This window comes from Alcaligenes sp. DN25 (assembly GCF_023674485.1).
Taxonomy (GTDB): domain Bacteria; phylum Pseudomonadota; class Gammaproteobacteria; order Burkholderiales; family Burkholderiaceae_B; genus Alcaligenes; species Alcaligenes phenolicus.
On record NZ_CP098408.1, the window covers coordinates 2,787,334 to 3,248,706 of the forward strand.

The window sequence follows — 461,373 nt, forward strand, 5'->3', positions numbered from 1 at the left end:
CTGAGCAATATCTTCGTAGCTCATACCTTCTATTTCACGTAGCACGATAGCCGTCCGCAACTCTTCGGGCAGTGCCTGGATCGCTGTATTTACCGTTTCAGCAATCTGGCGACTGACCATCATCGATTCTGGCGTGCTTATATCGCTTAGGTTGTCGATTCGGTCAAAAGTTTCACCTTCTTCAGTTTCGACGTTCTGCAAAGTGTTGGGACGTCGAGCGGCCGAGGCCTGCCAGTTACGGGCCGTGTTGATCGCAATGCGGTACAGCCAGGTGTAAAAAGCACTCTCGCCCCGGAACTGGGGAAGAGCTCGGTACGCTTTGATGAAGGTTTCCTGAGCCACGTCCTCGACTTCAGACGGGTCACGTACCATGCGGCTGAGCAGACGCATGATTTTGCGCTGGTACTTCAGTACCAGCAGGTCAAAGGCTCGCTTATCCCCACGCTGAACACGTGCAACTAGTTCGGCATCGGTATCGCGTTCACTCATTAAGAATCCTTATTCTGAGCACGGACCTGATGAGACAGTCGGTTGGCACATAAAGACAAGGCCCACCAGTCCTGCTGCGACTGGGCGCGGCGCCATACGGTCACGGTACGGCAAGCCTTGGAGCAATCACGGCGCAAACGCAAGGTCATGAACCAGGCACAACGCCAGATCTGCTCTATTTGCACGGACTCCTTTGCAGCCCCCTCGCACTTCAAGGAGTATAGCCCTGCACGATACGCTAGTGTAGCGCGCTCATCCCATGCCCCACGACTGCGAGCATACAAAAAATAAGCCCACAAAGCACCTGCCAATATTGCCAGAGCCCAGGGCCATTGCCAGCTAGACATTGTCCAGGCCAGGGCTGCTGCAAGCAAGGCACAGACAAAAGCGCCCAGTCGGCGCACCGGAGCCGGAGCTCCGATCGACCAGGACTGGGCGTTACGAGTGGGGCAGTCCAGCTTAGCGAAGACGACGAACCACCATCGAACCGTTAGTGCCGCCAAACCCGAAGGAGTTGGACAGAGCGACATCAATCTTCATGTCACGCGCCTGGTTGGCGCAGTAATCCAGGTCGCAGGCAGGGTCCTGGTTGAAGATGTTGATGGTTGGGGGCGAGATCTGGTTATACACCGCCAAGGTGGTGAACACCGCTTCAATACCACCGGCCGCACCCAGGAGGTGACCCGTCATGGACTTGGTGGAGTTGACCACCAGCTTGTAAGCGTGATCGCCAAAAGCCAGTTTCAATGCTTCGGACTCGTTCACATCGCCCAATGGCGTGGAAGTACCGTGTGCGTTGACGTACTGAACTTCGTCAGCGTTGATGCCACCGTTACGCAAGGCATTCATCACGCCACGACGCGGACCGTCACGGTCGGGCGAAGTGATATGGTGAGCGTCAGAGCTCATGCCGTAGCCGGAGAACTCGCCGTAAATGCGTGCGCCACGTTTTTTGGCGTGTTCGTACTCTTCCAGCACCAGCACACCAGCGCCCTCACCCAGCACAAAGCCGTCGCGGTCCATATCCCAGGGACGCGATGCCGTTTCAGGATCGTCGTTACGGGTGGACAGAGCACGCATGGCAGCAAAACCGCCAATACCCAGCGGGGACACGGTGGACTCGGCACCGCCGGCAATCATCACATCGGCGTCGCCATACTCGATCAAGCGAGCAGCGTCACCAATGGAGTGCAGGCCGGTTGTACATGCCGACACAACAGCGTAGCTAGGACCTTTCAGGCCCAGGCCGATGGACAGTTGGCCAGACACCAGATTGACCAGGGAGCCAGGCACAAAGAACGGGGAAATCCGACGTGGGCCCCGTTCCAGATAATCTTTTTGGGTTTCTTCAATGCGGGGCAAACCACCAATCCCCGAACCTACGATAACGCCGACACGCTCAGCATTGATGCTGTTGATGTCCAGGCCGCAGTCCTTCCAGGCTTGCATACCTGCCACCACGCCGTAATGGATAAAGGTATCCATCTGCTTGGCTTCTTTGGACGAAATGTATGGTGTTAAATCAAAATCCTTGACCTCACCCGCTATCTGGGCTGTTAGGGCCGAAGGATCGAAACGGGTAATACGCCCGATGCCCGAACGCCCATTGACGATGTTATCCCACGCGGTAGGAATATCGTTGCCGACCGGGGAAACAATACCCAGCCCGGTAATCACGACACGTCGTTTCACGGATGACTCCTAAACACAAAAAAAGCGGTTTAAAGGGAATAACTGCGTCTTGCAAGCTAAAGCCGCCGGGCACAGGCTACTCTCTGGAAACCGCTCTGGAGCGAGGGCGTGCACAATGCCGCCCACCCTCTTAATTGAACTTACTGCTTGCTGTGAGAATTGATGTAGTCCACAGCTTGCTGGACCGTCGTGATTTTCTCAGCTTCTTCGTCTGGTATTTCGGTTTCGAATTCGTCTTCGAGCGCCATCACGAGCTCGACCATGTCGAGCGAGTCGGCACCGAGGTCGTCGAGAAAAGAAGATTCGTTTTTGATCTCGGCTTCGTTAACGCCAAGTTGTTCAGCGACGATCTTCTTGACGCGCTGTTCGATGCTTTCCATGCAGATTCTCCAAGTTGGGAAAAATTCCCGCAAATTATAGCCAATCCATACTGCTAAGAGGGATAAGCTATGACAAAAAACGGCGTTCTTGTATGAGGCCCAACGTTATTCTTACAACGCCGGCTCAAGCAATAGGCCCCAAATAATCCCGCAATTTTACCTCAGCCGGGCGCGATGCCAAGCCTTACATGTGCATACCACCATTCACATGGATGGTGCTGCCCGTAATATATTGCGCTTGCGACCCGGCCAGGAAGGCTACCGCATTAGCGATATCTTCAGCAGCGCCCAGTCGTCCCAGGGGGATTTGCGACAAAATTGCCGCCGACTGCTCAGGGGTCAGAGAGCGTGTCATGTCCGTATCAATAAAGCCCGGAGCGACACAATTAACTGTAATGTTACGGCTACCGAGCTCGCGCGCCAAGGCACGGCTCATGCCGGCGACACCGGCTTTGGCAGCTGCGTAGTTGGCTTGACCGGGGTTACCGCTCTCGCCCACCACCGAAGTGATGCTGATGATACGGCCCCAGCGGGCTTTCATCATGGGGCGGATAACGGCACGCGACAGGCGGAACACGGCACTTAGATTGGTCTGGATAACGGCATCCCAGTCTTCATCTTTCAAGCGCATGGCCAGGTTGTCACGCGTAATACCGGCATTATTAACCAGAATGTGCGGGCCACCGTCTTCTTTGCTCAAAGCCGAAATCAGCGCTTCGCAAGCAGCCGGGTCGTCCACGTTCAAAACATGGCCGTAGCTGCCATTCTGATCCAGCACAGCGGAAATCGCCTGTGCGCCGGACTCGGAAGTAGCGGTACCAACCACCTTGGCACCACGTGCCATCAATTCTTTAGCAATCGCCTGACCGATACCGCGCGATGCGCCGGTTACCAGGGCAGTCTTGCCGCTTAGATCCAATTCTTGCATTTATGCTCCCTCCAGGGCTTCCAAAGTGGCCTGCAAGGACGCAGGGTCGCTGATCGACAAGGCGACCAGATCACGGTCAATACGCTTGACCAGACCCGTCAGCACTTTGCCTGGACCACACTCGACCACGTGGGTGACTCCCTGGGCCTTCATGGCCTGGATGGTCTCAACCCAGCGTACGGGATGCCAGGCCTGACGGACCAAAGCATCTTTAATCTGTTCGGGGTCGGTAGGCGCGGCTACGTCCACGTTATTGATCACGGAAATAGCAGGCGTCTGCACTTGAACCGAGGCCAGAGCCTGGGCCAGCACAGCAGCTGCCGGTTCCAACAGACTGGAGTGGAAAGGAGCCGATACAGGCAGCACCAAGGCACGCTTGGCACCGGCTTCTTTAGCCAGCGCACATGCACGATCTACCGCTTCCACATTCCCGGCTATCACAACCTGAGCAGGCGCATTGTAGTTAACAGCCTGAACAATCTGCTGTCCCTCAGAGGCACGAGCACACACATCGCGCACTTGATCGTCATCCAGACCCAGCACGGCAGCCATGGTACCGACACCCACAGGTACGGCAGCTTGCATGGCATCGGCACGGATGCGAACCAGCGGAACTGCTTGTTCCAGGCTCAGAGCACCGGCAGCAGTCAGGGCCGAGTATTCACCCAGGCTATGACCGGCCATCACGGCAGGAGCGGGGCCACCGGCCTGAATCCAGGCCTGATACATGGCCACGGCGCTAGCCAGCATGACAGGTTGAGTATTGGTAGTCAGGTTCAGAGCCTCGGCAGGCCCTTGTGCCATCAACTGAGCCAGGTCCTGGCCCAGCGACTGGCTGGCTTGTGCAATGGCTTGCTGTACGACAGCAGACTCGGCCCAGGCATCGAGCATGCCTACGGACTGCGAGCCTTGTCCTGGAAAGACAAACGCAATTTTCATGGTAGAAAAACCCAAAGAGATGAGGCGGTAATCCGGATCGCGCTACTTAGCAGCGGACCAGCACCGAACCCCAGGTAAAGCCGCCACCCACGCCTTGCAACAGCGCCAGATCACCGGCACGGATACGACCATCCCGGCGAGCGGCATTCAGGGCCAATGGCACACTGGCTGCCGAGGTGTTGGCATGTTGATCAACCGTGATAACCACCTTCTCGGAGGGGATACCCAGCTTACGACCTAGAAAATTGATGATACGAACGTTGGCCTGGTGCGGCACCAGCCAATCGATATCGGCCAGAGAGACGCCAGCCTGTTCGCAGACTTGATTGGCCGAAGCGGCCAGAGAAGTGACAGCCAGCTTGAACACAGCCTGACCATCCATACGCAGGAAGGGATCGCCCACTACCTGACCGTGCGAGACATTGCCTGCCGCGCACAAAATACCCATTTGACTGCCATCTGCATTGAGCTGGGCAGCCAGAACACCGGGTTCATCGCTGGCTTGCAGAACCACAGCGCCCGCACCGTCGCCAAACAGGACGCAGGTAGAGCGGTCGTTCCAGTCCAGGATGCTGGAGAACACTTCGGCACCGATGACCAGCGCATTGCGCGCACGGCCGGCCTTGATCATGGCGTCGGCAGTCGTCAGTGCATAGACAAAGCCGCTGCACACCGCTTGTACGTCGTACGCGGCAGCGCCCTTGTTGCCCAATTCGGCCTGCACCAGACACGCGGTGCTGGGGAAAACGTAATCGGGAGTGGAAGTAGCCACCACAATCAGGTCCAGATCCTGGGCAGCAATGCCCGCATCTTCCAGCGCCTGACGCGCGGCCTGGGTTGCCAAGTGGCTGGTACGGACACCGGGATCGGCAAGATGACGCTGGTGAATACCGGTACGCTCGACAATCCACTGATCGGAGGTTTCGATACCCTTTTGAGCCAGCTCCACCGCTAGATCATCGTTAGACACAATCCGAGGAGGCAGGTAGCCGCCTGTACCGATAATCTTGGCAAATATCGTCATTTTATGTTCCCGATCAAGCCCGTTCTTATGAGGACGAGGGCTCTGAAGTATGGCGTGTATCTGGTTCGCCGCTTTGCTCTTCATGCAAGTTCACACTTTGCATGATGCGTTCGACTGCCTGGCTGGTACCGCTGAGCAGACCATTGAGCACCGCACCGCGGGCCCGTTGCAAAGCATAACCGAAAGCGTAGGCATCGGCAGAACCATGACTCTTGATAACAATACCGCGTAAACCCAAAAGGGCCGCACCGTTATGACGGCGATTATCCACCCTGTCGCGGAAACGATTCAAGACAGGACGAGCCAGCAAAGCGGACACTTTGCTCAAGGGGTCACGGGTAAATTCGTCGCGCAGCATACTGCCGACCATCTTGGCCAGCCCTTCAATGGATTTAAGGACCACATTGCCCACGAAACCGTCGCACACGACCACGTTGACGGTACCTTTGCAGATATCGTCGCCTTCTACGTTGCCGTAAAAATTCAGTCCGCTGGAGCGCAGCAATTCAGCCGCCTTCTTGACGACCTCGTTGCCCTTGATGACCTCTTCACCAATATTGAGCAAGCCCACGGTGGGACGCTCATGACGATCCACGATACTGGCCAGCGCAGAACCCATGATGGCGAACTGCAACAGGTGTTCTGCGGAACAATCCACATTGGCACCCAGGTCCAGCATGATCGTGGCCCCGCCCTTTTGGTTAGGGATGGACGTGGCAATGGCTGGGCGATCAATCCCATCCAGAGTTTTGAGTACGTAGCGCGAAATTGCCATCCATGCGCCGGTATTGCCCGCAGAAATGCAGGCATCAGCTATCCCGTCCTTGACGGACTGGGCAGCCACTCGCATGGAGGAGTCTTTTTTGCGGCGCAGGGCCACCTCGACCGAATCGGCCATGGTGACAACTTCGGATGCGGGAAGAATGTCGTACCAGGAGGTATCGACATTACCTTGCGCACGCAATGTTTGCTCGATGGCCTGAGGCTCGCCAACCAATAAGCAGTGCACATCCGGATAGCGCTTGGCAAAAAGCAGCGCTGCAGGGACAGTGACGGATAAACCGATATCGCCGCCCATGCAATCGATGGCAATACGTATTTTTTTGTTAGACATCAAGCATGCAACCTATGTTGCTTGCAACGACAAAGAGACTATTACTCGTCGTTCTTTGTTTTCAGCACTTTACGGCCACGGTAGATGCCGTTAGGGCTGATGTGGTGACGCAGGTGCAGTTCGCCAGTCGTAGGCTCGATAGCCGTCGAAGGACCAGTAAGCGCGTCGTGCGAACGACGCATGTTACGCCGGGACGGGCTCTTTTTATTCTGCTGAACAGCCATGATGACTCCTGTAGATGGACAACCCCGAATAAATGGGTGCAGCCCGAAAAAATTAACGAATTAGTAACAAACAATCAAGACTTCTTGAGCGAGCCCAATACGGCAAACGGGGACGGCCGCTCAAAGGCGGACTCATCCAGGTCGTCAGACTTGGCTTCCATGGACAGCGACTGCGCATCGGGACAAACCTCATGGCGCGGCACATAAGGCACGCTAAGAATCAGCTCGTCCTCGACCAGTCCCAGGACATCCAACTGGCCTTCACACAAGATGCGATCAGGACCTTCCGTATCGTCATCATCCAGCTCAAGTTCGTCCTCGGTTGCCACAATCTGTACTTCGTTGGAAATATCGATGGGCCACTCAAAAGGCTTCACACAGCGCTGGCATTCCAAAATGACACTACCTTTGGCCTGCACATGCACAAAACGACGCCGGGCAGAATCTTCCCGACCCGACACACTCCAGTCAATGCGCAAATCGCCTTGATCGGGCAAATCGGATACCAGACGAGACAAATCTTCCACCAGCACCTGACCCGACATTTCCTGAGGGGCACGGGCTAGATTCAAGGTGTCGATATACTGTGTCGTCATAAGTATGCTTAGGGCATCAAACCACGGTTTTACCAGGATCTGGAACCGCTTGTTTGTTCTGCTTTATTTGTCGCTTTCGCTTGTTTGCTGCTTGCTTGTTTCACTGCCTTGGTATCGCTTGGGGGCTCTACCACTTTTTCTTGTACTGCTTTTTTTCCTGCCCCTCGGTATTGAAGCATGTAAAGCGCAGCTGGCAAACCGCCAAGCTAGCCTACAACCATTTCAATAACGAAGAAAACATTAGATAATACCGTGCTAAGCACAAGGCAGTCAAACCAAAGCACAGCTAAAACACACTATGCGTCTCATCCTTGCATCAAGCTCAGTCTATCGCCGCGCTATGTTAGCGCGTTTGGGCTTGCCTTTCACCTGTCAGTCTCCTGACATTGATGAAACCCCACTTCCCGCAGAGGCTCCCGCCCAGCTCAGCCTGCGTCTGGCGCGTGAAAAAGCGGCCCGTATCAGCCAGCTGAACCCAGGCGCCCTCGTGATCGGCTCCGATCAGGTCGCCACATCGGGCCAGGACGCTATTGGCAAGCCTGGCGACCATGCCGGTGCGCAGAAACAACTGCGTCGCCTGAGCGGTCAAGACATCGATTTCCATAGCGCTTTATGCGTGACGGATGGCCAGGAATTTCTGTGCAGCGATATTGTTACCAATTGTCGTTTTCGCGCATTGAGTGATGAAGAAATCGAGCACTATTTGCTGCAGGAAAAACCGTATGACACCGCTGGCAGCGCCAAGGCCGAAAGCCTGGGTATTGCCCTGATGGAGTCCATGCGCTCGGACGACCCAACCGCTATCATTGGCCTGCCGCTGATCGAGCTGTGCACCATGCTGCGTCACTTTGGCTTGAACCCCTTGCGCCCCACCCTTTTGCCCCCTTCCGTTTAGGACTGATACGCCATGCCCCAAGCCGCCCCTTTGCACCTGATCCCCGTAGGCTTAAGCGAGAGCCCGATCAGCGGCTGGCTACCCGCCGACGTCAAGGCTTTGACGCGCGAACTGACCGTCTTTATTGCCGAGAACGCCAAAACCGCCCGCGCCTTCCTGAAACTGGTTGAGCCCGTGGTACCTCTGCAAGAAATCACCATTCACACGCTGGACAAGCGCGGCAACAAACCCGGTGAAATGCGTGAGTGGCTGAAAACAGCCCTGCAAGGTCAAGCCATTGGTCTGGTATCGGAAGCTGGCTGCCCCGCCGTCGCCGACCCCGGTGCGCTGGTGGTTGCCATGGCCCACGAAATGAAGATCCCCGTGCGCCCTCACGTTGGCCCCTCTTCCATTTTGCTGAGCCTGATGGCCAGCGGCCTGGACGGTCAGCAGTTTGTATTCCACGGCTATGCGCCCGTGGATGGCGGCGCACGCGCCAAGCAGCTCAAACAATGGGAAAGCCAGTCCCAAGCCCTGAAACAAACCCAGATCCTGATCGAAACACCTTATCGCAATCAGGCCATGTACAGCACCTTGCTGCAGTCCCTCAAGCCCACCACACGCTTGTGCCTGGCTCGTGACCTGACAGGTACGCGTGAATTGATCCAGACTGCCACAGTTGAACAATGGCGCGAGCGCCAGCCGCCTGCCCTGGACAAAACCCCCTGCATTTTCCTGTTTCTGGCTGGTCGTTAAGATGAAATCCCTGTCTTTTCTTGCACCCGTCTTGAAGCGCAGCGTTCAGATTGGCGTACTTAGCCTGACGGCCTTATTGGCGGCCTGTGGCAGTAGCGGTCCCTTCAAACTTGATGACAGCTATAGCGCTCAGGGCCAGAACAGCCGAGTGCGTTATCTGGTCATGCACTACACCGCTGGCGACCACGCCACCTCCTTGAAGGTGCTGACGCAGCGTGATGTCAGCGCCCATTACTTGGTCAGTGACGAGCGCCGTCCCACTGTCTACCGTCTGGTTCCAGAGGAACGCCGCGCCTGGCATGCAGGTCTGGGCTCCTGGTACGGTTTCACAGACCTGAACACCGGCTCTATCGGCATCGAAATCGTTAATATGGGCCGCTTGGCAGATGGTCGCTGGGCTCCGTATACGTCCGGGCAGATTGAAGCAATCAAAGCACTATTGAAAGACCTGGCTCAGCGTCATGGCGTGTCTGCCCGCAATATTATTGGCCACAGCGATGTTGCCCCACAACGCAAGCTGGACCCCGGCCCTCATTTCCCCTGGAAGGAACTGGCCCAAGCAGGCATAGGCCGCTGGTACAAGGAATCACAGGCCCGAGCACTGCAGGCGCAGTACGCCACGCGTCCCCTGCCCTCTGCCGCTCAAACCCAGGCCCTGCTGCGCAAAGCAGGCTACGAAACGCCTGACAGCGGCGTGTTCGACAAGGCCACACAAAACGTGATCGCCGCCTTCCAGATGCACTACCGCCCAGCCCGCTACGACGGCACGTTGGATGCCGAAACAGCCGCCATTTTGCAAAGTCTGGATTGAAAAAAAAACAGGTAATGGGCTTATGCTCATTACCTGTTTTGCTTAGTGCACTGTCTTTTTCAATACGGGCCAGCGGCGCAAAACCAGCAAGCCCACCAGAACCAAACCATAGACATAAACTTCCACCACATCATTTTTACCAGTACGAATCAGGTAAAAGTGCAGGATGGAAAGCACCGCCGCCAAATACACGGTTTGATGCAAGCGGCTCCAGCCACGACCCAAACGTTTCTGCCAACCATGCGTGGAAGTCAGGGTCAACGCCAATAAAATCAGCACAGCCACTACCCCGATCGCAATCAAGGGCCGCTGCACCACGTCCTGCCACATGGACAGCCAGTCGCCCGAGCGATCCCACCAGGCCCAGGCCAGGGTATGCAAAGCTGCATAAAAAAAACTGAACAAACCCAACATGCGGCGCCAACGCACCAAGGCGGGCTGAGCCAGCAAACGCCTTACAGGACTTAAAGCCAGGGTCAACAGCAAGAGCACCAAGGCCCAAACCCCACTAGATCGGGTCAAAAACTCGGCTGGATTGGCACTTAGGCCATTGTTGAAACCCAACCACACCCAGCGTCCCAAGGGAAACAAGCCCAGCAAGAACACCAAGGGCTTGAGCCTATCCAATTGCGCAGCCTTCCAGGTACTCATCAGTAATAGCGCCTTAAATCCATATCGGCATACAACCCCGCTACATCTTCGGCATAGCCGTTAAAAGGCAAAGTCGGTTTTTTGGTGGCGAAGAATCCCGAACCGATGACACGTTCAGTGGCCTGGCTCCAGCGGGGATGCGGCACTTCCGGGTTCACATTGGCATAAAAGCCATACTCATGCGGAGCCACCTTCATCCAGCTGGACTCGGGCATGGTGTCCGTCAAGGTGATGCGCACCAAAGACTTGGCCGATTTGAACCCATACTTCCACGGCACGATCAGCCGCACCGGCGCTCCATTCTGAACAGGCAGGCTTTTTCCGTACAGACCAGTAGCCAGCAGAGTCAAAGGATGCATGGCCTCGTCCAACCGTAGCGCCTCCACATAGGGCCAGGCCAAGATACGAGAGCGTAGACCCGGCATGGTTTCCGGGTCCGCCGCTGTTTCAAACCGAACAAAGCGGGCCGAGCCCTTGGGCGACGCCTGCTTTAGCAAGGCCGACAAGGAATAGCCCACCCAGGGCACCACCATGGACCAGGCTTCAACACAACGCAGACGGTAAATACGCTCTTCCAAAGGGGCCAGCTTCAAGATCTGGTCCATATCCAAGGTAAGCGGCTTGTTCACCAAACCGTCAATCTGCAAAGTCCAGGGTTCAGTCTTGAATTTCCCCGAATGGCGGGCAGGGTCTTCCTTGCCCGTGCCAAATTCGTAGAAATTATTGTAGGAGGTGACATCGGACTCGCTGGTGGGCATATCGTCCAGTTTCCAGCGCTGGGAAGGCGTGAACGACAAGTCCTGCCCTACCGGGACCGCCTGAGCCCGACCCGGAAAGCTGGCCGCCAGGGCCAAGGCGCCGGGAGCCTGCAAAAGCAGGCGGCGGCGCGCCCGCCAGACCGACTCGTCGGTAATTTCAGAGGGACGTATGGGCTGCGAACGTGATTTGAACATCTCCATCTCCTGAACCTGTCTGGCAAGATGGTCGTCAAACCGGCTTGCCGCCTATTAAATCCGTGCCAATACCCAATCGCGCATTTGCGCCACATTATCAACCATGACCGTGGGCTCAGCCTTGGCCAGGGTTTGAGGATCGTGCGCGCCGTAAGTGACAGCCACGCTATCCATGCCCGCATTGGCCGCCATATGAATATCGTGCACGGTATCGCCCACCATCAAGACCTGCTCGGGCTCCAACATCAATTCGGCCAGCAATTGATGCAGCATTTCCGGGTCCGGCTTGCTGCGGGTTTCATCTGCACAACGGGTAGCATCAAAAAAAGTGCTGAGATTGACCTGCTGCAGCACTCTATCCAAACCTTGACGACTTTTGCCCGTTGCCACTCCTAAGGCAATCTGGCGGCCCCGAAGTTCACCCATGAAAGGCAATATTCCGTCAAACAGCTTGATATGCGGGTCGCGCTGCATAAAGTGATGTCGATAGCGCTCCAGAAACAGCGGCATCTGCTCGGCAGTCAAATCCGGCACAGCGCGATACAAGGCGCTTTCCAGCGACAAACCAATAACCCAGCTGGCTTGCTGAATCGAGGGCACAGGCAATTGCAGATCCGCACTGGCCAACTGAATAGAACTGGCAATTGAGTACGTCGAATCCATAACTGTGCCGTCCCAATCAAACAGAACGGCGGCGTAACGCGTCATAACTACTTCTCCAAACGCTCAAGAACGGCCTGACAGGCAGCCGGCAAGGCGGCCTCCAGAACCAGAGGCTGTCCGGTGACAGGATGATTGAACTCCAGGCGTCCCGAATGCAGGAACATGCGCTTGAAGCCCTGGCGGGCGAATTGATCGCGAATGGCGTCGTCGCCATACTTGTCGTCGCCCACAATCGGAAAGCCCGAATGGGCCAAATGAACCCGAATCTGGTGGGTGCGGCCGGTTTTCAGCTCCGCCTGCACCAAAGTAAAGCGACCAAAACGGCGCTGCATGGTGATGATGGTATGCGCAGGCTTGCCTGTGGGGTCAACCTTGACGCGCCGCTCCCCGCTTTCGGTCAGCCAGCGCAGCAAGGGAAAACGGATATGCTGGCGATCGTTCACCCAATCGCCCTGCACCAACGCCCAATAAAACTTGCGCGCACGGATTTCGCGGAACATATCGTGCAAACCAACCAGGGCGGCACGACGCTTGGCGATAATCAGCAAACCGGAGGTATCCCGGTCCAGACGGTGGGCTAGTTCCAGAAAGGGCTCCTGAGGACGGGCAGCACGCAACTGCTCGATGACACCGAAAGACACACCACTGCCACCATGCACGGCAACACCGGCAGGCTTGTCGATGACCATCAGGTGCTCGTCCTCGAACACCACCGGGAAAACGGCAGCGGGAACATGACGCGGCTGCTCGGGCTCGGGCAGCCGCAGCGGCGGAATCCGCACCATATCGCCGTCCTGCAAACGATAGTCACTGCTGATACGGCCTTTATTCACGCGCACCTGACCGCCACGGATCGCTTTGTAAATGTGGCTTTTTGGCACCCCTTTACATTCACGTAACAAAAAATTATCTATACGCTGACCTGCCCGCGTTTCATCAATGCGTAATATTCGCACTTGAGGGGCTGATCTTTGTGATTCATGAGGTTTGCACATAACAAAAAGGGGCATATAATCGCTTCAGCCTATGGAAGCTGAGACTGGGTCCAGCGTAGAGATGCAAAGGGTGCGTCTCCGTTGGATGACCAAGGACTGATAATTGTATCCTTGAGTTCCAGCTTCCGGGTCATAAGGTCGCCGGGGTGAGTCCGAAATAGCGAAAGTCGTGTGGCAAGAAGGCCCGCTTTCCAAGAGATGTTTTCCTCCCGCGTGCGGCGCTGAATTCCTGCACAGATTGTCCCGCTCTTTTGCACCAGCCGCATGATTTATGCGGCTGCCGTTCCCCCAGCAATTTTATATTCGTCAAACACACACCGTGACTCTGACCCCCCTGCTGATTGAACTTCGCGCTTTGGCGCGACTCGTGCCTCCCAGACTATAAGCCGGTAGGCCGATTTTGCCTGCCTGCACCAAACTGATGCAGCTATAGCGCTACACACCTGTGACCCGCGGTCGTGCGCCGATATTTCGGTGCTCCATGACAACGGAGATCCACACTCATGAAACGCATGTTGTTCAATGCGACGCATCAAGAAGAACTACGCGTCGCCATTGTCGACGGTCAAAAACTGATTGACCTCGACATCGAAACAGCCGGGCGCGAACAGCGCAAAGGCAATATCTACAAAGGGGTCATCACCCGCATCGAACCCGGCCTGGAAGCCTGCTTCGTCAGCTACGGTGAAGAGCGTCACGGCTTTCTGCCATTCAAGGAAGTAGCTCGCAGCTACTTCAAGGAAGGGGTTGATGTACGCAGCGCCCGCATCCAGGACGCCCTGGTTGAAGGCCAGGAACTGATCATCCAGGTTGAAAAAGAAGAGCGTGGCAACAAGGGCGCTGCCCTGACCACCTTCATTTCCCTGGCAGGCCGCTATCTGGTTCTGATGCCCAACAACCCCCGTGGGGGTGGCGTATCGCGCCGCGTTGAAGGCGAAGACCGGCAGGAACTGCGCGAAGCCATGGACCAGCTGGACATTCCGCAGGGCATGAGCATCATCGCCCGCACCGCAGGTATCGGCCGCAGCGTCGAAGAGCTGCAGTGGGACCTGAACTACCTGATGCAGTTGTGGACCGCCATTGACGGCGCTGCCCGCGACAATGCAGCTCCTATCCTGATTTATCTGGAATCCAGCCTGGTTATCCGGGCCATCCGCGATTACTTCTCGCCCGATATTGGCGAAATCCTGATCGACACGGACGAGATTCACGAGCAGGCCGCCGCTTTCATGAGCGTGGTCATGCCCGACAATCTGCATCGCGTAAAGATGTACCGCGATGACATCCCGCTGTTCTCGCGCTTTCAGATCGAACACCAGATCGAAACCGCCTACTCGCGTACCGTGCAATTGCCTTCGGGCGGTGCTGTCGTTATCGACCACACCGAGGCCCTGGTTGCCATTGACGTGAACTCGGCTCGCTCCACGCGTGGTGCCGACATTGAAGAAACCGCCCTGCGCACCAACCAGGAAGCCGCCGACGAAGTGGCCCGCCAGTTGCGTTTGCGTGACTTGGGTGGCCTGATTGTTATCGACTTTATCGATATGGAAGACAGCAAGAACCAGCGTGCTGTCGAACAACGCCTGCGTGATGCCCTGCACCTGGACCGTGCTCGCGTCCAGATGGGCAAGATCTCGCGCTTTGGTCTGATGGAACTGTCCCGTCAGCGCCTGCGCCCTGCCCTGAACGAAGGCTCCCACATCACTTGCCCACGATGCACCGGCACTGGCGTCATTCGTGATGCCGAATCCAGCGCCCTGCACGTACTGCGTCTGCTGCAAGAAGAAGCCATGAAAGAAGGCACGGCCGCCCTGCACGCTCAGGTGCCGGTGGATGTGGCTACCTTCCTGCTGAACGAAAAACGCGCTGACATCACCAAGATCGAATCGCGCCTGAACATTGCCCTGATCCTGATTCCGAACAAGAATCTGGAAACCCCACACCACATCATCGAGCGCCTGCGCCACGACGACCCCCGTCTGGACGAACTGCGCAGCAGCTACGAGCTGGTCCAGCAGCCTGAGCAGCAAGACAGCTTGGTGCCGCACCGCAGCCACGAAATCAAGCCTCGTCCAGAAGCCCTGGTCAAGAGCACCACACCGGCCCAGCCAGCTCCCATGAGCAAGCCTGCTGCCGCCGCAGCCGCCAGCGCCGCTGCTAGCGACAACAAGCCCGGCCTGCTCAAGCGCCTGCTGAACTGGTTGTCCGGCGCACCTGCCGAACCCGTGGCCGAGACCACCAAATCCGAAAGCAGCAAATCCTCCTCTGGCCGCCGCCAAGGTCGTCCCGGCCAATCCAATAGTGGCCGTGGCCAAGGTGGTCGTGGCCGTCGCCAGTCCAACCGCCCGGAAGCGGCTCAGGAAGAAAAAGCCAGCACGGAAAACACCGGCAGTAATACCCGTGGTCGCCGCCGTAACGCCTCAGCAGGTAACGAATCTGCTCTGGAAACTCCACAAAGCGCCAACACGACGCCCGCCACTGCCGACGAAGGCAGCAGCAACAGCCGCAACCCACGTAACCGCCGTGGCCGTGGCCGTCAACGCCGTGAAGAAGGCAGCACAGAAAACGTCGAGCTGAACAAAGACGTCGCCAGCACTGAAGCCCAGCACGAACAGGCTGCTGCCGCAGTGGCCAGCGTCGCCGTAGTGGCTGCCGTGGCCGCCACCAAGCAAGAAGCGCAAACCCGCGCTGAACAGCTGGCCGAGGCCGACAGCGCTGATACCAGCGACAACTCGGATGCCGAAACCGACGAGAACAGCGAAAACGGCGCTCTGGACCCAGAACGCAAACGTCGCCGTCGTCGTAGCCGTCGTGGTCGTCGTAACACCGACGCCAACGCCGTAGCCGAGAACGAAGAGAACAACGAAGAAGGCAATACCAGCGCCTACGTTGCTCACGAAACACCTAGCTTCAACCCCGCTGCCCTGGATGCCCAGGAACAAGCTGCCACCCAAACCGCAGCAGCCGAGCCTGAACAGCCACAAGCAGCCGTAGAGGCACCTGCAGCACAAGAAGCAGCTCCTGTCGCCGTAGAGGCCTCTGAAGAAGCCCCTGCCGCTGCTCAAGCCGCACAACAAGCTGAAGAAGTCGCTACGACCCCGGCAAACGCTGTTGAAACCGCTCCAGCCCAGGAAGAAGTAGCCACTCCAGCCGTTCAGGCCGAAGTTGCTCCAGAAGCTCCAGCCGCAGAAGAAACCGTTGCTCCTGTGCAAGCAGAAGCTGCCGCCGAACCTGCCAAAGTAGAAGTGACCGAAGCTCAAGCTGAAGCTGTAGAAACAGCCGCAGCGCCCGCAGAAACGCAAGCCGCAGCAGAAACCCCAGCCGTTGAAGCCGCTCCAGTGGAAACTGCAGCCGTAGAAACCGCTACTGCCCAGGAAGAAGTTGCTGCTCCAGCCGCTCAGGCCGAGGTAGCGCCAGAAGCTCCTGCCGCTGAAGAAGCTGTTGCTCCTGCGCAAGCAGAAGTTGCTGCCGAACCAGCCAAAGCAGAAGCCACCGAAGCTCAAGCTGAAGCCGTGGAGACAACTGCTACTCCCGCAGAAGCACAACCTGCAGTTGAAGCCCCGGCCGTTGAAGCCACTCCAGTGGAAACCACAGCCGTAGAGACTCGCGTTGAGACTCAAACGACTGCAGCTGCAAAAGCCCCTGCTGCCGAACAAGCACAGAAGCCCACAGCCGCCCCTCTGGAAGCCGTACTGAACGCAGCGGGCATCGAACTAGTGGAAACCGTTCGCTCGGCAACACAGGACGACTACCAGCCCGCACCAGTGCGCCTGGGTCGCCCACGCAAGCAACGTGCTGCAGAAACCGAGAACAGCGAGCCGCTGCAACAGGTTGAAACGCAGTAAACAGCAAGACTAAAAACGCCGCCCACAAGGGCGGCGTTTTTTATGCCTGTCGCATCCGTTTTTTTATACCTACCCGTATCCACAAAGAGTAGTCACCTGGGCCCTTTCTCCTTCCCCGCTAATCCCAGCCTCCCAAAAAAGTCACTATTCTCTTTCACCCAAACCCAAACCCAAACCCAAACCCAAACCCAAACTTAGCCTAGCTCCGCCTGCTGCAGCGTCGAGCTCGGCGTTAAACCTGCCCTGGCCTTAATCCCAAGCCTATAAATCTTTCAACTCCAGCAGCAGACACAGCCAAATATAAAAATAAAGAGAAAAACAAAGCTGAAACCAACAATGCAGAAAACGCGCGTACACACACAACCGAACGAGGCATAGCTTCCAACACAGGCTCAGGTACAAGTACAAGCACTGGGCAGGACAGGCACAGGTGCAGGTGCAGGTGCAGGTGCAGATAGTAGATACAGCCCTCTATTTGAGCCCTCTGCGATATTCCTTTTTTCTTGGTGTGGGGAGTACGGCCCTGGGGCGAGTCAGGGACTTGGCCGCGGGCCATTGAACAATCCAGGGTGCAAGCCCAGTGCTGTTCGAGCCAGACGCTTGTACTTGGTCCGGGGGACCAAGTACCTGGCGAGTTCACTGGGCGCCTGGATTGTTCAATAGCCAAGGGTACCCGTGCGCAGCACGGGCCAGGGCCCCGCCCCAGGGTCGTACTCCCCACACCAAGAAAACCAAGCCAATCTCGCCCTGAAGCTTCAACTCACAAGCCAACGCCTCAATACCAAAAACCGCTTTGCAAAAAAACAAAAACACGGCAGCCCAAAAAAAACGCCACCTAAACCCAGGTGGCGTTCTTCTTTAGCAATTCCTTGGCAATCAAGAATGCCGCGACACAGCCTCAGCAGGCTGACGAGTCAGCAAAGCCAGCAACTCGGCCAGCTCACGCTGCAGCTCGCGACGATCAACCACCATATCGATAGCGCCCTTCTCCAGCAAGAACTCGGCACGCTGGAAGCCTTCGGGCAGTTTCTCGCGCACAGTCTGCTCAATCACGCGAGGACCGGCAAAACCGATCAAGGCATTAGGCTCGGCAATCACCACATCGCCCATAAAAGCGAAACTGGCCGACACACCACCCATGGTGGGGTCAGTCAAAATGCTGATAAACGGCAAACCCGCCTCGGACAATTCAGCCAAAATAGCCGTCGTCTTGGCCATCTGCATCAGAGAGAACAAGCTCTCCTGCATACGCGCACCACCCGAAGCGGCCACGCAAATAAAAGGACTACGGTTGGCAATAGCCGCCTGCACACCACGTGTGAAACGCTCGCCCACCACGGAACCCATGGAACCGGCCATGTATTCAAACTCGAAGCAGGCCACCACGGCAGGCACAGACAAAATCGTACCGCTCATGACCACCATGGCTTCAGTTTCGCCCGTCTGCTTGGCCGCCTCAGAAACACGTTCGGTGTACTTGCGCGAATCGCGGAACTTCAAGGGGTCCATAGGACGGGTGTTGGAACCAATCTCGGTCTGGCCTTCGGGGTCCAGCAAGGACTTGATCCGGGCACGAGCACCAATGCGCATGTGATGGCTGCATTTGGGGCAGACATTCAAGGTGGCTTGGAGATCTTCCTTGTAGAGCACAGACTCACACGACGGACATTTCACCCACAGCCCTTCGGGAACGCGACGGCTGCTTTCGGGGTTACGGTTAATTCGCGGCGGGAGTATTTTCTCGATCCAGCTCATTGTTAGATCCTGTTTTCGCCTGGCCGGCACCCGGCCCACCAAGCTCTTTATTCTGAAAAAAAGCGCCTGCTCCTGAAGAACAGGCAGATGATTCTATACGCGGAATAGGTATTTAGGCTAATTATCCAGTGCCTGACGTATCTGCGCGAGCCATTGGCTAGCTGCTGCAACCGCAGCTGCATCCATATCCTTTTGCTCTTTGCCAGCGTTCTCCTGCACAGCCTGCTCCATGGTCTGGATCAGCTTGGAGCCAATGACAACTGCGTCCGCGCTACGGGAAATGGCTTTGGCGCTTTGCGCGTCCCGAATCCCGAAACCCACTCCGACCGGAATTTTGACGTGCTGACGAATACGCTGCAAGTGGTGTTCCACATCAGCCACATCAATCTGGGCCGAACCGGTCACACCTTTCAGGGACACATAATACACATAGCCCTGCGCCAAAGCGGCTACCTTGGCAATGCGCTCGTCCGTGGACGTGGGCGAGAGCAGGAAAATGGTATCCACGCCTTGCTCGGTCAGCAAACGGGTGAAATCCTCGGACTCTTCAGGTGGGTAATCCACCGTCAGTACGCCGTCCACACCCGCCTTACCTGCCATGACGGCAAATTCAGCCTGACCGATACGCTCAATAGGATTGGCGTAACCCATCAGAACAACCGGCGTTTCCTCATCGATCAAACGAAACTGCTGCACAATCTCCAGCACTTTACGCAAGCCCACACCACGGCTGATGGCACGTTCAGCCGCCTGCTGAATCACCGGGCCATCGGCAGTGGGATCAGAAAACGGCACACCCAATTCAATGACATCTGCCCCGGCCTGACGCAAGGCATGCATCAAGGCCACGGTAGCGGGCACCGAAGGGTCTCCGGCCGTAATATAAGGCACCAGGGCACAGCGCCCGTTCAAACCTTCAAACGTCTTTTTCAGACGCACATTACTCGACATATCCGTTCCCGATTGCTTACAGAGTCAAGCCGCCGTACTCGGCGACCGTGTGCATGTCCTTATCGCCACGACCGGACAAACTGACCAGGATGATTTTATCCTTGGGCAAAGTCGGGGCAATGCGAGCCGCATGCGCCAGCGCGTGCGAGGACTCCAGCGCGGGCATGATGCCTTCGATGCGGCAGCAATCGTGAAACGCTTTCAGGGCGTCTTCATCGGTGCAGGTGGCGTATTGCGCACGGCCACAATCTTTCAGCCAGGCGTGCTCGGGACCCACACCTGGGTAATCCAGGCCAGCCGACACCGAGTGCGTAGGCATGACGTTACCGTCATCGTCCTGCAGCACATAGGTACGGTTACCGTGCAGCACACCCACCATGCCCTTGTTCAGGGAAGCCGAGTGCTCCAGCGTATCCAGACCGCGGCCAGCCGCTTCCACTCCGATCAGCTCCACATCCTTGTGCTCGATGTAGGGGTAGAAAATGCCCATGGCATTGGAACCACCGCCCACCGACGCCAAAACGTAGTCAGGCTGACGACCGGCGTCCTGAGGCATTTGCTCCACGCACTCGTCACCGATCACGCATTGGAAGTCGCGCACCATCATCGGGTAAGGATGAGGTCCAGCCACCGTACCAATAATGTAGAAGGTATTGCTGATATTGGTGACCCAGTCGCGCATGGCTTCGTTCAGCGCGTCTTTCAGGGTGCGCGAACCGGATTCCACAGGAACGACCGTCGCACCCAGCAACTTCATGCGGTACACATTGGAAGCCTGACGGCGTACGTCCTCGCTACCCATGTAGACCACACACTCCAGACCATAGCGGGCGGCGACCGTAGCCGTTGCCACGCCGTGCTGGCCTGCACCGGTTTCAGCAATAATGCGTGGCTTGCCCATGCGGCGAGCCAGCAAAATCTGACCGATACAGTTGTTGATCTTGTGTGCGCCAGTGTGATTGAGATCTTCGCGCTTGAACCAGATCTGAGCTCCACCTAGTTGCTCCGACCATCGACGGGCATGGTACACAGGGCTGGGACGACCGACAAAATGCTTGAGTTCGTAGTGAAACTCACGCAGAAACTCAGGATCGTTCCGATACTGTTCGTAGGCTGCTTTCAACTCGTCCAGGGCGTGGACCAGCGTTTCAGCGACAAACGAACCACCAAACTGACCAAAATGTCCATCCGGGTCGGGCAAGGTATAGGTTTTCAAAGCTCGCTCTCTTGATTGACAAGAACAATCGCGGGCACAACGCCCGCGAGGTTTAGGTTTACCGATTTTAGCAGTTCAGGACGAGTAGCGGCGGGCGCTGACGCCCGATAACTCGTTCAAGGCCGCTAAAGCCTTTTGAATTTGCTCGCCATCACGCACTTCAATAGTAAATATCATGCGCGTCAACGAGCGGCGACTCAAGGTGTTGATACCCGTTACGTTCAAACGCAGGCGGGCAAACACTTCCGAGAGATCACGCAAGAGGCTGGGATGCTCCTGAGCCTCAATGGCCAAATCCACGGGATACTGAGTATCCCCCGTATCGCCCCAATCGACGCTAATAGCCCTTTCAGGTTGTCGATCAGCCAGTTCCTGGTAGGACTTGCAGTCAGCACGGTGTATGGACACGCCCCGACCACGAGTCACAAAACCGGCAATCAGATCAGGGGGTGCGGGACGGCAGCAACGGGCCAGCTGCGTCATTAGCGAATCTACACCCACCACCAGCACGCCGCTTTTCCCGGTCTTGGAAACACTTTCCCGGGCCGCATCAAACACACGCTGTACGGGCTCTTCCTCCTGCACATCCTCACGGAACAAGGCATCCACCTGACGCAGGCTGAATTCATCCTTGGCCACGGCAACATACAGGTCATCTGCCTTGGCAAAGCCCAGCTGTTGCGCCATCTGCTCCAGATTCACGGCCGTACGACCCAGTCGTTGCAACTCTTTTTCGACCATGCTCTGGCCTTGAGAGATGCGCTGCTGCAACTCAATCGCGTTGAACCAGGCGCGCACCTTGGAGCGCGAGCGTGGGCTGGCCAGAAAGCCCAACTGCACGTTCAGCCAGTCACGCGATGGACCGCCGGATTTGGCCGCCACAATCTCTACCGTCTGGCCAGTCGACAAGCGCGTGGACAAAGGCACCATCTGTCCATCAACCCGCGCACCCCGGCAACGGTGGCCCAGATCGGTATGCAGGTAGTAGGCAAAGTCCACCGGCGTCGCCCCCACAGGCAGCTCGATAACCCGAGCCTGCGGCGTCAGCACATAAATATGTTCGTCTTCCTGAGCCTTCAAAGGCCTGGCAACAGCCGGTTTCTTGCTGGCAACGGGCTCCACTACCTTTTCGGAAGCCGAATCTTTGCTGCTGTCTGCTTGCGGGGCAGGCTCGGTAGCGTTCGAGGTGGACGCCTCCCTGTCCCAGGCCAGCAATTGACGCATCCAGGCTATCTTTCTATCGTCCTCACCATCGGCCACCTGCTGTCCGCCCTGGGCTCCAGCTTCCTTGTAGCGCCAATGGGCAGCCATCCCGTATTCCGCGAACTGGTGCATGTCGCGTGTGCGGATCTGGATTTCATAGCAGCGCCCCTGTGCATCCGCAATAACGGTATGCAGGGAACGGTAGCCATTGGGCTTGGGCCGGGAGATGTAATCGTCAAACTCCTCGGGCACCGGCGTCCACAGCGAATGCACCACCGCCAGGGTGTGGTAGCAGCTGCGCTCGTCATCAACAATGACACGCAAGGCGCGCAGATCAAACAGCTGATCGAAATCCAGATGCTTGTTGCGCATCTTGTTCCAGATACTGAAGATATGCTTGGGCCGGCCTGAAACCTCAGCCACGATATGCTCGCGTTTCAAGGCTGCCAGCAGTTGGTCGCGCACCTGACTGATCAGGGTTTCGCGCTCTACGCGCTTGTCTTCCAGCTTACTGGCAATATTCTTGTAGACCTCGGGATTCAGAAAGCGAAAGGCCAGATCTTCCATTTCCCACTTGATCTGCCAAATCCCCAAACGATTCGCCAAGGGCGTATAAAGCTCCAGCGTTTCACGCGCAAACTCGACCGGGCAGACGGTCTTGGACTGCCGATACCAGCGCAAGGACTGCAGGCGCGAAGCCAGGCGCATCATCACAATGCGCAAGTCAGCGGCCATCGCCAGCAGCATCTTGCGCTTCATTTCCTTTTGATCGCCCCCGCCTGTCTGCTCCTTGGCCTGGCCTGTCAGCGAACCCAGACGGTACAAGGCTCGCGAGCCACGTACCAACGTCATGACTTCGGCACCAAAGGCTTTCTGAACCGGGTCCTGCTTGACCTCCGGCCCAGGAGCAGGAGTGACGGCCAGCAAGGCGCTGGCACGGGTTTGAGCGTCCACACCCAAGCCAGCCAAAATAAGCGCGACCTGAGCGCAATGGCTGTCCAAGGGTTCGCCGGTACTTCCGGCCAGATCCAGCAAAATAGGCCCCGCCCAGTCGGCAGCCGCCTGCAATAGCGTACGCCCTGCTTCATCCAGTCCGTGGCTGGCTTGCGCGAACCATTGAGGATTGAAGGCCGACTCGGCCATAGGGGGAGAAGCGGTGTGATTCATGTGGATTACGTCGATGTGGCCACTCAGCGCTGAAGTGGCTCTCTATACTGTAGACGCTAGTCTATCACCGCGAGTAAGAGCTTATGAGTCTGAACACATGCCGCCAGCTTCTGTTGATTTGGCACTCCCGTACCGGCGCCGCCCGTCAACTGGCCGAACAGGCCGAGGAAGGCGCGCTGCAGGTCCTCAAAGAACTGGGCGAGACAGAGCAGGTCTGTATCAAACGCTTGCATTGTGATCAGGTGCAAGCACAGGATTTGCGCGATTCCCACGCCTATTTGTTCTGCGCGCCCGAGAATCTGGGCAGTCTGAGCGGTGCCATGAAAGAGTGTCTGGACCGGAACTACTACGAGGTGCTGGATCAACTCAACGGGCGTCCTTATTCCGCCCTGATCAGTGCGGGTAGCGACGGGCAAAGTGCACAACGGCAACTGGAACGGATTTGTACGGGCTGGCGGCTGGAGCTGGCCGCCCCCATCCGTATCTTCAATTTTCACGCCCAGACGCCAGAAGCCATTCTGGCTCCCAAGACCTTGAGCGAAGAGCAAATTGCCCAAGCTCGGGAAGCCGGTGGGCATCTGGCAGCACTGCTGTGTCTATGAAAAAGCCCTTTGCGTGTGCAAAAGGCTTTGATTCAAACTTTTAGTGCTATAGCTTTATCGCTTTAAAACGATGCCACCCGCCTGAAATCACGAGCATCACTGACCACGATGCCCTTAGCTCCCCTACCCAAGCAGCATTTGCCTCAAGCAGCAAGGACCTCAAGAAGGGAAGCCCAAGCTCTAAGCCGGAGGCAGCTGAAAAACCTGCCGCAAGTAAGCCAGATACGCCGGATCATCACACATGGTCTTTTCAGGCGCATCCGAGACTTTCGCCACGGGCTGGCCATTGCAACGCACCATCTTCATGACGATCTGCAGCGGCTCATGGCCCAGGTCATTGGTCAGGTTGGTGCCTATCCCGAAAGACACCTTGCAGCGGCCTGCAAAACGCAGGGCCAGCTCAATGGCTTTGGGTATGGTCAAACCGTCAGAGAACACCAAGGTCTTGGTACGTGGATCGGTACGGTTGGCCTGATAGTGCGCCAGTAAGCGCTCGCCCCAAATGAATGGGTCACCCGAGTCATGGCGAGCACCGTCAAACAGCTTGCAGAAGTACATGTCAAAGTCGCGCAGGAAGGCATCCATGCCGTAGACATCCGACAAGGCAATACCCAAGTCACCGCGATACTCTTTGGCCCACACTTCCAGAGCAAAAATCTGCGAGTCACGCAAACGGGGGCCCAGAGCCTGACAAGCCTGCAAGTATTCGTGCCCCATCGTACCCAGCGGCGTCACCCCATACTTCATGGCCAGCCAGACGTTGCTGGTGCCCGCAAAGTGCGGCTTCATCTGCTCGATCATGGTAGTGACCACTTCTTCGTGCCACTGCTTGGAAAAGCGGCGGCGCGTACCGTAGTCAGCCACACGAAAGTCGCTCAGGGCCGGATCATCCACCACCAGCCGCATCTTGGACTGCAGACGCTCGCGCCCTTCTGCCCATGGCGGCTGCGGACATTCGTTGCGAAAGTAAACCTCGTTCACAATGGCCAGCACCGGGATCTCGAACAGGATCGTGTGCAGCCAGGGCCCCTGAACCGAAATTTCGATCTCGCCGGGCACATCACCGGCCTGCACCTGAATGCAGCGCTCGGGCAGGTGGAACAAGCCCAGAAAATCGACGAAGTCGCTTTTGATAAAGCGCAGGCTACGCAAATAATCCAGCTCGGCGTCTGAAAAACGCAACTGGCACAGCGCGTGAATTTCCGCCCGAATCTCGTCCAGGTACTGGCTCAAATTAATATTGGGAGTACGGCACTTATAGCGATACTCCACGTGCGCAGCCGGGAAATGATGCAAAACAACCTGCATCATGGAAAACTTGTACAGGTCCGTATCAAGTAAAGAGGTAATGATCATCACAAACCTACCGATTTTGATTGCGCAACCATAGCACGGGCGCCAGTTCTTGCGTACAGCTATCTAGCAGGTGAGCTATTGCGCCATCTCAATAAGCAAGAAGCTGAATATTCGTTAAAATCGAAAGATTCGATTTAAATCCCATTTTTATCGTTCAGGCCCTGTGCGTTGTCGCGCACCCCATCCACGGCCCTTTGCCGTGACTGACCGCCTTAGCGATACCGCAGGAGTGTTACTGAAATGACCCACGTCGTCACCGAAAACTGTATCAAGTGCAAATTCACCGATTGTGTGGATGTGTGCCCCGTCGACTGTTTTCGTGAAGGCCCGAACTTTCTGGTGATTGACCCGGACGAGTGCATTGACTGCGCCGTCTGTATTCCCGAATGCCCGGCCAATGCCATTTTTGCTGAAGAAGATGTGCCGCAGGACCAAGTTCCCTTCATCGAACTGAACGCAGAACTGACGCCTATTTTTGCCAGCATCAACCGCTCCAAGAAACCGCTGGAAGATGCGGACGACTGGAACGGTGTGGAGAACAAACTACAGTATCTGGAGCGCTAAGCCCTTCGCTCGCTCTATAGAAGTCCGACCCGGTGGCTGCGTTCCTATCCAGCCACTCTTGCGCCCAATCTCGCCTTTTGATAAAAAAACTTGCCGCACTGCAGCAAGGGAAAATCCCAAGTACAGAGGAACGGTAAACGTCGTATTGTTTCCCACAGGAATAAGCATATACATTCCTCTGTATCAAATTAGGCAACACCAAGGCGCACACTATGCTTTACGATCTGCACGAACTTCAGCGGTCCTTTCTGGCCCCGCTGGCTGCCTTTACCGGCACCAGCTCCCAATGGTTCTCCAACCCATACAGTCCACTGGCCTACACGCCCCTGTCGCGCCAACTGGCGGCGGCCTCTGAACTGGTACACCGTATCGGCAAGGATTACGAAAAGCCAGCCTGGGGGCTGAACGAAACCCGGATCGACGGCCAGACCGTTGCCGTGCGCGAGGTCGAACACCTGAGCAAGCCCTTTTGCAAGTTGATCCACTTCGAGCGTGATCACCCCAAAGCCGCTCAGGACCCCACAATTTTGCTGGTAGCCCCTTTGTCCGGCCACCACGCCACCTTGCTGCGTGAAACCGTACGTGCGCTGTTGCCCGATCACTCTGTCTATGTCACCGACTGGATTGATGCTCGCATGGTGCCCCGTTCGGCCGGCCCCTTCCATCTGGACGATTACGTTCTGTATGTGCAGGAGTTCATACAGGCGCTGGGCTCGAAGGTGCACGTCATGTCGGTTTGCCAACCCACAGTGCCAGTACTGGCTGCCGTCTCGCTAATGGCGACCCGCCGCTCGGCCGTGATGCCGCGCAGCATGATCATGATGGGTGGTCCCATCGACACGCGTCAGTCGCCTACGGAAGTGAACCGTCTGGCCACGACCAAGTCCTATTCCTGGTTTGAAAACAATCTGATTCATCGCGTGCCCACCAAGTACCCCGGTGCTCACCGTCGCGTGTACCCCGGCTTTTTGCAGCATGCCGGCTTTGTGGCCATGAATCCGGATCGTCACGTCAGCTCGCACTACGACTTTTATCAGCACCTGATCAAGGGTGATGATGACGACGCACAAGCACACCGCCGTTTCTACGACGAATACAATGCCGTGCTGGATATGCCCGCCGAGTTCTATCTGGACACGATCCGCATTGTGTTCCAGGAGCACCGCCTGCCCAAGGGCCAATGGCACGTGCATGGCGAACAGGTTCGTCCACAAGATATTGATGGCGTAGCCTTGTTCACCATTGAGGGCGAACTGGACGATATTTCCGGCCAGGGCCAGACCCATTCGGCTCAAGCGCTGTGCGCAAAAATTGCCCCTGAACTCAAGCAACAATTCACCGCACCCAACTGTGGGCATTACGGGATTTTCTCCGGAAGTCGCTGGCGCACGCTGATCTGTCCTAAAATCAGGGACTTCATCCGTCAGCACAACTGATATTTGGCTCAGGCCGTTTCTGACGGGGCCAGATGGCCCCGTTTTTGCATTCATGTCCGACACCTTAATACGGCGCATTGACGCCCTGCTCCCTCAAACCCAGTGCACCCGCTGTGGTTACGACGCCTGTCTGCCCTATGCCCAAGCCATCGCGCTTGAGGGCGAGGCCATCAACCGCTGCCCGCCAGGCGGGCAGGAAGGCGTACAAGCCCTGGCCGAGCTGCTGGGTCGTGAGGCCCTGCCCCTGGATCCGTCCTGTGGCGAATTCACCGGCCCCAGTCGGGCGGTGATTATCGAAGAACACTGTATTGGTTGCACCTTGTGCATCCAGGCCTGTCCGGTGGACGCCATTATTGGCGCCAACAAGCTGATGCATACCGTGCTGGCCGACCGCTGCACAGGCTGTGAGCTCTGTGTGCCGCCCTGCCCTGTGGACTGCATCAGCATGGTGCCCACCGACGACTGGAGCGCCGAACAGGCCGCTCAAGCACGTCTGGATACCGAACAGCGCCGGGAGCGCCTGCTGAATCGCCACAAGGAAAGCTCGGACCTGGCGGCCCGTACCCTGGCCAATAAACCCGTTCTGGCCAATGATGCCGATCAGGCTGATAAACGCGAGGCGTCCATTGCCTCTGCCCTGGCTCGCGCCCGTGCCCGCCGTGCCAGCAAGACTGCAAGCGGAACCACACCATGAACGCTGCCAAGCGCTACGAGATTTTCAGTCGTTTTCAGGCTGCCAACCCCAAACCCACCACCGAACTGGAATACGCTGACACCTTTCAGCTGCTGATTGCCGTGATTTTGTCGGCCCAGGCCACTGATCGCTCCGTGAACCTGGCCACAGCCCGATTCTTTCCGGAACATGGCACACCCGAGGGCATCCTGGCCATGGGTGAAGAAGGCTTGCGCGAGGCCATCAAGACCATCGGTCTGTACAAGACCAAGGCAGCCAATGTCATCAAGACCTGTCAGATGCTGCTGGACTTGCATCAAGGCAAGGTTCCCTGTGATCGCGCCGCTCTGGAAGCGCTTCCCGGTGTAGGTCGTAAAACTGCCAACGTGGTCTTGAACACCGCGTTTGGCCTGCCCACCATTGCGGTAGACACACATATTTTCCGTGTAGCGAACCGCACCGGCATTGCGCCCGGCAAGAACGTGGTCGAAGTGGAAAAGAAGCTGGAGAAAGTCATACCCAAGCCTTTTTTGCTGGACGCCCACCACTGGCTGATTTTGCATGGCCGCTACATTTGTGTAGCCCGCAAGCCCAAGTGCCCCCAGTGCGGCATCTCGGATTTGTGCGACTTCAAACCGAAAACCGTTAACACTTAAGTAACACATACCCAGTTTAACAACATTTGTTTACCAAACAGTGCATTAAACCGGACCATCCTATGACAAACCCGCATAGTTTTGCTTCGTCGGCGCTTCCATACTGAAACGCATGACGGACTCTGCCTATAGTTAGCTGGCGATGGAATCACCACGGTAAGAGGCAAAGGACGCGTAACGGGTTCCTGCGCCGACCAGCCAACGTACAGGCCCATATTGACGACTCACGACAAGGAGCGTTCTCATGACACGGGCTGCCCTGGATATTGAGAATCTGTACGCCTGGCACCGAGAGTTCCCGCTCTTGCGCGGTTTGAATTTGCAGGTCGCTTCCGGCGAAATCTGCACTGTCTTGAGCCGCAACCGGGCCGGCCGCAGTGCCATGCTACGCGCCATCGTGGGTTTAACGGATAGCCGCCGCGGCTCCATCCGTATCCAGGGCACCGAAGCCATTCACCTGAACCAGCATCAGCTGGCAGATCTGGGCGTGGGTTACAGCCCCTACGAACAAAGCATTTTTACCGGCTTGAGCTGCGAGGAAAACCTCCTGCTGCCACCTGCCATAGGAACAACCCTGGGTGGTGGAATGTCGCTGGTACAAATCTATGAACTATTGCCCAGTCTGGAGCAGCGTCGCCACCATATGGCTACCCACCTGTCTACTGGGGAACAAAAGATACTGGCGATTGCGCGCTTGCTGCGCACGGGTGTGAATCTGCTGCTTCTGGACAAGGTATCCGAGGGCTTGGCCCCGGTGCAGGCCCAGACACTAAGCAAGTTGATCTGCACGCTGCGCAATGAGGGCTACACCATTGTGCTGGCCGAACAATGCCCGCAATTCTCGGCAGAGTTCAGCGATCAGTTTCATGTGCTGGAACAAGGGCAAATTATCGAGCGATTCAGCCGCAACGAATTAAGCCATAAATACGAAGCCCTGCACGCACTCCTGAATGTATGAGCACTTGATTCGCCAAGCTCCAAACCTGCGTCTTCCCCCTACTTGTCCTTGCCTGGAAGGCAGGTACAGGATCTCAATAAACAGGCATCCCGAAAAGTGGAAAAACGCCCAGAAATAACCGGACGGGTTCCAAGGTTTTCCATTTCCGGGCTGTTACCAGGTGATGCGAAAAACAGACATAGCGGCCAAATTGGCTCAGCATGAATTCTGCTTACTTGATCTACAACAAGGTCAGGCGACCAACTACCTCTGAAGCTTGCTTTGGATCAAATCCGCGGACCCAGCCCTCATGCACTCTGTAGGCTTTACACACACCTACGGAGCTCCTATGAAATCCCGCCACTTGATTCCAGGTCTGCACCTGTCCTTGCTTGCTGTTGGACTGGCCGCTGTTTTGTACGCGCCTCAAGGCCAAACACACGAAGCGGGTGATTTCTTGCTCAAAGGTGGCGTGACCTGGGTATCCCCAAAATCCAATAACGGCTCTGTGGCTGACGGCACCGTCAAGCTGGACGTAGGCAATAATGCTCGCCCCAGCTTCTCGCTGACCTACATGGCCACCCGCAATATTGGTATTGAGCTGCTGGGCGCTTTCCCCTTCCAGCACAATATCGACAGCAATCTGGGTCGTATCGGCAAGACTAAGCACTTGCCCCCAACCCTGAGTCTGCAATACCACTTCCTGCCTGACAGCGACTTCCAGCCCTACGTGGGCGTGGGCGTGAACTACACCATGTTCTTTGACACCGAGTCGCGCGGTGCTCTGGCGGGTTCCGACCTGAAGCTGAAAAACAGCTGGGGTTTTGCTGCCCAGGTCGGTGTGGATTACAAGCTGGACAAGAACTGGTTCCTGAATGCTGACGTACGTTACATCAGCATCCGCCCAGACGTGAAGCTGAACGGCCAGTCCATTGGCAAAGCCAAGCTTGACCCCGTGGTTGCCACCATCGGGGTCGGCTACCGCTTCTAAGCTGTCGCCTCTTCCTGCTCGCGTTTGCCCTGCCCCAAGCCCAGATAGCTTTCTATCACTCGGGGATTATGAGCCAGGTCAGACGCGGGCCCTTGCAGCACCACATCGCCCGTCTCCAGAACATAACCGTAGTCAGCCACTTGCAAAGCGGCACGCGCATTTTGCTCGACCAGCAAGATGGCCACGCCGGTACTGCGCAGTCGGGCAATGATCATGAAGATCTCCCGCACCACACGCGGCGCCAGGCCCAGACTGGGTTCATCCAGCATCAGCACTTTGGGTTGCGCCATCAAGGCACGGCCTACGGCCAGCATCTGCCGCTCCCCACCTGACAAAGTCCCTGCCAGCTGTGTACGACGCTCTTTCAAGCGGGGAAACAAGGTGTAGACCTTGTCCATGGTGTCGCGCCAACCGGGATGGCGGGCACGATACAGGCGAAAACCGCCCAGCAGCAGATTGTCTTCTACTGTCATGCTGCCAAACAGCTCGCGGCGCTCTGGCACCAGGGAAATACCGGCCGCAACACGACGCTCCACTTCCCAATGGCTGATCTCCTGCCCTTCGTACTGCACCGAGCCTGTGCTGCGGCCCACGCTGGGCAAAGAACCCATCATGGCATTGAGCAAAGTGGACTTACCGGCGCCGTTGGCACCAATCACGGTCACAATGCTGCCGGCACGCACGTCCAGGCTGGCCCCCATCACGGCACTGACTTTGCCGTACTGAGCCGCCAGATTGTCTACCTTCAAAATAATGTCTTTCGATTGTGCCGAACTCATAACGCTGCTCCTGCCGAGGCGGGCTCATTGACCTGATCCAGATCCAGGTCGTCATCAATACCACCCAGGTAGGCTTCCAGCACGGCTGGATTTTCCTGAATTTCCTTGGGCAAACCTTCGGCCAGCTTGGTGCCAAAGTCCATGACCACCAGCTTGTCCGTCAAATTCATGACAAAGTCCATGTCATGCTCCACCAGCAGAATGCTCATGCCTTCGCTACGCAGCTGATCCAGCACTTTGGCCAGTTCCTGCTTTTCCTTGTAGCGCAAGCCGGCAGCCGGTTCGTCCAGCAGCAAAAGCAGCGGATCAGAAGCCAGAGCACGGGCAATTTCCAGAATACGCTGTTGGCCCAGGGCCAGATTGCCCGCCTCTTCGTACAGGTAGTCACCCAGACCCACACGCTGCAGCTGAACAGCCGCTTCGTGCAACAGCTCGGCTTCGCTGCGACGCTCGGTATGCAGGACAGCGGACACTACACCGACATTCCGACGCAAGTGAGCGCCCAGTGCCACGTTCTCCAACACAGTCATCGTTGGCAGCAACTGCACGTGCTGGAAGGTACGGCCCACTCCCAGACGAGAAATCTCGCGTGCAGGTTTGCCATCAATCCGCTGCCCCAGAAAGCTGACCTGACCACTGGTGGCCGACAGCACGCCGGTAATCAGATTAAAGGTCGTGCTCTTGCCCGCACCGTTAGGACCGATCAGGCCCATGATCTGACCTGCATTCAAGGTGAAGCTGATGTCATTCACAGCGACCAGGCCACCGAACTCCTTGCGGATCTTGTTCACTTCCAGAACCAGCGAACCGGCCTGCGGACGCTCACGCTGCGGCAAAGCCTCGGCTTGTGGAGGAGCAGCCTGATGACGCTTCTGTGCACCGAAAACCTGTTCCCAAGCCTTTTGCAGAATGGGCCACAAACCGTCGCGCGCGTACTGCAAGATCAGAACCATCAAGATGCCGAAAACGATCAGCTCGAAGTTGATGTCGGTATTGAGCAGTTTGGGCAACCAGTTCTGCAACTGGTCTTTCAGGCTCAGCACCAGGGCTGAACCCAGAACGGCACCCCAGACACTGCCAGCTCCGCCCAACACGGCCATGAACAGATATTCAATACCGTAGTTCAAACCGAAGGGGCTGGGCGAGACAGCGCGCTGGTAGTGCGCGTAGAGCCAACCGGACACACAAGCCAGCAAAGCGGCGTAAACGAACACGATGACCTTGTAATTGGCCATGTTCACACCAAAGGACTCGGCCATGCCGCTGCCATGCTTCAGAGCGCGAATAGCACGTCCGGGACGGGAGTTCAGCAAGTTACGCGTACCCCACATGGCCAGCAAGGCAAAGGCCCAGATCAGGTAGTAAATATCCCGACCGGAGGACAGGGAAATACCGAAGAACTCCAAAGGAGCAATACCGGAAATACCATCGTACTGACCCAGAAACTCCAGATTGCCGAACAGGTAGTACAAGGCCAGGCCCCAGGCCAAGGTACACAGAGGCAGGAAGTGTCCGGACAAACGCAGTGTGATCGCGCCCAGAATGTAGGCCACCATCATGGTAATGGCCATGCCAATCAGCAGATTGAACCAGGGCGACCAGCCCAGGCGAGCCGTCAGGTACGCCGTAGTGTATGCACCCAGGCCCACAAATGCAGCCTGACCAAAAGAAGTCAGACCACCCACGCCAGTCAACAACACCAGACCCAGCACGACCAAGCTGGTCAAACCAATATAGTTAAGCTGGGTAATCCAGAACTCGGGCGTTGCGCCCAGCTGCGGCAAAACCAATAGAACCGCAATAAATAGTAGCGTCAGCCAGTGTCTCATGTGATTTACTCCTCATCATCCACGTGCTTGCTACCGAAGGAGCGCCACAACAACACCGGTATCACCATGGTAAATACAATAACTTCTTTGTAGGCACTGGCCCAGAAAGAGGAAAACGCTTCCAGTACACCCAGGAACAAAGCGCCCAGCAGGGTGACGGGATAGCTGATCAGGCCGCCAAAGATTGCAGCCACAAAGCCTTTAAGACCAATCAAAAAGCCCGTGTCGTAGTAGATGGTCGTTACAGGCGCAATCAGCATGCCTGACAAGGCACCGATGGCCGCAGCCAGAGTGAAGGTCAGGGATCCGGACATATTGGTACTGATACCCACCAGACGGGCACCACGACGGTTCACCGCCGTTGCACGCAGGGCGCGACCGTAAAGGGTCTTACCAAAAAAGCCCCACAAGGCCAGAATCAGGACCACGCAGGCGCCCATCACAAAGAAGGTTTGAGCGGACCAGCTCACTGCACCCAGGGACACTTCACCTTCCATGAAGGGAGGCGTGCGCCAGCCTTCCGGACCGAAGAACACCAGGCCCAGACCCGTCAGCGCGAAGTGCACGGCGACCGAGGTAATCAGCAGCACCAGCACACTGGCTTCGGCGATAGGCTGGTATACCAGGCGGTAGACCATAGGGCCCAGAGGAATCACTACCGCCAGCGAGAACAGCACGGCCACCCACAATGGCAGCTCCGAGCTGACAATGGCGGGAGCGGCAAAGTAAACCGCGACAGGGATCACGATATTGACCAGAAACTTGCGGGGCATGCCGGCCAGGCTGCGGCTGCGCAAGGCAGAGAGCAACTCCAGCAAGAACACCAGCGCACCGGCGATCAATAGCAAAATAACGGTTCCCGGCATGCGGCCATTGACCACAAAGGCCAGGGTCAAGGCGCCAAAGGTGACGAACTCACCTTGCGGGATAAAGATAACGCGGGTAACCAGGAAAACCAGAACCAGGGCGAGCCCGAGCAAAGCATAGATGGCGCCATTCAATATGCCATCCTGCAACAAAATTAAAGCGATGGTGGTATCCATGTCGGACAACATCCTGTACAACAAAAAGGGCAAAGGGCTTACGGCAAACGCAGGCCTGTAGCGGGAACGGGTGCCAGGCTCAGCCAGCACCCGCCTTGGAAAAAACCGGCTCTTGAGCCGGTTTTTGCCTGTCAGATATTACAGATCAGGCTGATACGTCCATTTACCGTCGACCACTTTCACAATCACGTGGGCACGCTTGTCCAGACCGGCGTGGTCCGTTGCAGACATATTGAACACACCTTGGGAAGCAGCCAGTTCCTTGGTTTGCTCCAGAGCATCACGCAGGGCTGCGCGGAACTCGGGGGTACCTGGCTTGGCGCCGGACTTCAGGGCTTCCGGAATGGCTTCGGTCACGAGCAGACCGGCATCCCACATATGGCCACCAAAGGTATTGATGGAGCCAGCGCCGTATTTGGCTTCGTATTTTTCCTTGTAGTCCATGGCGGTCTTTTTCACCGAGCTGCTGTCAGGCAGTTGTTCGGCAACCAGCAATGGACCGGCTGGCAAGATCATGTCGTTACAGTCTTTGCCACACACACGCAGCACGTCGCTGTTGGCGGCACCGTGTGTCTGGTAAATGATGCCAGCGTAGCCGCGACCTTTCAGTTCGCGCTGGGGCAAGGCAACAGGGGTACCGGACCCGGCGATCAGAACGGCATCAGGCTTGGTGCCCAGCAACTTCAGAACCTGACCGGTCACGCTGGTGTCGTTACGGCCATAGCGCTCGGCGCCCAGCACTTTGATGCCTTTGGCTTGAGCGGCTTCGGTAATCACGTTCAGCCAGCCGTCACCGTAGGCGTCGTTGTAACCGATAAAGCCCAGGGTTTTGACGTTCTGCTTGACCATGGCATCAGCCAGAGCACCGGCCATCAACTGGTCATTCTGAGGAGTCTTGAACACCCAGGTACGGGCGCCTTCCACAGGATCAACAATCTTGGCGTTGGCGGCCACACTGATCATGGGAGTCTTGGTTTCGCCGGCAACGTCCACCATGGCCAGGGAACCGGGGGTCACGGAAGTACCGATCACCACGTCCACTTTGTCATCGGTGATCAGTTTGCGCATATTGCGTACGGCTACGGTGGTATCGGTTGCATCGTCCAGAACGATGTACTCGATTTTCTGGCCGGCCACTTCAGTAGGCAGCAGGCTGACTGTGTTGCGCTCAGGAATGCCCAGCGAGGCCGCCGGTCCTGTCGCTGCCACCGTCACACCCACCTTGATCTGCGCGGACACGGCCACGGGCAGGCTCAAGGCCAGGGCTGCAGCCAATGTCGTCAGGCGACCAGTAGTAATGCAGTTCATCCTTTTCTCCCAAATTTTGTTCATTGTTGTGGACCGACTCAACGGTCAAAAAATCGTAATACAGATAATCACCAGCACATACCAGAAACGTATCAAGTCACGAGAATTTCAGATATTGGTGTTTACCTTAAATATTAAAAGTTTAAATAGTGCACTAACTAAAGTGATAGCTCACTAATTAAGTGCCCTGTACCGCGATTTTCTTCACTGGAGAGCCCACTGGAGGTCAGGAAGATCTGCACTTTGGAACCCTCTGTTCCAAACGCACTCTAATTGTCGATTACTATGTAGGACTGCACCTCCTGTAGGCATTGAACTGTTTTTCATAAGGCAGCACACGTGGAAAAAGTACGTAAAACAGACGCTGAGTGGCGCGCCCAGCTCAGCCCCGAAGAATTCTATGTCACCCGTCAGAAAGGGACGGAGCGCCCCTTTACCGGCCGCTACTGGGACACCACCACGCCCGGCATCTACCGCTGCGTCGGTTGCGGCACGCCCCTGTTTGCCTCGGACACGAAGTTTGATGCCGGTTGCGGCTGGCCCAGCTACTTCACGCCCCTGAACCCGGACAATGTGCGCGAGGAGCTGGATACCAGTCACGGCATGCGCCGTACCGAAGTGCTTTGCAATATCTGCGATGCTCATTTGGGGCACGTCTTTGAAGACGGTCCCCCACCCACTGGGCTACGATATTGCATTAACTCTCTATCCATGACTTTTGAACCCGAAGCATGAAGAAGCTCTTATTTGATCTATTCCCGCTCGTACTGTTCTTTCTGGCGTTTCGCTTCTCCGACATTTATGTCGCCACCGGCGTGGCCATGGCCGCCTCGGTCCTCCAGATACTGTGGCTGAAGCTCACCAGCAAGGCGATCGAGACCTCGCACTGGATCAATCTGGCCGTCATTGTGGTCTTTGGCGGTGCCACCCTGTTTTTCCACAATGATGTCTTCATCCGCTGGAAACCCACGGTGCTGTACTGGATCTTTGCTCTGGTGCTGCTGGGCGGACGTTACCTGATGCATCGCAATCTGATGCAAAAATTCATGGGCACCCATCTGGTCTTGCCCGGCCATGTCTGGGACAAATTAAACCTGGTCTGGGCGAGCTTTTTTGTCGCCATGGGCCTGGTCAATCTGTACGTTGCCTTCTCGGGCCACTTTACCGAATCCCAATGGGTCAACTTCAAGGCTTTCGGCCTGCTGGGTTTGATGCTGGTGTTTGTCGTTGCCCAATCCTTGTGGCTGGGCCGCTACCTGCAAGACTCTTCCGACAACTCCACTCCCCCAAAATCTTGATTTCGCCATGACAGACGCACTTGCTTCCCTGATTCACGAACGGCTCCAGGCACTGGAGCCGTCGGAACTGGACATCATCAATGAGTCCCATCTGCACGCTGGCCACGCCGGTGCACAAGGTGGTGCAAGCCACTTTCGGGTGATCATCGCCTCGAAACAATTTGATGGAATTTCAACACTGGCACGACACAGACTTGTGTATGATCGCGTCCACGATCTAATGCCTTTCCCGATTCACGCATTGGCTATTCAAGCCAAAACCACCGCTTAAGGATGCTCATGAAACGTATTGCCGCATTTGCCCTGACCTGCGCTATGGCTGCTCCCGTCTATGCACAGACGATTGCCACCGTAAACGGCAAAAACCTCACGCAAAAAGACCTGGATCAGTTCGTCGCCGTTCTGGTCGAGCAAGGCGCCAAGGACTCGCCCGAGCTGCGTGAGCAAGTCAAACAGGAAATGGTCAACCGTCTGGCTGTGGTGCAAGCCGCTGAAAAAGCCGGTATCGACAAGACCAACCAGGTTCAGCAAGAGCTGGAACTGGCCCGCCAGAGCATTCTGGTCCGTGCCCTGATGGCTGACTACCTGAAAAAGAACCCCGTCACCGACGCTGACCTGACCAAGGAATACAACACCATCAAGGCGATGGAAGAAGGTCAGCAGGAATACAAGGTGCGCCACATTCTGGTCAAGGACGAGGCTGCCGCCAAAGATTTGCTGGCCAAGATCAAGTCCAAGAAAATCAGCTTTGCTGATGCCGCCAAGAAAGACTCCATCGACACCGGCAGCGGTCAGCAAGGCGGCGATCTGGGCTGGGCTCCTAGCTCCACCTACGTGCCCGAGTTCGCTCAGGCTGTAGAGAAGATGAAAAAAGGCGAGCTGAGCGCTGCGCCTGTGCAGTCGCAGTTTGGCTGGCACATCATCCAGGTGGACGATGCTCGCCCTGTGACCTTCCCCGCCATGGCCGAAGTGAAGCCTCAGCTGGAAGAAATGCTGCGTCAGCGCAAGCTGGCCGAGTACCAGCAGAAAATCCTGAAAGAAGCCAATATCAAGTAATGGCTCTGCAGGCCGCTTTATCATCCCGATAAGGCGGCTGGCAGGAAAGACAAATATGGCGCCTCAAGGGCGCCATATTTGTTTGTAGTGCAGGTCGTTCATGCGGTAATTAAAAGCCCAGATCACTGCTGAACCACCACCAGGACTATTCAACGCGCATTAAAACAAAAGGCAGTGCGTGCTTAGCGCACTGCCTAAAAGTCGAAAAATAGCTACCAGAGCAAATATCCTGCTGACTCATAGACTCTTGGCAAAAAAGCTAAGCCTGCAAGGTGGCAGAACTTCACTTCTTCCCCCTGCGCTATTCACCCGCCAGTAAAGCCAGGAACTGGGCTTCGTCCAAAATAGTCACGCCCAACTCCTGCGCCTTGGTGAGCTTGGAACCCGCCTCTGCACCTGCCAGCACATAGGCCGTCTTTTTGGAGACCGAGCCACTGGCCTTGCCACCTGCTTCCAATACACGGCGTGTAGCCTCGTCGCGGCTCATGCTAGGCAGCGTACCCGTAATGACCACCGTTTTGCCCGCCAACGGCAGATTAGCGCTATTGGCGCGGGCTTGCGCCTGTTGAGGAGTCACCCCAGCCGCCAGCAGCGCATCTAGGGCCTCACGATTATGCGGCTCCTGGAAAAAGTGCCGCACGGAAGCCGCTACAACCGGGCCCACCTCATTGACTTGCAGCAGCGCTTCTTCATCAGCCTGCTCCAATGCCTGCAAGGAGCCAAAATGCTGTGCCAGATCGCGCGCCGTGGTCTCACCCACATGGCGAATGCCCAAGGCGTAAATCAAGCGATTCAAAGCCGGCTCGCGCACCTTATCAATCGCCTCGATCAGATTCTCGGCCGATTTGCGTCCCATACGCTCCAGTAGCACCAGTTTTTCAACTTGCAGCTTGAAGATATCGGCCAAGGTACGCACCAGCCCGGTTTCCACCAACTGATCCACCAGCTTTTCACCCAAGCCTTCAATATCCAGCGCTTTACGGCTGGCGGCGTGAATCAGGGTTTGCTTGCGCTGGGCAGGACAAATCAGACCACCAGTACAACGCCAGGCAGACTCCCCTTCCAGACGCTCCAGTGCCGACTGACAAGCCGGACACTCCTTGACCATCTCGAAAGGCACGCTGCTCTCGGGACGCTGCTCCAACACCACAGCAACCACTTCAGGGATAACATCACCAGCACGGCGTACCACGACGGTATCGCCCGCTCGCACATCTTTGCGACGCACTTCGTCTTCGTTATGCAGCGTGGCATTAGTGACTGTGACACCGCCCACAAACACCGGCTTCAAACGTGCGACAGGTGTGACAACCCCGGTACGGCCTACTTGAAACTCGATACTCTCCACACGCGTCATTTCTTCTTGCGCGGGGAATTTATGAGCAACGGCAAAGCGCGGCGCACGGGCCACATAGCCCAGAACACGCTGCGCAGCCAAAGAGTTGACCTTGTAGACCACACCGTCAATTTCAAAGGGCAAATCGGGGCGACGTTGCTGGGTTTCACCATAAAAATCCAGTAGGCCCTGCACGCCCTTCACGACTTTACGGTCGCGGCTCAAGGGCATACCCAGACTTTCCAGCCAGTCCATCATGCCCGATTGAGTATCACGAGGCAGTGCCTCGCCAGCGGGTTCCGCAAACAAGGCACTTTGTGGCTGATTCGCGGCAGGCATGGGGCTGACTTCACCCCAACCATAGGCGAAAAAGCGCAAAGGCCGTTTAGCGGTTATTTTCGGGTCCAGCTGACGCAAGCTGCCTGCGGCCGCATTGCGCGGATTCACAAATACTTTCTCGCCACGCTTGGTCTGGTTCTCGTTCAGGCGCTCAAAGTCCGCCCGGTTCATCAGAACCTCGCCTCGCACCTCCAGCACGGCAGGCAATTGTGCCGCATCGCCACGCAAGCGCAGAGGAATGGACTTGATGGTGCGAATATTGCTGGTGACGTCCTCGCCCGTGGTGCCATCACCGCGAGTCGATGCCTGTACCAACAGACCTTGCTCATAGCGCAAGCTGATCGCCAGGCCGTCAAACTTGTATTCGGCCAGATAATCTACCCGACGGTCCAGTCCCACCACACCTGCCTCGACCAGAGTATCGGCGACACGCTTGTCAAAGGCCTGAACTTCTTCAGCATCAAAGGCATTACCCAAGGACAGCATGGGGACAGCGTGCTGAACCGTATCAAAACCATCCAGAGGCGCTGCACCCACGCGCTGCGTGGGCGAGTCTGGGGTAATCCATTCCGGGTGCTCGGCTTCCAACGCCAGCAGCTCGTTCATCAATGCGTCGTATTGCGCGTCCGAAATGCTGGGCGCATCCTGAACGTAATAGGCCCAGTTATGCTGGGCCAGTTCTTCATGTAACTGCTGTACTCGCTTCAAACTCACGAAAAAATCCTGCCTGTACGTTCTTGGCCTGCTGTAAAGCCAGCCTGCTCCAGGCGTTCGTACAGATTACTTAGTTGTTCATCAATGTTTTGATCGGTGCTCTCGGGCAAGGGGCGACCTTGATCATCCAGCACCACGCCGTCCAGACGGCTGGCCAGATCACGGGCCACCGTTGCCATGCGGCTGAAGGCATGATCGTCCGCCGGGCTGTTGGGCAAATCCAGCAGCAAGTCGATACGCTCAATGCTGGCCGACTGAATATCTTTGGGCTGGACACCATCGAACATGGCGGTGAAACGAGGCTGTCCCGAATCTGCCAACCAGGCCAGTTGCTGGCCAAAGGGCAGAAAGCCGGCATCCTTGACCATTTGAATCACGGACGAGGCAGGCATGGGGCCAGGCAAGCGCACCGACACGCCCACCAGGGCATCCAGATCAGCGCAGGTATTATCCAGGGCAGCCGCACGACGCAGCACATCATCCTGTTCCGGACCTTCTACCGAACCATCAAACTGCTGTGCCAGCGCTTGCGCAGCCATCCAGACCTGCGACCACTCGATCGCCGACAAGGGGCCACTACGGTTGGCCAGCAAAACGGCAATCTGCATGCTGGCGTAGGACTCGCCCGAACGCAGGCGAGCACGATGACCGCCCCCTTCGCATTCCGCGAAATAACGCACAGGCTTGGCACCGGTACGCGATACCGATTGCAAGGCCTGAGCCAGATCCTGAGCATCCACGGGCTGGCTGAAACTGATATCGATAACGGCCTCGGTCGTGCAGTCGGCCTCGGCCGCATCGTGCTCACCGTCAGCAGACGCAGAATCGCCGCCACGCGTCATGCTGGGCTCGCGGCGTTCCAGCTCGGTGAGCTGGCTCATCAAGGGATCGGTATCCCCATCCGGGAATTGGCTTTGCATCTGCTGGCGCACTCGGCGGTCTTGCCACCAGTTAAAGACCACCACGAGCAAGATGAGCAAAATGCCCAATAAAATCAGTGCGATTTGCAAATCACTCATTGTCAGTTCCGTCGAATCAACACTAGCGGATTAAAAAAAACAGGCTTACACACTGCTCATTTGCATGGCAGCGTCTACGTCCACTGCCACAATTCGGGATACACCTTGCTCTTGCATGGTGACCCCGATCAGTTGTTTGGCCATCTGCATGGCAATTTTATTGTGAGAAATAAATAAAAACTGGGTTTGGTCACTCATGCTGGCCACCAGATTGGCATAGCGTTCGGTATTCGCATCATCCAGTGGCGCATCCACCTCGTCCAGCAAACAAAAGGGCGCGGGATTGAGCTTGAAGAAGGCAAAAACCAGCGCAGTCGCTGTCAATGCCTTTTCACCACCAGAGAGCAAATGAATCGTGCTATTGCGCTTGCCTGGTGGCTGAGCCATGACCTGCACCCCAGCTTCCAGCACTTCATCGCCCACCATCGTCAGTTTAGCCTCTCCACCACCAAATAGCCTTGGGAAAAGCTCGCCAAAGTGCTGATTAACGATGTTGAATGTTTCCATGAGCAACTGGCGCGTCTCGCGGTCAATCTTGCGAATCGCATCTTCCAGGGTCTCGATGGCATCACTCAAATCTTTATGCTGAGCATCCAGATAGGTCTTGCGTTCCTGGGCCGTAGTCAGCTCCTCAAGGGCCGCCAGGTTCACCGGACCCAGGCCTTCAATCTGGCGCGAGATACGCTGCACTTCAGACTGCAACCAGCCCACACGCTGCCATTCCGGTGTCTTTTGCTGTAACAAGCTCCACAGTTCGGAACGGTTCACCTTTCTGCTGTCCAGCTGTTCAGCAAACTGTTCGACCGCCAGACGCGACGCTTGTTCCTGCAACTGCAATTCAGTGACTTGCTCGCGCAAGGGTGCCAGATTCTTTTCGTTCTCGGCACGAGCCTGTTCATGCTCACGCAATTGGGCAGCCAGCGTATCGAGTTGAATTTTTGCCAGACGAACGGCTTCTTCACGTTCGGCACGCAACTCCAGGGCATCTTGCAAACCGGCTTGTGCAGCGGAAGCATCCAGATCCAGCAGTTCGCCTTGCAAACCTTCCAGCTGACCGGCTGTGCGTTGTGCCTGCTCCTGCGCCAGGGCCAGATTGCGCTGCAGTTCGGCCATGCGCTGCACCAAAGCACGCTCGGCAAACTGGGCATCATGCACGGCGCGCTCACGCTCGTGTACGGTACGACGGGCCTGTTCTGCCTGTTCAGCGCCCTTCTCGCCTTCCATCTGCGCTTCGGCAAACACGCCCTGATGTTCAGCCAGCTCTTCATCCAGCGTTTCAAAGCGGGCCTCGAACTCCTCGCGGTTCGCCTGCAGCTCTTCGCGCTGTACTGCCAGTTCTTCCAGCTCTTCGTTGATGCGGCTACCACGCTCTTGCGACTGCTGCGCCTGTTGGGCCAACTTGGAGTGCTCCAGCTGCACATCGTGCATCCGAGCTGTCAGCTCGCCCACGCGGGCTCGGGCCGGAACCAGGCCGTTACGCACTTGCTGCAAGGCCATTTCGGCCTGGGTGCTGGTATGGCCCAGTTCATCGACAATCAGTTGAGCGCCGCGCAGCTCGCGCTCCAGATGAGCAATTTCCTGCTGACGTGCCAGCATCCCGGCTTGTTCGGAGTCGGGTGCATAAAAGCGAATGCTGTGCTTATCCACCAAATGGCCGTCACGCACCACGATTGCCATTTGATCTGTCAGTTGATCGCGCAAGCTCAGGGCCTGCTTCAAATCCTGACAGACATAAACCTGGTGCAACCAATTATCCAGCAAGCTGCGCAAGCCATCCTCTTGCTGTCGCAACACCGAAGTCAACAAGGGTAAATCCAGGACAGGCTTGGCCGGCGCTCCCGCTTCGGGCAACTGATAAAAACTTAAACGGGCCGGCGGTGCATCACTGGCGAAAGCAGCGGCCATATCCAGGCGACGCAGCTCCAAGGCCGTCATGCGCTCGCGCAGCACAGCCTCCAGCGCGGTTTCCCAGCCTTTTTCCACGTCCAGGCTTTGCCATAGACGCTTCATGCTCTCCAGTCCATGCTTGGCCAGCCAGGGCTCCAGAGTTCCCTTGCGCGCCACATCCTCCTGCAAACGACTCAAGGCCAGATGACGTGCTTCCAGACGGGCCATATCCTGCCCGCCTTGCAAGGCTTGCTCCTGCGCCTTCTTGCGCTCCTCTTCCAGTCGAGGAAGCTGGGCCTCCAGATGCTGCATATGTTCCTGAGCTTGCTGCAACTGATTTTGCAGCATGTTCAGATCGCCTTGCAGGCGCTCCAGATTGTCCGGGTCCGGGGCATTGAGTTCGCGCAATTCCTGCTTCAAGCGCTCCTGACGCTGCTCCACACCTTGGATCTGACGGTCGGCATCACGCTGCGATTGCGCAGCCAGGGCCAAATTCTGTTCCAGACGCGCCAAAGCCATGCGCATTTCGTCCCGACGCTGGGCCTGTTCGCGTACACGCAGCTCCAGATCGGGCAAGGCGCCTTGCGCCTCCTCCAGCAGAATCTGTAATTCTTCCAGCTTTACCGCGGCTTCTTCGCGTTGCTGTTCGCTATTTTCCAGCTCCAGCTGGCAGTGTTCCTGTTGTTCAATCCAGTCGTGCTGCTGTTGTTCCAGCTGCTCGCGGCGCTGCGCCATACGGCTACGCGAATCCAGCACGTGGCGAATTTCTGCTTCCAGGCTGGACACTTGAGAGCCCGCCTCATACAACTGGCTTTGCGCCAGATGCAAGGCATCGCCAGCCTGTAAATGAGCTTGTCGCTGCGACTCCAACGTGGATTCGGCATGCCGCAAACCGGCAATGGATTCCTCCAGCTTGGTCTGAGCCTGTTCAATCGCCAGGAAACGGGCTTTTTGATCGCTCTGTGCATTGGACTCTTTCAGCAGCCACAGCAGGTTTTGCTTGAGCTCACCGTCTTGCTGCAAGTCACGATACTGGCGTGCCACTTCGGCCTGCGCCTGCAATTTCTCCAGCTGCGCATCCAGTTCTCTTTGAATGTCTTCCACTCGCAGCAGGTTTTCACGGGTATCGCGCAAGCGGCTTTCTGTTTCGCGGCGACGCTCCTTGTAGCGCGACACGCCTGCGGCTTCTTCCAGAAACACACGCAGTTCTTCCGGCTTGGCTTCAATCAGGCGGTTGATCATGCCCTGCCCGATGATGGCGTAACCCCGCGCCCCCAAGCCCGTACCCAGGAAGATGTCGTGAATATCACGCCGACGAACCGCCTGATTGTTCAGAAAGTAGCTGCTGGTCCCGTCCCGGCTCAGGACACGCCGTACCGAGATCTCGGCATAGGTGCTCCACTGCCCCGAGGCCCGCCCTTCAGAATTATCGAAAACCAGCTCAACCGATGCGCGGCCCGCCGGTTTGCGTTGCGAGGAGCCATTGAAAATCACGTCCTGCATGGACTCGCCACGCAGCTCGGAGGCTTTGCTCTCGCCCAGCACCCAGCGCACCGCATCGATGATGTTGGATTTTCCACAGCCGTTGGGCCCGACAACGCCAACCAACTGACTGGGAGTTGGGATGGAGGTCGGGTCCACAAAGGATTTGAAACCAGCTAGTTTGATCTGGGTTAGACGCACAGGGTAGAAGTCAGCTCAGAAAAGACCAATTTGAACACGCGCACAGGCGCATCTTGATCTGCCCGGCACCGCGAGTCGTATGATACCGCAGCACCTGCCACCCACAGCAAAACACGCCAAAAAACAAATGAAAACCACGGCACGGCTGCTGGGATGATAAGGCAGTAAACTCCCCCTTGCCGTCAAGTCCTGTTTACCCTGCTTGGCAAGCAGGACAAGAGTGTCAGACAGGGCATTTACAATAGCGCTTTGCCAGCGCCCGCCCGGCCAGAAAACCCGCGCAGACAGATAGCCGCAATGAATTTCTGATACCACTGCCCCCGCAGTCCCTGTTATTCTTGCTCCCCATCTCTCTTCGTAAATTTCACACCGGCTCAGGCTTGGTCAGAAAAACCATGAGGAGCCGCCTTGAAAAAGCTCCCCAGGCCTGACACCTGGCTTTGATTCGTGCTCTGCAGTCCCGAGACTGCACCTGTGGGCACACGTATTCGGGATGTATTTTGAATAAAGGATTTTATCTGGTCATGGCCGCGCAGGCATTGTCGTCAGTTGCCGACAATGCCTTGCTGATTGCCGCCATCGCCCTGATCGCTGACCTGCACGGACCTATCTGGATGGTCCCCATGATGAAATGGTGGTTTGCGCTGTCCTACGTGCTATTGGCCGCTTTTGTAGGGGCCTTTGCCGACTCGTATCCCAAGGGCCGGGTGATGTTCGCCACCAATGCCATCAAGCTGATAGGCTGTATGTTGATGTTCTGCCACCAGTACTTTGGCATGAACGACTCCCAGCAGCTGGTTCTGGTCTTTATCTCCTACACCCTGGTAGGTATCGGTGCTGCTGCCTACTCTCCCGCCAAATACGGCATCGTCACCGAAATGCTCAAGCCCGAACAGCTGGTCAAGGGCAATAGCTGGATTGAAGGGCTGACCGTTCTGTCCATTATCGGCGGCACCGTGCTGGGCGGTATTCTGATCAACCCGTCGATCGCCAGTTCACTGGCCGAACACCCCCTGATTGCACCTTTGGCCCAGACGCGTGCCGAAGTCGCTATCTTGCTGATTTCCTTTATCTACCTGTCGGCAGCGCTGTGCAACCTGCTGATTCCCCGCACCAATATCGACTACCCGCCCCAACAAAAGAACCCCATTTTGCTGCTCAAGGAATTCCGTACCTACGTACATATTCTGTGGCGTGACAAGCTGGGCCAGATCTCGCTGGCAGTAACCACTTTATTCTGGGGTGCCGGTGCCACGCTGCAATTCATTGTGATCGAATGGGGCGCTCAGCATCTGGGCTACCGTCTGGACCAGGCCTCGGTTCTGATGGGCGTGGCCGCATTGGGTACGGTCTTTGGCGCCGTTTTTGCGGCCCGCGTTCCCTTGAAGAAATCACTGGCCGTTCTGCCAGTGGGCGTGGCAATGGGCTTTGTGGTTCTGCTCATGCCTTTGGTGCACGAGAAATGGGCGGTCTACACCCTGCTGATGGGCATCGGCGGCTTGTCCGGCTTTTTCGTCGTTCCCATGAATGCCCTGCTCCAACATCGTGGCCACGTCATGTTGTCGGCCGGTCATTCCATTGCCGTGCAGAACTTCAATGAACAGCTGAACATTCTGTTCATGCTGGCGCTGTACAGCCTGCTGTTGTGGCTGCGTTTGCCCATCAACTACATCATTGTGTTCTTTGGCCTGATGGTAGCGTCCTTGATGACGGTATTCATCATCTGGAAAAACGCCAATCTACGCGCGCATCCCGAGCTGGAAGCCTGCATAGGCCAGGAAGGTCATGGGCAGGCCTTGACGGCTAAGTAAGGGACAGCCCCAAAAAGGCACTACACCCCAAAAGTTGGACATGAATCCAATCTTTGGGGTGTTTTTCCATGATGACGTCTGACGAGGCAACTCAGCGCTAAAAGCCGCCTGCAAGAACTGAGATCAGGACTGGCCCTGCAACTCGCGAAGCAAGGACAAATCCCGCCAGGCATTGGCTTTGTGCTGCGGGCGCAGCAACAGCGAGGCAGGATGATAAGTCACCACCAAAGGCAGGCTACGACCCTGGGCATCGGTATACGTCAGGGCCTGGCCCCGCAAAGCCTCCAGATCTTCATCACGACCACTTAGTGCCACCGCCGCCAAATGGCCAACGGCCAGCAAGCGACGGGGCTGTACCAAGCGAATTTGTGCATCCAGAAAGGCACGACACGCGGCCAGCTCTTCTTGGGTGGGTGGACGGTTGCCCAAGGGGCGGCATTTCACCAGATGCGTTTTATAGACCGAAGCATCAGGAATCGCGCTGTTAAGCATGGCTTGCAAAAGCAGACCGGCTTTGCCATCAAAAGGCTGGGCGCTGCGATCATCGCTGGTGCCCGGCGCTTCACCAATAATCATCCAGTCCGGCTCGGACAAGAGCTCTGAACCAAATACCACTTGAGCGCGGCCCGTATGCAAACCGCATTCCTGACAAGCCTGTACCTGCTCCAGCAAGCTGGCCATATCCTGGGCTTTTTCGGGCTGAATCAGTACAGCAGGCCGCTGAACCACTTCCTCCACAGGAGCCGCTGCAACAGGTCGAGCGCCGGATTTACGCAAAACCGCCAGCGCCTGATCACGCGCCGACATGGCATCAGTAGCCGCTGCGGGAGCTGAAACAGGCGCAGGGCTGCCTGCATCATCCAGATTTCGGCCTGCAAACTGAGCCGTCTGCGGGGCCGCTGCAGCCTCTTGCGCAGGGGCTGCTGCTATGGCTGCGGATTGCCCAAGCGGCTGTGCCTGCGGCAGACGCGCCAGAAAAGCACGCTCCAGCCCCAACTCCAAAAGCCAGGTGCGTTGCAGAGGGGAGATAGGCTGAAAATCGATCATGCCCCAGCCCTGCTGGCCAGGTTCAGACTCATCAAGACCGCGTCTTCACGCAGTCCATCGCCTAGCGGATAGTAGTTTTTACGCAGGCCATCCGCCTTGAAACCGTACTTCTGATACAGGCCGATAGCCGGAGCATTCGAAGCTCGCACTTCCAGAACCACGCGCTCCAGTTGATGCTGACGAGCCCACTGCAGGCCGTCGTCCAGCAATTGCCAAGCCAGACCGCGCCGCTGCTGTTCAGGGGCCACCCCAATCAGCAAAAGCTCAATCATATCGGGAGCTTGCAGCCAAACGGCATAGCCTTGCACCTGGCCTTGTTTGTGAATGATCCGGGAGCAGTACGCGCTATTGCCCAGGGCATCCGTGAAGTTGCCTGCCGTCCAGGGATGGCTTTCCACACGACGCTCAATATCCAGCACGGCGGACACATGCCCGGCCTGCATGGCTTCAATTTGTAGAGGTTGATCCAGAGCCGCAGGGTTTCCACCCAAGCCCTGCTCACGCTCCTGAATGGTGTAAGCGACTTTCTCGCGCACATACAGCGGCATGGCCAGATCCGGGGAGATACCCCGCCCTTCGTCCAGATCATGCAAAGCCAAATGCGCCACGCTGGCACCTGTTGCACGCCATGCCTGACCCACCTCCCAGCCCTGTGCTAGAACAGCTGGGGCCAGATCAGGAAACTGCTCCAATGCGTCACCGACGACTTGAATAGGCTGCTGCTCTGCGATCAAACCTTCAGCCTGCAAACGGGCGATCCAGGTAGTGACCTGCGCGGCATCCAGCAAGACCGGGCTTTGCAGCACAGACCAGGACTTCTCAGCTGCCCAGCAGTAGACAGCCGCGTAGACCTCTTGCATGCGCGCATCCTGTGCCACCACATAGGCTGTGCCTTCTACCGGCGTACCGCAAGCAGCAGCCGCCAGTAAGGAGGAAACGGGCAGCACCGGCAGGTCCAGAGCAAAAGCCATACCTTGAGCTACACCACAGGCCACGCGCAGGCCGGTAAAACCACCAGGGCCTTGGCCGAAAGCAATCGCCGTCAGGGCGTGCCTATCCAGACCGGCCTGCTCCAGCAGTTGCTCGGCCATGGGCAAAAGGCGTTCGGCATGATCGCCAGTCCCCTCGTGGCTCAGCTCCACCAGCGAAATACCCGCTTGGGTGCGAGACAACAAGGTCAGTTCACAGAGATTGGAGGAAGTCTCCAGGGCAAGAATATGTGCATCCATCGCGCTATTTTAGTTTAAGCAGACTCAAAATAGGCAGCTCCCTGGGATCGGACAAGGACAAAGCAGTCCACCATGGAATTTCGGGTGTATTTGCCCTCTGGCCGCTCTTTTTTTGACCTGACTCAAGCCGGGCTGTCAAACTATTTGCCACCATATAATCTTCTGTGAAGCCAGTCCAAATCCGCTGCAAGGCGCATAAATAGTACAAAACGCTTAATGTGTAATATTTTTCTACACCCCCCTATACGCGGTTTCTGATGCCTGTTACATTTTCGCTATGAATACGCCGACCCCCCCCCTCACCCGCAAAATCCTTGTCGTTGACGACGATCCCCGGCTGCGCGATTTATTGCGCCGCTACTTGTCTGAACAAGGGTTCAACGTTTTCGTCGCCGAAGACGGTAAAGAAATGGCCAAACTCTGGCAACGCGAGCATTTCGATCTGCTGGTACTGGATCTGATGCTGCCAGGCGAGGATGGCCTGTCCATCTGTCGTCGGCTGCGCGGCGGACACGACAACACTCCCATCATCATGCTCACAGCCAAGGCCGAAGAAATCGACCGTATCGTGGGCCTGGAGATGGGCGCCGATGACTACCTCATCAAACCTTTCAACCCCCGCGAACTGCTAGCCCGTGTCAACGCTATCTTGCGACGCCGTGGTACCGAGGAACACCCCGGCGCACCTAGTCAGGAAAATGAATCGATCGAGTTCGGCCCCTATGTGCTGAACCTGTCCACACGAACACTGACACGCAACAACGAAGTCGTCCCCATCACAACGGGCGAGTTCTCCGTGCTGAAGGTGTTTGCCCGTCATCCCAAGATCCCCTTGTCGCGCGACAAACTGATGGAACTGGCGCGTGGCCGCGAATACGAAGCTTTTGACCGCAGCCTGGACGTGCAGATTTCGCGTCTGCGCAAGCTGATCGAACCCAATGCCTCCAAGCCCGTGTTCATTCAAACGGTCTGGGGTCTGGGCTACGTTTTTGTTCCAGACGGCGGTAACTGACCTTGTCTTCCGGTCAGCAAGAAGGGCGGCCCGCCGTGGCCGCCCAACGCCGAGCAACAAAAAACTCAAGTATCCGGCTGGGTTTATTCAGCCGGTCTTTTTTATTGCTCGCAGCGTTGATGCTCGTCAGCCTGGGTGCCTGGCTGCAAGTATTCTTCAGTATGGAAGAAGGCCCACGCGCAGCCCAAATGGCGCAGCGCGTGGCGTCCATTGTCAGCATCACCCGCTCGGCCCTGGTGTACGCGCCCCCGGCGGTACGCCCTGCCCTGTTGCTGGATCTGGCCACCAAGGAAAGTCTGCGCGTGCAACCACGCGAGAACACGGACGAACTGGAACCCCTGCCACGCTCCAACTACTGGCAGCACGTCTCTACCGAAGTGCGTGGCGCACTGGGCAGCCAGACTTTGATCATGTGGTCGGTCAACAGCGTGCCGGGCATCTGGGTTTCCTTTGATATCAATGAAGATCAGTATTGGCTGGTCTTTGATCGCGAACAATTAAGTCTGACTGCCGGCGTGGAATGGCTTGGCTGGGGCGCTACCGCCTTGCTGCTGGCCTTGATTGGTGCCGCTGTCAGTGTGCGTTTTGTGAACCGGCCTTTGGCTCAGTTGGCCAAAGTGGCTCAGCAACTGGCCCGTGGCGAGACCCCAAGTACCCTGCCTGAAAAAGGTCCGGTTGAAATCCGCGACATGAATATCGCCTTTAACCGCATGGCGCGCGACATTCGCCAGACGGAGGCCGATAGAGAAATCATGCTGGCCGGTATTTCGCACGACTTGCGCACACCGCTGGCGCGCATGCGTCTGGAAATTGAATTAAGCCAGGTCTCGGACGAAACCCGCGCCGCCATTGACGAGGACCTGGCCCAGATTGACCACAGTATTGGTCAGTTGATGGAGTACGCCCGTCCCGCTACGGCAGTCCCTGAACATGGCATTGATGTTTCCGCCGTGCTCAATGACGTCTACGAACGCGAACGCACGCATACAGAATCGCTGGGTGGAATTTTGACGGCCTCCGTCGAACCCAATCTGTATGCTCGCATCAGCGCGCACGACTTGAAGCGTATCGTCTCCAACCTGATCGAAAATGCCCGTCGCTATGGACGCAGTCCTGAGGATGATCGGGCACGCATTGAGCTGTCGGCGCATCAGCATGGCAATATTCTGGTGATTGCCGTCAAGGATCAGGGAGCCGGTATTGAAAAGGGCGATATCCAGCGCCTGCTGCGCCCCTTCTCGCGCGGCGTCTCTGCACGCACAGGCGTCAGTGGCGCAGGCTTGGGACTGGCTATTGTGGAGCGTTTGCTGGGACAAGTCGGAGGTCACTTCGAGCTGGTCAGTGCGCCGTCCGAGGGCTTGACCGCGCGCATTCAATTGCCCCGCATCCGTGCCAGTCGTAATGCACCTGGAACGCAAGGCGATAAAGACACCAAAGCCATCTGAGTACCTTGAGCCTTAGGCAGGGGATAGCCCCCCTTGCCCAAGGCCGGGTTCAGTCCCAAGCCGATCAAGCACGGTACAACAGGGCGACTGAGGTCACCGCAATCCCTTCCTGGCGTCCCACAAAACCGATCGCCTCGTTTGTTTTACCCTTGATGTTCACACTGCCGGGTTCCAATTGCAGATCGGCCTCGATATTGGCCACCATCGCCGGAGCATGTGGTGCGATCTTGGGTTTTTGCGCATGAATCGTGGCATCCACATTGCCTACCAACCAGCCCGCCGCGCGTACCTGCTCATAAGCATGACGCAGCAGCACTCGACTATCGGCACCCTTGTATTTTGGGTCCGTGTCCGGAAAGTGACGCCCAATATCTCCCAGACCCGCCGCCCCCAAAATCGCATCGGTAATGGCGTGCAGCAAGGCATCGGCATCCGAATGCCCCATCAGGCCATGCGTATGCGGAATGGTGACGCCGCCCAGAATCAAAGGCCGGCCTTCGCACAGCACATGCACATCAAAACCTTGTCCTACGCGAATCGGCATGCTCATAACCATTTCTCCATCAATTCAAAATCTTCAGGCCAGGTGACTTTAAAATTCCGCGCCGAACCCAATATCAATAAGGGTTGGCTGCCCGTCAACTCCATGGCGCTGGCCTCATCCGTCACCGCAAAACCCTGTTCTTTAGCCGCTAGCAGAGCCTCACGCAAAGTATGGGCAGGAAACAGCTGGGGAGTCTGCGCTAACCACAGTCCATCTCTGTCCACTGTTCCCTGCACCGCGACCGGCTCGGCGGGCGTTGCGCGCTTGACGGTATCAGGCACGGGTAAAGCCAGCAAGCCACCGCGTTGCGCCTGCAAGCAGGCATCAATCAGGCGCGCCAAAGCCTTCCTGGGCAAACCGGGACGAGCAGCGTCGTGAACCAGAGCCCAGGCTTGTTCGTCCTTATCCAGGCTCTGCAAGGTATTGAGCACCGTTTCTGCTCGCGTTTCTCCACCACAAGGCAGACAAATCGTGCGCGGCAAGCCTTCCAGGGCGGCGGCGGCCCAGGTATCACCGGGGGCCACGGCCACCCGCACCTGGCTGATGCGCTCATCAGCCAGCAAAGCCTGTACCGAGCGGCGCAACATGGGCTGCCCACCCAGCAAACGGTATTGCTTGGGCAAGCCTTGCGCCTTCGTGGCAGAATCCAGGGCGCGCGAGCCAATACCGGCGGCTGGAACAATTGCAATCAAGGTAGTCTTCATAGGTGGGTGATTTTATAATGACAATCCTGATGGAAACCGAAAAACAGCACTCCCTGTCCCTGCCCAGCACCCAAGATGTGCTGGCTGCCTTACGCCCCGGTCAACGCTACTCGCAGCCCATGCCCCCCGGCTCGGGTGATGCCTGCCTGATTGCCGACCTGGCCCGCCAACATAAAGCGCCTATTCTGGTGCTCTGCGCCGATCCCTTGACGGCCCAAAGGCTGGCCGAGGAGATCCTGTTGTTTGGCCCCGCCCTGCGCGTTCGCCAACTGCCGGACTGGGAAACACTGCCATACGACAGCTTCTCTCCGCACCAGGATCTGATCTCCGAGCGTTTGCGCACCTTGCATGCCCTGACCATGCACGAGGTCGATGTACTGACGGTCCCCGTCACCACCGCCTTGTATCGTCTGGCACCGCCCTCCTTTCTGGCCGCCTACACCTTCTCATTCCGCCAGGGCGACGAGCTGGATGAGGCGCAACTGCGCGCCCAGTTGATGTTGGCCAACTACACCCATATGACACAGGTCAGCGCTCCAGGCGAATTCAGCATTCGCGGTGGCCTGATTGACCTGTTCCCTATGGGTTCAGTGCTGCCTTATCGTCTGGACCTGTTCGACAACGAAATTGAAAGCATACGCAGCTTTGATATCGACACCCAGCGCAGCCTGTATCCGGTCAAGGAAATCCAGCTGCTACCCGGCCGTGAATTCCCCATGGATGAAGAGGCGCGCACGCAATTCCGGGCTCGTTTTCGCGAGTTCTTTGAAGGCGATCCTTCACGCGCCCTGCCCTATAAAGATGTAGGCAATGGCATTGCCTTTGCCGGTATTGAATACTATCTGCCGCTGTTCTTTGAAGAAACGGCCACCTTGATGGACTATGTGCCCCAAGGTAGCCTGGTCATTACTCACGGGGATGCACAAAACGCGATTGGCCGCTTCCAGAGCGATACTCATAGCCGTTTTTCCTTCCTGAAGAACGACCGTGAACGCCCGATTCTGCCGCCAGAAAGCCTGTTTTTGTCAGACGAGCAGTTTTTCAATGGCATCAAGCCTTTCAGCCGCCTGAGCCTGAGCGCCCAGGCTGACAACCAGCCTATAGCTCATCCCGATTTCGAGCCTTTGCCTGTGGTTGCTGTAAACCGACGCGACAAGGATCCATTGGCTCAACTGCGGCAAGAAGTGCTGGACCCGAAAAACCGGACCGTGCTGTGTGCGGATTCGGCAGGTCGTCGGGAAACGCTGCTGCAGATGCTGCGTGAACATGATCTGTCACCCGCAACAGACTGCCAGAGTCTGGCCGATTTCCTGGAGTCAGACGCGGCTTTTGCCCTGGTCGTCGCGCCTTTGTCGCGTGGCTTTGCCTTGGTGCATGACAGCCTGAGCCTGCTGACTGAAAACGACCTTTACCCCACCCAGACTCGCACCCAAAGCAGCCGTCGCCGCAACGAGCGCAGCAGCGATGTGGAAGCCATGGTGCGGGACCTGTCCGAACTGCGTGAAGGCGACCCCGTCGTTCACGCCGAGCACGGGATTGGACGCTACTGCGGCCTGAAAGAAATGGACCTGGGCGAAGGCCCGGTCGAGTTCCTGCACCTGGAATACGCCAAAGGCAGCACTTTATATGTGCCCGTAGCCCAGTTGCACGTGATTGCCCGTTACAGCGGTGCTGATCCCGAGCATGCACCTTTACACCAGCTCGGCTCCGGCCAATGGGATAAGGCCCGCCGCCGTGCTGCGAAACAAGCACGTGACAGCGCTGCGGAATTACTGGCCCTGTACGCTCAGCGCGCCGCTCGTGAAGGCTTCAAGTTCAAGCTGCCGCTCAATGACTATCAAGCCTTCTCCGAAGGGTTTGGCTTTGAGGAAACACCGGACCAGGCTGCTGCCATTGAAGCCGTCGTGAACGACATGACGTCAGGCCAGCCTATGGACCGACTGGTTTGCGGGGATGTGGGCTTTGGTAAAACCGAAGTCGCCCTGCGTGCCGCCTTTCTGGCCGTGGCCAATGGCAAACAGGTTGCCCTGTTGTGCCCAACCACTCTGCTGGCCGAGCAACATGCGCAGACCTTCTCGGACCGTTTTGCCGACTGGCCCATCCGTGTTGCCGAACTGTCCCGCTTCCGTTCGACCAAGGAAACGCAGGCCGCAATTGCTGGCCTGCGCGATGGCAGCGTAGATATTGTGATTGGTACGCACAAAATCCTGTCCTCGGATGTGCGTTTCAAACAACTGGGTCTGGTCATCATCGACGAGGAACACCGCTTTGGTGTGCGCCAGAAAGAGGCCTTGAAACAGCTGCGTGCCGAAGTCGATATCCTGACCCTGACCGCCACACCTATTCCACGCACCTTGGGCATGTCCCTGGAAGGCATACGGGACTTTTCCGTCATTGCCACGGCACCGCAAAAACGTCTGGCGATCAAGACCTTCGTGCGTCGTGAAGATGGCAGCACCATACGCGAAGCGCTGCTGCGCGAATTGAAACGCGGTGGTCAGGTCTACTTCCTGCATAACGAAGTCGAAACCATTCACAACCGCCGTGCCCGTCTGGAAGAGTTGGTGCCGGAAGCCAGTATTGCAGTGGCCCACGGCCAAATGCCGGAACGCGAACTGGAAGCCGTCATGAAGGGCTTCTACCAGAAGCGCTACAACGTGCTGCTGTGTACCACGATTATTGAAACCGGCATTGACGTGCCCACGGCCAATACCATCGTCATCCACCGTGCGGATCGCCTGGGTCTGGCTCAACTGCACCAGTTGCGTGGACGAGTGGGTCGATCCCACCACCAGGCTTATGCCTATCTGCTGACCCCCGGCGAGGATGCCATCACCAGCAATGCGAAAAAGCGACTGGAAGCCATTCAGGCCATGGAAGAGCTGGGTGCCGGCTTTTTCCTGGCCATGCACGATCTGGAAATTCGGGGTGCCGGTGAAGTGCTGGGCGAATCCCAATCCGGCGACATTCAGGAAGTGGGCTATTCCATGTATGCGGATATGCTCAACACCGCCGTCAAAGCCCTGAAGGCCGGTGAAGAACCTGATCTGGACTCGCCCTTTGCCTTGCAGTGCGAAGTGAATCTGCATACTTCTGCGCTGCTGCCGGCCAACTACTGTCCGGATGTGAATGCCCGTCTGGGACACTACAAAGCCCTGTCGCACGCCCGTACCGAAGACGACCTGATCCATATCCATGAGGAGCTGATCGACCGCTACGGCCTGCTGCCAGAAGCGGGCGAGAACCTGCTGGCCGTACATCGCTTGCGCATCAAGGCCGAACCGCTGGGCATTGTGAAAATCGATGCCAGCGAAGCTCAAGCGACGATTCAGTTTTCCTCCAAGCCCAATGTGGACGCGGTCAGCATTATTGAGCTGGTGCAAAAGAACAAGCAGGTACGCCTGGCTGGGCCCGACAAGCTCAAGGTTGAAATTACCAAAGGCGAGGAAATCAAGAACCGTATTCAAGCCGTGCGCAATGTCTTGAACAGCTTGCGCAAAGAAAAGTAAGCCTTGAGTTTGCGGCGCCCACCTTCATTTTTTCGCCATACTAGGCTGACGATCCGCCGACATCAAACGTCCAGGCGGAACCAGTTCAACACGGCATCCAACGGAGAGTGATTCAAGGCAAAGCTGGCTTGCTCCTGCACCACCGGCTTGGCACGATAAGCCACCGAGTACTTGGCCTTGGACATCATGGGCAAGTCATTGGCCCCATCTCCAATCGCAATACACTGCTCTGGACCTGCACCCAGCTCAGCCGCCAGTTCCTGCAGGAAACGGGCTTTAGCCTGACCATCTACAATTGCGCCCAACACTTTACCGGTCAGTTTGCCGTCCACCACTTCCAAGGTATTGGAGTGGGCGTAGCTCAGACTGAAACGGTCTTTCATGCGCTCGGTGAAGAAGGTGAAGCCCCCCGACACCAGCAAAGTTTTCACCCCGTGGGCATGGGCCGTCGCAATCAAGCGGTCTGCACCCAGGTTAGGCTGCAAGCGCTCTTCATAGACGCGAGTCAGATCGCTGACGGGCACACCCTCCAGAAATGCGACACGACGATTCAGACTCTCGGTGAAGTCCTTGATTTCGCCGCGCATGGCCGCTTCAGTAATTGTGGCAACCTGCTCCTTGCGGCCAGCCATATCGGCGATCTCGTCAATACACTCGATATTGATCAGCGTGGAATCCATGTCCATTGCCAGCACACGCATTTCTTTCAGGCGATCAATCTGCTCCAGAAAGGCAAAATCCATCGCGCCGGTCTTGCACAGGGCCTGCACCTCAGCGCGTTGCGTAGCATCTGCACCCAGCAGACGCACGGCGGTAGGACCCAGCTCCTGCACTCCATCGGCCTGCACCACTGCCGCAATTTTTTCGATGATGGCGCTATCCAGGCGCGGCCCTTGAAGAATGAGATGAGACATCAGATCGTCCACAAAGCAAGAAAATACAGCACAGCCACTGTGCCAAAAGACGATTATTGTAGCCTGCTGCGGCCCCGGCACGGCCCTGCCAACAGGTGCAATGTCAGTTTTCAGCCTGAACTCATCCTGCTACGATAAAAGCTATCGCGAAATGACCGAGGACGCCCTCCATGTACATCTGGCCCAACAATACCCTGCTGGATCTGCTCCACATCGAACATCCCATCATTCAAGCCCCTATGGCCGGCGCCCAAGACAGCGAACTGGCTATTGCCGTTGCTCGTGCTGGCGGCCTGGGCTCTCTGGCCTGCGCCATGCTCAGCCCGGAGCAGATTCGGGAACAAGTAGGCTTGTTCCGGCAAGCCGTATCGGCCCCTATCAATCTGAACTTCTTTTGTCATGAAGACCTGCGCCTGGAGCCAGAGGCTCTGCAAGAGTGGCGTCTGCGCCTGATGCCTTACTACCAGGAATACGGCCAGGACCCCAATCAGGAATTGCCCAAAGCGGCACGCGCGCCCTTCTCCAGCCAGCATGCAGAATTGGTCGAAGACCTGAAACCCGAAGTCGTCAGCTTCCACTTTGGCCTGCCCTCCCCCGAGCTGGTCCAGCGCGTGAAAAAAGCCGGTGCCCTGATCATGTCCAGCGCTACCACGACGGCTGAAGCAGTCTGGCTGCAAGAGCACGGCGCCGACATCATCATCGCCCAGGGTCTGGAAGCCGGTGGCCACCGTGGCATATTCCTGGACGATAAAGTGCATACCCAAGTGGGCACCATGTCCTTGGTTCCCCAGATTGCCGATGCCGTCACTATTCCCGTAATTGCGGCCGGTGGTATTGCCGATGGACGCGGTATTGCTGCCGCCCTGGCCTTGGGCGCCAGCGCGGCTCAAATTGGCACGGCCTACCTGTTCTGCCCTGAATCCAAGATCACTCCACTGCATCGCGAAGCACTGTCCAATAGTCGCTCGGACAGCACAGCCTTGACCAATCTGTTCTCCGGTCGCCCTGCCCGCAGTATCCGCACTCGTCTGATGGATGAAATCGGTCCTTTAAGTGCCAGCGCTCCGGTATTTCCCCATGCGGGTTCGGCTCTCAGCCCGCTGCGTATCGAAGCCGAAAAACAAGGCCGTACCGAATTCAGTTCCCTCTGGAGCGGACAAAGCGCTGCCTTGGGTCGTGCCCTGCCTGCCGAGGAACTGACACTGGTTCTCGCCCAAGAGGCTCAGGGCGTCTGCAAGCGTCTGGGCGTGGCTGGCGCTACCCATGCTCCCCTGGACAAACCTTGATCGATTCTGCGGGCTGCACACGCGGTGTGCAGCCCCTCACATGCGTCAAAGCCAGCCGCTGACGGCATGGCCCAGACATTCAGGACAAAAAAAACCTCGCAAAATTGCGAGGTTTTTTCATGCAGTCAGCACTATTCAAACTTGCCCTTGGGGTGGCGCATCAAATAGCGATACACAAAGCCGGGGTACGCCATCACCAAGAATAAAGCAAAGGTAATGGTGTAGAACACCCAAGTCTGCTTGAACGGGTTACCGATGCTGGCTTCAAAAGCAAAGCCGAACGCACCCATAATCCCGTAAAACGCACAGACTTCCAGAAGGCGAGAAAAAAAGCCTTTGGAAACTTTCTGATGGCGAGAGCGCCAGGCCGGAAAGTAAAACATGGCTCCCACCAAAGCCAGACCCAAAAACAACTTGCCCAACATGACTGGCAAGGAGCTCAGGCCAGAGCTGGAGGCAATCACCGTGTAGATTCCCAAACCCAAAGCAGCCAGCACGGCCAGGTACACAAGGCCAACGATCAGCTGCAGCCAGGGCGAGAGGCCTGAGCGCTCGCCCGGCATGGACCAAGGCAAAACCAGCAAGGGCTTTTCCACGAGAAATGGCAGATTAGCCGTAATCACGGAAAGAACAATCAAGACCCAGATGGAAAGGCTTTGGTCCATAGTGCTACCTACTTAAAACTGCAAGGAAGACTGAATCACGCGGATGCAGGTGTCCATCAAGCCACCAGGCAAAACACCCAGGCCGATAATCAGAACGCCGTTTACCAGCATGACCAGCTTGGTCAGCAAGCCCGTTGCCACAGGATGCTCTTCACCTTCAGGTTCGTCGAAGTAAACAACCTTCACGACACGCAGGTAGTAGAAAGCACCGATCAAGGACATGATGACGGCAAACACGGCCAGCCAGACATAGCCCGCACCCACCACAGCTTGCAGAACACTCAGCTTGGCAGCAAAGCCGGACAGCGGAGGAATACCAGCCAGGGAGAACATGGATAGCAGCCAGATCAAGGCCAGACCAGGGTTACGGCGGTTCAGGCCCTTCAGGTCGCTGATGTTTTCGCATTCAAAACCGCGACGGCTCAGGATCAGGATCAGACCGAAAGTGCTCAGGGTGGTCAGAACGTAGATCACCACATAGAACAGCGAAGCACCGTAGGCTTGAGAGTGAGTCTCGCCATTGAACACGCCAGCCAGCAAGCCCAGGAAAATGAAACCCATGTGCGAGATGGTCGAATACGCAAGCATACGCTTGAGATTCTTTTGCATGATCGCAGTCAGGTTACCCAGAGCCAGCGACAGCACAGCCATGATCAGCAACATGGGCTGCCAGTCCACGGCAATACCGTGCAGAGCCTCAACCAGGAAGCGCATGGTTACGGCAAAAGCAGCCAGTTTAGGAGCAGCACCGATGATCAGGGTAACGGTAGTAGGAGCGCCTTGATAGACGTCCGGTGTCCACATATGGAAAGGAGCAGCCGTCAATTTGAAGGCCAGACCTGCCACAACAAACACCACACCGAAGACCAGAGCCAGACGCTCGGCTTGACCGTTAGCGATGACTTCAGCGATACGTGGGAATTCCAGATGGCCGGTAGCGCCAAAAATCATGGACATACCGTACAGCAAGATACCCGATGCCAAAGCACCCAGAACGAAGTACTTCAACGCCGCTTCAATGGACTGACGGTGTTCACGACGCAGGGCAACCAGCGCGTACAGCGCAAAGGACATCAGCTCCACACCCAGATAAGCGGTCAACATGCTGTTGGCCGAAATCATGATCATCTGGCCCAGCAGAGCCATCAGAGTCAAAGTGTAGAGTTCACCACCGCGTTCCATCATGTCGCGCTGTTCAGCGTACTCACGACCGTAGATCAGGGTAGCGGCGACCGCAGCACACGAAAGCAGCTTCAGGAAGTGCGCCAACTCGTCTGCGACGAACAGGCCACCAAACGAGACACCGCTCACACCCTTGGACCACTGCCAGGCTACGCTGGCCGCAACCACGGCAAGCGTCAACAGGCTCAGAACAAACGTCGAGTGGCGCTGTTTGTGTTTGCTGAAAGCATCAAAAATCAGCACACACGAAGCCAGAACCAGGAGCAGGATCTCGGGCAAAGCCAGAGAAAAGTTAAAGGTAGTATCCATAGTGATTCGGCCTACAGTTTCGAGATGGAGACGTGTTGCAGCAACGCTTCAACCGAAACGTGCATGACCTCGGTAAATGGCTTGGGATACACACCCATGCCCAGCACCGCAATCGCCATTACGCCAAGAACGAAGAACTCACGGCCACTCAGGTCGCTCATGCCGGCAACATTGTCGTTACCCACGGGGCCAAAGGCCACGCGCTTGAGCATCCACAGCGAGTAAGACGCACCTGTAATCAGCGCTGTTGCAGTCAACAGACCGATCCAGAAGTTGTACTCCACCGCGCCCATGATGACGGTGAACTCACCGATAAAGCCGCTGGTGCCTGGCAAACCGCTGTTGGCCATCGAGAACAGCACAAAGAAGGTGACGAAACGAGGCATCACCTTGACCACACCACCGTAATCGGCGATTTGGCGGCTGTGCAGACGGTCGTACAGAACACCGATACACAGGAACATGGCACCGGACACGAAACCGTGCGAGATCATTTGCATGATCGCGCCTTCCATACCCGTGGTGTTGAACACGAAAAAGCCCAGCGTGACAAAACCCATGTGAGCCACAGAGGAGTAAGCCACCAGCTTTTTCATATCGTCCTGAACGATGGCGACCAGACCAATGTAGATCACCGCGACCAGAGACAGGGCAATGATGATTCCGGCCAGACCTTGCGAAGCATCAGGAGCGATGGGCAGGGAAAAGCGCAGGAAACCGTAAGCACCCAGTTTCAACATGATGGCAGCCAGCACCACGGAACCACCAGTAGGTGCTTCCACGTGGGCATCCGGCAACCAGGTGTGGACAGGCCACATAGGCACTTTCACAGCAAAAGCCATGAACAGAGCAGCAAAGATCAGCACCTGAGTGGTGTAATCCAGCGGCACTTTATGCCAGGTCAGGATATCGAAAGTACCGCCGGACACATTCCACAAGTAGATGAATGCGATCAGGGTCAACAGCGAGCCGAGCAAGGTGTACAAGAAGAACTTGACCGATGCATACACGCGGTTCGGACCACCCCAGATACCGATGATCAAGTACATCGGGATCAGCGTGGCTTCAAAGAACACATAGAACAGCAAGCCATCCAGAGCGGCAAACACGCCAACCATCAGACCCGACAGGATCAGGAAGGCACCCATGTATTGAGCCACGCGGTTCTTGATCACCTGCCAGCCCGCCAGCACCACGATCACCGTGATGAAAGCGGTCAGCAGAACAAACCACATGGAAATACCGTCCACGCCAAGGTGGTAATTCACCTTGAAGGCATCAATCCAGGGGGCCAGCTCGACAAACTGCATGTCGGCCGTACCGGGATTGAAGCCCGTGTACAGAGGAATAGTGACAACAAGACCGGCAATCGAACCCAGCAGAGCCAGCCAGCGGGTGAAGGTGGGACGATCATCACGCCCCAGAGCCAGCACCAACAGGCCAGCGACGATAGGTACGAAAATCGCCAGCGTTAACCAAGGAAGAGTAGAAGACGCCATATCGCTAGCCATTTACCGAACCGTCAGTACAAAAAAGGATAAGAGCGCCAGGATCCCGAGGATCATGGCAAAGGCGTAGTGATAGACATAGCCGGACTGGATATGACGGCTGATTGCAGCCACCCAGCCCACTACGCGTGCACTACCGTTGACCACCAGGCCGTCAATCAGACCGCGGTCAGCACCTTTCCAGAGGCCCGTACCCAGGCAGCGAACGCCACGAGACAGCACTTGCTCGTTGAACCAGTCAACGTAGTACTTGTTCTCCAGGATACGGTAGATAAAAGAGCAGTTCTTTTTGATAGCGGCAGGCAAAGCAGGATTAACCAGGTACATGTACCAGGCCACCACAGCACCAGCCACAACCAGCCAGAATGGCAGTGTGCCAAAACCGTGTACGGCGTAAGCCATCCAGTCGGTCCAGTGCTCGGCCAGCGTTGCCATTGCAGGATGGTCAGGCAGAACCGTCACAATGCCTTCAAAGTAGCCACCGAACAGCAATGGATCAACGAACCAGATACCGGCGAAGATCGACGGAATGGCCAGCAGAACCAGAGGCAGCGTAACCACCCAGGGCGACTCGTGAGGATCGCCACCGTGAGCGTGATGGTCGTCGTGACCATGCGACTCGTCGTGCTTGACGTCACGGAAGCGCTCTTTGCCGTGGAATACCAGGAAGTACAGACGGAAGGAGTACAGCGAGGTGACGAACACACCGATCAGTGTGGCGTAGTAAGCGTAGGTCGAACCCCAGATACCGGCTTCGCCTGCGGCTTCGATGATGTGCTCTTTCGAGTAGAAACCCGAGAAGAACGGCGTACCCACCAGAGCCAGCGTACCGATCAGGAAAGTCAGCCAGGTAATAGGCATGTACTTGCGCAGACCACCCATATTGCGGATGTCCTGATCGTGGTGCATACCGATAATCACCGAACCAGCGCCCAGGAACAGCAAGGCTTTGAAGAAAGCGTGTGTCATCAGGTGGAACACAGCAGCCGAGTAAGCCGAAGCACCCAGAGCTACCGTCATGTAACCCAGCTGGGACAAGGTGGAGTAAGCCACAACGCGTTTGACGTCGTTCTGGATAATACCCAGCAAGCCCAGGAACAAGGCACCCGTTGCACCGATCACGATGATGAAGGACAGCGCAGTTGTCGACTGTTCAAACACAGGCGAGAAACGAGCCACCATGAAGATACCGGCCGTCACCATGGTCGCGGCGTGAATCAGCGCCGAGATAGGAGTAGGACCTTCCATGGAGTCAGGCAGCCAGCTGTGCAAAGGAACCTGAGCCGATTTACCCATGGCACCCACAAACAGGGCCAGAGCAGCAACGGTCAGCAATTGCCAGTCAGTACCGGGGAATGTCATGGTGCTCAGTTCCTGAACCTTGGCGAACACGTCGCTGTAGTTCATGGAGCCAGTGTAGGCGTAGAGCAAGCCAATACCCAGAGCAAAACCGAAGTCACCCACACGGTTGACCAGGAAGGCCTTCATGTTGGCAAAAATGGCAGTCTTGCGCTCGTACCAGAAACCGATCAGCAGGTAAGACACCAGACCCACCGCTTCCCAACCGAAGAACAGCTGCAGCATGTTGTTGGACATGACCAGCATCAGCATCGAGAAGGTAAACAGCGAGATGTAGGAGAAAAAGCGCTGGTAGCCCGGATCATCCTTCATGTAGCCAATGGTGTAGATATGCACCATCAGCGACACGGACGTCACCACCACCATCATCAGGGCAGTCAGCTTGTCGATCAGAAAGCCGATATCCCACTGAATGCTGCCAATGGTGATCCAGGTGTAGACCGGACCGTTGAAGGTCTGGCCTTCCAGAACCTGCAACATGACCATGACCGAGCCGATAAAGGAAATCAGCACGCCCGCGATCGTAATCAGGTGAGCGCCTGTCTTGCCGATAAATCGACCCAGAAAGCCGGTACCGAACAAACCGGCTAGCGCCGAACCCACCAGGGGAGCAAGCGCAATCGTTAAGTAAAGATTTATGGAGTTCATTAGTGTGCTATCCCATCAACCCTTGAGCTGGTCGAGATCCTGGACATTGATCGAATTAAGGTTACGGAACAACAGAACCAGAATTGCAAGACCAATGGCCGCCTCGGCCGCAGCGACCGTCAGGACGAAAAAGACAAACACCTGACCTGCCTCGTTGCCCATCCAGGTGGAGAAGGCCACAAAGTTCATGTTGGCCGACAAAAGAATCAGCTCAACAGACATGAGCAAGATAATCAGGTTGCGACGGTTCAGGAAAAAGCCGAACAGGCCGATCGTGAACAGCACAGCGCCCAGGACCAAATAGTGCGCAAGCGTCAGCGTCATCATCATTTGTCTCCTGGCACGACAGCGTCAGCCGAACTGGACGCCGACGGCTTTTCGGTTTGAGAAGGAATGGAAACCATGCGCAGACGGTCTTGCGAACGAACCTTGACTTGTTCGCTGGAGACGGTGCGTTTGACACCTTCACGTTTACGCAGAGTCAGTGCAATGGCCGAGATCATGCCAACCAGCAGCACAATGCCACCGAGCAACACCGCCAGCACGTACTGGGAGTACATCAACTCGCCAATAACACGGGTGTTGTTGTAGTCCGCAGCCACCGCGGCAGCAGGTGCCGTTGTGAACCACAGCTTGGTCAGCACAAAGCCCATTTCCAGTACCATGATGGCGCCGATCAACAGCCCCATAGGCACGTGAGCCTTGAATTTCTTGGCAGCGGATTCCTGACGAACGTCCAGCATCATGATGACGAACAGGAACATCACCATCACGGCGCCCACATAGACCACCACCAGCAAGAGGCCCAGGAACTCGGCGCCCATCGTGATCCACATCATGGCGGCCGTGAAGAACACCAGAATCAAATGCAATACGGCTGTAACCGGATTCTTGGCAGCGATCACGCGATACGCGGCCACCACCATCACCAGCGCCAGCACATAAAACAGAACAGTAGTAAATAACATGAGTGTAGAGCTCCGGCCTTAGCGATAAGGTGCATCTGCGGCACGACGACGAGCGATCTCGTCTTCGTAACGGTCACCGATAGCCAGCAGCATGTCCTTGGTGTAGTACAAATCGCCGCGTTTTTCACCGTGGTACTCGTGAATGTGCGTTTCCACGATCGAATCGACCGGGCAGCTTTCTTCACAGAAACCACAGAAAATACACTTGGCCAGATCGATGTCATAACGCGTAGTACGACGGGTACCGTCCTCGCGCTCTGCCGATTCGATCGAGATGGCCATGGCGGGACATACGGCCTCGCACAGTTTGCACGCGATGCAACGCTCTTCGCCGTTTTCGTAGCGACGCAAAGCGTGCAGACCGCGAAAACGTGGCGAAGCGGGCGTGGTTTCAACGGGATAACGCAGGGTTACCTTGCGCTTGAAGAAATACTTCCCCGTCAGGCGCATGCCTTTGAGCATCTCGGACAGCATCAGGCTGCCAAAGAAATCTTTGATTGCTTCCATAATCTTGCCCCTTAGCCTTAATGCCAGATGTTCCAGGGCGTCTGCATCCAGATCGCCACAATAACCAGCCAAACACCGGTCAGCGGGATAAATACTTTCCAGCCCAAACGCATGATCTGGTCATAGCGGTAACGTGGGAACGTTGCACGGAACCAGATGAACATGGAGACCACGACAAAGGTCTTCAGACCCAGCCACAGCCACCCCGGAATCCAGGTAAATGGAGCGAACTCGACAATGGGAGTCCAGCCACCCAAGAACATGATGGACGCCAGAGCCGACAGGAAAATCATGTTGGCGTATTCGCCCAGGAAGAACAGAGCGAAACCGGTACCGGAGTACTCCACCATGGGACCGGCCACAATTTCCGATTCGCCTTCCACCACGTCAAACGGGTGACGGTTGGTTTCAGCAACGGCGGAAATCACGTAGATCACAAACAGTGGCAGCAATGGCAGCCAGTTCCAGGACAGGAAGTTCAAGCCCTTGTCCGCAAAGTAACCCTGAGTCTGACCAAGCACGATGCCCGACAGATTCAGCGTGCCGGAAACCAGCAGCACGGTAATCAGCACGAAACCGATGGCCAGCTCGTAGGACAGCACCTGAGCGGCTGCACGCAGACCACCCAGCAAGGCGTACTTGGAGTTGGAAGCCCAACCGGCCACGATCACACCGTACACACCCAGCGAGGTAATCGCCAGAATGTACAGCAGACCGGCGTTAACGTCGGACAGAACCACATCGGGGCTGAAAGGAATCACAGCCCAGGCAGCCAGAGCAGGCATCAGCGTCACAACCGGAGCCAGCAGGTAAAGGACCTTGTTGGACTTCGCAGGAACGATCAGCTCTTTGGTCAGCAGTTTGAAAACGTCAGCGAAAGGCTGCAGCAAGCCACGGTAACCAACACGGGTTGGTCCCAGACGAACGTGCATGAAGCCGATCATCTTGCGTTCCCAGTAAGTCAGGTAGGCAACACACAGAATGACGGGCACAGCGATGGCAACAACCTTCAGCAGCGTCCACACCACATACCATGCGGTCGGACCCAGCAGGTCCGTGCCGTAGCTATTGATGGCAGAGAGAAATTCCATGTTATGCACGCTCCACTGTCAATTGACCGAATGCGCTACCCAAAGCGGCTGTTTCAGAAAAAGCGGTGGCAACACGCACCGAGTTCAATGCCACGGTGTCATCCAGCTGAGCTGGCAGGCTGACTTCGCCTTGCGAAGAACGAACCTTTACCAGATCGCCGTCAGCCAGACCCAGTTGGGCCAGCGTGGCAGCGGCCATGCGAGCCGTAGGTGCTGCCGAAGCAGGTGTTTCCTGCAAGGGAGCCGAACGGCGCACCAGCGCATCGCTACGGTAGATAGGCACATCAGCCACACGCTCCAGACCGCTTGCTGCAGGCAGAACGCTGGCAGCCAGATTGATCTGGTTGGACAGACGCGATTCCACACCGGCAGCCATGACAGAGTCACGAACCGATTCCGAGGTTTCATCGTCAAAACCATCCAGCTGGAACAGATTGCCCAGCACGCGCAGAACCTTCCAGGCCGGACGTGTATCGCCCACAGGAGCAGCAGCACCCTTGAAGCTTTGTACACGGCCTTCGGCGTTCACGAAGGTGCCGGAGGTTTCAGTGAAAGGAGACACGGGCAGCATCACATCGGCCCACTGCTCGGCAGCGGAACGATAGGAAGTCAGCGCGACCGAGAAGGTGGCGGACTTCAGTGTTTCTACTGCACGTTCGCCCAGATCGCTGTCCAGTGCTGGCTCAACATTCAGAACCAGGTAAGCACGCAGGGTTTGAGCCAGCATTTGCTCGGCAGTCAAACCGCCCTTGCCCGGTACGGCGTTAGCCAAGTAGCCACCCACGGTGTTACCACCGGCAGTCAGGAAGCCCAGCTTGGCACCGCTAGCCTGTGCAATCGCATTGGCGTTGGCAGCAATTACGCTAGCCTGATCCGAGTTGACAGCCATATTGCCCAGCAAGATAGCCACGCGTTCGCCGGAAACCAGGCTGTCAGCAATCTGCTGAGCTTCAGCAGAAACTTGCACGCCTTCCAGACCCGCAGGAACTGCGCTGTCTTTGGCTTTGGCAACGGCAACCAGCACTTGAGCCAGAGAGTTGGCCAACTGGCTGGGAGCCACCGTCATGCGGCCAGCAATCGCATTGAACAATGGATTATCGGCAGCCGAATCAATAAAGGAAACTTGAGCGCCACGTTTGACAGCCTGACGCAGACGCTGGGCCATCAAGGGGTGATCTTTACGCAGGAAGGAGCCCACGACCAGAACGCGATCGAGCTCGTTCAAGGCGGTCAGAGGCATACCCAACCAAGGCACACCGGCCAGAGCACCATCCAGACGGGCATCGGTCTGACGCAGACGGAAGTCCACGTTTTCGGTACCCAGAGCACGACCCAGACGAGCCAGCAAAGCCAGTTCTTCAGTCGTGGAGGTAGCCGAACCAATACAGCCCAGCTGATCTGCACCAAACTTCTCGCGCACGGCGTTCATGCCGGCAACGATGGTTTGCATGGCGTCGTTCCAGGAGGCTTCGCGCCACTGGCCGTCATCACCGCGCACCATGGGGCGAGTCAGACGATCTTCGGTGTACAGGCCTTCGTAGGAGAAACGGTCACGGTCGCTGATCCAGCACTCGTTGACTTCGTCGTTCTCGAAAGGAACAACACGCAGCACCTTGTCCATCTTGGCTTGCAGCACCAGGTTGGCACCCACGCTGTCGTGCGGGCTAACGCTGCGACGACGGGCCAATTCCCAGGTACGGGCATTGAAGCGGAAGGGTTTGGACAGCAAGGCACCCACGGGGCAAACGTCAATCATGTTGCCCGACAATTCAGACTCGACTGCGCGACCCACAAAGGTGGTGATTTCAGCGTGCTCGCCGCGGTTGAGCATACCAACCTCTTGAACGCCGGCGATTTCTTCGCCAGTACGCACACAGCGGGTGCAATGAATGCAACGCTGCATGGCTTCGGTCGAGATCAGTGGGCCCATGGATTTGGCGGCCACAACGCGCTTTTCTTCCTTGTAGCGCGACTCGGAGCCACCGTAACCCACGGCCAGATCCTGCAGCTGACACTCACCGCCCTGATCGCACACGGGGCAATCCAGGGGGTGGTTGATCAGCAGGAATTCCATGACGCTTTTTTGAGCGGCAATGGCTTTTTCCGAACGAGTACGCACAACCATGCCGTTGGTGACGGGAGTGGCGCAAGCAGGCAAAGGCTTGGGCGCTTTTTCCACGTCCACCAAACACATGCGGCAGTTGGCGGCAATACTCAGTTTTTTGTGATAACAGAAGTGCGGCACGTAGACCCCGGCGTCATGGGCAGCCTGAATGACCATGCTGCCTTCCGGGGCGTCAACTTTAATGCCATCGATGGTGAGTTCTACCATTACGTTGTCCTGGCCTACAAATATTGAGGCACCACACAGCCTTTATGCTCGATGTGGTGTGCGAACTCGTCGCGGAAATGCTTAACGAAACTGCGCACCGGCATGGCAGCAGCATCACCCAGGGCGCAAATGGTGCGACCCATGATGTTCTGTGCGATGTCATCGAGCATGTCCAGATCTTCTGGGCGACCTTGACCGTTCTCGATACGATGCACCATGCGCCACAACCAGCCTGTGCCTTCCCGGCACGGCGTGCACTGGCCGCAGCTTTCGTGATAGTAAAAATAGGACAGGCGCAGCAGGGACTTGACCATGCAACGAGTCTCGTCCATCACGATGACAGCGCCCGAACCCAGCATGGAACCAGCCTTGGCAATGGAGTCATAGTCCAGGTTGGTCGCCATGATGATGTCGGCGGGCAAAACGGGCGAGCTGGAACCACCAGGGATCACAGCTTTCAGTTTGCGACCGTCGCGCATGCCGCCTGCCAATTCCAGCAAGGTGGCAAACGGCGTACCCAGAGGCACTTCGTAGTTACCGGGACGCTCCACGTCGCCAGTAATGGAGAAGATCTTGGTACCGCCCGCATTGGGGATACCCACTTCCAGGTATTCCTGACCGCTGTTGCGCAAAATCCAGGGTACAGCCGCGAAGGTTTCGGTGTTGTTGATGGTCGTCGGCTTGCCGTACAGACCAAAACTGGCCGGGAATGGTGGTTTGAAGCGAGGCTGGCCCTTCTTGCCTTCCAGGGACTCCAGCAGCGCAGTTTCTTCACCGCAAATATAGGCACCGTAACCGTGGAACGCATGCAGCTGGAAGCTGAAATCCGAACCCAGGATCTTGTCACCCAGAAAGCCTGCCGCACGGGCCTGTTCCAGCGCTTCTTCAAAACGCTGATAGATTTCGAACACTTCACCGTGGATGTAGTTGTAGCCCACGGTAATACCCATGGCGTAGGCTGCAATGGCCATGCCTTCGATCACGATGTGCGGGTTGAAACGCAGGATATCGCGGTCTTTGAAAGTGCCGGGTTCGCCCTCGTCGGAGTTACATACCAGGTACTTTTGTCCGGGCAAGCTGCGGGGCATGAAGCTCCACTTCAAACCCGATGGAAAACCTGCACCACCACGACCGCGCAAGGCCGAAGTCTTGACTTCAGCAATCACGTCTTCGGGCTTCATGCCGGTAGTCAGTACTTTACGCAGAGCTTCATAGCCACCACGCTTGACGTACTCTTCCAGGCCCCAGTTGTCGCCGTTCAAACCAGCCAGAATCTGTGGCTGAATATGACGATCATGAAAAATCATGCTGCGCGACAGGTCGCCACCAGGGTTAGGTTCCAATCCCTGTGCGAACTTGCGCAGAATGTCCGGTGCAATCATGCCGATTCTCCGTATGTCTTCAATTCTTCGAGCATGGCATCAATGCGCTCGGCTTCCATGCGCACGCACATATGCTGATTGTTCAGCAGCATGACGGGCGAATCACCACATGAACCCATGCACTCTCCCATGATCAGGGAGAACTGGCCGTCCGCCGTGGTTTCACCGTATTCGATACCCAGTTTCTCTTTCAGGTACTCGCCTGCCTTGACGCCATCACGCAGCGCACAGGGCAAGTTGGTGCAAACGGAAATGGTGACGCGGCCAACGGGCTTGGTGTGGAACATGTTGTAGAAGGTCGCAACCTCCTGCACAGCGATAGGCTCCACGCCAATATATTGAGCCACATCCTCGATAATTTCTGGCGATACCCAGCCTTTTTCCTGCTGGGCAATGGCCAGGGAGGCCATGATGGCAGAGCGACGTTGATCTGCCGGGAACTTGCTCAGTTCCTTATCTATCTGTTGGTAGGCTTTTTCGGAAAGCAACATAATTCGGTTCCGTTTTTCCAGGCGCGACCTTAGCGGTCGATCTCGCCAAACACAATGTCCTGCGTGCCGATGATCGTTACCGCGTCGGCAATCATGTGACCGCGGCTCATTTCATCGAGGGCCTGCAAGTGGACGAAGCCCGGAGCACGGATCTTCATGCGGTAAGGCTTGTTACCGCCGTCAGATACCAGATAAATGCCAAACTCGCCCTTGGGATGCTCCACACCGGCATACACTTCGCCAGTAGGCACGTGCATACCTTCGGAGAACAGTTTGAAATGGTGGATCAAGTCCTCCATCCCGGTTTTCATGCGTTCGCGCGATGGCGGCGCCACTTTGTGGTTATCCGTGATGACAGGACCGGGGTTGTTGCGCAGCCACTGTACACACTGACGGATGATGCGGTTGCTCTCGCGCATTTCCGCGATACGAACAAGGTAACGGTCGTAAGAGTCACCGTTGCGACCCACAGGAATATCAAATTCGACGCGATCATAGACTTCGTAGGGCTGCATCTTGCGCAGATCCCACTCCACGCCCGAACCACGCAGCATGGGGCCGGTAAAGCCCAGCGCCTTGGCACGATCAGGATCGACCACGCCCACGCCCACCAGACGCTGCTTCCAGATACGGTTATCGGTCAGCAGGGTTTCGTATTCGTCGACACAAGTGGGGAAACGGTTGGTGAAGTCTTCGATGAAATCCAGCAAAGAACCCGAACGCGCTTCGTTCATGGCTTTCAGTTCTTTGTCGGAGCGGTATTTGTTGGCCTTGTACTGAGGCATGGTGCCGGGCAGATCGCGGTAAACGCCACCTGGACGGTAGTAGGCCGCGTGCAAACGGGCGCCGGAAACCGCTTCGTAGCAGTCCATCAGGTCTTCACGTTCACGGAAGGCGTACAGGAACACAGCCATGGCACCCACGTCCAGCGCATGCGAACCGACCGACATCAGGTGGTTCAGGATGCGGGTGATCTCGTCAAACATGACGCGGATGTATTGGGCACGCAACGGCACCTCAACACCGACCAGACGCTCCACGGCCATACAGTAAGCGTGCTCGTTGACCATCATGGACACATAGTCCAGACGATCCATGTATGGCAGGGTTTGCAGGAAAGTGCGGTGCTCGGCCAGCTTTTCGGTGGCGCGATGCAACAAACCAATATGGGGGTCAGCACGCTGAATGACTTCGCCGTCCAGCTCAAGCACCAAACGCAACACACCGTGTGCGGCTGGGTGCTGAGGACCAAAGTTCAGGGTGTAGTTTTGAATTTCTGCCATGATGCTTATCGCCCAATTCCGTAATCGTCCTCGCGCACCACTCGTGGCGTGATTTCACGCGGCTCAATGGTGACGGGCTGGTAAATGACCCGCTTCTGCTCGGTGTCATAGCGCATTTCGACGTAGCCGGAGATGGGGAAGTCTTTGCGGAACGGATGACCGATGAAACCATAGTCGGTCAGGATGCGACGCAGATCAGGGTGGTTCTCGAAAATAATGCCGTATAGGTCAAACGCCTCGCGCTCGAACCAGTTCACCGACGGCCAGACCTCGAACAGGGTTGGCAAAGCGGGGAAATCGTCGTTGGGCACAAAGCAGCGCACACGCAGGCGCCAGTTGTGCTTCAAGGACATCAGGTGCAGTACGACGGCAAAGCGATGGGGAAACTGAGCCGATGCAGCCTGATAGGTAGGCGCTTTCCAGGCGGAATAATCAATCCCGCACAAGTCGATACAGGTCTCAAAGCGCAGATCAGCGTGGTCGCGAAGCAATGTGCAAGTGTCGACCCATGCATCAGCGGGCACTTCCAAAGTGAGTTCATTGCGCGCTTGCGTCAACGCAGCCTGCTCGCCAAGGATAGAGAGCAAGTTGGTTTTTAAAGTTTCTAGCCGTGTCATAGTCTTGTTTAGCCTGTTCTAACCGTTCAGCGTGCGATGGTATTGGTCAAACGGATCTTGTTCTGCATCTGCAGCAAGCCGTAAACCAAAGCCTCAGCAGTCGGAGGGCAGCCTGGCACATACACATCTACCGGCACGATGCGATCACAGCCGCGAACGACCGAGTAGGAGTAGTGGTAGTAACCGCCACCGTTGGCACAGGAGCCCATGGAAACGACCCAGCGTGGCTCGGCCATCTGGTCGTACACCTTACGCAAGGCGGGTGCCATCTTGTTGCACAGGGTGCCCGCCACAATCATCAAGTCAGATTGACGTGGGCTGGGACGGAAAATAATGCCGAATTGGTCCAGATCATAACGAGCTGCACCAGCGTGCATCATTTCCACTGCACAACAGGCCAGACCAAATGTCATGGGCCACATGGACCCTGTTTTTGCCCAGTTCAGAAACTTGTCTGCACTGGTCGTCACAAAACCTTCTTTGAGAATGCCGTCGATAGCCATAGTAGTTGCCTTTTGCCGGATCAGACCCTGGGAAGCCCCGGCCTATCCTGTTGCTGACCAAACCCGCTGTCATCAAGACGCATCCTCGTGCCCCTTATGCCCAGCAGCAGACGCGAAAACCCCTAGCAGGGTTCTCTATGGATGGGTTTACTCCCAGTCCAGAGCGCCTTTTTTCCATTCGTAGATAAAACCGACCGTCAAAACGGCCAGGAACGCCATAACGGTCCAGAAACCGACCAGGCCTACTGTTCCATTGGCCATGGCCCAGGGAAACAGAAAAGCGATTTCCAGATCGAACATGATGAACAGAATCGCGATCAGGTAGTAACGAATGTCCACCTTCATGCGCGAATCACCGAATGCTTCAAAACCGCATTCGTAAGGAGAGAGCTTTTCAGCATCGGGCCGGTTTGGACCGAGCACTCGACCGACTAAAAGTAGAGCCAGGCCAATCCCAGTGGCGACGATGATAAATAGCAAAACGGGAAAGTACTCTTGCAGGTTCATGCAAAGCATCCAATCGCAGTAAATAAACTCTTGGATTGTAGCATTTTGAGAGCACAGTTTTGGGGGATAACCCCAAACCATTACATCTATGCAAGGGTGTTGCACCCATGCCGCAAAAACTGTCAGCTACCTGACCAAAAACCCTTCAACTATTGATTATTTAATTTATTAAGGGTTGCGATTTCAAGCACCAATCAATTATCTTACCCGCTTTTGTAAGGAAAATGTCAGCCACAACAGCCAGGAAAACGATTTTTCGCGCTTATTTTGTAAGCAAGACAAACAAGACCGAGCAGTCGGAATAGCAGATAGGCAAGCACACCACACAACCGGTTCGGCCACCAGGCACAGCGAACCTCAGCATCACCTCATTCAACAGATCCGCACGCACACAAACCGCAAGAGCGAGGACAAACACATACCAACAACCCTAGAAGCAACAGTTTCAAACCAGCCCAAGAGCAGCAACCCAAACAGACTGACCTGAACACCTCAGATAACTAGCAATAAAAAAGCCATCCCGAAGGATGGCTTTTTATACTTCTTCAGCTCAAGCAAGCCCGAAGACTTGCTCATCGCGATGCGTAGACATGCTACGCAAATCGATTAGAACTGGTGACGCAGACCAACGCCGATCAAAGTCGACTTAGCATCAGGCATGAAGTACACGTTCTTGGCGTAGGAACCAATTGCGTACACGTTCGTGCGCTTGCTCAGTGGGTGGCTGTAACCCAGGCTGAATGTGTGCTGCTTCTTCATTTCCCAAGAACCGGTGGAGTTCGTGAAGGTATCAGGAGCAGTGCGAGGATCGGCCATTGTCCAAGAACCCATGATCGAGCCGGCGCCAACAGGTGCGGACAGACCAACCAGGTAGGAGTTAACTTTCAGACCCTTACCCAGGAAAGCTTGCTGGTTCAGCTCGCCGAAAGTTTGACCTTCGAACAGGCCGTTACGAGTTTGACCGAAAGCCAAGTAAGCTTTCACAACTTCAAAGTCGTAGCTACCACCAATGTTCCAAGACTTGACGGTCGTGTCCTGACCACCGTTGTAAGTGGCACCAACAACTTGACCACCAGCAGTAACTGGGGTCAGACCACGGTTACGGATTTGGTCGTAGGTAACAGCCAAGCCAACTGGGCCGTTAGCGTAACGCAGACCGGTAGTGATGGCTTGTTTGTTGAAGTCTTTGGAGTTAGCAGTACCACCACCAACCAATGGCAGATCCTTGTCCCACGACTGTTTGCCGTTGCCATTGAAGGAGTAACCAACGCCGAACTGGAAGCCGGAGAAGTTAGGGGTTTGGTACATGACCATGTTGTCGTAACGAACGGTGTTGGCGGATGTGAATGCGCCACCGATGTTAGCTTGGTCGAAGCCACCACCGAAAGGATCAGCAACAGCGCTCAGGTACTTGGAAGCGATGTTGGTTTGACGACCGAAGTCCAGTTGACCCCAGCTGTCGCCAGCCAGACCCAGAGTGGCTTGACGACCGAACAGACGGCCACCTTGAGCGGAGTTACCGGTACCCAGATCAAAGCCGCTTTCCAGAACGAACACAGCGCGCAGACCGTCGCCCAGATCTTCGGAACCCTTCAGGCCCCAACGGTTGCCGGACTGAATGCCGTTGATCAGACCAGTACGCTTGGAGTTGATTTCTGCGCCTTGGCCGTTGCTGGAATAACCTTCAGTGCCTTTAACTTTTTGGTAACCAATACCAGCGTCCAGAATACCGTACAGGGTGACAGACGTTTCTGCGTGTGCGACGCCAGCGAAGCCGGCCATCAGAGCAGCAGCGAGCAGAGTCTTTTTCATGTAAGAAATCTCCGTAGATTTGAGTAAATCAGAGCAGCCCAACTACAACAGTGCTGCTGCTCTTTCTAACTCCGCGATGGGAAGTTAACGCTATTGCATCAAAATTCCCGTCGCTTGACTACGAAACCCTTCGGAAACGTGAATCTTTGTGCACAGCTTGTTGGCTATACACAACAAAAACCCACTTGAAGCCGCTTTCCATGCCGCCTTGAACAAGCACGACAATTAGCAGGCTAAAGCCGGAATCTTCTTAAGAACTTGCTTTAAGTGATCCGAGCAATCGGTTGCCAATGCTGGTTTTCTGCAAATAAGGCAAAAAATGAAATCAGCACCGAAAAAGACAAGATCGCCGACCCCAGCCTATCGAGAGCCAAAGCCGGCCACTCAATCCATTTGATAAATTCCCACATTATGGGAATTCACAGCAACATGGGATTCAGCATTCACTGACCCGGTTCAATCACTTTTCAGACAATCAAGACCAAGTCTTGAAAATCACAACACAAGCAATTTACACAAGACGGCAAAACGCCCAAAAAATGGCAAAAAAAAACCTGCCCTTTGTCAGGATCAGGTTTTATTTCCAGGCTCCGCAATCGCAGAACTTTTCAACTTTTTGTTTGGTGCCGACGACGAGACTCGAACTCGTACAGCTTTCGCCACTACCCCCTCAAGATAGCGTGTCTACCAATTCCACCACGTCGGCAAGCAATCAAGACAGCGATATTAGCATGACGAAAGTAAAGCTGTCAGTACAAAACAGCCCAAAACACCTAAAAAAGCACGTACACAGGCATATTCCACACAAACAACGCCAAATAGACAAAGCCCGCCATTAGAGGCGGGCTTTGATATCGTATTTTCCGATCCTGCTTGTGATCTTTACCGCCTTCTATATATAGAGCAGCATTGAAGTCCCAAACAGATCGAACTTACTCAGCAGCAGGAACCGCAGGAGCGCTTTGCTCAGGAGTTGCCGAAGGAACTGCAGCTGGCACAGAGGCGTCAGGGGCCGGAACCGAAGCTGCACCCGATGGAGCTGCGCCAGGAACAGACGATTCGTAACCTTGCATCACCCCCGCATCTACTTTCTGCGCAGGATGATGAGCAACCCAAGCCAAACCACCGGTGGACACAAAAAAGACGATTGCCGCCCATTTGGTCATGCGCGACAAAAAGTTCGCCGCACCTGCCGCACCAAACACACTCCCTGCCGAGCCGCCACCAAAGGCCGAGCCCATATCAGCGCCCTTGCCTTGCTGCAGCAGAACCAGACCAATAATCAACAGCGAGGAGATAACCTGCACCGCCATCAGAACGGAAGACATCCAATCTTGCATTTAAAGACTCCAGACCCTTTAAGCGGCCACAATACGTAAAAATTCTTGCGCATCCAAAGATGCACCACCCACCAAGGCACCATCAATATCCGGCATGGCGAACAGCTCGGCGGCATTATCCGCCTTCACGCTGCCACCGTACAAAATACGCAACTGATCCGACTCCATATAGGCACGAATCTGTTGATGCATTTGCTGCGCTTGCTCCGGCGTTGCAGTCAGGCCCGTACCAATAGCCCAGACCGGCTCATACGCCAGGACCAGTTTGGATACCACTTCAGCCCCAAGAGCCTTAATGGGTTCAAGCTGATCTTGCACCACACAGGTTTCCTGCCCCGCCTCACGATCGGCCAACTGCTCGCCAATACAGACAATAGGCGTCAAGCCCGCATCCAGTGCCGCAACAACTTTGGCGGCAACCTGAGCGCTACTTTCCTGGTGATACTGACGGCGTTCGGAATGCCCGACAATCACCCAGCGACAGCCGATATCAGCCAGCATTGCCGCCGAGATTTCCCCAGTGTATGCACCCTTGGCGTGGACACTGACATCTTGAGCACCGACCGCTATGGTCGAATCTTTCAAGATACCTGCCACCTGAGGCAAATACACATAAGGAACGCATACAAGCACATCACAATCTGCCTGCACACCAGGCTGAACGAGCAGTTCTTGCAGCAGACGGCTGTTGCCATCAAGCGAGCCATTTAATTTCCAATTACCCGCAACCAGTCGTTTACGCGAAGAATGTACGCTCATTGCTCCCTTGATGCCAGTCAAAAAGTTACACCAACGCCCACAATCAAGGCGCAGCTAACCGGCTATTGTAGCGCGTGCTAATCCATTTCGCGCATATTTGACAGAAAATTCGTTTCAGAACGGCAAGAAAAAGGGTGGCTATGCCACCCTTGCTGCTTTTATGGAACAAGAATGATCTTGCCCACCTGCTCACCCGCCTCCATCATGGCATGCGCTTCGCTCGCCTTTTCCAAGGGGAAAGTGGCATGAATCAAGGGACGTACCTGCCCTGCTTCCAGCAAAGGCCAGACACGCTCTTTCAGAGCCTGCGCCAGTTGCGCCTTGAACTCGACAGAGCGGGACCGCAAGGTTGAGCCGGTAATAGTCAGGCGACGACGCAGAATCTCCCCACAATTAATCGTGGCCTTCACCCCACCTAGCAAAGCAATAATGACGATACGGCCGTCATCGGCCAGACACGTCAAATCCCGGTTGATGTAGTCGCCAGAGACCATATCCAGAATCACATCAACACCACGGCCGCCTGTTTTGCTTTTGATGACGTCTTCGTAAACTTCGGTTTTATAGTTGATGCCGATCCCGCCCAAGCGATTAATGGCCTCCACGCGTTCATCACTGCCTGCCGTGGCATATACCGTATGCCCCAAAGCCACCGCCAACTGGATAGCTGTTGTTCCAATTCCGCTTGCACCGCCATGAACCAGCAGGGTTTCACCCTTGCTCAACTGACCACGGTCGAACACATTGCTCCAGACAGTGAAGAAAGTTTCTGGCAGCCCCGCCGCCTCCAGCAAGCTGAAACCCGCAGGAATAGGCAAGCACTGCTGTACTGGCACCACACAATATTCGGCATAGCCACCACCAGTGACCAACGCACAGACCTGATCCCCAATCTTGAACCCACTGCCCTGCACATCGCCCGATACGATTTCACCGGCCAGTTCCAGGCCGGGAATATCAGAGGCACCAGCCGGTGGCGGGTAAGCGCCTGCTCGTTGCAAGACATCCGGACGGTTCACGCCCGCCGCCAGCACCTTGACCAGCACTTCACCAGGACCTGTTTGTGGCATGGGGCGCTCGCCCACTCGCAACACTTCCGGCTTTCCAAACTCGGTAATTTCAACAGCTCGCATACCTACTCCCTGATATCTAGACTATTTTTCCAGCGCGGCTGCAAGCACAAACCATAAGCAGCCGCCTTACCTGCTGCAATCTATCACAGGCACTGGCATCAACGCCCTATTCCAGCCATGAAAACAGATTATTTCGATGACGCTAGCAAATTTATACGTTACACTTTAAGGCTTTCCTGGCCTCCGTGCTTTTTTGTGCATGTGACTTATCAGGAAGAAAAGCCCAACAGACAGGAAGCGTGCCAGAGCGGTTGAATGGACCGGTCTTGAAAACCGGCGATGGGGTAACCCATCCGTGAGTTCGAATCTCACCGCTTCCGCCATCATCTCCCGCTGCATCCATGGCGGAATTGGTAGACGCAAGGGACTTAAAATCCCTCGATCTTTGATCGTGCCGGTTCGATTCCGGCTGGATGCACCAAATATTCACGATAGCAGGCAGATCTCTTTACCCACCATAAAAACCTCGGTTTTTATTCGCTCGTGACAAATAAGTACCAATCAAGAAAGCTCGCTTCAAAGCGGGCTTTTTTGCGTCCTGCCTGAAAACCCAATCCAATCCATCACCCCGCAAGCACCACCTGAACCTGACCGACTGTTTATCCCCCCGCTCCGTAAGTAAAGCCTCTCCAGCTCCTCCAGGACCGAAACTGCTCCCAAGAAGCAAACAGATCAAAAATAGCGAACCAACAACAAGCAAAGTCACAGTTACATTCACAGTCACAGCCATAACTACAACTACAACTACAACTACAACTACAACTACAACTACAACTACAACTACAACTACAACTACAACTAAGGCTACGGCTACGGCTGAAACCACAGGCATAACAAGCACAGGTACAGGTACAGGTACAGGTACAGGTACAGGTACAGGTACAGGTACAGGTACAGGTACAGCACCAACATATTACCCTCCAGCTCTTGGCACAACCCGATACGCAGCCATGTTCCCAAAAAGCAGCCAAACGCAAAAAACCCGCCTTTCGGCGGGTTTCTCTTCAAGCAGACTGCAAGCGCTATCAGGAAGCAGCAGGAGCAGCTGGACCGCCTTGAGCTTCGATACCGCCGATAGCCTTGATCGACAGACGCAGACGACCTTTCTCGTCAGCTTCGATGACCTTGACCTTAACAACCTGACCTACTTTCAGCACGTCATTGATATTGGCGATACGGTAGTTGGCAATCTCGGAGATATGCAGCAAGCCGTCACGGCCTGGCAGCACTTGCACAATCGCGCCAAAGTCCAGCAAACGCATCACAGGACCTTCGTATTCTTGACCCACTTCCACTTCAGCGGTCAGCTCTTTAATACGGCGCTCGGCTTCGCGGGCCTTGTCCAGATCGGCGCTGGCGATCGTGATGGTGCCGTCATCCGAAATATCGATCTGTGTACCGGTTTCTTCGGTCAGGGCACGGATGGTTGCACCACCCTTACCAATCACGTCACGAATCTTCTCGGGGTTGATCTTCACGGTCAGCATGCGAGGCGCGAATTCGGACATCTCGGTACGGGAACCGTCGATGGACTCTTTCATCTTGCCCAGGATGTGCATACGGCCTTCGTGAGCCTGAGCCAATGCAACCTGCATGATTTCCTTGGTGATGCCCTGGATCTTGATGTCCATCTGCAAAGCAGTAATACCTTTCTCGGTACCGGCAACCTTGAAATCCATATCGCCCAGGTGATCTTCGTCACCCAGAATGTCGGTCAGCACAGCAAACTTGTTGCCTTCCTTGATCAGACCCATGGCCACACCAGCCACGTGATCCTGCACAGGCACACCAGCGTCCATCATGGACAGGGAGCCACCACACACCGATGCCATGGAGGAGGAACCGTTGGATTCAGTAATCTCGGACACCACGCGGATGGAGTACTGGAAATCTTCAGCGGCTGGCAGCAAGGGAGTCAAAGCACGCTTGGCCAGACGACCGTGACCGATTTCACGACGCTTGGGAGCGCCGAAACGGCCAGCTTCGCCAGTGGCGAATGGAGGCATGTTGTAGTGCATCATGAAGCGATCGCGGTACTCGCCCATAATCGAATCAATGATCTGCTCGTCTTGCTTGGTACCCAGAGTGGTGACCACCAATGCCTGAGTTTCGCCACGCGTGAACAAGGCGCTACCGTGAGCACGGGGCAGAACGCCCAGACGGATGCTGATAGGACGAACGGTACGGGTGTCACGACCATCAATACGGGACTCGCCGCTCAAGATACGCGAACGCACGATCTTGCTTTCCAGGTCGAACATCATGTTTTCGACGGCAACCATATCAGGCTGATCCTGACCGGCGGCTTCAGCTTGAGCCTTGACCGTTTCTTTAACCTGAGCGTAAACAGCGCGCACTTGCTCGGTACGAGCTTGTTTTTCGCGAGTCTGGTAGGCCTGTGTCAGACCTTCTTCGGCAGCAGCGGTTACCGCAGCCAACAGGCTTTCATTAACAGCAGCAGGCTGCCAATCCCACTCCGGCTTGCCAGCTTCTTCAACCAGTTCATGAATGCAGTTGATGGCTGCTTGCATTTGCTCGTGAGCAAACACCACACCACCCAGCATGACTTCTTCGGACAATTGCTTGGCTTCAGACTCAACCATCAGCACAGCCTGCTCGGTACCAGCCACAACCAGATCCAGAGCCGAAGATTTCAGCTGAGTAGCGGATGGGTTCAGCACGTACTGACCATCAATGTAACCCACACGGGCAGCGCCCACAGGACCGTTGAAAGGAATGCCGGAAATAGCCAGGGCAGCCGAGGCGCCGATCATGGCAGCGATATCAGGATCAATTTCAGGGTTGACCGATACCGTGTGAATGATGACCTGAACTTCGTTGTAGAAGCCTTCAGGAAACAGAGGACGCAGTGGACGGTCGATCAGGCGGGAGATCAGGATCTCGCGCTCGGATTGGCGGCCTTCACGCTTGAAGAAACCACCAGGGATCTTGCCAGCGGAGTAGGTTTTTTCGACGTAATCAACGGTCAGCGGGAAGAAGTCCTGACCTGCTTTCGCTTCGCTTTTGCCAACAACAGTGGCCAACACAACAGTGTCTTCAATCGAAACCAGCACGGCACCTGACGCCTGACGTGCGATTTCGCCGGTTTCCAGAACGACGGTATGTTCGCCGTACTGGAAAGACTTGGTGACTTTATTGAACATTAGGAGAATCCTTACAATAAAAAAACCGTGCACACAGCGAAACCAGTTCGCCGAATGCACGGTTGTTTAGCGGGGAGCCAGCCCCGGTATCACTTACGCAGACCGAGTTTTTCGATCAAAGCACGGTAAGCGTCTGGATTACGACCTTTCAGGTAATCCAGCAATTTGCGACGACGGCTAACCATGCGCAACAGACCACGACGGGAGTGGTGATCTTTGTTGTGAGCCTTGAAGTGGCCGGTCAATTCGTTGATGCGAGCGGTCAGCAAAGCCACTTGCACTTCTGGGGAGCCTGTATCGCCTTGTTTACGCTGAAACTCGGAAACGATATCGACTTTTTTGATATCTGCAACTGCCATTTTATTTAGCCTCTAAGACTTGCGTTAGGACCGAGGTGCCCTAACGTGTTGAAAATGAGATTGAGTGCACCGGGCCCATCAGGCCAAGTGCAAGCAAACGATTATAACGAAAAACCGGACAAGGCGTTAAGCATTTCGGCCTGCTCGCCTGCCAAAGCCGGGGATTTTAGTTGTTTCCACGCCGAAGTCGTGCCAAAGCACGGGCTCGACGCCAGCGCCAGGCCATCACAAACCAGCCCGACAAGCCATACAGGCAGAACAGGCCAAACAGGAAGACCGGCGGATCCGTAGAGACAAACACGAAGACCAGCACAAAAAGCAGCATGACCCAAAATGGCACGCTACGTCTGATCGCAAAGGACTTGCCGCTGTAGAACGGCGCGTTGGAGACCATGGCCAGGCCGGCATAAATGGTCAAACCAAAGGCAACCCAGGGAATCACATTCACTTGCAGAGACAGCTTGTTGTCCACCGCCAGCCAGACAAAGCCAGCGACCAGCGCAGCGGCTGCCGGGCTGGGCAAGCCTTGGAAAAAGCGCTTGTCGACCACTTCAATATTGGTATTGAAGCGGGCCAGGCGCAGCGCACCACCAGCTACGTAAATAAAGGAAGCCAACCAGCCCCAGCGGCCCAATCCCTGCATGGCCCAGACGTACATGACCAGCGCGGGCGCTGCACCAAAGGAGATCATGTCGGCCATGGAGTCGTACTGCTCGCCAAAGGCGGACTGAGTATTGGTCAAACGAGCAACCCGCCCGTCCATACCATCAAACACCAGCGCCAGGAAAATGGCGATGGCTGCCACCTCAAAGCGGCCATTCATGGCCTGCACAACGGCATAAAAACCCGCGAACAGATTGGCGGTCGTAAATGCGTTGGGCAGAAGATAGATGCTACGCCGACGACGGGTTTCATCATTGAGCAAATTGGGCATAATTTATGCTTTAAGAGTTGTTGCTAAGGACTGAACACTCGAATGTAGCATTGTCCCCAAGGCTACAGAGTGCAAATAATTCCAGCATATATAAGCCAGAGCGAACAGAAATGACCAAGAGGCCTGCGGCCAGGGAGTTCATGGATAAACAGTAGATTTTATCGAACTCGCTTGCGCACCACCCCAACAGGGGCACGATGGTCAAACCAAGCACTGCATTTTATCGCGCCCTCACCGATACGGCTATAAGACGAAAACAAGGCGCTTCCATCCTTTTTTTAGCCCCAGCAGAGGCGCCGCTGAAAGCCAAATTCTTGCAGCAATAAAAAAACCGGCTAACGCCGCAAGACGTCAGCCGGTTCAGGCTCAAGACCAGGGCAGCTTATGAGGTTGCCCCGATATCAAACTTAGTTCTTGGACTTGTCGACCAGCTTGTTAGCGGCGATCCAAGGCATCATGGAGCGCAGCTTGCTACCCACTTGCTCGATCTGCGATTCGGCGTTGATACGACGACGCGAGATCAGGGTAGGAGCGCCTGCGGCGTTTTCCAGGATGAAGTTCTTGGCGTACACGCCGGTCTGGATGTCTTCCAGGCACTGGCGCATGGCTTTGCGGGTTTCGTCGGTAACAATCTTCGGACCGGTCTCGTATTCGCCGTATTCGGCGTTGTTGGAGATCGAGTAGTTCATGTTGGCGATACCGCCTTCGTAGATCAGGTCCACGATCAACTTCAGTTCGTGCAAGCACTCGAAGTAAGCCATTTCAGGAGCGTAACCAGCCTCAACCAGCGTGTCGAAACCAGCCTTGATCAGCTCAACCGCACCACCGCACAGAACAGCCTGTTCACCGAACAAGTCGGTTTCGGTTTCTTCGCGGAAGTTGGTTTCGATGATACCGGCACGGCCACCGCCGTTAGCCGATGCGTAAGACAGAGCTACGTCGCGAGCAGCGCCGGTCTTGTCCTGGTAAACAGCGATCAGGTGAGGAACGCCGCCGCCTTGGCTGTAGGTGCCACGCACAGTGTGACCAGGAGCCTTGGGAGCAATCATGATGACGTCGATATCGTCACGTGGCACAACTTGGCCGTAGTGAACGTTAAAGCCGTGAGCAAATGCCAGAGCGGCGCCGGGCTTGATGTTTTCAGCAACCTGGTTGCGGTAAACCTCAGCAATGTTTTCGTCAGGCAACAAGATCATGACGACATCAGCGCTCTTGACGGCTTCAGCCACTTCCTGAACTTTCAGGCCAGCGTTCTCGGCTTTGCTCCAGGAAGCGCCGCCTTTGCGCAGACCAACAACCACGTTAACGCCGGACTCGTGCAGATTCAGGGCGTGAGCGTGGCCTTGCGAGCCGTAACCGATGATGGCAACGGTCTTGCCTTTGATCAGGGAAAGATCACAATCCTTGTCGTAGAAAACTTTCATTTCAGGTGCTCCAAATTTAATAATTTCGCTTAAACAGCAATTCGAGAATGGCCGCTCATGCAGCAGCGGCACAAAAAGGACCTTGACTCATTACTTTCAGAACAGGGCCACCGCGGTCTACACAGCGTCAGGCCGTGTTTACCCTTTATAAGGAGCTGCCTTAAAAAGCAGCTCCTTGAATAAAAGCGGTAATTATGTCCTGAAAAAGCCTTGGCTTACAGCTTTAAGACTCGTTCGCCACGGCTGACACCAGAGACCCCGGTGCGCACTGTTTCAAGAATGGCCGTACGATCCAGCGCATTGATGAAAGCAGCAATTTTGTCTTGAACACCGGTCAATTCGATGGTGTATGTCTTGTCCGTAACATCAATGATGCGACCGCGGAAAATATCCGCCATGCGCTTCATCTCTTCACGTTCCTTGCCCACCGCCCGCACTTTGATCAGCATGAGTTCACGCTCGATGTGTGGGCCTTCGGACAGATCCACCACCTTGACCACGTCAACCAGACGGTTCAAGTGCTTGGTGATCTGCTCGATGACGTCGTCCGCCCCTCGGGTAACGATAGTCATGCGAGACAGGGTGTCGTCCTCGGTTGGAGCAACCGTCAAGGTCTCGATGTTATAGCCACGGGCCGAAAACAGGCCGACCACACGGGACAGTGCGCCGGGCTCGTTTTCCAGAAGGATAGAAATGACGTGTTTCATGATTCTCTCCTTACAGATCGTCCGGGCCCAAGAGCATTTCTGTCAGGCCGCGGCCTGCTTTCACCATCGGGAACACGTTTTCGGTTTGGTCCGTGATGAAGTTCAGAAATACCAGGCGGTCTTTGTGCGTGGTGAAAGCTTCGCGAATAGCGGGGACCACATCGGCTGGCTTGTCGATCTCCAGACCCACGTGACCATAGCTTTCCACCAGTTTGACAAAGTCAGGCAGTGCATCCACGTAAGACTCGGAATAGCGCGAGCCGTAGTCGATTTGCTGCCACTGGCGCACCATGCCCAAATAACGATTGTTCAGGCAAAGAACCTTGGGGCTCAAGCGGTACTGTTTACACGTAGACAGTTCCTGGATGTTCATCTGAATGGAGCCCTCACCAGTGATGACGGCAACATCCTGGCCAGGGTTGGCCATTTGCACACCCATTGCGTAAGGCAAGCCCACGCCCATCGTGCCCAGGCCACCGGAATTGATCCAGCGACGAGGCTTATTGAATTTGTAGTACTGAGCCGCCCACATCTGGTGCTGACCCACATCAGAAGTCACGAAAGCGTTGCCGCCCGTCACTTCCCACAGGGATTCCACCACGTATTGCGGCTTGATCAGCTCGTCCGACTTGGCGTAGGCCAAGGAGTTCTTGCCACGCCAGACATTGATCTGTTTCCACCAATCATTCAGGGAGGGCTGGTTCTGCGATTCCTGACGGCTTTGCGCATACAGCTCATTGAACTCTGTCAGCACGTCTTTGACACAGCCCACGATAGGCACATCAACTTTCACGCGCTTGGAAATTACCGAAGGATCAATATCAATATGAATGATCTTGCGTGGGTTCTGACCGAAGTGGCGGGTATTACCAATCACTCGATCATCAAACCGTGCACCCACTGCGATCAGAACGTCGCAATGCTGCATGGTCATATTGGCTTCGTAAGTACCATGCATGCCGGGCATGCCGATGTACTGATCCGCCGTACCTGGATAGGCACCCAGACCCATCAAGGTAGTCGTGCAAGGAGCACCGCTTAACTTGACCAGCTCATTGAGTTCGCTGTCAGCATTACCCAGCACCACACCACCACCAACGTAAATCAGCGGGCGCTCGGCGCTATTGAGAATCTGGACAGCTTTCTTGATCTGCCCCTGATGGCCTTTGATCACAGGTGCGTAGGAACGCATCTTGACCTCGCCACGCTTGGGCGTGTATTTGCACGTTGCAGTCGTAATATCTTTGGGGATATCAATCAGCACAGGACCAGGACGGCCTGTCGTGGCAATAAAAAATGCCTTGCGAATGGTATCGGCCAAATCACGAACATCGCGCACCAGGAAGTTGTGCTTGACGCAAGGACGGGTGATACCGATGGCATCACATTCCTGGAAAGCATCTTCACCAATTGCCTGGGTGCTGACCTGCCCACTGATGATGACCATCGGAATGGAGTCCAGGTAAGCGGTCGCAATACCGGTGACGGCATTGGTGACGCCCGGGCCACTGGTTACCAGTGCCACGCCAACTTTTTGGGACGAACGGGAATAGGCATCCGCAGCATGAACAGCAGCCTGTTCATGACGCACAAGAATGTGCTGGAAGCGGTCCTGCTTGAAGATTGCGTCGTAGATATAGAGAACGGCACCACCCGGATAACCGAAAACGTGTTCCACGCCTTCGTCCGCGAGCGTGCGCACAACAATATCTGCGCCATTTAATTCAGACATGAGTTTTCCTTTCAGTCTTGCTCTGCAATATCGACTGACCACGACGGTCCGAGCTTGAACCGATGTCAGCAACATGATCTGGCGCTTCATGGCCCACAGGACCACACCACCCAGACACATTACCGTCCGGCCTGCACTCTTCGACACCCAGTGCGTGCATACACAAACGTATGCGTTAGCTTGAAACGGAAGTCCTGGCATCCCACGCTTGTGACGCGGCCAGCAACAAAGTTTTTAGGCGCAAAAAACCGGGCGGATGGCCCGGTTAACAGTGCCTCGCTACAATTTGCTCGGATAAGGAGCAAAAACACCTGGTTACTTTACCTTGACTGCACAAAGCGAGCAACTGTGATTGTTGGTAAAGTGCAAAAAAACAGGCTTAAAGCTTGCATACGTAAAACGATATACTGTCTACCTATGACGAGCTGTCCGGGTATTTTATGGCATCGCCCATCCCACAATTAAAACAATTCCTGTATAGCCACTATTTTTTCGGCGGACTGCGCCAGTCCATCGGTGTGCTGTTGCCGGTCATTATTTTGGGCCGCTTCTTTGGTCACTATGACATTGGCGTCATTGCGTCCATGGGTGCCACCTGCGTTGCCATCATTGACCAGCCCGGCGGCCCACGCCGCTATCGCAACAATGAAATGCTGGGCGGTATTGCGCTGGGCACGGTCACCGTTGGCCTGACAGGTCTGGCCTCCAGCTCTCCCCTGCTGCTGGTGCTGTGCGTACCGTTTCTGTGCTTTCTGTACAGCATGTTCTCCGTGTTTGGTCGTCGCGGCGGGCTGATCGGATTTGCCGCCCTGCTGCTGATGACCTTGACGATGCGCTTTCCCATGCAGCCTCACGAGGTACTGGCGCACACGCTGTATTCCTTTGCCGGCGGTCTGTCCTATTACTTGTTCAGCACCCTGTTCCGACGCTTGTTCTGGTATCGGGAAGAGCGCCAGACACTGGCGGTAGCCCTGTTTGCCACGGCTGAATACATGGAAGCGCGCTCGCAATTCTATGACTCCACCTCGGATCTGGACGCCTGCTATAGACGGCTGATCAATCTTCAATCCAATATGACCGAAAAGCACCAGGCCGCTCGCGACGTGGTACTGCGTGAATTGCCGCGCGGTTATGGACGAGGCGATCACCATCGCAAGGCACTGCTGACCATCTTCTTGAATATGGTCAGCATTCTGGACTCGCTGGTCGCGACCTATACCGACTACACCGTCCTGCGCCGTCAGCTTTCCGACAGCGATTTCATGGTTTTTGCGCGTGATGGCTTGCACAAGCTTTCGTTGGATATCGGCCGCATTGCCATGAATGTTTCGCGCAGCGCTCGCACCACCCGTCGCTCCAGCGTCAAAGCGGAAATCCGCGCCATGGAATACGAGCTGGAGAAGTACAAACGTCAGGGCATGTCTCAATCCGACCCTGAGACCTACGCCCTGCTAGTCCAGGTCTTGCGCCGACTGCGTAACCTGAACCGCATTGTGGACAGCATGGCAAGCCTGTCGCATCGTGCCAGCCAGAATATGCCAGTCGATCAATACCTGAATAAATCGCTAAGCCGCATGCTCTCGCGTGAAGAACTGCGTTTGGGCATGCTCAGCAGCAATATGAAGCTGAAGTCCTCGCACTTCCGCTACGCGGCACGTGTCAGCATTGCGTCCATGGTGGCCCTGGGAGTGGGTGCACTCAGCGCTCATTTCCAAAGCGAACTGGGCCTGGTCAGCGCCCTGACAGCGCACAGTTACTGGATCATCCTGACCATTCTGGTCATTATGAAACCGGGCTTTGCCATCACGCGCCAACGCAATGGCTGGCGCCTTTTTGGCACGGTACTGGGCTGCGGGGCGGCCTTCCTGCTCCTGAAGCTAACGGACAACCGCGAGCTGTATCTGATCGCCATGTTGCTGGCCTACCTCCTGGGTAACAGCCTGGTTCAGCTGAACTTCCTGCTATCGGCCCTGTTCAACACAATCTTTGTGATTTTGTCCTTCCAATTCCTGTCCACGGGCGGCTCCTTCATCATTGGAGAACGTCTGGTGGATACGCTGATTGGTTGCGGCATCGCCATGGCCGCCAGTTACCTGCTGCCCAACTGGGAGTCCAGCGCCATGACAGGCCTGGCCCGAGCAGCCTTGGCCGCCAACAAAGAGTTCTGGCGTGCAGGGCTGGAATTCGCTCGCTTGAGCCGCCTGCATAACCAGATCCTTAAAAACGGTCAGGAAGGCGAACCCACCATGACAGAGGCCCAAAAAAACCAGGTGGATCTGGACTTGATGGAAGCCGACACCGCCTGGCAAGTGGCAAACAAGAACGTACACATTGCCTTCAGCAACTTTGCATCGGCCTTTTATCGCATGATGGATGAACCAGTTAGCCGACAAGCCAATGTATCCCTGCTGAATAATCTGCTGATTCAGAACCACGTGCTGGCCTCGCAGATCAGTGCCGCTGCCCCGCTTCTGGCTAATTTGAGTCAGATTCCGCCAGGCATCCAGAACTCCCTGGATGCCATTGGCGCACTGATTAACGACCAGGATGCCGACCCGCCTGCCTCCATCGAAACCGACGGTGAGCTGGCCATGCTGGCCTACCCTATCCGTCAGATGGTCAAGGCCGCCCAACTGATACGTCAGGATATGAGAGGCCTGGAATACAGCGCTGGCCCGCAACTGCCGCCTGAGCGCAAGCAGGAACTGAAACAGCAAGGGGCCTGATGGCCATGCCATGTCCCGTATACATTTGGAGCTCGGTGTCGGGACCAAATAAACAAGAACTCAAAGCACAAAGCACAAAGCACAAAGCAAAAGAGCATAGGGTGCCAAGCCCTCCTCAGTTCGCAGGACCAAAAATAAAAAGGCAAGGCGCAAATACATGGCCTTGCCTTTCCTTTTTTACCTGCAAGACCGCAGATCAGCTAAAGAGCTGTTCTTACGGCGCAAGCAACAACGCTAACTACTTATCAAGCCTTGGCATCGTGCTCGGAGCGACGGAACACCAGCTTGTCCTCGCTGGAGAGCTCAGGCTGGAATACATACCCCTCGCGATCAAACGCCTTCAAGCCTTCCACTGTTTGCACACGCTTGTCGATGACAAAGCGGGCCATCAAACCACGGGCTTTCTTGGCGTAGAAACTGATAATCTTCCAGACACCGTTTTTCTCGTCCTGGAAAACGCACTGAACCACACGGGCACGCAAGGCTTTTTGATCGACCGCCTTGAAATACTCTTCGGAGGCCAAGTTCAAGACAACGGGCTTGGCTTCGCCTTCCTGACGCTCGTTCAAATAATTGGCAATCCGGCTGCCCCAGTAAGCGTACAAATTGGCACCTTCGGGATTCTTCAAGCGAGTGCCCATTTCCAGACGGTAAGGACGCATCAAATCCAAAGGACGTAAAGCACCGTACAAACCGCTAAGAATCACAATGTGGTCCTGGGCCCACTTCAGCTCCTTGTCCGACAAATCCGTTGCAGCCATGCCCTCATATACATCACCATTAAAAGCCAGAATGGCCTGACGGGCATTGGAGCGGTCAAACTTGGGCTCCCACTCCTGGTAACGCTGGACATTCAAGCGCGCCAGGTCGTCGCTCAGCTTCATCAAGCCGGCAATACCCTCTTCGGACTGAGTGCGCAAAATATCAATCAAGCCTTGCGCCTGCTCCACAAACAGAGGCTGGGTTTCCAGCTGCGTGCGTACAGGGGAATCGTAGTCCAGCTTTTTCGCTGGCGAGAGCAATAACAACATGCGCCTATATCCTTTCTTTCCAAACAGATAAAGGGCCATGCCCTTTATCTGCCATCTACAAAACACGCTTTGACAGCAATTAGCGAGCCGTCCAGCCACCATCCAGACTTAGCGTCGTACCCGTCATTTGGTCTGCGGCGGCAGACGACAGGAACACAGCAGCACCGCCCAATTGTTCAGGAGTCACAAACTGCAGGGAAGGTTGTTTCTCAGCCAGCAGCTCGCGTGCGGCAGCTTCAATATCAATCCCTTTTTGCTGGCTGATAGCTTCGATCTGCTTTTCCACCAAGGGAGTCCGTACCCAGCCCGGGCAGATTGCGTTGCACGTAATACCCTTGCCAGCATTTTCCAGTGCGGTCACTTTGGTCAGGCCCACGACACCATGCTTGGCAGCCACATAAGCCGATTTATTTACCGAGGCCACCAGACCATGTGCCGAGGCGATATTGATAATCCGCCCCCACCCCTGCTTTTGCATGATGGGCAAGGCAGCCGCTGTGCCGTGGAAGACGGCTGACAGGTTCAAGGCAATGATGGCATTCCATTTATCCACCGGGAATTCTTCGATAGGCGCGGTGTACTGAATACCAGCGTTATTGACCAGAATATCCAAACCGCCCAAGGCCTCTGCCGCCTTGGCAATAAAGTCACGCGTGGCCTGTGCGTCGCTCAAATCAGCATTCAGATAATAGGCTTTGACACCAAACTTGGACGCCAGCGTGCTGCGCTCGCGCTCGATATCTTCAGGCTGACCAAAACCATTGATCACCAAATCTGCACCGGCTTTTGCCAACTCGGTGGCCATGGCCAGACCGATACCACTGGTCGATCCTGTTACGACCGCTTTTTTACCTTTCAGCATAGATACCTCGTGAGTATGGACAACAGGGAACTGAAACCCCAAGTGTACTCGGCGGTCTGCATTGCCGGGAAATGCAATGGGCTCGTTTTGTCAGCAATCATCAAGGCTTGCAAAACAAGGCCAAACGCCATCGGACCAAGTACTAGCGCATTACCCCCTAGAACTTCGGCCTGCGCGGGGAAAAGTCGGCCATACACAATGTTGCGGATGAGTTTTCCGAACATCGGCCGCGACTGACACTTTTACCTTAACGTTCTTATGTGACAAAACAGCCAATAAACCATGCTGAGAGAGCAGGACGATCAAACCAGCAGAAAATAAAAAAGCCCTTGAATAATCAAGGGCTTTCAAAATTTCAGGTGGCGGACAGGGTGGGATTCGAACCCACGGTACGCTTGCACGTACGCCTGATTTCGAGTCAGGTACATTCGACCACTCTGCCACCTGTCCGCGATTGCTTATATGGTTACAAGCAAGCCCATAAATATAGATCAAAGAACACTCTTTGACAAGCACTAAAGAGACATAGCACTTGCGTCAAAGAGCGGAGTTTCTTGATAAGACCAGCCACTCAAACCAAAGAGCTCTTTTCAATCAAGGGTTTACCCTCTATTTTGGCCTAATTCACTTGTTCACCCTGAGCCGCAGGCCTATATTGGAAACACACATTGATGCATCGCAGCCCTGCCTTTCCAAGGCAGTCCTTGTAATTCCGGCACAACTTGCTGGACTTGATAAAAGGAATTGTCATGCAAACCTTCCAATGGATTATCGACGCCAACGGCGACGGCATATACAGCCTGAATGAGGTTCTCCAGACTCTGCGCTGGGCTTTTCGGATACCAGGCAGCCTGGTAGTTGAAACCTTGGGTTCCATCCCGGTTCTGTCTGATCTACTGCGTATCCAGGCTTCAGAAGCGACAGGCTACGCTTCTTTGCGAGGCGGATTGGTCAATATCCTGTCGTTATTCTTCTGGGCCGCACTCTGTCTCTGGTTTCTGGAAGTCAACTCCAAGCCACGTGCAGAGCCTGCGCAACGCAACGTACGCCATGCGCCACACTTGAGCAAGCAACTGGATTCTGTGCACGGTCGGCAGCTGCACGCGAACTACAACCGGCGCCCTGTCCGCCATCGTCAGGTTGAACGCCATACCTTCTAGATGCTCTCATGCACTCATGCACTCATGCCCTCCTGCCGCAAAAGGAGAAACATGTGTTAAGAAAGGTAAACCCCTGGCATAGCGCATACGAACCGTGTTGCGTTTGGAAGTGCTTTGCCAGGATTACCTAACGTTTGGACTACAGGTTTTAGGCAACAATCGCTGCAGCTAGTGTCATTAGAGGTGCAGCTTATGAAAAAACTACTATTAGCCGGTTTAATGGCCTTGAGCACCAGCGCCGCCTCTGCGGGCGGTGTAAATGTCGATATCAATGTCGGTATTCCGGGTATCGGTTACGGGCCGATCTACTACCCACCCGCTCATGTTGTGGAACGCCCGGTTTATGTCGCCCCACCCCCAGTGGTTTACCACCCGCCACGTTACGTCTATCGTCCCGGCTACGTGGAATATGGTCGCTCCAACAAGGAATGGCGCAAGGAGCAGCGACGCGCTCACAAGCGCTGGCGCAAACAGCAGGAGCGTTACTGGGATGATGACTAATCCATCACTACGGAACCATGAATGAAAAAGGGCTGAGGACCACAAAGGTCATCAGCCCTTTTTCCATTCCGGACAGTGACTTTATTTAGCCGGCACCAGACGTTCCAGTCCGCCCATATAAGGACGCAGAACCTTGGGCACAATCACGCTGCCATCTTCTTGCTGGTGGTTTTCCAACACAGCCACCAAGGCGCGGCCTACGGCCAGGCCAGAGCCGTTCAGCGTATGCACAAACTCCGGACGTGCCTTGCTGTCGGCGCGGAAACGCGCCTGCAGACGACGAGCCTGGAAAGCCTCGCAGTTCGACACCGACGAGATCTCGCGGAACGTGTCCTGGGCAGGCAACCACACTTCCAGATCGTAGGTTTTGGCGGCAGAAAAGCCCATATCGCCAGTGCACAGTTGCACTACACGGTATGGCAGTTCAAGAGCCTGCAGAACATGCTCGGCATGACCGACCATGGACTCCAGCGCCTCATAGGATTTTTCAGGATGAACGATCTGCACCATTTCAACTTTGTCGAACTGGTGCTGACGGATCACGCCACGGGTGTCTCGGCCACCGCTACCGGCTTCCGAACGGAAACAAGGCGAGTGAGCAGTCAGGCGGATAGGCAGATCGTCACCGGCCAGAATCTCGTCACGCACAGTACCGGTCAGGCTGATTTCGGAGGTCGAGATCAGGTACAGGTCTTCAGGCTTGGATTCGGTCGGATCGGCTGGCTCGTTGTCCTGACCACCTTTGGTGACCCAGAACATATCGTCCTTGAACTTGGGCAATTGGCCGGTACCATACAGCGTGGACGCGTTCACGATGTATGGGGTGTAGCACTCGGTATAGCCGTGCTCTTCCACTTGGGTATCCAGCATGAACTGGGCCAGAGCACGGTGCAAGCGAGCCAGAGGACCACGCAGAACCATGAAACGGGCGCCAGCCAGCTTGCGAGCGGCTTCAAAATCCAGACCAAACTGCTCACCTAGATCCACGTGATCACGCGGCTCAAAGGTGATGTGCGCAGGATTGCCCTGATCATCTTTAGGACCGGGGATCCAGCGACGTACTTCAACGTTGTCTTCTTCGGACTCGCCTACCGGCACGCTTTCGTGCGGCAGGTTAGGAATCGTGGCGAACCAGGAGGACAGCTCGGCCTGCACTTGGGACAAGTCCTGCTCCAGCTGCTTCAGGCGCACCGGAATTTGCTGGGATTGAGCCAATGCTTCGCTGGCGTCTTCGCCCTTGGACTTGAGCTGGCCGATGCGTTTGGCCAGTGCATTGCGCTCGGCCTGCAAGGTTTCGGTTTCCACCTGTACCGCTTTGCGGCGGGCTTCCAGCTGCTGGAAACGCTCGGTGTCAAATTGCACGCCACGTTTCGCCAGGCCCTGTACCAGCGGCTCCAAGTCTTTGCGTAATTGGTTCAGATCTAACATTTAATAGCCATATAGGTGATGGTTCAATCCCGATTGATCTGGTGATTTTAACCACAAGCCACCACAAGCGCAGCACAGCGCAAGCAGTACGGAGATATCGGGAAATACGGGGGTGACAGGTCAGGCAAGCGCCTGTCCTGTCTTAGGTGTCTTTTTTACCGGCCTGCTCATCCAGCTGACGCAGGCGCTCCATTTTTTCAGCAATCTTGATTTCCAGACCACGAGGCACGGGCTGATACCAATGCGGATCGGGAATACCATCTGGCAAGTAGGTCTCACCCGCCGCGTAGGCATTGGGCTCGTCATGCGCATAGCGATACGCATGACCGTGGCCCAGCTCTTTCATCAGCTTGGTGGGCGCGTTGCGCAAATGCACTGGCACTTCGCGGCTTTTATCCTGCTTCACAAAGGCGCGGGCCTGGTTGTATGCCATATAACCGGCATTGCTCTTGGCTGCGATAGCCAGATAAATCACGGCCTGCCCTAACGCCAGCTCCCCCTCGGGGCTGCCCAGGCGCTCGAAGGTCAAGGCTGCATCGTTGGCAATTTGCATGGCGCGCGGATCGGCCAGACCGATATCCTCCCAAGCCATGCGTATGATGCGGCGCGACAAATAGCGGGCATCAGCCCCGCCGTCCAGCATCCGGGTCAGCCAATACAAGGCGGCATCCGGGTTGGAGCCGCGCACCGATTTATGCAAAGCAGAGATCTGGTCGTAGAAATTGTCGCCCCCCTTGTCAAAACGCCGGGAGTTCAGGGTCAGCGCATTTTGCAGGAAGTCTGTCGTGACCAACTCGGTGCCGGAAGTCTTGGCGGCCGTATTGGTCTGCTCCAGCAGGTTCAAAAAGCGTCGGGCATCGCCGTCGGCATAACCGATCAAGATGTCGACGGCTTGATCCTCAAACTCCAGGCCATCCAGGGCATTTTGTTCCTGTACACGGCGTAGCAGAAGTTTGAGTTCATCATCCGTCAGAGACTTGAGCACATAGACTTGCGCCCGCGACAGCAAGGCCGAATTAACCTCGAAGGACGGGTTTTCCGTGGTGGCACCAATAAAGGTCACCAAGCCGCTTTCAGCATAAGGGAGCAGCGCGTCTTGCTGAGACTTGTTGAAGCGGTGTATCTCGTCCACAAACAGTATGGTGTGCTTGCCCATGGCCAGATTCTGCTGGGCCTGCTCCATGGCGGCTCGGATATCTTTCACGCCTGAAAAGACGGCGGACAAGGCGATGAACTCGCATTCGAATGCACTGGCCGTCAAACGTGCCAGCGTGGTTTTACCCACGCCGGGAGGCCCCCAGAAAATCATGGAGTGTGGTTTGCCGGACTGAAAAGCCAAACGTAGTGGCTTGCCCTCGCCCAGCAGGTGAGACTGCCCTACCACCTGATCCAGAGTTTTGGGGCGTAGTGCTTCGGCTAAAGGTGCGGCGGGTTCCTGAGCGAACAAATCACGCATGGCGATCGCCCTTCCTAAAATGGCAAGACCTGGCCAAGCGGACCAGGTCTGTATTGAAAACTTGTTTTGTCAGAGCCAGCCAAACACTGACCCTGACGATAGCGGCACAAAAACAGAATGTGCATCAAGGCATGGAGACGACATCCACTCCGGCAGGAGCCTTGAACGTGAAGGTACCCAAGGTAATCCGAGGGTTCGGTTCCAAGCCGGTGAAGTCGATATACGTGGTTTGGCCGAACGAGTCCTGCAATTCCAGACGACGTGGCTCACGATCCTTGAAGCCGATGTCTACGTAGGAAAAGCCGGCATCGCTTTGCAACGGTGTGGCTCGGATCCACTCCAATCCATCCCGTGCATCTTGCTCAACCAGACGGAAGGAGTCTTCCAGATTGCCAGTACCAAACAAGATCGCAGCAGGCGAAGCGCCGATGGACTGGTCCACACCACGCTCGGTGACCTGGGCCAGATCCGGGTCGTATTGATAAAGCAGCTTGCCGTCAGACACGATCAATTGTTCATAAGGGCGTTGCACATGCCATTTGAACTGGCCAGGGCGCTGAAACACGAATTGCCCGGATTGCGGCGCACCTTTGGACTGGCCGTTGCTATCGACCGTACGCTGGGAAAACTCGCCTTTCGCAGCACGCACATCTTGCACAAAAGAGCGCAATTGCTCGCTGGCCGAAGCGGCCATGGTCAAGGCAGGTGTAGTGGCCAGCAACATGCTGACCAGCAGTGTCTTAATCTTCATCTTTGGCACCTCCTGCGGGGACCAGAATTTCACGGTTACCGTTAGGCTGCATAGCCGATACCAGACCGGCTTGTTCCATTTGTTCCAGCAGTCGGGCTGCCCGGTTGTAACCAATACGCAAATGACGCTGCACCGACGAAATCGAAGCGCGACGATTCTTGATAATGACTTGAACAGCCTGGTCGTACAGCGGGTCCGCTTCAGCATCGACCATGCCAGTAGCGGGGTTGACCCCCTCACCCGATTCGCCTTCGACAGCACCTTCCAGCAGGCCTTCGATGTAATCGGGTTCGCCGTGTTCTTTCAAGTGTTCAACCACGCGGTGAACTTCCTCATCGCTGACAAAAGCGCCGTGCACTCGTTTAGGCAAACCTGTACCGGGCGGCAGATAGAGCATATCGCCCATGCCCAGCAAGGTTTCCGCACCCATCTGATCCAGAATGGTGCGCGAGTCGATTTTGGAAGACACCTGAAAAGCAATACGGGTAGGAATGTTCGCCTTGATCAGACCTGTAATCACGTCCACGCTAGGGCGCTGAGTAGCCAGAATCAGGTGGATACCAGCCGCACGGGCTTTCTGGGCCAAACGAGCAATCAACTCTTCGATCTTCTTGCCCTGCACCATCATCAAGTCTGCCAACTCGTCAATAATGACGACAATCATGGGCAGAACAGACAACGGCTCGGGAGCGTCCGGCGTCAAAGAGAAAGGATTGGGGATAGGCTCTTCACGCTTTTGCGCTTCGCGTATCTTGGCGTTGTAACCGGCCAAATTACGCACGCCCAGCTTGCTCATCAAGCGGTAGCGTTTTTCCATTTCGGCCACACACCAATTCAAGGCGTTGGAGGCCAGACGCATATCCGTGACCACCGGAGCCAGCAAATGAGGAATGCCTTCATAGACACTCATTTCCAGCATCTTGGGGTCGATCAGGATCAGGCGCACGTCTGCCGGGTCTGCCTTGTACAGCAGCGACAGAATCATGGCGTTAATCCCCACGGACTTACCGGAGCCGGTTGTACCTGCCACCAGCAAATGAGGCATCTTGGCCAGATCCGCCACCACGGGTTTACCGGCAATATCCTTGCCCAAAGCCATGGTCAGCAAGGAAGCACTGCTGTGATAGGTCTGCGAGCCTACGATTTCCTCCAGACGCACCATTTGGCGGCGGGGGTTGGGCAGTTCCAGGCCCATCAGGTTTTTCCCGGGAATAGTTTCCACCACCCGGATGCTGACCAGACTCAAGGCACGGGCCAGGTCTTTGGCCAGATTCACGATCTGGCTACCCTTCACGCCGGTGGCAGGCTCAATCTCGTAGCGCGTAATGACCGGCCCCGCCTGGGCGGTCACCACCGTCACAGCAACACCGAAGTCCGACAATTTCTTTTCAATCAGGCGCGAGGTGAACTCAATGGTTTCCGGCGACACCGTTTCTACATTGTCAGAGGCGGGGTCCAGCAGGGACAGCGGAGGCAAATCGCCCGCTTCGCCAGCCTGACGAGGCGCCTTGAACAAGGTCTGCTGCTTCTCTTTCTCGACGCGCTCGGATTTGGGCACAGCCACAAAAGCAGGTTCGATACGCACAGGCTGTTCGTGGACCAGTTGCTCCTGCTTGGCGACCACGCTTTCCGTGCGCTCGGCACGTTTGACCTCGCCCACGCGACGATCCTGACGGGCTGACCAGAAAGTCATCAAACGGCGAATCGTCCCTTCGATGAAGCCGCCCAGACGTTCTGCCAACGTCAGCCAGGAAAAACCGAAGAACAAACTGGCTCCGCCAGCGAGCAGGCCCATCAGCACCAGAGAGGCTCCACCAAAGCCTATCGAAGTTACTAATAGTTGCGATAATAATTGGCCTAACTGCCCACCAGCCCCCGCAGGGAGCTGCCATTGCTGGCCCAGATCTTTAAAAAACAGCGATTCCAGGCCCATGCTGCCCAGAAACAAAAAGAAAAAGCCTATGCCAATTTCCCAGCGCACCCGAGGCAGAACATCCTCGTTTTTAGTGCTGGGCAAAAGCAAAGCGGTCAGACGGTAAAAGCCCACGGCCACGCGCTGCACCAGCAGCACCACCCAAAGCCAGGCCGTCAGACCAAACAGAAACAAGAGGAAATCGGCGATGTGGGCACCAAAGATGCCCCCGCCGTTTTGGGTCAGACCCGAGTGCACGGAATGCGACCAGCCGGGATCGCCCGGATCCCAGGTTGCCAGTACCAGGCCCAGCCAGGCTGCCAGAGCAGCGAAGATAATCCACCGTGCTTCGCGCAGCAGTCCTGTCAGGCGCTGTTGCAGGGCTGAAGGCCCATTACGCACATTTTTGGATGACCGGGACGAACGAGGGGATGTTGCAGGTATTCTTGCCATGGACTCATTATAATTGGAGATCGTCTTTTTCGGATTTTCTGTGATGTCGACTACTAAGCACGCAAAAGTACTCATTCTGGGCTCAGGCCCGGCCGGCTATACCGCAGCGATCTACGCAGCCCGCGCCAACCTCAACCCCGTCTTGGTCACCGGCATGGAGCAAGGTGGCCAACTGATGACCACCACAGATGTAGATAACTGGCCAGCCGATGCCCAAGGCGTCCAGGGACCTGATCTTATGGCACGTTTCCAGGCTCATGCGGAACGATTCGAAACAGAATTAATCTTTGACATGGTGTCCTCGGTTGATCTGTCCACCCGTCCCCTGACCCTGAATGGTGATAGTGGCACAGTCTACACCTGCGATTCGCTGATTATTGCGACAGGCGCCTCTGCCCAATACCTGGGCCTGCCAACCGAGCAGGAATTCATGGGCCGTGGCGTGTCCGGTTGCGCAACATGTGATGGTTTCTTCTACAAGAACCAGGACGTGGTCGTAGTCGGTGGTGGCAATACCGCCGTGGAAGAAGCCCTGTACCTGTCCAATATTTGCAAGACCGTGACCTTGATTCACCGTCGCGATACCTTCCGTTCCGAACCCATCCTGACCGACAAGCTGATGGACCGCGTCCAGAATGGCAATATCCAGCTGAAACTGCACAGCGAACTGCAAGAAGTGCTGGGTGACGCTTCGGGCGTGACAGGTGTGCGCATCATCAATAACCAGACCCAGGCCACTGAAGACCTGGCTGTGACTGGTGCCTTTATCGCCATCGGCCACAAGCCCAACACCGGGATCTTTGAAGGCAAGCTGGAGATGCACGACGGCTACATCACGACTCGCAGCGGTCTGAAAGGCATGGCAACCATGACTTCCGTTCCTGGCGTCTTTGCCGCGGGCGATGTGCAAGACAATATCTATCGTCAGGCCATTACCAGTGCAGCCAGCGGTTGCATGGCCGCCCTGGACGCACAGCGCTGGTTGGATGAAAACAAATAAGCCCAAAGCCGTAGGGCGTAGTCTGGCAGACCTGAAGAAGTTACAAGGTCAGGTCCGCCAGGATCTCAATCCGCCCCCGGCCCCCGCCCGTCCCCAGGCTCGCAAGCGCCCCCGCCCACCGGATCCCGGTGGCAAGCCAGCCAAACTGGCTCCTGCCAGTAATGCTACAGCGGCCCAAGACCCCGTTTCCTTATTGGACCCCAGCGACAGGGCCTGGCTACGCCAGTCCATGCGGGACGTCGCCCCCTTGAAAAAACGTGGTCAAAGCGTAGTCATGAGCCGTCCTGCGGCTAGCCCGGAACAGTTGGAGCAACGTCGTCGCCACGCGGTAGGTGCGCCCACCAGTACGCCCGCCCTGCCCCAGGCCTCTGACCAATATGTCAGCGTGCAAGGTGAAAGCAACGATCTACGACATTTGCGTGCTGGCTGTGGCACCGATGTCTTGCGCGATCTGGAACGCAACCGTTGGCCGATTGAGTCCAGCCTGGATTTGCATGGCTCGGATCTGGAACAGGCCCGCGAGCGACTGGACAACTTTCTGCGCTCCTGTCTGGAGCACGGCGTGCGCTGTGTACGAATTGTCCACGGCACGGGCTACGGCTCGCGCAATGGCGAACCCGTTTTGCGTCATGCCGTGCGTCGCTGGTTAACCCAGCTGCCCAGCGTTCTGGCTTATATGGAGTGCGCGCCCAACGAAGGTGGGCAAGGTGCCGTCAAACTGGTGCTGCAAGCCATGTCCGAACCCGGTGTTTGATTTTTTCCATTAGGTACAGACGTAAAAAAGGCCAGCTTTCGCTGGCCTTTTTTTTATTGTTGTTATGTTGTACTGCCTATTGCTTTTATAATAGTGACCGTTTTATTTCGGTCTTTGTTGCCCAGCGTTGCGGGGCTATGTCTCCTCACCTGCATGGAACGTATTGTGCCCCATTTATAAAGCTGTCACACTTAGGGAATGCACTGATACCCGCATGATAAGAAAATATCAGTCGCCCATTCGCAGTCTTTATTCTGCTGCCTGGTCCAAAGCCTTCACGGCCCGCTTCAAAAACACCTGCATTTCTTTCTCAGCCTGCTTGTCGCCCTGCTCTTGGGCAATCACCAAGCCCTGCTCCAGAATTTCCCTGGCCTGTTTGAATTGCTCCAGGTTCACCAGCACCCGGCCCAACAGCTTCCAGGCTGCGGTGTAACGCGGATTCATTTCCACGGCTTTGGACAAATGTTCGCGAGCCGCTTCCAAATCGCCCTCACCCATACATGCATTGCCCAGGCCAAAGCGCAACAAAGCATTATCCTTGCCTGCCGCCAGTAGCTTCTCCAATCCTTCGCGCATAATCCATACCCTTGAAAACAAAGCAAGGCTGGGTCGCGCTGCCTTCACACAAAACAAAATAGCGGCCGCGACACGCCTGCACAGCTTGATGACTATTGAACCATCTAGCCATAAACCATTGAGCTTGGTTTTGTACCACGGAATATCAAAGGGCGGCCTCAGCCGGCCGGGCTCTGTAGGCCCATTCTCCTGCTGGTACCGCCCTGGCTAGCGCTTTAGGCCAGATCGCCTTGCAACACCCCCTTGCTGACGACTTCACGGCCATCCAGGCTAACCGTGCAATTGCGCATTGGGTAGTCGAAGTGGCAATCGGAGAAACGACCCGCCGCTGGATTTGCGCCCGTAGAGAAAAGGAAGTTACCGGCAAAGGCGCGCAACTCGGTTCCGTTGGTATCGCGCTTGTCATACATGGCCATGGAGTCCCAGCGAGCCGCCGGTGCCATGCCCCAGCCCACATGACTGACCGCATAGGCATCCTTGTCATTCCAACTGGCGTAATAGGAGCGGATCAAATCGGCATCCACGCCCTTGCCCTCAATAGCCACGACATAATCGTTTTCGATACGCAGGGTCACCGCCGATTCCAGATAGCGCTTGAAGGTCAGGTTCACATCTCCACTATCCAGCACCAGCGTGCCATTCACACTGCCATTGCTGGGGTAGCAAATGCACAGGCCAGCAGGCCAATACCCAAAGCTGCCCGGCTTGTCGGCTATCCCGGCACTGCCGCGCCCGATCACACCCGCCAGGCTGACCGTCAGGTCCGTGCCGGCTTCGGAGCTAATGTGCATGACACTGGCATCGGTAATCAGCTTGCCGCCAATATCGCACTTGCTCTGCAAATCAGGACTGGGTTTGACCCGTTCCAGAATCTCGGGATGCTCGTCGCTGATCATCATGATGCGGGCACCTTTGGCCAGCAGTGCGGCACGCTCGGGCGAATGCAGCAGCCCTTCTACGGTGCAGTCCACAATGAACTGGCTGCCTGCCAAAGCCTGGACAATCGGGTCCATACCTTCCAGCGCCAAAGACGTCCCGGTCGAGCGCAGGGCAATATTGCTTTTCAGACGTGGCGAGACCAGTTTCACATGGCAAACCCGTGCCCCCATTTGCGTCAGGGCCAACTCAGCCAGCTCGGCCAGCACGGAGCGCGATTGCGTCTCGGACAGCACGACTGCCATTTCGCCGGGTTGTACTTTGCACAGTCCAAACACTTCTACAAAATCAGCAATCCATTTGCCTTCAATATGCTCACGCAACATCTCACTACTCCTAGAAAATTCAAAAAAGGCGCTGCGCGGCTCTTTCAGCCGGGCAGCGCCTGTACACATCAGTCGTGCAAATCCTTGCCCTTGGTCTCGGGCGAGGCAATGGTGGCCCACAGGGCCAGAACGCACAGGCCGATCAGGTACCAGTCAAAAACCTGCTTTTGATTGATGGAATGCAGCCAGGCTTGCAAATAGGGAGCGGTCCCGCCCGTCAGGGCACCAGCGACCGAATAGGGCAAGCCCATGGCAACCGCACGGATACGAGTTGGAAACTGCTCGGGGAAAAAGGCCGGCATGATGGCGGTGGGTGCCGAGATCAACAGCATGCCGCCCGCCATGAACACCACCAGACGCCAGATCTCGCCCTGGCCGCCAGTCAGCACCATGGTCAGCGGGATGATGCTGATGATTGAACCGATGGAGAAGAAATACCAGTTCGCCTTGCGACCAAACCGATCCGAAAATGCGCCCCAGAAAATCAGGCACAGAATCAGAAAAAGATTGGCCCCCACCCCCACCCACATCACTTTGGCGGCAGGCATGCCCAGGGAGGTAATGGCAAAGGTGGGCGCCATGATGGCCCAGACGTAATACAGCACGGTGCCGCCGGCCGACAAGGCAAATACGCGCAAGCAGGCACTGCGATACTTCCAGACCTCCGACCAGAACACGCGTGCGCCCGGGCGCGCCGTTTTGCCTGCCGCTTGCGCTGCGGCCTGACGGGCTTTGAACATGGGAGTTTCATCCAGCTTTCTACGCAGATACAGCGCATATACCCCCAAGGCCCCACCCAAGACAAAAGGCACACGCCATGCCCAGGCCCGAACAACATCCTCACCCAGCAGACTGGTCAGGCAGGCACTGAGCAACACAGCCGCCAATACCCCGATCGTGACAAACACAAACACGGAGGAAGACCACAGCCCACGTTTATGAGCAGGTGCCATTTCGGTGACATAGGTGAAGGAAGAAACCACCTCCCCACCGTGGCCAATCCCTTGCAACAAACGGCCCATCAACAAAAACAAGGCGGCAATCGGCCCCACCATGTCATACGTAGGAGCAATACCAATCACCAAACTGCCCAAGGCTGTCACCAGCATGGACAGGGTCATGGTGAAACGCCGCCCCTTGCGATCGGCCAACCAGCCAAAAAAGATTCCTCCCAGCGGGCGCATGAAAAAACCCACAGCAAATACTGCCAGTGTGCCCAGCAAAGCCGCCAGCGGGTCCTCACTATGGAAAAACTGCTTGGCAAAATAGGCGGCAAAAATCGAATAAGCCGTCCAGTCGTACCACTCCAGGGCGTTACCCGCCCCAACCCCCAAAATAACGCGTCGACGCTGCGCGGCAGTCATGGGCTGCTCGCGCAAAGATGGTGTATGTGCGTCCAAGAGATGTCCCCTTCACTGTGATAGTTATGCTTCTTGTTTATTGTTTTTGATCCGGTGGCTCAGGCCACCAACTGCGTGAAACGAGAACGATGAAAGATCAGTGGCGAAATTTCGCGCTCGATCTGCACATCGTGGATAAGCAATTGCACGGCATCGTGGTCCCCGGCGGGATGCACTTGAAAAACACTGCAGTCAAACCAGACTGATGCCCCTTGTATATGGACGGCCCCCTCCTCGGTCAGCTCGACCTCGATATCGCTGAAGCGGCTGTCCTTGTCCGGTCCGGCCAGCTGACGGCAAATAGCCGCATGTTCAGCACTCAAAATTGACACCCCCAGACGCGAGGCGCGAGACAGCAGCGCCCAGGTCGAGGAACTTTTCTGCACAAAAAAGGCGGCCAAAGGCGGATCCAGCGAAACCCCTACGGAAAAACTGGACGCAACAATGACTTGCGGCTTGCCATCGAGTACGGCGGCAATGGCCGCTACCCCGGATGGAAAATGTCCGAAGGCTTCGCGCACCACCCTGGCTCCCAACCCACTTATGTTTTCTTTCATGACGATGACTCTGCTCAGGCGTTAAAGACCCAAAACCCAAAATGAGGCGAGCTCTGCGACAACACACTCGCTTGGCCTCAATTCTGTTTCGATCGTCATTTATTTGCAATAACAAAATAGGTAAACCAGGATGGTTTTTGTTGAATTTAGGTATTAACCCTATGAAAATTCGTCGTTTTAAAAGCTATAGGCCTATACAATTCATCCGAATATTATTGCGTATTATGTTTCGTCATTATTTATTTGCAATAATATATAAGCTTAAAACCTCTCGGAATCCACAAGGACAGCATGTATCTACATATCGTTTTGATGGCACCCCACACCCCTGTCAGCCCGGAATTGGAACCCAAGCTGGACCAGGCCTTTATCCGCATACATCAGGAATGCTCAGACATAGAACGCTTTGAATGGGTGCCGAACCTGTCACGCAGTTCGGCGCGCTACAGCCATGCCCTGCTGTCTGTATTCCGCACTCAAGAGGCACTGGACGCCTACAGACAGAGTGATGCTCACCAGGCCATGCTGGATGCCATCGCCCCGCACATTCAGGACATCGTCGTGCTGGACAGCGTGCTGGAGAAAAGCCTGCCCTAAGAAGCTCAAGCTGGCGCCCTGGCAAACAGGACGCAAGCAGCCCCAGTGCGGCTACGCTAGCGCCGCCGGGGCACGCACGGTAAAATGGCCCGCTACAAACCTACTATCAAAAATGGGTAGCAATCAGCCCCACCACCGGAAGACAGAATGAAAGCAAGCGTCGCGATTGATGAGTTCATCGCTAGCCGAGACCATGGCGAGCACGAGCAACTTGCCCCGCACCACTACATTCTGACGCTCTACGGTCTGTTCGCCCGCCCCACCGGCGTCATCATTCCCGTGGCCAGCGTGGTTCAACTTCTGGCCGACCTGGGCGCTGAACCATCCAGCGTGCGCTCCGCCATTTCCCGGCTCAAGAAAAAAGGCGTACTAGTTAGCCGACAAGCCGCCTCGGGCAAAGGCTATGCCTTGGCGGCCGAACTGGAGCCGCATATGCAGGCCGGTGACGAGCGGATTTTTTCCTCCCCCTCCATGAATATTCGGGACCCCTGGCTGCTGGTCTCCTTCTCCGTTCCTGAAAGCGAACGCCAGAACCGTCACAAGATTCGTACAGGCTTGGCTCGCATGGGGTTTGGCACGGTAAATGCGGGGCTGTATATAGGTCCGGCGCGCTTGCAGGCAGAGGCTGTCGAGTACATACGCGAGCACCAACTCTGGCCCTATATTGAGCTGTTCACCTGCGAACCCAGTGGCCTGAGCGATATTCAGGAAAAGATCTCCCGCTGGTGGAATTGGGACAAGCTGGCCAATGAGTACCAGGCCTTCTTGAACTCGTATCAACACGAAGTTGAAGCGTGGCAAACCGCTTTACGCCAAGGCACGGCCGACCCTTTGGAAGCCTTCCGACTCTATATGCCTATGGTGACACGCTGGCGCAGACTGCCCTTTCTGGACCCAGGCCTTGCACCCGAGCTATTGCCAGACAACTGGGTAGGCAATACGGCCCGCAAATTGTTCGGTGACTTGCATCGACTGCTTAGTCCCTTGAGCTCGCAACACGTGCAGCAGGCCATTCCAAACTGGAAGGCCCGCGGCACGGAGTAAACCTGCTCCTTTAGTCAGGCCCCTGCAAAGCGTGCGATGTCGCCCATCAAATCCTGGGCGATGCGCTCAAACCGCTCTGGCGTCACCCCCTGCATCATGGGTGCATCCTGCCAGGCCCGGAAGTTGCCAAACTGGAAAGGCAAATCAAAACAATGCCCGCTGAACACCGCTTCAAGCGGGCTTTGTTCCATGAAGTGACGCCAAACCACCGAGCGCCCCGCTGCCTTCAGACTAGCCGCATACTGCGTGGGAAAACGCTGAAACTGCAACCAGGACGACGCGGCCACCACTTGCTGATACGGCGTCAGACCCGATCCTGCTCCCTGATACACCCCATTTCGCAGCAGGCTGTCTGGCAAGTCTCCCACAGGCCATACACCCAAAGCCTGATCGACCTGCTCTTGCGTCGCCTGCCGATGAAAAGGCACGTCAAAAAAGAACACCGAGGACTCTTGGGCAGTACAACGCAGATACACCGCCTGCGCATGGCAGGCTTGTGCCGCCCAGTCAGGATTCAAGAAGTCGGGCGGCATCCCGGCGCTGGCCACAGGCAAGAATGCCGAAGGAGCATGAGCCAAACGTGGCGGCTCTTTGTCCAAGGCCATCATGCCGTGCTGCATCAAGATATCCACGTTCGCCGTCAGCCACTGATCACCCAGGCTTTGTCGCAGGCGCTCTGTGGTTTTTTTTTGTTGCTCGGGTGACCAAGGCATGCGCGTTCCCATGCTGAGCAAAGCCACACGATCAATCCAACCTCGTGTGGACTCCAGCACGCTGAGCAAATGCGCATACCAGCCACCCGCCGATTGCCCTATCAAGGTAATCTTGTCCGGGTCTCCGCCAAAGGCATGGATACGATCTTTCACCCATTGCAGTGCCAAGAGCAGGTCGGCTGCCGGCAAAGGCAAATCGTCAGCTTGTGCATCGCCCAGGTGCCCCAAGGCACCCAGACGGTAATTCACATTGACCACCACCATGCCCTGCGCTGCCAGGCGGGTGCCGTCATACCAATCCAAAGAAGCGCCACCGCTCACCCAGGCTCCACCGTGGATAAAGAACAGTACGGGCAGACCTTGTGCTTGCGCAGGTGCCCACACATTCAAAAAATAAGCGTCTTCAGATTGAGGATTGGCACTGCCTGCTCCCATGACCGCCGCAAGACGGCTGGGGCGCTGCGGGAATACGGGCACCTGATCCAGAGAGGTCGCTGCCACTCGCCCCGTCGCCGCCTGCGCCGCTTCAAAACGACGCGCCCCCTGGGCGTAACGTAGGCCATACCAGGCCTGCACCTCTACGCCATCGGCATGACAACGTCGCGAGGGAGCATTGACCAGCAATGTCGCCGTCATGGTTTAGAGCTTGTTGGAAATGTAAGGCGTACCGGTCATGCCGTTACCGTGTAGCTCATAACCCATAGGGGCGGTAATCGAAGCATGGCGAGTACCTGTATTAATATCCCGCCACATGCGGCCCAGCAAACTATTTTCCGCAAAAGAGGCCGTGCCATGTAACCAGCACAGATTGTTCACCGCATCCACCAGTTCGTGTCCGGCATGGCCGATTCCGGCGCGGTGACGAGCACGTAGCTCCAAAGGCATGGGCACGGTGCCAGAGGCAGCAGCATCAATTTGAGCCGCAGCGCGTTCCAGCAATAAGCGGGCACCATCAATCTGAATACTGGCCGTTCCCAGGTTCTGCACAAATGCCCCCGAATCCGACTGCTTCTTGTAATGGGTATAGGTAATGCCGCGCTTGCCACTGACACCAGTAGTGAAATCCACGGCAGCTTGCGCGGCCCCTAAAGATGGCGCTTGAATGCAGGTGGACATGGTCAGGTGCGGCGTCAAACGACGACCAAATGTAGCCAAGGGATCTTGCTCCTGCACATCACCCATCAGTTGCTGAAACGTAATCAGGCGCTCTTTGGGCACCCACAGGTTTTCTGCCACCATGGTGTTGGAGCCCGAGCCGCGCATACCGATGGTGTACCAGGTATCCTGAATTTCAAACTCATCACGACGCATCAGCACAAAGCCCACGGTGGGCTCGACCTGCTCGTTTTCCTTGATGAACAAAATCCCCAGTGCCCAGTCCGAGTGATTGCTGTTCGAGGCAAAAGGCCACTTGCCCGTAATGCGCCAGCCATCGCCATCCGGCGTTGCCGTGCCTTGGGGTTGGGCAAAAATGGACGCTGCACGGATTGGACCGTCTGCAAACACCTCATCGAGCATGGCATCGCTAAAGCGGTTGGCCAGCATGACCGAACCATTAGAGATCACCACACACCAGGCTGCTGCCGGATCGTAATAGCCCACGGCGCTGGCACATTGCAAGAGCATCTCCGCCCCACCCTCATAACCGCCGTAGCGCTTCAAGGCCGAAATGCGCCAGGCCCCGGTTGACTCCAAAGCCTGAACCGCCTCGTCTGACAACATGCGATTACGGTCAGCCTGCGGGGCCAACTCACGTAGCAGCGGGCCGATCTCGTGGATACGCTCCAGAATCTCCTCTGTCTCCTGACGGGATGGCGCCTGGGTAACGGTGATCCGCTCGCGCTCGGCGACCAATGTAGCTCCTGTGATAGTCATAACAGCTCCTTAGAATTATTTGATATGGCAAATTTATAGCTATCGTCAGTTAATCGCAATATCAATAATCATGAAAAACGCTAAACCCGCTTGTTTTATTGAGTTTATTCGGGTTTTCACCTAGTAAAAATCATGTGCCAAGCTTATTTTTAATTGCATAAAACTAACGATCAAAAATATTTTGAGCACAAAAAAAAGCAGAAAAAGAGAGAAAAATGGCCTGCGCCAGCATGAGACGAAAAAAAACCGCCGACCCGAAGGTCGGCGGTTTCTCATGCAGAAAACCGGCTTTAACAGCCTGTATTCATTACATGTTTTCGATCATGACATCGCCAAAGCCGGAGCAGGACACTTGAGTCGCGCCTTCCATCAGACGGGCAAAGTCATAAGTCACTTTACGCGAGGTGATGGATTTTTCCATGCTGGAGATGATCAGGTCAGCAGCTTCGGTCCAGCCCATGTGACGCAGCATCATTTCGGCAGACAGGATCAGCGAACCGGGGTTCACGTAGTCTTTGCCAGCGTACTTGGGAGCAGTACCGTGGGTGGCTTCAAACATGGCCACGGAGTCGGACAGGTTGGCACCGGGAGCGATACCGATACCACCCACTTGAGCAGCCAGAGCGTCGGAGATGTAGTCGCCGTTCAGGTTCAGTGTGGCAATAACGTCGTACTCGGCAGGACGCAGCAGAATCTGTTGCAGGAAGGCGTCAGCAATCGAATCCTTGACGATGATCTCGCGACCAGTCTTGGGATTCTTGAATTTGCACCATGGGCCGCCGTCGATCAATTCAGCGCCAAATTCTTTTTGAGCCAGTTCGTAAGCCCAATCACGGAAGCCACCTTCGGTGAACTTCATGATGTTGCCCTTGTGAACGATGGTCACGGAAGAGCGATCGTTGTCGATGGCGTACTGGATGGCCTTGCGCACCAGGCGCTCGGTACCTTCGCGGGACACAGGCTTGACACCGATACCGGAGGTATTGGGGAAGCGGATCTTGTTCACGCCCAGGGTGTTTTGCAGGAAGTCGATCAGCTTCTTGGCGCTTTCGGACTCGGCAGCAAATTCGATACCAGCGTAAATGTCTTCGGAGTTCTCGCGGAAAATGACCATTTCGGTCTTTTCTGGCTCACGCACAGGCGAAGGAACACCCTTGAAGTAGCGCACTGGGCGCAGGCAGACGTACAGGTCCAGTTGCTGACGCAGGGCCACGTTCAGGGAACGGATGCCGCCGCCAACGGGAGTGGTAAGAGGGCCTTTGATGGACACGACGTAGTCTTTAACGGCATCCAGAGTTTCTTCTGGCAGCCAGACGTCGGAACCGTACACCTTGGTGGATTTTTCACCGGCGAACACTTCCATCCACTCGATCTTGCGCTTGCCGCCATAAGCCTTGGCAACAGCAGCGTCGACCACTTTGATCATGACTGGCGAAATATCCACGCCCGTACCATCACCCTCGATGTAAGGAATAATGGGTTGATCGGGAACATTCAGGGAAAAATCCGCGTTAACTGTAATTTTCTGCCCCGACGCGGGGATCTTGATATGCTGATAGGACATGGATGCTCCAGTTGTGCTCCAATATTAGGGATAGCTAAACACGGAACGCTTTCGCGTTTCCGAAGTCTTATATAAGAGTTTAACTTAATTCGCGCGTATTCAGGCACCTGTAAACTCAAAGCTTGCCAAAAATGCTTGCATTCTTGGCAACTTATCCATTCTACACGGCCCCGATTGCAGCTTGTGCCGGCCTTGCGCCCCCACCATTTCACGCAAAACACGCGCCGAAGATTCGCATTTTCTGACTATTTTTATCTCGATTCCACCATGTTCAACCCCTCTCGCGAGCAGGTTCGCCAATTTTTCATTGAAGCTTGGGACAAGCACCAAAGTGGTCATCTGCTGACCGCTCTGGAAACCATGGCGGTGGACCTGGTGCAACAGCACCCTGAATACCACGACGACTTGCGCAACGCCGACGCCGTCAACCAGGACTATTCCGTGGAGCAAGGACGCAGCAATCCCTTCCTGCATCTGTCCATGCACCTGGCTATCAATGAACAACTGTCCATTGACCAGCCTCCAGGCATCAAGGCGGCGTATCAGCGCTTATTGACCCGGCACGATCAGCACGCCGCAGCGCACATCATTATGGAAGCGCTGGGCGAGGTGATCTGGGAAGCACAACGTCTGGGCACACCGCTGAACAACGAGCGCTATATCGAATTGATTTTGCGCCACAGCACGCGCGACTAAAGCCGCAGGCTGCCTTACTTTCTATTGCTCAAGGGGCCGGGCTGACGCGACAGCCACACGGAGATACTGTCGATATCCGCCTGGCTCATGGTATTGGCCATAGCCCCCATGACGGCATTCTTGCGGATATTGGACGTTGCCGGTGCCCCGGCCTGCCCACGCTTGTAAGCCATCAAGGCCTGCCGCAAATAATCGGCATGCTGACCGGCCAGAATGGGATATTCCGGGTTCAAGGGCGTTTTCGCATCGTCACCATGACAGGATGCGCAATTCAGATTCTTCCAGGCTTCCCCGCCTGCCTTGACCAGATCCTCAGCGGCCATTGCCTGACCGGCCACCCCGGCCATCAGCCCCATTGCCACCAGCAAGACTGTTTTTCTCATAGGTGCCTCCCCGTCCTCAAGGTTTGTTGCCCGCGTAGTACGCGGCAATATCCGCCATGTCCTGTTCGGACAAGCTCAGCGCAATGGCTTGCATGGTGGGGAAGGTTCGAGCGCCGCTGGCATACTCCTTGAGCGCTGCTTCTATATAAGCAGCCCCCTGCCCGGCAATCATGGGGACGTGATAGACCTCGGGAAAGCTGGCCTTGTAACCGGGCAAGCCATGACAGCCTATACACATGGAGATCTTGTCGCGCGCCGCCTCGGGATTGGCCTTGATCGGCTCGGAATCCTGCGCCTGGGCTGCCCAGGGCAGACAGGAGCTTGAGGCCAGAAGAAAGAAAGAGACATACCGCTTCATTTGCAACTTCATCATCGCTATTCGCTTTGTCGTGGAGTTGAAAACGGTCCGGGTCAGGCTCTGCGTCTATTGCAGCAAAAAGGAATCAACGCGACACCTGGCTCTGTGATGCTGACCGACGAGTACTGAGTCGATTGTATGATAATTGCCAAGGATGACTGATACTAGTATTTATACCCGAGTTTCTATTCTTGACAGATCAACATTTTAAGTACAAGTTTGAGCCGATTTATGACTACTACGACCCGTTTTGAAGGCACCGATCAGTACGTTGCCACTGATGATTTGAAGCTGGCCGTCAACGCCGCTTTGACGCTACAACGCCCTTTGTTGATCAAAGGTGAACCCGGTACCGGCAAAACACTGCTGGCCCTGGAAGTGGCCCGTGCCCTGGGACGCCCCCTGCTGCAATGGCACATCAAGTCCACCACCAAGGCCCACCAGGGCCTGTATGAATACGATGCGGTGTCGCGTCTGCGTGACTCCCAGTTGGGCGATGAAAAAGTCCGCGACATTGGCAACTACATTGTGCAGGGCACATTGTGGCAAGCGTTTGAGTCCGAGGAACCCACGGTTGTTCTGATCGACGAAATCGACAAGGCCGACATCGAGTTCCCCAACGACTTGCTGCAGGAACTGGACCGCATGGAGTTTCATGTTTATGAGACTCGCCAGACCGTCAAGGCGCGCCATCGTCCCTTGATCATCATTACCTCCAATAATGAAAAAGATCTGCCCGACGCCTTCCTGCGCCGCTGTTTCTTCCATTACATTCGCTTCCCCGAGCGCGAAACCATGGAGCAGATTGTGGCGGTGCATTACCCCAATCTGCGCAGTGACATTCTATCCAGCGCCCTGGATACCTTCTTTGCCCTGCGAGATGTTCCCGGCCTGAAGAAAAAGCCGTCTACCTCGGAATTCCTGGACTGGCTGCGTCTGCTGCTGGCCAACGACATTCCTGCCGATGCCCTGCACGAGCTGGATGAAGGCTTGCCCCCTATGGCCGGTGCCTTGCTGAAAAACGAACAGGACTTGTCCTTGATGCAGCGTCTGGCCGCTATGAGCCAACGCAGCCAGCGCCGGAGCTGATATGCAAACAAGCGCTTTTTCCCAGCCATTGGCCCCCGTGACACTGGAAGGATGGGACGTGCGTCTGGAGCCTTTGCAACTGGCGCACGTGGAGTTACTGGATGCCGCGGCTGCCGATGGCGAACTTTGGAATGTACGTGTAACCAGCGTGCCCGCCCCCGGCCAGGCCCAGGACTATGTAAAAAAGGCGCTGGACGGCCTGGAGCAAGGCCATATGCTGCCCTTTCTGGTGCGTGATCTGAGAACAGACCGGGCTGTCGGCACTACGCGCTATCACGACATTATTGCGCCAGTGGCCCGCCTGGAAATCGGCTACACCTGGTACGCCCGCAGCGCCCAGCGCAGCCACGTCAATACCGCGGCCAAACTGCTCCTGCTGCAATATGCGTTCGAGACCTTGGGAGCCGGAGTCGTGGGCTGGCGTACCGACCACCTGAATTTCAAATCCCAGCAAGCCATCACCCGGCTGGGAGCGCGTTTCGATGGTCGTGTCCGCCACCATGCCATCCGCCGCGATGGCACGATACGCGACACCATGTTCTACAGCTTGATGGCAGGCGAGTGGCCCGATACCCGCGCCCACTTGCTGGACAAACTAAGGCAGCACAGCCATGTTGCTTGATTTCTTCTACCACCTGCGCGAACGCGGTCTGCCGGTCTCCATTCAGGAACACCTGACGCTGCTGGACGCCTTGTGCAAAGGCATCATGCCGCCCACGCTGGACGATTTCTATCATCTATCCAGACTGGTTCTTATCAAAGACGAAACGCTTTACGACCGCTTTGATCTAGCCTTTGGGGAGTTCTATCAGCCGCAGCTGGAAGCGCTGGCCAAAGATAAAACCCTGCCCGAGGACTGGCTGCGCAAAACCCTGACGCGTAACCTGACTCCGGAACAGAAAGCTGCACTGGAAAAGCATGGCTTGGAAAAGCTGCTGGAGATGTTCAAGGAACGTCTGAAAGAGCAGCAAGGGCGTCATGCAGGCGGCAACAAGTGGATTGGAACCGGCGGCTCCTCGCCGTTTGGACATGGTGGCTATCATCCCGAAGGTATCCGCATTGGTGGCCCTTCGGCAGGGAACCGTACCGCCATCAAGGTCTGGGAAAAGCGCGAGTTCGTGGACTACGACGACCAGCAAGAGCTGGGCACACGCAACTTCAAGATGGCGCTACGACGCCTGCGACGCTTTGCACGTCAGGGCGCCCCCACTGAGCTGGACCTGGACAGCACCATACGCGAGACGGCTCGCAATGCGGGCATGCTGGATTTGCAAATGCAGGCCGAGCGACAAAACCGCGTCAATGTACTGATGTTGCTGGATATAGGCGGCAGCATGGATGACCACATCGCCCAGGTTGAATCCCTGTTCTCGGCCGCACGTTCCGAATTCAAACACCTGGAGGCCTACTACTTCCATAACTGCGTGTATGAATCGGTATGGCGGAACAACTCACGCCGCCAAAGCGAACGACTGGAAACCTGGGATTTGCTGCGCAAGTACAACGAGGACTGGCGCGTCATTATCGTGGGCGATGCCACCATGAGTCCTTACGAGATCATGGCCCCAGGTGGTTCTGTCGAGCACTACAACAAGGAAACCGGCGCAGCCTGGCTGCAAAGACTGAACGACCACTGGCCACGTATTGCCTGGCTCAACCCCGAGCCGCAGGCTTACTGGCCGTACCGCCAGTCCATTGCCATCATTCAGAATCTGATGTCCGACCATATGTACCCCGTCACCAGCGCAGGGCTGGAGGAGGCAATGCGGTACTTGTCGCGGTAGCATCAGACCTCTATCAAGCAGCAAGTTAAAAGACCCGAATTTCGGGTCTTTTTTTATTTACGATTAAAAAACCCGCAGAGTCTTGCGACTGTGCGGGCTTTCAATCAGGCTTTGCTATTGCAGCGATCAGCGACCTCGTTGACGCTGCAACATCCCGGCACGCTGTCGCTCCAGATCCTTGATCTGACTCTGCAATTCACGCAACTGCTCTCGGGCTTCACGCTCTTGTTCGGCCAGCGCCTGGGCTTCGCGACGGGACTCCTCGCGCTGAGCAATGGCCAAGGCCTCTTGCTGACGCTGCAACGCCAAGTCGTTCTGCAGCACGGTCAGTTGATCGGCGCTTTCATTCAATTGCTTTTCAGCCTTGGCAACTTCAGCCTGCAGCTTGATGCGCTCCAGATCGGCGGCGGCATAGTCCACCGTGTCCTGACGGTACTGGGTGTACATGCGCTCGGCCAGGGATTCGTCGGTGGTCTTGAAGACGCGCCAGAACTCACGCTGCTGGAACAGGGCCACGTAGTAGGTCATGCTTTCGGCAGAGAACAACAGACTGGCACCGAAGCGGCCGTTATAGGCGGTACGCAGCTCTTGCACGGCACGGGCCTGAATCAGCTGCTGCAACTGAGCCACAGTGGTGTTTTGATAAGCCGGGGCCGCTGCGGGCGCTGGAGCAGCGGCTGGAGCCGCAACCGGGGCTACCTCTTCAACCTCTTGTTCCTGGGTTTGCGCGACCACGGGCCGCTCTGGCTCCTGCACCAAAGACACCGAGCTACACGCTGACAATAAAAGAAGTCCCCCCAAGGACAGCAACACCGCCGTCTTCTGACTAAGGTTCACCATACCCATCCCTTGATAAACAATTTTTTTGTGTTTAGCTTGATACACAGAATCAGCCCGTATTCTAAACGCGGCTTGTCGCATCTTGTGCCTTTATGTTGAATTTGCGCATCTTTTCCCACAAAACTTTACGAGAAATCCCTAATACGGCAGCAGTATCCTGCCGTCGCCAGTTCTGGGTATCCAGAACCGAAATAATACGTGCACGCTCTTCCTGCTCCTGTGCGCTCAGGCTGATGACGGGCTCGGGCCGCTCCAGAATGGGCGCACCTTCAGACAAAGCCAGAGCCGGGGCCATAACGGGGGCATTGAAACGTTCCAGCACTTGCCGCAACTGCACCGACTCCCAGGCCCCAAACTGCTTGCTCATGACAGCAACGCGCTCCACCAGATTAGCCAGCTCGCGCACATTGCCGTTAAAGCGCATGCTACCCACCGCATCCAGAACCCATTGAGGGATGTCCTCGACGTCGCACTCCAGGGCCTGTTCCAGCAAGGCGCAGAAAATGGCGATTTTTTCCTGGGAGCCTCGCTGTTCCAGATTCGGAATCAGTAGCTCAACCACGGCCAAACGGTAATACAAGTCCGCACGGAACTGGCCTTGTTGCACCAGTCCCAAGAGGTTTTTATTCGTAGCGGCCACCATACGAAAATCAACCGGAATCTGTTGCGTTGACCCCAGACGCGTCACGGAGCGCTGTTCCAGTACTCGCAGCAATTTGACCTGTTGATGCAGGGGCAAATCCCCGATTTCATCCAGGAACAAGGTGCCTTGATCCGCCTGCTCGAAATAGCCTTTATGAGCACCGATCGCGCCTGTAAAAGCCCCTTTCGCGTGGCCGAAGAAGTGGGCTTCAAACAGGCCCTCAGGCACCGCCCCGCAATTCACCGGAACAAAGGGCCCTTGCGCTCGTGAAGAACGCTCGTGCAGCAATTGAGCGATGCGTTCTTTGCCCACACCTGTTTCACCATGAATCAGAACACTGGCCCCGCTATCGGCGTACATATCCGCTTCAGCAATCAAGGCCCGCATCACAGGCGATACGGCTACTAATGGTTGAGGACCACCTTGCCCTTCTCGCTCGACCTGTGCGGTCAGCCCGGCCAGCTTGGCCACCAGGGTACGCAGCTCGGCCTGACTGAAAGACAGCGGCAAGGTATAGGAGTAGGCCGAGGGGTAAAAACGCGGGTCGTAGCCTCGGTCCTCCGAGGCCACCCAGATCACTGGAATGGCGTGCTCGACCAGCCACTGGTGCTGTTCAAAACGTCCCTGGGCCATCACACTGACGGACACCAATGCAACCGCATGGCGCGTGGGATGACGCTCGGCGTCCAGCACCAGGGAAGGCTCTACGCGCATGACCGCTACCGAACTGGGCTCCATGGCGCGCTCGGCACGCGTCACCAGATCGGAACTACCCTCCCAGACGTATAAAACGGGTTCATTACCCATAAAGCTGACGCTCATTGCTGTATTCGCCTCCCGCGCTATTGCACCAGATAGGCAGTACCGCACTGCACATCATGAAGTTTCACGTCGGCCTCGACCAGACTCAGGCCCAGCAGCTTCAGCAGCCCCTCCAGCAGAGCACTCAAGCCTTGCAATACCGGGTCCAACAACGCGACAACCAGACTTAATACGGCACCGACCAGGTTGGAGTCTTTAAAGACCAGCACCTCTACCGCCCCTGTCCGGCATTCGCGCATCGCTTGCTGACCACCAATCCCACCAATCACGCAGGCCAGATCACTCAAGGGCGCACCCAGCAGGGTTGTCAGCAAATTATCGACAAAGCCCAGGGTTCCGCCCAGCACACCGATCAAGCCATTCTGGCTCATGGTGCGGGCCAGTTGATCCATACGCTCCTTGGACCAGTTCATCTCGTTCACGACCTCAGAAACTGAGCGGCCGGCCCCACCGCCCACCAGACTTTCCGCCATCTGACGCTTGCCGGACGCGCCACTCCAGGGGGTGTTCAGCAAATCACCCAGGATACCCGACAGAACAGCATCGGAGAGCAGACTCACACTGCGAGACAAATCCAGCTGAGTGGCGTTGACAGTTGCTTCTGAAGGCTCGCCCGGAGGCGCGGTCAACGTTACATGAACCGGATTTTTTGTATCAATTAAGGGTAAGGTGACTTTAGCGGTCAAAGGCAGGATACCCAACACATTAATCACCTGATGACGCTGAATTCCCCCAAACGATTCATCCTTGCAACTATTGCTAGTCGAGAAAAAATCCGAATGTGGGAACTTGCCCAGACATACGTTCACCAGCGAGGATTTGACCGCAATCGTGGCCTGATTCTCGGCAATCGGTGCGCGGCAGACATTAACCAACTCGCCGGAGGCTTGGGATAGCTCAATAATGACAGGCAGACTAACCCGCGTTCCCAGCGCATTCAGAACAAGACCCACCAGCGGAATCTTGGAAGTATCCAGATTCAGATAGACTCGCACACCTGCCGAGTTCGCTTTAGTGCCTATCCCGCCCATGGCGATGCTGGGCGGCTCCACAACCCGCACTCGCAAATCCAGGGCGTTATTGAACATATTGGTCAAACCGGAAGGCAGCGCAGTCAGGTTCAAATCAATCAGATTCTTGCCATTGGCCACCACCAGTCCCGTGTTGACCAGTTGCAGCACGTCCAGGTTCACATTCAAGGCCGACAAGGGATCCACACCATCGATCAAGGCCAGAATACCGCCCTCACCCAGCAGTTTGACGGGCAAATCCAGAGGCCCGACGCCCAGCAACAAGCGGATGTATTCCTGCAAGGCCCCAACGTCCAGACCCAGTGTTTTTTGCTGGTCCAGCAAGGCCAGACTGGCACTTAGCAAATCGGCCAAAGTCAGTTGCTCCAGCCGGGCCAATTCTTCAGGTGTACCCACTCCTGCGATAACCGTGGCGGGCAATCCCAAGGCTTTCAACAAACCGGAAGGCGTAATCTTGGCATTGACCAAACCGGCCGAGTCCAGCACCGTCAACTGGTCCGGGCGCAGGCCCACGCCGCGCAGCAGGTTATAGACCAGACCATTGCGCTTCAAGGACAAAAGGCGACTGCCCACGGAGAAGGTCGCAACCGGCTCACTGTTCTTGGCGGTGGCAACCGCCTCAATCACCGAGGAAGTAAAGAAAGGGAACAGAGAAGGCGGCTGATAGCTCAAATGCACGCGCACGGAATCAGCGGGCAAGGAAGAAACAAAACGCTGGGCCGGATCACTGTGGCTGCTATTCCATTTACCGCAAAAGACTTTGGCACCATCGCCCGTCAAACCCGCAGCAGGCGAATCGGGCTGGCTATTCAGGCTGAACCTGGCCATGCTTTCACCTTGCTGGCAGCCCAGCGCATCCCCGGAACCCAAGGCCTGCGCCCCCGCCAGTGCAGCCAAGTCAGCCGCGTTTTGCAGCCCCCGCTTCACATGGAAGTTATGCCCCAGGTGCGCCGCCCCCAGCAACACCAGCCCCACCAGCAACGCGGCGGCTGCAGGCACAATAATGGAACCTTGCTGCTTATGTGCCTGCTCGCTCTGGGTTCGAGTTCTTCCCCATTTCATCTCGCTCTCCTGACCCACTCCAGCCCTGTGGGCTTTAATCACTACCGTTTGTTTTGATGCGCTCTTTCATGTACTCAGGAATGGGATGCTTGAAGCTCTCCAAATAGCGCTCCCAGGCCAGATTGGCTGCCGCACCATGCACCGGCAAGACCTTGCCTTCCCGGTCCGGGTCGGCCTGCATGCTGAGCAGGCTGCGGGTATCAGGCCCCACCTCGATGCGCGGCGGAATATGGCGGCGCTCGTTCTGTACATGCACAGGCAGGCCTTCCACTTCAGGCCAAGGGTGTACTTCCTCATCACTCAAGCGGTACTTCTCGTAAGGCTGACGCTCAGCGGGCGCTGTTTCTGCCGCCGGAGCGGCCGGTGTGTGCACACCCTGATTGCTGGCCGCTGCCGGGCTGGTGCTGACCGGGTAGGTGCTGGTGCCTGAAACCATGGTTCCAGTCAGCGGAGCTTGTGTCTGCGCCCAGGCACTACTGGCCATCAACAAGGTGCAGCAGGCCAAAATGCGGGATCGGTTCATTGCGATATCCTTGAAAAAACGGCAATCAATTCATTGACGAAGACACAGGGCCCAGGCTTTCCAGCAAGGGACGGTTCAAGCCCGCTTGCGTAGAAGAAACCACAACCGCAGCAGGACGAGCCACGGCCGGGTTTTGTGCCTGGGCGGATCGGTTCAAGACGACCTGGCCCATCGCCGTCGGAGTAGCCGGACTCAATGCCACCGCCTGGGCTCTGGCCTGCTCATCCTTTGCAGCCGCTGCCATGCGCAGCTCGTGTTGTTTCTGCATTTGCTGACGGGCGTGCAATTGCTCCAGATCCTGTCCAATCTGTTCGGCCATCTGCACAATGGCTTGCTGGGTTGCGGCGTCCATACCTGCTTGCTGCATCACAAAACCAGCCCGTTGCGTTTCCTGGCTGACCAGCAAATACAAGGCCATATTGCTCAGTATCTTGGGGTTATCCGGGGCCAGTTCGGCCGCCTTACCCAAGGCCAGACGTGCTTCCTGAGGGCGACCGGAACGCAAGTAGGCATAAGCCAGATCGCTTTGCACAATCGCATTCGTGGGGTCTTGCCCAGCCGCTTGCTTGAGGAAATGAGCAGCCTGATCAAAGTGTTCTTGCGAGCCAGCAATCAAACCCAAACCTTGATAAGCCCGTCCGGCCACGGGCGTATTCAACAGGGACTTGAAGGTGTGCGCTGCCTGCTCCAGCTGTCCGGTTTGACGCTGTGCTTCAGCCCGCAACACCATGACCTCCGGGTCTGCGCCATATTCCTTTTCCATGGCTTCGGCATAGGCCAGGGACGCAAAGTAGCGGCCCTGTTTTTGCGTCTCTTCCAGCATGCGTACCGCCATCTGCTTGTCAGTCGGTCTGCGCTTTTCCCAATGCTCAATTTCCTTGCTCTGCAAGAAGGCTTCCTGTTCCTGTTGCTGACGCACCAGCTCGTAGGCGGAGTCCGTGGTGGAACACGCCACCAGCAAAGTACTCCCCAAACCCAGCGCAGCCCAGCGCATCAAGGGACGAGTCCATGTCGACATTTTCATCAAAGTCACCCTCCGGCCACTTGGCTCAAGCCACGGAACAAGGCCAGAAAACCTGACCCCGCAGTAATAATCAACAAGGCAGGCAGCAAAGTCAGCACCATGACGCCCGTCATCTTTACGGTCAATTTGCCCACCTTGGCTTTCAGCTCCAGGCGACGCTGCTCGCGCAAGCGCACACCGAAGCGGTGCAAGGGTTCCTGCATCGCACCACCGTGCTGGTCCACCTGCACAATCAGGCGACAGATCACGGCCAGATCCTCGTTGGTAAAGCCGCTGGCAATCCGCTCCAACGACTGCTCACGAGTACGACCACGGGCATATTGCTCGACCGCAATGGTCAGCTCTGAGCCCATGACGGGAATCACGTCATGGAATTCGCGCTCGATAGTGTGCAAGGTCTGGTCCATGGACAGGCCCACGCCTTGCAACAAACGCAGCAAATCCACAAACAAGGGCAGCTCGGCAGCGATACGCATACGACGTTGCGAAACACGACGCGCCAGCCACCATTTGGGCAGCATCCAGCCCAGGGCAAAGCCAATGAACACAGACACAAATGGCACGTACTCATTCAGCCTGCGAGTCATGGGCAGCAAGCTGAACAGGACAATCAGAACAATGCTCAGGCCGACTCGACTCAGGACGAAATACTGCCGCGCCACATCAATGTGCTTGAAGCCTGCATTCATGATGAGTACGCGATCTTCCTCGCTAAGCAGACTGGACCCGAAGCGCCCTTTCAGCCAGCGCTCGCCCAGGCTGCCCGCCTGCATCTTGATCTGTTCCACCGTCTGGCGCGACTGGCTGGGCGCCTGCGTCATGTGCGGCGCGCCTTTCAGGCGTTCATCCACCGCCTGGCTCAAACGCATGGCTTGCTGACGCTGCTGCCAATGGTTGTGAAACCACAAGGCAAACAGAATCAGGCCAGCCAGAGCGCAAGCCACAGCTCCCCAGACCAGAACGGTTTGTGCTTCCAAGGCCATCATGTCTTGCTCCTAGACATTGCGTGCCATCCAATACAGCCAATAACAGCCCACACACTGCAAGACTGCTGCGAACAGCAGCATGCGAAACCCCACCGGGTCGTTCCACATGGTCAGGAACAGCTCGTTATTGAAAATCAGAATGTAGACACCGATCAGGATCGGCAATAACGCCAGAATCCAGGCGGACAGGCGCACCTCGGCAGACAAGGCCACCAACTCGCTGCGGGCGTTTTCCCGGTCTCGCATGAAGCCGGCCATACGTTCCATAGTCTGATCACTACGACCGCCAAAACGCATTGCCACACTGATTACAGCGGCAACCAGAAAGAGCTCGTGCAAGCCGTGCTGACGCGAAACAGCACGCAAGGCCACATCCAGATCCTGCCCGGAGCGGTGCAGGGAATTTGCATCCTGCAATACCTGGCCCAGGGGTTGTGGCGTGTTGTCAGCCGCATTCAAAAAGGCCGCTCCCATGCTGTTGCCAATGGTGATCAAGCGCACCATCAGATCCAGAAAGTCCGGAATTTGAGAGACGATTTTGCGGTGACGCTTATCACTGCGAAACCACAGAAAGGTATAGGCGCCCAGTACGGTGGCAAGCAGCATGGCCCCACCTGCAACCGGCCCGACAAAAGCCAGCAACAAGGCAGGCGGCACCAGCGTGCCCAGCAAAAGAATCAGATAAAAACGGCGTGAAGGCTGAATGCCGGTGCGCAGCATGAACTCCCGCCAGCCCTTCGGTGCTCCCAACCAGGCATCCTGCGCACTGGGCTGGGCTCGTACGCTACTCTGTACCGCCGGGCGCAAAGCCAGCTGCTGCTCGAGCACCTGTGCCGAACGCTGGACCTGCTGACGCTGAGCACCCTTGGCCCAGAGCAGTACCGCGCCCAGCATCAGAATCACAGCCGCCAAAGCGATATACAAAGCCATCATTTAGCGTCTCCAATCCCAGAAACCACCGCCTTCTTTAGGCGTGTTGTCCTGAGCCTGAACCTGCTCATTAGCCAGTTGATCGCGGTACTGCATCAGCTTGCGGGTATGAGGATGAATGCCCAGGCTGACCCAGCGATCCTGCTCGGTGCCATCATCCAGCACATAGGATTCGTGGCGATACAGCTCTTGCATGGCAATCACGCCATCGCCCATGCCGGTAACTTCTGTAATGGACAGCACCCGGCGCTTGCCATTGGGCAGGCGGCCAATCTGAATAATGAAGTCCAGCGCGCTGGCGATCTGTCTGCGCAAGCTGTCCTCGCTGCCCTGAAAGCCCGCAAACCCGGCCAGCATTTCTACGCGATACACACATTCGCGCGGCGAGTTGGCGTGGATCGTGGCCATGGAGCCTTCGTGACCAGTATTCATGGCTTGCAGCATGTCGATGACCTCGGCACCCCGCACTTCCCCCACGACCACCCGGTCCGGACGCATACGCAAGCTGTTGCGCAGGAGTTCGCGAATCGAGATTTCGCCGCTGCCGTCATACCCGGCCTGACGTGCTTCCAGGCGCACCACATGCGGGTGATTCAAGGCCAGTTCGGCGGTATCTTCCACCGTTACGACACGCTCGGTTTTGGGGATGTAAAAAGCCAGGGCATTGAGCAAGGACGTCTTGCCGGAACTGGTCCCGCCAGAAATCAGAATATTGCAACGCGATTTCACTGCGGCTTGCAGCAGCCGGTCCACCGGCTCGTCAAACGCGCCCAAACGCATCAGATCTTCAGGTTTGAGTGGATCCTTGCGGAACTTACGGATAGAGACCATGGGGCCATCCACCGCCAGGGGATGAATGACCACGTTCAGGCGGCCACCATCGGGCAAGCGGGCATCCACCATCGGAACCGACTCGTCCAGTCTGCGTCCCAACGGAGCCAGAATACGGCGCACGATACGCAGCACATGCTGATCATCCGTAAACCCACTGGGCTCCTGGCCCAACACGCCACCGCGCGACACAAACAGCTTGTCGTAACCGTTGATCAGAATATCTTCAACCGCCGGGTCCTCCAGCAGGTCTTCCAAAGGCCCCAGGCCCGCCAGTTCGCGGGTCAGCGCCTGCACGATCTCGCGCACTTCCTGTTCGTTGACGGGCACCCGTTTCAACCGAACAAAGCTGGCCAATTCGATGCCAACAAAATCCTGTATGGCCTGCCGTGTCCAGCGACCAAACTCGGCTCCCAACTCTTCGATGCGAGCCAGCAAATGTTCATGGGCCTGTTCCCGGACCTGAATCAGGTCGGGACGCCCACCGAGCAATGAAGTATTGTTCATGCCTTACTTTTCCATGCTTGGGCCTGTTCAGCCCCCGAACCTGAATTTCAACCGTCCCAAAACCGTACTGACCTTGTTTTGTGACAGCCCCTGCCTGCGCCCCATCAAACCCGATGCCAAACTTTGCAAGGCACGGGTATAGGGGTCCTTCTCATCTACTTGCACCAGAATCTTGCCCAGACCGGCGCTGCGCATATGCCCAAGACGCCGATCCGGCAGCACGGCGGCCAACTCCAGATCAAAGCGCTCGGCAATGGCCTGCCCAGAAAAACCGTAAGCCGGATCAAACTGATTCACCACCAGACGCACATTGGCCAGCGCATCGAACTGCGCACGCAAGGCCATGAACTCGGCCAGAGACACCAGCGCCCCCATGCTTTGGTCTGTGACCACCAGCACCTCGTCCACCAGCGATTCCAGTTCCACCAGAAAACGCGGATTGGGAAAACCGCCAGCATCAATCACCAGGCAGCCCATGCGTTCACGCAAATAACTGCACAAACCCAGCGAATCGTCCAGACTGATTTGATTCAAGGTATTCACATCGGCGGGCAAAGACAGCAGGTTCAAGCCGCTGCTGTGTTGTGCCAGTGCCGAATGCAACATGGTGTCGTCCATTCGATGACGCTGTGATGCCGCCTGAATGAAGTCAAATTCCGAACCCAGGCCCATGTACAAGGCACAGTCCCCGGTAGGTGCTCCCAGATCCAGCAAACCGACTCGCTCGGACAGCGGCACCAGTTCAACCGGCAAGGGCTTGGCCGACGTCAAACCTCGTACCTCCTTGCCCATGCGGTTCATCTCTTGTTGCAAGAGCCAGGCCAGACTGCTGGCAGCGGTACTGCAACCGACACCAATACGCGCGCCCATCAACAGCACACTGCGAAAAGGCTTGTCCAGCAAAGGGCTGTGCTGGGTCTGACCCAGCTTTTCAATCAATACCTGCAACTGATGATGCAGATCTTCGTTCGTGTCCAGGTTCAGGAACTCGTTGGCACCCGCCCGCAAGGCATTGACGGGGCCTTGGGGCACGGATGCCCGCCCTACCGCCACACGCTGCACACTGGCATCGAGCCGCGCCAGACTGCGAACCAAACCTACTACCTGTCCGTTCTCTTCCCCATGCTGTCCATGAACAAAGTCAAAAAACACCAAAGGTTCCGCTTGCTTGGCCAGCTCCCGGCGCAAACTCTCGGTCGTGGGCTCAATCGCCCTTACCGTCAGGAGCCCGGCAGCTGCCGTGTTGATCATCACAGCCAGCTCGGGGTGCTCTGTACACAAGAGGTATTCCCGATATCGTTGCACGTCACCACTCCACGCGCTTAGCGCGAAAACCCTGGCATCTGCTCGTAACCATGGCGGCCCAGCAAGAAGTAGCCCCAGGCATTGGGTGCGTCATCCAGTTTTTCCTGACGACCACCCGGCAAGGCAATCGTGGCGCCTTTCTGGATAGGTTTGATCAGACGGGGAGTGACGACAATGACCAGTTCCAGCTCTTTCTGGCTGTACTGCACGTTGCGGAAAAAACTACCCAGAATCGGCAAATCCCCCAGGAAGGGAATCTTTTTGACGGCAGCAGCGGTTTGGCGCGACACCAGCCCGCTGATGATGTAGCTTTGGCCATCACCCAGCTCAATAGTCGTATCGGCTCGACGGGTACGCAAAGAAGGCATCACACCGCCACCGGGCATTTGCACCACATTCGAGTAATCCAGATCACTGGCTTCAGGGGCAACCTTCAGGGCAATACGTTCAGGAGACAGCACCGTTGGCGTTACCGTCAGACCGATCCCGAAAGGTTTGTACTCCACCGTCGTTGTTCCCAAACCGCCCGAACTGGGGATGGGAATTTCGCCACCGGACAAAAAGCTGGCGCTATGACCAGACATGGCCACCAAAGTCGGCTCGGCCAGCACACGGGCCAGGCCATTTTGCTCCAGCAGATTCAAGGTCGCACTGAAGTTGCTCGAGTTGTACCCCAGGCTCAATCCACCCGTTAGAGCCTTGGGCAACAAGTTCACCCCGCCCGACCAGGGCTTGCCACCAATGGCATTGGCACTCAGGCCAATGTCTTTCATGACTTCGCGGGAAACCTCCACCACTTTGACTTCCACCTGCACCATGCCACTGGTGCTGACCTCGGACAGGTCCAGCACCGGCGCATCCGGACCAGCGCCGGAGCGTGCGGCGGCCATGGCATCCTGGTGATCCAGCAAAGAGGGGCTGCTACCCGTAATCAAGGACTGCTGCCCGGCGCTGGACACCTGCGCCGACATGGGGCGACCGGCCTGTGCCAGTTGCTGTTGCACTTGACTGGTCACCTCAATCGTCCAGCGATCCGGATTCGTGCGACCAGGCATCCAGACACGCAAATCAGCCGTACCCGCGCGTTTGCCGATCAGGAGCACCTCGCCGCGCTGCCCGGCCGATGCAGACAGAATTTGCACATCCGCCACGCTTTCATCGCTGATCGCCACACGCTGCGGAACTTGCGACAAGCGCAAAATATCCTGATCGTTGGCCACCAGACGTATCACCTTCTGACTGGCGCTGGTTTGAGCCGTTTGCGCCATCACCGGCACTGGTGCCAAACCCGACAAGCAGAGCGCATACCAGCACCCCAAACCCAGACCTGCTTTTTTGATTTTCTGTCTCATGTGTTTAATCCATGCTGCCTTGCGTCGCGTCTCGTCAGCCCTCACAGGCAGGCTGACCCGTCCCCACAACAAGCTCTGTATTGCTTAATACTGAATGACCTCTAAACGGCCCCCGCGAATAACTTCCGTGCGGCGCGGCGGCGCAGCATGCGGCTCTCCGCTGGCCCGGGCTCGTGCCTGCACCTGTTCTTTTTCGGTCTGGCTGATTGCAAATTCACGCAAGCCCAAACCGGCCATGGCGCGGTTATCCGGCAGTTTCAAGGCATCGCGCTGATCGGCATCCAGACCAGCACGCGCGGGAATCAGACCCGCAAATTCAGGGAACAAGGAAGCGTCCGGCAAACTCTCGTCCTTGGGAGCACGCAAGACCAGTTGCAGGCTGCCACTGCGGCTAGCCAGCAGGAGTTCATTCACCGACTCCAGGGGGACAGCCAACATGGCGTGGCGCGCCTGAGTCTCGGCACGATTCGTCGCATTGGCCTCTGCCGGATCTGGCCCGGACAGCGAAGCGCCGCCATAGGCCAGCACGCGCACACGCGACATCAACAGGCGGGCCTGGGTGTCATTGACTTCGTTGCCGCTGTTAAAGGTAATGAAGATATCGACCAGATCGCCCGGCTCTACCCTGTGGCTGGCGCCAGTGATCACATCAATGGGAATGCTGACGGCGCGCTCACCCTCTTCCAGATAGCTGGCCAGACTTTTGGCGATGAAGCTGCTTAACACTGGCTGCCCTTGGCCCAGGTCAAAACGCAGGGTTTTCCCGCTCAAGGCTTCCAGCGTGTTGAAAGACTGGGCAGGAGCCGCAGGCCACTGCGCCAATTCCAGAGCATCAGCCTGCAAGGTTTCCCCCGCTTTCACATCCCGTTTGAGCACGACCACCGCCTGCAAGTTGGCTGCTGGCTCTACGCTTTGCGTGCTGAGCACAGGCTGGACCACCTCGGGTTTGGGCTTCATGCCCAGGTACAAGGCAAACGCAACCAATACGGCTGCGATCAGCAATAAAAGGACTGCCGCCCCCTTCATAATGCCGCTCATTAATGTGGTCTCCTGAGTACGAGTAGTGTCTTGGCGCTTAAGCTGCGCAATTGATCTGCCTGACCCTCTTCAGGCCTGAACAGATCCAGGGTTTGAGAAAGAATTCCGGGTTCAAGCTCCAGCTTCAGGGAAAGCTGGGCGCAGTCATACTGAGGCTCCGAGGCACACGCCTGGGATTGAACATCCGCACTCAGGTCGCCAAACCAATGCAAGAACGCGTCGCTCTTGGCTTGGCCCCTGCCATAGTTCCTGGCCAGTTCCTGATTTATAAAAGGCGCGATCTCATCGGCGTTCTTGACCTGCATCGTCGCTTGGCGAGAAAGATCGCCGACCAGATGATCCATTTTTTGCTTGGCCAGAAACAAGGAACTGAAGGTGATGATGCCGCTGAAGATCAACAACAGAATCCCCACCATCAAGGCAAACTCGATGGCAGCAACGCCTTGCTGACGTTGTGCAGCAGGAAGGAAACAGGCGGCACGTGTCATGGCGTATCCCCCGCTGTGCCCACTTCACCGGCAACCAGCAGATTGATCTGCGCATTGCCCTTTAACTGTTCGGGCACAACCAGCGCAAACAAGGTATCGGGAGCAAAACGAGGAATCAGGGGGGCTTGCAGGTAGTCGTACACAATCCCCACACGCAGCTCATCACTGAGCAAATCCGTGGTGATGCGCACATGCTCACTGCCTACCCAAGTGCTTAGCCACTGAACCTGATCGGCGGCCACTTCCTTGGCCCGATTTACCCGTGCTTGCAGGCGATCCGGACTGAGCATGGGGCCACCCGGCCCAGCGCCTGGCTCCAGCAAAGCAGCGCGGGCACCGGATTCGGCCGCGAAATTAAGAGACTGCTGCGCGGTCATGATCAGACCGAACGTCAGCAAGCCATACATGAAGAGAAACAACAATGGAAAAACCAATGCAAATTCCAGTGCGTAGGCTCCGTATTGGTATTTTTTTTCTACGCCACGCCGTTTTGCTAATTGGCCCTCTCGTGGGGGCTTTATTGATTTTGCATCCATACCCACCCCATTGTTGCAAGGGATAACCAGGCCCCTAAAGGCACACTACGCGCCTTGACGCGGGTTCCCGGCAAAGCAAATCCGTACTTACGTTCCAAGGATGGAATCAGCACCAATACCAAGGCATGCAAACCCGCCAGTACCGTGCCAAACAACACCACCATGCCTGCTTCCTTCCACCCCAGGGCCAGGCCCAGCACGGCCATCAGCTTTACATCGGCCGCACCCATCAAACGCAATAACCAGATTGGATAAAACACGATCAAGGCGGCGGCAAAACCGATCAGGGAGTCCCCCCAGCCCGCCACCCATCCCCAGGGAAGGCCATAGGACACACTGACAAAAACCTTGTGCAACAGAACCGCCAAACCATAAAAAACTAATAAGGCATTAGGGATTTTCCGGAGCTTCAGATCGCTATAGATAATCTGAGCGGAAAAGAAAAGCAGAATAAAAATAAAGGAAAGCTTAATTAAAACGGGCATAAGCATCAGCCATTCAAGCTAAAAGATACAGCCAGACCTGAAGTGGCTGATGCACCATCAAAACGTCTTACTTAATCAAAACAAGAGTCCGTAAAAACTATTACGTGACGGACTTTGCACCACTGATCTTGTCAGATATCGTTGTAAAAAGAGCATCCAAATTCGTACCCAGCGCGGTCAAGACACCGATGATCGCCACAGCGATCAACCCTGCGATCAGGCCGTACTCAATAGCCGTTGCACCGTCTTCATCGTTCCAGAATTGCTGAAGTTGAGTCTTCATGACTGTCCCCATTCAAAAAGAAAAAATTACCCTCAACAGCGAGGATTCAAGGCCCCTTGGGGCACAACACTTTGCCAACTTTGGCAACTTCTACTGCTAACTGTTATCAATTTTTGTATTTTTCAGTTGAAATCATCTTAAACCCATGTATGTATCTGTTTTTACTAGGGTTTACGTGTAACAAACATCAAATACACAAACGAATTCTAGCCCAAAGATACGAAAAACGCATGATTGTGTATTTACAACAGCCAATTTCCCATAAAAAAAGGCCAAAAAACAGCTAATTTGAAACTTTTACTTACCCGTATTGTGTCGAAGTTTGTTAATGTTACCGTTTTTATCATTTCAGAATGCAACAAAAAAACTGACTGGCTACTGCTGTAGAGCACCTGCAAGACAGCTTTAATTACTTGAAAGAAAGTAGGTTTTTTTCAATTTATTGCTGTTAGCAAGGGAAAACCCGCGCAGCCCCAACTAAGCATGAATACAGACATACAAGACTGTTTGCTAACGAGCTAAATCAGGGCTATTTTTTTTACGTTTCAAAATGTAATAGTTAAAGTGTTTTAAAGCACTAAGAGGAAATACCCTGCTTTCAAACAGCAAAAAGTGACAGCGAAGTTAAACTACGGCACAGTAGAAAAAAGCGCCCGATTTACAGCGAATAATGATTAATGAATATGAATCCCAAGCATCACTTGTCACTGGCCTTCCTTAGAAAAAAAAATCCCAGCCTGATTGTGAGCTTGGGATTATTTATGGGGCTGGCCACTACTGGTTCAGAAAGTTGGGCGGACGCCCCCTTGCGGGGGAACCCGGTCGACTCTTTGCCGCCCATCAATGCACCGGCCCCCAACACACGCGCGCCTTCTCTAAGCATTCCGCCCGCTGCCGCCCAAACTCAATTGCAGCAGCAACTACAACAGCAAGTGGTGGTGCGCAGCTTTGATGTCAGCGGCAGTCGCAGCATTCCTTTTGAACAGATCACCGCCATTCTGGAACCACTGGCCGGTAAAACGCTTAGCATTGCCCAGTTGATCAACGAGGTGAACAAGATCACCGCCCTGTATCAACAGCAGGGCTACCCCCTGTCTTTTGCCATCTTGCAGCAACAGGACTTTGCGCAAGGACACATCAAAGTCACAGTGGTGGAAGGGCATGTAGGCAGTGTTCGTATTGAAGGCGATCCAGGTCGCAGCCAGGCTCGCATCGAGCGTATCGCCAAAGCCATGGTGGATGAAAAGCCGCTTACCCAGCGCACGCTGGAGCGCACCATGAATCTGCTGCGCACCGTTCCGGGCCTGAAAATAGATCCCAAGCTGGACATGCCCGTACGTACTGATGGCGCCTCCGAGCTGGTCATCAATGCACAGCACAAATCTTTCAGCGCAAATGCCAGCGTGGCGGAAATGGGCTCCAGCAAACAGGCTCTGGTGCAGTTAAGCGCCAATAGCCTGACGCCTTTGGGCGAAGAGCTGAAGCTGACTGCCGCCATCCCCACCAGCTCTGAGGACGTGAAGTACGTCAGCGGCAACCTGACCATTCCCCTGACCGGTAATGGCTTGAATCTGGAGATTGATGGCTATCACTACCGTTCCAAGCCGCGTGATGAAGTTCTGGAAAGCCAGGGCTGGAACCGCAAGGTCATCAACGAACGTATCGGGGCGGCGATCAGCTATCCCTTTATTTTGAACAATCAACGCAGTCTGAAAGGCACGGCAGGTTTTTATGCCAGTCGCTCCCTGGACGACTACACCCACAAGACGCTGGACAATGTCTGGATCGAGAACACCACCGACGTACGCGCCCTGAAGGCTGAGTTGCGCTATACCGATGCCTCGCAGCGTCAATCTCGCGAGGTCAATCTGGGGGTGTACAAGGGTCTGGATGCCATGGGCGCCCGCAAGTCTCTGAACACCTACTTGCAACGTGATGCCGAGTCCGATCTGGACTTGGACTTCACCCGCTGGACCGCCTCTTTCAAGCAGAATCTGGCCTTGCCAGGGCAATTTGGCATGAGCTTTTCGGCCAGCGGCCAGTACAGCTCGAACGTCCTGCCAAACTCCGAACAGGTTTCTTTTGGTGCCTGGCGACATGGCTATGGCTATCCGCAAGGCGAGCTGGCTGGCGATAAAGGCATAGGCGCCACGCTGGAAATCAATCGACGCTTTACGAACTCCTCCACCTGGCTCAACAACATTCAGCCCTATATTGCCTATGACTGGGCACGCGCCTGGTACAACCTGGAGCGACTGAACAGCTATAACAATCGACGCCTGCGTTCCGCTGCCATTGGTGTACGGCTGTCCAATAACAAACACTATCTGTTTGACATCAACGTCGCCAAACCGCTGGGCGATTTGCCGGTTAACTCCGACAAACGCAAAGTACGCTTGAACACCAACTTTCTGTTCTTCTACGACGGTTTTTAGCAGGCATCCTGCCGGTACCCTTACTGCCGATTTTTCCCCAAGGCCATCGCAAGATGGCCTTTTTTGTTTTCCATTTCGGCAGATTCCGGCCTCAGGTGTTACGAAAAACGTTACGTAACAGGAACGGAACACCCCACAAAAACAGCCCTAAACACGCTCACACCGACCCTGTTTTTTGATGAAATCCTGATTCACAAAAATCAGAAAAACTCACAACACACTGATTAACAACAGTAAAAATAAAACACAACAACAAAAACAGAACTTGGCACGCTACTTGCTTCATGTCTATCAACAGCCCTTGAAGGGCGTGCTTACACTTCAAATCGGAGTCAGACATGAAAGCAAGGAATTCAGCAAGAAACGCCTCGGTACACCGCAACTTGCAACGTGCCGTTGTCGCTACATTGGTCATCAGCGCCGCCGTTCTGGCCGGTTGCTCCTCGCGCGGCGGTGTTCGCGACGGCCTGGATGTGTCGGTTCGCCCCCCTGTTGTTGACCCTAACCTGCCCAAGCCCGGTGACGGCGGTACCGGCGGTGGCGACAACGGCGGCGGCAATAACGGCGGAAACAACGGCGGTGGCAAGGACACTAGCCTGACCCAAAATGCACTGGGCAATCTGGGCCAGGCTGTCGACAACGTAGTGCCTTTGAACCTGAGCAAAACAGGCAACCAACTGGGCAAAACGCTGGATGGTGCGCTCAAACCCGTTACCAATATCGTGACGGATGCCACACGCACCGTCGGTGGTGTGACCGGACTGGGACAGCCCGTCAACGGCTTGACCACTCAAGTCGGCGGTGTAGTGACCAATCTGGGCGATCAACTGGGCAAAACCGGCCTGCCCCTGAACCTGGGTGAGGGTGCGGGCGGTCTGCTGTCCCACTTGGGCCAAGCCGTGGGTTCGGTCGGCGGCTTGCTGGTCAACGATCCCAAGAACCCCAATCCACTGGGCAACACCTTGCACCACGCCACCAAAGGCATAGAAGTGCTGACCGGCTCCTTGCTGGGAGAAGGCAGCCTGCTGCATCCATTGACAGCGCAGCTAGGCCTGGGGGGTATCTTGCTGGCAGAGGGGGGAGAACCTGTCCTGCAGCCTGCACTGGGCAATATCGGACAAACCGTAGATAACATTCTGCCACTGGGGCTGAACCCGATTCTGGGTGATGTGGGCGGTGCTTTGGACAACACGGTAGCGCCTGTGGTTGCCACCGTCACCAATGTGACCCAACAAGTGGGGGATGGCCTGGGTGTTGGCCGACCCATCAACGCCTTGCTCGGTGGTGTTGGCAGCGCTTTGGGTAATGTGGGCAGCCAACTGGACAATGCAGCACCTCTGGGGCTGGGCGGTGTGGTAGGCCATTTGGGTCAGGCCGTCGCCTCGGTGGGTGGTGTACTGCACAAGACTGATACAAACACCACCCCCCTGGGTAATACCTTGAATCACGCCACCCAGGCCGTCGCCTCCCTGACGGGCGGACTGGGCGGTATCACAGGTGGAGAAGGTGGTGGCTTGCTGGCACCCGTTACCGGACTGTTAGGTGGTATAGGTGGCGGCGATGGTGCTAGCGGTGGATTGCTGGCCCCTGTCACCAGCTTGGTCGGTGGACTAACTGGTGGCTTGGCTGGCGGCGACGGCGCGAGCGGCGGCTTGCTCTCCCCTGTCACCAATCTGGTCGGTGGATTAACTGGTGGCTTGAGTGGCGGTGACGGCGCGGCCGGCGGCTTGCTCTCTCCCGTCACCAATCTGGTGGGCGGTTTGACTGGTGGCCTGACGGGTGGTGATGCCTCCAACGGTGGCTTGCTGGCTCCTGTCACGGGTCTTTTGGGTGGCATCACAGGCAGTGTTTCGATCGGTGGTGGCGCAGCAGCGGAAGGTCAGGCTGGTGGTGGATTGCTGGCACCCGTTACCGGTTTGGTCGGTGGTCTCGTCGGTGGCCTGACAGGTGGCGTCAACGTACAGGCAAACGCTGGCACAGCCGGCGGCGAACAAGCCAATGGTGGTTTGCTGTCCCCGGTAACTGGTCTGCTCGGTGGCTTACTGGGAGGTGGCCGGAAATGATGAATAAAGTCATGAACCCGGTCAGTTTGCCAGTAAGCTTCCATCCTGGCGCCCAAGGCGCCGGGGCTCGCTCCAACTGGTCCTCACACAGCGATGAGCAAAGCATGTTGTCAGAAAAGATGTTGATGGATCTGGGCAAAATGCTGGGCCGTCAATTCACCATCTACGCAGAAGCCCTAAAAGCCAGCTTGGCCGAAGAAGCGAATATCCCCTTGAATGATTTCAAAGCACTGGAATACATCATGGAATTCGATGCATTGCCTACAGGTCAGTTGGCTCATTTGATGGACTTGAGTGCCAGCGGTGTCAGCGCCCTGATCAACCGTCTGGAACACAGGGGTTACATTACCCGCGGCCGCCACCCCCTGGACAAGCGTGTGATTGCCTTGCATCCGGTAATGGACAAATGCCGTGAAGTCCTGGCTGTGAAGGAACGTGCTATCAACCAGGCAATCAACACGGCGGCGAATCAAAACCCTGCCCAGCTGATTGCCATGTACGACTTTCTGGTCGACAGCATGAGCACCTTCAGGCAAAACACCAAAGCCTGGCTGGATGCCAAGGCCCTGGTGCCACGAGCCTCCTGAGCACCCTGCTCAGCCCCTACGGAACCGCTGCTTGTCAGCGGTTCTTTTTTTGTTACGTAACACGTTCCGCCCAGCCCCTAAAACCCGTAACAAATAGCCCTCTTTTTTTCCTCTACTTTTCACCAAACCCAGCTTACATGCGGCTTGCAGGCAATCCAATAAATTGGCACGTGAATTGCTTAACTAGACTCAGGAAGCAAGCAAGTCCCCCGATCATTTATTGGAGCAAGCAATGCATAAAAATACAAACAGCAAGAAACCAGGCCTGCGCCTGACACTCCTGGCCACCCTGATGGCCAGCACTTTAGCGCTGACTGCCTGCGGCAGTTTATCCGGTGGTGGCAGTAGTGGCAGCGGTGGCGGCGGATCGGAAACCCCCACCAATCCAGGCCCAGGCACTGGTGGCGGCGACAACGGTGGTGGTGACAACGGCGGCGGCGATAACGGCGGCGGCGACAACGGCGGTGGTGACAACGGCGGTGGTGACAACGGCGGTGGCGATAACGGCGGTGGCGACAACGGCGGCGGTGATAACGGCGGTGGCGATAACGGCGGTGGCGACAACGGCGGCGGTGATAACGGCGGTGGCGACAACGGCGGCGGTGATAACGGCGGTGGCGATAACGGCGGTGGTGACAACGGCGGCAATCCCCCCACGCGTACACCGGGCCCACTGGAAACCACTCTGAATAATGTAGGTGAAGCCGTCGACAACGTACTGCCAGTCGGCTTGCAAGATACCGGCGGCAAGCTGGGCAAAACACTGGATACCGTAGTCGCTCCTATCGTGGACACTGCAACTGGCCTGACTCAACAAATTGGTGGCGCAACCGGCCTGGGCCAGCCCATCAATGGACTGACACAGCAAGTTGGCGGCGTTGTAACCAACTTGGGCGAGCAGCTGGGTAACAGCGGCCTGCCCCTGAATCTGGGCCAGGGTGTTGGTGGCTTGCTGAGTGGTCTGGGTAATGCCGTGGGCAGCGCAGGTGGCCTGCTTCATGCTGACGCCAACAACCCTAACCCACTGACAGCCGTACTGGGCCATGCAACCGGCGGTGTTGCTGCACTGACAGGCTCCCTGCTGGGTGAAGGCAGTCTGCTGTATCCCCTGACAGGACAATTGGGGCTGGGCGACTTGCTCAATGGTGCTGATGCTGCCCCTATCCTGGAACCTGCCTTGGCAAATGTAGGCCAGACAGTCGACAACATTTTGCCCCTTGGCTTGAACCCCATCCTGGGCAATGTCGGCGAGACCCTGGACACCGTAGTCGCTCCTGTTGGTGCAACGGTCACTCATGTCACCCAACAAGTGGGTGACGGTCTGGGTGTTGGTCAGCCTATCAATGCTTTGCTGGGCGGCGTAGGCAGCGCCCTGAGCAATGTGGGTACGCAGATTGATGGCGCAACCCCTCTGGGTCTGGGCGGCACCGTTAACCACTTGGGTCAGGCTGTTGCCTCGGTCGGTGGCCTCTTGCATAAAACAGATACCAACACGAACCCGCTGGGCAACACCCTGAATCACGCCACACAAGCTGTCGCCTCCTTGACTGGCGGGCTGACGGGTAATGGGGAAGGCGGGCTGCTCTCGCCAGTAACCGGCTTGCTCGGCGGACTGACTGGCGGTTTGGGCGGTGGTGATGCTGGCAACGGTGGCTTGCTGTCCCCCGTGACCGGCCTGCTCGGTGGTTTGACGGGTGGTCTGGGTGGTAGCGATGCAGCCAACGGTGGCTTGCTGGCTCCCGTGACGGGCCTGGTCGGTGGTTTGGTAGGCGGCCTGGGCGGCGGTGATGCAGCCAATGGCGGTTTGCTGGCCCCCGTGACGGGCCTGGTCGGTGGTTTGACTGGCGGACTGAGTGGCGGTGATGCAGCCAATGGCGGTTTGCTGGCGCCCGTGACAGGCCTGGTCGGTGGTTTGGTGGGCGGACTGGGCGGCGGTGATGCGGCCAACGGCGGCTTGCTGGCTCCTGTCACGGGTCTGGTCGGGGGTTTGACAGGTGGCCTGGCAGGCGGAGACGCTGCCAATGGCGGCCTGCTAGCACCTGTGACCGGCCTGGTCGGCGGACTCCTGGGCGGCGGTGCAACCGTTTCCGTAGATACCAGTGCCTCGGGTAGCGTCAACGCTGGTGGTGGAGCCGCTGCAGGCACCAACAATGGCGGTTTGCTGGCACCGGTAACCGGACTGCTCGGTGGACTGCTGGGCGGCCCTCGCTAAGCACAGGGGATGGGGCGTACACCGCCCTATTCCTTAACCCCAGGATCTTCCTAAGCCCTGCTTGAAATGGCTGAGCAATCCTGATCACCAGATGGAGTAAGTCATGACTACAAAGACACGCTTTGCCTCCAGCAGGATCATTTTGCTCGGCCTGGCAGCTAACCTGGTTTCACTAAGCGCGCAGGCCGACATCGTGGGTGTCAACAGCCTGCCCCTGCCAGTATCCAGTACATTTGCTACGAGCTTGATGAATGTCGATCCAGCACTCGATAAAGTACCTCTGATGGAGCAGCCTGGCCCCCTCCTACCCCTTTACGAGGTACTTTATTCCGCTGCAGATTTTGAACAGGTTTACCAGACGACTGTCTATATAAGACAGAAAGTTGACGATCTGGCTCAAGGGCTTGAACTAACGCCACTTCCCCTGAATGCAGGACAAGCTGCCGGAGATGTGCTCCACGGCGTTAGTAACACGATCGGCAACGTTGGGGATTTGGTCAGGAATAATCCGGACAACCCTTACCCCATTAGCAGCACGCTTACCGATCTGACAGGCAGCCTGGTCAATGCAACAGGCGCCCTGCTTCAAGGTAGTGTTCAAGCACCTGCCAACAACGGGCTGCTCAATGGTCTGGTAAACAACAATCCTGGCAACACAAATCTTCTCTCCCCCGTCACCAATCTGGTCAACGCTGCGGGCGGGGACTTAATTAACACCAACACAAGCAATGACGGCCTGCTTGCTCCGGTCGGCAATCTGCTGGGCGGACTGGCAGGCGGCTTGCCCATTACACCAGACAGCAATAATGGTTTGTTGACGCCTGTCACAGGCTTGCTGGGCAATATCTCGACCAGCCCCGTAAATAAGGCGCAGGCATCACTGCCTGCGGACAGTTCCACAACAACAGCAGCCAATGGCGGTTTGCTGGGCCCCGTCACTGGTCTGCTCAGCGGACTGCTGGGTGGCGCACCACATTAAGGATGTGTGCGTATGCCAGACAAACAGACACTGACCAGGACCTGGATCGACACCGATCCTCCGGATACGGTGCTGTCAGGGCATATGCGAGGCGACATTGTGCGCATGATGGTGCGTCAGTTCGATGTCTATATGGAAGCCAACAAACACGAACTGGCACAAGAAGCGGGCCTGAGCCTGAACGAATACAAGGCAATGGAGTTTGTACTGGAGCTCAAACACTTGTCGCCGGGCAGGCTGGCTCAGCTCCTGCACCTTAGCCCTAGTGGTAACCACGCCCTGATTACCCGGCTGGAGCACGCTGGTTATCTGACTCGCAAGCCACACCCTCGCGATGGACGCATGACTTGCCTCTACCCCAATCAGGAACGATGTAAACGCCTGATCGCCAATATGGAACACGCTGCGCAGCACATTATCAAGGCCACTGCTCAGCACAATCCGGGCCAACTGGCCGCCGTGCACGAGTTTTTGACCGGCAGCATCGGCCATCTCCGTCATGATGCGCTGCACAGACTCAAGCGCAAACCTGACTGAAGATCAGGGACCGGTTTCTTGCTGTTTTGCCCACCAGTACCCCTGGTGGGCTTTTTTTCGATGGTGCAGGACATTTGCGAGAGAAGTCGCCTACCCAGCCAAACGGCCCCATGCTACAAAAGACACTGGTCGGCTTGGCTGGCTTTTTCATCGCTAAAACCGTAAGGATGTGTTCATGAAACTCTCTGTACTGATTGCCGCCCTGCGCCTGCGCCATCTTGCAGGGGCTGCGCTGCTGTCCACTTCGCTGGCAGCCTATGCCCTACCCGCAGGTCTGGCCCAAGGCCCCTCTGTCGAAGGCGTCACTCAATACACGCTGGACAATGGCTTGCGCCTTGTTCTGGCCCCAGACGATTCCAAACCTACGACCACCGTCAACATGACCTACCTGGTCGGCTCGCGACACGAGAACTATGGGCAAACCGGCATGGCTCACCTTCTGGAGCATATGCTGTTTCGCGGCACCCCCACCTTGCGCAATGCGCTGGGAGAATTTTCCAAACGTGGTCTGGAAGCCAACGGCACCACCTCCAGCGACCGTACCAATTACTTTGCCAGCTTCGCCGCTGATCCCGAGACCCTGAAATGGTATCTGGACTGGCAAGCCGACGTGATGGTCAACGCTCTGATCGACAAGCAGGATCTGGAAGCGGAAATGCCCGTGGTGCGCAATGAAATGGAAAGCGGTGAAAACAGCCCTTTCCGTGTTCTGATGCAAAAGCTGACAGCCGCTGCGTACCAATGGCATAGCTATGGCAAGACCACGATTGGCGCCCGCTCCGACGTCGAAAACGTGGATATTGAACAGCTGCGCAAGTTCTACCACGACTACTATCAGCCCGATAATGCGGTGCTGTTTGTGACCGGGCAATTCGACACCGATCAGACTCTGGAGCACATAGCCAAGGCCTTTGGCTCCATCCCAAAACCGACTCGCACGCTGCGCCCCGAATACACGGTTGAACCCGTGCAAGACGGTACCCGCACAGTCACCTTGCGCCGTCACGGTGGTGCGCCCTTGATCATGTCGCTGTACCACCTGCCCAGCGCTGCCAGCCCGGAATACATGGACTTGAGCCTGGGCATCAGCGCCTTGGGCGATACCCCCAGCGGACAGTTGTACAAGAATCTGGTCAACAAGAACCTGGCTACCAGCGTATTCAGCTTTGATTCCGAAAGCCACGACCCAGGCTACGCCCTGTTTGGTGCCGAGCTGAAACCCGATATGGATCAGCAAAAGGCCTTGAAGGTCATGAATGACACGCTGGAAGGCCTGTCCAAGTCCCCGCTGAAAGATACGGATCTGGAACGCATCCGCAGCCAATGGATGACGGGCTGGACACAAACCTATGCCAACCCCTCCAGTCTGGCCAGCGCGCTATCCGAAGCCGCGGCCAGCGGCGACTGGCGTTTGTTCTTCCTGCAGCGCGACCGGGTCGAAGCCGCCAAGCTGCCTCAAGTTCAAAAGGCACTGGAAACCTGGCTGGTCGCCAGCAACCGCAGCAATGGCTTGTACATCCCCACAGAAAAACCGCTGCGTGCTCCTGAGGCCAGCACCGTTGATGTGGCCAAGCTGGTACAGGACTACACCGGCAAGGATGGCGGCAAAACGGTAGAAGCCTTTGATCCTAGCCCTGCCAACATCATGGCCCGCACCGATCTGCAACCCTTGTCCTTGGGCAAGGATCTGGGCGAAGTGAAAATGGCCCTGCTGCCCAAGGGAACTCGCGCGGAACGCGTGGAGGCTCGCTTGTCCTTCAAGTTTGGTTCGCCTGATCAACTCAAGAACCAGACCGCTACCGCTGCAGCCGTCGCCAGCCTGCTGAGCACCGGTACCAAGAAACTGAACCGCGAACAGATTTCTGATCAGTTCACCGCCATGCAAACCCAGTTCAGCACCAGCGGCTCCAATGGTCGCTTGTACCTGAGCCTGTCCTCCAACCGCGAGAACCTGCCCAAAGCCATTGCTCTGGCGCTGGACGTGCTGCGCAACGCAAACTTCCCCGAGGACGAGCTGAAAAAATATCAGCAAGCCGTGGTCACCGATCTGAAATCGGCCAGCACCGAACCTGCTGCTTTGGCCAGCCAAGCGATTGAACGCTACACCAACCCATGGCCCAAGGACGATATCCGCTACACGCCCAGCTTTGAAGAAGGCATAGAGCGAGTCCAGGCGATTAACATCAAACAGGTGCGGGATTTCCATCAGAAATTCTACGGTACGGGTGATGTCGCCTTTAGCGCCGTGGGTGACTTTGACAAGGACGAGGTTCGCAAGGCTTTGGCCGATGGTTTGAAAGGCTGGCGCAAAGCCCCGACCTACCAGCGCCCGGACGATCCACTACAAACTGTGGCTCCCAAGGTCTTTGACATCAACACGCCGGACAAGGCAAATGCCTTCTATCTGGCGGACCTGGGCCTGAAACTGCAAGACAGCGATGCGGACTTTCCGGCTGTCTACCTGGCAAACTACTTGCTGGGCCTGTCTGAAACCTCGCGCCTGTGGAACCGCGTGCGCGTGGAGGACGGCTTGTCCTACAACGTACGCAGCCAGGTAGATGCGTCCAGCTATGAACCCAAGGGTTCGTGGACGGTCTACGCCATTCACGCTCCCAGCAATAGCGACAAGTTGAGCAAGACTATCGACGAGGTTCTGGCCCAAACACTGAAAGATGGCTTTAGCGAGCAAGAAGTCAAGGAAGGTGTGAATGCCTTGCTGAACTACCGCCGCTTGTCGCGCAGCCAGGACACCGTGGTCAGCAGTGCGTGGTTGAATTACCTGGACCTGGGCCGCAGCTTTGAATGGTCCGAGAAAATGGACCAGGATCTGCAAAAGCTCAATGCGGAGCAGGTCAATGCGGTTTTGCGCAAATACCTGAAACCCAAGGAAATGGTCGTAGCGATTGCCGCTGACCATGAGCGTCAACAGCAAGGTGCCGCCGCGCCAGCACCTGAAACCGCAGAACAGGCTCCGGTGACAGCGCCGGCTCCAGAGCCACTGGATGCCCAGCCTTGATCAAGCCAGCAACCCCGCTTGCCTGAACTTTGAACAGGCGCAAAAAAGCCCGGTACAAAAGTACCGGGCTTTTTACTTTCTACTTGGCGACTCCTTGCTGGAGCCCTGCCAGGATTCAGGAGAAGAAACCTTTCACCTTGTCCGTCCAGGATTCGCTTTTGGGCGAGTGCTTGACGCCACCATCGCTCAAGGCCTGTTCAAACTGACGCAGCAATTTCTTTTGCTCTTCGTTCAGACGTACAGGTGTCTCGATTTGAATGTGGCAGTACAAGTCACCGGGGTAGCTGGAACGCAAACCCTTGATACCCTTGCCGCGCAAGCGGAAGGTCTTGCCCACTTGGGTGCCTTCAGGGATGGTGATTTCGCCACGCCCTGTCAGGGTAGGCACTTCCACCGTTCCGCCCAAGGCCGCCGTGGTAAAGGGGATGGTCAGCTCGCAATGCAGGTCCTCGCCATCACGCTGGAAAATACCGTGCGGCTTGATGCGGATTTCCACATACAAGTCACCGGCAGGACCACCGTTAACGCCAGGCTCACCATTGCCGCTGGAGCGAATGCGCATGCCATCATCAATACCGGCTGGAATCTTGACCTGCAAAGTCTTGGTCTTCTTGACCTTGCCTTCGCCGTGACACACCACGCAGGGATCAGGAATTTCCTTGCCGCTACCGTGACAGGTCGGGCAGGTTTGCTGCATGCTGAAAATGCCTTGCTGCATACGGACCGCGCCACTACCTTGGCAAGTGCGGCAAGTCTGTGCAGAGGTACCGGGCTTGGCACCCGAACCCGAGCAGGTTTCGCAGTTTTCCCAGCTTGGTACACGAATTTCAGTATCAAAACCGGCTGCTGCCTGCTCCAGGCTGATATCCAGCGAATAGCGCAAGTCCGCGCCACGGTAAACCTGAGGGCCACCGCCACGACGTCCGCCGCCACCACCAAAGATTTCGCCAAATATATCGCCAAAGGCGTCTGCAAATCCGGCCCCGCCCATGCCGCCACCCATACCGCCCATGCCGGCATTGGGATCGACTCCGGCATGACCATAGCGGTCATAGGCTTCGCGTTTCTGTTCGTCGGACAGGATCTCGTACGCTTCCTTGGCTTCCTTGAACTTTTCCTCGGCGTCCTTGCTATCCGGATTACGGTCAGGGTGGAACTTCATGGCCAGCTTGCGATACGCCTTGCGGATTTCATCCTGCGTCGCATTTTTGGCCACACCGAGAATTTCGTATAAATCGCGTTTTGCCATGTTTGATTAACGACGTCCAAACGCCGCTGTTTGAATAATAATGCCCGATCTCCAGCGTATGCCGCCAAAGATCGGGCCAGGGAACCTTATTCAGGCTCGCAATTACTGATCGCGTTTGACTTCTTTAAAGTCAGCGTCGACCACGTTCTCGTCGGCGGGCTGCTGGGCTGTGCCTTCAGCACCTTCTTGTGCTGCGGCTTGAGCCTGCATGTCGGCGTACATCTTCTCGCCCAGTTTCTGCGAGGCCACACCCAGTGCTTCCACCTTGGCGTCGATGGCTTCCTTATCGCCTTCTTTCAGGGTTTCTTCCAGATCAGCGATGGCCTTTTCGATGGCTTCTTTCTCTGCCGCTTCCAGCTTGTCGCCGTAGTCCGTCATGGACTTGCGGGTAGAGTGAATCAAGGCTTCGGCCTGGTTGCGTGCAACAGCCAGCTCAGCGATGCGGTGGTCTTCTGCTGCGTTGACCTCGGCATCTTTCACCATGCGCTCGATCTCCTCGTCGGACAAACCGGAGTTTGCCTTGATGGTGATCTTGTTCTCTTTGCCTGTGCCCTTGTCTTTGGCGGACACGTGCAAGATACCGTTGGCGTCGATGTCGAAGGTCACTTCAATCTGTGGCAGGCCACGTGCTGCTGGTGGAATGCCTTCCAGGTTGAACTCGCCCAGAGCCTTGTTACCGGCAGCGATTTCACGCTCGCCCTGGAACACCTTGATGGTCACAGCAGGCTGGTTATCGTCAGCCGTGGAGAACACTTGCGAGTGACGCGTAGGAATCGTGGTGTTCTTCTGGATCATCTTGGTCATGACGCCACCCAGGGTTTCAATACCCAGGGACAGAGGAGTAACGTCCAACAGCAAGACGTCGGTACGATCGCCGGACAACACGGAACCTTGAATGGCTGCACCAGCGGCCACGGCTTCGTCCGGGTTGATGTCTTTACGCGGATCACGGCCAAAGAACTCTTTAACGCGCTCTTGCACCTTGGGCATACGGCTCATGCCGCCGACCAGGATCACGTCGTCGATTTCCGAAACCTTCACGCCCGCATCCTTGATGGCAACACGGCAAGGCTCGATCGTGCGTTCGATCAGGTCCTCGACCAGCGCTTCCAGCTTGGAGCGAGTGATCTTCAGGTTCAAGTGCTTGGGACCGGAAGCGTCTGCCGTGATGTAAGGCAGGTTGATCTCGGTCTGCTGCGTGGAAGACAGTTCGATCTTGGCTTTTTCAGCGGACTCTTTCAGGCGCTGCAAGGCCAGCACGTCTTTGGACAGATCAACGCCGCTTTCTTTCTTGAACTCGTCGATGATGTAGTCGATGATGCGCTTGTCAAAGTCTTCGCCACCCAGGAAGGTGTCACCGTTGGTGGAGAGCACTTCAAATTGCTTCTCACCGTCGATATCGGCGATTTCGATGATGGACACGTCAAACGTACCGCCACCCAAGTCGTACACAGCGATCTTGCGATCACCCTTGTCAGCCTTGTCCAGACCAAAAGCCAAAGCTGCGGCGGTAGGCTCGTTGATGATGCGCTTGACTTCCAGACCGGCAATGCGGCCTGCATCCTTGGTTGCCTGACGCTGGCTGTCGTTAAAGTAAGCAGGCACGGTAATCACGGCCTCGGTTACTTCTTCGCCCAGGTAGTCTTCGGCAGTTTTCTTCATTTTGCGCAAGATGTCGGCGGACACTTGCTGAGGTGCCATCTTCTTGCCTTGAGCTTCCACCCATGCGTCGCCGTTGTCGGCGGCAGTGATGGTGTAAGGCACGTGCTCGATGTCTGTCTGAACTGCCTTTTCAGTGAACTTACGACCGATCAAGCGCTTGACAGCGAAGATAGTGTTGGTGGGGTTGGTGACAGCCTGGCGTTTGGCAGGAGCGCCAACCAGGATTTCGCCATCCTGCATGTAAGCCACGATGGAAGGGGTCGTACGACCGCCTTCGGCATTTTCGATAATACGAACCTGGTCGCCATCCAACACCGATACACAGCTATTGGTGGTTCCAAGGTCAATACCAATGATTTTGCCCATGATTTTTTACCTGACTAAAAGATTGATTGCGAAAGCAAATTATTTGATGAAATGCATATGGGGAACTCTGCGTGCATTTCAAGAGCAATGGCCTTATTTTTTTACTGTGCAAGCGGCTGATCCGAAAAAGCAGTCAAAAACGCCTTAATTCCGAACAGCCTGCGCGCACAGACAGGCTGGCTCTATTACTTGGGGGCCGACACCATCACCAAGGCCGGACGCAGCACGCGATCCGAAATGGTGTAGCCCTTTTGCAGCAACTGAGCCACTGCGCCTTCTTCAAACTCCGAAGGTACGGCCGAAATGGCTTGGTGCAGGTGCGGATCAAACTTGTCACCGGCTTGTGGAGCCACTTCTTTCAGGTTGTTGCGCTCAAAAGCCTTGTTCAGTTGACGCAAGGTAGTTTCCACGCCTTCTTTCCAGGCGTCCGTGCTTTGCTCGGTCTGGGCCAGAGCCGCTTCCAGGCTGTCACGCACGGGAATCAGGCTTTCAGCAAAGGACTCGGTGCCGAACTTGCGGGCTTTAGAGACATCATCCTCCGCACGGCGGCGAATGTTTTCCACCTCGGCCTTGGCACGCAGCAGCTGGTCGTAGTACTGCGACACTTTTTCCTGGGCCTGAGCCAACTCGGTGGCCAGATCAGCCGAACTTTCTTCGGGCTGCTGAGCCAAAATCTCTGGCTGCTCGTGCTCGGGGGTGCCCTGTTGTGCCTGTTCAGGCGTGTTTTCCGTCACTTCCCCGTCCAGAGGCTTATTGGGATCGGCATGTGTAGCCATTCGATGTATCTCCACTACAGAATTCGTTGATCGCATAAAAATGGGGGCATCTGCCCCCAGTTCAAGACCCGCCTGCATATTTTGCTGGCCAGCCCCTTGGAAAACGTCCAATACCGCTATCCGGCTGGCACCAGACGGCTGGGCAGCCAGCCTCCCAGATGCTGCACGGCCAGCCGTCCCAGGCCCTCAATCCATTGCGGATCGTCATTCAGGCAAGGTATGTAATGGAACTCGCGGCCACCTTCTTCCAGGAAAGCGTCGCGGCATTCCACCTGGATTTCTTCCAGCGTCTCCAGACAATCGGCCAGAAAACCGGGGCAGACGGCATCCACACGCCCCACCCCCTGCTTGCCCCATTCGCGCAAGGTGGGCTCGGTATAGGGTTCCAGCCAGCGCTGCGCGCCAAAGCGACTTTGAAATGCCATATGCACTTCTACGGCAGGCTCATCCAGCGCCGCACGCAAGGCATCCGCCGTTTCACGGCAGTCACGGTAATAGGGGTCGCCCAACTCCACGCAGCGGCGCGGCAAACCGTGAAAGCTCAATAACAGACGCTCTGGCTTGCCATGTTTATCCCAGTAGCGGCGTATCTGTGCCGCCAGCGGGCCAATGTAGTCCGGGTGCGTATGGTAACGCTTGAGGAAGCGCAGCTCAGGTTGATTGCGCTGTTTTCCAAGGTGCTCCGCCACGCAATCCACCGCCGTAGCCGTGGTGCTGGCTGCATACTGCGGATACAGGGGCAAGCTCAAGATTCGCTCGCAACCCGCTGCTTTCAATTTATCCAGACCACTGGCAATGGACGGGTTGCCATAACGCATACCCAGCTCCACCTTCACATCATGGCCTTGCGATTGCAGCAGCTCTTGCAGGCCATCTGCCTGTGCCTGGCTGTAGACCAGCAAGGGCGCGCCTTGTGGCAACCAGATATCCTTGTAGCGCGGTGCCAGCTTGCTGGGGCGGCGCGGCAAGATGAACAGACGCAGAATGATCTGCCAGAGCGGCTGCGGGATTTCAATGACACGGGGATCAGACAGGAATTCCCCCAGGTAGCGGCGAATGGACGCAGCATCGGGCTGGTCCGGCGTACCCAGATTGACCAGCAAGATACCGATGGGCCCGGCCTCGCGTACCGGAGCCTGATCATTGAACATATCGGCGTCCTGCGCTTCGGGCAAATAAGGAGAAGCAAACAACTTGGGCATGATGATTAGTACGTTAGACAGCCTGATTGCCTTCAGCCCAACAACAGACTGAAGGTCCAGACCTTAACTGGCAGAGTGATGGCTCAGGGCATTGGATAATAGCCGGGCCGTAATGTCCACGATAGGAATCACACGATCATACGCCATCCGCGATGGCCCGATCACACCCAGCGTCCCCACGACCTTGCCATCCACGCCATACGGCGCCGTAATGACGGACACATCATCCAAAGGCAAAAGCTGCGAATCCCCACCGATATAAATTTGCACGCCATCGGCCTGACTGGAGACATCGAGCAAGTGCAGCAGATCGGTTTTCTTCTCGAACAAGGAAAACAGACGGCGCAAACGATCCATGTCCGCCACCATCTCGGTCACGTTCAAAAGCTTGCTTTCACCGGCGATGACCACAGCTTCTTCGCTATCGGGCTGATGGCTGCCCACATCCACCGCCTGTTGCATCAGACGCGAAATATCCGCCTGCAAGGAGCTGAGCTCCTGTGACAAGGCCAGCTTGACCGACTCGAAGGACATGCCCGAGAAATGCTGATTGAAAAAGTTGCTGGCCTCGACCAGCTCCTGCTCCAGATAGTCGCGCGGCACAAACAGGATGCGGTTTTGCACATCACCATCCGGCGTGACGATAATCAGCAACACACGTTTGTCAGACAGACGAATAAATTCAATTTGCCTGAAGGTCTGGGCTTTTTTCGGCGCCAGCACCACACCGGCAAACTGCGACAGATTCGACAGCAAGGAAGCGGCAGAACTGACGGCCCGGTTGGGTTCGTCAAAAGGCAGGTACTGGCTAAGATTACGTGCATCGGGCCGCTCGAAACGCTCGGCAGCCAGGAGGCGATCCACAAACAGGCGATAGCCTTTGGGCGTAGGAATGCGCCCCGCCGAGGTGTGGGGGCTATGAATCAGGCCCAGGCCTTCCAGCTCGGCCATCACATTACGAATCGTGGCCGGGGAAAAATCAAAAATGGTCGATAAGGTACGGGACCCTACCGGCTGACCATCGGCGATGTAACGCTCGATCAGCACCTTCAACAAGGCATTTGCTCTGTCATCCATGTCGCGTACGTCACTTAAAAACACCAGCTCTGCATGATAAAGGGGAGAATCTTACAGCCAAGCCTAGAGTGGCAACTCTATAATCCACTGATCGCCATTATTTCATCAATCATAAGGTTTTCGCCCCATGCATTTCAAAACGGTTGCCATTGTTGGCAGATACCAGGACTCCGGCTTGGATGCGCCCATCCGATCGCTGGCTAAAACCCTGGTCAACACTGGTTGCTCGGTGCTGCTTGAGGCCACAACCGCCCAGAATGCCGGTATTACCGAATTCCCCATCGGCGATTATGCCCAAATTGGCGAGCGCGCCGATCTGGCTATCGTGATGGGCGGGGATGGCACCATGATAGGCGCTGCGCGCGAATTAGCCCACAGCAAGGTTCCCCTGATCGGGATCAACCACGGCCGCCTGGGCTTCATTACCGACATTCCCCTGGATGACGCCAACGACGCCTTGCTGCGCGTGCTGAAAGGCGAATACGACATTGAAGAGCGCTCCATGCTGGAAGGCCGCGTGGTGCGTGACGGGCAAGTGCTGTATTCAGGCGTGGCCCTGAACGATGTGGTCATCAACCGTGCCGGGCGCGGCGGCATGATCGAGCTGCGTGTCGAGCTTGACGGCGTATTCATGTACCGCCAGCGCTCCGACGGCCTGATCATCTCCACCCCCACGGGCTCCACGGCCTATGCGCTGGCGGCTAGTGGTCCCTTGCTGCACCCTTCCCTGAAGGCATTTTTGCTGGTCCCCGTTGCTCCGCAAACCCTGTCGCACCGCCCTATCGTGCTACCCGACACAGGCACCCTGAACTTGACCATTACGGCCCTGGGCCGGGTGGAATCGGGTGGCAGCGTGCACTTTGACATGCAAACCTGGTCGGACTGTCAGCAGGGAGACCGCATCGACGTGCGTCGCTCCCAGGACACCATTCGCTTTATCCATCCCAAGGGCTACAGCTTTTTTTCCACCCTGCGTCAGAAGCTGGGCTGGAATCACATCCCTTTGCCTAACGACGAAAACGAATAAACCCCTATGCTCCGTACCCTGCACGTTCGAGACTTTGTGATCGTGGATCAAGCCACGATTGATTTCGACTCCGGCTTCACGGTTTTTTCCGGGGAGACCGGCGCTGGTAAATCCATTCTGATTGACGCGCTCTCCCTGGTGCTGGGGGCACGCGGCGATGCCAAAGCCATCCGCGAGGGCTGTCCGCGCACTGAAGTCAGCGCGCACTTCGATTGTGAACAAGACATTCAAAGCTGGCTGCGCGAGCGTGACTTCGATGTCGCGGACGAGTTGATCTTGCGTCGACTGATCGACCTGCAAGGTCGCAACCGCAGCTACATCAATGGCAGCGCTGCAACCCTGACGCAGTTGCGCGAACTGGGTGAATTGCTGGTGGATATCCACGGCCAGCACGCTCATCAAAGTCTGATGAACCCTCAAAGCCAATACGATCTGCTCGACAGCCAAGGCGGCCATTTACCCCTGGCGCGCCAAGTGGCGCAGTCCTGGCAGCAATTGAGCCAGGCACGCAAAGCCGTCGAACAGGCCAGTCAAAGTGCTGAGCAGGGCAAACGAGAGCAGGAGCGTCTGGAGTGGCAGATCAACGAGCTGTCCAGTCTGAATCTGCGTGCAGGTGAATGGGACCAGTTGCAACAAGAGCACACCCGCCTGTCCCACGCCCAGGCCTTGATTGATGGCAGTGCCTTGGCCCTGACGGCTCTGGATGGCGAGGAAACCTCGGTACAGCAACTGCTGGGCAAAGCCAGCCACGAAATGAGCGCCCTGCTGCGTCATGACCCAGGCCTGCAAGCGATTGTGGATGCCTTGGAGTCGGCACAAATTGCCGTCACCGAAGCAGCTTCGGACTTGAACAGTTATCTAAGCGATATGGAGCTGGACCCCGAGCGTCTGGCGCAGGCAGAAGAACGGGTTTCTGCCATTTTCAGTGCCGCACGCAAGCTGAAAGTGGAGCCCGAAGAACTGCCCAGCCTGCTGGAAACCTGGCAGGAACAGTTGGCACAGCTGCAACAGTCTTTTGATCTGGAAGCCCTGCAAGCCAAGGCTCAGCAGGCTGAAAAGCAGTACCAAGAGCTAAGTAGCAAGCTAAGTGCCGCAAGACGCAAAACCAGTGTGCAACTGAGTAAACAGGTCAGCCAGGCGATGCAGTCCATGGCCATGCAAGGCGGTCGCTTCGAGGTCGCCCTGACCGCTTGCGCGCCCCAGGTTCACGGCGCAGAGCAGGTGGAGTTTCTGGTGGCTGGTCACGAAGGGGTAACACCACGTCCGCTGGCCAAAGTGGCCTCGGGTGGTGAGCTGGCCCGAATTTCATTGGCACTGTCTGTTATCGCCAGCCAGGCAGCGCGCGTGCCTACCTTGATTTTTGACGAGGTGGATACGGGTGTCGGTGGCGCGGTGGCCGAAGTGGTGGGACGCTTGCTGCAAGAGTTGGGGGCACGTCATCAGGTCTTGTGTGTGACCCACCTGCCCCAAGTAGCCGCCTGCGGCAACCATCATTTGAAAGTCGAGAAAACGACCGAGCAAGGTCAGACCTTTTCCTCTATCCGTCCTTTGACGCAAGACGAACGCGTGGACGAAATCGCCCGCATGCTGGGTGGTCTGGAAATTACACAAACAACGCGTGAACATGCGCGGGAAATGCTGGCACGTCAGCGTTAAGCAATTTTGAAACGCAAGCTAAACCACCAGCGCCGAGGCAGCTGGTGGTTTTTTTTGTATCCAATCGTGAGGCCCTGTGATCCGGATCTGATTGTTCTTTGAATTTTCAGGATGCCGCCCTGGCTATCCTGCCCCCAATCATCAGATCCCGCACCGGCGGACCCTCTACAAAGGGATTAACTGCGCAAGGTAGGCTTGGCCTGCTTGCCTGCTTCCGAGCACTTGGGGCAAATGCCGTACAGCAGCATAGTATGGCTCTCCAGCACAAAACCGTGGTCTTTGGCGACCTGGTGCTGGCGGGCTTCGATATTGCTGTCGGTAAACTCTTCCACAACGCCACAATTGGTGCAGATCAGGTGATCGTGGTGATCGCCATCATTCAGTTCAAAGACGGCTTTGCCGCCGTCAAACTGGCTGCGCACCAAAATGCCGGCTTGCTCGAACTGGGTCAACACACGGTAGACCGTGGCCAAACCAATATCGACTTCTTCGGCAATAAGCAGGCGGTATACGTCTTCAGCGCTCAGGTGGCGTTGACCGTCCTGGTCGGAGCGGCGAAAAATATCCAGAATCTTCAGGCGCGGAAAAGTCGCCTTAAGCCCCATGTTCTTCAGTTCATTTTGATCGTTCATGGCTAAATTATCGCATCTTGATGGGGATGGATCTCAAGTCCGTCCTGGTTGAAAACCAGCTCGTCTTGAGGCGGTTCAATGCGCAATTCATGCGCTTTTTCCTAAACCCTTATATGATAACGATTTTATTCCTACTGGGGCATTTCGTGCAGAAGAAGGCCAATTCATTCACTCCTGTCATCCGCGCCATACTCGCAGCCAGCCTGGCTGCCGCCGCCCTGAGCGCTTGCGGATCCTCTAAATGGGGCTTCCCATACCGCGCCGACATTCAGCAGGGGAACTGGATCACTGCCGAGCAAGTGGCCCGCCTGCAATCGGGGATGACACGCGAACAGGTTCGTTACCTGCTGGGTTCGCCCACCTTGCAAGACATTTTCCACGCCGACCGTTGGGACTACCCTTACCTGAACAAGCCTGGCTACGGCAAGAGCGAGCAGCGCACCTTTACCGTCTGGTTTGAAGGCGACACTCTGGTTCGCTGGGAAGGCGACGAGCAACCTGACCGCCAACCCTTCGAGCGCAGCGACACAGGCAAGAAACACACCCCGCCCCCCGCTGATGCCGACCAAGCCGCCCCAACGCCCAGCGTGAGCGGCAACCAGCCTACGCTTTAAGCTTTACGTTAAGGACACAGGATACATGCGCATTGCCATTGCTGGCGCAGACGGCCGTATGGGCCGTATGCTGATTGAAGCTGTTTTGAACAGTACTGACCTGACACTGGCCGCGGCCTTGGACCACAGCGGCTCCAAAGCCATTGGTCAGGACGCAGGAGCCTTTCTGGGTAAAGACACAGGTATCAAAGTCACGGACGACCTGAACGCCCTGGCCCAGGCAGATTGCCTGATCGACTTCACCCGCCCTGAAGGCACCATGGCCCATCTGGACGCCTGCATGCAGCACGGCACCCGTCTGGTCATTGGCACCACCGGTTTTTCCGAAGCAGAGAAACAACAGATTCTGGCGGCTGGTCGCGAGATTGCCATTGTCTTCGCCCCGAACATGAGCGTAGGCGTCAATGCCACCCTGAAGTTGATTGAAATGGCGGCTGCCTTGCTGAACCTGGGCTACGACGCCGAGGTGTTTGAGGCCCACCACCGCAACAAGGTGGATGCGCCATCGGGGACAGCTCTAGCTATGGGCGAAGCCATTGCCAAAACCTGGGGTGAATCCCTGAACGATGTAGCCGACTGGGCCCGCCACGGCCACACCGGTGCCCGTCAGGATGGCCGCATTGGTTTCTCCGTCGTCCGTGGTGGCGACATTGTGGGCGACCACACCGTGTTTTTCTGCGGCGAAGGCGAGCGCATCGAGATCTCGCACCGCTCCAGCAGCCGTGCTGGCTATGCCAACGGCAGCCTGCGTGCCGCCCGCTTCCTGGGCGATAAAAGCACTGGCCTGTACAACATGCAGGACGTGCTGGGCCTGTAAGCTCCTGACGTGCAAACCCTCTGATCAAAAGCCGGCTTTCGAGCCGGCTTTTTTTATCTCCGCTTAACAGAGCCTCCTCCTGTTGGACTACTTTCCTAAAGTGGCGTGCTGGATTGATCTGGCCAGCACCTATTCCTTTGCCTGTGCCCCTGCCCTTTACCTTGTTTTGTCCTTTACCTGTCCCTTCATCTCCTGCCCCAGCCTGGGTCCAGTGTGTCCCGTCCTGCCCCCTCCCGCCTCGCCTCACCGCAAAAAAAAAGCAGCTCCAAGCCCGCCAGTAAAACTGCACAGCCAGTCCTGAGCCTGGCCTGAAAACTGCTCCACCCAGCACTACAGCGGCTTCTCCCCTTAAGTCGCCCCCTTGTCACATTCCCTCCCCCCTGTTTTCCCTGCTTGACGCAGAAAAAAATATCACTAATATGTCAGTTGGATATTTAAAGAATAAACCTTTTCCCGCAGGAGACAACCGACATGATGAGCGAACGCCAACGCAAGTTCCGAGAGGACTACAAATCCAACATCAGCCCCGCCTACAACGGCATTGTTCACGTGGTAGTGACCTATATCGTGGGCTTGGCAGCGATTTACTACAGCATCACCCAGCTAGGCCCGGTAGGTTGGGAATGGCTGATTGTGATCCCCGTTTTTCTGGCGGGTAATTTTGTTGAATGGGCCATGCACCGTTATGTGATGCACCGACGCATCAACATCATTGGATTGCGGGAAATCTACGAACGCCACACCCGCCAGCATCACCAGTACTTCACCGACAACGAAGCCACGATTGATTCCAGCAAGGAGTTCCGGATTGTGTTTTTCCCCTGGCGCGTTCTGGCCACATTGGGGGTAGGCGGCGGGATTCTGGGCTGGCTGGCCGCAACCATCATCAACCCCAATGCAGGCTATTTTGTATTCATGACCATGGTGGCACAGTACCTGGTGTACGAGGCCTTTCACTACTGCTGCCATGTGCATGAGAACAGCTTTGTGCGCAATATGCCCTTCATCAACACCATTCGCCGCCACCATACCGCCCACCACAATCAGGGCATCATGATGAAGTACAACATGAACCTGACGTTCCCGATTGCAGACTGGGCCATGGGCACGACGGATCTGCGTCGAGGTCTGCTTGGCCACCTGTTCAATGGCTACAGCGAAAAGCACGTCAAGGAAGAGCTCAAGCCCATTATTAGCCGTTTCCGTTTTGAAGATACTGGCGACACCACGGACGGCCCGGCCTTGAAAAAAGAAGAGGCCCACGCCCTGGAGCGTGGTCTGGCCAGCTAAGACTCTGCCTGTACTTACAAGCTGGAAATCAGGGTCGTGCGGGCGAGTTCTTCGATGTAGTCCATCAAGAGATCCAGGCTTTGACCGGCCTGGTCCATATCGCCCCCGGCAATGGACATCGCCAAGTTGGCATGCAGTCTGCCCATCTGCGTTAAATCCGGATTTTGCTGATAGTGGCAGAACCAGAAACGACGGGATAGCCCATGTGTCAGACGCATCGCTGCCTCGGCAAACTCATTGCGAGCCGCCTCGATTTCCAGCTCATTCAACCGTCGATCTGCCCGGATAAAACTGACTTCATCGTTCTGGGTGGCTGCTTCCAGGAAAGCATCATGCAAGCTCTTGAATTGCTCGCGTTGATCGCGTGTCGCCCGTTTGGCCGCACTACGGCAGATCAGACGCTCGATCTCCCGTCGCGTCTCGATCAGGCGCAGTTGCTTGGGCATGTCCAGCTCTGGAATCAACAGCCCACGCTGCGGCAAGACCAGCATCAAATGTTCGCGTGCCAGACGTTGAATGGCCTCCCGAATCGGCGTGCGGCCAATCTCGAACATCTGGCTCAAGGTCAGCTCGGACACGATGCTGCCCGGCGGCAGCTTCAGGGTAATGATGGCTTCTTCCAAACGCTCATAAGCAATGTCTGTGAGCTTGGGCTTGGGTTCCGTCAAGGCCTTGATGTCCAGCACCTCATCTTGAGCCTGCCCTTTTCCCGCTACCTTCCGCTTGCTTGTAACCATGCTGACCCTGCCTTTAAAACGCAGCGTTTGCTGCTGACACCCAAACTCTGACGCCTGCTCTGGCCCTGCAAGTACAAGGCCGGAACTGGGCAACAGCCTCATATCTTAGTTGTATTTATCTACTCCAGGAAGCCACATGAGCATTGCCTGCGATTCAAAACAAACCACCATCATTGCCGTGCATGGGATTCAGGGCACCCATCGCAGCTGGCTGCCAGTGGTCAACGCCAGCTCGAATTTGATGTCCTGGCACACCCCGGACTTGCGAGGCCGAGGCAATACCTTTCGCGGCTCCAGCCAGGAAGATTACGGGCTGGACGGCTTTGTGCAGGATCTACGCGCCAGCATTCAAGCCTTGCCTGAACACACGCCCTATGTCCTGGCAGGCTGGAGCCTGGGCGTCTCAGTGGTGCTGCAAACCTGTCTGACTTTACTGGACGAACAGGCCCCACTGCCTCAAGCCCTGCTGTTGTTATCGGGCACAGCCAGCCTGAACCGGACTCAATGGTTCAAGGCCCAGGACACGCCTGCCTTGCTGCAAGAAATTGCAGAACGGGAACAGCGCCTGGGCCTGCTGGAGGCCGCAGGTCATCTAGATGTGGCCTGGACCTGGCTGGCTAATCGGCACCACGACCTGTATGCGCAACTTCCCCGTATTTCCATCCCCTCTTTGATCATCCACGGCGAGCAGGATCAGGACTGTCCCATTGAGCACGCCCACCGGTTGGCGCAGGCACTGCCACAAGCCACCTTGCACAGCCTGCCTGATGCGGGCCACAGCATTCTGGGCTCGCACACTGAACTGATCGCCTCATTGATAGAACCCTTCTGCTCTCTACACACCGCAAGGACTGCCGTATGAACACACACGTTTTCTTTTGCCCACCACCCCGCACCCTGATGGGACGCGGCTGCCGCCATGAACTACCTGCCTTGATTGCCCACCTGGGCTGGCGTCGCGGCTTATTGATTACCGACCGTTTTTTCACCATTCAAACCACCTGGGTTCAGGACCACATCGCCGCCTGTAGAGAACAGGGAATTGAGCTTGTGGTTTTTGATGGTGGCGAGCCAGATCCTTCCACTACCTTATGTGATCAGGCCACGCTGCAAGTACGTGCTCACCTGGCCGATCACCCTATCGATTTCGTATTGGCGTTGGGCGGCGGAAGCAATATAGATCTGGCTAAAGCCCTGTGTCTGACCGTCCCCACCGGGGAGCCCATACGCACCTACAGCGGGACCTGGCCCGCCCACACCAAGCCCTTGCCCTTGATCGCCCTGCCCACCACCTCCGGCACGGGATCAGAAGCAACACCGGGAGCCATTCTGGTCGACCCCGACAATGCCACCAAAATTGCCGTCATGGGCAATGCACTGCGTCCCGCCATTGCGGTCATCGACCCGGAACTCAGCGATAGCTGCCCACCCCGCGTCACTGCCGACGCCGGTATCGATGCCCTGACCCACGCGATTGAATCCTTTATGACGCAGGATGCCAGCCTGTTTGATCGTGGTGGCAGCCCCGACCCTAGCTATAGTGGCCGATCCAGCCTGACCATGATGTTCGCACGCGAGTCCATACGCCTGTGCGGCCAGTACATGCTGCGAACCTATCGCGACGGCACCGACACTGAAGCCCGTGATGGCATGGCCAGCGCCAGCTACTATGCCGCCCTGTCCTACGGCACGGCAGGTCTGAATGCGGTACACGGCATAGCCTACGCACTGGCAGGTTTGACGCATCAATCTCACGGCACCACCAATGCCGTGCTGCTGCCCTACGTTCTGGACGAACTGCGTGAAACTCGCGCCTCGGAATTGCTGGAAGTCGCCCAACTACTGGGCATGCCAACCGGCAAGCCGGAAGATACCTTACTGGCCCTGCCTGCCTATGTGCGGTCGCTGGTCGAACAACTGGACACCCCCTCTGACCTGAGCCAATGCGGCGTACAAGAGCATCAGCTGGAGCGCCTGTTGAGCGACGCCCTGCAAGTGACTCGTCTTGCCAAAGCCTTCCCGGTTGCTGACTGCACCAGCGCCTATCAACGCATTATTCAACACGCTTTTGAGGGCTCTTTAGCCGGAGCACTAACCCACAATTAATTAGCCAGCTAAGTACATACCATTATTTAATCTTAAAATAGATACCACTAGTATCCATGTAATATATTAGTAGAAGAAAAAAGGCCTGCCATGGCCTGACGGCAGGTCACCTATACATAAAACCCGCCACAAGAGCGGACCTACAGGAGACACCAATGACAGCCGTATCCCCCAATGTGGCCAATCGCCTGGAGCGATTACCCATGACACGCTATCAACGCATGCTGTTCGGTATTATCGCGACCGCCTGGTTCTTTGACTCCATGGACCTGGGCATCATGACTTTTGTTTTAGGTTCCATCAAAGTAGAAATGGGGCTCAGCACCGCGCAAGCGGGGATGCTGGCCAGCTCCAGCTTTTTAGGCATGTTTTTGGGTGCTGCCATTGCGGGCATGCTGGCAGACAAGTACGGGCGCAAACCTGTCTTTCAATGGAGCATGATTTTTTGGGGTGTAGGAAGCCTGGCCTGTGGCCTGTCCCAAAACGTCGAGCAGTTGATGGCGTTCCGGGTGCTGCTGGGGTTTGGCATGGGAATGGAATTTCCCATCGGCCTGGCCATGGTTTCGGAGATCGTGCCCGCTAAAAGTCGCGGTCGGTACATCGCGATTCTGGAAGGCTTCTGGCCGCTGGGCTTTATCAGCGCCGGGATTCTGACCTACCTGAGCCTGGACTATATAGGCTGGCGCGGGATCTTCATTGCCCTGTCTATCCCCGCCCTGTTTGTGTTTGTGATCCGCCGTTGGGTTCCTGAGTCCCCCCGCTGGCTGGAAGAAGCAGGCCATAACGACCGCGCCGAACAAGTCACCACGGCCTTTGAACATAAAGTTATTCAGGCCAACGGCGGCCAGGCCCTGCCCTCTCCCCTGCCTCCCACCCCTTGCGAGAAGTTGAAACGTGGCGCGCTGTTTGCCCAACTTTGGCAAGGCCAATACGCCCGCCGCACCTTGATGCTGTGGATGCTGTGGTTCTTCTCCTTGCTGGGCTACTACGGTCTGACTACCTGGCTGGGCGCACTGCTACAACAAGCCGGGTATGAAGTCACCAAGTCCGTTACCTACACCATCTATATTTCCCTGGCCGGTATTCCAGGCTTCATCTTCTCGGCCTGGTTGCTGGAGAAATGGGGACGCAAGGCAACCATGGTCTTGATGCTATTCGGTAGCGCCGGCTGTGCCTTTATTTATGGCCATGTCGCCACCAGCCAAGCACCTGTGGCCCAATTGATTGGCGCCGGTTTGTGCATGCAGTTCTTCATGTTTGGCATGTGGTCGGTTTTGTATGCCTACACCCCCGAGCTGTACCCCACGCGGACACGCAGCACAGGCGCAGGTTTTGCCTCTTCCATTGGCCGACTGGGTTCCTTGTTCGGACCGCTGCTGGTGGGCTTTATCCTGCCCTGGACCGGTCATGCAGGCGTTTTCACCTTGGGGGCTATTTCCTTTTCTATTGCAGCGTTGGTGGTGATTGCATTGGGGGTGGAAACCAAGGGACGTTCGCTGGAGGAAGTTTCGGCTTAAGAGACTGATTCAATTGATGATTAGTTAACTTAATGCTCAATAAAAAACCCGTGTCAGCCTATGTCGCTGACACGGGTTTTTAGCTTATGAATGGCCAAACTCAATTCCCAGTGCCGCTCAGAAACAAAACGAACTGAACGCGCCCCTCCCCAGTTGCTCAAGCCCGCCACAATCAGATAAACCACTATTCAAAGCAAGGGTTTGGGCAAGCCAAACTCGATATCAAAACCCCTATTTTTATGCGCCATAAATCTGCGCAAAGCGCTGTTTATTCAAGAATAAGTCCGCAAGCTAAAATCCCGTCTGGCATTTCAAAATATATATAATTTGAAATGCCAAACATAACTAAAATCAAATACGAAACCCGACGCGCGCAAACCGGAGACGCTAAATGAGTATTCCCTCCTCCTCTGATGACACTTTGCTGGCCACCCAGGCGTTTCAGGCATTTCGTCATTTATTGGCTACAGGGCAGGTACGCGCGGGGCAGATGGTGTCGATGGCGGAGCTGATGAAATTAAGCGACTTCCCTCTGGCCCCAGTGCGTGAAGCCGTCAAACGCGCTGCGGCTGCCGGGCTGGTGTCCATCCTGCCCAAGCGGGGAGTGCTGGTTCTGGAGGCAACCACGGAAGCGCTACGGGAATGCTTTCAGCTGCGCTGTGTCTTTGATCAGGAGGGGGCCAGGATACTGGCTAGCTGTGCCAAGCAGCCCGCATTGGAGAGTTTGCGGGACAAGCACGAGAAGATTCTGGAGCAGGCACAAAGCGGCCTTGTTACCACCGCTTTGCAGATTCAGGCCATGGAAGTGGACTGGGCCTTGCATCGCTATCTGGCTCAAGCACTACAGAACCGCTCGGCCATGACAATCTACGAAGAGAACTGTGATCGCATCAATGTGCTGCAGCACTCGCGCCGCCCTTTACCCGAGCGCATTGTGCCCGCCATGAAGGAGCATTTACAGATTCTGGATACGCTACAGGCAGGAAACCCCGAAGCGGCCATGGAAGCCGTGCGCCACCATCTGGCACAAACTCTGCGATGGTGGGGCGCGGTCGATGTTTAATTGACAATAACGGGCTCTTGTTCCAACTCCACGCCGAAGCGTTCCCGAACAGAACCCCGAATCGCCTGGGCCAGGCGTTCAATATCATGCGCAGTTCCGCCACCATGATTCACCAGCACCAAAGCCTGGCGATCGTGCACGCCCACGGCACCATCACGCTTGCCTTTCCAGCCACACTGGTCAATCAACCAGCCCGCCGCTAGTTTGCATTGGCCCTGTCCAACTTCATAAGAAACCAGATTGGGCCATTGCTGCTTCAAGGCATCACGCTGCTCGGTCTGCACAAGGGGATTCTTGAAGAAACTGCCCGCATTACCCAAGACACGAGGGTCAGGCAATTTTTGACGACGAATCTCGCAGACTGCATCAAAAATACGTTGAGGGTCTGGCTCCCCCGCCAAATGAGCTTGCTTATTAAGATCGGGGTACTCCAGCACCGGCGTCCACTGACGCGGTAAGGCAAAGCGCACCGCCAGAATCAACCAGCTTCCAGCCGGGTCGTGCTTGAAGCGACTGTCTCTATAAGCAAAGCCACACTCGGCCGCAGACAGTTCCACCTCTTTGCCTTCTTTAAAGCTCCAGGCCAGCACGCTGTGCACCCGCTGCTCCAGCTCCAGCCCGTAAGCACCAATATTCTGAACCGGAGCCGCACCCACCGTGCCAGGTATCAAGGCCAGATTTTCCAGACCGGGCCAGCCTTGATTCAAACAATACTGCACAAAGTCATGCCAGCACTCACCCGCCTGCGCTTCCACGATATAGGCATCGTCCCGCTCCTGCAGTAAACCAATCCCTTTGCTTTCTACCTTGATCACCAGGGCATCAACTTGCTCGGCCAGCACCACATTGCTGCCACCGCCCAGCACAAAGATACGCTCCCCCTGCTCCACCAGCGCTTGCAAGGCAGGCAGCTGGGTAACATTGTCATACACCACCAGGTCGCGCGCGCGGCTGCCCAAACCCAAGGTATTAAAAGAGCTCAAATCCACATTACGCTGCCTATCCACGGCCCTGTCCCACGATCAAAGAAAGCAGTAAGCATAGCTCGGACAGACAATTTTCCGGAAAAATTTACAGAATCTATTGACAAGCTTCTTTGCTGCAGTCTATAGTTACGTTCTTGCTTAGCGCAGCGTCGGTTTCGCAGCAAAAAGCAGTTTGAAGGCAGGCTAGTTCGTTAGGCAGTACTGATAAAAAGCTTAGGCAAAATATCAAAAACGCTTGACAAACAAAGATAGCCACTCTAAACTAGCTTTCTTTACTTAATAAGCAATAGCTAATAAGTAAAACGCTGAAAACAGATTCAATCTGCACAGCAAAATGCGGGAGTAGCTCAGTTGGTAGAGCGCAACCTTGCCAAGGTTGAGGTCGCGAGTTCGAGACTCGTCTCCCGCTCCAGATTCCTAAGGGAAGCCTAGGCTTCCCTTTTTAATCGACCACGGCGCAATGGCAGAGTGGTTATGCAGCGGATTGCAAATCCGTCTAGGTCGGTTCGATTCCGGCTTGCGCCTCCAGTAATTCTGGTCACAAGTCGGTAGTGCAGTAAAAAATGCGGGAGTAGCTCAGTTGGTAGAGCGCAACCTTGCCAAGGTTGAGGTCGCGAGTTCGAGACTCGTCTCCCGCTCCAAATTCAAAAAGCCCAAACTTCGGTTTGGGCTTTTTTCTTTTCTTGCTCTCTCAACAACACATTCCCTCTCTCCCTAATATCTGGGCACATCCTCAAGCATTCTTGGTAGGATCAGCATTGCTAATGCTGACTCTTAAATTGGGGCGGCCTACTCTTTCTGTGAGGCGCCAAACTGAAAGCATAAGCTAATTTAAGGGGGGCACATGATAGTGGCAGATCACAGCAATTCCATCTTCATTTCATATGCTTGGGGAGCTTGCTTCGAAAAAAAAGAATGGCTACGTGAAAGCATCATTACCAGCCTGAACTGGAAATACGATGTCTTCTGGGATCGCGACACAATCGCTTTAGGCGAGCTCCTTGAGCACAGCATTCGCAACGCCCTAAAAAAACGCCCCCTTCTCGTCTTGTGCCTGTGTGACCAAGATTACCTAGCCGCGGCTCAAAAAGACGGCTCAGGCTTGTATACAGAACTGCGCCTATTAGCAGAAATCGCTCATGAGCCAGGGGTTAGGATCATCCCACTCATTTTAGAGCCGGGCTGTGCAGAACATCTACCTGCCCCGCTTTCAGGTCGTCTTTATGTAGATCTGCAAGCGCTGCACTGCCAAAGCCTTCCTCTTGGCTTAACCGTTTTAGGGGTCGCCGAGGGCTTGAGCCAGGCACAGCTGCAAAACGAGATTAATGACCAAATAACCTTCTTTCGTTTAAGACAGAGAGCTATTCGTTTTATGGAACGACATCCCATACTAATTTGGGGTAATGGCTTGAATCACGAGGTCATGGTGCATCCAGACAATTCCGCACCCTATTTACTCAAGCCACCGCAATGGATGCAGAGAAGTAAACGTTGGGACTATATGCTTGGTGACGAAGGCCCGACATCCAATCCCATGCAGGGACGCTGGCACTGGGAATACATAGCAATCTCGACGGAGTTACGTCCCTTGGCTACCGCCGTCGTGTCAACTTTCTTCCCTATGCTGACGGGAGAAAACGAAGAGAGCTTGTTAAATTCCGCCGGCACGCAAATAGCTACAAAGTTTTTCAGAATGATTTATATCCATGAACCATTCACTTTTAATGCCAATGACCTGATCGATAACTTACTAGCGAGTCCGAGTGGTGCTGATGTTCTGGAGCGACTCCTTAATGCAGCAGAGTCCTGCAGCGAGTCAAAGGCAAACAATCCTTGAAATCATGCTTTATCGTCGCGTGCACCATCCGATGATGGTAAATTTTTACCAGTCTGTATCGTGGTAACAGATCTCCTAATCGGCTCAGTACAGGCAAGCGCCCTTCTGCTCTGGACCATGATGGCTTCATTAATTTCCTCTTTGACAGGCCAATCCCCCATAGGGTTGTCCCTTGCCATTTTCACCTACGTAAAAAAACTTAGGGCACATATTCGTCTGCCAGGAAGCCACCAGGCCCGAGCCATTGCCCTATTCTCTCTAGCCCTGACCGGCTGCGCTGGCGTCAAAATCGCCACCGTCAGCACCGAGGATTACATTGCCCAGCGCCGTGGCGATATTCTGACTACCAACAAGCTCAGCGCCTCTGCACGCGATACGCTGACCAGTCTGGCTATCGCGCCCGAGCAATGCGCTAAAGACATTCCCCACTGCTCCTCCAGGCTGACCGAGCTATGGAACCTGGACACCGAGCAGCGCATGGCCACCCTGGCCGAGATCTGGACGCAAGAGGCCTTGCGCTTGCAAGGTCGGCGCAATGCCCGGCCAGACTTCTCGACCGAGCTGTTCGATGCCTATCTGCAAAGCGCCCGCTATGCCTACGCCTATCTGTTCTTCACGGATCGCAGGCCAGGAGACCGGGCATTTGAAGACCGCCAGACCCAGGTGCGTGACTACTACAACTACGCGGTGCAGCAAGCGACCATGCTGCTGTTTGCCAAGTATCACGACACCAGCTACGCCTTCCAGAAAACTATCGAGATTGGTCGGTGGCGTATTCGTGGTGATCTGTCCCAGGTACGCGATGCCACCGCCCCTCAGCCCCATGAGCTGATTCCGGCCTCCCAATTAACATTCCGCGGGGTGCGCAGCATTTATCGGCGCGACGGTTTTGGAGCCGAGATGGTGGTCGTGAACGAGTCAAAGGATGTCACGCCAAACAGCTTTCAAAGCACCTACAGCGAACCGCCTTTCCAGGCTGTCACGGGGATTATTACTTTCCCCGGCGAAACCCTGTCCCAGGTTCTGCAAACTCGCGACGCCACCATTATTGGCTACGATCCGTACCAGCAAACCAGCGTCAAGCTGAAAGACGTGCAAGTGCCCTTGGCGGCCAATTACACCTCTGCCTACGGGCTATGGCTGGCGCGCTCGGACTTCTCGACCCAGGCTTTACGCACCGTCCTGGGACGGGACGGTGGTATTGAATCCCCGCATGTGTTCCTGCTGCAACCCTATGACCCGAATCGCCGCGTCATCATCATGCTGCACGGCCTGGCCAGCAGCCCGGAAGCTTGGATTAACGTCGCCAATGAGGTGCTGGGCGATGAGGAGTTACGGGATCGCTATCAGATCTGGCAGGTCTACTATCCAACCAATCTGCCCCTGCCCTACAACAATGCCGAGATTCGCAAAGCCCTGACAGAAACCTTCCGGCATTTTGATCCGGACAGGAAGGCCATTGCCTCAAACAATATCGTGGTGATCGGCCATAGCATGGGCGGTGTGCTGGGACGTTTGCTGGTGTCCTCGTCCGACAATCTACTGGAAGACGCAGCCCGCGACCGTTATCAAATGGATGATGTCAGCATCGCCAAAATGAATCGGGAGTTTGGCAATGTGGTGCACTTCTCTCCTCTGCCCGGGGTGACGACAGCGATCTTTATTGCTGCGCCTCACAAGGGCACACCGTTTGCGGGAAACCGTATTTCACGTCTGGCAGCGGCGCTGATTACCTTGCCAGTTACGGTGGTGACGCAACTCAACAAGCTTAGCCAGGTGGCGGTTGGCAATACGCCCGCCAAAGACGAGATGCTGATCCTGCCCAATGGCGTGGAAAGCCTGCGCGACAGCGATCCCTTCATGCAGATCACCTCCAAAATGCCGATCTCCACGCAAGTGCGGTATCACAGCATTATTGCCAATTACACGCCCAAAAAAGACCTGCTGTATTCGGACGATGGGCTGGTGCCCTATCAAAGCTCCCATCTACCTGGTGCGACCTCGGAACTGGTGATTCCCTTCTCCCACAGCGTACAGGAAACGCCCGAGGCAATTCTGGAAATTCGGCGGATTTTGCGGGAGCAGTAGCAGCAAAACACATGTTCCACCTGACAAAGCCCCACTACCGTCCCTTTCACGTTACTCCCGCTTCATCGCCTTTTCATAATCCCAGCCGCCACCCAGCGCCTTGTACAGATCCACCATATTCTGCAACTGGTTTTCCCGCACGGCGATGACCTGGTTTTCTGCCTCGTACAGATTCCGCTGCGCATCCAGTTGTTCCAGATAAGACGCATAGCCAGCCTCATAGCGATTGCGGGCGTGTTCCAAGGAGCGCTTCAAGACGTCCCGACGCGCGGTCACGTGGCTTAACTCTTCCGCAAAACGACGCTGGCCCGCCAAGGCGTTTTCCACTTCGGAAAAGGCCGTCAAAACAACGCCGCGATACGCAAAGACCGCCTCATCGCGCTGGGCTGTTGCAGAATCAAACTGCGCCTGCAAACGACCACGGTCAAAAATTGGTGCCAGAATGCTGCCACCCAAACTCCAGATCTTGGTCGGGTCATAACTCAAGGCGCTGACGTACAAAGCCCCTGCCCGTGCCGACAAGGAAACCTGTGGCAAAAAGGCAGCCCGGCTGGCTGCCATGGACGCGTCCTTGGAAGCCAAACCGAGCTCTGCTCGCGCAATATCAGGACGGCGGCGTAGCAGCTCGGACGGCAAGCCAGAGCCCGGTGCAGGCAGCTCTAAAGCCGACAAGGTGGAACTGGCGTTCTGTTCATAAGCCGCAGGCAACTCCCCGGACAAGAGGCGCAAAGCATTGTGATGACGGCTAATCGCCAATTCCAGCTGCGGAATATGCTGCGCTACCGCTTCCAGCTCGGACTGGGCCTGGGTCAACTCCAGCTGGGAGATATAGCCCGCATCAAACTTTTCCTGCGCCAGGCGCAAGGCTTCTGTCCGGGAGGTAGAGGTGGCCTTGGCCTGCTGCAACTGTGCATCCAGACCCAGCAAGGCAATATAGGTACGTGCTGTCTCGGAGGCGACGCTCAAGGCAATGGCATCATAATCCGCCTGCGTAGCAGACAGTTTGAGTTCAGCCGCTTTCGCCTGCGAACTCAAGCGCCCCCATAGATCCAGCTCCCAATTCAATTGCACGGCAGGTTGTACCGCACGGCTGATTGCCATACCGCCAGGCCCCAGGGCCCGCTCTGCATGCGCGCCTGTGTCAAAGGACAAGGAAGGGCCCAAGGACGAGTCCGCCAGCTGCACCGCGGCCCTTGCCTGTTCGATGCGGGTAGCGGCACTCAAGATATCGTTATTGCGTGCCAAGGCAGCTTCCACAAGCGCACTCAAGCCGGGATCGTTAAAGGCTTTCCACCAGGCCGAATCGACCACAGTGCCTTCAGAGGATGCTCCTATCCACCCGGATGGCACAGCTACCTGCGCCTGCTCGGGTACGACCCGGTAAGCAGGCATACAGCCGGACAACAGCGCCGCGCCACTTAAGATGGCCATGCCATACGTTCTTGCAAACAGGATCATCGTTCACGCTCCTGTTTTGTTTGATCAGGCTTATCGGAAATATCCACCTTGGCAATCACGGACATGCCAGGTCGCAAACGCTCCATACCGGGCTGATCCGCATCGATAGCAATGCGTACCGGCAAGCGCTGAACAACCTTGGTGAAGTTGCCACTGGCATTATCCGCGCGCAGCACGGAAAACTCGGAGCCCGTGGCCGGGGCAATACGCTCTACATGACCTTGAAACTCTGTGCCATCCAGACCATCAACGGTGAATCGGGCCAACTGCCCCACATGAATACCCGCCGTCTGCGTTTCCTTGAAGTTCGCCACTACCCAACGGGTATCCGGCACCAGAAACAGCAGTTGCGAACCTGCCGTCACATACTGCCCCTGACGCACAGACGCTTCGCTGACCTGACCGGCTGCAGGCGCGGTCACCACGGTGTTATCCATATCGATGCGAGCCAAACCCAAGGCGGCTTCAGCGGATTTCACCTTGGCCTGCAAGGTCGCCCGAGCCACCTCGGTGGACTTGATGGTTTCTTCGGCAATCGCAATGTTTGCCTTGGCTTGCAGCATATTGCCGCGCCCCAGCTCGGCAGTCGCTACAGCCTGATCTCGCTCTCGTACCGAGATCGAACCTTTGTTTGCCAATTCCCTGGCACGATTACGATCCGCCTCGGAGCGACGGGCTTCAGCCTGAGCAGACACCAAGGCCGCCTTGCGAGCATCCAGGCTGGCGCGGTTCTGTGCTTGGGCTTGATCCAGATTCGCCAACTCAGCCAAAGCCGCATCCAGTTGAGCCTGCGCCTGATGCAGTTTTTCTTTATAAATGCGCTCATCAATGCGCACCAAAGGCTGGCCCGCCTGGACTCGCTCAAAGTCCTGCACCAGTACCTCGGACACATAACCGCTTACCTGCGGTGCCAGCACCGTCATCTGCCCACGTACATAGGCGTTGTCGGTAGTGACGCGAGTGGTGTTGAACGGCCCCAGGTTCCAAGCCCACAAGATCAACAGCAAACCTCCCAACAATACAAAGGCCATCGCAATGACACTGCGTTTGCTGGGTTTGATGATCTTGGGCGGCAGAGAAGATTCAGTATTCGGACCCAGCTTGCCATCGTTATCCGAGTCTGTCGGCGCGGCAAGCTCACTATTGCGATCCTGATTTTCAGATGAAGTGTCTTGACTCATAAATACGGACCAGGTTTAAGAATTCGAAGAAGTGCCAGCAGCGGCTTGCGCTCGTCTGGACTGAATAGCGGGGCCAGCGGCCAGCAACACGGGCCACAGCAAAAAGCCCGTCGCCAGAATGCCAATCAACAGAAAAACATCGTTGTACGCCCTGACACTGGCCTCGCGGCGGGCAATCTGTGCCAACTGAGCCGTGCCCGTCGCCGCCCTCAACATCGGATCGGTCACCGTTGGCCCTACAGCCTGTTGCTGCTGTTTCAGACGATTGGCCACCAAAGGCTCAGCCACATTCACATGGCTGACAATGGCCGCGTAATGATGCTGCTGGCGCTGCTGCTGAAACGTGCTCAAGGTCGCGGTGCCCATCAATCCGCCCAAGGTCTGGGTAACATTGAGCAGCACAATAAAAGTCACGATATGGTCGGGGCCATACTTGAAGGCTTGTTTGAAGCCAATCATCACCAAGGGCCCCATGAACATGCCCGCGCCAATGGACAGCACAAACTGGCTATAGAAAAAATCCTGCGGGCGGTCCAGGCTGGTACGCCCAAAATCCATGAAGCTGGACACGCCAATCAGCAAAATCGCGGCAAACACCTGTACCAGAATCGTCTTGGGCCCAAAGGTGATGGCGCTGAGCACAATGCCGCACACAATGCCCACAAACACCACCCAGAACAAAGGCTGCATCTGCTCCGAGCCCATGCCCAAACTGCGCAGCATATTGACCATGCCGTAGTTCTGCTCGGTCGTGATGAAGCGCAAAATCATGGCCCCGACGGCAAAGTAAATGGTGGAACCCTGCGCCAACCACCGCACTTTCAGCAAAGGATTGACGCGGTGATATTCCAGAAACGAACAGACGGTGAACAGGAACAAGGACGCCATCGCCATCCAAGCCAGGCTTGTGTCGTTGAACCACCAGCGGATATAGCCTTGCGTCAAGAATGCGATCAGCAAACCGGCAGCCGGAGCAAACAAGACAAAAGCCAGGAAGTCCAGTTTTTCAAACGCCTTGATCTGATAGCCGGGGGGCAACTTCAGCAGCACTACTGCCGCAAAGGAGCACAAGGCCATGCCCGCCTCAAAGCTATACAGGCCGTGCCAATTCCCCAGCTCTATCAAGGACGGCGACAGCACCCAGGCCAAGGGCGTCGCCATTTGCGTGATACTCACTCCCAGCACCAGAGCCTTACCTAGCAGGCGTCTGGGGAAAGCTTGCAGCATATACAAGACGCCCAGGGTGCTAGCCGCCGCACCAGAAAACCCGCTGGCACCACGCAGAAAAATCAGCGATTCAGCACTATTAATGGATAAATGAAGCAAAGCCAGAACGGCATACAAACCCAGGCCTATCTCGGCAAACAGGCGCATGCCATATTGCTGCCTGAACTTGAACACCAGCAAATTGGCGGTGATATTGACCATGGCATAGGCTGCGGGCAACCAGGCTGCCTCGGAGGGCGTCAACCCCAGCTCCCCTTGCAGCGTCGGCAAATTCACCGACACCAGGGCATTACCCAAACCACCTGTCAAACCAACCAGAATCGCAACCAGACCATAAGCCATACGGATATGCGATTCATGATGAGGTGCCGATGGCGAGCCCGGCATGAAGGGCTTTTCATGCTCTTCCCAATGTGGATGCGGCTTGATGTACTGACTCATTCAGGCTCCCAATCAGGAGCATTACGGTCCACCTGCAACAACACGCCTTCACACAAGAACTTCAGCGAGCGTTTTACGAACAGTAGCCTTTCCTTGTCCGTGCGCCCCCGCAAGCTGGCAGCCAGCATGCCAATCAACAAGGGAATGTCCGTGGGCTGCAAGGCCGGGTTGCACTGCCCGGCGGCCTGCCCCATTGCCAAGGGTTCGCGCGCCAGATCAACCAAACGGGCACGCACCCCCACAATGGTGGGGTGATTGGGATCAATCGCTTTCCAGTAATCGGACATGGGAGCCGACTCCAGCGCGAACCCTGCCAGCACCTGCATCAAGACCTTGAAATCCTGAGCATTGCCTTTGCGCTTGCTTGAAAAGCGTTCTTCAATCCGGTCTGCTGCCCGTATCAGCAGCGCCTCCATCAAGGCAGCCCGGTCTGGGAAATTGCGATAGAGCGTCGCCCGTCCTACCCCTGCCTGCGACACAACCTGATCCAAAGGGGCCGTGACACCACACTTGCTAAAGACCGTGTTAGCTGCGTCCAGCAACAGTTCCCGGCGTTCCAAGGCATCAGAACGATTAGGTAAATTCCGGTTTTTCATTCCGAAATTATACGGACAGTTTTGTCCGCTTAAAAAGGCATCAAGCTAAAAAAGCTGTAAGAAACGATATTCCATATATGAAATAAAGCCTGCCAAGGCACGCAGGAAAAGTCCGGGGCTGGCTGTCTGCCTTTATTGCAAAAAAAAACGTACTCCGACGAAAAAGACGCGACCGCAAGCAGTCGCGCCCTGTTCTATTCAGATCCCACCGCGCAGGCCCTTAGCCCACTTTGGAACCACTCGAACTCTCCTTGGGCTGCTTCTTCAGCCAGCTGTCATGCAGCCATTTTTCAGTTTGCCTATGCCCGGGAAAGGTAATCCATGTGATGTCACGTTCAAAGATCATAGGTTGCTCATCCGGGCCCACAATCACCCAGAACCACAGACGATCCTCCAGATTGCGAGCCTTCACCTTCATCCCGGTCAAGGTGACCGTCTCCATACGGCCATTACGCTCCACACGAATCGGCTCGTCATGCTTGTCGATCCAATGAATTTCCATGCGAGGCAACAAGTCAGGAGCATACTGCTGCAGGAACGCACGTGCGATTTCCTCACTGCGCTGGCTGTCTGGCAAAGGACGGCCCACCAGGTCCAGAGAGATATTGGCAAAACCTTTAAGGCGACCTGACGGCGCAATTACCGAACTAAAGTGCTCGCCTTCCAGACCGGCATTACGTCCGTCCTTGCGCTCATAGCGCGTCAACACAACGGCCTCACCATCCGCACTGACCTGACGGCTCATGACCTGGGCATGGGTTTCCGGAATAAAGGCATCAATAGAAGGGCTGGCAAGCGTGCTCATGGCATTCTCCGAAATGGAAAGGACATTCTGTTGAGCCTGAGCAGGAAAAACCCAGGCCGTTTGCATCATCAAAGCGGCAAACAAGGATGGCAAAGAAAGATGGACTCGCATAAGGCGGACTCCTGTGAAAAGAAAGCATCACGCTAGAGAAAACGAACTTCATGGGCCCGTTCTCAAAATCAGCTTTCAGAAAAACGGCCAAGTTTTCCAGCTGGTAACTCAAGGCCGTAAAACCAAGACAGGTCTAAAGAGCTAGAGCGCGCGGCCTTGCTCTACAGCTTGCGTCTGAACATAATTCAGAGCGCATAAGCCAATCACGATCAAGCTAAAGTGCACCATCTGGACTGGCCCCTGCTTGAGCCAATACCCAAACCACAAACCGCCGCAGATGAAAAACAACCACAAAAAAACAAACAGGCTCAAAGCCAGTACCGCGCGATTGCGAGCACGTAAAAGAACACAAGCCTTTTGCACCCAGAAAGCCTTTGCATAAGAGAGGGCGGCCCACCACAGCAAGATGGCACAAGTCAGCTGGACAGCAGCCACCACATATAAAACCACCGGAGCCCACTGCGCCGACCAAGCCCTCCACAACAAGCCTGCACCCAGCAGCTCCTCCGCCATCACCAAATCCATAGAAAGCGTATGGCTCAGCAGTAAACGATTAGTCCCGGAATCCGTGACGTTGTTAATGACGGCAATCGACAACCACATAGCCAAGCCACCCAGGATCAGCAAACGACTAAACGCAATAAGACGTATCGACATAATCCCTACCTCATCACAAGGAATAATGATTCAAGATGGGCCAGCCACGCTCTTGTGCTATACCCATCAAATTCGGGTCTCCTGCTATCACCCGCGGAAAACCGACAAGCTCCAGCATGGGCAGATCAGAAATGTGATCGCCGTACCCATAACAATCCGCAGCGCATCCTGCCTGACGCTCCAGAAACCGTTGAACGGCTCGCCGCTTCCCTTCGCCAATGGTCTGTATTCCCATGATTTCACCGGTGTAATTGCCCGCGAGAATCTCCAACTGATTAGCCAGCACATAGCGCACGTCCAGATCTCGAGCCAGGGGCTGCAGAATGTCGCAACTGGAGCCAGATACAAACACAGGCTGAACGCCATTGCGCTGATGCTCCCGCAAAGCCTGGATGGCTGGCTGAATGTAGTAGTTCTCTTGCTGGCGCATTTGCTGATGCCAGTCTGCTATCGCTGCTTGTAAATCAGTTTGTCTGCAGCCCTTGAACACATGCCAGAACAAGCGATTAATTTCGTCTCTGGATGTACCATCGGCAATCTGTCCACGCATTCGCCGCTCAGCTTCTTGACTAGCAGCCTCACCGCCCTCTTGTCCAAGCGTTTTGCACCAGTAGTAATTGCGAAAACTGAACATGCTTTTCATGTTGATGAGAGTTTCATCAACATCAAAAAATGCAAATTGAATTGTTCCCATCCCCTGCCTTTCCTTAAGTTCGACCAGGACAAAATCCTGGTCGACGATCTTTCAAAAAACCGTAATCGCTCTACAGCAAGGCTTGCTCTGGGCAAGAAGCCGTTGCCTGATTCGATAGAAAGGCAGAGACATCATCCGTGACATCGCTCTGGGCATTGAGCATGCCCAACTCATTGACATACTGCTGGACAACACTGGCGGCCAACTGGTTTTCCTTCTGAGTAATCAGCACATCATCAAAGACCGTGAACTTGACTTCCATACCTGCAACGACTGCACCGCCCTGATAAATATTCATGTCAGCATGGAACCAGACCCGATCCGCCCTGAGCTTTTTCTGCTCCAGAACGTGATAGCGGATTTGAGCGGGCAAAGGAAACGCAAACGCCTGAAACCGCATCGTCATCGTGTTGATCACAAAGTAGCGCTTGGGTGCTTGGTAGTCTTCCAGGCAAAACCGCTCCGTTACCGCCAAAAACATCTGACGGCACGCCTCTGTCAGCACCATTCCCTGCACATGCTGTCCAGTCAGATGGTCCAGCATCAGCTCGTTCCGATCATCCAGCATCAAGTCCGCAATAAAGCCACCATCTTGCGCAACTTCAGGTACGGAAATCAGAGTGTTTTCCGGGCGATGCTTATGTACCAGGGGCTTGGCAGCCAGGCGCTTCCCTCGCCATGTGTGCCAATGCTTGAACTCCTGAAGCAGGCCTTTACTGATACCTACAAACCAGGCATGACTGACCTGCTCCTGACTCAAACCCTGGCCAGCGATCAACTGCCGGCCAGCCAACGGTCCACGTTCAGGAGACTCGTCATGCAACAGCTTCATCAGACGCTCATACAGCAATAAATTTTCATTCTGAGCAAAGCGGTCAAAGCCCTTCGGAACAACAATAAGTACTTCCATTTTTCTACTCTCCCTTAAAAATTCTTGACGCTGATGTTTTGCAAAGGCACTTATTAACTGAGTCCTTCTCATCTTTCCGTGATAGCTGCCTTTTTTCTTATTGCTTATTAACGAGCACCTCACTGCGCCTTAATCCACTAAGGGCATAGATCGCACATCCTGCCAGCAAGCCAGCCAGCAATAAATACGTATCCTCCAAAGGCCAGGCCGCAATCTGCTGAGCCACCCAAGGCCCCAGGCTTGCGCCGATGAACAGCACAAAGGTGTAAAGCGATACCGCCAAACCTCGTACTGACAATTCGCTTAGCCCGGCTACTCGAGCGATCAGGCTCGGCACACTGATACCAATCCCAGCCACAAAGATGAAACTGGCTCCAAGCAGTCCCAAAGGATGGGCCTGTCCGGCTAACGCACTGAGTGCCAGGCCGGTGGCAGCACACACCAGGCCAGCGCTCAGTACTCGCTGAGGCCCCATTCTGGGCATGACCAGCGCCACCAATAAAGGCATCAAAAAGGCAGGGGCAACCAGAGCGCGCGTCATCATGGGAGACAGGCCCAACTGTGTGAACTGCGCAGCCAGCTTGCTATCAAGCGTCATATAAAAGGCAACAAAGCACAGCAGCAGAAAGAAGGCCGGCACATAGACACGCAGCAATCCGGGGTTGGCCAGCAGTCGGCCCACCGATCGGTAATTGCGCAGAAAACCGTGCAGGCCCTGCGACTCCATCTCATCTGCCGCTCTGCGCCATAAGCGCCATGCCGTCAGCATGAAAATGCCACTCAAGGGCAAGAAAGCCGCTCCTAGCCCCCAACGACCGGCAATCAAGCCGCCATATATTTGCCCCAGCAGGCCTGCCGACAAAAAGGCGGTGCTCATCCAGGCAACACTCCACATCCTCTGTCGTGGACTGCCCCGCTCTGCCAGATAGGCAATCGCCACCGGAGGAAATGAAGAAGCAGCCAGCCCCTGACACAGCCGGCCAACAACAATGGCGGCAGGTGACTGCACCACCGCCAGCAAAGCAGTCAGTCCGGCCAAAGCCAGCAAGCCGCCAACCATGACCTTGCAGCGCCCCAAGCGATCCGACAGCGGTCCAAAAATCAGAAAACCCAAGGCGTAGGCAAACCCAAAACTGCTGACCATGCCTGTTGCACCCACCCCGTAGGATTGCTCCAGGACGGCAAGCACCGGCAAAGGCAGATAAAGCAAAGAGACGACGGACAAGGCACAGATCACCATCAATGCCCGCAGGCCCGTACCTACAGATCCCTGTTCATGTGCGGATACATTCATCTTTAATGTTCCTGGCTGTTATACAGTAAGCTACATATCTGTTTAAAAAAAACGGCAGACAACTATCCGCCGTTTGTCTTGGGCAACACGCCTTCCTGCTTAATCTTGAACATCAATCGAATCAGCATCTCCCGCTCTGATTCATCGAAATGGCTCATCAGCTTGGCAACCCACACATAATGCGCTGGCAAGGCTTGGCCCAGCACCTGTGCCCCGTGCTCGGTCAATCGAACCACCCAGGCACGACGATCTTGCGGGTGCTGCTCCCGATCACACAGGCCTGCTGCTTCCATGCGATCAATAATGCGTGTCATGGTTTGCGACGTCACCGACACCCCGTCGGCCAGTACACCAATACTCAGCCCCTCTGGATTGCGTTTCAGCAAAATCAGAACAAAGAACTGGGTCTGAGACAAACCGCTTGTCCGATCAAGATTGGCCTCAAACGCAGACAACATCTCGCTGGTGGCAGAAGCCCAGATCAACCAGGTATGCAAACCATCCACATCCGGATTGCTGTACTCGGCTCCCAGCGTTACCAATGTGTCGTAACTGGGAAGGTCCTTGAGTTCAAACATCGCGCCACCAAATAATCACCATGGCTGAAATGTAGCTGACTACCTATCTGCAGGTCAAGCGCTTTGACATTGGGGCAAGTCATGACAGGCAAAGACAAGATTCAGTCTTGCTCCTGTAGCCTGTTTAAAGAAATAATCTGGATACTCCAGCCCCTGACAACGCACTCCATGACACCCCAAACCGCCATCCGCATGGCATCCTACAACAACCAGATGAACCGCCGTCTTTACGATGCAGCGGCCAGTCTTTCAGCGCAGGACTTGCATCAGGAACGCGGGGCTTTCTTCGGTTCGCTGTTCAAGACCATGATGCACATTGCTGTGGGAGACACCGTCTGGCTGCAGCGCTTTGCCCAGCATCCTGATGCCCACGTCTTGCGCGAGCAAATCGGCGTATTTGCCAAGCCACGTGCACTGGACCAGCAGTTGTTCGACACCTTGGCAGAACTGAATCAGTACCGTCACAAGCTGGACCGGATCATTATTGATTGGGCCGCCACGCTGACACCGGAGCAACTGGGCCAAACGCTACGCTACAGCAATATGGCGGGCCAGAGTATGGAGAAGGATTTTGCGCTTTTAGTGACGCACTTTTTTAATCACCAGACTCACCATCGCGGTCAGGCCAGCACCTTGTTGTATCAGGCAGGTGTCGATATTGGGGTGACTGATTTATTGGCTTTGGTGTCCTGATTTTGTAGCCCGCAGGCCTCAAAGCAGACCGACAGCGCTGTACTTGTAGCTCAAGGGCTACAAGATCTCGGTGTCCGAGATACAGCAAGCAACCTATCCGCTTCCAATAAAAAAGCCTGCTTGGCGATGGCAAGCAGGCTTTTGCATCAGGCTCTACTGCCTGCACCTTTCTCTCTTAATACTGCGCCCGCAAGGACAGCATCACGTTCTGGGGCGCCCCATACCAGCCCTGGTTATAAAACCCGATCTGCGAGTAGTACTTCTTGTCGAACAGGTTATTCACGTTCAGCGTGGCGGACATGCGCTTGTTGAAGTCATAGCGCGCCATCAGGTTGACGATGGCATAGCTGCCCTGCTCTACCTTGACCACTTTACGGCCCGGTGCAGTCGCATCCTGGTACATGCGGTTTTGCCAGTCGATACCACCACCCACTGTCAGCCCTTGCCAATCGCCCTGCAAACGATAGGTGGTGTAGAGCTTGAACAAAGTACGTGGCTTGCTGGTGTTGATGGGTTTGCCTTGTGCGTCCTTGGCCGTGAAGGTCGTCAAGCTGCTGGCCAGGTTCCAACCGGGCATCAACTCACCGCCCAGCTCCAGCTCGATGCCTTCTACCTTGGCTCCCGACACGGGGCGATAGGCGGGGGTATTGGGCGGCGCGCCGATCACGTTATTGCCAGTGGCTTCGGCCAGATTGTCCTGGCGAGTCTGGAACACGGATACCGCCCCATTCAAGCGGCCATCCAGCCAGGCGGCCTTCAAGCCCAGTTCGTAGCTTTTACCCGTGATGGGAGCCAGAAGATCACCCTGTTCGTTGCGGGCGTTCTGCGGTTTGAAGATTTCCGTATAGCTGGCGTAAGCCGTGTAGGTGTCGTCAAAGTCGTAGATCAGGCCGGCATAAGGGATGAACTCATTGCGGTTGCGATACTGGCGTTTGGCACCAAAGTAGGTCTGGTCCGTCTCCCAGTTACTCAGGCGTCCCCCTACCATCAAGCGCAGATTATCCATCAAGGCAAAACGCCCCACGGCATAGGCACCAGACTGTCTGTTGTTCATGTCATCCGCCTGGGAGGGCTCGCCTGACCACACGGGTTCGGGCACGCGGCCCGGCTGATAAAAACTGCCCGCATCCGGCAAAGGTGCCAGGGCGCGATACTGCGGGAAGGAGACGCGGTCCTGGGACATCATCCAGCCCGCAGAGAACTCATGCTCTTTACCGAACAGCTCGAAGGGGCCGGACAAAGAGGCATTGAATGCCTTGCGACGCACATCCCCCTTGTAATAGGAATAGGAGTTGGCAGTACCCAAGCCGGTTTCCCGATCCGGGTAGCCGCCCCGGAAAATCTGCTTCATGGATGCATCGGTGTGCGACTGGTTATAAGTCAGGCGCAGCTTCAAGTCATTGGCAAACTGATGGCTCAAATCCAGAAAGCCCGTGGTGGTGTCATTCTCGATGCGCGACCAGTCCGTATTGTTGGAAACAGAGCGCTTGAAGTCTGTACGCGAACCATCGCTATAGAACAGCGGAAAACCACTGCCAAAGCCATTGTTCGAGCTGGACTGATAGGCCACTCCACCAGTCAATTCCATGCCGGGCATCAGGTCAGCCGTAATCACGCCATACAAGGTGCGCGTCTTGGTGTCCTGCAAACTGGTGTAGCTATTGGCCTTGCCATAAGCCCCCACAATACGCCCGCGAATACGGCCATCTTCGGTAATGGGTGTGGAAACATCGGCATAACCACGGGCAAAGTCCCAGCTGCCTACGTTCACGCCCCCCGATGCTGCAAAATCACGCAAGGGACGCTTGCGTACATAGTTGACCGAGGCCGAGGGGCTGCCCGCCCCCGTCATCAAACCTGTCGCACCGCGCACCACTTCAACCCGATCAAACACCACCAGGTCCAGATTGCTTTCACCAAAAGCCCAGGGCGAGAGCACAGGCTGGGTCCAGCCATCAAACTGATAGTTATCGATACCAAAGCCACGCGAGGAAAAGGAATAACGGTTGGTATCGCTGCGCGTCACGGAAATACCCGGGGCGCTTTGCAGGGCATCGGCCGTTGTCTGCATACCGCGATCTTCCATCATCTGGCGGGTCACCACGCTGACCGACTGCGGTGTTTCACGAATGGACAGTGACAAACCCGTGGCTGTGCTCATTGCCTTGGTAGTGTAGGACTGGCTGGTTTCGGTCACCCCCGGATCTCGATTGCCTTTGATCGTAATTGTGGACAGCTCCACGGGGGATTGATCAGGAGCCTTGTCCTGTGCCCAGGCTGGGCTGCCCGCGGCCGCCAGCAGCATGGCGGAGCGAGTAAGAGGTGTCAGCAAACGCACTCGCAGGCGAGCAGAGCTGGAAGAAACGGCAAACATGAAGGTGGATCTCAGCAAAGGTTTTAGATGCGAACAATTATCATCTTCATGCTTGAGAGCGATGTATTCACAAACGCAAAAACGCTATGCCAAACATCAGTCCTGCCTATGACACGGCCCGATCTGCACGCTTTTGCAGCCAAAGCCAAGCGACAAGACTGGCAACTACGGCCAACAGCATCGCGGCCGCCATGCGCACAGGCTGCCCGTAAACCCAAGGTACGCACCAGCCACTGACCAGGGAAAAGGTAGCCATCTGACAAAACCCCAGCAAGGAAGCCGCCAGCCCTGCGCGTGCGGGAACCTGCGCCAAGACCTGCATGGTCATCACCGGAAACAGCATGGCCAGCCCGGCGGCAAAGAATGCCGGCAACCCGACCGCCCACAGCAACGCGGGTTCTGCAGCACGTGCCAGGTAGGCGACATAGGCCAGGCAGCTCCCCAGCATCAAGCCATAGGCACAAGTAATCAGCTTGCGCGCTTCCCAACGTCGGGAGAGCAGAGCCGAGGCCAAGGCTCCCGCGCTGGCCCCAATCACCAAGGGCACGAACAAGGCAGCAAACGCGGTCTCGGGCAGCTTCAAGGTATGGGTGATGAAGTCAGGCGCGGCGCCAATCAAAAATGCCTGCGCACCGATCAACAAGCTCAAAGCCAGGCTCATCCCCATAAAAGAGATATTGCGCAGCAAAAACCATAGCTCGACCCGCAACTGCGACCAGACCAAAGGCTGGCGTCTGGACGTCGGCAAGGTCTCTGGCAGGCGCAGCGCGCACAGGCAAGCAGCCAGCGCGGCCAATACGGCCAGCATCCAGAACACGGAGCGCCAACCCAGATGGGCGATCAACTGCCCGCCCACAATCGGCGCCAGCGCGGGCGAGACATTGAACACCAGCACGATATAAGAAAATGTGCGCTGCGCCTGCTGCCCCTGATAGCAATCACGCACCATGGCCTGCCCGATGACCAAGCCAGCTCCGGCGGACAAGCCCTGCAGGACACGGCCCGCCAACAAGAACGAGAAGCTGGGCGCTACAGCCGCCATCACAGAACCTGCCACATAAACCAGCAAGGAAACCAGCACCACTGGCTTGCGTCCCCAGGCATCGGAGAAGGTACCATGCAAGAGCAACATGGCCGCATACGCAGACATATACACACCCAGGGTCTGCTGCACGCTGTGTGGCGGCACATTGAATTCCTGTTCCAGAGCGCTGAATGCAGGTAAATAGGCATCAATGGTGGCCGGTGCCACGCAGGCCAGCAGGCCCAACATCAAAACCATCAAGGGATACGGAGGAAGCAGGAAAGGCGGCACAGTCAAATACAAAAAGAAGCGGCCCACAAGGGGCAGGGTCTTTCAGCATGAGCGATGCAAGCACCGTCGGGGAATGCGCAATGCTTGAAGAGCTTTGGGCAATGACGGGACGGCCTAGTTCAATTCGCTGGGTGAGATGCCATAGCGCTCACGGAATGCCGTGGCGAAGTTGGTGGCATGGCGATAGCCTACATAGTGCGCTGCCTGCTGTACGCTCCAGCCTTGTGCCAGATACTCTCGCGCCAGTTCCAGCCTGCGCTCACGCAGCCAGCCAAATACCGAGCATTGATAGACCGCCTGAAACTTCACCCGCAAAGTGCTGGGACTCATGCAGGCCAGTTTGGCCAGATCTGCCAAGGTGTAGTCCTCGCCAGGCGAATGGTAGAGGCGCTCTCTGACACGTTCGAGCAATTGCCGGTCGCGCGCGGAGACGGGAGAATCTTTTTCTGTTTCTCGGGCCAGGCCATCCAGCGCATGAGCCAGCACTTGCAAGCTGACGCCCTCCAGCAACAGATTGTGCAAGGTGCCCTGCCAGGGGCTGTCTATCAACTGATCGATCGCGGTCAACAAATGCGGGGGCACCGCCCAGCGTTGCAATCGTATCCGCGAAGAACCCATGACGTTGGCCAGCATCTCTCCCAAGGGCGAGTCAGCCAAGCTGTCAGGCGTATGTAAAGTGATGTTCAAGCCACGCAAACGCTGCCCAGCAGGATGAGTTCCTGTCATGGCCACCGCGTCCGCATGTGCAATGGTGGCCCCACTTTGAGCCATCATGCTGACCGTGTTCTGGCTGGCGAGCTGAGTCTGCGCCCGACCCTGCAACATGACAATGGCCGAGAACTGCGGCGCGGCCAAAGAGGTCGCCTGGTACTGGTGGTGAGTGATGATGTCTGAAAGCACCATCTTCATGCCGGGCCGGACCTCGTATTCCTGCACCCGCCCTTCAGCAATACAAACCTGCTCCATGTCCTGCTTGGGACCGTTGTAATCCGGCAAGCAATAGCGAAAACCCGTCGGACTACCGAGTCGGTCAAAGTCCGATACCGTAAATCTGATCATAGGAGTGTGGGAGCAAGCAGCCCGAGCCAGGCCCGCAAATAATTCTTTAATGGCGCGGATGTCGGGAAAGGGTGAAATAGGCCACATGAGAATAACACACATTCTCAATTATATGGCGGCTTTATATTTCTACCCTTGCCGTCATGAAACCTGCGCTATCGGGATAGACTGGCAGGCAAGCCTGTCTCTGTACGCTGAACCAGCATGAAATTTATGATCCATACCATCGCTGCTCTCTTTTTCTGGTGGCTATTTTACGAACGCTATTACCAGTATCGCGACTGCATTCAAGCCGCTTCTTCAAGCTGCTATGGGCCTGAAGGTAATAACCTGATCAGTGGGGGAGCAGTCTGGTCTGTCCCCGCTTTGTTCTTTAGCAGCATCGCGGCTTACCAGCTGTATAAATTGATTCGTCACTACAGAGGCCGCGGGATGTAATAATAATCATTATCAACTTACCTTATCGCCCTACACTTTGATAATGACCTCCCTGCCCCGCTTTCTGATCAGTGCCGCCACGCTCTGCCTGGCGTTCACACTTCCCTCCCACGCCCAACAAACCCAGCGCCCCTGGAACGAGGCAGCCGGCCCCTCCATCGTAGACCAGCAACAAAGCCTGTACCGCTTCGAGACGCTGATCATGTCCTCGGAAGACGGCAAGCGGCACTACAAAATACAGATAGGCACGCCCAACCGTCCCGCCCCCGCACGCGGTCATCCGGTGATTTATATGGTGGATGGCAATGCCGCCATGGCCAGTATTGATGTGGACGACCTGAAAGCCATCAGCGCCTTGTCTGCCCCGGTCCTGGTTGCCATTGGCTACGACACCGAAGCGCGCCACGATGTGATTGCCCGCGCCTTCGACTACACGCCTCCCGTTACGGAAAACGGCGTCAGCAAACCTGTGGAAGTACGGGGCCGTTCAGGCGGCGGTGCAGATATTTTTCTGGACTATATAGAAACCCACATCAAGCCTGCCGTGGAAGAACGCGAGCCTATTGATCGCTCCCGCCAGACCCTGTGGGGCCACTCTTACGGCGGCCTGTTCGCCTTGCACACCCTGTTCACCCATCCTGATCTGTACCAGCGCTACGTGGCGGGCGATCCCTCCCTGTGGTGGGATGACGGGATTCTGGTCAAGACGGCTCAGGCTTTTGATACAACGCAGGCCAAGGACAAGCGCATTGCCATCATGGTGGGCGGGCAGCGCCGCAGTACCTCCATGAGCAATGCTGCGGCTCAATGGTCCGCACAGGATATGGCCAAGCATTTGCAGGATGCAGGGCTGAACGTCAGCTACGAAAACTTCAGCGACTTGAACCACGGGCAGATGCTGGCCGCCTCCTTGAAGCCTGCTCTGCGACTTGCGGCCCAGCCGTGATGCCTTCAAACCAAAGGCATCACTACTGATCGCTCTATCAGCGCCCTGCCCTCAAGGGCGCTGAGCTGCACCTATAAAGCCGCCGTCCGGCAACTTCAAGACACTGAAAGGCGCGGGCTCAATGACCGCTCCCTTGGCGTGAATGCCATCAATGACGGCGCCCATATTATCCGGCGACAAACCGGGCGTGAAAGCGGTCGCCTTCTCCCATTCCCCATTAGCGGTCTGCACAAAGACAGCACCATTATTCATGGGGTTGTTGACCGACAGAACAATCGCTTCGTCTCCCGCTTCGCCCGGCAACAAATCCACAAATACCAGCAAGCAACCGGCGTGGTTACCTTGAGTTCGAGTCTCGCAAGCCTTGGCCAGATAGGCGATGTCCCAACCTGGATAGGTTTCGATAAAGGACTGACGTAAAGGATGGTCAGCCGGAGAGCTGGGCAAAGAGCCCAAGAGCATCTGCCGCGCCTTGTCCTCACCGATGTCCCAGACTTCCAGATCCTTGTCCGGCACAGCCTCTTCAGAAGCTTCCTCAGACCTGCCAACCAACAGGTTTTTCTCAACCACATAGTCCACGGCCTTTTGCCCTGGCAGTCCCCAATACATTCTCATTTCCGTATCCGGGAACTCATCCGCGCTTAGCGTGCCGGCCTCCAGCCGGGCCACTTGCGAAGCCGCCGAGATCGCTTCGGGAGAGCCGATGCGAAGCAGCCAGATAATGGCCAGCACTATCAGGGCCAACGCCATCCCCACATTCGAACGGCGTACTCGCGCCATCCAGTGTTGAGGGTGGCAGGCAGCCCAGAAGTAACTCAAACCATAGCCCGCTGCCACCAGCGCTGCTGTCATGACCAGAACACGACTGGGGGTCCAACCATATTGAGCAACCCGCGCCCAAATCGCCCACAAGGCAACGCCTGCCAGCACGGGCATGACAAAACCCAGTAAACGGGCCGAGGCGCGCAATAAAGGGTTTGCGCTGGCATTCGTATCCTCGTCCGCAACAACAGAAGACACCAGAGTCGACGCCCCCAGAACAGCCGCCACGCACAGGGCGGCCAGTGGCAAGCCCTCACCCGTACGCCAGGGCAAGGCGACGATGAACACCACCATCACCACCAGCAAAACAGGGGTCAGCAAACGCAGCAGTTTCAGCAACAGAATGGGGGACAGATAGCCACCATCCGAGTCCGAGGCCAGCGCCAGACCGGCTCCCACCAAAGCACCAGACACCACAGCCGCAACCGTGGGTTCCAGCAGAACATCCCCTAACAGGGTGATGCCGACAAAGCTGAGCAACATATGGCACGCCATCAACACGCCCCAGGCTAGGCCGCAGAAGAACAATGCGACGGCCCAGGAACACACCATGGACCAACTCAGCTCGAACAGGCGACGGTAATCAGCCCAATCGCGTGGACGCTCTACCAGAATGGCAAGAAATGGCAGAGTAATAGTCGCCAGCAGCCCCATTGCCACCCACATCTGCGGGGCTCGCCAAAAAAGGGCGACCTCAGCATATCCCCCTTGCGCCTGCAAGATCAGCGCCGCGCTGGCCACTCCCAGCCCCAGGGACACCAGCAAGGCCTTGCGCACAGCGACGTGCATCAGCAAGGTGAAAGACGCCACCCCAAAGATTCCTACGGCCAACAGCAAGGACACCCAGATATGCTCGCGCGGCGCAGGCGCCATCATCAAATTGCTGAAGGCCACCCATTCAAGCAGGCCCAGCAGGGCCCCGGCCAAACACAAGGTCAGCGTCCGCCGGTTTTGTAAGGAAGAAAATGAGATCGCAATCATGGTGAGTAAAAAGCAGTCGATTCAACAATGACAGCATATGGAAAGCACCATTGCTGACGACATCAGGCCATAAAAGGAAAGCCCAGACTATGCCCTGCAAAACTGGGCTAGTTTAGTACGGTGAAGAGCCGTCTCTCAGTACCGGATAGAGCCGCTCTTGTAAGCAGACGTTAGGCCTGAAGATATCGATTACTTAGGCACTACCTGGAACGATCACCACCCCAATCCGTTCGGCCAGATCCAGCACGGCATCGTAGCTAACCGGATCTTCGCTCAAGCTCTGCGATGGGCCCTGGGCTTTCAAGACGCTTTTGACGATGCGATTCCCAAAGAGCATCACAGCTCGCGCCGAATCGTCCTGCCGGGACACCCAGCACAAGCCTTGGGCTTGGGGGCATTGCTGATAAATCGCGGCAGCCCACAGGCGGGTTGCCGGATATTGATCTTTTTCAGTGTCGATCAGTTGCTTGCGTGTCACACCCAGTTTCCTTAGCGAAACGCTGGCCAGATCCACTAACACCAAAGGCGCGTTCAGCAGCACGGTGGAATGCACCTGCCCCAACAGCTTTTTCTTGTCATAGCTTTTAAAGCCTGCGGCGTGCGGAACGTCATGAAAGACGGTCTCCATCATGGCGCAATCGCGGCTGGTGCCACCGTACAAGGTGGGAATCGGCTTGCCCTGTTCATCCTGAATCGGACTGAAACGCGCATTGCCCTGCGTGCCCGGATTGAACTGAGTCGCCAAATATTTATCTTGATGAACGCGATGCAGTAACTGCCCTTTGGGCCAGTCCATCAAGGTCAAACGCAGCTCACCACCTGGAGCGGAGATTGCCGATCCCCCCTCCTGCGGAAGGTGCTTTTTATCAGCGGCCGCGGGCGACGCTGGCTTAGCCATGAGCCACGGCTTGTACTTCGTCTTGAGCAGCGGCAATGACCTTTTCCGGTGCAGAAATCAACAAGTCCTGCGGGCGCTTGCCACCCAAGAAGCTGTTGGTGGACATGAACCAGTAGGCCATGCCCCAGCTGTCTTTATGTCCGGCCAGAATGTCGACCACTTGCGCCAAGGGTTTGGCGGGACGAAAGCTGGTGTCCGGGTCCAGACCGTAGCCGGGGAAATAATCCACACCACCATGATTGATGGCAAAAATCTGCCCCTGCTTCTTCCACTTGTTGGGCTGGGCACTGGGATTGCGCGTGCTCAATCCTGCCAGTTGCGCCACTTCTGCGGCACTGAGCCAGTCCCCGCTTTCCAGTACGGCCTTGCGGGCCTGCACCAGCATGGCAGCTTCTTTCAACAATCGGGGCGATGGGGGCGTGCGCGGCACCAGCACTTCGGCCAGGCGCTCCAGCGACTCCTTGTCCTGACGCTCTTGCAAGACCTCGAACATGGACGAGGCCACATTGGTGAAGTTCTCTGCCAAAGCCTTGAAGGCGGCCGGTTTGATGTGATCGAAAGCCAGCACCAGCACTTGTTCTGCCTTGGATTTGCCCAAACTTACCTTAACCTCTTTGGGCGTACCCACCAGGGTCGAGACGCTGGGACTACTTACCAGGACGCTCATGGATAGACTCCTTGAAGGTTATTTATGATGATTAATAATAGCATAACCCTGATAACCCAAAAACCGACCTGTACAAGCAAGCAGCCTAGCCTCAGCTACGTCCTTATCGCTCGTTCTGACACGCATCAGGCAGACGCGGCACCGCTGCCCTGCCGCATAAAACGGAACTCGCGCCATCAAGAAACTTAACTCCCCATTCCTATTTCTCTTCCCTATCTCTATTAGCGTCGTTGCAGCCCCCCATTGAGCAGACGAAAAAAAAACCTGAGCCGGCACAGCACCAGACTCAGGCAAAAAGGTTTCCGCTGTTAGCGGTCTATCAGAACGCGGCACTGTAAATAGCGAAGGCGTCGTCTTCAGTCACGTCGCGGGGGTTGTTACCCAGCAGACGGGTTTGTTTCATGGCTTCCTGGGCCATACGGCGCAGGTCGCTTTCCTTGATGCCGACTTCGCGCAGTTGACGCTCGATGCCGGTATCAATGGCGATCTGTTCCATGAAGTTGATGAAGGCTTCGGTCTTGGAGGCCTCATCACCCTGGATGCCGGGGATCAGCACTTCCGCCAGTTCGGCATACAGCGGAGCGGCGGCCGGAGCGTTGAAGCGCAGAACGTGGGGCAGCACCAGCGAGTTCGACAAGCCATGTGGCACGTGGAAAATACCGCCGATCGGGTAAGCCAATGCGTGTACGGCACCCACGGGAGCGTTCGCAAAAGCCTGACCAGCCAGCGTGGCACCCAGCAGGATGTCCTGGCGAGCCTCGGCATCCTGGCCGTTGCGACAAACGTGCACCAGCTTGCTGCCAATCAGACGCAGGGCCTGTTTGGCCAGATTGTCCGACAGCGGGTTTTTCAGAATACGGCTGGTGTAGGCCTCGATGGCGTGCACCATGGCGTCGATACCCGTCGCCGCAGTGATGCGCGGTGGCAAGCCCAATGTCAGTTGCGAGTCCAGAATGGCCAGATCAGCGTACAGCTCGGGCGCCACCACACCGGATTTGGTGGTTTCGCCGGTGGTCACGATGGAAATAGGCGTCACTTCCGAGCCTGTTCCCGCCGTGGTCGGGATCTGCACCAAGGGCAGGCGCGAGCCGCGCACATTATCAATGCCGTACATCTCTTGCAGGGGCTGGTCTGACGCCAGCAGGACGGCCAGCAATTTGGCCACGTCCATGGACGAACCGCCACCCAGGCCAACAACGATTTCCGTTTTGGCCTGGCGAGCGCGCTCCGTTGCCTGCAAAACAATGTGCTCTGGAGGATCGGCAATAACATCGTCAATCACTTGCACGGTCCAGCCGTTGGCTTTCAGATCAGCCAGGGCAGGATCCAGCAAGCCGCTCTCGTGCAGGAAACGGTCAGTCACCAGACAAACGCGCTCTTGCGAGTAGCGCTTGCGCAGGATCTGACCGAGCCGGGCAGCGGCTCCGCTTTCAACATAAATAGCGGGGGTGGTTCTGAACTCGAATGCCGACATGGGCTTTCTCCTTATGGTATGGCGGGCTGCGGTACTTCGATACGGCCGCGGTCCATCCGGTAGGTGTAATCAATCACATTGCCTGCGTGCTGCAAGTCAGCACCGGACAACAAGGCACTGAAGCCCTCTTTGCTCAACTCGCCCACCACTTCTGCAATACGCTTGGACAGCGCAGGAGCAACGCCTTCAAAAGGCTCGTCCAGCAAAAGCAGCTTGTCAGCCGTCATCAAGGCTCGGCCAATGGCGACCAGCTTTTGTTGACCGCCCGACAATTGCAGGGCGCGGCGTGGGCCAAACACTTTCAATTCAGGAATGATGCGCCAGACGCGATCCAGACGCTCTTCAATGTCCTGGGATTTCAGGGCCCAGGCGGGCAGGCGGATGTTCTCTTCCACGCTCAGCTCGGGGATCAGTTTGCGATCCTCGGGGGCAAAGCCCATGCCCAAACTGGTGCGACGGTAAGCGGGCATCTTGGCCAGTTCCTGACCATCAAACATGACCGAGCCACTGTCCACGGCCAGCAAGCCCATTACGGTGCGCATCAGCGTGGTTTTACCCGCACCGTTACGGCCGGCCAGACCCACGATCTGGCCTTGGCGCACTTGCAGGTTCACCTGGCGCAAGATGCTGGTGGGGCCAATACGTACATCCAGATTTTTGACATCAAGCAGCATTATCGGCCTCCTGTTTATTGCGTCCCACCGGCTCGCCGATGATGTATTCACGGACCTGCTCATGAGCCAGCACTTCGTCCGGAGTGCCATTGGCCAAAATGGTGCCGTCGTAGAAAGCCAGCACGCGATCGCTGTAGCGACGCACGATTTCCATATCGTGCTCCACAAACAGAACCGTCACGCCAGCATCACGAACCACTTTCATGACACGGTCCATCACTTCAAATTTCTCGTCACTGGCCACACCACTGGTGGGCTCGTCCAGCAACAGCACTTTAGGCTGGGCCACCATGGCCAAAGCAATGTCCAGCAACTTGCGAATCCCTTCAGGCAAGGTGCCTGCCTGGGACTGAGCAAAGGCGCTCAGGCCGAAACGCTCCAGAATCGCACTGGCTTCGGACAAGGGTTGCTTGGCCACGCCCAGGGCAATTTCCACGTTTTCCAAGGCGTTCAAGGAGGTGAACAGCTGAGGAATCTGGAAAGAACGGGCGATCCCCATGCGGGTCACTTCCCGGGGTGGCAAACCCGTGATCTCGCGACCGGCAAAAAAGATATTGCCGGAGTCCGGCTTCATGTAGCCGGTCAACATGTTCACGAAGGTGGTTTTACCTGCGCCATTGGTACCGATCAGGCCCGTAATGGTTTGCGCATGGATATCAACGGTCATATCGCGCGCAGCGTGGACAGCGCCAAACTGCTTGCACAAACCTTTAGCAGAAATCAAGGGTGACTGACTCATGAGCGGGCCCCTGTCGGTGAAGAAGAATCGTTGGAGGTAGCCGCTGCATTGCGACGGTTCAGAATACTGATCAGGCCACCGGGCAAGAACACAATCAGGGCCAACATGCTGACACCCATGACAATCTGCCAGGTGTTAGGAGCATATTGATAAGCCAGTGTGCGGATCAGTTCCAGGCTCAGCGCACCCAGGAAAGGTGCGTAAGCGTTACGAGTACCGCCCAGCACAGCAATAAAGATGAACTCGCCCGAAGTGGTCCAGAACGCCAGTTCAGGGTCCACGTGACCGATGCTCAGCGAGGACAAGGCACCGCCCAGACCAGCCAGAGCCGCCGCCAGCACGTAGCTCAGGTGAATATTGCGGTAAGCCGAAGCACCCAGATATTCAACGCGAATTTCATTGTCCTTGATGGCTGGGCCCAGACGACCGGCACGGCTGCGCAGAAAACCTTGCATGGCCCACAGCACAAAACCCACCAGAACCACGGTCAGGACGAACACGCCTGGACGCGAGAGGGTTTCAGCAAAGGCACCCCACATGAAGGAAGGCGCGTGCACGTTAAAGCCGTCACTGCCACCCAGGCTGGGGTTACGCACCAGCAAGCCGTACATGATCATGGACAGGGCCAGGCTCAGCATGGCGAAGAAAATATCGCGGTAGCGAGCCAGCAGAAAACCCAGAACCCAGGCCAGCAGCGCAGCGCAAGCAGCGGCAAATGGCAGCAGGATCACGGCTTCACGCCAGTCCAGGTAGTTCATGGCCATACCGACACCATAGGCGCCGATGCAGTAGTACAAGCCTTGACCAAAAGAGGCCAGGCCGGAGCGCAGCAAGAGCACCACGCCCAGGGCAACCAGGCCCTTGGCCAGCGCCACCGTGATCAGAAACTGCCAGGATGGCAGGCCAAAGCCCACAATCAGGGCGGCCACCGTAATGACCAGGGCAATCATGCCCTGCTTAAGCGTAATGTTGGTCTTGTTCATATCTTTCGGGCCTCGGCGGCAGCAAACAATCCTTTAGGACGGACGGCCAACACCAGTGCCATTACCGCGTAGATGGAGAAGAGTTCGATTTCAGGCCAGTAATGCACGGCAAAAGAGCGCACCAGGCCCACAATCACAGCGCCCAGAGCAGCACCAGGCAAGGAGCCCAGACCACCGATCACGACCACGGCGAAAGCCATCACGATGACTTCCACGCCCATGCCGGGAGCGACAGAGATGGTAGGAGCCGTCAGCGCACCACCCAGGGCGGCCAGCGTGGCACCAGCAATAAACGTCAGCAGGAAGTAGCGTTGCACGTTAACGCCCATGGCCTGACTGACTTCGCGGTCATGAATCACGGCCAGCAAGATGCGGCCTTGACGCGAATACTTCAGGAACAAGGTCAGGAACAGGCCAGCCAGAATGGCAGCCACAACAATCACGAAGCTGTAGGTGGGGTAGAACAGGTCGCCGAATTCGACGTTACCCAGCAAACCATAAGGTTCGGCGATCACATAAGGATCCACGCCCCAGACCAGCTTGACGGTATCTTCCAGGATCAGGAAGACCGCGTAGGTAATCAGCAAAGAGACAACAGGTTCTTCCTGGTAGAAGAAGCGCAGCAGGCCATATTCAATAACCAGCCCCAGCACCAAACCGGCAATAAGCGCGGCCAGGATCAGCATCAAATAGCTGCCGTATGGGCTTTGATCGGTAGAGAGCCACTGCGTCACCATGGTGACAGCGGTATAGGCGCCAATGGTATAGAGGCTGCCGTGGGCCATGTTCAGGATCTTCATCACACCATAGATCAGCGTGAGTCCGACCGCGACCAGAAACAGCCAGGCGGCGTACATGATGCCATCTATTAGGGCAGCAGAAAGAAGAGACATAGTCGGTTTCTGTGGAAAGGGAATAAAAAATGCCACCACGCCACAAGCTTGGTGCGCTTCTCCTTGGGGGAGGAGCCTTTACCTCGCAAGCAACTGGGCGGTAATGCACATACCACTGCGACGCCTTCGGTGTCCCCCTTACAGGGAGCCTTAACCTTGGGAGCGGCCCGGCGGTAAAAACCGGACATGCAAAAAACGGTCTTGCATGCCCGGATTGTCAGGGCAGCGTCCTTTTCAGGACGTCTGCTCGGATCAGTACTTCAGACCACCCTTGATCCAGTCGATGGACTTCACGCCTTCGGGTGGAGTGACTTCTTCAGGTTTGAAGTGACGCAAGTCGGTGTAGCTGATCACGCCTTTATCGTTTTTCACCACGCCCAAGGTCGTACCTTGAACAGCCTGGTGACCTTTACCCAAAGACATGGTCACGTCGCCCGATGGGCTCTCGAAGGTCAGGTGCTCGAATGCAGTAACCACTTGTTCGGTGGAAGGGGTTTTGCCTTCGTTGGCAGCCTGGGCTTTTTCGTAAGCCGCTTTCAGACCCAGCAGAGTTTGCGTCATCTTGTAGGACGGGTAGCTAGGATCTGCATTGAACTGTTCGCGGTAGCTGGCACGCAACCAACGGTTCAATTCATTGTCAGGAGCGAAAGCAGCGTGCGGGCCGCGAGCACCGATGATGGTGCCAGTCGGGATCTGGTTATTGGCACGGTGTGTTGCCGTTTCACCGGCGGTCAGCACGGTCAGGGTGTTGCGGAACAGACCGCGTGGCAGAGCCTGCACCACGAAGCCCTCCAGATCACCACCCCAGAAGCTGGAGTGAATCACTTCAGGACGGGCAGCCATCAAGGACGAGATTTCGGCGTTGTACTGACCAGCGCCCAGCTTGGGCATTTGCGAGGTCTTGGCTTCTACACCGGGCTTGAGGGCTTGCAGTGTGCCTTCAAAGTCGTGCCAGGCGTCCTGGCCCCAGGCGTAGTTCTGGTTGATACCAGCGTAGCTCTTCAACTCGGGGTTGCGCTCCAGCACAAAGCGGGCAGCAGCCACGTTGTCCATGGTGGCGTGAGCCACCGGACGGAACACGTATTTGTAGCTGGCATCTTCAAACAGACGCGGTGTGCCGCAGTCGAAAATCAGGGTCAGTTTTTTCAGCTCTTCAGCAACGGGGGCCACGGCCAGGCAATCACCCGAGGAGATGTAGCCAACCACGATGTCCACGTTCTGTTGCTGAACCAGGTTGCGGTATTCGCTGACCTGTTTGGCGGTGCCGCCGTTCTCGTCAATGAAAACCAGTTCAATCGGTGCGCCACCCAGACCCTTGGTGTTGTAAGGGGCAGGAACTTTACCTTCATTCAATTGGGCAGCCGTCAGTTCAGCGGCATTTTTGGCTGGAACGCCAAAAGGACCGGAAGCGGCGCCGGACAAGAAAGTCACCACACCAATCTTGATGGGTTTGACATCATCAGCGTTGGCAGTCGTGCTGGCCATCAGGCCAGCGGTGGCCAGTGTCAGGGCCAAAGTCAATTTTCGTGGGGTTGCAGACAGGATAGACATAGCGTCTCCTTTATTTAGCTTATTGTGGGGTTCTGCTGATGGGGTGCTCTATATAAGAGCGGCCCCCTTCGCTGCGCTGAGCGCGGGCATGTATCAACTTACAGCTGCTGGCACATGTATTTGATTTCCAGGTACTCATCGATTCCGTAACGGGAGCCTTCGCGACCCAGACCGGATTGCTTGACGCCACCAAAGGGAGCCACTTCGTTGGAAATCAAACCGGTATTGACGCCAACCATGCCGTACTCCAGCGCTTCGCCCATGCGCCAGGCACGTGCGTTGTCGCGGGTGAACAGGTAGGCAGCAAGACCATATTCGGTGTCATTGGCCATCGCGATCGCTTCGGCTTCGTCCTTGAAGCGGAACAAAGGCGCCACAGGGCCAAACAATTCTTCGCGGGCCACGCGCATGGCCGGTGTTGCATCACCCAGCACGGTGGGCGAGAAGTAGGTACCGCCCAGAGGATGAGGCTGGCCACCTTGCAGAACGCTGGCGCCATTTTCAACGGCGTCGTCAATCAATTCGCGCAAACGATTGACGGCTTTTTGCTCGATCAAAGGACCTTGCTCCACGCCCTCTTCCATACCGTTGCCCACTTTCAGGGCAGCAACCCGTTCGCTCAGGGCTTTGGCAAAGCGATCGTAAATACCGTCTTGCACCAGGAAGCGGTTGGCACACACACAAGTCTGACCGCTGTTGCGGTACTTGGAGGCCATGGCGCCTTCGATGGCGGCGTCCAGATCCGCATCGTCAAACACGATGAACGGGGCATTACCACCCAGTTCCAGCGACAGACGCTTGATGGTTGGAGCACACTGCGCCATCAACAAACGACCCACTTCGGTGGAGCCGGTAAAGGACAGCTTGCGCACAATGGGGCTTTCCGTCAGAGCGGCGCCCACCACACGGGATTGACCGGTGACCAACTGGAACACACCAGCAGGGATACCCACGCGCTCGGCCAGTACGGCCAGCGCCAGGGCAGTCAGGGGAGTCAGGTCGGCAGGACGAACAATAATGCTGCAACCGGCGGCCAGAGCTGGCGCTACCTTGCGGGTAATCATGGCCGCAGGGAAGTTCCAGGGAGTGATGGCAGCGCACACACCGACAGGCTGCTTGACCACCACAATGCGTTTGTCCGCTTGGGGGTGGCCGACCACGTCGCCATATACACGCTTGGCTTCTTCGCTGAACCATTCCACAAAGGAAGCGGCGTACAGCACTTCACCACGAGCCTCGGCCCAGGGCTTGCCCTGTTCCATGGTCATGATGGTGGCCAGGTCGTCCGCGTTGGCAACCAGCGCATCGAACCAGGCGCGCAACAGCTTGGCACGCTCGTGCCCGCTACGTGCCTTCCACTCGCGCTGGGCCACTTCAGCATCGCTGATGACCGCTTCGATTTCCGCTGTGGCCAGGCTGGCGACATTGGCCAGGCACTCACCCGTAGCAGGATTAAGAACGGCGAAAGTATTGCCATCGCCTGCCGAGACCCAACCCTGAGCGGTCCAGGACTGATCTTTTGCCAGGCTGGGATCCTTCAGTTTGCTAATCAATGATGCCGCGATATTGTTCATTATGCTGAACCTGTTTCTCTTATAGTGAACTTGGTAGAATTATAGGAGCCGAAAAATCGCGACGTCAACGAATCGGCTTACGGGTTTACCCGTAGAACATCAGTCACCGTATTTTTTGTTTTGGGGCATTTGAAGGCACAATGTAGAGTTGGCATCCCGACAGCAAATCTGGCCTAATTCAGGGCCTGTACGCCTGGTCTGTAGGCTGATTGCCCTATGAGATGCTTCTGGCTGTGCTGACAGAACCCTGCCCCTGTTCCCAGAGTTCAGCCCTGTCCATCCGGGCTTATTGGACTTCCTGTGTGTCGTTATGGAGTTAGTCGTAGTGGAAGAGAAGAAACTGGTTCCGGCTGTAGTACGTGCAGTCACCGTGCTGGACGAATTGGCGGCCTCGCCGGAGCCCCTGTCATTTACGGACCTGGTCAAACGCCTGGGTATGCCCAAAAGTTCCTTGTATGGTCTGTGCACCACCTTGCTGGATCTGCACCTGATCCGTAAGCTGGAAAATGGCAGTTTCACCCTGGGTACACACGTGATGGGCTGGGCCAATGCCTTCCTGTCTCAGCTGGATCTGACGCAGGAGTTTTTTGCCGCTTGGGACGATATGCGCGTCCTGCCCGAAGAGACCATCACCCTGTCCATTCTGGATGGCGAAGACGTGGTCTACATTGCCTGCCGCAACGGAACCCGCCCGCTGGGTTTCACCTTCCGTGCCGGGATGCGCTTGCCTGCGGTCTATACCGCTACCGGCAAAGCCATGCTCAGCACCTTGCCGGGATCGGAGCTGGAGCAGGCCTTGAATCACCCCTGGCCCGAACCGCTTACCGTGCATGGCCCGCGCAGCAAGGAAGACTTGATGGTGGAATTGAACGATGTGCAGCGCCTGGGATACTCCGTGGACGCCTGTGGCGTACGCGACGGCATGCACTGCTTTGGAGCTGCCGTGTTTGATTCCAATAACCGCGCTGCCGTGGCCGGAGTGGCCGTCAGCTTGCTGACCCAGGAAGCCGATGAAGCAGCCCAGCGCCGTGCCGGTGAAGCCATGCGCAAGCTGGCTAATCGCCTGTCAGAACGCCTGGGGGCGTCGCGCAAGGCATAAGCTTTTTCCAGCCTGCACAGCACGTTATAAAAACAAGGGGCGGCATCAGCAGCCCCTTTTTGTTTGAATTATTTCTTGATCCAGAAGGCGGTAGCGGCATCTACCCTGAAGTTTGTTTATAAAGCGCAGGCCTATGAACCCTGGCCTGGGCTGTCACCCCCGCCAGGCCTTGCAAGAAAACCAGTAAATCGCAGGAGCCCCCTGCACTGCCAGCCCTACTTGCTTGCTTGCTTGCTTGCTTGCTTGCTTGTCAACATCCAATCATCTTCCCCGCTTTCTATTTCCCAGCGATCGGCCCGCAAACGGTAAACTGTCGCTAAATCCTTTATTTTGCAGTCCTTTTTGATGTCACCCATCGTGCCCCATACCTCTTTCAGTACCCTCCCCCTTCTGCCTGCCTTGCTTGAAACCCTGGATAGCCTGGGTTTTGAAAAAATGACGACCATTCAGGAACAAAGCCTGCCCTTGATTCTGCAAGGCCGCGACCTGATCGCCCAAGCCAAGACCGGCAGCGGCAAAACCGCCGCGTTTGGCCTGGGTCTGTTGCAAACCCTCAACCCCAGCAAGCTGACTCCGCAAGCCCTGGTGATCTGCCCCACGCGCGAGCTGGCCGATCAGGTCACCACGGAACTGCGTCGTCTGGCCCGCCAGATTCCTAACGTGCGCATGCTGACTTTGTGCGGTGGTGTGCCTTCACGTCCGCAAACCGAAGCCTTGCGCAACGGTGCGCACGTGGTGGTGGGAACGCCGGGCCGTATTCAGGACCATCTGGAGCGCGGCAATCTGGACTTGTCCGCCCTGAAAACATTGGTCCTGGACGAAGCCGACCGCATGGTGGATATGGGCTTTCACGATGACATCGTGGCCATTGCCTCGCACTGCCCACCACGCCGTCAAACCCTGCTGTTCTCGGCCACTTATCCGGAAAATATCCGCAAGCTCAGCGCCCGCTTTCTGAAAAACCCTGCAGAAGTCAAAGTGGAAGCGCTGCACGATGCCAGCCAGATCGAACAGATCTTTTATGAAGTTCATCCTGAGCAACGTCTATCTGCCGTGGTGACCCTGCTGGAGCACTTCCGCCCCGCCTCTACCCTGATTTTCTGCAACACCAAGATGCGTTGCCAGGAAGTGGTGGAAGAACTGCAATCCGAAGGCATCCAGGCCCTGGCTCTGACCGGCGACCTGGAACAACGTGATCGCGACGAGATTCTGGTGCAGTTCTCCAACCAGAGCTGTGCCGTGCTGGTCGCGACCGATGTGGCGTCACGCGGTTTGGACATTCAGAATCTGGGGGCCGTCATCAACGTAGACGTCACCAAAGACAGCGAAGTGCATATCCATCGCGTGGGTCGGGTCGGCCGGGGTGATCAGAAAGGCCTGGCCCTGAATCTGGTCTCGCGCAGCGAACAGCGCTGGGTGAAGTTGATCGAGGAGTTCCAGGGCAGCGAAGTGAAATGGAGCAATCTGAAAGGCTTGCGCCCTCAGTCCAAAGAGCCGCTGCGCGCACCCATGATGACGCTGGAAATTCAGGGTGGCAAAAAAGACAAGCTGCGCCCCGGCGACCTGCTTGGTGCCCTGACCCGCGATGTGGGCCTGAAAGGCGAGCAGGTTGGCAAGATTGCGATTACCGATGCCCGTTCCTACGTGGCGCTGGACCGCAAGATTGCACGTCAATACTTTGACCGAATTGCCAACGCCAACATCAAAGGCCGACGCTTTCGCATGCGCTTTGTAGAAGATAAATAAATAGGACAGCGACAGTCCCTGAACCAAGGACCGGCAACGCCAGCACCATAACCTATTGGAAGCAATAGCCAGTGCCGTTGCCGAGTCTGCAAGCAGCAGCTCGTGCCATACCAGGCAGTTATTAGCTTAGGCAGCTAATTTTCAAAATAAATGCCGCAGCCAAAAAAAATATATAAACTACCTTTCAAGCCCAAAAGCGCCGCACGCTCCCACCGGAGCACACTAAAGCACACCCTTATCCAATTTTAAAAAAGGGACAGAAGCCTGGAATCATTAGCCAATTAACAAGCTATAAGCAAAAGGAACAGCCATGAGCAACCACGTTTTTTCTGCAACCGCAACGTTAATAGACCAACTAAAGATTGAATGCACTTCCAGGGATTTTTCCATTGTTCTGGATGAACCCGGCAAGAGAGATAATGGCAGCGGCGGGATGACTCCCCTGGAGGCCCTGCTTTCAGCAATTGGCGCCTGTAAATGCATTGCTGCAAAAAGCTTTGCAAAGAGTCAAAAAATTGACTTAATCGACATCAAAATCGAGATGGACGGTGAAATAGACACAGATGGCTTCTACGGGATCAATAAAGAGGCCAAAATGGGATTTCATAAAATTACGTGCAAATACTATATCCAGGCCAATAACAATGATGAAGAAATAGAAGAATTCGTCAATTTCATTGAAAGAACCTGCCCAGTTCTGGACACAATAATAAATACGCCTGAACTGTCAAACGAGATCCACATTATCAAACAGTAAGATAGAGCCCGTATTTTTGAAAAACGCCCTCGCCTGTATGTGCAACTACATACAGGCGATTTTGCTGGGAGCCAGTTTCAAATGACTGGCAGCCGAGGGGCCCGAACCGTGCCAGCGAGCCAGCTCCCGTATACGTTCTATCAGGCTGACCGCAGCCTCGCTCATGCAGCCAGTATCTCGTGGATAGGCCATCAATAATTCACAGCGCGGGCCGCCACCGATCAAGGGGCGCGACACCACATTCTTGGGCATGAAGTATTCCGCGTAGGTAGGCAGCAAGGTATAACCCAGGCCAGCAGCGACCAGATTAATACTCATCAGGGGGTTGGCCGAGTTATAGGTGTGCTCGGGCACCACTTTATGATGAGCCAGATAGCGGGCCAGCACATCGTGCATGGAGCGGCCATAGGAACGATCCACCGCAATCATGGGCAAGCGATTCAGGCGTGCCGGCGGGATCAGACTATAAGCCTCCAGGCTATGCCCCTGAGGCAGATACACTCGCAAGGGCTCATCCAGCACCACTTCGCTGAACACATTGGTGGCGCGCACCGGGCCGCGCATGAACCCCAGGTCCAGCTCGCCACGCGCCAGCGCTCCCTCCTGCTCATTGGAAGTCAGGCTGCGCAACACTACATCGACCTGAGGAAAGGCTGCGCGAAAAGCGGGCAGCACTGCTGGAAAGATACGCACCTCGGCCGCGGGCACAAAGCCTATCGTCAGCACTTCCCGCGCCTGCGAGGCCGCCTTGCCGGCTCGCTGTACGGCCTCCTCCACCTTGTGCAGGATCTCGCGCGCGTCATCCAGGAAAATCACACCAGCTTCGGTCAATTCGACTTTACGGCGCGTGCGGTTCAGCAAGGGATAACCGATTTCTTCTTCCAGATTTCGGATCTGCTCGCTCAAGGAGGGTTGAGAGGTATACAACCGCTCGGCAGCACGGGTGAAATTCAACTCTTCCGCGACTGCAACAAAGTAACGCAAGTGTCGCAACTCCAAGTTTGTCTCCTGTCAAATTGATCGTTCCCTGCCCGGAACGTACCCGCACAGCGTTGGACGCAGCCTGCTGTGAGGACCAAAACAAGCCTTTCTTTTAGGCACTATTGTCGCCGCTCCCACGCCCTGAAAAGCAGACCCAATCTTCAATGCTGCAGCGCAGCAATCATAGCTAGCGTAAACCCTAGGTGTCGCCAAAGCCGCATCAATACTGGCCTGAAACCGAAACCCACATGCAAGCAAGGGGTTTTAGAGGGACTTATCGGGTTTGCCGATCACCCGATCTAAAGCAAGTATTGGTCGGATTCATTTCAAGCTTCTACATTTTGCCGCTAGCGACAAAAACCTGTTTTGCAAAAGCACGCATTGCAATAGCGAGGAGCAAACGATGGGAATCAACCCTGAAAAAATCGAAGCCTTGGTCGATGCACGTAATGGACGCGTCACCCCCTCCATTTACACCGACCCGGATATTTATGAGCTGGAGCTGGAGCGCATCTTTGGCCGCACCTGGCTGTTCTTGTGCCACACCAGCCAGATTCCCAAAGCGGGAGACTTCTTCAATACCTATATGGGCGAGGACCCGATCATCGTGGTTCGTCAGAAAGACGGCTCGATCAAGGCCTTCCTGAACCAATGCCGACACCGCTCCATGCGCGTGTCTTATGCAGACTCGGGCAACACCAAAGCCTTTACCTGTCCCTACCACGGCTGGAGCTACGGCACCAACGGCGATCTGGTGGATGTACCGCTGGAGCCACGCGCCTATCCGCAAGGCTTGTGCAAGGAAAAGTGGGGCCTGCAGGAAGTAACCCGCGTCAAAGTATACAAAGGCCTGGTCTTTGGCAACTGGGATGCCACAGCGCCTGATCTGGAAGAGTACATGGGCGACATTGCCTGGTACCTGGACGGTGTTCTGGACCGACGCGAAGGCGGCACTGAAATCATCGGTGGTGTTCAGAAATGGACCATCGAATGCAACTGGAAATTCCCCGCCGAGCAGTTTGCCTCCGACCAGTATCACGCCCTGTTCTCGCACGCCTCTGCCGTGCAAGTGCTGGGCCAGAAACCCGGTGATGAGGACAAGGCTCTGGGCGCCGGACAAACCGCACGCCCGGTTTGGGAAACCGCCAAGGACGCCGTCCAGTACGGCCAGCGCGGCCATGGCAGTGGCTTCTTCTTTACCGAGCAGCCCGACGCCAACGTGTGGGTGGACGGTGAAGTCTCCCAGTACTTCCGCGACACCTATGCCGAAGCCCACGAACGCCTGGGTGAAGTCCGCGCCCTGCGCCTGGCCGGTCACAACAATATGTTCCCTACCCTGAGCTGGTTGAACGGCACCGCCACACTACGCGTCTGGCATCCCCGTGGCCCCAATCAGGTAGAAGTCTGGGCCTTTTGCATTGCCGATGCAGCCGCCCCCGACGATGTAAAAGCCGCCTTCGAGCGCAGCGCTACCCGTGCCTTCGGTCCCGCCGGTTTCCTGGAACAGGACGACTCCGAGAACTGGGCTGAAATCCAGAAAATCCTGCGTGGCAAACGCGCTCGCGGCACGCAACTGTGCATGGAAATGGGCTTGGGCAATGAAGGGCTGCGCAGCGATGGCGTACCCGGTGTGACCAATTACATCTTCTCCGAGACCGCCGCCCGTGGCCTGTACAAGTACTGGGCCGACCTGATGGTGTCCGAGACCTGGGATGAAGTGCTGGAGCGCAGCCGTGCCTACGAAGAGGAGCTGGTGAAATGAGCGCCGTCATTCAAGAGCCGACTCAAGCGGCCATCGTCGACATGCAGCTGCATCACGAGATTGCCGACTTTTTGTACCAGGAAGCCGAACTGCTGGATGACTGGCAGTTCCGTGACTGGCTGGACCTGCTGTCCGAGGATGTGCACTACCACATGCGCAGCACGACCAATGCGCAAACCCGCGATCGTCGGCGCAGTGTGCAGCCACCGAGCACCTGGATCTTCAACGACAACAAGTTCCAGCTGGAGCGCCGCGTCGCACGTCTGGAAACCGGCATGGCCTGGGCGGAAGAGCCCCCTTCCCGCACCCGTCACTTTGTGAGCAATCTGCGTATCCGCCCAACGAGCGATGGCCAGGGCTACGAGATCCGCAGCAACTACATCCTGTACCGCGCTCAGAAAGAACGGGATGAGACCTGGTATGCCGGCAAACGCATTGATTGCGTGCGCCGCAGCGACAACCGCTTTGGTTGGGAGCTGTACGAACGCGAAATCGTTCTGGATCAGGTCGTCATTACCTCCCACAACTTAAGCGTTCTGTTCTGAACCCGCTTATTTTCCGATGTTGATTGATATGACCCGCATTACTGCATGTGAAACCGGTGCGCTGGCCGATGGCGAAGCACTGAAGATAGACACCCCCGAGCGCCAGATCGCCTTGTTCAATATCGCTGGCACCTTCTACGCCACGGACGACCGCTGTACCCACGGCAACGCGTCCATGTCCGAAGGCTATGTCGAGGACGACGGCACCGTGGAGTGCCCCTTGCACGCTGCCCGCTTCTGTCTGAAAACGGGCGCGGCACTGTGCCAGCCCGCCACGGAAGCGCTGCGTACCTATCCGGTCATCATCAGCGAAGGCATGGTCTATATCGATCTGGAGGCCCAGGCATGAAAGGCTGGCTTGAAAACGAAGTCGCACTGATCACCGGAGGCGGCTCCGGCCTGGGCCTGGCTCTGGTGGAACGCTTTTTGAAAGAAGGGGCCAAGGTGGCCGTGCTGGAACGTTCGGCAGAAAAATGCGCCCAGCTGGAGCAGCACTTTGAAGGCAAGGTGCTGGCCGTCCAGGGGGACGTGTGCAGCGCGGCCGACAATCAAAAAGCGGTCGCTGCCACAGTGGCCCGCTTTGGCAAGCTGGACTGCTTTATCGGCAATGCGGCTGTCTGGGATCACGGCGCACGCCTGATCAACACCAGCATGGAGCAATTGGACAAAGGCTTTGATGAGCTATTTGCCATCAACGTCAAAGGCTATCTGCTTGGGGCCAAAGCGGCTGCCGCCGAGCTGGTGAAATCCTGCGGCAGCATGATCTTTACCTTGAGCAACTCCGCCTTCTACGCCGAAGGCGGTGGCCCTTTGTACACCGCCAGCAAGCACGCGGCGGTCGGTCTGATCCGTGAACTGGCATTCGAGCTGGCCCCCAAGGTACGCGTCAATGGCGTGGGCCCTTGCGGCATGAAAACCGATCTGCGCGGACCGCAGGCTTTGGGTCAGCAAGACACCCGCATCATGGACTCTCGCTCGCCCGATGCAATCAAGGCCATCCTGCCCCTGCAGTTCTTCCCCGAACCAGAAGAATTTACCGGCCCCTTTGTGCTGCTGGCATCACGCCAGAACAACCAGACGCTGACCGGCGTCATGATCAATGCTGATGCGGGCCTGGGTATCCGGGGCATCCGCAATGTGGCTGGCGGTCTGGAGCTGTGATGCAAGCACCACATATCCTCATTATTGGAGCTGGGCAGGCCGGTACCACAGCAGCCGCTGAACTGCGCAGCCGTGGCTTTCAAGGCTCGATCACGCTGGTCAGTGATGAGCCTCATCTGCCCTATGAGCGTCCACCGCTGTCCAAGGATGCCTTGCTCAACCCCGAACAGGCCCAACTGACACTGCACCCCGCAAGTTTCTACCAGGAACAGAATATTGATCTGAAACTGGGCGTACGTGCTGTGGCTATTGATGCTCAAGCTCGTCAGGTCAGTCTGTCCAATGGTGACAGCCTGAACTACGACTCGCTGCTGCTGGCCACCGGTGCGCAGGCCCGACGCCTGCCCGAACTGGATGCTTTGGGTTCCGTATCGCATGTGCTGCGCACCCTGGACGATGCCCATCGCATTCGCGCCCAGATCAAACCCGGTAGTCATGCACTGCTGGTAGGGGCTGGCGTGATTGGTCTGGAGCTGGCCTCCAGCCTGGTCGCCATGGGCGCAACTGTCGAGCTGATCGACCCGGCCACCCGCATCATGTCGCGCAATGCTCCCGAAGTCTTGAGCGATTACTTGCTCGGCATCCATCAAGCGCGTGGCGTCCACGTTCATCTGGGCACCCATGTCGAGCATGCAAGCCTTGAAGCTGAACAAAAAATTGCTTTGACACTCAGCAACGGCAAGACACTGCAAGGTGATCTGCTGATTTACGGCGTAGGCGTCACCATAGACACCTGCCTGGCTGACAGTGCCGGGCTAAATACCGAGCAAGGCGCCGTGGTCATTGATGAGCATGGCCGCAGTTCCTGCCCAGGCATTTATGCCGCCGGCGACACCACCGTTCAGATCGGGCTGGATGGCCGCTGGCAGCGGCAGGAAACCTGGGAGAACGCCAACCGCCAGGCCGTGATGGCTGTGTGCCACATGCTGAACCAGGAACCCGCCAAAGCCACTCCCTCCTGGTTCTGGACCGATCAATGCGACCTGAACATTCAATTCGCCGGGGAGATGCAGGCGGCTCATTGGGTCCTGCGTGGCTCACTGGAGCAAACGCCCTTTGTGCTGATCGGCCTGGACCCGGAAGGTGCCATCTGTGGCGCCATCACCGTCAACCAAGGTCGCGATATGCGTCCCTTGAAGGAATTGATTGAACAAAGAGCCATCTTGCCATTGGAGGTCTGGGCCGATACCACCCAGGCCTTGCGCAATCTGGCCAAACAGGGGGCGAGCCTTGCGCTTGCCGCACAAGCCGCGGCTCCATGCGTCGCGGCCCCTTCACACTCATAAAACAGGAGACCGGGATGCAGGCACATCTGGAGTGCTTATCGCACACCCCCTTGCTGGGTCATCACGACCCGGCACAGGCCGTGCTGGACGAAGTCTTTGCGGTACAAAAAGCCGCCCGCGAGCGCATTGCCGCCTTCAAACCGGATTTGATCGTGCTGTTCACGCCCGATCACTTCAATGGTTTTTTCTATAACGTCATGCCCAGCTTTTGCATCGGCACAGGTGCCCATGCGATTGGGGATTTTGGCAGTCTGGCCGGGCGCTTGAACGTGCCCTTCGAGCTGGCTACCGACTGCGCCACCCATGTCATCAATAGCGGTGTGGATGTGGCGATTTCACACGATATGCAGGTCGATCACGGTGCTGCCTATCCGCTGGAGCATCTGGTAGGCAGTCTGGATCAGTACCCGGTTATTCCGGTGTTCATCAACTCGGTAGCGGCCCCCCTGCCCACGTTCAAGCGTGCACGCCTGCTGGGTGAAGCCATCGGTCAATGGGCCCGTTCTACCGGAAAACGCGTGCTGTGGCTGGGTTCCGGCGGCCTGTCACATCAGCCACCCGTGCCCGTTTACGCCGAAGCGCCCGAACCCGTGCGCCGCTCCCTGGATGGCGAAGGCTACACCCTGTCGCCCGAAGCCCGTGCCGCCCGCACCCAACGCACGATTGATGCTGGCAAGGCTTTCACCCAGGACCCCTCGGTGTTGCATCCGCTTAACCCCGAATGGGACCAGAACTTTCTGGATCTGCTGCAAACGCAGCGCTATGCCCAGCTCGATGAGGTCGCCAACAACGAGGTCTCCGCCCTGGCAGGCCGCAGCGCCCACGAAGTCAAAACCTGGGTAGCCGCCTTTGCCGGGCTGTCGGCCTATGGCCCTTACGAAGCAGGCCATCGCTACTACCGCGAAATTCCCGAGTGGATTGCCGGTTTTGGCGGCTTGTCCGCCCATCCCAGCAAGAACTGAAATCCACCACAACAAAACATCAGGAGATTGTCATGAGTCTTAATGAAGCTGATTACAGCCATTTCGCGACCGTGGTCGAGGAAGGCAAGGAACTGCGCATTCACTACAACGATCTGGGCCAGGGCGAACAGACCGTCGTCATGCTGCACGGCTCTGGCCCCGGTGCAACCGGTTGGGCCAACTTCAACCGCAATATCGAGCCCCTGACCCAGGCCGGCTATCGCGTCTTGCTGATTGACTGCCCCGGCTGGGGCAAGAGCGACTCCATCGTCAACAGCGGTTCGCGCTCGGATTTGAATGCCCGTGTCGTCAAAAGCATCATCGACCAGTTGGGCATAGCCAAGATTCACATGCTGGGCAACTCCATGGGCGGACATAGCTCGGTGGCCTTTGCCCTGACCTGGCCCGAACGCGTGGCCAAACTGGTTCTGATGGGCGGCGGCACAGGTGGCATGAGCCTGTTCACCCCCATGCCCAGCGAAGGCATCAAGCTGCTGAACGGCCTGTACCGCGAACCTACGCTGGAAAACCTGAAGCGCTTTAACAATGTCTTTGTGTTCGATGCCAGCGTTCTGACCGAAGAGCTGCTGCAAGCCCGTCTGAACAATATGCTCAGCCGCAAGGATCATCTGGAAAACTTCCTGAAATCCCTGGAAGCCAACCCGCGCCAGTTCCCCGACTTCAGCCCGCGGCTGCCCGGCATCACCGCCCCCACCCTGATCATCTGGGGCCGTCAGGACCGTGTCGTTCCTTTTGACACCGGCCTGCGCTTGCTGGCGGGTATCCCGAACTCCGAGCTGCACGTCTACAACCAATGCGGCCACTGGGCGCAATGGGAACATGCCGAGAAGTTCAACCAGCTGGTTCTGGACTTCCTGGAGCGTTGAGATGAGCGAATCATCCATTGAACTGCTGGACACGCTGGCTGCCCGCCTGCGCCAGGCCGAACACAGCGGTCAGGCCATTGAGCCGATCCGCGCTCTGATCGGTGAAGACAATGCCCAGGCCGCCTACGACATCCAGCGTATCAATATTGCTCGTGGCGTAGCGCAGGGACGCCGCCTGACGGGCCGCAAGATCGGCCTGACCAACCCCAAAGTGCAAAAGCAGTTGGGCGTGGACCAGCCCGACTTCGGCGCCCTGTTTGCCGACATGGCCTATGGCGATGGCGACACCGTCCCCTTCGAGCGTGTATTGCAGCCCAAGATCGAGGCCGAAATCGCCCTGATTCTGGAGCGCGACCTGCCCCACGCCGACACCAGCTTTGCGGATGTCGCCACCGCCGTAGGCTGGGTCATGCCTTCTTTGGAAATTGTGGGCAGCCGCATCGAAAACTGGGACATCCGCTTTGTCGATACCGTGGCCGACAACGCCTCCAGCGGCCTGTATGTGCTGGGCGGACCCGCTCGCCGCCTGGATGGTCTGGACCTGCGCGCCGCCCGCATGACACTGCTGCGTAACGGCGAAGCGGCCTCCAGCGGCAGTGGTGCCGAGTGCCTGGGCCACCCCTTTAATGCAGCCGCCTGGCTGGCCCGCACCCTGGCCAAACTGGGTGATCCGCTCAAGGCCGGGGATGTCATTCTGACCGGCGCTCTGGGCCCCATGGCGCCGGTGGCCAGTGGCGATCACTTTGAAGCCGTGATCGAGGGCATAGGCTCGGTATCGGTCACCTTCAGCGCAGGCTAAGTCCTCTTTGTTCGGAGTAACACACATGACAAACCCCAAAATTGCCGTCGCCATTATTGGCTCGGGCAATATCGGCACCGACCTGATGATCAAGGTACTGCGCCAAAGCAAATACCTGAGCATGGGTGCCATGGTCGGTATCGACCCCAGCTCGGACGGCCTGGCCCGTGCGGCACGGCTGGGCGTGCCCACCACCCATGAAGGTATTGAAGGGCTGTTGAAGCTGCCCAACTTCCAGGACATTCGCATTGTGTTCGATGCCACCAGTGCCGGGGCCCATGCCCGCCACAATGCGCTGCTGCAAGAACACGGCATCAAGGTGATTGACCTGACGCCTGCCGCCATTGGCCCGTACACCGTGCCCGTGGTGAACCTGGAAGACAATCTGGACGCGCCTAATATCAATATGGTGACCTGCGGCGGACAGGCCACCGTGCCCATCATCGCGGCCATCTCGCAAGTCACCCCCGTGCACTATGCGGAAATCATTGCCTCCATCTCGTCCAAGTCGGCCGGTCCCGGCACGCGCGCCAATATTGACGAGTTCACGGAAACCACCAGCAAAGCCATGCAAGTGGTAGGCGGCGCACAGGTAGGCAAAGCCATTATTGTGCTGAACCCGGCCGAGCCCCCGCTCCTGATGCGCGACACCATCTACACCCTGACGGATCCGGGCAAAGAGGCTGAAATCGAGCAATCGGTTGAAGCTATGGCAGCCAAGGTTCAGGCCTATGTGCCCGGCTATCGCCTCAAGCAAAAAGTGCAATTTGACCTGATCCGGGAAGACCAGCCCATCAATGTACCTGGTCTGGGCTTGCGCTCCGGTCTGAAAACGTCGGTCTTTATCGAGGTAGAAGGTGCGGCCCATTATCTGCCCGCTTACGCAGGCAATCTGGACATCATGACCAGCACCGCCCTGGCCTGTGCCGAGCGTCTGGCACAAACCCGCTTGCTGACGCAGGCCGCATGATTAGCAAGGACACGAACATGGCACACGACTCACAAAAAAAGCTTTTTATTTCCGATGTGACCTTGCGCGACGGCAGCCACGCCGTGCGTCACCAGTACAGCGTGCAGAACGCCATCGACATTGCCCGTGCCCTGGACCAGGCCAAGGTGGACTCGATTGAAGTGGCCCACGGCGACGGGCTGTGCGGCTCCAGCTTCAACTACGGCTTTGGGGCGCACTCTGATCTGGAGTGGATCGAGGCAGTGGCCTCGGTCGTGCAGCACGCCAAGATTGCCACCTTGCTGCTGCCGGGCATTGGCACCATTCATGATCTGAAAGCCGCCTACGACGCCGGCGCACGCATCGTACGCGTTGCCACGCACTGTACGGAAGCGGACGTCAGCAAGCAGTACATCGAATACGCCCGCTCGCTGGGCATGGATGCCGCCGGCTTTTTGATGATGAGCCACATGACCAGTCCGCAGCATCTGGCCGAACAGGCCAAGCTGATGGAAAGCTACGGGGCAACCTGCTGCTATGTGGTGGACTCGGGCGGTGCCTTGAACATGAACGATGTGCGCGAACGCTTCCGGGCCTTCAAGGATGTACTCAAGCCTGAAACCCAGACCGGCATTCACGCCCACCACAACCTGTCCCTGGGCGTGGCAAACAGCATTGTGGCCGTTGAAGAAGGCTGCGACCGCATTGATGCCAGCCTGGCAGGCATGGGCGCCGGTGCCGGCAATGCACCGCTGGAAGTCTTTATTGCGGCTGCCGAGCGCATGGGCTGGAACCATGGCACCGATCTGTACACCCTGATGGATGCCGCCGACGACATTGTGCGCCCGCTGCAGGATCGCCCGGTCCGTGTGGACCGTGAAACCCTGGCCCTGGGTTACGCCGGTGTCTACAGCAGTTTCTTGCGCCACAGCGAAGCCGCAGCCAACAAGTACGGGCTGAAAGTCGTGGACATTCTGGTCGAGCTGGGCAAACGCCGCATGGTGGGCGGACAGGAAGACATGATTGTGGACGTGGCGCTGGACTTGCTGCAGCGCCAAGGCGCCACAGCTTGATTCCGAGACTCTAAAAAAAGTTCTACCCCCGCTCAGCGCTGCCTTGCCGCGCAGTGAGCGGGTTTCTGCACCCTGAATTCGGGGCGGGCAGGGGGCAGAAGCAACAAGAAAAACGTCCCGGTCAACCGAGGAGACATAGCAATGACACATACTCAAGGCCGCAGACATGCGGTCATCACCGTGGCGATCTGCTTTCTGATCGCCGTTATCGAAGGCATGGACATACAGGCTGCTGGTATTGCCGTGAAAGGCGTAGCAGCAGAGTTTGGTCTGAATAAAACCTACCAAGGTTATTTTCTAAGTGCGGGCATTCTGGGGCTACTGCCCGGCTCCCTGATGGGCGGACGCTGGGCCGATAAATACGGTCGCAAGGCCGTGCTGATTGCCTCGGTCGCCATCTTTGCCCTGTTTACCCTGTTCACTGCCTGGGTCAATAGCCTGGCCATCCTGTTGATGGTCCGCTTTCTGGCTGGAGCAGGTCTGGGCGCGGCCATGCCCAATCTGATTACGCTGGCTGCCGAATCCGTCAAACCGGAACACCGTGCCCGTGCAGTGGGCATGATGTATGCCGGCATGCCTGTTGGGGCCGCCATTCTGTCACTGGTCGCTGCCTCCAACTTTGGTGAAAACTGGAAAAACATCTTCTATCTGGGCGGCCTGCTCCCCCTGCTGGTTATTCCTGTCATGGTATGGTTCCTGCCCGAATCACGCGAGTTCCTGCAGGCTCGACAAAGCCCTGCTGTCGTTCAAGGGCGCTTCCAGGATCTGTTCAGCAATGGTCTGGCCACCCGCACCCTGCTCTTGTGGGTCAGCTATTTTTTCACGCTGATGGTTGTCTACCTGATGCTGAGCTGGCTTCCTTCCCTGTTCCAGGAGCTGGGCTTTAGCCGCAAGCAAGGCAGCACAGCCCAATTCTGGTTCATGGTCAGCGCAACCGTGGGCACCGTCTTGTTAGGGTATCTGACCGACCGCTGGCACAAAACCCTGGTTATTGCACTGATGTACGGCGGTATTCTGGCTGGTTTGTTAAGCCTGAACGCCGCATCCGGCCTGACGCAGATGTATTGGGCTGCCGCACTGACGGGTGCGTTTGTGATTGGTTGCCAGGGCGTCTTGTATGCCTTTGGCGGTATTGTCTACCCTACTTCCGTACGTGCCACTGGCGTCGGCACCGCTGCAGCCGTTGGCCGTATCGGCGCAACACTGGGTCCAACCCTTGCAGGCATGTTGCTTAGCCAGGGATATGGAGCCGCTGGCGTCATCAGCTCGGCAATTCCCTGCATTATTGTTTCGGCCTTGTGCATGCTGCTGGTAGTCCGTCAGATCAGCCAGGAGCAAGTACGGGCATCCGACAGCCCCGCCCTGCCAGCCGCTGGAAAAGCGTGAGAACAGAGCCAATTGCAGCTTGGAACCCAGCTGCAACCTGGACACCAGCCCTCCTATAGTCAGCCCTTGCACCAAGGGCTGCGTTCTACCTGGAGGACGCACCCCACACATACGTAGTTCCCCAAGCTTGAATTCGTCTTCAAGCTTGGGGGCTGCTCGGGGGGACTGCCCCCTTCTTCAGCGATTTCCGTCTATGCAATCCACCTGGCCTCACTGGTGGCAATCCCCGACAAGAATGAAAACAAGAATAAAGAATGGCGGGATACAATGGCCGGCTGCTATTTGGCAGCCGAGATTTTTATAGCCAGGCTTGGCGCTGCAGCAGAAAACAACAAGGTGCCTGGCCCTGCACGGAAACACGGATGATGGACACAGTAATTCTTCTTCTGGTCGCCGCAATAGCCCTGCACTTTGTGCGGGCACGGTATCAACGCGGACGCATTATCTTGCTGGGTCGCCACTTGAGCAGCTTCCAGCTGGAACGTCATATGGAAACGCTGACGGAAGGCTATACCCGCGCGATTGGCGAACAGGACCCCTCACGCCAACTGCAGGTGTTGGAGATGTTTGCCCAGACCGAAAACGCGGTAGCCACCCAGATTCAATCCCTGGCTGACCTTCTGCAAAAAGAACCAGCAGAAAACACCCGAGTAGGCATGCTGCCCTTTTGCGTGCCCTATGCCGAACGCATCATCCCCTCCATGACGCGCGACTTCCGCCAGCTATTGCAGATTCATGCTGCCGGGCTGCGTCATATGGTGGACAACCCCGAACAGCTGGACCCAAAAAGCCGGGCCTTTCATCTGTCCGCCGAGCTATACCTGTTTCAACACAGCTGCCACTGGTTCTGCAAATCCCGAACAGTGGCAGATGCACGCCTGCTGGCACGCCATAAGGTGACACATCAAAAGGTGCTGGAGTCCGTGTCCACCCAAACCCGCAATGCCTATTTACGCTGGCAGGAACCCGCCACCAGCAAATAAAAAAAGCGGAGCCCCTTGGCTCCGCTTTTTTCTTCCTGCGTATCAGGGATACACAATCACAAAAGTTGCAGCCGCTTCCAAAGGCCCCGGTCTGACATCTGATTCGGTTTTATTGGGAAGCCGTACATACTGAGCGGTAAAACCGGTAGACAGTACAGCACCATCCGTCAGAGCCGGCCCTACAGAAGGCGCATAACGCGACGGCACCCAGGAGCCTGAAGGCGCAGGACCAAAAGGCAGGGGGTCAGATTCACCGCGATGAAACAAACGTACCCCGACTGCCGGGTTGCTTGAGAGCAAATAATTTTTATTCGTTGCACTATCCCTGGTGTCGGTGAAATAGATATTCAGTTTGGTGTCTTTGGTACACCCCGTTCCCTCAATCAAGAAATGGGCTTGCCCTGACGCACCTGAAGAGCGACTTGCACCTGCAGGCACAATCTGACCGGGATCAACGGGTCCCAGAACCACATTTTGAGTCAAGGTACTGGTCGAGAACTTACAGCTGGGCAGAGCAGGTTTGGGCAACTCAGGCACTTGCACGGTGCCGGTCAAAGCCGCCATGGGGTCCACGAATCCATTAATACAAAGCTGTGCATTAGCCGTGCCCTTTTGATTGGCTGTCATAACAAGGACTTTATTGGCTTCAGTAAAGGTCAGTTTGCCGCCTTTATATACCTTGTCATCAATAACCACCAGTTCAAAACTGTAGAACTGGGCCAGCGTGTAACTGGTCGTTGTTCGCGCTCGTAGCACAGAAATCCACGGGCTACTGGAAATAATCGTTCCCTGCGGAGCACTTGGTCCGATTGGCGTCAAAGAGACAGTGGAGGCGTACCCCGCCCAGCGAACGACCAAACCCAACCCTGGCATCCCACTCAAGGGAACTGCTTGATAAGCGTTATCCGCTATCTGCCCGCTTGCATAGACATTCACTGTTTCGCCGTGAGCAAGGGGCAGGTAGTACTCAGCATAGGCAGACGTACGCCCTACAATATCGCCATTTTTAAAGACGGTGCCGCTAGGGGCCATGCTCCAGCTTGAGCTGGCCGTCAGGTCTCTGGATCTGAAACAGCTCGTTGACTGAGCCTGGACTTGGCCCATCCCGACAAGCAGGGCAATGGGCAGCATCAGTGCTTTAGCCCACACGAATCGCTGGCGGGAAAACTCCTGCTTCCTGAGTATACGGCTCCACATACCACGCATCCCATTCATCAAAATTCGTTTGCAGCCCCTATCGGAGCCAATTAATGATGAAATTTTAAAAGCACGGTCTATTCAATTATTTAAGATTATTCCTAGAGTTATTTCTCCGCTCTTAATAGATACTCAAACCCAATCAAGCTTAATCGTCAAGAATTGCAAACCAAGCAAACAAGCCACTTGACAGAAAAAAACAATTAAAAAAAACATTCTCAATTAATAGGACTGCATTTTAAGAATAGTCCTAAATCTTTTCCCCGATTGATTTCCTAAACTTCAATTGTGCCCAAACAGAGCACACTCCTGGGAACCTTAGAGCGCCCCAAGGCGTACAACAAGGTTGCTTCGTTTGTCCAACAATCGGAAGTCAAATCAATCATGAAAAAGATCCTTTTCGGCCTCACTATCCTTTCCGCTTTTGCTGCTACCGGTGCCCAAGCCGAGCTCACGACTGCTGCCCGCGGCAACATCAACTTTGTGGGCAGCATCAACGCTGACAGTTGCACCGTGCGTTCTCCTGGTGCTTCCAGCTCCGGTGCCAACATGCTGGTCGATATGGGCCCTGTGTCGGCCAAGACTCTGGGCACGGAAGCGACGCCCGCTACCTCTACAGGCGGCATCACCTCGATTTCCAAGAACATCGATATGCAGATCGAATGTGCCACCGGCACCAAAGTTGAGCTGAAGCTGGCTCCTACCGCGACCTCCGGCAAGGGTATTGCTGTCACTGGCGGCGCCCAGAACGTGCAGATCATGCTAGTCAGCGACCAAACCATTCTGGACTTCACCAGCGGCACCGCCAAGCTGGAAGCTCCTTACGCTGACGGCGCCATCAACATTCCTCTGACCGCCTACTACACCCGCAAGGCCGGTGCTGACGTTGCTGATGTTGTCGGTGGCCAAGCCAACGCGACCGTCGCCTACGAGCTGTCTTACGAATAAGACTGCCTGAACCTCTGGCGAAGGGTTATCCCTTTCGCCAGAACTAACCCCTCAAGGAGAATGAACCATGTCCATCTTAACTTTCAAGAAACTGGCTTTTGGATGTCTGGCCCTGAGCGCTGCGCTGTTGAGCAACCAGGCCCAGGCATCCATCTCCTTGAGCGGTACCCGCCTGATCCTGCCCGAGAAGCAGCAAGAAGCGTCCATTGTGGTTCGCAACGACAATTCGCCCATCCTGGTTCAGTCCTGGCTGGAAACGAATACCGATCACGATCAAGCAGAACTCCCCTTTGCCATTACCCCTGCACTGGTCAAAGTTGCCCCTAACGGCCAGCAAGTGATGCGTGTGCTCTATGCCGGTGGTGACCAGGGCCTGCCTCGTGACCGCGAAACCGTGCTCTGGCTGAACATCCAGGAAATCCCACAACAAAGTCCCAGTGACAATCAGCTGCAGATAGCCATTCGCCAACGCATCAAATTATTTTTCCGTCCTGACGGCTTGCCCGGTTCGGCCGCCCAGGCCCCTGCCGATTTGCAGTGGTCCGTGGTCAACGCTCAGGGCGCACCTATGCTGGAGATCCACAACCCCAGCGCTTACCACGTGTCCATGTCCACCCTGCGCACTGCGAAGGGCCAGGAAATGGAAGACCCCGGCATGATTGCCCCTGGCCAGACCCGTCGCTTGCCCTTGGGTCGCTCCGGCGCACAAGACACCTTGCAGTTTCGTGCGATCAGCGACTACGGCAGCGCCGATCCCTATGAAGTTCGCCTGAACGGCCAAAGCAAAGTTCAGGCCCGCGCCTTGAGCTCGGACACTCCGTAAGCCGGCGGCACGACCCGCCGCCCACTCCCCGCTTCTCACGTCTGACCCTTTCGGCTACTGGCACCCGGCCAGTAGCAGGAGCCCTTGCACGTCTTCAAATCGTCAATCACGCCCCCTGGGTGCAGAGTCATGTTCACAAAAAACCATCTGTTCTGCCATCGCATTCATCCCATCAGCCGCCAGCCACTGGCCGCGTTGCGGATTGCCTTGCTGCCCTGCATGGTATTTGCAGCTTGTGCTGCCCAGGCTCAGACGACCGCCTCCGTTACCGTGCCCGCTCCCGAAGAAAACAAGACAGAGCCCGTACAAGTTGCTGCTCTGGATAGCGGTGACTCCATGGCATTTAACATGGCCTTCCTGCAAGGCAACGCCTCCACCGCCGACTTGCGCACCCTGCTCTCGAGCAGCAACGTCGCTGAAGGCGTACAGCGCGTGGACCTGTACGTGAACCAGCAGCGTACCGGACGACGCGACATCACCTTCAAACGCAACCCGCGTACGGACGAAAACGAGCCCTGCTTTGACCAGGAGATGCTCGAGCAGATCGGGATTGATCTGAGCAAATTGCCCGCTCCCGTGTCGGCCGAGTCCACCTGCTTGCGTCTGCCTGAAATTGTGCCCGACGCCACGGTGGTCTACGAAAGTGCCCAATTGCGTCTGCTGCTGAGCATCCCGCAGATCTACCTGAGCCCCAGCAAACGCGGTTATGTTGATCCTTCTTTGTGGGACGAAGGCCAGACAGCTGCCTTTGTGAACTACGGTGTCAATGTACGCCGCGATCAAAGCAAAGGCATGTCCGCCACCAACCACCTGAGTGCAGACCTGCGCCTGGGTGTGAACATCGGCCCCTGGCGCATACGCAACAACTCCTACTACACCTCGGGCACCAATCGTTCCAGCTCCTTTACCAGCCAGAACACTTATGCCCAGCGCGATATCGTGTCCCTGAAAAGCCAGTTGCTGGCCGGGCAGACGTATACCCGCTCGCCCCTGTTTGACAGTGTGCGCTTTATGGGTGTGCAGATGCTCTCGGACGAGGCCATGCGCCCCGACAGCGAGCAGGGCTACGCGCCGGTTATCCGTGGCACGGCCGAAAGCAATGCCACGGTCGAAGTACGCCAGAACGGCTATGTGATCTACACCACCAACGTCGCCCCCGGTCCTTTCGCCATCAGTGACCTGGCGCCCTCGGGCTCGAACGGTGATCTGGAAATCACCATTATCGAAGCCGATGGTTCGCGTCGCATCTTGCGCCAGGCATTCTCTGCCCCGCCCTTGATGGTGCGTGAAGGCCGCCTGAGCTATGACATCGCCGCCGGTCAACTGCGCCTGAACGACGAAATGCAGGAGCGTCCCCACTTTGTCAGCGGCTCCATGCTGTATGGCGTCAGCGCCAACACCACCCTGGCCGCCGGGGTGCAGGTGTCCAAAGACTTCAATGCCTATTCCCTGGGGGTCGGCATGAACACCCAGTTGGGTGCGGTCTCGCTGGATGCGACCCGCTCCACCAGTCGTGTCCAGGGCCAGCAATCCCAGGGCACCAGCATGAACCTGCGTTACAACAAGTTCATCGAGGCTACCGGCTCGAACGTGTCCATCAATATGCGTCACGACTTGAGCCGTGGCTATCGCACCCTGTCCGATCACGTCACCGCCACAGAAGCACCAGCGCACTTGCGCCTGTACGGTCAACGTGACTCGCGCCAGCGCATCGATGCCAATATCAGCCAACCTGTAGGCGGTGGCAATCTGTACCTGAGCGCTTCCTACAACAAGAACTGGGAGAACAACTCCTCCAATAGTTTGTCGGTGGGCTACAGCAACCATATCGGCAAGGTGAACTACAACCTGTCGTACACCCGTACCCGGAACCTGCAGTCTTCCTTTGGTCCTTCGCGCTCGCACGACAACGCGGTCATGCTGACTCTGAGCATTCCCCTGGGCAGCGGACAAAATGCACCGCAAAGCTTCACCACGGTCAGCCACGACAATAGTGGCAATGCTGTCCAGGCCGGTGCCAGCGGCCTGCTGCCTACCGAGCGCGAGATCAGCTACGCCGTTGCTGGTGGCCGCAGTGCTGCCGGTGAAAGCAGCGCCTCGGTCAACGTAGGAACAGCAAGCTCTTTTGCCCGCATGAATGCCGGCTACTCCTATGGTAGTCAGCACAGCTCCGGCAATTTCTCGGCCAATGGTTCGCTTGTCGCGCATAGCGGTGGGGTAAACCTGGGGCAGGCGCTGGGCGAGACCATCATGCTGGCCAAAGTAGAGCCGCCTGTAGCCGGGGTAGGCGTATCCAGCCACGCAGGTGTCAAGACCGGCTCGAACGGCTACGCCATCATCCCCAATGCCACCCCCTACCGCAGCAACCACGTCAGCCTGGATACACGCAACGCCCCGCGCAATGCCGAATTCGACAACGCCGTGCAGCAAATCGTCCCTACCCGCGGTGCGGTTGCCCTGGCTACTTTCAAGGCCGAAGTCGGTTACCGCGTACAGTTTGAATTGCGCGATGAGCAAGGTGCAGCGTTGCCCTTTGGCGCCATGGTGCGGGATGCCGCCGGCCAGCAACTGGGCATGACCGACCCGCGTGGCCGTATCCTGACCATGGTCTCCCCTGAACAAATGCGCGGCTATCTGGATATCAGCCGTAATGGTCAGCTGTGTCGCGCCCGCTACGAGCTGGCCGAACAAGCCGAAAGCCTGAACTATCAGTTGCTTCGCCTGAACTGTGTCAAGCGTGAACCCGATCCCATGCTGCCCGGCGATCTGGCCAACCAAGGCGCAAGCCAGGACGGAACAGTATGAGGCCCGTTCAGCTAAGAGGCAGCCCCATGCGAGAGAACCTGCCCTGCATGCAGGTTCCTCGCTTTCCCAGCGTCTTGCTGGGTGCCTTGTCCTTAATCCTTATCCTGTGTGCCTCCTTGGGCACCGGGGCATATCTGTATGCATCGGCTACGCACCTGATTTCCGAGTACCGTCGGCAACTGAACGGTGCTGCCGACCACGCCCAATTATTTTTTGACCAGCGTGAGGTCCTGCTGCGCGCCGTGGCCGCAGCAGCGGTTTCTCCCGACACCGTGCAGCTCTCGTCCAATAGACAAAACCTGGAAACGCTCGACACCCCGAACAATGGCTCAGCCGATCACTACGTCTTTTTACTGACGCGCCGCCATTGGAATGCCATCCATCGCACAGGCACCTTGCGATACAGCGAGCTGGATCCTGCCCGAGACTACCGTCTGGAGCGCGACGGCCAGGGCCGGTTCTGGGAACCACAGGCGAATGCGCTAGCCACACGCCTGAACACCATCAATAAACAGCCTCACGCCCGTCAAGTTCCCGTACTCTGGCTACACCAGGACAATGACTCTTTCTCGCAGTTGGTGGCTTACACCCCTATAGACAGAGAAAACCGTCAGGGAGCCTGGTTGGGTCTTGAACTGAACAATATCGACCGCGCCCTGACCTTGACGCCACCACCACCTGGCACGGAATACATTTTGTTCGATATACGCGGGCAAGCTGTTTTGTACAGCAGCTCCCCGCCTGATGCGTCCGAGTTGCGCTGGGTTCAGCAAGACTACTTTGGTTTTGACGGCAAAGGCTGGCCCAAACATATCATCCTGAGCAAATCCATTGGGACGGGCGGCCTGCGCGTACTCTACGCCCTGCCCACCAAACAGTTATTGCACGATGGCCGCAATGCCTTGATCACGGCCTTGCTGACCCTCACCGTCTTTACCACCGTTGTTCTGGTCGGCGCTTGCCTGATACGGAGGCGCTTGTTGCTACCTGCGCGCCAGCAGCAACAAAGCCTGGTCGATAGCGTGTCCTTGAATCGCAAGCTGGTTGCCATGGCTCCTGTCGGCCTGGCCCTGGTCGACGCTCAAGGTGAAGTGGTTTTTCAAGAAAACCTGCAGGCACGCACCTGGATGCAAGGTGATGATCAATGGCGTACGCGCTTACCCGGTGAGCATGAGCCCAGCACATGCACCGACGTTACCCTGAAGGACGGGCGCAGTGTACGTGTCCATGCCATCAGCTTGCATTACCGCGGACAGCCCGCGGCTCTATGCTCCATTATTGACGTCACCGCTGAAAAAGCCGAAGAGGCTGCCCTGCGTCACTCCCGCCAACTGGCCGAGAACGCCAACATCGCCAAAACTCAATTCCTGACCACCATGAGTCATGAAATCCGCACGCCCCTGTACGGAATTCTAGGGACGCTGGAGCTCCTGTCTCTGTCCGAAAAGCAGCAACACCCTTCGCCCTATCTGGACACCTTGCGCCGCTCGGCCGAAACACTGTTCCGGGTAGTGGGTGAATCGCTGGACCTGTCTCGTATTGAAGCGGGGCACGTCACCCTGGAACCGCGCGAATTCTGTGCGCAGGAGCAGGTGGATGAAACTATTGCAGCGTTTGCTGCAACCGCACAAAACAAGGGCTTGCTACTGTATTCCATCACCCCTGTCAGGGCCCTGGTTCCCACTATTGGTGATCCCCTGAAGATTCGCCAGATTCTGAGCAACCTGATCAGCAATGCCATCAAGTTCACCACTTCTGGCCATGTGGTGCTGCGTCTGCATACTGAACCCCAGCCGGGCAACCGCCTGTTACTGCGCTTTCAGATTACGGACTCCGGACAGGGCATCAGTGCAGAGGTTCTGCCCAAACTGTTCCTGCCCTATTTCAGCCTTAACGAAGGCAGCGCCAACAAGCAGCCTGGCACGGGTCTGGGCTTGCCCATTTGTCAGCGCCTGGCCAGCCTGATGGGCGGCTCTCTGTCTGTGGTCAGTGAACCGGGCCTGGGCACCAGTATCACGTTTGAAGTGATTCTGCCTGTGGCCTCCCCGCCCGGCACAGCTCCGGCTCCCGAGTCCCAATTGGCGTTCCGCCCCGTTTATGTAACTGGAGACATCCCGGAAATCGTTTCCAACGTCAGCAAATGGCTCCGTCATTGGGGTGCCTATGCCCTGCCCTACACCGGGCAAGTCGCCAAACCGGGGGCTGTGCTGGTGCATAGCTGGCCGTCTTTTGCCACCAGTACACCTGAGTGGACTGGCCGCCAGGTCATGGTTCAACCCAATACCCAGACCCAACCCCCTCAAGCCGATAATCCCGACTGCTTCTACACTGCCTCGACCGCCATGAAACACATCATGCAAGCGGTGCAGCAGGCTCAAGCGCTCGATTGCGCGCCTCAGCCGACCAAAGAGACATTAAAACCCTCCGTACGCCCCCAACGTGTACTGGTCGTGGACGACAACCCGGTTAACCGGCAAATTCTTCAGGAGCAATTGACTTTACTGGGCTGCACGACTCATCTGGAAGCCAGCGGCGAAGCCGCCTTGACACTGGCAAACAAAGATCAATTTGATATTGTGTTTACAGACCTGTTCATGCCCGGCATGGACGGCTACTCTCTGGCCCGCGCCCTGCGTGCGGAAGGCTACCAGGGACGCATTATTGGCATTACCGCCAATGCCATTTTGGATAAAGACAAAGAATGGTCAGCCGCAGGCATGGATGCCCTGCTGATCAAACCTCTGCCCATGGCCGCCTTGCGCGATAGCCTGCAGCCTCCGACCCTCTAAACCAGCCCGACCCGCCACAAATGCTACGTCGCTACCGCGGCGCAGGGCGGTATGATACGGCAGGAATTGCCCAAATCGGCGACCTCACGGAGAACCATGGCCAACTCACCTTTTAATCGTATGACGCGGCGCTCGCGTGGACACACGCGACTATTGCTTAGCGTTATTCCTGTCTCCTTCGTTTTGCTGGGCGCTCTGGTCGTAGGCGGCCAGCATTTTTTCAGCCAAGAGCGCCATCGTCTGAAATCCGATTTCGCCGTGACGGTGGCCTATATCCACGAACAGGAACGATTTTTAGCGCAGCTCAAGGCAGATGCCGCCAAACTGCAAGCCGGGCCGGAGCCAGAACCTCCTCCGGTAGAAAGCGGCCGTTCCGTGAGTATCTGGCGGCCAACAGCCAGCGTCTCGTTTTCCATGATTTGCGAGCAGCACTGCCGCGCCCCCAAAGAGGCCTACGGAACCTTGGGGGCTGATCTGGCCGACAGCTTTGCGTCCTTTTGGGCCAGATCCTATTTTCCGTCCGGCTACCTGTTCCTGTTCCATCCCGACATGGAAGACAGCCTGAGCATTCCGGAGCTGGAATCCTCCCGCACAGATACGGTCCTGCCTATTGCGTCGCACAAAGAAGCACGCGACCACGTCCAGCCCTGGAGCACGCCTTTACCCGGTCCACAAGCAGTGAAGTGGGTTTCCCTGCCCGACCACCCCTTGCATATGCTGGGCATCATCCCGATTGCCTTGCCCGGACTGCCCGTACCTGGTGCGGACCCGGCCCGATTCCAGGCCATGAGTCTGTTTGACAAAGGCAGGCTGCGGGAATTTTTCAATCAGTCCGAAGCGCCTGTCGGGTATCGATTCTGGCTGCACCATACCCAGCAAGGTTTGCTGATCGGTAAAAACGACTCCCCTGATTTGCAGCACGATGGTTTTAGCATCAGCTGGCGGGGCCTGGCCTTTCAAATGAGCGATCCCTCCGGCACCTGGACAGGGCGCTACCTGATCAGCCCCAGTCAGTTGCTGGACAGCACATGGGTGCCCCTGGGCACGGTCGTGTTTTTATTGCTGAGTTTGCTGGGCGGCATGGCTTATGCCCGCTGGTACGGGCGCCGTGTGGTGGAGCCAGCACGTCAGGCCCAACGTGCGCTGCTGGAAAGCCGGGACTTCAACCGCAGCATCATTGATACCTCGCCGGTAGCTCTGTGCGTGATCAGCAAAGAAAAGCGGCAGATTATTTTTGGCAATGCCCAGGCACTGGAATGGCTGGGGCTGGATGCGGGGGATGTATTACCTGAACAGGCACCGCTAGCCTTGGCCCTGAACACCTTGCAGCAACAGGGAACGCAGGCCACCGAAGGCAAAGTAGATTTAGCAGATGGACGCAGCCTGCATTTGGCCTGCGCACCCAGCCGCTACCATGAGCAGGACGTTCTGCTGTGTGTGTTGATGGACCTGACGGCACAAGAAGAAATCCAGCGTGAACTGGAGCGCGCGCGCGCGGCCGCCGATGAAGCGAGTACGGCCAAGTCCGCTTTCCTGGCCACGATGAGTCATGAGATTCGCACGCCTCTGTACGGCGTTTTGGGCTCCCTGGAGTTGCTGTCCATGACCGAATTAAATAGCCAGCAGCATCAACAGGTAGACCGAATTCAAGGTGCCTCGCGCCAGTTGTTGCAGATCATCAGTGACATTCTGGATATCAGCCGGATTGAAGCGGGCCAAACTCATGTGCAGTCGGTGCCCCTGGACCCGATTGCTTTGGTCCAGGATTGCACCGCCACCTATACCGCCATGGCTCAGCAAAAAAACCTGCTGCTGTTTTGCCATATAGACCCGGATGTCCCTTCTTGCGTCCTGGGCGATCCTCTGCACATACGTCAGATTCTGAGCAATCTGATCAGCAATGCCGTCAAGTTCACTCAGGCAGGTCACATTATTGTGCGACTGCGTCTTGAGCAGATTGCCCAAGGAAAAGCCCAATTAATGTTTCAGGTGGCTGATAGTGGCGTGGGCATTGAGCACGAACGACAGGACAAGCTGTTTACCCCCTTTTATGTCGCCCATGCGGGCGAGCACACCATACGAGGAGCAGGCTTGGGCCTGTCCATCTGTGCCCGTCTGGCCGAACTGATGGACAGTCAGATTCAGTTAACCAGTGAACCAGGACTGGGCAGCAGTTTCTCCTTTACGCTGAATCTGGACATAGAGCCCAAAGAGGCCCAAACCCGCCCTGCCCCGAACCTGCATGGCATGAAGCTGCATGTGCGAACACCCCATGCCGAATTGTCCGAGTCAATCTGCAATTGGCTCATCCGCTGGAATGCCCAGGCACAAGCCCTGCTGCCCAGCGACTCTCTGACAGGCCAGGCCGAAGAGATCTTGCTGGATGTGATGATGCCCGGCAGCCAGCCGGTACCTCATTGGCTCGGCCCCTACCTCAGTGTCTCGGCACGCGATGGCAGTAGTACCTTGCCCGAGGCGGATGGCACCAGTCCCGAAAGCATCGCTCGTTCCCTGGAGCGCTGGCGGGCACAACAACATGCCACGCCGGCACAAATCCTGGAGTCCACGCCACCCGCCAAAACAGCGATCAAGCCCCCCAGCCGCCCAGGCCTGCATGTGCTGGTCGCTGAAGACAACCCGCTCAATCAGGCGACCTTGCGGGAACAGCTGGAGCGTTTGGGATATCAGGTAACCCTGGCTCAAGATGGCGAAGAGGCCTTGAGTCTGTGGGATGACAACAACCATGATTTGCTACTGACAGACGTCAATATGCCCAATATGACGGGCTACGAGTTGGCACGCCAACTGCGTGCACAAGGCATGAATGCACCCATCATTGGCATTACCGCCAACGCCATGCGCGACGAAGCCCAGCGCTGTACGCAAAGCGGCATGAACGCATGCCTGGTCAAGCCCATGAATCTGGCCACCCTGAGCAGTCTGCTGGAATCGTTAGCTACCTCACCTGTGCCCAAACGCTATCGGGATATTTTCCGCAGCACCATGAGCAAGGATTTACAGACTCTGGAACAAGCCCTGCAAGAGCAAAACGCGGCGCAAAGCCAGGCCGTCCTGCATCGCATGGCTGGAGCTCTGGTGGTAATGGGTCTGCATGAAATCGCGGACAGAGTGAAAGAACTGGAACAGAATTTCAGGCAAAATACTCAACAAACTGAAACACAAGTTCATACAGCCGCTGCCGTGTGCCAGGCACTACGCGAGCTGATTGAACAAGTCTAGCAAAACAGGCAAGGAAACCCGAATGCCCGCCATTCAGAAACTGCGCGTCATCATTGCAGACGATCACCCATTGATTTTGATGGGGATACGCGAGCTGCTGGGCCGCGATATCAACCTGAGCGTTGAGGCCGTAGCTGCCAGCCCCTCGGAGCTGGTCGAGCACCTGCAGAAAAACCAGCCCGATACCATCATTACCGACTACTCCATGCCCGGCGATGAGCAGTATGGCGACGGGATGCGCTTCATTTCTTATCTACGGCGCCACTTTCCAGACGTCAAACTGATTGTGCTGACCATGGTGTCCAACCCCATGATTATTTCTTCTTTGTACGATGCTGGCGTACAAGGAGTTGTCCTCAAACAGGACGAGCTCTCTGAAGTCCTGGTCGCCCTGCACTTGTTGCGCCAGGGCGTGAAGTACTACCCGGCCAATTTCAAGCAAGATACGCCCAAAGACGTGCTGACCAGCTCGGTACAGGAACGCCTGGAGTCCCTGAGCCCCCGGGAATTTGAAGTCCTGCGCCTGTTTGCCATGGGAGACTCCATCAGCGCCATTGCTGAACAATTAAACCGCAGCATCAAGACTATCAGCGCCCAAAAAGCATCGGCCATGCGCAAACTGAACGTGCATAACAACCAGGACCTGATTGCGTTCTGTACCCAGAACAACCTGTTCTCCTGAATGCGCACAAGACAGGGCCGGGCATGCTTGATTCATGTCGCCCAACGCTGACGCATCCACATATCCAGCTCAAAGGCGGGTGTGGGTTTGGCGAACAAATAGCCTTGAGCATAATCACAGCCCATTTGTCGTAAGCAATCCAGATCCTCCTGCTGCTCTACTCCTTCGGCGGTAACACGCAGGCCACGCTGCTTGGCCACCCGGATCCAGTCTTGTACCTGTTCGCTTTGCTCGCGACTGTGCGCCAAGCCATACACACTTTGCCGGTCCAGTTTGAGTTCTGAAAACGGGGCTGACATCAAACGTTCCATTGAGCTGTAGGCCACCCCGGCATCATCTTGCGCCAGCCCAAAGCCCATCGCTACCAGGCGTGAAGCCCCTAAAAACAAGGCGCAGGGCGTCCGGGTGTTGGAGTTTTCCAGCAACTCCAACGTAATCTGGCTGGCCTGCCCCTGCTGTTCCTGTACACAGGCCATCAGACGATCTGGCAGGCTGACATCATCGAGCAAATAAGTGGGCAGGTTCACTGCAACAGGCACCGACAAACCCTGACGACGCCAATAGGCCTGTAAACCTAGAACCTCTTGCAGCATATGCAAGAGCAAAGCCTCGTCCAGGCCATGCTCACTGAACCAGGGCAAAAACACATCGGGTGACAAGACACCCCATTGAGGGTGACGCCAGCGCGCCAGAGCCTCCAACGCAACCAACTGCTGGGACTGCACCGAGACCTTGGGCTGCAGCCACGCCTGAACCTGCTCCTTTCGCAAGGCATCGAGCAAAACGGCCCGCGTAATCAGCATCCCGCCCTGTTCAGGCTGAGCGCACCCGCTACGGCCCGAAAAGCCGTAAGGCCGGACTAGGCGGCTGCTCAAGGCCTTGCTGTCTACCGGAGCTGCGTTTGCTTTAGCAGAACGCCCGACAGCAGGGACAATGCGCCGGGGCATCCACAAGCCGGACTCCGAGCGAGGCTGACGAAGCAAGTTCATCACCATCGTAGGTGGCATGTGAGAAGTGGATGGTGCGAACATGAATGTCCCCGGCTAACAATGAACAGACTGGAATTTCCAGGCCAGAATCGATAACTGAGATCGTAAGATTTCCTGCGGGCTAATGGCCTAGGAATAGTCTGAAAACCCCAGCCCTTGCCAGTGCAGCCCGCTCTTTGTATGAGCGGTGCCCTCACAGGACTAGTCATACATGAAAGTGACCACGGCCTCGGCCTGCAAACTGCCTGGTGTTACCGTGCCGCTTTGCACATTGGGCAATTGCACATACTGGGCGGTGATAGGCAAATACATATCAGATAAAGAGCTGCTTGTTGGCCCTTCCACGACGGGGGGGCGGTCCGGCAAAGTAGAACCCACAGGGGCAGGACCAAACTCGATTGGCTGCTGGCTATCCCGGTGATACAGACGCACACCAACCGACGGATGTGAAGAGCGCAAATAATTCTTGGGCTCCGAACTGGCACGAGTATCGGTAAAAAAGGCCTTGATCGTGGTACCTGCCGGACAGCCGCGGCCTACCAGTTCAAAGTTTTGTTCAGCGATCCTCCCCTCGCTGCGACTGCTGCCATATGCGGCCAACTGCGAGAGGGTGATGGGCGGCATGGACACCACCCGGTTCAAGTCCGCCGACGAACAGGTAGGAGCTGGAGGTTTGGGCATTTCGGGAATTCCACCCCCTTTTACCAAAGGCGCCATCAAATCAAGAATCCCATTAACGCAAATTGTGTTTCTGCCTGCTGAACTAGTCCGAGAAACAAAAGCAGTAACTGCCTGCTCATTAGTTACCTCAAGCTTCCCACCCTTATATTTTTCCGCGTCGATCACCACAATTTCGTATTTGAAATAATACGAAATCGTGTAGCTTCTGGGGCCTTCTCCAGTCAACATCTTCCCCAGATAAGGAACAGAAACCGGGGTTCCGTTAGGACGGACAGAAGAAGCAGTAAACGCGTAAAGGCTATAAAATCCATTCCAGGAAACTCGCACTCCCACACCAGGTGTTTTGGGCATAGGAATAGCGTTATAGGGGTGTTCACCACCGTTCACCCCCCCTGCATCCACACTGGTTTTGCGCTCGTATCCCGAATAAAAAAATGTCGAGTATGTCAGCGCCGAGGCTATTACCTGACCGTTATAGAACCCATTTCCATAAGGCTCAACCTTCCAATCATATAAATTCAAATCCGTATTTCTTATGCAATCCTCATTAGTTTGAGCAATAGTATTCACGGAAAAGCAGGTAATAAAACCGGCTACCAGCATTGAACACAACTTGCTTTTGAATTTTTTATTTCTCATGGGATTACCTTTTGTTAAATAGGTATGTAAAAAGACCCAGATACAATTTCACCAATTCATACCCCAACAAACCATAAGACTATTCCGATAGTGCTTTTTACCTACTGTCTAAATCTGTGAATCAAGCCGGCTAAAGCGCATAGATCAGAGGCCGGAAAGCTGCAAAATCGACCAGCTTTTCCCGTCCTCGACGCCCTCTGGTAAACCCCAGTATGTTTAGGCATCAATATTTTGTAGATTGAAAAAGCAGACATCTGAGTCTGCCAAAACACATGCATGCGCTGCCAACGTTGCCAGCGACATGCAGGCAATAAAGCCTCACTCCCTGTCACCAGGGGTGGGGCTTTTTTTGTGCGCGTCATCGGCGCATGCACGGTTTTGAAAACGATAAGGAGAGGACAAATGACTGTAAGTGTCAAAGACACCCTGGCTGCAAAAGGAATACACCCCAGTCCCGAACATCTGGCCAAGCTGGAGACCAAATGGCGCGAGATTCAAGCCATGAAAGGCAATCTGGAAGGTATTGCCATTGACGATGCCGACCTTGCTATCAAACACCTGGCCGGAGGGGATCACCATGAATAAGGAATTGCTTGAGCTAAGCGTCATTGAACTGGCGGACAAACTGCGCAACAAGGCTGTTTCTCCTGTCGAAGTGACTGACAACCTACTGGCCTACATCGACAAGTCGAACCCACAGACCAACGCCTACATTTCCGTCACCGCCGAGCAGGCCAGAAAAAGTGCCAAGCAAGCCGAACAGGACATCATGGCCGGCAAGTACAAGGGCGTGTTCCATGGTGTGCCCCTGGCGCTGAAAGACAATATCTACTTTGCGAACGAGGTCACCACCATGGCCTCCAAGATTCACAAGGACTTTGTCTCCAAGGACGACGCCACCGTTGCCACCAAGCTGCGCGATGCCGGGGTAATCTTCACCGGCAAGCTGAACATGCACGAATATGCCTGGGGTATCGACAACAACAACCCCCACTTTGGTGCCGTGCATAACCCCTGGAACCCTGATCGCGTCCCCGGCGGTTCCAGCGGTGGCTCCGGCGCCGCCGTTGCCTCCCACAGTTCCTACAACACGTTGGGTACTGACACAGCCGGCTCCATTCGCATCCCGTCGGCCGCTTGCGGGATTGTGGGCCTGAAACCCACGCACGGACGCGTCAGTAAATTTGGCGTCTACCCACTGGCCTGGACCCTGGACCACGTTGGCCCCATGTCCAAAACCGTAGCGGACGCTGCCGCGATGCTGGAAGTGATTGCCGGTTTTGATCCCCGCGACCCGACCTGCGCCAATGTCCCTGTCGGCTCCTACCTGAGCGCCCTGAACGGCAACGTCAAAGGTCTGCGCATCGGCATCATCGAAGACTACTTCTTCAAGAACGTCGACTCGGGAATTGAAAAAGTCATTCGCGACCGCCTGGCCGACCTGGAAAAACAGGGCGCCAAAGTCATCCCCCTGAAAGTGCCTGCCCTGCGCTACTCCGAATGGGCCGAGTTGGCCGTCAGCCTGACCGAGGCGGCGACCATCCACCACCAGGACCTGATCAAACGCCCAGAAGACTTTGGCGGTGACATTCGCTTCCTGTTTGAACTGGGCGAACTGTTCAGCGGCATCGACTACCTGCAAGCCCAGCAAGTACGCCGCGCCCTGAAACAGCAATTTACCGGCACCTTCAGCGACGTAGACGTCATCATCGCCCCCACCCTGCCTTGCCAGGTACCGGACATTGGCGTGGATACCGTCAACATCAACGGAAAAACGCTGGACTTCATCGACGAAGGCATCCGCTTTACCGGCCCCAGCAACCTGACCGGTCTGCCGGCCGTCACGGTGCCCGCCGGTATCTCCAACGGCATGCCCGTAGGCCTGCAAATCATCGGCCCTGCCTTTGAGGAAGCACGCATCCTGAACGTAGCCTACGCCGTGGAATCGATGAAACCCCTGGCAGGACACCAACCCGTTCTGAAGCCTTAAGCCACCCCCGGCCCCACCTGTATGCATAGGCAGACGGGGCCGGTTTTTTACACTAACAAGCCAGAAGGCCACACCGGCACTCTGGCTTGTTCTTTATTTATTTCCCAAGCCCTTCAAGCCCGCCGCCCGGCTAATCGGCGGGTCAGAGTCCTTGCCGCCGGCGAACCATTGCGCAGGGATACAAGCGCCCTTCTGTTTGACGGGGGCGCTTGTGACTGGTCCGGGGGACCAGTCACCCCCGGAGTTAAGGGCGCGCCCGGAGCAATGGTACGCCAAGGGCACCGGTGCGCAGCACCGGCAAGGGCTCAGCCGATTGGCCGGACGGCGGGCTTGAGGGGCGTCTTGGCAAAAAAAACCAGATACTGGCCAAGAATCAAGCTCCCCCACCTACATCCAGACAATCAAACACCTCAGGCATCAGATGCGCCACATTCAATCGCGTCCTGTCCTTGAACTCCTTGCTGACGGCAAACGCACTTCCCGGCATCAGCAAAACCCCTTTGCTCTCCAGCCGTTGAATCAAGTCCGCCAAATCCGGCAGACCCGGATGCCGAATCCACAAGAACATCCCACCTTGCGCCTGCACCTCAAACTCCCAGCCATATTCCTTCAGCACCTTTTGCGCAATTTGCTGGTGCGTCATCAACTGTCGCTGAATCACCTGCGTGTGCTTGGCATAGGTACCATCGGCCAGAATCGTATTCACAAAACGCTCGCAAAACCCCGGTACGGCCACACTGGTCAGCAATTTCAGACGCAGCAAGGACTCCATCAACTTCGGCCCGCAAGCCAGATACCCGATCCGCAAAGAAGCCGACAGCGACTTGGAGAAACTGCCTATATAAACCACATGCTCAAAATCCCCCAGTCCAGCAAAGGTCTGACGCACACCGGGGAAGAAATCCCCATACACATCATCTTCCACAATCAGAAAATCGTGTTCGGCTGCGCGTTTTACCACTTCAAAAGCCACCTTGGGACTTAAGCCCGCGCCAGTTGGATTATGAAAAGTGCTATTGCAGAAAAACGCCCGCACTTTGTGAGCCTGCAAAATACGATCCAGCGCCACTACATCCGGTCCCTCCGCCAGACGAGGCACCCCCACAGGTATCCCACCACACAAACGAATCAGCTTGATCAAATTGCTGCTGCAAGGCTCATCCACCAGAACATGATCCCCGACACGAATTACCGTGCGCGAGATCAGATCCAAGGCTTGCGTCGCCCCCAGGGTCGTCAAAATCTGCTGAGGGGAAACCTGAATCAAGGTCGATTGACGCAGCAACAAGGACAACTGCTTGCGTAGCGGCAAATAACCATGAATATCGCCATACTCCACCAGACCGCTACGTCCAGAGCGTGCCGTCTTGCGTATGGCCTTGGCCAGCGCATCCGTATCCCGCCAAGGCAAAGGCAACCAGCCACAGCCCAGCTTGCACTGTTCAGGTTTGGCCTGCAGCAGCTTAAACAAGGGGTCCATCGACGCCTCGGAAGGCAGGATGGGCAGGTCCTCGTTCAAACCGGACCAACGGGCCACAAAATAACCGCGCCCTTGCAAGGCCTCCAGCATGCCCTCGCCCACCAGACGGGTGTACGCACTGACGACTGTGTGATGGCTCAAACCCTCCCTTGCCATCATCTTGCGAATAGAAGGTAACTGCTGCCCTACCGCCCACTCGCCCTGGAGGATGGCGCCCTTCAAACGCTCGTGAAAATCCATACCTGCCTGCTCCCCAAACACTGTTAGAAAAAATTAGCTAACAGTTTTCAGGATAGTACACCGACTGTTCGAGACAGGGGCCCCCGACAAGGCCAAAATCCCCACCAGCATGTGCAGGCGTGACCCGCATTTTCTCCTGCACATACAGAACGCGTTGCATCACACTTCCGCTGTTCCTGACTGCACGATCAGCCTCAATATCCCTCACCACGTAGCACCATGACTGCCACCCACCTTCCTTACAGAACCTACCTTTACTTTCTGGCCCAATCCATCAACCTGACCACTGCCGTCATGTCTGTCACCATGGCTGCATTGGTAGGTGGCAGTTTGGCCCCCGAGCCCTGGTTATCCACCGTTCCATACGGTTTTCAGTTCCTGTTTGTGATGCTCTTTACCCTGCCCGCCTCCAGATTGATGGCTGCCATAGGTCGCAAGAAATCCTTTCTGCTGGCAAGCCTGCCTTTGGCTGTATCGGGGGTGGTGGGATATTGGGCGATAGAAATGAAGCAGTTTTCCTGGCTGGTGGCCTCACACGCCCTACTGGGAATCTATATTGCCTTTGCCAACTTCAATCGCTTTGCAGCCACGGACGGGCTGAACAACAGATTGAAACCACGCGCCATTTCATTAGTTGTGGCTGGCGGGGTGCTTGCCGCCGTGTCTGGCCCGATGCTGATACGGGGTTTGAAAACCAGCAGCTTCGGACAGGAATTTGCCGCCTGCTATGCTGCCTTCACCGTACTGGCTGGGGTGTCGCTACTCCTGAATCTATTGATCAAGGAAGTGAAGCCGGTCCAGAGCACCACACTCAAAAAAACCAGTCGTGGCCAGACACTTGGGCTGGTGCTGCACAACAAGACTCTGGCCATTGCTATCTGCATTGCGGCCATAGGCTACGGCATCATGAATCTGCTGATGATTCAGGCATCCATGCATATGTCCCACCTTCATGTGCATTTCTCCGACATCAGTACCGCCATTCAATGGCACGTTCTGGCCATGTTTGCCCCCTCTTTTTTCACCGGCATTCTGATCCAAAGGTTTGGTCTGAAAACCATTGCCATCAGCGGCATCGTACTTTTGCTGCTTAGCAGTCTGATCAATATCGTGGCCCACGGCTATACAGCACTTAGCCTGTCTTTACTGATTTTGGGATTAGGCTGGAACTTCACTTATGTGGGCGGCAGTGCCTTGCTGAGCAACAGCCTGGAAGACAAACCGCAGGCTTTGGAAGTACAGGGCCTGAATGATCTGGGCGTTTCCATCTGCGCCACACTGGGTGCCTTTGCCCCCGCTTTTCTGTTCAGCTTTGCAGGCTGGAGCGGCACCAATATTCTGTCTGCCTCCATCTGCCTGTTGCTGCTGCTTCTGTCGCTGATCTACATCCCGCCCCAACAGTCAGGCAAGCCGTGAAAATCAGATAGTTCTTAATTTTTTGCCCGCATCCACATGGTCCAATTTCAGTGCAGCACAGACTCAGGCAGTGCAATCACATTGAGTGACCTCACCGTCCAACACAGGCCTGCATTGCCGAACCTGGCTTCAACGCTTGAACCCAATGCTCGTCCCCTATAAAAGAACCTGAATAAAGATAGTCGAACGTCTCGAGGTGTTTATGCGATTCGCTGTTTCCGGCGCGGCCATTCTGGTCGCCTTTTTTCTTTCCGCTTGCCAAACTCCCCCCTCGATTCGGCCCGCCCAGGAATCCACCGTATCCAGCAAGGAAGACAAGTGCTTTCAAGAGTTCGCCGCGCTGAAAGAGCTGGACCCCGTTTCCTATGAAAAATATCGACAGCAGATGCAGACCATTGATGAAAACTTTGGCATTTACAAAGCCAATGAATCCCTGATTGATGAAAATGCGTCTGAAATCATGCTGACCGAAGTCAACAAAATGCTTTCCCTGGTTTGCATCCGGATCAATAACGCCGTCTATACCAATATGGTCGATCGCGTTCAATCCCTGAACAAGCTATGAAAAAGTACTTCAACGCCGCCCTGTGCTGCACCTTGCTGATTTTCTATGAAGCCTCTCACTCAGTTGGAACAGGACTACTGGACCGTCTGGCCCAGGAAAACATCATTGGCGATGGTCTTGCGCGCACCCAATCCACCCCAAATCCCATACAACTAAACACAGCCCCCTCTTTCGCTATCGATTCTGATGAGGACAAAAGCCACACCTTGCTCCGGAACGAACTGCATCAAGCCAACACTCAGTTGATCACCTTGCAGCAGCGCCTGTCGGATACTGAAAACCTGAACAGCCAGCTACAACAGCAATTACAGCAGTTACAGGCAGAGCCGGATGGCTCTGTGGTCCTGGCGCCCATTGCTATCGATCAGGAGCAGAATCAAGCGCGGATCAAGGAATTAAGTCAGCGTCTGGAAGAGGAGCTGAACCAAAAGCATGCTTTGGCTTCAGAACTGGAAAGCCTGCAAAGAGATCGAAGCCAGGAGCTGTCCAATGGCCAGTCACAAAACAACCGGCTTGCCGCGAATGCGGCTGAAATCGCCACACTCAAGAAAGAAATTGATAGTCTGAAAGAAGCGAAACAGGATTTGCAGCACCGATTGGTCGCTCAGGCTCTTACTGCCAGCAAGGCCGACACTGCCGGGACGCCCAGGCGCATGATCGTAAATGATGCTGCCTCGCCGGATATCCGTCTTAGCTATGCCATCGGTGCCTGGTATGCGGACAGTGCGCCTCACGAGACGCAAAAGCTGGCCTCCATCGGCAAAAAACTGGACTTGCAAGCCTTCTCCCAAGGCTTCAGCGACAAGATAGACCAGCGCCTGCAACTGTCCTCCAGCATCATTTCTGTGGAGCTGGCCAACGTAGACAAGTTATTGGAACAAGCCATGCTGTCCAAGAACGAAAAGCAAGCCAAGTCTGTTCTTGCTGCGGCTGGGGCAGAAAAAGGAGCAGTCACAATGCCTGATGGTGTGGTCTACAAAATCTTGAGCAAGGGGAAGGCTCCCATGGTCACCGCTAGCAGCGATATCTTGTTTGAGCTGGATGAAGAACTAGGAACGGGTGAAGTGTTGGCGGCCAGGGAAAGCAAAACCAGCCTGACCAGGGATCTACCGCCACTTTTCCAAGATATCGTCAAACAGCTGGGTATTGGTGGTTCTGCAAGAATCCACATTCCTATCACCGAAGCTCATGCCGACACAGGCGTGCCGCCCGGCTCGGTATCAATCACCACGATCAAGATTATTGGCGTGAAATAAGGCTGGAGTAGCGGTACCGACCCTTTTTACATCAAGGACCAAGGAGCAGGTATCGGGTATCGGGTATCGAGTATCGAGTATCGAGTATCGAGTATCGAGTATCGAGTATCGAGTATCGAGTATCGAGTATCGAGTATCAGTATATTTTGAGCACAGAATGGCGGCTCCAACACAAAAAAGAGCCGCCAAACCTGTCACTTAACGGGCGGTATAGCCTCCGTCCGCCACCAGACATGCTCCCGTCATGAAGCTGGCCCCCTGCGACAGCAGGAAGGCAATAGCATGGGCAATTTCGTCAGAATGGCCCAAACGTCCAATAGGATGCTGAGTCACCAGATCAGCCCGCGCCGCCTCGTCGTATTCCGACAGAATCGGCGTATCCACATAGCCGGGATGGATCGTATTGATGCGTATGCCTTTGGAGGAGTATTCCAGCGCAGCGGCTCGGCTCAACCCCACTACCCCATGTTTAGCCGCGTTATAGCCGGGCAAACGGGCATTGGACACCAGGCCCATGATGGACGACATATTCACAATCGCCCCACCACCCGCTGCCAAAATAGCCGGAATCTGATAGCGCAAGCCATAGGCTACGCCATTCAGATTGGTATCGATCAGGCGATGCCAATCATCCAGATCCATCTCCCCAACCGGCTTGGAGCCGCCCAGAATGCCTGCATTATTGACAGCAAAGTGCAAAGCGCCGAAATGCTCAATGGCACAATCCACCAAGGCTTTCACTTGCTCGTGCTTGGTCACATCGGCTACTTGGGCTACCGCCTTGCCACCCGCTTGTTCGATCTCCTTGACCACCTCCTCCAGGGCACTACGATTTCTACCGGACACCACCACAGACAAACCATTCGCAGCCAGCACACGTGCGGTTGCAGCGCCAATACCTGACGTTGCACCCGTCACCAAAGCAGAGTGACCAGAGAATGAATACTTCATTGTGGAACTCCTTAAAAATAGGCCCCAGTAAAAGTGGGGCCCGGATTTTCGCTGGCTAATTTGGGATTGAAATACTGATTTTGTTCTCGCAGCGACGTGATCCCCCAACTCAAATAGAGGTATAGCCCCCATCGGCCACCATGCAGGCGCCCGTCATGAAGCTGGCACCATCCGAAAGCAGGAAAGCAATGGCATGGGCGATTTCATCCGCATGACCCAAACGACCAATCGGGTGCTGGGCCACCAAAGCAGCACGTGCCGCCTCATCAAAGCCCGACAGAATGGGGGTATCCACATAACCGGGGTGGATGGTATTGATGCGTATGCCTTTGGAGGAATACTCCAAAGCCGCAGAACGGCTCAGGCCGACGACTCCATGCTTGGCCGCGTTGTAGCCGGGCAATGTCGGATTGGCAACCAGGCCCATGATGGAAGACATATTCACAATGGCGCCGCCCCCTGCCGCCAAAATGGCGGGGATCTGATAGCGCAGGCCATAGGCTACGCCGTTCAGATTAATGTCGATCAGGCGACGCCAGCCATCCAGGTCCATTTCGCCAGCCGGGCCGGAATCCCCACCCACACCGGCGTTATTGACGGCAAAGTGCAAGGCCCCGAAATGCTCAATGGCGCAGTCGACGGCTGCTTTCACTTGATCAGGCTGGGTGACGTCCGCCACATTGCCCACGGCCTTGCCACCGGCCTGCTCAATTTCCTTGACCACGGCCTGCACGGCATCAGCCTGTACGTCGGACACCACGACCGACAAGCCATTGGCCGCCAGCATACGGGCCGTGGCGGCACCAATGCCGGAGGCCGCACCCGTTACCAGAGCAGAGTGGCCGGAAAATGAATACTTCATGCTTGAAACTCCTTCAAAAATTCATTCACGCCAAATCTCAGGATTTGCGCTGACGATTCCTGGATGCCGTACCGCCGGTGCTGGCTGACTGGGATGCCGACGCTTTTGAAGGCGACTTGGCTGCAACGGATGAGGAGCCAGCTGCGAAAGCCGCTTTTTCAGCTGCTGCTTTAGCAGAGGCAGGAGCAGCTTTGCTGGGCGCAGCGGTTTTGGCTTCTACCTTTTCCACCGGCTTGGCTGCTGCCTCCCCGCCTTTAGCGGGAATGCCTGCTGCGGTTTGAGCTAACGGCTTTGCTGTCGACTTCACAGCCGGTTTCACTGGCTCTGCCACAGCCGGTTTTGCAGCTGCTTTAGCGGCTGACTGCGTTTTACTTGCCGAGCTTGCTGTCTTTGATTTGGCTTGCGTCGCTTTAGAGGCTTGGGCACCGGTTTTCACTGGTGTTGCTGCCGTCGCCATCAAGGTCTGAGCGACAGATTTCACCGGCGCAGGAGCTGCAGCTTTCTCGGCCGCTGATGCTGGGGTCTTGGCTGCCGTCTTGGCCGCCGTGTTCACTACAGGCTTGGTGCTTGCCTCATCCGGTTTCCCTGCCTGCTCCTGCTGTTTGGCAGCTGACTCGAACAAACCCAACACTTCTTCAGACGCCTTGACCACCGCCTCGGGAGCGGCATCCTGCTCGTCTATAGCACTGATCAATTTCTTGATCAGGGATGCCACCAGACGGATTTCCTCGGGCGTCTGCTTGCTAAGCAAATGTGGAATCGCTTCCACGGCCTTATGACCGTGGTGCGCCAGCACCAGGGCCTGCTCGCGAATTGCAGCACGCATTTTTTCAATATCAAAATTGCCCGTGTCGTATTGCTCGCGCAAACGCATGGCAGCATGGTGATAACGCTCGTCCACGCTGTTGCGCTGCTTGGCAATATGGAACAAACCACGCAGTGCTGCTTCCAGCAAACCGCCTTCGTTCAACAAGCCATCCAGTCTGTGCATTTGCTGGCGTACAAAGGCCAGATGCTCGGGCGAACTACCAGGATGGGGACGCGCCGGGATGGAATCGCCCGGTGCATGACCGGCCAGGGCCATCAGCAAAGGAGAGCCATAGACGGTGTCGAACCAGATCTGATAGATGCTGTCGCGACGATCACGGTAATTATTCAAGACCCGTTCCATGGCCTGGGAGAAATTCTCCTGCGCCTCCAGGAAAGGATTATCCTCATCCACAGTCTGACGCTGCTGTGCGATATTCTCGGCCCATTGGTGGATCGTTGCGGCCCAGGGATGGGCGCTGGTCCAGGACTCGTAAGACAAGCGCATGGGATGCAATGCTTCCAGCAACGCGGCGGTATAAGGCGTAGTCAAAGCTTTTACCCAAGGCTGCAAGGTGCTCTTGTAAAAAGCCAGATTGATTTCCGACAGACGGGCAGCGGCAGCAAAGCGGCGATCAGATTCGGGATCAGGCTGCACAATCTCCGCAATTTCAGCCAGACTGCTTTGACGCACCGACATCAGATAGGGGTCATTCAATAAGGTGTCGTCGTCAGGTGTTTCCTCGACAGTGGCCCGATAAATTCCGGCGGGCAACAGGTCAATTTGATCAATCGTGCTGGCAAATTTGCGGTGCTCTTTACTGCCCACACTGCCCGACACAAAAATACCCAGGTGCCCGATACGATCATGGGTCGTGAACACAATGGTCTGGTCGTGACTGCGTACATCATCGTCGTCCAGATACAAGTCAGTAATCCAGCCCAGGGCCTGTGCAGGCGGCGTGATGTTGTCGCCAAAGGAACTGAACACCACAATGGGCGAGCGAATATTGCGCAGGTCGATACGGATGCCATCCGACGTCAACAACTGGGCTGTAGACAGCTTGTTGCCAATGAACAGGTTGTCCACGATGTACTGCATTTCCACATCATTCAAAAAGACATAACCACCCCAGTACTTCTCGAAACCGATATAGCGCTCGGCCTCGGTGTCGGCCTTGGCGTACACGTTGTACTGCTTGGACCACAAGGTATTGGCCGGGTCCAGGTTCTCGAAATTCTTGACCAGCCACGCACCATCAAAACGGCCATTGCCCAGGTCGCTGGTCATGGCGGTCAGCCAACTGCCGCCCAGCAGACCACCGGCATAACGCATGGGGTTGCGACCGGCCCAATAGGACACGGGCGCACCGGCCAGAATCAAGGGGCCAAACAGCTCCGGCCAGACGGCGGCGGCCATCATGACCTGCCAGCCCGCCTGACAATTGCCAATCACCACCGGCTTGCCCTGACTTTCCGGATGCAGCTCTGCCGCTTTGCTGACAAAGGCAGCATGGGCACGCATCACGTCCTCGACGGTCTGACCGGGAACAGGGTCCGGTAAAAAGCCAACAAAGTAACAAGGGTGCCCGGCTTGCAGCGCAGCACCGATTTCACTGTCGGACTTGAAGCCACCGATCCCCGGTCCGTGCCCTGCCCTGGGGTCCACCACCAGGAAAGGACGTTTGCTGGGATCGGTAGGCTGATCTTCCGGTGCCAGAATGCGCACCATCAGATAGTTAACGGGTCGGGGAAGACTCAGGCCCGACATGACCAGTTCAGCCGGGAAGTTCAGCACATTGGGCACCTCAACCTTGCGTTGAGCCTGGTACTGATCCCCGACCTGACGCTCGATATCGGCATACAGAATGGCGCGCTGCCAGGCGTCCACCAGGTACGAGGAGACGGTCTGACCCAGGTTCCAGGGATTCATCATCCAGGAGGACCAGGCCGTGCTGTCGTCACGAGACTTATCTGTCATCATCTTCTCCCTTCCATCAGCTATCTGTTCAAGCGGCCTCAATGGCAATCGCTACGCCTTGACCACCGCCAATGCACAAGGTGGCCAGACCTTTCTGGGCACCTCGGCGACGCATTTCATGAACCAAGGTCACCAGCACTCGCGCGCCGGAAGCACCAATGGGGTGACCCAAAGCGATGGCACCGCCATTGACGTTGACCTTGTCCATATCCCACTGCAAGTCTTTGGCCACCGCCAGCGATTGAGCGGCAAAGGCTTCGTTGGCTTCGATCAGGTCCAGTTGATCCAGTTCCCAACCCACCTTCTTCAAGACCTTGCGGCTGGCCGATACCGGGCCAATACCCATGATGGCCGGATCTACGCCCGTGCTGGCCCAGCCACGAATCCAGGCCAGAACGGGCAGGCCCAATTCCTTGGCTTTCTCTGCGCTGGCCAGCAAAAGTACGGCTGCACCGTCGTTGATGGTGGACGCGTTGCCGGCGGTAACCGTGCCGTCTTTCTTGAAGGCAGGACGCAGCTTGGCCAAGGACTCCAGCGTAGTCTGGGCACGCGGCTGTTCGTCGGCCTCAACGCGCACAGGGTCGCCTTTACGCTGAGGTACGTCGATGGGGGTAATTTCGTCCTTGAAGCGTCCGGCTTCCATCGCGGCTACGGCTTTACGCTGGGACTCCACCGCAAAAGCATCTTGTTGTTCGCGGGTGATGCCGTAGCGCTCGGCCAGGTTTTCGGCCGTGATCCCCATGTGGTAGTTGTGGAAAGCGTCGGTCAAACCGTCACGCAACAAGGTGTCATCCATCATGGCGTGGCCCAGGCCCAAGCCGGTACGGGCTTTGTGTACAACAAAGGGAGCCAGGCTCATGCTTTCCTGACCTCCAGCCAGCACCAGATCGGCATCGCCCAGGGCGATGGCCTGAGCCGCCAGATGCACCGCTTTCAAGCCTGAACCGCAAAGCTTGTTCAGGAACATGGAGGGAACTTCATAAGGCAGGCCAGCGTTCACCGCGGCCTGACGAGCCGGGTTCTGACCAGCGCCGGCGGTCAGAATCTGGCCCAGAATAACTTCATCAATCTGTTCGGCTGCAACGCCCGTGCTCTGGAGCACGGCACGAATCAGTTGTGCGCTCAAATCGTGGGCGGGCACCGTAGACAGCCCCCCTTGAAAACGGCCGATGGGACTACGAGTCGCAGCAACAATGGCGATATCTTTGTGCATATCCATTCCTTTCATAAGTCGCAGGCCCGACAAGCGGGCCCATACAGGCAGCAGCCGAACCGGATCTGGCTTAATACATATGCTGGCCGCCATTCATGGCGACATTACTACCTGTCATAAATCCAGCTGCTTCGCTGGCAATAAAGGTGACCAGAGCGGCAATTTCCTCGGGCTTGCCCAGACGGCCAACCGGGATGCCCGCGATAATGCTGTTACGCACATCTTCAGGCACGGCCATGACCATTTTGGTGGCCAGATAACCGGGGGAAATTGTGTTTACGGTCACGCCCTTGCGCGCCACCTCCTGAGCCAAGGCCTTGGTGAAACCGTGCATCCCTGCCTTGGCGGCCGAGTAGTTGGTTTGACCGAACTGTCCCTTGCTGCCATTGATGGACGAGATATTGATCACTCGGCCCCAGGTACGCTCCAGCATGCCGTCAATAAAAGGCTTGGTCACGTTGAACACCGAGTCCAGATTGACGCGCAGCACATCGTCCCACTTGTCTTTGCTCAGCTTGCGGAACGTGCCATCGCGCGTAATACCGGCGTTATTGACCAGGATGTCGACTTGCAGACCGTCCTTCTCGATAGCTTGCGCCATTTGCTGGCACGATTCGAAATCGGCCACATCAACGTGATAGCCCTGAAACACATAACCTGCATCGGCCTGCTCTTTAAGCCAGACCTGGGCATCGGCCTCGCTGCGCGAGTGAGTCACCAGGACTTGATGGCCCGCATCATGCAGGGCACGGGCGATCTCTTGGCCCAGACCGCCCATCCCACCTGTCACCAAGGCCGTGCGTTTAACCGTAGACATACCGCTTATGCTCCCTTTTTAGTGTCAGAGGCGCTGGCAGCGTTTGCCCAAGGTGCGCCCCACTGCTTGAAAATATCCATCATTGGCACGGCCGCACTGGTATTGCTGACCACCGCCATCACCGACTTCTGCCAGGCTTCCAGCGCTTCCTGCAAACCGGAGGTGAACTCGGTCTGGTTCTGAATCGCTAATTGATTGATGGTCTGGCTGTCGTTAACGCCGTGCTGGAACAAACGCCAGAACGTGTCGGCGGGCAAGGTGGCCAAGGACTGCCAGTTAGCCGTTTGCAACAAGCCTTCAATCTCGGCCGTGGTCTGCTCCATGCTGCGCAAATTACTTTTCTGTACGGACTCCAGCCAGCGATGGCCGCCCTCCTGCAGCAGGCGCGTGATACGCAGTTGCAACTCAACATTGGCCTTGTACAGATCCAGGGGAAGTGTTTCCATGCTCATCGAAATCTCCTTAAAGGAAAAAAGTGCCCCCTGACGGGGCCCAGTCCATCAAGCCATCTGAGAGATGGTGTTACGAAAACGCCGCAGTGACAGAAGGAACAAAGCCGTCCCGATCACCAGCAGGGCTAAAAAGGGTTGCCATACCGTTTCAATGCCAGCCCCCCGGAACAAGATGGCCTGCCCCAGGGACACGAAGTGTGTAGTGGGAGCCAGTTGCATCAGGTTCTGAACAATTTCAGGCATGCTTTCGCGGGGGGTACGTCCGCCCGAGAGCAGGTTCATGGGCAGCAAGGTCAACATCAACAAGAGGCCAAACTGGGGCATGCTGCGCGACAAGGTAGCCAGATAAATCCCCATGGAAGTCATGGCAAACAGACACAGAACGGCGCCGCACAGGAACAAGGGAATGGAACCTTCGATAGGCACGCCCAGCAGACCTCGCACCACAAAATTCAGCGAAGCCGCCGTCGCCACCAGAACCACCAGTCCCATGGCCGTGACCTTGGACGCCATGATCTCGCCCGGTGTGACCGGCATCACCAGCAAGTGTTCGATCGTGCCGTGCTCGCGCTCCCGGATCAGGGCGGCTCCGGTCAGAATGATGGACAGCATCGCCACCGAGTTGATGACCTCGGCAATACTGCCGAACCAGGCTTTTTCCAGTGTGGGGTTAAACCGCACCCGCAAGGCCAGATCTACCGGCAAGGTGTCAATGCTGCGATACCGCCGCACAAACTCGTTAACCTCGCCCATCACCACCTGCTGGATGTAGTTATTGCCGGTAAAGGCCTGACTCATGCGGGTGGCGTCAATGTTCAACTGCACTTCGGGGCTGCGTCCGGCCAGCACATCGCGCTGAAAGTTCGGTGGAATGTTCAGCACAAAGGTGAACTGCCCCGTATCCATGCCCGAGTCCATTTCCCCATACTCGATCATGTGCGGGTGGATGAATTCAGGCGGATAAAAAGCCGACGTAATGCGCGCTGACAAGGGGCTCTGGTCCTGGTCCACAATCGCGATGGGCGCATTGTTCAAGGTTTCGGGCTGCGCGGTCGCGGAGGTGTAAATCGAGACCGAAAACACGTACACAATGAGCAGCAGCATCATGGGGTCGCGCGCCAGACTCCACAGCTCCTTGCGGCCCAGCAACAGTACATTCTTGAGTTTTCTCATCTCACTTCTCCTGCTTTTTCAGCAGCATGACCGCCGCGCCCAACACCACCGGAATGGCCAGCAACAAGGCAAACAAGGCCCCGTGCAGATCCGAGAACGTCAGCGCTTTGTTAAATACCCCGCGACTGATGTTGAACATATGCGTAGCCGGATAAATCTCGCCCGCCCAACGGCTGATCCCTTCCATGGAGGACACCGGGTTCAGCAAACCGGACAATTGCGTGGCGGGTAGCATGGTGCCGATCATGGCAAAGAACATGGCCGCGATCTGACTTTTCGTCACGGTGGAAGCCACCAGCCCCATGCCGGTAGAAATCACGCAAAACATCAAGGTGGCCACGCTCAAGGTCAGGAAGCTGCCCTTGATGGGTACATCGAACACCGTGATGGCCAAGAGGCACATGCACAGAAAGTTGATCATCGCCAGGCCGATATAGGGAATTTGCTTGCCCAGCAAAAACTCCACTCGGGTGACCGGCGTGACGTACAGGTTGATGATGGAACCCAGTTCCTTTTCACGCACCACGGACAATGCCGTCAACATCGCAGGCAACATCAGCAGCAGCACCGGAATCACGGCAGGCACCATGGCCGGCAAGCTCTTGACGTCCGGGTTGTAGCGGTAACGGTCCTGAATACTGGCGGGCACGACCAAAGCCCCCGTCCCCAGACGCTCCTTGGCTTGGGTAATCAGCCATTGCTGATGCATGGCCTTCACGTAGCCTTGAATGGTCTCGGCACGGGTAGGCATGGAACCGTCCACCCAGGCGGCGATTTCCGGCTTGCTGCCGCGCAGCACATCACGTCCAAAACCGGGCGGAATTTCGATCGCCAGCGCAATCTTGCCGCGCCGCATTCTGTCGTCCAGATCCTGGTAATCCGTTAAGGGGGCCTGCTCCAGAAAATAGCGCGAGCCGGACAGGTTCAAAGCGTAGTTCTGGCTGATACTGGTCTGGTCGCGGTCCAGCACGGCGTAGCGCAAATCCTCTACGTCCAGCGTGATACCGAAACCCATCACAAACAGCAAAATCAGGGAACCGGCCAAGGCCAAAGTGGCTCGCACCGGATCTCGACGCAGCTCCAGCGCTTCGCGCCAGGTGTAGCTCAGCAAACGCTGCAAGCTGAAGCGTTCGCGCTTTTCGCTATGAGCTTCGTTTGCCACCACCGCTTGTTCTGTCGCCGGTTCCACTTCAGGCTCGGGGCCACTGGCCTCCAGCAAATAACCAATGAAGGCTTCTTCCAGATCAGCGGCGCCGCGCTTTTTCACCAGGTTCGCAGGCGTATCGCTATCGAGCACTTTACCGGCATGCATCATGGACATGCGATCGCAACGCTCGGCCTCGTTCATGAAGTGGGTGGAGATAAAAATCGTGACCTTGTCGCGGCGGGACAACTCAATCAGCAAGCGCCAGAAATTGTCGCGAGCCACTGGGTCCACACCGGAAGTGGGTTCGTCCAGGATCAGCAGCTCTGGCTTATGCACCATGGCCACCGCCAAGGACAGGCGCTGGCGCATCCCCAAAGGAATGGCATCGGGCAAACGGTCCAGAATCTGGCCCAGCTCAAAACGCTCCACCATTTCCGCCACACGGCCTTCCACCTCGTCCTCGGGGACGTGGAACAACTGGGCGTGCAGCACCAGGTTTTGCCGGACCGTCAGCTCGCTGTACAGGGAAAAAGCCTGTGACATATAGCCCACACGACGGCGGGTATCGATGTCTTTGGGATCAACCTCGTGGCCAAACAACCAGGCCTGACCTTCGGAGGCAGGCAACAGCCCCGTCAGCATCTTCATGGTGGTGGATTTACCGCAGCCGTTCGAGCCCAGAAAGCCAAAAATTTCGCCACGACGTATCCGGAAGGACACATTGTCCACGGCGGTAAAGTCGCCAAAGCGAATCGTCAGCCCTTCGGCCTCAATGGCAATATCGTCGGCATCCACATCCAGTGGCGGGATTTCTACGGCCTTATGACCTTGACGCTTGTCCTCGGGCAAGAGGCGAATAAAGGCCTGCTCCAGACTCTTGCTTTCCGTGCGCTCCAGCAGTTCCTTGGGCGAACCTGTTGCCAGAATCTGGCCGTCGTCCATGGCAACCAGCCAATCAAAGCGCTGGGCCTCGTCCATATAAGCGGTGGCGACAATCACGCTCATGCCGGGACGTTCGATGCGAATACGCTCGATCAGATCCCAGAACTGCTTGCGGGCCAAAGGGTCCACGCCGGTGGTAGGCTCGTCCAGCAGCAGAAAGTCCGGGTCGTGAATCAATGCGCAGCACAGACCCAACTTTTGCTTCATACCGCCCGAAAGCTTGCCTGCAGGCCGTGTCAGAAAAGGATGCAGGCCCGTGCTGCGCGTCAAATCGTCAATTCGGCGACGGCGCTCGGCAGCATCGTGCCCGAACAATCGACCAAAAAACTGCAGGTTTTCTTCCACCGACAAGGTGGGATACAGGTTCTTGCCCAAGCCTTGAGGCATGTAGGCAATGCGCGGGCAAATCTGGTCGCGATGGCTTTTTTCCGCCATATCGCCACCCAGCACTTCAATACGGCCTTCCTGAATCACACGGGCGCCCGCCAGCAAGGACAGCAAGCTGGACTTGCCCACGCCGTCAGGACCAATCAGTCCGACCATGCAAGCGGCAGGCACATCCAGGCTTAAACGATCCAGTGCGAGCGTGTCGCCATAACGCTGGCTAAGTTCAACAACGCGAGCAACCGCCGCCGCTTGCTGCTTGGGCATGGTTTACTCCGTCAAGGTGGAAGTCAGCGACTCAGGCCAGCTGGCATTGGGGTCCAGCTTTACCCAGGCCACACCGGGCAAGCCGGTCTTGACTTGCTCCAGGTGCTTTTTCAACAGCTCGGGGGCAATCTGGGCCTTGACGCGGAACATCAGTTTTTGGCGCTCCGAGGCCGTTTCCACACTCTTGGGAGTGAACTGGGCAGAGCTGGCCACGAAGGACACAGTAGCTGGAACCGGGATGTCCGGAATGGCATCCAGCACCAGACGCACCTCGGTACCCAACGCCACCTTGCCGGCCACTTCGCTGGGCAGGAAGAAAGTCATGTACACATCGGACAGGTCCAGCACGTTCAGCACACGGCCACCCGCACCCAGTACTTCACCGGGCTGGGCGACACGAAACTGCACGCGACCATCGCGGGGGCTGACCAGCTCACTGTCGCGCAAGTCAGCTTCGATACGGGCCACAGCCGCCTTGGCGGCTTCCACGGCAGACTGGGCACCAATCAACTGAGCTTTGGCAGCATTAATGGCGGCTTCTGCGGCATTGGCCTGAGCCTTGGTAGCGGCTACCGCAGCCTGGGCACCACGCACGCGGGCACGGTCATCATCCAGTTCCTGTGCCGAAGCGGCACCTTCTTTGGACAAGGTAGTGGAGCGCGCCAGACGACGTTGGGCCGCATCCAGTTCGGACTCACGTTGACCAATCAAGGCTTTGGCAGCGATGGCATCGCTTTCACGCAAGGCCACTTGAGCCTGAGAGGCCGCCACATTGTTTTCAGCCTGACGCAACCCGGCCACAGCTTCGTCGCGTGCCGCTTCCAGACTGTCTTGCTGCATGATGGCCAGCACTTCGCCTTCTTTCACAAAATCGCCCTCGTGAGCGGCAATGCTTTGGATACGTCCGGCAAACTTGGTGGAGATATCAATCTCGGTCGCTTCAATACGGCCATTACCGCTGACAAAACCATCGCCAGGACCGGTATTGGACATTTTCTGCCATGCCCACCACCCCAGGCCCAGAACCCCGGCAACGATTAGGACAGGAACAAGATTTTTTTTCAAAGAGGATTGTTTGCTCATAGCTGGCTCGAGGATGGATCCGAATTAGAGGAGTTATGGGTGTTGGTCAGGGGCTCGGAGGGGTCCAGCCCACCGCCCAAGGCGCTATACATGGCAATCTGGCTGGCCAGGAGCGCACGACGCGTTTGCACCACTTGCTGCTCCACATCCAGCAAGTCACGCTGCGCATCCAGCACTTCCAGATAGGCAGCCGAACCGTTGTCGTAACGCATCTGCGCCAGACGGGCGCGCTCGGTCTGGGCGCTGCGGGCGACCAGTTGAACTTCCAACTGCTGGCTTAACCAGTGGCGTGTCGACAAGGCGTCCGACACTTCACGAAAGGCGGTTTGAATAGCTTTCTCGTATTCCGCAATGCGCATGTCGCGACGCACATAGGAGGCGTCCAGATTCGCGCTGCGGCGGCCACCATCAAAGATGGGCAGGGAGATGGTCGGAGCAAACATCCAGGTCTTGCTGCCGGAATCAAACAAACCATCCAGCTCGGCGCTGGCGGTGCCGAAATTGCCGGTCAAGGCAATGCGGGGGAAGAAAGCGGCACGGGCAGCCCCAATATTGGCATTGGCGGCACGCAGCTTGTGCTCAGCCGCAATAATGTCGGGACGCCAGACCATCAGGTCCGAAGGCAAACCGGGCGACAGCTCGGCCAACATGATGTTTTCATTCAAAGGCGCACCGGTTGGAGACACGCCCGGATCGGCCCCCAGAAGCTGTTGCAAGGCATGTAATTGCACCGCACGTTGCTGTTCCAGCTGGGCCAGCATGGACTGAGCCTGCGTCAGCAAGGTTTGCACCTGCGTCACATCCAGCTTGGACGTTGCGCCAACTTCATAACGACGGGAGAAAATGCGGTAAGACTCCTGACGAGTCTCTACGCTTTTGCGGGCGATCTGCACGCGTTCGTCCAGCTCGCGCACCACAAGATAGTTATTGGCCACTTGCGAGACCAAAGCGACATGCACGGCTTGTCGGCCTGCCTCGGTAGCCAGCCAGCCTTGCAAGGCGGCATCTTCAAGGCTACGTACGCGTCCCCATAAATCCAGCTCCCAACTGGTCAAACCGACCTGGGCACGATAATCACCACCTGTCACCGCCTGGCCGCTGGGGTTCATGTCCCCAGGCACACGCGAGCGAGCAGCTTGCCCCCCTACGGTAAATTCAGGAAAGCGTTCGCTGCGCTGCAAATTCAGCATGGCACGGGCTTCGTCCACCCGTAAAACAGCCACGCGCATATCGCGGTTATTTTCCAGCGCAGTCTCAATGAGCTTGCTCAGAACCGGGTCTTTAAAGTATTCGCGCCAACCCAGATCACGCTCTCGCACCGCATTGGCCTGGCCTGCTGACAGGTCCGAGTAGGCTTGCGGAACGGGGGAAGCGGGCTGATCGTAATCAGGTGCCATCGAGGCACAACCCGCCAGGGTAAGCAGCAAGGCAGCCAGCGCGAAATGAGGGCGACGCGCAGCGCTTCGATGCTTGAGACTCAAATCGTAGGTCTGTGGGGCCATTGGAAAAAATGCCTAATGAGAAAAAGGGAAACTGCCGTCAAGGCAAAACAGCACGTCAGCGACGGGCTTTGCGCCTATCGCCGACATCAAACAGAGCGACAAGCTCACCATTTAGCGAGCTTGTATGACCTGACTGCTTACTTCATTAATACGTATTGACCGGGTGCTGGGCCGACCGGAGCGTAGCCCTGTCTGGCGGCACCCATTTGCGGTGGCTTCACATCCGCTCCCGAGCGAGCCTTGAGCCATTCCGTCCAGGCGGGCCACCAGGAACCCGGATGCGAGGCGGCTTGTGCCTGCCAGTCGTCCACCAGAACAGGCGCAGTGCCTGCCGCGCGGGTCTGAATCTGATATTTGCGACGCGGATGGCCCGGTTCGCTGACAATCCCGGCGTTATGCCCACCTGTGGTCAAGACAAAGGTGATTTCGGCAGGCACCAGATAATGCAACTTGTAAACAGAGCGCCAGGGGGCAACGTGATCGGAAACAGTACCGACACAAAAAATAGGCAAATTAACTTGCGCAAGAGAAACGATACGGCCTTCAACCGGATAGCGGTTTTGACTTAAATCATTATTCAAATACATGCGGCGCAAATATTGCGAATGCATGGTGGCGGGCATACGCGTGGCGTCTGCATTCCAGGCCATTAAATCGTTCAAGGGGCGGCGTTCGCCCAATAAATATTTATTAACCATGGGCGCCCACAATAAATCAGCGGAGCGCAGCATTTGAAAAGCGGCTTCCATCTGATTGGCGCGCAAATAGCCCTCGTCGGCCATCTGAGCTTCCAGCAGGCTGACCTGACTTTCGTCAATGAACAGGGACAAATCGCCCGGCTCGGAAAAGTCGGTTTGGGCCGCAAAGAACGTCAGGGAGGCAAGCCTGTCGTCCCCATCGCGTGCCATGGCAGCCGCGGCAATCGCCAGCAAGGTGCCGCCCAGGCAATAACCGGTGGCGTGGATTTTCTGGCCGGGAACAATGGCGTTGACAGCATCCAGGCTGGCCTTCCAGCCCAGGCGAATGTAGTCGTCCATCCCGAAGGCATGATCTTCGGCAAGCGGGTTTTTCCAGGACAGGCAAAACACCGTGTGGCCTTGATCCACCAGGTATTTGATCAGGGAATTTTGTTCGGACAGATCCAGAATGTAGTACTTCATGATCCAGGCCGGAACGATCAGCACAGGCTCTGGATGGACCTGCTTGGTAGAAGGCGTGTACTGGATCAGTTCGACCAGCTCGTTACGTAGTACCACCTTGCCCGGCGTGGCCGCCACATCCTTGCCGACCACAAAATCTTCGGTGCCTACGGGCGGTTCACCCGCGAACTGGGCCTGCATATCCTGCTGCCAGTTCTCCAGGCCACGGCTGAAGTTATCCCCCTGTTCTGCAAGGGTTTTATCCCACACCAAGGGGTTGGTCCAGGCAAAGTTACTGGGGCTGAGCATGTTCAACCATTGCTCAACACCAAAGGCAATCAGTTTTTGATGATGAGGCTCCACACCGGCTACGCCTTCCGTGGCACTTTGCCACCACTGCTGCTGCGCCTGATAGGTTTGTCGCAGCAAATTAAAAGGCCAACGATCCCAGGCGGGGTCGGAAAAGCGGCGGTCGGTATAGGCAGGCGCTGCAGCTTGTTCTGAGGTTTGGGGAGACAACTGGGCTGATGCGGCCAGCTCCTCGCTCCATTCACGAAATAGCTGTTCCCACTGACGTTGCGCCAACTGACGCAACTGTTCTTGTTTGCCAGGGCTAAGGGCCAGATGACGCATCCAGTCCATCCAGGCAAGAAACTGCGATTCGGGGGAGATGGAACTCCAGATACGAGCCCAGGCGGCTCGTGCGGATGCGTCTAACTGTTCAGTCTGATCAAGGGACTGCCTGCTAACCATTGCCACTCCGCAAAAAGTACATACAAAAAACAGATACGACTGCTTAGTCTTTTTAACAATACACCAGTTTACATCTAAACTTTTTGTATGCAGGCCTTTTAATAAAGAGCCATAAAAAACCTTTGCGTTAGATCAAGTTCATGGCAGATAAAAAACGACCAGCCTCAACCACATTTGTTGTTATACCGTGCCTGTTATGGAATAGGGAAATAAAAACAAGTGGAAAAACAAATAAAGCCTCACTAAAAAAACTCAGGCTTTAAAAAACAAAGGCGATGCAATCCATTGAAACAAGCGGTAACCCAGACTCATGGCACAACTATTATTTCCACAGCAATGTGACAAAACAAGCACAGCCCCTCGTCAAGCCCTCCAGCCGCAGCCAGGCTGGCTTGCCATCGGCCTGGGACAAGTGGCCTGATATACTGCAAGCCCCATATCTTGCCCATCCCCACAGGATGACATGACAGACACGCACCAAAATAAACCTTCTAAAAACGAAAGCACAAACAAGCGACGTTACCTACCGTCAGCTGAGCGCAAACGCGAAATCCTGAAAGCCGCTTTTGAAGAGTTTTCTCATCGGGGATTTCTGGGCACTTCGCTGGAGCGCATCGCCGCGCGCGCCGGGATCTCCAAGTCCGGCATCTACGCGCACTACAGCAGCAAAGATGAAGTGTTCGAGGACATGCTCCACAGCACTCTGCTGCCACCTGATGGCAATACCTTTGAGTTGTCCGATACCTCCGAGGCAGACACCCTGTCCTGTATCGTGGATGAGTACCTGCACCAGTTGTATGAACGCCTGTCCAACCCGGACGTGCAAGCCATGTTCAGGCTTTTGATGACAGAAAGTGGCCGCGTGCCGGATCTGGCTCATTACTGGGGCAAACAGCTCCTGAGCCAGAACTACACCGCCAATCAGGCGTTTTTTGAACTGGGCATACAGCGAGGTCTCATCCGCCCTGACGTCAGTCCCTCCGACTACATCCTGGCCGCCTCTCCCTCCCTGATGTGGCTGATGGTTTTGCTGGTTCTGGGACCACAGAACTCGCCCGTGCCCTTTGAAGAAGTACATCAGTTGCACAAGCGCTTGCTGATAGAGTGCCTGCAACCTGCATCGGCCTAAGGGCTGCTCATTAAGAACAAGCCAAACAAGTTCGTCTGCTTTGGCAAGCGGGCTTGTTTGAGCCTCTGCATGCCCCCTACCGCTTGGTTGTGCCATAAGCCTCATCAAGGCAGACGTATAAGCGCGTCTGATGCACACGCTACACTTGCGGGCAACAACCATTCCATCGAACCGCAACTGACCGTACAATAGTCGGTTGCAGTCCATTTTCAATGGGTTCCCTCACCCCATTCACCAAAAAGGTCCAGACATGACTCTGCCTACCGTGCCGTCTTCACGGCTGTCGTTCTACGTACGACTTCTGATTGCCTTTCACATTTTTATTGTGATTGCCAGCAATTATCTGGTTCAACTTCCTATTGAACTGTTCGGCTTCCATAGCACCTGGGGAGCCTTCAGCTTTCCCTTTGTTTTTCTGGCTACCGACCTGACCGTCCGCTTGATGGGCAAGTCCGAAGCGCGCCGCGTGATTACCCGCGCGATGTTTCCAGCCCTGATCGCCTCTTATGTGGTCTCGGTGCTTTTTAATGAAGGGCAGTTCAACGGCTTGCAAGCACTGGGCGAATTCAACAGCTTTGTGTTCCGTATTGCCTTGGCCAGCTTTGCCGCCTATGTATTAGGGCAACTGCTGGATGTACAGGTCTTTGATCGCATCCGTCGCGACTACAAACAATGGTGGCTTGCTCCAGCGGCCGCCTCGATCTTTGGGCAGGCACTGGATACCTTGGCCTTTTTCGGCATCGCTTTCTGGCACAGCAGCAATCCCTTCATGGCCGAACACTGGGGCGAGATCGCCGTCGTCGATTACGTTATCAAACTGGGCGTCAGCCTGCTGCTGTTTGTACCTATGTATGGCGTACTGCTCAACTCCCTGATCAGCACCATGAAGCGCCGCGCCCTGAGCACCGCACAGGTCAAAGCATGAAGCCACACACTCCCCGCCGCCGGGCCCTGGTTCTCTTTTCGGGCGGACAGGATTCAGCCACCTGTCTGGCCTGGGCTTTGGACCGCTTTGCCTTTGTAGAAACCGTGGGCTTTGACTACGGCCAGCGCAACCATGCGGAACTGCAGTGTCGACAGACACTAAGAGACAAGCTTTGCCAGCAGTTCCCGCACTGGGCAGAGCGCCTCGGGCAAGACTATGTGCTCGACGCTAGCGTCCTGGCTCAGATAGGCGGCAGCGCCATGACTGAATCCATGACGATTGCCATGCAGGAAGACGGTCTGCCCAATACCTTTGTGCCGGGTCGAAACCTGCTGTTCTTTACCCTGGCTGGCGCACTGGCCTACCGTCGGGGACTGGATACACTGGTTGGCGGCATGTCTGAAACCGATTATTCGGGCTACCCGGACTGCCGTGACAACACGCTGAAAGCACTGCAAGTGGCATTAAGCCTGGGGATCGAGCGCCCACTGACCGTGGAAACACCACTGATGTGGCTGGATAAAGCAGATACCTGGGAGCTGGCCCACCAGTTGGGCTCGGATGCTTTAGTGAAGCTGATTCAGGAAGACAGCCATACCTGTTACCAGAACGAGCGGGAAACCCTGCATGACTGGGGATATGGCTGCGGGCAATGTCCGGCTTGTGAGCTGCGGGCGAAAGGGTATGGAGATTGGAAGTTGAGGGGCTGATCGCCTCGCTACTTTTTGCAGTGGCACGGGTGAAGAACACGATACACACGCCGTGCCGCATTGCAGGACTGCATTGCTCTGACTAAAAATATCAAAAAAGACAAAAGATAAATCAAGGCCGGAATTCCAAAATAACGCTGAGACTTCACCCCTGATTTCAAACTGGAGAAATAAGCTCCTGACTGAACAGAATTGCAAATATAGTCAATTTCATTCTGAAAGAGAGGCGTCTCTGACCTCCTTGTCTCCAGCGAACAATCCGCTATATTAAAAACCCATCGCTTACCATCCGGAGCAAGAAGCGATCTCATACCCTGCTCTCCCTGCCAAGCCCAAACCTCGCTTCCTTTAAACTTGACAATAGCCTCAGAGCCAAAAGACAAAATAGAAGCGGGAGCCACAAAAAGGCCAAGAAGAACAATAAAGACGAACAAAACTCCCATCTGAAAATAACCAGGATTTTTCACATCCTGCTCTGGCCAATTAACCCAATCCCCAGCTTTACCCAAAGTTCTCAAGGGGATAGCAACGCTATCTGCCCACTTAATCGCTTGGTGCGTATCCTTCACCGTACGAATTCCCTGCCCCCTAACCATTCCAAACATCACCTTAAAGCGCTCAACATCCAACGTATTTTTCCGTGTGGAGTCCAGATAAGAATCATAAAATTCCTCTCGATGAAAGACAGTCCAAAGCTTATTGAAAAATATAAAATAAGCACGATTAAAGAAAAGAAAAAGAAAGCCAACAATAATAAAACTGAAAAATATAAAATTAGCAACAGAAGAGAAAGAGTAAAAAACAGAAGACATTAAATTCATAAAAAAAACCCAACCACCAAAGTGGCTGGGCTCCTATAAAAAATTAATTAAATCACAGCTGCGCTGGCTCCGTCTGCACCTGATACACCGGATAGCTTCGGCACAGGTTCACAATTTTTTCCCGAATCTCGTGCTTGACCTTATCTAAAGTGCCAGCCTCGTAGGCATCAAGCACATCACACAAGTAATGCGCCAGCTGCTCGCAGTCCTTCACCGTAAAGCCACGTGTTGTTACAGCCGGCGTTCCGATACGAATACCCGAGGTCACCATGGGCGAACGGGGATCATTGGGCACCGAATTCTTGTTCACGGTGATATAGGCATCTGCCAAGGCATCACTGGCCTCTTGCCCGGTGTAGGGCTTGGTCGACAAGTTGATCAGCATCATGTGGTTATCTGTCCCGCCTGACACGATGTTGTGACCACGCTGCATCAGTACCGCCGCCATGGCACGGGCATTACGCACCACGTTTTGCTGATAGGTACGGAATTCCGGCTGCAGAGCCTCTTTGAAAGCAATGGCTTTGGCCGCGATCAAGTGCATCAATGGGCCGCCTTGCACGCCGGGGAATACAGCGGAATTCAGACGTTTGTAGAAATCTTCGCTTTGCCCTTTAGCCATGATCACGCCACCACGTGGACCGCGCAGGGTTTTGTGCGTTGTGCTGGTGACTACATGGGCGTGTGGCAAGGGGCTGGGATACTCACCCGCCGCCACCAGACCAGCTACGTGGGCCATATCCACCCAGAACCAGGCGCCGACCTTATCAGCAATCTGGCGCATACGCGCCCAATCCTTCACACGCGAATAGGCGGAGAAACCACCAATCAGCATTTTGGGCTTGGTCTCGATAGCAATGCGCTCCATTTCGTCGTAATCGATCAGCCCGGTTCGGGTATCAACTCCGTAAGGAACAATGTTGTAAAGACGCCCGGAAATGTTGATGGGGTTACCGTGGGTCAGGTGACCACCCTGAGCCAGGTTCATCCCCATCACCGTATCGCCCGGTTTGAGCAAAGCCAGGAATACTGCAGTGTTAGCCTGCGCTCCAGCATGAGGCTGTACGTTGGCGTAATCACAATCGAACACCGCTTTCAGACGCTCGATAGCCAGACGTTCGGCTACATCTACAAATTCACAACCGGCGTAGTAACGCTTGTCCGGGTAACCCTCGGCGTATTTGTTGGTAAACACGGAGTTCTGAACCTGCATAACCAAAGGGCTGGCGTAGTTTTCCGAGGCAATCAGTTCTACGTGATCTTCCTGACGGCTTTCTTCGCCCTGAATGGCCTGAGCCAATTCCTTGTCGAATTCAGCCAGGCTGAGTGTGTTGTCGTACATCGCTTTTCCTTAAAAAAATTTCTACCCACGTCGCGGCTACTTGCTTGGCCGCCTTGCAAAGCAGGCGCACGCCCTAACCGTGCGTGCGCTTGAACTCGCGCATGAACTCTCCCAGCGCCTGTACCGCATCCAAGGTGACGGCGTTGTAGATGCTGGCGCGCAAGCCCCCCGTTGACTGATGGCCCTTCAAGCCGTGAAAACCATTCTTTTGCGCTTCTTCAACAAATAAAATATCTAAATCAGTTTCAGCAATATGAAATGGAACATTATTGATGGATCGATAGTCAGGTAAAACATTGTTGATATAGAAACTATCACTGCCATCAATAATCTCATAGAGCAGCTGCGACTTTTTCTTATTTATTTTGTGCAATACTTCTATTCCACCAACACGCTCTATCCATTCCAGCATCAAACCCAGCACATACCAGGAAAAGGTTGAGGGCGTATTTAATAGCGATTGTTTTTTTGCTTGAATGGAAAAATCCAAAGCTTGTGGCGTATTTGCCAAAGGCCTGTCTAAAATAGCAGGATTAAGTAATACCAGCGTAACACCGGCAATTCCCATATTTTTCTGGGCCGAGGCATAAATCAAATCGTGAGCCGAGACATCAATCGGTTTTGACATCAAGCTGGAGCAAGCATCACATACCAAGGGAATAGGTGAAACAGGTGGTTTTGAAAATTGCAAGCCCTGTGCAGTTTCGTTCTCTGTGTAATGCAAGTACGCTGCATCCCGATTAATATTAGATTCATTAATCTCGGGAATACGATCAAATCCAGTTTCATAAGAACTGGCTACGATTTCGACATTCCCATATTGCTTGGCGGCATTAGCCGCCTGTTCCGACCATAAACCCGTATGTATATAGTCCGCTGTGTTTGCTTGATGAAGCAGGTTCATCGGTATTTGAGAAAACTGCAGGTACGACCCTCCTTGCAGGAGCAAGACGTGATAGTCCGTTGGCACGGCCAGAACACGACGCACAGCGGCGTCGGTACGATGGGCAAAATCCATGAAAGGCTGGGAACGATGGCTGATTTCCATCACGGACACCCCTGTGCCCGCAAAATCAAGCAGCTCATCACGTATTTGCAATAGAACATCCATTGGCAAGGCGCTGGGCCCTGCGCTGAAATTAAAGGGTCGGGACATACTTGCTGAGATCCTGTACAAACCTGAACGCCGGAACAGGCCCCCCTATTTCGGCAATGACAATCAAGTCTACGAGCACAATGGTCTGACTAGTCAGACCATTAATATTCTCTGGAGCAGACCGCATGACGCGTTCGTTTGAACTGGACACCTTGAAGATGCGTCTTAACGATGACGAACTTCAATCCCTGGATCTTCACCAACGCATTCAGCGTGCCTTGCGGGCGTTGATTCTGGATGGCGCGCTGGGTCCGGGGGTCAAGCTGCCTGCCACACGCTCGCTGGCCAAATCCTTGGGCATGGCCCGCGATACGGTTGAAAACGCCTATGTTCAACTGCATCGCGACGGCTTTATCGTGCGGCGCGAGGGCTCGGGCAGCTATGTTTCCGAGTCGGTCGGCACGGAGCTGCGCGGCAGTGCCTATCGCCGCATCAAAGCCCAGGATCTGAAACGCAGCGTAATGGAACCCGGTACGGGCTTGAGCCGTCGGGGTCGCGCCGTGTTTGAAAGTGGCGGCATTGCCGATCAACAGACCATCAAGGCCTTTGCCACTGGCCTGCCGGAAACCCGCAACTTCCCCACCGATGTGTGGGAACGCCTGCAGCGTCAGGCCATGAAAGACTATCGAGCCAACATCCTGCTGCATGGCGATCCGCAAGGCACCGAGTCCCTGCGTAAAGCGATTGCCGTGTACCTGAATCTGGAGCGTGGTGCGAAGGTCTCGGCCGATCAAATTTTGATTCTGAGCAGCACGCGCCAGGCCTTGTTCCTGTGCGCGCAATTACTGGTCGATGCTGGCAAACCCATTCTGGTTGAAAATCCTGGCTACTTCGGCGCCCGCAAAGCCTTTGAAGCGGCCGAGGCTCGTGTCGTACCGATTGGCGTGGACGAGCAAGGCTTGCGCACCGATCTGCTGAATGAAGATCGCAGCGGCGCGAACTGCATTTACGTGACACCCTCGCACCAGTACCCCACCGGGGCCACCATGTCCCTGGAACGTCGTCTGGAGCTCATACACTGGGCGGCTGAAAATGGCCGCTGGATTATGGAAGACGACTACGACAGTGAATTTCATTACGACGGCTTACCCACGGCGTGTGTGCAGGGTCTGGATAAATACCAACGCACAATCTACTTGGGCACCTTCAGCAAAACCCTGTATCCGGGCCTGCGCATGGGCTATATGGCCCTGCCACCCGAGCTGGTCAAACCCTTCACCCAGGCACGCAGCATCATGGATGGTCACACACCGCAAATCCTGCAGCTGACGCTGGCGCGTTTTATGGAGGACGGACATTACAACTCGCATATTCGCGCTATGCGCAAGCTGTATGCCGGGCGGCGGGAGATCATGCTGGAAGCCATCGAGCAGCACTTGCAAGGAATCGTTCGTGCGGCCCGACCTGAAGGCGGTTTGCAGATTCCCTGCTTTCTGGAGCCGGGCTGGTCAGAAGAACACACGCTGCGCCGCGCCTTGAGCGCTGGCGTTCAACTGCCGGGTTTGAGCCGTCTGTACATTGGTGAAGAAAAACAACAGGGCTGGCTGCTGGGCTATGCCTCCCTGACCGCCTACGAGATCGAGTCCGCCATGTTGCGTCTGGCCAACGCTCTGCGTCAGGGCAAAGGCTGAGCCGGGAAAAATCAGTACATCAAGGGGTATCGCCGGTTCAGGTCTGCGACCCCTTCCAAAATGGCATTCTCGGTGCGGGGATTGCGCGAACCACTGCGCACCCCGCCCAGCAAGGCCAGAATCATGTCGCCAATTTCCTTGAAATCATCTTCACCCAAACCGCGAGTCGTACAGGCGGCACTGCCGACCCGTACCCCCGAATAGGCGCCAGAGGCTTGCTCATACGGCACACGGTGTTTGCTCAAGCTAATGCCCAACTGAGCCAGAACCTGCTCAACCAAAGGCCCGGAAAGGCCCCAAGGGCGCAAATCCACCACACCAAAATGACAGTCTGTTCCCCCTGACACCACCGTCAGCCCACCTTCGGACAAGCGGCGACACAGGCTGCGCGCATTGATGATGACGGACTGGGCATAGGCCTTATAGGATGGGCTCATCGCTTCACCCAAAGCCACCGCCTTGGCGGCCAGAATGTTCAGCAAAGGTCCGCCTTGCAGCCCTGGATATACGGCCTGGCTCAAGCGCTCGGCCAGCTTGGGCTCATTGCTCAAGATAATCCCACCACGCGGTCCGCGTAAGGTGCCATGCGTGGAAAAGGTCGTGACATGGGCATGTTTGACGGGTGACTCCATCAGACCTGCCGCCACCAGCCCCGCGCCGTGGGCCAAATCCACCATCAAATAAGCGTTGATCTCGTTGGCAATATTCCTGAACTCGGCAAAATTTGGCGTACGTGAATAGGACGAACCTCCGGCAATGATCAACCGCGGCCGTTCCCTGTGGGCCAGGGCACGAACCTCGTCCATGTCGACCCATTGCGTCTGACGATCCACTCCGTACGAGCAGGTCTGAAACCAGCGTCCGGACACATTGAAATGCGAACCGTGGCTAAGGTGCCCGCCCGCACTTTGATCCAGCGCCAGAATCGTGTCGCCCGGCGAGAGCAAGGCCAGGTACACCGCCAGATTGGCCTGGCTGCCCGAGTGCGCCTGCACATTGGCGTAAGAGGCCCCAAAAACCGACTTGGCCCGCTCGATAGCCAGCTCTTCGGTTTGATCGGCTTGTTCGCACCCGCCGTAAATCCGTTGCCCAGGATAGCCTTGCGCCTGCTTGTTGCTGAGCAAGGAGCCCTGCACGTCCAAAACGGAGCGGCTCAGGTAATTCTCGGAAGCGATCAGCTCAATGGTGTGTTGTTGACGACGCCGTTCGGCTTCGATGATGTCCCAAAGATTGCGATCACTTTGCTGTAGAAATTGCGAACCCGCCAGAGGCTGGTGGGGGGTGTCGCCACCGGCAAGACTCTTCATGGGAGTTCCTGTTTAGAGATTGGCCACGATAGGGTCGTGGCTCATTGCCCGATACCAGGCAAAAGTGCTGCCCTGGACGCACGAACTCCAAGGGCGAAAGATAAACATCCTATTCTGTTTATCGATCTATAAAACAGTCCATTAAAAATTAACTCACCAGACCACTTTTAATTATTGTTATTTGAATAAAAATTCAAAGCATAAAGAATTAAAAACCCTCTGAAACACAGAGAGAACGCCAATCCCGATCATCCTGGTCAAGAATTAAAACAAGATTCAAATTTTTATCATTAAGTGGTCTGTCAAATGATCTTGAAATGGTCTGTCATTTATTGTCATAGGATCATTAGAATGCAGCCAACGAATACTCAACGCCCGTACTTCTAAACGTTCAAGCAGATTATCACCTTTTTCAATCTGTACACGATAAACACATCCCCAGTTTTCCCACGACTACAGGAAACGCCATTGCTTTAACGGCAGTTCAACCACGCTGATCCCCACGGCTCAAGAAACCCGGCAACGGGATTTTTTTGGGCCTTATCCATAAGAATCGGCAAATCCTTTTAAGCCTGCGAATTTCCATTTGGAAATAAAGATAGGTGGAGTAAAGAAACGACCTGTTCATTTCGAACAGATCGCAATCAACAGCAAGGAAGTTTGAAATGACAATCAAAAGCTACGAAACTGATGACGCCGTACGGAATATGCTGCAAAAGCTGTCTGTACTTTGGAAAAACCGGGCTGCCGTGAATCAGGAACTGCCGGACTACAACAATCTGGCTTTCGATCCCAACAAGGCCGATTTCAGTGAATGCCTGCTGCCTTTTCGCGGGCATCAGGCATGGCTGGAAGCTCCTGAAGAATTGAAATCGCAGTGCTTGTCCTACGCCTGGGGCATTTACAACCTGAAGACCATTTACGTTGAGTGCAACGTGGTCACGCCTTCTTGCGAAGACATCATCAAGACCCCGCCCCCAAGCGCCAACCGCAATCTGCTGCAAGACGTGATGTCCCAGGCCTTGCTGGACGAGGCCCTGCACACTCGCATGTCCATCATGGCCTGCAACTACATCTACTCCATGCGTGGTCTGACGCCCCTGGATTTCACCAATTTCAACCTGGTGCAGTGGCGCAATGACATCCTGAGCCAATGCGGTTCCGAATCCGAGCGTCGTCTGACCCGCTTTGCCATTGCCTGCGCGTCCGAGACCCTGATTACCGACTACCTGAAGACCATGGCCGAGGACAAGAGCATCCAGACCGTGTGCCATGAAGTTACCCGCACCCATGCCATGGACGAGTGGAGCCACTCCAGCGTGTTCAGCTTTGTTGCGTCGGACATCATTCACGGACTGAGCCAGAAAGAGCGCGAGCATATGCGCGCCGTTATTTTGCGCACCGTAGAAATGTTCGCCAACAATGAAATGGGCGCCTGGGAAAAAGTCTTCTCCATGGTGAATTTCCCCAATGCTCGCGACATCTTGCACGACACCGGCGACTCCAACGAAATTGGTGTGTACACCGGCTCGGTAGAAAGCCTGATCGAACGCATTGGCCTGAACAGCAAGTCCGGCAAGGCTCCTGCCGAGGCCGAACAACAGGAGGCGCTGCAATGACAGCCATGATTCAGGCGCGCTGCGAGACCGTTCGCCCCGAGGCCGGAAACGTCAAAGTGTTTACCTTGCGGGTGCAGGGCGGCCATTTTGATTTTCTGCAAGCCTTGCAGGCAGGCAAGCACGTCGCCCTGAGCTACCCCGATACCGGCGGCACCATTCAACAGCGTATGTATTCGATCACTCGTATGGCCGATCCAGACCTGATTGAAATTGCCGTGAAAGGGTCGGGGCGCAATAGTGTTTCCGATCACTTGCACGCCACCTTGCGCGAGGGCATGAGTGTGCCCCTGCAATATGTGGCGGGTGAAATCTCGGTGAACTCCATTGTGGGTTACCAGCGTATCGCCATGATTGCAGGCGGCATTGGCATTACCCTGCCCATTGCCTTGCTGCGTGAATTGGCGACGCGAGCCCAGGACGGCTTGCCTGTACCACAAGTACATTTGCTGCTCAGTATTGCCCGTATTGCCGACATTCCTTTCCTGCACGAGCTGCTGCAGCTGGACCTGGGCACCAGCTGGTTCACGCTGACCGTGTTTGTCACGCAGGAAAAGATTCGCGAAAGCGCTCATTTCAAAGTGGGTCGCCCCTCTTTTGAAAATATGGAGCAGTTAAAAGACCCACAGGCCGTCGTGATTTGCGGCAGCCACGGTTTTGCCCAGGCCTTGCGCGAATACACCCTTCAGGCTCACCCCATCTCGCACATGTTGATCGAGGCTTTTTCCCCGCCCGCCAGTTCCGGCGTGGAAATCCTGCCTGAAGCAGACAGCGCGCCCTTGCAAATCAATGTACGCAGCACCGGGCAAACGCTCTCGCCTGAACCGGGCAGCAGCTTGCTGGAAATGCTGGAGGCCGCCGATGTGCCTATTCGTAGTCAATGCCGCTCGGGTATTTGCGGCGCGTGCCGGGTACAGATTTCGGAGGGCGAGTACCGCTCTGAACCGGATTTTTGCCTGAGCGACCAGGACAAGGCCCAGGGCCATGCACTGGCATGTTGCACCTTCCCCTTATCGGGTGCCATTAATGTAGACATCGGTACCACGAGCTGACATCCTTACCATCTGGATTGAAAGAACCTCTTATGAAGAAAGTCATCGCACTGCGTCATATCCATTTTGAAGACTTGGGCACACTGGAGCCTGTTCTGATCGAACAGGGCTACCAAGTTCAATACATTGACCCTTCCGTCGAGTCACTGCGTCACGTGGGTGAACAGGACGCTGACCTGCTGGTTGTATTGGGCGGGCCAATCGGCGCCTACGACGAAAAGATTTACCCCTTCCTGTCTGATGAGCTGGAACTGATCAACAAGTTCTTGCTGGCAGGCAAACCTTTGCTGGGCATTTGCCTGGGCGCACAATTGATTGCGCGCGCCCTGGGTGCCAATGTCTACCCCCTGGGTGTGAAAGAAATCGGTTTCTCTCCGTTGAAACTGAGCGAAGCGGGCAAAGAATCGCCCCTGGCCGCCGTTAGCGGCATTCCCGTCCTGCACTGGCATGGGGATCAGTTCGATATTCCAGACGGAGCCATTCACCTGGCCAGCACGGACGTAGGCCCCAATCAGGCCTTCTCCTTCGGAACCCAAGTACTGGGCCTGCAATTTCACCTGGAAGCCGACACCAGCAAACTGGAACGCTGGCTGGTTGGTCATGCCAACGAACTGGGACAAGCTGATATCGATCCGCAAATGCTGCGTCTGGAAGCCATGGCGGTACAAAAACGCCTGCACGCCGCTGCCGCTACGGTCCTGACCAGCTGGCTCAGCCAACTTAAACAGGCCAGTTCCGCTGATTGCGCTGCATGAACACTGCTGCTGTAACGTTCGTCGATCGTGAACGACATCCCTACCATGTGGATGTCGTTTCGATTCAGTCGCAAGTCGTCTACGGTCGGGTGGGCAACAATGTTGCCGGCCCGACTTTGCGTAGACACGGCTTTAAAGTGGCCGCCGTTCCCACCGTGTTGCTCAGCAACAACCCGCAATACCCCACGGTGCACGGCGGCGCTGTCCCCGATGAATGGCTGGAAGGCTTTCTGAATGATCTGGTCTTGCGCGGTGCGCTGGACAAGGTACGCGCTGTCCTGATCGGTTATCTGGGCAGCGCCAACCAGGCCGTCATCATTGCACGCTGGTTAAAAGCGTTGCTGCAAGAGCACCCTGACACTCTGGTGATAGTGGACCCGGTCATGGGTGATCTGGATGTAGGCGTCTACGTAGACCCGGCACTGATCCCCGCCTATCACGAAACCTTGCTGCCGCTGGCCACGGGCCTGACCCCCAATAATTACGAGCTGTCCTTGCTGTCCCAACAGCCTTGCGACACCATCCAGGGCAGTTCCAGCGCCGCGCACGCCTTGCTAAATGGCCGGACCGAATGGGTCATTGCCACCAGTGCCGCCCCCGACTCCTGGCAGGATGGTCAGATCAAATTATTGATGTCTCGCAAGGAGCCGCGTGCCGACACCCTGCTTAGCCATCCGCGCGTGGATTGTGCCGCCAAAGGTACCGGAGACCTGTTTGCCTCCACCTTGCTGGCCCATCTTATTTTGGGTGCAGACCTGCATTCTGCGGTGCATACGGCCAGTGCCAGTGTGCTGCATCAATTGGAGTTGACCCGCCAGGCCGGACATCAGGAATTAATTTTGCCAATAGATCCTTTCCGAGCCTGAGCAAATATTTCCTAATCTAACAAACCTTTCAACCGGCAGTCGTTCTCGTTAAGCTGTGCCCTCTTAGTTACAAACGGAGCATGACATGGGGCTGCCTTTTAAAAGCACGCTACATCCACGGGTGTTCTGGGGATCTACCTTTATCGTCCTGGTCTTTTTGCTGATCGGGATTATTTTCCCTAAAGACGCCGCACTTATTTTTGAGCAGTTACAAAACTGGGTCATCAAAAGTTTCGGCTGGTTCTATATCCTGGCTGTGGCCCTGTTTTTCTTTGCCGTCGTCTATCTGGCATTAAGCCGCTACGGCAATTTGAAATTAGGGCCGGACGACTCGGAGCCTGATTACCCCTATCTCACCTGGATGGCGATGCTATTTGCTGCCGGTATGGGGATTGGCCTGATGTTCTTTGCTGTGGCCGAGCCACTGCAACACTTCTCGGCCCCGCCCTCGGGCCTGGCCAGCACAGTGGAAGCCGCCCATCAGGCGCAGATCATCACCTTCTTTCACTGGGGCGTTCACGCCTGGGCCGTCTATGCGGTCGTTGGCTTGTCGCTGGCCTACTTCTGCTTTCGCTACAACCTGCCTTTAACCATCCGCTCGGGCCTGTATCCCTTATTTGGCAAGCGTATTGAAGGCTGGATTGGCGATAGCGTGGATATTTTTGCCGTGTGCGGCACGCTATTTGGTATTGCTACCTCCATGGGTTTGGGCGTACTTCAAATCAATGCCGGTCTGGAGCATTTATTTGGCTGGCCGCAGGAAACCTGGCTGCAAATTGTCCTGATTGTGGTGGTTACCTCACTGGCTACCTTATCTGTTGTCAGTGGACTGGATGTTGGCATTCGCCGCCTGTCCGAACTGAATTTGCTGGTTGCCATTGCCTTGATGCTGTTTGTGCTCGCCGTGGGCCCCACAGCCTTTTTGATGAATGCTTTTGTACAGAATATCGGCGGTTATCTCGATAACTTTTTTGCACGCTCATTTAGTACACAAGCATTCCGCGGGCAAAGCTGGATGAAAGCCTGGACCCTGTTTTACTGGGCCTGGTGGATCGCGTGGTCGCCCTTTGTCGGCATGTTCATCGCCCGCATCTCGCGTGGCCGCACCGTACGTGAATTCGTACTGGGCGTCTTGCTGGTGCCCACCGTCTTCACCTTCTTCTGGATGACCGTTTTTGGCAACACCGCCATCTTCCTGGATATGGGTGTGGCGGCAGGCCAACTAGCCCAGGATGCTGCCGCGAATGCATCCGTGGCCCTGTTCGAGTTCCTGGAATACCTGCCTTGGTCCAATGTAACCTCGACTTTGGCAATTATCCTGGTAGCCATTTTCTTTGTGACCTCGGCCGACTCGGGCTCTTTGGTTATCGATACCCTGGCCGCCGGTGGGGTGGAAGATGCTCCAGTCTGGCAACGCATTTACTGGTGCGCGCTGGAAGGCACCGCTGCCTCCCTGCTCTTGCTGGCCGGTGGTCTGACAGCCTTGCAAACCGTCACGCTGGTCAGCGCCCTGCCCTTTGCCATCATCATGTTCTTGTTGATCCTGGGGCTGTTCAAAGGCATGAAGGCAGATATGTCACGATTGCGTCGTCAAGGCCCCATGTCCGGCCCGGCTCCCGGCTCGGAAGTGTCCTGGCGTCGACGCCTCTCGACGATCCTGCACACGCCCAACCAACGCGATGCCCGGCGCTTCATGGGTGAAACCGTGGTTCCCGCTTTGCAGGCCGTGGCCGACGAGCTGGGCAAACGCAATCTGAATGTCAGCCTGGAGACCAGCGAGCAGGATACGGCCCAACTGACCATTCAGGCCGACAACCAGCGTAACTTTGTCTATGGCGTCGAGTTGCGCGCTCGTCGGGTTGCCAGCTTTACCGCGGCAGCAGCACGCAACGAACAGGCTCGCCCTCAAGAATGGCAAGTGCGTACTGTCTTTGCCGATGGCAGTCGGGGGTATGACTTGATGGGCCTGTCCTCCAGTCAGGTCATTAACGACATCCTGAACCACTTCGAGCGCTATCAGTCCCTGGTCACTTCCGAAGCCACCGCGCTGTACGCGCAGTCGCCCGACCCGAGCTAAGCCTCTGTTCCGGTCTCCAGCTTTCTTTCCAGAATCTGGGGACCGGGCCCTTGCTGGCCCAGAATATCGGCCGGATTACGCAAGGGACACTCACTCATGGACAAGCACCCACAGCCAATACAGTGGGTCAGCTCATCGCGCAGTCGCGTCAACTGCTCAATACGATCATTCAAACTGGCCTGCCAACGGCTGGACATGGCTCGCCATTGCTTGCTCGATGGCTTGCTGCCCGGTGGCAAACCACGCAAGGCCTCGTGGATTTCCTCCAGAGGAATCCCGGTACGCTGCGCTACTTTGATGATCGCAATGTAGCGTAAAACCACCGAATCAAAACGACGCTGGTTCCCGCTATTACGGGTACTGGCAATCAAGCCCTTGGCTTCATAAAAATGCACGGTCGAGACAGGGACACCACTGCGTTTGGCCACTTCCCCCACCGTCAAGGCACGACTGAAATCCACTGTTTTTGCCATCTTGACACCCCTTGACCTCAAGTTAACTTGAGGTTTTATAGTCCAGGTACCTAATTAAGGCAAGCCATGTTGGCTGCCTCTTTGTTGTCACAGGAACCTGCCATGCCTCCCCTCATTTGGATTCTGTTTGCCGGACCTCTGTCATGGTTACGGCAAGCCCAGCTTGTGTCAGCCACCTACTTCAAACCCGAAGACTGGTCGCAAAGTGATCAGCGATTCGGCTGGACTCTTCCCAACAAACAGCCTTTGTGGCCCTCTTCCCTGACAGGAGGGTCGGCAGCATGAGTTCGCGTCGTACTTGGATCATGATTCCCGTTCTGGCCGGCGTATTGGCCATAGGCTGGCGTTTGCTGCCAGCCTCGCAAGAAGCTCAAGCAGGGGGAGCCTATCCGCCTGCCGTCGTCGAACTATCCAGCGTCGAGTCCCAGACCGCTCCTCGTCTTTTGCATGCCGTCGGTGCACTGGAAGCCTGGCAGCAAGTGCTGCTCAGTGCAGAGACCAGCGGCCGTATTCGCAAGATTGATTTCACCTCCGGACAGCAAGTCAAGGCAGGCCAGCCACTGGTTTTGCTCAATGACGAACTGGAACAAGCCAGCGTGCGCCGCGAGCAGGCACAGGTCAAACAGTCCGCCATTCAGCTCACCCGTGTACGCAAGCTGAAGGAACAGCAAGCCGCTACCCAGGAGCAGTTGGATCAAGCCCAGGCCGATCACGCTGTGGCCCAGGCCCAACTGCAATATCAACGCGCTGAACTGGCCTTGAAACAGATTGCCGCCCCCTTCTCGGGTCGCATCGGTATCACCAGCTTGCATCAGGGCCACTACTTGCAACCCGGCCAAGCCATCGCCAGCCTGGTCGATGACAGTCAACTGCGTGTGAACCTGACCGTGCCAGAGCAAAGCCTGCCGGATCTGAAGGTGGGACAGACCCTACACGTACAGGTGGACGCCTGGCCAGGCGAGAACTTCCAGGCTGAAATCAGCGCCATCGATCCCTTGATTGGAGATTCGCGCACCGTGCGCCTGCAAGCGCTACTGCCCAACCCGGACAATCGCCTGAAAGCGGGGATGTACGCCCGTGCTCAATTGAAGCGCCCCGCCGAAGCGCCCGTCCTGACCGTGCCCGAAACCGCATTGACCTACACCGCCTACGGCCAGACCGTGTTTGTGGCCTCCCCCACGGATCAGGGTCTGTGGCAGGTCAAACGCGTGGCAGTACAAACCGGCGAACAGTGGGATGAACGTGTCGAGATCATTGATGGCCTGAAAGAAGGCGACAAGGTTGTGAGCGCCGGCCAGATCAAGATTCAGGACGGCTCCACAGTACAAACCGCCAAGGACAAGGAGCCCGTATGAACACCACCTCCCGTCCCGGCTTTACCGACTTGTTCGTTCGTCGGCCGGTACTTGCCCTGGTGGTCAGCGCCTTGCTCCTGATGTTGGGGCTGTTCTCTTTGGACAAGCTGCCCATCCGGCAGTATCCCCTGCTGGAGAACTCCACCATCACGATTACCACCGAGTACCCCGGCGCCTCTGCACAACTGATGCAAGGCTTTGTCACCCAGCCCATCGCCCAGGCTCTGGCCTCGGTGGAAGGGGTGGACTACCTGTCTTCCAACTCCGTGCAAAGCCGCAGTGTCGTGACCCTGCGCATGGAGCTGAACCGCGACTCTACCCAGGCCCTGACCGAAGTCATGAGCAAGGTCAGCCAGGTGCGCTACCGCCTGCCTGAAGGCGCCTATGACCCGGTTGTGGAACGCTCCTCCGGGGACTCCACTGCGGTGGCCTATGTAGGCTTTTCCACGACGTCAATCTCCATCCCGGAACTGAATGACTATCTGTCCCGCGTGGTGGAGCCTATGTTCTCCACGATTGATGGCGTGGCGAAAATCCAGACCTTTGGTGGTCAAAAACTGGCCATGCGACTGTGGCTGGACTCGGACCGCATGGCGGGCTATGGACTGACAGCTGCCGATATTGCCCAGGCTGTACGTGCCAACAACTATCAGGCCGCCCCCGGCATGGTCAAAGGCCAGCATGTCTTGAGCAATATTCAGCTCAATTCGGACCTGACCAGCGTAGCCGAATTTCAGGACCTGATCGTGCGCGAAGACGGCACCTCGCTGGTAAGACTGCGCGACGTAGGCAAGGTAGAGCTGGGAGCAGCAGCGACGGAAACCAGCGCCCTGATGGATGGCCTGCCCGCGATTCACCTGGGCTTGTTCCCCACTCCCGGCGGCAACCCCTTGCGGATTGTGGAAGGCATTCGTGATCGCCTCCCAGCCATTGAGGCCACCTTGCCTCCCGGCGTGGAAGTGGCCCTGGCTTTTGAAACCGCCCGCTTCATCCAGGCCTCGATTGATGAGGTGCTCAAGACCCTTACCGAAGCCATGATTATCGTGGTGCTGGTGATTTATCTGTGTCTGGGTTCTTTCCGCAGCGTGCTGATTCCGCTGGCTACCATTCCCTTGTCCATGTTGGGAGCAGCCGCCTTGATGCTGGCCTTTGGTTTCAGCATCAATTTGCTGACCTTGCTGGCCATGGTGCTGGCTATCGGACTGGTAGTGGACGATGCGATTGTTGTGGTTGAAAACGTACACCGTCACATTGCCGCCGGACGCTCACCCGTGGTGGCGGCTTTATTGGGCGCACGTGAAGTGGCCGGCCCAGTGATCGCCATGACCCTGACCCTGGCCGCCGTCTATGCCCCGATTGGGCTGATGGGTGGCCTGACTGGAGCACTGTTCAAAGAGTTTGCCCTGACGCTGGCCGGTGCCGTGCTGGTATCCGGGGTCGTGGCCTTGACCTTGTCCCCAGTGATGAGTTCCTTGCTACTGCCCTCACAGCAAGATGAAGGTCGCATGGCGCACCTGGCAGAGAGTTTCTTTGGTGGTCTGTCGGCCCGCTACGGTCGATTGCTGGCCCGCTCCTTGCGCCATCGCTGGATCACGGGCGCCATGGCCTTGCTGGTCTTTATCAGCCTGCCCGTGCTCTATCAAATGACGCACAGTGAGCTGGCTCCCATTGAAGATCAGGCCAGCGTGCTGACAGCCGTGAAAGCTCCGCAAAATGCCAACCTGGCCTATGCCGAGCGCGACGGCAAGCTGCTGGATGACACTTATCGTGAAGTGGCCGAAACCGAAAGCACCTGGTTGATTGTGGGGACAGACGGCCCGGCTGCCAGCTTTGGCGGGATCAACCTGAAGGACTGGAGCAAGCGCGAGCGCGATGCCAGCGCCGTACAGGGTGAGCTGCAAGGACGTGTCAGCGCGATTCCCGGCAGCAGTATCTTCGCCTTCCAGCTTGCCCCCTTGCCCGGTTCCAGCGGCGGTCTGCCGGTTCAACTGGTACTGCGCAGCCCCGGCGACTACCGCACGGTGTACGACACGATGGAGTGGGTCAAACAGCAAGCCCGTGAAAGCGGATTGTTCGTCGTGGTAGACAGCGATCTGGACTACAACAAGCCCGTTTCCCGCGTGGAAATTGACCGCAGCAAAGCGGCCAGCATGGGTATTAGTCTGCGAGATATTGCTGATTCCCTGGCCGTGCTGGTGGGCGAGAATTACCTGAACCGCTTTTCGCTGGATGGTCGCTCGTATGACGTGATTCCACAAAGCCAGCGTGAACTGCGCCTGACAGCTCAAGCACTGACACGTCAGTTTGTACGCAGCGCCAATGGCGAGCTGGTGCCTTTGTCGGCCATGGTCCAAATCCACAGCGAAGTGGAACCCAACAGCCTGCGCCAATTCAACCAGCAAAACTCGGCCACGCTGCAAGCCATTCCAGCACCGGGCGTCACGTTGGGTCAAGCGGTGGGCTATCTGGACGACATCGCCCGTCAATTGCCTGCAGGATTCACGCATGACTGGCAATCGGAGTCGCGCCAATTCACCCAGGAAAGTCAGTCTCTGGTGTGGGCCTTCCTGGCTGCGCTGGTGGTGATTTATCTGGTGCTGGCCGCGCAGTACGAAAGCCTGGTGGACCCCATCATCATTCTGGTGACGGTGCCCTTGTCCCTGTGCGGTGCCCTGCTGCCTTTGGCCCTGGGATTTGGCACGCTCAACATCTACACCCAGATAGGTCTGTTAACGCTGGTCGGCCTGATCAGCAAGCACGGCATTCTGATGGTGGAGTTTGCCAATGAACTGCAATTCAAAGAGGGCCTGAAAAAGCCCGAAGCCATCTTGCAAGCCGCCCGCATTCGTTTGCGCCCTGTGCTGATGACAACCGGGGCCATGGTCTTTGGTCTGGTGCCTCTGCTGTTTGCCTCCGGTGCGGGTGCTAACAGCCGCTTTGGCCTGGGTGTGGTGCTGGTCTCGGGCATGTTGATCGGCACGGTATTCACCCTGTTTATCTTGCCGACTTTGTATACCTTGCTGGCGCGTGATCACGCCCATCAAGCAGACACCCCGCGGGCGCGCGATCTGGCGCAAGCCCTGCGCCCTTCGACTGGAGAACACTCATCATGACGCCACAACTATCAAACAGGCTAGCGCCTGTGGCGCGTGCTCTGCGACTGGTGATCCCCAGCCTGATCCTGAGCGGTTGCGCTGTGGGGCTGGACACCTCCATTCCCACCGCTCCAAGCTTGGCCGACACCAACTGGAACAGCCAGTTCGCTCAAGCCACCGAGCAACGCGAAAACTGGTGGACCTTGCTGCAAGACCCGCAACTGAACGCCTTGATTGCCAAGGCCCTGGACCACAACCTGGATATTGCCCAGGCACAGGCCCGCTGGCGGGCCTCCCGCGCCCTGATCGACGAGCGCCAACACGACCGTCTACCCGCCATCACGGCCCACGCCAGCTACAACCGTAGCGGTTCACAATTTGCCGCGCCCGATGGCTCCATTGATCACGGTATTACCGAGAACTGGCGCCTTGGCATGCAGGCCACTTGGGAGATCGATGTGTTCGGTCGTCTGGAGCAACTGGCCCGTTCTGCGCAGGCTCGCAGCGAGGCCAGTGCAGACCAACTTGATCTGACTCGCCAGGCTATCGCGGCTGAACTGGCACGCCAATACGTGCAAGCCCAAGGTTTGCAACGGCAACTGGCTCTGGCTGAGGATGACGTACGCAGCTGGGAGCATACACTCAGGCTGGTGCAGGCTGGCGTTTCGCTGGGTCGGGAATTGCCGGAGAATCTGGACAATGCCCAGGCTGGTCTTGAGCGCGCCAAAACCCTGGTGCCCCAACTGCGCAGCGACCTGGAGCTGGCTCGTTTGCGCATCCAGGTGCTAAGCGGCGGGCAAGCCGGGAGCATTGATACGCCGTTGCCCAGTGCCAAGGCACCCTTGGCCGCTTCCTTGCCGTTAGGTGATGTGAACGCCATGCTGTTCAACCGGCCTGACGTACGCGCCGCCCGGCAGGAAATCCTGGCCAGCTCGCACGAAGTGGCCGCCGCCACCGCCGAGCTGTACCCCCGCCTGGATCTGGCTGGCTTTATTGGCTTTTTTGCCTTGCGAGGTAGCGACCTGGGCCATGCTGCCCGTGCCTTTGATGTTTCACCTGCCATACAATGGCCTGCCCTGCGCCTGGGCCATGCCAAAGCGCGCTTGCGTGGCATGGAGGCGGTGGCCGATGAATCACGCCTGCACTATCAACAAGTGCTGTTGCAAGCTCAGGAAGAAATTCAGGGCTCTTTGCAACGGCTGACTCAACATCAGGAAAGCCTGCTTAGCCTGACTCGAGCGGCGTCACATCTGGAAAATGCCCATGAGCGTGCCTTGACGCGTTATGAAGTGGGAGCCGGTGCCTATCAGCAAGTGCTGGAAAATCAGCGCAGCCTGAACCAGACCCGGCAAGAACTGGCAATAGCGGAAACCGGCTCGTACCTGAATGTAATTGCCTTGTATCAGGCCTTGGGTTGGGGAGTGGCGACACCAAGCTCCACTGAATAACTTCAAGCTTGATCGAATTGGGGGTGGTCTGTCTCGAAGATAGGCCGCCCCTTTTCTATTTGTGCATCCGTCTGTTGCAAAAACTCGGATAGATTCGCAATCTTGCTTTGCATTAGCCGATCCAGCAGCTTTCCGCCAAACCACAACAAGGCGCAGCAGAAAAACGTAATCGGCAATACATACCAACGCAGCCAGACCGATGCATCCAGCAACCAGCCAAGCGCGGTAAAAATCACCACTAAAGTGCAGGCAATCCAATTATTGCGCTTGGCCTTGAGCAAGAATTTCCTCAAATCCAGGTGGCCACGGTTCAGAGTCTCTAATTGCTCGTGAAGCTGATCACGGTCTTTTTGCAGTTGCACCCAGGCAGCGCGCTGCTCTGATGTCACCGCAAGGGCAGACCGGGGCTGTTCATATTCCTGATGGCTCATTATCTCTACGCTGGGGCAACGGCGTACTCTAGAAAATCGCTATTGTAGGAGGAATGAAAACGGGTAGTGTTTCTGCCTTTTTCTCTTTACCAAGCAAGCCTATGCCTACCACTTCAATCACGCGCCTGCTCTAGCCAGCCACCGCAGCTCAGCCAGGCCAAAACGCCTGGCTAGTTTCCCAGCAAGGACGAACCTTTTTGCCCCAGGGACAGCACTTCACTGGCATTCACAATGGCAATCGAAATATCCTCAATCGTGCTGCGCTTGTTCATGGCCTGCTCACGAATCAAATCGTAGGCCTGGTCCTCGGACACCTGATGGGTACGCATCAAGATCGTCTTTGCTTGCGCCACATGCCGCTGCCCCATCAGTTTGGTTTGCAGCTTGCTGATCAGCCGACGTTGCTGGCGCAGTTCTTTATGGTATTTACGCGCCAGCACCACGGTGGACAACAAGCCAAAAGAGCGTATGGGCGAAGGCAGGATCGCCTGAATATTCAAATCCAGTACGGCCGACACGATCGTGGGGTTTTCATAATTGACCACGGCAATAATCGTGGGTGCTTCCTCCTCGCAGACCCAATCCAGGCGCAGGTGCAAAAGATCAGGCTGCACGGCCAGAAAGACCAGATCCGTTCCTGAAGGCAGGTTTTGCGTGGGTGGCCAGATCGTCTGGACCGAACACCCGATACGCTGCAGTTGCTGGGTCAGCAAGCGGCCATCGCTATCGTCCGGATGCATGACCACCATCGTCAATTGCCGCAGTTCCTTGAGCTGCGGCGAGGTGGCATGCGGAAAACGATTCCGCACTCGCAAAGGCTTGTTTGCCGGCTCATCACCGTAGGAAGAGGAGTTGGCCACGCTTTATGTCTCCAAAGTATCCAGCTTGGCAGTCCAGTCGCCCAAGGAATGGGTAACCAGATACGGGTCGGGCGAGACCGGGCGCGTTGCCTGGCGCACAATCGCAAATTCGCCGTCGGCATTGATGCGGCCAATCCGTGGATAAAGCCAAGTATGGTGATTATTGGGATCGATCTTGATCCGCCCCTGAGGCGCATCCAGTTCACTGCCCAGCAGGTAGGGCAGCAGATCTCCGATCGCATCACTGGCGGATTGTCGATACGCATTGGCGAACAAATGCATCTGTGAATAGGCAGCTTCCCAGCACAGATTAGGGTGGCAGTCGGCCCCAAAGCGCTTGCGCAAACTGGCCAGACAACGCGCATTGACTTCCGACTCGATGGACTGAAAATACGGTGCAGCGGTGAAGTGTCCACAGGCAATTTCCGCGCCCATCTGGGCAATCTCGGCTTCGGAGGTCGTCAAACTGGCAATGGGCATGGTTTGCGGATTAAAGCCCGCATTGGCATAAGCGCGATACAGATTGGCAGTGGAGTCCCCCACCACGGTGGAGAAAATAAAGTCCGGCTGCTTCTGGCGTATGTCTTCCATGATCAGGCTGTAATCGCTCTCGCTGGCATCCAATGGCAGATAGTGTTCGCCCAGCACGTTGCTATCGGGATGCTGCATGACCAGCTCGCGCATGATGCGATTGGACTCGTAGGGGTAGATATAGTCCGAGCCAATCATGTAGACCCGCGCGCCAAAATTGCTGGTCATGAAATGCGCCAGCTGCACACTGTTCTGATTGGGCGCCGCGCCGGTATAGATCACATTGCCCGAAAACTCGAAACCTTCGTACAGGGTGGGATAGAACAAGAGCTTGTTCCACTTCTCCACAATCGGGATCACGGCCTTGCGGCTGCTGGACATATAACAGCCAAAGATCACATTGACGCGGTCCTGCACAATCAGCCGCTCGGCCTGTTCAGCGTAGCAAGCGGGCCTGGACGCCGGGTCGTAGCACACCGCCACCAGTTCACGCCCCAGCAGGCCACCGGCCTCGTTGATTTCCTCAATCGCCAGTTTGGTGCCCTGCCATTGCGACTGACCAATGGTAGAGGTCATGCCGGTTGCGGAATAAAGAACGCCGACGCGTACGGGTTCGTTGTGAGCCAAAGTCCATCTCCTGTCTAGCATGGTAGGGGCGCAGGTCGACGGACCTGCCGGTAAACACTACGAGCGAGCATCAGGTTACTCCAAAAAACTGCATTACTCTGGCTCCCCACCACGCTTGCACTCCTATGAAAACTACCAGGCATCCATCATGATCAGGGTGCCGGGCAACCAGCAGGTCAAGGCCCCGATCAGGACGGTATACGCAGGCAAGATACGCAAGGATCGTCCCAGTCCCAAGGCCAGGAAAAACAGAAACCACAGGCTGGACCACAAGAGCCACATGGCGATCAAACGCGGATCGCTGACAGAACCGGCAAAGGCCAGTGCGCTGATGGCAACAAACAGGCAATACCAGCCAAAGCCCACTCCTTTCAGCCCATACCACTGCACCACAGCCAGATACAGATAGGTGAAGGCAAACAGCAGCCCGCCAGCAACGGCAAAGTAATCCGCCATTTGCTCGCCGCGCTGCAAGCCCAGCAAATTGATGAACAGGGCCAACAGCCCCACCAGCAAGTTAAAGGGGGCCAGGTCCCGACTTTCAATACGTCCAGTCAAACCCACGCCATTCACAATCAGCACAGCCCCAATAAAGAAAAGCGCAACACCCAACATGGCATAAGCCTCCAAAACAAGGTGACGATTCCGGCCTGGCTGGCGTCAGATATTGCTGACGCTGCGTGAGCTCTGTGTATCGCGATGGCATCGTGCCGCGAAGCAGGATTCCAGATAGTTCGCAACCTAACTACGAGGTCGGATTTATTTCAGGCAAACAAAAAGGCCCAGACCGGTTCAAGCATTGAACCGGTCTGGGCCTTTTTGCCCGGCATCGGCGCTGGCAGCATTGGCAGCGGATGTCGTGTCTATTCGGAAATGTCGCAGCGATCTGAAATCGCGATCGGTGCAATTCTTACATAGCCTGCTCTATCGTCTGTACTAGCGATTACCCTAGCGGCTGACTATTGGCGTCCTAAATATATTTTGTGCTACAGTATTTCATCGATTTAACGATCTGATTCTTATTTCATGAACCGCCCCGCATCCTCTTTGCCAAGCGCTCTGCCCCTGTCGCGGGCCGCGTCGCTGCGGGCGGGCTCCCCTCCATCTGTCTTGCTGTTGACTGTCGTCGCCCCAGGCGTCGTCAATCAAGCCGCTGTCGTGTCCGACGTCGTCGTCGACACTCGCGTCTACAGCGTCTGCTCCTAAGACCTCTTTTTCTTTTCCTGCGCCATTGATGCGCCTGGAATGTCTTTGCAGACAAACCTAATTTATTTAGACAGATAAAGAACATCATGATTTCTTCTTCTCGCGCCCAAGCGGGTGCTATTGCCTTGTTCGTACTGCTTTGGGGCAGCGCGGGTATTTTCACGCGTATCGGTTTGGATCATGGCTCGGTTATGGCCATGCTGATCCTGCGTTTTGCCATCGCCCTACCTATGGTGATCATGCTGGGGCACTTCAATGGCGGCTGGCTGCCGCCCAAAGGGCAACGTCTGCTGCCAGCTATCAGCGGTTTGCTGATGATCGGGCTGTATTCGTTTTTCTATTTTGAAACCCTGGCTCAAGGGATCACACCGGGTCTGCTGGCGACGATCCTGGGTGTGCAGCCAATTCTGACCTTGGCTTTGACCGAGCGGCGTTTTTCTTTGAGCCGTGTGGCCGGTTTGGCACTATCGCTGACAGGACTGATTCTGGTGGTGTATCAAAGCCTGATTGTCAGCCGTTTGTCCGTGATGGGTCTGGTATTTGCAATTGCTGCTTTGTTAAGCATCACTGTGGGGACCATTGTTCAAAAGCGTCAGCCCGTGGGGGCTTTGCAAGGAATGCCTTTGCAGTATTCCTTGTCTCTGGGCTTGTTTATTCTTGCGTCCCTGGGTTTGGGACAAGAAATCCGCTGGGAGAACACATTGGGCTTTTGGGGACCGGTGGTCTGGCTTGGTCTGGTGATTTCCGTACTGGCCCAGTTACTGCTGTATCGCATGATTCGCAGCGGGAATCTGGTCAACGTTACTAGCCTGTTTTATCTGGTTCCTGTGGTGACAGCCGGGCTGGATTTCCTGATTCTAGGGAATACCTTGGCGGCTCGCGCAGGGCTGGGACTGGTGGCTATCTTGGCGGGTCTGTGGCTGACATTACGGAAGAAGGCGGCGTAAGTCTGCTTTTTATAAGTGGGGTTTCACGGAGAGTTAAATCGGTCTTTGAATGATGAGATCGGTCTCCGTGAAGCCACCACTTGGGGCCCTCTGCAGGGATTGGGCTGAGCACTTGCCGGTGCTGCGCATCGGTACCCTTGTCAGGAGATAGCTACGGGCGCACCCTGAACTCCCGGGGTGGTTCGTCCCCCGGACGAACCACAAGCGCCCCGGTCAAACAACAGGGCGCTTGCATCCCTACGCTATCTCCTGACCGCGGCAAGTACTCTGATCCGCCCAATCCCTGCAGAGGGCCCCAAGTGGTTCACAGTGATGCAACTCCACGACTCAAGCCGGTTTGCTTCCAAGATCCAAGTGCTGCCTACACAGATCCAATGCCTGGATCTCCATTTTTAAGCAGCAACCCTCAAAGCCCCCTCTAAAAGCCCCTGGTTTACAAGTTCTCGCTACAGATAAATGCCTGTCATCAGTGTGTGAATACCGCAAGCATGCTGATCATTATCGATGAATACTTGTGGGCTTTTTCAACTGGCCGCACTCCGCCCAGTCGCAGTAGCCCTTCAACTCATCACAACAACTCGGCCAACCACAAACCCTAGCCCCACCAAGCGCCAAACCAAAAAACACTAGACAGCCCCCGTCCCCTCTACAACCAGCACTTTCCCCCGTCCAAAATCGGTTTTTCTATATTTCTCCGTTGTGAGCCGCTTGGGGGCCGGGTCCAGGGGGGGGGCGATTCAGACTGCTTGCCGCAGGCGGTTCTGATATCCGGGATGCAAGCCCTGTGCTGTTTGAGCCCGACGCTTGTGATTGGTCCGGGGGACCAATCACCGGGCGAGTTCACAGGGCGCCCGGATATCAGAATCGACAAGGGTACCGATGCGCAGCATCGGCAAGTAGTCAAGCCCGCCCCCCTGGACCCGGCCCCCAAGCGGCGTCCCCACAGAGACACCAAACAAAAAAAAACCGACATCTCCAACCCTGGGGTCGGGCGAGATATCGGTTCAAAAGCCGGGGGCCTGTTCCCGGCGTGCTACCGTTTCAAAACGTGCTTCTAATTATTAATTCCAGAAGAACTCATCGCAGCCACCTCAATGCGCCGCAATCCACTCCAACAGTTCCTTCTCCCCTTGCCAAGGCTGACTACGATCCCCACTGGCAGCCCGCTCCTGGGCAACAAACTCGGGGGTAATGGCATCCTCCTCATTCCCCCACTCATGGCGAATAAAGCTCAACACAGCCGCCAGCTCCGCATCACTGAACTGCTCTGCAAATGCAGGCATCGCCCCCTGATATTCCTGACCTTTCACCGTGATAGCTCCCGTAACCCCTTGCAGCACCAATTGCGCCAGTACCTTGGGGTCACCCTTCACCCACTCTGAGTCCGCCAAAGGCGGGAACACCCCTGGCAAACCTTGCCCCGTCGCCTGATGACACGCCACACAGGCATTGGCATACAACTGCTTACCATCCGCAGATGCACTGCCAGGCGCAGGAGCCAGAACCGCCAAAGGACGCTGATCCCCCAAACGCGGAGAGCTGTTGGGCTGAGCCGAGACGATGTAATACACCGCCCAGGCCAGCAAGGCCAAAATCACCAGAATCACTACGCGCGGAACCGGGTTGTACTGCTCGTGAGGATCTGCATTCTCGCTTTGACGACTTTGCACAGGGCGACTCATTCCTCACCTCCCACGGCATCCGCACTCAAGATCGGATACACATGCTTGAGCGACTGCAAATACACCACCAGATCCAAAGCCTCCGGACGAGCCACCACCACCTTGCCTTCCGGTGCCACACCTGGCGGCAGGCTCACCACACGCTCATCGGGCTGTACCTGATCCGGGTCTTTGGCCTCGAACAAGAAACGATAGGGAGGCATATTGCTGCCCGGCGAGTAAGCGCGCGGGTCGTACAAGTGCCCCAAATGCCAATCCTGACTAGGCTGACGCACACCAATATTGAACAGATCCGGCCCGGTACGCATGGTGCCCAGCAAAGGCGGATCGTCGTAGTGATAATCCCCTGCCACCGAAGCGCGCCCCCAACCACGGCTGGCATCCGCCACACCCGCGCCCGTTGTACTGGGCTGCTGCGTGTGACAAGTAATGCAGCCATTGCCCCGATACACCGCCCGACCGCGTATTTCCTGACTGGTATAAGGCAACAAACCTTCCGGGGCAGGCTCGTCTTTCAGCTGCAGAAACGGCACCACAATCATGGCCGCCGTTGCCAGAGACAAGGTCACCATGGACCCGATGATCAACTTCAGTTCGTTTTCCATGACCTTAAACCTCCAGCTCAGCGGTACGGCGCACTGCAGCCGAGCGGGACTCGGTCAAGGCAAACGCACCCGACTTCACAATCATCAGCAGTACGTGCAGGGCGAAGACCAGATGGCCCAGCGTCATCATGGCGCCGCCAATAGAACGGCCTTGCAACCAGGGCATGGTGACTGCCACCGACTCCATAAAACCACGGGCAGGATCCAGCAAGGCCAAACCTTGCAGCACGCCACCAATGCTGAGCGTGATCATGTACACGGCAAAGCCAGCCACCACCAGCCAGAAGTGCCAGGAGATCAAGGCAGGACGGGGCCAGGCCGTGTTCAGAATGCGAGGCAAGGCAAAGTACACTCCGCCGAAAATCACCATGGTCACAAAGCCGTACATACCCAGATGAGCATGAGCCACCGTGAAGTGCGTGAAGTGTGTAATGGAGTTCAGCGAACGCAAGGCCTCAGCAGAACCTTGCAAGGACGCGACGGTGTACATCATGGCGCCAAAGACAATAAAACGCAGAACGGGCGAGTGACGCAGCGCACTGAAATGCCCCTTCAACGTCAAATGCTGGTTAGCCGAGAAGGCCAGCACCGGAATCACCATCATCACGCTTTGCACGATGGACAAGGTAATCAGCCATTCAGGAATAGGACCACCAATCAAATGGTGCGCACCCACCTGCCCGTAGAAAAAGGCCAGCGTCCAGAAACCCAGCAGCGACAAGTTGTAGGAGCGCACAGGGCGTCCAATGACTTTGGGCAGGAAGTAGTAAATAGCGGCAATCGACATGGGGGTATAGAACAAGCCCAGCACGTTATGCCCGAACCACCAATTCATGGTGGCTTGCTCCACCCCGAAATGCACGCCAGGAACCTTGGCGACCAGATACAGAATGGGGAACCAGAACAGCGCCGCGCCGATGTACCACACCGACACGTACAAGTGCTTGACCTTGCGTTGCGAGAGCATCAAGGCCAGCGGCATGCCGATCATCATGCCGCCAAAGGCGAACAGCACACCGATTTGCCAGGGGATTTCCAACCACTCCAGGCCCGCGTTCAAGCCGATGGCCAAAGCACCAATCCCCGCTACCAGCGCAGCATTCCAGACCAGACCGCCCACAATCACCAAACGGCCACCCAGCAAAGGGGTTTGCAGCAAGCGCGGCAACATCCAGATCGTTAGCCCCAACAAGCCCATGGGTGCCCAGCCATATGCCACGCCGTTCAGGTGAATCGTGCGCAGACGGCCAAAGCTCAACCAGGAAACGTCACCCAGGAACTCGGGCCAGTGCAGTTTCAAGGAACTGATCAGACCCGCAAACGAGGCCACCACCAGCCAGACTACCGCACAGACAATCAGTAAAAACGCAGGCATGGAACTGGAACGGTCGGCCTGTTCACGCGCCGCCATTTCAAGCGCGCTGGTTTGCTGACCATGGTTCTCTGCAATATGGTCGGCCGCCGCCAGGCTTAGCGCCTGCCGTTGGGCAGCATCGGCCGAGGGCTCTTCGGGCTGGCCGATTTCGCCCTTGTGAAAAATAGTGCGCGCACCACTGACGTCAGCATCGAACAGGCCCTTGCGCAAGGACCAGATAAAGGCAAAAAGCCCGGCAATCGACAGGATGAATGCGGCAAGCAAAAGCGCCGTCGGGTTCATGGTATTCCTCTGATTAGATAGGCCCGCAGCCCACACGGGCACGGACGAAAACACCCGGCAAGGCTACCTGTCGGCACAGAGCATTCCAAGAATCAGTTAAAGCTTAAAAAACCCTATCAGTTGTCCTGAAAGCCCCGCAAATTGCCGTTTGCTTGTGCTTGAAGACATACCCATCAGATAATAAAAAAACTACATTTATTGAAATTACCGTATCAGATGGAGCACAGAAGGACATGAAACTGTACGAGACGCTGGCCAAGGAACTGGCCCAGGCCATTCTTGACGGCACAGTTGCCGCAGGCGAGCGCATGCCCTCTGTGCGTCAATTGATGGATAAGCACAAGATCAGTGCCTCGACGATTTTCCAGGCGTATTACCGACTGGAAGCACAAGGCTTGATCAAGGCGCGTCCTCGTTCGGGCTACTACGTCTGCTCCAGCCTGGCGCCTCATACCTTGGAGGCGGACACGGCCTCCCAGCCACCGCTGCAAGCGACCAGCGTTAACAATAGCGACCTGATCATGGCGATCCTGCAATCCAGTTCAGAGCGCTCCGTAGCGCCTTTAGGCTCCGCTTTCCCCAGCCCTGTGCTCTTTCCTCTGGAACGCTTGGGCCGCTTCTTGTCTGCCAGTCTGAAACAGCAAGATCCCTGGGCCAGCGTGGACGATCTGACCCAAGGCCACGCTCCCCTGCGTCGCCAGATTGCCTTGCGCTATCTGGCTCAAGGCATGGCCATCAATGCCAACGATATTGTGATTACCAACGGAGCTCTGGAAGCGCTGAACCTATGTCTTGCAGCGGTAACTCAACCGGGTGACATCGTGCTGGTGGAATCGCCCACCTTTTATGCCGCGCTGCAATCGCTGGAACGCATGAAGCTGCAAGCCCTGGAAGTGCCCACCCACCCGCGTGAAGGCATTGATCTGGAAGCGCTGGAACACGCGATCAAGCATCACGCCCCCAAAGCCTGCTGGCTGATGACCAACTTCCAGAACCCGCTGGGCAGCCTGATGCCCGATGCCAAAAAAGCCCAATTGGTCGAGCTGCTGGCCCGCTATGAAATCCCCTTGATCGAGGACGATGTTTACGGCGAACTGTACTTCGACACGGAGCGCCCCCGTCCCGCCAAAGCCTTTGACCGTCAGGGACTGGTGATGCACTGCTCCTCTTTTTCCAAAACCCTGGCACCCGGCTATCGCATCGGCTGGGCTGTGCCGGGACGCTATATACGTAAAGTCGCCCAGGCCAAACTGACTACTACCCTGACGTCCCCCGTGCCCACTCAACTGGCCCTGGCCAGCTACCTGGAAAAAGGTGCGTACGAGCAACACCTGCGCCGTTTACGCACTCAACTAAAAAGCCAGTATGCGCAGTTCTCCAAAGCCTTGGGACGCTACTTCCCCGCACGGACTCGGGCCACCCGCCCCGAGGGCGGCTACTTCCTGTGGGTAGAGCTGGAAAAAAGTGTGCAGACCCTGGAACTGCATCGCCAGGCCCTGTCACAAGGCATCAGTCTGGCACCAGGCTCCATCTTTTCAACTACCCAGAATTACAGCCATTGCCTACGTCTTAACTTTGGCCATCCGTGGACAGAACACAGCGATCACGCACTGGAAATACTGGGTAATTTATGCCGACCATTGCCACTTAAAAAGTCATGAAGCGTAGGGCCTGACGATAGAAAACAAGAATAGGCAAGTCATTGAATAACAAACGAAAAGACAGCATGATGGCTTAGTTACATAACGCAACAACACTGTCTATTCAGGAGTTTTTGATGGCCCATACCTTACGTAGCAAGCTGATCGGTGTCTGGCAATTGGTGTCCTTTGATTTTGTCCCGGAAGATGGCTCGCCCAATTACCCGGGGTTTGGGCCAAATCCCATTGGGCAATTGACGTACACAGAAACAGGCTATGTGACAGCGCAACTAGGTAGCAAAGACAGAACGGAGCGAGACAGCAGCCAAACGCTACTAGACAAATACTTGGCCTACGCAGGAACATTTGCGGTCGATGAAACCTCTCAGTGTGTTACCCACTTTGTAGATATGTCCCTATCTCCCAATTGGCTCGGTATTCCCCAACCGCGGTTGGCACGTCTTACCCAGGATGAGCTCGAACTGACGACAGGCACGCCCATCACCGTCGCAGGCAAGCTGGGCACAGGCACCCTTCTGTGGCATCGTGCCAAGCCTGTCTGACCGCTTGGGGACACCACCCCACGGCCAGCTTATGCTGGCCGTTTCAGTTTTGAGTCTCACTATCTAACAGGCCCAGAAAATAATCCACAATCGCGTGTGCGCGTCTGTCCTTACGCATGGCCAAGGACAAGGGAATCGTGAACTGACGCTGCTGCGGGTCCACCGCAATCATCTGGCCCTTCTCTACCCAGCGAGCCGCCACGTGCTCGGGCAAGAAACCGATGTATTCCCCCGTCAAAATCAAAAAGGCGATCCCTTCCCGGTCACTGGCCGTGGCAACACAATTCAGATCCTGGTGTTGACCGATCGCCTCCAGGCTCATGCGATAAGCAGGCGCAATGGCTGCAGCCCGGCGCAAGACTTCCTGAGACACTGTCCCTTCTTGCGCCGCGGCAAACAAAGGATGTTCCCAGGAGCAATACAGAAAATAAGGTTCGGCATAAAGCGTGCGATACTCCAGCCCGCTCAAGGCATTGGTTTCAGGCAGCACACCCATATGCAAGCGACCGTCCAGTAAACCACGCTCAATCTCACCCGGCGTACTCATGCTGATATGGACGCGCACCGCCTCACTGTTTTGCCGCAAGGCACGCAAGGCCGAGGTGATGTGCATATGAGGCTGCGAGATCAGGCTATTCATCAAGCCTATATTCAAGTCCCCCCGCAAACTGGAATGCAGCTGGTTCACCTCACTGCGGAAATTCTCCACCGCAGCCATCAAGGTTTCACTGGCCCGCAGTACCTGTCGCCCTTCTTCCGTCAAGGCAAAACCCGCCCGGCCACGCTGACACAGCCGGATTCCACCCAAACGTTTTTCCAGATCGCTCATATGCAAGCTGATGGCCGAACGTGTAATGCCCAGCACGCCTTCCGCAGCCGAAAAGCTGCCCACTTGCGCTACCGTTCTGAACACACGCAGCAGACGCAAATCAAAATCGGAAACCTGCAAGAGTCCTTTGAGTTGCATATAGGTGAGTAAAACAATAAGTGAAGTTGAATAAAAACGTATTTTACTCAACAACTTAGCTGCCTACACTGGGGGTATTCACCGCCTTGAGGAGACCACCATGAACTCACCCTACTTTGCGCCACAGCAGATTGCCAGTGAACTCAATCTTCAATCCCACTGGATGCCCTTTACCGCGAACCGACACTTCCAGCAGGACCCGCGCCTTGTCGTCAAAGCCGAAGGCAACTGGCTGTACGATCAGGATGGCCGCCAGATTTTTGACAGCCTGTCCGGGCTTTGGACTTGTGGTGCCGGACATGCTCGCCATGAAATCCAGGCCGCCGTGCATCGTCAACTCGGGCAACTGGACTACTCTCCCGCCTTTCAGTTTGGACACCCCGCTGCTTTTCAGCTGGCCGACAAGCTGACCCAGCACACCCCTGACGGTCTGGATCATGTTTTCTTCACGAACTCCGGTTCTGAATGTACCGACACGGTCGTCAAGATGGTGCGGGCGTACTGGCGTATTAAAGGCCAGGCGACCAAAACCCGTCTGATTGGCCGTGCTCGTGGCTACCACGGCGTGAACGTGGCCGGCACCAGCCTGGGAGGCATAGGCGGTAACCGCAAGATGTTCGGGCAACTGATGGATGCCGACCACCTGCCCCACGTACTGCAAGCAGACTGCGCCTTCACGCGCGGCCAGCCCGAAACAGGGGGCCTTGCCCTGGCCGACGAACTGCTGAAACTGATCGAATTGCACGACGCCAGTACCATCGCCGCCGTTTTTGTCGAACCCGTCTCCGGATCGGCAGGCGTACTGGTGCCACCTACCGGCTACCTGCAACGCCTGCGCCAGATTTGCGATCAGCACAACATTTTGCTGGTCTTTGATGAGGTCATCACCGGCCTGGGCCGCCTGGGAACCTATACCGGGGCCGAATACTTTGGCGTCACCCCCGACATCATGACCATGGCCAAGCAGTTGACCAACGGTGCCATCCCCATGGGCGCGGTCGTTGCCAGCAAGGAAATCTACCAAACCTTCATGGGCCAGGACTTGCCACTGCACGCCGTGGAATTCAGCCACGGTCATACCTACTCTGCCCACCCCGTCGCCTGCGCCGCTGGACTGGCTGCCCTGGAGTTGCTGGAACAGGATAATCTGCTGCAACGCTCCGCTGAACTGGCTCCGCATTTTGAACAAGCCCTGCACCAGTTGCGCGACAGCCCGAATGTCATCGACATCCGCAACTGCGGCCTGGCAGGTGCCATCCAGCTCGCCCCACGGAATGGCGACCCCGCCATCCGCCCCTTTGAAGCGGGACTGCAACTTTGGAAACAGGGCTTTTACGTACGCTTTGGTGGCGACACCCTGCAATTTGGCCCCACCTTTACCTCTACCCCCGAGCAACTCAACTCGCTCTTCGATGCGGTGGGAGGCGTCCTGAAGAACCTGGCTTGAACGCAGCAACAGGGCGGTCATGGAAAGACCGCCCCACACACCAACCAAGACCTGGAACAGGGCCTAAAGGAGACAGCCGCTGTAAACCAGGCTGAAGCCACTGCTCCAAACACGACAAAAGCGCCATAATAGAATTTTTGCCCCACAAGCATCGTTCAGCGCCATGAGTCCATCCCGCCCCGCCGTTTTTGCACAAGCCCCTATTGGCGTGTTTGATTCGGGCGTGGGCGGATTGTCCATCTGGCGTGCCCTGCGCCAATCCCTGCCCAACGAGCATTTGCTCTACCTGGCCGATTCCCGATACGCTCCCTACGGAGACCGATCCCCCAAATGGATTGTGGAGCGTACCCTGCAAATGACTCAATTGCTGGTAGACCAAGGCTGCAAGGCACTGGTCATCGCCTGCAACACCGCCACACTGGTAGCCGCCCCCGCCCTGCGCTCCAGGCTTTCCATCCCCATCATCGCCATCGAACCCGCCATAAAACCGGCTGCCGCCCTGAGCCGTAGCCGTAGCGTCGCCCTGATGGCCACCAGCCGCACCCTGGACAGCGGCGGCCTGCAAAACCTGATTGACCGCTATGCCAGCGACGTGGAAGTCATACGCATTCCCTGTCCAGGGCTGGCCGACCGGGTCGAGGCCCTGCAACTGTCAGGCCCGGAAATCGAAGCAGAACTCAAAGAACGATTGGCCCCCGCCCTGCAAAGCCAGGCCGATACCCTGGTCCTGGGCTGCACACACTACCCCTTTTTACGTCCCACAATCGAAGCCATCAGCGGCTCGCGCTTCCATATTCTGGAACCGTCCTTTGCCGTCGCCGCCCAAGTGCACCGTCGCCTGGAGCAGGCCAACTGCCTGAACACACAAGCCCAAGCAGGCAACAGCGCCTTCATCAGCAGCGCCCCCGTGGACCAAGCCCAAAAAGTCATCCAAGCCCTGACAGGACTGAGCGAACCCACCATGCTGGCATTCCCCATACATTCGCCAAGCGCGCTGTAGAAATTGTTCATCCTCAATCTCTCGATGTTTCCAGCAAGAACCGCTTGAGTTGGCTGCTCTAGCTAGCTGACCACTATCTTTAGCGGCCCAACGGCCCCCCCCTCCGTTCACCATCTCCACTCGCCTCGACTCTGGGTTCGAACTGACGGGGTGACATGACGCCCTCCCCCCGGACGGTTTTAAAGTCAGCCCGAACAACGATCCTGCCCCATCACAACTCAAACCAGCACTCCACCCAAACAACGATTCCCGACCTCACTCTCGAAGCCATTGAGAGCTGCTCGGGGTGCCGGCACAGGGGCGCGGGGCGAGTCAGACCACTTGCCGCAGGCGGAGTGACGATCGGGGATGCGAGCAGCCTGCTGCTTGAGCCCGACGCTTGTGGTTTGTCCGGGGGACAAACCACCGGGCGAGTTCAGGCTGCGCCCCGATTGTCACTCTGCCAAGGGCACCGACGCGCAGCGTCGGCAAGTGGTCCGCCCCGCGCCCCTGTGCCGGCACCCCGAGCAGCGCCCTACGAAGAATGCCTCAGGCCCCCCACTCTGCAGCAACCAACGCCCCCAAGCCTGCTCCACCTTCAAGCTCAGCAAACAACAACAACAACAACAACAACAACAACAACAACAACAACAACAACTTTGAGCCTAAAGCATAAAAAACGCCTAAAACCCCGCCAAACCACGCCACCGTAACAAACCATCCATCAAGCCGCCATATGCCTGCCAAGCCGCAGCCAGCCAGCCCTTGAGCCCCACTGCTCCCACCCCCGTCCATCCCTTCACATAAAACACAATCCAATCATCGGCGGATTTGCTGATCCGTTCACAGGGCAGTCATACGCCCTTCCTACACTGCCCGCAGTCCTGATCCGATGCCAACTGAGCAGCCCACCCCCACGCCCAGTCTGGCCTCTCTTTTCACTTTTCTACACGAGTGGCTGTATGACCTTCTCTCCCCGTCTTCCCAAGTCCCCGGCATTGCAGCGCATGCAGCAAGCCGGGCTTACTCTGTCCATGGCCTTGCTGCTAAGTGCTTGTAGTGGTGGCTCCGGCGGCAATGATGGCTCCACCAGTCCTGGCGTGGACCCGGAACCCCCTACCGTTGAACCCGGCGACAAACCCCAGGCCCTGGGTGGCAAAAAAGCACTGATCGTCACCATCGACGGCTTGAGCTACGAAGCCTTGTTGCAAGCCCGTCAGGCCGGCCAGCACCCCGCCCTGAAATCACTGACCATCGCCCCCGCACAAACCGGCGGCTATGTCGGCACCAGCAGCGAACAACGCACCCTGCCCGTCCCTGGCTGGGCCTCCCTGATCACCGGCGTTTGGGCAGACCAGCACGGCCTGCGTGGCGTAGGCACTGCCGCCCCCACACTGAGCGCCCCCACCCTGCTAGCCCTGGCTGACAAGCAGCCCCAGGCCGCCATGGCCCTGAGCGCCGCCGACTACCGCAAGCTGCTAGGTGAAGACCTGCAGGCCGGACGCATCCTCGAAGCAGCCAACTGTACCGACTCCGACAGCTGTGTCAGCGAGCAAACCGAAAAATACCTGCAGCAAGGCAAATCCCTGATCCTGGCCCAAATCCAGGCTCCCGCCCGTGCTGCCTCCGAGGGTGGCATGGGTGGCCAGGCCTACCAGCAAGCCGTGCAAGCCTCGCTGGCCTCAGTGGACAAACTGTTTGCCCTGATCGAAAAACGCAAGCAGGCAGACGCTTCGGAAGACTGGTTGGTCATTCTGACCACCAGCTATGGTCTGGACGAATTTGGCGGCACCACTGGCTCGCAATTCAACCGCAACAAGACCAGCTTCATCGCCACCAACAAGACACTGGCCTCCTTGCCAGCCGTTGACAGCGCCGTGACCAGCACGACGGACATGAACACCCTGGCGGCCGTTATCGACATTGCCCCCACTGTGCTGTCCCACCTGGGCATCCAAAGCGAACAGTACCGCTTCCGTGGCTCCCCACTGCAAGCTGAAACTCGTGTGCGCAACGTGTCCTTCAGCAAACCCGCCGACAAGAACATGGTGGACCTGAAATGGGTACTGGATGGTGACGCCTCGCAGGAAATCCAGGTCATGCGCGACGGCAAGCTGATCGCTACCCTGCCTGCCGGCACAACCCAGTACTCCGACCCATTGCCAGTATCGGAAAATGCTCAGACTTACTCGCTGATCTATTCGATAAGTTCAGGCAAGGCCGCATCCACCATCAAGGCTGAAGTCGGGTACCAACCCCCTCCCAAGCTGGCCGACACGCTGAAAAATGGGTTGCGCAGCTACTACACCTTCAGCTCACAACCTTTTACCGATGCTAAGGGCGGGAGCAGCCTGCAAACATCCAGCCCTAGCGTCCCGAGCGGTGAACTTATTGCTGCTGACTTCCTGGATCCCTCCCAGCCTAAAGGGGGCTTGCGCCTGGTCGGTAGCAAAGCCGATGCCAATGGAAACCGGGGTTATCGCCTGTCCTTGAGCCGCGAGTTGCTGGGCACAGGTGGTGTGCAAAAACTGACCATCGGTTTCTGGTTCCGAACCCCCGACAACTGTCACGGCTATGGCGCTCCCATCATGGCCAACAAGAACTACGACTCCGGTAACACTCCCGGCTTTGCACTGGGCCTGTTCAACGCCAATGGTTGTGACGTCCGCTTTAACACCGGTTATGGGGGCGGTCGCAATGAAAGTCAGGGTTACAACGTCACACCCGACCAATGGGCCTACATAGCCGTCGTGATTGACAAGTCCAAAGGCATCATGCGTGGGCACGTATTCGATACCAAAAAAGGGGCGCAGTTCGGGTCTGTAGCCTTGGAGGCCCGCACAATCGCCGCATTGGGCGGAACCGGCACCAGCGAACTGGGGCTGAACGAAGACGTTACCGGCCAGTACTACAAACGCTGGGGTCGCAGCGACATCAATATGGACTTTGGCGAACTGGCCATCTGGGATCGTGACCTGAGCACGGACGAGCTGACCAGTATTTACGAATCGCGCAAACCCTTGTCCAGCCTCCAACCCTGATAGCACAACCAAGGAATTCTCATGAATCTAACGAGCACCTCATTTACTGTTGAGCGCATAAAACGCGCATCCGTACTGCTGATGTTCTGCGGCCTGCTGGCTGCTTGCGGCGGCGGTAACGACACAGGCAACTCGAACAGCTCCGGCTCTACCGAAGAACCTGCTGAGCCGGGCAAACCTAACCCAGAACCTGCGCCGCAACTCAAATGCGCCCCTTGATTGATTAAGAGATTAAGCACAATGACTTCACGCCGCACATTCCTACGCAACATGACGGGAGCCAGCCTGGCAGCCGGTTCTCTGGCCGCCTTTCCTCCCAGTATCCGCAAAGCGCTGGCCATCCCCGCCAACAACAAGACGGGCACCATCAAGGATGTAGAACACATTGTGGTTCTGATGCAAGAGAACCGCTCCTTTGACCACTACTTCGGCACCCTGAAAGGCGTGCGTGGATTTGGAGACCGTTTCACAATCCCAATGCCCAATGGGCGCAACGTCTGGCAGCAAAATGTCAGCTCGACCGAAACCGTGATGCCCTATCATCTGGACGCCACCAAAGGCAATGCCCAGCGCGTTAACGGCACACCGCACTCCTGGTCGGACGGCCAGGCTGCCTGGGACCACGGCCGCATGGACTTCTGGCCCAAGCACAAGAATCGTCACTCCATGGGCTACTACCGCGAAGCCGAATTGCCCTTCCAATTCGCGATGGCGAACGCCTTCACCATCTGCGATGCCTACCACTGCTCCATGCACACCGGCACGAACTCCAACCGCATGTTCCTATGGACCGGCACAAACGGTCCGACCGGCACAGGCGAGTGTACCGTCAACAATGCGTGGGACAGCCTGTGGCCCTCGATCTTTGGCGGCTACACCTGGAAAACTTATCCCGAACGCCTGGAAGAAGCCGGTATCAGTTGGAAGGTGTACCAGAACCTGCCTGACAACTTCACCGATAACCCCTTGGCTGGCTTTATCCAGTACCGACTTGCCGCTGAAAAATCGGGCAAACCCACCAATGACCCGTACGAACCATCTGACGACGTCGGTAATCCTCTATTCAAAGGCATTGCCAACACCATGCCCGACGGCGGATTTCTGGAACAAATCCGCAAGGATGTCGAGTCCGGCACCTTGCCACAAATTTCCTGGGTGGTGGCCCCAGCCAACTACTCTGAGCATCCTGGCCCTTCAAGCCCCGTGCAAGGCGCTTGGTACACCCAAGAACTGCTTGATGCGCTGACGGCCAATCCCGAGGTCTGGAGCAAGACCGTATTGCTGGTCAACTTTGACGAGAACGATGGCTTCTTTGACCACATTCCCTCCCCTTCAGCCCCATCGATTGATCCTGTCACTGGCAAACCTGCTGGCAAGACCTCGCTGAGCGAAGAAGAAATCGCGTTTGAATACTACAACTACCCCAGTCCCAAAGGTCTGGCCGGCCAGCCTCCACGCGATGGCAAAGTATTCGGCCCCGGCGTGCGCGTGCCCATGTACGTAATCTCCCCCTGGAGCCGTGGCGGTTGGGTGAACTCGCAAGTGTTTGATCACACATCCGTCATCCGCTTCATGGAAGAGCGCTTCGGTGTGATGGAGCCCAATATCAGCCCCTACCGCCGTGCCGTGTGCGGTGACCTGACTTCGGCCTTCAACTTTGCCAGCCCGAACGACGAGCCACTGCCTACCTTGAACGGCCGTCGCAACCGTCAAGAGGCTGATGCCATTCGCAACGCTCAGGAACGTCTGGCTCAAGTACCTCAGCCCGTGGACAACCAGCGTATTCCCGTACAGCAAACCGGTGTGCGTCCATCGCGTGCCCTGCCCTACGAACTGCACGTCAGCGCCCGTTGTGACAGCGAAAAAGGCGTACAACTGCTGTTCTCCAACACAGGTAAAGCCGCCGCTGTTTTCCACGTCTACGACAAGCTGAACCTGGACCGTATCCCGCGCCGCTACATGGTCGCTCCCGACCAGATTCTGGACGATGTCTGGGACGTGCAGGCGAACAATCTGGGGCACTACGACCTGTGGGTATTGGGCCCGAATGGTTTCCACCGCCACTTCCGTGGTGATGTCAGCGTATTGAGCCAGCCCGACACCGCCCGTCCAGAAATCCGCGTTTGTTACGAAGTGACCAAAGGTGATGTTTATCTGGAAATGATGAACGGCGGCCAGTCGGCCTGCACCTTCACCATCCAGTCCATGGCGTACCGTGAGGACGGCCCATGGGAAGTCACCGTGGAACCAGGCAAGCAAGCCAAGCAATCCTGGGTTCTGAAATCCAGCGGTCACTGGTACGACTTTGTGGTGCGCAGCAACAGCGACCCAAGCTACTACCGTCGTTTCGCTGGCCGCGTGGAGTTTGGCGAGCACGGTGTCAGCGATCCGGCTCTGGGCATTCCGGCTTACCTGTAAGACTTAAACGCTGTGCATCTATAGTTCTCTATCGTCTGACTATGTGTGCGTGCGCACCACGCACACGTTTTGCCCCGATGCCTTTGCTTGGCATCGGGGCTTTTTTTGTTGATAGTCAGTGATGTCAAACGGGACCTGAAAGCCCGCGGATCCAGCAAACTTAGCGGGTTAAGCGCGACCGAAGACCCAGGCCTAGGTAGTGCCTTCTACGTTGCCGCTTTCTTTTCGTCGCCACTCTTTCCTCTTTGACCTGGACCGATATCCGGGCGCTGCCCAACTCCACAACCGCGCGCAAAACAGCAGAGTAAGCAGTACGGGCAGGCAAGCAAACGTCAGCCCCTGCATACATAGCACGCTCACTGGACAGGGGGGACTCATCGGCCAGAAACAAGATGCCGACATTATCCAACTGCCGCATCGCGGAAATAACGGCGTACACATCAAACGCGCTCTCGCCCTCCCCGTCAATAATCAGAATGCGCTGGCGCTTTCCGAAAGTGGCAAGGTCTGTAGGACTGGTTGCTACCGTCGTGCACACCCCGGAGCCGGCCAAATAATCATGCAGGGCCAGCATATCGCCCACACGCGATGATGCAGGCTGTGCAATCAGGAGAAAAACCACATCAAAATCATACATAGGGCGCGATACGCAGTCCTGTTATCACCGACCACCCTGCATCAATTTAATAATGGCCTGTGTATGCTGGGCGTTCTGGGTTCCGATCAGCAAACGCCCATCGGAAATCGTTTCACTGATACGGGCCACGCTTACCAACTGCCCTTGCACACTTAACAACAGATAGTGGCCTCGTGCCTGAGCCGTGACACTGCGCAGTTTGCTAATGCCGTTCTGGTTCATCTCCAGTAGCAAAAACGTACCTTGATCCTGAGTGGTTACAGGGGTGACGCGGTGCAGATCGGATTGCGTCAAAACAGGCTGGGGCAGCGCATACAGCGAGGTTCCCCCCACATCCACAGCCACCAAGGGCGTTTCTGCTTTCTCTTGCGCCAAATGCAGGGTAATGACAGTTGGAGCTTGAGTACGAGAGGCCGTCGGCGCTGCCGTGCTGGCATTGTTCGAACCACCCGCGCTTTGCATGACAGGCGGTGCTGGATCTACAGGTTCGGAAATATGACGAGGCATGGTTTGCTGACAAGCAGCCAGACCACCCGCCAGAATCAACACCGCTAATTTGTGCAGAATATTCATTGTTTTCTCGATCAAGGCACACACCCGGCCAAGACAGGTGCGTGCCTGGTTGCCGCATCCAACTTAACGTTGGCCTTGAACTTCGATATCGACCCGACGATTCGGTGCCAGGCAGGCAATCAAATCACTGCGATTGGGCTGATCACACTGCACAAGGGGGCGGTCCTGACCAAAGCCTTGCGTCACAATTGCGGCGGCTGGTATGCCCTGGGCGGACAAGGCCTGTCGTACCGTCTGGGCACGTTGCTGCGACAAACGCTGATTCGATGCCGCACTTCCAATCCGATCTGTGTGACCGGAAACCGTCACCCGTTCGATGTCGGACATTTGCTTGAGCTGGCCTGCAATATCACGAATCGTGCTCAGACCTGCGCTGGTCAAGGTCGCACTGCCAAACGCAAAGGCCACGTCCCCGGAAAGCGAAAACGGCTGAATGGTTGCGGTTTTCGGCGCCGCATCCAGAACAGAAGCACACTCACCAGGCTTCCAGTAAAAGCTGCGACCCAGCTTGTCCTGATCAAACAGCACCTTGAACTGACAAGTCTTGATGCCCTGTGCCGTGTTGAAGTGAAACAGGTAATCCCACTCGCGAACCTTGAAGCCTTCAGCAAAGTGCGGGCGACCCAGCAGGTCATACAGCTGATCGCGAGTCACGCCTTCCCGGACCTGACGCAGATTGTCGATATTCGGGTAAGAGCCCGTGTGAAAAGTCGCTTTATCCACTTCCGGAAACACCGGGTTTTCCGTGTGACCCTCCGAGTCCACCTGACTCAAGGTTCCGCAACCAGCAAGCACCAGACTGCCCAGCAAAGCAGCCCCAAACCAATTTTTCTTCATGATCTGAATTCCTTCAAAAGTGTGTGCTGTGCATCGGCGCCAATGCGCCGATGCACCATAGAGTCAGGGCCGACTTACCATTGATAACCAATACCCACGGCACCACCGTAATCACCGCGCGAGGTGGTATTGCCCGAGAGCTTGTAAACCCACTTACCGTTATCGGTAATACCGGAGAAACCAATGGCCATACCGGACTCTCCACGCCAGGTACCGCCGGCCATGGACATCATGTGCTTGCCCGGCAAGTAAGCCTGAGGCAGAGACGCTGTTGCCATCGCGGCCGCCACACCTGCACTTAAGCGGTTATCCAGACGATTGATATCGTGGCGAATATTGTTGATCTGACCTTGCAGATTGCCCGCCACCTGATTCAACTGACTTACGTTGACCGCATCGGTGTCATTCACGCCCGCCGCCACATTGGTGATGTGCTTGCCGGACATATTGATGCCGTTCTCGTTAATGATCGGGCCACCGTTATTGATCTGAATTTCATCGGCCTGAACATTCACTGCCGTAATGGAATTGACCTTCAGATCCTGGGATACCGATACCTTGATATCAGCGCCAACAGTCTGGCCTGCATCATTGACCCGGTCCGTCTTGGAGATAACGATGTTGTCCCCTTCAACAAAGCCCACCGTGTTGCCATTATGGATAGGCGTGCCGTCACCGGAGCCATTATTGCCACCACCTGTGGAGCCGGAACCATTGCCGTTGGAACCACCGGTATTGCCGCCTTCCTTGCCATCCGTCGGTGCTTCAACATTCCAGTGCATGCTGTCCAGAACATCTTTCAAAGAGGAGTGCTGGCCACCGTTGTAGGCAAACGAGCCGTTTCCATCCAGACCAATGAAGGACTCGATAGGCTGGAGCTGACCATAATTGACGGCATCGGTCGGATTGCGACCGGCGGCAACATTGGTGATGCGCATATCACCTGCGTTGATGCCAGCCAGGGTGATGCTCGGGCCATTATTGATGGTCAGGCCGGTGTTACCCAGGTGTACGTCGTTTCCTACCGCAACCCCTGCGTTGTTGATGACGGTATCGCCGGTCTTCAGGCTGCCATCTGCTCCCAGATCAATGTCCTTGTTCAGCTTGACTTCAACCTGTCCGGAATCATCGGTGCCAGTCTGCTCAACCGTGACATTCTTGTCACCGACAAAGGCAACCTGGCCGTTCGGGCCAATATTGGCGCTATTGCCATCCGCATCGGTCACATTCCAGCCAGCGCTGGCAACGTCATTGACTTGCTTGAGCTGATCTTCGGTCGCCGCCTGACCGCTGGTGTAGTTGTCCGGATCCCAAGTCAGATTGGTCAGTCCGCCGATTCGGCCGGTATCACCATTGATCGTGACCGGGTTTGCTCCGCCCACCACGACCTGCGTGCTGCCGATAGCCGTGCTGTTACCGGCCGCATCTGCCACCGTGATCGAACCTGCGCCTACGGTAGTCGTGTCACCGGCGGCATTGCTGACCGTGGTGCCTGCCGCAGTCGTGGAGGTCTTGTTACCTGCCCCATCATCCACGGTCAGACCGTCGTTGTTCACGACCGTGTTTCCCGTCTTCAGGCTACCGTCTGCGCCCAGATCAATATCCTTGTTCAGGTTGAAGGCCAGGTCCGTGCCATCACGCGAAATGTTGATGTTGCCGTCCGTGTTACTGAAGTCCACCGAGGCGCCAGGCTTCACGTTTTCAGTAGCACCACCATTCGCGCTGATGTTCCAGCCTGCGTTGGCAACCTCTGAAACTTCTTTCAGCTGCGATACGTTCACCGCATCGGTGTCATCCGTACCTTCGGCAAGATTGGTGATCTTCTTGCCGTTCATATTGATGCCGGCATCGTTAATCACCGGACCACCGTTATTGATGGTGATGCTGTTCAGGTCCGTCAGATCCTTGGCCATGACCAGGTTCAGCTTGTTGCCGTCACTATCAACACGCAGGTTCGTACCCGTGGACTCTGCTCCCTCGGCCAGTTCACCCGAGATAGTCAACGGTGTGTTGTCACCCAGCGTTTTGGCAATCGCGTCGCCGGTATTGCCGGCAAAGCTCAAGCCATCAGCCTGGGTGGCGATCTCGCTGCCCTTGTAGATAACATCACCACCGCTTTGGACAACAAAGTTGTCACCCAGGTGGGTTTCGCCCGTAACAGTCAGATTGTTGGTCGTGACGCTGTCGCCATTAACGATCGTGTCACCTACTGTGACGCTGTCACCGTTGATCACGGTATCGCCTACAGTGATGCTATTACCCACAGTCAGATCATCGGCCAGATTGAAAGCCAGGTCGGTGCCATCGCGCGTCACGGTGATGTTGCCGTCGTCATTGCTGAAGTCCACCGATGCTCCGGGTTTGACGTTCTCGGCGGCAGCACCATTGGCGCTGATGTTCCAGCCTGCGTTGGCAACCTCTTCAACATCCTTCAACTGCGACACGTTCACCGCATCGGTGTCGTCTGTCCCTTTGGCTAGATTGGTGATTTTCTTGCCGTTCATATTGATGCCGGCACCGTTGATCACCGGACCACCGTTATTGATGGTGATGCTATTCAGATCCGTCAGGTTCTGAGCCATGACCAGATTCAGCTTGTTGCCGTCACTATCAACACGCAGGTTGGCACCCGTGGACTCTGCTCCCTCGGCCAGTTCGCCGGAGATGGTCAGCGGTGTGTCGTCACTCAGCGTCTTGGCAATGGTGCTGCCGGTGTTGCCCGCAAAGCTCAAGCCATCAGCCTGGGTGGCAATTTCGTTGCCCTTGTAGATAACATCCCCGGTGTTTTGGACAACAAAGCTGTCACCCAAATGGGTTTCGCCCGTAACAGTCAGATTGTTAGTCGTGACGCTGTCACCGTTGATCACGGTATCGCCTACAGTGATGCTATTACCCACAGTCAGATCATCGGCCAGATTGAAAGCCAGATCGGTGCCATCACGCGAGATAACGATGTTGTCGTCATCATTGCTGAAGTCTACCGAACCACCCGGCTTCACGTTCTCAGCCATGGCACCATTGGCACTCACATTCCAACCTTGAGCCGCGTACTTGATCGCATCGTGCACCGTGTTTTCACCGGTATCTCCGATATTGCTCATGCTCAGACTGCCATTAGAGGCCAGCGTGGCATTGCCACCCAGGATGCTTTTCGTAGTGTTGGCCACATTGCCCAGCACCGAATTCGTGGCATGCAACTGGCTGCCATTGATCGCATCTGTGCTGCTGGCGCTGATCCGGCCCGCGGCCACATTCGTCACTGTGCGTTTTTCCTGCTCCGTACCCACGCTGACGGTAGCAACAGGATGATCTCCGGCAAAGTTGCCGTAGTTCAGCCCGTTCAAAGAAGCATTCAAGGTGCCAACCGCGCCTGCTGTTTCTGCACCATCACCCAGCGCTACCGAGCGTGCATTGAGCGCCTTTGAACCCTGTCCAATAGCGACAGCACGATCGGCCGTGCTGCGGGAGCCGTCACCCAGCGCGATTGCCTGACGCTCAAGCGCCCAAGCGTCACGGCCTTGTGCAATCGATGCCTCGCCAAAGGCATGTGCACCCTTGCCCTGTGCCTGTGCAAAATCAGCGGTGGCCTGAGCTTCGCGACCTACCGCAATGCTGCTATTGAACTGGGCAATGGAGTCCGTACCCAGCGCAATGGAGTCGCGGTTCTTGTCCTGATTTTCGACATCAGGATTAGACTGGCCGGAGCGAGCGTTAGTACCCATTGCAATACCGCGTGCCGCAAAGGCTTTGGCATCCGTACCGCTGGCCTGGGAATCACCGGCAGCCGCCCGTGATCGGGTGCCAAACGCCATAGCGTCATTAGCCGTTGCCGTCGCATTGCTACCCTGAGCGATGCCGCGAGCCGCATTCACCACCGAGTTTTTACCGATCACAATCCCTTCCACGGCTGTAGAACTGGATTCTGTACCGATCACAATCGAGTTCTCGACCGAGGGACCGTTTGCCTGGCGATCTGTGTAGGAATCCCGGCCAATGACGATGGAGTTCTTGTCACGGCTGACAACGTGCGTACCGATTGCCACGCCGCTCTCGTCCCGCGCTTCGGATTGGGAGTTACCGATAGTCGTGGAATTCATCCCCAAGCCTTTGATGTTGTGTCCCAGCACAACAGATGACGCTCCCTCTGCCCCTGCCATATGTCCAATAGCAACCGAGTCCTTTTCCTTGGCAGTTGCATCAGGGCCGATGGCAATCGAGTCGATGGCTGTTGCAGCAGCACCGTTATTGTTCTTGTTGCCCTTGTCGACACCACCATCATTAACGCTGAAGTAACGAGGTTTGCTATCGGCAATCTGCTGGCCCCAGTCCTCGCCAACCTTCTCGGCCAGCTTTTCATAATCCACAGTCGCACCCAGCGTCACCTGATCAACAGCCGACTGCAACTGGCGCACGTTCACTGCATCGGTCTCATTGGCACCGTCTTCCACGTTCACAATACGACGTGTGAACTCACTGCCCGACTGGCTGCTACCAACGGAAACGGCACTGCCATTGAAGCCTCTATTGGTGAACTTGCTCAAGCCAGACACATCGTTTTGCGCGGCATGAGAGTTCAACCCCAGGGCTACGAAATTGCTGTCAGCATGAGCATTAGGGCCAATGGCAGTACCCGTTCCCAATGCCGTTGTCTGACGACCCATCGCGACCCCGGTATTACCGGCAATCGCCTTGTACCCAATCGCCACGCCTTCTGTTTCAGCGCCGGAGTCCTCACCAATACCGATCGCACGGTTTGATGACAGCCCCCGATTCGCATTCTTGCCCAGGCTGACATTGCTATCGCCTATGACATTCAGGCCGGCATCTCGGCCAATCGCCACGTTTTCGTTGCCATCCACGCCATTGCCGGTGCCATCACCCAGCGCCACATTGAACTGACCTTTGACGTTCTGACCACTGGCCTGACCGATGGCAATATTGTGCGAACGATCACCCGGCAGATGATTGCCAGTGGCCTGGCCTGCGCCATTACCGATAGAGATATTGTTTTCTGCATCAGCCTGAGCACCTAAACCCAAGGCGATCCCGTTAGCCCCACTGGCCTGTGCCTGCATACCCAAGGCAAGCGCATTATTTCCACTTGCCGCTGCTTCGCGGCCTACCGCAACGCTGGCCAAACCGCTGCTCCGACTATCCTTTCCAATGGCAATGGCTGCCTCCGGTTTGGGTCGACTGTCTGCGCTGGCGACACTGGCACCGTCACCCAATGCAATCGCGCTGTCGGCGTCGGCCAGCGCACCTTGTCCTGCAGCAATACTGCGATCCCCCTCTGCCTTGGACTCAGGGCCAATTGCAATGGATTCTTCACCATTCGCCTCGGAATCAGGCAGCTCCGAGTTCGCACGGAAATACTTCACGCCAGGATTGGTTTCATCCACTCCCAAGGCAATCAGACGATCGTTAACAGTCACCAACCCTGTTTCAGTAGCGCCAATTCGAGTGTCATGTGCAGCGATGGCGGTTTCGTTGCCCGCAATTCGACTGTCATGGGCCATGATGGCCGTTTCATTGTCCGTAATGCGAGTCCCATGATCCGTCAGAGTGGACTCATTGCTCGTGACCCGCCCTTCCAGCCCATCAATCTTGCCGGTATTGGTCTGCACCTCAGCGGACGTAGCATTGAGCTGCGCCTGGGTCGCCACAGACTCACCACCCACCGTAATCTGATCGGCACTCAAGGCGCCGGAGATCATCAGGCTACTCAACCCCACGATGCTGCCACCACCACCCGTAAACCGAATGGTGCCGCCTGGGCTGGTGAAGTCAATGAGGTTGCTCTGACCGTCGCCTGGAATCTCGACTGCCGCCCAGGCATTGCTCATCGCCAATGCGCTTGCTGTCAACAAGGCGAGCCATCCCATGCGTGCGGAAAAAGACGCACGCTTTCCTCCTTTGACGCACGAGGAACTGCGCTTGCCTTTGGCTTTCTTGTGCTCAGAAACGGCAACAAATGTTCCCGTTTGCTCATTCCAGATGGTTTTATAGACGTGATTCATCTCTGTTCCTGATCCTTTAAGGAATACGTGTTGAGTGCTACGTGGGTGTGAGTAGGGTTGAAACTGTCTCGAACGCACAAAGGCTCCGCCCCCTCCCAGGGGGGCAGGTCGCAGGGAGGTTCTATGAAGTAGCCTTGGACGGCGTGCACGCCGGCATCGACGCTCAACTGGAAATCCAGGGCAGTCTCAATTCCTTCGGCGATGACGTATTGGCTGATGCCATGCGAGGCATGAACCCAAGAATGAAGGGCAGCAAGGCCGTCCCTGTCCCGTGCCTGATGCACCAGGGATTTATCAAGTTTTAAGACCTGGGGTCGGATCTGCCGAGCCAGATCCAAGGTATTGAATCCGGTCCCAATATCATCAATGGCAACTTTGCAACCCAGGCCGCGCAAGGTGCGCAGCAGGCTAATGGCGGCTTCCTGATCAAAGACAGAAGCCGTTTCGGTAATTTCCAGGGTCAAACGGCTGGCCAGCTGTGGCGCACCACGCAGCACCGCAATCAGCAACCGCCACCACGGCCCCTGTTGCAAAGACAAGGGGGAAATATTGCAGGCAAGATGAACATCCGGATCACGCTCCAGCACCTGTACCACCGACCACAGAACGCTGGCATCCAGGCGTTCGGTCACATGCAAGCGCTCTATGGCCTGAACAACCGGCGCACAAGAAACGGACTGAGTACTGTTCTGCGCATCATCCCAGCGCAACAGCACTTCGTAATACAGAACCTGCTCGCGATCCTGCACAAAGACCACAGGCTGAAATGACAGGGCAACCTTCTCGTCCCGCATATCTGCAAAGAAACGAGTCGCCAAAGCCATGTCGCGCCGAGTCTGCTCGCAAACAGGAGGCTCAAGCTCGGAGAAGGCAATGGTGCTGGCCAGAGACTGCAATTGAGACAGGCAAACCGGACGGTCGCCCGATGCTTCAACCCAAGCCGGAACAACATTGACCAGGATGCGGTCCGAGCCGCAGCGAACGGGCTCGTAGCACAGCGCCGCTTTGACTCGTTCCAGAAACAGGTCCTTGTCAAGCTGGGTGGGCAGACGACAATTCGTCAAACCAATCAACACCACTTGATCAAACACCAGGATGTCGCTGCGTGCTATGCCGTAGGGACGCAGGCGCGCCGAAATGGCGGACAAAAAGGCTTGCTGGAACAGGCGCGCATCATAGGCCTGGGCAAGCGTTGCCAGTCTTCGCAAGCCTAAAAGCAAATAGCTGCTTGAAGGAGTAACTTGCTGCAACCAGCAGGACAATGACTCTAGCGACTGGACGCCCATTACGCGCCCCGCTTCGCCGGTTGGCACTCTGGACGCTGTGTGTGAATCAGCGTCTGGCTTTTCACCTGACAGCGGTCAAAAAGCCTCCTTTATGTCAACATCGATTCCATAACAAATAGACACGTTTGTACGTGAAAATTACGCTGAAAAGGATCATTTCGATGCGCTATTCGGTTGGGACTAAAAGGAGGCTTCTTGTCAAAATCGCAAGCCTATTTACGCCTTTTCTTAACCATTGTTGACGCTTGCCTATGGCTGGCTGCAACGTTCTTCAGAAAGTGCATCGGTCAGACCTGCTTCGTGTTGACACACATGTGGCCGCCGCTAACACTTAATCAGTATCTGCATCTGAAACACAGCGTTAATAAAAAATTACGTAATAGTTTTTATTGCAGTACGAGCTACCTCAATCGCCGTTTACGTGGCAGCAGGTTTGCATGCGGTTAGTAAAACTTGACATCGCGTGGCCAACATTCCACTGGACCATCTTGGGTTTACTAACATCGATTGCACTGAGATGTGGTCGAGTGGGAGGGGGGAGGCTGCGCTTTGCGCTAGGAAGATGGGTACTATGAGTAAGAAATATGGATATGCACGCGTTTCAACACAGGATCAAAACCTGGACCTACAGATCGCGGCTTTACAAAAGGTGAATTGTGATCATATCTATACGGATAGAGGGATATCAGGGGCTAAAGCAACACGTCCAGGATTGAATCATCTGCAGCGAAAACTGAAATCGGGTGACACGCTTATTGTCTGGCGTCTGGATAGGCTGGGCCGATCACTACGCTATTTGGTCGACACGATCGATCGTTTAGGCAAAGAGAATATCCATTTCATTTCCTTGACGGAAAATATAGACACGACAACATCGGGTGGTAGATTGCTGTTTCATATGATGGCCGCCCTGGCTGAGTTTGAACGCTCGCTGATTAGCGAACGCACTCGCGCAGGAATGGCAGCAGCGCGTGCCAATGGCAGGCCACTAGGCAGACGCCCTGCCTTATCACCCGCCCAACACAAAGAAGCACTTATTGCGCTGACCAATCAAGTTCCGCTGGACATCGTTGCCAAAAAATATGACGTGCATCCCAGGACAATCCGCCGCATCAAGGCCACGGCCTCGACATAGCCGGCTCAACGCAAGTGACTTAAGTATTAGTCAGCATTGCCGCCAGACAACCAGGTGGCGGCAATGATCTGTAGAGGAACAGGGCAAGCACCCTACCGCTTTTTACTGCACCAGCTGATTCATCTCGATAATTGGCAGCATCACTGCCAGAACAATCAACAGCACCAAACCGCCCATCAGCAAAATCATCAAAGGTTCCAGCAAGGCGGTCATGGTCAGGGCTTTGCGCTCCAGCTCGGTTGATAAGGTCGTCGCAGCCCGATCCAGCATGGGCGCCAGCTCACCGGTTTTTTCACCGCTGGCAATCAGTTGGACTAACAGCGGCGGGAACAAGGCACTACGCTGCAAGGCGGTCGCCAAAGGCAGACCCTCACGCACATGGATGGCGGCCTGATTCACGGCACCGCGCAAGGCCAGATTGGACACAGTACGCCCGGCCGCTTCCAATGCCGTTAGCAAGGCCACATTGCTGCCAGCCAGAATAGCTAACGTGGCAGCGAAGCGAGCAGTATCCACGCCCAGCAAGTAGCCTCCCAGAACAGGCACGCTTAACAAACGACGATGAAAGGCCAGCTTCAAGGCCGGCTGTCGCAGCAAAAAAGCCACCAGGCCAGCCGCCAGCAAGAGCACAACAAATAACACCAGGCCCCATTCACGCAGCAGATCACTGGCGCTGATCATGACCCGAGTCAGCATGGGCAGTTGCTGTTTGGCTTGGGTGAAGGCCCCTACCACTTGCGGGACGACGTAGCTCAGCAAGAACACCACCATCGCCACGGAAATCAGGCTGACGATGGCTGGGTAGATAAAAGCCGTCAGCACCTTGCCGCGCAAGGCTCCACTGTCCTCAATGAAACTCGCCAGACGGTCCAGCACTTGTTCCAGCTCGCCAGACTGCTCCCCTGCCCGCACCAATGCTCGGTAGATCTCAGGGAAGTCGCGCGGGTGATTCGCCAAGGCTTCACTCAAGCTTTGTCCTGCCCGAATATCCGCACGCAGGGCTGCCAGCAATTGCACCAAAGGCCGACGAGTCGCCTGCTCAATCACCACGCCCAGGCTGGCCTCCAGAGACAAGCCCGCCGCCACCAGACTGGCTAACTGTCGGGTCAGCCAGGATAACTCGGTACGACGCAGGCCCGCACTGCGAGCACGGGCAGCGGCTCGGCTACGGCCCGCCTTCAGGGAAACTGTCAGCAGACCCCGGGACAGTAATTGCTGACGCGCCAGCCGTTCGCTCTCGGCCTCCAGCACACCCCGCTCGCTGCGTCCGGCCTGGTCCACCGCCTCATAATGATAAGTACCCATGCTCTTTCGCCCCCTTATAACTCGCGCGTGACGCGCAATACTTCTTCAGGGGTACTGATGCCCTGCTCTACCCAACGCTGGGCATCCTCGCGCAAACTACGCATGCCCGATTCACGCGCGGCCTGACGCAAGGCAGGTTCGGCTCCGGCAGCATTCAACAAGTGCTGGGCACGTTCATCGATGCGATACAGCTCGTGAATCCCGGTACGGCCTTGATAACCCGTGTGAGCGCAATGCTCGCAACCAGCAGGACTGGCCCGATACTGCCCGTGCTCGGCAGGCTGACGACAATGTCGGCACAGCTTGCGTATCAGCCGCTGGGCCAGCACGCCACGCAAGGTAGACGCCAGCAAAAAAGGCTCCACACCCATATCGACCAAGCGAGTCGCGGCGGACACGGCATCGTTGGTGTGCAAGGTGGCCAGCACCAGGTGACCTGTCAAAGAAGCCTGCACCGCAATCTGCGCGGTTTCCAGATCCCGAATTTCCCCGATCATGATGATGTCCGGGTCCTGTCGCAATATGGCACGCAAGGCACGTGCAAAGCTCAACTCAATACGGGGATTGACCTGCGTCTGGCCCACGCCTGGCAAGTCATATTCAATCGGATCTTCCACCGTCAGCACATTGCTGCGGGCTGTATCGACACGGCCCAGAGCGGCATACAAGGTGGTGGTTTTACCGCTGCCGGTAGGCCCGGTAACCAGCACAATGCCGTGTGGTTGATGAATCAGCTCATCGAGCTGAGCCAGGATGTCCGGGGCCATGCCCAGACGCTCCAGCTCCAGTTGCCCGGCTGACTTGTCCAGCAAACGCATCACGGCACGTTCGCCATGTCCGGTAGGCAGAATCGAGACACGCAGATCCAAGGCCCTGCCCCCCACTTTCAGGGCAATACGGCCATCTTGGGGCAGGCGTTTTTCGGCAATATCCAGGCTGGCCATAATCTTGATACGGGACACCAAAGCACCATGCAAGGCTCGACGCGGGCTGACGATATCGCGCAAACGGCCGTCCACCCGGTAACGCACGACCGAATGGGTTTCATAAGGCTCCAGGTGTATATCACTGGCACCGTCCCGCACCGCCTGGGTGAACAAGGCGTTGATCATGCGGATGACCGGCGCATCGTCCTGATTTTCCAGCAAGTCAGTGACAGCGGGCAGTTCCTGCATCAGGCGATCCAGGTCCACCTCATTGGCAGCCGCATCCACCACGCTGGCGGCATCGTCGCCCTGTGCGTAACTGGCATCAATCAGGGTATCCAGCTCCGCATCCGGAACTTGCCGCTCGTCCAGCTCGGGATAGCGTCGCCGCAATTCCACCAAGGCCCAATCCGGTGTACGCTCGCTAATCACCAGCGTGCCCACGCCTTGCTGCTGCGTCAGCACCGCACGGTGCTGACGTGCCCAGGAGTACGGCAGGCGGGTCATAGCGTCTCTCGCAGGTCCACGGCTCCGGACGAGCCTGCGGCCTGTGGCAACACCATGTGTCCCGCATCCGGGTGGAACCAGGTGGAGCGATCGGGCAAGCCTGTCTGCACGGCACGCATGTAGTTGTAGCGGTCCAAAGACAGGCTTTGGCTATCTTGGGCATTACGCACAATATGAGGGCGCAGGAACACCATCAAATTGGTTTTGGTACGCTTGCGTTTCTCGTATTTGAAGAGGTTGCCCACCAACGGAATATCGCCCAGCAAGGGAACCGATTGCTGACCATCCTCAATCGAGTCTTCCAATAAGCCGCCCAGCACAATAATCTGCCCATCATCGACCAGGACATTGGTACTAAGGGCACGTTTACGCGTGACAGGCGCGCTGGGCGATACCGACATAGTAGGATCCAGGCTGCTGACCTCCTGGTACAGAGCCATCTTGACGGTCCCACCTTCGGAAATCTGCGGACGCACTTTCAGGGTCAGGCCCACATCCTCGCGCTGAATGGTCTGAAAGGGATTACTGGCCCCATCACCCGTGGTCGTGTACTGCCCCGTCACAAAGGGCACGGTACGGCCCACCATGATGCTGGCTTCTTCGTTATCGAGCGTCATCAGGTTGGGCGTGGACAGAATATTGATGCCGCCCTGGCGCTCCATCGCCCGGGCCAGGACGCCCAGATTGACAATCTGCTGGCCCAGCACGTTCACCGTGCCTTTGACCACGCCCAGACTTAAACCCGCCGCCAAAGAATCCAGCGTGGTCACCCCGGCCTTGTTAATCCCGCTGCCGCCCAGATTGGCGCCCCCGACAAAACCTGAACCTCCATCGGCAATATTGCCACCGCCTGTCATCCACTGGATGCCAAACTCGGCCGCATTCTCCGCATTCACCTCCACAATCAGGCTCTCGACCAGCACTTGAGCGCGACGTTGATCCAGTTGATCGATCACTTCACGCAAGCTGCGGTAAACCGGATCAGGGGCCGAAATGATCAGCGTATTCGTGGATGGATCAGCCTGCACAGTGGCACCGCCAGCGCTAAAGGCCACGGTGCCGCTAGCATTGTTTGCGGCGCTCAAACCCATCTCGGCCTGAGGCTGCTGCTTGGCGGTGGCCGACGTGTCCATGGCTTTGGCACCGCCGGTGGTGCTGGCGTTGGCGGCGGGTGCCAGGCTATTGCTGTTCGCCTGTTGATTCCCGGTACTCGCGTTCCCCGAAGGCGCTTGCCCAGTCAAGGCCCCCCGCAGCACTTCAGCCAGCTGCACCGCCTGAGCATTGCGCAGATAGACCACATGCAAATTGCCTTTATTGCTTTCCGGGCTGTCAATACGCCGGATCAGGTCACGGGCCAGATCCAGCCGGGCCGGACTGCCTGCCCGCACCAGAACCGAGTTGCTGCGCGGGTCGGCCACCACCGTAATGCGCTGCGCCACATCGTTGCCGGGCGTATCGAGCATTTGCGAGGCCAGGGCTGCCACATCCAGGGCCACGCCGTAGTCAATCGGGATAATGTCCGTGTTCAAGCCTGCGGGGGTATCGATCCCCGCAATGACCTGAGCGATACGGTCCAGATTGTCACCGTAATCGGTCACCACCAGCGTGTTGTTGGACGGGTAGGCATTGATGGGATTATTGGGCGAAATCATCGGCCGCAGCACCGGAACCAAGGCGGTCGCATTTTCATAACGCAAGGTAAACACCCTCGTTTCCAGCTCGCCGCTGCCACTGGCCCCGGTACCGGCCGCCCGCACTGCACCGCCCTGCTGGCGCGCTTCAGCTTCAGGGACCACCCGACTGACCTTGCCACTACGCAACACGGCAAACCCTTGCATGCGCAGGGCAGACAACAGCATCTCGTAGGCGGTACGGGCATCGACCGGTACTTCGGACACCAAAGTCAGCTGTCCTTTTACGCGAGGGTCCACGATGAAGTTCTGGCCGGTAAAACGGGCCAAGGCAGCTACAACCCCATCCAGCTCGGCATCCACGAAATTCAGTGTGATGTCGTTGCCTTGCGGGAACTCGGCCGGATCGGGCAAGTCGATCGGAGCAGCACTGCCCCCGACACGCTGCGGGACCCGACGCGTCACAGCCGGAGGCGACGTATTGCTATTGGCAAAGCGCGGGTCAGCCTGAGTGCTACGAACAGGCGTCTTGCCTACCGAGGCAAAAAACGAAGAAGGATCGGGGCCGGGTTCAGGCTTCTGACCATTGCTCGCACAGGCGCTCAACAGCACGGCTGCACCCAGGCTTAAAAGGAAGCGAGGCCGCAGCCCATGAGGTCGTTTAGTCAAGGTACTCATAGTCAAAATATCGTTATTCCTGCTTGCTAGTCGTTGTGGCTATTTGCCATTGGGTCACACCCTGACGCTGAGGCCCCAAGGCCTCCAGTAACTCTTTGAATCGTTGATCGTCGGCTTGTTTGGCTTGGGCGCGTCCTTCAAACAGCCCACCATCCGGCCCCCACTGACCTTGACCTGCCAAGGTCAAATCCCCCGCCAAGGTACGCAGGCTTAACTGCACGCCCTGACCCTTGCGGCTGACTGCCAATTGGTAATCACCCAGCTCGGCCTGGGCTGCCAGCGCGGAGCGTGCATTACGCCAATCCAGTTCCAGCAACGGCCCGGTTTCAGCGGCCAGAGCCTGACTGGGCCAGCGCAGCTGCAATTGCCCTTGCGGTTGCACGGTCTGCAACAAAGGATGTAAACGTCCTAACAGCGCGGCGGGAGCGGTCAGGCTTTGGCCCGAAATACGCCAACCTTGCAGGCTGGCCTGCAGGCGCACAGGCTGATCCAACCAGCCATGGCTCAACTCCATTTGAGGCCAGGGTGCCAAACGCCAACGCCAGCTGACAGGACCAGGAACGGTGCGGGCCAACAGACCCGAACCCACTACCAGCAAGCCTTGACCGGAGGCCAGGCTGCCATGGGCGGTTTCCAGCCGTAGCGGCAACTGCTCGGGCTGCCAGGCCAGCATCATGCGGGCAGGCAGAAAGGGCACGGCGGCCAGCAGCAGAGACAGCGCCAGCAAAACCCACCCCATGATCTTGGTCAGCTTTTTCATGAAGGCTCTCCTGCACGCAGCACAATGCGGCCATCCAGCAGACCGGCGCGTTCACGGCTATCGACCACAGAGCGACTCATGCTGACTTCCTGCACGGCAAAGCCCAGCACGCGAGGGGCGTGCATCAGCCAATCTATCAAGGCAGGAGCGGCCACGGCCTGGCAGACCAGAACACGTTGCTCGGCCTGTGACTGCTCTGTCTGACACTGGGTACCCAAGGTCTGCAAGCTGCGCTGCAACGCCTTGTCTTGCCCTTGTCCATCCACAGGCGCGACCAGCTCTTTATCCAGAACCTGAATTTGCGACAGCACGGTTTGCAGTTGCGCCATCTCGTATTGCAGACGAGGCAGCTCCTGTTTTGCCAAGGCCAGATCACGAATGGCAGGACGTAAGAGCAACAACCACAGAAACATCAAAACCAGCAAAGCGCCCAATACCGACAAGGCCAATTGATCCCGACGGCCCAAGGCTTGCCAGTACTGTCTTGCCAGGGCGAGCTTGCTTTGTACGGTCAGCCATACAGGCTGGAGTGCGGTGAATTTGCTCATTGCGGCGCCCCCTGCTGGCTGGCTGCTTGCGCTGCTTTGCTGAAACCAATTTCCCATTGGCGGGCAGACTCGCCCTGCTTCCACTCCAGATCCGATTCAGCCGGCAAAGGCTGCGCGGCCAGTTCGCTAGCCAGCGTCAAATGCAATTGCTGATCTTTGAAACTCAATGCCCGCACCTGTCCTTGCAAAGCAGGCCACTGCACGGCGCTGGCCATCAATAAACGATCAAAGGGAGCCGAGGCCGGGCTTTTCTCGGTCAGCAAACCATCACGATGCTGTCTGGCCTGCGTCAAGGGCGCGACGATAACGGGCAGGTGTGGCAAGGCTTGCCGAACCGCCTGCTCCATCTGGGTCTGTACCTGTTTCATCTGGGATCGCAACGATTGCGCCTGCTGCTGCAAGACCAAGGTCCAGCTCAAGATGGCGGCCAAAGTCCACCACAGGCTTTGTCGTAGCACGCTGTTTCCGCCACTGGCGGCCATCTCCGGCATCAGCAAGGAGCAGGCGGGTACGGTCAAGGTTTGGCCCTGGCCCTGCCTGTCTTGCTCATGGCCATCGGACCAGGCATAAACCCCGCTCAACGGCAGTCCCAACTGACGCGCCTGCTCCCCCAAAGCCAGCAAAGGCGGGCGCTCCGTCCAGGCCAATTGACTCATCCCGGACGGCCCCGGTGCCGAACAGGCCACCCACACCTGTTCGATAGGACTCAAGCACATAGGCTCGACCGCACTACTCGCCACAGCCTGCCGCCGCGAGGCGCTGACCGAGGGAATACGCGCTTCCGTCACCGTCGCCATCCCTGCAGGCAGGACCAGTTCCAAAGAGCGGGCCAGGCCCTTGAACTCCTGCACCTCTCCCCGCCCACGGCGCAATACCCTGGCGCGCTTGTCCCGCAGCACAAAGTCCACCGGCTGATCCAGCCTTGGCGGAGAGTCCAAATAAATACGCAGCACTTTGCTCATCACTTCAACGAATCCAGACAATCCGGCTGCGGTCCGCGGCCCTGTTGATCAGGGCCTGGGTCGCTACCCGGCTATGGTCAAGTCGTAACTCGCCACTTAATAAAAACCATTCACTGCGCACGCTCAGCGTTTGCCCCTTCAGCGCCTCCTGACGTTGGAGGCGGGCCTGCACATCGGCCTGATCCCGAAACCACTGGCCCCGGTCGCGCTGCTCCAAGAGGCCACGCCATTCCACCAGGCTGACGGAAGGCTGCACTGCCGCCAGCACCTGGGCACTGGCGGTATTCACATTCACGGATTTGGCTTGCGGCAAATAGCTCAGATATGGCTCCAGTTGCTTGGCCTGTTGCTCTGCATTGGGAAAGAAGTCCTGCAAATGAGAGGGCCAAGGCGCTTGCCCGGCCTGTGCCCGCTCCAATCGCTGGGCCAGCTCCAAAGCCAAAGAGGGTTCCTGCTGCACATTGCCCAGCAATTGTTCCAATGCCTGCACATAGCGGGCCTGAATGCGACCATCGCGCAGCAATAAAGCCAGATTGAATTTGCCCTGCTCATCCTGGATATAGCCGGAGAAGTAAGCCGCACGGGTCTTGTCCGGAGTCTCTATCTTCAGCTCGCTCAGGGCCTGTGCCCACAGTCCACCTTTGTTCGTCACAGCCGAGCGCTGCGAGTCCAGACGCAAGACCAGCACAGCCCAATCCAGCGCACCGCGCAGCAACCAATTGGCCTGCATGTAATCGCGCTCGCTGGCCAACTGGGTTGCCAGCCCACTTTGACGCTGGACGATGCCCATGGTGGCAATGGACACCGCCATCACGACCACCAGCGCATTGATCACCGCCATGCCTTGTTGAGATGCCCGATTCATAGCAGCATCACCACTTTGCGATACGGGTGCTCCTGCCCTTCCAACTGCACTGTCAGTTCTATGCCTGTAGCGGCTGCCCCGGCTTGATCGGGCCACGGCCAGCTTTGCCAGCCACGCGCCGGAATCCAGATACGCAAGTTCCAGGCGGTGACCTGCTCCAGCACATCTTGCAAAGGGCCCAACTCGGGCAAGGGGTAAACCGTTCCTGCCTGGGCAATAGCCCGTTGCAACACACCTTGCTGCAAACGCCATTGAATCTGCTGGGTTCCCGCTCCGGCTTCGGCGCGACGTTCAATCATCAGGATGGCCGGGCCTTCGCCCTTGGCTTGCCAGCGAATACTGGCTGGCAATACCGCCATCGCCCCCGTCGGGTCCGCGGGACCTGGTGCGGTGGGCAGATGCAACTCCAGATCCCGGCCCATTTGGGACAAGACATTGAACAAGGCCTGGGTCTGGCGCGCCTGTCGGCCAAGCTGCTCATCCGCGTGCAAGACCGCATCCAGGCCACGCCAGGACATCAGGCTGATCAAGGCCATGATGGTCAGGGCCACCAACATTTCCACCAAAGTGAAGCCTTCCTGGCCAGCGTCTGTCATGGCAAGGACGCCAAGGTCGCGTGCAACTCGGCCAGCACGGGGCCTTTGGGCATGGAAGCCTGGACCGTTACCTGACGAAAGAAACGATTGGCCGTGGCTTGCACGGTTTGCTTGCACTGCAAATTAAGAGGCCCCTGGCGACACGGCACCACGGTTTCACCCGGTTCGGGAAACAGGCGGCGCAAGCGCATCTCGGCCACCACGCCATCAACGGCCAGCAAGGCCAGGCTGCGTTCATGCATGGCCTGGCTACCAGAGGCGCTAAGGCCCAGTGCGCGCAATCCGGCGGTCAAGGCCACCGAAACGATCGCCAGCGCAATCAATACTTCAATCAAACTCATGCCACGCTCTGTCATGACTGCACATCAAAACGGCCCGTCGGGTCGCTGCGTAAATGCAGGACCTCGTGACCATCATCCAGCTCCAGCTGACGCGGCGCGGACAACCATTCATTCACAAAAACCCACGGTCCCGCCGGCTCCAGGCGCACACGCACTGATTCCAAAGTCCAGGATCGTTGGGGAAACAATTGGGCAAAACGGGCCTGATCGCGCAGCCAGCCCGGTGTGGGGCTGGCACCATCCGTAGCGTCCGGGATCAAGCTGAAGCGATAGCCCTGCTGATCCGCACTCCAGGCGACGCTACGCCCGCTTTCACGCACATAGCTTTGCAGTTCGGCCAGACGCAGAGCCAGTTGACGGGCTTCTCGCTGTATTCCGTGATCCCGGTCCAGCACCAGCACGCTTAAACCCGCGCTGCTGACAATGCCCACGATCAGCAAGACCACCAGGGTCTCGATCAAAGAAAAGCCCCGCTGAGCCACATCAGTCCCAATTGCCTATATCGGCATCACTGCCCGACCCACCGGCCTGCCCATCCGCCCCCAGCGAGAACACATCAATCTCGCCATGAACGCCGGGTTGCAGATACTGGTACGGATTGCCCCAAGGGTCGTTGGGCAGGCGGTCCATATAAGGACGCCAGTTGCGTGGCTCGGGAGGCTGGGTGGGACGCTGGTGCAGTGCCGCCAGACCTTGAGCGGTACTGGGGTAACGGCCGTTATCCAGGCGGTACAGCTTCAGGGCCTGTGTCAGGGCAGCAATGTCCTGACGAGCGGCGACGGCACGTGCCTGATCGGGACGGTCCATCAGACTGGGGACGACCAGGGCCGCCATAATGCCCATGATGACCACCACCACCATGACCTCAATCAGAGAAAAACCTTGTTGAGCGCGGGACTGAACAGAGCCGGCCAAACGGCGTGCCGGACGGCGAGATAAAGTAGATCGAGACATGAAGGAAATAAGCTACCCAAAAAAACCCAAGCTCTTGTCATACGGGCTTCATGCAGCACACGCACACTAAGAGCCCTTAAGACAGCCATCTCGGCCGTCTGCCAAAGCACTATGCGATGCAGTCTAAATGGGTATTATTTCCGCCATATTTCCGTCACATCTTTGGTTGCGTCTGTGTCAGGCCGGTATCGCTCTGGCCCTGATCAATTTGCTGATCAACCTGTTCCTGCCCTCGGACGGGACCATTGCGCCGGTACTGGAAGAAGACCACCGCGAGCAGATCAGCACGCAACAAATTGCGCAGTGGTTTGGAGGCAGCACCGCGCTGCCCGAGTTGCGTTTGCATGGCATGATCGTAAGCGGCCAGTCGGGGGCAGCCCTGCTCAGCATCAATCAACAGCCGGTACGTGCGTATCGCCCTGGCCAGGAGCTGGCACCGGGTGTGCTGCTGGATTCGCTGCAACGCGAACACATTGTGATTACGGTCGATGCCGTGCCTCAACAAATCGCCACCGAGCGCAAAGGCCCCGCCATCATTCCCGGTATCCAGCAAGGGGCTAAGCCCTGAATTGAAGAGTTAGCAGTATGATTTAAAGCTGTCTTTCTTCTTCACCCTGGTGGGTATGCCTGCTTTACTTCGTCACTGGTTTGACAGCCTGCGCCCCAAGTCGCTGGCCATTGCACGCCCTGAAATGCTGCGTGCCACGCTAGGCGCCACGCTTAGCGTGTTGTTGGTTTCCTCTCTTAGCCTGTACCTGTCGGATTTTGCACATACGCATCATTGGTTGGTGGCGTCCCTGGCTGCCAGCGCCTTGCTGATTTTTCTGGTGCCAAGCAGCCCGTTGGCACAGCCCTGGAACATATTGCTGGGCAATCTGGTGGGCGCACTCACAGGCATTACCTGCGCGGTGCTGCTCCCTCATCCGATTGCTGCCATTACGATGGCCGTCTGCGTTGCCATGCCCATCATGCTGGCCCTGCGCTGCGTGCATCCGCCCAGTCTGGCAATGGCGGTCTTTCCCGCCCTGAATGGTATTCAGAACTACGACTTCGTCCTGTTTCCGGTGCTGTTTGACTCCTGCGTGCTGATCCTTCTGGGCATGCTGTACAACCGCCTGACCGGCGTGGCTTATCCGCCGGTACATAAACCCGCAACACGTCCGGCCGCCACACCAGCCCGCTTTACGGACCAGGATTACGATGCGGCTTTAAGCCACTACAACCAGACGCTGAACATCAGCCACGATGATCTGGAAAAGCTGGTCAGCTATGTGCACCAGTCTGCCTTCCGACGCAATCTGGGCACACGCCGCTGCTCCACCCTGATGAATGATGCGCCTCTGTCCTGCCTGGTCAGTACGCCCTTGCAGCAGGCCTGGGACATGATGCGCGAGCGCAAGATCAAGGCCTTGCCCGTGCTGGATCAGAACAAGCACGTGATTGGTATCCTGGCCCTGTCGGACTTCTTGCAACGCGCCGGACTGGATCAGCCGGATAATCTGCGCCAGCGACTCAAGCGCTTCTTGAGCCCCCGACAGCGTGCAGCCCCCACAGTAGCCGAGATCATGACTGCGCCTGCCGTTACCGCCAACGCAAACTGGTCGGTGGCAGAGCTGATTCCCTTGTTCAGCCAGGGCCGCCACCGTCACATGCCTGTGGTCAATGACCATAAAGAGTTGGTAGGCATGATTACCCAATCTGACCTGATGCTGGAGCTGTTCAGAATCCTGCAGCCACCACGCGGCAAGCAGGACTGAATATATAGATTCAGCCCAAAAAAAATCCCCACTGTTTGCCATCGCCAAACAGTGGGGACAGATCAACACCCGTGCGTCCAGCACAGGCGCAGAACCTTGTTACTCGGCCTGCAAGACACCACGGCGCAACTGATCGCGCTCGATGGATTCAAACAAGGCCTTGAAGTTGCCTTCACCAAAACCATCATCGCCCTTGCGCTGAATGAACTCGAAGAACACGGGGCCCATCAAGGTTTCAGAGAAAATCTGCAGCAAGAGACGGCGGTGGCCACCTTCCGATGTGCCGTCCAGCAAAATGCCACGGCTTTGCAGTTCTGCGGTGGGTTCACCGTGTGCAGGCAGGCGGCCTTCCAGCATCTCGTAATAGGTTTGTGGCGGTGCGGTCATAAAGCGCATGCCCATGGCCTTGAGCTTGTCCCAGGAGGCGATCAGATCGTCGGTCAGGAAAGCCACGTGCTGAATGCCTTCACCATTGAACTGCATCAGGAATTCTTCGATCTGGCCCGAGCCCTTGGCAGATTCCTCGTTCAGGGGAATGCGGATTTTGCCATCGGGGGCGGTCATGGCCTTGGACGTCAGGCCGGTATATTCGCCCTTGATGTCGAAATAGCGAATCTCACGGAAGTTGAACAGGTGCTCATAGAACTGGGCCCAGTAAGCCATGCGGCCGCGATACACGTTATGGGTCAGGTGATCGATTTCTTTCAGGCCCGCGCCCACGGGATGACGATCCACGCCGTCCAGGTAAACGAAATCAATATCGTAGATGGAGTTGCCTTCACCAAAACGGTCGATCAGGTACAGAGGGGCACCACCAATACCCTTGATGGCAGGCAGACGCAGTTCCATCGGTCCGGTAGGAATATCGACGGGTTGGGCACCCAGTTCCAGCGCGCGCTCGTAGGCTTTTTGCGCATCACGCACCCGGAACGCCATGCCGCAGGCCGAAGGGCCATGCTCGGCGGCAAAGTAAGCAGCGTGGCTCTTGGGTTCTTCGTTCAGGATCAGATTGATCTCACCCTGGCGATACAGGGACACTTTCTTGGAGCGGTGTACCGCCACTTTGGTGAACCCCATCATCTCGAAGACAGGTTCCATCACACCAGGCTGGGGAGCGGCAAATTCGATGAACTCAAAGCCCATCAGGCCCATTGGATTTTCAAACAAGTCAGTCATAGCAGACTCCAGTTGCAATCAGGTAATCAAAGATGGCGTAAAAACGCCTTGAAACTTGGGCTCAAGCCTTGCAGGGGGGCGCGCAGGATACCCCACGCACACTGCGTGCCAAGTGATCACCAAACAACAATTGAAATCCCAGAAACCTCACAGGCTCTGCTCCAGTGGGCGGGAAGCCGAAATGCATTCCCATCGCCGACATTTATTATCAGGTAAACAGGCCTTTTTTCGATATAGAGCATTACCCTAGAGGCTTCAACCACCTGCTCTAGCGCGCCAGCAGCTGCGGCACGGACGAGACCAGCATGGCAATGCCGGACAGGGTCAACAGACTTAAAACAATGGCCCGAAACGTGCTTTGGCTAATGCCCACATACAGGCGCGCGCCCGCCAGCACAGGGATCAGCACAGCCAGCATCACCAGTCCTATAGACGGCAACAGGATCTGCCAATAAGAGGTACGCCGCCGGGTGAAGGCGGCAATCATCTGCCCTGTCCAGGCACCGCATACCGCCAGCACCGAGGCCAGTTGAGGCTCCAGAAACCAGGCCCAGCAGGACATGGCCACCATGCCAAAGGCAAATCCCGACAAACCCTGCACAAAACCCGCCACAATGGCGCCAACAGCCACCGCCCAGTAAACCGACTCCATCATCCCCCGCTGCTCCTTGCCTGTAGACAAGCGACAGTATCTCTCTTTACGAATCGAGCGGACAGAAAAAAGCCCCCACAATGGAGGCTTCCCAAACTGTTACCGGCGTCGGCCAAGACTGGCCAATCAGGCCTGGTTCAGATTGGTTCAGGCTGGGTCAGCAGCACGCAGATCACGAGGTTGGATCAGCGATTCGGCACGCAACACGTCATTCAGGGTCTCGGCATCCATCAAACCACGCTTGAGAACCACGTCACGAATATTGGTACCTGTCTGGAAGGCTTCGGCGGCAACCGAGGTAGCAGCTTTGTAACCGATGAACGGGTTCAAGGCGGTGACCAGGGAAATGGAACGCTCGATATTGCTTTCCAGGCATTCACGGTTGGCAGTGATACCTACCACGCAGAACTGGGTCAGCGTGTCGCAAGCATTGCTCAACAAAGCCATGCTACGCAACAGGGAGTGAATAATCACAGGCTCAAACGCGTTCAGCTGCAACTGACCGGCTTCAGCAGCCATGGTCACGGTCATGTCGGCACCAATCACTTCAAAGGCAACCTGGTTGACCACTTCAGGGATCACGGGGTTGACTTTACCGGGCATGATGGACGAACCAGCTTGCACGGCGGGCAGACAAATTTCACCCATACCAGCACGAGGGCCACTGGAGAGCAGACGCAAGTCGTTGGACAGCTTGGACAGCTTGACGGCAGCGCGCTTCAACACACCCGACAGGTGCAGGAAACCGCCGCAATCCTGAGTGGCTTCGATCAAATCGTCAGAGACACGCAGTTGAACACCGGATAGATCGGACAAGGCAGCCACAGCCAGCTGAGCATACTCAGGGTGAGCCGTAATGCCGGTACCAATAGCCGTACCGCCCAGATTCACGTCACACATCAGCTTGCGCGATTCTTTCAGACGCACGATGTCTTCGTTGATCATGGTGGCAAAGGCGTTGAACTCCTGACCCAGGGTCATGGGCACAGCATCTTGCAACTGAGTGCGGCCAATCTTCATGTACGAGGAGAATTCCTCGGACTTTTTCAGGAAGGCGTCGCGCAGACGTTCCATGGCGGCAAACAGCGGGTCCAGCGAACGGTAGGCAGCCAGGTGCAAAGCCGTTGGATAGACATCGTTGGTGCTTTGGGCCATGTTCACATCTTCATTGGGGTGAAGATACTGGTACTCGCCGCGCTTGTGCCCCATATGTTCCAAGGCCAGGTTACAAATAACCTCGTTGGCATTCATATTGGTCGAGGTACCTGCGCCGCCCTGAATCATGTCTACCACGAAATGCTCATGGCACTTGCCCGCCTGTACGGCCTGACATGCAGCCACAATGGCGTCGTGCTTATCCTGCTCCAGCAAACCCAGTTTGAAATTGGCCTGAGCAGCTGCCTGCTTGACCAGCGCCAGAGCATTAATCAGTTCCGGGTAAGTTGAAATAGGCGTACCGGTAATGTGGAAATTCTCCTTGGCACGCAAGGTATGAACACCATAATAGACTTCATCGGGGACTTGGCGGTCTCCCAGCAAATCATGTTCGATACGGAACTGACTCATAATTCCTTCGTTTCCTTAATAACGATAGCAAGACTTTTTTGATACGCCTCATACTCAATCCCGGACTACAAACGGAACAAAGCCCTACCATTTCTTGCGAACTTGGCAGGGGCTCGGGGACATGCTGGCAAATACCGCTAATAAGCTTTGGATAATGCTTGTATCCAATTCCGGAAAGCAAAGGCCCGTAAAAAACGGGCCTCTATTGCAATCCGCCAAGCGGGGTGAATGATCCAACCGCCTTTTTTGAAGGCATCGTCGAGCTCGGGAAGCGCTTTGAACATTGTAAACGCCGAGCGCTCACATGCACGTCGTTTTGCGGTTTTTCTTGAGTTGGGCCGCCTTGTCTTCCTGACTGACAGTTGAAAACTCACTTAATTTAGCGGTGTATCTCCGATATAGCTCGCTCATCATGTCTGTAACAAGAGTCTGGCGCTTTGGACACGAGCGTTGCGCGCTTGCATCATTTTGATGCGTTCAAGCCATAAGACTCACAGCACAGGATCAAAAATCATCCCATGCTGCCCGGATAGGAAGTCCGGAAACCTTGCAGTTTGAGAAAAAAAGGAAGGCAAAAGAGTATACACAGGCTTTACGACTATTCTGTAAACCCATAGCCGCTTATACTGAAAAAAATTGAACTTATTTTACTAAATGAAAATTCCTAATCAATAAAAGATGTTTAAATCAGTAAAAATGGAATTAAAAAATAAGATAAATTTCCACATTAAAAGCAGCGGCTCAGTAATAAAAGAAAGCAAACCCGTTTTTATTGGGTTTTATTGATTCTTTCTAAATAACTACTGCTCTTTGCCGCGCACTCCTTAACGGCACAGCACTATGAAATTACTCGATCTGAAATATCAAACTATCCTGAGCGAATCCCAACGCCAGGCCCACCCTAAAACCGAGGATATCGAACTGTGTTTACGCGTTCTGTCGCTGGCCTCCAGCATTAATCGCGCTTCCAGCTCTGTTCTGAACGAATTTGGTCTGTCCGAAGGACGTCTGGTTCTGCTGTTCTTGCTTAGCCGCCAACCCTCTGGCCTGAGCCCCGCGCTATTGGCAGAACAAGCTGGCGTGACCCGCGCCACCATCACCGGCCTGCTCGACGGGCTGGAACAGCAGCAATTGCTGGTACGCTAGAACAATACCTCGGACCGCCGCGTGCTCACTGTTAAACTCACCGAGGCCGGACAAGAGTTGTGCGAGCACCTGCTGCCCTATTACATCGAGTGGCTATCGGGCGTATTTAGTCATGTGCCCCAAGACGTGCGCGAACGCTTGTCCAATTTGTTATCCAAAGCCCTGCAAGGCAACGACACACCGGAAATCAAAGTTGAAAAGCCTCTTTCGCACACCATCCCCGGAACCATGCAGCGCAGTTATATGGCTTAAGGCGCAAACTCGCCTTGCCCCAGGGTCGACCTTGTCGTCGGCCCTACACCGTCAAGGGTGGCAACCGTATCGGTGCCACCCTTTGTTTTCGTCCCTGCAAGGCTGAAACTTATGGATGCTGCTGTTATGGATGCCATGAAAAAATGGCCCAATGTACCCGCTGTCAGCGGGTATATCTCTTTGGATCAGTCTGGTCATTGGCGTCATCACCCGGCTGGCGATGCTAACCAGCACCCAGGGAAAGTGGGCGAGCGCATTGCCCACCAGGGTTTGTTGGCATTTTTCAACCGCAATTATCAGGCGGACGAACAAGGCCGCTGGTTTATCCAGAATGGTCCGCAACGTGTTTATGTCCGTCTGGACGCCGCCCCACTGATTGTGTCCCTGGCCCAGGATCAAGCCCATTTGCAAGACCATACTGGCCGACCTGTTGAAACTATTCAGGCCTGGTACATCAGCGCTGAGGGCAGGCTCTATTTGCGCACCTCCGCAGGCCCGGCCTTGTTGGCGGGTCGTGATGTTCCTGCCCTGCTGGAACAGTTACGCACAGACCAACACGGCCTGGAGAGTCTGGATCTGGAGCAAGCCCAGCGCAGCGAAGGCTGGTCCTTGCCCGCTTACCCACAAGCCTGTTCCCTGACAGTCTGGTCGTCCTGCGTGTCGCCCGCCGAGGAATTGGCGTATATTGTTTTGCCAGAGCCCGATCCCATTTGAACCGCCATCACAGAATCTGCATGACCCAGCCATCCGCCTCTTTCTATTTCCCCGCCCCACGCACGCAAAACTTCTGCAATCAATGTGGCAGCAAATTGACACGCCTGGTGCCCCCGGACGATAACCGCATGCGTGATGTCTGCGAAAATTGCGGCGCGGTGCACTACCAGAATCCCCGCAATGTGGTCGGTATTGTGCCCATGTGGAAGGACGATCAGGTCTTGCTGTGCCGTCGCGCTATCGAGCCGCGCTACAACACCTGGACCTTGCCCGCCGGTTTCATGGAGCTGGGCGAAACGCTGGGGCAAGGCGCCTTGCGTGAAATGGGCGAGGAAGCGGGTGCGCAAGTCGAACCCGGCCCACTCTTTACCGTTATCAGCGTACCTTACGCTGAACAAGTTCACGTGTACTACTTGGCCAAAGTCATCAGCGACGTGCTGGACCCCGGTCCGGAGTCCCTAGAAGCCCGCTTCTTCCACCTGGACGACATCCCTTGGGACAACCTGGCTTTTCGCACCGTAACCGCCACCCTGGAGCGTTACGTCGAAGACCACAAGGCAGGCCGCTTCCAGATTCACGAATTTGATATCGCCCCCCGCGACCACGGCTGATCATGTCGCTTGTATGGGTCGCTCCTGATCAGGCCCTGCCCAGCCCTGAACACGCCAGCCCCGAAGGGCTGGTGGCTGCCGGTCTGGATTTAAGCGTTCCACGCCTCCTGGAAGCCTATAGCCAGGGCATGTTTCCCTGGTACAGCCCTGGCGACCCGGTTCTGTGGTGGTCTCCTGATCCGCGCATGGTGCTGGAGGTCGATCAATTCAAGATTTCCCGCTCCCTGGGCAAAAAACTGCGCCAGATTGCACGGCAGCAAGATCAGGACGACGCCCCTGTCCGTGTCACCTGCGATCTGGCCTTTGAGCAAGTTATAGGCCAATGCGCCGCCCAACGTAGTGCGACCGGCACCTGGATCAGCCCGGATATTGAGCAGGTCTATACAGATTTGCACCACAGTGGCTACGCCCACAGCGTAGAAACCTGGATGGGCGGCAAGCTGGTCGGCGGTTTGTATGGGGTGAATCTGGGCCGCTTTTTCTTTGGCGAATCCATGTTTGCCTTGCAAACCGATGCCAGCAAGATCGCCCTGGCCCATCTGGTGGAGTTCCTGAAGTTCGCGGGCATCCCGTATATAGACTGCCAGCAAGAGACATCGCATCTGGCCAGTCTGGGTGCCAGCCCCATCCCCCGGAAAGACTTTATGGCTGCCCTGGCCTGGGCCAAAGATCAACCCAGCCCGGTCTGGCCGCGTGGGGCATTGCAACTAGGCCTGCCCCCAACTTGCTAGGCTGGCGCGAGCATCCCATAATGGCTCTATCACGCTTGGCAGAGTCGCATGAATTATCCCAAAGCACCCAGTCCCCAAACGCTGCAATTCTATTCCACGGCCAGCTATCGTTGCAGTTACCTGCCAGAACAACAGGCACGCTCGCTGGTTGCCGCTCCTGCTCACCTGATTAACGACACGGTTTACTCCAAGCTGGTCCAGCAAGGCTTTCGACGCAGCGGCACCTTCACCTATCGCCCCTATTGCGACCAGTGCCGCGCTTGCCTGCCCCTGCGTTGTGACACCCTGCATTTTCAGCCTGACCGTGCCCAGCGCCGTGCCAAAAAACGCCACGGCAATCTGGTCGTACAAGACCTGCCCCTGCACTGGAATGCCGAACACTACGAGCTGTACCGCCGTTACCAGGCCAGTCGCCACCCCGGCGCCGGCATGGACGAGGACGACCAGTCCCAGTACGCCCAGTTTCTGCTGGCCAGCCATGTCACTTCGCGCCTGCTGGAGTTTCGTGAACCCGACGGTACCTTGAAAATTGTGGCCGTCATCGACGTGCTGCAAGACGGGCTTTCCGCTGTCTATACCTTTTTTGATCCCGACGACACCGGCAGTCTGGGCACCTACGCCGTGCTCTGGCAGTTGGACTATTGCCGTCAACAATCCCTGCCCTGGCTCTATTTAGGCTACTGGATCGAAGAAAGCCGTAAAATGGCCTACAAAACCCGCTTTCGCCCCTACCAGCTCCTGATGAAAGGTCGTTGGGAATGGCTGGCTTAACGTCCTCTTTTATCGATCCCCATGTCTGCCCTATTCAGCCTTTATCCCTTGGCTCGCCGGGTGCTGTTCAGTCTGGATGCTGAACACGCTCACGAACTGACTCTGAAATCCCTGCATTGCGCCCACCAAACTCCTATTTTGGGCAGTTTGCTGAAAGACCTGCCCAGCAAGCCTCTGGAACTGATGGGTTTGAAGCTGCGCAATCCTGTGGGTCTGGCCGCAGGCCTGGATAAGAATGGCGCGCATATTGATGCCCTGGGCGCACTGGGCTTTGGTTTTGTCGAAGTTGGCACAGTGACCCCGAAAGCGCAGCCCGGCAATCCCAAACCACGCCTGTTCCGCTTGCCTGAAGCCAATAGCCTGATCAATCGCTTTGGCTTTAACAACCACGGCCTGGATACCTTTATTGAAAATGTGCGCAAAAGCCAGTTCCGCTCGCAAGGCGGCATTCTGGGCCTGAATATTGGCAAGAACGCGAGCACCCCTATTGAACAGGCCGATCAGGACTATCTGACGTGTCTGCGTGCGGTCTACCCCCACGCCGATTACGTCACTGTGAATATCTCCTCACCCAACACGCAAAACCTGCGTGCCTTGCAGGCTCAGGATGAACTGGCTCGTCTGCTCGGTTCCTTGCAAGCGCTACGTACGGAATTGGCACAAGAGCACCAACGCTACGTGCCTATCGTGGTGAAAATCGCTCCTGACCTGGATCAATCACAAATTGATGCCATTGCGGACACGGTTCCATCGCAAGGTCTGGACGGCATTATTGCCACCAATACCACCTTGTCGCGCGATGCCGTACAGGGTTTGCGCCACGGCCAGGAGCAAGGCGGTTTGTCCGGTCCACCAGTGCACGAATTATCCTTGAACGTCATTCGTCGTCTGCGCGAGCAACTAGGCCCCGACTTCCCTATTATTGGTGTTGGCGGTATTGAATCTGGCCGTCAGGCTCAGGAAAAGATCCAGGCCGGAGCCCAGGCGGTACAGCTGTATACCGGCTTGATTTACAAAGGCCCGGCCCTGATTTCCGAGTGCATTCGCGCCCTGTAAAACGCATCGTGCCCGCGTAACGCGGGCACTAGCACCCTGAAGCACGTTCACTATTGGCACTGCACGCAAGAAAAAAGCCAGCTCAATGAGCTGGCTTTTTCTTTAGCGCCTGATTAAATCAGACAAGCAAAAACTTACTTCTTGCTGGTAGCAGCAGTCGCAGCAGCGGCAGCGGCTTCAACCGTTTTGTTGCTGGCTTCGGTGACTTGAGCAGCAGCTTTCAGGCTGGCGTTGGTGGCAGCCTGGATGTTGCTTTCAGCAGCATCAGCAGCTTGGCGAGCAGCCTTGACAACGGTTTCAGCAGCGTTGGAAGCCGTGGCGAAGGAAGACTTCAGCAAAGCAACAGCGCTTTCGGTACCGGTAGGCGCATTTTTGGCCAGCTGGTCGATAGCGTCAGCGGCGTGCTGTTGACCTTGAGCCAGTTGAGCTTCAGCGATACGCGACAGGTTCAGTTGCAGATCGGAGAAGATGTCGTAAACGCTTTTGCCGTATTCCAGAGCCTGGGCAGCATTAGGCTTGGCCACGCTTTGCGACAGGGCCACAACGTCTTGCACGTCTTTGGCGTTGATAACTTGCTGGGATTGGCCAGCCGCTTGTTCCAGCGAGCTGCGCAGCAGATTCAGGTTCAGACCAACCAGTTTTTCAAAGCCTTGCAGCAATTGACCTTGAGCAGCGAACAGGTTGTTCAAAGTAGCTTGTTGGGATTCCAGTACGTTTTGTGGAATAGCACTCATGATGTTTTCCTTGGAGATACGTGGCCTGGGTCAAGCCAGCGTGAAATTAGTGTCAGTGTTACTAGACAAGGGTCTGAAGAAGGCCCGGCCCATTCGCAACTACGCAAGGCAAACCTTCTATGTTGCACCGCAACAATTCAACTTTAAGCGCTATCCAAAACAAAGTCAACGTAATTTGTTGCGCTGCAACAAAACCGTCATGGACTTGTAATCAAGACTGGAAAAACAACACTAAAACACAGACTTAACGCTGTTTGTCGTATCCCAGCGTTTCGGAAATTTTAGCGGCGGTATTCAGCAAAACGGGAATCCAGTCGTCGTGCAAACGCTCGGCCGGAGCAGATAAAGACAGACCGGCCAAAAGCTTGCCGGTGTCGTCATACACACCAGCCGCAATACAGCGCACACCCATCTCCAGCTCCTCGTTATCGCGGGCATAGCCCAGACGACGAACTTGCGCCAATTCGCGCTCCAGCAATTCCAGTTGAGTAATGCTGTTACGGGTAGCACCGGCCAAGCCGGTACGCATGACGTAGGCCCGCACCTGCCGCGGTTCCCAGGAAGCCAGAAACAGCTTGCCGGTCGAGGTCAAATGCAAAGGTGCATGGCCACCAATGGCGCGCACCACCTGCATACCCGAGCTCTCGCTCCAGGAACGTTCCACATAGACAATTTCATCGCCCTGCTGCAAGGACAGATTCACCGTTTGTCCGGTGTACTTGTGCAGCTCGCGCATGGGGCCCAGGGAAGCCGCACGCACATTCAGACGGCCTTTAACCAGGGAGCCCAGCTCCAGCAAACGCATGCCCAGTCGGTATAAACCGCTGTCCACGCGCTCCACATAACGCCCCACTACCAGATCGTTCAGGATACGGTGAGTGGTTGAGGTATGCAGGCCAGTTGCAGCCGCCAGATTCTTCAATGCCACTGGCTCAGATTGCTTGGCCAGTTCGTCCAATAGAATCATGGCGCGTTCCAGAACCTGGATCGACATCTGACCACCATTGTTTGACGACGCGCCTGAGGGCGTAAAGGAATTTGTTGTCATTATTAGGAGAATTATGATGCAACGCAACAAATTCCATAATATGAAATGGTCGCGCGCTTGGCAAGCGCTATTTTAGCGCAGGGCTCAAGCTCCCACCCAAGTCCAGCACCTGCTGGCGCAAATAGGCCAAGGCCTCTGCCGCTGGTTCCGGCTCCCCTTTAACGCCCAGATCAATATGTGGCTGTCCGCCCGCTTCCCCCACGCTGGGCAGGCTAAACGCTTTCACACCTGGCCAATTTAGCTCTACATGCTCCATGGCCGGCGTAACACGCGACTCTGGCAAGTTAAAGGCCAGGAAAGAGTGTTCGACTCGATGAGCCTGATGGTGCAGTTCCCGATAGCGAGTATCCAGCGTCCACTCCATCATGGGCCAGGCCATCACAGGAAAACCCGGCATGAAGGTGTGATTGTGAATGAAAAAACCGGGAATCTTGTTGTAGACGTTGGGCACAATTTCGGCACCCACCGGGAACACACCCATCTGCAGGCGCTGCTGGTTCTCGGGCAAGGACATATCCGCACTACCCACGCCATTACGCTCATTTTCAGCACAGCGCTCAGCAATCAAGGCTGCGGCCTCGGGATGCAGCCTCAGCTCCACACCCAAAGCCTTGGCCGCCGCCTGGCGGGTTTGATCATCCGGTGTCGCACCAATCCCACCACAGCAAAACACAATATCCGGCGTCGCAAAACTGCGCTCCAGGGTGGCGGCAATCGTATCCAGGTCATCAGGGATGATCTGGGCGCCTCCCAGCTGCAAGCCCCTGGCCCCCAGCAGCTCGATCAGTTTTGAAAAGTGTTTATCGTAGCGACGTCCCGACAGGATTTCGTCGCCAATAATAATCAGACGAATAATGGCTTGATCCTTAGTTGTCATGGTCAATAAGCGTAGTAGAAGCCGCTGTTGCCTCGTGCTGGCGCAGGCGACGAAGATTTTCCAAAGAGAAGTGGGCAAATACCAGAGCCGAGAACACAGGCAAGACCAGCCAGGCCGGTGGAATCAGGTTCAAAAGGGCAAAGATCAGACCGATCAACCAGTACTGGCTATTCAGACGGGACCACAGATATTTGCGCTCTTGCACATTCGCGTGCTCAACCAGGGAATCCACCCGCAACATGCGCGTCAGGGCAAAAACCCACCACAGCACGGGCAAAATCAGCGCAAAAGGAGGAAAAATCCATAACGGCAAGGTGACCAGCCAACCCACTACAAACAAGGTTCCCACCCACACCGCGTTCCAGACGCTGTAGACCGTGGCATTGTGGCCTTGCTTGATCAGATCGGGATAGTCTTTCTGCTGCAAATGGCCCAGGACCAAAGGCATGACCAGCACAGCGGCAATAATCAGGCCCAACACACCGGCCAGAGGCAACAAAATGCCTAAAGCCAACAAGGGCGCCAGATACACTTTCAGCGAGAACAGGCCCAAGCCCACCAACCACTGATCCACGGATTCAAAGGCATTCCAGCCCCCCAGCAGCTCCAGCAACCAGGTCTGAATGGGGGTCCACAATAGCCAGCTCAGTAAAATCAGGCCCACAAACATGATCAGGAAAGGCATGACCAGGGCCACCAGCATGCGTGGCTGAAATTGCGACACCAAAGAACGCTTGAAGGCGATGGAGATGCTGGCCCAACCGCCAGCAGGGCCCGATCGCGATGGGGCAGACGAAGATACGGACATACTGCTCCTGCTAAGCAAAATCGATTACCCGAGTATCATAGACACAGTCGCTTCTTTTTGTCTGTATGAAATTATGGCCTTGTTCAACGCCCAACACGATCTGACCGCCCTGGCGGCCCACCTGCAAGCCGAACCCGATGCTTTGTTGATTGCCTGTTTCTGCGCCGAATGGTGCAAAACCTGTCAGCAGTATCAACCCGCTTTTGAGGCTTTGGCCACACAGTTTCCCCAGGCTTGCCTGATCTGGATTGATATTGAAGAGCAGCCCGAGCTAGTGGGCGATGAAGATATTGAAGATTTCCCCACGCTGCTGATCCAGAACGAAAATGGGACCGTTTTCTACGGTCCCATGCTGCCTCATATCGAACATCTGGAGCGTCTGGTGCACAGCATCTCCGAACGCAGCCCGGTCGTTGATGCCGGGCCTGGGGATTTGCGCGCCTTAGTAGCGGCCGCCGCCTAACAGCACACCCACCGAACGCTTGCGCGTTGTATTGGAAGGAGTCGTCACCGCTGGCTTGGGCGCAGCAGCGGTCGATGGCTCGTAAGGCTTGAGGAAAAATTCATCCACGGGTGGCGTGTTCGACTGATACGAACGACGCTCGCCACGCTCGTGACGGTTGGAACCGGAACGGGACGAGGAGGCAGCCGCTGGCAGATCCAGCTTCAGACGTGGCACAGCCGTGCCAATCAGCTTCTCAATTTCTTGCAGCAAATGCTCTTCATCAGGAGCCATCAGGGCAATGGCTTCACCCGAGGCGCCAGCACGACCAGTACGGCCAATACGGTGCACGTAGTCTTCAGCGTTGTACGGCAAGTCCACGTTGATCACGCAAGGCATACCGGCCACGTCCAGACCGCGGGCGGCCACATCAGTTGCTACCAACACATCCACACTGCCGCTCTTGAAGGCGTCCAGTACCTTCATGCGCTCCAGCTGGCTTTTATTGCCGTGGATGGATTCCGCCTTGATGCCTTCACGCTCCAGATAGCGGGCCAGTTGACCAGCACCAATCTTGGTATTGGAAAAGACGATAGTCTGGGTCAGCTTCTTGGTCTTGATCAGATGCGCCACGGCACGACGCTTCTCGTCCGCCGACATGGGGTACACCACCTGGGTGACTGTCGATGCGGTCGCGTTGCGGGCAGCCACTTCGATCTCGACCGGATCATTCAGGAAGTTGCGGGCCAGCTTGCGGATTTCCTTGCTGAACGTCGCCGAGAACAACAGGCCCTGACGATTCTTCGGCAGCAAGGACACAATACGGTCCAGATCGGGCAGGAAGCCCATATCCAGCATGCGGTCAGCTTCATCCAGCACCAGAATGCTGACCTGGCTTAAATTGATCGTGCGCTGATCAATGTGATCAAGCAGACGGCCTGGGGTGGCGATGACAATTTCAACACCACGGCGCAGGGCTTCTTTTTGCGGACCAATATCCACACCACCGAACACTACCGTCGAGCGCAAGGGGACCGATTTGCTGTAGAGCGCAATGCTCTCGGCCACCTGGTCGGCCAGCTCGCGTGTTGGTGTCAACACCAAAGCCCGCACCGGGTGGCGGGCGGGCGAAGCGCTGGTCGTGGCGTGCGCCATCAGACGATTCAGGATAGGCAAGGAAAAGGCTGCCGTCTTACCTGTACCCGTCTGGGCTGCCCCCATGACATCACGGCCGGCCAGCACCACGGGAATCGCCTCGGCCTGAATAGGCGTAGGCTTGGAATATCCCGCCTCGGTAACGGCGCTTAATATTCCAGGGTGCAGACCGAAATCAGCAAACGTAAGGTCATTGGGGGTCGAAGGAGTTTTATCTGTCATGTACGCAAAAAGTCGGCTTGCCACCAGTGGCAAGCATTTGTAACAATCCTATTTTAACTTATGCCCGCCTGCCTCACAGCAGTCACGGGCATGTCAGTACTCGGGTCAGGATTTTATGGCATCACGGCACGTATCAGCCAGAACGCCACCATCCCGGCCACGATTACCCAAACAGCGTTACGGGTACGGATGAACACCAGCACAGCCACCAGGCTGGCCAGAGCTTTAATATCCAATCGGGGGGTGTCGCCGTAAGCCCAAGGCAAAAGTTCCGGGATAATGATTGCTGCCAGAGCAGCTACCGGAGCAAAGCGCAAGGCGCGCCGCATACGTTCGGTCAGGGGCAGCAAATCACCAAACATGAAATAGCCGGAGCGGGTGAGCAAGCTGCACAACACCAACAGGGCGATTGCACCCAAAACGTACCAATCATACTGCCAATCGCTCATCACCGTGCATCCCTATGCCGTTGCAGTTGTTCTGCCGCCACGCCAGCCAGCACTCCGCCAAGCACCGCTGCCACCAGCCCCAAACGCAGGGGCAGCGCCTGTCCGACCCATGCAATCACGCTGGCCGTAATCAAACAGGCCCACATGGCACGGTTGTTGACCAAGGGAATCAGGAGCGCCAGCAGGGCCAGAATGGCCGCAAACTCCAGCGACCAGGAAGGCGGCACATAGGCACTGAGCACAATGCCTGACAAGGAGGCAATCTGCCAGCTTAGCCAACCAGGCAGGATGATTCCCAGGTAATACCAAAGATGCTCGCGAGAGCCGCGCTCTTTGGAGTCGCCATACTTGGACATGAACAGCACAAACACCATGTCACTGGTGATATAGCCCAGGCCCAGGCGTTTCTTCCAGCTCAGATGACGAAAAAAAGGCTGCAAGGCCGCTCCAAAAATAATGAAGCGAATATTGACGATGAACCCGGCAGTGAAAATCAACCACAAGGGCGCGTGGGACTCGATCAGCGGCAAGGCCGTCAGCTGGGCCGAGCCCGCATACACAAACAAGGTCATCAAGGTGGCTTCAAACCCGCTCAAGCCGGACTTGACCATGGCCACGCCCGTTACAAAGCCCCAGACCACAGTGGCAATCAAGGCGGGAATGAAGTCGATGAAACCGGCGCGCATGTGTACACGATCCTGTGCACTAGGCAACAAGGCCGATAATCTTGTGATGGCTGACACGCCGTCTCCTGAGATGTGCTGCCCGCAAGCTGTAAACAGCGGCGGCAGCTTTGCTTATGATTTTTCTTATTCTAGAAGCAAAACCGAGGCACGAACATCTTGCTCTGTTGATAAGGTCAAGAAAAAACAGGCCGGGTCTTGCTACAATCGCTAGTCTACGCACGTAAAGTTCGGCACCGCCGTTGCGTGCACGGTATTCTTACCTCTCTCATTGTTATCAGGAACCTTATGAGCGCCGCTATCGAACCTAAAAAAGCAGATCACGAACTGATTATGGTCGGAGCCGACGATCTGCCCGTGCACTGCCCCCGTCCAGGTGGCACACTGTGGAACATGCACCCCCGCGTGTATATCGATATCAGCAAGACCGGCGAAGCCGCTTGCCCTTACTGTGGTGCCCGCTACCGCCTGAAAGAAGGCGAGAAAGTTCACGGTCATTAATTTCTGAATCTGGCTTCGTTGGACCCCACTGCTCCCCCCTCTGGCAATGCGATAGAGCCGGGCCCTGTGCCCGGAGCTGACGCGCAACCCTGGCGTCATGCCGATACGGTTGCCCGTCTGGATGCCAGCGCCTGCCCCCTGCCCGCCTGGTTGCCTGGCGGACACATACAGACCATTCATGGGGCATTTTTTGCCCGCCATCACCATATCGCCTTTGTCCGTCAAAGGATTGATACACCCGATGGCGACTTCCTGGACCTGGACTGGACCGGGCCTGGTCTGTTTGCCGACAAGCTGGCCAACGGTGCCACCGCCCAACCCGACGCCCACTTATCCCGCACCGCCGCCCGTCGCTGGATGCAGCCCCAGGATTGGGACAGCCTGCCCAGCACGGCCGATACCCATGCCCTGGTTCTGTTTCATGGGCTGGAAGGCAGCAGCCGCAGCCATTACATCCAGGCAATCGCCCAGTACTTCCGCGCCCGTGGCTGGATTGTGGTGGTCGCTCATTTCCGGGGCTGCTCGGGCTTCCCGAATCGCATGGCACGCGCCTATTACTCGGGTGACTCGGAAGAAATCAGCTTTATCCTGAATACGGTTCGAGGCCATCTGCCCAATGTGCGCTGGCACGTAGCCGGCACCTCGCTGGGCGGCAATGCCATGCTCAAATATTTGGGGGAAGCGGGTGATGAAGTGTCCTGGTTGCAGGCATGTGCATCCATTTCGGTACCACTGGATCTGGTCGCTTGCGGCCGCTACCTGTCCGAATCCCGAATGGGCCGCTGGTTTTACTCGCCCTATTTTCTGAAAAGCATGCGCAGCAAGCTGCAGGACAAGACCCACCGTTTTCCAGGCATGGTCGATACTGCCCGCTTGAATCAGGCCCGCACCATACGCGACTTCGACGACATTTATACCGCGCCCATGCACGGCTTCAGCCATGCGCTGGATTACTGGACGCGCGCATCCAGCAAGCCTTTGCTGCGCAATATCAAAATCCCTACGCTCGTTTTGAATGCTCGCAACGATCCTTTCGTGCCGCATGCCAGCTTGCCGACCATTCAGGACTGCTCGGACTCCATCCTGCTGCATCAACCTGCCGAAGGCGGGCACGTCGGTTTCATCACGGGCAGCATCCCCGGCAATATGGGTTGGTTACCCGCAAGACTGGCCCGCTTCTTTGAAACCAATAGCTAAGATTGGCTAAAGCGGGCCTGCGGGCTCATCAGGAGCGGAAACGCTCCAGCAAGATACGCTCACTTTCCACACGTTCACGCAATTGACGAATCTGCGTATCCAGCTCGGATTGCTGATAGAAGTCTTGGGTCAAATTGCGGGCCTGCTGCAATTGCTCCACAGCGGTAGGCAGAGCCCCCACTAATTGATAGTACTCAGCCATGGTACGTCGGGCCTTTACACCGTCGCCCAAACGATCATAGGTTTGTGCCAGCAACTGATGCAGCTGGGGTTCATCAGGCCATTGCTTGATACGCTCCATCAAGAAAGCCTGCGCCTGATCGTTTTGCCCCAATTGCTGCAAAACCTGCACATAAGCCAAAGCCACGCCTTGGCTCTTGGGCCAACGCTGCCAGGCCTGCTTGGCCAAATTCAAAGCACCTTGCACATCTCGATCGGCAATCGCAATGCGTATACCCAGGGTATCCAGCTCCGGAGCCTGGAATTTGCCCTGTCCCCGCGCTTCGGTCAGATGCGCACGAGCCTGTTCATAATCCTGACGGCCTTGCGCAATATAGGCCAGACCGTATTGCGCCGCAGAGCGCTCCAGATCACTTTGTGACTGGTTCGTGCTTTGCAGCGCCTGCTCCAGAACACGCAAGGACTGCCCACCCCCAGCCTGCATCACCATCAACTTCGCACGGATATACCAGAACGAAGGGGTGTCCTGATAATTACTGGCTGGCAGACCGCGCACCCGGTTACTGATGTCCGATTCACGCTGCTGAGACATGGGGTGAGTGCTGGCGTACTCATTGGCTGTCGCGCGCTCATTCAGACGCGAAGCCGCGGCCAGACGCTGAAACATCTGCACCATGCCTTGTGGCTCATAACCAGCCTTGAGCAGCATCTCGAAACCGACGCGGTCAGCTTCTTGCTCGGCCTGACGAGAAAAACCCAGCTGCCTATCCACGGCCGCTGCTTGTCCGAAAGCAGCCGCCCCCATAGCCAGATCACCACTGCCCGCCAGGGCCCCCAACAAGGCTCCGGCCAGAGCAGCAATCAGCAAATGGTTGCTTTGCGCACTTTGGGTAATACCGCGAGCCACGTGACGTTGCGCTACGTGGGCAATTTCGTGAGCCAGCACCGAGGCCAATTCGGACTCGGACTGTGAAGCCGTGAACAGCCCGCTATGAATACCGATATAGCCACCGGGCAAGGCGAAGGCGTTGATGCTGCTATCACGCAGGGCAAATACCGTCACTGGCTGCGCCATGGCAGGACCGTACTGGGCCAGCTTGCGGCCCATATCCGTCAAATACTGATTGATATCCGGGTCCGAGACATAGTCGGGTGAACGCCTGCCCTGCTCCATGATGGCATTGCCCAAAGTCCGCTCCAAAGCCGGAGACAACTCGGCACCCGAAGCTGCTCCCATTGAAGGGATGCCCACAGGCTGCGCCTGCACAGGCAACACTGAACCGAAAGCCAGCGACAAAGCCAGGCATAGAGAAAGCGCGGAACGGGCGGGTTTAAACTGCATGGATACTCCCGACAAAATCAATTGGCCCTGACCATCATAGCGCTTGTCCGCTTGCGAGATTCTGGCAAACGGTGACGCGCTGACAGGCGCATCAAGGTGCCCAAGGCATACAAAAGGCCAAACACTTCAACCAGACCGGCCAGCACCCACATAATCAGGCCACCCATGACCTGATCAGCCAGCGCATCCATACCCGGAATGGCACGACCGCATAAATCGAAAATCGGATAAAGGTCGTATTCAGTAAATGTGATGACGGCGCCCACAATCATCTGCGGCACCATCGTAATAACCGGCGAAAGTATACGCCCACCCACCGACAGCCGGGCCGGTGGTGAAGGCCGACGATCCAGAATCAGGTTCCAGTACATGATCCCGCTGATGACCACAGACCAATTCATCAAACGGTACAAACGCCAGTCCAGCATGGAATAGAACTGCACCGTAGGCAGCATCCAGATCAGGACCAGGAAAACAAACAGAAAGGCGACCAGTATCGGGTTGGTCAGGACAGCCTGAACACGTCGGCCACTGGGTCGGCGCAACCATTGAGCCAAAGCCCGCCGCCAGCTCAACGGCAGCCCCGCACGCAAGGTTTGACCGGGATAGGCACCCATCAGGAACAAGGGGCCCAGATGATGCAAGATCAAATGCTGGGCCCGATGGATGAAGAACATGCGCTCGGCGTAATAGTCCAGGCGCGTGTGCAAGGAAAGGTAGAGGAGAATCAGGCCAATCCAGAAGAAGGACTGGCGCAAAAGATTGGGGCGGTGTACTTGCCGCCCCCGGACGTACAAAGCGATGACCAGCAAGAAGGTCAAAAGCAGAACAGGAGAAAACTCCCAAGGTGTCAGCCAGTCGAGCAAGGACATAGCAGCGCCATCCGCAACAAATCCAGTTGCGGTTTAGTTTATAGCAATACGCTCCCGCCCTGCCCACTTCACATTCAGCACACCGGGATAATCCCGAATCAGTCGGGCACGCTGCATCAGTTCTGCACGCAGCTCAGGCGGGCAAGTCAAGGTCACGCACGCCGTATCGTGCGTATCGGAATGGTCTACCTGCACATTGGCCACGCGGATGCCCGCGGTATTCAGGTCCGAGTAAATACGACGCCGGATCTGGGCCAGATCGCCACGAGGGCAGACAACCGTCAAACGGGAGACGGACAAAGGGGCACGAGCACGCAGGGCAGAAGCCTGGATGCCGGCACGGCGCAAAAAGAGATCGAAAATACGCATACATTCCCCCTATTGCACATAAAAGTTGCAACACATCAAGATTCGGAAAGCCAAAGGCTTTCCAGAGAATGAAATGGCGGGGAATTTGAGGCAGCAGAACAGCCGCCTGAGACACCACGCCCTGAAATTTCCAGGACGCGGCAAGCTGTGAAGGAATCAGCGGGCCTGAACGCGCCTGGACATAGATAGGTCGAACATAGATCGACTAGCACTGTCGCCGGGGTCGGGATTCACCACACAGCTCCTATAAAACTAAAGAACCCGTATTGTAACGTGCGCAAGCCCTCGCCACAAGGGCAGGCCTGTGAAAAACCTTTACTTTACAAGGCACTTGATGTGTTTAATACACAGACAGATCCAGCCAGCCCATATAACGATAAAAGGCCATGATGATATGTACCAGCCAGAACAGGCTGATATTGGCAAAGGCAACCGTCGAGACCACCGCTGCCAGGGCGCTGGGCCAGCCATGCTGATTGTGTTGCTCGCTTTGGGGGTTGTAGAGCGCGTCAAATTTTTCGGGGCTACGCAGCGCCAGAATCACGGCCTCGATAATCCCGGCACTGACCGGCAAGATCAGCAAATTGGGGAATAACGAATCCAGCCCCTGCTGAAACATCAGCGTTCCCAGAATGGCCAGACTGGTAAACATCAAAGGGACATACCAAAAACGTCTGCCCAGATAGCGGTGCTGTGCGCCCACCACACCTAATAGAAGAGACAGCCACGCAGCGGTGACTTTATGGCGAAAAGGTTTGGTCTGTTCAAATGACAAAGTCTGCTGAGACATGCAGGGCATCCAATCCGGGCTTGTGCTGCCAGCCATTGCGCACAGCTGTCATTTGCTTAAAGCCAATTTGACAGCCACCTTCCCGTACAATACCTGAATTACTTCCTTGCCGTCATGAGGTCCCCCATGAATGCCACCGACTACGACATCGCCATTTGTGGCGCCGGTCCCGTAGGCGCATCTTTGGCGCTAATGCTGGCTGCCCAGCACCCAAGCCCGTCACGCATTGCCGTTCTGGGGAAAAACTTCAATCTGGCCAGTACCGAACATGCCCAGGGCGATCCACGCACCCTGGCCCTCAATCACGGCAGCCGTCGCCTGATTCTGAATCAGCTCAAAGCCTGGCCCGAGCGCGCCGCCCTGATGCGCACCGTGCATGTTTCCCAAAAAGGACGTCTGGGCCGTTGTCTGATTCAAGCCGACGAACTGGGTGTACCTGACCTTGGCGCCGTGGTTCATTACGATGATTTGCTCTGGGCCCTGCATGCCCGGCTCCGGGACAGCGGCGTCACGCTGCTGCCCGCTCAGGAGGCCCGTACCCACTCCGCCCCCAAACAGATTCTGGTCGACCACGATGCGGGTCAAGCCACAGCCTTGATTGCCGTACAGTGTGATGGCGTCCGCCCTACCGGCGTGCGACGCGATTACGGTCAACACGCCTTGTTGACGACGGTGCGCGCCAGCCAGCCTCAAACCGGCTGGGCCTACGAGCGCTTTACCGAACACGGCCCCTTTGCGGCCCTGCCCCACCCTGATGCTCCTGACTTGTACGCGATTGTCTGGTGCAATAGCCCGGAACGCAGCCAATCCTTGGCCGAACTGCCTGTTCAAGAGTTCCAGGCCGCCATGCTGCAAGCCTTTGGAGAGCGCCTAGGACATCTGGAGCTGGTCTCCAAGCGCCACATCTTCCCGCTTGCCTTTCATGCTGGTCCCAGTCGCTTGTCCGAACGCCTGCTGGCAGTGGGCAATGCCGCCCAGACCTTGCACCCGGTTGCCGGTCAGGGTCTGAACCTGGGCTTGCGTGATGTCGCACAATTGTCACAGTGTCTGGCCGCCTGGCAAGCCGATTGCAGCCAGAACCCCGATCCCTTTTTGGCTCGTTACGCTCGTCTGCGCCGCCCGGATCGCTGGTTGACTGCCGCAATCACCGATACCTTGCCGCGTCTGTTCGCCACCAGGAATCCATTGATCCAGCATGCATGTGGTCTGGGACTGTTGGCCATGGACACCCTGCCCTTCGCCCGTCAGCCATTTGCCCGACAGCTGCTGCAAGGAATGCGCGCCTAGGCCCACCTGCGTTACAGGCCCCGATGCGGGGCCACCCCTTATTCTTCTTGTAAGTCCTTGCCCACGAACCCGTGTCGCAGGGTTAAAATCTTCCCCATGCGTATCGGCCCCTGGACCCTTCCTAACCCTATTTTCATTGCCCCCATGGCTGGAGTAACAGACAGACCTTACCGTCGTCTGTGCAAGACGCTGGGCGCCGGTTATGCCGTCTCGGAAATGGCCGCCAGCAACAAGCGCTTATGGGACAGCGTGAAAACGTCACGACGCTTGAATCACGAAGGTGAAGCGGATCCGGTCGCTGTACAGATTGCCGGTTCAGACCCTGAAATGATGGCCGAAGCCGCTGTGTTCAATATCGGCAAAGGTGCTCGCATCATTGATATCAATATGGGTTGTCCGGCCAAAAAAGTGTGTAACGTGGCCTCGGGTTCCGCCCTCTTGCGTGACGAGCCACGCATCATTGAAATCCTTGAACACGTTGTCAAGGCATGTACTCCCTACCAGGTTCCGGTTACACTCAAGACCCGCACCGGCTGGGATGCGCAATCGCGCAATGCTGTTCGTATTGCCCGCTTGGCCGAGGATATCGGCATCGCCGCTTTGACTCTGCATGGCCGCACCCGTTGCGACTTCTACCAGGGCCACGCCGAATACGACACCATACGCGAAGTCAAAAACAGCCTCTCTATTCCGGTCATCGCCAATGGGGATATCGATAGTCCCGAAAAGGCAAAATTCGTACTAGAGTACACCGGAGCGGATGCCGTCATGATCGGTCGAGCCGCGCAAGGACGACCCTGGATTTTCCGGGAAATCCTGCATTACCTCGAACATGGCGAACATCGTGCAGCCCCCACCTTCGGCGAACTGCGCGATTGCATGATCGAACACCTGCAAGACCATTACGCTTTCTATGGGCAGCACACTGGAGTACGTACTGCCCGCAAGCATATAGGCTGGTATTTGTCGGATATGCCGGACTCCCGACACTGGCTGGACCAGATTAATCGTATCGAAAACTGTGCAGATCAATTAGAAGCCATTACTCACTGGTTTCAAGAATGCGACCTGGACCAGCCCTACCTGCAATAACAGACAGCTGTGTGGCTCTTTTGTATTTAAGTACTACGTATACCTTCAGAAAAAAATGTCAACGACCAACCCACTAGAACAGTCCGTACGTGAACGCCTCGAACGCTACTTCGCCGATCTGGGCGAATCCGAGCCACGCGATCTGTTGTCGATGGTCATCTCCTGCGTGGAACGGCCTGTCCTGCAAGTTGCCCTGGAGAAATCCGCGGGCAACCAATCCAAGGCCGCAGAAATGCTGGGCATCACGCGTAGTACTTTGCGCAAGAAGCTCAGTGCCCACAATCTGCAACCCTGATTCCTAACTCTCACGTCTCACCTTCCATGAAAATCCAGACAGCTCTTCTCTCTGTCTCCGACAAAACCGGTATTGTCGAATTTGCCCAAGCACTCGCCCAACGCGGAGTGCAGCTTTTATCCACTGGTGGCACCGCCAAGCTGCTGGCCCAAGCTGGCCTGACAGTTACCGAAGTGGCCCAGCACACCGGTTCGCCAGAAATTCTGGATGGCCGTGTCAAAACACTGCATCCAAAAATTCACGGTGGCCTGCTGGCGCGTCGCGACAGCGCCGAACATTTGAAGACTCTGGAAGAGCACGGCATTGACCGTATCGATCTGCTGGTCGTCAACCTCTACCCTTTCCGTGAAACCATTGCCAAGCCGGGTTGCACCTTTGCCGATGCGGTAGAGAACATTGATATTGGTGGCCCCGCCATGTTACGCGCTGCTGCCAAGAACCACGGCACGCCTGAAGGCGGCGCCTGTGTGGTGATTGACCCTGTCGATTACGAACGCGTACTGGCTGATATGGATGGCCCTGCTGGTCACCCTTCTTACGGCCTGCGTCTGGAACTGGCCGCCAAGGTTTACGCCCACACCGCCGCTTACGACGGTGCTATTGCGGCTTACCTCACCAGCCTGGCTCAGGCCGAGCCTGCCCAGGACAGCGCCCCCGAAGTGAACACCTGGCCCAATGTGCTGACCATTCAGCTCAAACAGGAACAGACTCTACGCTACGGCGAGAACCCGCATCAAAGCGCGGCTTTCTACACAGACGGCACCATTGGCGAAGGTCTGCTGGGTCGCTACAAGCAGCTACAGGGCAAGGAACTGTCCTACAACAATATTGCTGACGCCGATGCCGCGTGGGAATGTGTCCGCAGCTTTGACGCGGGCGCTTGCGTCATCGTCAAGCACGCCAATCCTTGCGGTGTCGCTCTGGGCGAAACCGCCGAGGAATCCTATCGCAAAGCGTTCCAGACTGACCCAACGTCGGCCTTTGGCGGCATTATTGCCTTCAACCGTGAAGTGGACGAAGCCGCTGCCCAGGCGATCAGCAGCCAGTTTGTAGAAGTGCTGCTGGCACCTTCCTACACGCAAGGTGCTCTGGACGTGTTTGCCGCGAAAAAGAACGTGCGCGTGCTGAGCATTCAGCCCGGTCAGGCTCACAACGCTTTCGACGTGAAACGTGTCGGCGGCGGCTGGTTGGTGCAAACGCCCGACACCTTCCGCGACAACACCGAAGCCTTCAAGGTCGTGACACAAGTACAGCCCACCGCCCAGCAAATGCAAGACATGCTGTTTGCCTGGAACGTGGCCAAGTACGTGAAATCCAACGCCATTGTGTTCTGCGGTCAGGGCATGACCCTGGGTGTGGGCGCTGGTCAGATGAGCCGTGTGGACTCTGCCCGCATCGCCTCCATCAAGGCTGAAAACGCTGGCTTGACCCTGCAGGGTTCGGCTGTTGCGTCCGACGCTTTCTTCCCCTTCCGTGATGGTCTGGATGTAGTTGCCGAAGCAGGCGCCACCTGCGTGATTCAACCCGGCGGCAGCGTGCGTGATGACGAAGTCATTGCCGCCGCCAACGAGCGTGGTATTGCCATGGTCTTGACCGGCACACGCCACTTCCGTCACTAATATGCGAATCCTGGGCATAGACCCTGGCTTGCGTCGCACTGGTTTCGGAGTGATCGACGCCCAGGGGCCCAGCTTGCGCTATGTGGCCAGCGGGACCATCGTGGTCCCGCCTGATCTGCCTCTGGCAGAGCGGCTAAAGCTGATTCTGACTCATATCACTGAAGTGATTGAGCAAAGCAAGCCCGATACCTCTGCCATCGAAAAAGTCTTTGTAAACAGCAACCCTGCCTCCACCCTTTTGCTGGGGCAGGCACGGGGCGCCGCTTTGTGTGCGCTGGCCGTAGGCGGGCTGGATGTACATGAATACACAGCGTTGCAGATCAAGAAAACCGTCACCGGCAGTGGCCATGCTGCCAAAGAACAAATCCAGCTGATGGTCCAGCGGCTCTTGCAGCTGAACGGCCTGCCCGCACCGGACTCGGCCGATGCCCTGGCCTGCGCCATCAGTCATGCTCATCACAGCAGTGTGGTGGGCGGCCTGCAAAAAGGCGGAGCCATCACCACCGGGCCGCGCCGTCGCATTCGCGCTGGCCGGATCTTGGGTTAACTCTCCAGAAGGAACGTCATGATAGGTCGCATCCGGGGTACCTTGATCGAAAAACAACCACCTACCATCTGTGTGGATGTGGGTGGGGTCGGTTATGAAATCGATGTCCCCATGAGTACGCTCTACCAAATGCCAGAGCTGGGCGCACAGGTCAATCTGTTCACCCATCTGGCTATTCGTGAAGATGCTCACGTGCTGTTTGGCTTTTCCAGCCTGAACGAGCGCAGCACTTTCAAGGCACTGATCAAAGTTACGGGCATTGGTGCCCGCACCGCCCTGTCCTTGCTCTCGGGCATGAGTGCAGAAGAACTGGCTGATGCCATTACGCGCCAGGAAACGTCCCGTCTGGTCAAGATTCCGGGCATAGGCAAGAAAACAGCCGAGCGTCTTTTACTGGAACTGCGTGGCAAGCTGGGTGCAGACCTGGGCAGCGGCGGTACAGTCAGCGCCGCTCCCAATAGCCGGGATGATGTGCTGCACGCTTTGGAAGCATTGGGCTACTCCAACAAGGAAGCCAGTGTTGCTGTCAAAGCCTTGCCAGATGATATTGATGTGTCAGAAGGGATCAAGCAAGCGCTGAAATCGCTGTCACGCGCTTGAGACGACACTGCTATGTATAAAAAATCGGGCCGTTCATATGAACGGCCCGATTTTTAAAAACTATTCCATTTATCAAGCGAGCAGACGCCCCAAGGCGGATACATCCACATTCCCGCCACTGATGAGTACGCCAACCTTGCGGCCTTGCAAATCACCCTGACGCATTACCGCCGCGGCACCCAAGCAACCTGTAGGCTCCACAACCATCTTCATGCGTTCCGCAAAGAAACGCATGGCCTGAACCAGCTCGGTATCAGGCACCGTCAAAATATCTGTGACCATGCTGCGAATCAGCTCAAACGTCATGGGCGCCAAAGCTTGGGTCAGCGCCCCATCAGCAATCGATGCAGGCGGAGCAATCTTGACGATCTCCCCACTACGCAGGGACTGCTGGGCATCATCCCCAGCCTGCGGCTCAACACCAAAGACTTCACAAGCCGGTGCCATAGCCTTGGCGGCCAGCAAACAGCCCGACAGCAAGCCACCGCCCCCTAATGGAACATAGAACTGCTGCAAGTCCGGCACTTCCTGAAGCAGCTCCAGTGCCGCCGTTCCCTGCCCCGCGATCACATCAGGATGCGCAAAGGGAGGAATCAAGGTCAGTCCTTCACGCTCGACCAGCTCTTGTGCAATTTGGGCACGATCTTGGGTCAAGCGATCGTACTCGATCACTTTGGCACCGTAGCCACGCGTTGCGGCCAATTTGGCAGCCGGAGCATCCGAATTCATGATGATGGTGGCCGGTATCCCCAAGAGCTTGGCCGACAGGGCTACAGCTTGCGCATGATTGCCCGAGGAAAAAGCGACGACCCCTGCTTTTTTCTGCTGCTCGTTCAACTGCGCCAGCGCATTGAAGCCACCGCGAAACTTGAAAGCACCAATACGCTGAAAGTTCTCGCACTTGAAGTAGACTTCGCCATTCAGGCGCTCGTTCAAGGTTGCGGAAGTCAAGACCGGTGTGCGGTGTGCCACAGGCGCCAAGCGTTCAGCGGCGGCTACAACATCAGCAAAATCAGGTAATTCCAGGGACATGGCTAAAATCTCGATTAAAAACTCCAACCCACATTATGCGCGATGCCATGCGAAGCAGCCTAGCGCTGGCCGGACAAATCCAGCCTGGCTGCTACGGATGACCGATTTGCCCGCGCACTCCATGAACACTGCCATGTGCCCTGATACTCAGGCGGTGGGTGCTTGGTGTACCATACTGTATATTCAATCAGCGTAGTCATCATGGCCATACATTCCGATTCGCTCTCCAGCCTGCCTTCTGAACAGCGCATCATTACGCCCAAACCCTTGTCACCCAACGAAGAGTCCATCGAACGCGCCTTGCGACCCAAGATGCTGGAGGACTATGTCGGGCAAGCTCGGGCGCGCGAACAGCTGGAAATCTTTATTGCGGCTGCTCGCCAACGCCAGGAAGCGCTGGACCACGTCTTGCTGTTTGGCCCTCCCGGTTTGGGTAAAACCACGCTGGCCCACATCATTGCCCATGAAATGGGCGTGAACCTGCGCCAGACTTCCGGCCCCGTGCTGGAGCGCCCCGGTGATCTGGCCGCCTTGCTGACAAACCTGGAACCTAATGACGTCCTGTTTATTGACGAGATCCATCGCCTGTCTCCCGTCGTCGAAGAAATTCTGTATCCGGCACTGGAAGACTTTCAAATTGACATTCTTATTGGCGAAGGCCCGGCAGCGCGCAGCGTCAAACTGGATTTGCAGCCCTTCACCCTGGTCGGTGCCACGACTCGTGCCGGCATGTTGACTAACCCCTTGCGTGACCGTTTTGGCATTGTGTCCCGTCTGGAGTTTTATGACGTCAAAGACCTGACGCATATCGTGGCGCGCAGTGCCGGGCTACTGAATGTCAGCACGACGGATGAAGGCACCTACGAAATTGCCCGCCGCTCGCGTGGCACCCCGCGTATTGCCAACCGACTTCTGCGCCGAGTACGCGATTACGCCGAAGTCAAAACCGGCGGCATCATCCATACCGAATGCGCACAAGCCGCCCTGTCCATGCTGGAAGTGGACCCACAAGGCCTGGATTTGATGGACAGAAAATTGCTGGAGGCCATCGTGCATAAATTCGACGGTGGCCCGGTTGGGGTAGACAGCCTGGCGGCAGCCATTGGTGAAGAACGCGACACGATCGAAGATGTGATCGAACCCTATCTGATCCAGCATGGTTTTTTGCAACGCACCCCAAGAGGCCGCATTGCTACCCTGAACACCTGGCGTCACCTGGGGCTCACGCCGCCACGCAACACACAGGGTCAGGATCTGTTCGACGCAGAATAAGCGCTTAGCCCCGGCGAGCCCAGGGGCGGAACACCAACAGCAAGGTAATCGCAATCGACACGGCGGCAGCCAGCAGCAAGGCTGTCAGCCAGTGTAAATGCGTGAAGGTCAACGCCAGCGTGGTGCAAAACCCCGCCAGACTGCCTGTTCCCCACAAGGCCGAACGCAAAGTCGCGACCAAGCTGGCTGCCCCCAAGGTTTGGTGAATGGTCACGGCGACCACGGTGTAGCCAATGGGGAAAGCCATGATCAGCCCCGACAAGCTCGGCCCCAGCAAAGAGCTGCTGGTGGTCACGATAGCAACCAGAAGTCCTGCCAAAGCCCCTCTGAATATCAGCAAACCCCAACCCGCTTTTGCTTTGCTGGTCCCTTTCATGCCGGCCAGACGACGCGACACGCGCAAACTGAACGCAGTCACAGCAATAAACAAAGCCAGCCCCAACACAGGTTGCACGGGCATGAAGGACAAGAGCAAGGCGGCCACCGCCCAACCAGCAACCGCACACAATAAGGTGCGCCAAGGCGACAAAGTGGGAGCACAAACAATGATGAGCAGCAAAAACAGCTGAGTCGCACTAAGCGAATACACGGCATAGGTTGCCGCCTGCTGCACATAATCGGCGGGGAACTGCTGGGACAGAAAATAGAAGCCGGGGCCCAACACCATGGGCAAACCCGCCAGAGCACCACCAATCAATGGGCCAAATGCGCTCACTGACCACGACACCAGAACAACAACCAAAGCGGTGGCGGCCATGCGGACTGCCAAAGCAGACCACGCCACATCAAGAAAAGCAGTTTCCACGACGGTATCTCGCGGTGAAACCAGTTGTCCAGAGCAGCCTGACTCAGCGCTAGTAAAGACGCTGGAGCCAGGCGGCTTCTGTCATCCTTAGCTCACCACACTCCAGTCCAGGGCTTGACCGGCAGCCAGAGGAATCAATGGCTCACCGGCCATCTCCACAGACTCGGGGATCGTGAACTGGCTGCGCTGCAAGGTCATTGTTCCTTCATTGACGGGCAGGCCGTAGAAAGCAGGGCCATTCAAGCTGGCAAAGGCTTCCAGGCGATCCAGACGGCCAGCCTTGTCAAAAGCCGATGCGTACAGCTCCATCGCGTGCAGTGCGGTATAACAGCCCGCACAGCCACAACTTTGTTCTTTGCGGCTACGCGAGTGTGGTGCACTGTCTGTACCCAGGAAGAAACGATTGCTGTCGCTGGTGGCAGCATCAACCAGGGCCTGGCGATGCTTCTCGCGCTTCAAGACAGGCAAACAGTACCAGTGTGGCTGCAAACCGCCTTGGAACAAAGCATTACGGTTATAGAGCAAGTGATGGGCGGTGATGGTTGCGGCAACCGGGCCTTCCGCCTGGCTCACATAGGCAGCGCCCTCTGCCGTGGTCAGGTGCTCAAACACCACTTTCAGTTCGGGGAAGGCCTTGCGCATGGGGATCATCACACGCTCGATGAATACGGCTTCCCGGTCGAACAAGTCGATGCTGGGGTCTGTGACCTCTCCGTGCATCAGCAAAGGCATACCCGATTCCTGCATCTGGGCCAGCACCTTGGAACAGTTCTTCAACAAATCTGTCACGCCCGCGTCGGAGTTGGTGGTGGCACCGGCAGGATACAGCTTGACGCCATGCACAACTCCGCTTTCCTTGGCGCGGATAATTTCCTCTGGCTGAGTATTGTCGGTCAGGTACAAGGTCATCAAAGGCTCAAACTTGCCAGCGTACTCAGTTTTGGCCAAAGCGGCCAGGATACGCTCGCGGTAGGCCAGAGCCTGTGCCGTTGCGGTAACGGGCGGCGTCAGGTTGGGCATGACGATAGCCCGGTCAAATTGTGCCGCGGTATGGCCCAAGACCGATTCCAACACAGCGCCATCGCGCAGGTGCAAATGCCAATCATCAGGACGACGAATGACCAGGGTATCCACAGTAGGGCTCATATCTTTACTCAATATCAAACAAAGGCCCGTGCTTTGAACCGTCAATAAAGCAACAGGTGCCAAAATTGCCTTTCAGCAGGCCGAATCCATCATTATGCTACAGCTACCTGTGCTGCGCATGATTGGCACAGGAATCCCGAACCCAAATCCATAGTGCGTTGCAGCAGCCTGTAAACACTGGAAAATCTGCTTACAGACCCGCAAAGCTCTTGCTCACAAAGGGCTTGGACGTATAGGGAGTATCACGGTATGCTGACAGACAAGTCGTGCCCTAGCGCATAACCCGCCCCTTCAACTCGTTTCTCAGGAGTTCCGTTCATGGCCAGCACTGAAAAAAAGCCTGCTACCCGCAAACCCAATGCAGCCTTCATGAAACCACTCACTCCTAGCCCAACACTGGCTGCGGTGATTGGCTCTGGCGCGCTGCCGCGTACTGAAGTTACGAAGAAAATCTGGGAATACATCAAGAAACACGATCTCCAGGATCCCAAGAACCGCCGCAACATCAATGCCGACGCCAAGCTGCGCCCCTTGTTCGGCAAGGACCAGGTCTCCATGTTTGAACTGACCAAGCTGGTCAGCGCTCACCTGAAATAAGCACGGGGTGCCCAGGCACCTCTGGCAATATCGGGCCGCGCCGCTGAGCTTTCAGCCGCGGCCCTTTTTTCATTTGGCGGCATCAAGTCCGCTGCTTTCTCGTATTCATGTCGATTTCATTCTCTACCCCACCCGCTCAAATCCCACGCGCCTTGTGCTGGCTACGCCGTGATCTACGTTTGCACGATCATGCTGCCTTGCACCATGCCTTGAAAAGTGGTCTGCCTGTAGCCTGTGTGTTTGTCTTTGACAGCACCATCCTGCAATCCTTACCCGCCAATGATGTCCGACTGGCTTTTATCTACGACAGCCTGCTACAGGTTCAGGAGCAACTGCGTCAATATGGCAGTGAACTGATCACCGTTTATGGGGACCCCGTACAGAAAATTCCAGAATTGGCGTTCAGCCTGAATGCAAGAACCGTCTATACAAACGAGGACTACGAGCCTGCGGCCATCACGCGGGATCGGGCTGTCAGCCATGCTCTATCCTCACAAGGCATGGAACTGCAGTTGTTCAAGGACCAGGTGATCTTTGCGCAGGATGAAATCCTGACCCAACAGAAGCAGCCCTACACGGTTTTTACGCCCTACAAGCGCAATTGGCTGGCGCGTATCCAATCTGAACATGTGCAAGCATACGACTGCTCGCAAGGCCAATGGGCCGCGCTGCCCGAGCAAGCCTTGCCTGGCTTGGAGCAATTGGGCTTTCAAGACGAGTCTCGCGCAAAACTACTGAACCCCGCCGGTTGGCAAGGCGCCCAAACCTTACTGGAAGAATTCAAACCCAGAATCCACGCTTACCAGGAGCGCCGAGACTTTCCAGCCAAACGAGGGGTATCCTATCTGGCCCCCCATCTACGCTTTGGAACCCTCTCTATCCGCCAAGCGGTATCTTTAGCTTGGCCCAGCGACTCCGAGGGCGCAGCAACATGGCTGAGCGAATTGATCTGGCGAGAGTTCTATCAGCAGTTCCTGTGGCACCACCCTGAAACGGCCTCAGAGAGCTTCAAGCCCGCCTACAAGGATCTGCCCTTCCCTAATCGCGAAGACTGGTTCCAGGCCTGGAAAGAAGGCCGGACCGGCTACCCGATTGTGGATGCCGCCATGCGTCAATTGAACCAGTCAGGCTATATGCACAACCGGCTCCGTATGATCAGCGCTTCCTTTCTGGTGAAAGACTTGCTGATAGACTGGCGTTGGGGTGAACAATATTTCGCTCAGAAGCTGCTTGATTACGATATGGCTTCCAATGTGGGAGGCTGGCAATGGGCCGCCTCTACCGGATGCGATGCGCAGCCTTACTTTCGCATCTTTAATCCCATCACCCAATCGCGTAAATTTGATCCAGAGGGGCAATTCATACGACGCTATGTCCCTGAGCTGGCGTCTCTGGACAAGCAGGCCGTGCATGCCCCCTGGCAGGCCAAGCAGCTTCCTATCGAATTCAGGCTGGGACAGGATTACCCGGCCCCCATCGTGGATCACGACACACAACGGCATCTTGCTTTGGCGCTATTCAAGCAAGCAGGAGAGCAAGAGCAAACGGATTGAAATACCTTAAGGATATTTATGTCAGACAGCTCCCGACCACCACCTCCAGCCAGTACCCCGGTAATACTGCAAAACCTGCAAACCGCTCATCCTCAAGCACAAGTGGCTATCCTTGATTTCGGCTCCGATCACGCTGAAATAAGCATGGCTCATAAGGGTGTCCCTGTTCATACCGAGCACTTCCCGGAACTTAGTGGCGTCCAGCTCTTAGCAAGCTGTTTCGCAGACTCCAGCTCGCGCGCAGCGCAGTTGGAACATGCTATCGAGGTCGTGGAAGACGCGATCATGCCAGCCAGCCTGGATCTGCGTCAGTTCATGGTGTTTGCCGCTGGGGAGTTTGCTGAAGAGCTTGGCGTCTGGCTCACAGATGCCCAAGGCAGCGAGCAGCACACTCTTAATCGGGACATGATTGACGACCTGTTCACCCTGTATGCAGCAGCCAGCCAAGGAGCGGTCAGCCTGAAAATGATCAACGCGGGCTCTTTGGAAAATATCCATCAGCTGGTCAATAATCAAAACCTGGGTATTTATCTCTTGCTGCTGCGTGAGTGCCTGCATCATATGCATGTCGAACAGATCCACCTGCTGGCACCTTAAAGTCTTCCTCAACAGGGATAAGCGAAACGCACCGACCAACGGCCTGAACCGGGGTGCATAGCCAAGCAGATGCTGGCCAAATCTGAGCAAGCCCAAGCAAAGCAACATCAAATAAAAAAGGTGCTCATCTGAGCACCTTTTAAATATTTCTTTCTGGGCTACGCCAGAACACTACTGAAATGGGATCGCGTTAGTAGTCGTGGCCCAGAGCCTGACCACCTGCCAAAGCCAACCAGCCTTTAATCAGACGGTGGATGATCCATACCATGGCTACCAGAGCGGTTACCCAACCAATAAAGATGGTCGTCAGCAAAGCGCTCAACACCACCCACAACAGTCCCCACCAGAAAGTCTTGATGACCCAATCCAGATGGCTGGCATAAATAGTGCCCGATGCATCACCGCGTTTGACGTAAGCCAGAATCACAGCTGCTACAGCTGCAGCACCGAAGATACCTGCACTGATCATAGCCAAAGAAAACAAGCCATAGCAGATGTGCGTAATCTTGCGCAGCGACAAGCCTGGTTCAAGCTCGGGGCTAATGGGCTGATTCATTCGGTTCTCCTGAAACAAGCATTAACAATAACTATACCGAACTATTTTACCCATACTTTGAGCATTAACCGTATGACAGTGGCAGAGCTACCACCATCCAGGCAGAAGAAGCGGCGTGTGAAACGCCGCTTCTATGATCCAGTCACGTTCTATGCAGTTACCGAAGAAACAAGCGCTATGCGGGCCACTCATAGAGCAGGCACCGCGCATGCCGATTAGCGTCACTATCCGGAGCAATCAGTAGCAGCAGCAGAAGAAGAAGAAGAAGAAGAAGAAGTGGTCTGTCGCCGCGTTTCAACAACAGACAGTCAGTACAGCAAGAGAGGAACGACCGACCACCCTGCAGGTAAGCAGCGACGGATTGAACGCCAATCCTCTGGTGCAGGGACAGGATGCCATGACCAACCTACTAGGCATAGGCCAATCGGCGTCGGTAAGAACAAGGAATACACGCAGCCCGGAACGGGCCAGGAGGGGTGGCGGTACGCCTGAACCGGGCGGTCCAGGGTCAGGCCTTCGAGCAATCCGAGACAGGCCGGTAGCCTGCGCTTTTGTCGCCGCCTAAAACAAAACCCCCGCAAGGGATGCTTGCGGGGGTTTTGAGGAATAAGAGCTTGACGATGACCTACTTTCACAGACGTCCGTCCACTATCATCGGCGCAAAGGCGTTTCACAGTCCTGTTCGGGATGGGAAGGTGTGGGACCACCTTGCTATGGTCGTCAAGCGTAACTGGTTGCCGAGTCGTCTTTGTAAGGGACGCCCCAGCCAATTGGAAGAAGCACACCACTAGCGATCAGTACGGATCAGCTAGCAGCGGTTACGAAGGTGTCAAGCGCGGGTTGCGCTGCACTTCAATATTACGTTCTGTGGTCAACAACTTAACTCACTACAACCTCAAGGGTTATAGGATCAAGCCACACGGGCAATTAGTACTGGTTAGCTACATGCATTACTGCACTTCCACACCCAGCCTATCAACGTCCTGGTCTCGGACGACCCTACAGGGGGGTCAAGCCCCCGGGATACCTAATCTTCAGACGAGTTTCCCGCTTAGATGCCTTCAGCGGTTATCTCTTCCGTACGTAGCTACTCGGCAATGCCATTGGCATGACAACCGATACACCAGTGGTACGTCCACTCCGGTCCTCTCGTACTAGGAGCAGGCTCCGTCAAGTATCCAACGCCCACGGCAGATAGGGACCAAACTGTCTCACGACGTTTTAAACCCAGCTCACGTACCTCTTTAAATGGCGAACAGCCATACCCTTGGGACCGGCTACAGCCCCAGGATGAGATGAGCCGACATCGAGGTGCCAAACACCGCCGTCGATATGAACTCTTGGGCGGTATCAGCCTGTTATCCCCAGAGTACCTTTTATCCGTTGAGCGATGGCCCTTCCATACAGAACCACCGGATCACTATGTCCTACTTTCGTACCTGTTCGACTTGTCAGTCTCACAGTCAAGCACGCTTATGCCATTGCACTATCAAGACGATTTCCGACCGTCTCTAGCGTACCTTCGAACTCCTCCGTTACACTTTAGGAGGAGACCGCCCCAGTCAAACTGCCCACCATGCACGGTCCCCGATCCCGATAAGGGACCTAGGTTAGAACCGCAAACAGACCAGGGTGGTATTTCAAGGATGACTCCACGCGATCTGGCGACCACGCTTCAACGTCTCCCACCTATCCTACACAGGCCGGTTCACAATCCAATGCAAAGCTACAGTAAAGGTTCATGGGGTCTTTCCGTCTAGCCGCGGGGAGATTGCATCATCACAACCATGTCAACTTCGCTGAGTCTCAGGAGGAGACAGTGTGGCCATCGTTACGCCATTCGTGCAGGTCGGAACTTACCCGACAAGGAATTTCGCTACCTTAGGACCGTTATAGTTACGGCCGCCGTTTACCGGGGCTTCGATCAAGAGCTTGCACCCCATCACTTAACCTTCCGGCACCGGGCAGGCGTCACACCCTATACGTCCACTTTCGTGTTTGCAGAGTGCTGTGTTTTTAGTAAACAGTCGCAGCCACCGATTCACTGCGGCCTCTTCATGCTTTGTGCGCAGGCACATCACACTAATGAGGCATACCTTCTCCCGAAGTTACGGTATTAATTTGCCGAGTTCCTTCTCCTGAGTTCTCTCAAGCGCCTTGGAATATTCATCCCGTCCACCTGTGTCGGTTTGCGGTACGGTCTCGTAGAGCTGAAGCTTAGAGGCTTTTCTTGGAACTGCTTCCAGTTAGTTTAGAGCCGAAGCTCTATCCAGTCACACCCTTGAATTACGCACCCGGATTTGCCTAAGTGCCTTCTATGATGCGCCAACGGGGACATCCAACACCCCGATAACATTCTGCAATCCGTCCCCCCATCGCACTCTACGACGGTGCGGGAATATTAACCCGCTTCCCATCAGCTACGCATCTCTGCCTCGCCTTAGGGGCCGACTCACCCTGCGCCGATGAACGTTGCGCAGGAAACCTTGGACTTACGGCGAGGGGGCTTTTCACCCCCTTTATCGCTACTCATGTCAGCATTCTCACTTCCGATACCTCCAGCATTCCTCACGGAACACCTTCACAGGCTTACGGAACGCTCTCCTACCATGTGTACTAAAGTACACATCCGCAGCTTCGGTCTATGGCTTAGCCCCGTTACATCTTCCGCGCAGGACGACTCGATCAGTGAGCTATTACGCTTTCTTTAAAGGATGGCTGCTTCTAAGCCAACCTCCTGACTGTCTATGCCTTCCCACTTCGTTTCCCACTTAGCCATAGTTAGGGACCTTAGCTGGCGGTCTGGGTTGTTTCCCTCTTGAGTCCGGACGTTAGCACCCGGTGCTCTGTCTCCCGTACTGTACTTGCCGGTATTCGGAGTTTGCCATGGGTTGGTAAGTCGCTGTGACCCCCTAGCCATAACAGTGCTCTACCCCCGGCAGTAATATACGAGGCACTACCTAAATAGTTTTCGGAGAGAACCAGCTATCTCCAGGCTTGTTTAGCCTTTCACTCCGATCCACAGCTCATCCCCTAATTTTTCAACATTAGTGGGTTCGGTCCTCCAGCACGTGTTACCGTGCCTTCAACCTGGCCATGGATAGATCGCCTGGTTTCGGGTCTACACCCAGCGACTGAATCGCCCTATTCGGACTCGCTTTCGCTACGCCTCCCCTATTCGGTTAAGCTTGCCACTGAATGTAAGTCGCTGACCCATTATACAAAAGGTACGCAGTCACACCACGAAGGTGCTCCTACTGTTTGTATGCATACGATTTCAGGATCTATTTCACTCCCCTTCCGGGGTTCTTTTCGCCTTTCCCTCACGGTACTGGTTCACTATCGGTCGATCACGAGTATTTAGCCTTGGAGGATGGTCCCCCCATATTCAGACAGGATTTCACGTGTCCCGCCCTACTTGTTCGATGCTTAGTTCCACGTACTGAATTTCGCCTACAGGGCTATCACCTGCTACGGCTGGACTTTCCATTCCATTCGACTATTCACTACGCTAAAACATCCAGGCTGGTCCGGTTTCGCTCGCCACTACTTCCGGAATCTCGGTTGATTTCTTTTCCTCGAGTTACTGAGATGGTTCAGTTCACTCGGTTCGCCTCCACATGCCTATGTATTCAGCATGGGATACCGTATTACTACGGTGGGTTTCCCCATTCGGACATCTACGGATCAAAGCTTGTTTGCCAGCTCCCCGTAGCTTTTCGCAGGCTACCGCGTCCTTCATCGCCTGTGATCGCCAAGGCATCCATCATATGCACTTATTCGCTTGATCCTATAACGCTTGATGCTGTTATAGGAATATGAGTATACGTTGTTGCCGTTCATCAATCCTTAGCTGTTATCCAATCCGAAGACTGAACAACGTCTATATTTTTGAGAACTTTCGTTGAACATAATTTGTTCTGTTGCAATCACAACCCGTGTATTGTCATTACAAGGCGACTAATCGTCTTGCGTTTATTAGACAACACACCTTCGTTGTGCTTCTTCCTAATTGTTAAAGAGCAATTCGTGGGTTGCATAACCCAACGAGCAGTATTCTTTAAAAAGAACACTCTTCGTTGAATCTAGCGCCAGGCTAACCGTTGTTTGCCTGTGCCCTATACTCTGTCATGAACCTTGCTGTATCGACAACCAACCACAAAAGCGGTGGTGGAGGATGACGGGATCGAACCGACGACCCCCTGCTTGCAAAGCAGGTGCTCTCCCAGCTGAGCTAATCCCCCGAGGTAATCGTTGGTGGGTCAAGTTGGAATCGAACCAACGACCCCCGCCTTATCAAGACGGTGCTCTAACCGACTGAGCTACTGACCCATCTATCACCAGTGGGCGATACCTTCAATGGTCATGACATTAACTAACAGCCAATAAGTGTGGACGCTTTCGCTTTGCGAGCCATTCGCTCTAAAAGGAGGTGATCCAGCCGCACCTTCCGATACGGCTACCTTGTTACGACTTCACCCCAGTCATGAATCCCACCGTGGTAAGCGCCCTCCTTGCGGTTAGGCTACCTACTTCTGGTGAAACCCACTCCCATGGTGTGACGGGCGGTGTGTACAAGACCCGGGAACGTATTCACCGCGACATTCTGATCCGCGATTACTAGCGATTCCGACTTCACGCAGTCGAGTTGCAGACTGCGATCCGGACTACGATCGGGTTTCTGAGATTGGCTCCCCCTCGCGGGTTGGCGACCCTCTGTCCCGACCATTGTATGACGTGTGAAGCCCTACCCATAAGGGCCATGAGGACTTGACGTCATCCCCACCTTCCTCCGGTTTGTCACCGGCAGTCTCATTAGAGTGCTCTTGCGTAGCAACTAATGACAAGGGTTGCGCTCGTTGCGGGACTTAACCCAACATCTCACGACACGAGCTGACGACAGCCATGCAGCACCTGTGTTCCGGTTCTCTTGCGAGCACGGCCAAATCTCTTCGGCTTTCCAGACATGTCAAGGGTAGGTAAGGTTTTTCGCGTTGCATCGAATTAATCCACATCATCCACCGCTTGTGCGGGTCCCCGTCAATTCCTTTGAGTTTTAATCTTGCGACCGTACTCCCCAGGCGGTCAACTTCACGCGTTAGCTGCGCTACTAAGGCCTAACGGCCCCAACAGCTAGTTGACATCGTTTAGGGCGTGGACTACCAGGGTATCTAATCCTGTTTGCTCCCCACGCTTTCGTGTCTGAGCGTCAGTATTATCCCAGGGGGCTGCCTTCGCCATCGGTATTCCTCCACATATCTACGCATTTCACTGCTACACGTGGAATTCTACCCCCCTCTGACATACTCTAGCTCGGCAGTTAAAAATGCAGTTCCAAGGTTGAGCCCTGGGATTTCACATCTTTCTTTCCGAACCGCCTACACACGCTTTACGCCCAGTAATTCCGATTAACGCTTGCACCCTACGTATTACCGCGGCTGCTGGCACGTAGTTAGCCGGTGCTTATTCTGCAGATACCGTCAGCAGTATCCCGTATTAGGGGATACCTTTTCTTCTCTGCCAAAAGTACTTTACAACCCGAAGGCCTTCATCATACACGCGGGATGGCTGGATCAGGGTTTCCCCCATTGTCCAAAATTCCCCACTGCTGCCTCCCGTAGGAGTCTGGGCCGTGTCTCAGTCCCAGTGTGGCTGGTCGTCCTCTCAAACCAGCTACGGATCGTTGCCTTGGTGAGCCTTTACCCCACCAACTAGCTAATCCGATATCGGCCGCTCCAATAGTGAGAGGTCTTGCGATCCCCCCCTTTCCCCCGTAGGGCGTATGCGGTATTAGCCACTCTTTCGAGTAGTTATCCCCCGCTACTGGGCACGTTCCGATATATTACTCACCCGTCCGCCACTCGCCGCCAAGAGAGCAAGCTCTCTCGCGCTGCCGTTCGACTTGCATGTGTAAAGCATCCCGCTAGCGTTCAATCTGAGCCAGGATCAAACTCTTCAGTTTAATCTCTGTGGTTGTCCCGTCTTGCGACGAGACCGATTGTGTCTCAAAGAAAAATTCAGAGTTACACAAGGTAATTCTTCATCTTTCGTTTGTGAGCACTTGATACAAACTTGTGGCGATCCCCGAAGGGTTCGACTCGCTCATTCCAAGCGCCCACACTTATCGGCTGTTAATTTTTAAAGAGCAGTGACAGTTGCCTGTCGTTCTACTGACTAACCCGGCTGGCTCGTCGCGCTTGGCGCTTCGTGCCTTGCTGTGTTAGCAGCAGAGAAACGAGATTATGAAGCAGATCAGGTAGTGTGTCAAGCGTTTTTTTGAAGAAGTTAGAAAGTTTTAAAACCGTCTAACTTATCCCGCTTAAACCAGAACTTTCGTTCTTTCTTACCTACTGAACAATCAACCGTGAGGTTAACTATCCAACTTCACAAACAAGGGTAAATTCTCAAAACCGTTTCAACCTGCAAAACCGCTTAAAAACTTAACGTTGCGTTCTCTGGAGCAGAACCTAGAACTTTAACACAGAATTTTCTGATTTGTCAAGCTCCGGGTTTTACACCCTGTCAGTTTCCTGACCAGTCATTCAAGCTTCGGTGCGGGCCTCTTGGCCAAGGCGGTGAAACTTGTCTAACTGCTCTCTGCGGCGCTTCGGGGAAAACCCTGTGTGTGCTGCAGCGAGAAAAGAACTATAGCACGAGGATTTTCCGCTTTGCAAGCGTTCTATGGGATTTTCCTAGGTATTTCAGGAGAGAAACCGCCAAAAAACCCTTAGCTCATTGATAACTATGAAGAATAACTATAAAAATATTTTTTAGCTTAACTTCAGTCTTTTCCCCTGGTAGCGGCCAGCCCATCCTCAACCGCATCTTCCAGACCAAACCGCTGTTTTTCTCGTGAAAATTGGCTAGATATTCTCCTGCCGCCTAATAGCCCTTTCTCTATATAGAGACAGCGAAACTCATCACCCACACCAGTCATCAGCCCTTGTGCTTGCTTGCTTGCTTGCTTGCTTGCTTGCTTGCTTGCTTGCTTGCTTGCTTGCTTGCTTGCTTGCTTGCTTGCTTGCTTGCTGGCTGGCTGGCTGGCTGGCTGGATGGATGGATGGATGGATGGATGGATAACGGACAAAAGAACGACCACACGAACACTGCATCGGCCCTATGCCTCCAATCAACAGTGTCTCTATATAGATAGCGAGTTGAATGGCCTCCAAGATCGAGCATTATGCAGGGCTGCTAGCCGCTCGGGGCCCCGGGACCGGGTGTTGGGGCGAGTCAGAGTACTTGCCGCAGTCGCAGTCATGATCGGGGATACAAGCAGTCTGCTGTTTGAGCCCAAAGTTTGTGATTGGTCCGGGGGACCAATCACTGGGCGAGTTCAGACTGCGCCCCGATCATGACTGCGACCAGGGGACCGGCGCATTGCGCCGGCAAGTAGTCCGCCCCAACACCCGGTCCCGGGGCCTCGAGTGGCGACCTACGTAGAGCGGTTGAAACAATGAGCGCCCTCTCTATATAGAAGGGCCATTCATTGTTGCGACTCAACCCTCTATATATAGTTGGGTGGTGAGCCTCCCCAAGAAGTAATCCAATCCCCCCACCCTCTATCCTCACTGACCTTCAATAGCCCTTTGGTTCTCAGTCTCTTTGCTTAGGTCTTAGATTCTCCGAGTCTCTAAGTCTCTAAGTCTCTAAGTCTCTAAGTCTCTAAGTCTCTAAGTCTCTAAGTCTCTAAGTCTCTAAGTCTCTAAGTCTCTAAGTCTCTAAGTCTCTAAGTCTGCACTCATGAGAACACCAATCATCTCAACACATCCTCTCTAGTAGAAAAAACCCAGCTTTCTTCACCGATAGAACGTCCTCTAGACCGGCACGCTCTCTCAATATAGAGGACAAAGACACGCCTGCAGAAAGCAACTACAGAGACACAAGCTCACCCAAGGCTGGGCACAAACACAGCTCCCCCTCCTATCTACTCTATATATAGAGATCCTCCCCTCCTTACGCCCCCAAGCAATAAGCTAATCCCCAATTCATTGTTATTTTCTGTAGCCACGTTCATTACCATTCCTTATGCACTTAATCCTCTAAGCAGGCCTCTGCTTACTCAAGAGAGTAATAATGATCAAACCAATCCTCATCTCCTTGGCATTTGCATTCAGCGCGGTCCTGGCACCGACTGCTTCCGCAGAGCCAAGCACACCCGACACGGCAGCCAAACCAGCCGCATTGATCTCGGCTGGCGACCTGGCCACCAAGCTGGATCAAAACAATCTGCGCATTCTGGATATCCGCACAGACAAAGAATATGCAGCAGGCCATGTACCAGGTGCCGTCCACACTCCATATGGTGCCTACCGCGGCCCAGCCGAGAACGCCGGTGCCCTGCGCTCCGAAGCCGAGCTGTCTGCCCTGTTCAGCAAAGCCGGCATTTCCAAGGACAGCTACGTTGTCGTCACCTACGCGGGCGCCAACCCCACGGACTTCGGCGCAGCAGCACGCGTGTACTGGACACTGAAAGCTGGCGGCCTGACCCAGCTATCCATTCTGGACGGCGGCCTGCAAGCCTGGGAAGCCGAAGGCAAAGCCCTGAGCAAAGACACCCCCACTGTCACCCCCACCGAATTCAGCTACCACTACAACAAAGACATGGTGGTCAGCACACAAGAAGTCGCTGACTACATCAAGAACGGTCAGGCTCCCGTCCTGCTGGACGCTCGCCCAACCGAATTCTTCAAAGGCGAAAAGCGCGTTGACGCCGCCGCCCGCTACGGCACCCTGCCCGGCGCACGCGAGCTGGACTTCAACAGCTTTTTCCGTAGCGACAAACCTGTCCTGAAAGACACCGGAGAACTCGTCAAGATCGTCAAAGAACAAGGCCTGGACGACAAACCCACCGTTTCGTTCTGCAATACCGGCCACTGGGCTGCCACGAACTGGTTTGTCCTGTCCGAACTGGCCGGCAACCCTAACGTGAAGCTCTACCCCGAGTCCGTCGTGGAATGGAGCCGCAGCAACTTGCCTATGGATAACCAGCCCTCCCGTTTCGAAGTTCTGAAACTCGATGCCAAACGCGCCATTAACTAAAGAAATCGATCATGCTTTATCTGACTAGACTGGGCTTTATCCTGGCCAGCCTGGCCCTGATTGTTGGGGTCGCTCTGGTAGGTGGACTGCGCCAAGGCCTGCTCACCCTGCTGGGGATTGGCTTTGGTGCCGTCCTGCAAGGAGCCCGTTTCGGTTTCACGACCGGATGGCGTAACTATATCGAGCGCCGTGACCCTCAAGGTATCTGGGCACAAATGCTCCTGCTGGTATTGGCCGCTGCCTTCACCCTACCCTTGATCGCCGATAGTGGCGGTGAGCTGGTTGGCGCGATTGCCCCATTGACCATCAGCCTGGTATTGGGTGCCTTTCTGTTTGGCGCTGCCATGCAACTGGCCGATGGCTGCGGTTCCGGCACTCTCTATAAAGCAGGCGCAGGCGCACCGATTTCCTTTGCAGTTCTGCCTACCTTTGCCATTGGTAGCTTTCTAGGCGCATCGCACCAGCCCGGCTGGATTGCCCTGGGCGGCCTACCCGCTATCGACCTGACTGTGTCCTTGGGCTGGCCCACTGCCTTGTTGATTACCGTACTAGGCTGCGCCGCCGTATCCTGGTTCGTCGGCCGAGGTGCACGTCGCCATCGGAAAGAGCAAAACAGCCCACCTGCCAAATGGGAAATGCGCTGGTGGATGGGCGCTTTGCTGCTGGCCGTGCTGTATGCCATTCACATGATCGTCGCAGGCCAACCCTGGGGCATCGTCTATGGTATTGGCTTGTGGGGCGCAAAAGTATTCTCGGCTCTGGGCTGGTCCCCAGTTGGCGACGCGTTCTGGGGCGTGGCTCCACATGCACAACGTCTGGCTGAACCCGTCCTGGCTGACGTTACTTCGGTCACCAACTTTGGTTTGATTTTGGGCGCCATGGCAGCCTCACGCTGGAATCATCCTGCCAATTTCAAATCCCCCAATGCCCGCACTTTGTGGGTAGGTGCAATTGCGGGCCTGGTGATGGGCTACAGTGCCCGTATGGCCTTTGGATGTAATGTGGGCGCATTCCTGGGAGGCATTGCCTCGGCCAGCATCCATGGCTGGGTCTGGTTTGCACTGGCCTTTGCCGGGTCCATCATAGGCGTGCGCATTCGTCGCCGCGTTAATCCTTGAGTCGTGCAAGCATGAGCAAAACTACTTTCCGCCTTATTACCAGTACTTTCTGGCTGGTCGTTGTCTTGCTAGTTGTCATGGACAGCCTGCAAGACTATCCCTACCGTCCCGAGCCCGCCCCCATTGCCTGGGGCAGTGGACAAGCTGCTAGCGGTGGCCACTGCTCGGGTCGATAAGCCAGGGCCTACCCGGCCTGTAACACCCCTGATGGGAGAAAACCAGGCAGCCTTACTTGGCTGCATCGGGTTTCACCCTCAGGGGTTTTCTTTTGGGTGAAGGAAAGCGCATCCGCTTGTAGTGACAAACCGACAGCCTGCATTGCCCGCCCCACGCAAGTGCCAGGGCACGCCAAAGCAAGCATAGAGCCGTGCTAGCATCAATCAGATTTCCCATCCCTCTGTTGTCATGCTGACCTTCCTTCGCACCACCTTTAGCCGCAGCCTGCGCATGTTTTATACCGTTGCGCGCATCATGCTCCCCATCATGATTGCGGTGCGTATTGCCGCGCAGTTGGGCCTGATCGAGAAAGTCGGCAAACTGATAGGCCCGATCATGGCACTGGTTGGCCTGCCTGCCGAAGCCGGTATTGTCTGGGCAACCACTGCTCTGGCCGGTATTTACGCTGGCATAGGATCAATGGCGGCCTTGGGCGACAGCTTGAGTTTCAACGTGGCTCAAATCAGCGTCTTGGGCACCATGATGCTGTTTGCACACAATATGCCCATGGAACAGGCCATTGTGCGCCGAGCCGGAGCCAGCTTCTGGTTTACCGCCACGCTGCGGATTGTCTGCGCCCTGCTTTACGGTGGCCTGCTGGCCTGGGGTTTGAATAGCGCCGGGCTGTTACAGGAACCCGTGTCCCTTGCCTGGCTTTATGGACAATCCAATGCCACACAAGGTGGTTGGCAAGGCTGGGTAGACTGGTTGTGGGGAACGGCCAGCTCGCTATTCATGACCTGGCTGATTATTCTTGGCCTGCTCCTGATCCTGTCAGTCCTGGAGAAAATCGGCTTCACCCGATTGCTGACTCGACTCCTGCTTCCCTTGCTCCGCTTTTCAGGCTTGGAAGAACGAGTCGCCCCCACCACCACGATTGGCGTATTGCTGGGTTTGAGCTACGGCGGTGCCTTGATTATTGATGAGTCCCGCCAGCAGAACTACAGTCCCAGAACACGCTTGCTGGCCTTGTCCTGGCTGTCACTGAGCCACTCCCTGATTGAAGACACCATTCTTATTCTGGCTCTGGGTGCCAACATCTGGGTGGCCCTGGTCGGCCGACTTGTTCTGACCTTGTTGATTATTGGCCTGATGGCCCGTCTGACATTACCAGGTAGCGCCCTGTACAGACGCTACCTTGCTTCTGCCTCGCATCCTCAGGATGCTTAGCTTTTTACCAGCAGATCCTGAAAACGCTGGTAGAACTTCTTGAGCTTGGGCGCAATGACCATCTGGCAGTACGCTTGCTCGGGGTTCAATGCAAAATAATCGTGGTGATAGTCCTCGGCCTCCCAGAAAGTGGAACTGTCGAGCACATGGGTCACGATCGGTGCATCAAACTGCGATTTGATTTCTTCGATGACCTCAAAGGCCTGGCGGCGCTGTTCTTCATTTTGACAAAAAATTGCCGACGCATACTGTGGTCCCTGGTCAGCGCCCTGACGATCCGGCGTGGTAGGGTCATGGGTCAGGAAAAATACCTCCAGCAAATCCCGATAGGAAATGACGGAAGGGTCGAATTCCACTTTGACCACTTCAATATGGCCGGTCTGCTTGCCGCAAACCTGCTCATAGGTGGGATGCTCTACATGGCCGCCACAATATCCGGGCACCACAGACTGCACACCTCGCAAGGCTTTGAAAATCCCTTCAGTGCACCAAAAACATCCGCCACCTAATATGGCTGTTTCCTTCATGAATTCTCCTTTGTTGACGAATTGGCTAGACTCAGCAACCAGGCTGCAATAGCTTGTGCTTGCTCGGCGCTGATCCGGTTTTGAGCGGGCATGGGAATAGCTCCCCAGTTCCCCCGACTACCCTGTTGAATTTGTCGCTGCAAGTACGCCTGAGTTTCCTGCGCCGGACCTGACGCATAGCGTTGGGCGATCTCCCGAAAAGGGGGCCCGACCCGTTTACGATCAATTTGATGACAGGACAAGCACTGCGCCTGCACGATATCCATCAGCGCTACCGTATCAGCCTTTGCCACCGGATTAAAGATCATCAATCCACAAAAAACTACTAATGGTAAACGTCTGGCCCAAGAGACTGAATGCAGCATGATCCTTCCCTTACAATTTACCCAGCCCTGGTCTGGGCTCGCAGTCACGCTATTATCTGATATTCATCTCTGTAATGGGCACGCATGTTAATTCACCCGCAGTTTGATCCCGTCGCCATACAACTTGGACCCCTTGCCATTCATTGGTATGGCTTGATGTATTTAGTGGGCTTTGGCCTGGTTTGGCTGGCTGGCACAGCGCGTATCCGTGCGGGCTATGACTTGCTGACCCGCAAGGACCTGGAAGACCTGATCTTTTACTGCGTCCTGGGCGTGGTGGCAGGTGGGCGTCTGGGCTACACCCTGTTCTATCAACCCTCTTACTACTTGTCGCACCCGCTGGAGATTCTGTATGTCTGGCAAGGTGGCATGTCCTTTCATGGTGGTCTGATCGGTGTGCTGGTGACAATTGCGCTGTTTGCTCGAAACCGTCAACGGCGTTTTCTGGAAGTCAGCGATTTTCTGGCTCCCCTGATTCCCTTGGGGCTGGCCGTGGGCCGCCTGGGTAATTTCATTAACGGCGAACTATGGGGTCGCCCCAGTGATGTGCCCTGGGCCATGGTATTTCCGCAAGTGGACGCAACCCCTCGCCATCCTTCGCAGTTGTATGAGATGGCCCTGGAGGGCATTGCCCTGTTTATCTTGCTGTGGTGGTTCACGCGTCGTCCACGCGCCGTCGGTCAAACCAGTGCCCTGTTCCTGATCGGCTATGGTTTCTTCCGCTTCATGGTGGAATACACCCGCGAGCCCGACGGCTACCTGGGTCTGCTCAGCGCAGGCTTGTCGATGGGGCAGTGGTTGTCCTTGCCCATGATTGTCGCTGGCCTGGCTCTGTTTGCGTATGCCAGCAAACGAGACGTTGCGCCTGGCAGTCAGAAATAAACAAAACAGCAGAAAAGAAAAAAGCCCGTCCAGATCTGGACGGGCTTTTTTTGCAGGTGCCCCACCATTGCCGTCAAGACCGGCATCCTGGAACCGAGGGTCCAAGATCGGCTGTCATCAAGCCAGCTTCGGGTTCGTCGACGAGGACGATCGCTCCTACTGGCTAATCCAACAACCTGTATGCCAAAAGCATTGGTTCAAGGAATGTATGGTCGTGTCACGAACACGGCAGGGACTTACTGGGATGAAGCAGTCCGCGAGGGACAACAAGGGACTGCTTTCAAATTTGGTTTAGCGCGCGGTACCCGAAGGTTCGATGACCTCGTCAATCATTGCGTGCATGTCTTCAATTTTACGCTTGAAATCGCCAAAAGCAACATTAGCTAGAGGACCATCAGGTGCTTTAGCGGATAAAAACTCGCTGGCGATCTGAATGGCGGCCATGACGGCGATACGTTCGTTGCCAGAGACACGGCCCGAACCCTTGATAGACTGCATGCGCTGGTCTACCAGTTTGACAGCTTCCAGCAAGCGCGCTTTTTCGGAAGGAGGGCATGCCAGAGAGTAATCGCGGCCCAACAGGGAAATATCGACTCGTTCCATGACTTACTCCTGTACGGCACCGGGTAAACGCATCAGGATCGAACCGATCTGGTCGCGAGCCTGTCCTGCTACATCACGCAACACACCCATACCCGCGCGTGCGCTGTCCAACTCGCGACGCAAGGCAACTACCTGGGCCTGTTCCTGTTCAAGCAGCTTTTTCAGTTCTGCCTGATCAGCCTGCGCTTGTTGCTGCACCATATCCAGTTGACGCTGATGCGAAGCAACACCGGTGGACAGGGACTCGAACTCATCTTGTTGACGACGATTTTGCTGGCGCAAGGCGTCCAGCTCGGCATCCTGAGTTTTCAGACGAGCTAATAATTGAGCGCGTTCAGCGTTGAGCTGACGAGATTGCTCTACCAGTTGACCGATACGGTCAGCGAGAAAGTCGAGATCTTGCAACATGGGCCTTATCGTAAACCATTGCTAGCGTTACTGGGTAGAGGAATTTCATACTAATGATAACCTTTCACCCATCTTTCCATTACCTTTCAAACTTCTTTCAAAGCCTGCCATCCACCTACGAACACGCTCCCAAAAAACCCTAAATTTTCAGAATTACCGGGAAAACCCTTAAAAACTAGGGTCATCTCAGGGTTTCCAGTCTTCAAGTGCTCCATTACCATGCGTCACCTCTGTTCAATGCAGTCGGCACACGCAGAGTATGGAGCCCGCTCCACTATAAAGAAGCTGACACAGGAAAAAGGAAAACCAATGCGCAAGGCAGACAAGGAGAATCCACCTTATGCAAATTAAAAATAAACAGGACTTCTGGTCCGGGGTCATGTTCGTGGTCGTGGGCGCCGCTTTCGCGCTCGGGGCCACCAGCTACTCGATGGGAACAGCCGCCCGCATGGGGCCCGGCTACTTCCCCTTCTGGCTTGGTGTATGCCTGAGCTTGTTAGGGGCGGTCGTCACTTTGGGCTCGATGTCTGCCAAAGCAGAAAGCACTGAGGTAGAGAAGTTTAACTGGAAAGTGCTCTTCGTTATCATCGGCGCGGTCGTGCTTTGCGGTCTGACACTGAACTCGCTGGGTGTTTACATCTCCATTTTCCTGCTTGTACTGATCAGCAGCTTTGCCAGCCATGAATTTAGCTGGCCTGTTGCACTGGGCGCAGCCGTCTTTTTGGTGCTGTTCGTCTGGTTGGCATTCATCAAGGGCCTGGGGCTGGTGTTCCCCCTGTGGCCAAGTTTTCTGGCCTGATTAGGGGGTGAACGAATATGGAATTATTTGACAACCTGATGCTGGGTTTCTCGGTGGCGATCACGCCCGAGAACCTGGCCTACGCTTTGCTCGGTTGCATACTGGGCACCTTGATTGGCGTGTTGCCAGGCATTGGCCCTGTGCCAACCATTGCCATGCTGCTGCCCATTACGTATGTGCTGCCTCCCGTTGCTGGTCTGATCATGCTGGCCGGTATTTACTATGGCGCCCAATATGGTGGGTCCACAACGGCCATTCTGGTCGCCCTGCCGGGAGAAACCTCGGCGGTGGTAACGGTGCTGGACGGACACCAGATGGCCCGTAATGGCCGGGCCGGTGCTGCCCTGGCGATTGCTGCTCTGGGTTCTTTCTTTGCCGGATGTGTTGCCACCGTGCTGCTGGCCGCTTTTGCACCGCCCTTGGCTGAAGTCGCCTTCAAGTTTGGACCTGCGGAGTATTTCTCATTAATGGTCTTGGGCCTGGTCGGTGCTGTGGTGCTGGCTTCGGGCTCCCTGCCCAAAGCTATCTGCATGATCTTGCTGGGTCTGCTGCTGGGTATGGTCGGTACCGACGTGAACTCCGGTGTTGCCCGTTACGACTTCGGTATTCCAGAACTGCAAGACGGTATCGACTTCGCCGTGGTGGCAATGGGTGTGTTTGGTTTCTCCGAAATCATGAACAACCTGGAGCTGGGCGATCAACGCGTGGAGATCACTGGCAAGGTCGGGTCGCTGTACCCCAACAAGCAAGAGTTCAAGGAGTCCTGGCCTGCTGTCGTGCGTGGTACCGCCATGGGTTCTTGCCTGGGTATCTTGCCCGGTGGTGGCGCGGTGCTGTCCTCCTTTGCGTCTTACACATTGGAGAAGAAAATCTCCAAGAACCCGGAACGCTTTGGTAAAGGTCACCCTGCTGGTCTGGCCGGTCCCGAGTCTGCCAACAACGCTGCCGCTCAAACCTCCTTCATCCCGCTGCTGACCCTGGGTATCCCCGGTAACGCTGTGACCGCGCTGATGATTGGCGCCATGACCATCCACAACATTCAGCCTGGTCCACAAGTGATGACCAGCCACCCCGAACTGTTCTGGGGGCTGATCGCCTCCATGTGGATTGGTAACCTGATGCTGGTCATCCTGAACCTGCCATTGGTAGGACTGTGGGTGAAACTGCTTAAAGTGCCCTACCGCCTGCTGTTCCCCGCCATTCTGGTGTTCTGCACGGTGGGTGTGTACTCGCTGAACTACAACGTGTTTGACATTCTGGTCACCGCCGCCTTCGGTTTGGTGGGCTACGTCTGGTCCAAGCTGCGTTGTGAAGGAGCTCCGCTGTTGCTGGGTCTGGTCCTGGGACCAATGATGGAAGAAAACTTCCGTCGTGCCCTGCTACTGTCCCGCGGTGATTACACCACCTTTGTGACACGTCCTCTGTCCCTGTCGCTGCTGGTCCTGGCTGCCTTCCTGGTTGTGGTTGTAGCCCTTCCTTCGGTGAAAAAGAAACGCGAAGAAACCTTCGTCGAAGAGGACTAAGACACCGTCCGTTCTCTGGTTTGAACGCTCCCGCTGAAAGGGAGCATTCAAACCGGCGCAGTCAACAAGAAGGCCTGATTTCGTCTCTCCACGAAATCGGGCCTTTTTCTTTATTAGCTGGTTTCGCTGCCTGCTTTCAAGACAGCCAAATCTTTGAAAGAGCGCACAGCCCTACGTCAGGAAACAAACCTCAGGCAGCCAGAACTGCCTGCGTACACAAGCTTCCCAACAAGGGAGCCAGAATGACACCGGGGTGAGCCACGACGGCGAACAAACCATCTACAGTCCCAATAGGCCCACACAATGGCTGCTTGTTACTAGTCATGGGGCGCTGCCCGACCTCTATCGACAAGATGCGCGGGACAGAAGGCAGTTGCAGCAACTGAGCAATGGACTGACAGGTTTGCTCGGCCAGACGCTGCAAACCTGCCTCGCCTTCCAAGGGATAATCCAACGCCGACATCAACCCTCTTTCTTTGCCCGGTCGCACCTCCAGATCCTGAGCACAGAGTAAATGCCGGACCCGATTTCTATCAGCATCCAGGCGCAGTAACACGGCGGGCTGTTGCTCTATAGGCAACGCTACCCCTGCACTGGCTGCCAAAACCAAGGCACCATAAGCATTGGCCAGCACCACCTTGTCGGCCACGATGACTTGCCCTTGCACTTCTATACCGTTCACTCGCCCTCCTGCCGACAACACACGCTGTACCGTACCGGACAGAACCGTGGCGCCATTCGCTTGTGCCGCTTGAATAAAACAACGTGCCAGATCTACTGGCTCCAAGGCGAAATCATCGGGCGCCCACATTGCCAAATCCGGTACGGCTGCCAACGACGGTTCTTTCTGACGCACTTGCGCGGCTGACAGGCTTTCAACCCTGGAACCGGCTGCCAGATGCTCGGCAATCAAGGCGGCTGTCTCGTCCGTCGTTTCCCCCCAGAACAAGGCTCCACGCACGGTCACAGGCAATGCCCCCAAGGTCTGCTTCAGACGCGTGTACTCTTCCAGAGCGTGTAGACGCAAGGCAAAGGCGTCAGTGTCATCAGAAGGTGTACTGGCGCTGGCTCCTACCCATCCAAAAGAGGCTGCGGTTGCGCTGGGCACACTACCCGCACCCTGATCGATCAAAGTGACTGCGGCACCCGCTTGAGTCAGATGCCAGGCGACCGACGCCCCCATCACGCCACCACCGACGACCAGCACTTTGCATTTATGCGTCATAGCTTTCTACTAATGGATAAACAAAAAACAGCCAGCCCCTTGTGCGCATGAACAAGCGAATAGCCAGCCAGGCAACAAGATACGGTCTGCTCTCAGCAAAAACAACAAGGGCCTGAATCCCTTGCGGAATTCAGGCCCTTGAGATCAGTCCAACTTACATCGTGCCTTGGCGGCGCTTGTAAAAGTTACCGATATACATGGCCAGCAGCACGAGCACGGTAGAGATCAGAATCATGATGATCCCCAGCGCCGACAGCTTGCCCCACAAACCATCTTCGGCATAACCCAGCACCTGTACCGCCAGCACTTCCGTACCGGGACGGGACAGCACCACCGACACCGTCAGCTCACGAATGAACATGGTTGCCATCAAGATCCAGGCCGACACCACACCAGGAATCAGCAAAGGAATAATGATGCGGCGCATGGTGGTCCAGGAACTGGCCCCGGCAACGGCCGAGGACTCCTCCAGGTGGGCATGGACCTGCACAAAAGCGGCCGACAAGGGTCGGATACCGTAAGGCAGATAAGCGGCGATATAGGCCAGCAGCAAGGCGGTCAGCGTGGCATACAAAGGCGTTTGCACAAAGAACCACATAAAGCCGATACCGATCACAATCCCCGGGAAGGAAAAGGAAAGGAAGCTCAAGGTATCCAGCAGCGCCGCCGCCCGCGTTCGTAACTTGACCACCACATAGGCCACAAACAGCGATAGCAATACACCCAGACTGGCTCCGACCACAGCCAGGAACAAACTGTTCTTCATGGCCACTTTGGAGATCGGATCTTGAATGACATCAATCCAGTTCGCCCAACTCATCAAGGAGAAGGCGCGAGCACTAGGCACCATGGAGTACGGAATCATGGAGGTATACAGCAACACGGCCACAGGCAGCACCACCATCAGCAAGCTGATAATGCCCACAATGATGAACAAGGGGATTTTCGCGCGACGCAATTCCAGCTGAGTGGGTTTGAAACCACGGCTGGAGATCGTCACATACTTGCTGCTTTCTTTCGTCATGTAGCGATACAGAACGATCAGGGCAATGGAGGCCGACAGCACACTCATGCCCAGCGCCGCCGCTTTTCCGTAATCCGGAGCGAAGCCGGTAGAGATCATCTCGAACAGATAAGTGGCCAGCACATCCACACGACCTGGGGTACCCAGAACTCGTGGCACGGCGTAGGAAGCCAAGGCCCGCACAATCGCCAGAATGAAAGCCGCCATGATGGCTGGACGCAGAATCGGCAGGGTAACCCGCGTCAAGGTACGCCACAGACCGCCCCCGAATACACGGGAGGACTCCTCCATGGAAACGTCAAAAGAGGCCATGGCAGGCGCAATGATCAGGTAGGCCACAGGCATGTTCAACAAGCCTTCAACCAGAATCATGCCCCACAGGGAATAGATGTTCAGCGGTGCTTCCTGCAGGCCCAATGTATCCTGCAAGAACATATTGATCAGGCCGTTGGACGGGTTTAGCAGCAAGGCCCAGCTAACCGAGAACAGCAAGTGCGGAATCATCATGGGAACGATGGACAGCACCGTGAACACCCCTTTCATGGGCATGTTCGTACGCGTATTCAGGTAGGCCAGGAAAACAGCCAGCGCAGTAGAGAACAGGGAAGAGCCCAGCACGAAAACCACCGTATTGAAGGTGACTTCCAGCAAGAAGGGATCGGTGTAGGCGGCTACGTATTTAGCCGTGGTAAAGGAACCAAAAGCCGTCAGGCCCTGCGAGAAGCTGCCCAGCAGCAACATCAGGACCGGGCACAGCGTCAGAAAGCCGACGATCAGAATAAGCGACCAGCTAAGTGGTCTGCGTGTGTGATTCATGATGCCCCGCCCTTATGCCGACAACAGCATGCAGTGTTCAGGGTGCAGGTTAAAGCGTACGGTATCGCCCTCTTTCACCTTCACGTCTGGATCAATACACACCAGAAGCTGCTCTTTACCCACTTTGACCTCGGCCTCGTAGGACTCACCGACGAACTCCAGGGCCTGGACCTGACCGTGGAACAGGTTCTGCCCCACTTCATTGGCCTGGCTGCTGACACGAATAAATTCTGGGCGAATGCACAAGGTAACTTCGGTGCCCACGGGCAGGTCACGCTTCTTGCAATGCAGTTGGCCCAGTTCGCATTCCACAATGGTGGAGTCTGCACGCTGCTCCAGCACTTTGGCGCTGATCTGGTTGGCACGACCAATAAAGTCGGCCACAAAGCGGTGATCGGCATCAAAGTAAATTTTTTCTGGCGTACCAATTTCCAGAATCTTGCCACCACGCATCACAGCGATGGAGTTGGACAAGGCCAATGCCTCGACGCGATCATGCGTCACGTACACAGCGGTAATGTCCAGACGGCTCAGAAATTCGCGCAGTTCTTTACGGGTTTCTTCACGCAGCTTGGCATCCAGGTTACTGAGCGGCTCATCAAACAAAATGACTTTAGGCTCGGCCACCAGGGCTCGGGCCAATGCCACACGCTGCTGCTGACCACCGGACAGACGCGTTGCGGAACGCTGATCCACCCCTTCCAGCTGCACAAACTTCAGGATGTTCGCGACTTTTTCACGAATCACCTCTTTGCGCTCGCCGCGCACTTGCAAGGGGTAAGCGATATTGTCGAACACCGTCATGTGCGGCCAGATGGCGTATGTCTGAAACACCATGCCCAAACCGCGCTTTTCCACCGGCACAGCAATATTCTTGGCGCTGGACCAGACGATCTCGTCCCCAATGCGGATTTCACCCTCGTCTGGGATTTCCAGACCAACAATGCACCGCAGCAGCGTGGTTTTGCCGCAGCCGCTGGGCCCTAACAGTGTGAAAAACTCATTAGCGGGAATCGTCAGGTTGATATTGTCCAAAGCCTTGAAGGTTTTGCCCTCTGAGACATAGGTCTTGCTTAGGCCGGTAATTTCAATTTGCATAATGAGTAAATGTTTTCAATAAAAATAAGGCGAGGCGCCAAGGCGCCCCGTTCTAGACGAACCTGTCGTTCTTGTCGTCCCGATTAACGGACGGCGAAGATACGGCTGAATTCGCGGCCCCAACGGACCAGTTCTTCGTCGCTCAGGTCGCGAATAGGCTCGACCTTGGCTTTATCGATCCCCGCAACCGGAGGGTGTACCCCTGGAGCCAGGACGTATTCGCCAACCTTGTTGGCCAGAATGCCCATGGCTTCATTACCCAGCCAGTAGTCCAGGAACACGCGAGCAGCATCAGGATGCGGTGCATTCTTGGTCAGGGCGATGGCACGTGGGGAGCCCAGCAAGGGCTGATCCGACATGGGGCCCCAGGCCAATGGCGCAGGCGACTTGGTCACGATGTACTTGGGCATGGAAATGGCAATCAACTTCTCGCCACTTTCAATAGGAGCCGGAGTTGGGCCAAACGAGGCCACGAACATGGGCTTGTTGGCAGCCAGGCCTTTCAGGAAGTCCAGCCACTGCTCTTCACTGCTAAAGACCTTTTCCTTCAAACCAATCAGCCAGCCAATGGTGGAGGGGTGGTTGGAAGGGTTGGCCATCACAATCTTGTCTTTCCACTTGGGATCGGCCAGATCTTCGTAGCGTTGTGGCGCATCCTCGGCCTTGAGGTGGTCCGTATTATAGATATAAGACACATATTCGATGCCAAATTGAATAATCGAATCGTCTTGAATGGCCCACTCGGGGTAGCCCTGCACGGCTTCGGACTGATGGGGAATCAGCACGCCCTGCTCTTTGAGCAGTTGCAGCATGGGCAAGGGAGCCTGAACCACGTCCGCCATCAACTTGCCGGCATTGAACTCGGTCAGGATGGTGGGGATGAACTTGGAGCTGGAAATACGGGTGTATTTGCCTTCAATGCCTTGCGCTTGTTGCAAGGCCTTCATGATGGGCTCTACCGCCGTGATGTTGGCGTAGAAAACAGCCTGGCCTTGAGCCTTTGCTTTTTCCAGTACGGCTGCGTCTGCCGCCCACGCCGCCCATGGCAAAGAGGTACTCATAGACGCCAGTCCGGTGGCACCTGCCAGCTTCAAGAAACGACGACGATCAAAAGTGGTCATAGGATTCAAGTTCCAGTTAATTAGCCAGGAAATTATGTGCGCCCATCATAATCCAGACAGGCAAATTCCATTTATTACAGATCTATGTTTGGTTTAGAACATGAGGGGCCTGACGCCGTCAAGCCTAAAACGTTTTGCCGCTTATTCGGGCAGGCAAAGATCAAGCCGATAAAGCTGCGCTAAGCTGTACGATCGAACAGATTATTTTCCAGGAGACCCGCGCCATGACCCCATCCATTCAGCCTAAACACTATGAACCCGCCAGCCCGCAAAAAGTGGCGTTCATTGGTCTGGGGGTGATGGGCTATCCCATGGCAGGACATCTGGCCCAGGCAGGGCATCAAGTCACGGTGTACAACCGCAACCCGGCCAAGGCGGAACAATGGAGTAAAGAGTTCAAACAGGAATGGGCCGCTACACCAGCCCTGGCCGCTGCCCAAGCAGACATTGTCATGGCCTGTGTGGGCAATGATGATGACTTGCGCTCGATTTTTCAGGGGCCGAACGGTGTGCTGGCAGGCATGAGGGCAGGGAGCCTGTTTATCGACCACACCACTGCCTCCGCCGAAGTGGCCCAGGAACTGGGAGCACAGGCGGCCAAGCAAGAAGTTGCATTTATCGACGCCCCCATTTCTGGCGGACAGGCGGGTGCCCAGAAAGGCATGCTCAGCATTATGTGTGGTGGGCAAGCTGAGGATATGGAACGCGCCCGCCCGCTGATGATGAGCTACGCCCAGGCCTGCACCCTGATGGGGCCCTTGGGGTCCGGGCAGCTGTGCAAGATGGTGAACCAGATTGCCGTTGTCGGACTCTTGCAAGGTCTGGCCGAAGCCATGGCTTTTGGTGAACGGGCCGGACTGGATATGGAGCAGGCCCTGTCTGTATTGACCAAGGGTGCGGCGCGCAGCTGGCAAATGGAAACTAAAGGCCCCACAATGCTGGCCAGAGACTTTCAGCCCGGCTTTACCGTGAACTGGATGTTGAAGGACCTGGATTTGGTGCAGCGGGAGGCACAGCGTAATGGGGCCCAGCTTCCCGCAACTCGCTTGATTCAGGAGCAGTTTGCGAAGATTGCCCAGCAGGGCCATCGCGATTGGGATATTTCTACCCTGTTCAATCTGCTGGCCCGTCCAAACGACGCGGCTTAATTCACGTGTTTTCTGGTTTAGGCGCTTCGGGCTGCAGCAAAGGCAAGCGTAGCGTCGCCTTCAAACCGTAGCCGCCCATATCGTTGGGCTCCCCATCGGTCAGCACAATCGTGCCGCCATTGCGCTCGGCGTAAGCCAGCGCAATGGCCAGACCCAGCCCGGAGCCAGAACCCCGTCCACCCTTGCGTGCCGGGCCGCCCCGGTCAAAACGTACAAATACGCTTTCACGCAAACTGGCGGCCAAGCCCATGCCGTTGTCGGTAACGCTGATCCAGGCCAGCTTGTCGTCATGCCCGGCAGAAACCGTAATTGCACTGCCACTACCAGCGTGATTGATGGCGTTGTGAATCAGGTTGGAAACGGACTCATGGATCTCGGCATCGCTGGCATACACCCACAAAGGTGCCTGCTCGCCCTCTTCTCCTGGCCCGATCCAACCCAGATCCTGACGATGCTCACGGGCCAAAGGCAGATATTGCAGCACCACCTCACGCCCCAGACTGGCCAGGTCAACCTGCCCCTGGCTCATGGTGGTGGTATGGCTGGCATGAGCCAGAGCCAACAACTGCTCGGTCAGGCGAGTCGCCTGCCCCAATTGCTTGATGATCGCCCCCAGGGACTCACGGACACGCTCGATATCCGGTTCACGGCGAGCGTATTGGGCCTGGGTATGAATGATCGCCAAAGGGGTGCGTAATTGATGCGAGGCGTCGGCCAGAAACTGGGCCTGCCGATCCAGCACGGAACGATACAACTCAATATGGTGATTGACCGAACGCACCAAAGGCACTACTTCACGAGGAACATCACGCTCGTCCAAAGGCTGCAAGTCGTCCACGCTACGGTTACGCACTTCCTGTCGCAAGGCCTGCAGGGGGCGCAAGGCCCACGCTACGGCAAACCACACCAACGCCACAGCCAGCAGCAACATACGCAAATTGCGGAAAATACCTTCGCGCCAGGCTTCTTGCTGGGTGCGCAACCGCAAATCCAGGCTTTCGCCCACCATGACCAGAACCTGCCTGTGCTGGCCTTTGTAGTGCAGATCGCGCCACAAGGCCACCATGCGCACGGTGTCATTGCGGAAATATGAATCGTAGAAAACCGGCACGCCTTCATGGTCGGCCAGATTGGAAGGACGCGGCAGCCCTTCCATCCCCAGCAAGGTGCGCCCTTTTAACTGATTGGCATCAACACCGCCCAGATTACGGACCAAAGGGGTGATTTCTTCGACACGGAAATACTTGCGATTACCCGGTCGGGATTCCAGCATGACCTGCGCATAAAAAGGCGGATCAATACGCAAACTGCCGTCAGTATTGAACTCCACGCTGGTCTCGAGCACTTTGGCCGGTTCCAGCAAGGCGCTGTCGTAGACATTTTCCGTGACCGCGTTCATGGCCAGGTAGTCTTCCCAGCTGTCGTAAAGCAGTAAAGCCACCACCCCCGGTATCAGCAGTACCAGCAGCCAAAAGCGCAAACTGCCTTGCCAGGCATTGGCGGGGGGTGGAGAAGGGGCCGTCATGAAACGCCGGATTCCGCCTCAAGCACTTCCAGCATGTAGCCCAGACCACGCACCGTCACGATGTGCACATCGCTATTGGCCAGTTTCTTGCGCAAGCGATGCAGGACAACCTCGATGGCATCAGGGCTGGCATCGCTATCGTGCTCGAATACTCGGGCAAATAGCTGAGACTTTTCTACAGGCATGCCAGAGCGGCTGATCAGAACCAGCAAGGCCGCATGTTCACGCGGCGTCAAATGCACAATGGCATTGTCCAGCAGGAATGCCCGGCTCTCAGGGTTGTATTCCAAAGAGCCACAGCTGACCACTGGAGCCACCCGGCCACGGCTACGCCGTACCAGTGCCGCCAGACGAGCTTCCAGCTCTTCCAGGGCAAAGGGTTTGGTCAGGAAATCATCGGCACCCAGATTCAGACCACGAACGCGATCCTGCAAGGCGCCTTGAGCGGTCAGAATCAGCACAGGAGTGTGATCGCCGCGTTCGCGCATCTCGCGCAAAAGCACCAGCCCGTGTTTGTCGGGCAGGCGCAAATCCATCACGACCGCATCATACTCATGGGCCGCCAACAATACTTCTGCCGAGCGGGCGTCATGAGCGGGATCGGGCAAAAAACCACTTTGCGCCAAGGCCCGCTCCAGCCATGCGGCCATTTCCCGCTCATCTTCAACCAATAATATGCGCATGATCCCTGCTATCTAAGGTATCGGCATCAACTGCGCTTTGCAGGCGCTGACGTAAATAACGATTTTCCTGCCGTCGTCGGAACAAAATATCCGACAGCTCGTTCAGCGCTTGCTGATAGACTTCCCGCTTGAACTCAATCACTGAATCAAGTGGCACCCAATATTGACTCCAGCGCCATGCATCAAACTCCGGCGTCGACGAGGAACGCAGGCAGACATCACTGTCTCGCCCTACCAGCCGCAACAGGAACCAGATTTGTTTCTGGCCCTTGTAATGGCCACGCGCCTCCCGACGTACAAAATGATTGGGCACGTTGTAGCGAAGCCAATCTCGCGTCCGGCCTAATATACGGATATGCTCAGGCAGCAAGCCCACTTCTTCATGCAGTTCGCGGTACATCGCTTGTACGGGTGTTTCACCGTATTTAATACCGCCTTGCGGGAACTGCCAGGCATGTTCCCGAATACGCTTGCCCCAAAAAACCTCGTTCTTGCGATTAACGAGGATAATTCCGACATTAGGACGGTAGCCTTCACGATCTAACATAGGCCACCTCTAACGAATTCAATACAATTAGATCTGATTATACGTACCTGACGAGTTCCCTACCATGCATGCTAGCCAGTATCACATTAATACCCTGAAAGAAGCCCCTACCGAGGCCGAAGTTGCCAGCCACCAGCTCATGACGCGCGCCGGCATGATCCGTAAAGCCGCCGGCGGTATCTATACCTATATGCCGATGGGCCTGCGCGTGCTGCGCAAGATTGAAAACATCATCCGTCAGGAAATGGACCGCTCCGGCGCCATTGAGCTGCTGATGCCAGTCGTCCAGCCTGCCGAACTCTGGGTAGAGTCGGGCCGTTGGGAAAAATATGGTGACGAACTGCTGCGAATCAAGGATCGCCACCAGCGCGACTTCGTGCTGCAGCCTACCTCCGAAGAAGTGATCACGGACATTGCCCGCAACGAAATCCACAGCTGGCGCCAGTTGCCCATCAACTTCTACCACATTCAAACCAAATTCCGTGACGAGCGCCGTCCCCGCTTTGGCTTGATGCGTGGCCGCGAATTCACCATGAAGGATGCTTACTCCTTCGACCGCAATGCCGAAGACGCCCAAGCCAGCTACGACAATATGTACGACGCCTACATGCGCATCTTTGGGCGCCTGGGCTTGAACTTCCGTGCCGTGGCCGCTGATACCGGCTCCATTGGCGGTTCGCGCAGCCATGAATTCCAGGTGATTGCCGATACCGGCGAAGACTTGCTGGTGTACAACCCTGACACCGACTACGCTGCCAATATCGAGCTGGCTCCCGCCCCTTGCCTGCTGGCCGAGCGTGCCGCTCCTGGCCAAGCCCTGGTCAAGACCGCCACGCCTGATGCCCCCAAGTGTGAACTGGTGGCCCAATTCCTGGGCTGTGACCTGAGCCAAACCGTCAAGTCGGTTGTGCTGGCAACGGACGTCGAAGAAGACGGCAAGACCAAGAGCACCGTCCACCTGCTGCTGGTTCGTGGCGATCATGAAGTCAACGACATCAAGGTTTCCAAGCTGGCCGGCTTTGAAAAAGGCCACCGTCTGGCCACGGAAGAGGAAATTGTGGCCACCTTTGGCTGCAAGCCCGGTTATCTAGGTCCGATCGGCACCCGTCAGCCTGTGCAAGTGATTGCCGACCTGACCGTAGCCAACATGAGCGACTTTGTGTGCGGTGCCAACGAAGAAGGCTTCCACTACACGGGCGTGAACTGGGGTCGTGACCTGCCCGAGCCCATCAAGGCAGACCTGCGCAACGTGGTTCACGGCGACCCTGCCCCCGAAGGCGGCAAGCTGGCCATCCAGCGCGGCATTGAAGTGGGCCACGTTTTCTTCCTGGGCGATGTCTACTCCAAGAAGCTGAACGCCACCTTTTTGGAAACTGATGGTAAACCGGCTGTCATGCAAATGGGTTGTTATGGCATTGGCGTCAGCCGTATTGCCGCCGCTGCCATTGAACAAAACCACGACGAACGCGGCATGATCTGGCCTCGTGCGCTGGCTCCTTTCGAAGTGGTGATCTGCCCGATCGGCTTTACCAAAAGCGATGCTGTGCGTCAGACTGCTACTGATCTGTACACCCAGCTCAAAGAGCAAGGTGTGGATGTCATTCTGGACGACCGCGACGCCCGCCCCGGCATCATGTTTGCCGACTGGGAGCTGATTGGTGTGCCACTGCGCATTACCATTGGCGAGCGCGGCCTGAAAGAAGGCATGGTTGAAATGCAGGCACGCCGTGACGCCAGCAGCACCAACGTGCCGGTGGACCAGATTGCCCAGGTCAGCCTGGAGCGTTTGGCCACGCTGTAAGGACTCCAAGCAGGGCTGGCCGTGCGCCATGCCCTGCCCGTCAACATAAACTCTTTTACGAACGACATGCTTAATGACAAGTGGGACACCCAGGCTCGGCTTGATATTCGCGTATATTACGAAGACACCGACGCTGGGGGGATCGTATATTACGCCAACTACCTGAAATTCTTTGAGCGTGCGCGCACAGAATGGCTCAGGAACCTGGGCGTAAACCAATCCGATGTGGCCGAGCAGAATCAACGCCTGTTCGTAGTCAAGAAGGTTGAAATACAATATCTCAAACCTGCCCGGCTCGATGATTTGATCTCGGTGCGCAGCCGCATTACCCAGCTGGGTTCGGCTACCATCCATTTCGAACAAGGTGCCCTGCGAGGTGGGGAACTGTTATGCCAAAGCACCATCCAAATTGTTTGCGTTGACGCCAACACGCTTCGTCCAAGCAAGCTGGACTCTGATTTACGTACCCTCTTGGAAAAGGTTCAGGACTGACCATGCAAGCTACTAGCGACCTGTCGCTGATTTCGCTACTTCTCGATGCCAGTATTCCCGTTCAGCTTGTCATGCTGATTCTGTTGGGAATATCGATTCTCTCGTGGGCCTATATTTTCAGTAAACGGGCTGCACTTAAACGCACGCTGGAACAGACCCGCCGCTTTGAGGACGACTTCTGGGCAGGTGGCGATCTGGCCGTGCTTCAGCAATCCATTTCCTCGCGTCGTGCCGAACACGGTGCACTGGCCCGTATTTTTGAAGCCGGCATGACCGAATTCATCAAGGCCCGTCGCAGCCAAAGCTCGGGCCCAGCCCTGCTGGACGGTCCACGCCGTGCCATGCGCGCCAGCTACCAGCGCGAAATGGACACACTGGAAACACACCTGAACTTCCTGGCCTCTGCCGGTTCGGTCAGCCCTTACATCGGGCTGCTGGGTACTGTCTGGGGGATCATGCACGCCTTTATCGGTTTGTCCGGCATGCAGCAGGCCACACTGGCCTCGGTGGCTCCCGGTATTGCCGAAGCCCTGATCGCCACAGCTATCGGTCTGTTTGCCGCTATCCCTGCCGTGGTTGCCTACAACCGCTTTACCAACGAGCTCGATCGTATCTCGATCCGCTTTGACAGCTTTATCGACGAATTCCTGAACATCTTGCAGCGGCAGGTGAACTGATGCCATCGATGCGTGGAAGCACCGGCCGTCACGGCCGGCGCATGAAAAATGAAATCAACGTCGTCCCTTATATCGACGTGATGCTGGTGCTGCTGGTGATCTTCATGGTCACCGCTCCCATGATTACCCCCGGACTGGTGGAATTGCCTTCAGTAGGCCAAGCCTCCGAAGTGCCTGCCAAGCCGGTGGAAATCCAGGTTGATAAGGACGGCAAACTGGCCATTCGCTTGCGCGATGCGGGCTCCGAGTTCATGAACATCGAAAAGTCCACACTGCTCAATGAAGTGCGCTCGCGTATGCAGGCCGACAGCCCGGTTGTCATTGCCGCCGATGGCAAGGTTCCCTACGAGACCGTCATGGGCTTGATGGATGAACTGCGCTCCAATGGCATCAACCGCCTGGGTCTGATCGTCGATCGCAACAGCGATCCTGACGCTCGCAAATAACCTCTGGCCGGATAGCGTGCTCGCCGTCCGGCGCGAAAAACCTGAACTGAATGAAGCACAGAACACGCAATACCCGCAATCAGGCGCTGCGCTCGCCTGAGCAAAAGGAAGATCGGCGCGGCTTGCTCATCGCCCTGGGTCTGCACGGGCTGTTGCTGCTCGCCATTTTGGCGGGAGCCCTTTTTTCTGCACCCAAGACACCCAATGCGGTGCAGGTCGAATTGTGGATGGACGGTGTCGCACCCGATGCGGCCATCAATGCTGATCCCGAAGCCCCCGAGGCCGAACCCGAGCCGCAGCCTGAGCCTGAGCCGGCTCCAGAGCCAGAACCCAAGCCCGAGCCCAAACCTGAACCTCCTCCGGCTCCCAAGCCGCCTCCAGAGCCTGAAAAGGTCACCCCTCCTGCTGAACCTGAGGTTGATCCCGAGATCGCCCTGGAGCAGGCTCGCAAGGAACGCGAGAAAAAAGAGCGTGAAGAAAAGCTGGAACAGGAACGCAAGGAAAAACAGCGTCAGGACAAGCTAGCCGCTGAACGTCGCGAACGCGAACAAAAGGAAAAGCAGGAACAGGAACGCAAGGAAAAAGCTGAAGCTGAAGCAAAAGCCAAGGCAGAAGCAGAGCGCAAGGCTAAAGCAGAAGCCGACGCGAAAGCCAAGGCCGATGCCGAACGCAAGGCTAAAGCCGATGCAGAAGCCAAAGCCAAGGCGGATGCCGAAGCTAAAGCCAAAGCAGACGCGGAACGTAAAGCCCGTGCCGAGGCCGCCGCCAAAGCCCGTGCCGATGCCGAGCGCAAGGCCAAGGAAGAAGCATTCCGCCGAGCCATGCGTGAAGGTGCCCCCGGACGTGCCGGTGGTACAGCAGACCGCAACCAGGCCGGTGGCGGTGGTGGTGATGGTGGCTATGCCGCCAAGGTGCGCGCTTGCGTGCAGCCTGGCGTGGTCTACAGCACCCCTGCCCGCTCTGAAGTACGTGGCAACCCTGCACTGCAGTACCGCGTGGACCTGAATGCCGATGGCACGCCTAACCGCGTTCAAATCAAACGATCGTCCGGCATCGCGCAGTTCGATGATGCCGTATCCAAGGGTCTTGCCCGTTGCAGCCCTTTCCCCAAACCGCCTAGCGGGCAGTATCCATCGTATATTGATGGCGAATACCGCATGTTCGATTAATCAGGAGATTGCATAATGACCGCCGCTACCCCAGCCCTGGCGACCTTAGGTCGTCATTGGCGCGCCACGGCCACTGGAGCGTTTGCCCTGGCCGCTGGCATGTTCGCCAGCCAACCGGCCCAGGCCCAACTGCGGGTCGATATATCGGGTGTGGGTGCTACCCAGTACCCCATCGCGATCGCCGATTTTGCTGACAACCCAGCCAGCCAATCGCTAGCTGAAGTTATCCGTGCCGACCTGACCCGTTCGGGTCAATTCCAATTGATCAATGCCACCGGTGCTGGACTGAATGCAGAAAGCACGATTGCCTACGACGAATGGCGCAATCGCGGTGCCGATTACCTGGCTTATGGTTCAGTTGCCCAGACCGGTGGCCAATATTCCATCAGCTATCGCCTGGTGGATTCGGTCCGTCAAACACAACTGGATGGGGTGGCTTTTGCGGGCAGTGAAAAAGAACTGCGCCGTATTTCTCACCAGATTGCAGACCGGATTTATGAAAAAATTACCGGCGTGCGCGGTGTTTTTTCGACTCGACTGGCCTACGTGTTGCAAACAGGCAACAATTACGAGTTACAAATTGCTGACGCGGATGGGCAAAATCCGCAAGTAATGTTGCGTTCTCGACACTCAATCATCTCCCCAGCCTGGTCTCCTGACGGTAAAAAACTGGCTTATGTGAGCTTCGAAAACGACAAACCTGTTGTATATGTGCAAACTTTGGCCACCGGTCACCGCGAACCGTTAGCTAATTTCAAGGGTAATAACAGTAGTCCCGCATGGGCTCCTAACGGCAATCAGGTCGCTGTTGTGCTCTCCAGAGACGGTATTTCGCAGATTTACACGCTAAATACGGACGGCTCCGGATTGCGCCGCGTGATGCGTTCTCCCTTGATCGATACTGAACCAAGTTTTACGCCCGATGGCAACTCCCTTGTATTTGTGAGCGATCGTGGTGGTGCTCCCAATATTTACAAAGTAAGTCTGGGTGGTGACGATGCACAGCGCATTACCTTCAACGGGAGTTACAATATTTCACCGGAGGTCTCTGCAGACGGTACTAGGCTTGTATACGTCACACGCAGAAACGGTGCTTTCCGAATTGCCACTCAAGATATGGCATCAGGAGCTGAGCAACTGCTGACGACAGGTCCCGACGATCAGTCTCCGAGTTTCGCCCCTAATGGGATGCAGATCTTATATAGTTCTGTTCAGGGGGGCCGCAGTGTCCTAGCTGTGACATCCGTGGATGGTCGCGTTCGTCAGACCCTCTCGTCTTTGAATGGCAAAGTACGCGAACCCACCTGGGGACCATTTACCAACTGACATCCTGTGTGACTCTTTTTCAAAAGGAATTCAAATGAGCTCGCGCATTCTTAAAAGTCTTACCCTCGCCGTTATGGCTGCCGCCCTTGCTGCTTGCAGCTCGGTTCCTCTGGATCAATCTGGCTCCGGTTCAACCGGCGGTACAGGATCGGACTCTGCCAGCGCAGGCCAGATCATGGACCCCTTCAACCCTCAAAGCCCACTGGCACAACAACGCTCGGTGTTCTTTGACTACGACAGCTACGTGGTTAACGACCAGTACCGTGGCCTGGTAGAAATGCACGCTTCTTACCTGAGCAGCCATCCTCAGCAAACCGTACGCATCGAAGGTAATACCGACGAGCGTGGTGGTGCCGAGTACAACCTGGCTCTGGGTCAGCGTCGTTCCGACGCCGTGGCACGCATGCTGGGTCTGCTGGGCGTAAGCAACAGCCAGATCGAAGCTGTGAGCTTTGGTAAAGAGCGTCCAAAAGCATTGGGTAACACCGAAGCTGATTACGCTGAAAACCGTCGCGCAGACATCGTTTACCAACGATAATTTCTGCATCGACCAAGTGGTTCCGACGCCGTGGCGGTTGTTAACGCCGCGGCGTTTTTTATCGGCGCTGTGCCCGATCCACTGAAAATTCGTTATGCTGGACAGCGGGCTCGCCAGGCCGGCAAAAAGCCCCCAGATCACAGCCCCCAACAGAGGGGAAACCGGCAGGTGAGGAGCCTGCGCATTGCGGATGCACATTTTTTAACGGACTTCACTATGCACGCTTATAAAAAGCCTTTTCGTCTCGCGACCGTTACCCTGTTCGCTACGGCCGCCCTGTTCGCCAGCCTGCCGGCCAAGGCCTTTGCCGATGACGAGGCCCGACGCGCCATTTTGGAGCTGCGGCAGCAAATTCGTCAGATGAACGAGCAAAACACCCAGGCTCGCCTGCAATTGGCTGATCAAATTGATACCCTGCGCTCCGAGGTGGTGTCGCTGCGCGGCCAGGTAGAGAAACTGAGCTGGCAAGCCAGCGGCCAAGGCCAGGCCAATAGCCCGGCTCCCGGCCAGCAAAGCCCTCATGCCGCTGACCCACAAGAACAAGCCGTCTTTGATAGTGCCATGGACGCTTACCGCGCTGGCCAATACAAGCCCGCCGCCGATGCCTTTGCCGGTTTTCTGGCCGCCTACCCGTCCAGCGTTCTGGCTGACGAAGTGCGCTTTTACGAAGGCAGCAGCCTGTACGCGATCAAAAGCTTCAAGACCTCCATTCAGAAACTCCAGGCTTTTGTGAAGGCCTCCCCACAAAGCCCACGCGCGGCTGATGCCCTGATGGTGACAGCCTCCAGCCAGATCGAACTGAACGATCTGAGCGGTGCCAAAACCACCTTGCAGCGTATCGTCAAGGACTACCCACAATCCGAGGCAGCCGAGACCGCGCGCAGCCGCTTGAAATTGCTGGAATAATCACCCAGCGCGCAATGCCACAAGGACCGGGTTCAGACCCGGTCTGTTTTTTTCAGGTGGCCCATCCTTGCCTGACCTCTACTGCTTGCCATGACAAACCCTTTTGCCGACTTCTCCACACTTGAACTGACCGCGCAAGGCTATCGCCACACCTTTGTGGATCAGGGACAAGGCGCACCCGTTTTGCTGATCCACGGTTCCCTGTGCGACTGGCGCTACTGGCGCTGGCAGATCCCCGCCTTTGCTACCCAGTATCGGGTTCTGGCTCCCAGCCTGCGCTCCTACTGGCCCGGAGCACCCAGCCCCGGCCACTTCAATACGGCGCAACACGCCCAGGACTTGCAGGCCTTGCTGGATCAGCATATTCCTGATGAGAAAGTGCATATCGTGGGGCACTCTCGCGGTGGTCATGTTGCCCTGCTACTGGCTCAAAGAATGCCCGAGCAGGTGGCCAGCCTGACTCTGGCAGATCCCGGCTTTCCGACTCCCGGTGCCTACTCCTATGCCCCCTTGTTCCAGCAAGTGGCCGAACGCCTGGAACAGGGTGACCGCGATGGTGCCATGGCTCTGTTCGTAGATACGGTCAATGGCTCGGGGACGTGGAAGCAAATGACACGCTGGTTCCGCGAGATGATTCAGGACAACGCCCACACCATGTTGGATCAGCAGCAAGAGCCCAATCAAGGTCCGGACCTGGAGTGGCTCAAGCAGATGAAGGCACCCTTAAGCTTCATCACGGGTGAAAACAGCCCCACACGCTATCACCACTGCATGGACATCATTCGTCAGCACCGACGCGAGGATCAGATGCACCGCATCCCGCTGGCTGCCCACGGTATGAATCTGGCCAATCCCAAGGCGTTCAACCAGGCGGTGCTGGACGCGCTGCAAGCCTGAAGCCCAATGCAAAACTGACCGCATGCAGCGGCCAGCTCCCGGTCTCTATCCAAACGCTAATTACGTTTAATAAGCCTGTGTCTTGGCAGGTCGCAACTCGCACTCGGCCTGGACCTGAGTATCGTCCGACAGATGAATGCTCAAGATGATGCGCTCCCCCAGGGCCAAGTCTTCTTTGGCCTGACCCAGCATCACGTGGAAAGCCCCCGGCTTGAGGCTCAATACTCCCCCTGCCGGGATCTCCACCTCGGAGACATGCGACATGCGCGCCATCCCCTCGCTCTCGCTAGTTTGATGCAACATCACATGCCCAAAGGACAATGAGCTGGCTCCTGTCACGGCTACGGACTGCTCACCCTTGTTCTCCAGTTCCAGATAGGCGGCGGAAGGTGTGGGCTCGGGCATCATGCGCACCCAGCATTGGCTGGCATGGACCTGCGTGCTCAAGGCGCGTACCGGTTCGGGCGTGCCACGACCATGGCCTCCATGCCCCTGTGCCATCACGGTGCCGGTTGATGCCAGCAAACTCAAGGCAAACACAATTGCGCTGCGTTTCATGATGCTCCTCGCTTCTTGTTGATCGATTGGAATGGGTCCAGCCCTGAACAGCCGGGCGCCGAACTACCCCGATACGCGGGACGATCTGATACAGTACCAGCCAGTATGCCCTTCTTACAACGGCCTTCTTTTCAGTGACGACGTCATGACCAGCACACACTCTGCACCCGAGCCTAAAATCGATATTGTTCAGTTTCGTGATCTTCTGGAGCGTCTGCATCCCTTTGCCGCCGTTTTGGGTATTGATGTTGTCCACATAGGCCACGACAACGCCTGTTTGCGCTTGCCCGAGCGCAATGCCCACCAGCGCATGGGCGGCATGGTGGCAGGCCCCATGCTGATGGGGCTGGCTGATCTGGCCTTGTATGCCGCTGTAGTCGGAGCCACGGGCAACCCCGATGCTGTCACCTCCAGCCTGACCATCAATTTCCTGCGCAAGGCCCCTCCCGGCGATATTCTGGCTCATGCCCGGATTCACAAGACCGGCCGTACCTGCGCGGGCGATGTGCTGCTGGAACCGGCCAACGGTGGCCCGGCTGTCGCACAAGTTGTCAGCACCTGGTCCCTGCCTCGCGCCAAATAAACCATGTTTGCAAAGTCTCAAACTACCAGCCCGAGCCAGCTCTGGTTGGCGGAGCTGCAATCCTCCCTGCGATTGGGCGGCCCCCTGATTCTGACCAACCTGGCTCAAGTCAGCCTGTTGGCAACCAACCTGATTTACATGGGCCGACTGGGTCCTGATGAGCTGGCTGCCGGTTCACTGTCCGCCAGTCTGTATCAGGCCTTCATGATTTTCAGCATGGGGCTGGTGTCCGCTGTCGTTCCCATGCTGGCCACAACGCTGGGCCGACGACTGCGCAATGTACGCGAATCCCAGCAAATCATCCGTCACGGCTTTCTGACGGCCTTACTGATTACCCTGCCTGCCTGGATTGTGTTGTGGAATGCCGAGCATATCTTGCTGATGATGGGCCAGGACCCCGTTGTCGCGGCGCGCTCGGTCACCTATATGCACACCCTGCAATGGGCTTTGCTGCCCTATCTGGGTTACATCGTGCTGCGCTCCTTCTTGGCCGCCATGGAAAAGCCGGGATGGACTTTGGCGGTGGCCGTCATCGCGATCAGTATCAATGCCGTGCTGGGCTGGCTCCTGGTCTTTGGCAATCTGGGCATGCCCGCCATGGGACTGGCAGGCGCAGGTCTGGCCACTACCTTGTCCAGCTTCTTCATGTTCGCAGGTTTGAGCTGGGTGGTACTGCGGGATCCGCGCTTCCGACGCTACTACCTGTTCAACGATGCCTGGCAGTGGAGTGTGAAGCGTCTGTGGAAAATGTGGGCGCTGGGCATCCCCATTGCGATTACCTTCACCCTGGAAACCTTGGTGTTTTACGCCGCCGTCATGATGATGGGCGTACTGGGGCAATCTGATCTGGCCGCACACGCGATTGCCATGCAGATCTGCTCGGTGTCCTACATGATTCCTTTGGGCTTCAGTCAGGTTGCCACCATCCGTGTGGGGCTGGCTGCAGGCCGGGTCGATCCTTTGGGTGCCCGCCGTGCCGGCTGGATTTCCTACATTCTGGGGGTGGGCTTCATGGGGCTGGCGGCTCTGGTATTCTGGTTCGCCCCCTTGACCCTGATTGGCCTGTTTCTGGATCTGGATGTCGCCGAAAACCAGGCCGTTATTCAGTTGGCCATTACCTTCCTGGCGCTGGCGGCGCTGTTTCAGATCAGTGATGGTGCCCAGGCCGTGGCTGCAGGGATGCTACGCGGCCTGCATGACACGCGCATACCCATGCTGCTGGCCTTGCTAGGGTATTGGGTGCTGGGCGTTCCTACGGGCTCTTTGCTGGCCTTCCAGTTCAATATGGGCGGGATGGGAATCTGGATCGGGCTGGTGACAGGTTTGTCTGTAGTTGCCGTGCTGATGACGCTGCGCTGGATGCGGGCATCGACACGCTTGGGCCGCAAGCGGCCTGCACAGGCAGCATAGTTCTGAGGTCGGTTCCATAGATCAATTTTGCATGGCGACTCTGTATTGCAGCTCTGTGCGTCAGCCTTGTCTTCCTGAACGGATGACAAACCAGACCCGAAGCAAACACCGAACAAGCTCAGACTTTACCCAAGCTACAGCGTGAAAAGCTACACACGCCACCTACAACAAAGCCCCTTGTCGGACTTTCCGACAAGGGGCTTTTGTTTATCTACAGACTGCAGGGCAGCTTATTGCTTGGGCAGTTTGCTGGCCACGCCTTCCACGTAGTAATCCATGCGGTTCAAGGCATCGTCATCCAGGAAACCGGACTCCAGACGCACCTTGCCATCGTTGTCCTTGATAGGAGCGGCAAAAGGTTGCAGTGTGCCAGCCACGATCTCGGCCTGTTTGGCCAGAACGAACTCTTTCACGTCAGCAGGCACTTCAGGACCGAAGCCTTCCAAAGCAGCCATACCGGACTTCAGGCCACCCCAGGTGCTGTCGTTCTGCCATTTGCCATCCAGAACTTCAGTGGCTTTGCGAGTGAAGTAATCACCCCAGTGGTGGGTCACGGCAGCCAGTTGGGCTTTAGGACCGAACTTGCTCATGTCGGAGTGGTAGGCAATCGCGTACTTGCCAGCTTCTTCAGCCGCTTGCACGGTGGCGGTGGAGTCGGTGTGGTGAGTCACCACGTCCGCGCCCTGACCCAGCAGCGTGACCGCTGCGTCACGCTCTTTACCTGGGTCGTACCAGCTATTGGCCCAAACCACGCGCACTTGGGCTTCGGGGTTCACGCTCTTCAAGCCGATGGCAAAGGCGTTGATGCCTTGCAGCACTTCAGGAATGGGGTGAGCACCCACGTAACCGACCACATTGGACTTGGTCATCTTGCCGGCCAATACGCCAGCCAGGTAACGGGACTCGTAGAAACGGGCGTTGGTGGTGGCCACGTTAGGAGCCGTCTTGTAGCCGGTGGAGTGCACGAACTTCACGTCCGGAAACTGCTTGGCCACTTTCTGCGTCTGGTTCATGTAACCAAACGAGGTGGTGAAGATCAGCTTGTTGCCTTGCTGGGCCAGATCGCGAATGACGCGCTCTGCGTCAGCACCTTCAGGCACGTTTTCCACGTACTGAGTGACCACGCGGCCTTTCAGGGCCTCTTCCATTTCACGACGGCCAATGTCTTGCTGCCAGGTCCAACCGGCTTCACCGATGGGGCTGACATACACAAAACCGATTTTCAGGGGTTCTTGATCGTTTGCCTGAGCGGACACAGGCAAGGCGGCCAGGGGGGAAGCGATGGCAGCGGCCAAAAGAGCCTTGCGCATAAAGTTTCCAGTCATGTCAGTCCTCTAGTTGTTGGGATTGAAGTTTTTGCCAAGCGATGCAGGCATATTCAACCTGATCCAGTTAGCGTTTCGGGAAATTAAAACCAGCACAATAATCGTGGCCAGATACGGCATCATGGCCAGCAATTGCGAGGCTACCGGAACACCCAGAGCCTGCGCATGATAGGTCAGGATCGTGACCCCACCAAACAAGTAAGCGCCCAGCATGACGCGCCAGGGACGCCAGGTTGCAAACGTCGTCAGCGCCAACGCAATCCAGCCGCGCCCGGCAACCATATTCTCGACCCACATGGGCGTGTAAACCAGACAGATGAAGGCACCGGCCAGACCGCAGCAGGCACCACCAAACATCAAGGCACCCAGGCGAATGTAGCGCACGTTGTAGCCCAGCGAGTGCGCCGAGGCAGGCGATTCACCCACCGCGCGCAGCACCAGACCGGAGCGGGTACGAGTCAGGAACCAGGCCACGGCAATACACAGCACCCAGGACACATAGACCATGTAATGCTGCTGGAAAAAAGCAGGACCGATCAGGGGAATATCTTTCAGCACGGGAATGGACAGCTTGGTCACGACCAGGGAGTTGCCAGTAAAGGGCAAGCCAATATAGGCCGAGGCCCCTACCCCGAATAAGGACAGGGCCAAACCACAAGCCACCTGATTCGCGCCCAGCCAGACGGTCAGCCAGGCAAAGGCGGCTGCCATGACCATGCCAACCACCGCGCCCAGCACAAAGCCCAAAGCAGGGCTGCCGGTTTGCACGGCCACCGCAAAGCCCACAATGGCCGCCATCAGCATCATGCCTTCCGAGCCCAGATTGATGACGCCCGACTTTTCATTAATCAGCAAACCCAAGGCTGCCAGGAGCAAAGGGGTGCCTGCGTTGATGGTTGCGGCGAGCAAAGGTGCAATCGCGTCCATTACTTTCTCCAGACCAAACGCTTGGTGATGAGCACGTCACAAGCCAACAAGGAAAACAAGAGGATGCCCTGGAAAATGCCGGTAATCGCATTGGGCAAACCCAAACGACTTTGGGCCAATTCCCCACCGATATAGAGCAAGGACATCACAAAAGAGGAAAAAATCAGTCCCAGCGGGTGCAGTCGCCCCACAAAGGCCACAATAATGGCCGCAAAACCATAGCCGGGAGATATCGAAGGGGTCAGTTGCCCAACCGGGCCCATGACTTCCGCTGCACCAGCCAGACCGGCCAAGGCCCCCGAAATCAGCAAGGAACTCCACAAGGCTTTACGGGAGGAAAAACCGGCGTAACGAGCAGCCAATGGGGCCATACCCCCCACGCGCAAGCGGAAACCGGCCATGCTGCGTGTCAGGAAAAGCCAGGCCGCCACCGACGCAATCACTGCCAGCACAATACCGCTATGCAAGCGCGTGCCGGACAAGACCGCGGGCAACAAAAAGCCGTCCGAGAACAGGCTGGACTGCGGGAAACCAAAACCATCGGGATCGCGCAAGGCACCGTGCACCAGATAGCTGAGCAAGTGCTGAGCCACATAGACCAGCATCAGGGAAACCAGAATCTCGTTGGCATTGAAGCGATCTTTCAGGAAAGCCACGATAGCAGCCCAGGCCATGCCGCCCAGCATGCCGCAGGCCAAAGCCACGGTAATCAGGAAAAAACCACCGTTATCGCCATCGTCCACTTGCAGAATAAAGGCCCCGGCTGCCAAGGCGCCCATCACCAACTGCCCTTCCGCCCCGATATTGAAAATATTGGCTCTGAAACAGATGGCCAGACCGACCGAGATCAGCAGCAAGGGCACCAGTTTGACGCCCACCTCAGCCCAACCATTCAGGTCACGCAAAGGCTCCAGAAAAAATACGTTCAAGCCCGCCAGAGGATTCTTGCCCAGCGACCAGAACAAGGTTCCGGCGACCACCATGGTCAGCAAGACAGCCAGCAAAGGGGAGCACCAGGCCATCAAGGTAGAGGGCGTGGCACGAGTCTCAAGCCTGAGCATGTTCACCCTCCTCCCACAAACCGCTCATCCATTGCCCAATCTGATCAACACTGGCTTGCGCCACGGGAATAGAGGGAGACATACGACCTTTGGAGATAACAATCAGGCGATCGGCAATCGCAAACAATTCATCCAGCTCTTCAGAGATGACCAGCAAGGCACAGCCCGCATCGCGCAGGGCCAGCAGCTCGGCGTGGATCTGGGCGGCAGCCCCTACGTCCACACCCCAGGTGGGCTGGGCAATGACCAGAATGCGCGGCTGACGGGTGACTTCACGGCCAATAATGTACTTTTGCAGGTTCCCGCCTGACAGGCTGTTGGCAGCGGCCTGCTCGTTGGAAGTCTTGACGCGGAAACGCTTGATAATCCCGCCTGCCAGACGGCGAATGCTGGGAAAACGCAGAAAACCGCGCTTCACCGTTTCCGGGTTCTGATGAGACAGCAGCAGGTTCTGAGCCAATGACAATTCCGGCACAGCACCGCGTCCCAAGCGTTCTTCAGGTACGAAGCCCATGCCCTGATCTCGTCGCCAAGCCGCATCGCGTTGGGCAATCGCCTGACCATCCAGCAAAATCATGTCTGCCCGTGCGCGGGTATCTTCACCTGACAAGGCAGCCAGCAACTCCTGCTGACCATTACCGGAAATACCCGCCACCCCCAGAATTTCGCCCTGGTGCAGATCAAAACTGACATCCTGCAATTCACAGGCAAAAGGATGGGATTTGCTTAACTGCAGATTACGCACCTGCAAGAGCGTCCCGCCTTGTTGCATGCTGCGTTCACCCAGAGACTGAGGCTCGGCACCAATCATCAGGCGCGACAGGCTGGCCGTGGTTTCTTCGCGAGGGTCGCAATAGCCGGTGACCTTGCCCATACGCATGACCGTACAGGCATTGCACAGCTCACGGATTTCATCGAGCTTGTGGCTGATATAGACAATGCTGCAACCCTCAGCAGCCAGTTGACGCAAAGTGCCAAACAAGCGGCGTACTGCCTGCGGGGTCAATACCGAGGTTGGCTCATCCAGAATCAGCAGCTTTGGCTTGCCCAGCAAGGCACGCACAATTTCAACCCGCTGGCACTCGCCCACGGACAAAGTATGGATATGACGTTGGGGGTCCAGATCCAGACCATATTGACTGGCCGTTTCACTAATTCGACCAGCCAGCTCCTGCATATTGGTCGAAGCAGGCAAGCCCAATGCAATGTTTTCCGTGACAGTCAGGGTGTCAAACAAGGAAAAATGCTGGAACACCATACCGATGCCCAACTGTCGGGCCGCCGCCGGACTACTGATCTGGACGGGCTGGCCGTCCCACAGAATCTGGCCCTGGTCGGGTTTGACCACACCGTAGATGATCTTCATCAAGGTGGATTTACCCGCGCCATTCTCCCCCAGCACGGCATGAATCTGCCCCGGCAGGATAGAGAGGGAAATATTGTCGTTGGCTACCACCGCCGGATAGGCCTTGGTGATATTGCGAAGTTCCAGGCGTGGCACAGCCTTGGGGTCTACGGATACCGTTTGCTCACCGGACTCAGAAGAATGGCCCACGGGAGACGATAGGGTCATGGCTGTATCAGCAAAAAAGTATAAAACGCCCGAGCAAGCGCATCATGGCCTGCTCAGACGTGCAAAAAGGAAGGAAAACCTAGGGCTTAACGCTTGCCCAGGGCTTGTTCAATTTTCTTGTCAGTTTTGTATTGGCTAAGAGAATATACCGCCCAAATAGCGGCCGGTATCCATCCAATGACGGTCAACTGCAGAATCAGGCAAATAATGCCCGCTACAGGTCGACCGATCGTGAAAAAGACCAACCAGGGCAGAAGCAGTGCGATCAATAAGCGCATGAGAACACTCAATGTAGTGAGGAATGGGCGCTATTTTACCCTTTATTGACCCACTGAATCATTTGTGCGCAAACCAGCAAGACCTGCGGCCCGACTCAGGCAAGCTGAGCCGGGCCGCAGCCTGAAACCAGGATTTACAGCAATTCTTTGCGTAATTGCGCAGGCGATTTAGGCGACAACAGGCCAGGGGCCACGTCCAGCACGGACTGGGCACCGGTTTGACCTTGCTGGTTCATGCGGTAGGCCGCACGCGCGTAGGCAACCAGCACACTGGAGGTAAATTCCGGGTTGCTGCCCAGGTTCAAGGCGTATTCCACCACTTGTTGCGAACCCGCGCCGGACTGACCGCTACGAATCACAAAACCACCGTGAGGCATTGCCGCGTGATCGCGTGCCAGGGTTTCAGCGTCAATAAAATTAACTTCCGTGTCGTAGTCCGCGAAGTAATCGGGCATGGTCACAATGGCTTCACGTACGGCGTCGGCGCTGGCGCCCTCTTCCAGGACCACAAAGCACTGACGCTTGTGTTTTTCACGGGTGCTCAGCTCGGGCTGCTCCCCGTTGCGCACACGCTGTACCGCTGCTTCGATAGGCAAGGTGTATTGCACACCACCGGCTACACCGGCCACACGGCGGATGGCATCGGAGTGACCTTGACTCAAGCCTTTGCCCCAGAAGGTGTACGTTTGGCCAACAGGCAAGACACACTCGCCATACAAGCGATTCAGCGAAAACAGGCCTGGATCCCAACCCACCGCGATCAAGGCGGTCGTGCCTGCGCCTTTGGCGGCGGCATCCACGGCTTCGTAGTACTCAGGGATACGGGCGTGGGTATCAAAGCTGTCTACCGTCGTGAACCAGCGGGCCAAGGCCGGGCCTTGTTCGGGCAGGTCATTTTTAGAGCCACCACAGAGAATCAGCACGTCAATATCATTGCGGTACTGTTCGATCTGGTCCAGGGCGCGCACGGGCACGCCTGCACTTTGCAGACGCAGGGAAGCAGGGTCACGACGAGTAAAAACGCTGACCAGCTCCATGTCCGGGTTTTGTGCCAGGGCCAGCTCTACGCCTCGCCCTAAATTGCCGTAACCTGCAATACCGACACGGATTTTGCTACTCATGGTGTTTTCCTTAAAACTGATAAATAAGTGCTGTCAGAACTGCTGCGCTCTGAAGCAACTGGCTTAGTCGCTGATCATACGGGCGGCAAAGCCCATGAACAGCAGCCCCACCGAGCCATTGCCCATCCGGGACAGACGCTGATGGCGTCGGAAAATTCCTGCCAGGCGATCTCCGCCAAAAATCAGCAAAGACAAATAACAAATGCTGATCAGTTCCACCACCAGGCCCAGCAACATAAAGGCCAGGCCCGTGTGACCTTTGGACGGGTCCACAAATTGCACGAAGAAGGACAGGAAGAACAAGATGGCCTTGGGGTTCAACAAACTCAGGAGCAAGGCCTTGCGAAAGCGGGTTTCGTGACGCAAACGCGTGTCCACAGACTGAACCGGGCCACCTTGCCTGAAGGCCGACTGTAAAAGCCGCACACCCAAATACAGCAAATAGGCCGCACCCAGCCAGCGTATGCCCATATACAACATGGGCAGCGTCTTGAGCAGCGAGGCAGCGCCCAGGGCCGTCAGCGTCATCAAAATGCCGTCGCCCACGACCACGCCCAAGGCTGCTTTATAGCCTTCGCGCACGCCATGTCCGGCGCCACTGGCCAGGACGTATAAAGAATTGGGTCCGGGCAAAAGCACGATAAACACCGTACCCACCACAAAGGCCCAGAAATTGACAATACCGATTTGTTCGAACACGCTGGCCTCGCTAAACGCAGCAGAATCCGCAATTTTAGCGCTAAAAAAATGCCCCTGGCACGGGTGGAATGCCAGGGGCGATCAGGTCAATTTGTAAGGTCTGCGCTGCCGGACTGACTCGGCTACGCATTACCAGACCTGATGGACTACGCAGTCGCAAGTTCCTGGGTCTGGAATTGCTCCTGTTTCATGGTGCCTGCTTGCTGGAAACGAACGTGCCAGGACAAGGCCTCTTCCAGGATGTGGGGCGTGTGGCCACCACGTTTGCTGGCGCGCTCAAGATAGTCCAGCAAAGCAGGACGGTAGTCGGGGTGGGCACATTTTTCGATGATGACGCGGGCACGTTCACGAGGAGCCAAACCGCGCAAATCAGCCAGGCCCCATTCGGAGACCAGCACGGCCACATCATGCTCGCAGTGGTCTACGTGCGACACCATAGGCACCACACTGGAGATGGCGCCGTCCTTGGCGACGGACTTGCTGACAAAAATGGACAGGTGCGCATTACGGGCGAAGTCGCCGGAACCGCCAATGCCATTCATCATGTGGGTGCCACAGACGTGCGTGGAGTTCACGTTGCCATAGATATCAAATTCCAGGGCGGTGTTGATCGCAATAATGCCCAAGCGACGCACCAATTCTGGGTGATTACTGATTTCCTGTGGACGCAGCACCAGCTTGTCGCGGTAGTTTTCCAGGCCTTCCAGGAACTGCGCCATCTTGGGAGCAGACAGAGTCAAGGACGAAGCCGAGGCAAAGCTCAACTGGCCGGAGTCCAACATGGCAATTGCGCTGTCCTGCAAGACTTCCGAGTACATCCTCAGGTCGGTGAAGGGAGAATCCAGCAAGCCGTAAGTCACGGCATTGGCAATCGTACCGATTCCCACCTGCAAGGGCAGCAGGGAGTGGCTCATACGGCCAGCGTCTACTTCGCCTTTCAGGAATTCAATAATGTGACCGGCAATTGCCTGGGTTTCTTCATCAGGTGGCAGCACGCTGGAGGGGCTGTCCAAAGCGTCGGTCACCACAATACCCACGATGCGGGAAGGATCCACCTGAATGGCGGTGGTACCAATACGCTGGTCCACATCCGTCAGTTCAATAGGCTGACGGTTGGGGCGGGCCTCGGGCACATAGATATCGTGCAAGCCTTCCATTTCCACTGGCATGCTCAGGTTCAGCTCAACAATGATTTGTTTGGCTTGCTGGGCAAAGCTGGCCGAGTTTCCTACCGAGGTCGTCGGCACAATTGCGCCGGTTTCTGTAATGGCAACCGCTTCAATGACAGCGATGTCAATGGCAGGCAGGTTGCCCGAACGCATGTGCTCCACCGTCAGGGACAAGTGCTGATCGGTAAACAGGACCTTGCCTTCATTAATATGACGGCGCAGCACCGAGTCCACTTGAAACGGCGAGCGGCGGGCCAGCACACCGGCCTCAGCCATCATGCCGTCGCTATCATTACCCAGCGAAGCGCCGGTAACCACATTCAGTTTTAATTGCTCGGTCTGGGCGCGCTCGGCCAAGGCACGAGGCATGACCTTACAGTCCCCTGCACGGGTAAAACCGCTCATCCCGACATTCATCCCGTCTTTGAAGAAGGCGACTGCCTCCTGAGCGGTCATGACTTTGCCTTCCAATTCGGGGGAACGAATGCGATCCTTGAACATCGTGTGCTCCTGTCTCTGTGTCATTGATCTACCTGTTGTTGCTTTCGGAAGGAGCCAGGGCCGAAAGCGCCAGGCGAAATCTTCACGCAACAGAACGACATCACGCTTTAAACATAGGGGCTGTACAAGCCGGAGATAAAAAGCCGAAATCGCCCTGACAACAGGCGTTTATGTTTTTTGAACAAAGCCAGCATAGCATCGCCATAATGAATAAAATAACTCCCAGGAAGTCGTAAAAGTCATAAACAAAAGGCCTGCCAATCATGGACATCCGATCCTTGCGATACTTCATTGAAACCGTTAAACATCAAAGCTTTACGCAAGCTGCGCAGAGCCTGAACGTGACGCAATCGACCATCAGCAAGATGGTGAAGCAGCTGGAAGATGAGCTGGGTGAGCCCCTGCTGATTCGCGATCACCGTCAATTACAGCTGACTGATTGTGGCAAGGTGGTGCTGGAGCGGGGACAGGAAGTTCTGCAGAGCATGCAGGGCTTGCTGCGAGAGGTTCACGAAGTTCAGGCATTGCAACGCGGCCGCCTGGATCTGGGTATTCCGCCCATGATTAATGTGCTGTTTACGGAAGTGCTCAAGACTTTCAAAAACCGGCATCCGCAGATCGAGCTGATTCTGCATGAAGAAACCGGCATGGGGATTGAGCGTATGGTTGCGGCGGGCACGGTTGAAATGGGGCTGAGTATTCTGCCTTTGGGGCCGGAGCTGAATGTATCGGCTACCCCCGTGGCCAAGCATGCGGTTTGGGCGATTGGCCATAAAGATACGCTGACCGGTGCGCAAAAGAAGATCAAGCTACGGGAGTTGGAGAAACATCCTTTGATATTTCTGGGCGAAGACTATGCCCTGACCCGTATGTTGCGGCGTGCGTTCGCCCATGCGGGCTTGCGGGCGAATATTGCGGCGCAAAGCAATCAATGGGATTGGGTGGCTTCCATGGCACAGGCGGGAATGGGAGTCGCTTTGTTGCCCCAGCCGTTTCTTTCTCGGCTGGAACCGGGGGATTGGGTTGCCAAAGAAGTGGTGGAACCGGCCTTGAACTGGGAAGTGGCGCTACTGTGGAATGGGCGGTATCTGTCGCAGGCGGCCAGAGCATGGCTGCAGGTTTGTACGGATGTATTGGGTGGGAACTGGCCGGAGCTTGAAGGGGATTTATAGCAGGACTATTTATTAGCCCTTGAATGCTCATCGTGTACTCGACACTAGGCCAAGGCCGGCCCAATCGCATTGAATTGCCATGTACATGCAGGAGCATGTCTTTCTTATGTGATGTCGTTTCGGTTTGGAAGAGCCTGGATTAATGAATAGGCAATCTCTGTAAAGCACCACTACTGCGGCCTGCGGGGGCGCCGGGCTTGACCACTTGCCGACGCTGCGCGTCGGTACCCTTGTCATAAAGACAGGACGGGCGCATTCTGAACTCGCGCGATAGCTCGTCCCCCGGACGAGCTATAAGCGTCGCGCTCAAACAGCAGACTGCTTGCATCCCGTCCTGTCTTTCTGCCCGCGGCAAGTAGTCTGAATCGCCCCGCGCCCCCGCAGGCCGCAGCAGTGGTTTAAAGCGTCAGCAAGCATCAAGCCAACTTCTAAGCCTGAGACGGTGTATGCAGTGAGGAAGTATTTACATGTAGAGCTGAATCACAAATCAGCATCAGCACATTCAAATTAGAGCAAGATGATCATGATTGGCCACTGCATCAAAAAACATGTGGGCGGGTAGGTGCTTAGTTGCCAGACAAGCAGATCGACTGACAAGTAAACACGAAGAAATAAATGGACAGATAGACAAGCAGACAGGTAGGTAGGTAGGTAGACCAACAGAAAACAAGAAACCCCGCCAATTTAGCGTCCATCAACAGCTAGTTGGCAGGCTCATGACCATCTGCTCAGAACACATCACAAACCGCCAGTTGTCTCCACATGGAACGTAGGAAATCAAACACCTCTTTTGTTCCACATCCCTGCCAATTTCTCGTACATGAAACGACTGAAAAATCGCGCCATCTCATGCATCGAGCCGCTCAAGCCGGCTGCCCCTGCCTCGGGGCGATTCAGACTGCTTGCCGCGGGCTGTTCTGGAATCCGGGATGCAAGCCCTGTGCTGTTTGAGCGGGACGCTTGTACTTGGTCCGGGGGACCAAGTACGCCGCGAGTTCACAGGGCGCTCGGATTCCAGAACAGACAAGGGCACCGGTGCGCAGCACCGGCAAGTAGTCAAGCCCCGAGGCAGGGGCAGCCGGCTTGAGCGGCGTCTTTCCTGAGACGACTTCTCTCAAAGAACGGGATCTATGCTGAAGCACTCCTGATACACAACAACTACTTATTGCCCCACCCACAGACAAAAAAAAGAGCCACCCCAAACAGGGTGGCCCTCTTGAACAGCCAGGTCCAACAATCAGAAATAATTAAGCAGTCGCTTTCTCTGCAACCGGCTCTTCAACTTCAGCCGAACTACGGATCAGGTAATCAAAAGCGCTCAACGCAGCCTTGGCACCTTCACCAGCAGCAATCACGATCTGCTTGAAAGGAACGGTCGTTACGTCACCAGCGGCAAACACACCAGCCAGCGAAGTCGCACCGCGAGCATCAACCTCGATCTCGCCATGACGCGACAGCCCCACATCGCTGCCCTTCAACCATTCCGTGTTGGGCACCAAACCAATCTGAACGAACACACCATCCAGCTTCAGGCTCTTGGCTTCCTGAGTAGCACGGTCCAGGTAATTCAGACCCACCACCTTGGTGCCATCACCCAGAACTTCAGTGGTCTGAGCCTGCATGATGATCGTCACGTTAGGCAAGCTGCGCAGCTTGGTCTGCAAGACCTGGTCAGCACGCAAGGCATCACCGAACTCGATCAAGGTAACATGCTTGACCAAACCAGCCAGGTCAATTGCCGCCTCAACGCCGGAGTTACCACCGCCAACCACCGCCACATCCTTGCCCTTAAACAAAGGACCATCACAGTGCGGGCAGTACGCCACACCACGGTTACGGTAATCCTGCTCACCAGGCACATTCAGTTCGCGCCAGCGGGCACCAGTAGCCAGAATCACGGACTTGGCCTTGAGCTGAGCACCGCCATCCACATCCACAATGACCTGCTTGCCTTCACGGCGAATGCCTTGGGCACGATGCAGATTCATAATGTCCACATCGTAGGCTTTGACGTGCTGCTCCAGCGCCGTTGCAAACGCAGGACCATTGGTCTCAACTACCGAGATGTAGTTCTCGATCGACATGGTGTCCAGAACCTGACCACCAAAACGCTCGGCCAATACACCCGTACGAATACCCTTGCGAGCGGCGTACACAGCAGCGGCAGCACCTGCAGGACCACCACCCACAATCAGCACATCAAACTCGTCCTTGGCATTCAAGGCTTCGGCACGAGCCGAGTTATCGCCCGTATCCAGTTTGGCCAGCAACTCTTCAGCACTGGCACGGCCTTGATGGAACATTTCGCCATTCAAGAACACGGCCGGAACCGACATGATGTTGCGCTGCTGAACCTCGTCCTGGAACAGGGCACCGTCAATCGCCACGTGCTTGATACGTGGGTTGATCACGGACATGGCGTTCAAGGCCTGCACCACGTCAGGACAGTTCTGGCACGACAGCGAGAAATACGTTTCAAAAACAAAGTCGCCGGGCAGATTACGGATCTGCTCAATCACAGCGGCATCCAGCTTGATCTCATGGCCACCCACTTGCAGCAGGGCCAGGATCAAAGAGGTAAATTCGTGTCCCATCGGGATACCCGCAAAGCTCACGCTAATGTCGGTACCGGGACGATTAATTTGGAAGGAAGGCTTGCGCTCTTGCGCATCCGCATCTTCGCGATAGCTGGTCTTGTCGGACAGACCATCAATTTCTTGCAACAGTTCGCGCAGCTCGACGGACTTGGCGCCAGTATCCAGCGTCGCAACGATCTCGATCGGTTGCGTGATCTTCTCGAGGTATGCCTTCAATTGAGTTTTGATGTTTGCATCTAACATGTGAAACGCCCTTTATCCTGTACTGAACGAAACAACTTGAGGTGCCTGAACCGGTCAGGCACCGGGGTGGCGGCGCAGCGCGCCGACCACCGCTAAAGACCCGTGTTTAAAAGGTCTTAGATCTTGCCAACCAGATCCAGGGAAGGAGTCAGCGTCTTGGCGCCTTCTTCCCATTTAGCTGGGCAAACTTCACCGGGGTGAGCGGCGATGTACTGAGCAGCTTTAACTTTGCGCAGCAGTTCGGAAGCCACACGGCCGATACCGTTGTCGTGGATTTCCAGGACCTTGATTTCGCCTTCTGGGTTCACCACGAACGTACCGCGCAGAGCGATACCTTCCTCTTCGATCAGCACGTCAAAGTTGCGCGACAGCTGATGAGTTGGGTCACCGATCATTGGGTAGTTAACTTTGCTGATGGCTTCCGAAGTGTCGTGCCATGCTTTGTGAGCAAAGTGAGTGTCGGTGGACACCGAGTAAATTTCTACGCCCATTTTCTGGAATTCGGCGTAGTGGTCAGCCAGGTCTTCCAGTTCGGTTGGGCAAACAAACGTGAAGTCGGCTGGGTAGAAAACGAAAACAGCCCACTTACCGGCAACGGTTTCGTTGCTGACTTCGATAAATTTGCCGTTGTGAAAAGCTTGTGCTTTAAAAGGTTTGATGACGGTGTTGATCAAAGACATATTTGCTCCGGTGAGTGATTAATCATTGACAGTAAAGCCATTATAGGAAGCCACTGCCGATTAGTAAAATTGATTAATGCAATAACGTTCATTGCTATTAGCTATCGCGCGTCGCATAAAAACTTCTTTCTATGCGTCGCACAGACTTATGCTAACAGAGCTGGATGACAGTGCAACTATCAGCGTTCAAGCTATAAGGCTACTTCGCTGGGCACGGGGCTGGAGGACTGCTTGGCGTTGAACAAACAACGGGCAAAATCCTGCCAAAACTGCGCATCGTCGCCTAAAGAAACATTAATACGCATATATGTAGATGGTTGCTGTTGCGGGGAAAACAAGGCCCCCGGCACCAATAAATGCCCTGGTCGCCCCAAAGCACGCACCAGACTTTCCGTATCCACACCCGTATCCACCCAGACAAACATGCCCGCCTGGGGTGGTGCGTCCGGCGCCAGGCCTACATGCGCCAATTGCTCCAGGGTTTTATGCCTGTCGGCGTTGGCGTGACGGCGCAACCGCTCCAGGTGTTTGCGATAGGGTCCATCTACCAGCACCCGGTGAATGACCCGCTCACCCAGCTCCGGTGACGTCAGCCCTGCCAGCATTTTCAGATTCACCAAAGACTGCAGGAGTTCGGGAGCTGCTGCCATATACGCCACCCGCAAACCAGCTGCCATGACTTTGGAATAGCCCCCCACCAATGTCACCCGGTTCAGTTGATCCAATTGCGCTAGACGGCAGGCAGGATTGGCGTGCAGCTCGCTATAGGTATCGTCTTCAATAATGTGAAAGTCCCAGGTCTGGGCTAAAGTCAAAATGCTGTGCGCCACCGCCGGACTCAAACTAAAGCCGGTGGGGTTATGCACCACGGTATTCAAAATAACCAGACGTGGACGATGCTCGCGCGCCAGCTGCTCCAGTACCGCCAGGTTCGGACCATCTGCGCGGCGTGGCACACTCAGCACTCGCACATCCACCACCGCCAGGCGAGCAAACAAGAGATACCAGGCCGGATCTTCCACAACAACCGCATCACCAGGCCGTAACCAATGGCGCAGAAGCAAATCCAGCGCCTGCGTAACACCACTGCACAATAAAAGCTGCGTATCAGGATCTGCCTGTATGCCGCTATCTTCCAGCTGTCCCGCAATGTGCTGACGCAAGGGCCGGTAGCCATGCGAATGCCCATAGCCCAGCAAGTTGGAGCCGGCGCTACGGCTGACCTGCCGCAAGGCCGCCAGAATCATCTCGTTATCCAGCCACTGACTGGGAATGCCCGCGCTGTCGCTATGCCCCATGAAACTGTTCAACATCCAGTTCACATCTATTTTGCGCGGCTCATTCTTTTCTACATGCAGGGATTCGGAACGCAGGCGTCGAGGGCTGCGCACCCGCACAAAGAAACCGGAACCGGGCCGGGACTCCACCAAGCCCAAGGCCATCAACTTGTCGTACGCGGCCACAACAGTATGCGTACTGACCCCGGCAGACTGCGCCAACCGGCGCACAGAGGGTAAGCGACTGCCGCCCCGATACCGCAAATGCAGGGCCTGCTGCACCCAGGCGACCAGTTGATCGCTAAGTGTCACGTCCGAACCGCGCACGGGCTGCCAATCCAACCATTCCATGATGCTGAGCTCCAAGCGAGAAAACCGACTGTAGCGGAAGTTTGACCAGTACAGCTTGACCGACTGATTGATGAACTGTATCGCAACTGTATTGTTTATTTATTTTAAGCTCAAAGCTGTGATAAACCTATTTCTTATCCGTGGTGATTTTCATGAGCCGCAGCACCAGTCTTCCCATGCCCAGTACCGCCCCAGCATTGCTGATCTATCTCTACGCTTTTATCGGGGTTACCGTCTTTGCCTTCACCTTGCCCATGACACGGCTGGCGGTGCAAAGCTTTGACCCTTGGCTGGTCGGAATGGCACGAGCCAGTATCGCGGGGGTGTTTGCGGCCATCATCTTGCTGGCAACCCGCAGCCGTCGCCCCACTGCGTCGGAATGGCGCGGGATTGCCCTGTCCTGTACAGGTGTGATCGTAGGCTGGCCCGTGTTTTCCTCGATTGCCATGCAGACCGTGCCTTCCTCGCACGGGGCCGTATTGAGCGGGCTGATTCCTTTGGCCACCGCCATTGTTGCCTCCGCCCGCAGCGGTGAACCCTTGAGCCGCCGCTTCTGGATGCTGAGCCTGCTGGGTGCCGTACTGGTGCTGCTCTACGCTTTCTATATCGGTGAAGGCGCCCTGCAAACCGGCGATATCTGGTTGGCTCTGGCGGTATTCATGTCTGGCGTAGGCTATGCCGAAGGGGGGCGTGTTGCCCGTACCCTGGGTGGCTGGCGCACCATCTGCTGGTGCCTGGCAGCCAGCTTGCCGCTGACCATTCCTGCCACCCTGTGGCTGACTTTTCCCATGACAGAAATGCCCTCTTCCCAATCTGTCATGGCTCTGCTCTACCTGGCCCTGTTCTCTTCCTTGCTGGGTTTCTTCCCCTGGTACAAGGCCATGGCCATGGGTGGTGTGGCCCGTATTGGTCAGGTACAACTGGCCCAACCCTTCCTGACCGTGCTGATTTCGGCAGTATGGTTAAGCGAGCAAGTGGACTTGCTGACCTGGCTGTCCTGCATCGTCATCATCGCCATTATTGCCGCCAGCCGACGGGCCTGAAAACACAATGACAAGGCGGCTAAATACAGCAAGGGCATATTCACCTAACTAATACTTCGTTCCCAGCGAGGGCTCGCGCAAGCACACTGGCTCATCACTTCATGAACCATGTAAAGGCGATAGCGCGGCCCACGTGACTCCGTTTTGAGCAGGGCCGGTACTGGTATTGCCGCAAGGACATCTGATCATGCCCGCCCAAGCCCCTGCCGCGCTTGCCCTGAGCGCCCGGCCACTAATGCTGTGGAAACAGCTGCGCGACGATCTGCAATACATCGCGCGCGAACACACGGATGCCGTTCTGGCCAGTTCCCTGGCTGCGGAAGACATGGTGCTGTTTCATGCCATGTCCATCTACACCCCCGAGTTGCAAACTGTCACCCTGGATACTGGTCGTCTGCACGAAGAGACCTTGCAGCTGGGGCGGGACATCCAGCAGCACTACGAACGCCCCATCCTGTTTTTTCACCCGGATCCGGACCGGGTGCAGGAACACGTCAGCACTCATGGCACACACGCTTTTTACGAAAGTGTGGAGCTACGCAAGGAATGCTGCGCGATCCGTAAGGTAGAGCCACTGCGTCGTGCCTTGCAAGGCCGATCAGCCTGGATTACCGGTCAGCGCCGCGAACAAACAGCCAGCCGCACCGAACTGTCCAGCAAGGAATACGACAGCGTCTTTGGGCTGCAGAAATTCAATCCCTTGATCGAATGGACTCAGGACGATGTCTGGGCCGTGATCCGTGGCTTGAGCATCCCCTACAACCCGCTGCACGACCAGGGCTACCCCTCCATAGGTTGCGAGCCCTGTACGCGCGCCATTCGCCCCGGTGAGGACGTGCGCGCCGGGCGCTGGTGGTGGGAACAGCGCGACAGCCTGGAATGCGGCCTGCATGCCAGCAATCTGAATAGCAGTGTCAACACCTGAAGGAACCCCATGGGCGAACCACTCTCTACCCGTACTCATCTGGACTGGCTGGAAGCCGAGGCCATTTTTATTCTGCGTGAAATCGCGGCTGAAGCTGAAAAACCCGTGCTGCTGTTCTCCGGCGGCAAGGACTCCGCCGTGCTGCTGCAATTGGCCCAGAAAGCCTTTGCGCCCGGCCCGCTGCCGTTTCCCTTGATGCATGTGGACACCGGCCACAATTACCCGGAAGTGATCGAATTTCGGGATCGCCGCGCCGCCGAGCTGAACGCCGAACTGATTGTGCGCAGCGTGGAGGATTCCATCGCGCGCGGCACCGTGGTGCTGCGCAATGAAACCGCCAGCCGCAACGGTGCCCAAGCCGTCACCTTGCTGGAAGCGATTGCCGAGTTTGGCTTTGATGCCTGTTTCGGTGGCGCCCGCCGTGATGAAGAAAAAGCCCGCGCCAAAGAACGTATCGTGTCTTTTCGCGACGAATTCGGCCAATGGGACCCCAAAGCGCAACGCCCCGAGCTGTGGCACTTGTTCAATACCCGTATTCACAAGGGCGAGAACCTGCGCGTCTTCCCGATTTCCAACTGGACCGAGCTGGACGTGTGGCAATACATCCAGCGTGAGGCCATTGATCTGCCATCCATCTACTACACCCACTCGCGCGAAGTGGTGGAGCGTCAGGGGCTGATCGTACCCATCACGCCATTGACTCCCTTGCTGGATGGGGAAACCTCTGAATGGCGCGATGTGCGTTTCCGCACCGTAGGCGATATTTCCTGCACCTGCCCGGTGCTCTCTACCGCCGCGTCCGTGCAAGACATTATTGCTGAAACCGCCTTGGCCACCATTACCGAGCGTGGCGCCACCCGCATGGATGACCAGACGTCCGAAGCCTCCATGGAACACCGCAAGAAACAAGGATATTTCTAATGAACACAGTCAATGACGCCTGGCTGCAGGCTGCCGATCAAGGCGTGCTGCGTCTGATTACCGCTGGCTCCGTGGACGACGGAAAATCCACCTTGATTGGCCGCTTGCTGGTAGACAGCCAGGGCGTGTTTGCCGACCAGATTGCGGCCATCCAGCGCTCCAAATACAAGCGTGGCGAGGACGCCGAACCCGATCTGGCCCTGCTGACCGACGGCCTGGAAGCCGAGCGCGAACAAGGCATCACGATTGACGTGGCCTATCGCTACTTCGCGACCCCCAAACGCAAATTCATCGTGGCCGATACCCCCGGTCACGAGCAGTACACCCGCAACATGATTACGGGGGCCTCCACCGCCCAGGCCGCCATTATTCTGATCGATGCGCACCGCGCCAAGGACGGTGAACTGCTGACCCAGACCAAGCGCCACAGCACGGTTGCCAAATTGCTGGGCCTGCGCCATATCGTGGTGGCGGTGAACAAGATGGACCTGGTCGATTGGGACCAAGCCGTGTTCGACCGTATCCATGAAGCCTATCGCCAACTGGCTACCCAGCTGGGGATTGAGCACTTTCACATCATTCCGCTCTCGGCCCTGAAGGGCGAGAACATCACCCGGGCTTCGCCACACACGCCTTGGTATCAAGGTTTGCCACTGCTGCCTTTGCTGGAATCGCTGGATCTGCGCGAGAACATTCAGCGCCCTGCCCGTTTGTTTGTGCAATGGGTGGCGCGTCATGGCGGCAGCCGTGCTGATGGCTTCCGTGGCTACGCCGGTCAGCTCAGTGGCGGCCGTATCCAGGTGGGCGATAGCGTTCAGGTGTGGCCTAGCGGAAAAACGGCGGTGATCACACAGCTGTTTCGCGCGGGTACGGAACAAACTTCTGTCAGCGACGGGGACGCCGTGACCGTGGTGCTGGACCGTGAACTGGACATTTCACGGGGCGATTTGCTGACACTGGCCCATGAAGAAGTAAGCACCAGCAAACACTTTGATGCGCAGCTGTGCTGGCTGGACGAGCAGGCCTTGAACACCACCCGCTCTTACTGGTTAAAACAAGGCACACGCCTGACCCAAGCCAAGGTGCAAGCCGTTCATGCCTTGCGCGATGTACATAGCCTGCAAGAGCAGCAAGCCACTGGCAGCTTATCCCTGAATGATATTGGCCGTGTCAGCCTGGTCAGCCGTGACCCACTGTTGCTGGACGATTATCAGGATCATTCCAGCACGGGCTCTTTCATCCTGATTGACCCCAGCACGAACCAGACCGTGGCTGCTGGTCTGGTCCAGAAGCGCGTATAAAGAACAGCCTGCGGCAGACCCACGTCTTGCCGCAGGCACCGTATAAGATCACGACGCCTCTTGCTGCCTGACAGACCGGCCCCGTGCTGAACTGCGCCTGAGCCTCATTAATGCCGCCAGCACAATACACGCGCTCACACCCAAAGTCATGGCTAACTGATAGCGGTACGCCTCCACCATCGCCATATACACCAGCACCGCCAAGATCAGCACGATGGACAGATAAGTCAGCCAGGGGAAAAACCACATCTTGAATGGCAAATCTATGCCTGAGTTTTCTGCCTGGCGACGCAACAGTAGCTGGGACACAGCAATCACCAAATAAACGATCAGGGCAATCGCACCCGTTGTGGATAGCAAGAACGAAAACACCTGTCCAGGCAAGAGATAGTTCACCAGGCAGCCTGCAAAACCGGCCAAGGTCGATACAAGTACGGCGTTATAAGGCACACCTTTGGACGATACCCTGGCAATACAAGCAGGAGCATCACCACGGACGGACAGGGAATAAATCATTCGAGAGGCCGTATACAAGCCGGAGTTCATGCAGGAAGTCACCGCAATCAGTACCACTACATCCACAACTAGCTTAGCCCCAGGCAAGCGAAGAACTTCCAGCGTGCGCTGAAATGACCCTACCTGCATCAGCCTGGGATCGTCGTAACCGACGATCAGCACAATCAAGGAAATCGACAACACATAAAACAGGGAAATACGGTAGACCACCAGATTGGTCGCCTTACGTATCTTTTCCTGCGGGTTATCAGTTTCGGCGGCGGCAATCGTCACGATCTCCGCCCCAAAAAATGAAAACATCGTAATCAGGATACCCGCCAACACGGCGCCCATGCCTTGCGGCGCGAAGTTGCTGAACACGGGAATCATCGGCACCTTCCCCCCGTCAACCCAGGGCCAGAAGCCGGTCAGGGCGCAGAGACAGGCCACAATGAACACAATAATGGCCAGCACCTTGATCAAGGCAAACCAGAACTCAAACTCGCCAAAATTCTTGACACTAAACAGATTGGTCATCGACAAGGCGACCATGATGACAATGGAAAACTGCCACGAAGGGATACCCGGCATCCATTGATGCAAGATATAGGCCCCGGCAATGGCTTCAACGGGAATGATCAAGCCCCAGAACCACCAATACAGCCAGCCAATGGAAAATCCCGCCCAGGGCCCGATCGCCCGCGCGGCATAGGTGGAAAATGAGCCACTATCAGGATTGGCGACAGCCATCTCGCCCAACATCCGCATGACCAGCAGCACCAATGCTCCCGTCAAGATATAGGACAGTACCGCTGCCGGCCCGGTCTTCGCGATGGCATTGGCTGATCCAATGAACAGTCCGGCACCAATGATCCCCGCGATAGAGATCATGGACATCTGTCTTGAGTTCAGGCCGTGCGCGAGCGCACCCTGGCCTGCCTGTTCAGGCATGGTCATTATTGTCTCCTCGCTTTTTATTCAATGGCGGGGCAGTTCTGACCCGCCCGGGGCGCCCCGACGATATGCTTCGCTTGCTATAGGCGCACGTCACCCAACAGCCAGGCCCGGCCGATCATCGGCTAGGACCCTCCGTCCGAACGCTCAGGCAGCGTCAAAGGTCAAACTTCACCCCCTGAGCCAATGGCAATTCTCGGGAGTAGTTGATGGTATTGGTCGCCCGGCGCATATAGGCACGCCAGGCATCGGAACCGGACTCGCGCCCCCCGCCGGTTTCCTTGTCCCCACCAAAGGCGCCACCGATCTCCGCCCCGGAAGTACCAATATTGACGTTGGCAATACCGCAGTCCGAACCGCTGGCCGACAGAAACTCCTCAGTTTCACGCAAGTCATTACTGAAAATGGCGGACGACAGGCCTTGCGGAACATCGTTTTGCAGCGCCAGTGCCTCGGACAGGTTCTCATAGCGCAGCACATACAAAATAGGTGCGAAGGTTTCCTGCCGTACCGTATCGGTCTGGCTGTCCATTTCCACGATGGCTGGTCTGACGTAATAGGCCGATGCGAACTCATCCTCCAGCACCCGCTCTCCACCGCTAACCCGCCCCCCTTGAGCACGCGCCGCATCCAGTGCGGTCTGCATCGCCTCAAAAGAGGCCCGATCGACTAAAGGTCCCAGCAGCGTTCCTTCCTGCAACGGATTGCCAATCCTGAGCTTGCCATACACCTGCTTGAGCCGTTCTACCAGTTGCTCACTGACACTACGATGCACAATCAAGCGTCGTGTACTTGTACAGCGCTGCCCCGCCGTCCCGACCGCCGCAAAGACAATCCCCCGGACCGCCAGATCCAGATCCGCATTAGGCGTGACAATAACGGCATTATTGCCCCCCAGTTCCAGCAAAACGCGCCCGAAACGACGCGCCACACGAGGCCCCACTTCCCGACCCATCCGTGTGCTGCCGGTGGCCGACACCAGCGCCACCCGGGGATCATCAACCAGTAGCTCTCCGGCTTCGCGCCCACCAATCAGCACTTGGCTCAGGTGCGCCGGCCCGGCCTCATACCGCGCCATTGCCCGCTCAAAGACAGCCTGGCACGCCAGGGCGGACAAGGGTGTTTTTTCGGAGGGCTTCCAAATCACGGCATCGCCACACACCAAGGCCAGCGCAGTATTCCAGGCCCACACCGCCATGGGAAAATTAAAAGCGGTGATCACCCCGACCACTCCCAATGGATGCCAGGTTTCCAGCATGCGATGACCCGGCCGCTCAGAGGCAATTGTCAAACCGTAGAGCTGTCGGGACAAACCCACCGCAAAGTCGCAGATATCAATCATTTCCTGGACTTCACCCAAGCCCTCACTCGTAATCTTTCCAGCCTCCAGGGAAATCAACTGGCCCAAAGCCTGCTTCTGGGCCCGCAGCTCCTGGCCCAGCAGTCGAACCAGCTCACCTCGTGCCGGCGCAGGCACGGTACGCCACACCTGCCAGGCATCATGGGCACGAGCAATCGCCTTGCTAAGCTCCTCGCTGCTGTGAGGCCGCAGATGGGCCAGAATGCCCCCGTCGATAGGCGAGCGCACCGACATTCCCCCTTGAACATCCAGCGCAGCCGTCACACCCAATTGGGCCAGGGTGGAATGTGCCAGTTCGCTTGTCTGCGTCATGCTTGTGTAAGTCATACCTGTACCCTATAAAAAATGCGGAATATCGGCTTTCAGAAACACGCCCATTCCTTAAAAAAAGTCTGTCCTCAAGACCGACGCCGCCCCTGGGGGCTGCGGGCACCGACAAGATGCGCCAACTGTGCGCCATATTCATAAACTGCCTCCTTCCCAGACTTGCATGGGACCGACTTGAGCGGAGACAGCGGTAAAGGCAGCTCTTCCAACTTGATCCGCCCCAGAACCAGATGCGCCAGCTCACGTCCAAAGACCGTTCCAGGAGCAATGCCACGCCCGTTGTAGCCGCTAAATGACAAGACCTGTCGCCCCAGTTGATGCAGGCGGGGCACGGCATCAGACGTCATGCCTATCCAGCCATACCATTCATAATCAAACTGCACGTGCTTCAAGGCCGGAAACAAGTGCTGCAATGCGCGTTGCGCCCACGCCTTATGTATTGCTTGTCCGCGTCCGCGCAATGCCCCCACACTGCCAAACACCAGGCGACCGGCTTGATCGAAGCGGTACGAGGACAAAACCGAACGCGTATCCCACGCACCCTGCCCCCCCGGCAAAATCTGGGCGCGCAGTGCAGTATCCAGCGGTTGCGTGGCCACATTGAAATAAGGCAGACGCACCAGTTCTGCGGGCAAGGCTGGCCAGATATCGCTGGTATAGGCATTGGTCGCCACAATGACCCAAGGTGCCAGCACCTCCCCATCCTGCGTTTGCAACACCCAGTGCGTGCGACCATCCTCAACCCGCCTGACGGCACTTTGCTCGCAAATGCGGGCCCCCGCCGTGATCGCTGCCCGCGCCAGTCCTCGAACATAGGCTAAAGGCTGGAGCGTGCCCGCGCGTCGGTCCAGCAAGGCACCCGCATAGGCGGTGGTTCCCGTTGCCGCCGTAGCCTGTGTGTGATCGAGCAACTCCACCGGCGCCCCGAGAGCTTGCCATTGCTGCCAACGCTTCCGGATGTTGCGAAGGCCACCCGCGCCGACCGCGCAGTGCAAAGTACCATTCTGCACGGCCTGACAATCAATCCGGTGTTGGGCTACCAATTCATACACAGCAGCCGGCGCCCCGCTTAACAAGTGCAATAGGCGGTCCCCGTAATAAGAACCCAATGTTTTGAGCAGCGTCTCTGGCTCAATCCACAAGCCAGCATTGACCAGCCCCACATTTCGTCCCGATCCACCAAAGCCGATCTGCGCCCCTTCCAGGACCACTACCCGCGCTCCAGCCTGTGCCAGATTCAGGGCCGCGGACAAGCCGGTAAACCCAGCGCCAATAACCGCAACATCCGCTTGGACTTGGCCTTGTAAACGCTCGCAGACCAGAGGGGCTGGAGCTGATGCCTGCCAGAGTCCATGGCTGCGCCCGTCCGCGTTCATGACCTCGACTCCGCCAGAAAACGTTGCTGCAAGGCGTGCTCGGAACGCATCTGAGCAGCGCGGTAAAGTTCAATTTCATCCAGCACGGGGCCACCCAGATCGCGTTCAAACTCAGACCGAGCCGCTTGCGATACATAGTTTCTCTGTTCAGCATCCCCCAAGTTGGACTGGAAAATCCCCGCCGCGCTAACTGGCAGAAAATCCTCGTAAGTAATGGGGGTCAATGCGACTACGCCGCGCTTGATCAAATCAGGCAGGTTCCAGGGCCGGCCGGCAGCCAGTTCCTGCTGCCAGATAGCAGGATCCCGTGGTTCAAACCGAAAAAAAGCCAGCCCACGCTCGTACATTTCATCGCTGTCATCTGGAAACTGAGCAAACACGTGCTGGAGACGTTCGGCATACGTCTGTGTAGTAGCGGCTTGCTGCCCGGCATCTCTGGCTTGAGCCAACAAGGAGTCATAAAGTGCCCGGCCCGCCTGGGTCAAAGCCACGCCACGTTGCTCTATCTCACCAAAACGTGCGGTATGAGACCCTACCCTGGCTTGACCGGCAAACTCAATCTCCTCCTCCAAGGCTTTGAAACTGGTTTGGCGCAACAAGATGGGATGGCGCCTGCGCGGTGGACCTTCAATCAGTTCTTTGGCAGGGATCCCCCATTGCGGCATGGCCTCTTGTACCGCATCAATATCCAGGGTTCTGGGAGTCAGGTGATTGATATGGGGGCCCTTGAAACAAACAATATCGGCCACCAGACGATGGGCCTCATGCAACTTGCGATACGTGTCCTGATCGACAGTCGCCTGGCGATGCCAGCGAAAAACAGTGGTGGCGGCAGCCACAAACTCCGTGACCTGCAGTTCGGTCAGGCCACCAGACATGTGCGCCTGTTCCGCCAACTCCAGCAACCCTGAGGGAAAAATAGTCCGTTGCGATAAGATTGCAGCTGCCTGCGCTCGCAGATTCGCATCCTCTATCAGCTCCAGTCTGAGCAGAGAGGTGAACACCCGGAAGGGATTGGTTTGTAACGCATGGTCGTCCACAGGGCGAAACGCGGTGGAGTGGACGGGTACACCCGCCACCGACAGATCGTAATAACCAACGGGATACATACCCATGACAGCAAAAATCTTTGCAATCCCTTTGAGCTCCGCCGCTGTACCAACCCGAATGGCGCCATGGCGCTCCACATCCAGACGGGTCAGCTCCGACTGCTGCTGCAAGGCGCTGCGTAATGCTGGGTCATGCTTGAGCACACTGGCATTGATCTCGTGCACCAGGCTCAACAAGGCCCCGTACTGTGGCACCTCCTGCTGATACATGGCCGACATGGCGCCTGAGAAACGGGAACGGATTTCGTCCTTAGAAACAAAAACAGAGGTGTCCATAGAACCGCCAGCAAATTGCATGACCTGTCGACAAGGCAAGGTCAGTCCATTAATGAATCACTTCCGTGTACTCGTATGCACTCCTTCACACCACAGCCAGCGGAAGCCCGTCATCTTATAAGCCTGAAATACTTAGCAAACTTGCACCTCATTCTGTGAGCAGTGGCAAGAGGGGTCAAACGATGATTCCAACTCAAGTCATTCCTAAATAGAATGACTAAACGTTTTCCCTTAGCAAACCAGCATGTCCATTCCCAAACGTTTTCTTCCTCCCATGCACGTCCTGATTGCCTTTGAAGCCGCCGCACGGCTGGGCAGCTTCACGGCAGCAGCGGGCGAGCTGAATCTGACCCAAAGCGCCGTCAGCAGACAGATCAGACTGCTGGAAGAAATATTGGGCGCGGAACTTTTCGTCAGAGAACGCCAGACGGTTCGTTTGACTCAGGCGGGTAGCACTTACGCCCAAGAGCTAAGCGATGCTCTTCGACGCATTGCCAACGCCACCCTGGGGTTCAAAGCCAATCCGCATGGCGGAACGCTGAACCTGGCCATCCTGCCCACGTTCGGGACTCGTTGGCTTGCCCCCCGGCTGCCAGAGTTTGTGGCTGCATACCCCGGCATCACCATTAACCTGCTGACGCGCCTGCAACCGTTTGACTTTCAAATGGAAAATGTGGATGCCGCCATCCATTACGGCCTGCCCGACTGGCCGGGGGCGAATCTGGATTTTCTGATGTCAGAAACCGTGGTACCTGCCTGCAGTTCCGCCCTTCGCGAGCACTATCAGTTCCAGACAGCAGCTGACTTGCTCAAGGCACCTTTACTGCATCTGGTCTCAAGGCCCGATGCCTGGGAGCGTTGGTTCAACGCCAACGGCGTGGAGAACGTGCATATTCACGGCATGCTGCTTGACCAGTTTGCGCTGATTACACAAGCAGCTATTTCCAACCTTGGGATTGCCTTACTGCCCACATTTCTGTTCAAACAGGAGCTCAGTCGCGGAGACTTGGTTCTGGCTCTGGACTCGCCCTGCCTGAACACGGAGGCTTACTACCTGGCCTGTCCGACGGGACGCTGCGACTACCCACCATTGATCGCATTTCGACAATGGCTACAAGCGGAAATAACGCGGGAACGCGCCCCGGACTGAGGCCGGGGCTTCAAACCGCCACGGTAGCGCTATGACTTTTTCCTCACCAAGGCGAGAGACTGCTCGGCTATGACCCGCTCTTCGTTGGTGGGAATGACCAGGACCTTGACCCGACTGTCGCCTGTCGAAATGACGGTTTCCCCTGCCTGATTGCGAACCGGATCAATCTCCACCCCCATCCACTCCAGGTGCCTGGCGATGCCTGCCCGAATAGACGGGCTGTGCTCGCCAATCCCCGCCGTGAACACCAAGGTGTCCAGCCCCTTCAAGGCCACGCACAAGCCCGCCAGATTCTCTGCCGTGTGATAGCAGAAGTACTGCACCGCCAGCTTGGCACGAGGGTCATCGGAAGCCTCCAGCGCTCGCATATCCGCTTGATCGCCGGACAAGCCTTTCAGCCCGGATTGGGTGTAGAGCACGGACTGGATCTCATCGTGCTCCATTCCCTGCTCCAGCATCCACAGCACGACACCGGCATCCAGACGCCCCGGACGAGTCCCCATAGGCAAGCCGTCCAGCGCCGTAAAGCCCATGGTGGTATGAACGCTGCGGCCTTCTTGCAAGGCGCAAGCCGATGCACCTGAGCCCAGGTGAGCAACGACGACGCGCCCGTCAGCCAGTTCGGGAATTTCGCGACGCAGGTGCTGGGAAATATAGTGATAGGAGAGGCCGTGGAAACCGTAGCGGCGCACGCCCTGTTCAAAGAACCGACCAGGCAATGCAAAGTGCTGCAAATGCGGGGCATGTCCTTGATGGAAGGCCGTATCCAGACACGCTACCTGGAAGATTTCCGGGTAGTGCTCGAAGATCACGCGAACAGGAGCCAGATTGTTCTGCTGATGCAGTGGTGCCAAAGGTGACAGGCTGTCCAGATACTCCAGCACCTGCGGGGTCAAGGGTACGCTGCTGTCGTAGCGGGCGCCCCCGTGCACGATACGGTGGCCAACGGCAATAGGTCGACCATCCACATGCTCCAGCAGCCAGCGCGCCACCAAAGCCTGAGCTGTATGCAGGTCCTTGGCCTGCTCGCCATCCAGGTCCTGCTTGACCATGGATTGGCCCTGGGCATCTTTAACTTTGAAGGCTGGCTGGCTACTGCCAATGCCCGAAACCTGACCGCCAAACTCAAAATCCAGCTGGTCGCCCGGCTGGACCTTGTACATGTGAAACTTCAGGCTGGAGCTGCCTGCGTTAATGACCAGAATCTGCTCGCTCATTAGTGCGCAGCCTCCACAGCAACTTTACGTTCCAGATAACCCGCGTAAAGGCTGGCAACCGCACAAGAGGCCATGCGGGTCTGGGCGCTATCGGCTCGGCTGGTCAAAATGATAGGCACACGAGCCCCCATCACGATACCAGCAGCCTGGGCGCCGGACAGGAAGGTCAGGTTTTTGGCCAGCATATTGCCGGCCTCCAGATCAGGGGCCACCAGAATCTGCGCCTTGCCCGCAACGGGCGACACAATTCCTTTGATGCGCGCCGCCTCGGGGCTGATAGCGTTATCCAGCGCCAAGGGGCCGTCCAGCACACCGCCCGTAATCTGGCCGCGATCAGCCATCTTGCACAAGGCCGCCGCTTCCAGCGTGGTCGGGATTTTTTCGGTCACCTGCTCGACCGCAGACAGGATGGCGACCAACGGTATGCCCAAGCCCAGGCCGTGGTGCAGATCAATGGCGTTTTGCACAATATCCGCTTTGGTGCTCAGATCGGGGAAAATATTGATGGCACCGTCCGTCACAAACAAGGGCTCCGGATAGCTGGGCACATCCATGATGAAAACATGACTCAAACGGCGACCAGTCCGCAAGCCCTTGCCCTGGGTGCACAGCACGGCCTGAATCAGTTCATCCGTATGCAGGCTGCCTTTCATCAGCAACTGGGCACGTCCGGCCAGCACTTCCTCTACGGCTCGCTCTGCCGAGGCATGGCTGTGGGGGGTATCAATCAAGGTGACCCCTTCCAGGCTTAAACCATGCTCTGCCGCTACGGAATGCAAACGGGCCTGCGGGCCAACCAGCACGATCTCGAACAGGCCTTGGGCCCGTGCCTGCAAGGCGGCTCCAAGGGACACATCATCGCAGGGATGAGCCACCACACAAATTCGACTGTGCTCTTTGCGAGCTTGCTCGATCAATCGGGAATAATGACTGGAAGGCCCAGTGCGATCCACGGCGGCCGTATCCGGGCCAGCAGGGTGATTCATGATAGAAGACTCCTTGGAGATGAACGAAGGCTAACCCAACACTAAACCATTTATCCAAGCGTGTGTCTTTGATTGCGAACAGGGAAACTTCAATATTTCGCCCTTTATTCTTTCCAGACCATGAAGAATGAAACATAAAGATTAAATATTAAAAAAAATCCGGTTTAGCCAAGTGCAAACCGGATTTTTATTTCTGTGGTGGCGTATTCGTCCCGAACCACCGCAATCTGAGCGTATCCAGGATCAGCCACCCAGGTTTAATTAAAGGCCAAGATCACTCAAACCCGGATGCTCATCGGGGCGCCGCCCCAAGGGCCAACGGAACTTGCGTTCGGATTCTGTAATTGCCACATCGTTAATGCTGGCATGGCGCACCGCCATATAGCCATGCTCGTCAAATTCCCAATTTTCATTTCCGTAACTGCGCCACCACTGACCGTATTCATCTTGCCATTCATAAGCAAAACGCACGGCAATTCTATTTTCATGCCAGGCCCAGATTTCTTTAATCAAGCGGTATTCACGCTCTTTTTGCCATTTGCGTTCTAAAAAAGATTGAACCTGATCTCGACCCTGCGGAAACTCGCTGCGATTGCGCCAGCGCGTATCCACGGTATATGCCTGCGAAACCTTGACCGGGTCACGACTATTCCAGGCATCCTCGGCGGCACGCACTTTCTGGCTGGCACTCTCCAGATCGAAAGGTGGCAAGGGAGGACGTGTATCCATAGTGATCTCCTAGAAAGCAAGCGTGGACCAGACAGTCTAGCGGCAAAACGTAAGCAGTCTCTTACTGGCCGGTATCGGCCCAGGCTGCCTGTTCAAATCCCGCGACCAGAAAATCGATAAAAGCTTGCACACGAGCCGAGCGCGAGCGGCCCGGAGGCGTCAGCAGATGCAAGGTCAGGCTGGGCAAATCCCATTGCGGTAACACGATTTCCAACTGGCCTTGCTCGACCATATCGCCCAGCAGGAATTGAGGCAGCACGCTAAGCCCCAGGCCCTCAAGCAAGGGTGGGATCAGGGCCTGGGCATTGTTGACTTGCAAAGCACAGGGCACGGTTTGGGAGTAATACTCCTGCCCTTGCTGAAAGCGCCAGACACTGCCGCGTCGCTCGTAGGCGTAGCGCAGGCTCATGTGCTGAGCCAGGTCGCTGGGGTGTGAGGGTCTGCCGTACTTGGCCAGGTAACTGGGGGCGGCAACCAGCCGCAGGCGCAAATTGCACAGACGGCGCACCAGAAGGCTGGAATCATCCATGGTCGAGATACGCAAGGCCATGTCGAAACCTTGTTCCACGATGTTGACCTGAGCGTCGTTAAAGTGCAGATCCAGCAGCACGGCCGGGTGCTTTTCCATGAAAGCGGGCAGCAAAGGGGCCAGATGCTCCAGCCCGAAGGACATGGGGGCAGCAATCTTGATACGTCCCTGCAGGCTTTCTTTCTGGTCGCGTGCCAGGGCTTCCGCGTTCTGTCCGGCAGCCAGAACGGCTTGGGCCTGTTCCAGGCTGGCCTGCCCGGTTTCTGTCAGGGACAGGCGTCGGGAGGTACGGTGGAACAGGGACACATGCAGCTGTTTTTCCAGCCGGGTGATTGCCTTGGAGACAGTAGGTTGTGACAGGCCCAGAACTTCGGCTGCCTGGGCAAAGGAGCCGGTTTCCGCCACAGTGGCAAAGATGGCCCAGGCTTGTAGATCCGGTAATGTTTTCATGTCGTTTTTGGAATGAATTCTATGCTATTGATTCTATTTTATTCAATCAGCAAGACGCCTAGAATTCTTTTTAGTATCTAATATTAAGGAGCGCATCATGATTGAACATCGGCCTTTTAATGAACTGGGCGGCGCCAACCACGGCTGGCTGGACGCCAAGCACCATTTTTCTTTTGCTAATTACTACGATCCCGCTCGCATGAGCTGGGGTGCCCTGCGTGTCTGGAATGACGACACGATTGCGTCCAACACCGGGTTTCCACCTCACGATCATGCCGATATGGAGATCATTACGTATGTGCGTGAAGGGGCGATCAGCCACCAGGACAGTTTGGGCAATAAGGGGCGTACTGAAGCCGGTGATGTGCAGGTGATGAGTGCCGGCACGGGTATTCGCCATGCGGAGTACAACCTGGAAAATGGTACGACACGCATCTTCCAGATCTGGATTCAGCCAGAGCGTCGTGGTTTACCGCCAGCCTGGGGTGCCAAGCCTTTCCCCAAGGATGAGCGTTCGGGGCAGTTTGTGGCCCTGGCCAGTGGTTTTGAAGGTGACGCAGAGGCTTTGCCGATTCGTGCCCAGGCCCGTGTGCTGGGAGCGACCCTGACGAAAGGTCAAAGCACGACTCTGTCTTTGCCTGCCGAGCATCTGGCTTATCTGGTGCCTGCCACAGGGCGGGTTTCGGTAAATGGTCTGGAGTTGAATGCCCGTGATGGGGCGGCGATTCGCAATGAAACGACGCTGGAAGTTCAGGCGCTGGAGGATGCTGAGCTGGTGCTGGTTGAGACGGCGCAGTAATTGCGGACGGGCTGTTTTGAAGATGGGGGGAGGCCGTTTGAGCGCTCCCCCGCTTCTTTTTGCTGTTCTGGTGCTCTGAAAATAAACGCAGGTAAGAGAAGATATATGTCTTTTTAAGGTCATATGTCAGCTCGGAAATTAAACAACCCAATAGAACGCTTGGGTTGCCTTGCCGTTTGCTGGCGTAATGTTGTTTGTTCAGTACTCCACCTTGGCAGAAAGACGCCACTTGGAGCCCTGCCTGGGTGTCCGGGCTGAGCACTTGCCGGTGCTGCGCACCGGTGCCCTTGTCAGGAGATAGCTACGGGCGCACCCTGAACTCCCGGGGTGGTTCGTCCCCCGGACGAACCACAAGCGCCCCGGTCAAACAACAGGGCGCTTGCACCCCTACGCTATCTCCTGACCGCGGCAAGTCCTCCGAATCGCCCCGACACCCAGGCAGGGCTCCAAGTGGCTGGCATCGTGAGCAATTTGAGGGCGAAACGTAACTGTAATGCCGCTCTATGAGCTAATTGATGATGGATTCAGGGGTATTTTTCGTGGCTCAATTTCCTGCCATGAAAAATACAGTTGGAGGTGGGCTGTCTCAACTGTCTGTTTTCGGTGTGGTTTTGAAAAGTATTCCTGATTTTTTGTTTAGCTTAGGTAAACAATCCTTCCCCTTGTCTGTCCTTCTCATTCTGCGCAGCCTTCCCTTAACGGAAACCGGCTCATAAAGCAGATCAAAACTTCCTCTTTTCTCTGATTAAACTGTTTGTTCTCAATCGATAAGCGTCTGCCCTGCAGCAATATCGTTACAATTGTTGTAACGCCAGTTTTCAACTCTTCTTAATGCACGCGAACACACCGTGTCCTCTCCGAACCAGTATTTCGTTCTGATCGTCCCTGCCTGCGCGGCATTGCTGGGCATCGCGATGATTTACTGCTGGAGCCGTCTACGCGATCACCGTTACCTGCTCTGGATTGCCTCGGGGTATATCTCCACGGCTATTCCTATGGGGATCCATAGCCTGATGCCCAATGAGCAACTCGCCCGCTGGACTCTGCCCTTGTCGGCTATGTATTTATATGGTGTCTGGGCCTTGTCTCATGGGGTCGCCTTGCGTTTTGGCGGACGTGCTCATCCCAGATTGGCTGGGGCAATCGTCCTCGTCACGCTGGGGCTGCTTTTTTATTTTTCCCAGATTGATGATGATCTCTGGCTGCGTTTACAAATTCTGAACTGGGGCCTGGCCTTGTTGGTTGCTTTGCCCATCAAGTCGATCTTGTCCGGCAGGTCACGCACGATTCCTTTGGCAACGCTGTTGCGGGCCTCTTACCTGACGGCCTTGCTCTATGCCTTTGTTCGTGTATTTGCGCTGGCCACGTTGATCCCTCACGAGATGCAGCCAGAGCTGACCCGCTCCGGTTTATGGCTCTTGATGCTGGCAACCAATATGTTCATCAGCATCTGGGTAGCGCTGGCTATTTTGACCAGCACCGCCATGTCGATTGTGCAGACGCTGGATCATGAGCGCAGCCGGGACCCTTTAACCCGTTTGTTGAATCGTCGTGCATTTTTCGAGCAGGTTAAAAAACGCCTGGAACTGTATGGTCATAGTGGTTGGGCGGTCATGACCTGCGATCTGGACCACTTCAAGATGGTCAATGACACCTGGGGCCATGCAGCGGGCGATCGGGCCTTGAAGGAGTTCGGGGCCTTACTGGCTCGCACGGTTCGCCAGGACGATTTGGCAGCCCGCTTTGGGGGCGAGGAGTTTGTCTTGCTGATACGCAGTACCAGCTTGCATACCGCCGTGCTGGTTGCCGAGCGTTTGCGCAGCAGTGTGATGAATCTGCATATCCCCGCCACGGCGCATACGCTGACGGCCAGTTTCGGTGTGGTTCAGCTAAACAGCAATGGCGACATCAAGCAGGCCATTGAGCAAGCTGACCGGCTTTTGTACGAAGCCAAGCATGCTGGCCGCAACAAGGTCGTTTGGAAGGCGTCCTGAGTTATTCCTCCTGCTTGCTGATACCCTTACAGTCTCTTTTTTCAAGACAGCCCCGTTAGAGGCTGATTGATAGGACTATCACAGCAAAAGCCGGGGGCGTTCACGCCTCCCCAGGAGACCCCATGTCACTTACCGAACTTAGCGCCAGCGAACTGCTGGCAGGTCTGGAAAAAAGCCAGTTCAGCGCCCGTGAGATTGCCGACGAGCTGCTCAAGCAATCACAAGAAATGGCCCATTTGGGCGGTCTGGCACATTTGGATTCAGCGCTGTTTTACCAGCAGGCCGATCAGTCTGATGCACGCCGCGCCCGTGGCGAAGCCTTGGCGCTGGACGGCGTGCCTTTGGTGATGAAAGACAACCTGAACACCACGGACATGCCCACCACGTCCAGCACCGGCGCCCTGCAAGGTCGCGTGCCGCTGAAAGATGCAGATGTAGTCGCACAATTGCGCAAGGCCGGTGCCGTGCTGCCCGCCAAGTCCGTGATGCACGAACTGGCTTTTGGGATTACGACCAATAACGCCACTACGGGCCCCAGTCGCAACCCTTATGATCCAAGTCGTATTCCCGGCGGCTCTTCCGGTGGCACTGCAACGGTTGTGGCAGCTCGTCAGTTTCCAGCTGGCTTGGGCACGGATACGGGCGCTTCGGTGCGTTTACCTGCCGCGCTTTGCGGCCTGTACGGTTTCCGTCCTACAGTGGGCCGTTATTCGGGCCAGGGCATTGTGCCCTTGTCCCCTACCCGCGATACAGCAGGCCCCATGACTCGCAGTCTGGCTGACATCAGCTTGCTGGACAGCCTGCTCTGCCAGAAGACCCCTACTGTGATTGCCACTCCTTCCTTGAAGGAACTGCGTCTGGGCGTACCCCGTGACAGCTTCTGGAAAGATATGGATGCCGGTGTGGCCGACGTGACCCTGGCATTTCTGGATGATTTGCAAAAAGCCGGTGTCACGCTGGTCGATGTAGACCTGTCTCCGGTTCTGAAGATCAATGCCCGCGTCGGCATGCCGATTGTGCTGTATGAAACCTTGCAGAACCTGCCTTTGTACCTGGCCGAAAACAAGTACGACATTAGCTTGGACGAGTTGATTGCGGGCATTCACAGCCCCGATGTGAAAGAGATTTTCGACGCCATTACGGGCGACTACACCATCAGCCAGGAAGCCTACGAAGAAGCGCTGAATGTAAACCGCCCCCTGATGCAACAGGCCTATGCAGACCTGCTGCGCCAGTCCAATGTCAGTGGCTTGATCTTCCCGACCAGCCCGCTGACCGCCTGCCCGATTGGCGATGATGAAAGCACCATGATGAACGGCAAGGCAGTGCCTACCTTCAACACCTACATCTCGCGTACCGACTTGGGTTCGAACCTGGGCGCACCGGGCATTTCCCTGCCTATCGGTCTGTCGGGCGGTTTGCCGGTGGGGATGCTGATTGAAGCGGGTATCGGTGCAGATGATCAGTTGCTGGCTCTTTGCCGGGCGATTGATCCTTTGCTGCCAACGACACCGGCACCGGATTTGAGCAAACGGGCATAAACGACGTAAAGACGGATTAAGCAATCTGCAGGCTACTGCACCAGGCTGAATAATTCGCCACATTCAAATGCCATCAGCCCAACAAGAAACAGGCCGAATTCCTAGGGAAATCGGCCTGTTTTTTTGATGAGGCTCCTCACGAAGGCGTCATGCGCCCGGGTCCGTATTACCGCCAAACCGCCGACGCAACATCTGCACCAACCAGCCGTGATGCTCACACAGAGCAGACTGACGAGCCTTGAAAACCAAACTCACTACTGTTTTTTAACACAGCATAAAATGGCGCACTGAAACTCCCGCCCGCACGGCAACACCCCAACCTCACGGCCAGCACACACCATGAATACACAGATTCTTTTATTGCGCGGCCTCATGCCTACCGGCAAGAACAAGCTGGGCGGAGATATTCAGGTTATCGCCCGAACACCGACTTATTTCATGCGGGTGATGGCGAACAATCCTTTCAAGGACGAAAGCCCCAGCCAGCTATATTTCACCCTGCTGCGCTCCCCAGCAGACAGCGCCTTACTCCATGCCTTCCACGCCCTGGAACACGCACCGGATCAGGTCCGCATCATTGATGACATCGTCTATATAGTGTGCGCAACCCGGTATCGAGACCTGAAAGCCAACAATAATTTCATCGAGAGAAAGCTCAAGGTCGTTGCGACGACACGCAACTTCACCACCATGAGCAAGCTGATCGCCTTGAGTACGGGTAATGAAATAATGATGAACCCCTCAAGCTAAGGCCTGTCGAGCCAGATCCGCAACGGCCAACTCTTTATTGGCCTCGGTGCGCAATCCATCCTCCAGAAACCAGGCAGCTGACAGGGCCGCATGCGCCATCACCCATCTGAGCAAGCGTTGACGCTCCAGTCCTGCAACCTCGATGACTACCGACAACTGCCGTGCAAAGCGCGCTGGATCAGTGCTCGTTTTAAGATCAGGGTTGCACAGCACATTTACGTAGTCGTAATAGCGCTCACCAGTGACGCGCTTGGGATCTATTGCCAGCCATCCAAGCTGATCGAAATCAAGAATGTTGCTATGGTGCGCATCCCCGTGCAGAACGACCTGATCACGCTGATCTCGCAGCAGCTCATTGGCCACTAGTGCGCATTCAGCCATCAGACCGCCCTCTTGCTGCGCCATCGGTGCCAGCGATTCAAAAAAATCGCTCAGGGGGCGCAAATTGTCAGGTGGGGCCGAAGGTCGGTTTGAATGCAATTGTTCAAGGGCACGGCAGATACAGGTCGTCGCTGCATCATCTTCCCCTTCTAAAGCCATGCGCAATAAGTCCCTGGAGCCCGTTGCACGCTCCATCAGCAACGCTCCAGAGTCTGGGTCCAGCGCATATACATGCGCCGCGCCATCGCCAGCCCACCATTGCAGCACTTGGCCGCCGATACGCTCATCAAGATCTCGTGTGATTTTGATCATCGCCGGCTGCCCCTCCAACTTCCCGGTCAGCCGCACGGGCATCAGATCGCTGGTCGCAGTGCTGAAAGGCTTGCCAGCGGCCTGAGCCCCCCAGCGTTGGAGAAAGACATTGAATAGGTTGAAGTTGGACATTGCGCTGGTTTTCGTGGAAATCTCTTTAGACAAAAGAAAGCCTGGCGTTCGATCATGCCCGACCGCTCATGATCGAAAGCGCCCAGCTTAACTGAGCTTGCCTTATGAATGTGAGCCCAAGTTCAGACACGCACCAGAACCCGGCGTTTCCCTCCCCCCTACTTCACGCCCCAGGACAAATATGTAACAGCCTGACCCTGGTGCTCTTGAAATTAGAAAAGTCGTCCCTATAATTAGCACTCGAAGGGGTTGAGTGCTAAAACGCCTCGCCCCCACAATCGGACCAACAACTAAAGTCATCTTTAAACAGGAGTTTCTCCATGGCACTGCGTCCTTTGAACGATCGTGTGATCGTCAAGCGTCTGGACAACGAACGCACCACCGCTTCCGGTATCGTTATCCCCGAGAGCGCGACTGAAAAGCCCGATCAAGGCGAAATCCTGGCCGTTGGCCCCGGTAAGAAAACCGAGGACGGCAAGGTTCTGGCGCTGGATCTGAAGGTCGGCGACAAAGTTCTGTTTGGCAAATACTCCGGCCAGGCCGTCAAGATCGACGGCGAAGAGCTGCTGGTGATCCGCGAAGAAGAAATCTTCGCCGTGATCGAATAAGTACCGCCAACGAAAATTCAATAGGATTCAAACCATGACCGCAAAACAAGTTTACTTCGGCGACGACGCACGTACCCGCATCGTACGCGGCGTCAATATTCTGGCTAACGCTGTTAAGACCACCATGGGCCCCAAAGGCCGTAACGTTGTTCTGGACCGCTCTTTCGGCGCTCCTACCGTTACTAAAGACGGTGTGTCCGTTGCCAAAGAAATCGAACTGAAAGACAAGTTCGAGAACATCGGTGCTCAACTGGTTAAAGAAGTTGCTTCCAAGACTTCCGACAACGCCGGTGACGGTACCACTACCGCTACTGTGCTGGCCCAAGCCATCGTTGAAGAAGGCCTGAAGTTTGTTGCCGCAGGCATCAACCCAATGGACCTGAAGCGCGGTATCGACAAGGCTGTTGGCGTTGTGGTTGACGAACTGCGTCAACTGTCCCGTCCTTGCACCACCAGCAAAGAAATTGCTCAGGTCGGTTCCATTTCCGCCAACAGCGACCACTCCATTGGTGAGATCATCGCCAATGCCATGGACAAAGTGGGCAAAGAAGGCGTGATTACCGTTGAAGACGGCAAGTCCCTGGAAAACGAACTGGACGTGGTCGAAGGTATGCAGTTTGACCGCGGCTACCTGTCCCCTTACTTCATCAACAACGCTGACAAGCAAGTTGCTGTTCTGGACGATCCGTTTGTTCTGATTTTCGACAAGAAAATCTCCAACATCCGTGACCTGCTGCCCGTACTGGAGCAAGTTGCCAAGACCAGCCGTCCTTTGCTGATCGTTGCTGAAGATGTGGAAGGCGAAGCCCTGGCTACTCTGGTTGTGAACAACATCCGTGGCATTCTGAAGACTACCGCCGTTAAAGCTCCTGGCTTTGGCGATCGTCGCAAAGCCATGCTGGAAGACATCGCTATCCTGACTGGCGGTACCGTGATCTCCGAAGAAACCGGTATGTCCCTGGAAAAAGCGACTCTGGACGACCTGGGTCAGGCCAAGCGCATTGAAGTGGCCAAAGAAAACACCACGATCATCGACGGCGCTGGCAACGGCACCGACATCGAAGCTCGCGTGAAACAAATCCGCGTTCAGATCGACGAGTCCACTTCCGACTACGACCGTGAAAAACTGCAAGAGCGCGTGGCCAAGCTGGCTGGCGGTGTTGCCGTGATTCGCGTTGGTGCTGCCACCGAAGTCGAAATGAAAGAGAAGAAAGCCCGCGTTGAAGACGCCCTGCACGCTACTCGCGCAGCCGTCGAAGAAGGTATCGTTCCTGGCGGTGGCGTTGCTCTGATTCGTGCCCGCGCAGCTGTTGCCCAACTGAAAGGCGACAACACCGACCAAGACGCCGGTATCAAGCTGATCCTGCGTGCTATCGAAGCTCCTTTGCGCACCATCGTTTCCAACGCCGGCGAAGAAGCCAGCGTGGTTGTTAACCAAGTGGCCAGCGGCACCGGCACCTACGGTTACAACGCTGCTACTGGCGAATACGGTGACCTGGTCGAGCAAGGCGTTCTGGACCCAACCAAGGTGACTCGCACTGCCCTGCAAAACGCAGCTTCGATCGCCAGCCTGTTGCTGACCACCGAAGTGGCCGTGACCGAAATCGTGGAAGACAAACCTGCTCCAGCCATGCCTGACATGGGTGGCATGGGCGGCATGGGTGGTATGGGCGGCTTCTAAGCCACTTATCAGCACCCCGATCCGGGCGGAAATTGATCACTTCTGCCCTGATCGCCACGCTTTTAGTACAAAAACCGGATGGATTTTTCCATCCGGTTTTTTTTCGCCCAAGCAAACCCCTATAATCAGGGCACTTCAATCTGCAGCGTCCTTCATGTCAGACTCTCCATTCAAAAGCAAAGGCGGTGTTGGCCGCCTGTTCAATGCCCTGCGCTACTCCAGCCAGGGCCTGGCCGCTGCTCTGCGCCATGAGGCTGCCTTTCGCCAGGAACTGGCGCTGGCTGTCATCCTGACGCCACTGGCATTCTGGCTGGGGCAAACCCCGGCGGAGATTCTGGTCCTGCTGGGCACACTAGTCTTTGTGCTGGTGGTGGAGCTGCTGAACTCGGCCCTGGAGGCCCTGGCCGACACGATTACCCTGGAGCACCACCCCTTGATCGGGCGGGCCAAGGATCTGGCCAGTGCTGCCGTGCTGCTGTCCCTTATTTTTGCTGGTGCCGTCTGGCTCAGCTTTTTGTATAGCCGTTTACTTTCCTGATTCCCATGACATTCATAGAAAAACTGAACCGTGCCTGGACGGACAACCAATCCATGCTGATGGTGGGTCTGGACCCAGACCCTGCCCGCCTGCCTTTGGAGCTGGCCAGCAAACCCGGCGCGATTTATGAGTTCTGCAAAGCGATTGTGGACGTCACCGCCGACTACACCTGCGGCATCAAACCACAGATTGCCTACTTTGCCGCTCAGGGTGCCGAGGATCAGTTGCAAGACCTGTGCGACTACATTCGCAGCCGCTACCCTCACCTGCCCATCGTGCTCGATGCCAAGCGTGGCGACGTGGGTTCGACAGCCGAGCAGTACGCACGCGAAGCCTTTGAGCGCTACCGTGCAGATGCCGTCACCGTCAGCCCTTACATGGGCTTTGACTCGGTAGAGCCGTATCTGGAGCACAAGGACAAGGGCGTGATCGTGCTGTGCCGCACCTCCAACCCTGGTGGCTCGGACCTGCAATTCATGGAGATGGCCGACGGTACCCCGTTGTACCTGCACGTAGCCAGCCTGGTGGCAGAGAAATGGAATACAAACGGCCAATGTGCTTTGGTGGTGGGCGCAACCTTCCCCGAGGAAATTGGCAAGGTACGTGCCCGTATTGGCGATATGCCTTTGCTGGTGCCCGGCATTGGCGCACAAGGTGGCGATGTGGTCGCCACCGTTGCTGCTGGTATGGACTCGCACGGTAACGGCATGATGATCAACTCGTCGCGCGCCATTCTGTACGCCAGCCGTGGCGATGACTGGCGTGATGCGGCACAAGCAGCAGCGATTGCTACGCGCAATGCGATTAATGATGCGCGCAACAAGCAGCGTTGATTGATGGCCCTCCCGGCTTGTCGAACAAGTCCGGGGATCGCGACAGCGACAGCGACAGCGACAGCGACAGCGACAGCGACAGCGACAGCGACAGCGACAGCGACAGCGACAGCAATTAGTGTAGATACAAGAAAGCCCCACTCACTTGGATTCAATCCAAAGTGAGTGGGGCTTCTTATTTATTAAGCTATGACCGATAGGACCCGCTCAGGCTCAGTTGAGCCTTAAGCGTAAGAAGCAGCTTCCCCCTACTGAGTCACGAGGCCTAGGCCAGGATCTGACCTGTATTTCAGGTAGCAGGGGCGGTGTCAATCAGACACTACTTCTGCCACAAGTCCATACGCTAAACTAGGCCTGCGCCTCGACTCTGACACTGGTTCAAATTCTGGTTTGGCTTCGGCTTTTAACCCTGCTCAAGCCTGGTTCCGGTTGCGCCACTGCTTCAGCTCCGGGCTATCGGCTCCCAGCAAACTCTCCAGCGCCTGCTCGGTATGCTCGCCCAATTGTGGCGGAGCCATACGGTAGGACACCGGGCTATCTGAAAAGCGCATGGGGCTGGCCGTCATGCTGACCTTGCCAGCCTGACTATGGTCCAGCTCGATACGCATATTCCGGGCCTGAACCTGCGGGTGCGAGAACACGCCGTGCAGATCATTGATAGGTCCAGCTGGCACGCCAATCTTGTCCAGCGTTTCCAGCCAGTAAGCGCTAGGATGCTGTTGCATCGCGACGCTCAGAATCTGCTCCAGCTCATCCCGGTGCTTGACCCGCTGACTGTTAATGTTGAAACGCGAATCCTCAACAATTTCCGGGTGTCCAATTGCTTCGCAATAAGCCGCGAACTGACGGTTATTGCCGATAGCCACAATAATGTGACCATCTGCCGTCGGGAACACCTGATACGGCACCAGATTCTGATGTGCATTACCGGCTCGCTTCGGTGCCTGCCCACTGACCAGATAATTCATGTTCTGGTTCGCCAGCATGGCTACCTGACAGTCCAGCAAGGCAATGTCGATATGCTGCCCCAAACCACTGCGTGAGCGTTCAAACAAGGCGGCCAGAATGCTGCTGGTGGCATACATGCCCGTCATCAAGTCCGCGACGGCAACCCCCGCTTTCTGAGGACCACCGCCGGGCTTGTCATCACGTTCGCCCGTCAGACTCATCATGCCGCCCATGGCCTGGATCATGAAGTCATAACCCGGACGCTCGGCATAAGGGCCTGTCTGACCAAAGCCGGTAATCGAGCAATAAATCAGGCGAGGGTTGATCTCTTTCAAGCTGGCGTAGTCCAGGCCGTATTTAGCCAGACCACCCACCTTGAAGTTCTCCACCAGAATGTCGCATTCCCGCGCCATGGCACGCACCACATCCGCCCCTTCCTGGCTGGCAATGTCCAGGCTGATCGACTGCTTGTTACGGTTGGCCGACAAGTAATAGGCCGCTTCAGCCGTATCTTCCTTTTCAGGTGTCTGCAAAAAGGGCGGGCCCCAGGCGCGGGTATCGTCGCCGGTTTCGGGTCGCTCTATCTTGTAGACATTGGCCCCCAGGTCGGCCAGGTTCTGTGTGCACCATGGGCCAGCCAGAATGCGTGTCAGATCCAGAACCCGGATACCATCCAAAGGGGCAGGACGCGTCGCCTGCGAGGCGTGCTGATCGCTCACGTTACAGTGCTCCATTCAAAAACAATTAGTCCAGCGTGATATTGGCTTGCTTGATCAGGCTGCCCAATTTCTCGTCTTCCTGACGCAGGAACTCGGCGTACTCGGCAGGGGTGGAGGAAATGATGTCCACGCCCTGACGACGGAAGGTTTCAACAAACTCGCTGTTCTCGCTGACGGTTTTCATGGCCTGGCTCAGGCGATCAATAATTTCAGTAGGCGTGCCGCTGCTGACGTGGAAACCAAACCAGGCTGTCACGTTATAGCCCTGGTTCAGGCCCAACTCTGCAAAGGTTGGAACCTCTGGCAACAAGGAGGAACGCTCCGGACCGGACACAGCCAGGGGACGCACAGTATTGGCGTTGATGTGCGTAATTGCGGTGCCCATGCTGTCGAACATGAAGGAGATGTGACCACCTAGCAGATCGGTCATGGCAGGTGCGCTGCCACGGTAAGGAGCGTGGATGACGTCGATATTGGCCATCGTGGTAAAGGCGGCAGCCGACAGGTGCGAGGACGAGCCATTACCAAAGGAAGCGTAAGTCAGATCATCGGGCTTGGCGCGAGCATGACTGATCAGCTCCTCGCCCGTATTGAATGGGCTTTGCTTGGCGTTCACCACCAGCACGTTCTGCCCTTCCGCCACCAGAGAAACAGCGGCCAGATCCTGCGCCGGATCGTAAGGCAGTTTCTTGTAAAGGTGGTTGTTCACCACGGCCTGACCAACCGCAGCCAGCAGGACGGTATAGCCATCGGGGGCAGATTTCGCGACGAAGTCCGTAGCGATAATGCCGCTGGCACCGGGCTTGTTTTCCACAATGATGATCTGGCCCAGATCCTTGGACAGTTGCTGCGCGACACCTCGGGCAATCACGTCAGTCACACCGCCCGGCGTAAAGGGCACAACCAGACGGATAGGCTTGTCCGGATACGCGGCTTGCGCGCCCAAGGAACAAAACAACAAACCCATTCCGGCCAGAAGAGGAGCCACTTTACGGGCTAGAATTTTTTTCATGCATCACTCCAAACTTATTTTGTCCGATAATCGAACTTGATTATTAAATTGCTAAGTCTTGTTTTTTTTACAATTTATCATCGATAATTCTTGTGAATCCCATCAAGTTCGTTAATCGAACAAAACTAGACCTTGCCACTTCCTGAGCCATGACAACAAATAAAGAGACAGGCCCCGCCACCAGCAGCTACAAAGGCGACCCGGATTACATGCAATCGCTAGCCCGTGGTTTGCAGGTGATTACGGCTTTTTCAGATAGAAGACGCCCATTGCGGGCCGCAGAAATTGCCCTGAAAACGGGTCTGGCACGGGCGGTGGTGCAGCGCTGCCTCTACACGCTGCAAGCCCTGGGCTATGCAGAGCAGGAAGGTCCGTTCTGGAAGCTGCGTCCGGCGATTTTGCAGCTGGGCCATGCCTACTTTTCTTCGACCTCCATCGTCAGTCTGGCCCAGCCCATACTGGACGACCTGAGTGACCGCGTCGGTGAAACCTGTGCACTGGCCTTGCTGGATGGAGACGAAATTCTGTATCTGGCACGCGCCCAACGACAGCGTGTACTGACTGTGTCTTTAGGCTTGGGTAGCCGCCTGCCTGCTCACTGCACCTCTATCGGGCGAATGATGCTGTCGCAGTTGCCGCAAAGCAGGCTGGATGCCTACCTGGAGCTGGCTCCCTTCAAGATCATGACGCAATACACCGCCCATACTCGCGAGGCTTTGCTGCGCGAATTAAAGCAGGTACAGGAAAAGGATTATTCCTTGATCAAGGAAGAACTGGAACTGGGTCTAACGGCCATTGGCGTACCCGTGCGCAGTGCCAGCGGGCGCGTTGTAGCCGGAATGAGCATCAGCATCAAGGACTGGCAGGATACGGAAGAAAAGCTGATCCAGCGCTGCCTGCCCGAACTACGTTCGAGCGCCAGGCAGCTGGGTTTGATGTTACCGGCCTGAGCAATCAGGCGGGATTGAGCATGGTCAGCGCACTGGCCAAGGCGTATTCCACGGCCTGCTGACGGATTTGGGTCCGGTCTCCATCAAAGATACGAGCAGAGGCGCGGGTCACAATGCCATCACCCCGGCGCTGTGCAAAACCGAAGCACACCAGGCCAACCGGCTTGCCCGCCGTGGCTCCATCCGGACCGGCAATGCCGGTCGTGGAAATAGCCAGTTCCGCATCTGCAGTGGCTTCCAGCGCACCCGCCGCCATTTCCATGGCGGTTTCCTCGCTGACCGCGCCAAAACGATCCAGGGTGTCCTGGTTCACGCCCAGTTCCTGAACCTTGGCCTTATTGCTGTAAGTGACCAGACCGCGCTCGAACCAGGCGCTGGAGCCGGGCAGGTCCGTCAGGGCAGCAGCCAGCAGGCCACCCGTACATGACTCGGCGCAGGCCACCATCCAGCCGCGATCTTTAAGGGCTCGCCCCAGGGCCAGGGCGGCATTGCCATGCTCGTAATCGCTCATGAGAACACTCCAAAACGTACCAAGACAGCCATCAGCAACAAGGTATAGCCTGCCGCCAGGAGATCGTCCCACATAACGCCAAAACCATTATGCAGACGACGATCAAAATAGCGGATTGGCGGTGGTTTGAGAATATCAAAGAAACGAAATAAAACGAATGCGATGCCCTGTGCAAGCCAGGTCTGCGGAATCAGCCACAGCACCAGCCAGAAGGCGACCATCTCATCCCAATTCATGCCGCTGTGATCGGACACGCCCAGGTCGTAGCCCGTGCGGTGGCAAGCCCAGCAGCCAATGAAAAAGGTAAGTGGCAAGAAAATGGCCATTTGCGTGTCGGTCAGCACATGCAGACCCAAGACCCACAAGACCCAGGCCAGCACCGTGCCCCAGGTACCCGGCCCCGGACGCAATACGCCGGTACCGCCGCCAAAGGCAATCAGGCGCCAGGGCTTTTTCACCACCCAATCCAGGGTAGGACGTTGAATGGGATTCAAGGAAGGATCAGGAAATGTGCTCATGACACAGACTCAGCCACCAAAATGATCGAAACCGCCCTGGGCAGGGGCAGGATGCAGACCCTGTTGATCACGCACGTACACCCCGCTACCAGCGTGCATGGAGCCAATACGGCTAAGCTGCACGCCTTCGCGCTGGGCCAGCGCCATGATGGACTCCCGTTGTTGGGGAGCCCCCGTAAAACACAATTGAAAAACGTCACCACCAACCAGAACCGCTTCGCGTTGCAGCTCGGCAGGCAACCCATTTAAGGAAGGATCCAGCGGCAAGGCGTCCCAATCCAGATGGGCGGCACATTGGCTGGCTTTGGCGATATGGCCCAGGTCTTGAACCAGGCCATCAGACACATCAATGGCAGCATGAGCCAAACCTGCCAGGGCATGGCCCAGGCGGTAAGGCGGCCAGGGCTGTTCCAAGGCTGGGCGGCTGGCAGCCAGACGATCCGGGTCCGCAGCCAGTCGACCTTGCAGGAGGCGCAAGGCAATGTCTGCCGCCCCCAACGTCCCCGTCAACCAGATGTCGTCACCAGCTTGAGCCGCACTGCGTTGCAAGGCCTGCCGCACCGGGACTTCACCCAGCACCGTAATGCTGATGACCACCCCTTGCTTGCTGCGCGTGGTATCGCCACCGATCAAGGGGCATTGCGCCTGATCGGCCAGTTCAAACAAACCTTTGGAGAATGCGGCCAGCCACTCGGGCCGGACTTCGGGCATGGACAAAGCCAGAAGGCAGGCTCGTGGCTTGGCCCCCATGGCGCCCAGGTCCGACAGGTTCACGGCCAGCGCCTTGTGCCCCAAGAGAAAGGGGTCCACATCGGGAAAGAAATGTTGCCCTTCGATCAATAGATCCACGCTGCTGGCCAGTTGCCAGCCGGGTGTTGGAGTAAAAAGGGCGCAGTCGTCGCCCACTCCCAAATAGCCTTCGGGAGCGGGACGATTGAAATACTGCTGGATAAGACCGAACTCGTTCAGCACGGCACGCCCCGTTTTAGCGGCGGGCCTGCTTGGCAACTTCAGGTGCGCGTACGTCGGCGGCCAGTTTGTCCAGCACGCCGTTCACGAATTTGAAACCGTCGGTACCGCCAAAGGACTTGGCCAGTTCAACGGCTTCGTTAATGGCTACGCGGTAAGGCACTTCAACGTGATGCACCAGTTCGTAGCTGCCAATCAGCAAGATGCCGTGTTCGATGGGAGAGAGCTCTTCCAAAGGACGATCCACATACGGCAAAAAGCGTTCGCGCAGCACAGGGGCTTCGCGCATGACGCCGAACAGCAAGGTTTTGAACCAGGCTGCGTCGGCTTCGCCAAACTCCTCGTCGCCCCGGATATGGGCGTCGATGGAGGTGGCTTCCTGCAGGCCATCAGCACCTCGCAACAGCCAGGAGTAGATGCCCTGCAGGGCAAATTCGCGCGAGCGGCGGCGCGCGGATCGTCCGTTGGCCTTGCTGGCCGGGACTTTATTTGTCGTCGTCAAGATCTTCGTCCTCGTAATCTTCGTCCTCATCGTCGTCCAGCTCGGGTTCGAGGACGGCGATAAGATTGCCCAGCTCGACCGCTGTACGGGCGCAATCGCGACCTTTTTCAGCAGCACGAATCTCGGCTTGTTCATCTGTGTTGGTGGTCAGTACACCGTTGGCAACAGGAATACCGGTTGCCAGGGAGACTTGAGTAATGGCCGAAGCGCTTTCATTGCTGACCACTTCAAAGTGGTAGGTGTCACCGCGGATAACAGCACCCAGAGCGATCAGGGCATCAAATTCGCCGGTTTCAGCCATCTGGCCCAGGGTAATGCCCAGTTCCAGCGCACCGGGGACGGACAGAACGGTCACGTCGCGCTCGTCTACACCCAAAGCTTCCAGCTCTTTCAAGCAGGCTTCCAACTCGGTCAGACCGATGGATTCATTAAAACGCGCACGCACAATACCAATGTGCAGACCTTCCCCATTCAGGTCAGGGGTAACAATGTAAGGATTCATGTTGGAAGCTCCGCTTAGGATTGAGAGTCTGGTTCGCTATGGTAACCCGTCACGGTCAATGCAAACCCGGCCATGCTTGGCATTTTACGTGGTCGCGACATCAAACGGGCTTTACCAACATTGAGGTCACGCAAAATTTGTGCACCAATCCCGTAGGTGCGCAGATCGTTGCGGCTAGGGCGACCGCGTGGCGCCTGGGCCGGGCTGTCTGCAGCCCAAGCCTGAATCTGCTCGAAACTCTCTTCTTCGGAGCTCTGGCAGTTCATCAGCAAGACAACACCGCTGTCGGATTTGGCCACGGTACGCAACGCAGTGGGCAGGGTCCAACTGTGGCCCACATCCCCCTCGATCAGAACATCCAGCACGGTAGTCGGTTCATGTACACGCACCAGGGTTTCCACTTCCGGGCTGATTTCACCGTGCACCAGTGCCAGATGCAAGCCACCGGAAGACAGATCGCGGTAAGCGTGGCATTCAAATTCGCCATAAGGAGTCTTGACGGACTTCTTGTGCAAACGCTCGATCATGGACTCGTGTTCGCTGCGGTACTGGATCAGGTCCGCAATGGTGCCAACCTTGATGCCGTGTTCGCGGGCGAACACCAGCAAATCGGGCAAACGCGCCATGGTGCCGTCAGGATTGAGCACTTCACAAATGACAGCAGCCGGGGTCAAGCCTGCCATCGCCGTCAAATCGCAGCCCGCTTCGGTATGACCGGCACGCACCAGCACACCACCTTTGGCCGCCTTCAAGGGAAAAATGTGGCCAGGCTGCACCAGATCAATCGGACGTGCATCACGGGCCACGGCCGCTTGCACAGTACGGGCGCGGTCAGCAGCGGAAATGCCGGTCTCCACGCCTTCAGCCGCTTCAATCGACACCGTGAAGTTGGTGCCAAAGCGTGTACCGTTGCGGGTGGCCATCAAAGGCAGGTCCAGCTGACGGCAGCGCTCTTCGGTCAGCGTCAGGCAAACCAGACCGCGGCCATGCGTCACCATGAAGTTGATCGCCTCGGCATTTACGAATTCGGCGGCCATGACCAGATCGCCTTCGTTTTCGCGGTCCTCTTCGTCAACCAGAATAACCATGCGACCGGCGCGCAGCTCTTCAACAATCTCTGGAACGGGAGCGATTGGACTGGCGCCCAGTTGACCAGCGTCGGACTGAATTTCTTGATTCATCGTGCTCTTTGCTCAGACAGATAATAATTAAGGCCATTTTACGACACCCAAGGCCCGGCGGGCAGCTTCATTAGTCGGTACACTTGAAGACCGTGCCAAACCGCTCCAAACCCCTATGACCGAACCCATTTTGCCTGCTCTGGACGAAAAGCGTCGCCGTATCCAATCCATTGAAACGGGTTTTGGCCTGTTGAAAGTGCTGGTAGATAGCGGACAACCCATGATGTTGCGAGATCTGGCCACGCAAGCTGGGATGAGTTCGGCCAAAGCCCACCCGTATCTGGTCAGTTTTACCAACGTAGGACTGGTGCAGCAGGCTCCGGCTACCGGCCTGTACGAGCTTGGGCCGTTTGCCTTGCAGATGGGTTTGGTCAGCTTGCAAAGCCAGAACCCGGTGAAGATTGCCCTGCCCCTGGTTCAAGCCTGGGCCTCGCGCATCGGGCACACCCTGGGCTTGGCGGTGCTGGGCTCACACGGACCCACCATGGTTCATATCAGCGAGGCCAGCTACCCGGTCCATGTAAACATGCGCTGCGGCACGGTCATGTCCATGCTGCACACGGCCACCGGCCACGTCTTTGCCGCCTGGCTGCCCCCTGAGGTGGCGCGCCACTACATTGAGCGCGAGGCAGGCGACAGCGCTGTTGTCACCAGTATCAGTCCGCTGCGCCCCAGCCCCAAAGAACTGGCTGCCATGCTGGAAAAAATCCGTGAACAAGGTGTGGCACAGGCACTGGGCAACCCCTTGCCCGGTATTGATGCCCTGTCCGTCCCCGTGTTTGATCACTCCGGCCAGATTGTGCTGGCCCTGACCAGTCTGGGCCCCAGTACGCTGTTTGATGCCAGTATCAACAGCCCCATCCTGGCTCAGTTGCGACAGTGCGCCAACAGCATTTCACACCAGTTGGGCTGGCGCGAGCCACTAGGTACTCCCCCTTTATAAAACTTGACATGACTACACACACTTATACGGGTGTCGACACTTCAAGTTTGGCTGGTTTACATGCAAAATAATCGTTTTATCCGCCCACCTGCTGTGGGTGATTTCTCGAGTGCGATGCTGTGCTAGAACAAGAACTGAAATTTTTTGTACCCGAGAGTGCCCGTCCCGGTTTATTGACCGCCTTTGACGCAGTACGCACGGGTAGCATTACCTTAAATGCCATTTACTTTGATACGCCCGAACGCGATTTGGCGCGCTCGAGTATCGCCTTGCGTCTGCGCAAGGAAGGCGAGCAATGGGTTCAGACCGTCAAACTGCCCGGTCCTGATACCCTGTCCCGCATTGAAATCAATCACCCCCGTCCCGGCCCGGAACTGGACCTGAGCCTGTATCAGGACACACCCGCCCACGCTGCGCTGGCTCGTTACGCGGATCAAATCCAAGCCCGTTATCAAACCCGCATCCAGCGCGAGCTGGCCCTGATCAAGCAAGGCCAGTCTGAACTGGAGCTAGCCTACGATGTGGGCCATATCGAATCCAATGGTTTGAAGCTGCTGGTCAACGAGCTGGAAATTGAGCTGATCAAGGGCGAGAGCCTGACCATGTTTGAGGTTGGCCAGCGCTGGCTGTACAAACATGGCCTGATTCTGGAGATGCGCAGCAAGTCCGAGCGTGGTGATGCCCTGGCCAGTCTGGCGGACCGCCGCCGGGCCAAATCGGAAAGTCTGGATCTGACGCCCGAACAGGTAGCTGCAGCCCTGACCCGCAAAGCCTACGACCTGCCCAAACCGCATTTTGTTGACACCGAAGATCTGGAACAGTTTTATAGCCTGAGTGCCACCATGAGCCTGGAGCAGGTCATTCGCAATGCCGCCTTGCTGGCCGGCGTGGATGGCATACGTCCGGACTCTTCCCGTCAGGCTGACTATCTGGCCTTGATGCGAGTGGGTCTACGCCGTCTGCGCTCCTGCCGCAAGTTGTTCAAAATGTGGCTATCGGCTAGCGAAGGGTATGCCAATACGCGCCTGACACATTATTTTGGTCTGTTTGGTCAGGCACGCGACCATGACCTGGTACACCTGGAAATCACCCCCTTGCTGCTGCAGGCGGGAATGCCCGGCCCCGCACCTGAGCCTACTCCTGCCCATCTGGAGCACGACCCGGTCCAACTGGCCAGTGCAGCCGAGTTTCAGTCCCTGCTGTTAAGTAATCTGCAAAGCCTGATTTGCGGCCCTACGCTGGAACTGAACGGTGTACCTCAGCCCGAACATTTGATCGAAGCCCGTATCAGCCGCTGGTTCCAGACAATTCAACTACGCAGCCAACGCTTTGCGCAGATCAGCCAGGACAAGCAGCATCGTTTGCGCAACCGGATCAAGAGCCTGCGCTACTGCCTGGAGTTTTTGCCCAGCGCAGCCGACAAGCAAGGGCTGCACAAAGTACTGCGCGAATGTCAGGCCTTGATTGGTGCAGTCACCGACGTGGACGTGGCGCTGGATTGGTATGCCCAACATGCGGCCAACCCCGAACAAGCGCAGTTTGCGCGGGACTGGCTGACGCATGCCCGCCAAGGTCGTGCCGCCCATGCACAGCATGCGCTCAATGCCTTGGATCAGCATCAGCCGCAAACAGAGCTTCTGCGACGCTGAACGCCAAAAGCACTGAAAAGCCCACTGTGCACTGAGCCTTTGCTTGCTACTGCGTAGCGCTCTTTTCCTGGTCGGCCCGGGGATAAAAAAGCGGCGATGTCTTTACAGGCATCGCCGCTTTTTTGACAGCCAAACTTGGATTTAAGCGTTCATGCCCAACAAGGCCGACGCAAACTCACGGGCCACAAAGGCTTGCAGATCCTGCATGCCCTCGCCCACGCCAATCCAGTACACCGGAATAGGACGTACGCCTTGCGCACAGGCAGCAACGGCAGCCAGCGTCCCGCCTTTAGCCGTACCGTCCAGCTTGGTAACCACCAGGCCAGTCAGCCCCAAGGCCGCATCAAAGGCACGGATCTGGGAAATGGCGTTCTGGCCGGTATTGCCGTCCACAACCAAGAGAATTTCATGAGGAGCCTGACCATCGGCCTTGCCGATGACGCGCTTGATCTTCTTGAGCTCTTCCATCAGGTGAAGCTGAGTTGGCAAACGGCCGGCGGTATCCACCATGACCACGCCCATATCGCGGGCACGGCCTGCATGCACAGCATCAAACGCCACCGCGGCGGGGTCACCACCGTCTTGAGCAATAACACTGACGTTATTGCGGGTGCCCCATTCAATCAGCTGTTCACGAGCGGCAGCACGGAAGGTATCACCGGCGGCCAACAAGACTTTTGCGCCCTGCTCCTGGAAGGTGTGAGCCAACTTACCGATAGACGTGGTTTTACCTGCACCATTCACCCCGGCAATCATGACTACCAGTGGTTTGCTCGATTCCAAAGGAAAGGATTTCTCCAGGGGCTTCAAATGATCGGTCAGGATGTCACACAGGATCTGTTTGACCTGGGCCGCATCGCTGACTTTTTCTTTACGGACACGAGCACGCAAGGCGGTAATCAGTTTCTCGGTAGCCTCAACACCCGCGTCTGCCATCAGCAAGGCGTCTTCCAGTTCCTCGAACAAGGTTTCATCAACCTTGGCACCGACGAACAGACTGCTCAGGCTCTGGCCTGTACGCGACAAGCCCTGCTTCAAGCGTGCCATCCAGGAAGTTTTCACCACAGGCGCGGCGGCTTCTGGCTCTGGCGTCGGGGCAGGAGCTGGTTCAGGCTGTGGCGCAGGAACTGGAACAATCTCTGGCTCCGGTTCAGGAGTCGGCTGTATCTCGGGTTCTGGCTGCGGCACCGGCTCGGGAATTGGCTGCACCTCGGGTTCAGGTACAGGCTGCACTTGCGGCTCGTGGACACGGGCAGGCTCTGGGGTCGGGACACTGGCCGGGGCCGGTTGTGGCACCTCTGGCTGCGTGGGCGTAGACTCGGAAGCAGCGCGATGTTCAGCCTGACTGGCTGCCTGGCTATCCAAAGCCACAGCAGGCGAGGCCACCGGCGTTTGAACCGGCGTGCTTTGCTCCTGCGATACAGCGGGGGATGCATCTGCCGCGTCAGCCTGGGGCTTAGACGGGGCAGGAGAAAGCGGCTCGGTCAGCTCCGTTTGAGTGACTTGTGGCTCTGGCTTGGCCTTCTTTCTTTTAAAAAAACTGAACATACGATTTACACTAGAAAATTCTGTTGAATGACCACATTATCCGATCAAAGCGCTAATGAGAAAACATGCTGTCCGTATTGTAGGTGGTGATTACCGCCGCACACCGATTTCAGTCGTCGATGCACCCGGTCTGCGGCCCACCCCGGATCGTGTGCGCGAAACGCTGTTTAACTGGCTTAACCACTTCTGGGGCGGTCAGTTCAGCGACAAGAACGTGCTGGATCTGTTTGCCGGTAGCGGAGCCCTGGGCTTTGAAGCGGCCTCGCGCGGTGTCGCCTTTGTACAAATGGTGGAACGCCACGGACCCGCTGTCAGCAATTTGCGCAGCCTGCGTACCAAACTCAAGGCAGACCACGTCCGTATCCATGCGGGCGACGCCCTCCATATTCTGGAGCGCAGCCAGATGCGCTACGATCTGGTCTTCATAGACCCGCCTTTTGCGCAGGACTGGATGGAACGTATCTGGCCCTTGCTGCCCAATGTGCTGGCACCGGACGCACTGGTTTACATTGAGTCCGAAACCCCTATACAAGCCCCAGATCAATACGGGATACTACGACAGGATAAGGCAGGGCAGGTACATTATCATTTGTTGCGATTTGCTGCGATGCAAAAAACAGTCAATAATGCCGAATTTTCCGGGACGCCTGCACCGCTCCCCCCGGACTCCGACCTGCCAACTTGAACCACTTACGCGGATGCACCATGATCACAGCTGTTTACCCCGGCACCTTCGACCCCCTGACACGAGGCCATGAAGACTTGGTCCGGCGAGCCGCCAACCTTTTCGATCACGTTGTGGTCGGTGTGGCCTCCAGCCAGAACAAGCGCCCTTTCTTCACCGTTGAAGAGCGTGTTGAGATCGCCTCCGAAGTGCTCAGCCACTATCCAAACGTGGAAGTGAAAAGCTTTTCCGGCCTGCTCAAGGACTTTGTGCGCGAGCAAAATGGTCGCGTTATCGTACGTGGCCTGCGCGCCGTCTCCGATTTTGAGTACGAATTTCAAATGGCGGGCATGAACCGTCACCTGCTGCCCGAAGTCGAGACCATGTTCATGACTCCTTCGGATCAGTACCAGTTCATCTCCGGCACTATCGTGCGCGAAATTGCCATTTTGGGCGGTGATGTAGGCAAATTTGTGTTCCCGTCCGTGGAGCGTTGGCTACAAACCAAAGCCAAGGAACGCAATCAGCAAACGGTTTCAGCCACCTGAACTCGCCCTGCGCAGCGGTCCGTACTACACTGTGGGGTGACCGACTGGTCAAATCCAAGGACCACGCTTATCAGGACACTGCGCTATGGCACTGCACATTACTGAAGAATGCATTAACTGCGACGTTTGTGAGCCGCAGTGCCCTAACCTGGCTATTTACATGGGCGAGGAGATCTACGAGATCAATCCCAACCTGTGTACAGAATGCGTCGGCCACTTTGATGAGCCGCAGTGTGTGGTAGTGTGCCCGGTCGAATGTATCGAGGTTCACCCCCAGCATCAGGAAAGCCAGGAAACGCTGCTTGCCCGCTATCACCGGCTGCAGTCCGAACCTACGACATAAGCAGAAAAAAAAAGCCCTGCCATGAGCAGGGCTTGTTCTATATGGATCACCGCGCAGACAGCTTACTCAGCCTGGGGCAAACGCTTTAACAGACGCAGCGGCTGGCCTGTATAGCGGCTGAACCACTGGGCAGGCAAATCCCCTTCGTCTACCAATTGCACGGATTGCCCATTTTCCTGCCACAGGGAAAAGGAATCCGGATCGTCTTCAATAACGTCCACTTCGATATCCAGGCGCAACATGCCCGGAGCGCGCAACACCAGCTGGCCAAAACGCAGTTCCATACTAAGCTCGGCCAAGGCAGGCAGCGCATCGGCAGCCAGGACCTGCCCCTGATCGTTCCCCAGCACCCATCGCCCCTTGCAGGCCAGTGCCTTGCCGTCACTAAGGGACGGGCCGCCTTGCAACAGGCAAACCGTCTGGTCAGGCGAACTTAACGCTGAACTTGTGCTCATGGCTTGAACCACTGCTTCATGGCTTCGCCCACGGTTTGTGGAACCTTGGCCCCCAACTCTTCCTTGATGATCTGCTTCACCTCGGACTTCACATCGGGGGTGGACTCTGCTTTAGCTTCTGACGCTTGTTGGCTCAACAAATCCAGCAAACCGTCTTGCAGTGCCTTCTTGATGGAGTTGCTGGCAATATCTTTCCACTGAATCTGGTAGGACAGCCCTGTCCAGGGACCGGAGATATGGATAGGAATCAGCACATTGCGCAGGTCCTGGAAGGACTTGCGCTCTTCCACGGCCAGATTGTTGTGGTTCAGGCGAGCCTGCAAAGTCACATCTGCTTGTTGATTTACCAAATCCAGCGTGGCGCCTTTAGCCGCTGTCACCGTCAGAATCGGGGTGGTGGCCCGTAAATTACGGAAAGTCGCTTGCCCTTTCTTGATATCCAGACTGCCCTGCAAACGGTTCAACACCGTGCGGCGCAAAGGATCGGACTGGGGCAGCAGCAAAGGAATCTGACCGCCAAAGGCATTGCGCACGGCTTCGTTGATATCGCGCACGCTCTGGTCCAGATCAACGCTGCGCCAGCTGCCGTCATGTAAATCGACCGTCAGGCCACCTTCCAGAGCATTCAGACGCTCCTGGCTTGTGGCGCCTTGAGCCTTCAGGTTCAGATCCACATTGCCCTTGCCTGCCAGGTAGTCATTGCCGAACGCATCCAGCAAGAGCGAACCGACCTGCATTTGCTGCAACTTCAGGCCCAATTCGAAGCGCTTGCCGGGCTCAACCTTGGCCTTGGCCTGAAGCTGACCTTCATACGCCTGCGCATTGAACTGCGACAAATTGATCAACTGACCCTGGTTCTTGACCTGAGCTTTCACCTGATCCATCACTACACCCAGGCTGCGCAGCTTTTCGATTTCAAAACGCAGATCAAAGCTGAGCGTATCCAGCCAAGCGTAAGAGGAGGCTTCTTCAACCACTTCTTCGACTGCGGGAGCCTGCTCTGCCTTGGGCTGCTCGGCTTGTTCAGTCCCCTCTGCAGCCGGCTCCTGCTCGGTAGCGACTTCCGGCGCTTCAGCCTCTGGCTCCGGCTCCGGTGGGGTCACCACTTCGGGGGCTGTCACCCAGAAAATCGAACGCAGTTCGTCCAGGTCCAGTTTGTCCGCTTTGAGTACCGCGTTCAGCAACGGCCCTTTACCCTTATCTTGCAAGCTCACATCCAGACTGCCTTGAGCCTGCTCGGTGCTACTGCTTAGCTGCGCACTGTATTCTTGTTTGCCTTTGTTCAGGTCTGCCTGACCCGTCAGAGGCATCTCGAACCGGCTACCTGCGTCGGCCTCGTCTTCCACGCGGATATTGGCTTTAACCTCGGGCAGACGCAGCCACTCATTCGATGGCTGCCACTGCATGGGGGAACTGGCCTTCAATTGCGCCACACGGCTGCCTTGCTTGATGGCGCCGTCCAGCTTGGCCTGCTCAAATATCAATTCCTGGCTGTTACCGGACAAGCCTTGCAACGTCAAACCCAAACCCAGGACCTTGGGGCCGCTGACTTTCAGGCTGGCAACGACAGGCGAGCCTTCAGCCTGGGCAGGCGATACCTGGATACGAGGCACGTCCAGGGCCAGATCCAGATTCTGATCTTCATTTTTGCCACGAACACGCAAAGCCAGCTTCTCGAAAGACACCAGGTCGCTGACGCTGTCGATTTCCATCTTGGGCGTATTCAACGTGGCATTCAGATCACTAACCGGATAAGCGCCCAACCACTGACCTTGCAATTGGGTATCCAGATTGGTGGCGCTGAACTGGCGTTGGGCCGACTTGTAGGCCACATTGCCCTTAAGAGTCAGGCTTTGTGCCTGCAACTGGTCCAGATCACCGACAAAGCTCAAGTTCAGCTTTTGCGCGCCGTAGGATTTGGAAGCAGGGTCCAGTCTCAGCTGCCCTTGCCCTTCCAGCACACCATCCGCCACGGGATAGTCCCCCGACAAGCGGCTCTTGAAAGCCACATCAAAAGGCTGACCAAACGTCATGCGGCCCGTGTTCACTTCCAGCTGCAACAAACGGCCAATTACATTGCTGCGTTTGCTGAAGTAATGAATCTCACCCCCCTTCAGACTCAGACCCGCAATATCAATCTGGAAATCCGTTTCGCTACCCGAGCGCTTGGCAATCAACTCGGGAACGGGCAAGGACTCGGGTGCAGGCTCGGCTGTCTGAGGAGCCTCGGCAGCTTGTGCTGCGGGCAACAAGGATACGCCCGAGCGGGCAAGGGGAAGGTGAGGGCCGGCAGGCGGGGCTTGCAGCAAGTCGTCAAAATTCAGCTTGCCTTCCTCATCGCGCACAATCCAGGCTTTGAAGCCGGTAACAGCAACGTGGTCCACCACCAGGCGGTTATTGATCAAAGGCCACAAGGCCACCGCAAACCGGGCGCTTTCCAAAGAAGCGAAAGGATCTTCCGAATTACGGTCAGACAGGGACAGCCCCTGCACGGACAGGCCAATGCGGGGAAATAAAGAAAGTTCGATATCACCGTCAATCTTGAGCGTACGCTGATACTTTTGCTGGACGATGTCAGCCAGCTTCTGCTTGTACGAATTGGGATTGAATGTCAGCAGGAAAATCGCCCCGCCTACCACCGTGACAATAGCTAAAACGACGAGGCTGAATAAGCCCCGCTTAAACCATACTTTCATGTAAGCCTCTAGGACCTCGGGGCAGGATGCAACACGCCATCTGCCCGGATACGAAATGCTAACCCATGTCGGGCCATTGCGAAGTAACGAAAATAAGAAATATCCACCCGCACTTTAAAAAGCAGAGCCTGTTGTCAGTAATTCGCCATTATTACCAAAAGAAATAAAAGCATAGTATTAATGTCTGCGCCCTTAGATGCTTTTCTCTACATACAGGGGTTATGCTTGCTTTGTCTTATATAAGCCACTTGATCATCAATTCCAGAATTAACCATGAAACTAGAGACTCTCGCCATTCATGCTGGCTACCAGCCTGATCCGACCACAAAAGCCGTTGCTGTTCCGATTTACCAGACCACTTCCTACGCTTTCGACAATACGCAACACGGCGCGGATCTGTTTGACCTGAAGGTGCCCGGCAATATTTACACCCGCATCATGAACCCGACCAATGCCGTGCTCGAAGAGCGCGTGGCAGCACTGGAAGGCGGGATTGCGGGGTTGGCAGTAGCCTCTGGCATGGCAGCCATCACGTATGCTATCCAAACGATTGCAGAGGCCGGCGACAACATTGTGTCCGTCAGTAAACTGTACGGCGGCACCTACAACCTGTTCGCGCACTCCTTCCCGCGCCAGGGCATTACCGTCAAATTTGCCCAACCCAATGATATCGAAGCACTGGAAGCCCTGATCGACGACCGCACTCGTGCCGTGTTCTGCGAAACCATCGGCAACCCGGCTGGCAACATCATCGATATCCGTGCACTGGCCGATGCCGCTCACCGCCATGGCGTACCCCTGATTGTAGACAATACCGTGGCCTCGCCTGCCCTGTGCCGTCCTATCGAGCACGGTGCCGACATTGTCGTGCACTCGCTGACCAAATACATGGGCGGTCACGGCACCACCATTGCGGGCATGGTCGTGGACTCCGGTAAGTTCCCCTGGGCCGAGCACAAAGATCGCTTTGCCATCCTGAATACGCCTGACCCGTCCTACCACGGCGTGGTCTATACCGACGCCTTTGGCCCAGCCGCCTTCATCGGCCGCTGCCGCGTGGCTCCGCTGCGCAATACCGGCGCTGCCCTGGCCCCCTTGAGCGCTTTCCAGATCCTGCAAGGCATCGAAACCCTGCCTCTGCGCATGGAGCGTCATACAGAAAACGCCCTGAAAGTAGCCCAGTATCTGAACAAGCACCCACAAGTGTCCTGGGTGAAGTACGCCGGTTTGCCTGACCATCCGGATCATGAACTGGCCAAGCGCTATATGGGTGGCAAGCCTGCGGCGATTTTGTCCTTTGGTATCAAGGGCGGCATTGAAGCCGGTACTCGCTTTATCGACGCGCTGAACCTGGTGCTGCGTCTGGTCAATATTGGTGATGCCAAATCCCTGGCTTGCCACCCTGCCAGCACAACTCACCGTCAGCTCAATGCCGAAGAACTGGCCGCCGTAGGCGTGAGCGAAGACATGGTGCGTCTGTCCGTTGGCCTGGAACACATCGACGACATTCTGGCCGATCTGGAACAAGCTCTGGAAGCAGCGGCACGCGGCTAAGACCCAAAAACCTGTACAGGCCGGAATTGCTGTACAGGTTTTTCGGCATCAAGCAAAAAAGCCTGGAATCGGTATTGCACCGACTCCAGGCTTTTTTCATTCTTGGCAATACGGCCGTCAGACAGACCGTGTCACGGACGCAAGAGAATCAGGACTTGCGAAACAACTGCGTCAAACCACCCAGCAGGCTGCTGGCATCGGTAATGTGAGATGGGTCAAACTGACCATTGGGGCTGGCTTGATTGATCAAGGACGGCAGCATGATCTTCAGATTATCCAGCACGCTTTGCTGATTCAAACCCGACAGGTCCACCAATTGCTTGATGGCCGGTTGCCCCATCACGCCCAGCAAATCCTGCTGGCCGATTTCCTGATTGCTGCCCTGCGAAATCCAGGACGACACCACATCACCAAAACCACCCGAGCGAAAACGCTCGATCAGGCCGCTCAAACCGCCTGGATAGCTGCTGATGACTTGAATCAGGGCGGGCAACAAAGCGCCCTGCTCTTTGGATTTGGAATCCGTAGCCGACAAGGCCGACACAACAGAATTAAGCAAACTCATTATTTTTCTCCCCAATGCACGGCACCGCGCGTGGGCAGGTGCTGATATCAGGCCTCATTATGCCGCGACAGGCCGCCAGGCGGGGCGGATTAATTGTCAAGGTGGGTCAATAGATCACTGGCGGAAAGGCCCTATTGCCCTGGGCTGGGCCTACGCTACACTGGTTTCTCAATAGTCCGGCATCCCCCACAGACCGACTCCATGGAGACCCTGGAATGACGCAAACTTCCTATACCGTCCTGTCCTCTGAAGAGACTGCTCGTGCCCTGCCTTATCCTGAACTGGTCGCCCAGCTAGGCAAAGCCATGGCCCAGTATGCTGCTGGCACTATCGTCGCCCCAACCCGTCAAGTTCTGGACTATCCCAAAACGGGGAAAATGCTGTCCATGCCAGCGGTTTCACACGATATAGGTGTTCATAAACTGGCTAATGTGATGCTGGACAACCAGCAGCAGGAACTGGGCAGTATCCAGGGCCTGGTCAGCGTCTACGACGCCCAGAACGGTTTGCCGCTACTGATTCTGGATGCACCCACCCTATCCGGACGCCGTACTGCAGCGGTATCCATGCTGGGTATTCAAGCCCTGTGGCCCCAAGGGCCGGAGCACATTACTTTGCTGGGGTACGGACAACAGGCTGTCGCGCATTGCGATGCCATCATGACGCTGTACCCCAAAGCACGCGTCACCCTGACGGGCCGTAACCCAGACCGTGCACAGGCTGTGGCCACATCCTTGCAAGCCAGATTCGGGGACCGGGTCCAAGCCACCACAGCTGTTCCGGAAAAAACGGATGTGCTGATCGCTCTGACCTCCAGCCTGACACCCGTGTATCACGAACCCGCACGCCTTGATCGCTTGCTGATTGGCTTGGGAGCCTTTCAACCGGATATGGCCGAGTTCGAGGCCCACACCTTGCTGGCCAGCCGTCTATATGCGGATGATGTCGCCGGTGCCCGCCAGGAAGCAGGCGACCTGATCCAGGCCGGCGTGGACTGGGAGCAAGTCCACAGCATTCACCAGGCGCTGCGTACCCCAGCCCCCAAAGACAAGCCCTTGTTCTTCAAATCGGTAGGCTCGGCTGCGTGGGATTTGGCAGCAGCACGCTGCGCCCTGCAACATTTAAACCAAGCCTAAATACTTAGGCTATTAACTAGCTGACTTCACACGCCAAAGCGCGCCCAGAGTGTTACTCTGGCGCGTACAATCCCTTACAGTCACTTACCGATCTCTTTTTGCCGCCCTGCCCATGACTTCTACGCTCCCTCCCACCGAAGACGATCCGTATCAGATCCAGTCCAAATTTGAAATTCTGCGTGTTTTACAGGCTATCGAAAAAGGGGGCCTGTTACTGCACATGGAAGCCAATCAGGGCAATGACCGGATTGTCACCACCATTCTGGATATTGATCTGGACAACAACGTGGTGGTGATTGATACCGCCAACAAAGAAGAAAAAACCCGCAATCTGCTGCAGTCCGAACATACCCATTTCGAGACCTCGCTGGACAAGATCAAGGTGACGTTTCAAGGCCCCACCCCAGAGGTCGTGTCCTACGAAGGTCAGCCAGCCCTGGCGATCCCGATCCCCGAATCCATTCGCCGCTTGCAGCGACGCGAGTTCTTCCGCGTCAACGTACCCGTCAGCGAACCGGCCATGGTGATCTTGCGCTTGAATAACGAATCCAAAAGCTTTCTGCTGCACGACATCAGCGGTGGCGGCTTGTCTTTGGTGGACGAATCGCAAAGTCTGGCAGAAGTGATCGGCACGCATAAAACCGAATCCCTGCTCGAACTGCCGCAAGCCGGTTCTTTTGTTGTGGCACTACAAGTAGCGCGTACGGAAACACAGCAGTTGCCTAATGGCAAACAGATTCAACGTTTGGGCTGTACCTTCATTGACCTGTCCGCCTCCACGCAGATGGCAATTCAGCACTACATCGGCCGCCTGGAGCGCCAGCAGATCGCCAAACAGCGCGGTCACGGCTAATTGGATGTTTGAGACATCCCCAAATCGCTGGGGGTGTCCACATCGCGCAAGATCCCCTCATCCACTAAAGGCACAAACAAGGTCTGATCCTTGTTGGCTTGCAACAAGTCGCGCGCACCCTGCTCGTCTGCCAGCTCCAAAAGCGGTTGATGCCACTCCAATCCAAAGCCAACCGGATTGCCAGGCTGGCCATTAAAAACGGGGCGTACAATTCCGGCCCCATCCTGCACAGCCTGGGCCACTGCCGCTACAGTGCTTGGCCGCAACCAAGGCATATCCGCCAGCAAAACAACATACCCATAACGGGGACTGCTAGCTCGGATACCGGCTTTCAGGCTAACACCCATACCGCGGATGGCCTCAGGTGCCTGAACAAATCTGATCGGCAAGTCACCCAACTCCTGACGCAAAATCTGCTCATGGATATCACAAACAAGCAGCACCTCATCGAGCACAGACAAAGCCGTCTCACAGACGCGGCGCACCATCGTTCTACCATCTTCAGTCTTGGCCAACAGTTTCAACTGCTGGCCCGACGGATCAAACCGCCGCCCCAAGCCTGCCGCCAGAATAATGCCGGTCACCCCAGATACATGCTGCTGCCCTGCCATTGATTCACCTCTCCAGTCTCACGTGACTACTCTGTCACACCATGTCTTTTCACGCCCCTGCGTACAGGATAAATTTATTGATAGAAACAAGCACGAAGAAACCAAGCAACACTCAATGTAGTAACATAACTACATTCAAATACCGCAGGAGGGTGCATCATGACTATCACCACTCTTTCAAGCCGAGAATTCAACCAGGCCACCAGTGAGGCCAAAAAAGCCGCGCGCAATGGTCCCGTCATCATTACCGATCGTGGTCGCCCCTCACACGTGCTAATGACATTCCAGAATTACCTGCAACTGACCGAGCAGCGCCGCAACATTATTGATGAATTGGCCATGTCAGACGATGACGCCGACATCGACTTTGAACCTGCTCATAGCAACATCAACACTCGCCCCGTTGATTTCTGACCATGTACCTTCTGGACACCAACGTCGTCTCCGAAATACGGAAAATGAAATCTGGCAAAGCCGATGCAAATGTCACCGCCTGGATTCACAGCGTCAACGCCGCCACCCTGTACATATCCGTCATTACCGTCCTGGAACTGGAACAAGGCATCCTGAGCAAAGAGCGGGAAGATGCCGCCCAGGGAACCATATTGCGCAATTGGTTTGAAAATCAGGTGCTACCCGCATTCTCCCAAGCCACCTTGAACATTGATGCAGCGGTAGCACGACAATGTGCCCAATTGCATGTTCCAAACAAGAAGGGCGAACGGGACGCCTTGATCGCGGCAACAGCCCTGGTTCACAACATGACCGTCGTCACGCGCAACACCAAAGACTTCAAAGGTTCCCCTGTCACCCTCCTCAACCCGTGGGAAAACTGAGCCGAACAGCTCTCCAAAATCAGCAGCCCCCAGCATCCTCTATTCAGATACCCGGCCACCAGCAAATATCATCTCTTAGCAGCGTCACCATTCCGGCCTGCTCAGTTTCCCAATCCTGGCCTTGGCTGGCAGACTCGCTCCTGACTATCTGACTACTTTCCCCTCCAATTCCCACCCTCCTCGTTTCTTTTCCTCCGCCCCAGTGCCGTTTGGGCTTTAACCAGTGTCACATGTTTTCTTGTGCGGCCCGGGTACGGCTTGGCGGGCGAGTCAGGGCTCTTGCCGCGGGCAGAGTGCTGGGGCGGGATGCAAGGGGCGTGCCGTTTGAGGAGCACGCTTGCCGTTTGTCCGGGGGACAAACCGCGCTCAGAGTTCACGACCCGCCCGCCCCGGCACTCTGACAAGGGAACCCACGCGCAGCGTGGGCAAGGGACCCGCCAAGACAAGCCGTACCCGGGCCGCACAAGAAAACCATCCACAGGCCTCACGCAAAGCCCAACGGCACGTCCAGAAGAAAGCCGCCCAAAAAAAGCGACTCCCCCGGCAACCCCGCAACCCTTTAACCCAAAACTCAAAGCTCAAAGCTCAAAAGAGCAGATGCACGCCGTTTAAAAACCCCGACCAAGGGTTTAAAACCAACAATATCAATTTGACACATCTGCTATATTTTTCCGACACAGGCCAAGGCACCACCCTTCATCAGCCCTGCCCCGATGCAGCAACAATGAACGCCCCACTCTAATCAAACTGTTTCCTCTACCTCAGGGGCCATCCAGTGCAAACAATATCTCGCGCCTTCAACACCTGCTCAACAATGAAACCAACAAAACTGTGTGCCGCCCTGGCGCTTGTCATTGCCCCACTGTCTGCTCAAGCCCTGGAAGACAGAATCATAGAAAACGCCTCGGGACGCCCCGTCTTTATCGCGCGTTTTTTTGAAATTGGCGATGGTCCGTTCGACAACCAGGGCAATACATCCTACTGGAGCTGGCAAGGTCATGAAGCCTACAAAAACGAGATCGTTGACGGCTTGGGCTATTGGGCTGAAATACTCCAGACCCAAGGTAACAATCCTCCAAGCATCGTCAATATAGGTACGAGTAATGTGTCGGGCAACGCCTACGGTGGCTCACCCGAAGCCAATGACGGCCAAAGTGCGTTAACGCAAATGCAGCAAAATATCTTCGGCCTGACGCCAGCGGCAGGCACGCTGCCATTAGGTGGGCATGGGTTTTTTGGCCTGGGCACAGACGACTACGCAACAAAACCGACGCTTACACAAACACCCCAGACCGGTAAAGACAGCGTACTCCTGACGGCCATTCACGAAGTTGCTCATGGCCTGGGTATCTTAAGCAGCGTAGAAAACAGAGGCGATGACCATGACATACGACCGTATTTCACAAGCCAGCTGAGTAGCTGGACGCAACTGCTAAGGGACGACAACGGTAATCCAGCACAGGCAGGACAGAAAGTTCTATGCAATGGCTGCAACACCTCTTACGACCCTGATGCCTTCGATCTGCGGCAGGACAAGGGTTTCCTGGTCGGTGCCAATATCGAGCAAGTCCTGGCTGGAGGCCTGCAGGGCGTACCCGTCAAGATACTGGGGGAAAACGGCGACGTAGATGACAACTTCATGAGCCACATCGAACTTCGAAACAGCGTCATGAGCCACCAGAATTTCCGTAACTATTCGGGCTTCATGGAAGCTGAACTGGCCGTCCTGCAAGACCTGGGCTACACCATTGACCGGGCCAACTTCTTCGGGCGCTCGATCTACGGCGATGGCCTGAAACTGGTGAATACACAAGGCTTCTTTGCCCGCAATGCCCAGGGCACCCACTACCTTCCAGGTCAGTACAACCAATCCACTTTAGGCTTGGGCCTGCATATCTATGGCAGCAATAATCAGGTCCGACAAGCCGCTGACCTGCTGGCAGCAGGATCAGGCGGTGCAGGCATACGGGTCGATGGCGAGAACAACACCCTTGTCATCGACCCAGGCGTCAGAATCTACGCAGATGGTTTGAACGGGCGAGGCGTTCAATTTGCCTATGGTCGCGGACACACACTGGTTCATCGCGGCGATATCCAGGCTAGCGGCCCTCAGGGTGTAGGCCTGCGTTTTGATTTTGGCACCAACTCGCTAGGCAACGAGACCGAGCGACGTGGATCCTACATCCGCAGCAGCGAGGGCAGCAATGAAGCCCTGCTCCCCGAACTGAACGGCCCCCTGGTTCAACAAGCCGACATCAGCGGGCGAGTTGCAGGTCAAGAAGCGGCCATCCTGATCTCTGACAATGCCTACGTTGAGCGCATCAACCTGATGCAAGGCGCACAAATTGAAGGCGATATAGTGTCGCATTACGCAGAACGCGACGACAACAACAAGCTGCGTCTGACTACGCTGTCCTTTGGTCAGGCTGCCAACAAGATGGGCCGCAGCATTGATCAGCCCGATGCCACATTCCACTTGAGCTACGCCGGCAACATCACCGGCAAAGACAATCTGGCCCTGTCATTTGACGGCGGCACAACGCAACTGAACGGCACCTTGCAGGTTCACAGCGCCACCATCAAGGAAGCAGCAACCTTGGGCGGGAATGCCAGTTTCGATCTGGCCAGCGGCAATGCTCTGATTAATGCCGGCACCCTGGCGCCCGGCAACTCCGTCGGACGCATCAATGTAAATGGCAACTTCCAACAAACAGCAACAGGCCGCCTGTTAGCCGAATTTGATGGTAAAGGCGGCCATGACACCCTCGCCGTCAGTGGCCATGCTGACCTGGCCGGCACGCTGCAACTGACGCCCGCCGCCGACTGGTATCAAAACGCCTGGTCCGTCGACACAAACTCGTTTGTGGAAGCAGCCAGCTACAGCGGCAGCTTCGGCACCACTCAAATCGCTTCCGTATCACCCACCTTGCAATTTGACGCCGCTCCCTTGGGTAATGAACGCTATCGCTTGTCGGCCACGCGAGCCAACAATGCCTATAGCCAGTATGGCCGCGACGAGAACCAGCAAGAAGCCGGCCAAGCCTTGTTCAAACTAGCCGCTGCCGGGCCAGCAGCCACACAAGGCCTGTTCCAGGCGCTCGACTTCTCGGCCACGGACGGCTCCCAAATACCCGCTGCCCTGAACCAGATCTCACCGGCAGGCTACAGCGCTGCAATGGCTGGATCCCTGATGCACGAGCGCTCAATCATGCAAACCGCCCGCCAAGGCCTGAGCCAAAGCATGCTGCGACCCGGTACTGACTGGCAGGGCTACGCCTTGGTATTCGGTGCCAGTGGCGATCAAAACACGCGCGGGTCCATGCTTGGCTACGATGCCCACAGCTATGGCCTGATCCTTGGAGCCGGACGCGCCCTGGAGTCAGCCCCCGACTTCGCCGTGGGAGCGCAGCTGGATATTTCAGACCTGTCGGTCAAACCAGATGCCCCTTACTCCGGCAAGAGCAAAGCCACCGCGTTTGGTCTGGCTGCCCATCTGCAATACCGCCCCGGTGCTCGGGAAGGTCTTTTTGCATTCAGCGGGCTGCGCCTGGGTCTGGAACAAGCCGATATGCGCAGACAAATTGCCATTGGAGACTACCAGGCCACGCACTCGTCCGACTGGACAGGACGCAATCTGTCGATTGACGCCGGCACAGGCTACCTGTGGCAGTTGGACCCATCCTTTTCTGTCGGACCCTTTGCCAGCATGAACTATGCCCTGGTGTCCCGCCCATCGGTCGACGAATCTGGCAATGCGGCCACTCGACTTCACCTGGACAGCAAGCGCGTAGACGCCCTGCGCTCCAGCCTGGGGCTGACGGCAGAATGGAAGCGCCCCCTGGCTGATGGCAGCAACTTGGCCGTGAACGTTGACATTGGCTGGAATCACGAATGGCTGGATCGCGACCTGACTCAAGCTGCCCGTTTCGCCATTGCATCCACAGATACGACGTTCAATACCCGCAATAGCGTACTGCCTCGCGACACGATGAGCCTGCGAACTGGCCTGACCTGGCAACGCAGTGAGCGTCTGTCGATTGGCACCAGCATCAGTTCACAGTTCGGCGGCGGGTATTCATCGCTGCAAGGACAGATGAATCTGCGCTGGGCGTTTTAAAAACAGATGGCCTCACACGGACCTGAACAGCAACTATAAAAAAGCCCCCGAGAGTCGTTCGACTCCCAGGGGCACAAGTCCGACAGCCTGCCCCCAAGCGGCAGACCACCGATACTCGCTCGATCAAAGTCCGATCAACTTCATCGCTTCTTCACGCGTTGCCACGGTGGCGTACTTCTGACGCATATCGAACAGGTTCGCCTCGTGAGGGCCAATCGCACGGTCACCCACGCAATCCGATACCACCAAGGGACGGAAACCCAGTTGCATCGCATCGACCACGCTGGAACGCACACAACCGCTGGTCACGGCGCCAGCAACCAGCAGTGTTTGCACACCACGCTGGGTCAACCAAGCCGCCAAGGGCGTACCGAAAAACGCCGAAGGCACATTCTTGCGAACGATGAACTCACCGGGCGCAGGAGCCAATTCCGGCACAATGTGGCTGTTGTGCGCATCTTCGATCAGACCCAGCATGCCGGGGACTTTAATGCTGAAGATGTTGTTATCAGCGCCATCATCGGCGTACACGATACGCGTATGAGCCACCGGCCAGCCCTGTTCACGCGCCGTTGCCAACAGCTTCTGTGTGTTCTCGATAGCTTCAGGAATATTGCCGCCACCAAACACGGCAGGATCCGCAAAGCCATTCACCAGATCAATAATCAACAAGCCGTAAGGAGCTTTAGGCTCCAGCGTCGACCCAAAACCTTGTTGAGCGTACACCGCTCCTTCATTCGTACTCACCAACGCCTCCGTCCAGTACTTTGCCGTCACGCACGACAGCGCGGCCATCCAGGCTGACCGTGCAATTGCGCAAAGGAATATCAATGTGGCATGCGGTTGTGCGCTTGCCGCCAGCTTCATTGTTCGGGCCCAGGGAGAACAGGAAGTTACCCTCGAACGCACGCGCATCCATGCCAATGGTGTTCTCACGCGAGTACAGACCCAAGGTGGACCAGTGAGCGCGTGGCTGCAAACCCCAACCAATGTGGGAAATGGCATAACCTTCGGGATCGTTGAAGGTCTTCATGTATTCGTCCAGCAGCTCGGCTTCGATACCACCTTCAATCTTGGTGGCATAGCCGTTTTCCACGGTCAGAATGATCTGCTCGGTAGAGTATTTCTTCTGTGGCAACAGGATGTCGCCCTTGTCGATCACGATGGTGCCGTTAGTGCCCAGCTCGTTCGGCCAGGTCAGCACAAAACCGCTAGGCCAGTGGTCCCAACGACCGGGCTCATCTACAAAACCGTATTCACGAATCGCGGGGAACTCACCCAGCGGGCAACGCAAGTTGGTGCCAGCAGGAGACGTAATGCTCATTTCCTTGGCAGCCTTGATCAGGGCTGCGGCTGCCGTCACACGCGCACGATCCGCCTCCGTTGGCACCGTGCGAACCAGAATTTCTGGTGGCTCCACCGCCAGCAAGATCTTGGTACCCGACTTCAGAATGTCGATCTGCTCGGGCGAGAACAACAGGGTCATCAAGTCCAGCACCAGATCACTGGCCTTCAGGGCTGCAATCGCTGCTTCGTTACCCGTCAGCGGGGTCGTACCCAGGTAGGCCAGCGAGTCACGGCTCAAGGCTTTTTCCGCGTTGACCGGCAACAAGTCCAGGCGATTCACAATCGCACCCATGGACTGAGCAGCAATCTGCGCACACTGCATGGTTTGCGGATGCGTGGTCGAGCTGGTCAGCAAGGTCACGGTTTGACCGGCCTGCAGCTTGGACAGGCGTAGCACTTCTTGCCATGCCTCGATAAGTTGGTAATCACTAACTGCCATCTTGTCTCTCCTTGTGAAAGGTTCCGACACTGACGCGGAACCTTTGCATCACGACGGGCCGCCCATGCGGCCCTTTCAACATCACACCAAGCGCTGGCCCAGGAAGTCACCGAAAGCTTCGTAAAAGCCTGCTTCGTTATCCCAAGGAATCATGTGACCGGCATCAGGCACGCGAACGTGCTGAACGCCAGGGGCCAGCTGCTGAATCTCGGCCACATCCTCGTCACGCACCACGTCACCACGCTCGGCTGTCATTAGCAAGGCAGGCACGGTCAAATGCGGGAAGTCGACATGAATATCGTCGGTATGAAAGCCCTCAAAGCTGGCCAGAATCGCAGGCTCATGGCAGGTGTGCAGCCACTGGGCACGCAATTGCAATTGCTCTTCGGTCCAGGTCGGGCAAAAGGCACGCATGTCTTCTGCGGTGCAGCCTTTGCGAGCCATCGCCATGGAATCCACGTACCAGGGCAACTTGGAGGGATAAGCGCGACGACCTGGGCCGGACACTGGCGGATCAACCATCACCAGACGGTTCAGGCCATCGCTGTTCTTGTGAGCGGCACGCAAACCAATGCGGGCACCCATGGAGTGACCGACCACGATGTAGTCCTTCAGGCCCAGCGCCTGAGCCAGTGCGATCAAGTCATCCGCCTGCGCATCCAGGCTGTAATCCATACCTTCAGCCGCTTCGCTCAAACCGCGACCACGTACGTCCTGAATGTAGGTATCAAAGTGCTTGCCGAACTGCTCGCCCACAAAGCCCCAGGTCACAGCCGGACTGGTGATACCAGGAACAATGATGACGGCTGGGCGCTGATCGCGACCCTCGCTGGAACCACCGTAACGCAAGTAATGCTGACGAATGCCATTGGCATGAACATGGCCGCCGTAAAGAAAGGTACTCATTAATCTGTCCTTGGATTGAAACCGTCAGGCCCTAAGCCCGACCCATGAAAACTGCTGCTGCCTAGGCCATTTGAGTCGTAGCAGCCAGCGCGGCCCGGACCACATCCGGTGTAAAAGGCACCTGCCGAAAACGTCGGCCAGTTGCATCAAACAAAGCATTGGCAATGGCCGAGGCACAGGGTACGGAGGCGGATTCGCCCGACCCCATAGGCGGCTCGGACTGCCTGTCCATCAAAATCACCTCTATGGGCGGGATACGTGGGAAATCAACGATGGGATAGGCGCCCCACTCCGCACTGACCACGCCCTGTGCGTTAAAGCGCACCTGTTCATACAACGTGCGGCTCAAGGACTGAATCACATTCCCGTGAATCTGGTGGCGCACACCGGCCGGGTTCACCATCTGCCCGGTATCCTGACCCACATAAATCTTCTGCACGTCGATCACGCCCGTTTCTATATGGACCCGCAAATCCAGTAACCAGGCTGACCAGGCCGCCCCGAAACCAGGGAACTTGCTGTGTATATAACGGGCATACGACAGACCACGGCCATACAAATAGCCCTGCTCATCCGGCTGCCCGCGCGAACCACGCTGCCCAATCTGCCAGTGCCCCTTATCCGCCACCGCCTGCAGCAGCTCCTGAGCACGTTCATCCTGATCCAGATAACGCAGGCGATAGGTCAAGGGGTCCACACCCGCTTCCACTGCCAGCTCATCCAGAAAGCAGTCATGCGCAAAAGAGTTGGGCATGGCCGACACGCCGCGCAACCAGGAAGCGCGCACAATCGCGGGCATGTCCTGACACACAATGCGCTGCTTGGGATAGCTGTAAGGCGGTACTGCCGTGCGATCCCCCATTTCCAACTGACGGGGGGCCGCCGACTCCCGCCCCGTCAGCAAGAGCGCCAGGTTCGGCGCATCGTTGGAGGGGTAATGGGTCACAAAATCGTAATGACGCAGTTGCCCTTGGGCATCAATGGAGCCTTCGACATCCATCAACTGAGCAGCGCCTTTAGGCTCCCAGCCGTGCTCTTGTTCTCGCGTCAGTTGCACACGCACCGGCGCACCTACGGCTTGGGACAAGAGCAAGGCATCCGCACACACATCGTCAGCACAATTACGGCCATAGCAACCGGCCGCTTCGTGACGGATGATCTCCAGACCGGCCTCGTCCTCGTCCAGCAACTGGCTCAAATGAACGCGCAACATATGCGGGTTCTGCGAGCCTGACCAGATCCGGCTATGACCGGGCTGATAGTCCGCCACCGCGCAAGACGGACCAATAGAGGCATGGAGTTGAAAAGGCCAGACATAGCTACGCTTCAAGCGTTTGCCTTCTGGCGGCAGCTCGTCAAAATCCGGCCCTTTATCGGCCAGCAAACGCTCTGTCATGGGCTGACGACGAATCAGCTGCTCCAGATTGCTCATATCCTCCAGCGGAGGAATCGCTTTCCAGCGCACTTTCAATTCGCGGGCAGCACGCATGGCGTGTTCTTCACGACGCGCGACCACACCAATAAAGTCGCCAATCACCACGACTCGCACATCGTCGCCAATATGACGGATGGACTCCTCGTCCACGGACTCCAGACTGCGACCGATGAAGTCGCCGCTATCACGCCCTATATAAGGAGGACGCACAACGCGGCCATGCAACATACCGGGCACGCGCACATCGTGCACATACACCCACTGCCCTGCGACCTTGCCCGGAATATCGACACGCGCCTGGGCTGTCCCTACAATGCGCAATTGTTCGGCCGGTTTGGTGGGAGTTTCTTTATCCAGATAGGCCCGCAGTTCCAGACCCTCCAGCAGTTTCCAGTAAGTCAGGCTGCGCCCGTCCGGGGCAATGATGGTGCCGTCTTCCACGCGTAATTGATCGGCAGGCAGTGCCCAGCGTTCTGCGGCTTGTGCCAGCAGCAATTGACGTGCCTGAGCCGCCGCCTTGCGCAGCGGTACAGCATGAATCTGAATCGAAGCACTGGCGATGGTGGGGCCTTGATTGGGCACCGCATCGGTATGACCCAGCACCATTTGCACGCGTGCCATGGGCACATCCAGCTCGTCGGCCACAATCTGACTCAGTGCAGTTTGAATGCCGGTACCCAGATCCACGTGCCCATTAAAAGCGCGCACCCAGCCCTGTTCGGACACGGCGACAAAGACATCGTCGTGCGCCTGCAAATACTCGGACACCACGCCGGGCTGGCCGGGCGAAGGCTTGGGAGGCCGCGCCGGTGCCGCTAAAATCAGCAAGGTGCCAGACGCCCTGAGCAAGTCTTGCTGCTGGTGGCGCGGCGCATCGTAAGACATCACACTCTCCTGGCTGGGCTTGATATAAGGGGCTGGAAACCGGCCATCAGGGATCCACCCCTGAAAACCTGCCTGAAACGCCCCCTGGCAAAACATTGATTACTAGCGTACACGCCCTAATAAAAACAAATGCCGTGCGCTTCAACCCATTTATCGCAACTACTATAAAGAGAAAATCAAGGGCTTAATAATCAGTGTAAACCCTATATTAAATAAGATTAGACCGAATTTCGAACGCCTTCCCAGGAGGGCTTTGATTGATACCTCAAGGGAGTAGTAGAATCTATTTACTCGATAAATTAAAGTGTATACACTTAATTTAAGCATATCAATACCGAGCTGATAAAAGCACCGCACACGCTGTCCGACAACAAGGTGCGATCTACCAAAGGTGAAACCCATGAACCCTTGTACTCGCCCGCATACTTTGCGGGTCAATCAAGAGACCCACATCATCGAGGTGGAACCCGATACGCCGCTGCTTTATGTATTGCGTAACGACCTGGAACTGAATGGCCCCAAATTCGGCTGTGGCCTGGGTGAATGTGGCGCCTGTACGGTGCTGGTCGATGGTGTGGCCGCCCGCTCCTGTGTTGTGCCTGTCAGCCTGGTAGAAAACCGCCAGATCACTACCTTGGAAGGCTTGGCCCGGAACGGCCAGCCTAATGATGTTCAGCAGGCATTTATTGACTGCCAGGCCGCACAATGCGGCTATTGCCTCAATGGCATGGTCATGACCGTGCAGGCCCTGCTAGAACGCAATCCGCAAGCCACCGAAGAGCAAATTCGGGACGAGCTGCGCTATAACCTGTGCCGTTGCGGCACGCACGTAGAAATCATGCAAGCCGCTGTACGCGTCGCAAAGGCTAGGCCATGAGTCATTCAGTACAAGACCTTTCCCGAGCGTTGTGGCCGGAACTGCCTGATGGCACCAGCCTGCTGCATGGCGCTGTTGTACGCCCTCCTTACTGGTCCTACGAAAACGGGCAGTATCTGGGTGCTGAATTACAGACCGTAAACCAGCAGGCCGCCCTGCAAGTGCCTGGTGTCGTGGCCTGTGTGCGTATGGGCAATTTTCTGGGTGTGCTGGCGGTGCAAGCCGAGCAGGCTCAGCAAGGCGCTGCTTTGCTGGATGCACGTTGGGCTACGCCCGTAGCGGCAAACCAGGCTACGCTTCCAGCGAATGAGGATGTTGCTGCTACGCTTAGCACCCCCGATCAAAGCTATGAATGGCAATCTGCCGCCGAGCATCAGGAAACTGCCTGGGCCCGTGCCTGTTATCACGACAAACAGCTTTATGTTTGGGCGCATACGCAGCGCCCCGCGGCCCTGCTGATTGAGCTGCAAGCCTTGAGCGGCCTGCCCAGCGAACAGATCCATTTGCAGGATATTGCCGGCAATCAGGCCGATGCTTACGACTGTGCCATGGATGCGGCAGTCATGGCCTTTGGGCGCCCCCAGGCCGTACAAGTTCGTGCCAGCCACAGTGCAGACATCATTCGCCTGAGTGTCTTTAAAGGCACTGCAGAGCCAAACGATCTGAATGCCCATTTGCGGGCCACCCGCTGGCAACTGAATACCTTGTCCGGTGCGCGCCCTTCTCTGGCGGCCATTCTTTGCGGTCAGCCAGGTTTGCCCAGCAGCGGCCCGGCCGTAAAAAACGATTACTTCTCCGCCCCTACACCTAACTATGATGGCGCAGCCGCCAGCAGCGACCCCGACAGCTTGGCCCAGGCCACGATCTTTGCTCAAGAGTCGCAGTTCGATCAAGACTGCCACAGCCTGGGACTGGACCCCTTGGCGGCACGACTGGAACAAGTCAGTAGTCCCCAAGGTCGAGATCTGCTGCAACGGGTTGCCGAACAGTCGGACTGGTCCGAACCCTTGCCCGCCCATCAAGGCCCTTTACGCAAGGGTCGCGGGCTGGCCTACAGCCATATTGTTGAACACGTCCCCGGGCAAGCGGCACGCGAGCAGTGGTCCGCCTGGGCCGTGGATGTTAGCGTCGATACCCGCCAAGGCACACTCAGCATAGACAAGCTGACCATTGGCCACGACAGCACCGAGCTGGGCACTCCCGAGCAGGCCACGGAGTCCACGCCTGCCTTGGCCGACCGACTGAGTCGTTGGGCGCAGCAACTGCTAAACAACGGCGTGGGCAAAGGCGGTGAAGGTCATAGCGACAGCCCCGTCAAAGAAACAGCCGACAAGCCAGCCGTTCAGCTGGTCAAACGGGAGTCTGCTGTAGGCCAGCCTTTGGCCTGGAATCAGGGCGTGGAACTGCCTGCCGCTGCCGCCATTGCCAATGCAATTTTCAATGCCAGTGGCATACGTCTGACCAGCGCGCCTTTTAGCGAACAGTCTTTGGCACTGGGCTATCAGGCCGATAAGACAGGCAGCAGCAAAAAACGCAAAGCCTGGTGGGGTGCCTTGGCCGCGGTCGCCACCGGCACAGTCTTGAGTGCCCTGCCCTGGCGACCTGCCATTGCACCGGTCGGCCAGGTGGATACCTCCATCTTTTCAGAGCTTGCCATCGAACGCGGCCGCCTGGTTGCGATTGCGGGCGACTGCATGGTCTGCCACACTGCTGAAGGCGGCACACCCAATGCGGGCGGTCTGGGTTTGGATACGCCTTTTGGCACGATCTATACCACCAACATCACCCCGGACAAGGAAACCGGCATAGGCAGCTGGAGCTACAAAGCCTTTGAACGCGCCATGCGCGAAGGTATTCATCAGGACGGTCGCCACCTTTACCCGGCCTTCCCTTACACGGCCTTTGCCAAGATCAGCGATGAGGACATGCAGTCCCTGTACGCCTACTTGATGACGCAAGAGCCGGCGAAATCCGAAGTGCCTGAAACCAAACTGCCCTTCCCCATGAATATGCGGCCTTTGGTAGCGGGCTGGAACCTGCTGTTTCACCGTGATCCGAATGCCTACGTGCCGGACCCCACGCAAACTGTGCAGTGGAACCGGGGAGCCTATCTGGTCAATAGCAGCGGCCACTGTGCCGCCTGCCATAGCCCGCGCAATATGCTGGGTGCCGAGAAAGGGGGTGAAGCGAATTTCCTGGCCGGTGGTTTTGCGGACAACTGGGAAGCGCCTGCACTCAATAGCTTGTCCAAAGCCCCCATTCCCTGGACAGAACAGGAGCTGTACCAGTACTTGCGTACCGGCTATTCGCCCCGACATGGCGTAGCAGCAGGACCAATGGGACCGGTAGTAGCAGGCCTGGCAGAGCTGCCTGAGTCCGACGTCCGCGCCATGGCGCATTATCTAAGCAGCCTGAACCCGGTCAAGAGCGAACAAGAACAAACGCACGCCGCCCAGGCCGCGCTTTTGGAGCAGAACAGCCGCAGCAATAAGGAAGTGATGTTGATGCCGGGTGAAAACCTGTTCAACGGCGCTTGTGCTGTCTGTCACGACCCGCGCGGTGGGCCGGTGCTATTTGGTGCCCGCCCGTCCCTGGCCTTGAACAGCAATCTGCACAGCGAGCATCCGGACAATACGATTCAGGTATTGATGCACGGCATTACCCGTCCGGCACAGCCTGCTCTGGGCTCCATGCCCGGTTTCAAGAACAGCATGAATGACGAGCAGATGGAAGATTTGCTGAACTATATGCGAGCGCGTTTTGCTCCGGACAAACCGGCCTGGACAGGACTGAAAGACAAGATTGCGACCATCAGGGAACAGAAGGGACACTTGTAGACGGGGGGTGTCCGCAGAGAGTGTTTGGACGCGCGGCAAACGAAACAAAGGCGGCTTCAAGTTTTCACTTGGCCGCCTCTGTTTTATGGTGCATCGCCTTCAGACTTGGCCCAGGCCAAGCCCAAGATCCCAGCCTGGCCCGGACTCAAAACCCATCAGCCGGAAAAACCACCAGCCTCCAGGAACTTCTGCTCCTCCGCAGTCGTAGTACGCCCCAGGATCGAATTACGGTGCGGGAAGCGCCCAAAGCGCTCCACCACATCCAGATGCTCCTCAGCGTGGTCCAGCCAGGGACGGCCAATTTCCTGATTCAGACGCACGGCCTCTTGCTGATCGGCCAGGTTCTCTGCATGGGAATACGGCAAGTAGCAAAACACCCGACGCTCCACCGGAATCTGTTTATCCAGCCCCTTGGCCACCATTTCCTTGGCAATCGCCAACCCCTTCTCATCGGTCGCATACATGCGCGTGGTATTGCGAAAAGAGTTGCGCGGAAACTGATCCAGCAGAATCAGCAAGGCATAGGCTCCTTCTGCCGTCTGTGCCCAATCATCCAGCTCGCCCTTGGCCGCACGTTCGTGCCAATCCAAAAACCGTTCGCGAAATTCCCGGTCAAAGTCATCGGACTTGCGAAACCATTTCTCTGGCCCTGATTCAATCCAGAAATCAATCACTGCCTGAGGATTGGGACTTGCATCTGCCATGGTGTTCTCCTGAAGCCGGTCTGGCCTCCATTACTGGGAGGCCCAAAGTTAGACGGACAGGTAAGTGCGCCGCACTTGCTCGTTGGCACTTAATTCCTGCATGGCGCCACTGTACCGTATTTGCCCCTTTTCCAGCACATAAGCCCGATCCGACACCAGCTCGGCAAAATGCAAATTCTGCTCGGACAGCAAGATGCTGACTCCGGCCTGCTTCAGCTCCAGAATCATGTGCACCATCTGCTCCACAATCACGGGAGCCACGCCCTCGGATGGTTCGTCCAGCAAGACCAGATAAGGATTGCCCATCAAGGTGCGCGCGACGGTCAGCATTTGTTGCTCGCCCCCGCTCATCTGCCCACCGGGCCTGTCCTGCATTTGACCCAGATTCGGAAACAAGCTGTACAAGCGCTCGGGCTGCCAGTGCGGAGCTGCTGTACCATCGGGCCAGCGCCGTGCTGGCTGACGTCCCACCTCCAGATTTTCCGTGACGCTCAGGTCGGTAAAGATACGCCGGTCTTCGGGCACAAAGCCCAAACCCGCACGTGCGATTTCAAAGGGCTGCTTGTCGTGAATGGCCTGGCCCATGAATTCAATGTGACCGTCGCAGCGCTCCATCAAACCCATAATGGATTTCAAGGTAGTGGACTTGCCCGCGCCGTTACGCCCCATCAAGGCGACCACTTCACCACGTTGCACGTTCAGTGACAGGTCAAACAAGATATGCGCGGCACCGTACCAGGCATTCAAGCCATCCACACTTAGCAAAGGCTGCTTGTCGGCCACGCCTGTGGCAACTCGCTCAGAACCGGCTACTAAATCTTGCGTCATGCTGGCTCCTTATTCTCGAATGTTTTGCCTGTGCCAAAGTACACCTCCTGCACCTTGGGATGCTGACGAATATAGTCTGCATCCCCTTCTGCCACCAGCCGACCACGGGCCAGCACCAACATGCGGTCCGAGTGCTCGAACACCACGTCCATGCTGTGCTCGGTAAACAGCACACCCATATTGCGTTCGATCACCAGTTTTTTGGTCAGGCGCATCAGCTCATTACGCTCTTTGGGTGCCATGCCTGCCGTGGGTTCGTCCATCAGCAAAAGACGGGGGTCGTTGGCCAACGCAATCGCCAGCTCCACCCGCTTCACGTCCCCGTAAGCCAGCTCGCTGCAAGGCCGTTCGGCCTGCGCCAGCATGCCTACTTGATCGAGCAAATCCAGCGCACGAGCCCGTTCGAACTGAGCCGCCCGACGCCAGAAGGAAAACAGTTTTTTCTGATGAGCCAGCAAGGCCATCTGCACGTTTTCCACCACCGTCAGGGACGCAAAAGTTGCGGCAATCTGAAAGGTACGGCCCACCCCCAAGGCAGCAATCTTGCGCGGGGCCAGCCCTACCAGTTCCTGATCGCCCAAACGCACTGACCCGGCTGTAGGCGTCAATTGCCCGCCCACCATATTGAAGGTGGTGGTTTTGCCAGCCCCATTGGGGCCGATCAGGGCCAGGAACTCTCCGGCCTGCACATCAAACTCGATACCGTCTACGGCAAGATTGCCGCCAAACGCTTTTTTAAGACCTCGTACTTGCAGCAAACTCATGACGATGCCTCCGGTGCTACGCGGCGATGTGCCCAGCGTTTGAAAAAGCCGGCAATACCCTGCGGGAAAGCCAGAACCAGCAGCAGAATCACGCCACCAAACAAGGCGCGCCAATACTGTGTAATGCCCAGGAAGAAGTCCTGCAGCAACGTGAATACGGCTGCACCCACCACTGGCCCAACCAGAGTTTGCAAACCACCCAGCAAGACCATGACCAAGCCATCCACGGACTTGTTCACTGCAATCACTTCAGGCGAGACGCTACCTTTGGAAAAGACAAACAAGGCACCGGCCAGACCGGCAAACGTACCTGCCAGAATAAAGGTCAGCCACTGCACGCGCTTGACGGGGATACCAATGGCCTCGGCCCGCAAGGCCGAGTCCCGGCTGGCACGCATGGCGTAACCAAAGGGGGAGAACAAGATGCGACGCAACAGGAAGGCCGCTGCCACCACCAGCAGCAAGGCAAAGTAATAGTAGCGATCACCCGACAGCCACTCCGCAGGCCAGATACCGACCACGCCATTGGAGCCACCCGTAAAGCTGTCCCACTGATACACAATCGACCAGATAATCTGTGCGAAAGCCAAAGTCAGCATGGCCAAGTAAACACCGGACAGACGCACGCAGAACCAGCCAAAGATCAGCGCACCCAAGCCTGCGACAGCTGGAGCCAGTACCAGGGACCAGCCCATGGACAAGGCCGCCGCTTTGAACAACAGAGCAGCCGCATAAGCGCCTAGACCAAAGTAAGCAGCATGACCAAAGGAGTTCATGCCCCCTGGCCCCATCATGAAATGCAGGCTCAAGGAGAACAGGGACAAAACCAGAATATCCAGAGCCAGCACGGGCGCATACGGGAACCAGTCGCTCATCAAAGGCAAGGCCGCCATCACACCCAGAACTACCAGCACCATGACCTGGAACGCTCCACTACCAGCACGAAGAGGCGCTTCGATAGGGGCCGAGTTACGGCTGACGGCTTGAGCACGTCCAAACAAGCCCCAAGGCCGGAACACCAGCACCACGGCCATGAAGATGAATTCCACCACCAGCGTCAACTTCGGAAAGGCAAAGTCCACACCAAAGAAGGTGACCGTGCCCAGCGCAATACACAGGGCCTTCAATTCAGCGACGATCAGCGCAGCCACGTAAGCACCGGGGATGGAGCCCATGCCACCGACCACCACAATCACAAAGGCATCCCCAATCACGCTCAAGTCCAGCAGCAGATTGGCGGGCTGACGCGGCAATTGCACAGCACCACCCAAACCCGCCAGGAAGGCACCCAAGGCAAACACACCCGTAAACAACCAGGCCTGATTCACACCCAGCGCACCCAGCATTTGTCTGTCGTGGGTCGCGGCGCGCACCAGCACACCCCATCGGGTACGGGTCAGCAAGAGCCACAGCAAGCCCAGCACCACCGGACCGATCACGATCAGCACCAGGTCATAGACTGGAAAGAAGCGACCTGCAATGGAAATAGAACCGTTCAAACCCGGAGCCAACGGTCCCAGCAGATCTTCCGGCCCCCACACGGCCAAGGCCCCGTCATTGATCACCAGCACCAGGGCAAAAGTGGCCAATAACTGGAACAGCTCGGGCGCTTTATAAATACGCCGCAGCAGCACGATCTCCAGCACGGCTCCCAAAGCGCCGACCAGCAAGGCCGCCACAATCAAGCCTGCCCAGAACCCCAGCGCCGAGCCCCCCATGAACTGCACGGTGGAGTACGCCATGTAGATGCCCAGCATATACAGGGAACCGTGTGCAAAGTTGACGATGCGTGTCACCCCGAAGATCAGGGACAAACCCGCCGCCACCAGGAACAAAGACGATGCCTCGGCCAGCCCGTTAAGGAACTGCACCCATAAACCCGATAAGGCCATTACTGCCTCGCGTCAGAAGTGGCGCACCAGACGGTGCGCCGATCTACGAAATACTGCGTTCCTGGAATTATTGATTGGCCGCGGCAGGACGCCACTGGCTGACTTGCTCATCCGTAGGCTGTACATCTTTGCCATCGGCGTAACGGATATTGGTCATGATGCCCTTGCCGTCTTGTTTGGCCAGCACACCCACATACGCCCCCTGGGTGGATTGCTGATCTTGCGTACGGTAAGTAATGGGGCCAAAAGGTGTGACCACATCCAGACCACGGAAGGCTTTGATCATGGCTTCCGTGTCGGTAGAACCGGCTTTTTCAATACCGGCGGCAATCGACACAATCGTGCTGTAACCAATAATCGTGCCCAGGCGAGGGTGCTCTTTGTACTTGTCCTGATAGGCTTTCAGGAAGGCATTGTGCTCGGGCGTGTCGATGGCGTACCAGGGGTAGCCCGTCACAATCCAGCCTTCCGGCGTTTCTTCACCCAAGGGGTCCAGGTACTCCGGCTCGCCCGTCAACATGCTGACCACCGGCAAGGCGGGACTGAAGAACTGGCGCTGATTACCGGCACGAACCAGACGAGCCAGGTCGGACGCAAACAGTACGTTAAAGACCGCATCAGGCTTGGCTTCGGACAAAGCCTGCACCACGGCACCGGCATCGACCTTGCCCAGCGGGGTAGCCTGTTCAGCCACAAATTCAATATCGGGCTGGGCTTCTTTCATCAAGGTCTTGAAAGTGGCCACGGCGGACTGTCCATACTCGTAGTTGGGATACACAATCGCCCAGCGCTTCTTGTTCAGCTTGACGGCTTCGGGCACCAGCATGGCTACCTGCATATAGGTAGAGTTCCGCAGGCGGAAGGTGTAGCGGTTGCCATCGGCCCAGACGATCTTGTCGGTCAACGGCTCGCTGGCCAGAAAGAATACTTTTTTGTGTTTGGCAAAGTCGGTAATGGCCAGACCGATATTGGACAGGAAGGTCCCGGTCAGCACATCCACTTTTTCACGCGAGATCAATTCCTCGGCCGCACGTACCGCATCGCCGGGATTGGAGTTGTCATCCTTGATGATCAATTGCAGCTGCTTGCCGTGAATTCCCCCGGCCTGATTGATCTGCTCAACCGCCAGCTCCATCCCGTTTCGATAGGGCCCCAAAAACGCGGGCTGGGATTTATAGCTGTTCAGCTCCCCGATCTTGATCACCCCCTCGGCGGCAGCGGTGGCCCCCAAGGTTTGCAACATCATCGTTCCTGCCAGTGCTACCCCTGCAAATGTCTTGTTCATTGTCTTCTCCGTGGGCTTGTGAGGCGAAACACGACTCAGCAACTTGTCTTGTTTTAGTGATTTAAAGTGTACACATGGTATTTTTTGGAGTAAATCGGCCAAGACCTAGGGATATACCCTTGAACACTTTAAACATAAAACACAACAAGCCAGGCAGAAAGCCGTTGCAGCAAGGAGATCAAGAAGAAATGAGCAGAAAAAGTAGATAGCCTGAAAAGAAGATAACTACCGATATACAGTGACTACACTTAATAAGCCCAAAGATTAAAACGCAACCACCCCGCCTGGTTCCTGCACGCGCCGAATCATGGTTTTCATAAACTGCTCCATCATATCCGGCAAAGGGGAAGCAAACGGCTAAAAATGCTAGAAAGGCTTATGAGCTACTGCTCTGAAGTCACCGCACCAAAGTGGCAATCAGCCACTGCGAGTCTCGTGAACTTTCTGCCCCGCCGAGGGTAAATCGTATAACTGAGGGGTGCGCGTTGGGTTGAAGTCCTGCCATTGGCCATCACTCCAATTGCCGTTGGCCCATTCAATCGCGTAGCCCCCATTGCGCTGCAACTCACGCACCAGTACCGCTTCCTCGGCCGACCCCAGACGCGCCGCCAACATGACACCCGAAACACGATTTAAAGGCTCTTTTTCAGGCTTATGGCCACCCAGCTTCACGATGCCGCCCACCATGGCGCCGATGTAAGCCCCCAAGGCCGCAAAGGCAAGCAACAGCAGCTGAGGCCAGCTTGTCATGCTCAATAACCACCAGCCCAAGGCGATCCCCAAGACGGCCCCTAGAACGACACCCAGGATGGCACCCAAACCACCTCCTCGGGCAGCCTTGTCCAAAGTTCTGTCACCTCCAATCGGATACTGCGCATGCTGACCTCCTGGTTTAAGGTAGAAAATCTGCAGATCCTGACTTTCCAAGCCCAGCCCCTGCAGGACTCTCGCAGCTTGTTGGGCCTGATCAAACGTATCGAATTCCGCCGCAATAATGCGTTCCATAACAAGGCTCCCCAATAAATGTGTTCACCAAAGAACTAGCAAGTTTCGTTCCCAAACCCCGCTTCTACTGGGGAAATCCTCCATAAGGTTTCACTTGGAAATATCAATGCCTAAAGAATTTTGACGTTATATTCTCAAGAGATAAAAAAACGTAGCCTTCCAGGCTATTCTTTTGGAGACAAGATTTTGACTTTTCCCCGTCGCTTTCCATCCCGACTGACTCTTGGCGTGTTGACCACCAGCGTCTTGCTGGCCGCCTGTGCCAGCGCCCCCTTAAGTGAGCGCAGCGTCACCATCAAGCGCGACAGCTACGGCACTCCTCATATCTATGCCGACAGCACTTATGGCCTGTTCTATGGCTATGCCTATGCCGTGGCTACAGACCGTCTATACCAGATGGAAATTGCCAAGCGCTCTGGCTGGGGAACCGTGGCAGAAGTTCTGGGACCGGACTTCCTGGAGCTGGATAAAGTCACTCACAACAATATCGATCCGGACTCTATCCGCAAGCAATTGGCCGCTCTGTCCCAAGAGGACCGCGCCATGTTCGAGGGCTATGCCGCTGGTTTCACCCAACGCGTTCGCGAGGTGAAAGCCCAGCGCGACACCTTGATGCCCAAGGAGTTTCTGGACAAAGGGTTTGAGCCTTCTGAGTGGCAGCCTGAAGACATTGCCATGGTCTGGGTGGGCCTGATTCTGAACCGCTTCTTTGCTGGCACGGCCGAAGTGGCCAACCTGAGTCTGCTGGAAACCCTGAAAGCAGACCAGG

408 protein-coding genes, 9 tRNA genes, 3 rRNA genes and 1 other RNA gene (2 of these 421 cut by a window edge) are annotated in these 461,373 nt (G+C 56.3%); 176 read left to right on the forward strand and 245 right to left on the reverse strand.

The genetic code is table 11. The features are described from left to right. The 10 genes from rpoE to NBV64_RS13060 all read right to left on the reverse strand — a co-directional run. Window positions 1-489 carry the 5' portion of an RNA polymerase sigma factor RpoE gene (gene rpoE / locus NBV64_RS13015; protein ID WP_009456579.1) on the reverse strand. It extends 114 nt beyond the left edge of the window, so the window shows 489 of its 603 coding nt (coding positions 1-489); it begins with the start codon at window positions 487-489; its stop codon lies beyond the left edge, outside the window. Beyond that, the gene (locus tag NBV64_RS13020; protein WP_235484275.1) at window positions 489-674 is read right to left on the reverse strand and encodes a hypothetical protein; all 186 of its coding nucleotides are present in this window, start codon (window positions 672-674) and stop codon (window positions 489-491) included. Before NBV64_RS13020 ends, rpoE begins: the two co-directional genes overlap by 1 nt. A gap of 274 nt (window positions 675-948) precedes the next feature. After that, on the reverse strand, window positions 949-2,181 hold the full coding sequence (fabF, locus tag NBV64_RS13025; protein WP_021446869.1) for a beta-ketoacyl-ACP synthase II: 1,233 nt from the start codon (window positions 2,179-2,181) through the stop codon (window positions 949-951). A 140-nt stretch (window positions 2,182-2,321) separates the two neighbouring features. After that, window positions 2,322-2,561 (reverse strand): acyl carrier protein, encoded by a 240-nt coding sequence (gene acpP, locus NBV64_RS13030; RefSeq protein WP_003800961.1) that lies wholly within the window; start codon window positions 2,559-2,561, stop codon window positions 2,322-2,324. A 184-nt stretch (window positions 2,562-2,745) separates the two neighbouring features. Further along, window positions 2,746-3,489 carry a 3-oxoacyl-ACP reductase FabG gene (fabG, locus tag NBV64_RS13035; RefSeq protein WP_021446870.1) on the reverse strand — a complete coding sequence of 248 codons (744 nt, stop codon included), beginning with the start codon at window positions 3,487-3,489 and terminating at the stop codon, window positions 2,746-2,748. Beyond that, entirely contained in the window at window positions 3,490-4,428 is a 939-nt protein-coding gene (fabD, locus tag NBV64_RS13040) for an ACP S-malonyltransferase (protein WP_021446871.1), read from the reverse strand. 46 nt (window positions 4,429-4,474) lie between these two features. Continuing rightward, the gene (locus tag NBV64_RS13045; protein ID WP_009456588.1) at window positions 4,475-5,452 is read right to left on the reverse strand and encodes a beta-ketoacyl-ACP synthase III; all 978 of its coding nucleotides are present in this window, start codon (window positions 5,450-5,452) and stop codon (window positions 4,475-4,477) included. 25 nt (window positions 5,453-5,477) lie between these two features. Continuing rightward, a complete protein-coding gene (plsX, locus tag NBV64_RS13050) occupies window positions 5,478-6,566 on the reverse strand; it encodes a phosphate acyltransferase PlsX (RefSeq protein ID WP_009456590.1) in 1,089 nt (362 codons plus the stop codon). 41 nt (window positions 6,567-6,607) lie between these two features. After that, on the reverse strand, window positions 6,608-6,790 hold the full coding sequence (rpmF, locus tag NBV64_RS13055; RefSeq protein WP_003800968.1) for a 50S ribosomal protein L32: 183 nt from the start codon (window positions 6,788-6,790) through the stop codon (window positions 6,608-6,610). Between the two features lie 74 nt (window positions 6,791-6,864). Further along, complete coding sequence (locus tag NBV64_RS13060; protein ID WP_009456592.1) at window positions 6,865-7,386, reverse strand: YceD family protein; 522 nt, start codon at window positions 7,384-7,386, stop codon at window positions 6,865-6,867. A gap of 340 nt (window positions 7,387-7,726) precedes the next feature. Here NBV64_RS13060 and NBV64_RS13065 point away from each other — a divergent pair, with 340 nt between their 5' ends. The 3 genes from NBV64_RS13065 to NBV64_RS13075 are packed head-to-tail and all read left to right on the forward strand — an operon-like array spanning window position 7,727 to window position 9,827. After that, window positions 7,727-8,281: a Maf family protein gene (locus NBV64_RS13065; protein ID WP_021446872.1), complete on the forward strand. Its 555-nt coding sequence runs from the start codon at window positions 7,727-7,729 to the stop codon at window positions 8,279-8,281. Window positions 8,282-8,293: 12 nt separating this feature from the next. Then, window positions 8,294-9,016, forward strand: a complete 723-nt coding sequence (locus tag NBV64_RS13070) for an SAM-dependent methyltransferase (protein ID WP_088450515.1) — start codon at window positions 8,294-8,296, stop codon at window positions 9,014-9,016. A gap of 1 nt (window position 9,017) precedes the next feature. Further along, complete coding sequence (locus NBV64_RS13075) at window positions 9,018-9,827, forward strand: N-acetylmuramoyl-L-alanine amidase (protein ID WP_250755916.1); 810 nt, start codon at window positions 9,018-9,020, stop codon at window positions 9,825-9,827. Window positions 9,828-9,869: 42 nt separating this feature from the next. Here NBV64_RS13075 and msrQ read toward each other — a convergent pair whose 3' ends face one another. The 4 genes from msrQ to NBV64_RS13095 are packed head-to-tail and all read right to left on the reverse strand — an operon-like array spanning window position 9,870 to window position 13,104. Continuing rightward, complete coding sequence (gene msrQ / locus NBV64_RS13080; RefSeq protein ID WP_250755917.1) at window positions 9,870-10,478, reverse strand: protein-methionine-sulfoxide reductase heme-binding subunit MsrQ; 609 nt, start codon at window positions 10,476-10,478, stop codon at window positions 9,870-9,872. Continuing rightward, complete coding sequence (msrP, locus tag NBV64_RS13085) at window positions 10,478-11,431, reverse strand: protein-methionine-sulfoxide reductase catalytic subunit MsrP (RefSeq protein WP_250755918.1); 954 nt, start codon at window positions 11,429-11,431, stop codon at window positions 10,478-10,480. Before msrP ends, msrQ begins: the two co-directional genes overlap by 1 nt. Window positions 11,432-11,485: 54 nt before the next feature. Continuing rightward, a complete protein-coding gene (locus NBV64_RS13090) occupies window positions 11,486-12,139 on the reverse strand; it encodes an HAD family hydrolase (protein WP_009456607.1) in 654 nt (217 codons plus the stop codon). Window positions 12,140-12,141: 2 nt separating this feature from the next. Next, window positions 12,142-13,104, reverse strand: a complete 963-nt coding sequence (locus NBV64_RS13095; protein ID WP_264180248.1) for an RluA family pseudouridine synthase — start codon at window positions 13,102-13,104, stop codon at window positions 12,142-12,144. 488 nt (window positions 13,105-13,592) lie between these two features. Between NBV64_RS13095 and NBV64_RS13100 the strand changes: the two genes are divergently transcribed. Next, a complete protein-coding gene (locus tag NBV64_RS13100; protein ID WP_250755919.1) occupies window positions 13,593-16,934 on the forward strand; it encodes an Rne/Rng family ribonuclease in 3,342 nt (1,113 codons plus the stop codon). A gap of 876 nt (window positions 16,935-17,810) precedes the next feature. On the opposite strand, the gene accD is transcribed toward NBV64_RS13100, so the two are convergent. The 4 genes from accD to NBV64_RS13120 all read right to left on the reverse strand — a co-directional run bounded on the left by accD (window position 17,811) and on the right by NBV64_RS13120 (window position 23,226). Next, window positions 17,811-18,689 (reverse strand): acetyl-CoA carboxylase, carboxyltransferase subunit beta, encoded by an 879-nt coding sequence (gene accD / locus NBV64_RS13105; protein ID WP_026483112.1) that lies wholly within the window; start codon window positions 18,687-18,689, stop codon window positions 17,811-17,813. Between the two features lie 117 nt (window positions 18,690-18,806). Beyond that, entirely contained in the window at window positions 18,807-19,640 is an 834-nt protein-coding gene (gene trpA, locus NBV64_RS13110; RefSeq protein WP_009456611.1) for a tryptophan synthase subunit alpha, read from the reverse strand. 16 nt (window positions 19,641-19,656) lie between these two features. Beyond that, complete coding sequence (gene trpB / locus NBV64_RS13115) at window positions 19,657-20,856, reverse strand: tryptophan synthase subunit beta (protein WP_009456612.1); 1,200 nt, start codon at window positions 20,854-20,856, stop codon at window positions 19,657-19,659. A 75-nt stretch (window positions 20,857-20,931) separates the two neighbouring features. Continuing rightward, a complete protein-coding gene (locus tag NBV64_RS13120) occupies window positions 20,932-23,226 on the reverse strand; it encodes a RelA/SpoT family protein (RefSeq protein ID WP_031232614.1) in 2,295 nt (764 codons plus the stop codon). 83 nt (window positions 23,227-23,309) lie between these two features. Here NBV64_RS13120 and NBV64_RS13125 point away from each other — a divergent pair, with 83 nt between their 5' ends. Continuing rightward, on the forward strand, window positions 23,310-23,828 hold the full coding sequence (locus NBV64_RS13125; protein WP_250755920.1) for a flavodoxin family protein: 519 nt from the start codon (window positions 23,310-23,312) through the stop codon (window positions 23,826-23,828). 180 nt (window positions 23,829-24,008) lie between these two features. Here the strand turns inward: NBV64_RS13125 and pncB are convergent, their stop codons facing one another. Next, window positions 24,009-25,184, reverse strand: coding sequence for a nicotinate phosphoribosyltransferase (gene pncB, locus NBV64_RS13130; protein WP_035272486.1), 1,176 nt, complete (start codon window positions 25,182-25,184; stop codon window positions 24,009-24,011). Between the two features lie 240 nt (window positions 25,185-25,424). Between pncB and fdxA the strand changes: the two genes are divergently transcribed. The 6 genes from fdxA (at window position 25,425) to NBV64_RS13160 (ending at window position 30,441) form a co-directional block, all read left to right on the forward strand. Continuing rightward, window positions 25,425-25,748 carry a ferredoxin FdxA gene (gene fdxA, locus NBV64_RS13135; protein WP_009456619.1) on the forward strand — a complete coding sequence of 108 codons (324 nt, stop codon included), beginning with the start codon at window positions 25,425-25,427 and terminating at the stop codon, window positions 25,746-25,748. A 212-nt stretch (window positions 25,749-25,960) separates the two neighbouring features. Next, window positions 25,961-27,184: a polyhydroxyalkanoate depolymerase gene (locus NBV64_RS13140; protein WP_009456621.1), complete on the forward strand. Its 1,224-nt coding sequence runs from the start codon at window positions 25,961-25,963 to the stop codon at window positions 27,182-27,184. A 52-nt stretch (window positions 27,185-27,236) separates the two neighbouring features. Beyond that, window positions 27,237-27,878 carry an RnfABCDGE type electron transport complex subunit B gene (locus NBV64_RS13145; protein ID WP_009456623.1) on the forward strand — a complete coding sequence of 214 codons (642 nt, stop codon included), beginning with the start codon at window positions 27,237-27,239 and terminating at the stop codon, window positions 27,876-27,878. After that, window positions 27,875-28,513 carry an endonuclease III gene (gene nth, locus NBV64_RS13150; protein WP_026483118.1) on the forward strand — a complete coding sequence of 213 codons (639 nt, stop codon included), beginning with the start codon at window positions 27,875-27,877 and terminating at the stop codon, window positions 28,511-28,513. Before NBV64_RS13145 ends, nth begins: the two co-directional genes overlap by 4 nt. Window positions 28,514-28,757: 244 nt before the next feature. Continuing rightward, a complete protein-coding gene (locus NBV64_RS13155; protein WP_009456627.1) occupies window positions 28,758-29,471 on the forward strand; it encodes an ATP-binding cassette domain-containing protein in 714 nt (237 codons plus the stop codon). 328 nt (window positions 29,472-29,799) lie between these two features. After that, window positions 29,800-30,441 (forward strand): OmpW/AlkL family protein, encoded by a 642-nt coding sequence (locus NBV64_RS13160; protein WP_009456629.1) that lies wholly within the window; start codon window positions 29,800-29,802, stop codon window positions 30,439-30,441. On the opposite strand, the gene NBV64_RS13165 is transcribed toward NBV64_RS13160, so the two are convergent. The 4 genes from NBV64_RS13165 to NBV64_RS13180 all read right to left on the reverse strand — a co-directional run bounded on the left by NBV64_RS13165 (window position 30,438) and on the right by NBV64_RS13180 (window position 35,400). Next, window positions 30,438-31,220, reverse strand: a complete 783-nt coding sequence (locus NBV64_RS13165; RefSeq protein ID WP_250755921.1) for an ABC transporter ATP-binding protein — start codon at window positions 31,218-31,220, stop codon at window positions 30,438-30,440. The genes NBV64_RS13160 and NBV64_RS13165 overlap by 4 nt on opposite strands. Further along, complete coding sequence (locus NBV64_RS13170; protein WP_021446877.1) at window positions 31,217-33,049, reverse strand: branched-chain amino acid ABC transporter ATP-binding protein/permease; 1,833 nt, start codon at window positions 33,047-33,049, stop codon at window positions 31,217-31,219. The genes NBV64_RS13165 and NBV64_RS13170 overlap by 4 nt, the downstream gene beginning before the upstream one ends. Before the next feature lie 5 nt (window positions 33,050-33,054). After that, on the reverse strand, window positions 33,055-34,092 hold the full coding sequence (locus tag NBV64_RS13175; RefSeq protein WP_035272757.1) for a branched-chain amino acid ABC transporter permease: 1,038 nt from the start codon (window positions 34,090-34,092) through the stop codon (window positions 33,055-33,057). Between the two features lie 138 nt (window positions 34,093-34,230). Beyond that, window positions 34,231-35,400 (reverse strand): ABC transporter substrate-binding protein, encoded by a 1,170-nt coding sequence (locus NBV64_RS13180; RefSeq protein WP_009456635.1) that lies wholly within the window; start codon window positions 35,398-35,400, stop codon window positions 34,231-34,233. 339 nt (window positions 35,401-35,739) lie between these two features. On the opposite strand from NBV64_RS13180, the gene msrB reads away from it, so the two are divergent. Genes msrB through NBV64_RS13200 form a run of 4 tightly spaced genes read left to right on the forward strand, consistent with a single transcriptional unit; the run spans window position 35,740 to window position 37,754 of the window. Beyond that, entirely contained in the window at window positions 35,740-36,135 is a 396-nt protein-coding gene (msrB, locus tag NBV64_RS13185) for a peptide-methionine (R)-S-oxide reductase MsrB (RefSeq protein ID WP_239054505.1), read from the forward strand. Beyond that, on the forward strand, window positions 36,132-36,698 hold the full coding sequence (locus tag NBV64_RS13190; protein WP_009456639.1) for a septation protein A: 567 nt from the start codon (window positions 36,132-36,134) through the stop codon (window positions 36,696-36,698). The genes msrB and NBV64_RS13190 overlap by 4 nt, the downstream gene beginning before the upstream one ends. 7 nt (window positions 36,699-36,705) lie before the next feature. After that, on the forward strand, window positions 36,706-36,969 hold the full coding sequence (locus NBV64_RS13195; RefSeq protein ID WP_009456641.1) for a BolA family protein: 264 nt from the start codon (window positions 36,706-36,708) through the stop codon (window positions 36,967-36,969). Between the two features lie 8 nt (window positions 36,970-36,977). Beyond that, complete coding sequence (locus NBV64_RS13200) at window positions 36,978-37,754, forward strand: peptidylprolyl isomerase (RefSeq protein WP_009456643.1); 777 nt, start codon at window positions 36,978-36,980, stop codon at window positions 37,752-37,754. Window positions 37,755-38,055: 301 nt separating this feature from the next. Here the strand turns inward: NBV64_RS13200 and ligA are convergent, their stop codons facing one another. From ligA to smc, 3 genes are read right to left on the reverse strand one after another with little or no spacing between them, the layout of a single operon-like run. After that, entirely contained in the window at window positions 38,056-40,143 is a 2,088-nt protein-coding gene (ligA, locus tag NBV64_RS13205) for an NAD-dependent DNA ligase LigA (protein WP_250755922.1), read from the reverse strand. Next, window positions 40,140-41,162, reverse strand: a complete 1,023-nt coding sequence (locus NBV64_RS13210) for a cell division protein ZipA C-terminal FtsZ-binding domain-containing protein (protein ID WP_021446882.1) — start codon at window positions 41,160-41,162, stop codon at window positions 40,140-40,142. The genes ligA and NBV64_RS13210 overlap by 4 nt, the downstream gene beginning before the upstream one ends. Before the next feature lie 45 nt (window positions 41,163-41,207). Further along, complete coding sequence (smc, locus tag NBV64_RS13215) at window positions 41,208-44,732, reverse strand: chromosome segregation protein SMC (protein WP_250755923.1); 3,525 nt, start codon at window positions 44,730-44,732, stop codon at window positions 41,208-41,210. 500 nt (window positions 44,733-45,232) lie between these two features. Here smc and lplT point away from each other — a divergent pair, with 500 nt between their 5' ends. Beyond that, window positions 45,233-46,543 carry a lysophospholipid transporter LplT gene (lplT, locus tag NBV64_RS13220; RefSeq protein ID WP_009456657.1) on the forward strand — a complete coding sequence of 437 codons (1,311 nt, stop codon included), beginning with the start codon at window positions 45,233-45,235 and terminating at the stop codon, window positions 46,541-46,543. Between the two features lie 123 nt (window positions 46,544-46,666). On the opposite strand, the gene NBV64_RS13225 is transcribed toward lplT, so the two are convergent. Both NBV64_RS13225 and NBV64_RS13230 read right to left on the reverse strand, forming a co-directional pair. After that, window positions 46,667-47,590, reverse strand: coding sequence for a uracil-DNA glycosylase (locus tag NBV64_RS13225; RefSeq protein WP_250755924.1), 924 nt, complete (start codon window positions 47,588-47,590; stop codon window positions 46,667-46,669). Next, on the reverse strand, window positions 47,587-48,819 hold the full coding sequence (locus NBV64_RS13230) for a bifunctional tRNA (adenosine(37)-N6)-threonylcarbamoyltransferase complex dimerization subunit type 1 TsaB/ribosomal protein alanine acetyltransferase RimI (protein WP_009456661.1): 1,233 nt from the start codon (window positions 48,817-48,819) through the stop codon (window positions 47,587-47,589). The genes NBV64_RS13225 and NBV64_RS13230 overlap by 4 nt, the downstream gene beginning before the upstream one ends. 277 nt (window positions 48,820-49,096) lie before the next feature. On the opposite strand from NBV64_RS13230, the gene ompR reads away from it, so the two are divergent. Further along, window positions 49,097-49,831 carry an osmolarity response regulator transcription factor OmpR gene (ompR, locus tag NBV64_RS13235; RefSeq protein ID WP_003801024.1) on the forward strand — a complete coding sequence of 245 codons (735 nt, stop codon included), beginning with the start codon at window positions 49,097-49,099 and terminating at the stop codon, window positions 49,829-49,831. Window positions 49,832-49,950: 119 nt separating this feature from the next. Next, entirely contained in the window at window positions 49,951-51,276 is a 1,326-nt protein-coding gene (locus tag NBV64_RS13240) for a sensor histidine kinase family protein (RefSeq protein ID WP_009456663.1), read from the forward strand. A 64-nt stretch (window positions 51,277-51,340) separates the two neighbouring features. On the opposite strand, the gene ispF is transcribed toward NBV64_RS13240, so the two are convergent. Beyond that, on the reverse strand, window positions 51,341-51,826 hold the full coding sequence (gene ispF / locus NBV64_RS13245) for a 2-C-methyl-D-erythritol 2,4-cyclodiphosphate synthase (protein ID WP_021446886.1): 486 nt from the start codon (window positions 51,824-51,826) through the stop codon (window positions 51,341-51,343). Then, the gene (gene ispD, locus NBV64_RS13250) at window positions 51,823-52,524 is read right to left on the reverse strand and encodes a 2-C-methyl-D-erythritol 4-phosphate cytidylyltransferase (RefSeq protein ID WP_009456665.1); all 702 of its coding nucleotides are present in this window, start codon (window positions 52,522-52,524) and stop codon (window positions 51,823-51,825) included. Before ispD ends, ispF begins: the two co-directional genes overlap by 4 nt. A gap of 29 nt (window positions 52,525-52,553) precedes the next feature. Here ispD and mfd point away from each other — a divergent pair, with 29 nt between their 5' ends. Continuing rightward, on the forward strand, window positions 52,554-56,033 hold the full coding sequence (gene mfd, locus NBV64_RS13255) for a transcription-repair coupling factor (RefSeq protein WP_021446887.1): 3,480 nt from the start codon (window positions 52,554-52,556) through the stop codon (window positions 56,031-56,033). Between the two features lie 62 nt (window positions 56,034-56,095). Here mfd and serB read toward each other — a convergent pair whose 3' ends face one another. Continuing rightward, on the reverse strand, window positions 56,096-56,947 hold the full coding sequence (serB, locus tag NBV64_RS13260; RefSeq protein ID WP_009456669.1) for a phosphoserine phosphatase SerB: 852 nt from the start codon (window positions 56,945-56,947) through the stop codon (window positions 56,096-56,098). 170 nt (window positions 56,948-57,117) lie between these two features. On the opposite strand from serB, the gene NBV64_RS13265 reads away from it, so the two are divergent. Then, a complete protein-coding gene (locus tag NBV64_RS13265) occupies window positions 57,118-58,233 on the forward strand; it encodes an NAD(P)H-dependent flavin oxidoreductase (RefSeq protein WP_009456671.1) in 1,116 nt (371 codons plus the stop codon). Window positions 58,234-58,364: 131 nt separating this feature from the next. On the opposite strand, the gene NBV64_RS13270 is transcribed toward NBV64_RS13265, so the two are convergent. The 20 genes from NBV64_RS13270 to NBV64_RS13365 all read right to left on the reverse strand — a co-directional run bounded on the left by NBV64_RS13270 (window position 58,365) and on the right by NBV64_RS13365 (window position 78,629). After that, entirely contained in the window at window positions 58,365-58,898 is a 534-nt protein-coding gene (locus tag NBV64_RS13270; protein WP_009456672.1) for a DUF2818 family protein, read from the reverse strand. A gap of 12 nt (window positions 58,899-58,910) precedes the next feature. Further along, window positions 58,911-60,389: an NADH-quinone oxidoreductase subunit NuoN gene (nuoN, locus tag NBV64_RS13275; protein ID WP_009456673.1), complete on the reverse strand. Its 1,479-nt coding sequence runs from the start codon at window positions 60,387-60,389 to the stop codon at window positions 58,911-58,913. A gap of 11 nt (window positions 60,390-60,400) precedes the next feature. Further along, entirely contained in the window at window positions 60,401-61,888 is a 1,488-nt protein-coding gene (locus NBV64_RS13280; RefSeq protein ID WP_026483134.1) for an NADH-quinone oxidoreductase subunit M, read from the reverse strand. Window positions 61,889-61,900: 12 nt separating this feature from the next. Continuing rightward, entirely contained in the window at window positions 61,901-63,904 is a 2,004-nt protein-coding gene (gene nuoL / locus NBV64_RS13285; RefSeq protein WP_060186471.1) for an NADH-quinone oxidoreductase subunit L, read from the reverse strand. A 15-nt stretch (window positions 63,905-63,919) separates the two neighbouring features. Further along, window positions 63,920-64,228, reverse strand: a complete 309-nt coding sequence (gene nuoK, locus NBV64_RS13290; protein WP_026483136.1) for an NADH-quinone oxidoreductase subunit NuoK — start codon at window positions 64,226-64,228, stop codon at window positions 63,920-63,922. Between the two features lie 2 nt (window positions 64,229-64,230). Further along, window positions 64,231-64,872, reverse strand: coding sequence for an NADH-quinone oxidoreductase subunit J (locus NBV64_RS13295; RefSeq protein WP_009456678.1), 642 nt, complete (start codon window positions 64,870-64,872; stop codon window positions 64,231-64,233). Between the two features lie 18 nt (window positions 64,873-64,890). Further along, complete coding sequence (nuoI, locus tag NBV64_RS13300) at window positions 64,891-65,379, reverse strand: NADH-quinone oxidoreductase subunit NuoI (RefSeq protein WP_003801051.1); 489 nt, start codon at window positions 65,377-65,379, stop codon at window positions 64,891-64,893. 17 nt (window positions 65,380-65,396) lie between these two features. Further along, entirely contained in the window at window positions 65,397-66,470 is a 1,074-nt protein-coding gene (gene nuoH / locus NBV64_RS13305; protein ID WP_060186470.1) for an NADH-quinone oxidoreductase subunit NuoH, read from the reverse strand. A gap of 1 nt (window position 66,471) precedes the next feature. After that, the gene (gene nuoG / locus NBV64_RS13310) at window positions 66,472-68,802 is read right to left on the reverse strand and encodes an NADH-quinone oxidoreductase subunit NuoG (protein WP_035272463.1); all 2,331 of its coding nucleotides are present in this window, start codon (window positions 68,800-68,802) and stop codon (window positions 66,472-66,474) included. 14 nt (window positions 68,803-68,816) lie between these two features. Beyond that, window positions 68,817-70,184 carry an NADH-quinone oxidoreductase subunit NuoF gene (gene nuoF / locus NBV64_RS13315; protein ID WP_009456684.1) on the reverse strand — a complete coding sequence of 456 codons (1,368 nt, stop codon included), beginning with the start codon at window positions 70,182-70,184 and terminating at the stop codon, window positions 68,817-68,819. Further along, a complete protein-coding gene (gene nuoE / locus NBV64_RS13320) occupies window positions 70,181-70,675 on the reverse strand; it encodes an NADH-quinone oxidoreductase subunit NuoE (protein ID WP_021446890.1) in 495 nt (164 codons plus the stop codon). Before nuoE ends, nuoF begins: the two co-directional genes overlap by 4 nt. Before the next feature lie 29 nt (window positions 70,676-70,704). Further along, a complete protein-coding gene (locus tag NBV64_RS13325; protein ID WP_009456688.1) occupies window positions 70,705-71,958 on the reverse strand; it encodes an NADH-quinone oxidoreductase subunit D in 1,254 nt (417 codons plus the stop codon). Between the two features lie 5 nt (window positions 71,959-71,963). Continuing rightward, window positions 71,964-72,575, reverse strand: a complete 612-nt coding sequence (locus NBV64_RS13330; protein WP_009456690.1) for an NADH-quinone oxidoreductase subunit C — start codon at window positions 72,573-72,575, stop codon at window positions 71,964-71,966. Between the two features lie 26 nt (window positions 72,576-72,601). Next, window positions 72,602-73,078: a NuoB/complex I 20 kDa subunit family protein gene (locus NBV64_RS13335; protein WP_003801059.1), complete on the reverse strand. Its 477-nt coding sequence runs from the start codon at window positions 73,076-73,078 to the stop codon at window positions 72,602-72,604. A gap of 147 nt (window positions 73,079-73,225) precedes the next feature. Continuing rightward, a complete protein-coding gene (locus NBV64_RS13340; protein WP_003801061.1) occupies window positions 73,226-73,585 on the reverse strand; it encodes an NADH-quinone oxidoreductase subunit A in 360 nt (119 codons plus the stop codon). Between the two features lie 606 nt (window positions 73,586-74,191). Next, window positions 74,192-75,397, reverse strand: coding sequence for a porin (locus tag NBV64_RS13345; RefSeq protein ID WP_250755925.1), 1,206 nt, complete (start codon window positions 75,395-75,397; stop codon window positions 74,192-74,194). Between the two features lie 621 nt (window positions 75,398-76,018). Next, window positions 76,019-76,103: transfer RNA gene (locus NBV64_RS13350), tRNA-Leu, on the reverse strand. 226 nt (window positions 76,104-76,329) lie between these two features. After that, entirely contained in the window at window positions 76,330-76,737 is a 408-nt protein-coding gene (secG, locus tag NBV64_RS13355) for a preprotein translocase subunit SecG (protein ID WP_009456694.1), read from the reverse strand. 18 nt (window positions 76,738-76,755) lie between these two features. Next, on the reverse strand, window positions 76,756-77,496 hold the full coding sequence (tpiA, locus tag NBV64_RS13360) for a triose-phosphate isomerase (protein ID WP_250755926.1): 741 nt from the start codon (window positions 77,494-77,496) through the stop codon (window positions 76,756-76,758). A gap of 158 nt (window positions 77,497-77,654) precedes the next feature. Further along, window positions 77,655-78,629 carry an NAD(P)H-quinone oxidoreductase gene (locus NBV64_RS13365; protein WP_250755927.1) on the reverse strand — a complete coding sequence of 325 codons (975 nt, stop codon included), beginning with the start codon at window positions 78,627-78,629 and terminating at the stop codon, window positions 77,655-77,657. A 233-nt stretch (window positions 78,630-78,862) separates the two neighbouring features. Here NBV64_RS13365 and NBV64_RS13370 point away from each other — a divergent pair. Further along, a tRNA-Ser gene (locus tag NBV64_RS13370) sits at window positions 78,863-78,952 on the forward strand. A gap of 12 nt (window positions 78,953-78,964) precedes the next feature. Then, window positions 78,965-79,050, forward strand: a tRNA-Leu gene (locus tag NBV64_RS13375). A 604-nt stretch (window positions 79,051-79,654) separates the two neighbouring features. Here the strand turns inward: NBV64_RS13375 and pnp are convergent. From pnp to ilvB, 6 genes are all read right to left on the reverse strand, one after another. Then, entirely contained in the window at window positions 79,655-81,793 is a 2,139-nt protein-coding gene (gene pnp, locus NBV64_RS13380) for a polyribonucleotide nucleotidyltransferase (protein WP_009456700.1), read from the reverse strand. Window positions 81,794-81,882: 89 nt separating this feature from the next. Further along, entirely contained in the window at window positions 81,883-82,152 is a 270-nt protein-coding gene (gene rpsO / locus NBV64_RS13385) for a 30S ribosomal protein S15 (RefSeq protein WP_003801068.1), read from the reverse strand. Window positions 82,153-82,318: 166 nt separating this feature from the next. Beyond that, window positions 82,319-83,086 (reverse strand): CDP-diacylglycerol--serine O-phosphatidyltransferase, encoded by a 768-nt coding sequence (gene pssA / locus NBV64_RS13390; RefSeq protein ID WP_250755928.1) that lies wholly within the window; start codon window positions 83,084-83,086, stop codon window positions 82,319-82,321. A gap of 407 nt (window positions 83,087-83,493) precedes the next feature. Next, window positions 83,494-84,510 carry a ketol-acid reductoisomerase gene (ilvC, locus tag NBV64_RS13395; RefSeq protein WP_009456705.1) on the reverse strand — a complete coding sequence of 339 codons (1,017 nt, stop codon included), beginning with the start codon at window positions 84,508-84,510 and terminating at the stop codon, window positions 83,494-83,496. A 215-nt stretch (window positions 84,511-84,725) separates the two neighbouring features. Next, complete coding sequence (gene ilvN, locus NBV64_RS13400) at window positions 84,726-85,217, reverse strand: acetolactate synthase small subunit (protein ID WP_003801075.1); 492 nt, start codon at window positions 85,215-85,217, stop codon at window positions 84,726-84,728. Between the two features lie 10 nt (window positions 85,218-85,227). Then, a complete protein-coding gene (ilvB, locus tag NBV64_RS13405; RefSeq protein WP_021446893.1) occupies window positions 85,228-86,949 on the reverse strand; it encodes a biosynthetic-type acetolactate synthase large subunit in 1,722 nt (573 codons plus the stop codon). 440 nt (window positions 86,950-87,389) lie between these two features. Between ilvB and NBV64_RS13410 the strand changes: the two genes are divergently transcribed. Next, window positions 87,390-89,675 carry an FUSC family protein gene (locus tag NBV64_RS13410; RefSeq protein ID WP_250755929.1) on the forward strand — a complete coding sequence of 762 codons (2,286 nt, stop codon included), beginning with the start codon at window positions 87,390-87,392 and terminating at the stop codon, window positions 89,673-89,675. 245 nt (window positions 89,676-89,920) lie between these two features. Here NBV64_RS13410 and yaaA read toward each other — a convergent pair whose 3' ends face one another. The 3 genes from yaaA to NBV64_RS13425 form a co-directional block, all read right to left on the reverse strand. After that, the gene (gene yaaA / locus NBV64_RS13415) at window positions 89,921-90,706 is read right to left on the reverse strand and encodes a peroxide stress protein YaaA (protein ID WP_250755930.1); all 786 of its coding nucleotides are present in this window, start codon (window positions 90,704-90,706) and stop codon (window positions 89,921-89,923) included. A 79-nt stretch (window positions 90,707-90,785) separates the two neighbouring features. Then, window positions 90,786-91,568: a 3-hydroxybutyrate dehydrogenase gene (locus NBV64_RS13420; RefSeq protein WP_250755931.1), complete on the reverse strand. Its 783-nt coding sequence runs from the start codon at window positions 91,566-91,568 to the stop codon at window positions 90,786-90,788. A 360-nt stretch (window positions 91,569-91,928) separates the two neighbouring features. Then, window positions 91,929-92,018 (reverse strand) — tRNA-Ser (locus NBV64_RS13425). A 299-nt stretch (window positions 92,019-92,317) separates the two neighbouring features. On the opposite strand from NBV64_RS13425, the gene NBV64_RS13430 reads away from it, so the two are divergent. Together NBV64_RS13430 and NBV64_RS13435 are read left to right on the forward strand one after the other, a co-directional pair. Next, window positions 92,318-92,728, forward strand: a complete 411-nt coding sequence (locus NBV64_RS13430) for a hypothetical protein (RefSeq protein WP_009456725.1) — start codon at window positions 92,318-92,320, stop codon at window positions 92,726-92,728. A 192-nt stretch (window positions 92,729-92,920) separates the two neighbouring features. Next, entirely contained in the window at window positions 92,921-93,229 is a 309-nt protein-coding gene (locus NBV64_RS13435) for a hypothetical protein (protein ID WP_026483206.1), read from the forward strand. A gap of 81 nt (window positions 93,230-93,310) precedes the next feature. Here the strand turns inward: NBV64_RS13435 and serS are convergent, their stop codons facing one another. The 4 genes from serS to NBV64_RS13455 form a co-directional block, all read right to left on the reverse strand. Continuing rightward, complete coding sequence (serS, locus tag NBV64_RS13440; protein ID WP_021446897.1) at window positions 93,311-94,657, reverse strand: serine--tRNA ligase; 1,347 nt, start codon at window positions 94,655-94,657, stop codon at window positions 93,311-93,313. 142 nt (window positions 94,658-94,799) lie between these two features. Then, window positions 94,800-96,113: a replication-associated recombination protein A gene (locus NBV64_RS13445; protein ID WP_250755932.1), complete on the reverse strand. Its 1,314-nt coding sequence runs from the start codon at window positions 96,111-96,113 to the stop codon at window positions 94,800-94,802. A gap of 124 nt (window positions 96,114-96,237) precedes the next feature. Beyond that, entirely contained in the window at window positions 96,238-96,864 is a 627-nt protein-coding gene (lolA, locus tag NBV64_RS13450; protein ID WP_009456740.1) for an outer membrane lipoprotein chaperone LolA, read from the reverse strand. Continuing rightward, on the reverse strand, window positions 96,854-99,229 hold the full coding sequence (locus tag NBV64_RS13455; RefSeq protein ID WP_031232634.1) for a DNA translocase FtsK: 2,376 nt from the start codon (window positions 99,227-99,229) through the stop codon (window positions 96,854-96,856). Before NBV64_RS13455 ends, lolA begins: the two co-directional genes overlap by 11 nt. A 43-nt stretch (window positions 99,230-99,272) precedes the next feature. Here NBV64_RS13455 and trxB point away from each other — a divergent pair, with 43 nt between their 5' ends. Both trxB and NBV64_RS13465 read left to right on the forward strand, forming a co-directional pair. Continuing rightward, the gene (trxB, locus tag NBV64_RS13460) at window positions 99,273-100,229 is read left to right on the forward strand and encodes a thioredoxin-disulfide reductase (RefSeq protein WP_009456742.1); all 957 of its coding nucleotides are present in this window, start codon (window positions 99,273-99,275) and stop codon (window positions 100,227-100,229) included. Then, window positions 100,216-100,983: a Smr/MutS family protein gene (locus NBV64_RS13465; protein WP_009456743.1), complete on the forward strand. Its 768-nt coding sequence runs from the start codon at window positions 100,216-100,218 to the stop codon at window positions 100,981-100,983. Before trxB ends, NBV64_RS13465 begins: the two co-directional genes overlap by 14 nt. Window positions 100,984-101,232: 249 nt before the next feature. Here the strand turns inward: NBV64_RS13465 and NBV64_RS13470 are convergent, their stop codons facing one another. The 4 genes from NBV64_RS13470 to NBV64_RS13485 form a co-directional block, all read right to left on the reverse strand. Further along, entirely contained in the window at window positions 101,233-101,559 is a 327-nt protein-coding gene (locus NBV64_RS13470) for a tetratricopeptide repeat protein (protein ID WP_009456744.1), read from the reverse strand. A 215-nt stretch (window positions 101,560-101,774) separates the two neighbouring features. Next, window positions 101,775-102,821, reverse strand: a complete 1,047-nt coding sequence (locus NBV64_RS13475; protein WP_009456751.1) for a 2,5-dihydroxypyridine 5,6-dioxygenase NicX family protein — start codon at window positions 102,819-102,821, stop codon at window positions 101,775-101,777. Between the two features lie 68 nt (window positions 102,822-102,889). Next, window positions 102,890-104,221: an MFS transporter gene (locus NBV64_RS13480; protein WP_235484276.1), complete on the reverse strand. Its 1,332-nt coding sequence runs from the start codon at window positions 104,219-104,221 to the stop codon at window positions 102,890-102,892. A 59-nt stretch (window positions 104,222-104,280) separates the two neighbouring features. Beyond that, on the reverse strand, window positions 104,281-104,778 hold the full coding sequence (locus tag NBV64_RS13485) for a flavin reductase family protein (RefSeq protein ID WP_009456753.1): 498 nt from the start codon (window positions 104,776-104,778) through the stop codon (window positions 104,281-104,283). A 291-nt stretch (window positions 104,779-105,069) separates the two neighbouring features. Between NBV64_RS13485 and NBV64_RS13490 the strand changes: the two genes are divergently transcribed. Together NBV64_RS13490 and NBV64_RS13495 are read left to right on the forward strand one after the other, a co-directional pair. Beyond that, a complete protein-coding gene (locus NBV64_RS13490; protein ID WP_250755933.1) occupies window positions 105,070-105,375 on the forward strand; it encodes a Dabb family protein in 306 nt (101 codons plus the stop codon). Window positions 105,376-105,522: 147 nt separating this feature from the next. Continuing rightward, window positions 105,523-106,419, forward strand: a complete 897-nt coding sequence (locus NBV64_RS13495) for a PaaX family transcriptional regulator (RefSeq protein ID WP_250755934.1) — start codon at window positions 105,523-105,525, stop codon at window positions 106,417-106,419. 14 nt (window positions 106,420-106,433) lie between these two features. Here the strand turns inward: NBV64_RS13495 and NBV64_RS13500 are convergent, their stop codons facing one another. The 3 genes from NBV64_RS13500 to icd form a co-directional block, all read right to left on the reverse strand. Further along, complete coding sequence (locus NBV64_RS13500) at window positions 106,434-107,768, reverse strand: carboxylesterase family protein (protein WP_250755935.1); 1,335 nt, start codon at window positions 107,766-107,768, stop codon at window positions 106,434-106,436. A 3-nt stretch (window positions 107,769-107,771) separates the two neighbouring features. Then, window positions 107,772-109,007, reverse strand: coding sequence for an acyl-CoA dehydrogenase family protein (locus tag NBV64_RS13505; protein WP_035274528.1), 1,236 nt, complete (start codon window positions 109,005-109,007; stop codon window positions 107,772-107,774). Between the two features lie 307 nt (window positions 109,008-109,314). Continuing rightward, a complete protein-coding gene (gene icd / locus NBV64_RS13510) occupies window positions 109,315-110,571 on the reverse strand; it encodes an NADP-dependent isocitrate dehydrogenase (protein ID WP_026483219.1) in 1,257 nt (418 codons plus the stop codon). 267 nt (window positions 110,572-110,838) lie between these two features. Between icd and NBV64_RS13515 the strand changes: the two genes are divergently transcribed. After that, window positions 110,839-111,267: a DUF1841 family protein gene (locus NBV64_RS13515; protein WP_009456762.1), complete on the forward strand. Its 429-nt coding sequence runs from the start codon at window positions 110,839-110,841 to the stop codon at window positions 111,265-111,267. Window positions 111,268-111,281: 14 nt separating this feature from the next. Here the strand turns inward: NBV64_RS13515 and NBV64_RS13520 are convergent, their stop codons facing one another. Both NBV64_RS13520 and NBV64_RS13525 read right to left on the reverse strand, forming a co-directional pair. Further along, window positions 111,282-111,650 carry a c-type cytochrome gene (locus tag NBV64_RS13520; RefSeq protein ID WP_022983344.1) on the reverse strand — a complete coding sequence of 123 codons (369 nt, stop codon included), beginning with the start codon at window positions 111,648-111,650 and terminating at the stop codon, window positions 111,282-111,284. A 16-nt stretch (window positions 111,651-111,666) separates the two neighbouring features. Then, window positions 111,667-112,023, reverse strand: a complete 357-nt coding sequence (locus NBV64_RS13525; RefSeq protein WP_009456766.1) for a c-type cytochrome — start codon at window positions 112,021-112,023, stop codon at window positions 111,667-111,669. Between the two features lie 216 nt (window positions 112,024-112,239). Here NBV64_RS13525 and NBV64_RS13530 point away from each other — a divergent pair, with 216 nt between their 5' ends. The 3 genes from NBV64_RS13530 to NBV64_RS13540 are packed head-to-tail and all read left to right on the forward strand — an operon-like array spanning window position 112,240 to window position 114,881. Next, window positions 112,240-113,097, forward strand: coding sequence for an AAA family ATPase (locus NBV64_RS13530; protein WP_009456767.1), 858 nt, complete (start codon window positions 112,240-112,242; stop codon window positions 113,095-113,097). 1 nt (window position 113,098) lies between these two features. Then, entirely contained in the window at window positions 113,099-113,719 is a 621-nt protein-coding gene (locus NBV64_RS13535) for a GNAT family N-acetyltransferase (RefSeq protein ID WP_009456768.1), read from the forward strand. Further along, entirely contained in the window at window positions 113,709-114,881 is a 1,173-nt protein-coding gene (locus tag NBV64_RS13540; protein WP_009456769.1) for a vWA domain-containing protein, read from the forward strand. Before NBV64_RS13535 ends, NBV64_RS13540 begins: the two co-directional genes overlap by 11 nt. A gap of 126 nt (window positions 114,882-115,007) precedes the next feature. Here the strand turns inward: NBV64_RS13540 and NBV64_RS13545 are convergent, their stop codons facing one another. The 15 genes from NBV64_RS13545 to NBV64_RS13615 all read right to left on the reverse strand — a co-directional run bounded on the left by NBV64_RS13545 (window position 115,008) and on the right by NBV64_RS13615 (window position 129,567). After that, window positions 115,008-115,721, reverse strand: coding sequence for a DUF2968 domain-containing protein (locus tag NBV64_RS13545; RefSeq protein WP_031232639.1), 714 nt, complete (start codon window positions 115,719-115,721; stop codon window positions 115,008-115,010). A 61-nt stretch (window positions 115,722-115,782) separates the two neighbouring features. Continuing rightward, window positions 115,783-117,186: a sigma 54-interacting transcriptional regulator gene (locus NBV64_RS13550; protein ID WP_250755936.1), complete on the reverse strand. Its 1,404-nt coding sequence runs from the start codon at window positions 117,184-117,186 to the stop codon at window positions 115,783-115,785. Between the two features lie 20 nt (window positions 117,187-117,206). Then, a complete protein-coding gene (locus NBV64_RS13555; RefSeq protein WP_021446901.1) occupies window positions 117,207-119,279 on the reverse strand; it encodes a pilus assembly protein TadG-related protein in 2,073 nt (690 codons plus the stop codon). A 34-nt stretch (window positions 119,280-119,313) separates the two neighbouring features. Continuing rightward, window positions 119,314-119,802: a DUF3613 domain-containing protein gene (locus NBV64_RS13560; RefSeq protein WP_052159417.1), complete on the reverse strand. Its 489-nt coding sequence runs from the start codon at window positions 119,800-119,802 to the stop codon at window positions 119,314-119,316. A 25-nt stretch (window positions 119,803-119,827) separates the two neighbouring features. Then, entirely contained in the window at window positions 119,828-120,826 is a 999-nt protein-coding gene (locus NBV64_RS13565) for a tetratricopeptide repeat protein (RefSeq protein WP_250755937.1), read from the reverse strand. Between the two features lie 5 nt (window positions 120,827-120,831). Further along, window positions 120,832-121,812 carry a type II secretion system F family protein gene (locus NBV64_RS13570; protein ID WP_026483227.1) on the reverse strand — a complete coding sequence of 327 codons (981 nt, stop codon included), beginning with the start codon at window positions 121,810-121,812 and terminating at the stop codon, window positions 120,832-120,834. 9 nt (window positions 121,813-121,821) lie between these two features. Further along, window positions 121,822-122,745 (reverse strand): type II secretion system F family protein, encoded by a 924-nt coding sequence (locus tag NBV64_RS13575; protein WP_009456784.1) that lies wholly within the window; start codon window positions 122,743-122,745, stop codon window positions 121,822-121,824. After that, window positions 122,746-124,080: a TadA family conjugal transfer-associated ATPase gene (locus tag NBV64_RS13580; protein WP_021446903.1), complete on the reverse strand. Its 1,335-nt coding sequence runs from the start codon at window positions 124,078-124,080 to the stop codon at window positions 122,746-122,748. 27 nt (window positions 124,081-124,107) lie between these two features. Continuing rightward, the gene (locus NBV64_RS13585; RefSeq protein ID WP_250755938.1) at window positions 124,108-125,385 is read right to left on the reverse strand and encodes a CpaE/TadZ family protein; all 1,278 of its coding nucleotides are present in this window, start codon (window positions 125,383-125,385) and stop codon (window positions 124,108-124,110) included. 17 nt (window positions 125,386-125,402) lie between these two features. Further along, the gene (locus NBV64_RS13590) at window positions 125,403-126,737 is read right to left on the reverse strand and encodes a type II and III secretion system protein family protein (protein WP_009459514.1); all 1,335 of its coding nucleotides are present in this window, start codon (window positions 126,735-126,737) and stop codon (window positions 125,403-125,405) included. A gap of 84 nt (window positions 126,738-126,821) precedes the next feature. After that, window positions 126,822-127,775, reverse strand: coding sequence for a Flp pilus assembly protein CpaB (gene cpaB, locus NBV64_RS13595; protein WP_239054522.1), 954 nt, complete (start codon window positions 127,773-127,775; stop codon window positions 126,822-126,824). Next, window positions 127,775-128,263 (reverse strand): TadE/TadG family type IV pilus assembly protein, encoded by a 489-nt coding sequence (locus NBV64_RS13600; RefSeq protein ID WP_009459519.1) that lies wholly within the window; start codon window positions 128,261-128,263, stop codon window positions 127,775-127,777. The genes cpaB and NBV64_RS13600 overlap by 1 nt, the downstream gene beginning before the upstream one ends. Beyond that, a complete protein-coding gene (locus NBV64_RS13605; protein ID WP_082453633.1) occupies window positions 128,260-128,799 on the reverse strand; it encodes a TadE family protein in 540 nt (179 codons plus the stop codon). The genes NBV64_RS13600 and NBV64_RS13605 overlap by 4 nt, the downstream gene beginning before the upstream one ends. Further along, entirely contained in the window at window positions 128,781-129,290 is a 510-nt protein-coding gene (locus NBV64_RS13610; RefSeq protein ID WP_321217347.1) for an A24 family peptidase, read from the reverse strand. The genes NBV64_RS13605 and NBV64_RS13610 overlap by 19 nt, the downstream gene beginning before the upstream one ends. A 94-nt stretch (window positions 129,291-129,384) precedes the next feature. Beyond that, entirely contained in the window at window positions 129,385-129,567 is a 183-nt protein-coding gene (locus tag NBV64_RS13615) for a Flp family type IVb pilin (RefSeq protein ID WP_021446907.1), read from the reverse strand. Window positions 129,568-130,328: 761 nt separating this feature from the next. Here NBV64_RS13615 and NBV64_RS13620 point away from each other — a divergent pair. The 7 genes from NBV64_RS13620 to NBV64_RS13650 all read left to right on the forward strand — a co-directional run bounded on the left by NBV64_RS13620 (window position 130,329) and on the right by NBV64_RS13650 (window position 141,396). Further along, window positions 130,329-132,002 (forward strand): ShlB/FhaC/HecB family hemolysin secretion/activation protein, encoded by a 1,674-nt coding sequence (locus NBV64_RS13620; protein WP_250755940.1) that lies wholly within the window; start codon window positions 130,329-130,331, stop codon window positions 132,000-132,002. 338 nt (window positions 132,003-132,340) lie between these two features. Next, window positions 132,341-134,065: a collagen-like triple helix repeat-containing protein gene (locus NBV64_RS13625; RefSeq protein WP_250755941.1), complete on the forward strand. Its 1,725-nt coding sequence runs from the start codon at window positions 132,341-132,343 to the stop codon at window positions 134,063-134,065. After that, the gene (locus NBV64_RS13630) at window positions 134,062-134,652 is read left to right on the forward strand and encodes a MarR family winged helix-turn-helix transcriptional regulator (RefSeq protein ID WP_226348979.1); all 591 of its coding nucleotides are present in this window, start codon (window positions 134,062-134,064) and stop codon (window positions 134,650-134,652) included. The genes NBV64_RS13625 and NBV64_RS13630 overlap by 4 nt, the downstream gene beginning before the upstream one ends. Window positions 134,653-134,884: 232 nt before the next feature. After that, window positions 134,885-136,864 (forward strand): collagen-like triple helix repeat-containing protein, encoded by a 1,980-nt coding sequence (locus NBV64_RS13635; RefSeq protein ID WP_250755942.1) that lies wholly within the window; start codon window positions 134,885-134,887, stop codon window positions 136,862-136,864. 247 nt (window positions 136,865-137,111) lie between these two features. Further along, window positions 137,112-137,843 (forward strand): hypothetical protein, encoded by a 732-nt coding sequence (locus NBV64_RS13640; RefSeq protein WP_250755943.1) that lies wholly within the window; start codon window positions 137,112-137,114, stop codon window positions 137,841-137,843. A gap of 12 nt (window positions 137,844-137,855) precedes the next feature. Then, entirely contained in the window at window positions 137,856-138,380 is a 525-nt protein-coding gene (locus NBV64_RS13645; protein ID WP_250755944.1) for a MarR family winged helix-turn-helix transcriptional regulator, read from the forward strand. A 175-nt stretch (window positions 138,381-138,555) separates the two neighbouring features. After that, complete coding sequence (locus tag NBV64_RS13650; RefSeq protein WP_250755945.1) at window positions 138,556-141,396, forward strand: M16 family metallopeptidase; 2,841 nt, start codon at window positions 138,556-138,558, stop codon at window positions 141,394-141,396. 115 nt (window positions 141,397-141,511) lie between these two features. Here NBV64_RS13650 and dnaJ read toward each other — a convergent pair whose 3' ends face one another. The 5 genes from dnaJ to hrcA form a co-directional block, all read right to left on the reverse strand. Further along, on the reverse strand, window positions 141,512-142,645 hold the full coding sequence (dnaJ, locus tag NBV64_RS13655) for a molecular chaperone DnaJ (protein ID WP_009459542.1): 1,134 nt from the start codon (window positions 142,643-142,645) through the stop codon (window positions 141,512-141,514). A 102-nt stretch (window positions 142,646-142,747) separates the two neighbouring features. Next, complete coding sequence (gene dnaK, locus NBV64_RS13660; protein ID WP_009459544.1) at window positions 142,748-144,673, reverse strand: molecular chaperone DnaK; 1,926 nt, start codon at window positions 144,671-144,673, stop codon at window positions 142,748-142,750. Between the two features lie 185 nt (window positions 144,674-144,858). Further along, window positions 144,859-145,449 carry a nucleotide exchange factor GrpE gene (gene grpE / locus NBV64_RS13665; protein WP_009459546.1) on the reverse strand — a complete coding sequence of 197 codons (591 nt, stop codon included), beginning with the start codon at window positions 145,447-145,449 and terminating at the stop codon, window positions 144,859-144,861. Window positions 145,450-145,565: 116 nt separating this feature from the next. Continuing rightward, window positions 145,566-146,651: a ferrochelatase gene (gene hemH / locus NBV64_RS13670; RefSeq protein ID WP_009459548.1), complete on the reverse strand. Its 1,086-nt coding sequence runs from the start codon at window positions 146,649-146,651 to the stop codon at window positions 145,566-145,568. Window positions 146,652-146,714: 63 nt separating this feature from the next. After that, window positions 146,715-147,728: a heat-inducible transcriptional repressor HrcA gene (gene hrcA / locus NBV64_RS13675; protein WP_009459549.1), complete on the reverse strand. Its 1,014-nt coding sequence runs from the start codon at window positions 147,726-147,728 to the stop codon at window positions 146,715-146,717. Window positions 147,729-147,855: 127 nt separating this feature from the next. Between hrcA and NBV64_RS13680 the strand changes: the two genes are divergently transcribed. Continuing rightward, complete coding sequence (locus NBV64_RS13680; protein WP_009459550.1) at window positions 147,856-148,755, forward strand: NAD kinase; 900 nt, start codon at window positions 147,856-147,858, stop codon at window positions 148,753-148,755. A gap of 6 nt (window positions 148,756-148,761) precedes the next feature. Beyond that, on the forward strand, window positions 148,762-150,411 hold the full coding sequence (gene recN, locus NBV64_RS13685; RefSeq protein WP_250755946.1) for a DNA repair protein RecN: 1,650 nt from the start codon (window positions 148,762-148,764) through the stop codon (window positions 150,409-150,411). Window positions 150,412-150,587: 176 nt separating this feature from the next. Here the strand turns inward: recN and fur are convergent, their stop codons facing one another. Next, complete coding sequence (gene fur, locus NBV64_RS13690) at window positions 150,588-151,043, reverse strand: ferric iron uptake transcriptional regulator (protein WP_035272094.1); 456 nt, start codon at window positions 151,041-151,043, stop codon at window positions 150,588-150,590. Window positions 151,044-151,156: 113 nt separating this feature from the next. Between fur and NBV64_RS13695 the strand changes: the two genes are divergently transcribed. The 3 genes from NBV64_RS13695 to NBV64_RS13705 all read left to right on the forward strand — a co-directional run bounded on the left by NBV64_RS13695 (window position 151,157) and on the right by NBV64_RS13705 (window position 153,764). Continuing rightward, on the forward strand, window positions 151,157-151,657 hold the full coding sequence (locus NBV64_RS13695; protein ID WP_196784070.1) for an outer membrane protein assembly factor BamE: 501 nt from the start codon (window positions 151,157-151,159) through the stop codon (window positions 151,655-151,657). A 25-nt stretch (window positions 151,658-151,682) separates the two neighbouring features. Beyond that, window positions 151,683-152,474 (forward strand): 4-hydroxy-tetrahydrodipicolinate reductase, encoded by a 792-nt coding sequence (dapB, locus tag NBV64_RS13700; RefSeq protein ID WP_250755947.1) that lies wholly within the window; start codon window positions 151,683-151,685, stop codon window positions 152,472-152,474. 471 nt (window positions 152,475-152,945) lie between these two features. Continuing rightward, complete coding sequence (locus NBV64_RS13705; RefSeq protein WP_250755948.1) at window positions 152,946-153,764, forward strand: sterol desaturase family protein; 819 nt, start codon at window positions 152,946-152,948, stop codon at window positions 153,762-153,764. 14 nt (window positions 153,765-153,778) lie between these two features. Here the strand turns inward: NBV64_RS13705 and NBV64_RS13710 are convergent, their stop codons facing one another. Then, the gene (locus tag NBV64_RS13710; protein ID WP_009459556.1) at window positions 153,779-154,501 is read right to left on the reverse strand and encodes a GntR family transcriptional regulator; all 723 of its coding nucleotides are present in this window, start codon (window positions 154,499-154,501) and stop codon (window positions 153,779-153,781) included. 136 nt (window positions 154,502-154,637) lie between these two features. On the opposite strand from NBV64_RS13710, the gene NBV64_RS13715 reads away from it, so the two are divergent. The 4 genes from NBV64_RS13715 (at window position 154,638) to NBV64_RS13730 (ending at window position 159,187) form a co-directional block, all read left to right on the forward strand. Then, the gene (locus NBV64_RS13715) at window positions 154,638-155,363 is read left to right on the forward strand and encodes an alpha/beta fold hydrolase (protein ID WP_250755949.1); all 726 of its coding nucleotides are present in this window, start codon (window positions 154,638-154,640) and stop codon (window positions 155,361-155,363) included. Further along, window positions 155,360-156,607, forward strand: coding sequence for an iron-containing alcohol dehydrogenase (locus NBV64_RS13720; protein ID WP_250755950.1), 1,248 nt, complete (start codon window positions 155,360-155,362; stop codon window positions 156,605-156,607). Before NBV64_RS13715 ends, NBV64_RS13720 begins: the two co-directional genes overlap by 4 nt. A gap of 155 nt (window positions 156,608-156,762) precedes the next feature. Further along, window positions 156,763-158,124 (forward strand): MFS transporter, encoded by a 1,362-nt coding sequence (locus NBV64_RS13725; protein WP_250755951.1) that lies wholly within the window; start codon window positions 156,763-156,765, stop codon window positions 158,122-158,124. Between the two features lie 391 nt (window positions 158,125-158,515). Further along, a complete protein-coding gene (locus tag NBV64_RS13730; RefSeq protein WP_009459563.1) occupies window positions 158,516-159,187 on the forward strand; it encodes a GntR family transcriptional regulator in 672 nt (223 codons plus the stop codon). Here the strand turns inward: NBV64_RS13730 and murB are convergent. After that, entirely contained in the window at window positions 159,184-160,194 is a 1,011-nt protein-coding gene (gene murB / locus NBV64_RS13735) for a UDP-N-acetylmuramate dehydrogenase (RefSeq protein ID WP_250755952.1), read from the reverse strand. The genes NBV64_RS13730 and murB overlap by 4 nt on opposite strands. A gap of 315 nt (window positions 160,195-160,509) precedes the next feature. Here murB and NBV64_RS13740 point away from each other — a divergent pair. The 5 genes from NBV64_RS13740 to NBV64_RS13760 all read left to right on the forward strand — a co-directional run bounded on the left by NBV64_RS13740 (window position 160,510) and on the right by NBV64_RS13760 (window position 164,098). Beyond that, window positions 160,510-160,585, forward strand: a tRNA-Gly gene (locus NBV64_RS13740). Between the two features lie 42 nt (window positions 160,586-160,627). Further along, a tRNA-Cys gene (locus NBV64_RS13745) sits at window positions 160,628-160,701 on the forward strand. A 37-nt stretch (window positions 160,702-160,738) separates the two neighbouring features. Beyond that, window positions 160,739-160,814 (forward strand) — tRNA-Gly (locus tag NBV64_RS13750). Window positions 160,815-161,017: 203 nt separating this feature from the next. After that, window positions 161,018-162,010, forward strand: coding sequence for a toll/interleukin-1 receptor domain-containing protein (locus NBV64_RS13755; RefSeq protein ID WP_250755953.1), 993 nt, complete (start codon window positions 161,018-161,020; stop codon window positions 162,008-162,010). 117 nt (window positions 162,011-162,127) lie between these two features. Then, window positions 162,128-164,098, forward strand: coding sequence for an esterase/lipase family protein (locus tag NBV64_RS13760; protein WP_250755954.1), 1,971 nt, complete (start codon window positions 162,128-162,130; stop codon window positions 164,096-164,098). Between the two features lie 51 nt (window positions 164,099-164,149). Here NBV64_RS13760 and NBV64_RS13765 read toward each other — a convergent pair whose 3' ends face one another. The 10 genes from NBV64_RS13765 to NBV64_RS13810 form a co-directional block, all read right to left on the reverse strand. Continuing rightward, on the reverse strand, window positions 164,150-165,556 hold the full coding sequence (locus tag NBV64_RS13765) for an efflux transporter outer membrane subunit (protein ID WP_250755955.1): 1,407 nt from the start codon (window positions 165,554-165,556) through the stop codon (window positions 164,150-164,152). Further along, entirely contained in the window at window positions 165,553-166,737 is a 1,185-nt protein-coding gene (locus tag NBV64_RS13770) for an HlyD family secretion protein (protein ID WP_342466868.1), read from the reverse strand. Before NBV64_RS13770 ends, NBV64_RS13765 begins: the two co-directional genes overlap by 4 nt. 15 nt (window positions 166,738-166,752) lie before the next feature. Then, window positions 166,753-168,405, reverse strand: coding sequence for an MFS transporter (locus NBV64_RS13775; protein ID WP_250755956.1), 1,653 nt, complete (start codon window positions 168,403-168,405; stop codon window positions 166,753-166,755). Beyond that, window positions 168,402-169,001, reverse strand: coding sequence for a TetR/AcrR family transcriptional regulator (locus tag NBV64_RS13780; RefSeq protein ID WP_080748065.1), 600 nt, complete (start codon window positions 168,999-169,001; stop codon window positions 168,402-168,404). The genes NBV64_RS13775 and NBV64_RS13780 overlap by 4 nt, the downstream gene beginning before the upstream one ends. 220 nt (window positions 169,002-169,221) lie before the next feature. After that, window positions 169,222-169,917, reverse strand: coding sequence for a hypothetical protein (locus NBV64_RS13785; protein ID WP_009459746.1), 696 nt, complete (start codon window positions 169,915-169,917; stop codon window positions 169,222-169,224). Between the two features lie 141 nt (window positions 169,918-170,058). After that, a complete protein-coding gene (locus NBV64_RS13790) occupies window positions 170,059-170,574 on the reverse strand; it encodes a DUF2165 family protein (protein ID WP_009459748.1) in 516 nt (171 codons plus the stop codon). Window positions 170,575-170,587: 13 nt separating this feature from the next. Next, window positions 170,588-171,268 (reverse strand): HAD family hydrolase, encoded by a 681-nt coding sequence (locus NBV64_RS13795; RefSeq protein ID WP_254498940.1) that lies wholly within the window; start codon window positions 171,266-171,268, stop codon window positions 170,588-170,590. 70 nt (window positions 171,269-171,338) lie between these two features. Further along, entirely contained in the window at window positions 171,339-172,178 is an 840-nt protein-coding gene (locus NBV64_RS13800) for an AfsA-related hotdog domain-containing protein (protein WP_009459752.1), read from the reverse strand. 97 nt (window positions 172,179-172,275) lie between these two features. Next, window positions 172,276-173,472, reverse strand: coding sequence for an MFS transporter (locus tag NBV64_RS13805; RefSeq protein ID WP_250755957.1), 1,197 nt, complete (start codon window positions 173,470-173,472; stop codon window positions 172,276-172,278). A 62-nt stretch (window positions 173,473-173,534) separates the two neighbouring features. After that, on the reverse strand, window positions 173,535-174,050 hold the full coding sequence (locus tag NBV64_RS13810) for a MarR family winged helix-turn-helix transcriptional regulator (RefSeq protein WP_009459754.1): 516 nt from the start codon (window positions 174,048-174,050) through the stop codon (window positions 173,535-173,537). A gap of 168 nt (window positions 174,051-174,218) precedes the next feature. On the opposite strand from NBV64_RS13810, the gene NBV64_RS13815 reads away from it, so the two are divergent. Further along, on the forward strand, window positions 174,219-174,743 hold the full coding sequence (locus tag NBV64_RS13815; protein ID WP_250755958.1) for a DinB family protein: 525 nt from the start codon (window positions 174,219-174,221) through the stop codon (window positions 174,741-174,743). 175 nt (window positions 174,744-174,918) lie between these two features. Here NBV64_RS13815 and fauA read toward each other — a convergent pair whose 3' ends face one another. From fauA to NBV64_RS13830, 3 genes are all read right to left on the reverse strand, one after another. After that, complete coding sequence (gene fauA, locus NBV64_RS13820) at window positions 174,919-177,117, reverse strand: TonB-dependent alcaligin siderophore receptor FauA (RefSeq protein ID WP_021446919.1); 2,199 nt, start codon at window positions 177,115-177,117, stop codon at window positions 174,919-174,921. Between the two features lie 106 nt (window positions 177,118-177,223). Next, window positions 177,224-178,399, reverse strand: coding sequence for a Bcr/CflA family efflux MFS transporter (locus tag NBV64_RS13825; RefSeq protein ID WP_250755959.1), 1,176 nt, complete (start codon window positions 178,397-178,399; stop codon window positions 177,224-177,226). A gap of 147 nt (window positions 178,400-178,546) precedes the next feature. Beyond that, window positions 178,547-179,491 (reverse strand): helix-turn-helix transcriptional regulator, encoded by a 945-nt coding sequence (locus NBV64_RS13830; RefSeq protein WP_083053909.1) that lies wholly within the window; start codon window positions 179,489-179,491, stop codon window positions 178,547-178,549. A 213-nt stretch (window positions 179,492-179,704) separates the two neighbouring features. On the opposite strand from NBV64_RS13830, the gene NBV64_RS13835 reads away from it, so the two are divergent. Both NBV64_RS13835 and NBV64_RS13840 read left to right on the forward strand, forming a co-directional pair. Then, window positions 179,705-179,929: a hypothetical protein gene (locus tag NBV64_RS13835; RefSeq protein WP_250755960.1), complete on the forward strand. Its 225-nt coding sequence runs from the start codon at window positions 179,705-179,707 to the stop codon at window positions 179,927-179,929. A gap of 43 nt (window positions 179,930-179,972) precedes the next feature. Then, the gene (locus NBV64_RS13840; RefSeq protein ID WP_250755961.1) at window positions 179,973-180,875 is read left to right on the forward strand and encodes an alpha/beta hydrolase; all 903 of its coding nucleotides are present in this window, start codon (window positions 179,973-179,975) and stop codon (window positions 180,873-180,875) included. A gap of 51 nt (window positions 180,876-180,926) precedes the next feature. On the opposite strand, the gene NBV64_RS13845 is transcribed toward NBV64_RS13840, so the two are convergent. The 10 genes from NBV64_RS13845 to NBV64_RS13890 all read right to left on the reverse strand — a co-directional run bounded on the left by NBV64_RS13845 (window position 180,927) and on the right by NBV64_RS13890 (window position 192,131). Beyond that, window positions 180,927-182,678: a DUF4153 domain-containing protein gene (locus tag NBV64_RS13845; RefSeq protein WP_250755962.1), complete on the reverse strand. Its 1,752-nt coding sequence runs from the start codon at window positions 182,676-182,678 to the stop codon at window positions 180,927-180,929. A 193-nt stretch (window positions 182,679-182,871) separates the two neighbouring features. Further along, window positions 182,872-183,576: an RES family NAD+ phosphorylase gene (locus NBV64_RS13850; RefSeq protein ID WP_250755963.1), complete on the reverse strand. Its 705-nt coding sequence runs from the start codon at window positions 183,574-183,576 to the stop codon at window positions 182,872-182,874. After that, window positions 183,569-184,243 (reverse strand): hypothetical protein, encoded by a 675-nt coding sequence (locus NBV64_RS13855; protein ID WP_250755964.1) that lies wholly within the window; start codon window positions 184,241-184,243, stop codon window positions 183,569-183,571. The genes NBV64_RS13850 and NBV64_RS13855 overlap by 8 nt, the downstream gene beginning before the upstream one ends. 319 nt (window positions 184,244-184,562) lie before the next feature. Further along, window positions 184,563-185,717, reverse strand: a complete 1,155-nt coding sequence (locus NBV64_RS13860; RefSeq protein ID WP_021446920.1) for an iron-containing alcohol dehydrogenase — start codon at window positions 185,715-185,717, stop codon at window positions 184,563-184,565. A gap of 11 nt (window positions 185,718-185,728) precedes the next feature. After that, entirely contained in the window at window positions 185,729-186,391 is a 663-nt protein-coding gene (locus tag NBV64_RS13865) for an ABC transporter ATP-binding protein (protein ID WP_009459228.1), read from the reverse strand. After that, window positions 186,381-187,130, reverse strand: coding sequence for an ABC transporter ATP-binding protein (locus NBV64_RS13870; RefSeq protein WP_009459230.1), 750 nt, complete (start codon window positions 187,128-187,130; stop codon window positions 186,381-186,383). The genes NBV64_RS13865 and NBV64_RS13870 overlap by 11 nt, the downstream gene beginning before the upstream one ends. Beyond that, on the reverse strand, window positions 187,127-188,113 hold the full coding sequence (locus NBV64_RS13875) for a branched-chain amino acid ABC transporter permease (protein ID WP_021446921.1): 987 nt from the start codon (window positions 188,111-188,113) through the stop codon (window positions 187,127-187,129). Before NBV64_RS13875 ends, NBV64_RS13870 begins: the two co-directional genes overlap by 4 nt. After that, a complete protein-coding gene (locus NBV64_RS13880) occupies window positions 188,110-189,006 on the reverse strand; it encodes a branched-chain amino acid ABC transporter permease (protein ID WP_250755965.1) in 897 nt (298 codons plus the stop codon). Before NBV64_RS13880 ends, NBV64_RS13875 begins: the two co-directional genes overlap by 4 nt. 252 nt (window positions 189,007-189,258) lie before the next feature. Continuing rightward, window positions 189,259-190,557 carry an ABC transporter substrate-binding protein gene (locus NBV64_RS13885; protein ID WP_009459234.1) on the reverse strand — a complete coding sequence of 433 codons (1,299 nt, stop codon included), beginning with the start codon at window positions 190,555-190,557 and terminating at the stop codon, window positions 189,259-189,261. A gap of 98 nt (window positions 190,558-190,655) precedes the next feature. After that, window positions 190,656-192,131: an NAD-dependent succinate-semialdehyde dehydrogenase gene (locus tag NBV64_RS13890; RefSeq protein WP_009459235.1), complete on the reverse strand. Its 1,476-nt coding sequence runs from the start codon at window positions 192,129-192,131 to the stop codon at window positions 190,656-190,658. A 310-nt stretch (window positions 192,132-192,441) separates the two neighbouring features. Here NBV64_RS13890 and NBV64_RS13895 point away from each other — a divergent pair, with 310 nt between their 5' ends. The 3 genes from NBV64_RS13895 to NBV64_RS13905 all read left to right on the forward strand — a co-directional run bounded on the left by NBV64_RS13895 (window position 192,442) and on the right by NBV64_RS13905 (window position 195,733). Next, entirely contained in the window at window positions 192,442-193,230 is a 789-nt protein-coding gene (locus tag NBV64_RS13895; protein ID WP_031232690.1) for an IclR family transcriptional regulator, read from the forward strand. Between the two features lie 345 nt (window positions 193,231-193,575). Then, window positions 193,576-194,976 (forward strand): ATP-dependent RNA helicase DbpA, encoded by a 1,401-nt coding sequence (gene dbpA / locus NBV64_RS13900; RefSeq protein ID WP_425541740.1) that lies wholly within the window; start codon window positions 193,576-193,578, stop codon window positions 194,974-194,976. Between the two features lie 310 nt (window positions 194,977-195,286). Then, entirely contained in the window at window positions 195,287-195,733 is a 447-nt protein-coding gene (locus NBV64_RS13905) for an OsmC family protein (protein ID WP_239054546.1), read from the forward strand. 45 nt (window positions 195,734-195,778) lie between these two features. Here the strand turns inward: NBV64_RS13905 and NBV64_RS13910 are convergent, their stop codons facing one another. Further along, window positions 195,779-196,732 carry a LysR substrate-binding domain-containing protein gene (locus NBV64_RS13910; RefSeq protein ID WP_009459251.1) on the reverse strand — a complete coding sequence of 318 codons (954 nt, stop codon included), beginning with the start codon at window positions 196,730-196,732 and terminating at the stop codon, window positions 195,779-195,781. A 385-nt stretch (window positions 196,733-197,117) separates the two neighbouring features. On the opposite strand from NBV64_RS13910, the gene hcaE reads away from it, so the two are divergent. The 12 genes from hcaE to NBV64_RS13970 all read left to right on the forward strand — a co-directional run bounded on the left by hcaE (window position 197,118) and on the right by NBV64_RS13970 (window position 208,507). Further along, window positions 197,118-198,476 (forward strand): 3-phenylpropionate/cinnamic acid dioxygenase subunit alpha, encoded by a 1,359-nt coding sequence (gene hcaE / locus NBV64_RS13915; protein WP_009459253.1) that lies wholly within the window; start codon window positions 197,118-197,120, stop codon window positions 198,474-198,476. Next, a complete protein-coding gene (gene hcaF, locus NBV64_RS13920) occupies window positions 198,473-199,021 on the forward strand; it encodes a 3-phenylpropionate/cinnamic acid dioxygenase subunit beta (protein ID WP_009459254.1) in 549 nt (182 codons plus the stop codon). The genes hcaE and hcaF overlap by 4 nt, the downstream gene beginning before the upstream one ends. Before the next feature lie 28 nt (window positions 199,022-199,049). Beyond that, window positions 199,050-199,370 (forward strand): 3-phenylpropionate/cinnamic acid dioxygenase ferredoxin subunit, encoded by a 321-nt coding sequence (gene hcaC / locus NBV64_RS13925; protein ID WP_060186504.1) that lies wholly within the window; start codon window positions 199,050-199,052, stop codon window positions 199,368-199,370. Then, window positions 199,367-200,182 (forward strand): 3-phenylpropionate-dihydrodiol/cinnamic acid-dihydrodiol dehydrogenase, encoded by an 816-nt coding sequence (hcaB, locus tag NBV64_RS13930; RefSeq protein WP_060186371.1) that lies wholly within the window; start codon window positions 199,367-199,369, stop codon window positions 200,180-200,182. The genes hcaC and hcaB overlap by 4 nt, the downstream gene beginning before the upstream one ends. After that, window positions 200,182-201,468 carry a 3-phenylpropionate/cinnamic acid dioxygenase ferredoxin--NAD(+) reductase subunit gene (gene hcaD, locus NBV64_RS13935; RefSeq protein WP_250755966.1) on the forward strand — a complete coding sequence of 429 codons (1,287 nt, stop codon included), beginning with the start codon at window positions 200,182-200,184 and terminating at the stop codon, window positions 201,466-201,468. Before hcaB ends, hcaD begins: the two co-directional genes overlap by 1 nt. Before the next feature lie 14 nt (window positions 201,469-201,482). Next, window positions 201,483-202,430, forward strand: a complete 948-nt coding sequence (locus NBV64_RS13940; protein ID WP_250755967.1) for a 3-carboxyethylcatechol 2,3-dioxygenase — start codon at window positions 201,483-201,485, stop codon at window positions 202,428-202,430. Window positions 202,431-202,462: 32 nt separating this feature from the next. Then, window positions 202,463-203,317: an alpha/beta fold hydrolase gene (locus NBV64_RS13945; protein WP_250755968.1), complete on the forward strand. Its 855-nt coding sequence runs from the start codon at window positions 202,463-202,465 to the stop codon at window positions 203,315-203,317. 1 nt (window position 203,318) lies between these two features. Beyond that, window positions 203,319-204,116, forward strand: coding sequence for a 2-keto-4-pentenoate hydratase (mhpD, locus tag NBV64_RS13950; protein ID WP_115633973.1), 798 nt, complete (start codon window positions 203,319-203,321; stop codon window positions 204,114-204,116). Between the two features lie 25 nt (window positions 204,117-204,141). After that, complete coding sequence (locus NBV64_RS13955) at window positions 204,142-205,086, forward strand: acetaldehyde dehydrogenase (acetylating) (protein ID WP_250755969.1); 945 nt, start codon at window positions 204,142-204,144, stop codon at window positions 205,084-205,086. 17 nt (window positions 205,087-205,103) lie between these two features. Further along, window positions 205,104-206,138 (forward strand): 4-hydroxy-2-oxovalerate aldolase, encoded by a 1,035-nt coding sequence (gene dmpG, locus NBV64_RS13960; RefSeq protein ID WP_115634055.1) that lies wholly within the window; start codon window positions 205,104-205,106, stop codon window positions 206,136-206,138. A 141-nt stretch (window positions 206,139-206,279) separates the two neighbouring features. Then, a complete protein-coding gene (mhpT, locus tag NBV64_RS13965; RefSeq protein ID WP_250755970.1) occupies window positions 206,280-207,524 on the forward strand; it encodes a 3-(3-hydroxy-phenyl)propionate transporter MhpT in 1,245 nt (414 codons plus the stop codon). A gap of 362 nt (window positions 207,525-207,886) precedes the next feature. Next, a complete protein-coding gene (locus tag NBV64_RS13970) occupies window positions 207,887-208,507 on the forward strand; it encodes a hypothetical protein (protein ID WP_238441753.1) in 621 nt (206 codons plus the stop codon). A gap of 42 nt (window positions 208,508-208,549) precedes the next feature. Here the strand turns inward: NBV64_RS13970 and NBV64_RS13975 are convergent, their stop codons facing one another. Continuing rightward, window positions 208,550-209,704 carry a fimbrial protein gene (locus NBV64_RS13975; RefSeq protein WP_250755971.1) on the reverse strand — a complete coding sequence of 385 codons (1,155 nt, stop codon included), beginning with the start codon at window positions 209,702-209,704 and terminating at the stop codon, window positions 208,550-208,552. A gap of 384 nt (window positions 209,705-210,088) precedes the next feature. Here NBV64_RS13975 and NBV64_RS13980 point away from each other — a divergent pair, with 384 nt between their 5' ends. From NBV64_RS13980 to NBV64_RS14005, 6 genes are all read left to right on the forward strand, one after another. Continuing rightward, window positions 210,089-210,652 carry a fimbrial protein gene (locus NBV64_RS13980; protein ID WP_247966543.1) on the forward strand — a complete coding sequence of 188 codons (564 nt, stop codon included), beginning with the start codon at window positions 210,089-210,091 and terminating at the stop codon, window positions 210,650-210,652. 67 nt (window positions 210,653-210,719) lie between these two features. Next, entirely contained in the window at window positions 210,720-211,475 is a 756-nt protein-coding gene (locus NBV64_RS13985; protein WP_250755972.1) for a fimbrial biogenesis chaperone, read from the forward strand. A gap of 129 nt (window positions 211,476-211,604) precedes the next feature. After that, window positions 211,605-214,280, forward strand: coding sequence for a fimbria/pilus outer membrane usher protein (locus tag NBV64_RS13990; protein ID WP_250755973.1), 2,676 nt, complete (start codon window positions 211,605-211,607; stop codon window positions 214,278-214,280). Between the two features lie 26 nt (window positions 214,281-214,306). Next, window positions 214,307-217,069, forward strand: a complete 2,763-nt coding sequence (locus NBV64_RS13995) for an ATP-binding protein (RefSeq protein WP_250755974.1) — start codon at window positions 214,307-214,309, stop codon at window positions 217,067-217,069. Between the two features lie 96 nt (window positions 217,070-217,165). After that, window positions 217,166-220,309 (forward strand): hybrid sensor histidine kinase/response regulator, encoded by a 3,144-nt coding sequence (locus tag NBV64_RS14000; RefSeq protein WP_250755975.1) that lies wholly within the window; start codon window positions 217,166-217,168, stop codon window positions 220,307-220,309. 22 nt (window positions 220,310-220,331) lie between these two features. Then, on the forward strand, window positions 220,332-220,991 hold the full coding sequence (locus NBV64_RS14005; protein ID WP_035272032.1) for a response regulator: 660 nt from the start codon (window positions 220,332-220,334) through the stop codon (window positions 220,989-220,991). 32 nt (window positions 220,992-221,023) lie between these two features. Here the strand turns inward: NBV64_RS14005 and NBV64_RS14010 are convergent, their stop codons facing one another. After that, the gene (locus NBV64_RS14010) at window positions 221,024-222,022 is read right to left on the reverse strand and encodes an EAL domain-containing protein (RefSeq protein WP_250755976.1); all 999 of its coding nucleotides are present in this window, start codon (window positions 222,020-222,022) and stop codon (window positions 221,024-221,026) included. A gap of 159 nt (window positions 222,023-222,181) precedes the next feature. Next, a complete protein-coding gene (locus tag NBV64_RS14015; RefSeq protein ID WP_250755977.1) occupies window positions 222,182-223,300 on the reverse strand; it encodes a fimbrial protein in 1,119 nt (372 codons plus the stop codon). A gap of 402 nt (window positions 223,301-223,702) precedes the next feature. Between NBV64_RS14015 and NBV64_RS14020 the strand changes: the two genes are divergently transcribed. Both NBV64_RS14020 and NBV64_RS14025 read left to right on the forward strand, forming a co-directional pair. Continuing rightward, window positions 223,703-223,885 (forward strand): hypothetical protein, encoded by a 183-nt coding sequence (locus NBV64_RS14020; RefSeq protein WP_003803240.1) that lies wholly within the window; start codon window positions 223,703-223,705, stop codon window positions 223,883-223,885. After that, window positions 223,878-225,290 (forward strand): amidase, encoded by a 1,413-nt coding sequence (locus NBV64_RS14025; RefSeq protein ID WP_250755978.1) that lies wholly within the window; start codon window positions 223,878-223,880, stop codon window positions 225,288-225,290. The genes NBV64_RS14020 and NBV64_RS14025 overlap by 8 nt, the downstream gene beginning before the upstream one ends. A gap of 373 nt (window positions 225,291-225,663) precedes the next feature. Here the strand turns inward: NBV64_RS14025 and NBV64_RS14030 are convergent, their stop codons facing one another. After that, window positions 225,664-227,010 (reverse strand): aminotransferase-like domain-containing protein, encoded by a 1,347-nt coding sequence (locus NBV64_RS14030; protein WP_250755979.1) that lies wholly within the window; start codon window positions 227,008-227,010, stop codon window positions 225,664-225,666. 219 nt (window positions 227,011-227,229) lie between these two features. On the opposite strand from NBV64_RS14030, the gene NBV64_RS14035 reads away from it, so the two are divergent. From NBV64_RS14035 to NBV64_RS14045, 3 genes are all read left to right on the forward strand, one after another. Next, window positions 227,230-228,426, forward strand: coding sequence for an MFS transporter (locus NBV64_RS14035; protein ID WP_250755980.1), 1,197 nt, complete (start codon window positions 227,230-227,232; stop codon window positions 228,424-228,426). A gap of 202 nt (window positions 228,427-228,628) precedes the next feature. After that, complete coding sequence (locus NBV64_RS14040) at window positions 228,629-228,991, forward strand: YuaE family lipoprotein (protein WP_250755981.1); 363 nt, start codon at window positions 228,629-228,631, stop codon at window positions 228,989-228,991. Next, entirely contained in the window at window positions 228,988-230,247 is a 1,260-nt protein-coding gene (locus NBV64_RS14045) for an FKBP-type peptidyl-prolyl cis-trans isomerase N-terminal domain-containing protein (protein ID WP_250755982.1), read from the forward strand. Before NBV64_RS14040 ends, NBV64_RS14045 begins: the two co-directional genes overlap by 4 nt. A 198-nt stretch (window positions 230,248-230,445) precedes the next feature. Here the strand turns inward: NBV64_RS14045 and NBV64_RS14050 are convergent, their stop codons facing one another. The 11 genes from NBV64_RS14050 to NBV64_RS14100 form a co-directional block, all read right to left on the reverse strand. After that, complete coding sequence (locus tag NBV64_RS14050; RefSeq protein ID WP_250755983.1) at window positions 230,446-231,198, reverse strand: SDR family NAD(P)-dependent oxidoreductase; 753 nt, start codon at window positions 231,196-231,198, stop codon at window positions 230,446-230,448. Window positions 231,199-231,307: 109 nt separating this feature from the next. After that, window positions 231,308-232,060: an SDR family NAD(P)-dependent oxidoreductase gene (locus NBV64_RS14055; protein ID WP_009459298.1), complete on the reverse strand. Its 753-nt coding sequence runs from the start codon at window positions 232,058-232,060 to the stop codon at window positions 231,308-231,310. Window positions 232,061-232,097: 37 nt separating this feature from the next. Continuing rightward, on the reverse strand, window positions 232,098-234,851 hold the full coding sequence (locus NBV64_RS14060; protein ID WP_250755984.1) for a DUF3141 domain-containing protein: 2,754 nt from the start codon (window positions 234,849-234,851) through the stop codon (window positions 232,098-232,100). 25 nt (window positions 234,852-234,876) lie between these two features. Further along, entirely contained in the window at window positions 234,877-236,061 is a 1,185-nt protein-coding gene (locus NBV64_RS14065) for an acetyl-CoA C-acetyltransferase (RefSeq protein ID WP_250755985.1), read from the reverse strand. A gap of 70 nt (window positions 236,062-236,131) precedes the next feature. Then, complete coding sequence (gene phbB, locus NBV64_RS14070; RefSeq protein WP_026484632.1) at window positions 236,132-236,878, reverse strand: acetoacetyl-CoA reductase; 747 nt, start codon at window positions 236,876-236,878, stop codon at window positions 236,132-236,134. Window positions 236,879-236,883: 5 nt separating this feature from the next. Then, window positions 236,884-237,324 carry a phasin family protein gene (locus tag NBV64_RS14075; RefSeq protein WP_235484280.1) on the reverse strand — a complete coding sequence of 147 codons (441 nt, stop codon included), beginning with the start codon at window positions 237,322-237,324 and terminating at the stop codon, window positions 236,884-236,886. A 54-nt stretch (window positions 237,325-237,378) separates the two neighbouring features. Then, window positions 237,379-238,503, reverse strand: coding sequence for an ABC transporter permease (locus tag NBV64_RS14080; protein WP_021446932.1), 1,125 nt, complete (start codon window positions 238,501-238,503; stop codon window positions 237,379-237,381). 1 nt (window position 238,504) lies between these two features. Next, window positions 238,505-241,243, reverse strand: coding sequence for a ribosome-associated ATPase/putative transporter RbbA (rbbA, locus tag NBV64_RS14085; protein ID WP_021446933.1), 2,739 nt, complete (start codon window positions 241,241-241,243; stop codon window positions 238,505-238,507). 3 nt (window positions 241,244-241,246) lie between these two features. After that, the gene (locus tag NBV64_RS14090; RefSeq protein ID WP_026484635.1) at window positions 241,247-242,326 is read right to left on the reverse strand and encodes an HlyD family secretion protein; all 1,080 of its coding nucleotides are present in this window, start codon (window positions 242,324-242,326) and stop codon (window positions 241,247-241,249) included. After that, the gene (locus NBV64_RS14095; protein WP_250755986.1) at window positions 242,323-243,828 is read right to left on the reverse strand and encodes an efflux transporter outer membrane subunit; all 1,506 of its coding nucleotides are present in this window, start codon (window positions 243,826-243,828) and stop codon (window positions 242,323-242,325) included. Before NBV64_RS14095 ends, NBV64_RS14090 begins: the two co-directional genes overlap by 4 nt. A 137-nt stretch (window positions 243,829-243,965) precedes the next feature. After that, a complete protein-coding gene (locus NBV64_RS14100; protein WP_250755987.1) occupies window positions 243,966-245,720 on the reverse strand; it encodes a PHA/PHB synthase family protein in 1,755 nt (584 codons plus the stop codon). 463 nt (window positions 245,721-246,183) lie between these two features. Between NBV64_RS14100 and NBV64_RS14105 the strand changes: the two genes are divergently transcribed. The 3 genes from NBV64_RS14105 to queC all read left to right on the forward strand — a co-directional run bounded on the left by NBV64_RS14105 (window position 246,184) and on the right by queC (window position 248,484). Beyond that, a complete protein-coding gene (locus tag NBV64_RS14105) occupies window positions 246,184-246,849 on the forward strand; it encodes a TetR/AcrR family transcriptional regulator (protein ID WP_009459318.1) in 666 nt (221 codons plus the stop codon). A 250-nt stretch (window positions 246,850-247,099) separates the two neighbouring features. Continuing rightward, a complete protein-coding gene (locus NBV64_RS14110; RefSeq protein ID WP_022983354.1) occupies window positions 247,100-247,774 on the forward strand; it encodes a 7-cyano-7-deazaguanine/7-aminomethyl-7-deazaguanine transporter in 675 nt (224 codons plus the stop codon). After that, window positions 247,771-248,484 (forward strand): 7-cyano-7-deazaguanine synthase QueC, encoded by a 714-nt coding sequence (queC, locus tag NBV64_RS14115; protein ID WP_250755988.1) that lies wholly within the window; start codon window positions 247,771-247,773, stop codon window positions 248,482-248,484. Before NBV64_RS14110 ends, queC begins: the two co-directional genes overlap by 4 nt. Window positions 248,485-248,492: 8 nt before the next feature. Here the strand turns inward: queC and NBV64_RS14120 are convergent, their stop codons facing one another. The 3 genes from NBV64_RS14120 to serC form a co-directional block, all read right to left on the reverse strand. After that, on the reverse strand, window positions 248,493-249,305 hold the full coding sequence (locus NBV64_RS14120; RefSeq protein ID WP_250755989.1) for a DUF6216 family protein: 813 nt from the start codon (window positions 249,303-249,305) through the stop codon (window positions 248,493-248,495). 52 nt (window positions 249,306-249,357) lie between these two features. After that, on the reverse strand, window positions 249,358-250,647 hold the full coding sequence (gene glyA, locus NBV64_RS14125) for a serine hydroxymethyltransferase (protein WP_021446937.1): 1,290 nt from the start codon (window positions 250,645-250,647) through the stop codon (window positions 249,358-249,360). A 73-nt stretch (window positions 250,648-250,720) separates the two neighbouring features. Further along, window positions 250,721-251,803 (reverse strand): 3-phosphoserine/phosphohydroxythreonine transaminase, encoded by a 1,083-nt coding sequence (serC, locus tag NBV64_RS14130; RefSeq protein WP_250755990.1) that lies wholly within the window; start codon window positions 251,801-251,803, stop codon window positions 250,721-250,723. 125 nt (window positions 251,804-251,928) lie between these two features. Here serC and pdxR point away from each other — a divergent pair, with 125 nt between their 5' ends. Then, window positions 251,929-253,434: a MocR-like pyridoxine biosynthesis transcription factor PdxR gene (gene pdxR / locus NBV64_RS14135; protein WP_021446938.1), complete on the forward strand. Its 1,506-nt coding sequence runs from the start codon at window positions 251,929-251,931 to the stop codon at window positions 253,432-253,434. A gap of 11 nt (window positions 253,435-253,445) precedes the next feature. Here the strand turns inward: pdxR and glyA (NBV64_RS14140) are convergent, their stop codons facing one another. Continuing rightward, complete coding sequence (gene glyA / locus NBV64_RS14140) at window positions 253,446-254,741, reverse strand: serine hydroxymethyltransferase (RefSeq protein WP_250755991.1); 1,296 nt, start codon at window positions 254,739-254,741, stop codon at window positions 253,446-253,448. Window positions 254,742-255,406: 665 nt separating this feature from the next. Between glyA (NBV64_RS14140) and NBV64_RS14145 the strand changes: the two genes are divergently transcribed. The 5 genes from NBV64_RS14145 to NBV64_RS14165 all read left to right on the forward strand — a co-directional run bounded on the left by NBV64_RS14145 (window position 255,407) and on the right by NBV64_RS14165 (window position 261,107). Beyond that, window positions 255,407-256,360: an AurF N-oxygenase family protein gene (locus NBV64_RS14145; RefSeq protein WP_009459326.1), complete on the forward strand. Its 954-nt coding sequence runs from the start codon at window positions 255,407-255,409 to the stop codon at window positions 256,358-256,360. Further along, window positions 256,357-257,409 carry a 2Fe-2S iron-sulfur cluster-binding protein gene (locus tag NBV64_RS14150; protein ID WP_009459327.1) on the forward strand — a complete coding sequence of 351 codons (1,053 nt, stop codon included), beginning with the start codon at window positions 256,357-256,359 and terminating at the stop codon, window positions 257,407-257,409. The genes NBV64_RS14145 and NBV64_RS14150 overlap by 4 nt, the downstream gene beginning before the upstream one ends. Window positions 257,410-257,441: 32 nt before the next feature. After that, window positions 257,442-258,164, forward strand: coding sequence for a glutamine amidotransferase (locus tag NBV64_RS14155; RefSeq protein WP_021446939.1), 723 nt, complete (start codon window positions 257,442-257,444; stop codon window positions 258,162-258,164). After that, entirely contained in the window at window positions 258,161-259,030 is an 870-nt protein-coding gene (gene pdxK / locus NBV64_RS14160) for a pyridoxine/pyridoxal/pyridoxamine kinase (RefSeq protein WP_021446940.1), read from the forward strand. Before NBV64_RS14155 ends, pdxK begins: the two co-directional genes overlap by 4 nt. Before the next feature lie 85 nt (window positions 259,031-259,115). Next, window positions 259,116-261,107 carry a BCCT family transporter gene (locus NBV64_RS14165; protein ID WP_009459329.1) on the forward strand — a complete coding sequence of 664 codons (1,992 nt, stop codon included), beginning with the start codon at window positions 259,116-259,118 and terminating at the stop codon, window positions 261,105-261,107. Here the strand turns inward: NBV64_RS14165 and soxR are convergent. Beyond that, on the reverse strand, window positions 261,104-261,580 hold the full coding sequence (soxR, locus tag NBV64_RS14170; protein ID WP_009459330.1) for a redox-sensitive transcriptional activator SoxR: 477 nt from the start codon (window positions 261,578-261,580) through the stop codon (window positions 261,104-261,106). The genes NBV64_RS14165 and soxR overlap by 4 nt on opposite strands. 281 nt (window positions 261,581-261,861) lie before the next feature. Here soxR and NBV64_RS14175 point away from each other — a divergent pair, with 281 nt between their 5' ends. The 3 genes from NBV64_RS14175 to NBV64_RS14185 are packed head-to-tail and all read left to right on the forward strand — an operon-like array spanning window position 261,862 to window position 267,478. Continuing rightward, on the forward strand, window positions 261,862-262,935 hold the full coding sequence (locus NBV64_RS14175) for an efflux RND transporter periplasmic adaptor subunit (protein ID WP_250755992.1): 1,074 nt from the start codon (window positions 261,862-261,864) through the stop codon (window positions 262,933-262,935). After that, window positions 262,932-266,048 (forward strand): MexW/MexI family multidrug efflux RND transporter permease subunit, encoded by a 3,117-nt coding sequence (locus NBV64_RS14180; RefSeq protein ID WP_009459334.1) that lies wholly within the window; start codon window positions 262,932-262,934, stop codon window positions 266,046-266,048. The genes NBV64_RS14175 and NBV64_RS14180 overlap by 4 nt, the downstream gene beginning before the upstream one ends. Beyond that, window positions 266,045-267,478 carry an efflux transporter outer membrane subunit gene (locus NBV64_RS14185; protein WP_250755993.1) on the forward strand — a complete coding sequence of 478 codons (1,434 nt, stop codon included), beginning with the start codon at window positions 266,045-266,047 and terminating at the stop codon, window positions 267,476-267,478. Before NBV64_RS14180 ends, NBV64_RS14185 begins: the two co-directional genes overlap by 4 nt. Before the next feature lie 2 nt (window positions 267,479-267,480). On the opposite strand, the gene NBV64_RS14190 is transcribed toward NBV64_RS14185, so the two are convergent. From NBV64_RS14190 to NBV64_RS14205, 4 genes are all read right to left on the reverse strand, one after another. After that, window positions 267,481-267,909 carry a hypothetical protein gene (locus tag NBV64_RS14190; protein WP_250755994.1) on the reverse strand — a complete coding sequence of 143 codons (429 nt, stop codon included), beginning with the start codon at window positions 267,907-267,909 and terminating at the stop codon, window positions 267,481-267,483. Between the two features lie 170 nt (window positions 267,910-268,079). Next, on the reverse strand, window positions 268,080-268,769 hold the full coding sequence (locus tag NBV64_RS14195; RefSeq protein ID WP_026484656.1) for an ANTAR domain-containing response regulator: 690 nt from the start codon (window positions 268,767-268,769) through the stop codon (window positions 268,080-268,082). Window positions 268,770-268,772: 3 nt separating this feature from the next. Further along, window positions 268,773-269,927 (reverse strand): transporter substrate-binding domain-containing protein, encoded by a 1,155-nt coding sequence (locus tag NBV64_RS14200; RefSeq protein ID WP_009459349.1) that lies wholly within the window; start codon window positions 269,925-269,927, stop codon window positions 268,773-268,775. A 132-nt stretch (window positions 269,928-270,059) separates the two neighbouring features. Next, window positions 270,060-270,542, reverse strand: coding sequence for an AmiS/UreI family transporter (locus NBV64_RS14205; protein WP_250755995.1), 483 nt, complete (start codon window positions 270,540-270,542; stop codon window positions 270,060-270,062). A 677-nt stretch (window positions 270,543-271,219) separates the two neighbouring features. Between NBV64_RS14205 and NBV64_RS14210 the strand changes: the two genes are divergently transcribed. Next, window positions 271,220-272,080 (forward strand): DMT family transporter, encoded by an 861-nt coding sequence (locus NBV64_RS14210; protein ID WP_009459353.1) that lies wholly within the window; start codon window positions 271,220-271,222, stop codon window positions 272,078-272,080. 1,091 nt (window positions 272,081-273,171) lie between these two features. Here NBV64_RS14210 and NBV64_RS14215 read toward each other — a convergent pair. Genes NBV64_RS14215 through NBV64_RS14225 form a run of 3 tightly spaced genes read right to left on the reverse strand, consistent with a single transcriptional unit; the run spans window position 273,172 to window position 276,024 of the window. Next, window positions 273,172-273,762, reverse strand: a complete 591-nt coding sequence (locus tag NBV64_RS14215; protein WP_250755996.1) for a c-type cytochrome — start codon at window positions 273,760-273,762, stop codon at window positions 273,172-273,174. After that, window positions 273,759-274,367 carry a cbb3-type cytochrome c oxidase subunit II gene (locus NBV64_RS14220; RefSeq protein ID WP_009459358.1) on the reverse strand — a complete coding sequence of 203 codons (609 nt, stop codon included), beginning with the start codon at window positions 274,365-274,367 and terminating at the stop codon, window positions 273,759-273,761. The genes NBV64_RS14215 and NBV64_RS14220 overlap by 4 nt, the downstream gene beginning before the upstream one ends. 4 nt (window positions 274,368-274,371) lie before the next feature. After that, a complete protein-coding gene (locus NBV64_RS14225) occupies window positions 274,372-276,024 on the reverse strand; it encodes a cbb3-type cytochrome c oxidase subunit I (RefSeq protein ID WP_009459359.1) in 1,653 nt (550 codons plus the stop codon). Window positions 276,025-276,257: 233 nt separating this feature from the next. On the opposite strand from NBV64_RS14225, the gene NBV64_RS14230 reads away from it, so the two are divergent. Beyond that, a complete protein-coding gene (locus NBV64_RS14230) occupies window positions 276,258-277,685 on the forward strand; it encodes an aminotransferase-like domain-containing protein (RefSeq protein WP_250755997.1) in 1,428 nt (475 codons plus the stop codon). A gap of 116 nt (window positions 277,686-277,801) precedes the next feature. Then, window positions 277,802-278,227, forward strand: a complete 426-nt coding sequence (locus tag NBV64_RS14235; RefSeq protein WP_250755998.1) for a lipocalin-like domain-containing protein — start codon at window positions 277,802-277,804, stop codon at window positions 278,225-278,227. Between the two features lie 43 nt (window positions 278,228-278,270). Here NBV64_RS14235 and NBV64_RS14240 read toward each other — a convergent pair whose 3' ends face one another. Next, entirely contained in the window at window positions 278,271-279,194 is a 924-nt protein-coding gene (locus tag NBV64_RS14240; RefSeq protein ID WP_021446942.1) for a LysR family transcriptional regulator, read from the reverse strand. 100 nt (window positions 279,195-279,294) lie between these two features. Between NBV64_RS14240 and aptA the strand changes: the two genes are divergently transcribed. Together aptA and murI are read left to right on the forward strand one after the other, a co-directional pair. Beyond that, entirely contained in the window at window positions 279,295-280,641 is a 1,347-nt protein-coding gene (aptA, locus tag NBV64_RS14245; protein ID WP_009459363.1) for an omega-aminotransferase AptA, read from the forward strand. A 163-nt stretch (window positions 280,642-280,804) separates the two neighbouring features. Next, a complete protein-coding gene (gene murI / locus NBV64_RS14250; protein ID WP_009459365.1) occupies window positions 280,805-281,641 on the forward strand; it encodes a glutamate racemase in 837 nt (278 codons plus the stop codon). A 528-nt stretch (window positions 281,642-282,169) separates the two neighbouring features. Here murI and NBV64_RS14255 read toward each other — a convergent pair. After that, window positions 282,170-282,367, reverse strand: a complete 198-nt coding sequence (locus NBV64_RS14255) for a hypothetical protein (RefSeq protein ID WP_250755999.1) — start codon at window positions 282,365-282,367, stop codon at window positions 282,170-282,172. 215 nt (window positions 282,368-282,582) lie between these two features. Between NBV64_RS14255 and NBV64_RS14260 the strand changes: the two genes are divergently transcribed. From NBV64_RS14260 to NBV64_RS14270, 3 genes are read left to right on the forward strand one after another with little or no spacing between them, the layout of a single operon-like run. Beyond that, on the forward strand, window positions 282,583-284,661 hold the full coding sequence (locus NBV64_RS14260; protein WP_022983355.1) for a LamG-like jellyroll fold domain-containing protein: 2,079 nt from the start codon (window positions 282,583-282,585) through the stop codon (window positions 284,659-284,661). 21 nt (window positions 284,662-284,682) lie between these two features. Continuing rightward, on the forward strand, window positions 284,683-284,880 hold the full coding sequence (locus tag NBV64_RS14265) for a hypothetical protein (RefSeq protein WP_250756000.1): 198 nt from the start codon (window positions 284,683-284,685) through the stop codon (window positions 284,878-284,880). A 21-nt stretch (window positions 284,881-284,901) separates the two neighbouring features. Continuing rightward, a complete protein-coding gene (locus NBV64_RS14270; protein ID WP_250756001.1) occupies window positions 284,902-287,079 on the forward strand; it encodes a phosphocholine-specific phospholipase C in 2,178 nt (725 codons plus the stop codon). A 160-nt stretch (window positions 287,080-287,239) separates the two neighbouring features. On the opposite strand, the gene NBV64_RS14275 is transcribed toward NBV64_RS14270, so the two are convergent. From NBV64_RS14275 to NBV64_RS14295, 5 genes are all read right to left on the reverse strand, one after another. After that, entirely contained in the window at window positions 287,240-287,716 is a 477-nt protein-coding gene (locus NBV64_RS14275) for a hypothetical protein (protein WP_250756002.1), read from the reverse strand. Between the two features lie 24 nt (window positions 287,717-287,740). Next, window positions 287,741-288,289, reverse strand: coding sequence for a hypothetical protein (locus NBV64_RS14280; protein ID WP_250756003.1), 549 nt, complete (start codon window positions 288,287-288,289; stop codon window positions 287,741-287,743). A 63-nt stretch (window positions 288,290-288,352) separates the two neighbouring features. After that, window positions 288,353-289,126, reverse strand: coding sequence for an OmpA family protein (locus NBV64_RS14285; protein WP_250756004.1), 774 nt, complete (start codon window positions 289,124-289,126; stop codon window positions 288,353-288,355). Window positions 289,127-289,200: 74 nt separating this feature from the next. Further along, window positions 289,201-295,143, reverse strand: coding sequence for a YadA-like family protein (locus NBV64_RS14290; protein WP_250756005.1), 5,943 nt, complete (start codon window positions 295,141-295,143; stop codon window positions 289,201-289,203). Beyond that, window positions 295,140-296,351 carry an EAL domain-containing protein gene (locus tag NBV64_RS14295; protein ID WP_250756006.1) on the reverse strand — a complete coding sequence of 404 codons (1,212 nt, stop codon included), beginning with the start codon at window positions 296,349-296,351 and terminating at the stop codon, window positions 295,140-295,142. Before NBV64_RS14295 ends, NBV64_RS14290 begins: the two co-directional genes overlap by 4 nt. Window positions 296,352-297,000: 649 nt before the next feature. Between NBV64_RS14295 and NBV64_RS14300 the strand changes: the two genes are divergently transcribed. Next, entirely contained in the window at window positions 297,001-297,564 is a 564-nt protein-coding gene (locus tag NBV64_RS14300; RefSeq protein WP_128831655.1) for a recombinase family protein, read from the forward strand. Between the two features lie 102 nt (window positions 297,565-297,666). On the opposite strand, the gene gspF is transcribed toward NBV64_RS14300, so the two are convergent. From gspF to gspG, 11 genes are read right to left on the reverse strand one after another with little or no spacing between them, the layout of a single operon-like run. After that, window positions 297,667-298,869 (reverse strand): type II secretion system inner membrane protein GspF, encoded by a 1,203-nt coding sequence (gspF, locus tag NBV64_RS14305; protein ID WP_021446947.1) that lies wholly within the window; start codon window positions 298,867-298,869, stop codon window positions 297,667-297,669. Between the two features lie 14 nt (window positions 298,870-298,883). Further along, complete coding sequence (gene gspE, locus NBV64_RS14310; RefSeq protein ID WP_009459386.1) at window positions 298,884-300,302, reverse strand: type II secretion system ATPase GspE; 1,419 nt, start codon at window positions 300,300-300,302, stop codon at window positions 298,884-298,886. After that, on the reverse strand, window positions 300,299-302,611 hold the full coding sequence (gene gspD / locus NBV64_RS14315; RefSeq protein WP_250756007.1) for a type II secretion system secretin GspD: 2,313 nt from the start codon (window positions 302,609-302,611) through the stop codon (window positions 300,299-300,301). Before gspD ends, gspE begins: the two co-directional genes overlap by 4 nt. 13 nt (window positions 302,612-302,624) lie before the next feature. Then, entirely contained in the window at window positions 302,625-303,371 is a 747-nt protein-coding gene (gene gspN / locus NBV64_RS14320; RefSeq protein WP_009460064.1) for a type II secretion system protein N, read from the reverse strand. Beyond that, window positions 303,368-303,919, reverse strand: a complete 552-nt coding sequence (locus NBV64_RS14325) for a type II secretion system protein M (protein WP_021446949.1) — start codon at window positions 303,917-303,919, stop codon at window positions 303,368-303,370. The genes gspN and NBV64_RS14325 overlap by 4 nt, the downstream gene beginning before the upstream one ends. After that, complete coding sequence (locus NBV64_RS14330; RefSeq protein WP_250756008.1) at window positions 303,916-304,902, reverse strand: GspL/Epsl periplasmic domain-containing protein; 987 nt, start codon at window positions 304,900-304,902, stop codon at window positions 303,916-303,918. Before NBV64_RS14330 ends, NBV64_RS14325 begins: the two co-directional genes overlap by 4 nt. After that, complete coding sequence (gspK, locus tag NBV64_RS14335) at window positions 304,886-305,746, reverse strand: type II secretion system minor pseudopilin GspK (RefSeq protein ID WP_250756009.1); 861 nt, start codon at window positions 305,744-305,746, stop codon at window positions 304,886-304,888. The genes NBV64_RS14330 and gspK overlap by 17 nt, the downstream gene beginning before the upstream one ends. After that, window positions 305,743-306,342 (reverse strand): PulJ/GspJ family protein, encoded by a 600-nt coding sequence (locus NBV64_RS14340; RefSeq protein ID WP_009460074.1) that lies wholly within the window; start codon window positions 306,340-306,342, stop codon window positions 305,743-305,745. The genes gspK and NBV64_RS14340 overlap by 4 nt, the downstream gene beginning before the upstream one ends. After that, window positions 306,339-306,698: a type II secretion system minor pseudopilin GspI gene (gene gspI / locus NBV64_RS14345; RefSeq protein WP_009460075.1), complete on the reverse strand. Its 360-nt coding sequence runs from the start codon at window positions 306,696-306,698 to the stop codon at window positions 306,339-306,341. Before gspI ends, NBV64_RS14340 begins: the two co-directional genes overlap by 4 nt. Beyond that, complete coding sequence (locus tag NBV64_RS14350; RefSeq protein WP_009460076.1) at window positions 306,695-307,165, reverse strand: prepilin-type N-terminal cleavage/methylation domain-containing protein; 471 nt, start codon at window positions 307,163-307,165, stop codon at window positions 306,695-306,697. Before NBV64_RS14350 ends, gspI begins: the two co-directional genes overlap by 4 nt. A 1-nt stretch (window position 307,166) precedes the next feature. Further along, window positions 307,167-307,637 (reverse strand): type II secretion system major pseudopilin GspG, encoded by a 471-nt coding sequence (gene gspG, locus NBV64_RS14355; RefSeq protein ID WP_021446951.1) that lies wholly within the window; start codon window positions 307,635-307,637, stop codon window positions 307,167-307,169. A 127-nt stretch (window positions 307,638-307,764) separates the two neighbouring features. Here gspG and NBV64_RS14360 point away from each other — a divergent pair, with 127 nt between their 5' ends. Then, window positions 307,765-308,205, forward strand: coding sequence for a hypothetical protein (locus tag NBV64_RS14360; protein ID WP_009460079.1), 441 nt, complete (start codon window positions 307,765-307,767; stop codon window positions 308,203-308,205). A gap of 55 nt (window positions 308,206-308,260) precedes the next feature. Further along, window positions 308,261-309,394 carry an HPP family protein gene (locus tag NBV64_RS14365; RefSeq protein WP_009460080.1) on the forward strand — a complete coding sequence of 378 codons (1,134 nt, stop codon included), beginning with the start codon at window positions 308,261-308,263 and terminating at the stop codon, window positions 309,392-309,394. 99 nt (window positions 309,395-309,493) lie between these two features. Here the strand turns inward: NBV64_RS14365 and hppD are convergent, their stop codons facing one another. From hppD to aspA, 3 genes are all read right to left on the reverse strand, one after another. Further along, entirely contained in the window at window positions 309,494-310,570 is a 1,077-nt protein-coding gene (hppD, locus tag NBV64_RS14370; protein ID WP_026484753.1) for a 4-hydroxyphenylpyruvate dioxygenase, read from the reverse strand. Window positions 310,571-310,838: 268 nt separating this feature from the next. Beyond that, window positions 310,839-311,222: a TSUP family transporter gene (locus tag NBV64_RS14375; RefSeq protein ID WP_250757248.1), complete on the reverse strand. Its 384-nt coding sequence runs from the start codon at window positions 311,220-311,222 to the stop codon at window positions 310,839-310,841. A 147-nt stretch (window positions 311,223-311,369) separates the two neighbouring features. Then, a complete protein-coding gene (gene aspA, locus NBV64_RS14380; protein ID WP_009460082.1) occupies window positions 311,370-312,788 on the reverse strand; it encodes an aspartate ammonia-lyase in 1,419 nt (472 codons plus the stop codon). A gap of 840 nt (window positions 312,789-313,628) precedes the next feature. On the opposite strand from aspA, the gene NBV64_RS14385 reads away from it, so the two are divergent. The 7 genes from NBV64_RS14385 to NBV64_RS14415 all read left to right on the forward strand — a co-directional run bounded on the left by NBV64_RS14385 (window position 313,629) and on the right by NBV64_RS14415 (window position 318,069). Further along, window positions 313,629-313,934: a MarR family winged helix-turn-helix transcriptional regulator gene (locus NBV64_RS14385; protein WP_250756010.1), complete on the forward strand. Its 306-nt coding sequence runs from the start codon at window positions 313,629-313,631 to the stop codon at window positions 313,932-313,934. Window positions 313,935-313,955: 21 nt separating this feature from the next. Continuing rightward, window positions 313,956-314,186, forward strand: coding sequence for a winged helix DNA-binding protein (locus tag NBV64_RS14390; protein WP_250756011.1), 231 nt, complete (start codon window positions 313,956-313,958; stop codon window positions 314,184-314,186). Window positions 314,187-314,297: 111 nt separating this feature from the next. Continuing rightward, on the forward strand, window positions 314,298-314,900 hold the full coding sequence (locus NBV64_RS14395; protein WP_009460084.1) for a DUF2946 family protein: 603 nt from the start codon (window positions 314,298-314,300) through the stop codon (window positions 314,898-314,900). Between the two features lie 20 nt (window positions 314,901-314,920). Beyond that, window positions 314,921-315,511 carry an NUDIX hydrolase gene (locus NBV64_RS14400; RefSeq protein WP_009460085.1) on the forward strand — a complete coding sequence of 197 codons (591 nt, stop codon included), beginning with the start codon at window positions 314,921-314,923 and terminating at the stop codon, window positions 315,509-315,511. Window positions 315,512-315,513: 2 nt separating this feature from the next. After that, on the forward strand, window positions 315,514-316,242 hold the full coding sequence (gene aat / locus NBV64_RS14405) for a leucyl/phenylalanyl-tRNA--protein transferase (protein ID WP_009460086.1): 729 nt from the start codon (window positions 315,514-315,516) through the stop codon (window positions 316,240-316,242). A gap of 48 nt (window positions 316,243-316,290) precedes the next feature. After that, a complete protein-coding gene (locus tag NBV64_RS14410; protein WP_021446954.1) occupies window positions 316,291-317,013 on the forward strand; it encodes an arginyltransferase in 723 nt (240 codons plus the stop codon). Between the two features lie 21 nt (window positions 317,014-317,034). Beyond that, window positions 317,035-318,069 (forward strand): quinone-dependent dihydroorotate dehydrogenase, encoded by a 1,035-nt coding sequence (locus NBV64_RS14415; protein ID WP_021446955.1) that lies wholly within the window; start codon window positions 317,035-317,037, stop codon window positions 318,067-318,069. Window positions 318,070-318,203: 134 nt separating this feature from the next. On the opposite strand, the gene phaP is transcribed toward NBV64_RS14415, so the two are convergent. From phaP to NBV64_RS14435, 4 genes are all read right to left on the reverse strand, one after another. Next, window positions 318,204-318,803, reverse strand: coding sequence for a TIGR01841 family phasin (gene phaP, locus NBV64_RS14420; protein ID WP_009460089.1), 600 nt, complete (start codon window positions 318,801-318,803; stop codon window positions 318,204-318,206). A 244-nt stretch (window positions 318,804-319,047) separates the two neighbouring features. Next, entirely contained in the window at window positions 319,048-319,797 is a 750-nt protein-coding gene (locus tag NBV64_RS14425) for an IclR family transcriptional regulator (RefSeq protein ID WP_009460091.1), read from the reverse strand. Between the two features lie 121 nt (window positions 319,798-319,918). Next, window positions 319,919-320,728, reverse strand: coding sequence for a competence/damage-inducible protein A (locus NBV64_RS14430; RefSeq protein ID WP_250756012.1), 810 nt, complete (start codon window positions 320,726-320,728; stop codon window positions 319,919-319,921). After that, window positions 320,718-321,536, reverse strand: coding sequence for an EI24 domain-containing protein (locus tag NBV64_RS14435; RefSeq protein ID WP_250756013.1), 819 nt, complete (start codon window positions 321,534-321,536; stop codon window positions 320,718-320,720). The genes NBV64_RS14430 and NBV64_RS14435 overlap by 11 nt, the downstream gene beginning before the upstream one ends. A 73-nt stretch (window positions 321,537-321,609) precedes the next feature. Between NBV64_RS14435 and NBV64_RS14440 the strand changes: the two genes are divergently transcribed. Further along, complete coding sequence (locus tag NBV64_RS14440) at window positions 321,610-321,999, forward strand: thioredoxin family protein (protein WP_009460093.1); 390 nt, start codon at window positions 321,610-321,612, stop codon at window positions 321,997-321,999. On the opposite strand, the gene NBV64_RS14445 is transcribed toward NBV64_RS14440, so the two are convergent. The 3 genes from NBV64_RS14445 to NBV64_RS14455 all read right to left on the reverse strand — a co-directional run bounded on the left by NBV64_RS14445 (window position 321,979) and on the right by NBV64_RS14455 (window position 324,490). Next, window positions 321,979-323,355 carry a DEAD/DEAH box helicase gene (locus tag NBV64_RS14445; RefSeq protein ID WP_080748056.1) on the reverse strand — a complete coding sequence of 459 codons (1,377 nt, stop codon included), beginning with the start codon at window positions 323,353-323,355 and terminating at the stop codon, window positions 321,979-321,981. The two genes, NBV64_RS14440 and NBV64_RS14445, sit on opposite strands and share 21 nt — an antisense overlap. Window positions 323,356-323,468: 113 nt before the next feature. Then, entirely contained in the window at window positions 323,469-323,804 is a 336-nt protein-coding gene (locus NBV64_RS14450; RefSeq protein ID WP_009460095.1) for an AzlD domain-containing protein, read from the reverse strand. Continuing rightward, window positions 323,804-324,490: an AzlC family ABC transporter permease gene (locus tag NBV64_RS14455; RefSeq protein WP_009460096.1), complete on the reverse strand. Its 687-nt coding sequence runs from the start codon at window positions 324,488-324,490 to the stop codon at window positions 323,804-323,806. The genes NBV64_RS14450 and NBV64_RS14455 overlap by 1 nt, the downstream gene beginning before the upstream one ends. A gap of 285 nt (window positions 324,491-324,775) precedes the next feature. Between NBV64_RS14455 and NBV64_RS14460 the strand changes: the two genes are divergently transcribed. Then, window positions 324,776-324,988: a zinc-finger domain-containing protein gene (locus NBV64_RS14460; protein WP_021446957.1), complete on the forward strand. Its 213-nt coding sequence runs from the start codon at window positions 324,776-324,778 to the stop codon at window positions 324,986-324,988. 66 nt (window positions 324,989-325,054) lie between these two features. Then, window positions 325,055-326,185, forward strand: coding sequence for a YheT family hydrolase (locus NBV64_RS14465; protein ID WP_009460098.1), 1,131 nt, complete (start codon window positions 325,055-325,057; stop codon window positions 326,183-326,185). Window positions 326,186-326,213: 28 nt separating this feature from the next. Here NBV64_RS14465 and NBV64_RS14470 read toward each other — a convergent pair whose 3' ends face one another. The 4 genes from NBV64_RS14470 to NBV64_RS14485 all read right to left on the reverse strand — a co-directional run bounded on the left by NBV64_RS14470 (window position 326,214) and on the right by NBV64_RS14485 (window position 329,738). Then, window positions 326,214-327,707 (reverse strand): M48 family metalloprotease, encoded by a 1,494-nt coding sequence (locus NBV64_RS14470; protein WP_250756014.1) that lies wholly within the window; start codon window positions 327,705-327,707, stop codon window positions 326,214-326,216. A gap of 17 nt (window positions 327,708-327,724) precedes the next feature. Next, on the reverse strand, window positions 327,725-328,579 hold the full coding sequence (locus NBV64_RS14475) for a cytochrome c oxidase assembly protein (RefSeq protein ID WP_250756015.1): 855 nt from the start codon (window positions 328,577-328,579) through the stop codon (window positions 327,725-327,727). Window positions 328,580-328,612: 33 nt separating this feature from the next. Next, window positions 328,613-328,948, reverse strand: coding sequence for a hypothetical protein (locus tag NBV64_RS14480; RefSeq protein WP_003803097.1), 336 nt, complete (start codon window positions 328,946-328,948; stop codon window positions 328,613-328,615). A 340-nt stretch (window positions 328,949-329,288) separates the two neighbouring features. Then, a complete protein-coding gene (locus NBV64_RS14485) occupies window positions 329,289-329,738 on the reverse strand; it encodes a hypothetical protein (protein ID WP_250756016.1) in 450 nt (149 codons plus the stop codon). A gap of 126 nt (window positions 329,739-329,864) precedes the next feature. Here NBV64_RS14485 and NBV64_RS14490 point away from each other — a divergent pair, with 126 nt between their 5' ends. The 6 genes from NBV64_RS14490 to ruvA all read left to right on the forward strand — a co-directional run bounded on the left by NBV64_RS14490 (window position 329,865) and on the right by ruvA (window position 335,178). Beyond that, complete coding sequence (locus NBV64_RS14490; protein ID WP_021446961.1) at window positions 329,865-331,025, forward strand: FAD-dependent monooxygenase; 1,161 nt, start codon at window positions 329,865-329,867, stop codon at window positions 331,023-331,025. Window positions 331,026-331,121: 96 nt separating this feature from the next. Then, window positions 331,122-332,117, forward strand: coding sequence for a tRNA dihydrouridine synthase DusB (gene dusB / locus NBV64_RS14495; RefSeq protein ID WP_035271912.1), 996 nt, complete (start codon window positions 331,122-331,124; stop codon window positions 332,115-332,117). A 55-nt stretch (window positions 332,118-332,172) separates the two neighbouring features. Next, the gene (locus NBV64_RS14500) at window positions 332,173-332,412 is read left to right on the forward strand and encodes a helix-turn-helix domain-containing protein (protein ID WP_003803089.1); all 240 of its coding nucleotides are present in this window, start codon (window positions 332,173-332,175) and stop codon (window positions 332,410-332,412) included. A gap of 26 nt (window positions 332,413-332,438) precedes the next feature. Further along, window positions 332,439-334,031, forward strand: coding sequence for a bifunctional phosphoribosylaminoimidazolecarboxamide formyltransferase/IMP cyclohydrolase (gene purH, locus NBV64_RS14505; protein WP_250756017.1), 1,593 nt, complete (start codon window positions 332,439-332,441; stop codon window positions 334,029-334,031). A 1-nt stretch (window position 334,032) separates the two neighbouring features. After that, a complete protein-coding gene (ruvC, locus tag NBV64_RS14510; RefSeq protein ID WP_009459794.1) occupies window positions 334,033-334,578 on the forward strand; it encodes a crossover junction endodeoxyribonuclease RuvC in 546 nt (181 codons plus the stop codon). A gap of 18 nt (window positions 334,579-334,596) precedes the next feature. After that, complete coding sequence (ruvA, locus tag NBV64_RS14515; protein WP_009459792.1) at window positions 334,597-335,178, forward strand: Holliday junction branch migration protein RuvA; 582 nt, start codon at window positions 334,597-334,599, stop codon at window positions 335,176-335,178. A gap of 72 nt (window positions 335,179-335,250) precedes the next feature. Here ruvA and NBV64_RS14520 read toward each other — a convergent pair whose 3' ends face one another. Then, complete coding sequence (locus NBV64_RS14520) at window positions 335,251-336,210, reverse strand: threo-3-hydroxy-L-aspartate ammonia-lyase (protein WP_009459790.1); 960 nt, start codon at window positions 336,208-336,210, stop codon at window positions 335,251-335,253. A gap of 201 nt (window positions 336,211-336,411) precedes the next feature. Between NBV64_RS14520 and ruvB the strand changes: the two genes are divergently transcribed. Beyond that, window positions 336,412-337,482, forward strand: a complete 1,071-nt coding sequence (ruvB, locus tag NBV64_RS14525) for a Holliday junction branch migration DNA helicase RuvB (protein WP_003803078.1) — start codon at window positions 336,412-336,414, stop codon at window positions 337,480-337,482. Between the two features lie 4 nt (window positions 337,483-337,486). Here ruvB and NBV64_RS14530 read toward each other — a convergent pair whose 3' ends face one another. Together NBV64_RS14530 and pyrC are read right to left on the reverse strand one after the other, a co-directional pair. After that, window positions 337,487-338,287: a hypothetical protein gene (locus NBV64_RS14530; protein ID WP_250756018.1), complete on the reverse strand. Its 801-nt coding sequence runs from the start codon at window positions 338,285-338,287 to the stop codon at window positions 337,487-337,489. An 87-nt stretch (window positions 338,288-338,374) separates the two neighbouring features. Beyond that, complete coding sequence (gene pyrC, locus NBV64_RS14535; protein WP_021446964.1) at window positions 338,375-339,433, reverse strand: dihydroorotase; 1,059 nt, start codon at window positions 339,431-339,433, stop codon at window positions 338,375-338,377. A 318-nt stretch (window positions 339,434-339,751) separates the two neighbouring features. On the opposite strand from pyrC, the gene NBV64_RS14540 reads away from it, so the two are divergent. From NBV64_RS14540 to NBV64_RS14550, 3 genes are all read left to right on the forward strand, one after another. Continuing rightward, on the forward strand, window positions 339,752-340,030 hold the full coding sequence (locus NBV64_RS14540; protein ID WP_009459783.1) for an SWIB/MDM2 domain-containing protein: 279 nt from the start codon (window positions 339,752-339,754) through the stop codon (window positions 340,028-340,030). A gap of 107 nt (window positions 340,031-340,137) precedes the next feature. Further along, on the forward strand, window positions 340,138-341,583 hold the full coding sequence (locus NBV64_RS14545) for a cryptochrome/photolyase family protein (protein ID WP_250756019.1): 1,446 nt from the start codon (window positions 340,138-340,140) through the stop codon (window positions 341,581-341,583). Window positions 341,584-341,601: 18 nt separating this feature from the next. Next, complete coding sequence (locus tag NBV64_RS14550) at window positions 341,602-342,180, forward strand: hypothetical protein (protein ID WP_250756020.1); 579 nt, start codon at window positions 341,602-341,604, stop codon at window positions 342,178-342,180. Between the two features lie 190 nt (window positions 342,181-342,370). Here NBV64_RS14550 and NBV64_RS14555 read toward each other — a convergent pair whose 3' ends face one another. The 7 genes from NBV64_RS14555 to NBV64_RS14585 form a co-directional block, all read right to left on the reverse strand. After that, a complete protein-coding gene (locus NBV64_RS14555) occupies window positions 342,371-342,736 on the reverse strand; it encodes a DUF4870 family protein (RefSeq protein ID WP_009459779.1) in 366 nt (121 codons plus the stop codon). 612 nt (window positions 342,737-343,348) lie between these two features. Continuing rightward, a 5S ribosomal RNA gene (rrf, locus tag NBV64_RS14560) occupies window positions 343,349-343,461 on the reverse strand. Window positions 343,462-343,642: 181 nt separating this feature from the next. After that, window positions 343,643-346,526 (reverse strand): 23S ribosomal RNA (locus NBV64_RS14565). A 378-nt stretch (window positions 346,527-346,904) separates the two neighbouring features. Then, window positions 346,905-346,980: transfer RNA gene (locus tag NBV64_RS14570), tRNA-Ala, on the reverse strand. 11 nt (window positions 346,981-346,991) lie between these two features. Beyond that, window positions 346,992-347,068 (reverse strand) — tRNA-Ile (locus NBV64_RS14575). A gap of 93 nt (window positions 347,069-347,161) precedes the next feature. After that, window positions 347,162-348,698, reverse strand: a 16S ribosomal RNA gene (locus tag NBV64_RS14580). Together the 16S, 23S and 5S rRNA genes with 2 tRNA genes alongside form the textbook arrangement of a ribosomal RNA operon. 819 nt (window positions 348,699-349,517) lie before the next feature. Next, window positions 349,518-349,835: a hypothetical protein gene (locus NBV64_RS14585; protein WP_250756021.1), complete on the reverse strand. Its 318-nt coding sequence runs from the start codon at window positions 349,833-349,835 to the stop codon at window positions 349,518-349,520. Window positions 349,836-350,812: 977 nt separating this feature from the next. Between NBV64_RS14585 and NBV64_RS14590 the strand changes: the two genes are divergently transcribed. The 4 genes from NBV64_RS14590 to NBV64_RS14605 all read left to right on the forward strand — a co-directional run bounded on the left by NBV64_RS14590 (window position 350,813) and on the right by NBV64_RS14605 (window position 354,282). Further along, complete coding sequence (locus tag NBV64_RS14590; protein ID WP_009454928.1) at window positions 350,813-351,778, forward strand: sulfurtransferase; 966 nt, start codon at window positions 350,813-350,815, stop codon at window positions 351,776-351,778. Window positions 351,779-351,789: 11 nt separating this feature from the next. Then, complete coding sequence (locus tag NBV64_RS14595; RefSeq protein WP_009454926.1) at window positions 351,790-352,896, forward strand: YeeE/YedE family protein; 1,107 nt, start codon at window positions 351,790-351,792, stop codon at window positions 352,894-352,896. A gap of 11 nt (window positions 352,897-352,907) precedes the next feature. Beyond that, window positions 352,908-353,072: a hypothetical protein gene (locus NBV64_RS14600; RefSeq protein ID WP_009454924.1), complete on the forward strand. Its 165-nt coding sequence runs from the start codon at window positions 352,908-352,910 to the stop codon at window positions 353,070-353,072. A 229-nt stretch (window positions 353,073-353,301) separates the two neighbouring features. Further along, window positions 353,302-354,282 (forward strand): nucleoside recognition domain-containing protein, encoded by a 981-nt coding sequence (locus tag NBV64_RS14605; protein WP_250756022.1) that lies wholly within the window; start codon window positions 353,302-353,304, stop codon window positions 354,280-354,282. Here NBV64_RS14605 and msrA read toward each other — a convergent pair. Together msrA and NBV64_RS14615 are read right to left on the reverse strand one after the other, a co-directional pair. Next, window positions 354,279-354,809: a peptide-methionine (S)-S-oxide reductase MsrA gene (msrA, locus tag NBV64_RS14610; protein ID WP_009454920.1), complete on the reverse strand. Its 531-nt coding sequence runs from the start codon at window positions 354,807-354,809 to the stop codon at window positions 354,279-354,281. The two genes, NBV64_RS14605 and msrA, sit on opposite strands and share 4 nt — an antisense overlap. After that, window positions 354,806-355,174 (reverse strand): c-type cytochrome, encoded by a 369-nt coding sequence (locus tag NBV64_RS14615; protein WP_035275678.1) that lies wholly within the window; start codon window positions 355,172-355,174, stop codon window positions 354,806-354,808. Before NBV64_RS14615 ends, msrA begins: the two co-directional genes overlap by 4 nt. Before the next feature lie 84 nt (window positions 355,175-355,258). Here NBV64_RS14615 and lgt point away from each other — a divergent pair, with 84 nt between their 5' ends. Then, complete coding sequence (lgt, locus tag NBV64_RS14620; protein WP_026485505.1) at window positions 355,259-356,056, forward strand: prolipoprotein diacylglyceryl transferase; 798 nt, start codon at window positions 355,259-355,261, stop codon at window positions 356,054-356,056. Window positions 356,057-356,110: 54 nt separating this feature from the next. On the opposite strand, the gene ssrS is transcribed toward lgt, so the two are convergent. The 3 genes from ssrS to NBV64_RS14635 all read right to left on the reverse strand — a co-directional run bounded on the left by ssrS (window position 356,111) and on the right by NBV64_RS14635 (window position 357,067). After that, window positions 356,111-356,294, reverse strand: a non-coding RNA gene (gene ssrS, locus NBV64_RS14625) — 6S RNA. A 53-nt stretch (window positions 356,295-356,347) separates the two neighbouring features. Next, window positions 356,348-356,659 (reverse strand): cell division protein ZapA, encoded by a 312-nt coding sequence (locus NBV64_RS14630; protein WP_009454914.1) that lies wholly within the window; start codon window positions 356,657-356,659, stop codon window positions 356,348-356,350. A gap of 3 nt (window positions 356,660-356,662) precedes the next feature. Next, window positions 356,663-357,067, reverse strand: coding sequence for a hypothetical protein (locus NBV64_RS14635; RefSeq protein ID WP_009454912.1), 405 nt, complete (start codon window positions 357,065-357,067; stop codon window positions 356,663-356,665). 340 nt (window positions 357,068-357,407) lie between these two features. Here NBV64_RS14635 and NBV64_RS14640 point away from each other — a divergent pair, with 340 nt between their 5' ends. Next, window positions 357,408-357,866: a tripartite tricarboxylate transporter TctB family protein gene (locus NBV64_RS14640; RefSeq protein WP_009454910.1), complete on the forward strand. Its 459-nt coding sequence runs from the start codon at window positions 357,408-357,410 to the stop codon at window positions 357,864-357,866. A gap of 17 nt (window positions 357,867-357,883) precedes the next feature. Continuing rightward, window positions 357,884-359,389, forward strand: a complete 1,506-nt coding sequence (locus NBV64_RS14645) for a tripartite tricarboxylate transporter permease (protein WP_022983204.1) — start codon at window positions 357,884-357,886, stop codon at window positions 359,387-359,389. 190 nt (window positions 359,390-359,579) lie between these two features. Here the strand turns inward: NBV64_RS14645 and NBV64_RS14650 are convergent, their stop codons facing one another. The 4 genes from NBV64_RS14650 to NBV64_RS14665 form a co-directional block, all read right to left on the reverse strand. Beyond that, entirely contained in the window at window positions 359,580-360,614 is a 1,035-nt protein-coding gene (locus NBV64_RS14650; protein ID WP_250756023.1) for an NAD(P)/FAD-dependent oxidoreductase, read from the reverse strand. Between the two features lie 154 nt (window positions 360,615-360,768). Next, on the reverse strand, window positions 360,769-362,454 hold the full coding sequence (locus NBV64_RS14655; RefSeq protein ID WP_022983205.1) for an ABC transporter permease: 1,686 nt from the start codon (window positions 362,452-362,454) through the stop codon (window positions 360,769-360,771). A 12-nt stretch (window positions 362,455-362,466) separates the two neighbouring features. After that, window positions 362,467-363,552: an ABC transporter ATP-binding protein gene (locus NBV64_RS14660; RefSeq protein ID WP_250756024.1), complete on the reverse strand. Its 1,086-nt coding sequence runs from the start codon at window positions 363,550-363,552 to the stop codon at window positions 362,467-362,469. An 83-nt stretch (window positions 363,553-363,635) separates the two neighbouring features. After that, entirely contained in the window at window positions 363,636-364,673 is a 1,038-nt protein-coding gene (locus tag NBV64_RS14665; RefSeq protein WP_009454900.1) for an ABC transporter substrate-binding protein, read from the reverse strand. Window positions 364,674-364,897: 224 nt separating this feature from the next. Here NBV64_RS14665 and NBV64_RS14670 point away from each other — a divergent pair, with 224 nt between their 5' ends. Then, a complete protein-coding gene (locus NBV64_RS14670; RefSeq protein ID WP_247966492.1) occupies window positions 364,898-365,821 on the forward strand; it encodes an NAD(P)-dependent oxidoreductase in 924 nt (307 codons plus the stop codon). 1 nt (window position 365,822) lies between these two features. On the opposite strand, the gene NBV64_RS14675 is transcribed toward NBV64_RS14670, so the two are convergent. From NBV64_RS14675 to NBV64_RS14685, 3 genes are read right to left on the reverse strand one after another with little or no spacing between them, the layout of a single operon-like run. Beyond that, the gene (locus NBV64_RS14675) at window positions 365,823-367,346 is read right to left on the reverse strand and encodes a sensor histidine kinase (protein ID WP_009454892.1); all 1,524 of its coding nucleotides are present in this window, start codon (window positions 367,344-367,346) and stop codon (window positions 365,823-365,825) included. Further along, the gene (locus NBV64_RS14680; RefSeq protein WP_022983208.1) at window positions 367,343-368,029 is read right to left on the reverse strand and encodes a response regulator; all 687 of its coding nucleotides are present in this window, start codon (window positions 368,027-368,029) and stop codon (window positions 367,343-367,345) included. The genes NBV64_RS14675 and NBV64_RS14680 overlap by 4 nt, the downstream gene beginning before the upstream one ends. Next, entirely contained in the window at window positions 368,010-368,576 is a 567-nt protein-coding gene (locus tag NBV64_RS14685; RefSeq protein WP_009454891.1) for an RNA pyrophosphohydrolase, read from the reverse strand. Before NBV64_RS14685 ends, NBV64_RS14680 begins: the two co-directional genes overlap by 20 nt. Before the next feature lie 64 nt (window positions 368,577-368,640). Between NBV64_RS14685 and NBV64_RS14690 the strand changes: the two genes are divergently transcribed. The 9 genes from NBV64_RS14690 to NBV64_RS14730 all read left to right on the forward strand — a co-directional run bounded on the left by NBV64_RS14690 (window position 368,641) and on the right by NBV64_RS14730 (window position 376,828). Continuing rightward, window positions 368,641-370,377 (forward strand): proline--tRNA ligase, encoded by a 1,737-nt coding sequence (locus tag NBV64_RS14690; RefSeq protein ID WP_060186622.1) that lies wholly within the window; start codon window positions 368,641-368,643, stop codon window positions 370,375-370,377. A gap of 66 nt (window positions 370,378-370,443) precedes the next feature. Then, on the forward strand, window positions 370,444-370,869 hold the full coding sequence (gene ybgC, locus NBV64_RS14695; protein WP_003805592.1) for a tol-pal system-associated acyl-CoA thioesterase: 426 nt from the start codon (window positions 370,444-370,446) through the stop codon (window positions 370,867-370,869). A 2-nt stretch (window positions 370,870-370,871) separates the two neighbouring features. Continuing rightward, the gene (gene tolQ, locus NBV64_RS14700; protein ID WP_009454887.1) at window positions 370,872-371,546 is read left to right on the forward strand and encodes a protein TolQ; all 675 of its coding nucleotides are present in this window, start codon (window positions 370,872-370,874) and stop codon (window positions 371,544-371,546) included. Then, window positions 371,546-371,992 (forward strand): protein TolR, encoded by a 447-nt coding sequence (gene tolR, locus NBV64_RS14705; RefSeq protein ID WP_009454886.1) that lies wholly within the window; start codon window positions 371,546-371,548, stop codon window positions 371,990-371,992. The genes tolQ and tolR overlap by 1 nt, the downstream gene beginning before the upstream one ends. A 50-nt stretch (window positions 371,993-372,042) precedes the next feature. Further along, on the forward strand, window positions 372,043-373,161 hold the full coding sequence (tolA, locus tag NBV64_RS14710; protein WP_022983210.1) for a cell envelope integrity protein TolA: 1,119 nt from the start codon (window positions 372,043-372,045) through the stop codon (window positions 373,159-373,161). Window positions 373,162-373,176: 15 nt separating this feature from the next. Beyond that, window positions 373,177-374,487, forward strand: coding sequence for a Tol-Pal system beta propeller repeat protein TolB (tolB, locus tag NBV64_RS14715; protein ID WP_026485498.1), 1,311 nt, complete (start codon window positions 373,177-373,179; stop codon window positions 374,485-374,487). Window positions 374,488-374,521: 34 nt separating this feature from the next. Then, a complete protein-coding gene (gene pal, locus NBV64_RS14720; RefSeq protein ID WP_009454878.1) occupies window positions 374,522-375,025 on the forward strand; it encodes a peptidoglycan-associated lipoprotein Pal in 504 nt (167 codons plus the stop codon). Between the two features lie 216 nt (window positions 375,026-375,241). Then, window positions 375,242-375,931, forward strand: coding sequence for a tol-pal system protein YbgF (gene ybgF / locus NBV64_RS14725; protein WP_250756025.1), 690 nt, complete (start codon window positions 375,242-375,244; stop codon window positions 375,929-375,931). A 90-nt stretch (window positions 375,932-376,021) separates the two neighbouring features. Further along, window positions 376,022-376,828: an alpha/beta fold hydrolase gene (locus tag NBV64_RS14730; protein ID WP_250756026.1), complete on the forward strand. Its 807-nt coding sequence runs from the start codon at window positions 376,022-376,024 to the stop codon at window positions 376,826-376,828. A gap of 66 nt (window positions 376,829-376,894) precedes the next feature. Here NBV64_RS14730 and NBV64_RS14735 read toward each other — a convergent pair whose 3' ends face one another. Continuing rightward, window positions 376,895-377,386 carry a copper chaperone PCu(A)C gene (locus NBV64_RS14735; RefSeq protein ID WP_250756027.1) on the reverse strand — a complete coding sequence of 164 codons (492 nt, stop codon included), beginning with the start codon at window positions 377,384-377,386 and terminating at the stop codon, window positions 376,895-376,897. 145 nt (window positions 377,387-377,531) lie between these two features. On the opposite strand from NBV64_RS14735, the gene NBV64_RS14740 reads away from it, so the two are divergent. Next, complete coding sequence (locus NBV64_RS14740) at window positions 377,532-377,969, forward strand: PaaI family thioesterase (protein WP_250756028.1); 438 nt, start codon at window positions 377,532-377,534, stop codon at window positions 377,967-377,969. A 3-nt stretch (window positions 377,970-377,972) separates the two neighbouring features. Beyond that, window positions 377,973-379,379: an MATE family efflux transporter gene (locus NBV64_RS14745; protein ID WP_250756029.1), complete on the forward strand. Its 1,407-nt coding sequence runs from the start codon at window positions 377,973-377,975 to the stop codon at window positions 379,377-379,379. Between the two features lie 230 nt (window positions 379,380-379,609). Here the strand turns inward: NBV64_RS14745 and NBV64_RS14750 are convergent, their stop codons facing one another. The 8 genes from NBV64_RS14750 to scpC all read right to left on the reverse strand — a co-directional run bounded on the left by NBV64_RS14750 (window position 379,610) and on the right by scpC (window position 388,033). After that, on the reverse strand, window positions 379,610-380,689 hold the full coding sequence (locus tag NBV64_RS14750) for a BMP family ABC transporter substrate-binding protein (protein WP_009454862.1): 1,080 nt from the start codon (window positions 380,687-380,689) through the stop codon (window positions 379,610-379,612). 24 nt (window positions 380,690-380,713) lie between these two features. Beyond that, window positions 380,714-381,631, reverse strand: coding sequence for an ABC transporter permease (locus NBV64_RS14755; protein ID WP_009454860.1), 918 nt, complete (start codon window positions 381,629-381,631; stop codon window positions 380,714-380,716). Beyond that, window positions 381,631-382,692 carry an ABC transporter permease gene (locus NBV64_RS14760; RefSeq protein WP_250756030.1) on the reverse strand — a complete coding sequence of 354 codons (1,062 nt, stop codon included), beginning with the start codon at window positions 382,690-382,692 and terminating at the stop codon, window positions 381,631-381,633. Before NBV64_RS14760 ends, NBV64_RS14755 begins: the two co-directional genes overlap by 1 nt. Beyond that, window positions 382,679-384,265 (reverse strand): ABC transporter ATP-binding protein, encoded by a 1,587-nt coding sequence (locus tag NBV64_RS14765; RefSeq protein WP_080748106.1) that lies wholly within the window; start codon window positions 384,263-384,265, stop codon window positions 382,679-382,681. The genes NBV64_RS14760 and NBV64_RS14765 overlap by 14 nt, the downstream gene beginning before the upstream one ends. Window positions 384,266-384,351: 86 nt before the next feature. After that, window positions 384,352-384,543 carry a YqaE/Pmp3 family membrane protein gene (locus tag NBV64_RS14770; RefSeq protein ID WP_009454854.1) on the reverse strand — a complete coding sequence of 64 codons (192 nt, stop codon included), beginning with the start codon at window positions 384,541-384,543 and terminating at the stop codon, window positions 384,352-384,354. 134 nt (window positions 384,544-384,677) lie between these two features. Then, on the reverse strand, window positions 384,678-385,664 hold the full coding sequence (locus NBV64_RS14775) for a diaminopimelate dehydrogenase (RefSeq protein WP_250756031.1): 987 nt from the start codon (window positions 385,662-385,664) through the stop codon (window positions 384,678-384,680). A gap of 63 nt (window positions 385,665-385,727) precedes the next feature. Next, the gene (leuE, locus tag NBV64_RS14780; RefSeq protein WP_026485490.1) at window positions 385,728-386,363 is read right to left on the reverse strand and encodes a leucine efflux protein LeuE; all 636 of its coding nucleotides are present in this window, start codon (window positions 386,361-386,363) and stop codon (window positions 385,728-385,730) included. A gap of 146 nt (window positions 386,364-386,509) precedes the next feature. After that, window positions 386,510-388,033, reverse strand: a complete 1,524-nt coding sequence (scpC, locus tag NBV64_RS14785) for a succinyl-CoA:acetate CoA-transferase ScpC (protein WP_009454847.1) — start codon at window positions 388,031-388,033, stop codon at window positions 386,510-386,512. 263 nt (window positions 388,034-388,296) lie between these two features. On the opposite strand from scpC, the gene NBV64_RS14790 reads away from it, so the two are divergent. After that, window positions 388,297-389,205 (forward strand): LysR family transcriptional regulator, encoded by a 909-nt coding sequence (locus NBV64_RS14790; RefSeq protein ID WP_009454845.1) that lies wholly within the window; start codon window positions 388,297-388,299, stop codon window positions 389,203-389,205. Between the two features lie 1,247 nt (window positions 389,206-390,452). Here NBV64_RS14790 and ahpF read toward each other — a convergent pair. The 3 genes from ahpF to NBV64_RS14805 all read right to left on the reverse strand — a co-directional run bounded on the left by ahpF (window position 390,453) and on the right by NBV64_RS14805 (window position 394,353). Continuing rightward, the gene (gene ahpF / locus NBV64_RS14795; protein ID WP_250756032.1) at window positions 390,453-392,045 is read right to left on the reverse strand and encodes an alkyl hydroperoxide reductase subunit F; all 1,593 of its coding nucleotides are present in this window, start codon (window positions 392,043-392,045) and stop codon (window positions 390,453-390,455) included. Between the two features lie 116 nt (window positions 392,046-392,161). Then, window positions 392,162-392,725, reverse strand: a complete 564-nt coding sequence (gene ahpC, locus NBV64_RS14800) for an alkyl hydroperoxide reductase subunit C (RefSeq protein WP_009454841.1) — start codon at window positions 392,723-392,725, stop codon at window positions 392,162-392,164. Window positions 392,726-392,916: 191 nt separating this feature from the next. After that, window positions 392,917-394,353, reverse strand: a complete 1,437-nt coding sequence (locus NBV64_RS14805) for an aminotransferase-like domain-containing protein (protein WP_250756033.1) — start codon at window positions 394,351-394,353, stop codon at window positions 392,917-392,919. Window positions 394,354-394,505: 152 nt separating this feature from the next. Here NBV64_RS14805 and NBV64_RS14810 point away from each other — a divergent pair, with 152 nt between their 5' ends. The 4 genes from NBV64_RS14810 (at window position 394,506) to NBV64_RS14825 (ending at window position 398,543) form a co-directional block, all read left to right on the forward strand. Then, window positions 394,506-395,396 carry a DMT family transporter gene (locus NBV64_RS14810; RefSeq protein WP_026485485.1) on the forward strand — a complete coding sequence of 297 codons (891 nt, stop codon included), beginning with the start codon at window positions 394,506-394,508 and terminating at the stop codon, window positions 395,394-395,396. A 187-nt stretch (window positions 395,397-395,583) separates the two neighbouring features. Then, window positions 395,584-396,321: a phosphoadenylyl-sulfate reductase gene (locus tag NBV64_RS14815; RefSeq protein ID WP_153230905.1), complete on the forward strand. Its 738-nt coding sequence runs from the start codon at window positions 395,584-395,586 to the stop codon at window positions 396,319-396,321. Window positions 396,322-396,330: 9 nt separating this feature from the next. Beyond that, window positions 396,331-397,242: a sulfate adenylyltransferase subunit CysD gene (gene cysD, locus NBV64_RS14820; protein ID WP_009454833.1), complete on the forward strand. Its 912-nt coding sequence runs from the start codon at window positions 396,331-396,333 to the stop codon at window positions 397,240-397,242. Beyond that, window positions 397,242-398,543, forward strand: a complete 1,302-nt coding sequence (locus NBV64_RS14825; RefSeq protein WP_250756034.1) for a sulfate adenylyltransferase subunit 1 — start codon at window positions 397,242-397,244, stop codon at window positions 398,541-398,543. Before cysD ends, NBV64_RS14825 begins: the two co-directional genes overlap by 1 nt. A gap of 48 nt (window positions 398,544-398,591) precedes the next feature. Here the strand turns inward: NBV64_RS14825 and NBV64_RS14830 are convergent, their stop codons facing one another. The 4 genes from NBV64_RS14830 to hglS all read right to left on the reverse strand — a co-directional run bounded on the left by NBV64_RS14830 (window position 398,592) and on the right by hglS (window position 404,440). Further along, window positions 398,592-399,995: an amino acid permease gene (locus NBV64_RS14830; RefSeq protein ID WP_009454829.1), complete on the reverse strand. Its 1,404-nt coding sequence runs from the start codon at window positions 399,993-399,995 to the stop codon at window positions 398,592-398,594. Window positions 399,996-400,149: 154 nt separating this feature from the next. After that, window positions 400,150-401,679, reverse strand: a complete 1,530-nt coding sequence (gene amaB, locus NBV64_RS14835; RefSeq protein ID WP_152978308.1) for an L-piperidine-6-carboxylate dehydrogenase — start codon at window positions 401,677-401,679, stop codon at window positions 400,150-400,152. 71 nt (window positions 401,680-401,750) lie between these two features. Further along, window positions 401,751-403,055: an NAD(P)/FAD-dependent oxidoreductase gene (locus tag NBV64_RS14840; protein WP_250756035.1), complete on the reverse strand. Its 1,305-nt coding sequence runs from the start codon at window positions 403,053-403,055 to the stop codon at window positions 401,751-401,753. Beyond that, window positions 403,052-404,440 (reverse strand): 2-oxoadipate dioxygenase/decarboxylase HglS, encoded by a 1,389-nt coding sequence (gene hglS, locus NBV64_RS14845; RefSeq protein ID WP_031232389.1) that lies wholly within the window; start codon window positions 404,438-404,440, stop codon window positions 403,052-403,054. The genes NBV64_RS14840 and hglS overlap by 4 nt, the downstream gene beginning before the upstream one ends. A gap of 244 nt (window positions 404,441-404,684) precedes the next feature. On the opposite strand from hglS, the gene NBV64_RS14850 reads away from it, so the two are divergent. Further along, entirely contained in the window at window positions 404,685-405,590 is a 906-nt protein-coding gene (locus NBV64_RS14850; protein ID WP_009454819.1) for a LysR family transcriptional regulator, read from the forward strand. Between the two features lie 29 nt (window positions 405,591-405,619). Here the strand turns inward: NBV64_RS14850 and NBV64_RS14855 are convergent, their stop codons facing one another. From NBV64_RS14855 to NBV64_RS14870, 4 genes are all read right to left on the reverse strand, one after another. Next, the gene (locus NBV64_RS14855) at window positions 405,620-406,807 is read right to left on the reverse strand and encodes an acetate/propionate family kinase (protein WP_250756036.1); all 1,188 of its coding nucleotides are present in this window, start codon (window positions 406,805-406,807) and stop codon (window positions 405,620-405,622) included. Further along, on the reverse strand, window positions 406,807-407,793 hold the full coding sequence (locus tag NBV64_RS14860) for a phosphate acetyltransferase (protein ID WP_250756037.1): 987 nt from the start codon (window positions 407,791-407,793) through the stop codon (window positions 406,807-406,809). Before NBV64_RS14860 ends, NBV64_RS14855 begins: the two co-directional genes overlap by 1 nt. Window positions 407,794-408,054: 261 nt before the next feature. Further along, window positions 408,055-408,522 carry a nuclear transport factor 2 family protein gene (locus NBV64_RS14865; protein WP_250756038.1) on the reverse strand — a complete coding sequence of 156 codons (468 nt, stop codon included), beginning with the start codon at window positions 408,520-408,522 and terminating at the stop codon, window positions 408,055-408,057. A gap of 61 nt (window positions 408,523-408,583) precedes the next feature. Then, window positions 408,584-409,501, reverse strand: a complete 918-nt coding sequence (locus NBV64_RS14870; RefSeq protein WP_009454814.1) for a LysR family transcriptional regulator — start codon at window positions 409,499-409,501, stop codon at window positions 408,584-408,586. Between the two features lie 97 nt (window positions 409,502-409,598). Here NBV64_RS14870 and NBV64_RS14875 point away from each other — a divergent pair, with 97 nt between their 5' ends. The 5 genes from NBV64_RS14875 (at window position 409,599) to NBV64_RS14895 (ending at window position 414,585) form a co-directional block, all read left to right on the forward strand. Next, window positions 409,599-410,300, forward strand: a complete 702-nt coding sequence (locus NBV64_RS14875) for a pirin family protein (RefSeq protein ID WP_250756039.1) — start codon at window positions 409,599-409,601, stop codon at window positions 410,298-410,300. Between the two features lie 515 nt (window positions 410,301-410,815). After that, complete coding sequence (locus tag NBV64_RS14880; protein WP_009454811.1) at window positions 410,816-411,016, forward strand: hypothetical protein; 201 nt, start codon at window positions 410,816-410,818, stop codon at window positions 411,014-411,016. Window positions 411,017-411,148: 132 nt separating this feature from the next. Further along, a complete protein-coding gene (locus tag NBV64_RS14885) occupies window positions 411,149-412,294 on the forward strand; it encodes a GGDEF domain-containing protein (protein WP_009454810.1) in 1,146 nt (381 codons plus the stop codon). A gap of 122 nt (window positions 412,295-412,416) precedes the next feature. Further along, the gene (gene iaaH, locus NBV64_RS14890) at window positions 412,417-413,835 is read left to right on the forward strand and encodes an indoleacetamide hydrolase (protein WP_250756040.1); all 1,419 of its coding nucleotides are present in this window, start codon (window positions 412,417-412,419) and stop codon (window positions 413,833-413,835) included. 339 nt (window positions 413,836-414,174) lie between these two features. After that, on the forward strand, window positions 414,175-414,585 hold the full coding sequence (locus NBV64_RS14895; protein WP_009454806.1) for a DUF1697 domain-containing protein: 411 nt from the start codon (window positions 414,175-414,177) through the stop codon (window positions 414,583-414,585). On the opposite strand, the gene NBV64_RS14900 is transcribed toward NBV64_RS14895, so the two are convergent. Further along, on the reverse strand, window positions 414,577-415,443 hold the full coding sequence (locus tag NBV64_RS14900; RefSeq protein WP_250756041.1) for an aminoglycoside phosphotransferase family protein: 867 nt from the start codon (window positions 415,441-415,443) through the stop codon (window positions 414,577-414,579). The two genes, NBV64_RS14895 and NBV64_RS14900, sit on opposite strands and share 9 nt — an antisense overlap. Before the next feature lie 287 nt (window positions 415,444-415,730). Here NBV64_RS14900 and NBV64_RS14905 point away from each other — a divergent pair, with 287 nt between their 5' ends. The 5 genes from NBV64_RS14905 (at window position 415,731) to NBV64_RS19095 (ending at window position 419,189) form a co-directional block, all read left to right on the forward strand. Continuing rightward, complete coding sequence (locus NBV64_RS14905) at window positions 415,731-416,018, forward strand: co-chaperone GroES (RefSeq protein WP_009454802.1); 288 nt, start codon at window positions 415,731-415,733, stop codon at window positions 416,016-416,018. Window positions 416,019-416,052: 34 nt separating this feature from the next. Beyond that, window positions 416,053-417,699, forward strand: a complete 1,647-nt coding sequence (gene groL, locus NBV64_RS14910) for a chaperonin GroEL (protein WP_009454800.1) — start codon at window positions 416,053-416,055, stop codon at window positions 417,697-417,699. A 154-nt stretch (window positions 417,700-417,853) separates the two neighbouring features. Continuing rightward, window positions 417,854-418,237 carry a diacylglycerol kinase gene (locus NBV64_RS14915; RefSeq protein WP_009454798.1) on the forward strand — a complete coding sequence of 128 codons (384 nt, stop codon included), beginning with the start codon at window positions 417,854-417,856 and terminating at the stop codon, window positions 418,235-418,237. 5 nt (window positions 418,238-418,242) lie between these two features. Then, window positions 418,243-419,070, forward strand: a complete 828-nt coding sequence (gene pyrF, locus NBV64_RS14920; protein ID WP_009454796.1) for an orotidine-5'-phosphate decarboxylase — start codon at window positions 418,243-418,245, stop codon at window positions 419,068-419,070. Next, entirely contained in the window at window positions 419,067-419,189 is a 123-nt protein-coding gene (locus tag NBV64_RS19095; protein ID WP_274984783.1) for a hypothetical protein, read from the forward strand. Before pyrF ends, NBV64_RS19095 begins: the two co-directional genes overlap by 4 nt. Before the next feature lie 294 nt (window positions 419,190-419,483). Here the strand turns inward: NBV64_RS19095 and NBV64_RS14925 are convergent, their stop codons facing one another. Then, window positions 419,484-420,737: a CaiB/BaiF CoA transferase family protein gene (locus NBV64_RS14925; RefSeq protein WP_009454794.1), complete on the reverse strand. Its 1,254-nt coding sequence runs from the start codon at window positions 420,735-420,737 to the stop codon at window positions 419,484-419,486. Window positions 420,738-420,762: 25 nt separating this feature from the next. Then, a complete protein-coding gene (locus NBV64_RS14930; protein WP_009454792.1) occupies window positions 420,763-421,749 on the reverse strand; it encodes a Bug family tripartite tricarboxylate transporter substrate binding protein in 987 nt (328 codons plus the stop codon). A 149-nt stretch (window positions 421,750-421,898) separates the two neighbouring features. On the opposite strand from NBV64_RS14930, the gene NBV64_RS14935 reads away from it, so the two are divergent. After that, window positions 421,899-422,699 carry an IclR family transcriptional regulator domain-containing protein gene (locus NBV64_RS14935; protein ID WP_022983221.1) on the forward strand — a complete coding sequence of 267 codons (801 nt, stop codon included), beginning with the start codon at window positions 421,899-421,901 and terminating at the stop codon, window positions 422,697-422,699. 4 nt (window positions 422,700-422,703) lie between these two features. On the opposite strand, the gene NBV64_RS14940 is transcribed toward NBV64_RS14935, so the two are convergent. The 6 genes from NBV64_RS14940 to ribBA are packed head-to-tail and all read right to left on the reverse strand — an operon-like array spanning window position 422,704 to window position 426,882. Further along, window positions 422,704-423,210: a CinA family protein gene (locus tag NBV64_RS14940; protein WP_250756042.1), complete on the reverse strand. Its 507-nt coding sequence runs from the start codon at window positions 423,208-423,210 to the stop codon at window positions 422,704-422,706. After that, the gene (locus NBV64_RS14945; protein WP_009454786.1) at window positions 423,207-423,728 is read right to left on the reverse strand and encodes a phosphatidylglycerophosphatase A family protein; all 522 of its coding nucleotides are present in this window, start codon (window positions 423,726-423,728) and stop codon (window positions 423,207-423,209) included. The genes NBV64_RS14940 and NBV64_RS14945 overlap by 4 nt, the downstream gene beginning before the upstream one ends. Before the next feature lie 9 nt (window positions 423,729-423,737). Continuing rightward, the gene (gene thiL, locus NBV64_RS14950) at window positions 423,738-424,700 is read right to left on the reverse strand and encodes a thiamine-phosphate kinase (RefSeq protein ID WP_250756043.1); all 963 of its coding nucleotides are present in this window, start codon (window positions 424,698-424,700) and stop codon (window positions 423,738-423,740) included. A gap of 13 nt (window positions 424,701-424,713) precedes the next feature. Continuing rightward, a complete protein-coding gene (nusB, locus tag NBV64_RS14955; protein WP_042488795.1) occupies window positions 424,714-425,229 on the reverse strand; it encodes a transcription antitermination factor NusB in 516 nt (171 codons plus the stop codon). Further along, entirely contained in the window at window positions 425,183-425,701 is a 519-nt protein-coding gene (ribH, locus tag NBV64_RS14960; RefSeq protein WP_009454781.1) for a 6,7-dimethyl-8-ribityllumazine synthase, read from the reverse strand. The genes nusB and ribH overlap by 47 nt, the downstream gene beginning before the upstream one ends. A gap of 14 nt (window positions 425,702-425,715) precedes the next feature. Further along, a complete protein-coding gene (ribBA, locus tag NBV64_RS14965) occupies window positions 425,716-426,882 on the reverse strand; it encodes a bifunctional 3,4-dihydroxy-2-butanone-4-phosphate synthase/GTP cyclohydrolase II (RefSeq protein WP_009454780.1) in 1,167 nt (388 codons plus the stop codon). A gap of 115 nt (window positions 426,883-426,997) precedes the next feature. Here ribBA and NBV64_RS14970 point away from each other — a divergent pair, with 115 nt between their 5' ends. Beyond that, a complete protein-coding gene (locus NBV64_RS14970) occupies window positions 426,998-427,825 on the forward strand; it encodes an IclR family transcriptional regulator (protein ID WP_042488803.1) in 828 nt (275 codons plus the stop codon). 119 nt (window positions 427,826-427,944) lie between these two features. Beyond that, window positions 427,945-429,474: a CYTH and CHAD domain-containing protein gene (locus NBV64_RS14975; RefSeq protein ID WP_022983223.1), complete on the forward strand. Its 1,530-nt coding sequence runs from the start codon at window positions 427,945-427,947 to the stop codon at window positions 429,472-429,474. 141 nt (window positions 429,475-429,615) lie between these two features. On the opposite strand, the gene ftsY is transcribed toward NBV64_RS14975, so the two are convergent. After that, window positions 429,616-430,707: a signal recognition particle-docking protein FtsY gene (gene ftsY, locus NBV64_RS14980; protein WP_425541758.1), complete on the reverse strand. Its 1,092-nt coding sequence runs from the start codon at window positions 430,705-430,707 to the stop codon at window positions 429,616-429,618. A gap of 370 nt (window positions 430,708-431,077) precedes the next feature. On the opposite strand from ftsY, the gene rsmD reads away from it, so the two are divergent. The 3 genes from rsmD (at window position 431,078) to NBV64_RS14995 (ending at window position 432,577) form a co-directional block, all read left to right on the forward strand. Continuing rightward, on the forward strand, window positions 431,078-431,707 hold the full coding sequence (gene rsmD, locus NBV64_RS14985; RefSeq protein ID WP_009454775.1) for a 16S rRNA (guanine(966)-N(2))-methyltransferase RsmD: 630 nt from the start codon (window positions 431,078-431,080) through the stop codon (window positions 431,705-431,707). A 20-nt stretch (window positions 431,708-431,727) separates the two neighbouring features. Then, window positions 431,728-432,234 (forward strand): pantetheine-phosphate adenylyltransferase, encoded by a 507-nt coding sequence (gene coaD, locus NBV64_RS14990; RefSeq protein ID WP_009454773.1) that lies wholly within the window; start codon window positions 431,728-431,730, stop codon window positions 432,232-432,234. A gap of 85 nt (window positions 432,235-432,319) precedes the next feature. Next, window positions 432,320-432,577: a YfhL family 4Fe-4S dicluster ferredoxin gene (locus NBV64_RS14995; RefSeq protein ID WP_009454772.1), complete on the forward strand. Its 258-nt coding sequence runs from the start codon at window positions 432,320-432,322 to the stop codon at window positions 432,575-432,577. A 62-nt stretch (window positions 432,578-432,639) separates the two neighbouring features. Here NBV64_RS14995 and NBV64_RS15000 read toward each other — a convergent pair whose 3' ends face one another. Then, complete coding sequence (locus NBV64_RS15000) at window positions 432,640-433,032, reverse strand: MOSC N-terminal beta barrel domain-containing protein (protein ID WP_031232400.1); 393 nt, start codon at window positions 433,030-433,032, stop codon at window positions 432,640-432,642. Then, entirely contained in the window at window positions 433,029-435,728 is a 2,700-nt protein-coding gene (locus NBV64_RS15005) for an AsmA family protein (protein ID WP_250756045.1), read from the reverse strand. Before NBV64_RS15005 ends, NBV64_RS15000 begins: the two co-directional genes overlap by 4 nt. 273 nt (window positions 435,729-436,001) lie before the next feature. Between NBV64_RS15005 and NBV64_RS15010 the strand changes: the two genes are divergently transcribed. Next, complete coding sequence (locus tag NBV64_RS15010) at window positions 436,002-437,282, forward strand: bifunctional O-acetylhomoserine aminocarboxypropyltransferase/cysteine synthase (RefSeq protein WP_009454769.1); 1,281 nt, start codon at window positions 436,002-436,004, stop codon at window positions 437,280-437,282. A gap of 148 nt (window positions 437,283-437,430) precedes the next feature. On the opposite strand, the gene NBV64_RS15015 is transcribed toward NBV64_RS15010, so the two are convergent. Beyond that, complete coding sequence (locus tag NBV64_RS15015) at window positions 437,431-437,847, reverse strand: YidB family protein (protein WP_022983226.1); 417 nt, start codon at window positions 437,845-437,847, stop codon at window positions 437,431-437,433. 215 nt (window positions 437,848-438,062) lie between these two features. On the opposite strand from NBV64_RS15015, the gene NBV64_RS15020 reads away from it, so the two are divergent. Both NBV64_RS15020 and NBV64_RS15025 read left to right on the forward strand, forming a co-directional pair. Then, window positions 438,063-438,983, forward strand: coding sequence for a delta(1)-pyrroline-2-carboxylate reductase family protein (locus tag NBV64_RS15020; RefSeq protein ID WP_009454766.1), 921 nt, complete (start codon window positions 438,063-438,065; stop codon window positions 438,981-438,983). Window positions 438,984-439,095: 112 nt separating this feature from the next. After that, window positions 439,096-439,836, forward strand: a complete 741-nt coding sequence (locus NBV64_RS15025; protein ID WP_009454764.1) for a flagellar brake protein — start codon at window positions 439,096-439,098, stop codon at window positions 439,834-439,836. Here NBV64_RS15025 and NBV64_RS15030 read toward each other — a convergent pair. Next, the gene (locus NBV64_RS15030) at window positions 439,833-440,447 is read right to left on the reverse strand and encodes a nucleotidyltransferase family protein (RefSeq protein ID WP_250756046.1); all 615 of its coding nucleotides are present in this window, start codon (window positions 440,445-440,447) and stop codon (window positions 439,833-439,835) included. The two genes, NBV64_RS15025 and NBV64_RS15030, sit on opposite strands and share 4 nt — an antisense overlap. A gap of 159 nt (window positions 440,448-440,606) precedes the next feature. Here NBV64_RS15030 and NBV64_RS15035 point away from each other — a divergent pair, with 159 nt between their 5' ends. The 3 genes from NBV64_RS15035 (at window position 440,607) to NBV64_RS15045 (ending at window position 445,400) form a co-directional block, all read left to right on the forward strand. Then, window positions 440,607-440,861: a type II toxin-antitoxin system prevent-host-death family antitoxin gene (locus NBV64_RS15035; RefSeq protein WP_009454760.1), complete on the forward strand. Its 255-nt coding sequence runs from the start codon at window positions 440,607-440,609 to the stop codon at window positions 440,859-440,861. Between the two features lie 2 nt (window positions 440,862-440,863). Beyond that, complete coding sequence (locus NBV64_RS15040) at window positions 440,864-441,283, forward strand: type II toxin-antitoxin system VapC family toxin (protein ID WP_250756047.1); 420 nt, start codon at window positions 440,864-440,866, stop codon at window positions 441,281-441,283. An 814-nt stretch (window positions 441,284-442,097) separates the two neighbouring features. Then, complete coding sequence (locus tag NBV64_RS15045) at window positions 442,098-445,400, forward strand: autotransporter outer membrane beta-barrel domain-containing protein (RefSeq protein ID WP_250756048.1); 3,303 nt, start codon at window positions 442,098-442,100, stop codon at window positions 445,398-445,400. Between the two features lie 123 nt (window positions 445,401-445,523). Here NBV64_RS15045 and NBV64_RS15050 read toward each other — a convergent pair whose 3' ends face one another. From NBV64_RS15050 to NBV64_RS15065, 4 genes are all read right to left on the reverse strand, one after another. Continuing rightward, complete coding sequence (locus NBV64_RS15050; protein WP_425541759.1) at window positions 445,524-446,126, reverse strand: N-carbamoylsarcosine amidohydrolase; 603 nt, start codon at window positions 446,124-446,126, stop codon at window positions 445,524-445,526. A 7-nt stretch (window positions 446,127-446,133) separates the two neighbouring features. Continuing rightward, window positions 446,134-447,186: a 2,5-dihydroxypyridine 5,6-dioxygenase NicX family protein gene (locus NBV64_RS15055; RefSeq protein ID WP_045931261.1), complete on the reverse strand. Its 1,053-nt coding sequence runs from the start codon at window positions 447,184-447,186 to the stop codon at window positions 446,134-446,136. A gap of 81 nt (window positions 447,187-447,267) precedes the next feature. Then, the gene (locus NBV64_RS15060; protein WP_115634365.1) at window positions 447,268-448,092 is read right to left on the reverse strand and encodes an alpha/beta fold hydrolase; all 825 of its coding nucleotides are present in this window, start codon (window positions 448,090-448,092) and stop codon (window positions 447,268-447,270) included. Between the two features lie 61 nt (window positions 448,093-448,153). Next, window positions 448,154-450,412, reverse strand: a complete 2,259-nt coding sequence (locus NBV64_RS15065) for a xanthine dehydrogenase family protein molybdopterin-binding subunit (RefSeq protein WP_250756050.1) — start codon at window positions 450,410-450,412, stop codon at window positions 448,154-448,156. A 400-nt stretch (window positions 450,413-450,812) separates the two neighbouring features. Between NBV64_RS15065 and NBV64_RS15070 the strand changes: the two genes are divergently transcribed. Both NBV64_RS15070 and NBV64_RS15075 read left to right on the forward strand, forming a co-directional pair. Further along, window positions 450,813-451,289 (forward strand): (2Fe-2S)-binding protein, encoded by a 477-nt coding sequence (locus tag NBV64_RS15070; protein ID WP_009463902.1) that lies wholly within the window; start codon window positions 450,813-450,815, stop codon window positions 451,287-451,289. Continuing rightward, complete coding sequence (locus tag NBV64_RS15075; RefSeq protein WP_250756051.1) at window positions 451,286-454,126, forward strand: c-type cytochrome; 2,841 nt, start codon at window positions 451,286-451,288, stop codon at window positions 454,124-454,126. The genes NBV64_RS15070 and NBV64_RS15075 overlap by 4 nt, the downstream gene beginning before the upstream one ends. Window positions 454,127-454,281: 155 nt before the next feature. On the opposite strand, the gene NBV64_RS15080 is transcribed toward NBV64_RS15075, so the two are convergent. The 6 genes from NBV64_RS15080 to NBV64_RS15105 form a co-directional block, all read right to left on the reverse strand. After that, window positions 454,282-454,830 (reverse strand): DUF924 family protein, encoded by a 549-nt coding sequence (locus NBV64_RS15080; protein WP_009463991.1) that lies wholly within the window; start codon window positions 454,828-454,830, stop codon window positions 454,282-454,284. A gap of 48 nt (window positions 454,831-454,878) precedes the next feature. Next, window positions 454,879-455,658, reverse strand: a complete 780-nt coding sequence (locus NBV64_RS15085) for an ABC transporter ATP-binding protein (protein ID WP_250756052.1) — start codon at window positions 455,656-455,658, stop codon at window positions 454,879-454,881. Further along, the gene (locus NBV64_RS15090) at window positions 455,655-456,422 is read right to left on the reverse strand and encodes an ABC transporter ATP-binding protein (protein WP_035273692.1); all 768 of its coding nucleotides are present in this window, start codon (window positions 456,420-456,422) and stop codon (window positions 455,655-455,657) included. Before NBV64_RS15090 ends, NBV64_RS15085 begins: the two co-directional genes overlap by 4 nt. Next, a complete protein-coding gene (locus tag NBV64_RS15095; protein WP_250756053.1) occupies window positions 456,419-458,314 on the reverse strand; it encodes an ABC transporter permease in 1,896 nt (631 codons plus the stop codon). The genes NBV64_RS15090 and NBV64_RS15095 overlap by 4 nt, the downstream gene beginning before the upstream one ends. Window positions 458,315-458,381: 67 nt before the next feature. Then, window positions 458,382-459,599, reverse strand: coding sequence for an ABC transporter substrate-binding protein (locus NBV64_RS15100; RefSeq protein WP_035273686.1), 1,218 nt, complete (start codon window positions 459,597-459,599; stop codon window positions 458,382-458,384). A 417-nt stretch (window positions 459,600-460,016) separates the two neighbouring features. After that, a complete protein-coding gene (locus NBV64_RS15105; protein WP_009464005.1) occupies window positions 460,017-460,604 on the reverse strand; it encodes a hypothetical protein in 588 nt (195 codons plus the stop codon). Between the two features lie 186 nt (window positions 460,605-460,790). Between NBV64_RS15105 and NBV64_RS15110 the strand changes: the two genes are divergently transcribed. Beyond that, window positions 460,791-461,373: the 5' portion of a penicillin acylase family protein gene (locus NBV64_RS15110; protein ID WP_250756054.1), read on the forward strand. The gene runs 1,850 nt beyond the window's last position; 583 of the gene's 2,433 nt are visible here — the first part of the coding sequence; its start codon is at window positions 460,791-460,793; its stop codon lies beyond the right edge, outside the window.

Coding starts and splice junctions, on each gene's coding strand:
- acpP (WP_003800961.1), bottom strand. CDS start 2,561: ATGGAAAGCATCGAACAGCGCGTCAAGAAGATCGTCGCTGAACAACTT.
- fabG (WP_021446870.1), bottom strand. CDS start 3,489: ATGCAAGAATTGGATCTAAGCGGCAAGACTGCCCTGGTAACCGGCGCA.
- fabD (WP_021446871.1), bottom strand. CDS start 4,428: ATGAAAATTGCGTTTGTCTTTCCAGGACAAGGCTCGCAGTCCGTAGGC.
- NBV64_RS13045 (WP_009456588.1), bottom strand. CDS start 5,452: ATGACGATATTTGCCAAGATTATCGGTACAGGCGGCTACCTGCCTCCT.
- plsX (WP_009456590.1), bottom strand. CDS start 6,566: ATGTCTAACAAAAAAATACGTATTGCCATCGATTGCATGGGCGGCGAT.
- rpmF (WP_003800968.1), bottom strand. CDS start 6,790: ATGGCTGTTCAGCAGAATAAAAAGAGCCCGTCCCGGCGTAACATGCGT.
- NBV64_RS13060 (WP_009456592.1), bottom strand. CDS start 7,386: ATGACGACACAGTATATCGACACCTTGAATCTAGCCCGTGCCCCTCAG.
- NBV64_RS13065 (WP_021446872.1), top strand. CDS start 7,727: ATGTTAGCGCGTTTGGGCTTGCCTTTCACCTGTCAGTCTCCTGACATT.
- NBV64_RS13070 (WP_088450515.1), top strand. CDS start 8,294: ATGCCCCAAGCCGCCCCTTTGCACCTGATCCCCGTAGGCTTAAGCGAG.
- NBV64_RS13075 (WP_250755916.1), top strand. CDS start 9,018: ATGAAATCCCTGTCTTTTCTTGCACCCGTCTTGAAGCGCAGCGTTCAG.
- msrQ (WP_250755917.1), bottom strand. CDS start 10,478: ATGAGTACCTGGAAGGCTGCGCAATTGGATAGGCTCAAGCCCTTGGTG.
- msrP (WP_250755918.1), bottom strand. CDS start 11,431: ATGTTCAAATCACGTTCGCAGCCCATACGTCCCTCTGAAATTACCGAC.
- NBV64_RS13090 (WP_009456607.1), bottom strand. CDS start 12,139: ATGACGCGTTACGCCGCCGTTCTGTTTGATTGGGACGGCACAGTTATG.
- NBV64_RS13095 (WP_264180248.1), bottom strand. CDS start 13,104: ATGCCCCTTTTTGTTATGTGCAAACCTCATGAATCACAAAGATCAGCC.
- NBV64_RS13100 (WP_250755919.1), top strand. CDS start 13,593: ATGAAACGCATGTTGTTCAATGCGACGCATCAAGAAGAACTACGCGTC.
- accD (WP_026483112.1), bottom strand. CDS start 18,689: ATGAGCTGGATCGAGAAAATACTCCCGCCGCGAATTAACCGTAACCCC.
- trpA (WP_009456611.1), bottom strand. CDS start 19,640: ATGTCGAGTAATGTGCGTCTGAAAAAGACGTTTGAAGGTTTGAACGGG.
- NBV64_RS13120 (WP_031232614.1), bottom strand. CDS start 23,226: ATGAATCACACCGCTTCTCCCCCTATGGCCGAGTCGGCCTTCAATCCT.
- NBV64_RS13125 (WP_250755920.1), top strand. CDS start 23,310: ATGAGTCTGAACACATGCCGCCAGCTTCTGTTGATTTGGCACTCCCGT.
- pncB (WP_035272486.1), bottom strand. CDS start 25,184: ATGATCATTACCTCTTTACTTGATACGGACCTGTACAAGTTTTCCATG.
- fdxA (WP_009456619.1), top strand. CDS start 25,425: ATGACCCACGTCGTCACCGAAAACTGTATCAAGTGCAAATTCACCGAT.
- NBV64_RS13140 (WP_009456621.1), top strand. CDS start 25,961: ATGCTTTACGATCTGCACGAACTTCAGCGGTCCTTTCTGGCCCCGCTG.
- NBV64_RS13145 (WP_009456623.1), top strand. CDS start 27,237: ATGTCCGACACCTTAATACGGCGCATTGACGCCCTGCTCCCTCAAACC.
- nth (WP_026483118.1), top strand. CDS start 27,875: ATGAACGCTGCCAAGCGCTACGAGATTTTCAGTCGTTTTCAGGCTGCC.
- NBV64_RS13155 (WP_009456627.1), top strand. CDS start 28,758: ATGACACGGGCTGCCCTGGATATTGAGAATCTGTACGCCTGGCACCGA.
- NBV64_RS13160 (WP_009456629.1), top strand. CDS start 29,800: ATGAAATCCCGCCACTTGATTCCAGGTCTGCACCTGTCCTTGCTTGCT.
- NBV64_RS13165 (WP_250755921.1), bottom strand. CDS start 31,220: ATGAGTTCGGCACAATCGAAAGACATTATTTTGAAGGTAGACAATCTG.
- NBV64_RS13170 (WP_021446877.1), bottom strand. CDS start 33,049: ATGAGACACTGGCTGACGCTACTATTTATTGCGGTTCTATTGGTTTTG.
- NBV64_RS13175 (WP_035272757.1), bottom strand. CDS start 34,092: ATGGATACCACCATCGCTTTAATTTTGTTGCAGGATGGCATATTGAAT.
- NBV64_RS13180 (WP_009456635.1), bottom strand. CDS start 35,400: ATGAACTGCATTACTACTGGTCGCCTGACGACATTGGCTGCAGCCCTG.
- NBV64_RS13190 (WP_009456639.1), top strand. CDS start 36,132: ATGAAGAAGCTCTTATTTGATCTATTCCCGCTCGTACTGTTCTTTCTG.
- NBV64_RS13195 (WP_009456641.1), top strand. CDS start 36,706: ATGACAGACGCACTTGCTTCCCTGATTCACGAACGGCTCCAGGCACTG.
- NBV64_RS13200 (WP_009456643.1), top strand. CDS start 36,978: ATGAAACGTATTGCCGCATTTGCCCTGACCTGCGCTATGGCTGCTCCC.
- NBV64_RS13210 (WP_021446882.1), bottom strand. CDS start 41,162: ATGAGTGATTTGCAAATCGCACTGATTTTATTGGGCATTTTGCTCATC.
- NBV64_RS13225 (WP_250755924.1), bottom strand. CDS start 47,590: ATGATCGATTTTCAGCCTATCTCCCCTCTGCAACGCACCTGGCTTTTG.
- NBV64_RS13230 (WP_009456661.1), bottom strand. CDS start 48,819: ATGGATGCACATATTCTTGCCCTGGAGACTTCCTCCAATCTCTGTGAA.
- ompR (WP_003801024.1), top strand. CDS start 49,097: ATGAATACGCCGACCCCCCCCCTCACCCGCAAAATCCTTGTCGTTGAC.
- NBV64_RS13240 (WP_009456663.1), top strand. CDS start 49,951: ATGCTCGTCAGCCTGGGTGCCTGGCTGCAAGTATTCTTCAGTATGGAA.
- ispF (WP_021446886.1), bottom strand. CDS start 51,826: ATGAGCATGCCGATTCGCGTAGGACAAGGTTTTGATGTGCATGTGCTG.
- ispD (WP_009456665.1), bottom strand. CDS start 52,524: ATGAAGACTACCTTGATTGCAATTGTTCCAGCCGCCGGTATTGGCTCG.
- mfd (WP_021446887.1), top strand. CDS start 52,554: ATGGAAACCGAAAAACAGCACTCCCTGTCCCTGCCCAGCACCCAAGAT.
- serB (WP_009456669.1), bottom strand. CDS start 56,947: ATGTCTCATCTCATTCTTCAAGGGCCGCGCCTGGATAGCGCCATCATC.
- NBV64_RS13265 (WP_009456671.1), top strand. CDS start 57,118: ATGTACATCTGGCCCAACAATACCCTGCTGGATCTGCTCCACATCGAA.
- NBV64_RS13270 (WP_009456672.1), bottom strand. CDS start 58,898: ATGGACCAAAGCCTTTCCATCTGGGTCTTGATTGTTCTTTCCGTGATT.
- nuoN (WP_009456673.1), bottom strand. CDS start 60,389: ATGGATACTACCTTTAACTTTTCTCTGGCTTTGCCCGAGATCCTGCTC.
- NBV64_RS13280 (WP_026483134.1), bottom strand. CDS start 61,888: ATGGCGTCTTCTACTCTTCCTTGGTTAACGCTGGCGATTTTCGTACCT.
- nuoL (WP_060186471.1), bottom strand. CDS start 63,904: ATGAACTCCATAAATCTTTACTTAACGATTGCGCTTGCTCCCCTGGTG.
- nuoK (WP_026483136.1), bottom strand. CDS start 64,228: ATGACGCTGACGCTTGCGCACTATTTGGTCCTGGGCGCTGTGCTGTTC.
- NBV64_RS13295 (WP_009456678.1), bottom strand. CDS start 64,872: ATGTTATTTACTACTGTTCTGTTTTATGTGCTGGCGCTGGTGATGGTG.
- nuoI (WP_003801051.1), bottom strand. CDS start 65,379: ATGGAAGCAATCAAAGATTTCTTTGGCAGCCTGATGCTGTCCGAGATG.
- nuoH (WP_060186470.1), bottom strand. CDS start 66,470: ATGGAATTTCTCTCTGCCATCAATAGCTACGGCACGGACCTGCTGGGT.
- nuoG (WP_035272463.1), bottom strand. CDS start 68,802: ATGGTAGAACTCACCATCGATGGCATTAAAGTTGACGCCCCGGAAGGC.
- nuoF (WP_009456684.1), bottom strand. CDS start 70,184: ATGATTGCACCGGACATTCTGCGCAAGTTCGCACAGGGATTGGAACCT.
- nuoE (WP_021446890.1), bottom strand. CDS start 70,675: ATGTTGCTTTCCGAAAAAGCCTACCAACAGATAGATAAGGAACTGAGC.
- NBV64_RS13325 (WP_009456688.1), bottom strand. CDS start 71,958: ATGGCAGAAATTCAAAACTACACCCTGAACTTTGGTCCTCAGCACCCA.
- NBV64_RS13330 (WP_009456690.1), bottom strand. CDS start 72,575: ATGACACGGCTAGAAACTTTAAAAACCAACTTGCTCTCTATCCTTGGC.
- NBV64_RS13335 (WP_003801059.1), bottom strand. CDS start 73,078: ATGGCTATCGACGGCATTCTCAAAGAAGGTTTTGTGACGACCAGTGCA.
- NBV64_RS13340 (WP_003801061.1), bottom strand. CDS start 73,585: ATGAACCTGCAAGAGTACTTTCCCGTTTTGCTATTTATCATCGTCGCC.
- NBV64_RS13345 (WP_250755925.1), bottom strand. CDS start 75,397: ATGAAAAAGACTCTGCTCGCTGCTGCTCTGATGGCCGGCTTCGCTGGC.
- secG (WP_009456694.1), bottom strand. CDS start 76,737: ATGCAAGATTGGATGTCTTCCGTTCTGATGGCGGTGCAGGTTATCTCC.
- tpiA (WP_250755926.1), bottom strand. CDS start 77,496: ATGAGCGTACATTCTTCGCGTAAACGACTGGTTGCGGGTAATTGGAAA.
- NBV64_RS13365 (WP_250755927.1), bottom strand. CDS start 78,629: ATGCGAGCTGTTGAAATTACCGAGTTTGGAAAGCCGGAAGTGTTGCGA.
- pnp (WP_009456700.1), bottom strand. CDS start 81,793: ATGTTCAATAAAGTCACCAAGTCTTTCCAGTACGGCGAACATACCGTC.
- rpsO (WP_003801068.1), bottom strand. CDS start 82,152: ATGGCAGTTGCAGATATCAAAAAAGTCGATATCGTTTCCGAGTTTCAG.
- pssA (WP_250755928.1), bottom strand. CDS start 83,086: ATGCCCAATTTGCTCAATGATGAAACCCGTCGTCGGCGTAGCATCTAT.
- ilvC (WP_009456705.1), bottom strand. CDS start 84,510: ATGAAAGTTTTCTACGACAAGGATTGTGATCTTTCCCTGATCAAAGGC.
- ilvN (WP_003801075.1), bottom strand. CDS start 85,217: ATGAAACACGTCATTTCTATCCTTCTGGAAAACGAGCCCGGCGCACTG.
- ilvB (WP_021446893.1), bottom strand. CDS start 86,949: ATGTCTGAATTAAATGGCGCAGATATTGTTGTGCGCACGCTCGCGGAC.
- NBV64_RS13410 (WP_250755929.1), top strand. CDS start 87,390: ATGGCATCGCCCATCCCACAATTAAAACAATTCCTGTATAGCCACTAT.
- yaaA (WP_250755930.1), bottom strand. CDS start 90,706: ATGTTGTTATTGCTCTCGCCAGCGAAAAAGCTGGACTACGATTCCCCT.
- NBV64_RS13420 (WP_250755931.1), bottom strand. CDS start 91,568: ATGCTGAAAGGTAAAAAAGCGGTCGTAACAGGATCGACCAGTGGTATC.
- NBV64_RS13430 (WP_009456725.1), top strand. CDS start 92,318: ATGCAAACCTTCCAATGGATTATCGACGCCAACGGCGACGGCATATAC.
- NBV64_RS13435 (WP_026483206.1), top strand. CDS start 92,921: ATGAAAAAACTACTATTAGCCGGTTTAATGGCCTTGAGCACCAGCGCC.
- serS (WP_021446897.1), bottom strand. CDS start 94,657: ATGTTAGATCTGAACCAATTACGCAAAGACTTGGAGCCGCTGGTACAG.
- NBV64_RS13445 (WP_250755932.1), bottom strand. CDS start 96,113: ATGCGTGATTTGTTCGCTCAGGAACCCGCCGCACCTTTAGCCGAAGCA.
- lolA (WP_009456740.1), bottom strand. CDS start 96,864: ATGAAGATTAAGACACTGCTGGTCAGCATGTTGCTGGCCACTACACCT.
- NBV64_RS13455 (WP_031232634.1), bottom strand. CDS start 99,229: ATGGCAAGAATACCTGCAACATCCCCTCGTTCGTCCCGGTCATCCAAA.
- trxB (WP_009456742.1), top strand. CDS start 99,273: ATGTCGACTACTAAGCACGCAAAAGTACTCATTCTGGGCTCAGGCCCG.
- NBV64_RS13465 (WP_009456743.1), top strand. CDS start 100,216: ATGAAAACAAATAAGCCCAAAGCCGTAGGGCGTAGTCTGGCAGACCTG.
- NBV64_RS13470 (WP_009456744.1), bottom strand. CDS start 101,559: ATGCGCGAAGGATTGGAGAAGCTACTGGCGGCAGGCAAGGATAATGCT.
- NBV64_RS13475 (WP_009456751.1), bottom strand. CDS start 102,821: ATGTTGCGTGAGCATATTGAAGGCAAATGGATTGCTGATTTTGTAGAA.
- NBV64_RS13485 (WP_009456753.1), bottom strand. CDS start 104,778: ATGAAAGAAAACATAAGTGGGTTGGGAGCCAGGGTGGTGCGCGAAGCC.
- NBV64_RS13490 (WP_250755933.1), top strand. CDS start 105,070: ATGTATCTACATATCGTTTTGATGGCACCCCACACCCCTGTCAGCCCG.
- NBV64_RS13495 (WP_250755934.1), top strand. CDS start 105,523: ATGAAAGCAAGCGTCGCGATTGATGAGTTCATCGCTAGCCGAGACCAT.
- NBV64_RS13500 (WP_250755935.1), bottom strand. CDS start 107,768: ATGACGGCGACATTGCTGGTCAATGCTCCCTCGCGACGTTGTCATGCC.
- NBV64_RS13505 (WP_035274528.1), bottom strand. CDS start 109,007: ATGACTATCACAGGAGCTACATTGGTCGCCGAGCGCGAGCGGATCACC.
- icd (WP_026483219.1), bottom strand. CDS start 110,571: ATGTCCTATCAGCATATCAAGATCCCCGCGTCGGGGCAGAAAATTACA.
- NBV64_RS13515 (WP_009456762.1), top strand. CDS start 110,839: ATGTTCAACCCCTCTCGCGAGCAGGTTCGCCAATTTTTCATTGAAGCT.
- NBV64_RS13520 (WP_022983344.1), bottom strand. CDS start 111,650: ATGAGAAAAACAGTCTTGCTGGTGGCAATGGGGCTGATGGCCGGGGTG.
- NBV64_RS13525 (WP_009456766.1), bottom strand. CDS start 112,023: ATGATGAAGTTGCAAATGAAGCGGTATGTCTCTTTCTTTCTTCTGGCC.
- NBV64_RS13530 (WP_009456767.1), top strand. CDS start 112,240: ATGACTACTACGACCCGTTTTGAAGGCACCGATCAGTACGTTGCCACT.
- NBV64_RS13535 (WP_009456768.1), top strand. CDS start 113,099: ATGCAAACAAGCGCTTTTTCCCAGCCATTGGCCCCCGTGACACTGGAA.
- NBV64_RS13540 (WP_009456769.1), top strand. CDS start 113,709: ATGTTGCTTGATTTCTTCTACCACCTGCGCGAACGCGGTCTGCCGGTC.
- NBV64_RS13545 (WP_031232639.1), bottom strand. CDS start 115,721: ATGGTGAACCTTAGTCAGAAGACGGCGGTGTTGCTGTCCTTGGGGGGA.
- NBV64_RS13550 (WP_250755936.1), bottom strand. CDS start 117,186: ATGAGCGTCAGCTTTATGGGTAATGAACCCGTTTTATACGTCTGGGAG.
- NBV64_RS13555 (WP_021446901.1), bottom strand. CDS start 119,279: ATGAAATGGGGAAGAACTCGAACCCAGAGCGAGCAGGCACATAAGCAG.
- NBV64_RS13560 (WP_052159417.1), bottom strand. CDS start 119,802: ATGAACCGATCCCGCATTTTGGCCTGCTGCACCTTGTTGATGGCCAGT.
- NBV64_RS13565 (WP_250755937.1), bottom strand. CDS start 120,826: ATGAAAATGTCGACATGGACTCGTCCCTTGATGCGCTGGGCTGCGCTG.
- NBV64_RS13570 (WP_026483227.1), bottom strand. CDS start 121,812: ATGATGGCCTTGGAAGCACAAACCGTTCTGGTCTGGGGAGCTGTGGCT.
- NBV64_RS13575 (WP_009456784.1), bottom strand. CDS start 122,745: ATGATGGCTTTGTATATCGCTTTGGCGGCTGTGATTCTGATGCTGGGC.
- NBV64_RS13580 (WP_021446903.1), bottom strand. CDS start 124,080: ATGAACAATACTTCATTGCTCGGTGGGCGTCCCGACCTGATTCAGGTC.
- NBV64_RS13590 (WP_009459514.1), bottom strand. CDS start 126,737: ATGAGACAGAAAATCAAAAAAGCAGGTCTGGGTTTGGGGTGCTGGTAT.
- cpaB (WP_239054522.1), bottom strand. CDS start 127,775: ATGAGCGGCATTATGAAGGGGGCGGCAGTCCTTTTATTGCTGATCGCA.
- NBV64_RS13600 (WP_009459519.1), bottom strand. CDS start 128,263: ATGACACGTGCCGCCTGTTTCCTTCCTGCTGCACAACGTCAGCAAGGC.
- NBV64_RS13605 (WP_082453633.1), bottom strand. CDS start 128,799: ATGGATGCAAAATCAATAAAGCCCCCACGAGAGGGCCAATTAGCAAAA.
- NBV64_RS13610 (WP_321217347.1), bottom strand. CDS start 129,290: ATGCTTATGCCCGTTTTAATTAAGCTTTCCTTTATTTTTATTCTGCTT.
- NBV64_RS13615 (WP_021446907.1), bottom strand. CDS start 129,567: ATGAAGACTCAACTTCAGCAATTCTGGAACGATGAAGACGGTGCAACG.
- NBV64_RS13620 (WP_250755940.1), top strand. CDS start 130,329: ATGGGGCTGGCCACTACTGGTTCAGAAAGTTGGGCGGACGCCCCCTTG.
- NBV64_RS13625 (WP_250755941.1), top strand. CDS start 132,341: ATGAAAGCAAGGAATTCAGCAAGAAACGCCTCGGTACACCGCAACTTG.
- NBV64_RS13630 (WP_226348979.1), top strand. CDS start 134,062: ATGATGAATAAAGTCATGAACCCGGTCAGTTTGCCAGTAAGCTTCCAT.
- NBV64_RS13635 (WP_250755942.1), top strand. CDS start 134,885: ATGCATAAAAATACAAACAGCAAGAAACCAGGCCTGCGCCTGACACTC.
- NBV64_RS13640 (WP_250755943.1), top strand. CDS start 137,112: ATGAATGTCGATCCAGCACTCGATAAAGTACCTCTGATGGAGCAGCCT.
- NBV64_RS13645 (WP_250755944.1), top strand. CDS start 137,856: ATGCCAGACAAACAGACACTGACCAGGACCTGGATCGACACCGATCCT.
- NBV64_RS13650 (WP_250755945.1), top strand. CDS start 138,556: ATGAAACTCTCTGTACTGATTGCCGCCCTGCGCCTGCGCCATCTTGCA.
- dnaJ (WP_009459542.1), bottom strand. CDS start 142,645: ATGGCAAAACGCGATTTATACGAAATTCTCGGTGTGGCCAAAAATGCG.
- dnaK (WP_009459544.1), bottom strand. CDS start 144,673: ATGGGCAAAATCATTGGTATTGACCTTGGAACCACCAATAGCTGTGTA.
- grpE (WP_009459546.1), bottom strand. CDS start 145,449: ATGGCTACACATGCCGATCCCAATAAGCCTCTGGACGGGGAAGTGACG.
- hemH (WP_009459548.1), bottom strand. CDS start 146,651: ATGCCCAAGTTGTTTGCTTCTCCTTATTTGCCCGAAGCGCAGGACGCC.
- hrcA (WP_009459549.1), bottom strand. CDS start 147,728: ATGGATGACAGAGCAAATGCCTTGTTGAAGGTGCTGATCGAGCGTTAC.
- NBV64_RS13680 (WP_009459550.1), top strand. CDS start 147,856: ATGCATTTCAAAACGGTTGCCATTGTTGGCAGATACCAGGACTCCGGC.
- recN (WP_250755946.1), top strand. CDS start 148,762: ATGCTCCGTACCCTGCACGTTCGAGACTTTGTGATCGTGGATCAAGCC.
- fur (WP_035272094.1), bottom strand. CDS start 151,043: ATGAACGATCAAAATGAACTGAAGAACATGGGGCTTAAGGCGACTTTT.
- NBV64_RS13695 (WP_196784070.1), top strand. CDS start 151,157: ATGATAACGATTTTATTCCTACTGGGGCATTTCGTGCAGAAGAAGGCC.
- dapB (WP_250755947.1), top strand. CDS start 151,683: ATGCGCATTGCCATTGCTGGCGCAGACGGCCGTATGGGCCGTATGCTG.
- NBV64_RS13705 (WP_250755948.1), top strand. CDS start 152,946: ATGATGAGCGAACGCCAACGCAAGTTCCGAGAGGACTACAAATCCAAC.
- NBV64_RS13710 (WP_009459556.1), bottom strand. CDS start 154,501: ATGGTTACAAGCAAGCGGAAGGTAGCGGGAAAAGGGCAGGCTCAAGAT.
- NBV64_RS13715 (WP_250755949.1), top strand. CDS start 154,638: ATGAGCATTGCCTGCGATTCAAAACAAACCACCATCATTGCCGTGCAT.
- NBV64_RS13720 (WP_250755950.1), top strand. CDS start 155,360: ATGAACACACACGTTTTCTTTTGCCCACCACCCCGCACCCTGATGGGA.
- NBV64_RS13725 (WP_250755951.1), top strand. CDS start 156,763: ATGACAGCCGTATCCCCCAATGTGGCCAATCGCCTGGAGCGATTACCC.
- NBV64_RS13730 (WP_009459563.1), top strand. CDS start 158,516: ATGAGTATTCCCTCCTCCTCTGATGACACTTTGCTGGCCACCCAGGCG.
- NBV64_RS13755 (WP_250755953.1), top strand. CDS start 161,018: ATGATAGTGGCAGATCACAGCAATTCCATCTTCATTTCATATGCTTGG.
- NBV64_RS13760 (WP_250755954.1), top strand. CDS start 162,128: ATGATGGCTTCATTAATTTCCTCTTTGACAGGCCAATCCCCCATAGGG.
- NBV64_RS13765 (WP_250755955.1), bottom strand. CDS start 165,556: ATGATCCTGTTTGCAAGAACGTATGGCATGGCCATCTTAAGTGGCGCG.
- NBV64_RS13770 (WP_342466868.1), bottom strand. CDS start 166,737: ATGAGTCAAGACACTTCATCTGAAAATCAGGATCGCAATAGTGAGCTT.
- NBV64_RS13775 (WP_250755956.1), bottom strand. CDS start 168,405: ATGAGTCAGTACATCAAGCCGCATCCACATTGGGAAGAGCATGAAAAG.
- NBV64_RS13780 (WP_080748065.1), bottom strand. CDS start 169,001: ATGAAAAACCGGAATTTACCTAATCGTTCTGATGCCTTGGAACGCCGG.
- NBV64_RS13785 (WP_009459746.1), bottom strand. CDS start 169,917: ATGCGAGTCCATCTTTCTTTGCCATCCTTGTTTGCCGCTTTGATGATG.
- NBV64_RS13790 (WP_009459748.1), bottom strand. CDS start 170,574: ATGTCGATACGTCTTATTGCGTTTAGTCGTTTGCTGATCCTGGGTGGC.
- NBV64_RS13795 (WP_254498940.1), bottom strand. CDS start 171,268: ATGGGAACAATTCAATTTGCATTTTTTGATGTTGATGAAACTCTCATC.
- NBV64_RS13800 (WP_009459752.1), bottom strand. CDS start 172,178: ATGGAAGTACTTATTGTTGTTCCGAAGGGCTTTGACCGCTTTGCTCAG.
- NBV64_RS13805 (WP_250755957.1), bottom strand. CDS start 173,472: ATGAATGTATCCGCACATGAACAGGGATCTGTAGGTACGGGCCTGCGG.
- NBV64_RS13810 (WP_009459754.1), bottom strand. CDS start 174,050: ATGTTTGAACTCAAGGACCTTCCCAGTTACGACACATTGGTAACGCTG.
- NBV64_RS13815 (WP_250755958.1), top strand. CDS start 174,219: ATGACACCCCAAACCGCCATCCGCATGGCATCCTACAACAACCAGATG.
- fauA (WP_021446919.1), bottom strand. CDS start 177,117: ATGTTTGCCGTTTCTTCCAGCTCTGCTCGCCTGCGAGTGCGTTTGCTG.
- NBV64_RS13825 (WP_250755959.1), bottom strand. CDS start 178,399: ATGGTTTTGATGTTGGGCCTGCTGGCCTGCGTGGCACCGGCCACCATT.
- NBV64_RS13830 (WP_083053909.1), bottom strand. CDS start 179,491: ATGATCAGATTTACGGTATCGGACTTTGACCGACTCGGTAGTCCGACG.
- NBV64_RS13835 (WP_250755960.1), top strand. CDS start 179,705: ATGATCCATACCATCGCTGCTCTCTTTTTCTGGTGGCTATTTTACGAA.
- NBV64_RS13840 (WP_250755961.1), top strand. CDS start 179,973: ATGACCTCCCTGCCCCGCTTTCTGATCAGTGCCGCCACGCTCTGCCTG.
- NBV64_RS13845 (WP_250755962.1), bottom strand. CDS start 182,678: ATGATTGCGATCTCATTTTCTTCCTTACAAAACCGGCGGACGCTGACC.
- NBV64_RS13850 (WP_250755963.1), bottom strand. CDS start 183,576: ATGGCTAAGCCAGCGTCGCCCGCGGCCGCTGATAAAAAGCACCTTCCG.
- NBV64_RS13855 (WP_250755964.1), bottom strand. CDS start 184,243: ATGAGCGTCCTGGTAAGTAGTCCCAGCGTCTCGACCCTGGTGGGTACG.
- NBV64_RS13860 (WP_021446920.1), bottom strand. CDS start 185,717: ATGTCGGCATTCGAGTTCAGAACCACCCCCGCTATTTATGTTGAAAGC.
- NBV64_RS13865 (WP_009459228.1), bottom strand. CDS start 186,391: ATGCTGCTTGATGTCAAAAATCTGGATGTACGTATTGGCCCCACCAGC.
- NBV64_RS13870 (WP_009459230.1), bottom strand. CDS start 187,130: ATGAGTCAGTCACCCTTGATTTCTGCTAAAGGTTTGTGCAAGCAGTTT.
- NBV64_RS13875 (WP_021446921.1), bottom strand. CDS start 188,113: ATGAACAAGACCAACATTACGCTTAAGCAGGGCATGATTGCCCTGGTC.
- NBV64_RS13880 (WP_250755965.1), bottom strand. CDS start 189,006: ATGTCTCTTCTTTCTGCTGCCCTAATAGATGGCATCATGTACGCCGCC.
- NBV64_RS13885 (WP_009459234.1), bottom strand. CDS start 190,557: ATGTCTATCCTGTCTGCAACCCCACGAAAATTGACTTTGGCCCTGACA.
- NBV64_RS13890 (WP_009459235.1), bottom strand. CDS start 192,131: ATGAACAATATCGCGGCATCATTGATTAGCAAACTGAAGGATCCCAGC.
- NBV64_RS13895 (WP_031232690.1), top strand. CDS start 192,442: ATGGAGTTAGTCGTAGTGGAAGAGAAGAAACTGGTTCCGGCTGTAGTA.
- dbpA (WP_425541740.1), top strand. CDS start 193,576: ATGTCACCCATCGTGCCCCATACCTCTTTCAGTACCCTCCCCCTTCTG.
- NBV64_RS13905 (WP_239054546.1), top strand. CDS start 195,287: ATGAGCAACCACGTTTTTTCTGCAACCGCAACGTTAATAGACCAACTA.
- hcaE (WP_009459253.1), top strand. CDS start 197,118: ATGGGAATCAACCCTGAAAAAATCGAAGCCTTGGTCGATGCACGTAAT.
- hcaF (WP_009459254.1), top strand. CDS start 198,473: ATGAGCGCCGTCATTCAAGAGCCGACTCAAGCGGCCATCGTCGACATG.
- hcaC (WP_060186504.1), top strand. CDS start 199,050: ATGACCCGCATTACTGCATGTGAAACCGGTGCGCTGGCCGATGGCGAA.
- hcaB (WP_060186371.1), top strand. CDS start 199,367: ATGAAAGGCTGGCTTGAAAACGAAGTCGCACTGATCACCGGAGGCGGC.
- hcaD (WP_250755966.1), top strand. CDS start 200,182: ATGCAAGCACCACATATCCTCATTATTGGAGCTGGGCAGGCCGGTACC.
- NBV64_RS13940 (WP_250755967.1), top strand. CDS start 201,483: ATGCAGGCACATCTGGAGTGCTTATCGCACACCCCCTTGCTGGGTCAT.
- NBV64_RS13945 (WP_250755968.1), top strand. CDS start 202,463: ATGAGTCTTAATGAAGCTGATTACAGCCATTTCGCGACCGTGGTCGAG.
- mhpD (WP_115633973.1), top strand. CDS start 203,319: ATGAGCGAATCATCCATTGAACTGCTGGACACGCTGGCTGCCCGCCTG.
- NBV64_RS13955 (WP_250755969.1), top strand. CDS start 204,142: ATGACAAACCCCAAAATTGCCGTCGCCATTATTGGCTCGGGCAATATC.
- dmpG (WP_115634055.1), top strand. CDS start 205,104: ATGGCACACGACTCACAAAAAAAGCTTTTTATTTCCGATGTGACCTTG.
- mhpT (WP_250755970.1), top strand. CDS start 206,280: ATGACACATACTCAAGGCCGCAGACATGCGGTCATCACCGTGGCGATC.
- NBV64_RS13970 (WP_238441753.1), top strand. CDS start 207,887: ATGATGGACACAGTAATTCTTCTTCTGGTCGCCGCAATAGCCCTGCAC.
- NBV64_RS13975 (WP_250755971.1), bottom strand. CDS start 209,704: ATGTGGAGCCGTATACTCAGGAAGCAGGAGTTTTCCCGCCAGCGATTC.
- NBV64_RS13980 (WP_247966543.1), top strand. CDS start 210,089: ATGAAAAAGATCCTTTTCGGCCTCACTATCCTTTCCGCTTTTGCTGCT.
- NBV64_RS13985 (WP_250755972.1), top strand. CDS start 210,720: ATGTCCATCTTAACTTTCAAGAAACTGGCTTTTGGATGTCTGGCCCTG.
- NBV64_RS13990 (WP_250755973.1), top strand. CDS start 211,605: ATGTTCACAAAAAACCATCTGTTCTGCCATCGCATTCATCCCATCAGC.
- NBV64_RS13995 (WP_250755974.1), top strand. CDS start 214,307: ATGCGAGAGAACCTGCCCTGCATGCAGGTTCCTCGCTTTCCCAGCGTC.
- NBV64_RS14000 (WP_250755975.1), top strand. CDS start 217,166: ATGGCCAACTCACCTTTTAATCGTATGACGCGGCGCTCGCGTGGACAC.
- NBV64_RS14005 (WP_035272032.1), top strand. CDS start 220,332: ATGCCCGCCATTCAGAAACTGCGCGTCATCATTGCAGACGATCACCCA.
- NBV64_RS14010 (WP_250755976.1), bottom strand. CDS start 222,022: ATGTTCGCACCATCCACTTCTCACATGCCACCTACGATGGTGATGAAC.
- NBV64_RS14015 (WP_250755977.1), bottom strand. CDS start 223,300: ATGAGAAATAAAAAATTCAAAAGCAAGTTGTGTTCAATGCTGGTAGCC.
- NBV64_RS14020 (WP_003803240.1), top strand. CDS start 223,703: ATGACTGTAAGTGTCAAAGACACCCTGGCTGCAAAAGGAATACACCCC.
- NBV64_RS14025 (WP_250755978.1), top strand. CDS start 223,878: ATGAATAAGGAATTGCTTGAGCTAAGCGTCATTGAACTGGCGGACAAA.
- NBV64_RS14030 (WP_250755979.1), bottom strand. CDS start 227,010: ATGGATTTTCACGAGCGTTTGAAGGGCGCCATCCTCCAGGGCGAGTGG.
- NBV64_RS14035 (WP_250755980.1), top strand. CDS start 227,230: ATGACTGCCACCCACCTTCCTTACAGAACCTACCTTTACTTTCTGGCC.
- NBV64_RS14040 (WP_250755981.1), top strand. CDS start 228,629: ATGCGATTCGCTGTTTCCGGCGCGGCCATTCTGGTCGCCTTTTTTCTT.
- NBV64_RS14045 (WP_250755982.1), top strand. CDS start 228,988: ATGAAAAAGTACTTCAACGCCGCCCTGTGCTGCACCTTGCTGATTTTC.
- NBV64_RS14050 (WP_250755983.1), bottom strand. CDS start 231,198: ATGAAGTATTCATTCTCTGGTCACTCTGCTTTGGTGACGGGTGCAACG.
- NBV64_RS14055 (WP_009459298.1), bottom strand. CDS start 232,060: ATGAAGTATTCATTTTCCGGCCACTCTGCTCTGGTAACGGGTGCGGCC.
- NBV64_RS14060 (WP_250755984.1), bottom strand. CDS start 234,851: ATGATGACAGATAAGTCTCGTGACGACAGCACGGCCTGGTCCTCCTGG.
- NBV64_RS14065 (WP_250755985.1), bottom strand. CDS start 236,061: ATGCACAAAGATATCGCCATTGTTGCTGCGACTCGTAGTCCCATCGGC.
- phbB (WP_026484632.1), bottom strand. CDS start 236,878: ATGTCTACGGTTAAACGCACGGCCTTGGTGACAGGTGGGATGGGCGGT.
- NBV64_RS14075 (WP_235484280.1), bottom strand. CDS start 237,324: ATGGAAACACTTCCCCTGGATCTGTACAAGGCCAATGTTGAGTTGCAA.
- NBV64_RS14080 (WP_021446932.1), bottom strand. CDS start 238,503: ATGAGAAAACTCAAGAATGTACTGTTGCTGGGCCGCAAGGAGCTGTGG.
- rbbA (WP_021446933.1), bottom strand. CDS start 241,243: ATGCCCAAGCAGCAAGCGGCGGCGGTTGCTCGCGTTGTTGAACTTAGC.
- NBV64_RS14090 (WP_026484635.1), bottom strand. CDS start 242,326: ATGAGCAAACAATCCTCTTTGAAAAAAAATCTTGTTCCTGTCCTAATC.
- NBV64_RS14095 (WP_250755986.1), bottom strand. CDS start 243,828: ATGGCCCCACAGACCTACGATTTGAGTCTCAAGCATCGAAGCGCTGCG.
- NBV64_RS14100 (WP_250755987.1), bottom strand. CDS start 245,720: ATGGTTAGCAGGCAGTCCCTTGATCAGACTGAACAGTTAGACGCATCC.
- NBV64_RS14105 (WP_009459318.1), top strand. CDS start 246,184: ATGACAGACACGCACCAAAATAAACCTTCTAAAAACGAAAGCACAAAC.
- NBV64_RS14110 (WP_022983354.1), top strand. CDS start 247,100: ATGACTCTGCCTACCGTGCCGTCTTCACGGCTGTCGTTCTACGTACGA.
- queC (WP_250755988.1), top strand. CDS start 247,771: ATGAAGCCACACACTCCCCGCCGCCGGGCCCTGGTTCTCTTTTCGGGC.
- NBV64_RS14120 (WP_250755989.1), bottom strand. CDS start 249,305: ATGAATTTAATGTCTTCTGTTTTTTACTCTTTCTCTTCTGTTGCTAAT.
- glyA (WP_021446937.1), bottom strand. CDS start 250,647: ATGTACGACAACACACTCAGCCTGGCTGAATTCGACAAGGAATTGGCT.
- serC (WP_250755990.1), bottom strand. CDS start 251,803: ATGTCCCGACCCTTTAATTTCAGCGCAGGGCCCAGCGCCTTGCCAATG.
- pdxR (WP_021446938.1), top strand. CDS start 251,929: ATGACGCGTTCGTTTGAACTGGACACCTTGAAGATGCGTCTTAACGAT.
- glyA (WP_250755991.1), bottom strand. CDS start 254,741: ATGAAGAGTCTTGCCGGTGGCGACACCCCCCACCAGCCTCTGGCGGGT.
- NBV64_RS14145 (WP_009459326.1), top strand. CDS start 255,407: ATGACAATCAAAAGCTACGAAACTGATGACGCCGTACGGAATATGCTG.
- NBV64_RS14150 (WP_009459327.1), top strand. CDS start 256,357: ATGACAGCCATGATTCAGGCGCGCTGCGAGACCGTTCGCCCCGAGGCC.
- NBV64_RS14155 (WP_021446939.1), top strand. CDS start 257,442: ATGAAGAAAGTCATCGCACTGCGTCATATCCATTTTGAAGACTTGGGC.
- pdxK (WP_021446940.1), top strand. CDS start 258,161: ATGAACACTGCTGCTGTAACGTTCGTCGATCGTGAACGACATCCCTAC.
- NBV64_RS14165 (WP_009459329.1), top strand. CDS start 259,116: ATGGGGCTGCCTTTTAAAAGCACGCTACATCCACGGGTGTTCTGGGGA.
- soxR (WP_009459330.1), bottom strand. CDS start 261,580: ATGGCAAAAACAGTGGATTTCAGTCGTGCCTTGACGGTGGGGGAAGTG.
- NBV64_RS14175 (WP_250755992.1), top strand. CDS start 261,862: ATGAGTTCGCGTCGTACTTGGATCATGATTCCCGTTCTGGCCGGCGTA.
- NBV64_RS14180 (WP_009459334.1), top strand. CDS start 262,932: ATGAACACCACCTCCCGTCCCGGCTTTACCGACTTGTTCGTTCGTCGG.
- NBV64_RS14185 (WP_250755993.1), top strand. CDS start 266,045: ATGACGCCACAACTATCAAACAGGCTAGCGCCTGTGGCGCGTGCTCTG.
- NBV64_RS14190 (WP_250755994.1), bottom strand. CDS start 267,909: ATGAGCCATCAGGAATATGAACAGCCCCGGTCTGCCCTTGCGGTGACA.
- NBV64_RS14205 (WP_250755995.1), bottom strand. CDS start 270,542: ATGTTGGGTGTTGCGCTTTTCTTTATTGGGGCTGTGCTGATTGTGAAT.
- NBV64_RS14210 (WP_009459353.1), top strand. CDS start 271,220: ATGATTTCTTCTTCTCGCGCCCAAGCGGGTGCTATTGCCTTGTTCGTA.
- NBV64_RS14215 (WP_250755996.1), bottom strand. CDS start 273,762: ATGAGTCGCCCTGTGCAAAGTCGTCAAAGCGAGAATGCAGATCCTCAC.
- NBV64_RS14220 (WP_009459358.1), bottom strand. CDS start 274,367: ATGGAAAACGAACTGAAGTTGATCATCGGGTCCATGGTGACCTTGTCT.
- NBV64_RS14225 (WP_009459359.1), bottom strand. CDS start 276,024: ATGAACCCGACGGCGCTTTTGCTTGCCGCATTCATCCTGTCGATTGCC.
- NBV64_RS14230 (WP_250755997.1), top strand. CDS start 276,258: ATGAAACTGTACGAGACGCTGGCCAAGGAACTGGCCCAGGCCATTCTT.
- NBV64_RS14235 (WP_250755998.1), top strand. CDS start 277,802: ATGGCCCATACCTTACGTAGCAAGCTGATCGGTGTCTGGCAATTGGTG.
- NBV64_RS14240 (WP_021446942.1), bottom strand. CDS start 279,194: ATGCAACTCAAAGGACTCTTGCAGGTTTCCGATTTTGATTTGCGTCTG.
- aptA (WP_009459363.1), top strand. CDS start 279,295: ATGAACTCACCCTACTTTGCGCCACAGCAGATTGCCAGTGAACTCAAT.
- murI (WP_009459365.1), top strand. CDS start 280,805: ATGAGTCCATCCCGCCCCGCCGTTTTTGCACAAGCCCCTATTGGCGTG.
- NBV64_RS14260 (WP_022983355.1), top strand. CDS start 282,583: ATGACCTTCTCTCCCCGTCTTCCCAAGTCCCCGGCATTGCAGCGCATG.
- NBV64_RS14265 (WP_250756000.1), top strand. CDS start 284,683: ATGAATCTAACGAGCACCTCATTTACTGTTGAGCGCATAAAACGCGCA.
- NBV64_RS14270 (WP_250756001.1), top strand. CDS start 284,902: ATGACTTCACGCCGCACATTCCTACGCAACATGACGGGAGCCAGCCTG.
- NBV64_RS14275 (WP_250756002.1), bottom strand. CDS start 287,716: ATGTATGATTTTGATGTGGTTTTTCTCCTGATTGCACAGCCTGCATCA.
- NBV64_RS14280 (WP_250756003.1), bottom strand. CDS start 288,289: ATGAATATTCTGCACAAATTAGCGGTGTTGATTCTGGCGGGTGGTCTG.
- NBV64_RS14285 (WP_250756004.1), bottom strand. CDS start 289,126: ATGAAGAAAAATTGGTTTGGGGCTGCTTTGCTGGGCAGTCTGGTGCTT.
- NBV64_RS14290 (WP_250756005.1), bottom strand. CDS start 295,143: ATGAATCACGTCTATAAAACCATCTGGAATGAGCAAACGGGAACATTT.
- NBV64_RS14300 (WP_128831655.1), top strand. CDS start 297,001: ATGAGTAAGAAATATGGATATGCACGCGTTTCAACACAGGATCAAAAC.
- gspF (WP_021446947.1), bottom strand. CDS start 298,869: ATGGGTACTTATCATTATGAGGCGGTGGACCAGGCCGGACGCAGCGAG.
- gspE (WP_009459386.1), bottom strand. CDS start 300,302: ATGACCCGCCTGCCGTACTCCTGGGCACGTCAGCACCGTGCGGTGCTG.
- gspD (WP_250756007.1), bottom strand. CDS start 302,611: ATGAGTACCTTGACTAAACGACCTCATGGGCTGCGGCCTCGCTTCCTT.
- gspN (WP_009460064.1), bottom strand. CDS start 303,371: ATGAAAAAGCTGACCAAGATCATGGGGTGGGTTTTGCTGGCGCTGTCT.
- NBV64_RS14325 (WP_021446949.1), bottom strand. CDS start 303,919: ATGAGCAAATTCACCGCACTCCAGCCTGTATGGCTGACCGTACAAAGC.
- gspK (WP_250756009.1), bottom strand. CDS start 305,746: ATGAATCGGGCATCTCAACAAGGCATGGCGGTGATCAATGCGCTGGTG.
- NBV64_RS14340 (WP_009460074.1), bottom strand. CDS start 306,342: ATGACAGACGCTGGCCAGGAAGGCTTCACTTTGGTGGAAATGTTGGTG.
- gspI (WP_009460075.1), bottom strand. CDS start 306,698: ATGACAGAGCGTGGCATGAGTTTGATTGAAGTATTGATTGCGCTGGCG.
- gspG (WP_021446951.1), bottom strand. CDS start 307,637: ATGTCTCGATCTACTTTATCTCGCCGTCCGGCACGCCGTTTGGCCGGC.
- NBV64_RS14360 (WP_009460079.1), top strand. CDS start 307,765: ATGGGTATTATTTCCGCCATATTTCCGTCACATCTTTGGTTGCGTCTG.
- NBV64_RS14365 (WP_009460080.1), top strand. CDS start 308,261: ATGCCTGCTTTACTTCGTCACTGGTTTGACAGCCTGCGCCCCAAGTCG.
- hppD (WP_026484753.1), bottom strand. CDS start 310,570: ATGACTGACTTGTTTGAAAATCCAATGGGCCTGATGGGCTTTGAGTTC.
- NBV64_RS14375 (WP_250757248.1), bottom strand. CDS start 311,222: ATGGAGTCGGTTTACTGGGCGGTGGCTGTTGGCGCCATTGTGGCGGGT.
- aspA (WP_009460082.1), bottom strand. CDS start 312,788: ATGAGTCAGTTCCGTATCGAACATGATTTGCTGGGAGACCGCCAAGTC.
- NBV64_RS14385 (WP_250756010.1), top strand. CDS start 313,629: ATGAAATTACTCGATCTGAAATATCAAACTATCCTGAGCGAATCCCAA.
- NBV64_RS14395 (WP_009460084.1), top strand. CDS start 314,298: ATGGATGCTGCTGTTATGGATGCCATGAAAAAATGGCCCAATGTACCC.
- NBV64_RS14400 (WP_009460085.1), top strand. CDS start 314,921: ATGACCCAGCCATCCGCCTCTTTCTATTTCCCCGCCCCACGCACGCAA.
- aat (WP_009460086.1), top strand. CDS start 315,514: ATGTCGCTTGTATGGGTCGCTCCTGATCAGGCCCTGCCCAGCCCTGAA.
- NBV64_RS14410 (WP_021446954.1), top strand. CDS start 316,291: ATGAATTATCCCAAAGCACCCAGTCCCCAAACGCTGCAATTCTATTCC.
- NBV64_RS14415 (WP_021446955.1), top strand. CDS start 317,035: ATGTCTGCCCTATTCAGCCTTTATCCCTTGGCTCGCCGGGTGCTGTTC.
- phaP (WP_009460089.1), bottom strand. CDS start 318,803: ATGAGTGCTATTCCACAAAACGTACTGGAATCCCAACAAGCTACTTTG.
- NBV64_RS14425 (WP_009460091.1), bottom strand. CDS start 319,797: ATGTCGATCCAGGTTCTGGAACGCGCCATGATTCTATTGGACGAACTG.
- NBV64_RS14430 (WP_250756012.1), bottom strand. CDS start 320,728: ATGACAACTAAGGATCAAGCCATTATTCGTCTGATTATTATTGGCGAC.
- NBV64_RS14435 (WP_250756013.1), bottom strand. CDS start 321,536: ATGTCCGTATCTTCGTCTGCCCCATCGCGATCGGGCCCTGCTGGCGGT.
- NBV64_RS14440 (WP_009460093.1), top strand. CDS start 321,610: ATGGCCTTGTTCAACGCCCAACACGATCTGACCGCCCTGGCGGCCCAC.
- NBV64_RS14445 (WP_080748056.1), bottom strand. CDS start 323,355: ATGACAGATAAAACTCCTTCGACCCCCAATGACCTTACGTTTGCTGAT.
- NBV64_RS14450 (WP_009460095.1), bottom strand. CDS start 323,804: ATGAGCGATTGGCAGTATGATTGGTACGTTTTGGGTGCAATCGCCCTG.
- NBV64_RS14455 (WP_009460096.1), bottom strand. CDS start 324,490: ATGCGCGCCGGTTTCATCGACTTCATTCCCGCCTTGATTGCCACTGTG.
- NBV64_RS14460 (WP_021446957.1), top strand. CDS start 324,776: ATGAGCGCCGCTATCGAACCTAAAAAAGCAGATCACGAACTGATTATG.
- NBV64_RS14470 (WP_250756014.1), bottom strand. CDS start 327,707: ATGCAGTTTAAACCCGCCCGTTCCGCGCTTTCTCTATGCCTGGCTTTG.
- NBV64_RS14475 (WP_250756015.1), bottom strand. CDS start 328,579: ATGTCCTTGCTCGACTGGCTGACACCTTGGGAGTTTTCTCCTGTTCTG.
- NBV64_RS14480 (WP_003803097.1), bottom strand. CDS start 328,948: ATGCGTATTTTCGATCTCTTTTTGCGCCGTGCCGGCATCCAGGCTTCT.
- NBV64_RS14485 (WP_250756016.1), bottom strand. CDS start 329,738: ATGTCTCAGCAGACTTTGTCATTTGAACAGACCAAACCTTTTCGCCAT.
- NBV64_RS14490 (WP_021446961.1), top strand. CDS start 329,865: ATGAATGCCACCGACTACGACATCGCCATTTGTGGCGCCGGTCCCGTA.
- dusB (WP_035271912.1), top strand. CDS start 331,122: ATGCGTATCGGCCCCTGGACCCTTCCTAACCCTATTTTCATTGCCCCC.
- NBV64_RS14500 (WP_003803089.1), top strand. CDS start 332,173: ATGTCAACGACCAACCCACTAGAACAGTCCGTACGTGAACGCCTCGAA.
- purH (WP_250756017.1), top strand. CDS start 332,439: ATGAAAATCCAGACAGCTCTTCTCTCTGTCTCCGACAAAACCGGTATT.
- ruvC (WP_009459794.1), top strand. CDS start 334,033: ATGCGAATCCTGGGCATAGACCCTGGCTTGCGTCGCACTGGTTTCGGA.
- ruvA (WP_009459792.1), top strand. CDS start 334,597: ATGATAGGTCGCATCCGGGGTACCTTGATCGAAAAACAACCACCTACC.
- NBV64_RS14520 (WP_009459790.1), bottom strand. CDS start 336,210: ATGTCCCTGGAATTACCTGATTTTGCTGATGTTGTAGCCGCCGCTGAA.
- ruvB (WP_003803078.1), top strand. CDS start 336,412: ATGGCCATACATTCCGATTCGCTCTCCAGCCTGCCTTCTGAACAGCGC.
- pyrC (WP_021446964.1), bottom strand. CDS start 339,433: ATGAGCCCTACTGTGGATACCCTGGTCATTCGTCGTCCTGATGATTGG.
- NBV64_RS14540 (WP_009459783.1), top strand. CDS start 339,752: ATGGCCAGCACTGAAAAAAAGCCTGCTACCCGCAAACCCAATGCAGCC.
- NBV64_RS14545 (WP_250756019.1), top strand. CDS start 340,138: ATGTCGATTTCATTCTCTACCCCACCCGCTCAAATCCCACGCGCCTTG.
- NBV64_RS14550 (WP_250756020.1), top strand. CDS start 341,602: ATGTCAGACAGCTCCCGACCACCACCTCCAGCCAGTACCCCGGTAATA.
- NBV64_RS14555 (WP_009459779.1), bottom strand. CDS start 342,736: ATGAATCAGCCCATTAGCCCCGAGCTTGAACCAGGCTTGTCGCTGCGC.
- NBV64_RS14590 (WP_009454928.1), top strand. CDS start 350,813: ATGATCAAACCAATCCTCATCTCCTTGGCATTTGCATTCAGCGCGGTC.
- NBV64_RS14595 (WP_009454926.1), top strand. CDS start 351,790: ATGCTTTATCTGACTAGACTGGGCTTTATCCTGGCCAGCCTGGCCCTG.
- NBV64_RS14600 (WP_009454924.1), top strand. CDS start 352,908: ATGAGCAAAACTACTTTCCGCCTTATTACCAGTACTTTCTGGCTGGTC.
- NBV64_RS14605 (WP_250756022.1), top strand. CDS start 353,302: ATGCTGACCTTCCTTCGCACCACCTTTAGCCGCAGCCTGCGCATGTTT.
- msrA (WP_009454920.1), bottom strand. CDS start 354,809: ATGAAGGAAACAGCCATATTAGGTGGCGGATGTTTTTGGTGCACTGAA.
- NBV64_RS14615 (WP_035275678.1), bottom strand. CDS start 355,174: ATGCTGCATTCAGTCTCTTGGGCCAGACGTTTACCATTAGTAGTTTTT.
- lgt (WP_026485505.1), top strand. CDS start 355,259: ATGTTAATTCACCCGCAGTTTGATCCCGTCGCCATACAACTTGGACCC.
- NBV64_RS14630 (WP_009454914.1), bottom strand. CDS start 356,659: ATGGAACGAGTCGATATTTCCCTGTTGGGCCGCGATTACTCTCTGGCA.
- NBV64_RS14635 (WP_009454912.1), bottom strand. CDS start 357,067: ATGTTGCAAGATCTCGACTTTCTCGCTGACCGTATCGGTCAACTGGTA.
- NBV64_RS14640 (WP_009454910.1), top strand. CDS start 357,408: ATGCAAATTAAAAATAAACAGGACTTCTGGTCCGGGGTCATGTTCGTG.
- NBV64_RS14645 (WP_022983204.1), top strand. CDS start 357,884: ATGGAATTATTTGACAACCTGATGCTGGGTTTCTCGGTGGCGATCACG.
- NBV64_RS14650 (WP_250756023.1), bottom strand. CDS start 360,614: ATGACGCATAAATGCAAAGTGCTGGTCGTCGGTGGTGGCGTGATGGGG.
- NBV64_RS14655 (WP_022983205.1), bottom strand. CDS start 362,454: ATGAATCACACACGCAGACCACTTAGCTGGTCGCTTATTCTGATCGTC.
- NBV64_RS14660 (WP_250756024.1), bottom strand. CDS start 363,552: ATGCAAATTGAAATTACCGGCCTAAGCAAGACCTATGTCTCAGAGGGC.
- NBV64_RS14665 (WP_009454900.1), bottom strand. CDS start 364,673: ATGACCACTTTTGATCGTCGTCGTTTCTTGAAGCTGGCAGGTGCCACC.
- NBV64_RS14670 (WP_247966492.1), top strand. CDS start 364,898: ATGACCCCATCCATTCAGCCTAAACACTATGAACCCGCCAGCCCGCAA.
- NBV64_RS14675 (WP_009454892.1), bottom strand. CDS start 367,346: ATGACGGCCCCTTCTCCACCCCCCGCCAATGCCTGGCAAGGCAGTTTG.
- NBV64_RS14680 (WP_022983208.1), bottom strand. CDS start 368,029: ATGCGCATATTATTGGTTGAAGATGAGCGGGAAATGGCCGCATGGCTG.
- NBV64_RS14685 (WP_009454891.1), bottom strand. CDS start 368,576: ATGTTAGATCGTGAAGGCTACCGTCCTAATGTCGGAATTATCCTCGTT.
- NBV64_RS14690 (WP_060186622.1), top strand. CDS start 368,641: ATGCATGCTAGCCAGTATCACATTAATACCCTGAAAGAAGCCCCTACC.
- ybgC (WP_003805592.1), top strand. CDS start 370,444: ATGCTTAATGACAAGTGGGACACCCAGGCTCGGCTTGATATTCGCGTA.
- tolQ (WP_009454887.1), top strand. CDS start 370,872: ATGCAAGCTACTAGCGACCTGTCGCTGATTTCGCTACTTCTCGATGCC.
- tolR (WP_009454886.1), top strand. CDS start 371,546: ATGCCATCGATGCGTGGAAGCACCGGCCGTCACGGCCGGCGCATGAAA.
- tolA (WP_022983210.1), top strand. CDS start 372,043: ATGAAGCACAGAACACGCAATACCCGCAATCAGGCGCTGCGCTCGCCT.
- tolB (WP_026485498.1), top strand. CDS start 373,177: ATGACCGCCGCTACCCCAGCCCTGGCGACCTTAGGTCGTCATTGGCGC.
- pal (WP_009454878.1), top strand. CDS start 374,522: ATGAGCTCGCGCATTCTTAAAAGTCTTACCCTCGCCGTTATGGCTGCC.
- ybgF (WP_250756025.1), top strand. CDS start 375,242: ATGCACGCTTATAAAAAGCCTTTTCGTCTCGCGACCGTTACCCTGTTC.
- NBV64_RS14730 (WP_250756026.1), top strand. CDS start 376,022: ATGACAAACCCTTTTGCCGACTTCTCCACACTTGAACTGACCGCGCAA.
- NBV64_RS14735 (WP_250756027.1), bottom strand. CDS start 377,386: ATGAAACGCAGCGCAATTGTGTTTGCCTTGAGTTTGCTGGCATCAACC.
- NBV64_RS14740 (WP_250756028.1), top strand. CDS start 377,532: ATGACCAGCACACACTCTGCACCCGAGCCTAAAATCGATATTGTTCAG.
- NBV64_RS14745 (WP_250756029.1), top strand. CDS start 377,973: ATGTTTGCAAAGTCTCAAACTACCAGCCCGAGCCAGCTCTGGTTGGCG.
- NBV64_RS14750 (WP_009454862.1), bottom strand. CDS start 380,689: ATGCGCAAGGCTCTTTTGGCCGCTGCCATCGCTTCCCCCCTGGCCGCC.
- NBV64_RS14755 (WP_009454860.1), bottom strand. CDS start 381,631: ATGGACGCGATTGCACCTTTGCTCGCCGCAACCATCAACGCAGGCACC.
- NBV64_RS14760 (WP_250756030.1), bottom strand. CDS start 382,692: ATGCTCAGGCTTGAGACTCGTGCCACGCCCTCTACCTTGATGGCCTGG.
- NBV64_RS14765 (WP_080748106.1), bottom strand. CDS start 384,265: ATGACCCTATCGTCTCCCGTGGGCCATTCTTCTGAGTCCGGTGAGCAA.
- NBV64_RS14770 (WP_009454854.1), bottom strand. CDS start 384,543: ATGCGCTTATTGATCGCACTGCTTCTGCCCTGGTTGGTCTTTTTCACG.
- NBV64_RS14775 (WP_250756031.1), bottom strand. CDS start 385,664: ATGAGTAGCAAAATCCGTGTCGGTATTGCAGGTTACGGCAATTTAGGG.
- scpC (WP_009454847.1), bottom strand. CDS start 388,033: ATGTTCAAGGATCGCATTCGTTCCCCCGAATTGGAAGGCAAAGTCATG.
- NBV64_RS14790 (WP_009454845.1), top strand. CDS start 388,297: ATGGACATCCGATCCTTGCGATACTTCATTGAAACCGTTAAACATCAA.
- ahpF (WP_250756032.1), bottom strand. CDS start 392,045: ATGTTAGATGCAAACATCAAAACTCAATTGAAGGCATACCTCGAGAAG.
- ahpC (WP_009454841.1), bottom strand. CDS start 392,725: ATGTCTTTGATCAACACCGTCATCAAACCTTTTAAAGCACAAGCTTTT.
- NBV64_RS14805 (WP_250756033.1), bottom strand. CDS start 394,353: ATGGAATGGTTGGATTGGCAGCCCGTGCGCGGTTCGGACGTGACACTT.
- NBV64_RS14810 (WP_026485485.1), top strand. CDS start 394,506: ATGAGCCGCAGCACCAGTCTTCCCATGCCCAGTACCGCCCCAGCATTG.
- NBV64_RS14815 (WP_153230905.1), top strand. CDS start 395,584: ATGCCCGCCCAAGCCCCTGCCGCGCTTGCCCTGAGCGCCCGGCCACTA.
- cysD (WP_009454833.1), top strand. CDS start 396,331: ATGGGCGAACCACTCTCTACCCGTACTCATCTGGACTGGCTGGAAGCC.
- NBV64_RS14825 (WP_250756034.1), top strand. CDS start 397,242: ATGAACACAGTCAATGACGCCTGGCTGCAGGCTGCCGATCAAGGCGTG.
- NBV64_RS14830 (WP_009454829.1), bottom strand. CDS start 399,995: ATGACCATGCCTGAACAGGCAGGCCAGGGTGCGCTCGCGCACGGCCTG.
- amaB (WP_152978308.1), bottom strand. CDS start 401,679: ATGACTTACACAAGCATGACGCAGACAAGCGAACTGGCACATTCCACC.
- NBV64_RS14840 (WP_250756035.1), bottom strand. CDS start 403,055: ATGAACGCGGACGGGCGCAGCCATGGACTCTGGCAGGCATCAGCTCCA.
- hglS (WP_031232389.1), bottom strand. CDS start 404,440: ATGGACACCTCTGTTTTTGTTTCTAAGGACGAAATCCGTTCCCGTTTC.
- NBV64_RS14850 (WP_009454819.1), top strand. CDS start 404,685: ATGTCCATTCCCAAACGTTTTCTTCCTCCCATGCACGTCCTGATTGCC.
- NBV64_RS14855 (WP_250756036.1), bottom strand. CDS start 406,807: ATGAGCGAGCAGATTCTGGTCATTAACGCAGGCAGCTCCAGCCTGAAG.
- NBV64_RS14860 (WP_250756037.1), bottom strand. CDS start 407,793: ATGAATCACCCTGCTGGCCCGGATACGGCCGCCGTGGATCGCACTGGG.
- NBV64_RS14865 (WP_250756038.1), bottom strand. CDS start 408,522: ATGGATACACGTCCTCCCTTGCCACCTTTCGATCTGGAGAGTGCCAGC.
- NBV64_RS14870 (WP_009454814.1), bottom strand. CDS start 409,501: ATGAAAACATTACCGGATCTACAAGCCTGGGCCATCTTTGCCACTGTG.
- NBV64_RS14875 (WP_250756039.1), top strand. CDS start 409,599: ATGATTGAACATCGGCCTTTTAATGAACTGGGCGGCGCCAACCACGGC.
- NBV64_RS14880 (WP_009454811.1), top strand. CDS start 410,816: ATGATGGATTCAGGGGTATTTTTCGTGGCTCAATTTCCTGCCATGAAA.
- iaaH (WP_250756040.1), top strand. CDS start 412,417: ATGTCACTTACCGAACTTAGCGCCAGCGAACTGCTGGCAGGTCTGGAA.
- NBV64_RS14895 (WP_009454806.1), top strand. CDS start 414,175: ATGAATACACAGATTCTTTTATTGCGCGGCCTCATGCCTACCGGCAAG.
- NBV64_RS14905 (WP_009454802.1), top strand. CDS start 415,731: ATGGCACTGCGTCCTTTGAACGATCGTGTGATCGTCAAGCGTCTGGAC.
- groL (WP_009454800.1), top strand. CDS start 416,053: ATGACCGCAAAACAAGTTTACTTCGGCGACGACGCACGTACCCGCATC.
- NBV64_RS14915 (WP_009454798.1), top strand. CDS start 417,854: ATGTCAGACTCTCCATTCAAAAGCAAAGGCGGTGTTGGCCGCCTGTTC.
- pyrF (WP_009454796.1), top strand. CDS start 418,243: ATGACATTCATAGAAAAACTGAACCGTGCCTGGACGGACAACCAATCC.
- NBV64_RS14930 (WP_009454792.1), bottom strand. CDS start 421,749: ATGAAAAAAATTCTAGCCCGTAAAGTGGCTCCTCTTCTGGCCGGAATG.
- NBV64_RS14935 (WP_022983221.1), top strand. CDS start 421,899: ATGACAACAAATAAAGAGACAGGCCCCGCCACCAGCAGCTACAAAGGC.
- NBV64_RS14940 (WP_250756042.1), bottom strand. CDS start 423,210: ATGAGCGATTACGAGCATGGCAATGCCGCCCTGGCCCTGGGGCGAGCC.
- NBV64_RS14945 (WP_009454786.1), bottom strand. CDS start 423,728: ATGAGCACATTTCCTGATCCTTCCTTGAATCCCATTCAACGTCCTACC.
- nusB (WP_042488795.1), bottom strand. CDS start 425,229: ATGAGGACGAAGATTACGAGGACGAAGATCTTGACGACGACAAATAAA.
- ribH (WP_009454781.1), bottom strand. CDS start 425,701: ATGAATCCTTACATTGTTACCCCTGACCTGAATGGGGAAGGTCTGCAC.
- ribBA (WP_009454780.1), bottom strand. CDS start 426,882: ATGAATCAAGAAATTCAGTCCGACGCTGGTCAACTGGGCGCCAGTCCA.
- NBV64_RS14970 (WP_042488803.1), top strand. CDS start 426,998: ATGACCGAACCCATTTTGCCTGCTCTGGACGAAAAGCGTCGCCGTATC.
- rsmD (WP_009454775.1), top strand. CDS start 431,078: ATGAGAAAACATGCTGTCCGTATTGTAGGTGGTGATTACCGCCGCACA.
- coaD (WP_009454773.1), top strand. CDS start 431,728: ATGATCACAGCTGTTTACCCCGGCACCTTCGACCCCCTGACACGAGGC.
- NBV64_RS14995 (WP_009454772.1), top strand. CDS start 432,320: ATGGCACTGCACATTACTGAAGAATGCATTAACTGCGACGTTTGTGAG.
- NBV64_RS15000 (WP_031232400.1), bottom strand. CDS start 433,032: ATGAGCACAAGTTCAGCGTTAAGTTCGCCTGACCAGACGGTTTGCCTG.
- NBV64_RS15005 (WP_250756045.1), bottom strand. CDS start 435,728: ATGAAAGTATGGTTTAAGCGGGGCTTATTCAGCCTCGTCGTTTTAGCT.
- NBV64_RS15010 (WP_009454769.1), top strand. CDS start 436,002: ATGAAACTAGAGACTCTCGCCATTCATGCTGGCTACCAGCCTGATCCG.
- NBV64_RS15015 (WP_022983226.1), bottom strand. CDS start 437,847: ATGAGTTTGCTTAATTCTGTTGTGTCGGCCTTGTCGGCTACGGATTCC.
- NBV64_RS15020 (WP_009454766.1), top strand. CDS start 438,063: ATGACGCAAACTTCCTATACCGTCCTGTCCTCTGAAGAGACTGCTCGT.
- NBV64_RS15025 (WP_009454764.1), top strand. CDS start 439,096: ATGACTTCTACGCTCCCTCCCACCGAAGACGATCCGTATCAGATCCAG.
- NBV64_RS15030 (WP_250756046.1), bottom strand. CDS start 440,447: ATGGCAGGGCAGCAGCATGTATCTGGGGTGACCGGCATTATTCTGGCG.
- NBV64_RS15035 (WP_009454760.1), top strand. CDS start 440,607: ATGACTATCACCACTCTTTCAAGCCGAGAATTCAACCAGGCCACCAGT.
- NBV64_RS15040 (WP_250756047.1), top strand. CDS start 440,864: ATGTACCTTCTGGACACCAACGTCGTCTCCGAAATACGGAAAATGAAA.
- NBV64_RS15045 (WP_250756048.1), top strand. CDS start 442,098: ATGAAACCAACAAAACTGTGTGCCGCCCTGGCGCTTGTCATTGCCCCA.
- NBV64_RS15055 (WP_045931261.1), bottom strand. CDS start 447,186: ATGGCAGTTAGTGATTACCAACTTATCGAGGCATGGCAAGAAGTGCTA.
- NBV64_RS15060 (WP_115634365.1), bottom strand. CDS start 448,092: ATGAGTACCTTTCTTTACGGCGGCCATGTTCATGCCAATGGCATTCGT.
- NBV64_RS15065 (WP_250756050.1), bottom strand. CDS start 450,412: ATGTCTTACGATGCGCCGCGCCACCAGCAGCAAGACTTGCTCAGGGCG.
- NBV64_RS15070 (WP_009463902.1), top strand. CDS start 450,813: ATGAACCCTTGTACTCGCCCGCATACTTTGCGGGTCAATCAAGAGACC.
- NBV64_RS15075 (WP_250756051.1), top strand. CDS start 451,286: ATGAGTCATTCAGTACAAGACCTTTCCCGAGCGTTGTGGCCGGAACTG.
- NBV64_RS15080 (WP_009463991.1), bottom strand. CDS start 454,830: ATGGCAGATGCAAGTCCCAATCCTCAGGCAGTGATTGATTTCTGGATT.
- NBV64_RS15085 (WP_250756052.1), bottom strand. CDS start 455,658: ATGACGCAAGATTTAGTAGCCGGTTCTGAGCGAGTTGCCACAGGCGTG.
- NBV64_RS15090 (WP_035273692.1), bottom strand. CDS start 456,422: ATGAGTTTGCTGCAAGTACGAGGTCTTAAAAAAGCGTTTGGCGGCAAT.
- NBV64_RS15095 (WP_250756053.1), bottom strand. CDS start 458,314: ATGGCCTTATCGGGTTTATGGGTGCAGTTCCTTAACGGGCTGGCCGAG.
- NBV64_RS15100 (WP_035273686.1), bottom strand. CDS start 459,599: ATGAACAAGACATTTGCAGGGGTAGCACTGGCAGGAACGATGATGTTG.
- NBV64_RS15105 (WP_009464005.1), bottom strand. CDS start 460,604: ATGGAACGCATTATTGCGGCGGAATTCGATACGTTTGATCAGGCCCAA.